This is a genomic window from Streptomyces sp. NBC_00252 (assembly GCF_036187565.1).
Classification (GTDB): Bacteria; Actinomycetota; Actinomycetes; order Streptomycetales; family Streptomycetaceae; genus Streptomyces.
In genome coordinates this window covers 1,259,703-1,721,075 of sequence record NZ_CP108087.1, presented here as the reverse complement: position 1 = coordinate 1,721,075, position 461,373 = coordinate 1,259,703, and the positions used below count along the sequence as shown (strand labels likewise).

Annotated in this window: 382 protein-coding genes, 3 tRNA genes, 5 pseudogenes and 1 riboswitch (2 of these 391 running past the window's edge); of the genes and pseudogenes, 228 read left to right on the top strand and 162 right to left on the bottom strand. The window is 71.2% G+C overall.

Going from position 1 to position 461,373, the window contains the following annotated elements:
* The 10 genes from hpnE to OHT77_RS07460 all read left to right on the top strand — a co-directional run.
* On the top strand, positions 1-289 hold the final stretch of the coding sequence (hpnE, locus tag OHT77_RS07505) for a hydroxysqualene dehydroxylase HpnE (protein ID WP_328827243.1). Its footprint begins 1,142 nt before the window's first position; only the last 289 of its 1,431 coding nucleotides appear in the window; its start codon lies off the left edge, out of view; its stop codon occupies positions 287-289.
* Entirely contained in the window at positions 289-1,419 is a 1,131-nt protein-coding gene (locus OHT77_RS07500) for a polyprenyl synthetase family protein (RefSeq protein WP_328827242.1), read from the top strand. Before hpnE ends, OHT77_RS07500 begins: the two co-directional genes overlap by 1 nt.
* Before the next feature lie 110 nt (positions 1,420-1,529).
* Positions 1,530-3,536 carry a squalene--hopene cyclase gene (gene shc, locus OHT77_RS07495; RefSeq protein ID WP_328827241.1) on the top strand — a complete coding sequence of 669 codons (2,007 nt, stop codon included), beginning with the start codon at positions 1,530-1,532 and terminating at the stop codon, positions 3,534-3,536.
* Complete coding sequence (locus OHT77_RS07490) at positions 3,536-4,177, top strand: phosphorylase family protein (RefSeq protein WP_328827239.1); 642 nt, start codon at positions 3,536-3,538, stop codon at positions 4,175-4,177. The genes shc and OHT77_RS07490 overlap by 1 nt, the downstream gene beginning before the upstream one ends.
* A gap of 5 nt (positions 4,178-4,182) precedes the next feature.
* Positions 4,183-5,205 (top strand): adenosyl-hopene transferase HpnH, encoded by a 1,023-nt coding sequence (gene hpnH, locus OHT77_RS07485; RefSeq protein ID WP_266766523.1) that lies wholly within the window; start codon positions 4,183-4,185, stop codon positions 5,203-5,205.
* Positions 5,206-5,209: 4 nt separating this feature from the next.
* Positions 5,210-6,367: a flavodoxin-dependent (E)-4-hydroxy-3-methylbut-2-enyl-diphosphate synthase gene (ispG, locus tag OHT77_RS07480; RefSeq protein ID WP_266766522.1), complete on the top strand. Its 1,158-nt coding sequence runs from the start codon at positions 5,210-5,212 to the stop codon at positions 6,365-6,367.
* A gap of 26 nt (positions 6,368-6,393) precedes the next feature.
* The gene (gene dxs, locus OHT77_RS07475; RefSeq protein ID WP_328827238.1) at positions 6,394-8,301 is read left to right on the top strand and encodes a 1-deoxy-D-xylulose-5-phosphate synthase; all 1,908 of its coding nucleotides are present in this window, start codon (positions 6,394-6,396) and stop codon (positions 8,299-8,301) included.
* Positions 8,298-9,683: an aspartate aminotransferase family protein gene (locus OHT77_RS07470; protein ID WP_328827236.1), complete on the top strand. Its 1,386-nt coding sequence runs from the start codon at positions 8,298-8,300 to the stop codon at positions 9,681-9,683. The genes dxs and OHT77_RS07470 overlap by 4 nt, the downstream gene beginning before the upstream one ends.
* Positions 9,684-9,743: 60 nt before the next feature.
* Positions 9,744-10,376, top strand: a complete 633-nt coding sequence (locus OHT77_RS07465) for a helix-turn-helix domain-containing protein (RefSeq protein WP_328827235.1) — start codon at positions 9,744-9,746, stop codon at positions 10,374-10,376.
* Complete coding sequence (locus OHT77_RS07460) at positions 10,373-10,498, top strand: DUF6126 family protein (protein WP_266766518.1); 126 nt, start codon at positions 10,373-10,375, stop codon at positions 10,496-10,498. The genes OHT77_RS07465 and OHT77_RS07460 overlap by 4 nt, the downstream gene beginning before the upstream one ends.
* 45 nt (positions 10,499-10,543) lie before the next feature.
* On the opposite strand, the gene OHT77_RS07455 is transcribed toward OHT77_RS07460, so the two are convergent.
* Positions 10,544-11,341 (bottom strand): tyrosine-protein phosphatase, encoded by a 798-nt coding sequence (locus OHT77_RS07455; RefSeq protein ID WP_266766517.1) that lies wholly within the window; start codon positions 11,339-11,341, stop codon positions 10,544-10,546.
* A gap of 170 nt (positions 11,342-11,511) precedes the next feature.
* Here OHT77_RS07455 and OHT77_RS07450 point away from each other — a divergent pair, with 170 nt between their 5' ends.
* From OHT77_RS07450 to OHT77_RS07440, 3 genes are all read left to right on the top strand, one after another.
* A complete protein-coding gene (locus tag OHT77_RS07450) occupies positions 11,512-13,584 on the top strand; it encodes an alpha-galactosidase (RefSeq protein ID WP_328827234.1) in 2,073 nt (690 codons plus the stop codon).
* Between the two features lie 302 nt (positions 13,585-13,886).
* Positions 13,887-14,049: riboswitch (cyclic di-AMP (ydaO/yuaA leader) on the top strand.
* A gap of 4 nt (positions 14,050-14,053) precedes the next feature.
* Complete coding sequence (locus OHT77_RS07445) at positions 14,054-14,965, top strand: LysM peptidoglycan-binding domain-containing M23 family metallopeptidase (RefSeq protein WP_328827233.1); 912 nt, start codon at positions 14,054-14,056, stop codon at positions 14,963-14,965.
* A 245-nt stretch (positions 14,966-15,210) separates the two neighbouring features.
* Entirely contained in the window at positions 15,211-15,996 is a 786-nt protein-coding gene (locus OHT77_RS07440) for an SGNH/GDSL hydrolase family protein (protein WP_328834182.1), read from the top strand.
* A 101-nt stretch (positions 15,997-16,097) separates the two neighbouring features.
* Here OHT77_RS07440 and OHT77_RS07435 read toward each other — a convergent pair whose 3' ends face one another.
* Both OHT77_RS07435 and OHT77_RS07430 read right to left on the bottom strand, forming a co-directional pair.
* A complete protein-coding gene (locus OHT77_RS07435) occupies positions 16,098-16,712 on the bottom strand; it encodes a TetR/AcrR family transcriptional regulator (protein ID WP_323185249.1) in 615 nt (204 codons plus the stop codon).
* A 44-nt stretch (positions 16,713-16,756) separates the two neighbouring features.
* Positions 16,757-17,935 carry a Glu/Leu/Phe/Val dehydrogenase dimerization domain-containing protein gene (locus tag OHT77_RS07430; RefSeq protein ID WP_328827232.1) on the bottom strand — a complete coding sequence of 393 codons (1,179 nt, stop codon included), beginning with the start codon at positions 17,933-17,935 and terminating at the stop codon, positions 16,757-16,759.
* Between the two features lie 255 nt (positions 17,936-18,190).
* Here OHT77_RS07430 and OHT77_RS07425 point away from each other — a divergent pair, with 255 nt between their 5' ends.
* The 7 genes from OHT77_RS07425 to OHT77_RS07395 all read left to right on the top strand — a co-directional run bounded on the left by OHT77_RS07425 (position 18,191) and on the right by OHT77_RS07395 (position 24,822).
* Positions 18,191-19,393 carry an MBL fold metallo-hydrolase gene (locus OHT77_RS07425; protein WP_328827230.1) on the top strand — a complete coding sequence of 401 codons (1,203 nt, stop codon included), beginning with the start codon at positions 18,191-18,193 and terminating at the stop codon, positions 19,391-19,393.
* 463 nt (positions 19,394-19,856) lie between these two features.
* Positions 19,857-22,055: an ATP-binding protein gene (locus OHT77_RS07420; RefSeq protein WP_328827229.1), complete on the top strand. Its 2,199-nt coding sequence runs from the start codon at positions 19,857-19,859 to the stop codon at positions 22,053-22,055.
* Between the two features lie 83 nt (positions 22,056-22,138).
* Complete coding sequence (locus OHT77_RS07415) at positions 22,139-22,585, top strand: roadblock/LC7 domain-containing protein (protein WP_266766511.1); 447 nt, start codon at positions 22,139-22,141, stop codon at positions 22,583-22,585.
* A gap of 2 nt (positions 22,586-22,587) precedes the next feature.
* Complete coding sequence (locus OHT77_RS07410) at positions 22,588-22,959, top strand: DUF742 domain-containing protein (protein ID WP_033281763.1); 372 nt, start codon at positions 22,588-22,590, stop codon at positions 22,957-22,959.
* Positions 22,937-23,554, top strand: coding sequence for a GTP-binding protein (locus OHT77_RS07405; RefSeq protein ID WP_033281764.1), 618 nt, complete (start codon positions 22,937-22,939; stop codon positions 23,552-23,554). The genes OHT77_RS07410 and OHT77_RS07405 overlap by 23 nt, the downstream gene beginning before the upstream one ends.
* Positions 23,555-23,614: 60 nt before the next feature.
* Positions 23,615-24,190 (top strand): GAF domain-containing protein, encoded by a 576-nt coding sequence (locus OHT77_RS07400; RefSeq protein ID WP_328827228.1) that lies wholly within the window; start codon positions 23,615-23,617, stop codon positions 24,188-24,190.
* Positions 24,191-24,213: 23 nt separating this feature from the next.
* Positions 24,214-24,822: a TetR/AcrR family transcriptional regulator gene (locus OHT77_RS07395; RefSeq protein WP_328827227.1), complete on the top strand. Its 609-nt coding sequence runs from the start codon at positions 24,214-24,216 to the stop codon at positions 24,820-24,822.
* Here the strand turns inward: OHT77_RS07395 and OHT77_RS07390 are convergent, their stop codons facing one another.
* Together OHT77_RS07390 and OHT77_RS07385 are read right to left on the bottom strand one after the other, a co-directional pair.
* Positions 24,823-26,049 carry a YbfB/YjiJ family MFS transporter gene (locus OHT77_RS07390; protein ID WP_328827226.1) on the bottom strand — a complete coding sequence of 409 codons (1,227 nt, stop codon included), beginning with the start codon at positions 26,047-26,049 and terminating at the stop codon, positions 24,823-24,825. It abuts the gene before it with no gap.
* 30 nt (positions 26,050-26,079) lie between these two features.
* Entirely contained in the window at positions 26,080-26,373 is a 294-nt protein-coding gene (locus OHT77_RS07385; protein ID WP_328834181.1) for a muconolactone Delta-isomerase family protein, read from the bottom strand.
* A gap of 131 nt (positions 26,374-26,504) precedes the next feature.
* Here OHT77_RS07385 and OHT77_RS07380 point away from each other — a divergent pair, with 131 nt between their 5' ends.
* From OHT77_RS07380 to OHT77_RS07335, 10 genes are all read left to right on the top strand, one after another.
* Positions 26,505-27,425 (top strand): LysR family transcriptional regulator, encoded by a 921-nt coding sequence (locus tag OHT77_RS07380; RefSeq protein WP_328827225.1) that lies wholly within the window; start codon positions 26,505-26,507, stop codon positions 27,423-27,425.
* 177 nt (positions 27,426-27,602) lie between these two features.
* Entirely contained in the window at positions 27,603-28,316 is a 714-nt protein-coding gene (locus tag OHT77_RS07375; RefSeq protein ID WP_328827224.1) for an SDR family NAD(P)-dependent oxidoreductase, read from the top strand.
* 15 nt (positions 28,317-28,331) lie between these two features.
* Entirely contained in the window at positions 28,332-28,709 is a 378-nt protein-coding gene (locus tag OHT77_RS07370) for a YybH family protein (protein WP_328827222.1), read from the top strand.
* 144 nt (positions 28,710-28,853) lie between these two features.
* On the top strand, positions 28,854-29,882 hold the full coding sequence (gene tdh, locus OHT77_RS07365; RefSeq protein WP_328827221.1) for an L-threonine 3-dehydrogenase: 1,029 nt from the start codon (positions 28,854-28,856) through the stop codon (positions 29,880-29,882).
* Between the two features lie 56 nt (positions 29,883-29,938).
* Positions 29,939-31,132 carry a glycine C-acetyltransferase gene (locus OHT77_RS07360; RefSeq protein WP_328827220.1) on the top strand — a complete coding sequence of 398 codons (1,194 nt, stop codon included), beginning with the start codon at positions 29,939-29,941 and terminating at the stop codon, positions 31,130-31,132.
* 177 nt (positions 31,133-31,309) lie between these two features.
* Positions 31,310-32,212, top strand: coding sequence for a LysR family transcriptional regulator (locus OHT77_RS07355; protein ID WP_266766502.1), 903 nt, complete (start codon positions 31,310-31,312; stop codon positions 32,210-32,212).
* A 35-nt stretch (positions 32,213-32,247) separates the two neighbouring features.
* Positions 32,248-32,859, top strand: a complete 612-nt coding sequence (locus tag OHT77_RS07350; RefSeq protein WP_328827219.1) for a helix-turn-helix domain-containing protein — start codon at positions 32,248-32,250, stop codon at positions 32,857-32,859.
* A gap of 2 nt (positions 32,860-32,861) precedes the next feature.
* Positions 32,862-33,434: a GNAT family N-acetyltransferase gene (locus OHT77_RS07345; protein ID WP_328834180.1), complete on the top strand. Its 573-nt coding sequence runs from the start codon at positions 32,862-32,864 to the stop codon at positions 33,432-33,434.
* A 53-nt stretch (positions 33,435-33,487) separates the two neighbouring features.
* Entirely contained in the window at positions 33,488-33,847 is a 360-nt protein-coding gene (locus OHT77_RS07340) for an MmcQ/YjbR family DNA-binding protein (RefSeq protein ID WP_328827218.1), read from the top strand.
* 152 nt (positions 33,848-33,999) lie between these two features.
* Positions 34,000-35,400, top strand: a complete 1,401-nt coding sequence (locus tag OHT77_RS07335; protein ID WP_328827217.1) for an MFS transporter — start codon at positions 34,000-34,002, stop codon at positions 35,398-35,400.
* A gap of 99 nt (positions 35,401-35,499) precedes the next feature.
* Here the strand turns inward: OHT77_RS07335 and OHT77_RS07330 are convergent, their stop codons facing one another.
* Both OHT77_RS07330 and OHT77_RS07325 read right to left on the bottom strand, forming a co-directional pair.
* Entirely contained in the window at positions 35,500-36,399 is a 900-nt protein-coding gene (locus OHT77_RS07330) for a transketolase family protein (RefSeq protein ID WP_328827216.1), read from the bottom strand.
* Positions 36,400-36,439: 40 nt separating this feature from the next.
* A complete protein-coding gene (locus OHT77_RS07325; protein WP_328827215.1) occupies positions 36,440-37,147 on the bottom strand; it encodes a transketolase in 708 nt (235 codons plus the stop codon).
* A gap of 169 nt (positions 37,148-37,316) precedes the next feature.
* On the opposite strand from OHT77_RS07325, the gene OHT77_RS07320 reads away from it, so the two are divergent.
* The 22 genes from OHT77_RS07320 to OHT77_RS07215 all read left to right on the top strand — a co-directional run bounded on the left by OHT77_RS07320 (position 37,317) and on the right by OHT77_RS07215 (position 66,081).
* Positions 37,317-37,390: transfer RNA gene (locus OHT77_RS07320), tRNA-Pro, on the top strand.
* Between the two features lie 1,143 nt (positions 37,391-38,533).
* A complete protein-coding gene (locus tag OHT77_RS07315; protein WP_328827214.1) occupies positions 38,534-40,033 on the top strand; it encodes a sugar transferase in 1,500 nt (499 codons plus the stop codon).
* Between the two features lie 70 nt (positions 40,034-40,103).
* Positions 40,104-41,420, top strand: a complete 1,317-nt coding sequence (locus tag OHT77_RS07310; RefSeq protein ID WP_328827213.1) for a nucleotide sugar dehydrogenase — start codon at positions 40,104-40,106, stop codon at positions 41,418-41,420.
* Positions 41,410-42,675: a glycosyltransferase family 4 protein gene (locus OHT77_RS07305; protein ID WP_328827211.1), complete on the top strand. Its 1,266-nt coding sequence runs from the start codon at positions 41,410-41,412 to the stop codon at positions 42,673-42,675. Before OHT77_RS07310 ends, OHT77_RS07305 begins: the two co-directional genes overlap by 11 nt.
* Positions 42,672-44,042 (top strand): Wzz/FepE/Etk N-terminal domain-containing protein, encoded by a 1,371-nt coding sequence (locus OHT77_RS07300; protein WP_328827210.1) that lies wholly within the window; start codon positions 42,672-42,674, stop codon positions 44,040-44,042. Before OHT77_RS07305 ends, OHT77_RS07300 begins: the two co-directional genes overlap by 4 nt.
* Positions 44,039-45,559, top strand: coding sequence for a Wzz/FepE/Etk N-terminal domain-containing protein (locus tag OHT77_RS07295; protein WP_328827209.1), 1,521 nt, complete (start codon positions 44,039-44,041; stop codon positions 45,557-45,559). The genes OHT77_RS07300 and OHT77_RS07295 overlap by 4 nt, the downstream gene beginning before the upstream one ends.
* 3 nt (positions 45,560-45,562) lie before the next feature.
* Positions 45,563-47,497 (top strand): asparagine synthase (glutamine-hydrolyzing), encoded by a 1,935-nt coding sequence (gene asnB / locus OHT77_RS07290; protein WP_328827208.1) that lies wholly within the window; start codon positions 45,563-45,565, stop codon positions 47,495-47,497.
* 15 nt (positions 47,498-47,512) lie between these two features.
* Positions 47,513-49,702: a bi-domain-containing oxidoreductase gene (locus OHT77_RS07285; RefSeq protein ID WP_328827207.1), complete on the top strand. Its 2,190-nt coding sequence runs from the start codon at positions 47,513-47,515 to the stop codon at positions 49,700-49,702.
* Entirely contained in the window at positions 49,699-51,675 is a 1,977-nt protein-coding gene (locus tag OHT77_RS07280) for a heparinase II/III family protein (RefSeq protein ID WP_328827206.1), read from the top strand. Before OHT77_RS07285 ends, OHT77_RS07280 begins: the two co-directional genes overlap by 4 nt.
* Positions 51,672-53,207: a right-handed parallel beta-helix repeat-containing protein gene (locus tag OHT77_RS07275; protein ID WP_328834179.1), complete on the top strand. Its 1,536-nt coding sequence runs from the start codon at positions 51,672-51,674 to the stop codon at positions 53,205-53,207. The genes OHT77_RS07280 and OHT77_RS07275 overlap by 4 nt, the downstream gene beginning before the upstream one ends.
* Position 53,208: 1 nt before the next feature.
* Positions 53,209-54,501 (top strand): O-antigen ligase domain-containing protein, encoded by a 1,293-nt coding sequence (locus OHT77_RS07270; RefSeq protein ID WP_328827205.1) that lies wholly within the window; start codon positions 53,209-53,211, stop codon positions 54,499-54,501.
* A gap of 2 nt (positions 54,502-54,503) precedes the next feature.
* Entirely contained in the window at positions 54,504-55,745 is a 1,242-nt protein-coding gene (locus tag OHT77_RS07265; RefSeq protein ID WP_328827204.1) for a glycosyltransferase, read from the top strand.
* Complete coding sequence (locus tag OHT77_RS07260) at positions 55,742-56,992, top strand: class I SAM-dependent methyltransferase (RefSeq protein WP_328827203.1); 1,251 nt, start codon at positions 55,742-55,744, stop codon at positions 56,990-56,992. Before OHT77_RS07265 ends, OHT77_RS07260 begins: the two co-directional genes overlap by 4 nt.
* A complete protein-coding gene (locus tag OHT77_RS07255; protein WP_328827202.1) occupies positions 56,989-57,783 on the top strand; it encodes a sugar phosphate nucleotidyltransferase in 795 nt (264 codons plus the stop codon). The genes OHT77_RS07260 and OHT77_RS07255 overlap by 4 nt, the downstream gene beginning before the upstream one ends.
* Positions 57,780-58,427, top strand: a complete 648-nt coding sequence (locus tag OHT77_RS07250; RefSeq protein WP_328827201.1) for a PIG-L deacetylase family protein — start codon at positions 57,780-57,782, stop codon at positions 58,425-58,427. The genes OHT77_RS07255 and OHT77_RS07250 overlap by 4 nt, the downstream gene beginning before the upstream one ends.
* Positions 58,428-58,432: 5 nt before the next feature.
* Positions 58,433-59,458, top strand: a complete 1,026-nt coding sequence (locus OHT77_RS07245; protein WP_328834178.1) for an NAD-dependent epimerase/dehydratase family protein — start codon at positions 58,433-58,435, stop codon at positions 59,456-59,458.
* Positions 59,455-60,729, top strand: coding sequence for a DUF4910 domain-containing protein (locus tag OHT77_RS07240; protein ID WP_401324088.1), 1,275 nt, complete (start codon positions 59,455-59,457; stop codon positions 60,727-60,729). The genes OHT77_RS07245 and OHT77_RS07240 overlap by 4 nt, the downstream gene beginning before the upstream one ends.
* Positions 60,726-62,024 carry a hypothetical protein gene (locus tag OHT77_RS07235; RefSeq protein WP_328827199.1) on the top strand — a complete coding sequence of 433 codons (1,299 nt, stop codon included), beginning with the start codon at positions 60,726-60,728 and terminating at the stop codon, positions 62,022-62,024. The genes OHT77_RS07240 and OHT77_RS07235 overlap by 4 nt, the downstream gene beginning before the upstream one ends.
* Positions 62,021-62,968 (top strand): glycosyltransferase family 2 protein, encoded by a 948-nt coding sequence (locus tag OHT77_RS07230; protein WP_328827198.1) that lies wholly within the window; start codon positions 62,021-62,023, stop codon positions 62,966-62,968. Before OHT77_RS07235 ends, OHT77_RS07230 begins: the two co-directional genes overlap by 4 nt.
* A complete protein-coding gene (locus tag OHT77_RS07225; RefSeq protein WP_328827196.1) occupies positions 62,965-64,197 on the top strand; it encodes a polysaccharide pyruvyl transferase family protein in 1,233 nt (410 codons plus the stop codon). Before OHT77_RS07230 ends, OHT77_RS07225 begins: the two co-directional genes overlap by 4 nt.
* Entirely contained in the window at positions 64,194-64,745 is a 552-nt protein-coding gene (gene rfbC, locus OHT77_RS07220; protein ID WP_328827195.1) for a dTDP-4-dehydrorhamnose 3,5-epimerase, read from the top strand. The genes OHT77_RS07225 and rfbC overlap by 4 nt, the downstream gene beginning before the upstream one ends.
* Before the next feature lie 7 nt (positions 64,746-64,752).
* On the top strand, positions 64,753-66,081 hold the full coding sequence (locus OHT77_RS07215) for a glutamate-1-semialdehyde 2,1-aminomutase (RefSeq protein WP_328827193.1): 1,329 nt from the start codon (positions 64,753-64,755) through the stop codon (positions 66,079-66,081).
* A gap of 12 nt (positions 66,082-66,093) precedes the next feature.
* On the opposite strand, the gene OHT77_RS07210 is transcribed toward OHT77_RS07215, so the two are convergent.
* Both OHT77_RS07210 and OHT77_RS07205 read right to left on the bottom strand, forming a co-directional pair.
* Positions 66,094-66,768, bottom strand: coding sequence for a phosphatase PAP2 family protein (locus OHT77_RS07210; protein WP_328827192.1), 675 nt, complete (start codon positions 66,766-66,768; stop codon positions 66,094-66,096).
* A 159-nt stretch (positions 66,769-66,927) separates the two neighbouring features.
* Positions 66,928-68,400 carry an aldehyde dehydrogenase gene (locus tag OHT77_RS07205; RefSeq protein WP_328827191.1) on the bottom strand — a complete coding sequence of 491 codons (1,473 nt, stop codon included), beginning with the start codon at positions 68,398-68,400 and terminating at the stop codon, positions 66,928-66,930.
* Positions 68,401-68,612: 212 nt separating this feature from the next.
* Between OHT77_RS07205 and OHT77_RS07200 the strand changes: the two genes are divergently transcribed.
* The 5 genes from OHT77_RS07200 (at position 68,613) to OHT77_RS07180 (ending at position 73,211) form a co-directional block, all read left to right on the top strand.
* A complete protein-coding gene (locus OHT77_RS07200; protein WP_328834177.1) occupies positions 68,613-69,101 on the top strand; it encodes a TetR/AcrR family transcriptional regulator in 489 nt (162 codons plus the stop codon).
* Between the two features lie 131 nt (positions 69,102-69,232).
* Positions 69,233-70,318 carry an S-(hydroxymethyl)mycothiol dehydrogenase gene (locus tag OHT77_RS07195; RefSeq protein WP_328827189.1) on the top strand — a complete coding sequence of 362 codons (1,086 nt, stop codon included), beginning with the start codon at positions 69,233-69,235 and terminating at the stop codon, positions 70,316-70,318.
* Positions 70,319-70,475: 157 nt separating this feature from the next.
* Positions 70,476-70,838, top strand: coding sequence for a bifunctional 3-phenylpropionate/cinnamic acid dioxygenase ferredoxin subunit (locus OHT77_RS07190; protein WP_266766476.1), 363 nt, complete (start codon positions 70,476-70,478; stop codon positions 70,836-70,838).
* On the top strand, positions 70,835-72,004 hold the full coding sequence (locus OHT77_RS07185) for an NAD(P)/FAD-dependent oxidoreductase (protein ID WP_328827188.1): 1,170 nt from the start codon (positions 70,835-70,837) through the stop codon (positions 72,002-72,004). Before OHT77_RS07190 ends, OHT77_RS07185 begins: the two co-directional genes overlap by 4 nt.
* A gap of 76 nt (positions 72,005-72,080) precedes the next feature.
* Positions 72,081-73,211 carry an aromatic ring-hydroxylating oxygenase subunit alpha gene (locus OHT77_RS07180; protein ID WP_328827187.1) on the top strand — a complete coding sequence of 377 codons (1,131 nt, stop codon included), beginning with the start codon at positions 72,081-72,083 and terminating at the stop codon, positions 73,209-73,211.
* Between the two features lie 25 nt (positions 73,212-73,236).
* Here the strand turns inward: OHT77_RS07180 and OHT77_RS07175 are convergent, their stop codons facing one another.
* From OHT77_RS07175 to OHT77_RS07165, 3 genes are all read right to left on the bottom strand, one after another.
* A complete protein-coding gene (locus OHT77_RS07175) occupies positions 73,237-73,983 on the bottom strand; it encodes an IclR family transcriptional regulator (RefSeq protein WP_328834176.1) in 747 nt (248 codons plus the stop codon).
* 168 nt (positions 73,984-74,151) lie between these two features.
* Positions 74,152-74,820 (bottom strand): lysophospholipid acyltransferase family protein, encoded by a 669-nt coding sequence (locus OHT77_RS07170; RefSeq protein ID WP_328827186.1) that lies wholly within the window; start codon positions 74,818-74,820, stop codon positions 74,152-74,154.
* A 169-nt stretch (positions 74,821-74,989) separates the two neighbouring features.
* Positions 74,990-76,963: a WD40 repeat domain-containing protein gene (locus OHT77_RS07165; protein WP_328827183.1), complete on the bottom strand. Its 1,974-nt coding sequence runs from the start codon at positions 76,961-76,963 to the stop codon at positions 74,990-74,992.
* 189 nt (positions 76,964-77,152) lie between these two features.
* Between OHT77_RS07165 and betA the strand changes: the two genes are divergently transcribed.
* Positions 77,153-78,841, top strand: a complete 1,689-nt coding sequence (betA, locus tag OHT77_RS07160; protein WP_328827182.1) for a choline dehydrogenase — start codon at positions 77,153-77,155, stop codon at positions 78,839-78,841.
* 89 nt (positions 78,842-78,930) lie between these two features.
* Here the strand turns inward: betA and purU are convergent, their stop codons facing one another.
* Positions 78,931-79,803, bottom strand: coding sequence for a formyltetrahydrofolate deformylase (purU, locus tag OHT77_RS07155; RefSeq protein WP_328827181.1), 873 nt, complete (start codon positions 79,801-79,803; stop codon positions 78,931-78,933).
* Between the two features lie 220 nt (positions 79,804-80,023).
* Between purU and OHT77_RS07150 the strand changes: the two genes are divergently transcribed.
* The 10 genes from OHT77_RS07150 to OHT77_RS07105 all read left to right on the top strand — a co-directional run bounded on the left by OHT77_RS07150 (position 80,024) and on the right by OHT77_RS07105 (position 96,711).
* On the top strand, positions 80,024-81,493 hold the full coding sequence (locus OHT77_RS07150; protein WP_328827180.1) for an aldehyde dehydrogenase family protein: 1,470 nt from the start codon (positions 80,024-80,026) through the stop codon (positions 81,491-81,493).
* Between the two features lie 20 nt (positions 81,494-81,513).
* The gene (locus OHT77_RS07145; protein ID WP_328827179.1) at positions 81,514-82,602 is read left to right on the top strand and encodes a quaternary amine ABC transporter ATP-binding protein; all 1,089 of its coding nucleotides are present in this window, start codon (positions 81,514-81,516) and stop codon (positions 82,600-82,602) included.
* Between the two features lie 431 nt (positions 82,603-83,033).
* The gene (locus OHT77_RS07140) at positions 83,034-84,608 is read left to right on the top strand and encodes an ABC transporter permease (protein ID WP_443048202.1); all 1,575 of its coding nucleotides are present in this window, start codon (positions 83,034-83,036) and stop codon (positions 84,606-84,608) included.
* Between the two features lie 14 nt (positions 84,609-84,622).
* The gene (locus OHT77_RS07135; RefSeq protein ID WP_328827175.1) at positions 84,623-85,588 is read left to right on the top strand and encodes an ABC transporter substrate-binding protein; all 966 of its coding nucleotides are present in this window, start codon (positions 84,623-84,625) and stop codon (positions 85,586-85,588) included.
* 226 nt (positions 85,589-85,814) lie between these two features.
* Positions 85,815-88,253 (top strand): GcvT family protein, encoded by a 2,439-nt coding sequence (locus OHT77_RS07130; protein ID WP_328827174.1) that lies wholly within the window; start codon positions 85,815-85,817, stop codon positions 88,251-88,253.
* A 21-nt stretch (positions 88,254-88,274) separates the two neighbouring features.
* Entirely contained in the window at positions 88,275-89,558 is a 1,284-nt protein-coding gene (gene glyA, locus OHT77_RS07125; protein WP_328827173.1) for a serine hydroxymethyltransferase, read from the top strand.
* Positions 89,555-90,790 carry a sarcosine oxidase subunit beta family protein gene (locus OHT77_RS07120; RefSeq protein WP_328827172.1) on the top strand — a complete coding sequence of 412 codons (1,236 nt, stop codon included), beginning with the start codon at positions 89,555-89,557 and terminating at the stop codon, positions 90,788-90,790. The genes glyA and OHT77_RS07120 overlap by 4 nt, the downstream gene beginning before the upstream one ends.
* Positions 90,791-90,802: 12 nt before the next feature.
* Positions 90,803-94,063: a sarcosine oxidase subunit delta family protein gene (locus OHT77_RS07115; protein ID WP_328827171.1), complete on the top strand. Its 3,261-nt coding sequence runs from the start codon at positions 90,803-90,805 to the stop codon at positions 94,061-94,063.
* The gene (locus OHT77_RS07110; protein WP_328827170.1) at positions 94,056-94,667 is read left to right on the top strand and encodes a sarcosine oxidase subunit gamma; all 612 of its coding nucleotides are present in this window, start codon (positions 94,056-94,058) and stop codon (positions 94,665-94,667) included. Before OHT77_RS07115 ends, OHT77_RS07110 begins: the two co-directional genes overlap by 8 nt.
* 268 nt (positions 94,668-94,935) lie before the next feature.
* On the top strand, positions 94,936-96,711 hold the full coding sequence (locus OHT77_RS07105) for a tannase/feruloyl esterase family alpha/beta hydrolase (protein ID WP_328827168.1): 1,776 nt from the start codon (positions 94,936-94,938) through the stop codon (positions 96,709-96,711).
* Positions 96,712-96,834: 123 nt separating this feature from the next.
* On the opposite strand, the gene OHT77_RS07100 is transcribed toward OHT77_RS07105, so the two are convergent.
* Entirely contained in the window at positions 96,835-97,440 is a 606-nt protein-coding gene (locus OHT77_RS07100; protein ID WP_328827167.1) for a TetR/AcrR family transcriptional regulator, read from the bottom strand.
* A gap of 163 nt (positions 97,441-97,603) precedes the next feature.
* Between OHT77_RS07100 and OHT77_RS07095 the strand changes: the two genes are divergently transcribed.
* The 4 genes and pseudogenes from OHT77_RS07095 (at position 97,604) to OHT77_RS07080 (ending at position 100,210) form a co-directional block, all read left to right on the top strand.
* Positions 97,604-98,503, top strand: a complete 900-nt coding sequence (locus OHT77_RS07095) for a class I SAM-dependent methyltransferase (protein WP_443047944.1) — start codon at positions 97,604-97,606, stop codon at positions 98,501-98,503.
* Between the two features lie 18 nt (positions 98,504-98,521).
* Positions 98,522-98,716, top strand: a pseudogene (locus tag OHT77_RS07090) (hypothetical protein); the annotation flags it as partial.
* A 110-nt stretch (positions 98,717-98,826) separates the two neighbouring features.
* The gene (locus OHT77_RS07085) at positions 98,827-99,753 is read left to right on the top strand and encodes a LacI family DNA-binding transcriptional regulator (protein ID WP_328827165.1); all 927 of its coding nucleotides are present in this window, start codon (positions 98,827-98,829) and stop codon (positions 99,751-99,753) included.
* Between the two features lie 124 nt (positions 99,754-99,877).
* Complete coding sequence (locus OHT77_RS07080) at positions 99,878-100,210, top strand: DUF2218 domain-containing protein (RefSeq protein ID WP_328827163.1); 333 nt, start codon at positions 99,878-99,880, stop codon at positions 100,208-100,210.
* Between the two features lie 51 nt (positions 100,211-100,261).
* On the opposite strand, the gene OHT77_RS07075 is transcribed toward OHT77_RS07080, so the two are convergent.
* The 6 genes from OHT77_RS07075 to OHT77_RS07050 form a co-directional block, all read right to left on the bottom strand.
* Entirely contained in the window at positions 100,262-100,789 is a 528-nt protein-coding gene (locus OHT77_RS07075; RefSeq protein ID WP_328834173.1) for an NUDIX hydrolase family protein, read from the bottom strand.
* 24 nt (positions 100,790-100,813) lie between these two features.
* Positions 100,814-101,953 (bottom strand): amidohydrolase family protein, encoded by a 1,140-nt coding sequence (locus tag OHT77_RS07070; RefSeq protein WP_328827162.1) that lies wholly within the window; start codon positions 101,951-101,953, stop codon positions 100,814-100,816.
* A 2-nt stretch (positions 101,954-101,955) separates the two neighbouring features.
* Positions 101,956-103,359 carry a glutamine synthetase family protein gene (locus OHT77_RS07065; protein WP_328827161.1) on the bottom strand — a complete coding sequence of 468 codons (1,404 nt, stop codon included), beginning with the start codon at positions 103,357-103,359 and terminating at the stop codon, positions 101,956-101,958.
* A 41-nt stretch (positions 103,360-103,400) separates the two neighbouring features.
* Complete coding sequence (locus OHT77_RS07060) at positions 103,401-104,213, bottom strand: SAM-dependent methyltransferase (RefSeq protein WP_328827160.1); 813 nt, start codon at positions 104,211-104,213, stop codon at positions 103,401-103,403.
* A 112-nt stretch (positions 104,214-104,325) separates the two neighbouring features.
* Positions 104,326-105,198: a hypothetical protein gene (locus OHT77_RS07055; protein ID WP_328827159.1), complete on the bottom strand. Its 873-nt coding sequence runs from the start codon at positions 105,196-105,198 to the stop codon at positions 104,326-104,328.
* 108 nt (positions 105,199-105,306) lie between these two features.
* Positions 105,307-105,645, bottom strand: coding sequence for a hypothetical protein (locus OHT77_RS07050; RefSeq protein WP_328827158.1), 339 nt, complete (start codon positions 105,643-105,645; stop codon positions 105,307-105,309).
* 186 nt (positions 105,646-105,831) lie between these two features.
* Here OHT77_RS07050 and OHT77_RS07045 point away from each other — a divergent pair, with 186 nt between their 5' ends.
* Entirely contained in the window at positions 105,832-106,302 is a 471-nt protein-coding gene (locus OHT77_RS07045) for an ion channel (protein WP_328827157.1), read from the top strand.
* A 44-nt stretch (positions 106,303-106,346) separates the two neighbouring features.
* Here OHT77_RS07045 and OHT77_RS07040 read toward each other — a convergent pair whose 3' ends face one another.
* The 4 genes from OHT77_RS07040 to OHT77_RS07025 all read right to left on the bottom strand — a co-directional run bounded on the left by OHT77_RS07040 (position 106,347) and on the right by OHT77_RS07025 (position 111,159).
* A complete protein-coding gene (locus tag OHT77_RS07040) occupies positions 106,347-107,900 on the bottom strand; it encodes a carboxylesterase/lipase family protein (RefSeq protein WP_328827156.1) in 1,554 nt (517 codons plus the stop codon).
* A 342-nt stretch (positions 107,901-108,242) separates the two neighbouring features.
* Positions 108,243-109,280, bottom strand: a complete 1,038-nt coding sequence (locus tag OHT77_RS07035; RefSeq protein WP_328827155.1) for a zinc-dependent alcohol dehydrogenase — start codon at positions 109,278-109,280, stop codon at positions 108,243-108,245.
* 173 nt (positions 109,281-109,453) lie between these two features.
* Positions 109,454-110,266 (bottom strand): SAM-dependent methyltransferase, encoded by an 813-nt coding sequence (locus OHT77_RS07030; protein ID WP_328827153.1) that lies wholly within the window; start codon positions 110,264-110,266, stop codon positions 109,454-109,456.
* A gap of 68 nt (positions 110,267-110,334) precedes the next feature.
* On the bottom strand, positions 110,335-111,159 hold the full coding sequence (locus OHT77_RS07025) for an alpha/beta hydrolase (protein WP_328827152.1): 825 nt from the start codon (positions 111,157-111,159) through the stop codon (positions 110,335-110,337).
* Positions 111,160-111,276: 117 nt separating this feature from the next.
* Between OHT77_RS07025 and OHT77_RS07020 the strand changes: the two genes are divergently transcribed.
* Entirely contained in the window at positions 111,277-112,062 is a 786-nt protein-coding gene (locus OHT77_RS07020; protein WP_328827151.1) for a sulfite exporter TauE/SafE family protein, read from the top strand.
* Between the two features lie 49 nt (positions 112,063-112,111).
* A complete protein-coding gene (locus tag OHT77_RS07015) occupies positions 112,112-112,864 on the top strand; it encodes a cobalt-precorrin-6A reductase (protein ID WP_328827150.1) in 753 nt (250 codons plus the stop codon).
* Here the strand turns inward: OHT77_RS07015 and OHT77_RS07010 are convergent.
* The 4 genes from OHT77_RS07010 to OHT77_RS06995 all read right to left on the bottom strand — a co-directional run bounded on the left by OHT77_RS07010 (position 112,848) and on the right by OHT77_RS06995 (position 116,967).
* Positions 112,848-113,333 (bottom strand): hypothetical protein, encoded by a 486-nt coding sequence (locus tag OHT77_RS07010; RefSeq protein ID WP_328827149.1) that lies wholly within the window; start codon positions 113,331-113,333, stop codon positions 112,848-112,850. The two genes, OHT77_RS07015 and OHT77_RS07010, sit on opposite strands and share 17 nt — an antisense overlap.
* Positions 113,334-113,376: 43 nt before the next feature.
* On the bottom strand, positions 113,377-115,455 hold the full coding sequence (locus OHT77_RS07005; RefSeq protein ID WP_328827147.1) for an MDR family MFS transporter: 2,079 nt from the start codon (positions 115,453-115,455) through the stop codon (positions 113,377-113,379).
* Positions 115,456-115,602: 147 nt separating this feature from the next.
* On the bottom strand, positions 115,603-116,376 hold the full coding sequence (gene cobF, locus OHT77_RS07000) for a precorrin-6A synthase (deacetylating) (protein ID WP_328827146.1): 774 nt from the start codon (positions 116,374-116,376) through the stop codon (positions 115,603-115,605).
* A gap of 69 nt (positions 116,377-116,445) precedes the next feature.
* Positions 116,446-116,967, bottom strand: a complete 522-nt coding sequence (locus OHT77_RS06995; protein WP_328827145.1) for a DUF309 domain-containing protein — start codon at positions 116,965-116,967, stop codon at positions 116,446-116,448.
* A 99-nt stretch (positions 116,968-117,066) separates the two neighbouring features.
* Between OHT77_RS06995 and OHT77_RS06990 the strand changes: the two genes are divergently transcribed.
* Positions 117,067-117,140 (top strand) — tRNA-Pro (locus tag OHT77_RS06990).
* Between the two features lie 201 nt (positions 117,141-117,341).
* On the opposite strand, the gene OHT77_RS06985 is transcribed toward OHT77_RS06990, so the two are convergent.
* A complete protein-coding gene (locus OHT77_RS06985; RefSeq protein ID WP_328827144.1) occupies positions 117,342-118,103 on the bottom strand; it encodes a DeoR/GlpR family DNA-binding transcription regulator in 762 nt (253 codons plus the stop codon).
* An 89-nt stretch (positions 118,104-118,192) separates the two neighbouring features.
* Between OHT77_RS06985 and OHT77_RS06980 the strand changes: the two genes are divergently transcribed.
* From OHT77_RS06980 to OHT77_RS06950, 7 genes and pseudogenes are all read left to right on the top strand, one after another.
* The gene (locus tag OHT77_RS06980) at positions 118,193-119,401 is read left to right on the top strand and encodes an MFS transporter (protein ID WP_328827143.1); all 1,209 of its coding nucleotides are present in this window, start codon (positions 118,193-118,195) and stop codon (positions 119,399-119,401) included.
* A 29-nt stretch (positions 119,402-119,430) separates the two neighbouring features.
* Positions 119,431-120,051 (top strand): HAD family hydrolase, encoded by a 621-nt coding sequence (locus OHT77_RS06975; protein ID WP_328827142.1) that lies wholly within the window; start codon positions 119,431-119,433, stop codon positions 120,049-120,051.
* 371 nt (positions 120,052-120,422) lie between these two features.
* Positions 120,423-121,070, top strand: a complete 648-nt coding sequence (locus tag OHT77_RS06970) for a hypothetical protein (protein WP_328827141.1) — start codon at positions 120,423-120,425, stop codon at positions 121,068-121,070.
* 50 nt (positions 121,071-121,120) lie between these two features.
* A complete protein-coding gene (locus tag OHT77_RS06965) occupies positions 121,121-121,534 on the top strand; it encodes a DUF6153 family protein (protein ID WP_328827139.1) in 414 nt (137 codons plus the stop codon).
* A 69-nt stretch (positions 121,535-121,603) separates the two neighbouring features.
* Positions 121,604-122,209: a DUF305 domain-containing protein gene (locus OHT77_RS06960; protein WP_328827138.1), complete on the top strand. Its 606-nt coding sequence runs from the start codon at positions 121,604-121,606 to the stop codon at positions 122,207-122,209.
* A gap of 197 nt (positions 122,210-122,406) precedes the next feature.
* Complete coding sequence (locus tag OHT77_RS06955) at positions 122,407-123,069, top strand: NUDIX domain-containing protein (protein ID WP_328827137.1); 663 nt, start codon at positions 122,407-122,409, stop codon at positions 123,067-123,069.
* 87 nt (positions 123,070-123,156) lie between these two features.
* Positions 123,157-124,142, top strand: a pseudogene (locus OHT77_RS06950) (aldo/keto reductase).
* A 1-nt stretch (position 124,143) separates the two neighbouring features.
* Here the strand turns inward: OHT77_RS06950 and OHT77_RS06945 are convergent.
* The 6 genes from OHT77_RS06945 to iolC are packed head-to-tail and all read right to left on the bottom strand — an operon-like array spanning position 124,144 to position 131,160.
* Entirely contained in the window at positions 124,144-124,929 is a 786-nt protein-coding gene (locus OHT77_RS06945) for a GntR family transcriptional regulator (protein WP_328827135.1), read from the bottom strand.
* A 33-nt stretch (positions 124,930-124,962) separates the two neighbouring features.
* Positions 124,963-126,456 (bottom strand): CoA-acylating methylmalonate-semialdehyde dehydrogenase, encoded by a 1,494-nt coding sequence (locus OHT77_RS06940; protein WP_328827134.1) that lies wholly within the window; start codon positions 126,454-126,456, stop codon positions 124,963-124,965.
* A gap of 29 nt (positions 126,457-126,485) precedes the next feature.
* Positions 126,486-128,363, bottom strand: a complete 1,878-nt coding sequence (gene iolD / locus OHT77_RS06935) for a 3D-(3,5/4)-trihydroxycyclohexane-1,2-dione acylhydrolase (decyclizing) (protein ID WP_328827132.1) — start codon at positions 128,361-128,363, stop codon at positions 126,486-126,488.
* Positions 128,363-129,259, bottom strand: coding sequence for a 5-deoxy-glucuronate isomerase (gene iolB, locus OHT77_RS06930; RefSeq protein WP_328827130.1), 897 nt, complete (start codon positions 129,257-129,259; stop codon positions 128,363-128,365). The genes iolD and iolB overlap by 1 nt, the downstream gene beginning before the upstream one ends.
* A gap of 14 nt (positions 129,260-129,273) precedes the next feature.
* Complete coding sequence (locus tag OHT77_RS06925; RefSeq protein ID WP_328827129.1) at positions 129,274-130,152, bottom strand: Cgl0159 family (beta/alpha)8-fold protein; 879 nt, start codon at positions 130,150-130,152, stop codon at positions 129,274-129,276.
* Positions 130,153-130,191: 39 nt separating this feature from the next.
* Positions 130,192-131,160 (bottom strand): 5-dehydro-2-deoxygluconokinase, encoded by a 969-nt coding sequence (gene iolC, locus OHT77_RS06920; protein WP_328827128.1) that lies wholly within the window; start codon positions 131,158-131,160, stop codon positions 130,192-130,194.
* 287 nt (positions 131,161-131,447) lie between these two features.
* Between iolC and OHT77_RS06915 the strand changes: the two genes are divergently transcribed.
* From OHT77_RS06915 to OHT77_RS06890, 6 genes are all read left to right on the top strand, one after another.
* Positions 131,448-132,467 (top strand): sugar ABC transporter substrate-binding protein, encoded by a 1,020-nt coding sequence (locus tag OHT77_RS06915; protein ID WP_266766418.1) that lies wholly within the window; start codon positions 131,448-131,450, stop codon positions 132,465-132,467.
* Positions 132,467-133,543 carry an ABC transporter permease gene (locus OHT77_RS06910; protein ID WP_328827127.1) on the top strand — a complete coding sequence of 359 codons (1,077 nt, stop codon included), beginning with the start codon at positions 132,467-132,469 and terminating at the stop codon, positions 133,541-133,543. The genes OHT77_RS06915 and OHT77_RS06910 overlap by 1 nt, the downstream gene beginning before the upstream one ends.
* Before the next feature lie 8 nt (positions 133,544-133,551).
* On the top strand, positions 133,552-134,466 hold the full coding sequence (locus OHT77_RS06905) for an ATP-binding cassette domain-containing protein (protein ID WP_328827126.1): 915 nt from the start codon (positions 133,552-133,554) through the stop codon (positions 134,464-134,466).
* A gap of 1 nt (position 134,467) precedes the next feature.
* Positions 134,468-135,376: a sugar phosphate isomerase/epimerase family protein gene (locus tag OHT77_RS06900; protein ID WP_328827125.1), complete on the top strand. Its 909-nt coding sequence runs from the start codon at positions 134,468-134,470 to the stop codon at positions 135,374-135,376.
* A 114-nt stretch (positions 135,377-135,490) separates the two neighbouring features.
* Complete coding sequence (locus OHT77_RS06895) at positions 135,491-136,510, top strand: Gfo/Idh/MocA family protein (protein ID WP_328834172.1); 1,020 nt, start codon at positions 135,491-135,493, stop codon at positions 136,508-136,510.
* An 85-nt stretch (positions 136,511-136,595) separates the two neighbouring features.
* A complete protein-coding gene (locus OHT77_RS06890; protein WP_328834171.1) occupies positions 136,596-138,308 on the top strand; it encodes a tetratricopeptide repeat protein in 1,713 nt (570 codons plus the stop codon).
* On the opposite strand, the gene OHT77_RS06885 is transcribed toward OHT77_RS06890, so the two are convergent.
* From OHT77_RS06885 to OHT77_RS06870, 4 genes are all read right to left on the bottom strand, one after another.
* Positions 138,257-139,279, bottom strand: coding sequence for a Gfo/Idh/MocA family protein (locus OHT77_RS06885; RefSeq protein WP_328827124.1), 1,023 nt, complete (start codon positions 139,277-139,279; stop codon positions 138,257-138,259). The two genes, OHT77_RS06890 and OHT77_RS06885, sit on opposite strands and share 52 nt — an antisense overlap.
* On the bottom strand, positions 139,276-140,280 hold the full coding sequence (locus tag OHT77_RS06880; protein ID WP_328827123.1) for a Gfo/Idh/MocA family protein: 1,005 nt from the start codon (positions 140,278-140,280) through the stop codon (positions 139,276-139,278). The genes OHT77_RS06885 and OHT77_RS06880 overlap by 4 nt, the downstream gene beginning before the upstream one ends.
* 79 nt (positions 140,281-140,359) lie before the next feature.
* Positions 140,360-141,148, bottom strand: a complete 789-nt coding sequence (locus tag OHT77_RS06875; RefSeq protein ID WP_328827122.1) for an SDR family oxidoreductase — start codon at positions 141,146-141,148, stop codon at positions 140,360-140,362.
* Between the two features lie 8 nt (positions 141,149-141,156).
* A complete protein-coding gene (locus OHT77_RS06870) occupies positions 141,157-142,332 on the bottom strand; it encodes a phytanoyl-CoA dioxygenase family protein (RefSeq protein ID WP_328827121.1) in 1,176 nt (391 codons plus the stop codon).
* 107 nt (positions 142,333-142,439) lie between these two features.
* On the opposite strand from OHT77_RS06870, the gene OHT77_RS06865 reads away from it, so the two are divergent.
* A complete protein-coding gene (locus OHT77_RS06865) occupies positions 142,440-143,471 on the top strand; it encodes a LacI family DNA-binding transcriptional regulator (RefSeq protein ID WP_328827119.1) in 1,032 nt (343 codons plus the stop codon).
* 36 nt (positions 143,472-143,507) lie between these two features.
* Here OHT77_RS06865 and OHT77_RS06860 read toward each other — a convergent pair whose 3' ends face one another.
* Positions 143,508-143,852 carry a cupin domain-containing protein gene (locus OHT77_RS06860; protein WP_328827118.1) on the bottom strand — a complete coding sequence of 115 codons (345 nt, stop codon included), beginning with the start codon at positions 143,850-143,852 and terminating at the stop codon, positions 143,508-143,510.
* Positions 143,853-143,974: 122 nt separating this feature from the next.
* On the opposite strand from OHT77_RS06860, the gene OHT77_RS06855 reads away from it, so the two are divergent.
* Positions 143,975-144,487, top strand: coding sequence for a hypothetical protein (locus OHT77_RS06855; protein ID WP_328827116.1), 513 nt, complete (start codon positions 143,975-143,977; stop codon positions 144,485-144,487).
* A 72-nt stretch (positions 144,488-144,559) separates the two neighbouring features.
* Here OHT77_RS06855 and OHT77_RS06850 read toward each other — a convergent pair whose 3' ends face one another.
* Positions 144,560-146,323, bottom strand: a complete 1,764-nt coding sequence (locus OHT77_RS06850; RefSeq protein ID WP_328827115.1) for a helix-turn-helix domain-containing protein — start codon at positions 146,321-146,323, stop codon at positions 144,560-144,562.
* A gap of 200 nt (positions 146,324-146,523) precedes the next feature.
* On the opposite strand from OHT77_RS06850, the gene OHT77_RS06845 reads away from it, so the two are divergent.
* Genes OHT77_RS06845 through OHT77_RS06835 form a run of 3 tightly spaced genes read left to right on the top strand, consistent with a single transcriptional unit; the run spans position 146,524 to position 150,235 of the window.
* On the top strand, positions 146,524-148,269 hold the full coding sequence (locus OHT77_RS06845) for an FAD-dependent oxidoreductase (RefSeq protein ID WP_328827114.1): 1,746 nt from the start codon (positions 146,524-146,526) through the stop codon (positions 148,267-148,269).
* Positions 148,270-148,310: 41 nt separating this feature from the next.
* Positions 148,311-149,168, top strand: coding sequence for an intradiol ring-cleavage dioxygenase (locus tag OHT77_RS06840; RefSeq protein ID WP_328827113.1), 858 nt, complete (start codon positions 148,311-148,313; stop codon positions 149,166-149,168).
* Positions 149,165-150,235, top strand: a complete 1,071-nt coding sequence (locus OHT77_RS06835; RefSeq protein WP_328827112.1) for a maleylacetate reductase — start codon at positions 149,165-149,167, stop codon at positions 150,233-150,235. Before OHT77_RS06840 ends, OHT77_RS06835 begins: the two co-directional genes overlap by 4 nt.
* A 56-nt stretch (positions 150,236-150,291) precedes the next feature.
* Here the strand turns inward: OHT77_RS06835 and OHT77_RS06830 are convergent, their stop codons facing one another.
* On the bottom strand, positions 150,292-150,870 hold the full coding sequence (locus OHT77_RS06830; protein WP_328827111.1) for a TetR/AcrR family transcriptional regulator: 579 nt from the start codon (positions 150,868-150,870) through the stop codon (positions 150,292-150,294).
* A 147-nt stretch (positions 150,871-151,017) separates the two neighbouring features.
* Here OHT77_RS06830 and OHT77_RS06825 point away from each other — a divergent pair, with 147 nt between their 5' ends.
* The 4 genes from OHT77_RS06825 (at position 151,018) to OHT77_RS06810 (ending at position 154,398) form a co-directional block, all read left to right on the top strand.
* Positions 151,018-152,478: an MFS transporter gene (locus OHT77_RS06825; RefSeq protein ID WP_328827110.1), complete on the top strand. Its 1,461-nt coding sequence runs from the start codon at positions 151,018-151,020 to the stop codon at positions 152,476-152,478.
* 26 nt (positions 152,479-152,504) lie between these two features.
* Positions 152,505-153,263: an NUDIX hydrolase gene (locus OHT77_RS06820; protein WP_328827108.1), complete on the top strand. Its 759-nt coding sequence runs from the start codon at positions 152,505-152,507 to the stop codon at positions 153,261-153,263.
* An 86-nt stretch (positions 153,264-153,349) separates the two neighbouring features.
* Entirely contained in the window at positions 153,350-154,264 is a 915-nt protein-coding gene (locus tag OHT77_RS06815; protein WP_328827107.1) for a YceI family protein, read from the top strand.
* A 60-nt stretch (positions 154,265-154,324) separates the two neighbouring features.
* Positions 154,325-154,398 (top strand) — tRNA-Pro (locus OHT77_RS06810).
* A gap of 77 nt (positions 154,399-154,475) precedes the next feature.
* Here the strand turns inward: OHT77_RS06810 and OHT77_RS06805 are convergent.
* The 9 genes and pseudogenes from OHT77_RS06805 to OHT77_RS06765 form a co-directional block, all read right to left on the bottom strand.
* Positions 154,476-154,958: pseudogene (locus tag OHT77_RS06805) on the bottom strand (carbohydrate binding domain-containing protein); the annotation flags it as partial.
* A 420-nt stretch (positions 154,959-155,378) separates the two neighbouring features.
* Entirely contained in the window at positions 155,379-156,287 is a 909-nt protein-coding gene (locus OHT77_RS06800) for an ROK family protein (protein WP_328827106.1), read from the bottom strand.
* Positions 156,284-157,981: a class I mannose-6-phosphate isomerase gene (locus OHT77_RS06795; RefSeq protein WP_328827105.1), complete on the bottom strand. Its 1,698-nt coding sequence runs from the start codon at positions 157,979-157,981 to the stop codon at positions 156,284-156,286. The genes OHT77_RS06800 and OHT77_RS06795 overlap by 4 nt, the downstream gene beginning before the upstream one ends.
* 29 nt (positions 157,982-158,010) lie before the next feature.
* Positions 158,011-158,925, bottom strand: coding sequence for a carbohydrate ABC transporter permease (locus tag OHT77_RS06790; protein WP_328827103.1), 915 nt, complete (start codon positions 158,923-158,925; stop codon positions 158,011-158,013).
* On the bottom strand, positions 158,922-159,854 hold the full coding sequence (locus tag OHT77_RS06785) for a carbohydrate ABC transporter permease (protein WP_328827102.1): 933 nt from the start codon (positions 159,852-159,854) through the stop codon (positions 158,922-158,924). The genes OHT77_RS06790 and OHT77_RS06785 overlap by 4 nt, the downstream gene beginning before the upstream one ends.
* Entirely contained in the window at positions 159,851-161,239 is a 1,389-nt protein-coding gene (locus tag OHT77_RS06780) for an ABC transporter substrate-binding protein (protein ID WP_328827101.1), read from the bottom strand. The genes OHT77_RS06785 and OHT77_RS06780 overlap by 4 nt, the downstream gene beginning before the upstream one ends.
* Positions 161,240-161,271: 32 nt before the next feature.
* A complete protein-coding gene (locus OHT77_RS06775; protein WP_328827100.1) occupies positions 161,272-162,369 on the bottom strand; it encodes an enolase C-terminal domain-like protein in 1,098 nt (365 codons plus the stop codon).
* A 67-nt stretch (positions 162,370-162,436) separates the two neighbouring features.
* The gene (locus tag OHT77_RS06770) at positions 162,437-165,451 is read right to left on the bottom strand and encodes a discoidin domain-containing protein (protein ID WP_328834170.1); all 3,015 of its coding nucleotides are present in this window, start codon (positions 165,449-165,451) and stop codon (positions 162,437-162,439) included.
* 386 nt (positions 165,452-165,837) lie between these two features.
* Positions 165,838-166,599, bottom strand: a complete 762-nt coding sequence (locus tag OHT77_RS06765) for a FadR/GntR family transcriptional regulator (RefSeq protein ID WP_328827099.1) — start codon at positions 166,597-166,599, stop codon at positions 165,838-165,840.
* 267 nt (positions 166,600-166,866) lie between these two features.
* On the opposite strand from OHT77_RS06765, the pseudogene OHT77_RS06760 reads away from it, so the two are divergent.
* Positions 166,867-167,082, top strand: a pseudogene (locus tag OHT77_RS06760) (aldo/keto reductase); the annotation flags it as partial.
* Between the two features lie 203 nt (positions 167,083-167,285).
* Here OHT77_RS06760 and OHT77_RS06755 read toward each other — a convergent pair.
* On the bottom strand, positions 167,286-168,959 hold the full coding sequence (locus tag OHT77_RS06755; protein ID WP_328827098.1) for a glycosyltransferase family 2 protein: 1,674 nt from the start codon (positions 168,957-168,959) through the stop codon (positions 167,286-167,288).
* 122 nt (positions 168,960-169,081) lie between these two features.
* Positions 169,082-170,083, bottom strand: coding sequence for a LacI family DNA-binding transcriptional regulator (locus tag OHT77_RS06750; RefSeq protein ID WP_328827097.1), 1,002 nt, complete (start codon positions 170,081-170,083; stop codon positions 169,082-169,084).
* 317 nt (positions 170,084-170,400) lie between these two features.
* On the opposite strand from OHT77_RS06750, the gene OHT77_RS06745 reads away from it, so the two are divergent.
* Together OHT77_RS06745 and OHT77_RS06740 are read left to right on the top strand one after the other, a co-directional pair.
* A complete protein-coding gene (locus OHT77_RS06745; protein ID WP_328827096.1) occupies positions 170,401-172,686 on the top strand; it encodes a glycoside hydrolase family 9 protein in 2,286 nt (761 codons plus the stop codon).
* A 108-nt stretch (positions 172,687-172,794) separates the two neighbouring features.
* The gene (locus tag OHT77_RS06740) at positions 172,795-173,799 is read left to right on the top strand and encodes a glycoside hydrolase family 6 protein (protein WP_328827095.1); all 1,005 of its coding nucleotides are present in this window, start codon (positions 172,795-172,797) and stop codon (positions 173,797-173,799) included.
* 34 nt (positions 173,800-173,833) lie between these two features.
* Here the strand turns inward: OHT77_RS06740 and OHT77_RS06735 are convergent, their stop codons facing one another.
* Both OHT77_RS06735 and OHT77_RS06730 read right to left on the bottom strand, forming a co-directional pair.
* Positions 173,834-175,795, bottom strand: coding sequence for a DUF2264 domain-containing protein (locus OHT77_RS06735; RefSeq protein ID WP_328827094.1), 1,962 nt, complete (start codon positions 175,793-175,795; stop codon positions 173,834-173,836).
* Positions 175,792-176,874, bottom strand: coding sequence for a LacI family DNA-binding transcriptional regulator (locus OHT77_RS06730; RefSeq protein WP_328827093.1), 1,083 nt, complete (start codon positions 176,872-176,874; stop codon positions 175,792-175,794). Before OHT77_RS06730 ends, OHT77_RS06735 begins: the two co-directional genes overlap by 4 nt.
* A gap of 292 nt (positions 176,875-177,166) precedes the next feature.
* On the opposite strand from OHT77_RS06730, the gene OHT77_RS06725 reads away from it, so the two are divergent.
* The 19 genes from OHT77_RS06725 (at position 177,167) to OHT77_RS06640 (ending at position 199,882) form a co-directional block, all read left to right on the top strand.
* Positions 177,167-178,657 carry an ABC transporter substrate-binding protein gene (locus tag OHT77_RS06725; RefSeq protein ID WP_328827092.1) on the top strand — a complete coding sequence of 497 codons (1,491 nt, stop codon included), beginning with the start codon at positions 177,167-177,169 and terminating at the stop codon, positions 178,655-178,657.
* A 9-nt stretch (positions 178,658-178,666) separates the two neighbouring features.
* Entirely contained in the window at positions 178,667-179,662 is a 996-nt protein-coding gene (locus tag OHT77_RS06720) for a carbohydrate ABC transporter permease (protein WP_328827091.1), read from the top strand.
* A gap of 42 nt (positions 179,663-179,704) precedes the next feature.
* A complete protein-coding gene (locus OHT77_RS06715) occupies positions 179,705-180,574 on the top strand; it encodes a carbohydrate ABC transporter permease (RefSeq protein ID WP_328827090.1) in 870 nt (289 codons plus the stop codon).
* A 275-nt stretch (positions 180,575-180,849) separates the two neighbouring features.
* Positions 180,850-182,667, top strand: coding sequence for an ABC transporter ATP-binding protein (locus OHT77_RS06710; RefSeq protein ID WP_328827089.1), 1,818 nt, complete (start codon positions 180,850-180,852; stop codon positions 182,665-182,667).
* 347 nt (positions 182,668-183,014) lie between these two features.
* Entirely contained in the window at positions 183,015-184,544 is a 1,530-nt protein-coding gene (locus OHT77_RS06705) for a glycosyl hydrolase family 28 protein (protein ID WP_328827088.1), read from the top strand.
* Entirely contained in the window at positions 184,541-187,867 is a 3,327-nt protein-coding gene (locus tag OHT77_RS06700) for an alginate lyase family protein (RefSeq protein WP_328827087.1), read from the top strand. Before OHT77_RS06705 ends, OHT77_RS06700 begins: the two co-directional genes overlap by 4 nt.
* A gap of 27 nt (positions 187,868-187,894) precedes the next feature.
* Positions 187,895-189,145, top strand: a complete 1,251-nt coding sequence (locus OHT77_RS06695; RefSeq protein WP_328827086.1) for an alginate lyase family protein — start codon at positions 187,895-187,897, stop codon at positions 189,143-189,145.
* Positions 189,146-189,261: 116 nt separating this feature from the next.
* The gene (locus OHT77_RS06690) at positions 189,262-189,372 is read left to right on the top strand and encodes a putative leader peptide (RefSeq protein ID WP_323185582.1); all 111 of its coding nucleotides are present in this window, start codon (positions 189,262-189,264) and stop codon (positions 189,370-189,372) included.
* Positions 189,373-189,439: 67 nt separating this feature from the next.
* Positions 189,440-190,324, top strand: a complete 885-nt coding sequence (locus OHT77_RS06685; protein WP_328827085.1) for a glutathione S-transferase C-terminal domain-containing protein — start codon at positions 189,440-189,442, stop codon at positions 190,322-190,324.
* Positions 190,325-190,731: 407 nt separating this feature from the next.
* Positions 190,732-191,712, top strand: a complete 981-nt coding sequence (locus OHT77_RS06680; RefSeq protein ID WP_328827084.1) for an amino acid ABC transporter permease — start codon at positions 190,732-190,734, stop codon at positions 191,710-191,712.
* On the top strand, positions 191,709-192,506 hold the full coding sequence (locus OHT77_RS06675) for an amino acid ABC transporter ATP-binding protein (protein ID WP_328827083.1): 798 nt from the start codon (positions 191,709-191,711) through the stop codon (positions 192,504-192,506). Before OHT77_RS06680 ends, OHT77_RS06675 begins: the two co-directional genes overlap by 4 nt.
* A gap of 53 nt (positions 192,507-192,559) precedes the next feature.
* Positions 192,560-193,585: an ABC transporter substrate-binding protein gene (locus OHT77_RS06670; protein WP_328827082.1), complete on the top strand. Its 1,026-nt coding sequence runs from the start codon at positions 192,560-192,562 to the stop codon at positions 193,583-193,585.
* Positions 193,586-193,664: 79 nt separating this feature from the next.
* Positions 193,665-194,429 carry a GNAT family N-acetyltransferase gene (locus tag OHT77_RS06665; RefSeq protein WP_328827081.1) on the top strand — a complete coding sequence of 255 codons (765 nt, stop codon included), beginning with the start codon at positions 193,665-193,667 and terminating at the stop codon, positions 194,427-194,429.
* A gap of 2 nt (positions 194,430-194,431) precedes the next feature.
* Positions 194,432-194,566 carry a putative leader peptide gene (locus OHT77_RS44990; protein WP_401323942.1) on the top strand — a complete coding sequence of 45 codons (135 nt, stop codon included), beginning with the start codon at positions 194,432-194,434 and terminating at the stop codon, positions 194,564-194,566.
* Positions 194,567-194,640: 74 nt separating this feature from the next.
* Complete coding sequence (locus tag OHT77_RS06660) at positions 194,641-195,861, top strand: LLM class flavin-dependent oxidoreductase (RefSeq protein WP_328827080.1); 1,221 nt, start codon at positions 194,641-194,643, stop codon at positions 195,859-195,861.
* An 18-nt stretch (positions 195,862-195,879) separates the two neighbouring features.
* A complete protein-coding gene (locus tag OHT77_RS06655; protein WP_328827079.1) occupies positions 195,880-197,253 on the top strand; it encodes an NtaA/DmoA family FMN-dependent monooxygenase in 1,374 nt (457 codons plus the stop codon).
* The gene (locus tag OHT77_RS06650; RefSeq protein ID WP_328827078.1) at positions 197,250-198,329 is read left to right on the top strand and encodes an LLM class flavin-dependent oxidoreductase; all 1,080 of its coding nucleotides are present in this window, start codon (positions 197,250-197,252) and stop codon (positions 198,327-198,329) included. The genes OHT77_RS06655 and OHT77_RS06650 overlap by 4 nt, the downstream gene beginning before the upstream one ends.
* Before the next feature lie 15 nt (positions 198,330-198,344).
* Positions 198,345-199,478, top strand: a complete 1,134-nt coding sequence (locus tag OHT77_RS06645) for an LLM class flavin-dependent oxidoreductase (RefSeq protein ID WP_328827076.1) — start codon at positions 198,345-198,347, stop codon at positions 199,476-199,478.
* A complete protein-coding gene (locus OHT77_RS06640) occupies positions 199,478-199,882 on the top strand; it encodes a GNAT family N-acetyltransferase (RefSeq protein WP_328827074.1) in 405 nt (134 codons plus the stop codon). Before OHT77_RS06645 ends, OHT77_RS06640 begins: the two co-directional genes overlap by 1 nt.
* Here the strand turns inward: OHT77_RS06640 and OHT77_RS06635 are convergent.
* From OHT77_RS06635 to OHT77_RS06615, 5 genes are all read right to left on the bottom strand, one after another.
* Positions 199,879-200,946, bottom strand: a complete 1,068-nt coding sequence (locus OHT77_RS06635) for a phosphotransferase enzyme family protein (RefSeq protein WP_328827073.1) — start codon at positions 200,944-200,946, stop codon at positions 199,879-199,881. The two genes, OHT77_RS06640 and OHT77_RS06635, sit on opposite strands and share 4 nt — an antisense overlap.
* Positions 200,943-201,704: an ABC transporter ATP-binding protein gene (locus OHT77_RS06630; RefSeq protein WP_328827072.1), complete on the bottom strand. Its 762-nt coding sequence runs from the start codon at positions 201,702-201,704 to the stop codon at positions 200,943-200,945. Before OHT77_RS06630 ends, OHT77_RS06635 begins: the two co-directional genes overlap by 4 nt.
* On the bottom strand, positions 201,701-202,474 hold the full coding sequence (locus tag OHT77_RS06625; RefSeq protein WP_033279143.1) for an ABC transporter permease: 774 nt from the start codon (positions 202,472-202,474) through the stop codon (positions 201,701-201,703). Before OHT77_RS06625 ends, OHT77_RS06630 begins: the two co-directional genes overlap by 4 nt.
* The gene (locus tag OHT77_RS06620) at positions 202,471-203,499 is read right to left on the bottom strand and encodes an ABC transporter substrate-binding protein (RefSeq protein WP_328827071.1); all 1,029 of its coding nucleotides are present in this window, start codon (positions 203,497-203,499) and stop codon (positions 202,471-202,473) included. Before OHT77_RS06620 ends, OHT77_RS06625 begins: the two co-directional genes overlap by 4 nt.
* Positions 203,500-203,628: 129 nt before the next feature.
* Positions 203,629-204,549 carry an ABC transporter substrate-binding protein gene (locus OHT77_RS06615; RefSeq protein WP_328827069.1) on the bottom strand — a complete coding sequence of 307 codons (921 nt, stop codon included), beginning with the start codon at positions 204,547-204,549 and terminating at the stop codon, positions 203,629-203,631.
* Positions 204,550-204,935: 386 nt separating this feature from the next.
* Here OHT77_RS06615 and OHT77_RS06610 point away from each other — a divergent pair, with 386 nt between their 5' ends.
* A complete protein-coding gene (locus OHT77_RS06610; RefSeq protein WP_328827068.1) occupies positions 204,936-205,820 on the top strand; it encodes a sulfurtransferase in 885 nt (294 codons plus the stop codon).
* Between the two features lie 148 nt (positions 205,821-205,968).
* Here the strand turns inward: OHT77_RS06610 and absR1 are convergent, their stop codons facing one another.
* Complete coding sequence (gene absR1 / locus OHT77_RS06605) at positions 205,969-207,066, bottom strand: beta-glucuronidase AbsR1 (RefSeq protein WP_328827067.1); 1,098 nt, start codon at positions 207,064-207,066, stop codon at positions 205,969-205,971.
* 97 nt (positions 207,067-207,163) lie between these two features.
* On the opposite strand from absR1, the gene OHT77_RS06600 reads away from it, so the two are divergent.
* Positions 207,164-209,071, top strand: a complete 1,908-nt coding sequence (locus OHT77_RS06600) for a LuxR family transcriptional regulator AbsR2 (RefSeq protein WP_328827066.1) — start codon at positions 207,164-207,166, stop codon at positions 209,069-209,071.
* 118 nt (positions 209,072-209,189) lie between these two features.
* Here OHT77_RS06600 and OHT77_RS06595 read toward each other — a convergent pair whose 3' ends face one another.
* Positions 209,190-211,793, bottom strand: a complete 2,604-nt coding sequence (locus tag OHT77_RS06595; RefSeq protein WP_328827065.1) for a CHAT domain-containing protein — start codon at positions 211,791-211,793, stop codon at positions 209,190-209,192.
* A 110-nt stretch (positions 211,794-211,903) separates the two neighbouring features.
* On the opposite strand from OHT77_RS06595, the gene OHT77_RS06590 reads away from it, so the two are divergent.
* From OHT77_RS06590 to OHT77_RS06580, 3 genes are read left to right on the top strand one after another with little or no spacing between them, the layout of a single operon-like run.
* Positions 211,904-213,340, top strand: a complete 1,437-nt coding sequence (locus OHT77_RS06590) for a S8/S53 family peptidase (RefSeq protein WP_328827064.1) — start codon at positions 211,904-211,906, stop codon at positions 213,338-213,340.
* The gene (locus OHT77_RS06585) at positions 213,337-213,975 is read left to right on the top strand and encodes an RNA polymerase sigma factor (protein ID WP_328827063.1); all 639 of its coding nucleotides are present in this window, start codon (positions 213,337-213,339) and stop codon (positions 213,973-213,975) included. The genes OHT77_RS06590 and OHT77_RS06585 overlap by 4 nt, the downstream gene beginning before the upstream one ends.
* 5 nt (positions 213,976-213,980) lie before the next feature.
* Positions 213,981-214,523, top strand: a complete 543-nt coding sequence (locus tag OHT77_RS06580) for a hypothetical protein (RefSeq protein ID WP_443048201.1) — start codon at positions 213,981-213,983, stop codon at positions 214,521-214,523.
* A 22-nt stretch (positions 214,524-214,545) separates the two neighbouring features.
* Here the strand turns inward: OHT77_RS06580 and OHT77_RS06575 are convergent, their stop codons facing one another.
* Both OHT77_RS06575 and OHT77_RS06570 read right to left on the bottom strand, forming a co-directional pair.
* A complete protein-coding gene (locus tag OHT77_RS06575) occupies positions 214,546-215,769 on the bottom strand; it encodes a cytochrome P450 (protein ID WP_328827061.1) in 1,224 nt (407 codons plus the stop codon).
* A gap of 66 nt (positions 215,770-215,835) precedes the next feature.
* A complete protein-coding gene (locus tag OHT77_RS06570) occupies positions 215,836-216,648 on the bottom strand; it encodes an N-formylglutamate amidohydrolase (protein WP_328827060.1) in 813 nt (270 codons plus the stop codon).
* An 84-nt stretch (positions 216,649-216,732) separates the two neighbouring features.
* Here OHT77_RS06570 and OHT77_RS06565 point away from each other — a divergent pair, with 84 nt between their 5' ends.
* Positions 216,733-217,074 (top strand): DUF5713 family protein, encoded by a 342-nt coding sequence (locus OHT77_RS06565; protein WP_328827059.1) that lies wholly within the window; start codon positions 216,733-216,735, stop codon positions 217,072-217,074.
* Between the two features lie 79 nt (positions 217,075-217,153).
* Here the strand turns inward: OHT77_RS06565 and OHT77_RS06560 are convergent, their stop codons facing one another.
* Positions 217,154-219,373 carry an NADP-dependent isocitrate dehydrogenase gene (locus tag OHT77_RS06560; RefSeq protein WP_328827057.1) on the bottom strand — a complete coding sequence of 740 codons (2,220 nt, stop codon included), beginning with the start codon at positions 219,371-219,373 and terminating at the stop codon, positions 217,154-217,156.
* A 209-nt stretch (positions 219,374-219,582) separates the two neighbouring features.
* Between OHT77_RS06560 and OHT77_RS06555 the strand changes: the two genes are divergently transcribed.
* Entirely contained in the window at positions 219,583-221,127 is a 1,545-nt protein-coding gene (locus OHT77_RS06555; RefSeq protein ID WP_328827056.1) for a M1 family metallopeptidase, read from the top strand.
* Positions 221,128-221,145: 18 nt separating this feature from the next.
* On the opposite strand, the gene OHT77_RS06550 is transcribed toward OHT77_RS06555, so the two are convergent.
* From OHT77_RS06550 to OHT77_RS06540, 3 genes and pseudogenes are all read right to left on the bottom strand, one after another.
* The gene (locus tag OHT77_RS06550; RefSeq protein ID WP_328827055.1) at positions 221,146-222,258 is read right to left on the bottom strand and encodes a mechanosensitive ion channel family protein; all 1,113 of its coding nucleotides are present in this window, start codon (positions 222,256-222,258) and stop codon (positions 221,146-221,148) included.
* Positions 222,259-222,468: 210 nt separating this feature from the next.
* Positions 222,469-222,756 (bottom strand): annotated as a pseudogene (locus tag OHT77_RS06545) (amino acid permease); the annotation flags it as partial.
* 245 nt (positions 222,757-223,001) lie between these two features.
* Positions 223,002-223,961, bottom strand: a complete 960-nt coding sequence (locus OHT77_RS06540) for a lysylphosphatidylglycerol synthase transmembrane domain-containing protein (RefSeq protein WP_443047940.1) — start codon at positions 223,959-223,961, stop codon at positions 223,002-223,004.
* Positions 223,962-224,123: 162 nt separating this feature from the next.
* Between OHT77_RS06540 and OHT77_RS06535 the strand changes: the two genes are divergently transcribed.
* Positions 224,124-226,028: an ABC transporter ATP-binding protein gene (locus tag OHT77_RS06535; protein WP_328834168.1), complete on the top strand. Its 1,905-nt coding sequence runs from the start codon at positions 224,124-224,126 to the stop codon at positions 226,026-226,028.
* Positions 226,029-226,034: 6 nt separating this feature from the next.
* Here the strand turns inward: OHT77_RS06535 and OHT77_RS06530 are convergent, their stop codons facing one another.
* From OHT77_RS06530 to OHT77_RS06515, 4 genes are all read right to left on the bottom strand, one after another.
* Complete coding sequence (locus OHT77_RS06530) at positions 226,035-227,486, bottom strand: purine-cytosine permease family protein (protein ID WP_328827054.1); 1,452 nt, start codon at positions 227,484-227,486, stop codon at positions 226,035-226,037.
* Positions 227,487-227,677: 191 nt separating this feature from the next.
* Positions 227,678-228,145, bottom strand: a complete 468-nt coding sequence (locus OHT77_RS06525) for a hypothetical protein (protein ID WP_328827053.1) — start codon at positions 228,143-228,145, stop codon at positions 227,678-227,680.
* Positions 228,146-228,214: 69 nt separating this feature from the next.
* A complete protein-coding gene (locus OHT77_RS06520) occupies positions 228,215-228,886 on the bottom strand; it encodes a hypothetical protein (RefSeq protein ID WP_328827051.1) in 672 nt (223 codons plus the stop codon).
* A 49-nt stretch (positions 228,887-228,935) separates the two neighbouring features.
* Positions 228,936-231,116 carry a glycoside hydrolase domain-containing protein gene (locus tag OHT77_RS06515; RefSeq protein ID WP_328827050.1) on the bottom strand — a complete coding sequence of 727 codons (2,181 nt, stop codon included), beginning with the start codon at positions 231,114-231,116 and terminating at the stop codon, positions 228,936-228,938.
* 237 nt (positions 231,117-231,353) lie between these two features.
* Between OHT77_RS06515 and OHT77_RS06510 the strand changes: the two genes are divergently transcribed.
* Together OHT77_RS06510 and OHT77_RS06505 are read left to right on the top strand one after the other, a co-directional pair.
* Complete coding sequence (locus OHT77_RS06510; protein ID WP_328827048.1) at positions 231,354-231,698, top strand: GNAT family N-acetyltransferase; 345 nt, start codon at positions 231,354-231,356, stop codon at positions 231,696-231,698.
* 460 nt (positions 231,699-232,158) lie between these two features.
* Positions 232,159-232,512 (top strand): VOC family protein, encoded by a 354-nt coding sequence (locus OHT77_RS06505; protein WP_328827047.1) that lies wholly within the window; start codon positions 232,159-232,161, stop codon positions 232,510-232,512.
* 60 nt (positions 232,513-232,572) lie between these two features.
* Here OHT77_RS06505 and gndA read toward each other — a convergent pair whose 3' ends face one another.
* Positions 232,573-234,012: an NADP-dependent phosphogluconate dehydrogenase gene (gene gndA / locus OHT77_RS06500; protein ID WP_328827046.1), complete on the bottom strand. Its 1,440-nt coding sequence runs from the start codon at positions 234,010-234,012 to the stop codon at positions 232,573-232,575.
* A gap of 318 nt (positions 234,013-234,330) precedes the next feature.
* Between gndA and OHT77_RS06495 the strand changes: the two genes are divergently transcribed.
* A complete protein-coding gene (locus OHT77_RS06495) occupies positions 234,331-235,551 on the top strand; it encodes a transglycosylase family protein (protein WP_328827044.1) in 1,221 nt (406 codons plus the stop codon).
* Here the strand turns inward: OHT77_RS06495 and OHT77_RS06490 are convergent.
* The gene (locus OHT77_RS06490; protein ID WP_328827043.1) at positions 235,541-236,686 is read right to left on the bottom strand and encodes a DMT family transporter; all 1,146 of its coding nucleotides are present in this window, start codon (positions 236,684-236,686) and stop codon (positions 235,541-235,543) included. The two genes, OHT77_RS06495 and OHT77_RS06490, sit on opposite strands and share 11 nt — an antisense overlap.
* Positions 236,687-236,895: 209 nt before the next feature.
* Between OHT77_RS06490 and OHT77_RS06485 the strand changes: the two genes are divergently transcribed.
* The 8 genes from OHT77_RS06485 to OHT77_RS06450 all read left to right on the top strand — a co-directional run bounded on the left by OHT77_RS06485 (position 236,896) and on the right by OHT77_RS06450 (position 248,634).
* On the top strand, positions 236,896-237,651 hold the full coding sequence (locus tag OHT77_RS06485; RefSeq protein ID WP_328827042.1) for a (2Fe-2S)-binding protein: 756 nt from the start codon (positions 236,896-236,898) through the stop codon (positions 237,649-237,651).
* A 39-nt stretch (positions 237,652-237,690) separates the two neighbouring features.
* Positions 237,691-238,842 (top strand): glycogen synthase, encoded by a 1,152-nt coding sequence (glgA, locus tag OHT77_RS06480; RefSeq protein ID WP_328827041.1) that lies wholly within the window; start codon positions 237,691-237,693, stop codon positions 238,840-238,842.
* A gap of 51 nt (positions 238,843-238,893) precedes the next feature.
* On the top strand, positions 238,894-240,114 hold the full coding sequence (glgC, locus tag OHT77_RS06475) for a glucose-1-phosphate adenylyltransferase (RefSeq protein ID WP_328827040.1): 1,221 nt from the start codon (positions 238,894-238,896) through the stop codon (positions 240,112-240,114).
* A gap of 172 nt (positions 240,115-240,286) precedes the next feature.
* Positions 240,287-242,902, top strand: a complete 2,616-nt coding sequence (locus OHT77_RS06470) for a PA14 domain-containing protein (RefSeq protein ID WP_328827039.1) — start codon at positions 240,287-240,289, stop codon at positions 242,900-242,902.
* A gap of 29 nt (positions 242,903-242,931) precedes the next feature.
* Positions 242,932-245,247 (top strand): GH92 family glycosyl hydrolase, encoded by a 2,316-nt coding sequence (locus OHT77_RS06465; RefSeq protein ID WP_328827038.1) that lies wholly within the window; start codon positions 242,932-242,934, stop codon positions 245,245-245,247.
* A 155-nt stretch (positions 245,248-245,402) separates the two neighbouring features.
* On the top strand, positions 245,403-246,728 hold the full coding sequence (locus OHT77_RS06460; RefSeq protein WP_328827037.1) for a wax ester/triacylglycerol synthase family O-acyltransferase: 1,326 nt from the start codon (positions 245,403-245,405) through the stop codon (positions 246,726-246,728).
* A gap of 105 nt (positions 246,729-246,833) precedes the next feature.
* Positions 246,834-248,327 carry an SDR family NAD(P)-dependent oxidoreductase gene (locus OHT77_RS06455; protein WP_328827036.1) on the top strand — a complete coding sequence of 498 codons (1,494 nt, stop codon included), beginning with the start codon at positions 246,834-246,836 and terminating at the stop codon, positions 248,325-248,327.
* Between the two features lie 73 nt (positions 248,328-248,400).
* Complete coding sequence (locus OHT77_RS06450; protein ID WP_328827035.1) at positions 248,401-248,634, top strand: hypothetical protein; 234 nt, start codon at positions 248,401-248,403, stop codon at positions 248,632-248,634.
* A gap of 47 nt (positions 248,635-248,681) precedes the next feature.
* On the opposite strand, the gene OHT77_RS06445 is transcribed toward OHT77_RS06450, so the two are convergent.
* The 3 genes from OHT77_RS06445 to OHT77_RS06435 form a co-directional block, all read right to left on the bottom strand.
* Positions 248,682-249,497: an SDR family oxidoreductase gene (locus OHT77_RS06445; protein ID WP_328827034.1), complete on the bottom strand. Its 816-nt coding sequence runs from the start codon at positions 249,495-249,497 to the stop codon at positions 248,682-248,684.
* A 25-nt stretch (positions 249,498-249,522) separates the two neighbouring features.
* A complete protein-coding gene (locus tag OHT77_RS06440) occupies positions 249,523-250,098 on the bottom strand; it encodes an HD domain-containing protein (protein WP_328827032.1) in 576 nt (191 codons plus the stop codon).
* Between the two features lie 444 nt (positions 250,099-250,542).
* A complete protein-coding gene (locus OHT77_RS06435) occupies positions 250,543-250,998 on the bottom strand; it encodes a helix-turn-helix transcriptional regulator (protein WP_328827031.1) in 456 nt (151 codons plus the stop codon).
* A 172-nt stretch (positions 250,999-251,170) separates the two neighbouring features.
* On the opposite strand from OHT77_RS06435, the gene OHT77_RS06430 reads away from it, so the two are divergent.
* A complete protein-coding gene (locus OHT77_RS06430) occupies positions 251,171-251,968 on the top strand; it encodes an alpha/beta fold hydrolase (protein ID WP_328827030.1) in 798 nt (265 codons plus the stop codon).
* A 15-nt stretch (positions 251,969-251,983) separates the two neighbouring features.
* On the opposite strand, the gene OHT77_RS06425 is transcribed toward OHT77_RS06430, so the two are convergent.
* From OHT77_RS06425 to OHT77_RS06415, 3 genes are read right to left on the bottom strand one after another with little or no spacing between them, the layout of a single operon-like run.
* On the bottom strand, positions 251,984-252,361 hold the full coding sequence (locus tag OHT77_RS06425; protein WP_328827029.1) for an acyl carrier protein: 378 nt from the start codon (positions 252,359-252,361) through the stop codon (positions 251,984-251,986).
* A 43-nt stretch (positions 252,362-252,404) separates the two neighbouring features.
* On the bottom strand, positions 252,405-253,394 hold the full coding sequence (locus tag OHT77_RS06420; RefSeq protein WP_328827027.1) for a macrolide 2'-phosphotransferase: 990 nt from the start codon (positions 253,392-253,394) through the stop codon (positions 252,405-252,407).
* Positions 253,391-253,849 carry a hypothetical protein gene (locus tag OHT77_RS06415; RefSeq protein WP_328827026.1) on the bottom strand — a complete coding sequence of 153 codons (459 nt, stop codon included), beginning with the start codon at positions 253,847-253,849 and terminating at the stop codon, positions 253,391-253,393. Before OHT77_RS06415 ends, OHT77_RS06420 begins: the two co-directional genes overlap by 4 nt.
* Before the next feature lie 950 nt (positions 253,850-254,799).
* Here OHT77_RS06415 and OHT77_RS06410 point away from each other — a divergent pair.
* From OHT77_RS06410 to OHT77_RS06365, 10 genes are all read left to right on the top strand, one after another.
* A complete protein-coding gene (locus OHT77_RS06410) occupies positions 254,800-255,081 on the top strand; it encodes a hypothetical protein (protein ID WP_328827025.1) in 282 nt (93 codons plus the stop codon).
* A 6-nt stretch (positions 255,082-255,087) separates the two neighbouring features.
* Positions 255,088-256,116, top strand: a complete 1,029-nt coding sequence (vioC, locus tag OHT77_RS06405) for an arginine beta-hydroxylase, Fe(II)/alpha-ketoglutarate-dependent (RefSeq protein WP_328827024.1) — start codon at positions 255,088-255,090, stop codon at positions 256,114-256,116.
* Positions 256,117-256,123: 7 nt separating this feature from the next.
* Positions 256,124-256,870, top strand: a complete 747-nt coding sequence (locus OHT77_RS06400) for a GNAT family N-acetyltransferase (RefSeq protein ID WP_328827023.1) — start codon at positions 256,124-256,126, stop codon at positions 256,868-256,870.
* Positions 256,871-256,939: 69 nt separating this feature from the next.
* Positions 256,940-257,998: a Gfo/Idh/MocA family protein gene (locus tag OHT77_RS06395; RefSeq protein WP_328827022.1), complete on the top strand. Its 1,059-nt coding sequence runs from the start codon at positions 256,940-256,942 to the stop codon at positions 257,996-257,998.
* The gene (locus OHT77_RS06390) at positions 257,995-258,969 is read left to right on the top strand and encodes an NAD-dependent epimerase/dehydratase family protein (protein WP_328827021.1); all 975 of its coding nucleotides are present in this window, start codon (positions 257,995-257,997) and stop codon (positions 258,967-258,969) included. Before OHT77_RS06395 ends, OHT77_RS06390 begins: the two co-directional genes overlap by 4 nt.
* Positions 258,966-259,631, top strand: a complete 666-nt coding sequence (locus OHT77_RS06385) for a PIG-L deacetylase family protein (protein WP_328827020.1) — start codon at positions 258,966-258,968, stop codon at positions 259,629-259,631. Before OHT77_RS06390 ends, OHT77_RS06385 begins: the two co-directional genes overlap by 4 nt.
* A gap of 126 nt (positions 259,632-259,757) precedes the next feature.
* A complete protein-coding gene (locus OHT77_RS06380; protein WP_328827019.1) occupies positions 259,758-260,522 on the top strand; it encodes a class I SAM-dependent DNA methyltransferase in 765 nt (254 codons plus the stop codon).
* Positions 260,523-260,587: 65 nt separating this feature from the next.
* Positions 260,588-261,763: an ATP-binding protein gene (locus tag OHT77_RS06375; RefSeq protein ID WP_328827018.1), complete on the top strand. Its 1,176-nt coding sequence runs from the start codon at positions 260,588-260,590 to the stop codon at positions 261,761-261,763.
* 31 nt (positions 261,764-261,794) lie between these two features.
* Entirely contained in the window at positions 261,795-262,556 is a 762-nt protein-coding gene (locus tag OHT77_RS06370) for a class I SAM-dependent DNA methyltransferase (protein ID WP_328827017.1), read from the top strand.
* Complete coding sequence (locus tag OHT77_RS06365; protein ID WP_328827016.1) at positions 262,553-263,623, top strand: glycosyltransferase; 1,071 nt, start codon at positions 262,553-262,555, stop codon at positions 263,621-263,623. The genes OHT77_RS06370 and OHT77_RS06365 overlap by 4 nt, the downstream gene beginning before the upstream one ends.
* Here the strand turns inward: OHT77_RS06365 and OHT77_RS06360 are convergent.
* On the bottom strand, positions 263,608-265,314 hold the full coding sequence (locus tag OHT77_RS06360) for a CocE/NonD family hydrolase (RefSeq protein WP_328827015.1): 1,707 nt from the start codon (positions 265,312-265,314) through the stop codon (positions 263,608-263,610). The genes OHT77_RS06365 and OHT77_RS06360 overlap by 16 nt on opposite strands.
* Positions 265,315-265,326: 12 nt before the next feature.
* A complete protein-coding gene (locus OHT77_RS06355) occupies positions 265,327-266,217 on the bottom strand; it encodes a GNAT family N-acetyltransferase (protein ID WP_328827014.1) in 891 nt (296 codons plus the stop codon).
* Positions 266,218-266,469: 252 nt separating this feature from the next.
* On the opposite strand from OHT77_RS06355, the gene OHT77_RS06350 reads away from it, so the two are divergent.
* The 4 genes from OHT77_RS06350 to OHT77_RS06335 all read left to right on the top strand — a co-directional run bounded on the left by OHT77_RS06350 (position 266,470) and on the right by OHT77_RS06335 (position 272,896).
* On the top strand, positions 266,470-268,179 hold the full coding sequence (locus OHT77_RS06350; protein WP_328827013.1) for a carbamoyltransferase family protein: 1,710 nt from the start codon (positions 266,470-266,472) through the stop codon (positions 268,177-268,179).
* 123 nt (positions 268,180-268,302) lie between these two features.
* Positions 268,303-269,562 carry an MFS transporter gene (locus tag OHT77_RS06345; RefSeq protein ID WP_328827012.1) on the top strand — a complete coding sequence of 420 codons (1,260 nt, stop codon included), beginning with the start codon at positions 268,303-268,305 and terminating at the stop codon, positions 269,560-269,562.
* Positions 269,559-269,726: a hypothetical protein gene (locus OHT77_RS06340; RefSeq protein ID WP_328827011.1), complete on the top strand. Its 168-nt coding sequence runs from the start codon at positions 269,559-269,561 to the stop codon at positions 269,724-269,726. The genes OHT77_RS06345 and OHT77_RS06340 overlap by 4 nt, the downstream gene beginning before the upstream one ends.
* Positions 269,726-272,896, top strand: a complete 3,171-nt coding sequence (locus tag OHT77_RS06335) for an AMP-binding protein (RefSeq protein WP_328827010.1) — start codon at positions 269,726-269,728, stop codon at positions 272,894-272,896. The genes OHT77_RS06340 and OHT77_RS06335 overlap by 1 nt, the downstream gene beginning before the upstream one ends.
* 256 nt (positions 272,897-273,152) lie before the next feature.
* On the opposite strand, the gene OHT77_RS06330 is transcribed toward OHT77_RS06335, so the two are convergent.
* The 3 genes from OHT77_RS06330 to OHT77_RS06320 form a co-directional block, all read right to left on the bottom strand.
* The gene (locus OHT77_RS06330; protein ID WP_328827009.1) at positions 273,153-273,674 is read right to left on the bottom strand and encodes a hypothetical protein; all 522 of its coding nucleotides are present in this window, start codon (positions 273,672-273,674) and stop codon (positions 273,153-273,155) included.
* 351 nt (positions 273,675-274,025) lie between these two features.
* Complete coding sequence (locus OHT77_RS06325) at positions 274,026-275,081, bottom strand: helix-turn-helix transcriptional regulator (protein WP_328827008.1); 1,056 nt, start codon at positions 275,079-275,081, stop codon at positions 274,026-274,028.
* A gap of 1,058 nt (positions 275,082-276,139) precedes the next feature.
* Positions 276,140-276,586 carry a nuclear transport factor 2 family protein gene (locus OHT77_RS06320; RefSeq protein WP_328827007.1) on the bottom strand — a complete coding sequence of 149 codons (447 nt, stop codon included), beginning with the start codon at positions 276,584-276,586 and terminating at the stop codon, positions 276,140-276,142.
* Between the two features lie 358 nt (positions 276,587-276,944).
* Between OHT77_RS06320 and OHT77_RS06315 the strand changes: the two genes are divergently transcribed.
* The 4 genes from OHT77_RS06315 to OHT77_RS06300 all read left to right on the top strand — a co-directional run bounded on the left by OHT77_RS06315 (position 276,945) and on the right by OHT77_RS06300 (position 283,996).
* Entirely contained in the window at positions 276,945-280,007 is a 3,063-nt protein-coding gene (locus OHT77_RS06315; RefSeq protein WP_328827006.1) for an AfsR/SARP family transcriptional regulator, read from the top strand.
* A gap of 63 nt (positions 280,008-280,070) precedes the next feature.
* The gene (locus tag OHT77_RS06310) at positions 280,071-282,161 is read left to right on the top strand and encodes an AAA family ATPase (protein WP_328827004.1); all 2,091 of its coding nucleotides are present in this window, start codon (positions 280,071-280,073) and stop codon (positions 282,159-282,161) included.
* A 156-nt stretch (positions 282,162-282,317) separates the two neighbouring features.
* On the top strand, positions 282,318-282,494 hold the full coding sequence (locus tag OHT77_RS06305) for a hypothetical protein (RefSeq protein WP_328827002.1): 177 nt from the start codon (positions 282,318-282,320) through the stop codon (positions 282,492-282,494).
* Between the two features lie 200 nt (positions 282,495-282,694).
* Entirely contained in the window at positions 282,695-283,996 is a 1,302-nt protein-coding gene (locus tag OHT77_RS06300) for a helix-turn-helix domain-containing protein (protein ID WP_328827001.1), read from the top strand.
* A 73-nt stretch (positions 283,997-284,069) separates the two neighbouring features.
* Here OHT77_RS06300 and OHT77_RS06295 read toward each other — a convergent pair whose 3' ends face one another.
* From OHT77_RS06295 to OHT77_RS06200, 20 genes are all read right to left on the bottom strand, one after another.
* Positions 284,070-284,819 carry a class I SAM-dependent methyltransferase gene (locus OHT77_RS06295; RefSeq protein ID WP_328827000.1) on the bottom strand — a complete coding sequence of 250 codons (750 nt, stop codon included), beginning with the start codon at positions 284,817-284,819 and terminating at the stop codon, positions 284,070-284,072.
* A gap of 98 nt (positions 284,820-284,917) precedes the next feature.
* A complete protein-coding gene (locus OHT77_RS06290; RefSeq protein WP_328826998.1) occupies positions 284,918-285,115 on the bottom strand; it encodes an MbtH family protein in 198 nt (65 codons plus the stop codon).
* A gap of 153 nt (positions 285,116-285,268) precedes the next feature.
* A complete protein-coding gene (locus OHT77_RS06285) occupies positions 285,269-286,351 on the bottom strand; it encodes a GntG family PLP-dependent aldolase (protein WP_328826997.1) in 1,083 nt (360 codons plus the stop codon).
* A complete protein-coding gene (gene argH, locus OHT77_RS06280; protein ID WP_328826996.1) occupies positions 286,338-287,861 on the bottom strand; it encodes an argininosuccinate lyase in 1,524 nt (507 codons plus the stop codon). Before argH ends, OHT77_RS06285 begins: the two co-directional genes overlap by 14 nt.
* Positions 287,858-289,090: an ATP-grasp domain-containing protein gene (locus tag OHT77_RS06275; protein WP_328826995.1), complete on the bottom strand. Its 1,233-nt coding sequence runs from the start codon at positions 289,088-289,090 to the stop codon at positions 287,858-287,860. The genes argH and OHT77_RS06275 overlap by 4 nt, the downstream gene beginning before the upstream one ends.
* Positions 289,087-290,145, bottom strand: a complete 1,059-nt coding sequence (locus tag OHT77_RS06270) for a pyridoxal-phosphate dependent enzyme (protein WP_328826994.1) — start codon at positions 290,143-290,145, stop codon at positions 289,087-289,089. Before OHT77_RS06270 ends, OHT77_RS06275 begins: the two co-directional genes overlap by 4 nt.
* Positions 290,120-291,127, bottom strand: a complete 1,008-nt coding sequence (locus OHT77_RS06265; protein ID WP_328826992.1) for a GHMP family kinase ATP-binding protein — start codon at positions 291,125-291,127, stop codon at positions 290,120-290,122. Before OHT77_RS06265 ends, OHT77_RS06270 begins: the two co-directional genes overlap by 26 nt.
* A 113-nt stretch (positions 291,128-291,240) precedes the next feature.
* Complete coding sequence (locus OHT77_RS06260; RefSeq protein WP_328826991.1) at positions 291,241-295,248, bottom strand: non-ribosomal peptide synthetase; 4,008 nt, start codon at positions 295,246-295,248, stop codon at positions 291,241-291,243.
* A complete protein-coding gene (locus OHT77_RS06255; RefSeq protein ID WP_328826990.1) occupies positions 295,245-298,559 on the bottom strand; it encodes a non-ribosomal peptide synthetase in 3,315 nt (1,104 codons plus the stop codon). Before OHT77_RS06255 ends, OHT77_RS06260 begins: the two co-directional genes overlap by 4 nt.
* On the bottom strand, positions 298,556-303,586 hold the full coding sequence (locus OHT77_RS06250) for a non-ribosomal peptide synthetase (RefSeq protein ID WP_328826989.1): 5,031 nt from the start codon (positions 303,584-303,586) through the stop codon (positions 298,556-298,558). Before OHT77_RS06250 ends, OHT77_RS06255 begins: the two co-directional genes overlap by 4 nt.
* Before the next feature lie 289 nt (positions 303,587-303,875).
* Positions 303,876-305,177, bottom strand: a complete 1,302-nt coding sequence (locus OHT77_RS06245; RefSeq protein WP_328826988.1) for an MFS transporter — start codon at positions 305,175-305,177, stop codon at positions 303,876-303,878.
* A gap of 496 nt (positions 305,178-305,673) precedes the next feature.
* Positions 305,674-308,625, bottom strand: a complete 2,952-nt coding sequence (locus tag OHT77_RS06240) for a condensation domain-containing protein (RefSeq protein ID WP_328826987.1) — start codon at positions 308,623-308,625, stop codon at positions 305,674-305,676.
* On the bottom strand, positions 308,622-310,151 hold the full coding sequence (locus tag OHT77_RS06235) for an amino acid adenylation domain-containing protein (RefSeq protein WP_328826985.1): 1,530 nt from the start codon (positions 310,149-310,151) through the stop codon (positions 308,622-308,624). Before OHT77_RS06235 ends, OHT77_RS06240 begins: the two co-directional genes overlap by 4 nt.
* A gap of 21 nt (positions 310,152-310,172) precedes the next feature.
* On the bottom strand, positions 310,173-311,972 hold the full coding sequence (locus OHT77_RS06230; protein ID WP_328826984.1) for an asparagine synthetase B family protein: 1,800 nt from the start codon (positions 311,970-311,972) through the stop codon (positions 310,173-310,175).
* A gap of 2 nt (positions 311,973-311,974) precedes the next feature.
* Positions 311,975-312,757 (bottom strand): SAM-dependent chlorinase/fluorinase, encoded by a 783-nt coding sequence (locus OHT77_RS06225; RefSeq protein WP_328826983.1) that lies wholly within the window; start codon positions 312,755-312,757, stop codon positions 311,975-311,977.
* 341 nt (positions 312,758-313,098) lie between these two features.
* Positions 313,099-313,812 carry a nucleoside 2-deoxyribosyltransferase domain-containing protein gene (locus OHT77_RS06220; RefSeq protein WP_328826982.1) on the bottom strand — a complete coding sequence of 238 codons (714 nt, stop codon included), beginning with the start codon at positions 313,810-313,812 and terminating at the stop codon, positions 313,099-313,101.
* A 116-nt stretch (positions 313,813-313,928) separates the two neighbouring features.
* A complete protein-coding gene (locus OHT77_RS06215; RefSeq protein WP_328826981.1) occupies positions 313,929-314,660 on the bottom strand; it encodes a phosphopantetheine-binding protein in 732 nt (243 codons plus the stop codon).
* Positions 314,657-317,866 (bottom strand): AMP-binding protein, encoded by a 3,210-nt coding sequence (locus OHT77_RS06210; RefSeq protein WP_328826980.1) that lies wholly within the window; start codon positions 317,864-317,866, stop codon positions 314,657-314,659. The genes OHT77_RS06215 and OHT77_RS06210 overlap by 4 nt, the downstream gene beginning before the upstream one ends.
* Positions 317,863-319,182 (bottom strand): MFS transporter, encoded by a 1,320-nt coding sequence (locus OHT77_RS06205; protein ID WP_328826979.1) that lies wholly within the window; start codon positions 319,180-319,182, stop codon positions 317,863-317,865. Before OHT77_RS06205 ends, OHT77_RS06210 begins: the two co-directional genes overlap by 4 nt.
* 90 nt (positions 319,183-319,272) lie before the next feature.
* Positions 319,273-319,695, bottom strand: coding sequence for a hypothetical protein (locus tag OHT77_RS06200; RefSeq protein WP_328826978.1), 423 nt, complete (start codon positions 319,693-319,695; stop codon positions 319,273-319,275).
* Positions 319,696-320,247: 552 nt separating this feature from the next.
* Here OHT77_RS06200 and OHT77_RS06195 point away from each other — a divergent pair.
* Complete coding sequence (locus OHT77_RS06195) at positions 320,248-321,636, top strand: condensation domain-containing protein (RefSeq protein WP_328826977.1); 1,389 nt, start codon at positions 320,248-320,250, stop codon at positions 321,634-321,636.
* Positions 321,637-321,749: 113 nt separating this feature from the next.
* Here OHT77_RS06195 and vioC (OHT77_RS06190) read toward each other — a convergent pair whose 3' ends face one another.
* Genes vioC (OHT77_RS06190) through vioD form a run of 3 tightly spaced genes read right to left on the bottom strand, consistent with a single transcriptional unit; the run spans position 321,750 to position 325,848 of the window.
* The gene (vioC, locus tag OHT77_RS06190) at positions 321,750-322,775 is read right to left on the bottom strand and encodes an arginine beta-hydroxylase, Fe(II)/alpha-ketoglutarate-dependent (RefSeq protein ID WP_328826976.1); all 1,026 of its coding nucleotides are present in this window, start codon (positions 322,773-322,775) and stop codon (positions 321,750-321,752) included.
* Positions 322,776-322,816: 41 nt separating this feature from the next.
* Positions 322,817-324,709, bottom strand: a complete 1,893-nt coding sequence (locus tag OHT77_RS06185) for an amino acid adenylation domain-containing protein (protein WP_328826975.1) — start codon at positions 324,707-324,709, stop codon at positions 322,817-322,819.
* Positions 324,706-325,848, bottom strand: coding sequence for a capreomycidine synthase (gene vioD / locus OHT77_RS06180; RefSeq protein WP_328834167.1), 1,143 nt, complete (start codon positions 325,846-325,848; stop codon positions 324,706-324,708). The genes OHT77_RS06185 and vioD overlap by 4 nt, the downstream gene beginning before the upstream one ends.
* Positions 325,849-326,565: 717 nt before the next feature.
* On the opposite strand from vioD, the gene OHT77_RS06175 reads away from it, so the two are divergent.
* The 3 genes from OHT77_RS06175 (at position 326,566) to OHT77_RS06165 (ending at position 328,174) form a co-directional block, all read left to right on the top strand.
* Complete coding sequence (locus OHT77_RS06175) at positions 326,566-327,003, top strand: response regulator transcription factor (protein WP_328826974.1); 438 nt, start codon at positions 326,566-326,568, stop codon at positions 327,001-327,003.
* A 460-nt stretch (positions 327,004-327,463) separates the two neighbouring features.
* Complete coding sequence (locus OHT77_RS06170) at positions 327,464-327,637, top strand: hypothetical protein (RefSeq protein ID WP_019057549.1); 174 nt, start codon at positions 327,464-327,466, stop codon at positions 327,635-327,637.
* Positions 327,638-327,691: 54 nt separating this feature from the next.
* On the top strand, positions 327,692-328,174 hold the full coding sequence (locus OHT77_RS06165; RefSeq protein ID WP_266777534.1) for a GNAT family N-acetyltransferase: 483 nt from the start codon (positions 327,692-327,694) through the stop codon (positions 328,172-328,174).
* 16 nt (positions 328,175-328,190) lie between these two features.
* Here OHT77_RS06165 and OHT77_RS06160 read toward each other — a convergent pair whose 3' ends face one another.
* Entirely contained in the window at positions 328,191-329,537 is a 1,347-nt protein-coding gene (locus OHT77_RS06160; RefSeq protein WP_328826973.1) for an amidase, read from the bottom strand.
* Positions 329,538-329,865: 328 nt separating this feature from the next.
* On the opposite strand from OHT77_RS06160, the gene OHT77_RS06155 reads away from it, so the two are divergent.
* Both OHT77_RS06155 and OHT77_RS06150 read left to right on the top strand, forming a co-directional pair.
* Positions 329,866-331,731: a family 20 glycosylhydrolase gene (locus tag OHT77_RS06155; protein WP_328826972.1), complete on the top strand. Its 1,866-nt coding sequence runs from the start codon at positions 329,866-329,868 to the stop codon at positions 331,729-331,731.
* Positions 331,732-331,755: 24 nt separating this feature from the next.
* Entirely contained in the window at positions 331,756-333,303 is a 1,548-nt protein-coding gene (locus tag OHT77_RS06150) for an alpha-L-fucosidase (RefSeq protein ID WP_328826971.1), read from the top strand.
* A 20-nt stretch (positions 333,304-333,323) separates the two neighbouring features.
* On the opposite strand, the gene OHT77_RS06145 is transcribed toward OHT77_RS06150, so the two are convergent.
* Together OHT77_RS06145 and OHT77_RS06140 are read right to left on the bottom strand one after the other, a co-directional pair.
* Entirely contained in the window at positions 333,324-334,229 is a 906-nt protein-coding gene (locus OHT77_RS06145) for a helix-turn-helix domain-containing protein (RefSeq protein WP_328826970.1), read from the bottom strand.
* 160 nt (positions 334,230-334,389) lie between these two features.
* A complete protein-coding gene (locus OHT77_RS06140) occupies positions 334,390-334,641 on the bottom strand; it encodes a DUF397 domain-containing protein (protein ID WP_266777544.1) in 252 nt (83 codons plus the stop codon).
* Positions 334,642-334,854: 213 nt separating this feature from the next.
* On the opposite strand from OHT77_RS06140, the gene OHT77_RS06135 reads away from it, so the two are divergent.
* Entirely contained in the window at positions 334,855-335,403 is a 549-nt protein-coding gene (locus tag OHT77_RS06135; protein WP_328826968.1) for an ATP-binding protein, read from the top strand.
* A 77-nt stretch (positions 335,404-335,480) separates the two neighbouring features.
* Here OHT77_RS06135 and OHT77_RS06130 read toward each other — a convergent pair whose 3' ends face one another.
* On the bottom strand, positions 335,481-336,284 hold the full coding sequence (locus OHT77_RS06130; protein WP_328826967.1) for an SAM-dependent methyltransferase: 804 nt from the start codon (positions 336,282-336,284) through the stop codon (positions 335,481-335,483).
* A 70-nt stretch (positions 336,285-336,354) separates the two neighbouring features.
* On the bottom strand, positions 336,355-337,362 hold the full coding sequence (locus OHT77_RS06125) for a LacI family DNA-binding transcriptional regulator (RefSeq protein ID WP_328834166.1): 1,008 nt from the start codon (positions 337,360-337,362) through the stop codon (positions 336,355-336,357).
* A gap of 271 nt (positions 337,363-337,633) precedes the next feature.
* Between OHT77_RS06125 and OHT77_RS06120 the strand changes: the two genes are divergently transcribed.
* The 7 genes from OHT77_RS06120 to OHT77_RS06090 all read left to right on the top strand — a co-directional run bounded on the left by OHT77_RS06120 (position 337,634) and on the right by OHT77_RS06090 (position 346,162).
* On the top strand, positions 337,634-338,926 hold the full coding sequence (locus tag OHT77_RS06120; RefSeq protein ID WP_328826966.1) for an ABC transporter substrate-binding protein: 1,293 nt from the start codon (positions 337,634-337,636) through the stop codon (positions 338,924-338,926).
* A gap of 7 nt (positions 338,927-338,933) precedes the next feature.
* Positions 338,934-339,821 carry a carbohydrate ABC transporter permease gene (locus tag OHT77_RS06115; RefSeq protein ID WP_328826965.1) on the top strand — a complete coding sequence of 296 codons (888 nt, stop codon included), beginning with the start codon at positions 338,934-338,936 and terminating at the stop codon, positions 339,819-339,821.
* Entirely contained in the window at positions 339,818-340,720 is a 903-nt protein-coding gene (locus OHT77_RS06110; RefSeq protein WP_328826963.1) for a carbohydrate ABC transporter permease, read from the top strand. The genes OHT77_RS06115 and OHT77_RS06110 overlap by 4 nt, the downstream gene beginning before the upstream one ends.
* A gap of 43 nt (positions 340,721-340,763) precedes the next feature.
* Positions 340,764-342,020, top strand: a complete 1,257-nt coding sequence (locus OHT77_RS06105) for a glycoside hydrolase 5 family protein (protein ID WP_328826962.1) — start codon at positions 340,764-340,766, stop codon at positions 342,018-342,020.
* The gene (locus tag OHT77_RS06100) at positions 342,017-342,181 is read left to right on the top strand and encodes a hypothetical protein (RefSeq protein ID WP_328826961.1); all 165 of its coding nucleotides are present in this window, start codon (positions 342,017-342,019) and stop codon (positions 342,179-342,181) included. The genes OHT77_RS06105 and OHT77_RS06100 overlap by 4 nt, the downstream gene beginning before the upstream one ends.
* A gap of 56 nt (positions 342,182-342,237) precedes the next feature.
* The gene (locus OHT77_RS06095) at positions 342,238-345,255 is read left to right on the top strand and encodes an alpha-mannosidase (RefSeq protein WP_328826960.1); all 3,018 of its coding nucleotides are present in this window, start codon (positions 342,238-342,240) and stop codon (positions 345,253-345,255) included.
* Positions 345,256-345,553: 298 nt separating this feature from the next.
* Positions 345,554-346,162: a hypothetical protein gene (locus tag OHT77_RS06090; RefSeq protein WP_328826959.1), complete on the top strand. Its 609-nt coding sequence runs from the start codon at positions 345,554-345,556 to the stop codon at positions 346,160-346,162.
* On the opposite strand, the gene OHT77_RS06085 is transcribed toward OHT77_RS06090, so the two are convergent.
* From OHT77_RS06085 to OHT77_RS06075, 3 genes are all read right to left on the bottom strand, one after another.
* Complete coding sequence (locus tag OHT77_RS06085; RefSeq protein ID WP_328826958.1) at positions 346,126-350,697, bottom strand: nSTAND1 domain-containing NTPase; 4,572 nt, start codon at positions 350,695-350,697, stop codon at positions 346,126-346,128. The genes OHT77_RS06090 and OHT77_RS06085 overlap by 37 nt on opposite strands.
* Before the next feature lie 7 nt (positions 350,698-350,704).
* Positions 350,705-351,142, bottom strand: coding sequence for an effector-associated constant component EACC1 (locus tag OHT77_RS06080; RefSeq protein WP_328826957.1), 438 nt, complete (start codon positions 351,140-351,142; stop codon positions 350,705-350,707).
* A gap of 108 nt (positions 351,143-351,250) precedes the next feature.
* Positions 351,251-351,979 (bottom strand): FadR/GntR family transcriptional regulator, encoded by a 729-nt coding sequence (locus OHT77_RS06075; RefSeq protein ID WP_328826956.1) that lies wholly within the window; start codon positions 351,977-351,979, stop codon positions 351,251-351,253.
* A 163-nt stretch (positions 351,980-352,142) separates the two neighbouring features.
* On the opposite strand from OHT77_RS06075, the gene OHT77_RS06070 reads away from it, so the two are divergent.
* From OHT77_RS06070 to OHT77_RS06035, 8 genes are all read left to right on the top strand, one after another.
* Complete coding sequence (locus OHT77_RS06070) at positions 352,143-353,228, top strand: sugar ABC transporter substrate-binding protein (protein ID WP_328826955.1); 1,086 nt, start codon at positions 352,143-352,145, stop codon at positions 353,226-353,228.
* A complete protein-coding gene (locus tag OHT77_RS06065) occupies positions 353,225-354,718 on the top strand; it encodes a sugar ABC transporter ATP-binding protein (RefSeq protein WP_328826954.1) in 1,494 nt (497 codons plus the stop codon). The genes OHT77_RS06070 and OHT77_RS06065 overlap by 4 nt, the downstream gene beginning before the upstream one ends.
* Positions 354,711-355,739 (top strand): ABC transporter permease, encoded by a 1,029-nt coding sequence (locus OHT77_RS06060; protein ID WP_328826953.1) that lies wholly within the window; start codon positions 354,711-354,713, stop codon positions 355,737-355,739. Before OHT77_RS06065 ends, OHT77_RS06060 begins: the two co-directional genes overlap by 8 nt.
* Positions 355,740-355,800: 61 nt before the next feature.
* A complete protein-coding gene (locus OHT77_RS06055; protein WP_328826952.1) occupies positions 355,801-357,150 on the top strand; it encodes an L-fuconate dehydratase in 1,350 nt (449 codons plus the stop codon).
* Complete coding sequence (locus OHT77_RS06050; RefSeq protein ID WP_328826951.1) at positions 357,147-357,902, top strand: SDR family NAD(P)-dependent oxidoreductase; 756 nt, start codon at positions 357,147-357,149, stop codon at positions 357,900-357,902. Before OHT77_RS06055 ends, OHT77_RS06050 begins: the two co-directional genes overlap by 4 nt.
* Positions 357,899-358,888 (top strand): aldo/keto reductase, encoded by a 990-nt coding sequence (locus tag OHT77_RS06045; protein WP_328826950.1) that lies wholly within the window; start codon positions 357,899-357,901, stop codon positions 358,886-358,888. Before OHT77_RS06050 ends, OHT77_RS06045 begins: the two co-directional genes overlap by 4 nt.
* Entirely contained in the window at positions 358,885-359,199 is a 315-nt protein-coding gene (locus tag OHT77_RS06040; RefSeq protein ID WP_266777580.1) for an L-rhamnose mutarotase, read from the top strand. The genes OHT77_RS06045 and OHT77_RS06040 overlap by 4 nt, the downstream gene beginning before the upstream one ends.
* A complete protein-coding gene (locus tag OHT77_RS06035; protein ID WP_328826949.1) occupies positions 359,196-360,035 on the top strand; it encodes an amidohydrolase family protein in 840 nt (279 codons plus the stop codon). The genes OHT77_RS06040 and OHT77_RS06035 overlap by 4 nt, the downstream gene beginning before the upstream one ends.
* Here the strand turns inward: OHT77_RS06035 and OHT77_RS06030 are convergent.
* Complete coding sequence (locus OHT77_RS06030; protein WP_328826948.1) at positions 360,023-361,444, bottom strand: lipase maturation factor family protein; 1,422 nt, start codon at positions 361,442-361,444, stop codon at positions 360,023-360,025. The genes OHT77_RS06035 and OHT77_RS06030 overlap by 13 nt on opposite strands.
* A gap of 135 nt (positions 361,445-361,579) precedes the next feature.
* On the opposite strand from OHT77_RS06030, the gene OHT77_RS06025 reads away from it, so the two are divergent.
* From OHT77_RS06025 to OHT77_RS06015, 3 genes are all read left to right on the top strand, one after another.
* Complete coding sequence (locus OHT77_RS06025; protein WP_328826947.1) at positions 361,580-363,019, top strand: DUF6777 domain-containing protein; 1,440 nt, start codon at positions 361,580-361,582, stop codon at positions 363,017-363,019.
* Positions 363,020-363,088: 69 nt separating this feature from the next.
* Complete coding sequence (locus tag OHT77_RS06020; RefSeq protein WP_328826945.1) at positions 363,089-365,164, top strand: SpoIIE family protein phosphatase; 2,076 nt, start codon at positions 363,089-363,091, stop codon at positions 365,162-365,164.
* A 68-nt stretch (positions 365,165-365,232) separates the two neighbouring features.
* Complete coding sequence (locus OHT77_RS06015; RefSeq protein ID WP_328826944.1) at positions 365,233-366,096, top strand: Fpg/Nei family DNA glycosylase; 864 nt, start codon at positions 365,233-365,235, stop codon at positions 366,094-366,096.
* On the opposite strand, the gene OHT77_RS06010 is transcribed toward OHT77_RS06015, so the two are convergent.
* Entirely contained in the window at positions 366,097-366,813 is a 717-nt protein-coding gene (locus OHT77_RS06010; protein WP_328826943.1) for an SDR family NAD(P)-dependent oxidoreductase, read from the bottom strand. It abuts the gene before it with no gap.
* A 153-nt stretch (positions 366,814-366,966) separates the two neighbouring features.
* Here OHT77_RS06010 and OHT77_RS06005 point away from each other — a divergent pair, with 153 nt between their 5' ends.
* Entirely contained in the window at positions 366,967-367,788 is an 822-nt protein-coding gene (locus tag OHT77_RS06005; protein ID WP_328826942.1) for a helix-turn-helix transcriptional regulator, read from the top strand.
* Here the strand turns inward: OHT77_RS06005 and OHT77_RS06000 are convergent.
* The 3 genes from OHT77_RS06000 to OHT77_RS05990 all read right to left on the bottom strand — a co-directional run bounded on the left by OHT77_RS06000 (position 367,775) and on the right by OHT77_RS05990 (position 369,784).
* A complete protein-coding gene (locus OHT77_RS06000) occupies positions 367,775-368,425 on the bottom strand; it encodes a zf-HC2 domain-containing protein (protein WP_328826941.1) in 651 nt (216 codons plus the stop codon). The two genes, OHT77_RS06005 and OHT77_RS06000, sit on opposite strands and share 14 nt — an antisense overlap.
* A 141-nt stretch (positions 368,426-368,566) precedes the next feature.
* Positions 368,567-369,082, bottom strand: coding sequence for a hypothetical protein (locus OHT77_RS05995; protein WP_328826940.1), 516 nt, complete (start codon positions 369,080-369,082; stop codon positions 368,567-368,569).
* 156 nt (positions 369,083-369,238) lie between these two features.
* Positions 369,239-369,784 carry a sigma-70 family RNA polymerase sigma factor gene (locus OHT77_RS05990; protein ID WP_266777600.1) on the bottom strand — a complete coding sequence of 182 codons (546 nt, stop codon included), beginning with the start codon at positions 369,782-369,784 and terminating at the stop codon, positions 369,239-369,241.
* A gap of 223 nt (positions 369,785-370,007) precedes the next feature.
* Between OHT77_RS05990 and OHT77_RS05985 the strand changes: the two genes are divergently transcribed.
* A complete protein-coding gene (locus OHT77_RS05985) occupies positions 370,008-371,147 on the top strand; it encodes a CapA family protein (RefSeq protein WP_328826939.1) in 1,140 nt (379 codons plus the stop codon).
* 9 nt (positions 371,148-371,156) lie between these two features.
* Here the strand turns inward: OHT77_RS05985 and OHT77_RS05980 are convergent, their stop codons facing one another.
* Entirely contained in the window at positions 371,157-371,645 is a 489-nt protein-coding gene (locus tag OHT77_RS05980) for a MarR family winged helix-turn-helix transcriptional regulator (RefSeq protein ID WP_328826938.1), read from the bottom strand.
* Positions 371,646-371,702: 57 nt separating this feature from the next.
* Between OHT77_RS05980 and OHT77_RS05975 the strand changes: the two genes are divergently transcribed.
* Positions 371,703-372,518, top strand: a complete 816-nt coding sequence (locus tag OHT77_RS05975) for an alpha/beta fold hydrolase (protein WP_328826937.1) — start codon at positions 371,703-371,705, stop codon at positions 372,516-372,518.
* 26 nt (positions 372,519-372,544) lie between these two features.
* Here the strand turns inward: OHT77_RS05975 and OHT77_RS05970 are convergent, their stop codons facing one another.
* Positions 372,545-373,006, bottom strand: a complete 462-nt coding sequence (locus OHT77_RS05970; RefSeq protein WP_266777608.1) for a universal stress protein — start codon at positions 373,004-373,006, stop codon at positions 372,545-372,547.
* Positions 373,007-373,096: 90 nt separating this feature from the next.
* On the opposite strand from OHT77_RS05970, the gene lysX reads away from it, so the two are divergent.
* On the top strand, positions 373,097-376,369 hold the full coding sequence (gene lysX, locus OHT77_RS05965) for a bifunctional lysylphosphatidylglycerol synthetase/lysine--tRNA ligase LysX (protein ID WP_328826936.1): 3,273 nt from the start codon (positions 373,097-373,099) through the stop codon (positions 376,367-376,369).
* Positions 376,370-376,460: 91 nt separating this feature from the next.
* The gene (locus OHT77_RS05960) at positions 376,461-377,303 is read left to right on the top strand and encodes a polysaccharide deacetylase family protein (RefSeq protein WP_328826935.1); all 843 of its coding nucleotides are present in this window, start codon (positions 376,461-376,463) and stop codon (positions 377,301-377,303) included.
* Between the two features lie 30 nt (positions 377,304-377,333).
* Here OHT77_RS05960 and OHT77_RS05955 read toward each other — a convergent pair whose 3' ends face one another.
* Positions 377,334-378,002, bottom strand: a complete 669-nt coding sequence (locus tag OHT77_RS05955; protein WP_328826934.1) for a class F sortase — start codon at positions 378,000-378,002, stop codon at positions 377,334-377,336.
* Between the two features lie 332 nt (positions 378,003-378,334).
* On the opposite strand from OHT77_RS05955, the gene OHT77_RS05950 reads away from it, so the two are divergent.
* On the top strand, positions 378,335-378,841 hold the full coding sequence (locus OHT77_RS05950) for a hypothetical protein (RefSeq protein WP_266777616.1): 507 nt from the start codon (positions 378,335-378,337) through the stop codon (positions 378,839-378,841).
* A gap of 95 nt (positions 378,842-378,936) precedes the next feature.
* On the opposite strand, the gene OHT77_RS05945 is transcribed toward OHT77_RS05950, so the two are convergent.
* From OHT77_RS05945 to OHT77_RS05935, 3 genes are all read right to left on the bottom strand, one after another.
* Complete coding sequence (locus OHT77_RS05945; RefSeq protein WP_328826933.1) at positions 378,937-379,485, bottom strand: hypothetical protein; 549 nt, start codon at positions 379,483-379,485, stop codon at positions 378,937-378,939.
* A gap of 222 nt (positions 379,486-379,707) precedes the next feature.
* Positions 379,708-380,472: a bestrophin-like domain gene (locus OHT77_RS05940; protein WP_328826932.1), complete on the bottom strand. Its 765-nt coding sequence runs from the start codon at positions 380,470-380,472 to the stop codon at positions 379,708-379,710.
* A gap of 16 nt (positions 380,473-380,488) precedes the next feature.
* Positions 380,489-380,617 carry a hypothetical protein gene (locus OHT77_RS05935; protein WP_328826931.1) on the bottom strand — a complete coding sequence of 43 codons (129 nt, stop codon included), beginning with the start codon at positions 380,615-380,617 and terminating at the stop codon, positions 380,489-380,491.
* 22 nt (positions 380,618-380,639) lie between these two features.
* Between OHT77_RS05935 and OHT77_RS05930 the strand changes: the two genes are divergently transcribed.
* The 6 genes from OHT77_RS05930 (at position 380,640) to OHT77_RS05905 (ending at position 386,953) form a co-directional block, all read left to right on the top strand.
* A complete protein-coding gene (locus OHT77_RS05930; protein ID WP_328826930.1) occupies positions 380,640-381,197 on the top strand; it encodes a hypothetical protein in 558 nt (185 codons plus the stop codon).
* A gap of 189 nt (positions 381,198-381,386) precedes the next feature.
* Positions 381,387-382,346 carry an SCO0930 family lipoprotein gene (locus OHT77_RS05925; protein WP_328826929.1) on the top strand — a complete coding sequence of 320 codons (960 nt, stop codon included), beginning with the start codon at positions 381,387-381,389 and terminating at the stop codon, positions 382,344-382,346.
* 342 nt (positions 382,347-382,688) lie between these two features.
* Complete coding sequence (locus OHT77_RS05920) at positions 382,689-383,501, top strand: SAM-dependent methyltransferase (protein ID WP_328826928.1); 813 nt, start codon at positions 382,689-382,691, stop codon at positions 383,499-383,501.
* Entirely contained in the window at positions 383,498-385,633 is a 2,136-nt protein-coding gene (locus OHT77_RS05915) for a putative bifunctional diguanylate cyclase/phosphodiesterase (protein WP_328826927.1), read from the top strand. Before OHT77_RS05920 ends, OHT77_RS05915 begins: the two co-directional genes overlap by 4 nt.
* 113 nt (positions 385,634-385,746) lie before the next feature.
* A complete protein-coding gene (locus tag OHT77_RS05910; RefSeq protein WP_328834165.1) occupies positions 385,747-386,079 on the top strand; it encodes a nuclear transport factor 2 family protein in 333 nt (110 codons plus the stop codon).
* 94 nt (positions 386,080-386,173) lie between these two features.
* The gene (locus OHT77_RS05905) at positions 386,174-386,953 is read left to right on the top strand and encodes an oxidoreductase (RefSeq protein WP_328826926.1); all 780 of its coding nucleotides are present in this window, start codon (positions 386,174-386,176) and stop codon (positions 386,951-386,953) included.
* A 315-nt stretch (positions 386,954-387,268) separates the two neighbouring features.
* Here OHT77_RS05905 and OHT77_RS05900 read toward each other — a convergent pair whose 3' ends face one another.
* On the bottom strand, positions 387,269-388,150 hold the full coding sequence (locus OHT77_RS05900) for a LysR family transcriptional regulator (RefSeq protein WP_328826925.1): 882 nt from the start codon (positions 388,148-388,150) through the stop codon (positions 387,269-387,271).
* Between the two features lie 120 nt (positions 388,151-388,270).
* Here OHT77_RS05900 and OHT77_RS05895 point away from each other — a divergent pair, with 120 nt between their 5' ends.
* The 6 genes from OHT77_RS05895 (at position 388,271) to OHT77_RS05870 (ending at position 394,907) form a co-directional block, all read left to right on the top strand.
* Complete coding sequence (locus OHT77_RS05895; RefSeq protein WP_328834164.1) at positions 388,271-388,942, top strand: succinate dehydrogenase; 672 nt, start codon at positions 388,271-388,273, stop codon at positions 388,940-388,942.
* 1 nt (position 388,943) lies between these two features.
* Positions 388,944-390,896 (top strand): fumarate reductase/succinate dehydrogenase flavoprotein subunit, encoded by a 1,953-nt coding sequence (locus tag OHT77_RS05890; protein WP_328826924.1) that lies wholly within the window; start codon positions 388,944-388,946, stop codon positions 390,894-390,896.
* Positions 390,893-391,642 (top strand): succinate dehydrogenase/fumarate reductase iron-sulfur subunit, encoded by a 750-nt coding sequence (locus tag OHT77_RS05885; RefSeq protein ID WP_328826923.1) that lies wholly within the window; start codon positions 390,893-390,895, stop codon positions 391,640-391,642. The genes OHT77_RS05890 and OHT77_RS05885 overlap by 4 nt, the downstream gene beginning before the upstream one ends.
* Before the next feature lie 308 nt (positions 391,643-391,950).
* Positions 391,951-392,724, top strand: coding sequence for a GNAT family N-acetyltransferase (locus OHT77_RS05880; protein ID WP_328826922.1), 774 nt, complete (start codon positions 391,951-391,953; stop codon positions 392,722-392,724).
* Entirely contained in the window at positions 392,724-393,656 is a 933-nt protein-coding gene (locus OHT77_RS05875) for a lysophospholipid acyltransferase family protein (protein ID WP_328826921.1), read from the top strand. Before OHT77_RS05880 ends, OHT77_RS05875 begins: the two co-directional genes overlap by 1 nt.
* 117 nt (positions 393,657-393,773) lie before the next feature.
* Positions 393,774-394,907: an alanine--tRNA ligase-related protein gene (locus OHT77_RS05870; RefSeq protein ID WP_328826920.1), complete on the top strand. Its 1,134-nt coding sequence runs from the start codon at positions 393,774-393,776 to the stop codon at positions 394,905-394,907.
* A 66-nt stretch (positions 394,908-394,973) separates the two neighbouring features.
* Here OHT77_RS05870 and OHT77_RS05865 read toward each other — a convergent pair whose 3' ends face one another.
* Positions 394,974-397,304: an excinuclease ABC subunit UvrA gene (locus tag OHT77_RS05865; protein WP_328826919.1), complete on the bottom strand. Its 2,331-nt coding sequence runs from the start codon at positions 397,302-397,304 to the stop codon at positions 394,974-394,976.
* Positions 397,305-397,435: 131 nt separating this feature from the next.
* Between OHT77_RS05865 and OHT77_RS05860 the strand changes: the two genes are divergently transcribed.
* Together OHT77_RS05860 and OHT77_RS05855 are read left to right on the top strand one after the other, a co-directional pair.
* On the top strand, positions 397,436-399,907 hold the full coding sequence (locus OHT77_RS05860) for an ATP-dependent Clp protease ATP-binding subunit (protein ID WP_328826918.1): 2,472 nt from the start codon (positions 397,436-397,438) through the stop codon (positions 399,905-399,907).
* A 34-nt stretch (positions 399,908-399,941) separates the two neighbouring features.
* Entirely contained in the window at positions 399,942-400,964 is a 1,023-nt protein-coding gene (locus OHT77_RS05855) for an alcohol dehydrogenase (protein WP_328826917.1), read from the top strand.
* Here the strand turns inward: OHT77_RS05855 and OHT77_RS05850 are convergent.
* Positions 400,954-401,949, bottom strand: a complete 996-nt coding sequence (locus OHT77_RS05850; protein WP_328826916.1) for an LLM class flavin-dependent oxidoreductase — start codon at positions 401,947-401,949, stop codon at positions 400,954-400,956. The two genes, OHT77_RS05855 and OHT77_RS05850, sit on opposite strands and share 11 nt — an antisense overlap.
* Before the next feature lie 92 nt (positions 401,950-402,041).
* Entirely contained in the window at positions 402,042-402,464 is a 423-nt protein-coding gene (locus OHT77_RS05845) for a (2Fe-2S) ferredoxin domain-containing protein (protein WP_328826915.1), read from the bottom strand.
* A gap of 72 nt (positions 402,465-402,536) precedes the next feature.
* Here OHT77_RS05845 and OHT77_RS05840 point away from each other — a divergent pair, with 72 nt between their 5' ends.
* Positions 402,537-403,028: a phosphatase domain-containing protein gene (locus OHT77_RS05840; RefSeq protein ID WP_328826914.1), complete on the top strand. Its 492-nt coding sequence runs from the start codon at positions 402,537-402,539 to the stop codon at positions 403,026-403,028.
* 41 nt (positions 403,029-403,069) lie between these two features.
* On the opposite strand, the gene OHT77_RS05835 is transcribed toward OHT77_RS05840, so the two are convergent.
* From OHT77_RS05835 to egtA, 5 genes are all read right to left on the bottom strand, one after another.
* Positions 403,070-403,285 carry a dodecin gene (locus OHT77_RS05835; protein WP_033279016.1) on the bottom strand — a complete coding sequence of 72 codons (216 nt, stop codon included), beginning with the start codon at positions 403,283-403,285 and terminating at the stop codon, positions 403,070-403,072.
* Positions 403,286-403,378: 93 nt separating this feature from the next.
* Complete coding sequence (egtD, locus tag OHT77_RS05830; protein ID WP_328826913.1) at positions 403,379-404,341, bottom strand: L-histidine N(alpha)-methyltransferase; 963 nt, start codon at positions 404,339-404,341, stop codon at positions 403,379-403,381.
* On the bottom strand, positions 404,338-405,111 hold the full coding sequence (egtC, locus tag OHT77_RS05825; protein WP_328826912.1) for an ergothioneine biosynthesis protein EgtC: 774 nt from the start codon (positions 405,109-405,111) through the stop codon (positions 404,338-404,340). The genes egtD and egtC overlap by 4 nt, the downstream gene beginning before the upstream one ends.
* On the bottom strand, positions 405,111-406,475 hold the full coding sequence (egtB, locus tag OHT77_RS05820; RefSeq protein WP_328826911.1) for an ergothioneine biosynthesis protein EgtB: 1,365 nt from the start codon (positions 406,473-406,475) through the stop codon (positions 405,111-405,113). The genes egtC and egtB overlap by 1 nt, the downstream gene beginning before the upstream one ends.
* Positions 406,472-407,782, bottom strand: coding sequence for an ergothioneine biosynthesis glutamate--cysteine ligase EgtA (gene egtA / locus OHT77_RS05815; protein ID WP_328826910.1), 1,311 nt, complete (start codon positions 407,780-407,782; stop codon positions 406,472-406,474). The genes egtB and egtA overlap by 4 nt, the downstream gene beginning before the upstream one ends.
* Positions 407,783-408,062: 280 nt before the next feature.
* Between egtA and OHT77_RS05810 the strand changes: the two genes are divergently transcribed.
* Positions 408,063-408,887, top strand: coding sequence for a TIGR02452 family protein (locus tag OHT77_RS05810; RefSeq protein WP_328826909.1), 825 nt, complete (start codon positions 408,063-408,065; stop codon positions 408,885-408,887).
* A gap of 18 nt (positions 408,888-408,905) precedes the next feature.
* On the opposite strand, the gene OHT77_RS05805 is transcribed toward OHT77_RS05810, so the two are convergent.
* The 4 genes from OHT77_RS05805 to OHT77_RS05790 form a co-directional block, all read right to left on the bottom strand.
* Complete coding sequence (locus OHT77_RS05805) at positions 408,906-409,352, bottom strand: type II toxin-antitoxin system PemK/MazF family toxin (RefSeq protein WP_266777671.1); 447 nt, start codon at positions 409,350-409,352, stop codon at positions 408,906-408,908.
* A 62-nt stretch (positions 409,353-409,414) separates the two neighbouring features.
* A complete protein-coding gene (locus OHT77_RS05800) occupies positions 409,415-410,911 on the bottom strand; it encodes an SPFH domain-containing protein (protein WP_328826908.1) in 1,497 nt (498 codons plus the stop codon).
* Positions 410,912-411,054: 143 nt separating this feature from the next.
* Complete coding sequence (locus OHT77_RS05795; RefSeq protein ID WP_328826907.1) at positions 411,055-411,273, bottom strand: hypothetical protein; 219 nt, start codon at positions 411,271-411,273, stop codon at positions 411,055-411,057.
* Between the two features lie 2 nt (positions 411,274-411,275).
* Positions 411,276-412,721 carry an amidase gene (locus tag OHT77_RS05790; protein WP_328826906.1) on the bottom strand — a complete coding sequence of 482 codons (1,446 nt, stop codon included), beginning with the start codon at positions 412,719-412,721 and terminating at the stop codon, positions 411,276-411,278.
* A gap of 239 nt (positions 412,722-412,960) precedes the next feature.
* On the opposite strand from OHT77_RS05790, the gene OHT77_RS05785 reads away from it, so the two are divergent.
* Positions 412,961-414,349, top strand: coding sequence for a glycoside hydrolase family 43 protein (locus OHT77_RS05785; protein ID WP_328826905.1), 1,389 nt, complete (start codon positions 412,961-412,963; stop codon positions 414,347-414,349).
* Between the two features lie 147 nt (positions 414,350-414,496).
* Here OHT77_RS05785 and OHT77_RS05780 read toward each other — a convergent pair whose 3' ends face one another.
* A complete protein-coding gene (locus OHT77_RS05780) occupies positions 414,497-415,873 on the bottom strand; it encodes a Fic family protein (RefSeq protein ID WP_328826904.1) in 1,377 nt (458 codons plus the stop codon).
* A gap of 52 nt (positions 415,874-415,925) precedes the next feature.
* On the bottom strand, positions 415,926-417,227 hold the full coding sequence (locus OHT77_RS05775) for an MFS transporter (protein ID WP_328826903.1): 1,302 nt from the start codon (positions 417,225-417,227) through the stop codon (positions 415,926-415,928).
* 751 nt (positions 417,228-417,978) lie between these two features.
* On the opposite strand from OHT77_RS05775, the gene OHT77_RS05770 reads away from it, so the two are divergent.
* Complete coding sequence (locus OHT77_RS05770; protein WP_328826902.1) at positions 417,979-418,929, top strand: SMP-30/gluconolactonase/LRE family protein; 951 nt, start codon at positions 417,979-417,981, stop codon at positions 418,927-418,929.
* Between the two features lie 98 nt (positions 418,930-419,027).
* Here OHT77_RS05770 and OHT77_RS05765 read toward each other — a convergent pair whose 3' ends face one another.
* Entirely contained in the window at positions 419,028-420,659 is a 1,632-nt protein-coding gene (locus OHT77_RS05765) for an MFS transporter (RefSeq protein WP_328826901.1), read from the bottom strand.
* 148 nt (positions 420,660-420,807) lie between these two features.
* On the opposite strand from OHT77_RS05765, the gene OHT77_RS05760 reads away from it, so the two are divergent.
* Positions 420,808-421,803: an Lrp/AsnC family transcriptional regulator gene (locus OHT77_RS05760; RefSeq protein WP_328826899.1), complete on the top strand. Its 996-nt coding sequence runs from the start codon at positions 420,808-420,810 to the stop codon at positions 421,801-421,803.
* 92 nt (positions 421,804-421,895) lie between these two features.
* On the opposite strand, the gene OHT77_RS05755 is transcribed toward OHT77_RS05760, so the two are convergent.
* From OHT77_RS05755 to OHT77_RS05745, 3 genes are all read right to left on the bottom strand, one after another.
* Positions 421,896-423,236, bottom strand: coding sequence for a jacalin-like lectin (locus tag OHT77_RS05755; RefSeq protein ID WP_328826897.1), 1,341 nt, complete (start codon positions 423,234-423,236; stop codon positions 421,896-421,898).
* Between the two features lie 288 nt (positions 423,237-423,524).
* A complete protein-coding gene (locus OHT77_RS05750) occupies positions 423,525-424,616 on the bottom strand; it encodes a helix-turn-helix domain-containing protein (RefSeq protein ID WP_328826896.1) in 1,092 nt (363 codons plus the stop codon).
* A gap of 159 nt (positions 424,617-424,775) precedes the next feature.
* On the bottom strand, positions 424,776-425,132 hold the full coding sequence (locus tag OHT77_RS05745; RefSeq protein ID WP_328826895.1) for a MerR family transcriptional regulator: 357 nt from the start codon (positions 425,130-425,132) through the stop codon (positions 424,776-424,778).
* Between the two features lie 232 nt (positions 425,133-425,364).
* Between OHT77_RS05745 and OHT77_RS05740 the strand changes: the two genes are divergently transcribed.
* The gene (locus tag OHT77_RS05740) at positions 425,365-426,270 is read left to right on the top strand and encodes an NADP-dependent oxidoreductase (RefSeq protein ID WP_328826894.1); all 906 of its coding nucleotides are present in this window, start codon (positions 425,365-425,367) and stop codon (positions 426,268-426,270) included.
* A gap of 234 nt (positions 426,271-426,504) precedes the next feature.
* Here the strand turns inward: OHT77_RS05740 and OHT77_RS05735 are convergent, their stop codons facing one another.
* Positions 426,505-427,488, bottom strand: a complete 984-nt coding sequence (locus OHT77_RS05735) for an alpha/beta hydrolase (RefSeq protein ID WP_328826892.1) — start codon at positions 427,486-427,488, stop codon at positions 426,505-426,507.
* Positions 427,489-427,731: 243 nt separating this feature from the next.
* Between OHT77_RS05735 and OHT77_RS05730 the strand changes: the two genes are divergently transcribed.
* The gene (locus OHT77_RS05730) at positions 427,732-428,697 is read left to right on the top strand and encodes a TerC family protein (protein WP_328826891.1); all 966 of its coding nucleotides are present in this window, start codon (positions 427,732-427,734) and stop codon (positions 428,695-428,697) included.
* Between the two features lie 99 nt (positions 428,698-428,796).
* Positions 428,797-429,678, top strand: coding sequence for an LLM class F420-dependent oxidoreductase (locus OHT77_RS05725; RefSeq protein WP_328826889.1), 882 nt, complete (start codon positions 428,797-428,799; stop codon positions 429,676-429,678).
* A gap of 74 nt (positions 429,679-429,752) precedes the next feature.
* On the opposite strand, the gene OHT77_RS05720 is transcribed toward OHT77_RS05725, so the two are convergent.
* A complete protein-coding gene (locus OHT77_RS05720; RefSeq protein ID WP_328826888.1) occupies positions 429,753-430,316 on the bottom strand; it encodes an NADPH-dependent FMN reductase in 564 nt (187 codons plus the stop codon).
* A gap of 103 nt (positions 430,317-430,419) precedes the next feature.
* Between OHT77_RS05720 and OHT77_RS05715 the strand changes: the two genes are divergently transcribed.
* Entirely contained in the window at positions 430,420-431,100 is a 681-nt protein-coding gene (locus OHT77_RS05715) for a TetR/AcrR family transcriptional regulator (protein ID WP_328826887.1), read from the top strand.
* Positions 431,101-431,397: 297 nt separating this feature from the next.
* Here the strand turns inward: OHT77_RS05715 and OHT77_RS05710 are convergent, their stop codons facing one another.
* On the bottom strand, positions 431,398-432,555 hold the full coding sequence (locus OHT77_RS05710) for an FAD-dependent oxidoreductase (protein ID WP_328826886.1): 1,158 nt from the start codon (positions 432,553-432,555) through the stop codon (positions 431,398-431,400).
* Between the two features lie 46 nt (positions 432,556-432,601).
* Complete coding sequence (locus OHT77_RS05705) at positions 432,602-433,276, bottom strand: TetR/AcrR family transcriptional regulator (RefSeq protein WP_328826884.1); 675 nt, start codon at positions 433,274-433,276, stop codon at positions 432,602-432,604.
* 140 nt (positions 433,277-433,416) lie between these two features.
* On the opposite strand from OHT77_RS05705, the gene OHT77_RS05700 reads away from it, so the two are divergent.
* Complete coding sequence (locus OHT77_RS05700) at positions 433,417-434,451, top strand: LacI family DNA-binding transcriptional regulator (protein ID WP_328826883.1); 1,035 nt, start codon at positions 433,417-433,419, stop codon at positions 434,449-434,451.
* Positions 434,452-434,850: 399 nt separating this feature from the next.
* Positions 434,851-436,287, top strand: coding sequence for a benzaldehyde dehydrogenase (locus OHT77_RS05695; RefSeq protein ID WP_328826882.1), 1,437 nt, complete (start codon positions 434,851-434,853; stop codon positions 436,285-436,287).
* A 40-nt stretch (positions 436,288-436,327) separates the two neighbouring features.
* Here OHT77_RS05695 and trxA read toward each other — a convergent pair whose 3' ends face one another.
* A complete protein-coding gene (trxA, locus tag OHT77_RS05690; RefSeq protein WP_328826880.1) occupies positions 436,328-436,714 on the bottom strand; it encodes a thioredoxin in 387 nt (128 codons plus the stop codon).
* Between the two features lie 123 nt (positions 436,715-436,837).
* On the opposite strand from trxA, the gene OHT77_RS05685 reads away from it, so the two are divergent.
* Entirely contained in the window at positions 436,838-438,268 is a 1,431-nt protein-coding gene (locus tag OHT77_RS05685; protein WP_328826879.1) for a dihydrolipoyl dehydrogenase family protein, read from the top strand.
* Positions 438,269-438,337: 69 nt separating this feature from the next.
* Here OHT77_RS05685 and OHT77_RS05680 read toward each other — a convergent pair whose 3' ends face one another.
* On the bottom strand, positions 438,338-438,982 hold the full coding sequence (locus OHT77_RS05680; RefSeq protein ID WP_328826878.1) for a peptide deformylase: 645 nt from the start codon (positions 438,980-438,982) through the stop codon (positions 438,338-438,340).
* Positions 438,983-439,157: 175 nt separating this feature from the next.
* Between OHT77_RS05680 and OHT77_RS05675 the strand changes: the two genes are divergently transcribed.
* Positions 439,158-440,549 carry a PepSY-associated TM helix domain-containing protein gene (locus tag OHT77_RS05675; RefSeq protein ID WP_328826877.1) on the top strand — a complete coding sequence of 464 codons (1,392 nt, stop codon included), beginning with the start codon at positions 439,158-439,160 and terminating at the stop codon, positions 440,547-440,549.
* 66 nt (positions 440,550-440,615) lie between these two features.
* On the opposite strand, the gene OHT77_RS05670 is transcribed toward OHT77_RS05675, so the two are convergent.
* From OHT77_RS05670 to OHT77_RS05660, 3 genes are all read right to left on the bottom strand, one after another.
* A complete protein-coding gene (locus tag OHT77_RS05670; RefSeq protein ID WP_266777721.1) occupies positions 440,616-440,963 on the bottom strand; it encodes a tetratricopeptide repeat protein in 348 nt (115 codons plus the stop codon).
* A 68-nt stretch (positions 440,964-441,031) separates the two neighbouring features.
* A complete protein-coding gene (locus OHT77_RS05665) occupies positions 441,032-441,478 on the bottom strand; it encodes a MarR family transcriptional regulator (protein WP_328826876.1) in 447 nt (148 codons plus the stop codon).
* Entirely contained in the window at positions 441,475-441,957 is a 483-nt protein-coding gene (locus OHT77_RS05660; protein WP_328826875.1) for a MarR family winged helix-turn-helix transcriptional regulator, read from the bottom strand. The genes OHT77_RS05665 and OHT77_RS05660 overlap by 4 nt, the downstream gene beginning before the upstream one ends.
* A 139-nt stretch (positions 441,958-442,096) precedes the next feature.
* Between OHT77_RS05660 and OHT77_RS05655 the strand changes: the two genes are divergently transcribed.
* Both OHT77_RS05655 and OHT77_RS05650 read left to right on the top strand, forming a co-directional pair.
* Positions 442,097-443,062 (top strand): pirin family protein, encoded by a 966-nt coding sequence (locus tag OHT77_RS05655; protein WP_328826874.1) that lies wholly within the window; start codon positions 442,097-442,099, stop codon positions 443,060-443,062.
* Positions 443,063-443,236: 174 nt separating this feature from the next.
* Positions 443,237-444,805, top strand: coding sequence for an oleate hydratase (locus OHT77_RS05650; RefSeq protein WP_328826872.1), 1,569 nt, complete (start codon positions 443,237-443,239; stop codon positions 444,803-444,805).
* A gap of 51 nt (positions 444,806-444,856) precedes the next feature.
* Here OHT77_RS05650 and OHT77_RS05645 read toward each other — a convergent pair whose 3' ends face one another.
* Positions 444,857-446,824, bottom strand: a complete 1,968-nt coding sequence (locus tag OHT77_RS05645) for an SMI1/KNR4 family protein (RefSeq protein WP_328826871.1) — start codon at positions 446,822-446,824, stop codon at positions 444,857-444,859.
* 91 nt (positions 446,825-446,915) lie between these two features.
* Between OHT77_RS05645 and OHT77_RS05640 the strand changes: the two genes are divergently transcribed.
* The 3 genes from OHT77_RS05640 (at position 446,916) to OHT77_RS05630 (ending at position 449,152) form a co-directional block, all read left to right on the top strand.
* Positions 446,916-447,641 carry a helix-turn-helix transcriptional regulator gene (locus tag OHT77_RS05640; RefSeq protein ID WP_328826870.1) on the top strand — a complete coding sequence of 242 codons (726 nt, stop codon included), beginning with the start codon at positions 446,916-446,918 and terminating at the stop codon, positions 447,639-447,641.
* Entirely contained in the window at positions 447,638-448,621 is a 984-nt protein-coding gene (locus OHT77_RS05635) for a pyridoxal-phosphate dependent enzyme (protein ID WP_328826869.1), read from the top strand. Before OHT77_RS05640 ends, OHT77_RS05635 begins: the two co-directional genes overlap by 4 nt.
* A 171-nt stretch (positions 448,622-448,792) precedes the next feature.
* Positions 448,793-449,152 carry a cupin domain-containing protein gene (locus OHT77_RS05630; RefSeq protein ID WP_328826868.1) on the top strand — a complete coding sequence of 120 codons (360 nt, stop codon included), beginning with the start codon at positions 448,793-448,795 and terminating at the stop codon, positions 449,150-449,152.
* A 48-nt stretch (positions 449,153-449,200) separates the two neighbouring features.
* Here OHT77_RS05630 and OHT77_RS05625 read toward each other — a convergent pair whose 3' ends face one another.
* Entirely contained in the window at positions 449,201-450,184 is a 984-nt protein-coding gene (locus OHT77_RS05625) for a D-cysteine desulfhydrase family protein (protein ID WP_328834163.1), read from the bottom strand.
* Positions 450,185-450,339: 155 nt separating this feature from the next.
* Here OHT77_RS05625 and OHT77_RS05620 point away from each other — a divergent pair, with 155 nt between their 5' ends.
* The gene (locus OHT77_RS05620; RefSeq protein ID WP_328826867.1) at positions 450,340-451,041 is read left to right on the top strand and encodes an SDR family oxidoreductase; all 702 of its coding nucleotides are present in this window, start codon (positions 450,340-450,342) and stop codon (positions 451,039-451,041) included.
* A gap of 16 nt (positions 451,042-451,057) precedes the next feature.
* Here OHT77_RS05620 and OHT77_RS05615 read toward each other — a convergent pair whose 3' ends face one another.
* Both OHT77_RS05615 and OHT77_RS05610 read right to left on the bottom strand, forming a co-directional pair.
* The gene (locus tag OHT77_RS05615) at positions 451,058-452,416 is read right to left on the bottom strand and encodes a vWA domain-containing protein (RefSeq protein WP_328826866.1); all 1,359 of its coding nucleotides are present in this window, start codon (positions 452,414-452,416) and stop codon (positions 451,058-451,060) included.
* Entirely contained in the window at positions 452,413-453,270 is an 858-nt protein-coding gene (locus OHT77_RS05610; protein WP_266777743.1) for an AAA family ATPase, read from the bottom strand. Before OHT77_RS05610 ends, OHT77_RS05615 begins: the two co-directional genes overlap by 4 nt.
* Positions 453,271-453,419: 149 nt before the next feature.
* On the opposite strand from OHT77_RS05610, the gene OHT77_RS05605 reads away from it, so the two are divergent.
* Positions 453,420-453,989, top strand: a complete 570-nt coding sequence (locus OHT77_RS05605) for a TetR/AcrR family transcriptional regulator (protein ID WP_328826865.1) — start codon at positions 453,420-453,422, stop codon at positions 453,987-453,989.
* Positions 453,990-454,122: 133 nt separating this feature from the next.
* On the opposite strand, the gene OHT77_RS05600 is transcribed toward OHT77_RS05605, so the two are convergent.
* Together OHT77_RS05600 and OHT77_RS05595 are read right to left on the bottom strand one after the other, a co-directional pair.
* Entirely contained in the window at positions 454,123-455,433 is a 1,311-nt protein-coding gene (locus tag OHT77_RS05600) for an FtsX-like permease family protein (RefSeq protein WP_328826864.1), read from the bottom strand.
* A gap of 3 nt (positions 455,434-455,436) precedes the next feature.
* Positions 455,437-456,219 carry an ABC transporter ATP-binding protein gene (locus OHT77_RS05595; RefSeq protein WP_328826863.1) on the bottom strand — a complete coding sequence of 261 codons (783 nt, stop codon included), beginning with the start codon at positions 456,217-456,219 and terminating at the stop codon, positions 455,437-455,439.
* A 266-nt stretch (positions 456,220-456,485) separates the two neighbouring features.
* Here OHT77_RS05595 and OHT77_RS05590 point away from each other — a divergent pair, with 266 nt between their 5' ends.
* Genes OHT77_RS05590 through OHT77_RS05575 form a run of 4 tightly spaced genes read left to right on the top strand, consistent with a single transcriptional unit; the run spans position 456,486 to position 459,391 of the window.
* Entirely contained in the window at positions 456,486-457,166 is a 681-nt protein-coding gene (locus OHT77_RS05590; protein ID WP_266777751.1) for an ABC transporter permease, read from the top strand.
* Positions 457,163-457,834 carry an ABC transporter permease gene (locus OHT77_RS05585; protein WP_328826862.1) on the top strand — a complete coding sequence of 224 codons (672 nt, stop codon included), beginning with the start codon at positions 457,163-457,165 and terminating at the stop codon, positions 457,832-457,834. The genes OHT77_RS05590 and OHT77_RS05585 overlap by 4 nt, the downstream gene beginning before the upstream one ends.
* Positions 457,831-458,772 carry an ABC transporter substrate-binding protein gene (locus OHT77_RS05580; RefSeq protein ID WP_328826861.1) on the top strand — a complete coding sequence of 314 codons (942 nt, stop codon included), beginning with the start codon at positions 457,831-457,833 and terminating at the stop codon, positions 458,770-458,772. The genes OHT77_RS05585 and OHT77_RS05580 overlap by 4 nt, the downstream gene beginning before the upstream one ends.
* Before the next feature lie 40 nt (positions 458,773-458,812).
* On the top strand, positions 458,813-459,391 hold the full coding sequence (locus tag OHT77_RS05575) for a hypothetical protein (protein WP_328826860.1): 579 nt from the start codon (positions 458,813-458,815) through the stop codon (positions 459,389-459,391).
* 15 nt (positions 459,392-459,406) lie between these two features.
* Here the strand turns inward: OHT77_RS05575 and OHT77_RS05570 are convergent, their stop codons facing one another.
* Positions 459,407-460,561, bottom strand: a complete 1,155-nt coding sequence (locus OHT77_RS05570) for a betaine/proline/choline family ABC transporter ATP-binding protein (RefSeq protein ID WP_328826859.1) — start codon at positions 460,559-460,561, stop codon at positions 459,407-459,409.
* 129 nt (positions 460,562-460,690) lie between these two features.
* On the opposite strand from OHT77_RS05570, the gene OHT77_RS05565 reads away from it, so the two are divergent.
* Positions 460,691-461,373 carry the start of a family 78 glycoside hydrolase catalytic domain gene (locus OHT77_RS05565; RefSeq protein ID WP_328826858.1) on the top strand. Its footprint extends 2,440 nt past the window's final position, so 683 of the gene's 3,123 nt are visible here — the first part of the coding sequence; it begins with the start codon at positions 460,691-460,693; its stop codon lies beyond the right edge, outside the window.

Sequence of the window (461,373 nt, the reverse complement as noted above, 5' to 3'; positions counted from 1 at the left end):
CGAACTGGAGCGGCTGCTGCCCGGTGCGCGCGGCGCCGAGGTGAAGGACTTCTTCGTGACCAGGGAGCGCACGGCGACGTTCGCTCCCGCCCCCGGCGTCGGACGGCTGCGGCCCGGCGCCCGCACCAAGGCCCCCGGCCTGTACCTGGCCGGAGCGTGGACCGCCACAGGGTGGCCCGCGACCATGGAGAGTGCGGTCCGCAGTGGGGTGAGCGCGGCGGACGCCGCCCTCGCCGCCCTGGGCCGGCCCCGCCCCCGCCATCTCTTCGAGTTCGAGGAGGCGGCGTGATGCTCGATCAGCAGGCGGCAGGCGACCCCCGCACCTTCGGTAGCGCGACAAGAGGAGAGACTGTGCCCACTGTGCCCCCGGCCGAGACGGCTGCCGACGCGGTGGACGTGTCCGCGCTCCTGGAGCGCGGCCGGACCCTTGCCACACCGGTGCTGCGGGCTGCAGTGGACCGGCTGGCTCCCCCCATGGACACCGTCGCCGCCTACCACTTCGGCTGGATCGACGCCGAGGGCAACCCGGCGGCAGGCGACGGCGGCAAGGCCGTACGCCCCGCGCTCGCCGTGCTCTCCGCCGAGGTCACCGGCGCCGCGCCGGAGACCGGCATCCCCGGCGCCGTCGCCGTCGAGCTGATCCACAACTTCTCGCTGCTGCACGACGACCTGATGGACGGCGACGAGCAGCGGCGCCACCGCGACACCGTCTGGAAGGTGCACGGCCCCGCCCAGGCCATCCTCGTCGGCGACGCCCTCTTCGCGCTGGCCAACGAGGTCCTGCTGGAGCTCGGCACCGTCGAGGCCGGCCGCGCCACCCGCCGTCTCACCACCGCGACCCGCGCCCTCATCGACGGCCAGGCGCAGGACATCTCCTACGAGCACCGCGACCGCGTCAGCGTCGAGGAGTGCCTGGAGATGGAGGGCAACAAGACCGGCGCCCTGCTCGCCTGCGCCTCCTCCATCGGGGCCGTGCTCGGCGGCGCGGACGACCGCACCGCCGACGTCCTGGAGAAGTACGGCTACCACCTCGGCCTGGCCTTCCAGGCCGTCGACGACCTCCTCGGCATCTGGGGCGACCCGGAGGCCACCGGGAAGCAGACCTGGAGCGATCTGCGCCAGCGCAAGAAGTCCCTGCCCGTGGTGGCGGCGCTCGCGGCGGGCGGACCCGCCTCGGACCGGCTGGGCGAGATCCTCGCCGCCGACGCCAAGAGCAGCGACTTCGAGAACTTCTCCGAGGAGGAGTTCGCGGCCCGCGCCGCGCTCATCGAGGAGGCCGGCGGCCGCGAGTGGACCGCCGAAGAGGCACGCCGTCAGCACACCATCGCCATCGAGGTCCTCGACGCCATCGACATGCCCGACCGGGTTCGGGCACGGTTCACGGCGCTCGCCGACTTCGTCGTCGTACGAAAGAGATGATCACTATCGGTCGAATAGCCCTCGCGTAGTCGCCGGCCGGTGCTGCGAACGAACGAGCACCGGCCGACGGCGGACCCAGCAGAGACATGCCACTGCACGAAGGGGAAGCCATGACAGCGACGACCGACGGAAGCACCGGGGCCATGCCTCCCCGTGTTGCCGCGGCCAGCGAAACCGACATCAACACCCCCGTGGCGGCCGGGGTGCACGACGCCGCCGCACACGCCGTACAACGCGCCACCGACTTCCTCCTCTCCCAGCAGGACGCGCAGGGCTGGTGGAAGGGCGACCTCGAGACCAACGTCACGATGGACGCCGAGGATCTGCTGCTCCGTCAGTTCCTGGGCATCCGCGAGGAGTCGACGACCCAGGCCGCCGCACTCTTCATCCGCGGCGAACAGCGCGAGGACGGCACCTGGGCGAGCTTCTACGGCGGACCCGGTGAACTCTCCACCACCATCGAGGCCTACGTCGCCCTGCGGCTGGCCGGTGACGCGCCGGACGCCCCGCACATGGCGAAGGCGTCGGCGTGGGTGAGGGAGCGGGGCGGGATCGCCTCGGCCCGCGTCTTCACCCGGATCTGGCTCGCCCTGTTCGGCTGGTGGAAATGGGACGACCTGCCCGAACTCCCGCCGGAACTCCTGTACTTCCCGACCTGGGTGCCGCTCAACATCTACGACTTCGGATGCTGGGCCCGGCAGACCATCGTGCCGCTCACGGTCGTCTCCGCGAAGCGGCCGGTACGCCCGGCGCCCTTCCCGCTCGACGAACTCCACACCGACCCGGACAATCCGAACCCCGTCAAACCCCTTGCCCCGGTGGCCAGTTGGGACGGCGCCTTCCAGCGGATCGACAAGGCGCTGCACCTCTACCGCAAGGTCGCCCCGCGCAAGCTGCGCCGGTCCGCGATGAACGCGGCGGCCCGCTGGATCATCGAGCGCCAGGAGAACGACGGCTGCTGGGGCGGCATCCAGCCGCCCGCCGTGTACTCGGTGATCGCCCTGCACCTGCTCGGCTACGACCTCGAACACCCCGTGATGCGCGCGGGACTTGAGTCGCTGGACCGGTTCGCCGTCTGGCGCGAGGACGGGGCCCGGATGATCGAGGCCTGCCAGTCCCCGGTGTGGGACACCTGCCTCGCCACCATCGCGCTCGCCGACGCGGGCGTGCCCGCCGACCACCCCCAACTGGTCAAGGCCGCCGACTGGATGCTCGGGGAGGAGATCGTCCGCCCCGGCGACTGGGCGGTCAAACGGCCCCAACTGCCGCCGGGCGGCTGGGCGTTCGAGTTCCACAACGACAACTACCCCGACATCGACGACACCGCCGAGGTGGTGCTCGCACTGCGCCGGGTCAGACATCACGACCCGGAGCGCCTCGACCGGGCCGCCGGACGCGCGGTCCGCTGGAACCTCGGCATGCAGTCGAAGAACGGCGGCTGGGGCGCCTTCGACGTCGACAACACCAGCCCGTTCCCCAACCGGCTGCCGTTCTGCGACTTCGGCGAGGTGATCGACCCGCCGTCGGCGGACGTCACCGCGCACGTCGTCGAGATGCTCGCCGTCGAGGGCCTCGCCCACGACCCGCGCACCCGGCGCGGCATCGAGTGGCTGCTCGCCGAACAGGAGGCGGACGGCTCGTGGTTCGGCCGCTGGGGCGTCAACTACGTCTACGGCACCGGGTCCGTCGTACCGGCGCTCGCCGCGGCCGGGATCCCCGGCTCGCACCCGGCGATCCGGCGCGCGGTCACCTGGCTGGAGACCGTGCAGAACGACGACGGCGGCTGGGGCGAGGACCTGCGCTCCTACAAGTACGCCAAGGAGTGGAGCGGCCGGGGCGCCTCGACCGCCTCACAGACGGCCTGGGCGCTGATGGCCCTGCTCGCGGCGGGGGAGCGGGACTCCAAGGCGGTGGAGCGCGGTGTGGAGTGGCTCGCGACGACCCAGCGGGAGGACGGGTCCTGGGACGAGCCCTACTTCACCGGCACGGGTTTCCCGTGGGACTTCTCCATCAACTACCACCTCTACCGGCAGGTCTTCCCGCTCACCGCGCTCGGCCGTTTCGTCCATGGAGAACCGTTCTCCCAGCCCACGTTCTCCCCGGCCAAGGGGGGCTGATGAGCTCACAGTCCGCCGGACCGCCGCTGCTGATCGCCTGCGCGCTCGGCATCGAGCACCTCGCCCTGCGCGCAGGCGACCGCTCCGGCGCCGGCGGGCCGGTCACCTTCCTCAGGACGGGGATGGGACCACAGGCCGCCGAGGAGGCCGTCTCCCGGCGCCTCGCCGACCCGGCGCTGGCCGAGGCCGCCGTACTGGCCACGGGTTTCTGCGCCGGACTCGCCCCCGGTATGCACCCCGGCGACCTCGTGGTCGCCGAGGAGACCAGGGAGGCGCGCGGAACCGTTCCGTGCGTCGGTACCGATCTGCTCGTCAAGGAGCTCGTCCGGGCGCTGCCCGGACGTGCCGTCCACACCGGCCCCCTGACCGGCTCCGATCACATCGTCCGCGGACAGGAACGGTCGGATCTGCTCGCGACCGGCGCGATCGCGGTCGACATGGAGTCGGCGGCCACGCTGCTGAGCGCCGTGCGTACGGGCGCGCGCCCGGTTGCGGCCGTACGGGTGGTCGTGGACGCTCCTGAACATGAACTCGTCCGGATCGGCACGGTGCGCGGTGGAATATCGGCTTTCCGCGTTCTTCGATCCGTTCTTCCCGCTTTTTTCGAATGGCACCGTTCTTTGCTGCTCCCCCGGAGGTGAGCCAGATGGCCATGCCGCTGCGCCAGTCCATCAAGGTCGCTACATATTTGGCCGAACAGAAGCTTCGCAAGAGGGACAAGTTCCCCCTGATCGTGGAGCTGGAACCTCTCTTCGCATGCAACCTGAAGTGCGAGGGCTGCGGCAAGATCCAGCACCCGGCGGGTGTGCTCAAGCAGCGCATGCCGGTGGCGCAGGCCGTCGGGGCGGTGCTCGAGTCCGGTGCGCCGATGGTGTCCATCGCGGGCGGTGAGCCCCTGATGCACCCTCAGATCGACGAGATCGTGCGGCAGTTGGTGGCGAAGAAGAAATACGTCTTCCTCTGCACCAACGCGATGCTGCTGCGCAAGAAGCTGGACAAGTTCACGCCGTCGCCGTATTTCGCGTTCGCGGTGCACATCGACGGGCTGCGTGAGCGGCACGACGAGTCCGTCGCGAAGGAGGGTGTGTTCGACGAGGCCGTGGAGGCGATGAAGGAGGCCAAGAAGCGCGGCTTCCGGGTCACCACGAACTCGACCTTCTTCAACACGGACACCCCGCAGACCATCATCGAGGTGCTCAACTTCCTCAACGACGACATCAAGGTCGACGAGATGATGATCTCGCCCGCCTACGCCTACGAGAAGGCGCCCGACCAGGAGCACTTCCTGGGTGTCGCGCAGACCCACGAGCTGTTCAAGAAGGCCTTCGCGGGCGGCAACCGGCGCAAGTGGCGGCTGAACCACTCGCCGCTCTTCCTGGACTTCCTGGAGGGCAAGGTCGACTTCCCGTGCACGGCCTGGGCGATCCCGAACTACTCCCTCTTCGGCTGGCAGCGCCCCTGCTACCTGATGAGCGACGGGTACGTCCCGACGTACCGGGAGCTGATCGAGGACACCGACTGGGACAAGTACGGCCGCGGCAAGGACCCGCGCTGCGCCAACTGCATGGCGCACTGCGGCTACGAGCCCACCGCCGTCCTCGCCACCATGGGCTCCCTCAAGGAGTCCCTGCGGGCCATGCGCGAGACCGTCGCCGGAAACCGCGACTGACGCCATGACCGCAGTGTCCCTGGGCGTCCCCGAGATGCCGGTCCGGCCGATCGCCCCGCGACGTGTGTCGCGGCAGATCCAGGTCGGGCCGGTGGCGGTCGGGGGCGGGGCCCCCGTCTCGGTCCAGTCGATGACGACGACGCGTACGTCGGACATCGGCGCCACCCTCCAACAGATCGCCGAACTCACCGCGTCCGGCTGCCAGATCGTCCGCGTCGCCTGCCCCACGCAGGACGACGCGGACGCGCTGGCGACCATCGCCCGCAAGTCCCAGATCCCGGTGATCGCCGACATCCACTTCCAGCCCAAGTACGTGTTCGCCGCGATCGAGGCCGGGTGTGCGGCGGTTCGCGTGAACCCCGGCAACATCAAGCAGTTCGACGACAAGGTCAAGGAGATCGCGCGCGCCGCGAAGGACCACGGCACGCCGATCCGGATCGGGGTCAACGCCGGTTCCCTGGACCGTCGTCTGCTGCAGAAGTACGGCAAGGCGACGCCCGAGGCGCTCGTCGAGTCGGCCCTGTGGGAGGCGTCCCTCTTCGAGGAGCACGGCTTCCGCGACATCAAGATCTCCGTCAAGCACAACGACCCCGTGGTGATGGTCAACGCCTACCGGCAGCTGGCCGCGCAGAGCGACTATCCGCTGCACCTCGGGGTCACCGAGGCCGGTCCCGCCTTCCAGGGCACGATCAAGTCGGCGGTGGCCTTCGGGGCGCTGCTCAGCGAGGGCATCGGCGACACCATCCGGGTGTCGCTGTCCGCCCCGCCGGTCGAGGAGGTCAAGGTCGGCCTCCAGATCCTGGAGTCGCTGAACCTCAAGCCCCGGCGGCTGGAGATCGTGTCGTGCCCGTCCTGCGGGCGGGCCCAGGTGGACGTCTACAAGCTCGCCGACGAGGTCACGGCGGGTCTTGAGGGCATGGAGGTGCCGTTGCGCGTCGCGGTCATGGGCTGCGTCGTCAACGGCCCCGGTGAGGCGCGGGAGGCGGACCTCGGGGTCGCCTCCGGCAACGGCAAGGGTCAGATCTTCGTCAAGGGCGAGGTCGTCAAGACCGTGCCCGAGTCGAAGATCGTGGAGACCCTCATCGAGGAGGCGATGAAGATCGCCGAACAGATGGAGCAGGACGGCGTCGCGGCGGGGGAGCCGGCCGTCACCGTGAGCTGAACAGCACGGACCGAAGGGGGCCCGACGTGACGATCCTGGAGAGCATCCGTCAACCACGCGACCTGAAGTCGCTGTCCGAGGCGGAACTCGGCGAACTGTCCGAAGAAATAAGGGAGTTCCTGGTCCACGCGGTGGCCAGGACCGGTGGTCACCTCGGACCCAACCTGGGCGTGGTGGAGTTGACCATCGCGCTGCACCGCGTCTTCGAGTCCCCGGCCGACCGCATCCTGTGGGACACCGGCCACCAGAGCTATGTGCACAAGATGCTGACGGGGCGTCAGGACTTCTCGAAACTGCGCGGCAAGGGCGGCCTGTCCGGCTACCCCTCGCGCGAGGAGTCCGAGCACGACGTCATCGAGAACAGCCACGCCTCCACCGCGCTCGGCTGGGCCGACGGCCTCGCCAAGGCCCGCCAGGTGCAGGGCGAGAAGGGCCATGTCGTCGCGGTCATCGGCGACGGCGCGCTGACCGGCGGCATGGCCTGGGAGGCGCTGAACAACATCGCCGCCGCCAAGGACCGGCCGCTGATCATCGTCGTCAACGACAACGAGCGCTCGTACGCGCCCACCATCGGCGGCCTCGCCAACCACCTGGCCACCCTGCGCACCACCGACAGCTACGAACAGGTCCTCGCCTGGGGCAAGCGCGTCCTGCTGCGCACCCCGGTCGTCGGCAACACCATCTACGAGTCGCTGCACGGCGCGAAGAAGGGCTTCAAGGACGCGTTCGCCCCGCAGGGCATGTTCGAGGACCTCGGCCTCAAGTACGTCGGCCCGATCGACGGACACGACATCGGCGCCGTCGAGTCCGCGCTGCGCCGCGCGAAACGCTTCCACGGCCCGGTCCTCGTGCACTGCCTCACGGAGAAGGGCCGCGGCTACGAACCCGCCCTCGCCCACGAGGAGGACCACTTCCACACCGTCGGCGTGATGGACCCCCTCACCTGCGCGCCCCTCGCCCCCTCCAACGGACCTTCCTGGACCAGCGTGTTCGGCGACGAGATCCTGCGCATCGGGGAGGAACGCGACGACGTCGTGGCCATCACGGCGGCCATGCTGCACCCGGTCGGCCTCGGCAAGTTCGCCGCGAGGTTCCCCGACCGGGTCTGGGACGTGGGCATCGCCGAGCAGCACGCGGCGGTCTCGGCGGCGGGCCTGGCGACCGGCGGCCTGCATCCCGTCGTCGCCGTCTACGCCACGTTCCTCAACCGGGCCTTCGACCAGCTCCTGATGGACGTGGCGCTGCACCGCTGCGGGGTCACGTTCGTCCTGGACCGCGCCGGGGTCACGGGAGTCGACGGCGCGTCGCACAACGGCATGTGGGACATGTCCATCCTCCAGGTCGTGCCGGGGCTCCGCATCGCCGCCCCGCGTGACGCCGCCCAACTCCGGGCCCAGCTACGGGAAGCGGTCGCCGTCGACGACGCGCCGACCCTCGTCCGCTTCCCGAAGGAGTCGGTCGGACCGGAGATCCCCGCCATCGACCGGGTGGGCGGCCTCGACGTCCTGCACCGCGCCACGCAGACCCCCGATGTGCTGCTCGTCGCCGTCGGTGTGATGGCGCCCGTCTGCCTCCAGGCCGCCGAACTCCTCGAGGCGCGGGGCATCAACTGCACGGTCGTGGACCCCCGTTGGGTCAAGCCCGTCGACCCGGCGCTCCCCGGCCTCGCCGCCGAGCACCGCCTCGTCGCCGTCGTGGAGGACAACAGCCGCGCCTCCGGCGTCGGCGCCGCCGTGGCGCTGGCGCTCGGGGACGCCGAAGTCGACGTCCCCGTACGGCGGTTCGGCATCCCGGAGCAGTTCCTCGCGCACGCCAAACGCGGGGAGCTGCTCGCCGACATCGGCCTCACACCCGTCGAGGTCGCCGGACGGATCAGCGCAAGCCTGGCGGTCAAGGACACGAACGCCGGCACAGCCAAGGAGAAACCCGAATGACCAAGGAGTTCGACCTCACCGCGCTGCTGGCCGAGCGCGGAGCCGAGCGCTACGAGCTGCACGCCAAGTACCTCAACCACCAGCTCCCGCGCATGCTCCACACCATCGGCTTCGACAAGGTCTACGAGCGGGGCGAGGGCGCCTACTTCTGGGACGCCGAAGGCAACGACTACCTCGACATGCTCGCCGGGTTCGGGGTGATGGGCCTGGGCCGCCACCACCCCGTCGTCCGCAAGGCGGTGCACGACGTCCTCGACGCCCAGCTCGCCGACCTCACCCGCTTCGACTGCCAGCCGCTGCCCGGCCTGCTCGCCGAGCAACTCCTCACCCACAGCCCGCACCTGGACCGGGTGTTCTTCGGCAACAGCGGCACGGAGGCGGTCGAGACCGCGCTCAAGTTCGCCCGCTACGCCACCGGGAAACCCCGCGTCCTCTACTGCGACCACGCCTTCCACGGCCTCACCACCGGCTCGCTCTCGGTCAACGGCGAGGACGGCTTCCGCGACGGCTTCGCCCCGCTGCTGCCCGACACGGCCCTGCCGCTCGGCGATCTCGACGCCCTGGCACGGGAGTTGAAGAAGGGCGACGTCGCCGCGCTCGTCGTCGAGCCGATCCAGGGCAAGGGCGTCCACGAGGCGCCGCCCGGCTATCTGCGCGCCGCGCAGGAACTCCTGCACCAGCACAAGGCGTTGCTCATCGCCGACGAGGTGCAGACCGGCCTCGGGCGCACCGGCGACTTCTACGCCTACCAGCACGAGGAGGGCGTGGAGCCTGACTTGGTGTGCGTGGCCAAGGCGCTCTCCGGCGGCTATGTGCCGGTCGGTGCCACCCTCGGCAAGGACTGGATCTTCAAGAAGGTCTACTCGTCCATGGACCGGGTGCTGGTCCACTCGGCGAGCTTCGGGGCCAACGCCCAGGCCATGGCGGCCGGCCTCGCCGTGCTGTCCGTCATGGAGAACGAGCAGGTCGTCGCCAACGCCCGTGCCACCGGGGACCAGTTGAGGTCCCGGCTCGCCGCGCTGGTCGACAAGTACGAACTGCTCGCGGATGTCCGCGGCCGGGGCCTGATGATCGGCATCGAGTTCGGCAGGCCCAAGTCCCTGAAGCTGCGCAGCCGTTGGACCATGCTGCAGGCCGCGCGCAAGGGCCTGTTCGCGCAGATGGTGGTCGTACCGCTGCTCCAGCGGCACCGGATCCTCACCCAGGTCTCCGGCGACCACCTGGAGGTCATCAAGCTGATCCCGCCGCTGATCATCGGCGAGCGTGAGGTGGACCGGTTCGTAGACGCGTTCACCGCCGTGATGGACGACGCGCACAGTGGTGGCGGGCTGATGTGGGACTTCAGCAAGACACTGGTGAAGCAGGCGGTGGCCAACCGCTAGGTTTTTGCCCCTGAGGCAAGAAATTTGCCGCAGGGGCAAAAGTCCGGCTGAATGGAGGACATGAGCTCCTCCGAGACCGGGCCGGAACCGTCGGCAGGGCCGGCCGAAGACCTGCCGGCCACCGTCGCACCACAGCTCCGCGCGCTGCGCCGCCGCGCCTCCCTCACCCTGGAGGCCGCCGCCCGCTCCGCCGGGCTCTCGCCCGCCCATCTCTCCCGTCTGGAGACCGGGCAGCGCCAGCCCTCGCTGCCGATGCTGCTCGCGCTCGCCCGCATCTACGGTACGACAGTCTCGGATCTGCTCGGCGAGACGGCCACCGACCGGGACTCCGTCGTCCGCGCCGCCGACATGGAACCGACCCGCGCGGGCGGCTGGACCTACTGGCAGGCCGGGGCCCCCGGCCGCGGGATGCAGTCGCTGCGCGTCCGCATCCCGCACGGCTCCCAGGGCGACATCGTGCGCGTGCACCCCGGCGAGGAGTGGCTCTACGTCCTCACCGGCCGACTGCGGCTGCGGCTCGGCGACACCGCGCACATCCTCGCGCCGGGCGACAGCGCCCACTTCGACTCGCTGACCCCGCACCGCCTCGCCGCCGCCGACGAGGACGGCGTCGAGGTCCTGTTCGTCCACACCCTGCTGCAGAGCCCCACGGCCACCCTGTGCCTGGGCCCGATCACCGGAGAGACGTCATGAGCGGCAACAACATCGAGGACAAGTTCCCGCGCGCCCTGTGGATCCGGCTCATCATCTACATCGCCGTCGGCCACCTCTTCGCGGCCTTCATCTACCTGCTGTTCTCCGTGGGCGCCAAGTAGCCCGCGACGGCGGCCTGTTGAGCCGGGCCGGTAGCCTCGGCCGGTTCAGTCGAGCAGGCGCTCGCGCAGCCGCTCCCGGATCTCCGGGGTGATCCCGAGCCCCTGTTCCAGGTAGGCGTCCACGCTGCCCCAGGTCTCCTCGACGGTCTCGAAGGCCGCCGTCAGATATTCGGCGCGGGCGTCGAAGAGGGGGCTGAGGAGCTCCATCACCTCGGGGGAGTAGGCCGAGGCGGAGGAACTGCTGCGGCGCACCTTGTAGCGACGGTGCTTCGCGTTCGACTCCAGGTAGTCGGTCACGATCGCCTCGCGCTCCACGCCGAGGGCGAGCAGCGTCACGGCTATCGACAGACCCGCGCGGTCCTTGCCCGCCGCGCAGTGCATCAGCGCGGGGACGCTGTCGTCCGCGAGGGAGCGCAGCACCTGGGAGTGCTCGGCGGTGCGCTCCTTGATGATCGTCCGGTACGACGCGACCATGCGGGCGGCGCCCTTGCCGTCGCCGAGGATCTCGCGCAGCTGCTCCATCTCGCCGTCGCGGACCATCTTCCAGAACTCGGAGCCGTCCGCCGGGTCGCTCAGCGGCAGATTCACATTGCGCACACCCGGCAGCTCGACGTCGGGACCCTCCAGCTTCTGGTCCGACGCGTTACGGAAGTCGAAGATCGTGTGCAGGCCCAGCGAGCCGAGGAACGCGGCGTCCTCGTCGGTCGCGTGCGCGAGGTGGCCGCTGCGGAACAGCACCCCGTGCCGCACCCGGCGTCCGTCCACCGTCGGAAGTCCGCCCACGTCCCGGAAATTGCGCACTCCGGACAACTCCGGCTCGGTCGACGGAATCTGCTGCGTCACGAGGACTCCTCCCACTCGGCCCGACGACGCGGCTCACCGGCGGGCACGTTCTCGACGATACGACATGGGTTCCCCAGGCAATGAGTTGTCCACAGGCGTTGCCTCGCAGGCCCCGTGCCGTTGATGATGTTGGTGCTTGAGCGGACTTGTTCGAATCTGTGAGGGGCTTGATGTTGGAGATCGCCGAGAACGGCCGTACGTGGGTGCTGTCGGGCCCGACGAGCAGCTATGCCGTCCATCTCACCGAGCAGGACGAGCTGCTCCACCTGCACTGGGGCCCCGCGATCGCACTCGCCGACGCCGAGGAACTGGCGGCCCGGCCGCTGCCCGGCGCCTCCTCCTTCGAGTCGCGGCTCGACGGCCGCGAGGAGTACCCCGTCGAGGGTGGCCCCCGCTTCGCCCGCCCCGCCCTCTCCGTGCGCACGCCCGAGCGCCGCGGCACGGAATGGACCTTCGAGCGGTACGACACCGAGGGCGACGAGCTGCGGCTGCGCTTCCGGGACGGCGGCCTTGCGATCACGCTGCACTACCGGACGCGCGGTGACGTCGTAGAGCGCTGGACGACCCTCGGCAACGACGGGGCCGCGCCCCTGGAGCTGCTGCGTGCGGACTCCGCGACCTGGACGCTGCCCGAGCGCGAGGGCTGGCGGCTGTCCCAGCTGCACGGCCGGTGGGCCGCCGAGTCCCGGCTGGTGCGCTCCGACCTCACCTACGGTGAGAAGGTCATCGGCAGCCGCCGCGGCCACACCGGACACCAGCACCTCCCCTGGGTCGCCCTCGACACCGACGCGACCGAGGAGCGCGGCGAGGTGTACGGCTGCGCCCTCGGCTGGTCGGGGTCCTGGCGGCTCGCCGTGGCCCAACTCCCGGACGCGCGCGTGCAGATCACCGGCGGCGCCGGGTACGACGACTCCGGGCTGCTGCTCCTGGCGCCGGGGGAGTCCTTCACGACCCCGGTCTTCGCCGGCCTGTGGAGCGACACCGGCCACGGCGGCGCGAGCCGCACCTGGCACACGTACCAGCGGACGTACGTCATCCCGGACGCGGACCAGGACCGGCCGGTGCTCTACAACTCCTGGGAGGCCACCCAGTTCGACATCTCCGAGGACCAGCAGGAGGTGCTCGCGCGGCGGGCGGCGGCGGTCGGGGTCGAGCTGTTCGTGGTGGACGACGGCTGGTTCGGCGCCCGCACCAGCGACCGCGCCGGGCTCGGCGACTGGACGCCCAACCCGGACCGCTTCCCGGCAGGGCTCAAGCCCCTCGCCGACCGTGTGCACGCCCTGGGCATGCGGTTCGGCATCTGGGTCGAGCCCGAGATGGTCAACGCGGACAGCGACCTGTACCGCGCGCACCCCGACTGGGTGCAGTACCAGGAAGGACGGAAGCGGACGGAGTTCCGCAACCAGCTCGTCCTGAACCTCGCCCGCGAGGACGTCCAGGAGTACCTGTGGGAGCAGCTCGACGGGCTCCTCTCCAGCGCCCCGATCGACTACGTGAAGTGGGACTTCAACCGCTGCTTCACCGACGCGGGCTGGCCGGGCGAGGCCTACCCGCAGCGCCTCTGGGTGGATCATGTGCGCGCCCTGTACGGCCTGTTGGACCGGTTGCGGGAGGCCCACCCGGGCGTCGCCTTCGAGTCCTGCTCGGGCGGCGGCGGCCGGATCGACCTCGGCATCATGAGCCGCACGGACCAGGTGTGGACCTCGGACAACACCGACCCGCTGGACCGGCTCGCCATCCAGTACGGCTTCAGCCAGATCCACCCCGCGCGCGTGATGGCCGCCTGGGTCACCGACAGCCCCAACACCCAGCTCAACGGCCGGGTCAGCAGCCTGCGCTTCCGGTTCGTGAGCGCCATGGCCGGTGTGCTCGGCGTGGGCGGCGACCTCTCGGAGTGGACCGAGGAGGAGCTCGCCGAGGCCCGCCGCTGGGTGGACCTCTACAAGGAGATCCGGCCCCTCGTGCAGCACGGCGACCTGTACCGCCTGCGCCCGCCGACCGGTGGACTCAGCGCCGTGCAGTACGTCCGCGGCGACGAGACCGTCGTCCTCGCCCTCCTCCAGGCGCAGCACTACGGCGAGCCCCTCCCGGCGCTCAGGCTGCGCGGACTCGACCCGACAGTGTCGTACGAATGCCTCGAAACGGGCGAAGTGCACCGAGGGGCCGTGCTGTTGCACCACGGACTGCCGACCGGGCTGCGCGGTGACCTGGATGCGATGGTTCTCCGGCTGCGTCGCATCTGATCCTTCTGTCCCAATTGCAGCCTTCGTCCAACTCGCTCTGGAATAAAGGAACCTGAGAGTCGCGTACGTGAGCAGCGTCATATTCGTGACCGTGCGTCGTTCGTCATGTTCACGTAATTGACGTGCTTTTACAGGGGAATTGAAGGGCAGGGTCCTGGGGGAATTCACGGAGGGTGACTGTGAATTCCCACAAGGGATCACAAGAAACGCAAATCCGTGGAACCTCCTGCTTGTCCCTTTGCGTCTTCCTCGCTTACGTTCGCCACCAATCCGGACGGACGCCCAGTCCTGCCGCCGACCGGACTTCGCATCCACTCACCCGTATGCGGCAGGAGCGGGGGACCCACAGGTACGACGCCTGTTCCGGTCTCCGGAACGGGCTTGGGGTCAAGACGCGCCCAGTGCGCGGCCGGGCATCTCCAGCCCGAACCCGACAGCTCACCTCGCAGGCGCCGGAGAGGAATTCGTCATGCCCGCGAAGGGTAAACACCGCCGCCCGAAGCCCCAGCGCTTCACCCGCTCGATAGCCGTCGCCGGAACCGGCGGCGCGGCACTCGCCCTTCCGCTCATGGGAGCCACCGGCGCCCATGCCGCGACCACGACTTCCGCTCCGGAAAAGGCGGTTCAGTCCGTTCCGGTGGTCGAGAAGACGGCGACCGAGAAGTCCACCGCCGCCAAGTCGGCGCGCGTCACCACGTATTCGGTGAAGTCGGACGACTATCTCTCGAAGATCGCCGAGGAGCAGGACGTCACCGGCGGCTGGAAGAAGATCTATCAGGACAACCGCGAGGCCATCGGCGGCAACCCGTCGCTGATCCACCCGGGCCTGAAGCTCTCCCTCGGTGAGAAGGCCACGACGAGGGGGACGGACACGACCAAGTCGTCGACGTCGTCCGGCACTTCGTCCTCGTTCTCCTCTTCTTCCAAGAAGTCGTCGGCCACGCAGAGCGCCGACACCACCAGCACCTCCACCGGCTACGGCCTTCCCGTGACCGGCGGCACCATCGGCACCGGCTACCGCGTCGCCGGCAGCATGTGGTCCAGCGGCTACCACACGGGCGTCGACTTCGTCGTCCCGACCGGCACCACCATCAAGGCGGTCGCCGCGGGCACGGTCGTCTCGGCGGCCTACGACGGCGCCTACGGCAACGAGGTCGTCATCCGGCACGCGGACGGCGAGTACTCGCAGTACGCCCACATGTCGCAGCTCTCCGTCTCGGCCGGCCAGACCGTCACCGAGGGCCAGCAGCTCGGCCTCTCCGGCGCGACCGGCAATGTGACCGGCCCGCACCTGCACTTCGAGATCCGGACCACGCCGTACTACGGCTCGGACGTCGACCCGGTCGCCTATCTCCGCTCGCACGGGGTCACCGTCGGCTGACCCCAGGCCCCGACGCCACCCCCCCCACAGCACCGAAGGCCGGACCCCGATCCCCGGGTCCGGCCTTCGGCGTATGGCAGTTTCGCCGTCAACGTACCTGGTCAGAGAGTTATTCCGACTTTGGACAACCCTTTACAAGTGGCTTATCTCACCGTCCGTCAACCCCTTATTACGATCGCGTAGGTCACAGGCGAGGGTGAATTATGGTTGCCGTGGCTAACGATTCGAAGAGTGACAGCAGATCAGTGATCGGGTCGTACGTGGCGCTGGGGGACAGCTTCACCGAAGGCGTCGGCGACCCTGGGCCCGACGGCGCGATGGTCGGCTGGGCCGACCGGTTCGCGGTACTGCTCGCGGATCGCCGGCCCGAAGGCGACTTCGCGTACGCCAACCTCGCCGTGCGCGGAAAGCTGCTCGACCAGATCGTGGCCGACCAGCTCACCCGGGCCAAGGAGCTCGGCCCCGACCTGGTCTCCTTCAGCGCGGGCGGCAACGACATCATCCGCCCCGGCACCGACCCCGACGAGGTCGCCGAGCGTTTCGAGCGCGCGGTGGCCGACCTCACCGGCGCCGTCGGCACCGTCATGGTGACGACCGGCTTCGACACCCGCGGCGTGCCCGTGCTCAAGCACCTGCGCGGCAAGATCGCCACCTACAACGGACATGTGCGGGCCATCGCCGACCGCTACGGCTGCCCGGTGCTCGACCTCTGGTCCCTGAAGACCATCCAGGACCGGCGGGCCTGGGACGGCGACCGGCTGCACCTCTCTCCCGAGGGGCACACGCGCGTGGCGCTCCGCGCCGGACAGGTCCTCGGCGTCGAGGTCCCGGCCGACCCGGAGCAGCCCTGGCCCCCGCTGCCGCCGCGCGGCCCGCTCGACATCCGGCGCGACGATGTCCACTGGGCGCGCGAGTACCTGGTGCCGTGGATCGGACGCCGGCTGCGCGGCGAGTCCTCCGGCGACCACGTGGAGGCGAAGGGCGCACTGTCACCCGACGCCATCAAGATGCGGATCGGGGCGGTGGCCTGAGGAGGGGCGAGGGGATACGGCGGTCGCTCCTGGTGCGCTGCGTGCCACGGGCGCCGTCGTCACGGTCCGCGAAGTGAACCGAGTCGCTACGGAGAGGCCGATCAGGGCGTCGTCAACGCGGCCCGGTCGAGCCCCAGTTCACGGGCGAGCGCCTCGTCGACCCACTCCAGGGCGCGCGCCCGGGACACCGTTCCCGCGTACGCCGTCATCTGTACGGCGAGGCCGTCGAGGAGGGCCGTGAGGCGCAGGGCCGCGCCGCCCGGGTCCGGGCAGTGGAACTCGCCCGCGGTCACCCCCTCGGCGACGACCTCCGCGAGGGCCTGCTTCCACTGCCGGTCGAGATCGCGCGTGACGTCCAGGAGAGCGGGTTCGCGCAGCGCCGCCGCCCAGCCCTCTATCCACAGCCGCCAGCCCTTGGCCGGCCCGGTCGGCGCGTACCAGCGCACCGCGGCCCGCAGCCGGCGCAGCGCGGTCGTACGGCGGCCGAGCAGCTTGCGCAGATGCGCGAGGTCGTCCTCGGCGGCGAAGGCGAACGCGGCGGCGACCAGTTTCTCCTTGGTCGAGAAGTGATAGAGCACCAGCGCGTTGCTCACCCCGAGCGCCGAGGCCACGTCGGCGATCCTGACCGCCGCCACGCCCCGCGCCTCGATCTGCTCCACGGCGGCGCGCAGCAACTCCGCCCGCCGCTCCGCCACGCTCAACCGCACTCTCGCCACGCCGTCACCCTAATCCGTTGCCCATAGGGGTGTTGCCCCGTACGTCACCGGTACCAGCCGAACCGTTCCGCGATGACCGGCAGCCGGTCCGCGACGATCGCGTGCGCGGCGGCGCGCGGAGTGGTGCCGTCGGTCTCCGCGCGGGCCAGCATCAGGTCGATCAGGGCACGCATCGACCGCCTGGTGTGGGCGAACGCCTCGCCCGCGTCCGCGCCGATGTCGCCGAACAGGGTCCACCACCACCAGGCGTTCGTCCCGGAGTTCACGACCACGTCCGGCAGAACGACGACCCCGCGCGCGGAGAGCAGTTCCTCCGCCTCCGGGAGGACCGGCATGTTCGCGGCCTCGACGATCCAACGGGCCGTGATTCCTTGCTGGTTGGTGGTGTCGATCGCGTACGACACCGCCGCCGGGACCAGCACCTCCGCCTCGACCGACAGCCAGTCCTCACCGGGCAGTTCGAGGTCGCCCGGGCGCAGCACGGAACGGTCCACGGTGCCGTACGCGTCCCGGGCCGAGAGCAGCGCGTCGATGTCCAGGCCGCCCGGGTTCACGATCGTGCCCTTGATGTCGGCGACGGCGACGAGCGTCAGCCCCGCGCGCGTGAGGAACCGCGCCGTGGCCCCGCCCATCGTGCCCAGGCCCTGCACGGCGACCCGTGTCCCCGTGTACGGCACGCCCGCCCGGTCCAGCGCCGCGAGCACCGACTCGGCGACCCCGCAGCCCCCGACCAGCTCGTCCAGACCGATGCCGTCCACCTCGACCGCGAAGGCGTCCGCGAGCCGCCGCCGTGCCTCCGTCTCGTCGTCGAGCAGCGGATACACGGCCTGGATCGACGACACGAGCCCCGCCTCCGCGGCGGCCCGCTCGACCAGGTCCTGGGTGAGCCCGAGATCCTCACCCGTCGTCCAGAAGCTCTCGATGTACGGCCGCATGGCACGCAGATAGCGGACGAGGATGCCGTACGACTCCGGGTCCTGCGGGTCGCAGTCGATGCCGCCCTTGGCGCCGCCCAACGGGACGTAGCGGCCCTCCGGGTCGTAGTGCAGCGCCTCTTTCATGGTCATGCCCCGGGCGAGTCCGGTCACCTCGGCGAGGGTGCAGCCCGGCCGCATCCGCAGGCCGCCGCTGGACACCCCGCGCACCAGCCGGTCGACGACCAGGAAGCCCTGGCGGCCGGTGACGTGGTCGGTCCAGGTGAGCGACATCAAGGGGGCGGTCATACGGGCTCCTCGGGGCACCGGCCGGCAGGACGCGTACCGAAGCGGTCGACCGGACAGCGGGTACTGAACGGCGAGTCAGTATCGGAAGCGGCGTCGGGTCCTGTCAACGCGGGACCGGGTCCCGGCCCGGCGCGTCGTCCCCGGCATGGAACTTTGGGCTTTCTTTGGAAAGCGGGCTCCGAGATGCCGATGCGACGGCGTTGTCACAGGGGTCGACCATAATGGAAAGCCTGACCGACTCCACCTGGAGGAACCGTGACCGGAATCCGTACCCTCAGCTCCGGGCTCCGCGCGCTGCAGCCCGAGGCCTTCGGCGCGGACCCGAGCGGCGAGCGCCTGGCGCGCATCCGTAGATCCCCGCATTTCAAGGACGGGGTCTTCCAGAACCCCGGCGGCAATACGAGCGTCCGCCCGTCCGGCGGCGCGATGCGCGGGATGGGCAAGTCCTACCTCGACAAGCAGGAGCGTGCCCGCCGCGCCCCCACCGGCACCCTGCCCGTGCACGCCACCACCCTCGCCGACCTGGCCAGGCCCGCCGCGACCGGCCTGCGGCTGACCTGGATGGGCCACTCCAGCGTGCTCGCGGAGATCGACGGCCACCGAGTCCTCTTCGACCCGGTCTGGGGCGACCGCTGCTCCCCGTTCCCGTTCGCGGGACCCAAGCGGCTGCACCCGGTGCCCCTGCCGCTGGCCGCGCTCGGCCCGGTCGACGTCGTCGTCATCTCGCACGACCACTACGACCACCTGGACATGCCCACGATCAAGGCGCTGGCCGACACGGACACCCTGTTCGCCGTTCCGCTGGGCGTCGGCGCGCACCTGGAGCACTGGGGCGTGTCCCCCGACCGGCTGCGCGAGCTGGACTGGCACGAGGAGACCAAGGTCGGCGGCCTCACCCTGACCGCGACCCCGGCCCGCCACTTCTGCGGGCGCGGCCTGCGCAACACCCAGCACACCCTCTGGGCCTCCTGGGTGGTCGCCGGTGACGAGCACCGGATCTACCACAGCGGTGACACCGGCTACTTCGACGGCTTCAAGGAGATCGGCGCCGCGCACGGCCCGTTCGACGCCACGATGATCCAGATCGGCGCGTACAGCGAGTTCTGGCCCGACATCCACATGACCCCGGAGGAGGGCCTGCGCGCCCACCTCGACCTCCAGGGCGGGCAGCCGCACGGCGTGCTGCTGCCGATCCACTGGGGCACGTTCAACCTGGCGCTGCACCCGTGGGCCGAGCCCGGCGAGTGGACCGCGGACGCGGGGGAGTCGGCGGGCCAGGCCGTGGCCACACCGAGGCCCGGCGAGCCGTTCGAGCCGGGCGGCACCCTGACGACGGACCCGTGGTGGCGCCCCTTCGGGGGCACGATCGACCGGCACTGGCACACCGCGACCCCGGCCGGGCCGGAAGCGAAGCAGTCGGCGACCCCGGCGGAGCTGGACCTCGCGAGCGAGCGCTGAGCCGAGCCGGGCCGAGCCGGGAAGGCTCGATCTGCCATCACGTTCCGTGACGTTCAGGGGTGTGGCTGAGGGGGATCGAGCCCCCGGGAAACGCCCCCGTGATCCGGTCGCGGGTGGGTGGGACACGAACGTCAGGGGCCGGTGGGTAGCGCTACCCACCGGCCCCTGACGTTTTTTCATGACCGCTTCCGATCAGGCGCGATCGGTTCTTTGTCCTTCTTCGGCGTGCCGTCGAGGGGGTTATCGGTCTGTCGTACGAAGCCTCATACCAGAGCGGGACGGTCCCCGGAGGAGTTTGTCAACTGCCCATCGCACCTGATGCGTTGGCGACTACTGTGAGTGTCCGTCGGGCGACGCGGGGCCGAATTCTTCGGCTCTCTCGACCGGCACGCCGATGGCGTATGCCCGAATCGCGCACCCCGCGCGAGCAAACCGGCCCGACGCACCAAGTACGAGGACGCCGATGTCTCAACTCCGTGCACCGGCCGCACGCGCAGACCGCCGTGAGGGCGGCCGGCACGGGCGACCGGCCGCCCGCCCCGTGCCCGCACTGCCCGATACGCACATACGCCCCCAACTCCTGCGCCTCGCCGTGCTGCCGCCCGTGGCGGTCGCGCTGAGCGCCAGCGCGGCCGTGCTGTTCACCGTCCGCTCCACCGGAGCGCGGACCAGCCTCACCCTCTGGGGCGTCCTCGCCGGAGCCACGTCGGTGACGTTCGCCGGCATCCTGATCGCCGCCGTGGCGGCGGGCCGCGCCGCGAGTTCCGTCAGCGACCGCATCGGCGCCCTGCGCCGCAGCAGCGCGCGCGGCGAGGCCGACCTGCGCGACCTGGTCGAGGCGCTCCGCCGGGGCGAGGGCCCGCCGCAGCGCACACCGCGCAGCAGGCCCCCCGGGGACGCCGACGACTTCGACCTCCTCGCCGCCGACCTGGCACACGCGCACGACGGCGCCGTCACCGCCGTCGTCGCGGCCGCCCAGCTCTCCAGCCAGGCGGGCAGCGAACAGAAGGTCGAGGTCTTCGTCAACCTCGCCCGGCGCCTGCAGTCCCTGGTGCACCGGGAGATCTCGATCCTCGACGAGCTGGAGAACGAGATCGAGGACCCCGACCTGCTCAAGGGCCTCTTCCACGTCGACCACCTCGCCACCCGCATCCGCCGCCACGCGGAGAACCTCGCCGTCCTCGGCGGCGCCGTCTCCCGCAGGCAGTGGAGCAACCCGGTCTCCATGACCGAGGTGCTGCGCTCCGCCATCGCCGAGGTCGAGCAGTACTCCCGCGTCAAACTCGTGCCGCCGATCGACGGCACCCTGCGCGGCCATGCCGTCGCCGACGTGATCCACCTGCTGGCCGAACTCGTCGAGAACGCCACGGTGTTCTCCGCTCCGCACACCCAAGTGCTGCTCCGCGTCAACCTCGTCACCTCGGGCCTCGCCGTCGAGGTCGAGGACCGCGGCCTCGGCATGCCCGCCGGTGAACAGAGCCGTATGAACGCCCTGTTGACCGACCCCGACCAGGTCAACGTCGCCAGCCTGCTGGCCGACGGCCGCATCGGGCTGTTCGTCGTCTCCCAACTCGCCCGCCGCCACGGCATCCACGTCCGCCTGCAGACCAACATCTACGGCGGGATGCAGGCCGTACTCGTCGTCCCGCAGGCCCTGTTGGGTACGGCGCAGGGCGCCCCCGGCGCCGTAGGGCAGCCGCAGGACACCCTGGGCGGGGGGCAGCAGCTCGTGCCGCCGCAGCAGATTCCGCAGGGTGGGGCGCAGGGTGGGACCGACGGCGCTGGTCAGCGCGCCGTCGGACAGGGCGCGCCGGGGCGGCACCAGCGTGAGGCCGGGGCGTCGGGGCGGCATCAGCGGCGGGACTCCGTACCGCCCGCCGCGCCCGCGCCGAACGGCGGCGGACCGGTGCCGCTGCCCGTGCGCGGTGCCCACGCGGAGCGCGCGAACCCCTTGGAGGCCGTGCCCGGGATCCGTGCCGACGACCGGCAGACCGTGGCGGAGAACGTGACCGGGGCGCCCGTCCCGCGCGGCGGAGCGGTACGCGGCACGATGGGCAAGCCGCCCCAACTGCCGCGCCGCCGCGCCCAGGAGCACATCGCACCCCAGCTCCGCGACGGCCCGACGCCCCGCCAGGACACCGAGCACCCCGCGGGCCACGACCCGGGCCTGATGGCCGCGTTCCAGCGGGGGATCGGCCTCGCGGAAGCGCAGCAGCACATGGAGGCTGCGGAGGCGGCGGACGGGCCGGTGCCCTCCGATGGTGTCGAGGCCGCGGCACCGCACCTGGCCTCGGACCACATGGCGTCGGACCACACGTCGTCGGCCCACATGGAGTTCCCGCACACCAACGGGACCGACACGACCGGCGGCGTCCACACCGGCGGCGTCTACATGAACGCCCTCCACACGGAGCCCTCCGCCCTGGACGCGAACACCCCCGTGGACCCGGCCCACATGTCGTCGACCCACATGGGCTCCGGCTATATGGACACCGCGCTCCACCGCTACACGGCTCACACGGCGACACCGGACACCGAGACGGACCGCTTCACCCTCGCCCCCCACATGGACGCGGCCCCCATGTCCGAAGCACACAGCCATGTGCCCGGACACGACCACGACCTCACCGCCCGGCACGACGGGAGCGCATCAGCCGGATGACCACGCAGGCCCCCACCCCCACGCCCAGCGTCACCCCCACCCGCGCTCCCGCAGACCTTCGGACCCCAAGGAGTCGATCCACCATGGCGAGCGATGCGCCGACCGGCCAGCCGACCGGCCATGTATCCGACCTCGACTGGCTGATGAGCGGCCTCGTGCAGCGCGTGCCGCACACCACCAGCGCGGTCCTGCTCTCCTGCGACGGGCTCGTGAAGTCGGTTCACGGGCTCGACCCCGACAGCGCGGACCACATGGCGGCCCTGGCCTCCGGGCTGTACTCCCTCGGCCGGAGCGCGGGCGTCCGCTTCGGTGACGGCGGAGACGTCCGGCAGGTCGTCGTCGAACTCGACTCGACGCTCCTCTTCGTCACCACCGCGGGCTCCGGCACCTGTCTCGCCGTGCTGGCCGGCCGCGAGGCCGACGCGGCCGTCCTCGGCTACGAGATGGCGATGCTGGTCAAGAGCGTCCGCCCCTACCTCGTGACCGCGCCCCGGCAGCATGCCGTCGATTCCCCTGCGATGAGGCCTTGAGCGTGGCGACGGCCGGCGACGGGCCTTGGTTGGACGACGCGGCCGGACGTCTTGTGCGCCCCTTCACGGTCAGCAACGGCCGCACCCGGCCCTCCGTCGCGCTGGACCTCCTGTCGCAGGTGATGGCCACCGGAGCCACCCCCCTCGGCTACCTCGGACCCGAGCACGCACAGGCTCTCGACCTGTGCCGCGCGCCCGTCTCGGTCGCCGAGGTCGCCGCCCACCTCAAGCTGCCGGCCGCGGTCACCAAGGTGCTGCTGTCGGACCTCGTCGACTGCGGGGCGCTGACCACCAAGCCACCCGAGTTCCACCACAACCCCACTGACCGGTCTCTTCTGGAGGCAGTGCTCGATGGACTACGACGACAGCTCTGACTACGAGAGCGGCCACGATCCCTTCCCCACCGCGCTGAAGATCCTGGTGGCGGGCGGCTTCGGCGTCGGCAAGACGACCTTCGTCGGCGCGGTGAGCGAGATCGCGCCGCTCAGCACGGAGGAGCTGCTCACCACGGTCAGTGCCGCGACCGACGATCTCGAAGGCATCGAGAACAAGGTCGAGACGACCGTGGCGATGGACTTCGGCCGGATCACCCTCGACCCGGAACATGTGCTCTACCTGTTCGGTACGCCCGGACAGGAGCGGTTCTGGTTCATGTGGGACGAGCTGTCCGAGGGCGCCCTCGGCGCGGTCATCCTCGCCGACACCCGCCGCCTGGAGGAGTGCTTCGCGGCCGTCGACTTCTTCGAACAGCGCGGCCTCGGCTTCATCGTCGCGATCAACGAGTTCGACGGCTCCTACCGCTACGACCCCGAGGAGGTGCGCGCCGCCATCGATCTCGACCCCGGTATCCCGGTCGTCCGCTGCGACGCGCGGATCTCCAGTTCGGGTGTCCAGACCCTGCTGACCCTCGTACGCCATCTCATCGCCCACGCCCCGGCCCATGCGCCCAGCCATGGTGCCCACATGTGATCCCCGCACACCGCCACGGAGGTCCTGTATGCCAAACGTCCACCTGGACGGAGTTCGCCCATGAGCTACGACCCGCCGCGTCCGGCCGGTCGTCTGCTGCTCACGCCCGAGGACAAGGAGGCCCCTCAACGGAGGCGCAGACTGAGAGGGTTGGGACTCGGGGCGCACCCGGACCCGGCGCTCGACGCCTTCGCGGACCATCTCGCCGACCTGACCGGGGCGCCGTACGCCATGGTCAACTTCATCGACGAGAACCGGCAGTTCTTCGCCGGTCTGCACACGCCGGGCGGTGTCGGACTGCCCCGGCCCGTGTCGGGAGGGGAGCATGCCAAGCCCGAGGTGGGGCGGCAGCTGGCGCGTGACTATGGGTTCTGCCCCCATGTGGTGGTCAGACGTAAGGCATTGGTGTTGGAGGACGTCTGCGACTATCCGCGGTTCGCGGGCAATCCGGTCGTCGACGAGTTCGGCATCCGCTCCTATCTGGGGGCGCCGCTCATCGACTCCACGGGGATGGTGCTGGGCACCGTGTGTGTCGTCGACACGGAACCGCGGCCGTGGGGGAAGCCGGGCCTGGAGACGATCAAGTCGACGGCGGCGGAGCTGGTGGCCCGGATCGAACTGCTCGCCGGGGGATAGGCGACCGGTCGTATAGTTGCCGTATGGGCAGGACCAGTGATGCCGGAGAGAAGATCCTCGCCGCCGGGCGGTCGCTCTTCGAGGCGCGCGGGTACTCGGCGCTCGGGGTGGCCGAGATCTGCAAGGCGGCCGGGGTGCCGAAGGGCAGCTTCTACTACTTCTACGCGTCCAAGGAGGCCCTCGCGCTGGCCGTCGTCGATCAGCACTGGGCGGACCAGCGACGGGAGTGGACGCGCATCCTCGGCGGAGGCGGTGACGGTCCCCAACCGCTCGACAGGCTACGGCAGTTGTTCGAGGAGACGGAGGCCGGGCAGCACGCCGTGCAGCAGGGCCGCGGGACCGTGCCGGGCTGTCTGTTCGGCAACCTCAGCCTGGAGATGAGCAACCAGACCGAGGCCGTCCGCGCGCGGTTGCAGGAGATCTTCGACGCCCAGGTCGAGATGGTCGCCGCGGTCGTCGACGAGGCGCGTGAGCGCGGGCAGGTCACCGTCGACGACTCCCGGGAGGCGGCGCGTTCGGTCGTCGCGCAGTTGGAGGGCCAGGTGCTGTTCGCGAAGCTGTACAACAACACCGGCCGCCTGAGCCCCCTGTGGGCCAACTGCCTGGCCCTGCTCGGAGCCCGCACCGCCTGATCAGCGACCGGCGGACCGTACGTCCCGGGCGGGCAGGGACTGTCGTACCGCCACCGTTTGACGACGTGGGAGGCCGAGCCGCAGGACGGCGGCCGCGACGGCCGCGGCGAGGACCACGGCGGCGGCCAGGAGCAGGGCCGGGCGGTATCCGTCGTGCAGGAGTGGGGCCACGGCGAGGGGACCGAGGATCTGGCCGACGGAGTAGCCGGCGGTCAACAGGGCCACGGAGCGCGGGAATTGCAGCTCCGCGCCGGCGCCCAGTGCGAGTGTGCTGACCCCGATGAAGGTCGCGCCGAACAGCACCGCCGAGACCAGGGCAGCCGCCACCCCGCCCACCAGCGCGGGCAGCGCGATCCCGACCGCCTGGATCACCAGCGCCCCGCACAGCAGCCCGGGCCGCGACCAACGCCGCCCGAGCCGCGCCCACAACGCCGACGACGGTACGGCCGCCAGTCCTACGAGCACCCAGGCGCCGCTGCCGATCCAGCCAGGGGAACTCTGCCCGATCGCGGCGACCAGGAAGGTCCCGGCGACGATGTAGCCGACGCCCTCCAGGGTGTAGCTCGCGAACAGCGCGCCGAACCAGGGGTCAACCACCTTGTCGGGGGGGTCGGTTGAGGGTGCGGGCGGCGTCTCGGGCCGTAGATTCCACGCGGCGGTCGCGAGGGCCGCGGCGAGGGCGGCCGAGGACCACCACGCGACCTGCCAGTCCGCGACCGAGCGCAGGGCGAGGACCAGCACACCGGAGAGCGCGATGCCGGCGCCCACGCCGCCGAAGCCCCAACCGGGCATGTGGGGCGGGTGGTTGCGCAGATGGCTGAGGAGCGAGCTGACCGCGACGACGAAGATCAGCGCGCTCGCCACCCCTGCCAGCAGACGGAGTGCGATCCATGCCGTGGTGCTGTGGGTGGCGGGCATCGCGGCCAGCGTGCCGGTCAGCAGGACGAACGAGCCGCGCAGGACCGTGCGGGAGCGGACCAGGGCGGGGAGGAGGGTGCCCGCGAGGGCGCCGAGGAGGTAGCCGACGTAGTTGGCGGTGGCCAGGTGGGCGCCAGCGGCGGTGGAGAGCCCGGCCTGCGTGTGCATCAGCGGGAGGATCGGGGTGTAGACGAAGCGTCCGACCCCCATGCCCGCCGCAAGGGCCGCGGCGACCCGCGTGACGTGGCTCCAGGGGGAGCGCAGGGGGCCCTCCGCCCGGGGCGCGGGGACCGGGGCGTTACGGCTCATGCTGATGAAATCCCTTATGGGTAGGGCGAGTCACTCCGTGTAGCCGGGGTCGTTCGGGTGCGGTTCCAGCGGGGTGACGGCGAAGGTCATCCACGCGTGCAGGGGCAGGGTGCCGAGCACCTTCTCGTGGAGTTCCTGCTCGTCGGCCGCGCGCCAGACCCCGATGCTGCGCCGCTCGCCGACCGGGCGCCACAGGCGGCCCAGATGGCCGGTCGCGGCCAGTTCGCGGGCGCGGTCGGCCTCGGCGGCGCGACGCCGGTCGACCTCCTCCGGAGGTGTGCCCTCGGGGATCGTCGTGGTGATCTCGACCAGGAACTCTCGCAGCATGATCTCGCTCCGTTCGGGACCGCGTGGCAGGGCTGGGTCTCTGTGCCTTCATCGTGGCCCGTGACCGGCCCGCGCGCCACGACAGGCTCGCTCCCTGCTGAGAGGCTCGGCCTCCCAGCCCGCGTAGCATGACGGACGTGGAGCTGCGCCAACTGAGGTACTTCGTCGCCGTCGCCGAGGAGCTGAACTTCGGCCGGGCCGCCGACCGCCTCCTGATCGCAGGCCCCTCCCTTTCCCAGCAGATCAAGGCCCTCGAACGCGACCTGGGCGTACGGCTCTTCGACCGCGACCGCCGCTCGGTCGCCCTCACCCCGGCCGGCGCCGCCCTCCTCCCGCACACCCGCGCCCTGCTGGAGCGGGCCGACGACCTCAGGCGCCGCGCCGGACGGCTCGCGGGCTCGGAGGCGGTCCGGCTCGGCTACGTCAACTGGCTTCCCGCGGACCTGACGTCGCGTACCGCCGGGGTGGCGCAGGTGCACGTCGACGCGTGGGTCGCGCCCTCGCACACCCAGGCCGCCCGGGTCGCGGACGGCAGCCTGGACCTCGCCGTCTGCTGGGTGCGGGACGCGGATCTGAACCGGCACGGGCTGCGCGCCCGGCTGCTGGGCGCCGACCGGCTGTACGCCGTGTCCACGGGCACCGACACCGGTGACGTGCGGGCCCGGGACACCACCGTCCTCCTCGACGACGACACCAATTCCTGGTCGTCCTGGAACGACTACGCCGAGCAGCTCGCCCACGACACCGGGGCGCAGTCCGTGCCCATCTCCGACGGCGGGATCACCGGCCCCGCGTTCTTCGACCACGTCCGCCGCAGCCGCCGCCCGGTCGTCAACTCGCCCAAGGGGCAGACCACTTCACTCCCGTCCGACCTGGTGCGCCGCGAGATCGCCGGGCCGTCCGTCCACTGGACCTGGTCGCTGGTGTGGCGCGGGAGCGAGACGCGCACGGCCGTGCTCGCCGCCGTGGACGCGCTCTGCGAGGGTGTCGGCGACCTCGGGCTGCGCGCCCCCGACGTCTGGCTGCCCGAGGGCGACCCGCACCGCTGACGTGGGCTGGGAGGCAGGGCCTTCCAGCAGCGAGGAATCCGGTCCTGGGAAAACCCCGTCTGACCTTTGCTTTTCCCGCTAGGGCTCGCCTAGCTTCTCGGATAGGCGACCGGTCGGCTAGTAAACGGCTCGGCCGGAAGCGCCTCCTCCACTGCCGCCACTTCCGAGAAGGTCCTCATGAGCTCTCAGACCCAGAAGGTCGCGATCGTCACCGGTGCCTCGCAGGGCATCGGAGCCGGCGTCGTCGACGCGTACCGCAAGCTCGGGTACGCGGTCGTCGCCACCTCGCGCACCATCGCCCCCGCCGACGACACGGACGTCCTGACCGTCCAGGGCGACATCGCCGACCCTGCCACCGCCGAGCGGGTCGTCGCCGCCGCGATCGAGCGGTTCGGCCGCGTGGACACGCTGGTCAACAACGCGGGCGTGTTCGTCGCCAAGCCGTTCACCGACTACACCGCCGACGACTACGCGACCGTGGTCGGCATCAACCTCACCGGGTTCTTCCGGATCACCCAGCTCGCCGTCGGGCACATGCTCGCCCAGGGCGGCGGCCACATCGTCAACGTCACCACCAGCCTGGTCGACAACGCCGACGCCCGCGTCCCCTCCGCCCTGGCCTCACTCACCAAGGGCGGCCTGCAGTCCGCCACCAAGTCCCTCGCCATCGAGTACGCCGGCCGGGGCATCCGCGTCAACGCCGTGTCGCCCGGCACCATCAAGACCCCCATGCACCCGGAGGAGTCCCACACGGGCCTCGCCCAGCTGCATCCGGTCGGCCGTATGGGCGAGATCGACGACATCGTCGACGCCGTGGTGTTTCTGGAGAACGCCCCCTTCGTCACCGGCGAGATCCTGCATGTCGACGGCGGTATGAGCGCCGGTCACTGAGAAAGGTCGACGGAGATGAACAGCACGAACGACGACGAAGCCGTCCTGCGCGGCGTCCTGGACCCCTGGAAAGCGGCCGTGGACGCCCATGAACCGGAGGAGGTGGCCCGGCTCTTCACCGAGGACGCGATCTTCCAGGGCCTGCACCCCTACAGCGTCGGCAGGAAGGGCATCGCCGAGTACTACGACTCCCAACCCCTGGGAATGGTGGCCCGGTTCGAGATCGTGGAGACCCGGCGGTACGCCGATGACCTCGTACTCGGCTATCTGGACACGGAGTTCACGTTCACCGACCGGCCGCCGGTCGACGTGAAGCTCGCCGTGCTGGTGCAGCGGGTGGCGGACGGCTGGTCCATCGCCCACTACCAGGTGTCGCGGCTCCGACCGCTGTGAAGGAAAGCTGCGGCACGGCTTAAGAAAACCTCGATGGACCCGGGCGCCCCGGTGGGGCAGATTGCTAACAGAATCCACCCCACCCCCGGAACGGGCTCGTTCGGCGTGCCCGCGCCCGGAACCTCACCCTCAGGAGCCGTTGCGTTGAAGGCGCTGGTCAAGGAGAAGGCGGAGCCCGGGCTGTGGCTCGCGGACGTCCCGGAGCCCGCCGTCGGGACCGGCGACGTACTGATCAAGGTCCTGCGGACCGGGATCTGCGGCACCGACCTGCACATCCGCAACTGGGACGGCTGGGCGCAGCAGACGATCCGCACGCCGCTGGTGCTCGGCCACGAGTTCGTGGGCGAGGTCGTGGAGACCGGCCGGGACGTCGCCGACATCGCCGTCGGTGAACTGGTCAGCGGCGAGGGCCACTTGGTGTGCGGCAAGTGCCGCAACTGCCTCGCCGGGCGCCGTCACCTGTGCCGGGCCACGGTCGGGCTCGGCGTCGGCCGGGACGGGGCGTTCGCGGAGTACGTCGTGCTGCCCGCCGCCAACGTGTGGGTGCACCGCGTCCCCGTCGACCTCGATGTCGCCGCGATCTTCGACCCGTTCGGCAACGCCGTGCACACCGCGCTGTCCTTCCCGCTCGTCGGCGAGGACGTGCTGATCACCGGCGCGGGCCCGATCGGCTTGATGGCGGCGGCAGTTGCCCGGCACGCCGGTGCGCGGAACGTCGTGGTCACCGATGTGAGCGAGGAACGCCTCGCCCTCGCCCGCAAGATAGGCGTGAGCCTCGCCCTGAACGTGACGGACGCTCAGATCGCCGACGGCCAGCGCGAGTTGGGCCTCCGAGAGGGCTTCGACATCGGTCTGGAGATGTCCGGCCGCCCCGAGGCGATGCGCGACATGATCGCCAACATGACGCACGGCGGCCGGATCGCCATGCTCGGCCTGCCCGCCGAGGAGTTCCCGGTCGACTGGTCCCGCATCGTCACCTCCATGCTCACCATCAAGGGCATCTACGGCCGTGAGATGTTCGAGACGTGGTACGCCATGTCGGTCCTGCTGGAGGGCGGCCTCGACCTCGCGCCCGTGATCACCGGCCGGTACGGGCACCGTGACTTCGAGGCGGCGTTCGCGGACGCCGCGAGCGGCAAGGGCGGCAAGGTCATCCTGGACTGGACCGCGTAAGCGCCCTCCGGGCCGCGTAACTCCCTTTCGGTGAAGGAACTTTAGGAGCTTCCCCCATGTTCGACTCCGTGCGCGACGACCTCCGCACCACCCTCGACGAGATCCGCGCCGCCGGGCTGCACAAGCCCGAGCGCGTGATCGGCTCGCCGCAGTCCGCGACGGTGAACGTCACCGCGGGCGGGCGTCCCGGCGAGGTCCTCAACTTCTGCGCCAACAACTACCTCGGCCTCGCCGACCACCCCGAGGTCGTCGCCGCGGCCCACGCTGCCCTCGACCGCTGGGGCTACGGCATGGCGTCCGTACGCTTCATCTGCGGCACGCAGGAGGTCCACAAGGAGCTGGAGGCCCGCCTCTCCACCTTCCTAGGCCAGGAGGACACGATCCTCTACTCCTCCTGCTTCGACGCCAACGGCGGTGTCTTCGAAACCCTGCTGGGCCCGGAGGACGCGGTCATCTCCGACGCCCTCAACCACGCCTCGATCATCGACGGCATCCGCCTCTCCAAGGCCCGCCGACTGCGCTACGCCAACCGTGACATGGCCGATCTGGAACAGCAGCTGAAGGAGGCGTCCGGCGCCCGGCGCAAGCTGATCGTCACCGACGGCGTCTTCTCCATGGACGGTTACGTCGCACCGCTCCGCGACATCTGCGACCTCGCCGACCGCTACGACGCGATGGTCATGGTCGACGACTCCCACGCCGTCGGTTTCGTCGGCCCCGGCGGCCGCGGCACCCCCGAGCTGCACGGCGTCATGGACCGCGTCGACATCATCACCGGCACGCTCGGCAAGGCACTCGGCGGCGCCTCCGGCGGCTACGTCGCCGCCCGCGCGGAGATCGTCGCGCTGCTGCGCCAGCGCTCCCGGCCGTACCTCTTCTCGAACACCCTCGCCCCGGTGATCGCCGCGGCCTCCCTCAAGGTGCTCGACCTGCTGGAGTCCGCGGACGACCTGCGCGTCCAACTCGCGGAGAACACCGCCCTGTTCCGCCGGAGGATGACCGAGGAGGGGTTCGACATCCTCCCCGGGGACCACGCCATCGCCCCCGTGATGATCGGCGACGCGGCGGTGGCCGGACGGATGGCGGAGCTGCTGCTGGAGCAGGGCGTCTACGTGATCGGGTTCTCGTATCCGGTGGTACCGCAGGGGGCGGCCCGTATCCGGGTCCAGCTGTCGGCGGCGCACTCCACGGAGGACGTGAACCGGGCGGTGGACGCGTTCGTCGCCGCGCGGGCCGAGCTGGCGGGGTGACGTCGGGGACTGAGCCTCTGGGGGAGGGGCTGCCCTTTGGGAGGGGCTGCGCTGGAGGGTGAGGTCAGGCTCGTGCGGCCCCTCAGGCCGGGCTCGTCCGTCCCCTCGGGCAGGGCGCGGCCGCCCCTCCACCCCGGCCGCGCCCACACCCTCGGACATATTGCGATAATCGGTCCCATGATCGAAGCGCGGCGGCTCCACATCCTCCGTGCGGTGGCCGACCACCGCACCGTGACGGCGGCAGCCGCCGCGTTGTACCTCACCCCCTCGGCGGTCTCGCAGCAGCTCGCCGCGCTGGAGCAGGAGACCGGGCACCGGCTGGTCGAGCGCGGCGCGAAGGGCGTACGGCTGACCCCTGCCGGTGAGATCCTGCTCAGCCACACCAACGTGGTCCTGGCCCAGCTGGAGCGGGCCGAGGCGGAGCTCGCCGCGTACAGCTCGGGCGCGGCCGGCACGGTCACCGTCGCCGCGTTCGCGACCGGAATCGCGGAGGTCGTGGCGCCCGCGGTGACCCGTCTCTCCCGCCTCGCCCCCGGCATCCGCATCCGCGTCCAGGACGCCGAGGGCGACGCCAGTCTGCCGATGGTGCTGGACCGGCAGGTGGACGTCGCCGTCGCCGTCGAGTACCGGGGCGCCCCGCCCGCCGACGACCCGCGACTGACCCATCTCCCGCTCTACGCCGAGCCGTTCGACGCCGTCGTCCCGGTCACCCACCGCCTCGCCGACGCCGACGAGGTCCCCCTCGCCGAACTGGCCAAGGACCCCTGGATCGGCCCCTACCCGGGCAACCCCTGCCACGAGGTCGTCGTCCTGGCCTGCGAGAACGCCGGATTCCAGCCCCGCCTGGAACACTCCTCGGACGACTTCCGCGCCGTGGTCGCCCTCGCCTCGGCCGACGCGGGCGTGGCCCTCGTCCCCCGCTCCGCACTGCGCGGCATGGACCTGACCGGAGTCGTCGTCCGCCCCGTCGACGGCGTCGCCCCGACCCGCCGCGTCTTCGCCGCCGTACGCCGCGGCACGGAGGAGCACCCGCTGATCCGCCCGGTTCTGGACGCGCTGGAGGAAGTGGCCCGGACGTAACCTCGCCGTCTCATATCCGGGATACCGTCCCGAATATGAAACCGGACGAGGCGTTGACCGCCGTAGACACCACGGATCCCTTGGCCGCGTCGGACCCCATGGACGCCAGGCTCGGCGCCCGGCTGGCCGCTCTGCGGGCCGAACGCGGCTGGTCCCTGGGCGAGTTGGCGGAGCGCAGCGGGGTGAGCCGCTCGACGCTCTCCCGCGCCGAACGCGCCGAGATCAGCCCCACCGCCTCCCTCCTCAACCGCCTCTGCGGGGTCTACGGCCGCACCATGTCCCACCTCCTCAGCGAGGTGGAGGCCGAACCCGCCCTGCTGGTCCGCGCCGCCGAGCAACCGGTGTGGGAGGACCGCGCCTCCGGTTTCGTACGACGGTCCGTGTCGCCCCCGCACACCGGGCTGCGCGGCGAACTCGTCGAGGGACGGCTTCGCGCGGGCGCCGACATCGCCTACGACCGGCCGCCCGTGCCCGGCCTCGAACAGCACATCTGGGTCCTGGAGGGCGCCCTCGCGGTGACGGCGCAGGACGCCGAGCACGAGCTGGACGCCGGTGACTGTCTGCGGTTGCGGGTGTGGGGGCCGACGCGGTTCCGGTGCCCGGGGCCCGACGATGTGCGCTACGCACTGGCGGTGGTGCTGCCGTGAAGGTGACGGTACGGCGTCTGGAAGCGCCCCAACTCATCGCTGCAGTCGACGAGTTGACGGACCTGCTGATCGACACCGTGGAGGGCGGTGCCTCGATCGGGTTCCTCGCGCCGCTCGATCGCACGGCTGCCGTCGACTGGTGGCGGGAGCGCGCCGACGCGGTGGCCGCCGGGCACCTCGCCGTCTGGGTGGCGCTGCGCGGGGACCGGATCGTCGGCACGGTGAGCCTGGCCTTCCCGGCCAAGCCCAACAGCCGCCACCGCGCCGAACTGGTCAAGCTGATGGTCCACCGGGAGGCCAGAGGCGAGGGTCTCGGCCGCCGGCTCCTGACCGTCGCGGAGGACGCGGCCGTCGCTGTCGGCATCACCCTTCTTCACCTCGACACCGAGACCGACAGTCCCGCCGAACACCTGTACCGCTCCACCGGCTGGACCCGGGCCGGCGTCATCCCGGACTACGCGGCGAGCCCGGACGGGGTGCTGCGGCCGACGACGCTCTACTACAAGCGGGTGGGCACGGGCGCGGAGGCGGACACTGCCGGGCGGCTCGTCGCGATGGACGGTCCGCTTACGTGAGGGCAGCCATCCTCACCAGGTGATTGTCAGCGGGAGCCGCTATCTTGCGACGCATGCCGGATGCCGAAGACGTACGCCGTATCGCCCTCTCCCTCCCGGACACGACGGAGAAGATCGCCTGGAGCATGCCCACGTTCCGGGTCGCCGGGAAGATGTTCGTCACGCTGCCCGAGGAGGAGACCTCCATCGCGGTGCGCTGCCCCAAGGAGGAGCGCGACGAACTGGTCCTGGCGGAGCCGAAGAAGTTCTGGGTCGCCGATCACGAGGCGGCTTTCGCCTGGGTGCGGGCGTACCTCGCCGGGCTGGACAGCGAGGAGGAACTCCGTGACATCCTCGCCGACTCCTGGCGCCAGGCGGCCCCGCCCCGACTCCTGGAGGCCTACCCCGAGTTGGGTCTGCCGTCCGGCGAGTGAGATCGTCCCGGGCGTTGTCAGTGGCACGTGGCACCATCTGAAAGCGGGAGTAGGAGCCGGGACGGAGGGGGATCCGGCTCCCACCCATACGGAGTTCATGGACACCGGCGGGGCGCTGCGGGGGCGGCGGCCGGGGGAGGGGGCGGTGCGAGATGACCGGGACGTCGTCGAGTCCGGCAGGCGAGGGGCCGGTGCCGGGCGGAGCGGTCGGCGACGGTGGCGATGACATCGTTGCCGATGCGGTCGCCCAGTTGGTGGAGAAGGGCGACGGGCGTGGCGGGCGGCCCGTCTGGTCACGGGACTTCGCCCTCTTCTTCGTGGCCCGCGCCGTCGCCCGGCTCGGCGACACCATGCTGCCCGTGGCCCTCGCGGCCGGTCTGCTGGAACACGGGTACGGCGCGGGTGCGGTCGGCCTCGCCATGGCCTCAACAGCCGCCGCATTCGCGGGACTTGTGGTCTTCGGCGGGGTGATCGCGGACCGCTTCAGCACCCGCAAGCTGATGATCGGCGCCGACCTGGTGCGCCTCGGCACCCAGTCCCTCGCCGCCGCGCTCTTCTTCACCGGCCATGTCGTGCTCTGGGAGATCTGTGCGATCGGCTTCGTCAACGGTGTGGCGGGCGCGGTCTTCCAGCCCGGCGTGGCGAGCACCGTGCCGAGACTCGCCTCCGACATCCAGGGCGCGAACGGCGCGATACGCATCGCCGAGTCCGCCGCCCAGCTAGCGGGTCCGGCCGTGGCGGGCGTGCTCGTCGGCTTCACCTCGCCCGGCGGCGTGTTCGCGGCCCACGCCGCCACCTACGCGGTCAGCGCCCTGTGCCTCTTGCTGCTCAGGCTGCCCCCGCTCGCGCCGGGCAGCCGCGAACCCGGGCACGGCTCGGGCGCCTTCAAGGCCGATCTGGTCGAGGGCTGGCGGGAGTTCAGGTCCCGCACCTGGCTCTGGGGGGTCATCGCCGTCTGGTGCCTCTACATGATCGCCGTCTGGGGCCCGACCGTCCCGCTCGTCGCGACCCAGGTCGTCCAACAACACGGCCCGCGCGCCTACGGCCTGATCAACTCCGCCCTCGGCGCGGGCACCGTCGTGGGCGGTCTCCTCGCCCTGCGGCTGCGTCCGCGCCGGATGCTCCGCGCCGGGGCGATCGCCCTGTTCGCTTTCGCCGGTTTCCCGGCGACGGTCGGGGCGGGGCTCGGCGTATCCGCGATGGCGGCCGGAGCGGCTGTCGCCGGGGTGGGCATGTCCTTCTGGGGCGTGATGTGGGCGACGAGCGTCCAGACCCAGGTCCCACCCGACGTCCTCAACCGCATCCACGCGTACGACGTGGCGGGCTCCCTCGCGATGATGCCGGTCGGCCAGGCTCTGGCGGGCCCCGCCGCCACGGCCCTCGGTACCGACCACGTGCTCCTCGCCGCGGGCGCGATGAGCTTCGTGGTGCCGGCCACCCTGCTCCTGATACCTGCCGTACGCGGACTGATACGCGCCGACACGATCACTGCGGGCCCGAGCGTCCCCAGCACCGCGGCGATACGTGAACGGGCGTGCCCGCAGGAGAGTTGACGGCGGCCGGGGCTGGGGCCGGGGCTGCCGGTGCCGGTGTCGCTGGGGGCGTGGTCATACGCCGGGCACAGGCCCTGCCGCCGGCCCGCCGTGTCCTCGTCAACCGCCCACAAAGCCGCCGATCCGCTCGCGCAGGGCCTGCGGGTCGAGGCCGTGGGCGGTCAGGTGCTCGGTGATGGTGCCGTAGCGGCGGAGTTCGGCGCGTCCGACGCCGAGGCCGAGGACGCGGTGGGGTACGTCGGCGAGCGCGTCGTTGGCGGCCGTCGTCGAGGTGCCCGCGAGGTACGGCTCGACGAGGACGACGTCCGTGCCGGCGGCCCCGGTGGCGGCACGCAACGCGTCCGCGTCGAAGGGCCGTACGGTCGTGGCGTACAGGACGGTGACGTCGAGGCCCTCCGTCGCGGCGAGGACGTTGTCGAGCATCGGACCCACGGCGACGACCACGCCGGAGCGGCCCTCGCGGACGGTGTGGAAGCGGGCGCCGTCGACCGGGCGGGCCTCGGTGTTCGACTGGATGGAGAGTCGTACGTAGACCTTGTCGTCGCCTGCCGCGACCGCGTGCCGGAGCAGGGTCTCGGCCTCGTCGGGATGGCCGGGGACATGCACGGTCCAGCCGTCCAGGGTGTCGAGGAGGGCCACGTCGCCCGGTGCCATGTGGGTGACCCCGCCGGCGGGCCAGTCGAAGGAGGCCGCCGCGCTCACGAGCACCGCGCCGACGTCCTGGTGCCCGAGGTCCAGCTTGACCTGTTCGAAGGGCCGCTCGACGAGGAAGCTGGCGAAGGTGTGCACGATCGGGCGCATGCCGGTCAAGGCGAGGCCCGCGCCCGCCCCGACGAGGAGCTGCTCGCGGATGCCGACGTTGATCACCCGCTCCGGATGCCGGAGTTGGGCGTCCGCGAAGCCGTCCCTGCCGATCTCGGCGAGCACGACCGCGACCCGCGGATCCTCGTCGAGCAGCCGGGAGACGACCGGGGCGAACCGGTCACGCATGGTGTCCATGGAGAGCCTTTCTCGATGTACCGGTGAGGGGGAGGGACGGTCAGGCGGACTTCGGTTCGACCCGGGCCACGACCACGTGCGGTCGGCCGGGGTGCGGTGCGGTGAAGGCGGCGTGCAGCGCCTCGTGGTCACGGCCGTCGACCGTCACCGCGGACCAGCCCGCCGCCTCGAAACGGGCGGCGATACCGCCGGGCCGGGCGTGGCTGGCGGAGGAGTTGTCGACGACGACGGTGTGCAGCCGGTCCAGTCCGGAGGGCCCGGCGAAGGCGATGGCCTCGTGGTTGCTGCCCTCGTCCAGCTCGGCGTCCCCGACCAGCACCCAGACCCGCGGTTCGGTACGCCCCTGCGCGCGCAGTCCCAGCGCCGTCCCCACGGCGATCGGCAGCCCGTGTCCGAGCGAGCCGCTGCCGATCTCGGCGCCGGGCACCAGCACCCGGTCGGGGTGGTGGCCGAGCGGCGAGTCGTAGGAACCGAAGTCCGGGAGCCACTCCGCCGGCACGAATCCCTTCGCGGTCAGCACGGCGTAGTACGCCATCGGCCCGTGTCCCTTGGAGAGCAGGAACCGGTCCCGCTCGGGGTCGTCCATCCGCTCCGGGGAGACCCGCAGCACCCGGTCGTAGAGCACCCACAACACGTCGAGTGTCGAGGTCGCCGCCGGGCCGTGCTTCTCGTCGCCTGTCATCAGCCCCATGAGGCGGGGCAGGTCGCCGTGTGTGTACGTGCGGCTGTGTTCCGTCGTGGTCGTCATGCGGACGATCGTGCAACCTCAACCAAACTTCAGGTCAAGCGCCGCAAGGGGAGTCGCGCCGAGTCGGCCGAAAGTCGGCCGCGAAGAAAGGCGTGCGCGATCACCGACGTGAGTGCGGTATTGTTTCCCTGCGCGTTCAACCCGGGGAAACCCCAGGTCAGACGGGCATCGGGACGTGGCGCAGCTTGGTAGCGCACTTGACTGGGGGTCAAGGGGTCGCAGGTTCAAATCCTGTCGTCCCGACTGGAGACAGTCGTAGAGCAGGGCCGGTTTCGGAGGTATCCGAAGCCGGCCCTCGGTCGTTTTGGGGACCGGCTGGGGCCGGGGGTTCTTGACCGGGTCGGCGGATCATGACCATCGGCCGGAGCACCGTGGCCGGTGATGTTGATCGTGCGTCACCACGGGCGAGTCGTGGCCACAGGTTCACATCGCGTCGGCTTTCGCGCGGTCCGGGTGAGCGGCCGCGAACGGTGTCGACGGCGTCGTAGTGGATCGGCGGGTGGGACGCGGGTGGCGGCGGGCGAGGTGTGAGGCGCGCCCCAAACGCTGGTCCGCGGCGTCGCCGCGCCTCTGCCCAACCTTTTTTCGGTGGGATCGGACGGCTCGTGAGGCGCTCCGTGCGGGCATGTGAATCGGCCGCTTCGGCACCCGGTGCGGTTGGGGCAGGTTGTGAATGGGCATCGGATGCGGTCCGGTCGGCGGGCACGGTAATGGAGTGGGCCGCGACGGCCCGGTCGAGGTCGTCCTCGACGTCTGCCTGCGCAAACGGAGCGTTGAATACCAGTACTCGCTGCCGTCGCTCGGAGCCGGGACGCCTCGGGCCGCCGGAGCCGTAGGTTCGGAGGACTGCCGCCATCGCGGGGCGCAAGGGACATTTTCCGTCACCAAAGCACCCGCAAGCGTTCACCGATCCATGGACGCGCCTTTCAAATCTTGAGCACAAAATCCACACAGACCTCTCTTCAGGCGGCCCAAGATGGTCTAGATTGACCGTGCTTTGCAGGGTGTGGCACCAAGCGACAAAAGATGATCCATGGGTTTGGCGCTGTGGACGGCCAGTGGCCGCCTCTCTCGCGCCGGACCTGGGGGTGATCAGTTCGTGTAGTTCGAGGGGGACTTGAGGCGCAGGGGAGCGTCCGGGGTTTCGGGGGGCCCTTGTGTACGTCAAGAGCCCGGCAGGATTTGGGAGTCCGCTGTCGCCGGGGGCGTCGGCGTAGCTCTGGGACAGCCGGGATGCCATACGCCGGGGAGGCGGCTTTCCGAGGGGGGAACAGCGCAGAGAGGCCTCTCGAGGGGGAGGCACGGTGCGGAGGGCGGGGACCCTCCGTAGGGGGCGAAACAGTGTGAGGCGGCGACGCCGAACCACTGGGGACCTTGGGGGGTTCTGTGCGACAGGGGGGAATAGTCGACCCTTTTCCGTCGGCGCGTGGGCGTCTGGCGGACGGGGCGATCAGTCAGCCCGCGACCGACTGGGAGCAGCGGTACCGCCGTACCGTCATCTTCAGCGACACGGTGGCCACCGCCTTCGTGGTGGCGGCGATCGGTGACTTCTTCGGGGCCAGGGACGCGGCCAACTGGCATGAGAAGTGGGGGATTCTCGCCTTCGGCACCCAGCTGCTGGTGCTGGGCGCGCTGGCGGTGAGCCGCTCGTGGTCTCCGGCCGTACTCGGCCAAGGCGCCGAGGAATTCCGCCGGTTGGGACGTTCGCTGTTCACGGCGACCGTGGTGCTTGCGCTCGGCGGGATCGCCCTGACCTCGCGCAACATCAAGCTCTGGATATTCGTCGCGATCCCGGCGATCGCGCTCGTCACGATGACGGAGCGGTACGTGCTCCGTCTCTGGCTGCACAGACAGCGCAACGAAGGACGATGCCTGAGACCGGTGCTCGCCGCCGGAAGCCCGGCAACCGTGCGCGATCTGATCAGCCGGACCCGCAAGTTCCCGCACCTCGGCTGGCGGGTGGAGGCCGTGTGCACCACGGACGGCCGCGGTGTCGACGGAGACCAAGGCGGCCTCGACGGCGACCAGTTGGACGGAGTGCCGGTCATCGGCAGGCTCGAGGACGTCGCCAAGTACGTCCGCCACGACGGCTACCGGGTCGTCGCCGTCACCCCCGACCCGCACTGGTCACCGGAGCGGCTGCAGCGGCTGGCGTGGAACCTCGAGGGCAGCGACGCCGAGATGATCGTGGCCCCCGTGCTGATGGAGGTGGCCGGCCCGCGGCTGCACGTCGACGCGGTGCTCGGGATCCCGCTGCTGCGGGTCAGCATGCCGACCTTCACCGGGGGCCGCCGGGCCATCAAGGGTGTCGTCGATCGGCTTGGCGCAACGATTCTGCTGGTGCTGTTCGCGCCGCTGATGATCTTCGTGGGGCTGCTCGTGCTGCTGGACAGCCGGGGCGGGGCCTTCTACCGACAGCGAAGGGTCGGCAAGGACGGCCGGGAGTTCACCATGCTCAAGTTCCGCACCATGGTGGCCGGTGCCCACAAGGCGCGTGCCGAGCTGGCCGAGCGCAACGAGGGCGCGGGCCTGCTGTTCAAACTCCGCCGGGATCCGCGGGTGACCCGGGTCGGCACGGTGCTGCGCCGGTACTCGATCGACGAACTCCCGCAGCTCTTCAACGTGCTCACCGGAGAGATGTCGCTCGTCGGACCGCGGCCCCCGCTGCCGGAGGAGTCCGCCGAGTACGGCCCGGACATCCGAAGACGGCTGCTGGTCAAGCCCGGCCTCACCGGCCTGTGGCAGATCAGCGGACGCAGTGACCTGCCGTGGGAGGAGGCGGTCCGCCTCGACCTCCGCTACGTGGAGGACTGGTCGCTCGCCCTGGACACGGTGATCTTGTGGAAGACACTCCGCGCCGTGCTCCAAGGGCAGGGGGCCTACTGATGCGCGGGAGTCGTCCGACCGACGCGTGGACCGCAGGCCGAAGGGGCCTGCCTGGGGGGAGAGACCGGTCATGAGAGTCAGCGTCTTCGGGCTCGGCTACGTGGGCTGTGTATCGGCCGCGTGCCTGGCCAGCATGGGCCATGAGGTCATCGGGGTGGACGTCAGCCAGGTGAAGGTGGACCTGGTCAACGACGGCAAGGCACCCGTGGTGGAGGAACGCATCGGCGAACTCATCGCCGAGGTCGTGCGCACCGGCGCGCTGCGCGCCACTCGTGACGTCCGCGAGGCGATCGCGGACAGCGAGGTGTCGCTGATCTGCGTGGGCACCCCGTCGGAGCCCAACGGCAGCCTGTGCACCACCTACTTGGAGCGGGTCACCGAGGAGATCGGCGCCGCGCTCGCCGAGCGGGGCGGACGGCAGACCGTCGTGTTCCGCAGCACCATGCTCCCCGGCACCTGTCTGAACCTGCTGGTGCCGATCCTGGAGAAGCACCTCGGCGGAACCGCCGGCGTGGACGTCGGGGTCGCGGTCAACCCGGAGTTCCTGCGCGAGGGCACCAGCGTCAAGGACTTCTTCGACCCGCCGAAGACCGTCATCGGCGAACTCGACCCGGCCAGCGGCGACGCGGTGGCCGCGCTCTACGAAGGCCTGCCCGGAGAGGTGTTCCGGGTGCCGATCCCGACCGCCGAAGCCATCAAGTACGCGGACAACGCCTTCCACGGCCTCAAGATCGGCTTCGCGAACGAGCTGGGCGCGGTGTGTCAGGCCCTCGGCGTGGACTCCCACCAGGTGATGGACGTCTTCCTCGCCGACCGCAAGCTGAACATCAGCCCCGCCTATCTGCGCCCCGGCTTCGCCTTCGGCGGCTCCTGTCTGCCCAAGGACCTGCGCAGCCTGGTCTTCGCGGCACAGCGGGCCGATGTCTCCGTCCCCATCCTCTCGCACGTGCTGGCCTCCAACGCCGACCACCTCCAGCGCGCGGTCGACCTGGTCGAGCGCACGGGCAAACGCAAGGTGGGCCTGTTCGGACTGTCCTTCAAGCCCGGCACCGACGACCTCCGCGAGAGCCCGCTCGTCGAACTGGCGGAACGGCTCTTCGGCAAGGGCTACGACCTCAAGATCTACGACGCCAACGTCAGCCTCTCCCGGCTGCTCGGCGCGAACCGCGAGTACATCGAGAGCCGGCTCCCGCACCTCGCGCAGCTGCTCGCCGACTCCGTCGGCGAGGTGCTGGACCACGCCGAGGTGTGCCTGGTCGGGACCCGGGATCCGGCCGTGCTGTCGGCGCTGCCCCACGCGGGCGGACCGGCGATCGTCGATCTCATCCATCTTCCCGACGCCGACGCGCGCCGGGCCGAGCCGGGGTACATGGGCCTTGCCTGGTAACGCGAACAGCGGCGACGGGACGAACCGTCGCGCGCTGATCCTGGTGGAGAACCTGTCGGTCCCCTTCGACCGGCGGGTGTGGCAGGAGTGCACCACCCTGCGCGACGCGGGCTGGGAGGTGCACGTCATCTGCCCCCGGGGGGAGAAGCGGGACACGGAGGCGGAGGCCGTGATCGACGGGGTGCGGATCCACCGCTACCCGTTGCGCGCGGCCACCGGAGGACCGGCCGGCTATCTGCGGGAGTACGGATCGGCGCTGTGGCACACGGTCCGGCTGGCCCGCAAGGTCGGCCCGGTCGACGTGGTCCACGCCTGCAACCCACCCGACCTGCTGTTCCTGCCCGCCCTGTGGATGAAGCGGCGCGGCGCCCGCTTCGTCTTCGACCAGCACGACCTGGTGCCCGAGCTGTACCTCTCCCGGTTCGACCGCGGCGAGGACCTGCTCTACCGCGCCGTGTGCGCGCTGGAGCGGCGCACCTACCGGGCCGCGGACATCGTGCTCGCCACGAACGAGAGCTACAAGGACGTCGCGCTGCGCCGGGGCGGCAAGCGACCGGAGGACGTCTTCGTGGTGCGCAGCGCGCCCGCGACGGACCGCTTCCAACCCGTCGCGCCGGAGCCGGAGTTGAAGCGCGGCAAGCCCCATCTGCTGTGCTACCTCGGCGTCATGGGCCCCCAGGACGGCGTCGACTACGCCCTGCGGGCCCTGGCGAAACTGCGCGACGAACTCGGGCGGACCGACTGGCACGCGGTCTTCGTCGGCGCCGGCGACGCCTTCGACGCGATGGTCGAACTGTCCCGGCAGCTCGGTCTCTCCGAGCAGGTGCAGTTCACCGGGCGCATCCCGGACGCCGACCTGGTGCGCTACCTGTGCACCGCGGACGTCTGCCTTTCCCCCGACCCGTGCAATCCGCTCAACGACGTGTCGACCATGAACAAGGTCCTGGAGTACATGGCGATGGGACGGCCGATCGTCTCGTTCGACCTCCGGGAGGCGCGTGTCTCCGCCGGTGACGCCGCCGTCTACGCGCCCGACGACGACGAGTCCCAGTTCGCCAAGCTCGTCGCGCTGCTCCTCGACGATCCCGAGAAGCGGGCCCGGATGGGGAAGACCGGCCAGGAGCGGATCAGTGGACCGCTGTCCTGGGAGAACTCGCAAGCGTCACTGCTCGCCGCCTATTCCGCCGCCTGCCGGGACCAAGCCCCGGTGTCCGCGGACGGGCCGCTCCGTACGGGGAAGAGGCCGCACCATTGAATGACGACACGATCCGCCTGGTCACGATCGGACGGATTCTCCGCCGGCGATGGCGGCTTCTGGCCGTCCTCGCCATCGTGGGCGCACTCTTCGGCTACGGCACCTCGGTGCTGCTGCTTCCGCCGCGCTACACGGCACAGGCGTCGGTCCTGCTGCCCGGCCAGTGGGAAGAGCGCGAACTCCTGACCCAGGTGGACATCGCCACCAGTTCGGCAGTGGTCGACCGGGCCGCCGCCGCGCTCGACTGGAAAGGCGTGAACGGCACAAAGCTGCAGAAAGACGTGAGCGCCAAGGCGGACGACGGAAACATCATCAAGGTCTCCGGCACGGCCGACACCCCTGAGCGCGCACAGCGGCTCTCCGACCAGCTCGCCCAGCAGTTCGTCACCTTCGCCACCCGCATCGCGGGCGGCAGCACCGACCCCGCCGCGGACACGGCGACGGAGGCGCTGCGCAAGCAGGTGGCCGAGACCAACCGCCGTATCACCGAGCTGGCCGGCTCGGCGGATCCGGGGCAGACCGTGGAAGGTGTGCAGGCCCGCACCGAACTCGAAGGCTTGCGCACCGGACTCCAGGACGCCATGAAGAAACTGGAGGAGGCCAACCCGGCCACCGCCAAGGCCAGCATGGTCGTCATGGGACCGGCCCCCCGGCCGACCGGCGCCGCCGCTCCCACGAGGACGCAGCTCATCGCCGCCGGAGCACTGCTGTTCCTCCTGATCGCCGTCATCGGCCATCTCGCCGCCGCCCGGGTGAGCCGCCGGCTGCGCACCGAACCGGAGATCGCCGCAGCGCTCGGCACACCGTTCCTCGGCACCGTCGACGTGCCCGGCGAACGGCACGGGCACCGGCCCGAGAGCCACGGCGCACGGGCCCGGCTCCGCCGCCTGCTCGGCACCGACACCCGGTGGGACCTCCCGGCCCTGCCGCGCTCCGCCGACGAGGCCGAGCGGCGCATCCGCTACCGGCGGGTGTGCTCCCGCCTCCGGGACCACCTTCCCTCTCCCCGAGACCTGTTGGTCGTCGTGCCGGACGGCGACGAGGTGGCGCGGCTGGCCGCAGGACAGCTCGTCGCGGAGGCCAAGGGCGACCCCCGGCTGCGGATCGTGGAGGTCCCGGTGGACCGGCCGATCGTGCCGGACCGCGTGACCGAGTCCGGTGCGCTCGCCGTCCTCAGCGCGGGGAACTGGACCGCCGCCGAACTCGCCGGCGTCGCCGAGGCATGCGCGGACGGCGGCCACGAACTGGTCGGCGTCGTGGTCGCCGGCACGGTCCGCACCGGACCGCCGAAAACCGCCGACCGACTTTCCGACGACGCCACCTTGACGTTCGCGGTCCATGGCCACGCGACAGGAGATCCAGCGTGACGACGAGCACGACTGCGGAGTCGTCGGCCGCGACCCCGCTCATCGACCTCCAGGCTCTGGTGGTCGCGGTGCGCAGACGCCGCCGGCTGTGGGGCGCCATGGCGCTCCTCGGAACGCTGGCGGGCGCGGCCGTGGCGGTCCTGATGCCGCCGGCCCCGGCCGCCGTGACCAAGGTGCTGGTCGCGCACCAGGAGGACCAGCCGAACGACACCGGGACGCTGATCCGCACCGACGCCCAGCTGCTGGCGACCTCACGGATCGCCGGCCAGGCCCTGAAGACCCTCAAGTCCGCGGAGAAACCGCAGGACTTCATGAAGGACTACCGGGGCACCGGACTGACCAACAACGTCCTCCAGATCGATGTGACGGGCAAGACCGACGCGGAGGCGGTGGCCCGGGCCAAGGCACTGGCCGACGCGTTCGTCGCGGACCACGCCAAACGCATCCAGGCCATCGCCGATGCCAACGCGCAGGGCCTGCTCGACCAGCGCGACCGCATGGAGACGGAGCTCGCCGACGTCAACAAGTCGATCGGCGGACGGTCGCCCGACAGCGACCCCAAGGACGCGGCGAACCTGGAGTCGCTCTTCGCCCGGCGGGCCGAACTCACCTCGCAGATCTCCGACTTCGGCCAGCGCGCCGAGGAGGCCCGGGTCGGCGCACCCCAGCTCGTCGCCGGCACGCAGATCGTGGACGCCCCGCGCGCGGTGGTGCACTCCCTGCCCAAGGCCCTCGTCACCGACGCCGTGGTCGGACTCGTCCTCGGACTCTTCCTCGGGCTCGCGCTGGCCGCCGTCGGCGTGGTCGTCGCGGACCGGCCCGTGCTGCGCCGGGACATCGCGGCGAACCTGGGCGCCTCGGTCATCGCCGAACTGCCCCGCCGCTCCGGCAGGTTGTGGCAGCGCAAGCGGACCCGGGCGGCCCGCGACCGCCTCACCACCACCCTGGCCCGTACCGCGCGCGGCGCACCGGAACCGCTGTCGCTGCTGGAACTCGGCTGCGCGCGCAGCACGGCCGGGATCGCCCTCGGTCTCGCCAGGGAATTGGGCGAGGACGGGCCGGTGACCGTCGTCGACGGCCTCCCCGGCACCCAGCTCTCAGGACACCGGCCGAAACCGGGAGACCCCACCGTGGTCGGCGGCGAGCGCGCGGCGACCGTGTCACCGCAGGACCAGCGGATCGGCGTCGGCTCGGTGGCGCCCGGCACCGCGTGGACGGACCTCCAGTACCTCGGCACCCGCACCGTGCTCGTCGTACGCGCCGGACACGGCAGCGCCTCCTGGCTGCACACCGTGGCCCGGCAGCTCGCGGACCAGGGCATCCCGGTCGTCGGAGTGGTGCTGATCGCCCCCGACCCGCGCGACCGGACCGACGGCACGCTGTGGGACGGGCTGGCCAATGCGCTGCGCGGCCGGACCGAGCGCCCGACCTGGCAGAACGCCACGGGCCGACGGCTCACCGAACGGCAGCCGATACGGACCGCACGGGTCCCCGACAACGACCAGGAGGTGAGGTAGGACGTGTGCGGCATCGCGGGCACGTACCGATGGCCTGACGGCAAGGCCGTCACCGACCGGCTCACCGACACCCTCGCCCACCGCGGCCCGGACGGCTCGGGCCGCTACGGCCACCCCCTGGGCGACGGCGAAGTGCAGCTGGGGCACCGCCGGTTGTCCATCATCGACCTGTCCGAGACCGGCGCCCAGCCGATGGTCTCGGACGGCCTCGCCCTGACGTACAACGGCGAGCTGTACAACGCGCCCGAACTCCGTGCCGAACTGGCGGCCACCGGGGTGCGCTTCCGCGGTACCTCCGACACCGAGGTGCTCCTGGAGGCCTGGCGGCGCTGGGGCACGGACTGCCTGCCCCGGCTGCGCGGGATGTTCGCGTTCGGCGTCTTCGACGAGCGGACCGGTGAACTCGTGCTGGCCCGGGACCAGTTGGGCATCAAGCCGCTGTTCCTGCTCCGGCGCGGCGGGGGCCTGATGTTCGCCTCCGAGCTCAAGGCGCTCGCCGCCGCAACCGGGAGGTCGCTGGAGGTGGACCACGCGGCGCTGGTGGCCTCCCTCCTCTACTACTGGGTGCCGGACTCCCGCTGCGCGTTCCGTGAGGCGGAGAAGCTGCCGCCCGGGAGCTGGCTCAGATGCCGTCCCGACGGCCGGGTGGAACGCGGCAGTTTCTGGAACCTGAAGGACGTCGCCACCGAGGGCCGGGAGCGGGCCCTTGCCGGCGAACGGCCGGACCTCGACGCCGTCGTCGAGGAGTCGACCCGGCGCCACCTCCTCTCCGACGTACCCGTGGCGACCTTCCTCTCCGGCGGCCTCGACTCCAGCTATCTGACCGCCCTGGCCGCCCGCCACCAGCCCGGGATCTCCGCCTACACGATCGGATTTCGCGCCGAGGACGCCAAGTTCGAGGCGATGCCGGACGACCTGCGCTACGCCCGCCAGGTCGCCGAGCGGTTCGGCGTCGACCTCCACGAGATCGAGATCGCCCCGAACGTCCTCGACCTGCTGCCGCAGATGACGTACAGCCTGGACGAGCCGATCGGCGACCCCGCCGCCATCAACACCTACCTGATCTGCATGGCCGCCCGGGAGGCCGGGGTCAAGGTGATGCTCTCGGGCATGGGCGCGGACGAGCTGTTCGCGGGGTACCGCAAACACTTCGCGAACCTGCTCGCGCTGCGCTACCAGCGTGTCCCGCGCCCCCTGCGGCGCGGGGTGTCCGGGGTGGTGGACCGGCTGCCGGTCGCCTCGGCCAGCCGTGGCTACCGGTCGGTGCGCTTCGCGAAACGCTTCCTGTCCTTCGCCGATCTGCCGGAGGAGACCGCGTTCCGGCGCAGCTACACCATGTACGACCAGGACGAGCTGCTCGCCCTGATCGACCCGGACCTGGCCGGGACGGTCGACGACGTGATCACCGAGCACACGGACGTCTACGAGGACAACGACCTGGACGACTTCGTCAACCGCATGTGCCTGACCGACGCCCGCATGTTCCTGCCGGGCCTGAACCTCGCCTACACCGACCGCTCCAGCATGGCCGCCTCGACCGAGGTCCGGGTGCCGTACGTCGACGTCGAGGTGGTCAAGGCGGCGTTCGCCGTGCCCGGCAGCCGCAAGATCGTCGGACGCCAGGGCAAGGCCGTCCTCAAGGAGGCGGCCACCTCGATCCTGCCCAAGGAGATCGTGTACCGGCCCAAGGGCCTGTTCAGCGCCCCGCTGCGGGCCTGGATGAGCCGGGACCTGGCACCGCTGGTCCGCGAGGTGGTCAACGACGGCGAACTCGTCCGGTCCGGACTGCTGCGCCGCGACGCGCTGGCCCGGATGGTCGCCGAGGACGCTGCCGGACAGGCGGACTACTCCAAGCACCTGTGGCACGTGCTGACCCTCGAGTACTGGTATCGCGACGCGACCTCTGGCACCGCCCAGAACGCGCGCACGACCGCTTAGAAAACAGGAGTTCCGGTGAAGCAGGTTGTACAGAACTACAAGAGTGGCGAGCTGGCGGTGCTCGACGTTCCGGTACCGGGGTGCAAGCCGGGCGGGGTACTGGTGCGCAGCGCCTACTCGCTGATATCCACCGGCACCGAGCTGATGAAGGTCTCCGAGGCCGGCATGTCGATGCTGGGCAAGGCCCGCTCCCGCCCGGACCAGGTGGCGAAGGTCATGCAGAGCGTGGCCACCAACGGACTGCCCGCCACCTACCGCAAGGTGATGGGCAAGCTGGACTCCTACACACCGCTGGGCTACTCGCTGTGCGGGGTGGTCGAGCAGGTCGGCGCCGGCGTCGACGACGTGAAGGTCGGCGACCTGGTGGCCTGCGCCGGCAACGAGCACGCGCTGCACGCCGAGTTGAACTGGGTGCCGAAGAACCTCTACGCCCCGGTCCCCGAGGGGCTCGCGCCGCGGCACGCGGCCTTCGGCACCGTCGGCTCGATCGCGATGCAGGGCGTCCGCCAGGGCGAGCCACAGCTCGGCGAGGTGGCCCTCGTCATCGGCCTCGGCCTGATCGGCCAGCTGGTGGTGCAGCTCCTCACCGCCGCCGGGGTCCGCGTGGTCGGCGCCGACCCGGACCCGACGCGCTGCGAGCTGGCCGAGCGCCTGGGCGCCGCGGCCTGCGGCGACCCCGCCTCGGCCGCGGTGGAGGCGGCGGTCGCCGAACTCACCGACGGCCACGGCGTGGACCAGGTCTTCCTGGCCGCCGGCGGCGGCAGCAACCAGCCCGTCGAACTGGCCGCCCGGCTCGCCCGGGACCGCGGCCGGGTCGTCGACATCGGCAAGTGCCGCCTGGACCTGCCGTGGAACGCGTACTACGAGAAAGAACTCGACGTCCGCTTCTCCCGCTCCTACGGCCCCGGACGCTACGACCCGTCGTACGAGCTGGAGGGCCGCGACTACCCGATCGGCTACGTCCGCTGGACCGAGCGCCGCAACCTGGCCTGCTTCCTCGACCTGGTGGCCCGTGGCCGCGTCGACGTGGACCCCCTGGTCTCCCACATCGCCGACTTCGACGACGCCGTCGAGACGTACCAGCGTCTCAAGGACGGCGAACTCAAGGCCGTGGCCGTGCTGTTCCGCTACCCCGAGCAGACGGAGGAAGCGGGGGAGACGCCGGCCCCGACGGTGGCCGTGCCCGCGGTCCGCCGCGCCGAGGGGACGTCCACCCCGGCCCGGTCGGCCGGCACCCCGGTGCGGCTCGCGTTCGTCGGCGCGGGCAACTACGCCACGTCGATGCTGCTGCCGCACCTGGCCCGGCGCGAGGGCGTCGAGCTGTCGACCGTCGTCACCACGACGGCGCTCTCCGGAGCCAACGCGCAGCGGAAGTTCGGCTTCGCCAAGGCGACCACCGACCTCGACGCCGTCCTCGGCGACAAGTCCGTCGACGCCGTGTTCGTGGTCACCCGGCACAGCTCGCACGCCGAACTGACCCGGCAGGCACTGCTGGCCGGCAAGACCGTGTTCGTGGAGAAGCCCCTCGCCCTCACCGAGGACGAACTGGCCGGAGTGCTCGCGGCCGTGGAGGAGTCCGGCAACGACCGCCTCCAGGTCGGCTTCAACCGCCGCTTCGCACCGCTGCTTCAGGAGGCCAAGGACCGCTTCGGCGCCCGGACCGGCCCGGCGAGCCTGCGCTACCTCGTCAACGCGGGCAAGCTCCAGCACGGCAGCTGGTACCTGCAACAGGGCGCCGAGGGCTCGCGGTTCGCCGGCGAGGGCGGCCACTTCATCGACACGGCGAGCTGGCTCCTCGACGCCGACCCGGTCTCCGTGTACGCGACGGCCGCGCCCGGCAACGACGACCTCCAGGTCGTTCTGCGCTACCCGGACGGCTCCACCGCCACCGTCAGCTATGTCACCACCGGCGCCCCCGGCTTCCCCAAGGAGACCCTGGACCTGGTCGCGGACGGCAAGGTGCTGCGGCTCGACGACTTCGTCCGGGCCTCCGTCCACGGTCCCAAGAAGTGGGTCAGTTCGCGGCTGCCGAAGGCCCGGGACAAGGGCCAGAACGCCGAACTGGCCGCGTTCGTCAAGGCGGTTCGGACCGGCGGACCGATGCCGGTGCCGCTGGAGTCGCTGGTCGCCACCACGGCGGCCACCCTCGCCGTGCACACCGGCCTGGCCGACGGCGCGCCGGTGACGTTGGCGAGGACGCCATGACCGTGACCTCAGGGAGCCCGGGCTGGTACCTGCGCCGGCTCTCCCGCATGGGCCCGCGCGAGATCGCCGGCCGGGCCGGCGACATCGTGCGCAGACGGCGCTGGCGGGCGACACCGCCCGGCTGCCCGACCGTCACCGGCGCCCGGTTCACCTCCGTCCTGCCCGCGGGCGCGGTCGCCGAGGTGCCGCCGGACGCCGTGAAACGCCTGGTCGCCGAGGCGGACCAACTGATGGTCGGGCAGGCCGAGTTCTTCGGTGTGATCCGCGACGACCTCACCGACCCGGACTGGTTCCACGACCCGAAGACCGGGCGCAGGGCCCCCTCGGGCTACGCCTTCGACGTGCCGTACCGCAACGAGGACCTGGCCGGGGACATCAAGCAGATCTGGGAGCCGTCGAGGCACCAGTACCTCACCGTGCTCGCCGCCGCCTACGCGGTCACCGGTGACGAGCGGTACGCCGAGCGGGTCGCCGCGCACCTGCGGTCGTGGTGGGCGGCCAACCCGCCGCTGCGGGGCGTGCACTGGATCAGCGGCATCGAGCTGGGCATCCGGTTGCTGTCCTGGGTGTGGATCCGCCGCCTCCTCGACGGCTGGCCGGGGGCGGCCGAGCTGTTCGAGGACAATCCGGTGGCCCACAATCAGGTCTGGCACCACCAGCGCTGGCTGGCCGCGTTCCCCAGCCGGGGCTCCTCGGCGAACAACCACGTCATCGCCGAGACGGCCGGGCAGTCCGCCGCCGCCTGCGCGTTCGACTGGTTCCCGTCGTCGGCTCGTTGGCGCTCCGTCGCCCTGCGCTCGCTGGAGCGGCAGTTGCGCGCCAACACCTTCGTCTCCGGCCTCAACCGCGAACTGGCCACCGAATACCACGGACTCGTGCTGGAACTCGGCCTGGCCGCGCTGGCCGAGGCCGACGCCGCGGGTGTGCCGGTGCCCGGGGCGCTGCGGCTGGTGCTGCTGCGGATGACCGACGCGCTGGCCGCCGTGGTGGACAACCGGCTGCGCCCGCCTCGCCAGGGGGACGCGGACGACGGACACGGCCTGATCCTGGACGGTGCGGGCACCGACCGCTGGGGTTCGCTGCTGGCCACCGGCGAGGCCGTGTTCGGCCGGCTCGACTGGTGGCCCGAGGTGACCGGCACCGATGTGCGCACCCCGCTGCTGGCCGCGCTCATCAAGCCGTACGCGAAGGAGGCGACCGTCCGGCCGGCGACCAGGCCCGACCGCTTCGCCGACGCGGGCCTCACCGTCCTGCGCGGTCCGGAGGAGATCTGGTGCCGCTGCGACGGTGGTCCGCACGGCTTCCTGTCGATCGCCGCGCACGCCCACGCGGACGCGCTGTCCGTGGAGGTCCGGCACGACGGGATCGACGTGCTCGCCGACCCGGGGACGTACTGCTACCACGGGCAGCCCGAATGGCGGCGGTACTTCCGGTCGACGCTCGGCCACAACACCCTGGAACTCGACGGGGGCGACCAGTCCGTCTCCGGCGGCCCGTTCCTGTGGACCCGGCACGCCCGCACCCGCGTCCTGGACGTGGACGACTCCGAGGCAGGAGCGACCCGTTGGGCCGCCGAGCACGACGGCTACCAGGGCTCGGTGCACCGCCGGCGGGTGGAACTGACGGCCGCGAGCCAGGAGTTGACGATCGTCGACGAGGTGACCGGCCCGCGCCGGGACGTGCGACTGGCGTTCCACCTCGGTCCGGCGGTCGCCGCGGACCTGGTGGGGCACCGCGCGGTGCTCACCTGGATCCGGGACGGCGAGGGCCGGTCCGCGGTGCTCGACCTGCCGCCGGAGCTGTCCTGGCGGGCGCACCGCGGCGAGAGCGAACCGCCGCTGGGCTGGTACTCCGCCGGATTCGGGCGCAAGGAACCCACCACCACACTGGTCGGCACCGGCTTCACCGACGGCGCGGACGGGTTCACCACCGTGCTCCGGTTCCGGGCCCAGGGGGGCGTGTGCGGAACATGAGAGTGCACCGGGCGCTCGCGGTCGTACCGCTGGCGCTGCTCCTGCTGACGGCGACCGGCTGCGACAGCACGTCGAGCGCCCCGGCCACGACAAAGCCGGACGCCGCACCGTCCACGGACACGGCCGCCGCCCGGTCCGTGGCCCGGGTGTGCGCCAACCCCGCCGCCGGACCGGCCAAGGCGCCCGCGGGCGCGGTGACCGTGGACCCCGACGTGGTCGGCGACCTGGCGGCGAAGACCAAGAAGAGCCCCCCGAACACCACGTTCTGGCTGAAGCCGGGTACCCACCGTCTCGAACAGGACCGCTACGCCCAGGTCATCCCCAAGAAGGGGGACCACTACATCGGCGCGCCCGGCGCGGTGCTCGACGGGCGGAAGGTCAACCAGTACGCCTTCACCGGCAACGCCGCCGACGTCACCATCCGCTATCTCACCGTGCGGGGATTCGTCGCGCCGCGGGACGAGGGGGTCGTCAACCACGACTCGGCCGACGGATGGGTCGTCGAACACACGACGATCAAGGACAACTCCGGCGCCGGACTGATGGCCGGTGCCCGTCAGCAGGTCCGCGCCGACTGTCTGCGCGACAACGGCCAGTACGGCATGAACGCCTACAAGGGCAACGGCCCCCTCACCGGCCTGGTGGTCGAGGGCAACGAGATCACGGGCAACAACACCGGTGACTGGGAGCGGAAGCAGAAGGGCTGCGGCTGCACCGGCGGCATCAAGTTCTGGGAGGTCGACGGCGCCGACATCAGCGGGAACTGGGTGCACGACAACCGTGGCACCGGGCTGTGGGCGGACACCAACAACAACGACTTCCTCATCGAGCACAACGTGATCGAGGCCAACGACGGTGCCGCACTGATCTACGAGACGAGCTACAACGCGGTCATCCGCGACAACACGATCCGGCGGAACAACTGGGTCGAGGGCCGCAAGGCGGCCGACAGCGGCGACACCTTCCCCTACGCGACGGTCTATCTGTCCGAGTCCGGCGGCGAACCACGCATCAAGGCCCGCACCCACAAGATCGAGATCTACGGGAACGTGCTGGAGGACAACTGGTCCGGCATCACCCTCTGGGAGAACGCCGACCGGTTCTGCAACAGCCCGGCCAACACCTCCTCCGGCGACTGCACCCTGCTGGTGAAGAAGACCAGCACGTGTACGAGACCTGCGATCACCAAGGCGCCGCTCTACTCGGACTGCCGCTGGAAGACCCAGTGGGTGGACATCCACGACAACCGCTTCGTGCTGGACGAGTCCGTCGTCAAGTGCACGGAGATGTGCGACCGCATGGCGGTGCTGTCCAACTACGGCACCTACCCGGACTGGTCGCCCTACCACGGCGACGGGGTGGCCGACGCCATCACCGGCAAGCAGCACAACCGCTGGCACGACAACACATACGTCGGGCCGTGGAAGTTCGTCGCCGAGGACCAGGGCAAGGTGCTCGACTTCGGGCAGTGGCAGACGGCGCCCTACCGGCAGGACCAGGGCAGCACCCTCGACCTGCAGGCCGGTGGTTGAGATGGCGGAGAACCTGACCCGCGGGCCGGACACGGCACAGACGCCGCCCGACGCCGCACCGCGCCCGGCAGGGCCACCGAGGACCGTCGGGATCGTCTGGGGGCTGCTGGTCCTCAACACGCTCGGCTCCGCCGGGGCCAAGACCATCGTGCCGCTGCCGCGCTCCCTCATCCAGATGGTCACCATGGGCTCGCTGGTCGCCGCGTTCGGGCTGGCGCTCCTGGTCAACCAGCGGGTGCGCATCCGCCCCAGCGCGTACATCCTGCTGCTCAGCCTGCTGCTGGTGTCCAGCGCGATCTCCAGCGCGAGCCTGGAGTCCGGGATGGGCGCGCTGTTCCGCTGCTTCCGGCTGACTCTCTTCGTCGGCACCCTGTGGCTGCTCAGCCGCTGGTGGGACGGCAGTACGACGTTCGTCCGCTACCACGTCCGGGCCTACTTCGCGGTCCTCGCCTCGGTCGCCCTCGGTCTGCTCGTCGCCCCGGGCAAGGCCCTGCCCGGCCTCTACGGCGGACGCCTCGTCGGCGCGCTGTGGCCCCTCACCCCGCCGCAGATCGGGCAGTACGCGGCGGTCATCATCGGGCTCACCGCGCTGCTCGTCATCGGGAGACGGACCGACCGGACCAGCGCCGTGCTGGTCATCGTGCCGTCGCTGGTGCTGCTCGCGCTGACCCACACCCGGACGGCCACGCTCGGCCTGCTTCTCGGGCTGGTGCTGGCCATCGGCTCGCTCATCCTGACCAGTGCCGCGGCCCGCCGCTTCTTCAGCTGGTCGGTGCTGGTCTCCGTGGTGGCGGCGGTCGGCTTCGCCTCCGCGCTGCAGTCCTGGTTCCTGCGCGGACAGAGCCAGGAGAACTTCTCCAGTCTCACCGGCCGGGCCAAGGTGTGGCACGCCCTGCTGACCGCCCCCCGGTCCACCGCCGAGAAGCTGTTCGGCGTCGGCCTGGGCGACAAGTCGTTCGGCGGGCTGCCGATCGACAACAGCTGGCTGGCCGTCTACAACGAACAGGGGCTGGTCGGCGTCACCCTCGTCGCCGCGTTCCTCGCCGTGCTGGGCGGCGTCGCGCTGCTGCGGCGACCGTCGCTGGAGAGGGCCTGCGCGATCTTCCTCATCAGCTACTGCGCGATCGCCTCGTACACCGAGGCCGGTCTGGGCGACGCCTCGCCGTATCTGCTCCATCTCGCCCTGGCCGCCTCACTGTTGGCCGCACCTGCGGCCCAGGCCGCTCCGCTCGCGCTGCCCCGGGTCCCACGACGGCACGTTCCGCGCTGGGCCCGTCGATCGGAGGCGAAGTGACCATGCGCGTTCTCGTGGTGCACAACCGCTACAACTCGGCCCAGCCGAGCGGGGAGAACAACGTCGTCGACCAGGAGGTCGAGCTGCTGCGCTCGGCCGGCCACCGGGTCGAGGTGTTCGAGCGGCGCAGTGACGACATCGGCGCCCGCTCCCTCCTCGGCAAGGTCGCGGTGCCGCTCCTCGTGCCGTGGAACCCGACGGTACGCACGGAACTCGCCGCCCGGCTGCGCGCCGAACGGCCGGACGTGGTGCACGTCCACAACGTGTTCCCCCTCCTGTCGCCCGCGGTGCTGGCCGCCTGCGCCGACGCCGATGTGCCCGCCGTCGCCACGCTGCACAACTACACCCAGGTCTGCCCGCCCGGCACGCTCCAGCGGGACGGCCGGCCGTGCACCGAGTGCGTCGGCTCGACACCGCTGCCCGCCGTCCGGCACGGCTGCTACCGCAACTCCCGGCTGGCCACCGTGCCGCTCGCGGTCAGCCTGTCGGTCAACCGGCGGCGCTGGTGGTCCGGCGTGGAGCGCTTCCTGTGCATCTCCGCGGCGCAGCGCGACGTCCTGGTGCGTTCCGGCATGCCGGCCGAGCGGCTGGCGGTGAAGCACAACTTCGTTCCGGAGCCGGGCAGTCGCCGGTCGGGTGACGGCGAGTACGTGCTGTATCTCGGCCGGCTCGCGGAGGCCAAGGGCGTCCGGCTGCTCATGACCGCCTGGGACGAGATCGCGGCGGCCGGCGGGGTCGGCGTACCGCTGGTGATCGCCGGCACCGGGCCGCTGGAGCCGGAGGTGACCGCCTGGGCGGCGGGCCGGGACGACGTGCGCTACGTCGGGCTGTACGACCCGGAGCAGTGCCGGCAGGCCGTCGCGCGGGCGGTCGCCGTGGTGGCTCCCTCGACGTGGCTGGAGGCGTTCGGCCTGGTGGTCGTGGAGGCGATGGCGGCCGGCGTGCCGACCGTCGCCGCCGGTCACGGCGCCTTCGTCGAACTCGTCGAGGACGGCGTCACCGGTCTGCTGCACCGGCCGGGCGAGGCCGCCTCGCTCGCGTCCGGCATCCGCCGGATCGCGGCCGATCCGGTCCGCAACCGGGAGATGGGGCAGGCGGCCCGGCGCCGCTACGAGCAGGGATTCAGCCCGGCCGTCGGCCTGGACCGCCTGCTGGAGGAGTACCGGACCGCGATCGCGGGCCGGTCGGCAATGACTCGCGGTGGGGACACCCGCGCGAGCAAGGGGGATGGGGACAGAGGATGACACGATGCCGACTCTGCGGCTCGGAAGCGACGACGAGCGTCGTCGACCTCGGGGCGACACCACCGTGTGAGAGCTTTCTCGCCGCGGACCAACTGGACCGGCCGGAGCAGACGTACCCGCTGAACCTGCGGGTGTGCACCGACTGCTGGCTCGCGCAGATCCCTCCGCTGATCACACCGGAGGAGACGTTCAAGGAGTACGCGTACTTCTCCTCGTTCTCGACCTCCTGGGTCGAGCATGCGCGCACCTTCGTCGACGGCGCGGCACAGCGCCTCGACCTCGGCCCCGACTCCTTCGTGGTCGAGGTCGCGAGCAACGACGGCTACCTGCTGCGGCACGTCGTGGACCGCGGGATCCGCTGTCTCGGCATCGAACCGTCGGTGAACGTCGGTGCCGCGGCGCGGGAGGCGGGGGTTCCCACACTCACGGAGTTCCTGAGCCCCGACACCGGCTCCGCCGTCCGCGCCGAGCACGGCCCGGCCGACCTGGTCGTGGCCAACAACGTGTACGCGCACATCCCCGACGTGATCGGCTTCACCCAGGGGCTGCGCGCGCTGGTCGCCGACGACGGCTGGGTCTCCATCGAGGTGCAGCACCTGCTGACCCTGATCGAGGAGAACCAGTACGACACGATCTACCACGAGCACTTCCAGTACTACACGGTCGCCTCGGCGATCCGGGCCCTCGCCAGCGGCGGACTCACGCTCGTGGACGTCGAGTTGCTGCCCACGCACGGCGGGTCCATCCGGCTGTGGTCCCGGCCGGCCGAGGTCGCGGGGGAGCCCTCGCAGCGGGTGGCCGACGTGCTGGCCCGCGAAAAGGCCGCCGGGCTGCAGGAGTTGTCGGGGTACACCGAGTTCTCCGCCCGGGTGGCCAAGGTCCGCCGGGACCTGCTGCGGTTCCTCATCGAGGCGGCCGAGCGCGGCGAGACGGTCGTCGGCTACGGCGCCCCGGGCAAGGGCAACACCCTGCTCAACCACTGCGGCATCCGGCCCGACCTGCTCGCGTACACGGTCGACCGCAATCCGTACAAGCACGGCAGGTTCACCCCGGGCACCCGCATCCCGATCCTGCCGCCCGAGCAGATAGCCGCCGACAAGCCGGACTACGTCCTCGTCCTCCCGTGGAACCTGCGGGCCGAACTGGCCGAGCAGCTGTCGTTCGTGCACGAGTGGGGCGGCCGGCTGGTCTTCCCGATCCCGGAACTGAGCATCGTCGAGGGCGTCCTGAAGGAGGTCACAGCATGAAGGTCGTCCTGTTCTGCGGTGGTTACGGCATGCGCATGCGCAACGGAACCTCCGACGACGTGCCCAAGCCGATGGCGATGGTCGGCCCGCGACCGCTGATCTGGCACGTCATGCGCTACTACGCGTACTTCGGGCACACGGAGTTCATCCTGTGCCTCGGGTACGGGGCTCACCACATCAAGGACTTCTTCCTCAACTACGAGGAGACGACGTCCAACGACTTCGTGCTGCGGGGCGGGCGCACCGAGCTGCTCTCCACCGACATCGCGGACTGGACGATCACGTTCGTGCAGACCGGCATCGAGTCACCGATCGGCGAGCGACTGCGCAGGGTGAGACACCACCTGGACGGCGACGAGATGTTCCTCGCCAACTACGCCGACGTGCTCACCGACGCCCCGCTGCCGGAGATGATCGACCGGTTCGCCGAGCGCGACGCGGGCGCGTCGATGATGGTCGTACCGCCGCAATCGTCCTTCCACTGCGTGGAGTTGGGCGAGAACGGCCTGGTCGGCGGCATCACCGCGGTGAGCGACATGCCGCTGTGGGAGAACGGCGGCTACTTCGTGCTCCGCCAGGAGGTCTTCGACCACATACCGGAGAACGGGGACCTGGTCGCCGACGGATGCGCCCAACTGGCCAAGCGCGGACGGCTGGTGGCGCACCAGCACCGCGGCTTCTGGAAGCCGACGGACACGGTGAAGGAACGGGCCGCGCTCGACGAGGCCTACACCCGGGGCGACCGCCCCTGGGCAGTGTGGGAGCGGGACATCACCGGAGCCAGAGCGTGATCAGCCTCGGGGCCGGCCCCCGGGACCGGATCGTCGCGGTGGGCGCCCACTGCGACGACATCGCCATCGGCGCCGGCGGCACGCTGCTGACGCTGTGCCAGGCCCGGCCGGGCATCCGCGTCGACGCGCTGGTGCTCTCCGGCGGTGGCGGCGAGCGGGAGCAGGAGGAGCGGGCCGCGCTCGCCGTCTTCTGCCCGGGCGCCGACCTGCGGCTGACCGTGCTCAAGCTGCCCGACGGCCGGCTGCCCACGCACTGGGACGAGGCCAAGGCCGCGGTCGAGGAGCTGCGCGAGCGGACCGACCCGGACCTGATCCTCGCCCCGCGCACCGATGACGCGCACCAGGACCACCGCGGCCTGGCACAGCTGATACCCACCGCGTTCCGCGACCACCTCGTCCTCGGCTACGAGATCGTCAAGTGGGACGGCGATCTCGGCCGTATGACGGCGTACCAGCCGCTGTCGCCCGAGACCGCCGAACAGAAGGTGCGGCTGCTTCAGGAGCACTACGCCTCGCAGCGGCACCGGCCCTGGTACGACCGGGAGGCCTTCCTCGGCCTCGCCCGGATCCGCGGTATCGAATGCCACGCGCGCTACGCCGAGGCCTTCGCCGTCACCAAACTCACGCTCAACCTGGGGGGTTGAACACCTTGCGCGTACTACTGACCGGACACCAGGGCTATCTGGGCACCGTGATGGCACCCGTCCTCACCGCCGCCGGACACGAGGTTCTGGGCCTCGACTCCGGTCTGTTCGCCGACTCCGTCCTCGGGCCGCGGCCCGCCGACCCGCCCGGGACGCGGGTGGACCTGCGCGACATCACCGCCGAGCACGTGGCCGGTTTCGACGCCGTGATCCACCTGGCCGCGCTGTCCAACGACCCGCTCGGCTCGCTGGCCCCCGAACTCACCTACGACATCAACCACCACGCGTCCGTACGGCTGGCGAAGCTGGCCCGCGACGCCGGAGTCGGACGCTTCCTCTACGCCTCGACCTGCTCCGTCTACGGCGCCTCGGGCGGCGACGGCCTGGTCACCGAGGACGCCCCGCTGCGCCCGGTGACGCCGTACGCGGAGTCGAAGGTGCGGGTCGAGGACGACCTGCACGCGCTCGCCGACGACGACTTCACCCCGGTGTTCATGCGCAACGCCACCGCCTTCGGCTACTCGCCCCGGCTGCGCGCCGACATCGTGCTGAACAACCTGGTCGGCCACGCGCTCCTGTCCGGCGAGGTGCTGGTCCTCTCCGACGGCACCCCCTGGCGCCCGCTGGTGCACGCGGCCGACATCGCGCGCGCCTTCACGGCCGCGCTGACCGCGCCGCGCGAGGCGGTGCACGACCGTGCCTTCAACATAGGCAGCGAGATCAACAACGTCACCGTCGCCGAGATCGCCGACCAGGTCGCCGAGGCGGTCTCCGGCGCGAAGGTCGTGATCACCGGCGAGAACGGCGCCGACCCGCGCTCGTACCGGGTGGACTTCTCCCGCTTCCGCAAGGCCGTCCCCGACTTCGACTGCGAGTGGACGGTGAAGCGGGGCGCGCTCGAACTCGCCGACGCCTACCGCAAGTTCGGCCTCACCCGGGAGGACTTCGAGCAGCGCTTCACCCGTCTCGCCGTGCTCAAGGCGGCCTCCGAGGCCGGCACCGTCGACGACACCCTGCGGTGGCGCCGATGACCGCTGTGGGCGAGGAGATGCACGCACTGGTGGAGCGGCTGTACCCGCTCTGCCGGAGCATCACCGGCGACGGGGTGCGCGCCACCCTGGACATCGTCGGCGAGTACGTCCCGTTGCAGGTGCACGAGGTGCCGACCGGGACGCAGGTCCTCGACTGGACGGTTCCGCAGGAGTGGAACATCCGGGACGCGTACATCGCCGACAGCACGGGACGGCGGGTCGTCGACTTCGCCGCGTCCAGCCTGCACGTGCTCGGCTACAGCGTCCCGGTGTCGCGGACCATGCCCCTCTCCGAGCTGCGCGCACACCTGCACACACTGCCGGAGCACCCGAACTGGGTTCCGTACCGCACGAGTTACTACAAGCCGGAGTGGGGCTTCTGCCTGGCCCAGGAGACCCTGGACGCGCTGCCCGACGGGGACTACGAGGTGCGCGTCGACTCCACCCTCGCCGACGGCCACCTCACCTACGCCGAGCACGTCGTCCCCGGACAGGTGGCCGACGAGGTCATCGTCTCCTGCCACACCTGCCACCCCTCGCTGGCCAACGACAACCTCGCCGGCATCGCGGTCGCGACCTTCCTGGCCCGCGCGCTGGCGGAGGGGACGCCGTACTACACCTACCGGTTCATCTACGCCCCCGGCACCATCGGGGCGATCACCTGGCTGGCCCGCAACGCGGAGCGTGTCGACCGGGTCAAGCACGGCCTCGTGCTGGCCTGCGCCGGCGACAGGGGACAGCTGACGTACAAGCAGAGCAGACGCGGCGACGCGGAGATCGACCTGGTACTGCGGCACGTCCTGACCGCCTCCGAACGCCCGCACCACATCAACGAGTTCACGCCGTACGGCTACGACGAGCGGCAGTACTGCTCACCCGGGTTCAACCTCGGCGTGGGCTCGCTCAGCCGGACTCCGTACGCCGGGTACCCCGAGTACCACACCTCGGCGGACAACCCGGACTTCGTCTCCCCGGAGGCGATGGCCGACACCCTCGCCGTCTGCCGCGAGGCGTTCACCGTTCTCGACCGCAACCGGCGCTACCTCAACCTCAGCCCCTACGGCGAACCCCAGTTGGGCCGGCGGGGGCTGTACGACGCGCTCGGCGGCCGCAGCGACACCAAGCAGGCGCAGATGGCCATGCTCTGGGTGCTCAACCTGTCCGACGGCGAGCACAGTCTGCTGGATGTCGCCGAGCGGTCGGGCCTTCCCTTCGACAGCGTCGCCGGAGCGGCCGACGCCCTGCACGAGGCCGGACTGATCAAGACATGACATCGACGACCACCGGCGGGGAGAAAGCCGTGAAGCCGGCCCGGTCCGCCAAACGGGCCCTCGTCGGCCGGCTCTCCTGGGGACTGGCCGACCAGGCGGCCTCCAGCATCAGCAACTTCGCGGTGGGCATCTACGTGGCCCGCTCGCTCGGGGTCACCGCCTTCGGCGTGTTCAGCCTCGCCTGGGTGACCTACGGCGTGGTGCTCAACGTCTCCCGCGGCCTGGCCACCGACCCGCTCGTGGTCCGCTTCAGCGGAGTGCCCGAGGCGTCCTGGCGCGGGGCGGTGGCCCGCTCGACGGGCACCGCGCTCGGCGTGGGCACGGCTCTCGGAGTGCTCTGCCTGGCGGCCGGACTCGGCCTCGGCGGCCGGGTCGGGCCCGCCTTCGCCGCCCTCGGCCTCATGATGCCGGGGCTGCTGCTCCAGGACGCCTGGCGGTTCTCGTTCTTCGCCGCGGGCGACGGACGGAAGGCGTTCGTCAACGACATCGTGTGGGGTGTCGCGCTGATCCCCGCCATGGTGGTCGCGGCCCATGTCGACACCGTGGCCGCCTTCGTGCTCGCCTGGGGCGCCTCCGCCACGGTCGCCGCGGGATACGGCTCCGTCCAGTCGGGCATCCGGCCCCGGATGGCACAGGCCCGCGGCTGGCTGCGCGAACAGCGCGACCTCGGCTACCGGTACCTGGTCGAGAACGTCAGCCTCAGCGGCGCGAGCCAGCTGCGGGCGTACGGCCTCGGCGTGATCGTCGGAGTGGGCGCGGTGGGCGCGGTGCGCGGTGCCGAACTCCTCCTCGGCCCCTTCCTCGCCGTACTGATGGGGCTCTCGCTGGTCACCGTCCCCGAGGCGGCCCGTGTGCTGCGAGAGGCCCCGCACCGACTGGGCAGGTTCTGCCTCTACCTCGGCGGGGGACAGGCCACCGGAGCCCTGCTCTGGGGCTCGGCGCTGCTGCTGATGCCGGGCAGGCTCGGCGAGTTGGCGCTCGGTGACGTCTGGCACTCCTCCTCGCACCTCCTCGTGCAGATCACCCTCAGCGTCGCCGGGGCCGGCCTCGGCACCGGCGCCGCGGCCGGACTGCGCGCGCTCGGCGCCGCCAAACGCAGCCTGCGCTGCCAGTTGTTCGCCTCCGCCTGCTACGTCAGCGGCGGGCTCGGCGGCGCGGCCGCCGGCGGCACGTCCGGTTCGGCCTGGGGCGTCGCCGCCGCGACCATCAGCGGCTCGGCCGTGTGGTGGCTGCAACTGCGCTCCGCCCTGCGCGAGCACCACCGCGAACCCATTTCCGAAGTGAGGACCTCATGACCGACCGACCGAGGCTGAGCATCGGCCTGCCCGTGTACAACGGCGAGGAGTATCTGGCCGAGTCGTTCGACGCCTTGCTCGGCCAGACCTACGAGGACTTCGAACTGGTCGTCTCCGACAACGCCTCGACCGACGGCACCGAGGCCATCTGCCGCAAGTACGCCGCGCAGGACTCCCGCATCCGCTATCTCCGGCTGCCCCGCAACATCGGCGCCACCCCGAACCACAACCACGTGTTCGCCGAGTCCCGCGGCGAGTTGTTCAAGTGGGCCTCGCACGACGACCTCTACGGCCGCGACCTGCTCACGCGCTGCGTGGAGGCACTGGACGAACACCCGGACGTCATCCTCGCCCACACCGACCAGGCGGTCATCGACGGCGACGGCCAGGTGACCGTGCCCTACGAATACACGCTCGCCACCGGCTCCCCGAGCGCGCCGGAACGCTTCCGCAGCCTGCTGTTCGAGCCCGGCGGAGACGACTTCTACGGCGTCATCCGCGCCGACGTGCTGCGCCGGGTGAAACCGATGGACAGCTACCACCACGCCGACCGCACCTTCGTCGCCGAGATCACCCTGCACGGACGCTTCCACCAGGTCCCGGAACTGCTCTACTTCCGCCGCGACCACCCCACCCGCGCCGAACGCGCCAACCCCTCCAAACGCGCCCGCTGCGTCAACCTCGACCCGCGCCGGGCAGGCCTGCTGCACCCGACGCCCCGGCTGCTCACCGAGTACATCTGGGGCTTCGCGTCCGCGATCCACCGAGCGCCGGTGTCCCCGGCCGACCGGCGCGCCTGCTACCGCCACCTGGCGTCCTGGATGACCAGCAGGGTCCGGCCGGGCGCCGGTGAGCGGGTCGAGGACCGCGCCCCGGTCGACCCGGCCCAGCTCACGGTCTCCGTCGACGCCCTCGTCGCCGGCCGCGAGGGGAGGCACGCATGACGCCGGCCCGCCAACGGCCCGTACGTGTCGGGGTGTTCGGCCTGCTCGGCTCCGGCAACCTCGGCAACGACGGCTCGCTCGAAGCCGTCCTCGGCCACCTTCGCGCCGACCATCCCGACGCGGTCGTGGACGCCCTGTGCGGCGGACCCGAGGCCGTGACCGCCCGGTTCGGGATCCCCGCCACCCGTATGCACTGGAACCGCGCCGAGTACAGCACCGCGTCCCGTCTGGGCTCGATCGCGTCGAAGGGCCTCGGCAAGTTCGTCGACATCTTCCGCACCGCCGCCTGGGTACGCCGCCACGACGTGGTGATCGTGCCGGGCATGGGCGTCCTCGAAGCCACCCTGCCGCTACGGCCCTGGGGCTTCCCGTACTCCCTGTTCCTGCTCTGCGCGAGCGGCCGGCTGACCCGCACCCCGGTCGCGCTGGTCAGCGTCGGCGCCGCCGAGATCCGCAACCGGCCCACCCGCGCACTGGTCCGCTGGTCGGGGCGGCTGGCCGCCTACCGGTCCTACCGGGACGCCCAGTCCAGGGACGCGATGCGGGCGATGGGCGTGGACACCTCCCGCGACGAGGTCTACCCCGATCTGGCGTTCTCCCTCCTCTCACCACCCGCGAACGCGCCCTCGGACGTGCCGGGCACGGTCTGCGTCGGCGTCATGGACTTCCACGGCGGCAACGACGACCGCGCCCGCGCCGACGAGATCTACGACCGCTATCTCGACGGAACGATCCGGTTCGTCCGCACACTCGTCGAGGAGGGCAGACCGGTCCGGCTGCTCACCGGCGACCGGTGCGACGCCACGGTGGTCGCCGCGATCCTCGAGGCGGTGGACTCCCCGCTGGTCACCGCGGCCGAACCGACGTCCCTCGACGACCTGATGAACGAGATGGCCGCCGCCGACACCGTGGTGGCCGTCCGCTACCACAACCTGATCTGCGCGCTGAAGACCGGAACGCCGGTGCTCGCGCTCAGCTACGCGGCGAAGAGCGACGCCCTCATGGACCGGATGGGTCTGGGCGCGTTCTGTCACCCGGCGCGCGAGGTCGACGCCGACCGGTTGCTGGAGCAATTCCGGGCGCTGGAGAAGCGGGCGCCCGAACTGCGGGAGACCCTCGTCGAGCGCAACCGGGCCGCCGCACGCCAACTCGACGACCAGTTCCGCTCGTTGACCGCGGCGGTGTTCCCCGCGACCCACCACACCCTCGTACGCCAGGAGTCTCCATGAAAGCCACCGAAGTCCCGGAGATCGCCGGCGCCTACCTCTTCGAGCCGACGCCCCACGTGGACGAACGCGGCTTCTTCTGCCGCACGTTCGACGCCGACGTGGTCCGTTCGGTGGGCCTCGACCCGGACGCCTTCGTCCAGGACAGCCTGTCCCGCTCGGTGCGGGGCGTGGTGCGCGGCCTGCACCTGCGCTCCGGCGCCGGGGAGGCCAAGTTGGTGCGCTGCTCGTACGGGCGGATCTTCGACGTCGTCGTGGACCTGCGGGCGGATTCCCCGACCTACCGTCAGTGGACCTCCTTTGAACTGACAGGAGAATCACAACCAACTCTTTACATTCCGGCGGGATGCGCGCACGGTTTTCAGGCACTTACCGAAACGGCCGACACCTCGTACCGCATCGACCGCCCGCACGATCCGGCCGAGGACGTGACCATCGCCCACGACGACCCGGAGCTGGCCATTCCCTGGCCGCTGCCGGCCGCACTGACGTCTCAACGGGACCGGAAGGCACCGAGCCTTGCCCAGGTCCTGAAGCACCGAGAAAGATGAGGTCCCCGTGGACACCGAAGTGCTTGACCTGCCCCTGTCGCGGACCGCCAACGAGCGGCTGCACACCATGATCCCCGGGGGCGCTCACACCTACGCCAAGGGCGACGACCAGTACCCCGAGAACCTGGCCCCGGTCATCAGCCACGGCAGCGGTGCCCATGTGTGGGACGTCGACGGCAACCGCTACATCGAGTACGGCTCCGGCCTGCGGTCGGTCAGCCTCGGCCACGCCCACCCGCGTGTGCTCGAGGCGGTGCGGCGGGAACTCGACCGCGGAAGCAACTTCGTCCGGCCGTCCATCGTGGAGGTCCAGGCCGCCGAGCGCTTCCTGGCCACGGTGCCGACCGCCGAGATGGTGAAGTTCGCGAAGAACGGCTCCGACGCCACCACCGCAGCGGTGCGGCTGGCCCGCGCCGCCACCGGCCGCCCGCGGGTGGCCATCTGCGGCGATCATCCGTTCTTCTCCGTCGACGACTGGTTCATCGGCACCACGCCCATGTCCGCCGGGATCCCGGCGGCGAACGGCGAACTCACCGTCGCGTTCCCCTACGGAGACCTGGCCGCCACGGAACATCTCCTCACCCGGTACCAGGACGAGATCGCCTGCCTGATCCTCGAACCCGCCACCCACACCGAGCCGCCGCCCGGCTACCTCGCAGGCCTGCGCGACCTGGCCCACCGGCACGGCTGCGTCCTGGTCTTCGACGAGATGATCACTGGTTTCCGCTGGTCCGAGGCGGGCGCCCAGGGCCTGTACGACGTCGTCCCCGACCTCTCCACGTTCGGCAAGGCGCTGGGCAACGGATTCGCCGTCTCCGCGCTCGCCGGGCGTCGCGATCTGATGGAGCGGGGCGGCGTGCGTCACTCCGGCGACGACCGGGTGTTCCTGCTGTCCACCACGCACGGCGCGGAGACGCACTCCCTGGCCGCGGCGATGGCCGTGCAGACCACGTACGTCGAAGAGGGCGTCACCGCGCGGCTGCACGCCCTCGGCGAGCGGTTGGCCGCCGGGGTGCGCGAGGCCGCGGCCGGCATGGGCGTCGGCGACCACGTCGTCGTCCGCGGCCGGGCCAGCAACCTGGTCTTCGCCACCCTCGACGAGAACGAGCAGCCGTCGCAGCTGTACCGCACCCTGTTCCTGCGCCGGCTCCTCGCGGGCGGAGTGCTGGCCCCCTCCTTCGTGGTGAGCAGCGCCCTCTCCGACGAGGACATCGACCGCACCGTCGACGTGGTGGCCGAGGCATGTGCGGTGTACCGGAAGGCACTTGACGCCGCCGACCCCACCCCCTGGCTGGCCGGGCGCCCTGTGAAGCCCGTCTTCCGCCGCTCGGCGTGACGTGATGTGACGTCAGTGTCGGTCTCGCCGACCGGGTTCGGGCATCCGGTCGGCGATCCGGTCGACCAGCCACGCGGTCGCCGGAATCACCGCCAGCGCGGTGCACCAGCCGCCGAGGGCGTCGGTCGGGTAGTGCGCGCCCAGCCCGACCTCCGCCCAGCCCATGATCGCGCCGGCCACCACCCCCGCCGCGAGCACCAGTGACGTACCGGCTCTCCTGCCCAGGCCGAGCCGGTCCGTCGCGAACAGCGCCGCCATGACGGCGAGCGCGGTGGCGAAGGCGGTGTGACCGCTCGGGTAGGACAGGTTGCCGGGGCCGTGGATGGTCCGTCCCACCACATGCTTGAGCACCGTGGTGGCCCCTACGGTCACGCCGGCGCCGGCGACGACCAGCGCCGCCGCACGGGGACGCCGAAGCACCAGACAGACGACCACGCCGGCCGCGATCACCATCGCCGACCCCACGGGTTCCCCCAGGAAGTCCAGGGCCAGGGCGACCTGGCGCCACGGCGCCCGCACACTGTCCGCCGTCGGCGGACGGATCCAGCTGTCCACCGCGCCGGGTGCGCTGTGCCCGGAGTACAGCACCCCGAGCGCGACGACCACCAGCGCGGCGAGCACCGCGACCGGCCCGAGCGACGGGCGCAGCGACGGTGGCAGCACCGATGGTGCCGGGCGGCCGGTCACACATTCACCGCGTCCGGTCGGCCTGGGGTGGTGACCTTGTTCCGCTGAACGCCCGCCGTGATCCAACCCGAGCCCCCGTCGCATCCGGTTCACTGTCCACCGGCCACCCCGTGGACATCCGCTCCCGGGCTGAATGTCTCGGTGTGAGCTGTCAGCACCCTAACCGCTCCGGCCGACCCGGACGGCGGGGGTGAGGGTGACCGTCTTGTACTCCACGTACTGCGCGAGCCCGACTGCCCCGTACTCACGGCCGATTCCGCTGGCCTTGTAGCCGCCGAAGGGCCCGTCGAAGGCGATGGGCGCCCCGTTCACCGTGACCGTCCCGGTGCGCAGCCGGCGGGCGACGGCGAGCGCGTGGGCCTGGTCCGCGGACCACACTCCGCCGGAGAGGCCGTACTCCGAGTCGTTGGCGATCCGTACGGCGTCGTCCTCGTCCTCGTAGGGGATGACGACGAGGACCGGGCCGAAGATCTCCTCCTGGGCGATCCGCATCGAGTTGTCGACGTCGGCGAAGACGGTCGGGGCGACGTAGTTGCCGCCTTCGAGACCGGCCGGCACCTGGGGACCGCCGGTGACCAGACGGGCGCCTTCCTTGATGCCGAGCTCGATGTACTCGCGTACGCGCTGCTGTTGATCGGGGCGGACCATCGGGCCGATGAACGTGTCGGGGTCGCTCGGGTCGCCGACCTTGAGCGACTCCACGAGGTCCTTGAGGGCGCTCACGACCTCTTCGTAACGGCTGCGGGGCGCGAGGACGCGCGTCTGCGCGATGCACGCCTCGCCGTTGTTGAGAAGGGACGCGAACTTCAGTCCCTGTACGGCCAGTTGGACATCGGCGTCGTCCAGGACGACGGCGGCCGACTTGCCGCCCAACTCCAGGCTGACGCGCTTGAGTTGCTCACCCGCGATGGACGCGATCCTGCGGCCGGCCCGGGTCGAGCCGGTGAAGGCGACCTTGTCCACAGCGGGGTGCGACACCAGGTACTCACTGGTCTCGCGGTCGGCGGGCAGGACGCTGATCACACCCTCCGGCAGGCCGACGCGCTCCAGCAGTTCGGCGAGGAGTCCCATGCTCAGCGAGTTCTCCGGGGACACCTTGAGGACGACCGTGTTCCCGGCCAGCAGCGCGGGGACGACCTTGGCCAGAGCCGCCGAGAACGGGGAGTTCCACGGAATGACGGCCGCCACGACACCGATGGGCTCGCGGCGCACCACGCTCCGGGTGGGGGAGTCGGGGTCGGCAGGCGTCAGCGTCTCCTCCCAGCCGAACTCCTCGGCCGCCTTGAGGTAGGCGCCCGCCTGACGGCCGAGCCCCGGCTGCCCGGCCAGCGTGAACCAGCCCGCCGAACCGTTCTCCGCCGAGATGAGCGCGGCGATCTTCTCGGCGTCGGCCGCGCGCAGCGCGTCGAGCCGCCGGATGACGGCGATGCGTTCCGCGGGCGCGGTACGGGGCCAGGGTCCCTCGTCGAAGGCGGCGCGGGCGGCGGCGACGGACCGGTCCACGTCGGCGGGGCGGGCCTGCGCGGCCCGTCCGATCACCGTGCGGTCGTGCGGTGACCGGATGTCCAGCAGGTCGGGGCTGCTGGGATCGGTCCACGAACCCGCGATGAAGAGTCGGTCGTAGGTGATCATGTGCGCTCTCCCAAAGTGATCGGTCGGCCCGGGGCGGCCGGGCAAAGGGACGACCACCTCAGTAACTGTCACTTCAATGTAGCACTTGTAAGTCAGAAGGCCACTCCACTGGTGCTCTATGCGGGTCAGGTTCCACATCGCGGGCTATGCTTCGCCGTGTGAGAGCCGACGCCGTACGCAACCTCGAAGCCGTCCTGACGACCGGAGCGCGCATGCTCGCCGCCGATCCGGGCGCGAGCATCGCCGCCATCGCCGCGGAGGCGGGCGTCGACCGCCGTACCGTCTACCGGCGGTTCGCCTCCCGCGAGGAGCTGCTGGCCGCGATCTACGAGGCGCGGGTCGAGGCCATCGAGCGAGCCGTCGAGGAGGCCAGGCTGCGCGAGGCCCCCGTCGCCGTGGCCCTGCACCGGTACGTCGAGGGGATCATCGGCGTCAACCGCACGTGGCCCGTGGAACTCACCCGCATGAAGGCCGACGAGACGATCCGCGGACGGCGTGACGCCGTGATCCAGGAGGTCGACACCTTCCTGGAACGCGCCACCGGCGAGGGGCTGCTGCGCGCCGACACCCCTACCGCGTGGGCGAGTTCACTCCTGCCGCAGCTCATGCACCTGGCCTCGCAGCAACTGCCCGGACTCACCGACGCCCAGGCCGCCGACATGGTCGTCGACACGTTTCTACGGGGACTCGGCGGCCGGTGACATCGGCGGTGCGTGCCGATCCGACTTCTTGACCCCCGTTCTGCCCTCCCTGATGCTGTGTTGCGACACGTGCGAAGCGTGCCGTAATGAGCAACATCGTGCTCAGGTCTCGAACCAGCCGAGGAGTGGCCATGACGCATCAGGTCCGTGCTGTCGTCGCGCGAAGCAAGGGTGCCCCCGTCGGTCTGGAGACGATCGTCGTCCCCGATCCGGGGCCGGGCGAGGCGCTGGTGAAGGTCGAGGCGTGCGGGGTCTGCCACACGGATCTGCACTACCGCGAGGGCGGCATCAACGACGAGTTCCCGTTCCTGCTCGGCCACGAGGCCGCGGGTGTCGTGGAGTCGGTGGGGGAGGGTGTCACCGAGGTCGCGCCCGGCGACTTCGTGATCCTCAACTGGCGTGCCGTGTGCGGCGATTGCCGGGCCTGCCGACGCGGGCGGCCGCAGTACTGCTTCAACACCCACAACGCCGAGCAGAGGATGACCCTCCTCGACGGCACCGAACTCTCCCCGGCCCTCGGTATCGGAGCCTTCGCCGAGAAGACCCTGGTCGCCGCCGGACAGTGCACCAAGGCCGACCGGGCCGCGTCGGCCGCCGCCGCCGGGCTGTTGGGCTGCGGGGTGATGGCCGGTATCGGCGCGGCCATCAACACCGGCAACGTCGGGCGGGGTGACTCCGTCGCGGTCATCGGGTGCGGTGGGGTCGGTGACGCGGCGATCGCCGGGTCACGGCTCGCGGGTGCGGCGCGGATCATCGCCGTGGACATCGACGACCGCAAGCTCGAGAAGGCCCGTTCGCTGGGCGCGACGCACACCGTCAACTCGAGGACGGGTGACCCGGTCGAGGCGATCCGTGAGTTGACCGGTGGCTTCGGTGCTGACGTCGTCATCGAGGCGGTCGGCCGCCCGGAGACGTACAAACAGGCCTTCTACGCCCGCGACTTGGCGGGCACGGTCGTCCTCGTCGGTGTGCCGACGCCGGAGATGAAGCTCGAACTCCCGCTCCTGGACGTCTTCGGGCGCGGTGGCTCGCTGAAGTCGTCGTGGTACGGCGACTGCCTGCCCTCCCGGGACTTCCCGATGCTCATCGACCTCTATCTCCAAGGGCGGCTGGATCTCGACGCGTTCGTCACGGAGACCATCGCGCTGGAGGACGTGGAGAAGGCGTTCGAGCGGATGCACGGCGGTGACGTGCTGCGTTCGGTGGTGCTGCTGTGACGATTCTGGTGTTGCTGATGACGCGAGATGTTGCGTAAAAGGCAACGCCAGGTAAGGGCTTCGCGTGGCCTCTGAATGCCTTGACAACGGTTTGGGGCCGCCCTCAGACTGACGTTGCGCTTACCGCAATCCGTTTCGCTATACGCACCGAGGTGTCATGATGATTCCCGCGTGCCTTCTCGTGGATCTGCCGCGAGGCGAGGCCTACCGGCTCGACATCGATCCGCCGGTTTCGGTGTTCCACACCGACGACGGCGAGGTCTTCGCCATCGACGACACGTGCACCCACCAGGACGCCTCGCTCGCGGACGGCTGGCTGGAGGGCTGCGAAGTGGAATGCCCCCTGCATGCTTCGAAGTTCGACCTGCGGACGGGAGCCGTCGACGCCCCGCCGGCCAAGCGCCCGGTGCGTACGCACGAGGTGCTCGTCCAGGACGGCATGATCTACGTCGTGCCGTCCACGGACGCCCCGAACCTGCCGCCCTGCGTCGCCGCCCGGCTCGCCGGGGGCCCCGCGTGAGGACCGTCGCCGTGGTGGGCGCCTCGCTGGCCGGACTGTCGGCGGCGCGCTCACTGCGGAAGCGGGGCTACGACGGACGGCTCGTCGTCATCGGCGACGAACCCCATCGCCCGTACGACAGACCGCCGTTGTCCAAGGAGTTCCTCGCCGGGACCGTTGCCGAGGCCGATCTCATGCTGGAGACGGACGACGAGGACCTGCGCGCGGAGTGGCTGCTCGGTGCCCGTGCCGCAGAGCTCCAAGTCGACGGCGCCGAGCGGGTGTTGCTGCTCGACGACGGGCGGGAGGTGCGGGCCGACGGTGTCGTCGTGGCGACCGGCGCGGTGGCGCGCAACCTGCCGGGCACGGAAGGGCTGGCCGGTGTGCACACCCTGCGCACCCTGGACGACGCCCGCGCCCTGCGCGACGAACTCGCCCTGGGCGGACGGCTGGTGGTGATCGGCGGCGGCTTCATCGGCGCCGAGGTCGCCTCCACGGCGTACGCCCTCGGACTCGACGTGACGGTGATCGAGGCGGCACCGACCCCCCTCGCCGGACCCCTCGGCGAGACCATGGGCGGGATCGTCTCCGCCCTCCACGAGGCCCACGGCGTACGGCTGTTGTGCGGTGTCGGGGTCAAAGGGCTGAGCGGGGAGACCCGCGTCGACGCGGTGCTGCTGGAGGACGGGCGAACGGTCCCCGCCGACACGGTCGTCGTCGGTGTCGGCGCGCGGCCCTGCGTCGAGTGGCTGGAGGGTTCCGGCGTCGAGCTGGACAACGGCGTCAAGTGCGGCGCCGACGGCCGGACCAGCCTCGCCGGTGTCGTCGCCGTAGGAGACTGCGCCAACTGGTACGACCCGCAAGCCGGTTCGCACCGACGGGTGGAGCACTGGACCGGGGCGCGGGAGCGGCCCGAGGTGGCCGTGGGCGCGTTGCTGTCGTGGGGTGCGGTCGAGGCGGGCGCGCCCAGGCCGCCGTACTTCTGGTCGGACCAGTACGGCGTGAAGATCCAGTTCGCCGGGCACTCCGCCGGTGCCGACAGTGTGACCGTCGAGGAGGGCGCCCCGGGCGACCGCAGCTTCCTCGCCGTCTACCGGAGTGCCGGGCGGCCGGTCGCCGTGCTCGCGATGAACCAGCCGAGGCTGTTCATGCGGTGGCGCAAACAGCTTGCCGTGACGCCGAGTTGACCCTATCCACGCCGTCCGGAGTCGCTCTTCCCGGCGTGTGCCCGACCGACCCACGACGTTCTCGGAGGAGTGCACTGTGACCTCGACCAGCCTGCCGGACAGCCTGATCGCCACCCTGCCCGGCTCCTCCTACACGGACCCCGGCATCTTCGCCCAGGAGCAGGAGCGCATCTTCGAGACGATGTGGTTCTGCACGGTCCGCGCCTCCGACCTGGCCAAACCGGGCGCCTTCCGGACCGTCGACGTCGGCCGCGAGAGCATCCTGATCACCCGCGCCCGCGACAACTCGATCCGCGCCTACTTCAACGTCTGCCGGCACCGGGGCGCCAAGCTCTGCACGGAGGAGACCGGCGAGGTCAAACGCGCCTTCCAATGCCCGTACCACGCCTGGACGTACGACCTGAACGGCAAACTCGTCGCCGCGCCCAACCTCACGAAGATGCCCGACGTCGGCCGAACCGAGTTCGGGCTCGTGAGTGTCGCGGTGCGCGAATGGCTCGGCTATGTGTGGGTCAACCTGGCGGAGAACCCGCCGTCGTTCGACGAGGACGTCATCAGCGAGGTCGTCACCCGGCTCGGCGACGTGGAATCCCTCGACCACTACGACATCGACCACCTCTCGGTGGGCCGGCGCATCGTCTACGACGTCAAGGCCAACTGGAAGCTCATCATCGAGAACTTCATGGAGTGCTACCACTGCGCCACGATCCACCCCGAACTCACCGAGGTGCTGCCGGAGTTCGCCGACGGCTACGCCGCGCAGTACTACGTCGGCCACGGCGCCGAGTTCGGCGAGGAGGTGCGGGGATTCACCGTCGACGGCTCGGAGGGCCTCGACCGCATCCCCGGGGTGAGCGACGACCAGGACCGCCGCTACTACGCGATCACCATCAAGCCGCAGGTGTTCGTCAACCTCGTCCCCGACCACGTGATCTTCCACCGGATGTACCCGGTGGCCGTCGACCGCACGATCGTCGAGTGCGACTGGCTCTACCTCCCGCACGTCGTCGAGAGCGGCAAGGACGTCAGTCGGTCCGTGGAACTCTTCGACCGGGTCAACCGCCAGGACTTCGAGGCGTGCGAGCGCACCCAGCCCGGGATGAGCTCCCGGATGTACGCCAAGGGCGGGGTGCTGGTGCCCAGCGAGCACCACATCGGAGCGTTCCACGACTGGGTGAACGAGCGCCTGGGCAGCGGGACCCACTAGGCGACCCGTAGGGGGCGGCTTCGGTTCAGCCCAGGTACCCCATGCGGTGGCTGATCTCCTCGGCCCCCTTCACCAGCACCGGAGCCAGCTCGTGCAGCCGCTCCTCGGTGAACCGGTACGCGGGACCCGAGGCACTGACCGCCGCGATGACCGCGCCGTCCCGGTCGCGCACCGGCGCCGCCACGGCGTGCAGTCCGAGCTCCAGCTCCTCGAGCGTCCACGCGTAGCCGCGCTCCCGCGCCTCGGCGAGGTTCTTCTCCAGTTTGGTCTTCGAGGTCAGAGTGCGCGGGGTGACCTTCTTCAGGCCGGCCTCCGACAGCAGCGCCGCGCGCTCCTTGGCGGGCAGGTGGGCCAGCAGGACCTTGCCGCTGGAGGTGGCGTGCAACGGGGTGAGCTCACCCACCCAGTTGTGCGCGGTGACCGCGCCGGGGCCGCGCACCTCGTACAGGTTGATCGCGTACTGCTCCTGCATGACCGCGATGTTGACGGTCTCGCCGATCTCCTCGGCGAGCCGCTCGCAGACGGGGCGGCCCTGCTGCGTGATGTCGATACGCCCGGTGACCGCGCCCGCGAGCCGCACGATCCCGAAGCCGAGCCGGTACTTCCCGCGCTCGCCCGCCTGCTCCACCAGACCGCGCGCCTCCAGCGCCCCGAGCAGCCGGAACGCGGTCGACTTGTGAACGTCGATCTCGCCGGCCACCTCGCTCACACCGGCCTCGCCGCGTTGGGCCAGGATCTCCAGCACGCTGATGGCACGGTCCACGGACTGCACTCCGCCGGACTGCGAACCTGACGTTTCAGTATCTGGACTGTAGTTGCTCACAGCGAAACTATACGCGTAGTGCGGTACAACGTGTTTACAGCGAGGACTCTGATCAGGCTCTTTTGCCTGGTAGGGGGTGGTGTGCGGGGCCGGGGAAGCCCGACGGCGCGTGCGCGCCTACCGGAGTGACGCGCTGCGGGAGGACGGCAGTTGGCCGACGGCTTGCTGCCAGGCGGCCTCAACTGCCTTGCGTGCCTGTGTGGTTGCCTCGTCGATGTCACCGGTGAGGTGGACGGGATCGCCGACGTGGACGTGGAGGCCGGGGCGGCGCAGCGGTGCGGTGACGACGCCGGCGAGCTGCTTGACCCGCCCGCCGGAGACGATCCGGCGCGCACCGACGTGTCCGACCGGGACGACGGGCGCGCCGGTGGTGAGCGCGAGGCGGGCCAGACCGGTACGGAAGGTGCCGGGTCCGTGGTCGGCGGAGTCCCGGCGGCGGGGGAGTCCGCCCTCGGGGTAGATCACCACGATCCGCCCGGCCGCGAGTGCCTCGGCCGCCCGATCCAGCGCCGTGGCCGCGCTACGGCTGCCCCGGTGCACCGGTATGTGGCCCCCGCGGGTGAGACGGCGGCCGAGTACGGGGACCTTCCACAGCCCCGCGGTGGCCAGGACGACCGGTTCGACGCCCAGCCGGTGCAGCGCGGCCAGGACGAGTCCGGGATCGGCGAGGGCGGTGTGGTTGGGCGCGACGATGCTGCCCGGTGCGATGGTGCGGGCCGTCCCGGCGGTGGTCACGGTGAGGCGGCCGAGAAGGGGGACGACGGTACGGGCGAAGGCGCTGAGCACGGGGTGCTGACTCTCTGATCTGCCGGTGGTGCCCGGAATGTGGACGTCTGTATCGTCACGCGGCGGGGCGGCCGGGGGCATGAGTACGCGTACTCACCGCACCTGAGATACGCCGTCCCTCGCCTCGGTGCCGCCACGCCGTCCCGCGTGCACCGTGGAACGGGACGGTTCAGCACCTAGGGAGCGGGACCTTGAAGACTCCGCTCTCGTGGCCCACGACCACATCGGAACCCGCGGCGGCCAAACAGATGACGGCCACGTCCAGGACCACCTGCCGCAGGGTGCCGGTCGCCGGCTCCCACACCCGCAGCCCGTGCCCGCGTCTGCTGCCGGTGACCAACAGGGTGCGGCCGTCGTCCGTCATGGTGGCGGCCATGACCGGAGGACCGGCGGTGCCCGTCGACGGCGGCAGGCCCTCGCCCACCGGCGTTCCGGTGGCAGCGTCCCAGAGCATGACCGTGCCGCGATCATCGGCGGTGGCCAGCAGGTTTCCGTCGGCGGTGGGAAGCGCCACGACAGCCGCCACCCGGTGTCCGGCATCGCTGAGCGCACGCTCCTTCAGCTGCACGGCCGCGCCCGGGTCCCAGGGGTCGTCGACGGCCGGATCCCACATGTGCACGCCGCCCTGGGTGTCCACGGCCGCGACCAGCGTGCCGCCGCCGGGGACTGGGACGGCGGTGATCGCACGGATCGGACGGCCGGAGGGGTTGAGGCGCCCGACGGATTCACCCGTGGCCGGATCCCTCAACCGGACCGCGCCTCGGGAGGTGGCGGTGACGAGGAGAGTCCGTCCGTCGGCCAGGGACGCGCCGCACATCCCGGTCACCTCGCCGAGCCAGTTGGCCACGGGTTCGAGAACCGGCCGCCCGGTGACGGCATCCCACAGACCGATGGACCCGCTGTCGCCCCCGCTCGCGAGCAGGACGCGGTCATCGGCGAGGGGCAGAGCCGTCAACGAGCGGACACGGTCGGCATGCCCCGACAGCGGGCCGTGGACGAGCCGCCCGTCGGCCACATCCCACAGACACACCCCGCCCTCGTCCCCGGCACCGGCCACGAGGGTCGTCCCGCCGGAGAGGGACACCACCGTCAGTGCGTCCACGGCGCCGGACGAACCCGGCACGGCATCGGAGAACGCCGTCATACGACCCCAGGGCGTGCCGTCGGCCGCGACGAGAGCGTTCCCGTCCTGCCGTGGGCCGGCGGTTGCTCCTGGTGCTTCACCCGCCGGTTCCCTGGCTGGTTCACCTGCCGTCGGCTGCGGCGCCGATGTCGGCGCGGGGTCGTTCTCAGGCCGTGCGCCATCCGGGCCTTCCACCAGCCCGTCGGCGATCGTCCAGGTCTGTTCGCAGTTCCAGCAGCGGAAGTGGCCGGTGAGCAGGGCCAGTTGGCGGGCCCATTCGGCGCCGGCCCAGTGCGGGGTGCCCTTGGCCGCGACCATCCCGGCGACCAGGCACAGGACGGCGGGCCCCGGTGTTCCGCCGGGCACGCCTGCCACCGCGACCTCTCGTGCCACCCGCAGGAAGGGTTCCCACTCCTCGCCCAGCGTGTCGCCCCGCAACGCGTCGGCGACCTCGCTCCAGGGATGCTGTCCCTGACGGACGTGATCGGCCGGATCGGCCAACTCGGGCGCTGTGAACGGCGGATGCACCGGGTCCATGAAGAACGTGAGGATCTCGGTGTCGTACCCGCACCCGGGACACACCAACTGAAGGTAGCTTTCCCCGGGTTCGACATCCCGCAGCGCCTCCCCGATGTGGTGCCCGGCGAAGGCCACACAGCTCAGGGCGAGTTGGCCGCACACCTTCGCGGGAGCGCCGGCGGCCAGGAAGCTCCGCACGGCCGCCTGCTCGGCCAGCCGGAGCGCGGCACTGAACCCCGCTTCCAGGTCGGCCGGGACGGGGGCTCTGTCCTCCGCCGTCACGATGAAGCCGAGGTCCACCCAGAAGTCCACGGACTGCTCCGGCGGCAGCGCGGCCGCCGCCTCGACGAGACGGGGCAGCACGGCGTAGGCGCTGTCGGAGACGGTTCCGTCGGCCAGCAGGTCGTCCGTCATGTGCGTCAGGAGCACCTGCACCTCCTCGGCGGTCGCACCTTCGAGGTCACGCCAACGCGGGCTGTTCGGCGGCAGATCCGGATTCATGTGGTGAGTCTCGCAGCCGGCAGTGACAAGGGACGGGGGAGGGGGAACGGTCGCCGGCCGGAGCGGCTCGGGCCGGGAAACAGGGCGGAAACCTGGGGCGTCAGGTTGCGTGGCACGCAACCTAGTGCGTATAGCGCTACTCGTATTAGCATGCGTCGCGTATCTACGGCGCGAGCGAGACGAGAGATCATGGCTCCCCTGCAATACGACTTCGTCATCGTCGGCGGTGGATCCGCCGGCAGCGCACTGGCGAACCGGCTCTCCGCGGACCCGGCCCACCAGGTGCTCGTCCTGGAGGCCGGCCGGCCCGACTACCCGTGGGACGTCTTCATCCACATGCCGGCCGCGCTGACCTATCCGATCGGCAGCCGGTTCTACGACTGGAAGTACGAGTCGGAACCCGAGCCCCACATGGGCGGCCGGCGCGTCTACCACGCCCGCGGCAAGGTCCTCGGCGGTTCCAGCAGCATCAACGGCATGATCTTCCAGCGCGGCAACCCCATGGACTACGAGCGCTGGGCCGCCGACGCCGGCATGGAGAACTGGGACTACGCGCACTGCCTGCCGTACTTCCGGCGGATGGAGAACTGCCTCGCGGCCGATCCCGACGACGAGTTCCGCGGCCACGACGGACCGCTCGTCCTCGAACGCGGGCCCGCCACCAACCCGTTGTTCGGCGCGTTCCTCGACGCCGTGCAGGAGGCGGGGTATCCGCGCACCGACGACGTCAACGGCTACCGGCAGGAGGGGTTCGCGCCCTTCGACCGCAACGTCAGCCGGGGGCGCCGACTGTCCGCGTCCAAGGCCTACCTGAAGCCCGTGCGCAAGCGGCCCAACCTCACCGTCACCACCCGCGCGATGGTCACCCGCGTCCTCTTCGAGGGCAAGAAGGCCGTCGGTGTCGAGTACCGGCACCGCGGCAAGGTGCGGCAGGTGCGTGCCCGCGAGGTCATCCTGTGCGGTGGGGCGATCAACTCCCCCCAGCTGCTTCAGCTTTCGGGTGTCGGCAACGCGAAGGAGCTGAGCGCGCTCGGTATCGACGTCGTCCACGATCTGCCGGGCGTCGGCGAGAACATGCAGGACCACCTGGAGGTGTACATCCAGTACGCCTGCAAGCAACCCGTCTCCATGCAGCCGTACATGGCGAAGTGGCGCGCCCCCTTCATCGGGCTGCAGTGGCTCTTCCGGAAGGGGCCCGCCGCGACGAACCACTTCGAGGCCGGCGGGTTCGCCCGTAGCAACGAGGACGTCGACTATCCCAACCTGATGTTCCACTTCCTGCCGATCGCGGTCCGCTACGACGGGTCGTCGCCCGCGGGTGGCCATGGCTACCAGGTGCACGTCGGGCCCATGTACTCCGACGCGATCGGCTCCGTGAAGATCAAGAGCAGGGATCCGCTGGAGCATCCGGCGCTGCGCTTCAACTACCTGTCCACGGAGCAGGACCGGCGTGAGTGGGTCGAGTCGATCCGGGTCGCGCGCGAGCTGCTGAACCAGCCGGCGCTCGCTCCGTACAACGACGGGGAGATCTCGCCCGGGCCGTCCGTGTCGAGTGACGAGGAGATCCTCGCGTGGGTGGCCAAGGAGGGGGAGACGGCGCTGCATCCGTCCTGTACCTGCAAGATGGGCACGGATGAGATGGCCGTCGTCGACCCGGGCAGCATGCGGGTGCACGGGGTGGAGGGGCTGCGGGTTGTCGACGCGTCGGTGATGCCGTACGTGACCAACGGGAACATCTACGCGCCGGTGATGATGATCGCGGAGAAGGCGGCGGATCTGATCCTGGGGAAGGAGCCACTGGCTGCTTCGGATGCTGTGTATTACCGGCACCGGGATGCCGCCCTGGGGGCTCCGCCCCCAGACCCCCGTCGGCCCTGAAGGGGCCTCGTCCTCACACGCCGGACGGGCTGGCATGTGCCGTCCGGCGTTTCAAGTCCCGCCCCTCGAAGCCGTATACAGCGCACCCCTCACCGGAACACGACTGTACGATTCCCGTCCACCATGACCCGGCTCTCGCTGTGCCACTTCACCGCGTGCGCCAGCACCTGTGCCTCCACGTCCCGTCCGACCGTCACCAGTTCGTCCGGGTCGAGTGAGTGGTCGACCCGGACCACGTCCTGGTCGATGATCTGGCCCTCGTCCAGTTCCGGCGTGACGTAGTGCGCGGTGGCGCCCACGAGCTTCACGCCCCGGTCGTAGGCCTGCTGATAGGGGCGGGCGCCCTTGAAGCTGGGGAGGAAGGAGTGGTGGATGTTGATGGCGTGGCCCTCCAACTGCTTGCAGAGGTCGTCGGAGAGGATCTGCATGTAGCGGGCCAGTACGACCAGGTCGACGTCCAACTCCCTCACCAGGTCGAGGAGTCGGGCCTCCGCGTCCGCCTTCGTGTCCCTCGTGACGGGGATGTGGTGGAAGGGGATGCCGTAGGTCTCGGCGAGGCCCTCGAAGTCCCGGTGGTTGGAGACGATCGCCGGGATCTCGATGTTGAGGGCCCCCGTGCGCCTGCGGAACAGCAGGTCGTTCAGGCAGTGGCCGAACCTGGACACCATGATCAGCGTGCGGGTGGGGGTGGAGGCGTCCCGGAGGGTCCAGGAGATGCGATAGGCCTCGGCGACCGGGCCGAATCGGTAACGCAGTGTTTTCAGGTCGGCGTTTGGATCGGAAACGTCGAAGTGGACCCTCATGAAGAAGCGGCCCTTGAGCCGGTCGTCGAATTGCTGGCTTTCGAGGATGTTGCCGGAGTTCCGGACGAGAAAGCCGCTCACGGCATGGACCAGCCCGGTGCTGTCCGGACACGAGAGGGTGAGGACGAATTCGCGGCCAGGGTGCGGTCGAGGGGACATGAGCGGCCTCCGTTGGTGCGTATTGCACAACAAGGTGAGCGATACGCAACATGGTTGAGCCGGGCGCCGCTTGCGGTCAAGAGGCGGCCGGGCAATGGCCCGCATGGCGAAATCGTCATCCGCCAACCCCTTGACGTATGTCTGCACATTCGCCAGGGTGTTCCACCACAAGCAATACGGTGCACGATGCGCAACGGAATTCGCTCGAAGGGCTCCACACGTGGCAGACCTGTATGTGGACGGAGAATGGCGTGACGCGGTGGCCGGCGGTCACCGTGACATCCGCTGTCCCGCCGACGGCACGCTCGCCGCGACCGTGTCCGAGGGAACGCGTCCCGACACCGAGGCCGCGATCGCCGCGGCCCGCCGCGCTTTTGACGAAGGGCCCTGGCCGCGCACCTCCGAACGGGAGCGCGGGGCCCTGCTGTTGCGCACCGCCGACCTCATCGAGCGTGACGCCAAGGAGTTCGCCCGCGCCGAGTCGCTGGACACCGGCAAGCGGCTGGTGGAGAGCGAGTACGACATCGCCGACGTCGTCTCCTGCTTCCGCTACTACGGCGGGATCGGCGGCACCGACGCCGGACGCGTCATCGACACCGGGCGCGACGACGCCGTAAGTCGCGTCGTCTACGAGCCCGTTGGGGTCTGCGGGCTGATCACGCCCTGGAACTACCCTCTGTTGCAAGCCAGTTGGAAGGTCGCTCCGGCGCTCCTCGCGGGGAACACCGTCGTCCTCAAGCCGAGTGAGCTGACGCCCTCCACCTCCATCCTGTTGATGCGCGCGCTGGAGGAGGCCGGGCTGCCCGCCGGGGCCGCCAATCTCGTGCTCGGTGCCGGGCCCGAGGTGGGGGCGCCGCTCTCCGAGGACCCGGCCGTCGACATGGTCTCCTTCACCGGGGGTCTCGAGACCGGCAAGCACATCATGGCCACCGCCGCCGCGACCGTGAAGAAGGTGGCGCTGGAGCTGGGCGGCAAGAACCCCAACGTGGTCTTCGCCGACGCCGACTTCGAGACGGCCGTGGACTTCGCGCTCACGGCCGTCTTCCTGCACTCGGGTCAAGTGTGTTCCGCCGGGGCCCGGTTGATCGTCGAGGACTCGCTGCACGACCGGTTCGTGGACGAAGTCGTGCGGCGGGCACGGCAGATCAGGCTCGGCGGGCCCTTCGACCCCGAGGCCGAGACCGGGGCGCTGATCTCCGCGCGGCACCTGGAGAAGGTCGAGGCGTACGTCGCGGCGGGCGTCGCCGAGGGCGCCGTACTGCGCTGCGGTGGTGAGCGGCCGGACGAACTCGCCCTCGCCGAAGGCTACTTCTACCCGCCGACCGTCCTCGACGCGTGCACGCAGGACATGCGCGTGGTGCACGAGGAGTCCTTCGGGCCCGTGCTGACCGTGGAGCGCTTCACCGACGAGGACGACGCCGTACGCATCGCCAACGACACCGAGTACGGGCTCGCCGGCGCCGTCTGGACCCAGGACGCGGGCAGGGCCCAGCGGGTCGCGCGACGGCTGCGGCACGGCACAGTGTGGATCAACGACTACCACCCCTATGTGCCGCAGGCGGAATGGGGTGGCTTCGGACACTCGGGCGTGGGCCGGGAGTTGGGACCGACCGGCCTGGACGAGTACCGAGAGCCCAAGCACATCTGGCAGAACATCCAACCCAGGCCGCAGCACTGGTTCCGCGGCTGAACGCCGAAAAGAGGTCGATCGTGACCCCAGCACAGACCGAGGTGCCGCAGCGGCGCGGCACGCCCCAGGACTCGGGCCCCACCCCGGTCATTTCCGTGCGCAAGCTGTGGAAGGTGTTCGGGCCGAAGGCGGAACAGGTGCCCGGTTCCGAGGAGTTGTGCGGGCTCACCCGCCGTGAGCTGATGGACCGCACCGGCTGCACCGCCGCCGTACGCGATGTGAACTTCGAGGTCTCGCCCGGAGAGGTCTTCGTCGTCATGGGACTGTCGGGCTCCGGGAAGTCCACCCTGGTGCGCTGTCTGACCCGGCTGATCGAACCCACCGCCGGGGAGATCGTCTTCGAGGGCGAGGACATCCGGGACGCGGACGCCAAGCGGCTGCGCGAGCTGCGGCGCCGTAAGTTCTCCATGGTCTTCCAGCACTTCGGGCTGCTGCCGCACCGCCGGGTCGTCGACAACGTGTCGTTCGGCCTGGAGATCCGCGGCATGAGCAAGGCAGAGCGCAGCAAACGGGCCCTGGAAGTCGTCGAGTTGGTGGGACTCTCCGGGTACGAGAACTCCTATCCCGACCAGCTCTCCGGAGGCATGCAGCAACGCGTCGGTCTGGCGCGGGCGCTGGCCGGTGACCCGGACGTGCTCCTCTTCGACGAACCGTTCTCCGCGCTCGACCCGCTGATCCGCCGTGACATGCAGAACGAGGTCATCCGGCTGCACCACGAGGTCGGCAAGACCATGGTGTTCATCACCCACGACCTGTCCGAGGCCCTCAAGCTGGGCGACCGCATCCTCATCATGCGCGACGGCAAGATGGTGCAGTGCGGGACCGGGGACGAGCTGGTCGGTGCCCCCGCCGACGACTACGTACGGGAATTCGTGAAGGACGTGCCGCGCGGTGACGTCCTCACCCTGCGCTGGATCATGCGTCCCGTCGTCGACGAAGACGCCCTGGACGGGCCCGAGTTGGGCCCCGACGTCGTCGTACGCGAGGCCACCCGCGCGGTGCTCGCGGCGGACAGGCCCGTCAAGGTCGTCGAGAACGGCAAGCTGCTCGGCATCGTCGGCGACGAGGAGATCCTCGCGGTCGTCGCCGGGCGGGAAGGCGACGCGTGATGACCGTCGCCGTGGAGAAACCGGAGCCCGCGCAACAAGTCGCGCACCCCGCACCGGAGTTGAAGGGCGTACGGCGCAAGGTCGGCCGGCCGGTGATGGTGGCCGCGATCGTCGTCGTGTGGCTGGTGCTGTTCGCCGTGCTGCGCGGGAAGCAGACGCTGACGCTCGCGGCGGCCGATCTCACCGGGCTGCACCGCTGGTTCAACGACCTCAACGACTCGATCGGCGCCAACCGCAACTCCAACCCGCTCTTCCTCTACTTCTTCAACGAGATCCGGCTGGTCATCAACAACCTGGTGACCTTCGTCCAGGACCTGATCTCCCAGCCGAGCGGCGACCGGCCGGTGCCGCAGATCGGCTGGCTCGGCGTCGTCGGCATCGCCGGCTTCGTCTCCTGGGCCGTCGGCAACTGGCGCGTCGCGCTCCTCGCCATGGCCGGCTTCGCCTTCTTCGGGCTGCAGGGGCTGTGGCAGGAGAGCATGGACACCCTGGCGCTCACCCTCTCCGCGGTCCTCGTGGCGCTGCTGTTCGCGATCCCGCTGGGGGTGTGGGCGGGGCTCTCCGACCGGTTCAACCGGATCATCACGCCCTTCCTGGACTTCATGCAGACGATGCCGACCTTCGTCTACCTCGCCCCCCTCACCCTGATCTTCCTCATCGGCCCGGCCTCCGCCGTGATCGCCACGGTGATCTACGCCGCCCCGCCCGCGATCCGCATCACCGCGCACGGCATCCGCTCCGTACCCGAGACGACCGTGGAAGCGGCCGACTCCATGGGGTCGACGCGCTGGCAGTCGCTGGTCAAAGTGCTGCTGCCGATGGCCAAACGGACCGTGGTCATGGGCGTCAACCAGACCATCATGGCCGCCCTCGCCATGGTCACCATCGCGGCCCTGATCGACGCGCCCGGCCTCGGCAAGACCGTCATGCAGGCACTGCAGTCCCTCGATGTCGGTACGGCCTTCAACGCGGGCCTCGCCATCGTCGTCATGGCGATCGTCCTCGACCGGGTCACCACCGCGTCCAGTACCCGCGCGGAACAGGCCCGGAACTCCGGCGGCCGCTTCCTCAAATGGCGCCGCCCGCTGCTCGGTTCGGGCGCCGTCGGTGTCGTGGTCCTGATCTATCTGTCGCACACCTACCTCTGGGCGGCCCAGTTCCCCGGCGACGGCACCACCGGCACCCACATCGCCAACGCGGCGGACAGCGTGACGACTTGGGCGCAGGACAACCTGTCCGGGATCACCAACGCGTTCCGTGACGCGATCACCAACGGGTTGCTCAACCCGTTCCAGTCGCTGCTCACCGACTCCCCGTGGTGGCTCGTCGGCGCGGCCCTGGTCGGGATCGGTGTCGTGGTCGGGGGCTGGCGCTCCGGGATCACCACCGCCGTCTGCGTAGGCCTGCTTGTGGGAACGGGAGTGTGGTCGGACGCCATGACGACACTCGCCTCGACCGTCGTGGCGACGGTGCTGGTGATGGTGCTCGGCATCGCGTTCGGGGTGTGGATGGGGCGCAGCGCGATGGTGGACCGGCTGCTGCGGCCCACGCTGGACGCGGCGCAGGTCATGCCGCCGTTCGTCTATCTCGTGCCGTTCCTCGCCCTGTTCGGCGCGACCCGCTTCACCGCGATCGTCGCCGCCGTCGTCTACGCCGTGCCGGTCGCCATCAAGATCACCGCCGACGGGGTGCGGGCCGTGCCCGAGACCACCGTCGAGGCGGCCACCGCGGCCGGGTGCAACACCTGGCAGATCATCACCAAGGTCCAACTCCCGATGGCACGCAGCGCCCTGACCCTCGCCACCAACCAGGGCCTGATCTACGTGCTGTCGATGGTTGTGGTGGGCGGCCTGGTGGGAGCCGGCGCCCTCGGCTACGACGTCGTGGCCGGATTCTCCCAGGGCGAGCTGTACGGCAAGGGACTGGCGGCAGGGCTCGCCATCGTCCTGCTCGGAGTCATGTTCGACCGGATCACTCAGGCGGCCGCGCGCCGAACCCGCGCTTAAAGGAGCACGACACCATGGCACGACACTGGCGAACCGGCGCGGCCGGCCTGGCCGTCCTCGGCCTCACCCTCACCGCCTGCGGCGGGGCGAAGGTCGGCGACACCTCATCGGGCTCGAGCGGCGACAGCTCGGGCAAGTGCGGCACCTTCAACCTCGCGGTCAACCCGTGGGTGGGCTACGAGGCGGACGCGGCGGTCGTCGCGTACGTCGCACAGCACCAACTCGGCTGCACGGTCGACAAGAAGGACCTGAAAGAGGAGATCGCCTGGCAGGGCTTCGGCACCGGCGAGGTCGACGCCGTCCTGGAGAACTGGGGCCACGACGACCTCAAGAAGAAGTACATCACCGGCCAGAAGACCGCCGTCGAGGCCGGCCAGACCGGCAACAAAGGCATCATCGGCTGGTACGTGCCGCCGTGGCTCGCCAAGGCCCACCCGGACATCCTCAACTACAAGAACCTGAACAAGTACGCGTCCAAGTTCAAGACCTCCGAGTCGGGCGGCAAGGGCCAACTCCTCGACGGGGACCCGTCGTACGTCACCAACGACGCCGCGCTGGTGAAGAACCTGAACCTCGACTTCAAGGTGGTGTACGCGGGCAGCGAGACCGCGCTCATCCAGGCGTTCCGCACCGCCGAGAAGAACAAGCAGTGGGTCATCGGCTACTTCTACGAGCCGCAGTGGTTCCTCTCCGAGGTCGCGCTGAAGAAGGTCTCCCTGCCCAAGTACACGACCGGCTGCGACGCCGACGCGGCGAAGATCGCCTGCGACTATCCCGTCTACGACCTCGACAAGATCGTCAGCGCGAAGTTCGCCAAGTCGAACAGCCCCGCCTACAACCTGGTGAAGAACTTCAACTGGACCAACGACGACCAGAACACCGTCGCCAAGTACATAGCGCAGGACAAGCTGTCCGACGACGCGGCGGCGAAGAAGTGGGTCGACGCCAACAAGGACAAGGTCGACGCCTGGCTCAAGTAGCCCTGGCGGAAACCCGGTTGACCATGCCCGGTGGGCGGTGCGCGCAGGTGTGCACCGCCCACCGGGCATTGCCGTGTGCCGCCGTGTCCAGGCCGGTGTTTCGGCCTGTTTTCCGACGTCGAGGACCCCTTGACACCCGCTCCTCGTGCCGGGCACATTGAGTTGCGCAACCTGAAGCATGTTGCGCAGACAGCAACCGGATTGCTTTCTAGCCGGAGGTGCGGCGATGGCGGGACCCCGAGTGGTCATCATCGGAGCGGGCGTCGTGGGGGCGGCACTCGCGGACGAGATCTCCGCGCGAGGCTGGACCGAAGTGACCGTGGTCGACCAGGGTCCGCTGCCCGCCACCGGCGGCTCCTCCTCGCACGCCCCGGGGCTGGTCTTCCAGACCAACTCCTCCAAGACCATGACCGAGTTGGCCCGCTACACGGTCGAGAAGTTCTGCTCCCTCGACGTCGACGGCAAGCCCTGCTTCCTCCAGGTCGGCGGCCTCGAGGTCGCCACCACCCCCGAGCGCGTCGCCGAACTCCACCGCCGCCACGGCTGGATCACCGCGTGGGGAGTCGAGGCCCGCCTGCTGAGCCCCCAAGAGTGCGTGGAACAGCACCCGTTGGTGAACCCCGACCGGGTCCTCGGCGGCCTCCTGGTCCCCACCGACGGCCTCGCGAAAGCCGTCCTCGCGGTGGAGGCCCAGATCCGCCGGGCCACCGAACGCGGCGTGACCTTCCTCGCCCGCCACGAAGTCCTCGACGTCCAGCAGGCCGACGGCCGGGTCACCGGCGTCCTCACCGACCAGGGCGAGATCCCCGCCGACATCGTCGTGTGCTGCGCCGGCATCTGGGGCCCGAAGATCGCCCGCATGGTCGGCATGAGCCTCCCGCTGACCCCGCTCGGCCACCAGCTCGCCTGGACCGGTCCCGTACCCGCCCTCGCCGGCCAGACCGAGGAGGCCGTCCGCCCGATCCTGCGCCACCAGGACGCCGACCTCTACTACCGCGACCGCTTCGACGCCATCGGCATCGGCTACTACGGCCACCGCCCCATGCCGATCTCCGCCGACGACATCCTCTCCGTCGACGAGGCCGACGACATGCCGTCCGTCCTCAAGTTCACCGAGGACGACTTCGCCGACGCCTGGACCGAGACACAGTCACTCCTCCCCGCCACGAAGGACGCGAAGGTCGAGGAGGGCATCAACGGCCTGTTCTCCTTCACCACCGACAACTTCCCCCTCCTCGGGGAGAGTTCGGACGTCAAGGGCTTCTGGGTCGCCGAGGCCGTCTGGGTCACGCACTCGGCGGGCGTCGGCCGCGCGATGGCCGAGTGGCTGGTCGACGGACACTGCTCGTCCTTCGACCTCCACGAGTGCGACGTCAACCGCTTCGAACAGCACCAGCTCGCCCCGGAATACGTCCTGGCCCGCGACTGCCGGAACTTCGTCGAGGTCTACGACATCCTCCACCCCCTCCAGCCGTCCGGTGACCCGCGCCCGATCCGCACCAGCCCCTTCCACACCCGCCAGTCGGAACACGGCGCGGTCTTCCTGGAGGCCAACGGCTGGGAACGCCCCCAGTGGTACGAGGCCAACTCGGCCCTGCTGGAAGGCCGTTCGATCCCCATCCCGAACGACTGGGCCGCGCAGTACTGGTCGCCCATCGTCGGCGCCGAGGCACAGGTCACCCGAGAGACCGTCGCGATGTACGACATGACGGCCCTCAAACGCCTGGAGGTCACCGGCCCCGGCGCCGCCGACTTCCTGGAGGGCCTGGTCACCGGCAAGGTCGCCAAGTCGGTCGGCTCGGTGACGTACACGCTGCTGCTGGACGAGGACGGCGGCATCCGCAGCGACATCACCGTCGCCCGCCTGGCCCGCGACCGCTTCCAGGTCGGCGCCAACGGCAACCTCGACCTCGACTGGCTCACCCGCCACCTCCCCGCCGACGGAACGGTCCAGGTCCGCGACATCACCCCCGGCACCTGCTGCATAGGCCTGTGGGGCCCGCTGGCCCGCAAGGTCCTCCAGCCCCTGACGGACGAGGACTTCACGAACGAGGGCCTCAAGTACTTCCGCGCGAAAAAGGCCTACATCGGAACGGTCCCGGTGACCGCCATGCGGCTGTCCTACGTCGGAGAACTCGGCTGGGAGCTGTACACCACCGCCGACCAGGGCCAGAAACTCTGGGACACCCTGTGGCAGGCGGCCAAACCCCTCGGCGGGATCATCGCCGGGCGCGGCGCCTTCAACAGCCTCCGCCTGGAGAAGGGTTACCGCTCCTTCGGCACCGACATGACCTACGAGCACGACCCCTACGAGGCCGGCGTCGCCTTCGCCGTCAAACTCGACAAGGGCGACTTCCTCGGCAAGGCGGCACTGGAACGCCGAAAGACCGCCGTACAGCGGCAGTTGACCTGTCTCACCATCGACGACCCGCGCTCCGTCGTCATGGGCAAGGAACCGGTCTACGACGGCGGGCGCGCCGTCGGCCACGTCACCAGCGCCGCCTACGGCTACACGATCGGCAAGGGCATCGCCTACGCCTGGCTCCCGGCCGAACTCGCCACCCCCGGAACCCCGTTGCACATCGGCTACTTCGACCGGCGCGTCGAGGCGGTCGTCGCCGCGGAGCCGCTGTTCGACCCGACGATGTCCCGTCTCCGTGGCTGACCGGAAGGACGCGAACGCCGTATGAACGCGCTCAACACCCCCCTGGCCGAACTGGATCCCGAGGTGCATGCCGCACTCCGCGCCGAACTGCGCCGCCAGCAGTCCACGTTGGAGATGATCGCCTCCGAGAACTTCGCGCCCTCCGCCGTGCTGGAGGCGCAGGGCTCGGTCCTCACCAACAAGTACGCCGAGGGGTATCCCGGCCGCCGCTACTACGGTGGCTGCGAACACGTCGACGTCACCGAGCGGTTGGCGATCGAGCGGGTCAAGTCCCTGTTCGGGGCGGGCTTCGCGAACGTCCAGCCGCACTCGGGCGCACAGGCCAACACGGCAGTGTTCTTCGCCCTGTTGAAGCCCGGCGACACCATCCTCGGCCTCGACCTCGCCCACGGCGGCCATCTCACCCACGGCATGCGCCTCAACTACAGCGGCAAGATGCTGAACGTGGTGCCGTACCACGTCTCCGAGACCGACAACCTGGTCGACATGGACGAGGTCGAACGCCTCGCCAAGGAATACCGCCCTCAGATGATCATCGCCGGATGGTCGGCGTATCCACGGCAGTTGGACTTCGCGGCCTTCCGCAGGATCGCCGACGAGGTGGGCGCGCTCCTGATGGTCGACATGGCACACTTCGCCGGCCTCGTCGCCGCGGGGCTGCACCCCAACCCCGTCCCGCACGCCCACGTGACCACGACCACGACGCACAAGACCCTCGGCGGCCCACGCGGCGGAGTCGTCCTCACCAACGAGCCCGACCTCGCGAAGAGGATCAACTCGGCGGTGTTTCCCGGCATGCAGGGCGGCCCGCTGGAACACGTCATCGCCGCGAAGGCGGTGTCGTTCAAGGTCGCCGCGTCCCCGGAGTTCGCGGAACGCCAGTCCCGCACGCTGGCCGGCGCCCGCATCCTCGCCGAACGCCTCACCCGGGCCGACGTGGCGGCCACCGGCGCGCAGGTCCTCACCGGCGGCACGGACGTGCACCTGGTCCTGGTCGACCTGCGCGACTCCGAACTCGACGGCAGGCAGGCGGAGGACCTGCTCCACGAGATCGGCATCACCGTCAACCGCAACGCCGTCCCCTTCGACCCACGCCCGCCCATGGTCACATCCGGCCTGCGCATCGGCACCCCGGCGCTGGCCACGCGCGGCTTCACGGAGGACGACTTCGCCGAGGTGGCCGACGTGATCGCGCTGGCCCTCCAACCGGCCCCCGACATCGGTGACTTGAGCGCCCGCACGAAGGCACAGGCCGCGAAGCACCCGCTGTACCCGCACCTGTCCGAGGAAGGCACCCCCCGATGACGACCCCTCGCACCCCGGGCGCGGACCTCCCCGAACACCCCGACCGGCTCTGGCGCACACCCGAGCCGAAACGCTCGTACGACGTGGTGATCGTCGGCGGCGGAGGCCACGGCCTGGCCACCGCCCACTACTTGGCGAAGAACCACGGCATCACCAACGTCGCGGTGCTGGAGAAGGGGTGGCTCGCGGGCGGCAACATGGCCCGCAACACCACGATCATCCGCTCCAACTACCTGTGGGACGAGAGCGCGGGCATCTACGAGCACGCGCTCAAGCTGTGGGAGGGCCTGGAGGAGGAGCTGGACTACCCGATCCTCTTCTCCCAGCGCGGCGTCCTCAACCTCGCCCACAGCCTCCAGGACGTCCGCGACAGCGTGCGCCGAGTGGAGGCGAACCGACTCAACGGCGTGGACGCGGAATGGCTCGACGAACGGCAGGTCAAGGAGGTCTGCCCGATCGTCAACACCTCACCGGACGTGCGCTATCCGGTCATGGGAGCGACGTACCAACCCCGCGCCGGAATCGCCAAACACGACCACGTGGCCTGGGGACTGGCCCGCTCCGCGGACGCCGCCGGCATCGACCTCATCCAGAACTGCGAGGTCACCGGCCTCGACATCGTCGACGGCAGGGTGGTGGGCGTACAGACCACACGCGGCCCGATAGCGGCGGGCAAGGTGGCGCTCTGCTCGGCGGGCCACACGTCGGTGCTGGCGGCGATGGCGGGCATCCAACTCCCGCTCCAGAGCCACCCGTTGCAAGCACTGGTCTCGGAACTCCTGGAGCCGGTGCACCCCACGGTGGTCATGTCCAACGCGGTCCATGTGTACGTGAGTCAGGCGCACAAGGGCGAGTTGGTGATGGGCGCGGGCATCGACTCGTACAACTCCTACACGCAGCGCGGCGCGTTCCACATCATCGAGGAGCAGATGGCGGCGGCGTTGGAGCTGTTCCCGGTCTTCGCCCGCGCGCACGTCCTGCGCACGTGGGGCGGCATCGTGGACGTCACCCCGGACGCGTCACCGATCGTGGGCCTGACCCCGGTGGACAACCTGTACCTCAACTGCGGCTGGGGAACAGGTGGTTTCAAGGCCACCCCGGGTGTCGGCTGGGTCTACGCCCACACCATCGCCCACGACACGCCTCACCCCCTCAACGCCCCCTTCTCGCTCGACCGTTTCACCACCGGCGCGCTCGTCGACGAGCACGGTGCCGCCGCGGTGGCCCACTAGGGAGCCCGAACCATGCTGCTGATCCCCTGCCCCTGGTGCGGGCCCCGCGACGAGGCCGAGTTCCACTACGGCGGCCAGGCCCACGTCGCCTACCCGGAAACCCCCTCCGAACTGACCGACGAGGAATGGGCCCGCTACCTCTTCTTCCGCGCCAACCCCAAGGGCCCCTTCGCCGAACGCTGGAGCCACGCGGCGGGCTGCCGCCGATGGTTCAACGCGGTCCGCGACACCGCGACGAACGAAATCCTGACGGTGTACCGGGCGGGTGAGAAGCAGTCAACCCCTGTTGAGCAGAGGCCAGTTCTTCAGCGGGGGTCGGCATTTTCAGCCCGTCCGGCGTTTGAGGACGAGGCCCTTTCGGGGCCGACGGGGGTCGAAGGGGCAGAGCCCCTGGAGGATGGGACGGGTAGGGGCGGCGGGGGCGACGCATCCACCAGTGACTCCGCCACGGGCCACCCGTACCGCCACCCCACCCACGGCCGAATCCACCGAGCAACCCCCCTCACCTTCACCTTCGACGGCACCGAATACCAGGGCTACAAGGGCGACACCCTCGCCTCCGCCCTCCTCGCGAACGGCATCATCCACACCGGCACCAGCATCAAACTGGGCCGCCCCCGAGGCATCTTCACGGCAGGCGTAGAAGAACCGAACGCCCTCATCCAGATCGAGGCCCCCTTCCCCGAACCGATGCTCCCCGCCACCACGGTCGAGCTCTACGAGGGCCTCGCAGCCACCAGCCTCCCCGGCCAGGGCCGCCTGGCCACCGCCCCGGACCCCGCCCGCTACGACGCCCTGCACGCCCACTGCGACCTCCTGGTCGTAGGCGCGGGCCCGGCCGGCCTCGCGGCAGCATCCGCCGCAGCCCACACCGGAGCCCGGGTCATCCTCGCCGACGACCGCCCGGAACTGGGCGGCAGCCTGCTGGACACAGCCGAACTCCGAGACTGGGTAAGCGAGTTGAACGAGAGGCTGACCAGCGCCCCCGACGTCCGCATCCTGCGCCGCACCACCGTCTTCGGCCACTACGACGACAACCACCTCCTGGCAGTGGAACGCCGCACCAACCACCTCGGCGCCACAGCCCCCACCCACCTCTCCCGCGAACGCGTCTGGCGCATCCGGGCCCGCCGAGTGGTCCTCGCAACCGGCGCCCACGAACGCTCACTCGCCTTCCCGGACAACGACCGCCCCGGCGTGATGCTCGCCGCCTCGGCCCGCGCGTACCTCAACCGCTACGGCGTCCTCCCCGGCCGCAAAGCCGTCGTCTTCACCACCAACGACAGTGCGTACCCGGCCGCGTTGGACCTGGCGGCGGCGGGCGTGGAGATCGCGGCGATCGTCGACACCCGCCCGTCGGCGCCAGGGGAGTGGGCGAGCCGAGCCCGCGAGGCGGGCATGGAGGTACTGCCCGGACACGCGGTCGCCGGCACCGAGGGCACCCCGCGCCTGACCGCCGTGACGGTCGCCCCGTACGGCGAACCCACGGGCATGGCACGGCAGTTCACCGCAGACCTCCTCCTGGTCTCCGGCGGCTGGAACCCCGTCGCCCACCTCTTCAGCCAGGCGGGCGGCAGGCTCCGCTACGACGACACCCTCGGCTCCTTCGTCCCCGACACCTGCCGCCAGCTGGTCGAGGTGGCGGGCAGCGCGAACGGTGTCCTGGACCTCCCCACAGTCCTCGCGCAGGGTGCGGCCGCAGGCGCCCGAGCGATCGAGGCCGAGGGCTACACCGCCGAAACGCCTTCCCTGCCCGACGTACCCGCCGTACCCCACACCCCTGCCATGCATGTCTTCCTCGTCCCCGGCACCACCGACGCCCCCCGCTTCGTGGACCTCCAACGAGACGTCACCGTCGCCGACTTGACCCGTGCCACCGGCGCGGGCCTCGACTCGGTCGAACACACCAAGCGCTACACGACGGCAGGCACGGCCAACGACCAGGGCAAGACTTCAGGAGTCCTGGCGAGCGGCGTGGTCGCCGAACTCCTGGGCGTGGACGTCTCGTTGCTCGGCACGACCACGTTCCGCCCGCCGTACACACCCGTCTCCTTCGCCGCCCTCGCCGGCCGTGACCGGGGCGCGCTGCACGACCCGGTCCGTACGACCGCCCTGCACGACTGGCACGTCATGCAGGGCGCGCTGTTCGAGAACGTCGGGCAGTGGAAGCGCCCTTGGTACTACCCGCGCGACGGCGAGGTCATGGAGACCGCCGTCCTGCGCGAGTGCGCGGCGGCCCGCGAGTCCGTCGCCTTCATGGACGGCTCCACCCTCGGCAAGATCGACGTACAGGGCCCGGACGCACCCGTCTTCCTGGACCGGCTCTACACCAACATGATGAGCAACTTGAAGGTCGGCATGGTGCGTTACGGCGTCATGTGCCGCCCGGACGGCATGGTCTTCGACGACGGCACGGCCATCCGCCTCGCCCCGGACCGCTACCTGGTCACCACGACCACGGGCAACGCCGCCGCCGTACTCGACTGGATGGAGGAGTGGCACCAGACGGAGTGGCCCGAACTCCGCGTCCACTGCGCCTCGGTGACCGAACAGTGGGCCACCGTCGCCCTGGTCGGCCCCCGCTCCCGCGAGGTGCTCGGCTCACTCGCACCTCAACTCGCCGTGAGCAACGACGACTTCCCGTTCATGGCGTGGCGGGACACGACCGTCGCCGGCATCGGGGCCAGGGTGTGCCGCATCAGCTTCTCCGGTGAACTCGCCTACGAGATCAACGTGTCACCGTGGGAGGCCCTCGCCCTGTGGGAGGCGCTGTACGAGGCGGGCGCCCCCTTCGGCATCACCCCGTACGGCACCGAGACCATGCACGTCCTGCGCGCCGAGAAGGGCTTCCCGATCATCGGCCAGGACACCGACGGCACCGTAACGCCCGAGGATCTCGGCATGAGTTGGGTGGTATCGAAGAAGAAGCCCGACTTCATCGGCAAGCGTTCCTACGCCCGCGCCGACGCCGTACGCCCCGACCGCAAACACCTCGTCGGCCTGCTCCCCGAGGACCCCGCCGCGTTCCTCCCCGAGGGCACCCAACTCATCGCCGACAGCGTGCTCCCGGCGCCGCCCGTCCCGATGCTCGGCCACGTCACCTCCAGCTACCGCAGCGCCGCCCTTGGCCGCACCTTCGCCCTCGCCCTGATCAAGGGCGGCCGCGACCGCATCGGCGAACGCCTCTACGCCCCCGTGGGCGACCAGTTGATCCCCGTCACCGTCGCAAGCCCCGTCCTCTACGACCCCGAGGGAGCCCGCCGCGATGGCTGACACCGCCCTTTCCGTCCCGCGCCGCAGCCCCCTCGCGGGCGTCGCCGACCGGCTGGCGGCCACAACCCGCGCTTCCGGCGGCGCGGTACGGCTGGCCGAACTCCCCTTCCTGGCCCAGGTGAACGTCCGCCTCGACGCGAAGGGCGCGGCGGCGGACGCCGTAGGACTCGCCCTCGGGCTGTCGCTGCCTCTGGAGCCCAACACCGTTGTGCGGGGAGGAGAGTTGACCGTGCTGTGGCTCGGTCCCGACGAGTGGCTCGTGGTGGGGGCGCCGGACACCCAGCGGGATCTGGAGGAGCGGATTCGCGCGGCTGCCGGTGACGAACACGTCTCCGTCACCGATGTCTCGGCCCAGCGCACCACCCTCCTCGTCTCCGGCGCCCGCGCCCGCGACCTGCTGGCCCACGGCTGCCCGCTGGACCTGCACCCACGGGCCTTCGGCCCCGGCCGCTGCGCCCAGACCATGCTGGCCCGCGCCCAGGTCGTCGTGGTCGCACGGGACGAACCCGGCGCAGGGTTCTGGGTGTTGGTCCGCTCGTCGTTCGCCGGGTACTTGACGGACTGGCTGCTGGACGCGGCCGGCGAGTACGTCGCGGAGGTCTGAGAGACGCCGTACGCCTGAACACGTGCTGTGCCGAAGGCCGTTCACCCGACACCGGGAGAGCGGCCTTCGCGCTGCGTTCCAGCCGTCGGCGCAAGCTAACGTTGCGGTCCGCGACGGCTCCGAGCCTGGTCAGCGACGTCGGGTAGGGGTGGCCGGATCTTTCGACAAAATCGTCAACAATTAAGTCGACGCTATTGCCTGCACGTTATGGGAGAGCTACGTTCCTGGCGCACGGAACCCGAACCGGCGATCGAACGGAGTACCCAGCATGCCCAAGCTGTTCAGATGGTGTCGGTGGAACTCGGCCACTTTCATAGCCACCCTGGCCGCGGCCGTCGCACTGGTGACCGGTGCGAGCGTGGCGCTGGCCAACACCACGGTCGGCGCCGCGCAGGCCGCCAACTCCGGCTCGGCGAACGCCGTTTCGGCCGGTGCCACCACCTCGGGCATCGCGCCGGCCATGCCCTGCTCCGGCATCGCCCAACTCGACCTGGCCAGTGCCGTCCCCGGCGTGCCGTTCGAGATCAGCTCGGCCACCGAGATCGCCGCGAGCGCCAACACCCTCGGCAGCTGGGCCGCTTGTGACGTCAAGGGCGTCATCGCGCCCCAACTCCACTTCGAGATCAAGCTCCCCGAGGCCGGCTGGCAGGCCAACTACCTCCAGGTCGGCTGCGGTGGCCTGTGCGGCAACACCAGCGTCAACAACGCACCCGCCTCGGCCGGTTGCGTCCCGCTGACCACCGGCGCCTTCGCCGTCGCCTCCAGCGACGAGGGCCACTACCAGGGCGGCGGCCTCTTCTCCACCGACCCGACCCTGCGCGCCGACTTCGGCTACAAGTCCGACCACGAACTGCTCCAGGCGGCGAAGGCCGTCATCAAGCAGTACTACGGTCAAGCCGCCACCCACTCCTACTTCGACGGCTGCTCCCAGGGCGGGCACCAGGCCCTCACCGAGGCCCAGCGCTACCCGACCGACTTCGACGGCATCATCGCCGGCGCCCCGGCCAACAACTTCACCGCCCTGAACACCTTCTCGCACGCCTGGACCGCCCAGTCCGTCTACCTCAACGGCGGCCCGGCGACCATCACCAACGCCGACCTCGCCGACCTCCACAAGGCCGTGCTCAAGGGCTGCGGCGCCCCCGCCGACGGCATCATCGCCGACCCGCTGAGCTGCACCTGGGACCCCGGCACCATCCAGTGCAAGACCGGCCGGACCTCGACGTCCGACGCGTACTGCTTGACCCCCGACCAGGTCACCACCCTGCGCCGCATCTACGCCGGCCCGACCGACGAACACGGCCAACTCCTCTACCCGGGCTACCAGTTGCGCGGCTCCGAGCTGAACTGGGCCGGGATCATCACCCCGGCCACCGCCACCGGCGCCAGCGGCGACATCAGCTTCGTCCGGGAGACCCTGCGCTACCAGATCTTCGACAGCCCGCAGCCGACCCTGACGTACAAGGACATCAAGTTCACGGCCGCGTACTACAAGAAGGTCATGGCGCTGGGCGAGGGCATGTACGACGCGACCGACCCCGACCTCACCGCGTTCAAGAAGGCCGGCGGCAAGCTGATCCTCTGGCACGGCCTGGGCGACCAGCACATCCCGTCGGTCGGAACGATGGCCTACTACAAGGCAGTTGAGAAGGCGGTGGGCGGCGAGGCGGCCACCATGAGCTTCGCCCGGCTCTTCCTGCTCCCCGGTGTCGCGCACTGCGGCGGCGGCCAGGGCCCGGACACCTTCGACGCGCTGACCGCGATCACCGACTGGGTCACCAAGGGCGCCGCCCCGGCCAGTCTGACCACCAAGTCGGTTGACAGCGGCGGCAACACCACGGCGACCCGACCGGTCTACCCCTTCCCCTACTACGCCAAGAACACCACGGGCGGCCCGGCGGGCGACGCGAGCAGCTACACCCCGGTCAAGTCCACCGCCGAGGCCAACCTCAAGCTGAACTGGCTCGGCTCCTTCCGCTCCGGCTACGAGACGGTCGGCAACTGGGTGGGCGGCAAGTGGATCGTCAGCAAGGCCAAGAATTGACCGAGAGTGAACTGACGTACATCGCAGGCTGATTGAGCCGCCGCGGCCCCCGGTTCCGAGCCGGGGGCCGCGCGCGTGCCACTGAACTGCCCCTGTACCGGGCGGGATGGCGAAGCGCGGCGGCTAACCGGGCGGTGGCGGCACTCGTGTCACGCCCGCGACGACGGTGGTCGCCACGCGGTGGAACGCCTCGGTCTCGGGCGGCGGGTCCGTCTGACCGGCGGCCAGCAGGTGCCCGGCTCCGATCAGGGTGCGGGCGAGGGTGTCGACGTCGGCGTCCGGGGCGATGCGGCCGAGGTCGCGTTCCGCCGCCAGGTACGAGGTGAACATCGCCGTGGCCTCCGTGAGGAGCGGGATGCCGGTGGGGGTGGTGCCGCGAAGGCGGGTGCGCAGGGCGTCCCGGGAGATGACCAGGCCGACGATCGCCACCGCGACCGAGCCGAACAGGTCCGCCAGCGCGCCGGTGAGGTTGTCGGCGACGGTGCCCGTCCCGGCGGTGTCGCGCAGCGCGGCGGACTGGGCGTCGAGCCGGCCGATGCGGTCAAGGACGAGTTCGGCGAGGAAGGCGTCGAAGTCGGCGAAGTGCCGGTGCAGGACGCCCTTGGCGCAGCCCGCCTCCGTGGTCACCGCCCGACTGGTCAGCGCGTTCGCCCCGTCCCGCAGCAGGACCCGCTCGGCGGCGTCGAACAGCTGCTCACGCGGATCGCGCAGGGCCACCCCTGTCGGCATGCCGTGCGTCCCTTCCTCGTGCGGTGCGCCCGTCCGCATCCGGCTTTGCTCTCGGCAGGCGGGTCGGTGCCCACCTCCGGGCGGCACTCGGATGCCCGGCCGTGGGCAAGTGGGCGCGTGCCCAACCGTAGACGAGTGGGCGGGCGCCCATTATGGTGGGCGCATGCCCACCATCCCTCCTGAGCGACCTCGACGGCCTGAGCGACCTGGACGGTCCGAGGAGCCCGAGGGTCAAGTCCGTGCCGGGGAAGCGCGGTTCGGCGTGCGGGACTCCCATCGGGCGCGGCAGATGGCGGAGTCGTTCGGGGTCGACGCCGAGCGTTATGAGCGTGCCCGGCCGCGCTATCCCGACGGCCTGATCGAGCGGATCGTCAGTGGCAGTCCGGGGCTGGACGTCCTCGACGCGGGGTGCGGGACCGGCATCGCGGCGCGGCAGTTGCAGGCGGCGGGGTGCCGGGTGCTCGGGGTGGAGCCCGACGTGCGGATGGCCGAGGTGGCGCGGCGGCTCGGGGTCGAGGTCGAGGTGTCGACGCTGGAGGAATGGGAGCCGGCGGGGCGGCAGTTCGACGCGGTGGTCGCGGCGCAGGCCTGGCACTGGATCGATCCGGTCGCCGGGGCGGCCAAGGCGGCGCGGGTCCTTCGCCCCGGCGGACGGCTGGCCGTGTTCTGGCACGTCTTCCAACTCCCGCCGGACATCGCGGAATCCTTCGCCGACGCCTACGAACGCGTCCTGCCCGGCGCACCGGGCGACCTCCGGTGGATGGCACGGGCGCCCGAGACCGCGTACGCGCCGATGCTCGCCAAGGCGGCGGACGGGTTCCGTGCGGCGGGCGGGTTCGGGGACGCGGAGGAGTGGCGGTTCGACTGGGAACGGACCTATGCCCGGGACACCTGGCTGGACCAGCTCCCCACCATCGGGCTGCTGACCAGGGTCCCGCAGGACAAGCTCGCCGAACTGCTGGAGGAGGTCGGGGCGGCGGTGGACAAGGCGGGCGGCGGCTTCACCATGCGGTATGCCACGGTGGCGGTGAGCGTGACGCGGAACGGGGTCGACGGTTTGTGACGGCCGTCGATGGCCGACCGGGCCGAGGCCTTCCGGGTCGTCGCCTACTCCACCCCACCCGGGTCCGCGGCGGCCTACTACCCCGAGACCAACGTCCTGGTACCGCTCGACAGCGTCGCCGACATCAGCAGCACACCCCCCTCCAAGAGCGTCGTGGTCCGCCTGGAACCGGTCTCCGAGAGGGCGCCGCGCCCGGCTTCCCCAGCGGCCTGACCGCCGACCCCGCCCTGTCGACGCCCGCTGGATTAGGGTGCGGACATGCGAGGTTTCGGCAAGGGCACGGCGCACGTCGGCGGTACGGCAGACGGATCCGGGGAGTGGTGATGGGCGGTTCGCGGCGGGTGACGCTGAACGACGTCGCCGCGGCGAGCGGGGTGTCACGGGCCACCGTGAGTTTCGTCCTCAACGACGACCCGAACCAGACGATCTCGGCGGCCACCCGCGACCGTGTGAAGGAGGCGGCGCGCGAGCTCGGCTACGTCCCGCACGGCATCGCCCGGGCGCTGCGCGAAGGCTCGTCCCGGATCGTCGTACTGAACATCGACTGGGGTCTGGAGGGCAACTACTCGCGCAGCTACGTCCGCGGCCTGGACGACGAACTCGCCGCGCACGACCACGTGTTGCTCGTACGGCACGGCCACTCGGCACCGCAGTCGACCCAGCAGGTCCTGGACACCATCGCGCCCCGCGCCGTACTCCGCTTCGCCGAGGCCTACTTGAGCGGGCACGAGCCCGACGAGGAGGACTGGAAGAGCGGCTTCGCCGCCCATGCGGCCCTGCAGATCCGGTACTTGGCCGACCGCGGCCACACCCGTATCGCGATGGCGCTGCCCGGCGACGACACCCCGCTGACCGAACTCCGCCAGCGCTTCGCCCGCGCGACCACGGACCGGCTGGGGCTTCCACCCCTGACACCCTTCGTCGTGCCGAGACCACGGGACGCCGGAACCGCGGCCGTCAGGGCCTTCCTCGCCGCGCACGACGAGGTCACCGCGATCGCCGCCTTCGACGACGACATCGCCCTGCGCACCGTGACCGCCCTCCAGGCCGTCGGCGTGAGTGTCCCCTCCGACGTGGCCGTCATCGGCTACGACGACACCGAGTACGGCGCTCTCGTCACCCCCGCGCTCACCACCGTCCACATCGACGCCGAGGGCCACGGCCGCGCCGCCGCGCGGACCGCGCTGGGCCTCGACACCACCGGCATCACCCGGACCCCGGGGCGGGTGATCGAGCGCGGCTCGGCCTAGGAGGGAAGACGACCGACGAGGCATCCATACGTTGCGGGACACGGCGCGTGGCGCATCCACACGACCGCGTCAACTCTCCTGCACCATCGAGTGGTTGCGCAGCCCCGTCACCCAGGAGTCGTCCATGTCCCGTTCCGAAGCCCGCGTCACCACCGACCGACCGCAGCGCTACGCCAAGCAGCTAGCCTCCCATCTGGGGCGTCGCAGCGAGACCAGCTGGGACGAGGAGACGGGTCAGGGCCGTCTCGTCTTCCAGGACGGCACCGGCACACTGACCGCGACCGACGGCGCGCTGCTGCTCGCGGTGGAGGCGGAGCCCGAGTTCCTCGACCGGCTGGAGGACGTGGTGGGCCGCCATCTGGTCCGCTTCGGCACCAAGGACGAACTGGTCGTCGAATGGCGGCGCGACACCGGCGAGCCCGGCACCAGCCAGCGCGGCACGGGCGAGTCCGCCTGACCCACGGACCCGGTGTTCGCCCATGTGGTGCCGACCAGCCCGGAGTTCAGGTCAGGAGACACAACCCACGTGTGCCAGTGCCTGCTTGAGCAACACCCCGTGCCCGCCCGGCATTTCGCTGCGCAGCGCCTCCGAGGCGGCCTCCTGCGGGCTGAACCACACCAGGTCGAGAGCGTCCTGCCGGGGCCGGCAGTCACCGGTGACCGGCACGACGTAGGCGAGGGAGACCGCGTGCTGGCGCGGGTCGTGGTACGGCGTGACGCCGTGCGTCGGGAAGTACTCGGCGACGGTGAACGGCTGGAGCGAGGTCGGGATCCGCGGCAGCGCGACCGGGCCGAGGTCCTTCTCCAGGTGCCGCAGGAGGGCGTCACGGACCCGCTCGTGGTGCAGGACGCGGCCGGAGACCAGGGTGCGGTTCACGGTGCCGTCCGGGCCGATGCGCAGGAGCAGGCCGATGCTGGTCACCTCGCCGCTGTCGTCGACGCGGACGGGCACCGCCTCCACGTAGAGGATCGGCATGCGGGCGCGTGCCTGTTCGAGGTCGTCGGCGGACAGCCAACCGGGCGTGGTATCGGTCATGTCAGACATTGCTTGATCATACTTTCAGTGTCCGTCGGATAGCCGGTAGACCCGGCGGGCATTGTCGGCCCCGGCCCAGCGTGCCATTCGGAGCGCGTCGGGCAGGCCCATTTCGTCGGCGTCCACCCGTTCCTGGAGAAGATCCCCCAGTCCCCGGCGGAACGCCAGCGCGCCGAGCCCGTAGAACTCCGCCAGACCATAGGCGTCGGAGCTGTACAGCAGTTTGCGGAACGGTGTGATCTCCAACGCCTCCGCCAGCACCGCCCGCGCCCGGACCGGCCCGACATGGTGCAGGGTGAGCCCCACGTCCAGGTACACGTTTTCGAAGACGGCCGCCAGGTAGCCGGCCTGACGCTGGTACGGCCAGCAGTGCAGGAGCAGCACCGGGATCGTCCCGGAGATCGCGTGCAGCCAGTCCGTCAGCAGGGCGGGGTCCGTGCGGTGCAGCCGGATGTCGTTGTCGCCGAATCCGGTGTGCAGTTGGAGGGGCAGGCCGAGATCCACCGCGGTCCACAGCAACTCCCGGACCAGGACCGGGGCATCGAGCCGCCCGCCGCGCGCCAGCCACTCCCGCGCCGCCGTGCTCACCTCCGCCTCCGACGGCCTGGCCGGGTCGAGGTCGAACCCCGTCCGGTACGCGGCCACCGACTTCACCGCCACCACCCCCGGCCGCCGCACCGCGTCCAGCACGGCCGCCCGGAACGCGTCCGCGTACCCGTCCGGCTCGACCCCGCGCGCGGCCACGGACTCCGCGACCGTCTCCAGTCGTACGACCTCATGGGCCACCGCGCCCGCCGCCCCGGCGAGTTCGGCGGGCGTCGTGATCGGGTGCGGCGCGAAGCCGGTGTCGACGCAGAAGACGCCGGTGCCTGCGGCGGCCAGGAAACGCCGGTTGACCTCGTGCGGGCCCAACTCGGCGCGCCGGGAGAGGTATTCGTCCGCGGAGGCGTGCCGCTCCAGGTCCAGCAGCGGTGCGCAGTAGCGCCGTACGGCGATCCCGACCGGGGTGTCGAACGGTGAGACACCGCTGCCGGGCCAGACGTCGCCCTCGGTGAGCAGCGACTCGAAGGCCGGACGGTCGAGCGCGTCGGTGACGACTCCGTGGCAGTGGTGGTCCACCAACTCCAGTGCGGCGAGCGCCTCGTGGACCGGGCCCCTGCTCATCGTCAGTACCTCCAGCGGTAGGCCGCCGCGATCCGCTCGTCGTCCAGCTCGGCCACGGCCGCGATCTCGCCCTGTCGTACGGCGATCACCGCGTCGGCCAGGACCGGTCCCAGCGCAGCCCGCAGTTGCGCGTCCTCGCGGAACTCCGCGACGGACTCCGCGAGGGAGGCCGGCAGCCGTCGTACCCCACGGGTCTCCGCCTCCGGCGCTTCCAGGTGCGCGGGGTCTCCGGTGGTCTCCTCGGGCAGAGCGGCCACGGTGGTCAGGCCGTCGAGGCCTGCGGCGATCAGGCAGCCGAGGGCGAGATAGGGGTTGGCGGCCAGGTCGACCGGCTTGACCTCCAGGTTGGCCGACTGGGCGCGCAGGCCCGCGGTGCCGGTCACGATCCGTACCGCGGCCTCGCGGGTCTCGCGGCCCCAGGCGGTGAACACCCCTGCCCACTGGGAGGGTTGGAGCCGGAAGTAGCTCGCCGGGCTCGGCGCGGTGATAGCGGTGAGGGCCGCGAGGTGGGCGAGGACACCGGCCGCGAACGACTCCGCGTCGGCCGTCATGCCGTAGCGGCGGTCGCCCCCGGCGTGCAGGTTCGCGCCGTCGCGCCAGGCGGAGAGGTGGATGTGGCCGCCGTTGCCGACGCCCTGGGCGAGGACGGCGGGGCTGAACGAGGCGCGCAGGCCGTGCCGTTGGGAGACCGCGCGGACGGTCTGCCGTACGAGGACACTGCGGTCGGCCGCCGCGACCGGGTCGAGCGCGCTCACCGACAGCTCGAACTGCCCGGCCGCGTACTCGGGGTGGAACTGCTCCACGTCCACGCCCTGGGTCGCCAGGGCCGACAGCAACTCGGCGCCGTAGTCGCTCAGTTCGACCTGCCGGGTGGCGCTGTACGCCGGGCCGGTGGTGGCGGGGACGAACGCGCCGTCGGATGCCGAGTCCAGGCCGAGCGACCACTCGATCTCGATGCCCGCGCGGAAGGTGAGCCCGTGCTGCCGCTCCGCGTCGACGACCGTGCGGCGCAGGAAGGTGCGGGTGCACCCCGGGTGGCGCTCGCCCTCCTGGGTGATGCGGTCCACCGGGGCCCAGGCCCAGCCGGGTTGGCCGGAGAGGACGGCCAGTTGGGTCAGGTCGGGGTAGAGGCGCAGGTCGCCGTCCGGGGAGCCGAGGACGTCGGTCGTGACGATGGAGTCGTCGGCGAGGAAGGTGTCGAACACCGGGGACATGCCGACACCCCAGGCCGCCGCCGAGGCCAGCTTCGCGGTCGGGACCGTCTTCACCCGGCCCACGCCCGCCGTGTCGACGTAGGCCAGGACGATCCCGTGCACACCGCGCCCGGTCAACTCCGCGGCCAGCGCGGTGGCGCGCTCGACCTCGCCGGGACGGCCGCCGGGCAGGGGGTCGGCAAGAGTGGTCATACGTCCTCCACGATCGCGTCCCGCACGCTCGGCGGCTCCGGTCAGGGTTTCACGGCCACCGCGCCGAACTGCGGTACCACGGCCGGGAAGTCGGCGTCGGGACGCCATCGTGAGCACGGCACCAGGCCCGGGTCGAGCAGGTCGAGGCCCTCGAAGAAGGCGGCGACGTCCTCGCGGCTGCGGGCGGTGATCGGGGGCGTGGCGTTCTCGTTCCAGAACGCCATCGCCGGGACGTTGCCCTCGCCGCCGAGATCCGTGTCGAAGGTCGGGTGCGTCAGCACGAGGTAACTGCCCGACGGGACGGCCGACATGACCTTGCGTACGACGTCCCGGGCGTCCTCGGTGTCGAGGATGAAGTTCAGGATGCCGAGCATCATCACCGCCACGGGACGGTCGAAGTCCAGGGTGCCCGCGGCCCGTCGGACGATCGACTCCGGGTCGTGCACATCCGCGTCGATGTAGTCGGTGACGCCCTCGGGGGTGCTCGTCAGCAGCGTGCGGGCGTGGATGAGCACCAGCGGGTCGTTGTCGACGTAGACGATCCGCGCGTCCGGTGCGACCCGTTGGGCTATCTCGTGCGTGTTGTCGACCGTCGGCAGGCCGGTGCCGATGTCGAGGAACTGCCGTACACCGCGCTCGACGGTCAGGAAACGCACCGCCCGGCCGAGGAAGTCCCGGTCCGCGCGCGCCACTTCACGGATCACCGGGAACAGTCCCGCGACGTGCTCGCCGACCTGCTGGTCGATCTCGTAGTTGTCCTTGCCGCCGATCCAGTAGTTCCAGACGCGCGCGTTGTGCGCCACACCGGTGTTGAGCCGGGTCGGTCCCTCTGCCGGGGTGTCGCTGTCACTCACGTCGTCGCTCCTCGTCGCCCGTGCGGCCGTCGACTCCATTGTGCCGTCCGGTGATCACCCGGCCCAGGGGTTCGCGACGATCGGGCACATGTTCTCCGGGAATCGCGAACGGTCAGTCCAGATTGCCGGGTTGGGCGGCCGGGGTCCGCCCGGCCAGGACGTCCTTCAGGTTGGCGGTGCCCTGCTGCACGGCGGCCTTGGTCGTGTCCGTCTCGGTGCCGCGCAGGCCGCCGGACGTGACCGTGATCGCGTCGGTGCCGACCCGGACGACCGCCAACTGCAGGGTGAGCGTGACGGGTTGGGTGCCGCTCGTGCCCGTGACGGTGACCTGGAGACCCTGCCGGGCGTCGCCCACGGAGGGCACCGGGTCCTCGATGACCTGGACCGTACGGTGGCCGCCCTTGGAGTCGGTCGCGGTGAACTGGTCGCACTTCACCGGCAGCGTCTTCAGCCAGTTCAGAGAGGTGCCGAGCTTGGCCCGGTCGTAGGCGGCGACCTGGTAGAGCAGCCGGGACTCGTTCTGCTCGAACCCGGTCAGCGCGGACGCGCCGGACGGCTTGCCGAGGAGCGTGTCGTCGTAGAGCGCGTCGAGGAGCTTCTGGCAGTCGGCGGCGTTCGTCTTCGCGGTGAGGAGTGCGGCGACGTCGACCTTCCCGATGAGCAGCTTGTCGCCCCAGGACGCGGCATCCTTGACCTGCGTCCAGTTGTCCTCGATGTCGGCCTCGGTGATCAGCGCGGCCTTGGCCCCGGACGGGGTGAGGACGCCGGCGGACTTCCCGGTGCCGGGTGACGCGGACTTCCCGCCGCTGGGCGAGGCGACCGTGGACTCGGCGGCGAGCGGGGAGGCCGCGACGTCCGCGGCGCTGTCGGCGCGCCCGCCGTCGCCCTTGCTGTCGCCGGAACAGGCCGCGCAGGTCAGCAGCGTGCCCACGGCCAGAGCGGAGGCGAGGACACGGGCGGGTCGGGAGGGCGGGCGACGGTGCATGGCGGGGCCTCCAGGGGGAGTGGCGGGTCCCCCACAGCGCACCACCGGGGCGGCCGGGCCTCCAGCGCAGGGGGCCGTCCGGGTGAGTCACGCTCGGTCAGGGGCACGTCAGCGCGGCTCGTCCTCCGGCGGGCCGGAGTGCCGGTGCGGAAGGTGCAGACGGTGCTCGTGCGGCGGCTGGGGCTCGTGTTCCGCGCGGCGGGCCCGCTGGGCGAGCCCGGCCTCCAGCACATGCACCATCCGCCCGCCGCACTTGGGGCAGATCGCGTCGGCGAGCGGTGACCTGAGGGCCTTCCCCTCCTCGTCGACGTACTCCTGCGTGGTCAGACCGGTGGTGTCGGTCGGGTCGGTGAAGAACATCACCTGGAAGGTGGCCTCCCAGCAGTGGCCGCAGTCACCACAGGTGAACGCGAAGGTCTCCGGCACGGCTCGGGGTTCCGCGGTCATGACAGGCTCCTCCGTCGAGTGGGGCGGACGATCAGGGCGGGAACAGTGCCCCCAGCGCACAACGCCGCACGTCGTACGGCAACTCGAACGCGCCGCCCGGCATGCCCGCGCCCCCGCACGCCCCGACACTGGCCCCAGGCCGCGACCAGGACCGGCCGCCCGGCACCCGCGCGCGAAGGAGTGACCATGCTGCCCGGATTCCTCACCAGGGCGGTCGCGTTGCTGCTCGGCCGTGAGGGCCGCTCACTCCATGTGAAGGCGGCGGGCGGCGCGACGGCGGTCCTCGGCGTGGTCATGCTCGTCGGCTCCTGGGCGGCCGTCGCCGCCGAACACGGAGCACGCGGCGCCAACCTCACGTCGTATCCGAGGGCCCTGTGGTGGTCGATCGAGACGGCCACGGTCGGCTACGGCGACTTCTACCCGGTGACTCTCTGGGGCCGCGTCGTCGGCACGGTGGTGATGGTCGTCGGCATCACCACCTACGGCCTCGTCACCGCGGCCCTCGCCACCTGGTTCGTCGGCCGGGAACAGCGCCGCCGGCATCATCTCGCCCATGGCGCCGAGCAGTTGGGGGAAGAGACGGTGCGGGCTCTCCATGAGCGCTTCGACCGCTTGGAGCGGTTGGTGGGCGGGAAGGGCGAGGGCTCGGGAGGGTGAAGCGGGAGTGCTGACCAGTGGCCCCTTCAGTGCGCCGCTCCCACTTACCCGACCATCGGCAGCGCCCCGAACACATGCCCCTCCCACAGCCGCCGCGAAGCCTCCTCCGGATACGCCGTGACCACCGGCTCCGTGTCCAGCACCTGTACCGTCCGGTGCTCGGTGTCGAACGCCGGCCAGCCCGGGTCGCCGGTGCGGGCGAAGGACGTCCAGGACGCGCGGAAGCGGGACGAGAGTGCCAGGGCGTCGGGGGAGGGCTCGACGTCGGCGAACAGCAGGTTGCCGAGATCGGCGGTGAACGTGCCGAAGAGCAGCGGGATGTCCAGGCCGTGGCAGGAGCCCAGCACCCCGCCCAACCCCGGTGCGGGCCAGGTCAGTTCGTAGACGTGCACCCGTCCGCCCGCGGCGGCCTGCGCCTCGGCCAGGTGGAGGCAGGGCATGCGGAACACCCGGTCGGAGTGGACGAGTTCGTGCAGCTCGCCGGGGGAGGCGTCGGGGAAGGCCGTGCGGTAGGCCTGTTCGGGGTCGGCGCCCGGTCCGAACCGGCGCAGTGCGCTCACCGCGTCCTCCTCGGTGATCTTCCCGAGGTGTCCGCCGAGCGCGGTGAACAGGCGGAACTCGTCCCGGTTGTGACCGAGGATCAGCTCCACGTCCCGGGCCGCGCCCGCCGCGACACCCTGCCAGGGCGCGGTCGGCAGCACCTCGCCGTCGACGACGGGTGCGAAGGGGCTCAGGGTGTGGGCGACGACGCCCCACCGGTCCGCGTGCTGGTGCATCTTCGTGGTCAACGTCTCGCCCGCCATGGGCAGTTGACGGGGGTCCACGGTCGCGAGGTCGGCGGCCGTGGGGCGCAGTCCCGCCTCGGCGGCGATCGCGGCCGCGATGTCCCTGGCCAGCTCGTCGGAGAAGAAGGAGCCCGGCACGCTCTGCGCGACGGCCCGGTGGAAGAGTCCGGCGGCGCTCGGCATCACCAGCAGCGAGGCCACCGACCCGGCGCCGGCCGACTCGCCGACCACGGTGACCTGTCCGGGGTCGCCGCCGAACGCGGTGATGTTGTCCCGCACCCACTCCAGCGCGGCGACCTGGTCGAGCAGCCCGCGGTTGGCGGGGGCGCCGTCGATGCGGGCGAACCCCTCGACGCCGACGCGGTAGTTGAGGGTGACGACCACTAAGTCGCCGTCGCGGGCGATGCGTTGGGCGTCGTAGCCCGGGCTGCCCGCGTGTCCCAGCTTGTAGGCGCCGCCGTAGATCCACACCATGACCGGGCGGCGGGCCGCCGGATCGGGCGCGGGTGTCCACACGTTGACGGTCAGCCAGTCGTCACCCGTCGCCGCCTCCTGCACGACCCGGCGCCCCTGGAATCCGGACTCCTGCGGGGGCGGCGGCCCGAAGGCGAGAGCGTCGCGTACGCCGTCCCGGCCGCGCACGGGCCGCGGCGCCTGGAACCTCGCCTCGCCGACCGGCGGTTCGGCGAACGGGATGCCACGGAAGACGGCCAGCCCGTCCTCCAGCCGCCCGCGTACCGCACCGGCGCCGAAGCGCACCACCGGCGCTTCGGCCGAACCAGCCGCTGTGTCACGGGAGTTGGGTGTCGTCATGGTGGGCTCCTCGCTGTGGCCGGGGGAGGTGCGGGGTGCTCGGAGGGCGGTCGCCTGGACGGCGGCCGCCGTGTGCTCGTTGGCCAGGATGCCTCACACCGAGACAAGGGTCAGGTGCCAGACCTCGGACTTCGGCAGGATGTTCAGGGCAGAGGGTGACCGCCACCGTGCTGCGCGGCAGGGTGTGCCGCCGGAGCACGGCGAGGGAGGAGACGCCTGCGACCAGGACGCCGGGCCACGACGTGACGCCCGGGTCGTGGCCCGGGAGCGTCATCCGACTGCCCGGGAAGAAGCACGCGGAGAGGGGCGCGGCGACGACGACCGGAACCCGCGGGCCCGTGCCTACTCGTCGAAGGTGACGACGATCTTCTCCGCCGCGCCCGGTGTCAGCGCCAGCTCGAAGGCCCGCCCGACCTCGGCGAACGGCACCCGGTGACTGATCAGCCGGGCGAACCGCTCGTGGTGCTCGACGATCTCGCTCGTGACCTCGAAGATCTCCGTGGGATAGCCCTGCGAGGCGATCAGCGTCAGCTCGCTGCGCAGCATCCCGCCGAGGTCGATGTCGGCGCCCTTCTTCTGTACGGCGACCATGACCAGCTTGGCGCCCCACTTCGCGGAGTCGATCGTGGTGTTGACGACCGCGGCGACACCGGCGGCGTCGATGTAGATGTCGGTACCCGCGCGCGGCTGGCCCAGTGCGTTCGCGGCCTGGCCGTGCAGTTCGGTCAGCCGGGCGGTGACGTCCTCCTCGGCGGAGTTGATCACCGCGTCCGCGCCGACCGCGAGCGCCGTCTCCAGGCGTGAGGCGATGACGTCCGCGACCACGACGTGCTCGACCCCGCGCAGCTTCAGCCAGATCGCCGCGCCCAGACCGATCGGCCCGGCACCGAAGATGACGACCTTGTCGCCGGGCTTCGCCTCGGACCGGTTGACGGCGTGCCGGGCCACGGCCATCGGTTCGTTGAGGGCGGCCACGTCGAACGGCACGGTGTCGGGGAAGACGGTGACGCTCTTGCCGATCTCGCAGTCCTCCAGGAGGAGGTAGTCGCTCATGGCGCCGTGCCTGCCACCGCAGCCGATGATCCCGGAGGGCGCGCCCTGCGGGTTGACGACCACGCGGTCCCCGACCTTCAGCCCCTCCACCTCCGCGCCGACCTCGACGACCTCACCGGCCGGCTCGTGCCCGAGGGGGACCGGGACCATCGCGCCGCCGGGACCGAAGGGGCCGCCGCCGATGTGCAGGAAGAAGGTGTCGGTACCGCAGATCCCACACGCGCGGATCTTCATGAGGGCGTCCTTCGGCCCGGGCGCCGGACGTTCGACGTCGACCACGTCGATCGTGTCTGCGGCACCGGTCTGCACGGACTTCATCGTGGCCATGACGGGACTCGCTTTCCATGCGGGTGAGGGGTGTCACCGGCCCCGGCTCCGGACTTACTTGAGTCAGGCAATCATGGCTCCATTACTTAAGTCAAGCAATCATTTCCCGTTTTGCTTGAATCGGGCAAGCAGTTATGGGTCGGGCGGACCCTGCGGCACGGTTGCCGGGTCTCTCAGCGCTTGAAGGCGACCCCGCCGTACAGGGAGATCGGGCCGTCGCCGAGCGGGGACTCGTTCTCGGCGAGTTCGGGGTGCCAGTCGGAGACGGAGACGATGCCGGGGTCCGTCGGCTCAAGTCCCTTGAAGATGCTGCTCACTTCGGCGTGGGTGCGGGCCACCAGGGTCACCCCGCCGGCGGCGTAGGCGGCGATGCCGCGCTCGACCTTCTCCGGCTCCAGGTCGGCGGTCATCGCGGACAGGACGAGGCAACTGCCCGGCGCCAGCGCGTCGACGAGGGTGCTCACCAGCTCGTGGGCGCCGTCCGCGTCCGGGATGAAGTGCAGCAGGGCGATGAGGGACAGGGCGACGGGGCGGTCGAAGTCCAGGACGCGGGACGCCTGTTGGAGGATGGTGAGCGGTTCGCGGGCGTCGGCCTGGAGGTACTCCGTCGCACCCTCGGGCGTACCGCGCAGCAGTGCCTCGGCGTGGGCGAGGACGATCGGGTCGTTGTCGACGTACACGATCCGCGCGTCCGGCGCGGTGGACTGGGCGATCTGGTGCAGGTTGGGCGCGGTCGGTATGCCGGTGCCGATGTCCAGGAACTGGCGGATGCCCGCCTGCCGTACGACCAGCCGTGTCGCCCGCTGCATGAACCAGCGGTTGGCGCGCGCGGTGCGCGGGGCGCCGGGGTCAAGTGCCGTGATCTGCTTGCCGAGTTGCTCGTCGACGGGGTAGTTGTCCTTGCCGCCGAGGAACCAGTCGTACACCCGCGCCGGATGCGGTTTCGACGTGTCGATCCGCCGGCCGGCCCGCTCTGTCCCGGTCACCCGAGGCTCCTCTGCTCGACTTCCGCGCTACGACGACCCCCGGGGGACGTGGAAGAAGTTTGGCACGGTCATGCCGACCGGGTGGGGCTGTTCACCACCCCGTCCAGGAAACGGATCAGGTCCGCGAAGACCTCCGCCCGGTTCGTCTCCAGGAACACCTCGTGCCGGGCGCCCGGATACACGTGCTCGGTCAACTCGCCGCCGTTCAGCCGTTCCACGCCGACACGGCTGCCGGCGAGCGGGACGAGCCGGTCGTCGGCACCGTGCAGCCAGAGCAGCGGAAGCGCGCCGACGGTCCCCGCCTTGTCGACGGTGTCCAGGGTGCGGGCGAAGGCTTCAAGCGTCGGCCGCTTCATGGGACCGTGCCAGACCAGCGGGTCTGCCGCGTACGCCGCACCGACGGCGGGGTCGCGGGACAGTGCGCCCGGGCTGATCGGGATGTCCGGGATCTCGTCCAGGGCGAGCAGTCGGCCCGGCAGTTCCCAGGCGCCGACGACCGGCCCGGACAGGACGAGCGCGGTGAGTTCGTCGCCGTGGCGCTGGGCGAACCGGGAGGCGATCAGACCGCCCATGGAGTGGCCGATCAGGACGAGGGGGACGCCCGGGTGTGTGGACCGTGCCAGGTCGGCGACGCCGTGCAGGTCCGTGACCACGTCCTCGAAGTCCTCGATCAGCACCCGCTCACCGGCCGACGTGCCGTGCCCCTGGTGGTCGGGGCCGAAGACCGCCGCGCCGTGCGTGCGCAGTACGGCGGCCAACTCGGCGTACCGGCCGATGTGTTCGCCGTAGCCGTGCGCGACGAGGGCGAGGTGGCGCGGATGTTCGTGCGGCCACTCGTGTGCGGTGATCGTGCCCCGGGTGCCGGTGAGGGTGTGCTCGCGGGTGTCGTCCACACCCGGAAAACTAGCACCGCTCACCGCGTGTCCCGGCCCGCCGTCGTGTGGTGCAGGGGCCAACTGACGAGACACTCCTTACGCGAGGAGATGTAAGGACATACGATCGGTCCTCGCATGAACACGATGACTCTCTGGCACATATCCGGCTGGGAATTCGCCGCGCTCGCCGCCGCGGCCCTGCTCGTCGGCTTCTCCAAGACGGCCGTGAGCGGGGCCAACACGGTCAGCCTCGCGATCTTCGCCGCCGTCCTGCCCGCCCGCGCCTCCACCGGCGTACTGCTCCCGATCCTGATCGTGGGCGATGTCCTCGCCGTTCTCACCTACCGGCGGCACGCCCACTGGCCCACGCTGTGGCGGCTGTTCCCGGCGGTCGCGGCGGGCGTCGTGATCGGGACCCTGTTCCTGGTGTGGGCGGACGACGCGGTCGTACGGACCTCGATCGGGGCGATCCTGCTGTTCATGGCGGGGGTCACCCTGTGGCGCCGTCGCAAGGCGGACGCCGGGGCCGAGGCCGGTGACGAGCCGGACTCCGTCACCTCTCGATCAGGGCGGGCGAAGGCGCGCTCGTACGGTGTGCTCGGCGGTTTCACCACGATGGTCGCCAATGCCGGCGGCCCGGTGATGTCGATGTACCTGCTCTCCGCGGGCTTCCGGAAGCTGGGCTTTCTCGGCACGTCGGCGTTCTTCTTCCTGATCGTCAACGTGACCAAGGTGCCTTTCAGCGTGGGCCTCGGGCTGATCGACGGGCACTCGCTCCTCCTTGACGCGTCGCTCGCGGCGTTCGTCGTGCCCGGTGCGTTGATCGGCAAATGGGCTGTGAACCGAATCAACCAGCGATTGTTCGAGCAACTCGTGATCGCGGCGACGATCATCGGCGGCCTGCAACTGCTCCTCCGCTGACCCCCTCGGCCCCGCGACCTCGCGCCCCCTGACCTCGTACGCTCGCTGCATGTCCCCGCACATCCTGATCCTCGGCGGCACCACCGAGGCACGTGAACTGGCCGCCGAGCTGGCGGCACTCCGGCCCGAGACACAGGTCACCACGTCCCTCGCCGGACGCGTGTCACGGCCGGGCGCGCTGCCCGGGGACGTACGGATCGGCGGGTTCGGCGGCGCCGAGGGGCTGGCCGCGTGGCTGCGGGAGCACCACGTGGACGCCGTCGTCGACGCCACGCACCCCTTCGCCGAGACGATCACCGCGAACGCGGCACGGGCCGGATCGGCGACCGGCGTGGCTGTGATCGTGCTGCGCAGGCCGGGTTGGCAGCCGGGGCCCGGGGACAACTGGCACCCGGTCGACTCACTCGCCGAGGCCGCGGACGCGCTCCCCGGACTCGGGCGCCGGGTCCTGCTCACCACCGGCCGCCTCGGCCTCGCCGCCTTCGCCCATCTCGCCCCACTGCACTTCGTCGTACGGTCGGTGGAGCCGCCCGAGCCCCCGATGCCGCCGGACGTCGAAGTGCTGCTCGCGCGCGGGCCGTTCACCGTGGCCGACGAGGCGGCGCTGCTGCGCGAGCACCGGATCGACGTGGTCGTGACGAAGGACAGCGGGGGAGCGGCGACGGCGGCGAAACTCACGGCCGCGCGGGAGGCTGGCGTGCCGGTCGTGGTCGTACGACGGCCCGCGTTGCCGGACGGGGTGGGCGCGGTGCCTGATGTCGCCGGGGTGTTGGAGCGGCTGGGGTTCAGCCCGGGGCGATGACCGTGGCCCGGAGACGGTCCACCGCGCGCAGCACCTCGTCCCGGTTCTTGGCGCTCTTGATCCAGACCGGGAGACGGGCGACCAGGGTCATCTTCCGGCCGTGGTCGTACCAGGGCGCGCGTTCACGCAGGTCGGCGGCGACGAACCGCCTGATCAGGTCCAGGTGTTGGAGGTTGTAAGCCCACAACTCCCCATGCCTGGTGCCGGTCCGCAGCCACAGGGTCGGGTAGGAACAGGCGCCGGGATGCCGCGAGAAATGGAACGGACGGCTGTCGTTCCGGCACAGGCCGCAGGACCGGCAGACCAGACGGCGGTGCGGACGTGTGCCGCCGTCCGCGTCCTTCGGGGTGGGCGGACGCCGTTCGATGTGGGCGATCCGGTCGCAGCGCGGGCACCGCACCAGAATCGACGACGTGAAGGCGGCACACGTGTGGCCGGGGTCGTAGAAGCGCACGGGCGTCGGGGGCATGCCGTGAGTATGACCACTGCCCCCGTCACCGGGCACCCCGTTTTCACGGTGCCGGACTCGTCTCCAACTCCGCTGCCCGCTGCGGCAGTCCGGAGGTGAGGTCCTCGACGAGGAGCCGCTTGGCGATGGAGTCGACCGCGGCGCGGAGGTCCGTGCCCGAGGGGCGGCCGATGTCCTGCTGGACGCGGTCCTCCAGCCAGCTGCCCCACGCGTGGCCGATGACCTCGGCCTCGCGTTCGCCGGCCGCGGTGTGGGAGAGGAGGTAGCCGTCGCGGGTCAGATAGCCCTCCTGGACCATGCGGTCGAAGACCGGGAGGAGCACCTCCGGCGGCATGTGGCGGCGGGCGGCGATCAGGCCGAGGCTCGCGTGGCCGACCATCCTGCTGAAGAGCTCGACCTGCATCACGGCCCAGGCGCCGGCGATGTCCAGCCGGGTGTCGGAGGTCGTGATGATGCGCCGCGCGGTGTCCAGGTCCGTGCTGCCGATGACCTTGCCGACGGCGGTTTCGAGGAGCCGTTGCGAGTCGCCGCCGCGCGGTGAGGCGAAGCCCTCGCCCATGTCGGTGGAGCCCTTCCGCGCGCTGTCCCGCAGTTCGACCTGCTTGAGGAACAGGGCGACGACGAAGCCGACCACCGCGACCGGGATCGTCCACCGGAACACCGTGTGGATGGTGTCGGCGTAGGCGTTGATGATCGGCACGGCGGTGGCGTGCGGCAGCTTGTGCAGGCCCTCGGGGCTGGTCGCCGCCTTGGCGATGACGGCCGGGTTCAGCGCGCTGGTCTTCGCGGCCGTCGCGATCCCGTCCTTGAGGTTGGGCCCCAGGCTGTTGGCGTAGATCGTGCCGAAGACGGCGGTGCCGAACGAACTGCCCAGCGTACGGAAGAAGGTGACGCCGGAGGTCGCGGTGCCGAGGTCGGCGTACTCGACGGTGTTCTGCACGGCGATCGTCAGCACCTGCATGCACAGGCCGATGCCGGTGCCGAGCACGAACATGTACACCGATTCCAGGAACGCGCCGGTGCCCGGGCCCATGAGGGACATCAGATACAGACCGACGCCCATCACCGCGGAGCCGACGATCGGGAAGATGCGGTACTGGCCGGTCTTGCTGACCACGTTGCCGCTGAAGACGGACGCGATGAGCAGCCCGATCACCATGGGCAGCGTCCGCACGCCGGAGATCGTGGCCGAGTCGCCGTCGACGTACTGCAGATAGGTCGGCAGATACGTCAGCGCGCCGAGCATCGCGAAGCCGACGACGAAGCTGAGGATCGAGCAGACCGTGAACACCGGGTTGGCGAACAGCCGCATGGGGAGCATGGGTTGGGCCGCGCGGGTCTCCACCCAGCAGAACAGGCCGAGCGCGACCGCACCGCCCGCGAACAGGCCGATGATGGTCGACGAACCCCACGCGTACTGGTTGCCGCCCCAACTCGTCGCCAGGATCAGGGAGCTGGCGCCGATCGCGACGAGGGCGATGCCCAGGTAGTCGATGACGGGCCGGGTCGCCGACTTGACCACGGGGATGGTGCGGGCCGCCGCGATGACCACGATGATCGCGATCGGGACGTTGACGTAGAACGCCCAGCGCCAGGTCAGGTGGTCGGTGAACAGGCCGCCCAGGAGCGGTCCGATGACCGTGGCCACGCCGAACACCGCGCCGATCGCACCCTGGTACTTGCCGCGCTCGCGCAGCGGGATGACGTCGGCGATCAGCGCCATCGCCGTCACCATCAGACCGCCCGCGCCGACACCCTGCACGGCCCGCCAGATGATCAGCAGCGTCATGTTGGTGGAGAAGCCGCACAGGAACGAGCCCGTGATGAACACGATCGCCGAGACCTGGAAGACCACCTTGCGGCCGAACAGGTCACCGAACTTGCCGACCAGCACGGTCGCCACGGTCTCGGCCAGCAAATAGGCGGTGACCACCCACGACATGTGCGCGGCACCGCCCAGGTCCGACACGATCGTCGGCAGGGCCGTCCCCACGATCGTCTGGTCGAGGGCCGCGAGCAGCATGCCCAGCATGATCGTCACGAAGACGACGTTGCGGCGGCGGGTGTCCAGCACGGGCGGCTGCTGCGCGGCAGGCAGCGCGGTTTCCTCGGCGACTGTCACGAGGTCACTTTCACACCGTGGGCCCCCTCCTGCATACGGGGCGGTCCACACGGGTGCCACAGCAGAAGCCCTGGCACACGGCCGAAGTCCTGGTACACAGCCGAAGCCCTGGTACCCGGACGCACCCCCTGCCCCGGCCCGCGCCCGCTACTCGTCCTTCGGATGCCTGCGCAGCAGATACGTGTCCATGATCCAGCCCTTGCGCTCACGGGCCGCCGCGCGCAGCCGCTCGATGCGCGGGGCGGCCTCGGCTATCGGACCGGACGCGAGGATCTCGTCCGGGGTGCCCAGATAGGCGCCCCAGTAGATGTCGATGTCCTGATCCGCGTAGCGCGTGAACGCCTGGCGCGCGTCCAGCATCACGACCACGTCGTCCACGTCGTCGGGGAACCCCTCGGACAGCCGCCGGCCCGTGGTGATCTGCACCGGCCGGGCGACCCGGTTCAGCCCCGTGCGGTGCCGGGCGACGAGCGCCGAGACGCTGCTGATGCCGGGCACCACGTCGTACTCGAAGTCCACCGCGCCCCGCTCCAGGATCTCCTCCAGGATGCCGAGCGTGCTGTCGTACAGCGAGGGATCGCCCCACACCAGGAAGGCGCCGCTCTCGTCCTCGCCCAACTCCTCGGTGATGAGCCGCGCGTAGATGTCCGCGCGGGCATTGCGCCAGTCACCGACCGCCGGGGAGTACGCGGCACCCCCGGCCTTGCGGTCGCGCTCCGGGTCCCGCGCCTCGACCACGCGGTACGTCCCCTCCGGCACGTGCGCGTCGAGCATGTCCCGGCGGAGACCGGTGAGGTCCGACTTCACCTCGCCCTTGTCGAGGATGAAGAACACGTCCGTGCTCCGCAGCACCCTGACCGCCTGCAAGGTCAGCTGCTCCGGGTCGCCCGCACCGATACCGATGACATGAATCTTTCGCACACCCCCGAGTCTGCCGCACGCCACTGACAGCCCGTGCACCGCACCGGGACGACCCCCACACCCCCTCCGCTACGACGTCCCGCGCAGCCGGGGAGCCCGCGCCTGCGCGTCCACCTTCCCGCCGCCCCGCTCCACGTCGTCCCCGAGCCCCCGCGCCCAGGCCGCGACCCCCGCGAGATCCATCCCGTACGGCCGCTCCCGCCCCGAGACGGACGCCCACTCCTCGACGCCCCCGGCACCCCGCCGCAGCAGCCGGGCGCCGCCGGTGACATTGCCCCGGGCCGCGTGCGTGAGGCCCACCGCGAGCTGGGCGAGGCCGCGCCACAGGGCACGCTCCTCGTCGGGCCCCGACTTCCAGGCGTCCTCGAAGACCTCGTGCGCGTGGAACGGTTTCCCCTCGTCGAGCAGCGCCTGCGCCTCGACGACGGTGTCCTCCGGTGCGCGCACGACCCCCTCGGGCTGCCGTGCCACGCCGTCCGCGTCGTAGGGCAGCGGTCGCCCGAGCCCGTCCCGCGGCCGGGCATTGCGCGCCCGCCCCTCGCCGTCCCGGTCGCGCGAGTCCGTCGTACCGCCTGAGGTTGTGTCGCCCATACGACGATTGTCCCGCGTCCGGCACCGGCTTCGGGGCACCCCCGGGCGTGGGGTAAAGTGCTGTTCGCGTGCTCACGCGGTTCTCCGCGGACAGCGCATCGGGACGTGGCGCAGCTTGGTAGCGCACTTGACTGGGGGTCAAGGGGTCGCAGGTTCAAATCCTGTCGTCCCGACTCGACAGAGTCGCAGATGAGGGGCTGTTCCGGAGAAATCCGGGACCGCCCCTTCGTCATGCTCGGGGACGCGATTGTCCACATGGGTTTTCGCGGATTCGCGGACTCCCCGGGATTCGCCCGGCAGTGGAATTCGACGATGCGTCGAGTACGGCATTGATGAGCCCGAGTACCCCTGTCGCAGGCCTGATGCACGCCCTCTCAGACCGTCTTCACGACCGTCCCCGTGTCTTCGAGGGCGGCGATCTCGTCGGCGGGGGCCGCGCTGTCCGTGACCACGGTGTGCAGGAGGGTCGACGGGCCGACGTGGGCGTACGCGGTGTGGCCGAGCTTGGTGCTGTCGGTGGCGACGATGATCCGGCGGGCGACGGCGATGGCCGCCTTCTTCACGGCCGCGTCGTCCAGGTCGTAGGCCGTCAGTCCCTGGGCCGCGCTGAGTCCGCAGCAGCCCATGACGGCGGTGTCGAAGCGCAGGGCGGCGAGGGACGCGAGGGTGAGGGGTCCGGTGAGGGCGCCCTCGGCGGCGCGGGGCTGCCCGCCGGGGACCATCAGGGTGGCCGGGCCCGGGGTCTCGCCGAACACGTGGACGGCCTGGAGCGACAGGGGCATCACGGTGACCGGCCGCCGGCGCAGCAGGTGGGCGATCTCCAGGCACGTGGTGCCGCTGTCGAGGAGGACGGTCTCGCCGTCGGCGATCAGGGCGGACACCTCGGCCGCGATGCGGCGCTTCGCCTCCACGCCTTCGTGCGCCCGCAGCGCGAAGGGCGGCTCCTCGCCCCTGAGCAGCAGGGTGCGCGCCCCGCCCCTGACCCGTTCCAGGACGCCTTGTGCGGCCAGTGCGTCGAGGTCGCGCCGGATGGTCATCTCGGAGGCGCCGGTCAGGTCGGCGAGTTCCTGGACGGTGATCCGGCCCGTCTCCCTGACGGCCTGCGCGATCGTCCCGTGCCGGTCTGCGTTGCTCATGCCGTGATTGAACACCACTCCAAACGAACATTCAATGTGTGCGAAACGACAGTGTTCAATCACGCTGTATGTTCATTATGGTGGATCCCATGAACGATTCGCTGCGCGCCGCCCGAGTGGCCACCTTTGTCTACTTCAGCCTGTGCGGCACCCTGATGGGCACCTGGGTCGTGAACATCCCCGCCATCGAGGAGCGCGTGGACATCACCCACGCGACGCTCGGCGGACTCCTGGTGCTGCTGGGGCTGGGCGCCTTCCTCGGCATGCAGGTCGCCGGGCGGCTGACCGACCGGCTCGGTGCGCGCGTCGTCGTCCCCGCCACCGGCGTCCTGTGCAGCGTGGCCCTGGTGCTGCCCGGCCTGCCCCGCGATCCGTGGACACTGGCCGGCGCCCTGCTGGTCTTCGGCTTCTGCAACGGCTGCCTGGACGTCAGCATGAACGCCCACGCCGTCCACGTGGAGAAGGCCTACGGCAGGCCCGTCATGTCGGCCTTCCACGCCACGTTCTCGGTCGGCGGCGTCCTCGCGGCACTCGTCGGAGCGGCGACCGCGAGTGCGGGCCTGAGCCCGGCCGCGGGCATGGCCGCCATGGGAACCCTGGGTGTCGTGATCGCCCTGGTCTCGGCCCGCGCCCTGCTGCTGGCCGAGCCCGGCACCGCCCACGCCGACACCGTCCTCGCAGCGGAGACCGAACACGCCCCGGCCCCCGCGCGCCGCAGCACCAGCGGCCGCATCTGGATCCTCGCCGTCCTCGCCCTGATGGTCATGCTGTGCGAGGGTGCCGCCAACGACTGGAGCGCGCTCCACCTCAAGGACGTCCTCGGCGCCCCCGCGAGCACCGCCGCCTTCGCCTACGGCACCTTCGCGGCGACGATGACCATCGGCCGACTGCTCGCCGACCGCCTCGCCGCACGGTTCGGGTCCATGGCGATCCTGCGCCACGGCGCGGCCGCGGCGGGCGTCGGCATCGCGATCGTGACCGTCTCGCCGTGGATCTGGGCCGCGTTCGCGGGGTGGGCCCTGTTCGGTCTCGGGCTGTCCGGCTGTGTCCCGCAGCTGTTCAGCGCGGCCGGGCACGCCGACCCGGCCGCCGCGGGCGCCAACGTCTCCCGTGTCGCGGGCCTCGGCTACGTCGGCATGCTCGCGGGCCCCGCCGTCATCGGCTGGCTGACCCACCTTGTCGCCCTCAACCACGCCTTCGTCCTGCTGATCCTGCTGTGCGCGGTCACCGCCGTGGCCGCCGGAATCCTGCGCACCGACCCCGTCCGCAAGACCGAGCCGGCGCCGAGCGGTCACTGAGACCGCCCCCGGGACCAGGAGGAACCCCCATGTCCACCGACCGCCGTATCGTCCTCTTCGACCTCTTCGGGGTCATCGCCCGCCACCAACTCCCGGGCGCCCTCGGCAAGATGGCCGCCCTCTGCGACACCCCCGCCGACGCCTTCACCACCGCGTACTGGGAGTGCCGCCCGCCCTACGACGCAGGCCGGCAGTCCGCGCCGGAGTACTGGGCCGCCGTACTGCACAAGCTCTCCCGGCCCGCCGACGCCGACACGGTCGAGGAACTGCGCCTCACCGACATCGACAGCTGGTCACGCGTCGACGAGGAGATGGTCGCGTACGTCCGGTCCCTGCGCGAGGTCGCCGAGGTCGCCCTGCTGTCCAACATCCCCGCGGACCACGCGGACGCGTTCCTCGCCGCGCAGCCCTGGCTGTACGACCTGGACCATCTCGCCTTCTCCGGCAGGATCAAGGCGGCGAAGCCGGACCCGGCGGCCTTCCAGCACTGCGTCGCCGCGCTGCGGGCAGTCCCGGCCGACTTCCTCTTCGTGGACGACCGCGAGGAGAACGTGCGTGCCGCGCGAGCCGTGGGCATGGACGGTCATGTCTTCACCGGGCGTGGGGAGTTGGCGGCCGTCATCGGCGCGTGGTTGCCGACCCGGAACTGACACCCCGCTCACGGCAGGGGAGCGTCCTGGGAGCGGGCGTACTGCGCGGGTGTCGGGCCTGTTCCAGGCGCTGGTGGCGGATGTGGGCGGTGACGGACTCGCCGGTCGGGGCGAGCGCCTGGTGCAGGGTGCGGACCGAGATGTCCAGCTCGCGGACCAGCACCCCGGGGTGACAGTTCCGGGTCGGACAACGGGGGAGAGGCCGTCCTGGTCACCCTCTTCGCCCGCACCCTCCCGTTCCCCTGACACCCGCCCCGGGGTGTCGTCAGGGCCACCCCCGATCCGGTCCTCAGGCCCAGGGACCACGAGGGCCGTCGTCGGCAGGATTCATGGCGTACCGAATCCACCGCACCGACACATCGGGGGACCCCATGAACGAAATGACCGCCAGGCGTCTGACGGGCGGCGCGGGCATCGCCGCCGCCGTCGCCCTCATCGTCGAAGTGCCCCTGTACTTCGTCTACTCGGGCCCGCCGCCGGACGCCAACGTGCTCGCCAGGCTGCTGATCGGGATCGTCGCGCTGGCGTTCCTGCTGGTGTTCGTGACCGCGTTCCGCGACCTGGTGAAGCGCGTGCACCCCGACTACGAGTGGGCCGGTTCGCTGGCCTTCACGGCGGGCCTGGTCTACACGACGATCACGCTGGTCTCCAGCGGCCTGGAGGCCGGCGCGGTCATCGCCGCCGACCACCCCATCGACCCGACGATCGACGTCAGCGGCACCTACATCCTCTACGGCTCGATCTCCCGGCTCATGCTGGCGTTCTTCCTGACCGCACTCGGCCTCGCCGTCACCCGCACGGGACTGCTGCCCCGCTGGACCGGACGGTCGGCCTACGTCCTGGCCGGGATCAACCTGGCCTTCGTGCCGTCCCTGTTCTTCGGCAACACCCCCGCGCACTTCTACGCGGCCAACGGCTGGGGCACCACCGCGCTGATGGGCGCGATCCTCAGCTACTGGCTGCTGGCGCTCGGCATCTCGACCTACCGCAGCGCGAAGGCACCCGCACCGGTCCAGTGACCGAGGTGTCCGGTGCCGGAACCGATACCCAGGGTGGGTATGGTGAGGCCATGGCCCGCAGCGAGCAGCCCGTAGGACCGCACTGGCCGGTGCGGTCCTACGGGCTGCTCGTCGCCGCCCTGTTGCTCGGCCTGCTCGGTATGCACGGACTCGGGCCCGTCCCGCCGGCCGAGCCGGCGCCCGGGCATGCCATGGTCGCCTCGGCCGTAACCATGGGGGAGAAGGCGTCGACGCCCGGCGCTTGTGATCACGGCACGGGTGACTGCGGCGGTCACATGGCGCACGCCGACGCGACCTGCGCGTCCGCGTCCGTCGGCGGGACCCCGGCCGTGGTGCCGGTGCTGCAGCCCGATGTGGCGGCCTTCGCCGAGGTGCCCGACGGGCGTACGTCCGGGGCGGGCGGCGGTCCCGACGGGGGCCGGGCCCCGCCCTCGCTCGCCGAACTCCAACTCCTGCGGATCTAGAGCACCCCGCGCGCCGTCGTGCGCGCGGCGGCATGCCCTTGCACGGATCCACACACCAGGAGTTCCACCATGACCGCACAGCGCAGGTCCGTCCGTCGTACCGTCCTCGCCGTCACCGCCGCGGTGGCCGCCCTCACGCTCACCGCGTGCGGCGGCGACGACGGCACCACCAAGGCGGGCGCCGGGAGTACGGCCGGGAGCGGCGGGCACAACGGCGCGGACGTCTCGTTCTCGCAGGAGATGATTCAGCACCACCGCCAGGCCGTGCAGATGGCCGGACTGGCCGCGGGCCACGCCTCCTCGGCGCAGGTCAAGAGCCTCGCGTCGACGATCGAGGGCGCGCAGGCGCCGGAGATCAGGACCATGTCCGGCTGGCTCACCTCGTGGGGCGAGCAGGTCCCCCAGGACATGTCCGGGATGGGCCACGACATGTCGTCCTCGACGCCCGGCATGATGAGCGACGCCGACATGGGCAAGCTGGAGAAGACCTCCGGCGCCGCCTTCGACACCCTGTTCCTCACCATGATGGTCGACCACCACAAGGGCGCCGTCGCCATGGCCAGGAGCGAGAAGGCGGACGGCGCGTACGACCCCGCCGTCGAGCTCGCGGCCGACGTGATCACCACGCAGAGCGCCGAGATCAAGCAGATGGACACCATGCTCGGCAAGAACTGACCCCACCAGAGGGCGGGGTGGGGCCCGGCGGCCCCGCCCCGCTCAGGCGCCTTCCGCCTGGCACGGGACGAATCGAGGCAACCGGCACGGCAGTTGAACTCCCGGGGCGCCGGTTATGGCCATGCGTCCCACACGCAGGGGTGATAGACGTCGGACATGAACAACTCGATCATCCCCTCCCGTCCGGCCGGTGTCCGATGACCGCGGGCGCCGACACCCCCGACCGCCGGGGCCGCACCGGCCTGGACCGCACCGGCCTCGACCTGACCGGCAACCCCCGCGTCAGGGTCCGCGACGTGACCCTGCTGTCCAGCCACTGGTACGTCGAGCGCACGACGACCTTCGACTTCCGGCACGCCGACGGCACCTGGACCACCCAGGAGCGCGAGACCCACGACCGCGGCAACGGCGCGACCCTCCTGCTCTACGACGCCGACCGCGAAACGGTCCTGCTCACCCGGCAGTTCCGCTTCCCCGTCTACGTCAACGGCCACCCCGACGGCATGCTCGTCGAGACACCGGGCGGCCTCCTCGACGACGAGGACGAACACCCGGAGGAGGCCGTACGGCGCGAGGTGGTCGAGGAGACCGGCCACACCGTCGGCGAGGTCGAGCACGTCTTCGACGTCTACATGAGCCCCGGCTCGGTCACCGAACGCATCGGCTTCTACGCCGCCTCCTACGGCCCCTCGACCCGCACCCACGAGGGCGGCGGCCTCCAGGAGGAGGGCGAGGACATCGAGATCCTCGAACTCCCCTTCCGCCGCGCCCTGGAGATGATCCGCACCGGCGAGATCGCCGACGCCAAGACGATCATGCTGCTCCAATGGGCGGCGCTGGACGGCCCGTTCGCCAAGTAGTCGCGCAGGGCCTTGACTTGAAGTGCGCTTCAAGCGGAAGACTCCCGTTCGCGCCCGGAGAACCGGGTGCGAACGGGAGGGAACACCATGAAGTACCGCACCATCGGCACCGACCCGGCCCACCGCCGTGAGGTGAGCGTGCTCGCGCTCGGCGCGATGCTGTTCGGCTCCCGGACCGACGAGGAGACGTCCTTCGCCGTGCTCGACCGCTATGTCGAGGCCGGCGGGAACTTCATCGACACGTCCGACAACTACGCCTTCTGGGAGGACGGCGGCCAGGGCGGCCAGAGCGAGAAGCTGCTCGGACGGTGGCGGCGCAGCCGCGGCATCGGCGACGAGATCGTGATCGCCACCAAGCTCGGCGCCCGCCCGCTCGCACCCGGCACGGGTTTCGTCGACAACCCGGAGGGCCTGTCCGCGAAGGTCATCCGCGAGTCGGCCGAGCGCAGCCGCGAACGCCTCGGCGTGGACAAGCTCGACGTGCTGTACGCGCACATCGAGGACCGGAGCGTTCCGCTGCGGGAGACCGTCGAGGGATTCGCCGAGCTGGTCGCCGAGGGCACCGTCGGAATCCTGGGCGTCAGCAACCACGCGGCCTGGCGGGTGGAACGGGCCCGTGCGCTCGCCGCCGCGGCCGGTCTGCCCGGCTACGAATTCCTCCAGTACCAGCACAGCTACCTGCGCCCCCGGACGGACGTGCCGTCGGAGCTGTTCCCCGACGGCAGCATCGGCACCGTCGGCCCGGACCTGTTCAGCTACCTCCGTGCCGAGCCCGGCCTGACCCTGGTCGCCTACTCACCGCTGCTGGCCGGTGCCTACACCCGCGAGGACAAGCCGCTGCCCGCCGACTACGACCACCCGGGCACCCCGCCCCGCCTCGCCGCGCTGCGCAGGTGGCCAAGGAGACCGGGGCGAGCGTCAACCAGGTCGTCCTGGCCTGGCAGTTGGGCGGCCCGCTGCCGATCGTGCCGCTCGTCGGCGCGTCCTCGGTGGCCCAGCTGGAGGAGAACCTCGCGGCCGTGGACCTGGAGTTGACGGCGGAACAGCGCCGACTCCTCGACTCCGCCGTGTAGTTCAGGGCCTGACCAGCAGCTGGAAGTCGAACGCGTACCGGGACGCCCGGTAGACGTGCGTCCCGTACTCGACCGCCCGCCCGGTGTCGTCGTACGCCGTGCGCTGCATGGTGAGCAGAGCCGCGCCCTCCTTCTCGTCGAGGCGGGTCGCCTCCTCCGAGGTGGCCGAGCGGGCGCCTATCGTCTGGCGGGCGCTGTGCAGGGTGATGCCGGCGGTGCGCAGCATCCGGTACAGGCCCGTCGACTCCAGCCTGGCGGTGTCGAGCGCGAGGAGGTTCGCCGGGAGGTAGTTGCAGAGGAACGCCACCGGCTGGCCGTGCGTGGAGCGCAGCCGCTCCAGGAGCGTGACCTCGCTGCCCTCCGGGACCCCGAGGGCGGCCGCGACGTCCGCGGTCGCGGGCACGCCCTCGTTGCGGACGACCTGCGTGGTCGGGCCCTGTCCGGCCGACTCCAGGTCGTCGTAGAGGCTGCTGAGTTCCAGCGGTCTCTTGACCTGGCTGTGCACCACTTGCGTGCCGACCCCGCGCCGCCGGACCAACAGCCCCTTGTCGACAAGGGACTGGATGGCCTGGCGGACGGTGGGGCGGGACAGGCCGAGGCGTACGGACAGGTCGATCTCGTTGCCCAGGAGGTTGCCCGGGGCGAGGGTCCCGTGCTCGATCGCCGCCTCCAGCTGCTGGGCCAGCTGGTAGTACAGCGGCACCGGACTGTTGCGGTCCAGCGCGAAATGCAGGGCATCGAGCGGGGACCCGGTCACGGCGCGGGAATAGCCACCGGTCTTCGCCACGGAGGGCACCTCCTCACGGATCGTGACGGACGGTCAGGAGTTGCTGGGGAAACCGAGGTTGATGCCACCGTCGGCCGGGTCGGGCCAGCGGGTGGTGATGACCTTGCCCTGCGTGTAGAAGGCGATGCCGTCGTTGCCGTAGATGTGCAGGTCCCCGAAGAGGGAGTCCTTCCAGCCGCCGAAGGAGTGGTAGCCGACGGGCACCGGGATCGGCACGTTCACGCCGACCATGCCCGCCTTGACCTCCATCTGGAAGCGGCGGGCGGCGCCGCCGTCCCGGGTGAAGATCGCGGTGCCGTTGCCCCAACGGGAGCTGTTGATCAGGGTGATGGCTTCGTCGTACGACTCCGCGCGGACGACGACCAGGACCGGGCCGAAGATCTCGTCCTTGTACGCGTCCGCCGTCAGCGGCACCTTGTCGAGCAGGGAGACGCCGAGGAAGAAGCCGTCCTCGTGGCCGTCGACCGAGAAGCCGGTGCCGTCGACGACGACCTCGGCGCCCTGTGCGGCGGCGGAGGCGACGTACGAGGCGACCTTGTCGCGGTGCTCGCGGGTGATGAGCGGGCCCATCTCGGACGCCGGGTCGTTGCCGGGGCCGATGCGCAGGCTGCCGGCGCGCTCGGCGATCTTGGCGACCAGCTCGTCGCCGGTGTCGCCGACCGCGACCACGACGGAGACGGCCATGCAGCGCTCGCCCGCCGAGCCGTAGGCCGCGTTGATCGCCTGGTCGGCCGCGAAGTCCAGGTCCGCGTCCGGCAGGACCAGCATGTGGTTCTTGGCGCCGCCGAGCGCCTGCACACGCTTGCCGTGCTCAACCGCCTTGAGCTGGATGTACTTCGCGATCGGCGTGGAGCCGACGAAGGATACGGCCTCGACGTCCGGGTGCTCCAGGATGCGGTCGACGGCGACCTTGTCGCCCTGCACGACGTTCAGCACACCCTGCGGCAGGCCCGCCTCGGAGGCGAGTTCGGCGAGACGGTACGACGCCGACGGGTCCTTCTCGGACGGCTTCAGCACGAAGGTGTTGCCGGTCGCGATGGCCAGCGGGAACATCCACATCGGCACCATGGCGGGGAAGTTGAACGGCGTGATGCCCGCGACCACGCCCAGGGGCTGGCGAATCGAGGCCACGTCGACACGGGTCGAGACCTGCGTCGACAGCTCGCCCTTGAGCTGCACGCTGATGCCGCAGGCGAGTTCGACGATCTCCATGCCGCGCGCGACCTCGCCGAGCGCGTCCGAGTGCACCTTGCCGTGCTCGGCGGTGATCAGCTCGGCGATCTCGTCGCGGTGCGCGTCCAGCAGCTCGCGGTACTTGAACAGGATCGCGGTGCGCTTGGCGAGCGAGGAGGTGCCCCAGCTCTCGAACGCGGCCTTCGCGGAGGCGACGGCGGCGTCCACCTCGTCGACGGTCGCGAAGCCGACCTGCTTCTCCTGCGCGCCGGTCGCCGGGTCGTACACGGGACCGAAACGGCCCGAGGTGCTCTCGACGGGCTTGCCGTCGATCCAGTGGGTGATCGTCTTCATGATGCAAGGGCCTTTCGGGGGAGGGGAGTTCAGAGGTGGCGGCGGCGGTCGGCGACCTGGCGGTCGTACTCCTCGCGGGCCTGTACGGCCGACTCGCGCGAGGCGGTCTCGGCGACCGGCACGTCCCACCAGGCCTCGGCCGGGGGAGCGGTCGGGGTGGCGGTGTCGGTCTCGACGTAGACGCACGTCGGCCGGTCGGAGGCGCGGGCCGTGGCGAGCGCCTCGCGCAGTTCGCGGACCGTCTTGGCGCGCAGGACGTCCATGCCGAGGCTCGCCGCGTTTGCGGCCAGGTCGACCGGGAGCGGAGCGCCGGAGAAGGTGCCGTCGGCCGCGCGGTAGCGGTAGGCGGTGCCGAAGCGCTCGCCGCCGACGGACTCGGAGAGGCCGCCGATGGAGGCGTAGCCGTGGTTCTGGATGAGGACCAGGTTGACCGGGAGGCCCTCCTGGACCGCCGTGACGATCTCGGTCGGCATCATCAGGTACGTGCCGTCGCCGACCAGGGACCACACGGGGGTGCCGGGGGCGGCCTGCTGGACGCCGATGCCGGCCGGGATCTCGTAGCCCATGCACGAGTAGCCGTACTCGAGGTGGTACTGGCGCGGGCTCCGTGCCCGCCACAGCTTGTGCAGGTCGCCCGGGAGGGAACCGGCCGCGTTGATCACCACGTCGTCGTCGCCGACGACCGCGTCGAGGGCGCCGAGCAGTTGGGTCTGGGTCGGCACGGCGTTCTCGTCGGGGGCGGTGAACGCGGTGTCGACAACCTGCTCCCAGCGCTCCCTGCCCGCACGGTACTCGGCCTCGTAAACCGAGTTCACACGGTGATCGGCGAGCGCCTTGGTCAACGCGGTGAGTCCCGCCCGCGCGTCGCACACCAGGGTGCGCGCGGCCAGCTTGTGGGCGTCGAACGCGGTGATGTTGAGGTTGACGAACCGGACGGCCGGGTTATGGAAGAGCGTGTGAGAGGCCGTCGTGAAGTCCGTGTAGCGGGTGCCGACGCCGATCACCAGGTCCGCGGTGCGCGCGATGTCGTCGCTGACCGCGGTGCCGGTGTGGCCGATGCCGCCCAGGTCGGCCGGGTGGTCGTAGCGCAGCGAGCCCTTGCCCGCCTGGGTGGAGGCGACCGGGATGCCGGTCGCCTCCACCAGGGCCTTCAGCGCCTCCTCGGCGCGGCTGTGGTGGACACCGCCGCCCGCGACGATCACCGGGCGCTCGGCGGCCCGGATCGCCGCGACCGCCTCCGCCAGTTCGGAGACGTCCGGCGCGGGACGCCGTACGTGCCACACGCGGTCGGCGAAGAACTCCTCCGGCCAGTCGTGGGCCTCGGCCTGGACGTCCTGCGGGAGAGCCAGAGTCACGGCCCCCGTCTCGACCGGGTCGGCCAGGACGCGCATCGCGTTCAGGGCGGCCGGGATCAGCGCCTCGGGGCGCATGACGCGGTCGAAGTAGCGGGAGACCGGCCGCAGCGTGTCGTTGACGGAGAGGTCCGCCTCGACCGGGTGCTCCAGCTGCTGGAGCAGCGGGTCGGCGGCGCGGGTCGCGAAGTAGTCGCCCGGGAGGAGCAGGACCGGCAGGCGGTTGATCGTGGCCAGCGCGGCGCCCGTGACCAGGTTGGTCGCGCCCGGTCCGATCGACGTCGTGACGGCCTGCGCGGAGAGCCGGTCGAGCTGGCGGGTGTAGCCGACTGCCGCGTGCACCATGGCCTGTTCGTTGCGGCCCTGGTGGAACGGCATCGTGTCCTCGCCGGCCTCCAGGAGCGCCTGGCCGAGGCCCGCGACGTTGCCGTGGCCGAAGATGCCCCAGGTGCCGGCGATCAGCCGGTGCCGTTCGCCGTCGCGCTCGGTGTACTGGGCCGACAGGAACCGCACCAGGGCCTGGGCGACGGTCAGGCGGCGGGTTGGGGTGCTCATCAGGACTTCTCCGGTGCCGTGTAGAGGGGGAGACGGGGGTCGACGGGCTGCTCGGGCCAGGTGCCGCGGACCCAGGCGTGGTCGGGGTGGTCGCAGATCAGCCAGGCGCGGTCGTCCTCGGGACCCGCCATGACGTTGAGGTAGTACATGTGGTGACCGGGCACCGCCATCGAGGGCCCGTGCCAGCCGTCCGGGATCAACACCACGTCCCCGCCCCGGACTTCGGCCAGGACGTCCGTGTTGCGGCCCTGCCCGGAGGGGGAGACGCGCTGGTAGCCGAGACCGGGGGTGCCCTCGTGGTCGGCGAACTCGAAGTAGTAGATCTCTTCGAGGACGGACTCCTCGCCGGGCCGGTGCTCGTCGTGCTTGTGCGGCGGGAACGACGACCAGTTGCCGCCGGGCGTGATCACCTCGACCGCGATGAGCTTGTCGCACTCGAAGACCCCGGCCGCGCCGAAGTTGTTGACCTGCCGCGAGCTGTTGCCGGTGCCGCGCAGCTCCACCGGCACCGACGAGGCCGGGCCGTAGCGGGCGGGCAGCCTGCGGGTGCAGCGGGCGCCGGTCAGCGCGAAGCGGCCGCCGCCGGGCGACGAGACCGTCGTACGGGAGTCCCTCGGGACGTACGCGAAGTCGCTCACGCCGGTGAACACGCTCTCGCGGCCGGTGAGTTCGAAGGTGTCGTGGCCGAAGTCGTCGGCGGCGGAGACCGTGCAGCCGCCGCTCAGCGGGACGACGATCCACTCGCTGTCGCCGGTGTCGAAGGTGTGGGTGCCGCCCGGGGGCAGCTCCAGGACCCGCAGGCTGGAGTAGCCCCAGGCCGCCGACTCGGGGGTGACGTCCACGACGTAGGGGCCGCCGAGGGCCTTGCCCGCGGGAAGGTGGTATGCGCTCGTCATCGTGTGCCTCCGGTTCACAACAGACCCACAGCCGTGTCCACCGCCGTCTCCACGCTGCCCACGGCGGGGTACAGCAGGGAGCGGCCGACGACCAGGCCCTGGACGGTGGGCAGGCGCAGGGCCTTGCGCCATTTCTCGTACGCGCCGTCCTGGTCGTCGCCGACCTCGCCGCCGAGCAGGACGGCGGGCAGCGTCGACGTCTCCATGACCTCGGCCATGTCGTCGGGGTCGTCGGTGACGGGCAGTTTCAGCCAGGTGTAGGCGGAGGTGCCGCCCAGACCCGAGGAGATCGCGATCGAGCGGGTCACGGCCTCGGCGGACAGGTCGTTGCGGACCTTGCCGTCGACGCGACGGGAGATGAACGGCTCGACGAACAGCGGGAGTTGGCGTGCCGCCATGTCGTCTATCGCCCGCGCGGTCGACTCCAGGGTGGTCAGCGATCCCGGGTCCGCGTAGTCGATGCGGAGCAGGAGCTTGCCCGCGTCGAAGCGGAGCCGGGCGATGTCCTCGGCGCGGTGGCCGGTGAACCGGTCGTCCATCTCGAAGGAGGCGCCGGACAGCCCGCCTCGGTTCATCGAGCCCATCACGATCTTGCCGTCGAGGACCCCGAGGAGGAGCAGGTCCTCCAGGATGTCGGCGGTCGCGAGCACCCCGTCGACGCCCGGCCGGGACAGCGCGACGCACAGGCGCTCCAGCAGGTCGGCGCGGTTGGCCATGGCCGTACGGCGGTCGCCGACGCCGAGCGCGCCGCGCGCGGGATGGTCGGCGGCCACGATCATCAGACGGCCGCTGTCGCCCAGCAGGGGGCGGCGCACCCGGCGGGCGGCGGCCTCGGCGATGGCCTCCGGGTGCCGGGCTCTGACCGTGACCAGGTCGGGAATGCTGATGCTCAAGAGAAGCTCCGTTCAGGGGTGGCTGGGACGGCCACGCGATCAGTCACTCACTCGCGCGCCGACGAGGAGGTCCTCGACCTCGGACTCGGTGGGCATCGCGGTGGAGCAGGCGAGACGGGAGGCGACGAGGGCGCCGGCCGCGTTGGCGTACCGCATGGTCCGCTCCACGTCCCAGCCGGACAGCAGGCCGTGGCAGAGCGAGCCGCCGAACGCGTCGCCCGCGCCGAGGCCGTTGAGCACCTCGACCGGGACCGGCGGGACCTCGGCGGTCGTACCGTCGCGGTGCACGGCCAGCACGCCCTTGGGGCCCTGCTTGACGACGGCGAGTTCCACGCCCGCGTCCAGCAGCGCCTGCGCGCAGGCACGGGGCTCACGGACGCCGGTGGCGATCTCGCACTCGTCGAGGTTGCCGACCGCGACCGTCGCGTGGCGCAGCGCCTCCGCGTAGTACGGGCGGGCCTCCTCCGGGTCCTGCCAGAACATGGGGCGCCAGTCGAGGTCGAAGACCGTGATGCCGGCCTTGTCGCGGGCCTTGAGGGCGGCGAGCGTGGCGGAGCGGCTCGGCTCCTCGCTCAGGCCGGTGCCGGTGATCCAGAAGACGCGGGCCTGGCGGATCGCGAAGTAGTCAAGCTCGTCGGTGCGGATCTCCAGGTCGGGCGCCTTGGGCTGCCGGTAGAAGTAGAGCGGGAAGTCGTCCGGCGGGAAGATCTCGCAGAACGTGACCGGGGTCGGGTACTCCGCGACGGGCGTCACCCAGCGGTCGTCCACCCCGAACTCCTTGAGCGCCTCGTGGAGGTAGCTCCCGAAGGGGTCGTCGCCGGTACGGGTGATCACCGCGGTGCTGCGGCCGAGCCGGGCCGCCGCCACGGCCACGTTGCTCGCGGAACCCCCGAGGAACTTGCCGAACGTCTCCACACGCGCCAGGGGTACGCCAGACTGCAGCGGGTACAGATCGACCCCGATGCGGCCCATGGTGATCACATCGAAGGGCTGGGCTGACTCGGCCATGCGTGACACTCCTCTGAGCTGCTGGGGGTGGGCGGGTCCCAGGGGCCTGCCGACTCTCAGGTGTAGGACTCGGAGGGGTCGCCTGTCAATAGTTTGTACTTACATTCGGACCTGCTTGTGAAATGATGTCTTAACAAAGTATTGACAGCGGGCGCCCCCAGGGATTGGATTCCGTCCCAGCGCAACAACCGTGTTCCGCGGTCGACGACGGGGCCGGACAGGCCCCGCGCCCCGATCTCTGCGATCATTGATCCCTTTCCCCTGAAGCACAGTGAGGTGCAGGAAAGATGGACCGTTCCTCTTACTCCCGCTCGCGCAGAATGGCCCCCTTTGTGGCGGTGGCCGCGGCAGCGGCCCTGACTCTCGCCGGCTGCTCCAGCAGCTCCGGCGGGAAGAAGGCCACGGAGGACAGCTCCGGCGCCTCCGCGGGCAAGGCGAGCACGCCGCGTATGACGGTCGCCCTGGTCACGCACCAGGCGCCCGGCGACACGTTCTGGGACATCGTCCGCAAGGGCGCCCAGGCCGCCGCCGACAAGGACAACATCAAGCTCGTCTACTCGGCCGACCCGAACGCGGGCAACCAGTCGAACCTGGTGCAGAACGCGATCGACCAGAAGGTCGACGGCATCGCGGTCACCCTCGCCAAGCCCGACGCCCTCAAGGACGTCATAGGCAAGGCGAAGTCGGCGAACATACCCGTGGTCGGCCTCAACTCCGGTCTCAGCGACTGGAAGAAGCTCGGCCTGCTCGAGTTCTTCGGCCAGGACGAGACGGTGGCCGGCGAGGCGCTCGGCAAGCGGCTGAACACGGAGGGCGCCAAGAAGGTCGTCTGTGTCATCCAGGAGCAGGGCAACATCGGCCTGACGCAGCGCTGCGACGGCGTGAAGAAGACCTTCAGCGGCACCACCGAGGTCCTCAACGTCAACGGCACGGACATGCCGTCCGTGAAGTCGACGATCACCGCCAAGCTCACCCAGGACAAGGCCATCGACTACGTGGTCACCCTCGGCGCCCCCTTCGCGCTGACGGCCGTGCAGTCGCTGTCCGACGCGGGCAGCAAGGCGAAGGTCGCCACCTTCGACCTCAACAAGGACCTCACGAGCGCCATCAGCAAGGGCACCATCCAGTTCGCCGTCGACCAACAGCCCTACCTCCAGGGCTACTTGGCGGTCGACTCGCTGTGGCTCTACAAGAACAACGGCAACTACAGCGGTGGTGGTGAGCAGCCCGTACTGACCGGCCCGGCCTTCGTCGACAAGACCAACGTCGATGTGATCGCCAAGTACGCCGCCAACGGAACCCGGTGATGAGCATGACCCAGCACGCCGAGCCGGCGGTGACCACACCGCCGGCCCCCGGCCCGAAGGAAACCGACGGCCGGACCTCCGAACGGCCCCTGGCGCTACGGCTGTTGGCGCGTCCCGAGGTGGGTGTTTTCCTCGGCGCCGCCGCCGTGTACGTGTTCTTCCTGATCGCCGCTCCGCCCGTGCGGGACGGCGCCTCGATGGCGAACATCCTCTACGGTTCGTCGACGATCGGCATCATGGCGTTGCCGGTCGCCCTGCTGATGATCGGCGGGGAGTTCGACCTCTCCGCCGGTGTCGCCGTCATCACCTCCGCGCTCACCGCGTCGATGCTCAGCTACCAACTGACCATGAACGTATGGGTCGGTGTCATCGTCGCCCTGATCGTGTCGCTGGGCATCGGCTTCCTCAACGGCTGGCTCGTGGTGAAGACCGGCCTGCCGAGCTTCCTGATCACGCTGGGCAGCTTCCTGATCCTCCAGGGCGTCAACCTGGCCGTCACCAAGCTCGTCACGGGCAACGTGGCCACGGACGACATCAGCGACATGGACGGCTTCAGTCAGGCCAAGAAGATCTTCGCGTCGTCGTTCGACGTCGGCGGTGTGCAGGTGAAGATCACGATCGTGTGGTGGCTGGTGTTCGCGGCCATCGCGACCTGGGTGCTGCTGCGGACGAAGTACGGCAACTGGATCTTCGCGGTCGGCGGCAACAAGGAGAGCGCCCGGGCGGTGGGTGTGCCGGTGGCGTTCACGAAGATCTCGCTGTTCATGCTGGTCGGTTTCGGTGCGTGGTTCATCGGCATGCACCAGCTGTTCTCGTTCAACACGGTGCAGTCCGGTGAGGGCGTGGGCCAGGAACTGATCTACATCTCCGCGGCGGTGATCGGTGGCTGCCTCCTCACGGGTGGTGCGGGTTCGGCGATCGGTCCGGTCTTCGGAGCCTTCATGTTCGGCATGGTCCAGCAGGGCATCGTCTACGCCGGCTGGAACCCCGACTGGTTCAAGGCGTTCCTGGGCGTGATGCTCCTGGGCGCCGTCATGATCAATCTGTGGGTGCAGCGCACCGCGACCCGGAGGTGACCGACACCATGGCAAGCAACGAATCCGGCACCCACGGTGAGATCCTGACCGACACCCCGCCCGAGGGCAGCGACCATCCCCTGGTGCAGCTGCGCAACGCGGGCAAGTCCTACGGCAATGTGCGTGCCCTGCACGGTGTCGACCTCGCGGTCCGCCCGGGTCAGGTCACCTGCGTCCTGGGTGACAACGGCGCGGGCAAGTCCACGCTGATCAAAATCATCTCCGGGCTGCACCAGCACACCGAGGGCGAGTTCCTCGTCGACGGCCAGCCGGTGCACTTCACCACTCCGCGTCAGGCGTTGGACAAGGGCATCGCGACGGTCTACCAGGACCTGGCCGTCGTCCCGCTCATGCCGGTGTGGCGCAACTTCTTCCTCGGCTCCGAGATGACGCTCGGCCCGTGGCCGATCCGCCGTCTCGACATCGAGGGCATGAAGAAGACCGCGGACGAGGAACTCCGCAACATGGGCATCGTCCTGGACAACCTGGACCAGCCCATCGGCACCCTCTCCGGCGGCCAGCGCCAGTGCGTCGCCATCGCGCGCGCCGTGTACTTCGGGGCGCGGGTGCTGATCCTGGACGAGCCGACCGCCGCGCTGGGCGTGAAGCAGTCCGGTGTGGTGCTGAAGTACGTGGCGGCGGCGCGTGAACGCGGGCTCGGGGTCATCTTCATCACCCACAACCCGCACCACGCGTACATGGTCGGCGACCACTTCAGTGTGCTGCGTCTGGGCACGATGGAGTTGTCGGCGGAGCGCAGCGAGATCACCCTCGAAGAGCTCACGAACCACATGGCGGGCGGTACCGAACTCGCCGCGCTCAAGCACGAGTTGTCCCAGGTCCGCGGCCTCGACATCAACGAACTGCCCGAGGCGGAGGATCTCAAGGCGTCGGCGGGCAGGGCTCCCGAAGGGACTGCCTGACATGTCCGACCGTCCCACGCTGGACCGCATCCGGGTCGGGTCCGCCCCCGACTCGTGGGGCGTCTGGTTCCCCGAGGATCCCCAACAGGTGCCGTGGCAGAGGTTCCTGGACGAGGTCGCGCAGGCCGGCTACTCCTGGATCGAACTGGGACCGTACGGCTATCTGCCGACCGACCCGGCCCGGCTCACGGACGAGATCGCCCGGCGTGACCTGAAGGTCTCCGCCGGTACGGTCTTCACCGGCCTGCACCGGGGCCCCTCGGTCTGGGACGCCACCTGGCAACACGTCAGCCAGGTGGCCGAGTTGACCCGGGCGATGGGCGCGAAGCACCTGGTCGTCATCCCCTCCTTCTGGCGGGACGACAAGACCGCCGAGATCCTGGAGCCGCCGGAGCTGACCGGCGAGCAGTGGGCCCATCTGACCAAGGGCATGGAGCGGCTCGGGCACGAGGTGAAGGAGGCGTACGGGCTCGACATCGTCGTCCACCCGCACGCCGACACCCACCTCGACACCGAGGACCACGTCGAGCACTTCCTCGACGCGACCGACTCCGACCTCGTCAGCCTCTGCCTGGACACCGGGCATTACGCCTACTGCGGCGGCGACAGCGTCAAGCTGATCGAGACCTACGGCGAGCGCGTCGGCTATCTGCACCTCAAGCAGGTCGACCCGGAGATCCTCGCCGACGTCGTCAGGAACGAGGTGCCGTTCGGGCCGGCCGTGGCGCGCGGGGTGATGTGCGAACCGCCGTCCGGTGTACCGGAGTTGGAGCCGGTACTGGTCGCGGCGCAGCGGCTGGGCGTGGAGTTGTTCGCGATCGTCGAGCAGGACATGTACCCGTGCGAGCCGGACAAGCCGCTTCCCGTCGCGGAGCGCACCCGCAAGTTCCTGCGCTCCTGCGGCGCTTGACGAAGCCGGTGACCGTGAGGACCTTCTCCGCCTTCAGACCTTCTCCACCCTCACCGCCTTCTCCACCCTCACGACTTTGACGACCCTGACGACTCGAAAGGACGGCCGATGGCCATGAGCCCGCGCGACCCGCTCGGAGTGGCAGTCGTCGGAACCGGAAAAATGGGCGCCGACCACGTCCGCCGGATCGGGGACGTGATCAACGGCGCCCGGGTGACCGCCGTCGTGGACGTCGACGCCGAGCGCGCCAAACGGATCGCGTCCGCCGTCGACGGCTGCACCGCGTACACCGACCCGGCCGCCGCGATGGCCGCGGACGACGTCGACGCGGTCCTGATCGCCTCGCCGGGCCCCGCCCACGAGGCGGCCCTGCTGACGGCCTTCGAGCACGACCTCCCGGTCCTGTGCGAGAAGCCGCTCACGCCCGACGCGGCGTCGGCGCTGCGCGTCCTGGAGGCCGAGGTACGGCTCGGCCACCGCAGGGTCCAGGTCGGCTTCATGCGGCGCTACGACGCCGAGTACATGAAGCTCAAGTCCCTGCTGGAGACAGGCCAGTTGGGCCGACCGCTGATGCTGCACAACCGGCACCGCAACGCGGCCAGCCCGCCCTTCTTCACCAGCTCCATGCTGATCAGCGACTCGGTGGCGCACGAGACGGACGCCACCCGCTGGCTGCTCGGCCAGGAGATCACGGCGGTCCAGGTGCTGCGCCCGCGGCCCTCCGCGAGCGCCCCGGACGACCTCCAGGACCCGCAGTTCGTCGTGTTCGAGACGGACGGCGGCGCGATCGTCGACGTCGAGATGTTCGTCAACTGCGGCTTCGGCTACCAGGTCCAGGCCGAGATCGTCTGCGAACGCGGCACCGCCCGCATCGGCGACGGCCACGCCATGGTCACCAACATGGCCGGGCGCTGGGGCGGCACCATCGCCCAGGACTTCGTCGAACGCTTCGCCGACGCCTACGACCGCGAGCTCCAGACCTGGGTCGACGCGACCCGCCGCGGCGAGGTGACCGGCCCGAGCGTGTGGGACGGCTACGCGGCGGCGGCCGTGTGCGAGGCGGGGGTCCGAGCGCTGGAGGAGGGCGTACGGGTGGAGGTGGAGCTGGTGGAGCGGCCGGCGTTCTACCGCTAGCCGTTCCGGCGAGCTGGCGCGCCTGCAACCAACTGCCCGGTCACAGCCGTCCTTTGTCCTCGGACGAGGAGGACAGGGGGTGCGGATGGGGCCGGTGCGCATGCTGCTGCCGTCGCTGCGCGCGACGGCACGCCTCGCTCCCCGATGGGGCGGCCCACTGCTCGGCGCCGCGCTGCTGCACTGCGCCGCCCCCGCCTGGGTACTGCTGGGCCCACCGCCGATCGCCCGCCGAACGGCGTGGGCAGCGGAGGCGGTCGCCCTGTACCGGCCGCTCGCCGGGAGAACCCGCCCCGAGCAACGTCACCTCGACGCGCTGAGCCGAGCACTGGCCGTGCACGCCACCACCCTGGTGCGGTCGGGACGGTACGCGGAGGCGGGCCAGGCGGCGGACGCGGCACTGAGCGTGCCGGGTGCGCGGCGGCCGCAGGCAGTGACCGCGTGTGCCGTTCACGCGCGGGCGCAGGCACTCGTGCACGGCGGCCGGGCGGAGGAGGCCCTGGCACCGGCTCAGGAGTGTGTGGCGTCGTACCGCGGCATGGCGTCTCCCGGGCGCCGGGACCGGGCGCTGGGAGGACTGCCGAGCGCCTTGAACACGCAGGCGACGGTGTTCGCCGCACTCGGTCGTACGGAGGAGTCCGTGGCCGTGTACCTGGAATGCGCCGCGCTCCTACGGGCCCAGTCGATCAGGCAGTCCTCGCACTTCCTGCGCCTGCGCCCGCAGGTGCTGGCCGAGTTGGTCGGCGGACTGCGGGAGCTCGGCCGGTACGAGGAGGCCCTGGCGCTCGGGCCCGAGGTGAGGGACGTGGTGTTCGGGGTGATCACGCGGCTCCTCCCCGAACTCGTGCGCCCCCTGCACGTCCGGCTCCTCACGGACTGGGCCTTCTGCCACAGCGCGACGGGTGCGCCCGCTGCCGCGCGCACGCATGCCGAAGAGGCGGTCACCGAAGCCCGTGCACTGGCCGACCAGCCGCAGTGGCTCGCCGTGGCGCTGAACTGCCTGGCCGTCGTCCTCGCCGAACGGGCCGCCTACGACGAGCAGTTGAGCACGCTCACGGAGCTGACCGACCTGTACGCCCGCCTCGCGGCCGACCGCCCGGAGGTCTACGAGCCCCTGCTCGCCGACGCCTTGGACGACCTGGCCCGCTGCCATCGCCGCACCGGCGACCATCTCAAGGCCGTGGCGGACACGGAGCGTGCCGTGGCCGCGTACCGGCGCACTGGAGACCACGAAGCTCAACTGGCCCGCGTACTCGGCAACTTGAGCATCCGTCAGAAAGAAGCAGGTGACGCCGAGTCGGCCGTGGCGAGCGCCCGTGAGGCGGTGACACTCACCCGTCGGCTCGCTGACTCCGACGGTGGCACCCACCGCCCCCTGCTCGCCCGGCGCCTCCGCGTGCTCGCCCGCGCCCTCGGCGGCACCGGCGACCACACCGGCGCGGTGGCCTGCTACGAGGAGGCCGAGGCACTGCTGAGGGCGAGCCCCGGAGCGGATGCCGGCGACCTGGCGGTCACGGTCTCCGATCTCGCCGTGGCGCTCGGTCGTGTCGTCCTGGACCGGCTGGCCGACGGGCACCCCGAGGAGGCCGCCGCCGGGCTCCGGGCCCTCCTCGCGCTCACCCGGCGCAGCGACGCCACCGACGTCCACGCCCGCTGCGTCACCGTGTTCGCCCAGGCCCATGCGGAACGCCCGGACGACATCGTCCGGGCGTGGGAGCGGGCGGTCGGGGAGGCGTACCCGACCTTCGTCTACCGCAGGACCGACAGCCGCGGCCTGGGGGCGAACCCCGCCGCCCGATAGGCCTCGTCGATCAGCGTCATCGTCGCGACCGCGTCGTCCGGACCCAGTGGCAGCGGCGCGCCTTCCCTCAACCGGGCGGCGAACGACTCGAGTTGGTAGGTGTAGGACGAGCGGCGGCCGAGGCGTTCGGTGCGTTCGCCGTCCGTCGTGCGGATGATGACGCGGTCGTCCAGTTGAGGGAGGACGAAGTTCGGGGCGAAGGCCTCGCCCCGGCTGCCGGTGATGCGGCAGCTCATGACCAGTTCGTCGTACGCCATGTGGCAGCGGGCGGTGCCCGTGGCGCCGCTGGGGTAGACGAGGTTGGCGTCGAGCCACTCGTCGACGCCCGGGGCGCCCGCGCGTTCGCCGCCCCGGGCCGAGACCAGGCGGGGTGCGCCGCCCGCCCAGGGGGCCAGCATCCGCAGGGCGTGCAGGCTGTAGCAGCCCAGGTCCATCACGGCGCCGCCGGCCAGGTCGAGGGACCAACGCGGGTCGGTGTCCGGCGGGGCCGGGATCGCGACGAGCGTCTCGACGTGCCGGAGTTCGCCGAGTTCACCGGAGGCCAGCAGTTCGTGCAGGCGCCGGGTGACCGGGTGGAAGAGGTAGTGGAACGCCTCCATGAAGATCGTCCCGGACTTCGCCGCGGCCTCCTTCACCTCGGCCGCCTCCTCCGCGTTGCTCGCGGACGGCTTCTCGGAGAGGACGTGCTTGCCCGCCGCGAGCGCGGCGAGGTTCCACGGTCCGTGCAGGCCGTTGGCAAGCGGGTTGTAGACGACCTCCACCTCAGGGTCGGCGATCAGGTCGGCGTACGAGTCGGCCACCTTCTCGACGCGGTGCGCGGCGGCGTACGCCTCCGCCCTGGACCGGTCCCGCGCGGCCACCGCGACAATGCGGTGGCCGGTCGTCCGGGCCGGACCGATGAGGGACTGCTCGGTGATCCGAGCCGCTCCCAGTACTCCGATGCGCAGGGGTTCCCGACCCGGACCGCTCATGCCTCCCGTACCTCCTGGATGGTGACCGGGCGGTGCTCGTGCAGCGACAGGGTGCAGGCGTCGGCGATCCAGCCGGCCTCCAGCGCGTCCGCGACCGTGCACGGCGAGGGGCGGGTTCCGGCCACGACCTCGGTGAACGCGGTGAGTTCGGCGCGGTAGGCGGCCGTGAACCGGTCCATGAAGAAGTCGTGCGGCACGCCCGCGGGGAACGTCACACCCGGCTCGACCGAGCGCAGCGGCAGCTTGTCCTCCAGGCCCACCGCGATGGAGTCCGTGAAGCCGTGGATCTCCATGCGGACGTCGTAACCCCGGGCGTTGTGGCGGGAGTTGGACACCACCGCGATGGTGCCGTCGTCCAGGGTCAGGATCGCGCCGGTGGTGTCGGCGTCGCCCGCCTCCTTGATGTAGTCGGCGCCCCGGTTGCCGCCGACCGCGTACACCTCGGTGACCTCACGGCCGGTGACCCAGCGGATGATGTCGAAGTCGTGGACCGAGCAGTCCCGGAAGATGCCCCCGGACGCGGCGATGTACGCGGCAGGCGGCGGCGCCGGGTCCAGCGTCGTGGAGCGCACGGTGTGCAGCTTGCCCAGCTCGCCGGACCGCACCGCGGCCCGCGCGTTGACGAAACCGGCGTCGAAGCGGCGGTTGTAGCCGATCTGGATCGGCACGCCGCTGCCCTCGACGGCCTTGAGGACCTTGACGCCCTCGGCCATCGTCTTGGCGACGGGCTTCTCGCAGAAGACGGGGACGCCCGCCTCCACGGCGGCCAGGATCAGGCCCGGGTGGGCGTCGGTCGCCGCGGCGATCACGACACCGTCGATCCCGGCGGCCAGCACGGCCTCGGGGGAGTCCGCGACCTCGGCGCCGAACCGCTCGCCGGCCTTCTTGGCGGCCTCCGCGAACGGGTCGGCCACGACGAGGGACTCGACCGCGTCGAGTCCGGACAGGGTCTCGGCGTGGAAGGCGCCGATACGGCCGAGGCCGAGGATTCCGATGCGCATGAGGGCTCTTGCTTTCTCGAGAGGTGCGGGTTTCGTGCGGTGGTGGGTTCGGAGAGGTCCAACTGCCGGACGGTGCGGGTCAGTCGAGGGCGCCCAGGACGTTCTGGTCCCAGTCGATCACCGAGCCGGTCACCACACCGCTGCGGTCGGAGAGGAGGAACACGACGAACGCGGCGATCTCGTCCGGCTGGCCGAGCTTGCCCATCGGCTGCGACCGCGCGGCCTGTTCCCGCCAGTCGTCGCCGGCTCCGTGGAAGGCGCGCTGTGTGGCGTCCTCGCCCTCGGTGTCCGTCCAGCCGATGTTGAGCGTGTTGATGCGGATGCGGTCGAAGCGGTGGGCGTGGGCGGCGTTGCGGGTGAGGCCCGCGAGTCCGGCCTTGGCCGCGGAGTAGGGGGCGAGGTAGGGCGGGCCGCCGTGGGCGCAGTTGGAGCCGATGTTGACGATGGTGCCCGGTGCTTCGCGGGCGACCATGTCGGTCACGGCGGCCTGCATCGCGAAGAACGGGGCCTTGAGGTTGATGGCCATGTGCTGGTCGAACAGCTCGGGTGTGGTGTCGAGGAGCGAGCCGCGTGATGTGAGCCCGGCCGCATTGACGAGGCAGTCGACGCGGCCGTGGGTCTCCACAGTCCGTACGACGCTGTCGCGCGCCTGCGCCGGATCGGCGAGGTCGGCCCGCAGGAAGTCGGCGCCCGTGTCCGCCGCGAGCTTCTCGCCCACGTCGGCACGGCGGCCGGTGAACGACACCACCGCGCCCTCGCGCACCGCCGCCCGCACGATCGCGGCGCCCACCCCCTGGCTGCCGCCGTTGACGAGGACGACCTTGCCGTCGAGGAGCCCCGTGAGCCCCGGACGTTCCGTGGATCCCATGGCCGCGCTCAGCTCTCGCGCCGCTCGGCACCGGCCCGCAGCTCCCCGCGGAGCGCCTGCGGGTCCCACCCCTCGCGCACCGCGCGGCGCACGAGGTCGGCCTGCGACGGCGGGGCGAGACCCTCGACCGGCGGGTCGTTGTCGAGGTTGGTCGGGAACGGATAGCCCTCGGCGCTCGCCGCGACGACCGTGTCGAGCCACTCCTCGCCCACGCCCTCGGCCTTGCGCTTCAGCAGCACCGGGAAGACCGCGTTGGTGACGGCCTCCCGGTCCACCGTCTCCATGGCCCGCCCGAACGCGGAGGACACCTGGAGCAGGTTGGCCATGCGCCGTACGTCCGCCGTGCGGTTGGTGCCGGCCGCGTGGAAGAGCGCGGGGTTGAAGAACGCCGCATCGCCCTTGGCGAGCGGGAGTTGGATGTAGTTGGCTTCGAAGTAGGCCTGGAACTCGGGGAGTCGCCACGCGAGATAGCCCGGCTCGAACTTCTGGGAGTGCGGCAGATACATCGTCGGCCCCGACTCCACCGGCATGTCGCAGTGCGCGACCGCCCCTTGGAGCGTGAGCACCGGCGAGAGGCGGTGCACGTGCGCCGGGTAGTTCGCCGCGGCCTTGTTCGTCAGGAACCCGAGGTGGTAGTCGCGGTGCACGGTCTGCGCGGCGCCGCCCGGGTGGACCACGTTGATCTGCGAGGTGACCTGGTAGCCGGGGCCGAGCCAGGCGCCGGAGACCAGGGCCAGGATGTCGTTCGCGTAGTAGTCGGCGAACGCCTCCGGGTCGTAGAGCGCGGCCTTCTCCAGCGCGTTCCACACCCGGTCGTTGGCGCCCGGCTTCGCGAAGTGGTCCCCGGCGCCCGCGCCCGACGCGCGCTGCTCGGCGATCAAAGCCTCGAACACCTCGGTGGCACGGTCCACGACCGACGGATCAGGGAAGGCACCCCGGAGGACCACGATGCCGGGCCCCTCGGCGAACGCCCGCACCAGCTCGGCCTGCACCTCACGGCGCTCCCCGGCCGCCACGGACTTGCGGAGCCGGTCGCTGTCGTAGACGAGGACGTTCCGCTCGACCGACGACGCGTACGGGAAGTCGCCCAGGTCGGTGGGCTGCTCGACGAGGGCGCGGAAGGCGTCGAGGTCGCAGTCCTGCTCGGCGAGCCAGGCGCGGGTTTCTGCTGATGTGAAGGACATCGTCGTCCCCTCGGGTCACGGAGCGGTGCGGTCCTGTCATTCTTGTCAGTACAAACCCATCGAACAACCAGCAGCCAGCCATCAAAAACCCCTCAAGGAGACGACCGGTGGGCCACCCCTTCCCGATCCGTGAAATCGCACGTCAGGCGGGTCTCAGCGAGGCCACCGTGGACCGGGTGCTGAACGGCAGGGGCGGTGTGCGGGAGAGCACCGAGCGTGAGGTGCGCCAGGCCATCGCCGATCTCGACCGGCAGCGCACCCAGGTCAGGCTCGTCGGCCGTACGTTCATGATCGACATCGTGATGCAGACGCCGGAGCGGTTCTCCACCGCCGTCCGGGCCGCGCTGGAGGCCGAGCTGCCCGACCTGCACCCGGCCGTCGTCCGCTCCCGCTTCCACTTCCGCGAGACCGCGCCGGTGAAGGAACTGGTCGCCACCCTGGACCGGATCGCCCGGCGCGGCACCCAGGGCGTCATCCTCAAGGCGCCCGACGTCCCCGAGATCACCGCGGCCGTCGGCCGGCTCGTCGCCGCGGGCATCCCCGTCGTCACCCTGGTCACCGACCTGCCCGCGAGCGCCCGCCTGGCCTACGTCGGGATCGACAACCGGGCCGCGGGCGCCACGGCCGCCTACCTCATGGGCCAGTGGCTCGGCGACCGCCCAGGCAACGTCCTCACCAGCCTGAGCAGCGGTTTCTTCCGCAACGAGGAAGAGCGCGAGATGGGCTTCCGCAGCACCATGCGCGCCCGCTACCCGGAACGGTCCCTCGTCGAGATCACCGAGGGCCACGGCCTGGACGTCACCCAGTACGAACTGGTCCGGGCCGCACTCCGGAACGACCCGGACATCCGCGCGGTCTACTCCATCGGCGGCGGCAACAACGCGACCCTGCGCGCCTTCGCCGACCTGGGCCGCGAGTGCGCCGTGTTCGTCGCGCACGACCTCGACCACGACAACACCCGGCTGCTGCACGAGCACCGGCTGTCCGCCGTCCTCCACCACGACCTGCGCCAGGACGTCCGCGAGGCCTGCCGCATCGTGATGCGCGCCCAGGACGCCCTGCCGCCCGCGGGCCCGACCCCGCCGTCCGCGATCCAGGTCGTCACGCCCTACAACATGCCTGCCCCCGCGCCGCGTTGAGCAGTCGGTTCCCGGGGCGGACCGGACAGTCCCTGCTCACAGATTGATCGCGTACGCCTTGCGCAGCGTCTCGTGCACGGTCCACGTCGTACGGTCGCCCTCGCGCAGCACCGCCATGTCCCCGGGGCCGACCGTCAGCGTCGGGCCGCCCTCGACCTCGATGGTGGCCGACCCGCTGACCACGACGAACAGCTCGTCCGCCTCGGTGTCGGTGACCACCCCCGGGGTGATCTGCCAGATCCCGCGGACCTGCTTGCCGTCCGCGGACTCCCACACGACCTTCCCGGTGACCTCGGGCGTACCGGAGACGATCTGCACCGGGTCGAGGGGCTCGGGTTCGAGCTCGGCGTCGGGGATGTGGACTACGAAACTGTGCGTCATGCCGCGACCCTAGCCGGGCCGGACCGGCCGAGGCGTGGACACTGTGTGGGGTATCCGCCCAGGTGGGGGGACACATCGTCGCGGAGTGGCGGCCCGGGCGGGGCCGGGTGATCGTGGAGGGCATGGCGCAGACCACGGCGACCGTCCCCGAGCCGCACCCGCACGCAACCCGGGAGAACATCCTCTTCGGCGGCGTCTACGGCTCCGTCCTGGCCTGCTCGATGGTCGCCGCGCTCACCCAGTACGGCCACACCGACCGGGGCAGCCGCCGCTACGACGCCCTGTGGCTGCTGGTGACCGCCGCCGCCTCGGCACTCGCCCACGGGTACGCGCACTACATCGCCGAGCGCGCCCCGCACCGCCGCTGGGACGCCCTGCGCACCCTGCGCGACGAGTGGCCCCTCGTCGCCGCCGCGCTGCCCACCGTCTTCCTGCTCGCCGGGGCGGGCTGGGGCTGGTGGCCCGCGAACGGCGTCGAGTACGCGGCGTTCGTCCTCAACATCGCGCTGCTGTTCTGCCTGGGCCTTGTCACCGCCCGCTGGTCGGCTCGGAGTTGGGTGGCGGCCGTGGTCATCGGCGCGGTGGACGCGCTGCTGGGTGTGGTGGTCGTGGTGGCCAACGCCCTGATCAAATAAGCGCGTCGGGCCCGCGCGCGAACCCGCTCGGCCTGCTCAAGTGCCGCTCAGGGTGGTGGATCGGCACCCCGCCTACGGGACGTCCCGGTACCCGCGCAGCTTGCGGTACAGCGTCGCCCTGCCGATCCCGAGCGACACCGCCGCCCGCGCCTTGTTGCCGCCGTGCCGACGCAACGCGGCCAGGATCGCGGTGCGTTCGGCGTGTTCCATCGGGCTGAGCCGCCGCGCGGCAGGCCCCTCCCGGACGGGATCGGGCAGCTCGGCCCGCCGCACCGGGCCGGTGACTCGCCGGTGTTCCGCCAACGTCCTGACGACATGTGCGAGTTCGGTGACGTTCCCGGGCCACGGGTGCTCCTCCAGGGCCCGCAACGCGTCCAGCGTCCACGTGAGCGGCGGCTGCCCCGGCGCCGGGCGGGGCGCGAGGACCGGCAGCAACTCCCGTACGTCCTCGGCCCGTTCGCGCAACGCGGGCAGGGTCACCGACCGGGCCGCGAGGGTGTCCAGGAGGCGCTGGAAGCACGGGCCCGGGGGAGTGCCGGGCGTGTAGGTGACCAGCAGATACACGTCGGGGTGTTCGTCGAGCAGGGAGTTGAGCGCGGCGACGTCAGGCTGGGCGAGCCGCTCCGCGTGCCGCAGGAGCAGCGGGCGGCCGTCGGCCAACTCGCTGTACTTCACGCCGAGTTCCGGCGACTCGGCGGCGTCCGCGACCAACGGCACCATTCCGCCGAGCAGTTCACGGGCCAGCGCGGTCTTGCCGCTGCCGCGCTCACCGGTCAGCAGCAGCGGCTCATGGACCCGGGCCAGTTCGACGGCCCGGGCGACCGCATGCCGCCAGGGCACCGAGCCACCGGCGAGCGCAAGCGCCGGGCGCGGTGCCGGTCGCGGCACCTCGGCGACCCGCGCTTCCAGTACGGCGACGATCCCGAGGACGCGGCCGTCATGCCGTACCGGAGTGATCTCGGCGGTGCATCCGGCGTCGGCGGGGAGCGTGACGACGTAGCACTGCTCCGCCGGCGGACGGGTGCCGGGCACCTGGGACTGCCGTGAGTCCTGAGACGCCCGTGCCCCCGCACCGCGCTCACTCGCGCAGGCCCGTTCCAAGGCGGTCAGCACCTGGGGCGTCGCAAGCCGGACCGCCGCCTGGCTGATGAGGCGGTTGCGGCCGTCGAGGGCGACGATCGCGCGGTCCGGGCCATGGGCGGCGCGGGTGTACGCGTCGAGCAGGACCCGTTCGGCGGTACGGGAGCGGGCGAGGAGTTCCGCCTCGACGGCGCAGGCCGCGGCCTCGGCGAGGGCGGCGCCCGGATGGGGGCCGCAGCCCGCGCACAGGGCGGACGCGACGGTCACCGTCCCCAGTGCCTGCCCGGAATCCGGGGCGAGGAGCGGCACGCTGACCGCGGACACGTCCTGCCACACGTCGAGGAAGTGCTCGGGGCCGTGCACCTCGGCCCGGCGGCGGGTGCGCAGGGCGAGGGCCGCGCTGTTGTGGCCGACCTCCCGCTCGGAGAGGTCCCGGCACCGGTCGTCACCCGGCACCTCGCCCGTGGTCCACAGCACCCGCAGCCGCTCGTCGGTGAGGAGCAGCGCCGAGTGTCCGAGGGCCGGCGCGATGCGGTCGAGGACGGGCCGCGCGGCCTCCAACAGGGTGGAATCGGCGGGGAGTTCGGGCTCGTGGACCGGTCCGTCGAGGTCGTGCCGCACGCCGTAGAAGCGGGCCCGGCGCCAGGCCGCGAGGACCTCGTCCGGGACGTCGTCGGGCAGCGGGCGGCCGGTCAGGAAGCGCTCGCGCGCCTGGCGGAGCGGGGTGAGGGCGGGGGAGTGATCCAGGGTGGTCATGACGCCTCTCACCGTATCGGGCCCGTGCCGGCCGCCGCCGGGGGGCTGAGACTGTCTCGTAATGAGACACCCGGGCAGGTCCGGCCCGCATCATGATCGTGAAGAGTCGGTGCCCTTCTCACCCGTGGTCCCGCCTGAGCCTCACCGCCGTTCCGCCTCACCCCTGCCTCACCTCCGTCGCACCCCTGGAGCGTCCCGCCGTGCACGTTGTCGAGACCGACGTACTGATCGTGGGCAGCGGCCCGGCCGGGGCCGCCGCCGCGCTGGCGCTGAGCACCTACGGCGTGCCGCACATCGTCGTCACGCGCTACTCGCGCCTCACCAGGACGCCCCGCGCGCACATCACCAACCAGCGCACGATGGAGATCCTGCGCGACCTCGGGGTCGAGGACGAGGTGCTGGCCAAGGCGACACCGCAGCACCTGATGGGCAACACCACGTTCTGCACCAGCCTCGCGGGCGAGGAACTGGGCCGCATCCGCTCCTGGGGCAACGAGCCGCTCGTGCAGGCCGCCCACGACCTGGCCAGCCCGACCCGCATGTGCGACATGCCGCAGCACCTCATGGAACCGGTACTGATCGACGCGGCCCTCGCGCGCGGCTCCAACGTCCGCTTCAGCACGGTCTACAAGTCCTTCGAGCAGGACGACGACGGCGTCACGGTCACCGTCGAGGACCGGCTGCGCGGCGACGAGTACCGGATCCGCGCCAAGTACCTCATCGGCGCCGACGGCGGCCGCTCCCAGGTCGCCGAGGACGCCGGACTGCCGATGGGCGGCCAGATGGGCGTCGCGGGCAGCATCAACATCGTCTTCGACGCGGACCTGTCGAAGTACACCGCGCACCGGCCCTCCACCCTCTACTGGGTACTCGCTCCCGGCGCCACCGTCGGCGGCATCGGCGCGGGCCTGGTGCGCTGCGTGAAGCCGTGGAACGAGTGGCTGATCGTGTGGGGTTACGACGTGACGGCCGGCGCCCCCGACCTCACCGAGGAGTACGCGCTGTCCGTCGTACGGCAGTTGGTCGGTGACGACGACATCCCGGTGACCATCAGGTCGTCCTCGGCGTGGACGGTCAACGAGATGTACGCCGAGACCTACGCCAACGGACGCGTCCTGTGCGCCGGTGACGCCGTGCACCGCCACCCGCCGTCGAACGGACTCGGCTCCAACACGTCGATCCAGGACGCCTACAACCTGGCGTGGAAACTGAAACTGGTCCTCGACGGCACCGCCACCCCGAAACTCCTCGACTCCTACGACGCCGAACGCGCCCCCGTCGGCAGGCAGATCGTCACCCGCGCCAACAAGTCCATCGGCGAGACCGCCCCGATCTTCGCGGCGCTGGACGGCCTCTCCCCGCAGACGCCCGAGCAGTTGTGGGCCAACATCGAGGCCCGCAAGGACGCCACCGAGGCCGCCGCCGAGCAGCGGGCCGCGCTGCGCGACGCGATCGCCTTCAAGGTGTACGAGTTCAACGCGCACGGCGTCGACCTCAACCAGCGCTATTCCGCGGAGAGTTCGACCGCGGTCGTCCCGGACGGCACGCCCGACCCCGGCTTCGAACGCGACCGCGAGCTGTTCCACCAGCCCAGCTCCCGCCCCGGCGCGAAACTCCCGCACGCCTGGATCACCTCCGGCACCCGCACCCTCTCGACCCTCGACACGGTCGGCAAGGGCCGCTTCACCCTGCTCACCGGCATCGGCGGCGAGGCCTGGCTGCGCGCGGCCGAGGCGCAGTCCCTGGACATCGCCACGGTCGTGATCGGCCCCGGCCAGGAGTACGACGACCCGTACGGCGACTGGGCCCGGCTGAGGGAGGTGTCCGAGGCGGGCGCCCTCCTCGTACGCCCGGACGGTTACGTCGCGTTCCGCCACGCCGACGCGGCCGAGAACGCCGAACAGTTGCTCACGGACGCGTTGCGACGCATCCTCGGGCACGGCTGACATTTCGCACAGGGGCAGTTCGCACCGGGTAGGGAGCCGCAATGACCACTGACGTCACCGTCACGGACGAGGCCGTCGCCAGTCTGGAGGGGACCGCCGACCCCCGCCTGAAGGAACTGCTGACCGGCCTGATCCGGCACCTCCACGCGTTCGCGCGGGAGACCCGCCTCACCCAGGCGGAGTGGGAGCGGGCGATCGGCTTCCTGACGGAGACCGGGCAGACCTGCACGGACACCCGGCAGGAGTTCATCCTCCTGTCGGACGTGCTCGGCCTGTCCATGCTCGTGGAGACCATCAACGGCGACCACGCCGCCGGCTCCACCGAGTCCACGGTCCTCGGTCCCTTCCACATGACCGAGTCGCCGGTGCGCCGGCTCGGCGAGAACATCGACCTGGTGGGCGGCGGCGAGCCCTGCGTGGTCAGCGGCCGGATCGTCTCCGACGACGGCACCCCGCTTTCCGGCGCGGTCCTCGACGTGTGGCAGGCCGACGGCAACGGCTTCTACGACGTGCAGCAACCGGACGTCCAACCCCCGGGCAACGGAAGGGGGTTGTTCACCGCGGACGCCGAGGGCCGCTTCTGGTTCCGCACCTGCGTCCCGAGCCCGTACCCCATCCCCACGGACGGCCCGGTCGGCGAACTCCTCAAGGCCACCGCCCGCCACCCCTACCGCCCCGCCCACATCCACTTCATCGCCACGGCCGAGGGCCACACCCCGGTCACCACCCACATCTTCGTGGCGGGCAGCGACTACCTGGACTCCGACGCCGTCTTCGCCGTCAAACAGAGCCTCGTAGAGGACTTCACCCCGACCGACGACCCGTCCCTGGCACGGGAGTTCGGCATCGAGAACCCCTTCCGCCACGCCCGCTTCGACCTCGTCCTGGACCGCGCGTGAAGAACTTCCTGGACTTCTCCTACGACGCCCAGCCCATGCGGGTCGTGTTCCGCCCCGGAGCCGCGCTCACCGCGACCGCCGGAGAGGCCGAACGGCTCGGCCTGCGGCGGGTGTTGGTGCTCTCGGGCGCCCGGGGTGCCGACACCGCGCGGGCGGTCGCCGACTCGCTGGGCGAGGTGTGCGCCGGGGTGCACACGGAGGCGAAGATGCACGTCCCGGCCGAAGTGGCGGAGCGTGCGGTGGAGTTGGTGCGCACGCTCGGCGCCGACGGCTGCGTCGCGGTCGGCGGCGGCTCGGCGGTCGGCCTCGGCAAGGCGATCGCCCTGCGCACCGGCCTCCCGCTGATCGCGGTGCCCTCCACCTACGCCGGTTCCGAGATGACCCCGGTCTGGGGCCTCACCGAGAACGGCGCCAAACGCACCGGCCGCGACCCCGCCGTCCTGCCCCGCAGCGTCGTCTACGACCCCGAACTCACCCTGGAACTCCCCGTCCCGCTCACGGTGACCAGCGGGATCAACGCCATCGCGCACTCCGTGGAAGCCCTCTACGCCCCGGACACCTCGCCGCTCATCGCGCTGATGGCGGAGGAGGGTGTACGGGCGATCGCGGGCGCGCTGCCCCAACTGGCCACGGAACCAACGTCGTTGGAGGCCAGGAGTCGCGCCCTGTACGGGGCGTGGCTGTGCGGTTCGTGTCTCGGCGGCACGACGATGGGCCTGCACCACAAGCTCTGTCACGTCCTCGGCGGCACCTTCGGGCTGCCGCACGCGGAGACGCACACGGTGGTGCTGCCGTACGCGCTGGCCTACAACGCGCCCGCCGCACCGGAAGCCGCTGCCGCCGTGGCCCGCGCGCTGGACGCCGGGGACGCGCCGCGCGCCCTGTGGGACCTGGCGCGGCGGCTCGACGCACCCCGCTCGCTCGCCGAACTCGGCCTGAAAGAGGGCGACTTGGCGACGGCGGCGGCACAGGCGGTGAGCCAGGAGTACGCCAACCCGCGGCCCGTCACCGAGGACGGGGTGCTCGCGCTGCTGCGCGCGGCGTACGAGGGAACGCCCCCCGCGTAACCGGCCGTTCGGTGGTCCGCGCGCTCAATGGATCGCGCGCTCAATGGATCGCGCGGTCAGTGGTTCGCGCGGACGCCGTCCAGTGCGATCGCCAGCACGCGGTCGCGCTGGGCGTCGTCCACGAACGTCGTGCCGGTGATCCCGGCTGCCATGCGCAGCAGGTCGTTGAAGTCCATGTCCGTGCGGGCCACGCCCGCCTTCTGCGCGCGCTCGAACAGCGGGCCGCCCGCGGAGAACATCGACTCACGGCAGGTCTCGAAGATCTCCGAGTCGTTCTCCAGCGCCTGCCGCACCGCCTGCTTCGTCGTCACGTAGCTCGCGAAACGGTTGAGCCACGAGGTCAGCGCCTCCCACGGCTCCCGGTCGGCGACGTCCAGGGCGAACTGGCACAGCGCGTTCACCTCGCTCGCGTAGACGCTCTCGAAGAGGGCCCGGCGGGTCGGGAAGTTGCGGTACAGGGTGCCGATGCCGACGCCCGCGCGCCGCGCGATGTCCTCCAGTGAGGCCTCAGAGCCGTGTTCCGCGAAGGCCTCGCGGGCGGCCGTCAGCAGGGCGTCGTAGTTCCGGGCGGCGTCCTTGCGGTGCGGTCTCTGGGCCGCCACGATCTCGCTGACGGGGAACGGTGGGGCCGTCACGGGTGCCTCCCAGGGGTGGGCTCGGTTGAACCGGAGGTATGCCTCCGCTATGGTGGAGGGGTACCTCCACTTTAGCAGTGTGGGCGCGTTCCGCCGTATGACCGTGCGCGGGCGCACCCCCGTTCGCTTGTTCCGGAGAGGCTCTCGATGCCCCGCAAGTCCTCCCGCCTCACCTTCGCGGTCCTCGCGACCGGTGCCGGCGTGTTCTCCATGCTGCAGTCGCTGATCGCGCCGGCCCTGCCGACCGTCCAGCACGCGCTGCACACCTCCCAGTCCACCGCGACCTGGGTGATGACGGCCTATCTGCTGTCCGCCTCGGTCTTCACCCCGATACTCGGCCGCGTCGGCGACCTCGTCGGCAAGAAGCGCACTCTCGTCGCCGTCCTGCTGGCCGTGCTCGCCGGCTGTCTGGTCGCCGCGCTCGCGCCCAACATCGGCGTCCTGATCATCGCCCGGGTCGTCCAGGGCATCGGCGGCGCGCTGTTCCCGCTGTCCTTCGGCATCATCCGCGACGAGTTCGACGCGTCCCGAGTCCCCGGCAGCATCAGCAACCTGTCCGCCGTGATCGCCGCGGGCGGTGGCGTCGGCATGGTGGCCGCGGGTCCCATCGTGACCGCGCTCGACTACCGCTGGCTGTTCTGGTTCCCCGTCGCCATCGTCGCCGTCACCACCCTCATCGCCGTGCGCTACGTCCCCGAGTCGCCCAGCCGGGCCGACGGACGCGTCAACTGGCTCGGCGCCGTGCTCCTTTCGGGCTGGCTGGTCGCCCTGCTGCTGCCGCTGAGCCAGGCCGGGACCTGGGGCTGGGGCTCCGTGCGGGTCGTCGGCCTGTTCTCGGCGGCCGTCGTCCTCTTCGCGGCCTGGCTGTTGTCCGAGGCCCGCTCCAGCAGCCCGCTCATCGACCTCAAGGTGATGCGCCTGCCCTCCGTGTGGACCACCAACACCGCAGCGCTGCTGTTCGGCGCGGGCATGTACGCGATCTGGTCCTTCCTGCCGGGCTTCGTCCAGACCCCGTCGTCCGCCGGGTACGGCTTCGGCGCCAGCGTCACCGCGTCCGGCCTGCTGATGCTCCCGATGCTGCTCGCGATGTTCGTCTCGGGCGTGCTCAGCGGCCGCCTGGAACCGGTCGTCGGCGCCAAGGCCCTGCTCACCACCGGTGCCGCCCTCGGCGCGGTCGCCTGCGCGATCCTCGCCCTCTGGCACGACCAGCAGTGGCAGATCGCCCTGGTGGCAGGCATCTTCGGCCTCGGCATCGGACTCGCCTTCGCCTCCATGGCCAACCTCATCGTCGGCAGCGTCCCGCCCGAGCAGACCGGCGCCGCGACCGGCATGAACGCCAACATCCGCACCATCGGCGGCTCGATCGGCGCCGCCGTGACCAGCGTCCTGGTCACCGGCCGCCTCCAGCCCTCGGGCCTGCCCTACGGCTCCGGGTACACCCACGGGTTCACGCTGCTGGCGGTGCTGCTCCTCGGCGCCGCGCTGGCCGCGCTCATGGTGCCGCGACGGTCCGGCCGTGGCGGAGGAAAGACCGTGGGCGGCTCCGGCTCGGCGCTCCTGAAGGCGGAGGAGGAGGCGTCGGTGATGGCTCCCGGTGCCCTGAACTGACCCGGCCGGTGTGCCAGCATGAACCGATGATCGAAGAGAGCGCGCGGGGCTCCCGCGCCGAACTCCTGGACGTCCACCGGCTCCGGTTCGTCGAGACCGCCGCTCCTCGGCTCACTCCCGAGGAGCGGTTCGCCATGAACCGCGTGTGGGACGCGAAGGTGCGGGCCAACCCGAGCTTCTTCGACGGACCTGTCCTGGTGTGCGCGGGCGCTCGGCAGGAGGGGCCGGACGAACTCACGGTCTCCTGGGTCAGGACGACGTACCGGCACTTCGCCCTGCGCCGTGTCCCGTTCTCGACCTCGTGGCTGCCCTCGTTCTTCGTCTCCGTCCTTCAACCGACCGACGAGGGAAGCCTGTTGGTCGGCCGGATGTCGTACTCCACGGCGGCGCCGGGACGTTGGCAGTTGCCGGGCGGCTCCCTCGAACCGCCCGAGGGCGACGCGCCCCTCGAGCTCGCGGCTCTGCACCGGCACGCGGCACGGGAGTTGATCGAGGAGACCGGCATCGACGCCCGGCCCGACGACCTCACCCTCTGGAACGTGGCCCGCGCCGGAAATGGCGGCATCGGCGTCCTGTTCCGCGCCCCGGCCCTCCCGGAGGCGCGGCTGCGCGAGCGGTTCGAGGCGATGGCGGCGGCGGAACGGGCCCAGGGACGCGAACCGGAACTGGACGACATCGTCCTGATCCACTCGGCGTCCCAACTCCCGCTCCTGGCGGGCCCGCACGCGGACTACCTGGAGCCGATCGTCAGCCGCTACGAGGCAACGGCGGCGGAACGGCCGTAACGGGTGTCTCATTACGAGACACCCGTCACGCGGCCCAAGCCTTCAAGATCGGCAGAGTACGACTGCTGTGAAGAAAGGTGATCACCATGGCCCTCGCACTGCTCAGGCGCTGGCGACCCCAAGGCGCCTCCGCCCCGGCGGCGGGCCTCTCGCTCCCCCTCCCGCCCGGCGCGGGCGGCCTCGGCCGGGAGATCGTCGACCCGGTGGGCGCGCCCATGGCCTCCGCCGACGTGACGGTGACGGCCCTGGACTCGCACCGCGTCGCCGCCTCCGGCACGACCGACCCCTACGGCTTCTTCCTCGCGGCCCTGCCGCCCGGCCGCTACAGCCTTCTCGTCTCCGCGCAGGGACTCCAGCCGCACCAGGAGACGGTCGAGATCGTCGCCGGGATCGCCGAACCCGCGGAACGCGTCTGGCTCCAGCCCGGCCGCGCCCAGGAACTCCCGCCGCCCGGCACCTGGCTCTTCGACCCGCCGCACACCGCGATCCGCTTCATCGCCAAGCATGTCGGCATGGCCCATGTGCACGGCCGGTTCGAGCGGTTCCAGGGCGGGATCCAGATCGCCGAGGACGTCGCCGACTCCCGGGTCCAGGTCCGCATCGACGCGTCCAGCATCACCACCGGCAACACCACGCGGGACAACCACCTGCGCTCCGGTGACTTCCTCGACGTGGAGCGCTACCCGTACATCGACTTCGCCAGCACGCGGTTCGCCTACCGCGGCGGCAGCAAGTGGACGCTCCAGGGCTCCCTGACGATGCACGGCGTGAGCCGCTCGGTGAACCTCGACACCACATACCTCGGCACGGTCAACGGGGGCTACGCCGAGGAACTCCGCTGCGCCGCCCTCGCCACGGCGGAACTCCACCGCGAGGACTACACGTTGAACTGGCGCAGCATGCTCGCCCGGGGCATCGCCGTCGTGGGCCCCACCGTCCAGCTGGAGTTGGACATCCAGGCGATGTACCGCACCCACGACACCCCGACGCCGCCGAAGTGACCCGCCGTATGCGGTAGGGTTTACCTGCGCGTTCACCCGGCCGACCGGGTGCGGCGCGAGCGGGACGTGGCGCAGCTTGGTAGCGCACTTGACTGGGGGTCAAGGGGTCGCAGGTTCAAATCCTGTCGTCCCGACTCTATGGAGTCGCAGGGTGAGGGGCGGTTCCGGAGGAATCCGGAACCGCCCCTCACCCCTTTCTGCGGGATCACTTGAGGGTGATGTCGTCCGCGTAGTAGCTGCCCTGGGCATACCAGCCGTGTACGTAGACGGTCGCGTCGGTCTGGGTCGGGCCTGTGGTGAAGGAGACGGTCAGCCGGGTGTAGGCGGTGGGGGAAGTGGCCCAGGTGGAGGTGGAACCGTCCACGCCCAGGTAGACGTTGGAGCCGCGGACCCAGCCGCTGAGTGAGTAGGTGGTGTCCGGCCGTACCGCGACGGTCTGGTCGCACTGCCCGGTGGCACTCGAACTCACCGTCCCCTGAAGGGCTTTGGCGCCCGCGTGGACGGGGGAGGCGACGAGGGAGCCCGGGTGGCCGGCGCAGTTCCACGGCGAGACGCTGCCCGACTCGAAGCCGGGGTTGGTCAGTTCGTCGGCTCCGCTCGTGGCCACCGACGACGGGGCGGCCGACACGCGCGCCGAAGGAGTCGCCGCTGTGGACGGTGCGCCCCGAGTGGCCTCGGTGGGGCCGGGGATCAGGAGGGAGCAGCCGAACCCGGCGACTGCCGCCACGGCGACCGCGATCACCAGGGCCGCGCGGCGCGGCGGACGGGCGTTGCCGTCGGATGCGGCGGGTGTCTCGGGCCTCCCGCCGGGGACGGGCGGGAGTTCCGCCGTCTCGGCGTCGCTCGGAGGGGGCGGGACGGGTACGGTCACGGCCGCGTGGGTCCGGTAGTTCTCGTCCTGGCGTATCTCGTCGAGCAACTGGGCCAGCGCGTCGGTGTTGCGCGGGCGCAGCACGCGGACCGGCTCCAGCGCGGTGCGATCGTCCGGTGCGCCGGACGCGGGCGGTGTCGGCATGGTGCTCTCCTCGCATCCCGTGGCAGAGACCGGAGCTGTCCCTGTGGAATGGATACGCAACACTCGCGCCGGAGGTTCAGCCGGTGCAGCGACCCCGAGTCATTCCCGGGGACCGGCCGGGGCCCCGGCTGAGGTCCGCGTCAACGTCGCGTGGGCCGCGCCCACCAGTGCCGCGTCTCCCGCGGAGCCGGCGGCTTTCAGCGTGCGGACGCGTGGGTCGTCCGGTGGCCAGCCGCCGGTCGCGAGACCGGCTGACAGTGCGGGGGCGACGAGGTCCCAGGAGCGGGTCATGGAGCCTCCGACGACCAGGGCTGTCGCGCCGAAGTCCGCCAGGCGCGGGGCCAGTTCGACGCCCAGTGCGGTGAAGACGTCGGCCAGTATCCGTCGGGCCCGCTCTTCGCCCGCTCTGGCCCGTCCGGCGATATCGTGGACATCGGCGGCGGGGTCGCCGTAGCGGGTGAGGATCGCGCGGCGGGAGACCGTGTCCTCCAGGGGGCGGCCGGCGATCTCGGTGAGGTCCATGCGGCCCTCGGGCGGTATGCCGGGACCGTGGTCGCGGATGCGGCCGTCGGCGAGGAACGCCGAGCCGACACCCGTGCCGAGCGTGATGCCGACGGCGCGGCGGTGCCCGCGAACGGTGCCGGTGGACCACTCGCCGGTGAGGAAGGCATGGGCGTCGTTGAGGAACACGACGTCGCCGGGGCGCTGCCGCAGTCCGTGCAGGAGTGCCGCTCGCACGTCCATCCCGTACAAGGCGTCGAACTTCCCCACGTCCTTGAAGAGGGCGACGCCCTTCGCGTAGTCGAACGGCCCGGGCACCGCCACGCCCCACCGTGCGCCGGGCGGCACCGGCAGTCCGTCGGCGCAGCGGCGGAGCGTCCCGAGGAAGGTCTCGGCATCGCCGTCCGCGTCGAGCGGCGTGCGCGTGCGGCCGGAGACCCGTCCGTCGAGCGGGTCGACGAGCGCCGCGGTGACATGGGTGCCGCCGATCTCCAGGACAGGGATCAACGGACCAGCGCCTTCACGACACGCACCGGGCCGCCACCGGCCGCCGCTCGCAGGGTGTACGCGCCGACCGACGCGGGCACGGTGAGCGTCTCCGCGTAGGCCAGTTCGTGGCGGTGTCCGGCGGCCGTGTGCACGGTGACGCCTTCGCCCTCCACCACGTTCAGGATGTGGAACCGGCCCTGTGTGTCGTCGGCCGCCTCGGCCCCGGCGTCCAGCACGAATCTCCTGACCTCGTAGAACATCTCGGCCAGCGCGCCGATGACCTCCTCCCGCCAGCCGGTGCCCTCGCGCAGGGTGCGTGGTTCCTGGACCAGGTCGCGGGCCACCGCCTTCCCGCGCCATCCGGTCTCCAGGTTGGCGAACCCGTGCTCGTAGGGGAGGGGCCGCGGGTTGCCGTCGGTGCCGGGACGCAGCCAGTCGTAGAACCTCAGGCTGTAGAGATAGGGGGTGGCGCTGATCTCCAGTACGAGGTTGCCCGCGCCGCTCGCGTGCGGGGTGCCCGCCGGGATCATGAACAACTGGCCCTGTTCGGCGGGGAAGGCGAGGACGTGGTCCTCGGGGTCCAGGGGGACTCCGTCGGTGACGGCCCGCTCCACCTCCTTGCGGAAGACGTCCACGTCGGCGTCCTCGCGCAGGCCGAGGAACACCTTGGTGTCGGTGCCGCCGCGGGTCAGGTAGTACGTCTCGTGCTGGGTGTAGTCCCAGCCGAAACGCTCGCGCATGTACGACTCCTTGGGGTGGCAGTGCACGGAGAGGCTGCCGCCGCCGACGGTGTCCAGGTAGTCGAAGCGGATCGGGAAGGACGTGCCGAAGCGGGCATACGCCTCCGCCCCCAGCACGCTCAACGGCTCCAGCACGCACAGGAGTTGGAACGGCACCTCGGCCTGAGCCTCAGGGCCGGTGCCGATGAGGACGCCGGCCTCGGGCGCGATCAGCTCGTAACCCAGCGCCGTGTTCGGGGAGTCGGGGTTGAAGCCGAGCTCGCGCTGCGCCCAATGACCGCCCCAGGGTGTGGAGTTGAAGTACGGGCGGGTGCGCACCGGTTGGTGGGCCAGTGCGGTGAACGTGGCGCGCAGGCACGCTCCGTCGATCCACGCGGGGTGGTCGGGGTGTTGCAGGTCGAGCCAGGCGTCGAGGCGGTGGGCGAGCGCGTCGCGGTGACGGTCGAGCATCGGCCAGTCGATGTAGAACAGGCGCCTGAAGTCGGGTTTGTCGTCCGGCAGTCCGAGGTTGGCGCCCACCTCGCCCGCGCCGACGGCGGCCTCCGCGTACCGCTTGGGGACATCGGCGTACCAGAGCAGGTCGTGCTCCACGAGGGCGGCGCCGGGGCCGAGGACGAGGAGCAGTCCGGCCTGGGGTGGCGTGGGTACCGGGAGGGTCTCGAAGAGGTCGTCGAGGGCGTTGTCGGCGAGCTTGCGGAAGTAGGGGTCGTCGGCGTCCGCGAGTCGTTCGGTACGGCTTCTGACGAGCGCCGGTTGTGCGTAGTGGCTACGGATGTCGAGCAGGGTGACGGGGATGCCGCGTTCGGTCAGCTCGTGGGTGAGGCGGTCGGCGAGGAGGGTCCAGTCGACGGACGGGGGGCCCTCGACGGCCAACACCGCCGGGCCGTCGGGGAGTTGGGAGGCGACCGCCTGCCATCCGGTGTGGAGGGCGGCCTGCGGGGCGGGGGCGTAGCGCGGATCGAGCCGGTACACGCGGTCTCCTCTGCGGGCGGGGGCGGCGCTCATTCCTTGCTCGATCCGGCGAGCATCCCGGACACCAGGGTGCGCTGCGAGAAGAGGAAGAGCACCAGCACGGGCAGAATGGCGATGAGGATGGCCAGGGCGAGTTCGGGGATGGTGATGTTCAGTCCGGCGCCGGCGACGGGGTTGAACGACGGTGTGGAGGTGAGGAGTTGGTTCAGGCCCACCTGGACGGGGAACTGCTCGCTGTTCGGCAGCACGAGATACGGCAGGAAGAAGTTGTTCCAGTTGCCCACGAAGCTGAAGAACGCGACCAGTCCGACCACCGGTTTGGCGAGCGGCAGCGCGATGCGTGCGAAGAGCTGCCACTCGGTGCAGCCGTCGATGCGCGCGGCGGACAGCAGGTCCCTGGGGAGGCTGCTCCCGAAGTAGATGTAGACCAGATACACGCCGAACGGATAGAAGGAGAAGGGGAGTATCACCGACCAGACGGTGCCGATCAGATGGAAGCGGTTGAGCTCCAGGAAGATCGGCAGCACCAGGGTGGCCTGCGGCATGATCATGGTGACCAGGGTGATCACGAGGAGCGTCTTGCGGCCCCGGAACTTCGTCAGCGCCAGCGCGTAGCCGGCCGGGACGCTGACGGCCAGCGTCAGGACGAGTGAACCGCCGGAGTAGACGGCCGAGTTGAGCAGCCACCTCGACATGGCGCCGTCCTGGAAGGCGAACAAGTGCCGCCAGGCCGTGCCTATGTGGTGGAAGGAGCCGAAGGAGAGCGGGTTGTCCCGCACCACTTCGCCCGCGGTCTTCGACGGGGCCAGCAGCAGCCAGAGCACCGGCAGCACGAAGAACACCAGGAGAAAGGCGAGGAGCAGGCCAACGACCAGGAAGGGAAGGGTCCTTGACGGGCGGACCCGTCGCCTCATGGCCGTGAGGAAGAGCGTCGTCTGTGTCATTTCTCGTCCAACGTGAACAGGTTCGAGCGCGCGACCAGGAGACCGGCGGCGACGAGACCCACGGCGAGGAGGACGACGGAGATGGCGGCGGCGCCGTTGAAGTCGCCCTGCTGGAAGGCGTAGACGTAGGCCAGTTGGTTCGGTGACCAGGTGGGGCTCACCCTGCCGAGGCTGGCGGTCTGGAGGAGTTGGGGCTCGACGAACAGCTGGGTGCCCGTCGCGAAGGCCATGATCGCCATGTAGACGATCCACTGCCTGATCATGGGGATCTGGATGTGCCAGGCGGTGCGCCACGGGCCCGCACCGTCCATACGGGCGGCTTCCAGCACCTCGTCGGGGATGTTGTTCAACGCCCCGTACATCACGACCATCCAGCCGCCGGCGCCGGTCCAGAAGGCGATCAGCATGAGGATCAGCGGCAGGTTGCCCGGCGCCAGGACGGCGGCGAACGTCTTCATCCCCATGGCGTCGAGCAGCCACGAGACAGGGCTGACGTCCGGGTCCAGCATGAACAGCCAGACCAGGACGCTCGCCACTCCGGCGAGGGCGCCGGGGATGTAGTAGAGGAACCGGAAGAGCGCCGACGTACCGGGACGCACCCGGCCGCGCAGGACCACGGCGGTCAGCACGACCACGACGACGAGCGTCACCAGCCACATGACGAGATAGATCAGCATGTGCGTGAAGGCCGGGGCGAAGCGGTAGTCCTGGACGACCTTCACGAACTGGTTGAGTCCGGTGAACTGGCCCCGGTCGTTGGTGAGCGAGAGGTAGAAGGCGTATCCGGTGGGGAAGACGCCGAACGCGAGCAGCAGCAGCGCGTACCCGGCGACGAAGTAGTAGCCCGCGCGCCCCCGGCCCGTGCGCCGCGGTGTGGTGCGGCGGCGCACGGGGGAGACGGTGACGCGCTCGGTCTCCAGCAGGGTCACTGACCGACCACCTTGTAGCCCTGGCTCCTGGCCTCGTCGGCGATCTCCCGCTGCCAGGCCGGCAGGGTCTCGCTCAGGCTCTTCCCGGCGGTCAGGGCGGGGAGGACGACGCTGGACCAGGCGGTGGAGTCCGAGAACCGGGTGTTCGACCAGCCGGTCCACACCTCGTTCGCGGCCTGCTCGAACGGCCCGCTCACGTCATCGGCGAAGTAGTCCTTGTTCGCGGGGTTCGCCAGCCACGCCTTCGCGGCCTGGGTGTAGGCCGGGTAGGTGGGCGCGGCGGCCTGGTTGGCGTCGGAGGTGGTCAGCCAGGTGACCAGGTCCGTGGACGCCTTGAGGTTGGCGCTGTGCGAGGACACCATCCACACACCGCCGCCCACATTGCCGGTGGCAGCCGTGCTCTCCCCCTGCCAGGTCAGCGGAGGTGCCGCCGCTATCTGCTTGGCCGGTGTCTTGAAGCCGGCCTTGAAGAGGTACTGGCCGTACCAGGAAGGGCCGTACGCCATCAGGACCTTGCTGCCGCTGTCCTTGGCGAAGCCCTGGCTGAAGAAGCCCTGCGTGGCGATCGCCTTGGCGCTGATCAGGTGGTCCAGCAGGGTCGCCATCCGGGTGCACTTCAGGTCCTGGAGGTCGGTGCGCAGGGTGTCCGGCTTCGTCAGGCTGAACGCGGGGCACTGGCCCGACCAGAAGTACGACTCATGGGAGTTGGTGTCACCGACCGAGCCGACGAGGTAGCCGGGGTGCTCCTTGGCGACCTTCGTGCCGAGTGCCTCGTACTGCTGCCATGTGGTGGGGACCTGGTAACCCCACTTGTCCATCAGGGACTTGTTGTACCAGAGGACGACCTGCGCGATGTCGTTGCGCATGCAGTAGGTGTGGCCGCCGAATTGACAGGGCGTCAGAGAGCCCTTGGCGAAGCCGCCCAGCGTGCTCCGCGGGACGAGCTTGTCGTCGAGCGGAGCGGCGAACGGCTGCGCGCCCGGCTTGGTGGCCTGCGATGCCCAGGTGACGTCCGTCGGCGTGCCGAACACCACGTCGGGCCAGCCGCTGCCGGTCCGGTCGAACAGCTGCACCTTCGACTGGAGGTACGTCGATCCGTCGGCCCCGCCGTCGTACGTGACGATCTTCATCTTCACGTCCGGGTGCGCCTTCTGGTACGCCTGCACCGACGGCAGCCGGGTCGAGTCGGCCCACACCGTGATCTGTGAACCGTCCTTCTGCGCGGCCGGCTTGAACGCCGGCCGGGCCGAGGAGGAGGACTGGGTGGTGGTGTCGGCGCTGGCGCAGCCCGCCAGGGCGGCCGCGGTGGCCAGGGACAGCGTGACGGCCGCCGCGCGGAGCAGCGAGTGCCGCCGTCCTGATCTCGGAGATCGGGAAGACTCCATCGTCTTGCCTTGCCTTTCTGTTCTTGCGTCGCTCAGTGCGGTTGCTCGACGTACGGCAGGAGCTCGTCGCCGTAGCCGAAGTCGAGGGGGAGGGCTATGCCGGGCCCCACGGGGGCGTGCACCAGGCCCTGGGCGTCCACATGGCGCTCACGGACGACGTTCACCGAGGTCACCAGGGACTCGTAGTAGGTGGTGTTGGAGATGGCCATGCACAGGTGGTGGTTGGGAATGTCCGAACCGTGCACCTCGGCCCGCAGCCGGTAGGCGTCGGCCAGATGCGCGGTGCGCATGGCGCCGGTGACACCGCCCCGGAGGGTGGTGCCGGCCCGGACGCCGAAGGTGGCGGCACCGGACCGGATGAAGTCCGCCGCGTTCATGTGCGCACCGTCGGAGGTCTCGGCCACCAGGAGCGGTACGTCCACGGTCTCGGCGAGGCGCTGATAGGCCGCGATGCTGAACTCGCGGATCGGCTCCTCGTACCAGAGGTAGTCGGCCTCGGAGAGCGCCCGCCCGAGCCGTATCGCGTCGGGCAGGTCGAAGCCCGCCGAGCCGTCGTACATCAGGGGGACGTCGGGACCGACGTGCGCACGCAGGGCCAGGCACAGGTCCGCGTCACGGCGGGCGTCGCCCCACGCGTGCAGCTTGATCCCGCGGTACCCCAGCGCCAGACACTGGTCCGCCACGTCGAGGAACTCCGCCGTACTGGAGAACGTCGAGGTGGAGGCGTAGGCCGGGATGGCGTCCCGGAAACCGCCGAGCAGGCGCCAGACCGGTTCGCCGTGGTAGCGGCCGGCCAGGTCCCACAGGGCGATGTCGATGAGGCCCAGGGTGGGGAGCGGGAGTTCGTGGATACGGTCCAGCTCCCACACCCGGTGCCACAGCCACTCCCGCTGGAACGGGTCGGCTCCGAGCAGTTCCGCGCGGAAGACCCGGTCCACCAGGTCCCGCAGGGTGGAGTGGGCGCCCGGGCGGGCGAACAGCGCCACGCCCTCGACGCCTTCGTCCGTCCCGATGCGCAGGACCGCGCCGTCGCCCGCCGGAGCGCTTCCGCTCAGCCCGTCGCGCCAGCGGAAGGGCGGACTGGCTGCCGGAACGTCGATCCGGTGCACTTCGACATGGGTGATCTTCATCCTGGCTTTCGTCTTCTGTAGGGAGAAAGGTTTCGGCTCGGAAGCCACGTGCTCGGCGGCGACGGGTTCAGAAGCCGCCGTACGCCTGGAGCCCGTAGACGCTGCCGCCGTTGCCGCCGGAACCGGTGACGGTCAGGCGCAGGTAGCGAGCGGTGACGGGGCTGCCGGCGAAGGCGTAGTCGGTCTGCGTCGTGGTGCTCGCGGCGGTGTGGTCCTCGAACGTCGACCAGCTCTGGCCGTCGGTCGAGTACTCCAGGCGGTACTTGTAACCGCTCGTCAGCTCGAAGGTGGTGACCACGGCGGAGACGGAGGTGTCCTTGCCCAGGTCGACCTGGATCCAGGACGGGTCGGGCAGTCCCAGGCCCTGCGCCCAGCGGGTCGAGAGATCGCCGTCGACCGCCTTCGCCGGGGCGTGACCGTCGGACTCGGAGGACGCGGTCGCCGTCCTGTTCAGGGCCAGGTCGTCGTCGGCCGGCGTGGTGACGACGGCCGCTTTGCTGGGAGCCGAGGCGTTCAGCGCCTCGTCGCGGGCCACGACGGTGAAGGAGTACGACGTGTCGGCGGTGAGGCCGGGGACCCGCAGGGTCGTGGCGTCGGTGACGGCGATCCGCTTGCCGTCCTGGTAGACGACGTAGCTGGTCACGCCGGTGTCATCGGTGGCCGCGGGCCAGCTGACATCGACCAGACCGGGCAGCAGCGGCTTGACCGTGGGCTGTCCGGGGGCGGTCGGGGCCGTGTGGTCCGTGACGGTCCTCGGGGTGCCGTAGACCTGGAAGTCGTAGATGCTACCGCCGTTCCAGCTGGAGCCGGTGACCGTCAGCCGCACGAAACGGCCCGCGACCGGGGTGTCCGTGTGGGTGTAGTCGGTCGCCGCCGTGGTGTTCGCGGCGGTGCGGTCCGCGAGGGTCTTCCAGTGGACCTCGTCGGGTGACACCTCGATGCGGTACTTGTAGCCGCTCGCCTTCTCGAAGGTCGTGATCGCGCCGTCCACGTCGTACGACGCACCGAGGTCGACCTGGATCCAGGACGGGTCCGGCAGGCCGAGGCCCTGTGCCCAGCGGGTGGAGAGGTCTCCGTCGACCGCCTTCTCCGGGGTGTTGGCCTCCGAGTACGACGACGCGGTCACCGGCTTCTTGAGGGCGAGGTCGCCGCCCGAGGGCATCGTGACGCGCAGGGTCGCGCTGGGAGCGGACTCGTTGCCGGCGGCGTCACGGGCGGTGACGCGGAAGGTGTACGTCTTCCCGGCGGTCAGGCCCGGGAGGCGCACCGAGGCGGTGCCCGTGGCGCTCACCAGCTTGCCGTCGCGGTAGACGGAGTAGCCGGTGACGGCGGTGTCGTCGGTGGACGCGGGCCAGGTGAGGTCCGCGATCGTCGGGAAGTCCGTGACCGCGCTCGGGGTGCCGGGCCTGCTGGGCGCCCGGTGGTCGGCGACGGCGGGGTCCGGGTCGAGGTGGCGGTAACTCGCCTGCAGGCCCGCGTTGTTGACGATGGAGGCCGGGAGCTGGTCGCAGGAACCCACCGTGGTGTTGCCGGTGATGGTGCTGCCCGTGCTGTTGGCCTGGGTCGAATAGGCGGGCTGTGTGGTGAAGTTGCCCGTGGCGTCGATGTCCATGCCGTGGTTGAGGAACAGCCACTGGTAGGCGATGTCGCACAGGGCGTTGCCGGTGTTCGTCCAGTACCGGCTGCCCTCGTCGTGGTAGATCGCGCCGTACGCGGGCGGGGGCGTGCCGTGGATGTAGTTGCCGGACACCACACCGCCGGGGTTGGAACTCAGCGTGTAGATGGCGCCGCCGTCGGCCTGCGACTTCATGATGTCGTAGATCTCGTTGTCCGTGACCCGGGTGTCACGGCTCGTCGTAGGGGTGTCCCAGATCGGAACGCCCAGATTTCCCGGGTAGTTGGTGTCGCCGCCCTTGTCGGTGAGGCCCCAGCCCCAGCCGACGGAGATGCCGGTGTAGGGCAGGTCGTAGACCTTGTTGTGGGTGATGGTGGTGCGGTCGGTGTAGCCGGCCAGGATGCCGACGGAGCCGTTGTACTGGTCGGCGACCTTGGTGACCACGTTGTTGGCCACCGTGGTGTTCCTGGTGATGTCCCGGGAGTCGTCGGGGTGGGCGTCGATCACCCCGACGCCGCCTATCTGGATGCCGGTGGCGGCGATCTGGCGGAAGACGTTGCCGGTGATGTCGGTGCCCTGGGTGCCGGTGTCCAAGTTGAGCCCGACCGCGCCGAGTTGGGTGAAGGTGTTGCCCTCGAAGCCGATGCCGTGGCCGTGGCCGACGTTCACGGCACCCGGAGTCTTCTGCCACTTCAGTCGGGTCGCGTCGAAGGTGGGGTCGTTGCCGACCATCCGGAAACCGGCCTGGCCCTCGATGAGGCCCTCGGACGAACTGGGCGCCAGCCAGGTGGAGTCGGCGAAGGTGATGCCCCGGAACGACACGTTGCTGACGGGGGCCGACTTGGTGCCGTTCAGATCCACCAGGTCCTGCACGAGCGGCACGGTGACGTTCGCCGTGGAGAGGTCCTGGCCGGCCTTGGGCATGTAGTAGAGCTCGCCCGCACCCTTGTCGAGATACCACTCACCGGGCGTGTCCAGCAGCTCGCGGGCGTTCTCCAGCCAGGTCGGGTTCTGGATCTCCTGGCCCTGCTGGAGATGCGCGTTGTGCCAACAGGGCTGCTGCATCGTCATCTTGAAGTCGGCGATCGACTGCACGGGGCAGCGCATCAGCTTCCAGCCCCAGGAGCTGACGACCTCCAGGTCCGAAGGACGCTTGTAGGCGTTGAGCGCGGGGTCGGTGAACGTGTAGCCGGTGGACGTCTGGTTGAAGCCCGCGGGGTTCTTGTCGCTGCGCGCCCGTGTCTCGGACTCGCCGTTCACATAGAGCTGGCGGGTGTCGATGGCGCCGACCTTGGCCTTGTAGACCTTCCCCGCCGGGTCGGCCGGGGTCCAGCCGGTGACCTGCTTGCCGCCGCTGATCACCGGATGCGCGCCGGGTGCGGCCTCGTAGACGATCCTGTGCCCGTCGCGGCCGGAGTCCCGCGAGGTCAGGGCGAACGTACGGCTGAGCTGGTAGGTGCCGGACATGAGCCGGACGTGGATGTCGCCCTTGGCCTTCTGCTTGACGTCGCGCACGTAGTCCCGTGCGTGGTCGAGGGTCTTGAAGGGGTGGGCGGCGGTGCCGGAGCCGGTGTCCCGGCCGGTCGGGGAGACGTAGACATTCAGGTCGGGCGACGGGGGAGCCGCCTGGGCCGGCACGGCGTTGAGCAGGGCTGCCGTCGCGGCCAGCGAGAACGCGGCCGTGAGAGTTCTTCGCAGCGGCGCGAAGACGCCCCTGCGCGCAGACGGATGAGACACACGTATCCAATCGCCTGAGGGAGGTTGATACCTGCAAGTCCCGCTCGTCCAGCGGGACTTGCAGGGCGTCGGGCGGTCCGTTCGCCGTGCCGCGGCACCTGCGGGACCGGCCGGTCCTACGAGGCCGGGGTCTCCGGAGAGGGCGGTTGGGCCCCGGGGCTGAACAGCCGGTCGCGAATCTTGCTCTCGAACTGGCTCTGGGTGGTGGCGATGTGTTCCACCATCAGTTGCTCGGCGAGATCGGCCGCCCCCGCGGCGACCGCCTCCGCTATGTCCACATGCTGGTGTGCGGCGACCTCGAGCGATCCGGGCACGTCACCGTGGAAGAGCAGGACGTCGGACTGGGCCGCCAGGCGCCGCACACCGGCGACGCTCGCCCGCAGGAACACGTTGTGCGAGGCGACGCCCACCGCGTCGTGGAAGGCCGCGTCCGCCTTGGCGAAGGTGTCCACGTCGTGCATCGTCGCCGCCGTCAGGGAGCTCTCCGCGCTCTCCCGGATGGCCCGGACCTCGATCGGGGTGGCGTGCGAGGCGGCACGGCGCGCTGTCTCCGACTCGATCACCTTGCGGTAGTCCAGCAGCATCCGGACGTCTTCCATGCCGGTCGGCCGGAAGTGCGAGAGCTCGTCGTCCAGCAGCCCGCCGACCGACGCGGCGACGAAGATGCCGGCGCCCCGCCGCACTTGCAGCCGGCCGATGGCGGCCAGGACCTTCACGGCCTCCCGTGTGACGTTGCGGGACGCTCCCAGGATCTGGGCCAGGCCCTGTTCGGTGGGGAGGCGGTCGCCGGGCCGCAGGTTCTGCTGGGCGATGTACTCCAGCAGTTGCTCCGCGACCAGTTCATATCCCGGCCGGTAGGCCGGTGTTGAGTCGCCCAAGGCGCGTCCCCTCCTGCGTCACCAAATGAATCAGGTTCATTTCCGGGGCCAATATGGCATCGCCGTGGTGAGTTGGGAAGAGATCGGACAGATTTCGGCCAGCAGGCCAGATCAGATGCCAGTAAAACGTCATGAACTACGCACATCTCACTGGGTGTTGCGCGAAATGGATCCCATCCTTAGGGTCCTGCCTGCCAGATGAAGCAGATCCTTCCCTACGCGGGGAGGGCCGTGGAAGCGGCATCCAGGTCGGCACGCTGGGATTCGGGCCTCTTTCAGCGGCTGCTCGGCGCTGCGCTCGCGCACCGCCCGCGGGGGGAGTTCGCCGTCTCCACCAAGGTCGGCCGCCTGTTGGAACCCCACCCGGCACCCACGGGATCCGACCTGACGGCAGGAGGCTTCGCCGTGCCGGACACGCTGGTCCGGCGCCCCGACTACTCACGGGACGGAGTACTGCGCAGCCTGAACCGGCTGCGGCTGGACCGCACCGCCCGCCCCCCCCGCTGGGCCGCCGCCGAGCTGACCGAGGACGCGGGGTCGGACCTCGACGCGGCAGCGGCCCTGCAGCCACAAGTCCCGTCTGTGTAAAGGTGGTTGGGGCGGCATGGCGTATGAGCAACCGCATGGGCCCCGGCCCCGCCCCCCGATCCGGTCCTCCGGTTCCGGGCCCCCGATCGCGATTCCCGCTACCCCAGCATCCACCCCTCCGCCCGTCGCGCCGTGGCGCGGATGTTCTTGCGGGCACCGGGAGGCAGCCGCCGCAGCACCTCGCGGACGCCGTGCCGTAGCCGGTGGTCGGCGGTGGTGCGGAGCAGGACGCGGCGGGTGGTGCCGATCCGGCCGGTTTCGCCCACGGCGAGCCGGAGTTGGCCGCCCGGCCCGGCCCAGGTGGGGGAGACGAGACGTGGCGGTGCGCCCACGGCGATGGTGCCGAGGAGGATGCGGGTGCTGCCCGGGGCGACGGCCAGCCGGGGACGCCTGCCGACGCCCAACAGCTGGACGCTGGCCCAGACTTGATACGCGCCGGGGCCCATCGGCGCGTCACCGGTGAGGGTCAGCGGGTCCATGACCGTCTCGCCGGTGACCACGACGCGGTGGACGTTTCCGCCGAGGGATTCCAGCGCCGGGGTCAACTCCCCGTCGGGGTACCACCAGTGGTTGTCGGCCGTGTCGTGCACGATGAGTTCCCCGTACGCGTGCGAGAAGGGGTCGGGGACCTCCCAGTTCTCCGCTCCCCTTATGCCGTCGAGGAGTTGGGGGTCGAGGAACATCCGGCCGTCGCGCTCCACGAGGGTCAGCGGCTCGCCGTCGCCCCGGACCATGCCGACGCGGGTGCGGATCACCAGCTTGTCGTTGCGCCAGCGCATGTCGTCGACCTCGACCCGGGCCCTGATCCGCTCGGTGCGGCGGGCGAGTTCGACCAGGGAGTCCAGCCGGTCCTGGACGAGCAGCTCCGAGCGCAGCCGGCTGATCGCCGGGAGTCCTTCGCTCACACCCGGCGGATAGCTGGTCATCGCCATCCGGCGGACGGTGGTGAAGTACTCCTCCAGGTCCTTGCCGGTGCGCCGCAGTATGCGCGGTTCGCTCACCGGCCGCAGCAGCTCCACCCGGTACGAGCGGCGCAGCAACCGGTCCTGGAGGTCGCCCGGCGGGGTGCCCTCCTTGATCGCCTCCACGACCTTGTCCAGGTGGCCGTAGTAGTCGTCGGCCGTGATCCGGCGACTGCTGTTGTTGCCGCCGTCCTCACGCCGATTCCATTGGTAGCAGGGGTAGTTGCCGAGGATCGACACGGTCTTGGCCCGTACGTAGGTGCGCGCCATGAACAGCTGGTCCTCCAGCCTGACCCGCCCCTCGGGGAAGCGGATCCCGTGCTCGCGCAGGAACTCACGGCGGAACATCTTGTGCGGCGTCAGGCTCTCGATGAGCGGCGCGTCGGCGACCGTGCACCGCTCGACCGTCCGCTTGAACACATTGCTGGGCCCCTGCATCGTCCCGTGCACCTTGCCCAGCACGATGTCCGAACCATTGCGCTCCGCCAGGGCGTACAGCCGCTCCAATGCCTCGTACGACAACTCGTCGTCCTGGTCGACGAATTGGACGTACTTCCCCTCGGCCCGGTCCACCCCCACGTTCCGCGGCTTGCCCGGCCAGCCCGAGTTCTCCTGCCGGAACACCCGCACATGCGGATGCGCCTCGGCCAGCCTGTCCAGCCGCTCCGCGGAGTCGTCCGTCGATCCGTCGTCGACGTACACGACCTCGTAAGCGTCGGCCCCCAGGCTCTGGTTGACGAGCGACGGTGCGCAACGGTCGATGTAGGAACCGGCGTTGTAAATGGGTACGACGACGCTGACCTTGATCAAAACATCCCCCCCGGGACAAGTGTTGTTGCCCTACGAGACACTTGTTGTTGGGGATAAGTTGTACGGCTGTTGGCGTGCGCCTTACCGAATGTGCGAGGGGCCGGACGGGCCGGGCCGCCGTGTCACGCGGACTCCCTGATCACCAGCTCCGTCGGCAGGATGAGAGGCGTCGGCTCCTCACCTGCCAGGACGCGCACCAGCATCCGGGTCATCTCGCTGCCGAGGGCGACGATGGGCTGGCGGATCGTCGTCAGGGCGGGCCGGGTGTGCCGGGCCGTGAGGATGTCGTTGAACCCGACCACCGCGACGTCCCCGGGGACGGACCGGCCGCGCTCGCGCAGGACGTGCAGGGCGCCCGCCGCCATGGCGTCCGAGGCGACGAACAGCGCGTCCAGGTCCGGGTGCTCGTCGAGGAGGCGGGCCGTCGCCGTGGCGCCGCCCAGCTCGCTGAAGTCGGCGTGCGCCACACGGTGGTCGGCCAGGTCGGCCAGCGCGACCGCCTCGCGGAAGCCCAGGTAGCGGGAGACGCCCGCGTGCATGTCGAGCGGCCCGGTGACGGTGCCGATGGCACGGCGACCGGTCGATATCAGGTACTCCACGGCCTCGCGGGCGCCGCCCCGGTTGTCGGCGTCGACGTACCAGCGCGGCGCCTTGTCGAGGGGGCGGCCTCCGTGCACGACGGGTACGTTCCCCGCCTCGGCGACCTTCGCCAGCGGATCGTTCTCGCGCAGGGCCAGCAGCATGACGCCGTCCGCGCCCCGGGACTGCAGGACGCGGGTGAGACGGGCCCGGCCCCGCTCGCCGGCGGCCAGGATCAGCAGCAGTTCGAGGTCGGTCTCCTCCATCACCGCGTTCACCCCGGTGATGACCTCCGCGAAGAACAGGTTGGCGAACAGCGCCGGATCGTCGCTGGAGATCGCCAGCACCACCGCACCGCGCCGCTGCGAGGCGAGCGAACGGGCCGCCACGTTCGGCACATAACCCAGCTCCGCCACCGCGCTCTCCACCGCCTGCCGCGCCTTCTGGCTGACGTGCCGGCGGTTGTTGATCACCCGCGAGACGGTGCCGACGGACACCCCGGCGCGCAGCGCCACCTCGTCGAGCGTCGGCGGCCGTGTGGTCATGTGGGGCGACTCCCGTTCGTACGGACGGAATCCGAGAGCGATGACAACCGGAGTGTCCTCGTCCTCGACCTGTGAGCTTGGTGCTGACCTGGGAGGGAACTGGGGTGACGCCACAGCTCGGCCGGTTCCTGTGCGATGCCGCCAGTCGAAACTGGAAGCGCTTACAGTCGCAGAGTAGGAGGGGGACGTTCACTCTGTGAAGGGTCCGGACGAGGAAAAGGCTTCTGTGTGTGAAGACTTGACAGCTTTGTCGGCCCCGCTCACCATCTGGCACTGACGCCGCATCGAGCCGACCCTGTCACCGAGAAGGGCTCGGTATGTTCCGCAGGACCAGACTCCGTACGACCAGATTCCGCAGGACCGGATGGGGCGCGGCCTTCCTCGCGTCCGCCCTGACCCTCGCCACCCTGGCCGCGACGCCCGTGGACTCCGCGCTTCCCGTGGCGTCCGCGCACGCCTCGGACGCGCCCTACGAACGCGTCCTCAACGGCACGTTCGACAACGGCAAGACCTCGTGGTGGAGCAGCGGAAACACCCCGTCCACCGTCGCCTCGGGCCGCCTGTGCGCCGACGTCCCCGCCGGGACGGTCAACGTCTGGGACTCGATGATCGGCCAGAACGACATCCCGCTGGAGGCCGGCCAGCCGTACACCCTGCGCTTCACGGCCTCCGCCACCCGGGACGTGTCGATCCACGCCGTACTGCAGCTGCCCGCCGCCCCGTTCACGACCACCCTCAACAAGACCGCCGCGCTCACCACCACACCGAAGACCTTCCAGTTCACCGGCGACTCCACCGCCGCCGACCTGCACGCCCAGCTCTCCTTCCAACAGGGCGGCGCCGCCCAGCCGTTCACCCTCTGCCTCGACGACGTCTCCCTCACCGGCGGCGCGGTCCCCCCGGGCGGCGGACGCGACTTCGGCTCTCCGGTGCGGACGAACCAGTACGGCTACGCGGTCCACGGCCCGAAGAAGGCGTCCATCGTCAACGCCGCGACAAAACCGGTCAGTTGGCACCTGCTGAACGCCTCGGGCGCCGTCGTGACGTCGGGCCGCACCCACGTCCAGGGGACGGACGCCGCCTCCGGCGACCACGTCCACATCGCCGACTTCAGCTCGGTGCGCCGGGCCGGCACGGGCTACACGCTCGTGGTCGGGGACGCCACCAGCCATCCGTTCGCCATCGCGGAGAACCCCTACCAGGCCCTGAGCAAAGACTCGTTGGGCTATTTCTACGACGTCCGCAGCGGCACGCCCATCGACTCGCGGTACGCGGGCGCGGCCTACGCCCGGCCCGCCGGGCACATCGGCGTGGCACCCAACAAGGGCGACACCGCCGTGCCCTGCCTGCCCGGCACGTGCGACTACTCCCTTGACGTCCAAGGTGGTTGGTACGACGCGGGCGACCAGGGCAAGTACGTCGTCAACGGGGCCCTCGCGGCATGGCAGTTGATGGACTCCTACGAACGCTCCCGCGCCCAGGGCGACGTCGTCGGCCTGCGCGACGGGCTGCTCAGCATCCCGGAGAACCACAACGGCGTCCCGGACGTACTCGACGAGTCCCGCTGGGAGACGGAGTTCCTGCTGAGCATGCAGGTCCCGGCGGGTGAACCGCTGGCCGGGATGGTCCACCACAAGGTCCACGACCTGGCCTGGACCGCCCTGCCCACCCGGCCCGACCAGGACTCCCAACCCCGTTACCTGCACGCCCCGTCCACGGCCGCGACCCTCAACCTGGCCGCCGCGGGCGCCCAGTGCGCCCGGGTGTGGGCCCGCTACGACGCGGCCTTCGCGCACCGGTGCCTGACCGCCGCCGAGACGGCCTGGAAGGCCGCGCTCGCCCACCCCGACGTGTACGCGCCGGGCGACGACAGCGTCGGCGGCGGAGCGTACGCCGACACGGACGTGACCGACGAATTCTCCTGGGCGGCAACGGAGTTGTACGCCACCACGCACGACCGCGCCTATCTGTCCCGCATCGACACGGAGATCACCCCGGCCGGTTTCTCCTGGCGGGACACCGGCGCGCTGGCCGACCTCACCGTCGTCCGGCTGCCGGGCCGCTTCCCCGCCCGCATGGTCGCCGCCGCCCGCAAGCGGGTCCTCGCCGTCGCCGACGGCTTCGTGCGCGACGAACGCTCGCAGGGTTACCCCAACCCCAACCTGCCCACCGACGGCGCCTACGTCTGGGGCTCCAACAGCGTCACCGCGAACAACGCCCTGGTCATCGCGACCGCCTACGACCTCACCCGCCGGGACAGCTACCGCAGCGCCGTCCTGGAGTCGATGGACTACCTCCTCGGCCGCAACGCCCTGAACCAGTCCTTCGTCACCGGCTACGGCACGCAGGCCAGCCACAACCAGCACAACCGCATCTGGGCCCACCAGATCGACCCCAACCTGCCGAACCCGCCTGCCGGTTCACTGGCCGGCGGCCCCGACTCGGCCCTCCAGGACCCGGTCGCGCAGCAGAACCTGGTCGGCTGCGCCCCCGCCACCTGCTACATCGACGACATCTACTCGTACTCGACCAACGAGGTCGCCATCAACTGGAACTCCGCGCTGGCCTGGGTGGCGACCTTCGCCGCCGACGCCGCGCGCTGAGTCTGAACGTACGGCACCGCCGTGGCCCCGCCCACGCCTGGACGAGCGCGGGCGGGAGCCGAGCCGAGGGGCCCGCGGCAGCCCCGCCCCAAGAGATAGGGACGCACCATGCGCTGGAAAGCCCTGCTCAAAACCATCCCTCCGGGAACCGCCTCACTCAAGACCGTCACCCTCCGAACTGCCCTGATCTGCCTGCTGGTTGCCCCGGTCCCGCTCCTCGCCGCCGGTACGGCCGCAGCCGCCGACCCGGTCTCCCTGACGAGCGGCTTCTACTCCAACCCCGACTCCGGCCCGGCCGTCTGGGTCCGCACCAACCCCTCCGACTCCCGCGCCGCCCGCATCCAGTCGGCCATCGCGTCCCAGCCGATCGCCCGCTGGTTCGCCAACGAGAGCGCGGGCATCGGACCGGCCGTGTCCAGCTACGTCGGCGCCGCCGACAGCCACGACAAACTGCCGGTGCTCGTCGCGTACGACATCCCGGGCCGGGACGCGTGCGGCGGCGAGTCGTCCGGCGGCGCGGGCAGCGTGGCGGCCTACCGCACCTGGATCTCGACCTTCGCGGCGGCGGTCGGCACCCACCCCGCCGTCGTCGTCATCGAGCCGGACGCCCTGTCGGACTTCAGCTGCCTGACCAGCGCACAGATCAGCGACCGCCTCGCGATGCTCTCCTACGCCACCCAGATGTTCCAGCAGAAGGCCCCCAACACCTGGGCCTACCTGGACGCGGGACACACCAACTGGGTCGACCCGGCGACCATGGCGAGCCGCCTGAGGTCGGCCGGCGTGGCCAACATCCGCGGCTTCTCCCTGAACGTCTCGAACTTCTACACCACCCCCTCATCCGAGACCTACGGCAAGTCCATCAACTCGGCGCTCGGCAACACCTCCCACTTCGTCGTCGACACCAGCCGCAACGGCAACGGCTCCAACGGCGAGTGGTGCAACCCCGCAGGACGGAAACTCGGCGTCACCCCACGGGTGGGCGGCGCCGAGGACCTGCTGCTGTGGGTCAAGACACCGGGCAACTCCGACGGGCAGTGCGGGGTCGCACCGACCGTGCCCGCGGGCCAGTTCAGCCCCGACCTCGCCGTCCGGCTGATCGACGGCACGTGAGACGGGCGTACGGCACCTGAACCCGGCGTACGGGTCAACTCGGCGGCTCCAGGCGGACCTTGTCCTGGGTGCCGTCGGGCCAGATGACCGTCGCGAGGGCGGTGCCGTCACCGTCGTGACGGACCTCCAGCCGTACGGCCTCGGCGGCACCCGGCCCCTCGACGACCCCGGAGAGACAGACCAACGCGGCGTACACCGCGCCGGGTTGGATCTCCGCGGCCGTCGCGAGCCAGGGCGTCGCCGAGTGCGGCCCGAAGGCGTTCGCGTCCCGCGCCGTGGCGACCCCCGCCTCGTCGAAGCCGCGCAGCCCGACCACCGTGCTGGACAGGCCTGTCGGCCGGCGCACCCAGGCGGCGGGCCCGGACGCCTCGTGCACGAGCGGCGGTTCGGCGTCGGCCAGACAGTAGCCGCCGAGCCGCAGCCGCAACGGCTCCCGCACCGGGCCGTCGACCCGCGCGAGCCGTATCTCCAGCGGGCCGTTGAGCATGGACGCCGTCGTGATCCACGGCCCCGTACGGAAGTCGGGCCCGGGATCGTGGGCGTACGGCGCGGGCACCGGACCGGCCGGCCAGTGCGCGCGATGCCGGGAGACAGCCGCGCGCTCTCCCAGGTGGAGCCGGGTCAGCGGTCGGCGGTGCGAGGGCCGTCCCTCGGCGTCGAGCAACGCGATGTGCGAGTCGAGGGGGTCGTTCAGACTCGACTCGATGCTGTCCGGGGCGGAATGAGAGGCGTAGGCGAGGCGGCTGTACACCGGGTCGTCCGCCTCGGGGGCGGTGCCGTCGCCGGACGCGTGGTCGCTGCCGTGGTTGACGACGCGGACGATCCCGTCCGCCGCCGTACCGGAGACGAGCCATCCCGGTGCGGTCAACGTCCGCCGCACGTCCCCGGCTTCGACGGGCAGCTCCTCCTCCTTCTCCGTCCACACCGGGTGGTCGGCGGGCAGCACCAGCCCGGCGAAGCCCTTGCTCGACCAGTACGGCGAACCGGGCCCCGAGTAGGGCTGCCGGATCGCCGTGAACTCCCCGTGCCAGCCCAACGGTTGGAGGCCGCGTGCGTCGAAGCAGCCTGCCTCGGTGAAGTGCCGCAGGACTCCGCTCGCGAGGCGGCGGGTACGGCCCGGCGGCAGGGGAGTGGCGTCGAAGACGGCACCCGCCCACAGCGGGCAGAGCGTCGCGTAACGGTACGTGAGGGAGCGGCCCTGGTAGAGCGGCGCGCCGTCGGCCGCCACGAGGTGCTGGGCGTCGTCGACGTAGCGGCGCAGCCGGGCGCGGTAGCGGGCGAGCAGGGCGGGGTCCGCGGCGTCCCCGGAGACGCGGCAGTACCAGAGCGGGTAGTAGTGCATGGCCCAGCCCGAGTAGTGGTCGAAGTGGCGCAACGGGCCGCCGGTGCCACCGCCGTCGGAGTACCAGCCCTCGCCCGCGTACCAGGCCTCCGTGCGCGCGATCGCGTGGTCGATGTCGGGCGCGCTCCACGGGGCGCCCACCGAGCGCAGGAACGCGGACGTGATCGCCCTGAACCAGACCCAGTTGTTGTCGGGGACCTCGCTGCCGAGCAGTTCCGTCATCCAGGCGACGATCCGTTGCCGTACGGAGTCGTCGAGCCGGTCCCAGATCCAGGGCCGGGTCTCGTGCAGCGCGATCGCCACCGACGCGCACTCCACCTTGGCCTGCCCGCACGCGCGCATGCTCGGCCAGCGTTCAGGGGAGTGCGGGTCGGTGCCGGCCGCCAGGCCCTCGGCGTACCAACCGGCATGGCCGTGCGGGTCGTTGTCACCGGACCGGGCCAGACGGAAGCCCGCGAGGAGGAAGGTGCGGGCGAACCCTTCGAGCCCGTCGCTGTGCCGGCCGTTGCGGCTGGCGGGGCCGGGAAGGTGCAGCAGAGCGTGACCGGCGGTGGAGTACGGCCGGACGGCGGTGAGTTGGGCGTCGGCCAGCGCCTCCCAGTGTGCGCGCGTCCAGCCGGTGTGCGGGGAGAGGAGCCGGTCCTCCGGTATCAACGGTCCGCCTTTCCATGGGTGTTGAGGCGCGCCGGGGGCGCCACCGACTGGCGTACGACGACGTGCGAGCCGAGCACCACGCGGCGGCTCGGCGGGTCCATGGGGCGCCGGTGCAGGGCCAACCGGGCCGCGGAGCGGCCGAGTTCCTGCTGCGGGACGTGCACGGTGGTCAGCCGGGGGTAGAGGTCCTCGGCGAGCGGGATGTCGTCGAAGCCGACCACGGAGAGGTCGTCGGGGACCGAGCGGCCCAGGTCGCGGGCGGCGGCGATGGCACCGGCCGCGCTCATGTCGCTCGCGCAGAAGATCGCGGTGGCGTCGGTGTCGGTCAGCAGACGGCAGGCCGCCTCGTAGCCGGACTCCCGGGTCATGTCGCTCTCGGCGACGAGCGCCGGGTCGGGCTTGACGCCGTGTGCGCGCAGGGCGCGTTCGTACCCTTCGAGGCGCTGGCCCGCGACGCTGAACTCGTGCGGGCCCGCCAGATGGGCGACCCGGGTGTGGCCCGCGGAGAGAAGGTGGCTGGTGGCGGCGAAGGCGCCGCTCTCCATGTCGCACTCGACCACGTCCACCGGCGCCTTCGCGCCGCCCTTCCACGGCCGCGCGCACAGCACCAGCCGGGAGCCCGCCCGCTCCAACCCCTCGGCGGCGGCGGTGAGTTGGGCGAGGTGCTCGTCGGTCTCGGCCATGCCGCCGACCAGGATGACGGCCTCCGCTCCGCGCTGACGCATCAGGTCGATCACCGACAGCTCGCGCTCCGGGACGCCCTGGGTGGAACAGACGAGACAGACCCGGCCGTCGGCGACCGCCTGTTCCTCCACCCCGGAGGCCACGTTCATGAAGAACGGCGAGGTGATGTCGTTGACCACCATCGCGACCAGCCCCGACGTCGTGTTGAGGGAGCGGGCATTGGCGTTGACCACGTAGTCGAGGTCCTGCACGGCCTGCATGACGCGGTCGTGCGTCGCCGGGGGAGCGGTGTACGCCCCGCTGAGAATCCGCGAGACGGTGGCGACGGACACGCCCGCGCGCGACGCCACGTCACGGATCGTCGCCCGGCCTGCGGAACCCCGACCTTGAGCCATGCTCTGCTTCTCCTCGCCCCGGCGGACAGCCGGTGTAAGTAACAACGATGAAAAAGTTACACAACTGGCGAGGGTTTCTCTACGGCCCGGATGCAGGTACCGGCCGGAACTTCTCCGGGGCTGTCGAACCTCTTGACGACGGTGAGAGGTCCCCTTAACGTCCCGGTTACTGTAAACGGTTCAGTGAACGTTACATGCTGCTCGGAATCCCCGGCATGCGCTTCGCATCCCCTCGCGTGGCAGCGCATCCCTTGCCACCGCATCCCTCCTCTCCGCCTCGGAGGAACACCAGATGACTTCGTCGAACATCTCCAGACGCGGCCTCCTGCGCACCGCCGCACTCGGCGCCGGCACCCTCGCCCTCGGCGGCGGTCTCAGCGCGTGCGGCTCCGGCTCGCCCTCCTCGTCGGCGGACGCGCTCACCTACTGGGACTGGTACGTCACCCAAGCCCCTTGGGTGGAAAGGGAGATAGAGCTCTTCGAGAAGGGCCACAGCGGGATCGACGTCAAGAAGACCACCCAACAGAACGCCAAATACGCCGACTTGGTCGCGCTCGCCAACCGCAGCGGCAACCCGCCGGACGTCTTCATGATCCCGCAGGTCCCCAGCGTCGCCGAGCAGGTCGCCAAGGGCTGGCTGCATCCGCTCGACGAGTGGGCGACCCCGGCGTGGCAGGCACGCTTCCCCGAAGGCACCTTCCTGGAAGGCGCCAACGTCTTCGACGGCAAGGTCTATTCGGCCCCGCTGAAGGGCTCGGGCCCGCAGCTCCAGCTCTACATCCACCACGGCGTCTTCAAGTCCGCCGGCCTGACTAACCCCGACGGCAGCGTCAAGATCCCCCGCACCTGGGACGACGTCACCCGTGCCGCCCAGACGATCACCAAGAAGAGCGGCGGCAAGGCGTACGGCTTCGGCTTCGGCAACGCCGACGGCATCGGCGTCCTCGCCTGGTGGCTGGACCTCTTCGTGCGCGGCGCGGGCGCACCGGGCGGCGCCCCCACCGTGCCCGGCACCGGCATGGACTACCGCGTGGGCAAGTGGACGTTCGGCACCGACCGGGCGTACACCGACTTCCTGGAGCTGTTCGTCGAATGGAAGAAGCGCGGCTTCTTCCACCCCAACTCCGTGAGCCTGTCCGACGAAGCGGCCCGCGCGTTCTTCGAGCGCGGCAAGTTCGGCATGACCGTCGGCGGTGTGTGGAACCAACCCGAGTGGACGCAGCACAAGTTCACCGACTACAGCCTGGTCACCCTGCCCTCGCCGACCGCGACCCCGCAGGGCTACTACTACGCGGATCCGGTCGGCAACGGCTCCTTCGCCGCGGTCTCCGCCAAGTCCAGGAAGGCACACCAGGCGTTCCAGTGGCTCGACGCGCTGACGTCCCCCGCCGCCGGGCGCCGCTGGGTGCAGGACCTCAACGGCGTCTCCGCCCACCCCGCGGACAACGACCCGTCGGGCATCGACTCCAAGCCCTTCGCCGCGTTCATCGGCATGACCGGGCAGGTGCTGCGCGGCCCGGTGCCCCTCGTGCGCAACCCCGAGCTGGCCGGCGTCGCCCCCGGTGCCCCCAAGCCCGACATCAGCGATGTCGTGACCGGCGTCTACACCGGTCAGATCAAGGACGTGCAGGGCGCGTTGACCAGCCTGGCCGACAAGAAGTTCCAGCTCCTGTCGGACGCGGTCGCGGCGGTCGCCAAGCAGGGCAAGAAGGTCAGCACGTCCGACTACGTCTTCGCGGACTGGGACCCGACCAAGCCGTACACCACGAAGAAGAAGGCGTGAGCCGACACCATGTCACTCCTCGACACCCGTGAACGTCGCCGAACGCCCCCGACCCCACCCCCGGTCGCCGCCCGCCCCGGCCTCGGCCGCCGCATCCGCGCCGCCAAGTGGTCGTACCTCTACCTCGCCCCCATGGCCGTGCTCCTGCTGGCCTTCGTGGTCTACCCGATCTTCGCGTCCTTCGGCTACACCTTCTACCGCTGGAACGGCATCGGCGAACCCGGCGACTACGTCGGCCTCGCCAACTTCCGGCAGATCCTGCACGACGGCATCTTCTGGGGCGCCGTCGAGCACACCTTCGTCTACGCCTTCGTCCTCGTCCCGGTGCAGCTCCTGCTGGCGTTGGCGCTCGCGCTGGTGCTGAACAACCCGAAGCTCAAGTTCGCGCTGTTCTTCCGGACCGTCTACTTCATCCCCGTCGTCACTTCGGCCGCGGTCGTCGGCGTCGTCATCCAGCTCATGCTCGCCAACTTCGGTGATTCGGCGGGCAGTCTGCTCGCCAAGACCGGCATGACCGACGGGCACGTCGACTGGCTCGGCGACCCGCACACCGCACTCGCCGTGATCATCGCGATCGGCATCTGGCACACCCTCGGCTACAACCTCGTCTACTTCCTCGCCGGACTGCAGACCATCCCGGCCGAGCTGTACGAGGCGGCGAAACTCGACGGCTGCGGCCCGGTGCAGTCCTTCTTCCGGATCACCATCCCGATGCTGCGCCAAGTCGGCCTCGTCATCGTGGTGTTGGCGTTCATCGGCAGCTTCCAGGTCTTCGACCTCGTACAGGTCCTCACCGGCGGCGGCCCGTACTTCGCCACCGAGGTCGTCAACACGTACATCTACCACCTGGCCTTCGGCGGCTCCGCCGGCGCCGCCGCCCAACCCGACATCGGCCTGGCCTCCGCCGCCTCCTTCCTCTACGGACTCCTGCTCATCGTGTTCTCCGCGCTCCAGGTCCTCGCCCTGCGCGGGATCAGCCGACGGCGCACGGCCGCCAACCGATAAGCCGGCCGATCAACGGCCGCCAACCAGCAAAGGGTCACGCCGATGTCCACACTGTCCCAACGCCCGCGTCCACGACGGCAGTTGACTCTGCGCCGAGGCCGAAGCGGTCTGCTCTACCTCGCGCTGTCCGTCGGCGGCCTCGTCTGGCTCTACCCGTTCCTGTGGGCGCTCGGCAGTTCGCTCAAGAGCACCGACGGCTTCTTCTCCGGCGGGCTCGATCCGATCCCGTCCGAGTTCCACTGGTCCAACTACAGCGAGGCCTGGACCCAGGCGGACTTCAGCCGGTTCTTCGTCAACACGGTCCTGTTCGCGACCGGCACGGTCATCGTCACGCTGCTCGCCACCTCCATGGCCGGCTACGTCCTGGCCCGCACCGACTTCCCCGGCAAGAGACTCTGGCTCGGCCTGGTCGGCGTGACGCTCTTCCTGCCGCACGGCTACACGATCATCCCCGTCTTCGACCTCATCCAGCGCCTCCATCTCCTCAACACCCTCTGGTCGGTGGTCATCGTCCAGTCGGCGGGCGGGATGGTCTTCGGCACCTTCCTCTTCATGGGCTACTTCACGACGATCGACCGGGGGCTGGAGGACGCGGCCCGCGTGGACGGGGCGAGCTTCCACCAGATCTTCTGGCGGATCATGCTCCCGCTGTCCGGCCCGATGCTGGCCACCGTCGGCCTGTTCGCCTGCATCAACGCCTGGAACAGCTTCTTCATCCCGCTGGTCTTCACCCTCTCCCGCCCCGAACTCCACACCCTGTCCGTGGGCATGTTCAACTTCATCGGCCAGAACTCCACCGCCTGGACCCTGGTGTGCGCGGGCTCGGTCATCACCCTGCTTCCCATCGTCCTGATCTTCATCGTCCTGCAGCGGTTCTTCATCAACGGCCTCGCGGGCGCGGTCAAGCAGTAGCGGGCAGCACCGGCCGGCTCAGCCACCACCGTCATGAGGCGCTCGGCATGTCGGGAAGCCGCATCGGTCCGCCGGTCGGCCGCGCCGGTTCGCTGTCCGCAATGATCGCCACGGTCGCAGACTACGTCGGCACCCTGATCCCGCAAGCCCCTCAAAACCCGTCCGCACCCCCACTGTTGAGGGAAAAACGCTTGGACTGCACGGAGGCCGTCGCGGGACACTGCCAGTCCTGGCCAGCCGTCACGCCGGGCGCCGGACGACATCACGGGGTGGGGATGGAATCGCCTGAATCGCGCGTCGCCGGACCGCGCAGAGGCCCGGTGTTACTCGCACTTCGTTACTACGGACGGGAGTTGGCCCGGCTCCGCCGCTGGACCGCGCCCGCCACACTGCTGCCCGCACTGGGCAACATCGGCATCAACTACATCGCCCCGCTGATCGTCGCCAAACTCGTCGGCCGCATCGCGGGCGACGCGGGCATCGGCGTGGGCTCATCACTGCCGTACCTCCTCGGGTTCGCCGGAGTGCTGCTGCTCGCCGAGGTGTTCTGGCGCCTGGGACTGCACTGTCTCAACCGCCTGGACGCGCTCGGCATCGAGCACCTGTACGTCATCGGCATGGACGAACTCTTCGCCAAGGACGCCGCGTTCTTCCACGAGAACTTCGCCGGGTCGCTCACCAAGCGGGTGCTGAGCTTCGCCTCCCGCTTCGAGGAGTTCGTCGACACGATGACGTTCCAGGTCGTGGGCAGCCTCGTCCCGCTGGTGTTCGGCTCGGTCGTGCTGTGGCGCTACGAACCGCTGCTCGTCGTAGGCCTGTTGGCGATGATCGCGCTCACCGCCCTGGTCGTCGCGCCCCTCATCCGGCGCCGCCAGGCACTCGTCGACCTGCGCGAGGAGGCCATCGCCCGGGTGTCCGGCCATGTCGCCGACAGCCTGATGAACATGGACACCGTCCGCGCGTTCGCCGCCGAGGAACGCGAGGCCGCCGAACACCGGTCCCGCGTCGCCCAGTCGAGGCGCCTCACCCTCCGCTCCTGGGACTATGGCAACCTGCGCATCGACACCCTCGTCGCACCGCTCTCCGTGCTCACCAACGCGCTCGGCCTGCTCCTCGCGGTGGCCCTCGGCGGCGGCGAACACGGCGTCGAGGCCGTCGTCGTCGCGTTCACGTATTACACGAACGCGACCCGGATCATGTTCGAGTTCAACCAGATCTACCGGCGCCTCGAGAGCTCGATGACCGAAGCCGCCCAGTTCACCGAGCTGTTGATGGCCCCGCCCACCGTCCTCGACCCGGACAAGCCCGAACCCCTGCGCTCCCGGGCAAGCGACGTCCGCTTCGAGAACGTCACCTTCGCCCACGCGGGCGCCGACACCCTCTTCGACGGGCTCGACCTGACCGTGCCCAGCGGCACGAAGATCGGCCTCGTGGGACGGTCCGGCGGCGGCAAGACCACTCTCAGCCGACTGCTGCTGCGGATGACGGACATCGACGCGGGCCGCATCCTCATCGGCGGCCAGGACATCACCAAACTGCGCCAGGTGGACCTGCGCAGCCTCATCGCCTACGTCCCGCAGGACCCGGCGATGTTCCACCGCACCCTGCGCGAGAACATCACCTTCGCGCGGCCCGACGCCACCGACACCGAGGTCCGGCGGGCGGCGGAGGCCGCGCACGTCACCGAGTTCGCCGACACGCTGCCGGACGGCTTCGACACGATGGTGGGGGAGCGCGGCATCAAGCTCTCGGGCGGGCAGCGCCAACGCGTCGCCCTCGCCCGGGCGATCCTGCGCGACGCCCCGATCCTGCTGCTCGACGAGGCGACCAGCGCCCTCGACTCCGAGAGCGAGGTCCTCGTACAGGAGGCGCTGTGGCGGCTCATGGAGGGCCGGACCGCACTCGTCGTCGCGCACCGGCTGAGCACCGTCGCCGGCATGGACCGGCTCGTCGTCCTCGACCGAGGCCGGATCGTCGAACAGGGCGCGCACCAGGAGCTGTTGACCGCGGACGGCGCCTACGCGAAGCTCTGGCGCCACCAGTCGGGCGGCTTCCTCGACGACAGCCCCGAACAGGCCGCCGACCTGCACTGACGGCCCGAACCGCAGCTGGATTCCCGGGACTTCGCGCAGCGGATCTCCGGGACTTGGGCCGTCCCCGGCGGACAACCGGTTTCTAGCCGACCGCGTTCCGGCGCCGTCTCACCGAGGCCGACCAGTCTTTTCGAAAGTTCGCCCAAGGTCTTGACGCCGTTTCCGAGCCGGAAGAAGCTCTGCCCCAACGCGCAACAACCGGTTTCTATAGGAGGTGGCGGTGGCCGTGATGTACGTCGTCCCGATCCTGCCGATCTTCCTCGTCGCCCAGCGGGGCTCCGTCGCCGGGATGTCGTCGACCGGCCTCAAGTAAGCGCCCTGCCACCCCTGTTGCAAGGAGTCGCACCATGAGCACACCCCTGTCCCGCCGCACCGCCCTCCAGGCGGCCGGTGCCACCGCGCTCGCCGCCGGGCTGACCGGCCTGACCGCCACGGCGGCCCACGCCGGAGGCGGCCGCAACTCCCGCCCCAGGCTGGTCACTTACCCGCGTCCGGCGACCATGCCGACCAACACCGGCTTCCAGGTGCGGGTCCGCAGCACCCCGCACGGCAGCTGGCAGACCCTCGACATCTACCGCCCGCAGTTCGAGGAGATCAACGCGAGCACCGGTTCCGGCAAGGTCTACGACTCGTCGATGGCGTACTTCGACTTCGACGGCTCGGCCGAGATCGAGGTGACGTACCTCAAGGGCGGCACCACCAAGGCCCGGGTGAGACCGGACGCGCTGGGCATCACGCCCGAACTCCTCGGTGACAGCCTGCGGTTCACCCTCCACGAGCCCAAGGACGTCGTCGTCCAGATCAACGACGAGATCTTCGACGCCCTGCACCTCATCACCAACCGCGTCGAGCACCACGCCCCGTCCCCCGACGACCCGGACGTCCTCTACTTCGGCCCCGGCGTCCACACCGTCACCGGCAACGTCCTCACCGTCCCCAGCGGCAAGACCGTCTACCTCGCGGGCGGCGCCGTCCTCACCGCGCAGGTCTACTTCAAGAACGTGGAGAAGTCCCGCTTGGTCGGACGCGGTGTCCTCTACAACAACCCCGGCGGCGCGATCCTCAGCGAGGGCAGCAAGAACATCCGGATCGAGGACGTCATCATCCTCAACCCGGCAGGCTACGCGGGCACGTTCGGCGAGAGCGAGAACGTCCGGGTCACCAAGGCACGCGCGTTCAGCTCGAAGGGCAACGGCGACGGCTTCGACGTCTTCTCGTCGACCGGGATCACCTTCGACGGCTGCTTCATGCGCAACTCCGACGACTGCATCGCCATTTACTGCCACCGCTGGGACTACTACGGCGACACCCGCGACATCACCGTCAAGAACTGCACCCTGTGGGCGGACGTCGCCCACCCGATCAACGTCGGCACGCACGGCAATTCCGACGCCCCCGAGACGATCGAGAACCTCCTCATCCAGAACATCGACGTCCTCGACCACCGCGAACCCCAGATGAACTACCAGGGCTGCATCGCCCTCAACCCCGGCGACTCCAACCTCGTCAAGAACGTGCGCATCGAGGACGTCCGGATCGAGGACTTCCGCTGGGGCCAGGTCATTTACATGAAGGTCATGTTCAACACGAAGTACAACACCTCGGTCGGCCGCGGCATCGAGGACGTGTACGTCAAGAACCTCAGCTACACCGGCACCCACGCCAACCCGTCGCTCCTTCTCGGCTACGACGCCCAACACGCCATCAACAACGTCACGTTCGAGAACCTGGTGATCAACGGAGTCGTCGTCGCCGACTCGATGAAGAAGCCGAGCTGGTACTACACCACCGACGAGATCCAGTGGTTCTCCAACGAGCACGTCACCCACCTGAAGTTCCTCACCACCGCCGAGGCCGAGGCGGCAGCGACGTCATGAAAACCCCCGCACCGAGCCGTCGGGGCTTCCTCGGAGGCACCGCGGCCCTGCTCCTGGCATCGGGTGCGAGCGGACTCCTCGCACCGGGCACCGCCCGGGCCGCCGAGAAGTACGCCTCAGCCTTCATCCACCCAGGCCTGCTGCACACCGCCGCCGACCTCGCCCGCATGAAGACGGCGGTCACCGCCAAGCAATCCCCGCTCTACGACGGCTACTTGGCGCTCGCCGCCCACGCCCGCTCGTCCTCGTCGTACACCGTGCAGAACACAGGCCAGATCACCACCTGGGGCCGCGGCCCCGCCAACTACCAGAACCAGGCCGTCGCCGACTCGGCCGCCGCCTACCAGAACGCCCTCATCTGGTCCGTCACCGGCGACACCGCACACGCCGACAAGGCCCGCGACATCCTCAACGCCTGGTCCGGTTCGCTCACCGCCATCACCGGGGCCGACGGACCGCTCGGCGCGGGCCTCCAGGCCTTCAAGTTCGTCAACGCCGCCGAACTGCTCCGCCACACCGGCTACGACGGCTGGGCCGCCGCCGACATCGCCCGCTGCGAGGAGTCCTTCCTCCGCGTCTGGTATCCGGCCCTGTCCTGCTACACCCTCTACGCCAACGGCAACTGGGACCTGACGTCCCTTCAATCCCTGCTGGCCATCGGGGTGTTCTGCGAAGAACCCGCCCTCTTCAACGACGCGCTCCGCTTCGCCGCGGCCGGCGCGGGCAACGGCAGCGTCCTCCACCGCATCGTCACCGCCGCCGGCCAGGGCCAGGAGAGCGGCCGCGACCAGGGCCACGAGCAGCTGGCGGTCGGCCTGTTGGCGGACGCGGCGCAGGTCGCCTGGAACCAGGGCGTCGACCTCTGGGGCTTCGACGAGCACCGCATCCTCGCCAACGTCGAGTACGCCGCCCGCTACAACCTCGGCGGCGACGTCCCCTTCGTCCCCGACCTCGACCGCACCGGCAAGTACATCAAGACGTCGGTCTCGGCCACTTCACGCGGCATCCTGCCGCCCATCTACGAGATGGCGTACGCGCATTACGCCGGTGTGCGCGGGCTCGACACCCCGTACACGAAGAACGCCGTCTTCCGTGGCCCCGGCGGCACCCGCGTCGTCGAGGGCAGCAACGACGACCTGCCGAGCTGGGGCACCTTCGCCTACGCCGGAGCGACGGCCCCCTCACAGACCGCGCCGACACCCCCGGCCGGCGTCACCGCGGTCGGCAACGACCGCTCCGTCACGGTGAGTTGGCTGCCGTCGACCTGGGCCGACTCCTACACCGTCCTTCGGGCGACCGACGTGGACGGCCACTACGAGAAGATCGCGTCCGGCGTCACCCGCCCGACGTACACCGACCGGAACGTGCACGCGGGACGGACGTACTACTACACGGTCGCCGCCTCCAACACCCTAGGCAGGAGCGGCAGTTCGACATGGGCGGCAGCCACGGCCGGTCTCCCCACCCCCTGGTCGACCCGCGACGTCGGGGACGTGAAGATCCCCGGTTCCGCAGCCTTCGACGGCGAACGCTTCGTCCTGGAGGCGAGCGGCACCGCCGACACCTACCGTCTCGTCCATCTCCCGCTGCGCGGCGACGGCACGGTCACCGCGCGGATCGTGTGGCCGCTCAGCTCGCAGTACTCGAAGATCGGGGTGACCGTGCGGGCGTCCCTCGCCCCGGACGCGGCGCACGCCTCGATGCTGATCCAGGGGCTGCCGCTGCACACCTGGAGCGGAGTGTGGACGGCGCGCCCGGTGCGCGGAGCGGAGATCTCCGCGACCGGCAGCACACCCGTCCCGCCCTCGCAGCAGCAGGCGATCACGGTGAACGCCGCCTTTCCGCTCTCCGACCTGGGCACGCTGCCCGAGTCTGCGACCCCCCTGGAGGCGCCGTACGTCGAGGGCGCGGGCGACGGCTACCGGCTGCGGAAGCCCTACTGGGTGCGGGTGGCCCGCAAGGGCGCGCGCTGTGCCGGCGCCATCTCCCCGGACGGTGTCCACTGGACCGAAGTCGGCTCCACCGAGGTCGAGTTGGGCCGCACCGCGTACGCGGGCCTCGCCCTCACGTCCTGCCTCGGCGTCGACGAGGACTACGCCGAGACCGGCACCGGCGCCTTCGACAACGTCAGCGTGACCTCCTCGTCCGGCACGGTCTGGCGCGTACCCCGCCCGGCCCGCACCGTCACCGACCTACGGGCCGAACCGGGCGGCGACGCCGTCGAGTTGGCCTGGAGCGACCCGGACCTCTCCGCCGAGTACACGGTGCTGCGCGCGACCCGAGCCGCCGGGCCGTACAGGACCCTCGCCACCCGCGTCGGCCCGGTCGGCTTCGGCACCCGCGTCCGGTACACCGACGCGACGGGGACGCCCGGAACGACGTACCACTACACGGTCGCGAAGACCAACGCCGGTGGCCGGGGGCCGCGTTCGGGGCGTGTGCAGGCCGTGATGTCGACCCCGGCCCAGCCTCAACTCACCTCCGCCACCGCCGTGTTCACCAACCAGGGCGCGACCTTCCGGTATCTGCTGCGAGCCTCGCACGAGCCTGTGCGGTTCACGGCGGACGGGCTGCCCGCCGGGCTGCGCATCGACCCGCGCACCGGGCTCATCACCGGAACCCCCACGCGGGCAGGGGAGTTCACGGTCGCGACGACCGCCGCCAACGCCTCCGGGACCGCGACCGGCACCCTCGCGCTCACGGTCGGCGGCGCGCCGCCCGCTCCGTGGACGTACGGCGACCTCGGCGACACCGTGCTCGACGACCGCGACGTCGGGACGCTGGGCGTGGTGGCGATCACCACGCCGGGCAGCACGTCGTACGACGGCGGGATCTTCACCGTGCGAGGCGCGGGCGTCGACCTCAACGTCAACGGCCAAGGAATGACAGGGCAGTTCGTACGGCGGCCTGTCAGCGGGGATTGTGAGGTCGTCGCGCGGATCGTCTCCCGCGATGGGGTCACGACCGACCGGATCGGGCTGCTGATGGCGAAGTCGCTGTCGCCGTTCGACCAGGCCGCCGGGACGATCGTCACCGGCGGGAGCAGTGCGCAGCTCATGCTCCGCAAGACCGTGGCCGGTGCCTCCGCGTTCACCGGCGGCGCCGCTGTCACCCTCCCCGCCCTGCTGCGGCTGCGGCGCGCCGGGACCGCCTTCAGCGCGGCGCTGTCCACCGATGACGGCGGCACCTGGACCCCCGTCGCCGACGGAGAGATCCCCGGCTTCGGTGACGCCCTCTACCACGTCGGGCTGGTGGTCTGCTCGCGTGACCAACTGGTCCGCTGCACCGCCGAGTTCGACGAGGTGAGCATCACGCCCACCTGATCCTTCAGGGATTGGAGACGCACCGCAATGAGCCGCACGTCCCCCCACGAGCACCTCCGCAGAGCAGAGTTGAGCCGCCGCGGTCTTCTGAAGACCGCAGGCGGGCTCACCGCGGCCGTCGCCCTCGGCGGCGCCACGGTGGCCACGACCGCGCACGCGGCCCCGGCCACGTTCACCCACCCCGGCATGCTGCACAACGCCGGCGACATCAACCGCGCCAAGGTCAGGGTCGCGGCGGGAACCGACCCCTGGCTGTCCGGCTGGAACAGGCTGACCGCCAACTCCCACTCCCAGTCGACCTGGACGAACCGGGCGACGGCGACGATCGTCCGAGGCGGCACGGGACAGAACTACAGCCTCCTCTACAACGACATCGCCGCCGCCTACCAGAACGCCCTGCGCTGGAAGGTCGGCGGCACCGAGGCCAACGCGGTGTGTGCCGCGAACATCCTCAACGCCTGGTCCAGGACGCTCACTTCGATCGGCGGCGACGCCGACCGGTTCCTCGCGGCCGGCCTCTACGGCTGGCAGTTCGCCAACGCGTGCGAACTCATGCGGGACTACTCCGGGTTCGACCTCGCCGCGGCGCAGGAGCTGATGGCGAACGTCTTCTACCCGATGAACAACAGCTTCCTCACCCACCACAACGACGCCTGCATCACCAACTACTGGGCCAACTGGGACCTGTGCACCATGGCGTCCGTGCTCGCCATCGGCATCCTCAACGAGGACTCCGCCAAGTACGACCAGGCCGTCACGTACTTCATGTCCGGTGCGGGCAACGGCTCCATCGCGCACGCGGTGCCGTACCTGTACACCGACTCGGACGGCTACGCGCTGGGCCAGTGGCAGGAGGCGGGCCGCGACCAGGGACACACCGTCCTCGGCATGGGCCAGATGGGCGCGGTCTGCGAGATGGCCTGGAACCAGGGCGACGACCTGTACTCGTACGACGGCCGACGCTTCATGAAGGCCGCCCAGTACGTGGCGAAGTACAACAACGGCGGCGACGTGCCCTACACCACCTACACCTGGGGCACCGGGCAGAGCTGCGCCCAGTCGTCCCAGACGGTGATCTCCTCCGCCTCGCGCGGCCAGCTCCGCCCCGTGTGGGCGATGCTCCACTTCCACTACAACCGGCGCGTCAACCTCGACGACAAGTACATCTCGGCCATGTACTACGACCTCGTCGCGCCCGAGGGCGGGGGAGGTGACTACGGCTCCGACAGCGGCGGCTACGACCAGCTCGGCTTCGGGACGCTGATGTACGCGAAGTAGGGACGCGGGGCGTCCACGGACCGGGCATCGATGCCCGGTCCGTGGACGCCCTCTTGACCTCGGGTGGCGGTGGATCGACACTCGAGCAGGGAATCCTAGTGAACAGGTAGGGAAATATGGGGCTTGAGCCGTTCGCCACTCGTCGCGCGGGCCGTTCGCCTCTTCTGACCTCCCGCCGTCACATCGATCTGCTGCGAGTCTGCAGCGCACTGAACCCCCTGCGCTGAACCCCGCCCACCGCACGACGACGCTTCCGCCGCGCGTACGTCCACGCGCCCGTACCCGGGGAGTCCCATGTCCAGCACGCCTCTCGCCGCCGTCCCCTCGCCCCGGTCCACCCCCGCGTTCCGGGGCCGGATCGGGCGCGACGCGCGCAGCGGGCACTACGCCGTGCCGCGCCGCTACCGCCTCCACCTGTCCACCGCCTGCGCCGACGGCCTGCGCATCGCCGTCACCCACAGCCTGCTCGGCCTCGACGAGAGCTGTCCGGCCGTGTTCCTGTCCGCCGTACCCGACTGTCCGAGCGGTGGACACTCCGCGCTGCGACCGCTCTACGAGGCGAGCGCGCACCGCTACTCGGGTCCCGCCGCCGCGCCGGTCCTCAGCGACGACTGGTCGGGCCGGATCGTCAGCACCCACGCCCCCGACATCATGCGCGACCTCGCCCGGCACTTCGGCGAGCGCGGACCCCGGCTGTACCCGTGCGACGCCGAGTCCGAGATCGAGGCCGTCGAGCGGCTGTGCGCGCAGGGCATCGAGGACGCCGCGCAGCGCGCCGGAGCGGCCGGGGTCGAGCAGGCGGAGCGCGACGAGGCGCTCGGCCGGCTGCTGGAGACCCTGGGCTCACTGGACCGCTGGCTGGACGGCCGCGAGCACATGATCCGGGACGAACTCACTGCCGCCGACGTCGAGTTGTGGGTGTCACTGGTACAGCTCGACACCGTGCACCGCAACCACCTGGACGCCGCCGCCGTGCAGCGCATCGCCGACCACCCGCACCTGTGGGCCTACGCCCGTCGCCTGGCCGCCCACCCGGCCTTCGGCACCCACCTCGACCTCGACGGCATCGCCCGCCGGCACCACGCCCACTGCCGGGGCCTGGAGGCCGCAGGCGCGGCTGTCCAGATCCTGGACTGGGCAGCCCACGCGGCCGACGAAACCGGGGCCTGTCGCAGTTGAGCGGCCTCCCGGACCGTCCAACAGGTGGACCGTCGTTGACAGTCGAACAGGCATCTGACTGAATACCGCTTCAATGAGCGCGAGGCCCATCGGGGCCGGAACGGCAACGGTGACGGACATGTACGCAGCTTCGAGGACGGCCACGCGCCGCTCCCACGGCTGCGTACTGCCGTACGCGAACCCGCTCGTCGAGGACCGCGCCGTCGATCTCCTGCGCGTGAACAGCGCACTGTGTACCGCACCGGGCTGCGCCCGCTGTCGAGGCTGACGACTTCGCCCAAGAGTTTTCCAGCTCTTCCCGTTGGTCATTCCAGCCCCCGGTCCGTGCGTCTCTCGCCGTGAGCGTCACTTCCGTCACGCCCAGGTGCCGCGGTCCGGGGAGCTCCCACTCCCGCCGGAGCCCCCTCATGAGTGAACCCCCAGGCACCACCGTGTCCCTGGCCGAGGCGCCGTCCGCCGACGCCCCGTCAAAACCCCTGACAGCACAGCGAGTTCAGCCCCTGCGCCGACCCGGCCGCTGGATCGTCACGCTGGCCGTGCTGGTCGTCGTCGCCCAGTTCGTGCACGGCCTGGCGACCAACTCGTTCTACCAGTGGGACCGCTTCGGCTACTGGTTCCTGCGCCCGACGATCCTCGACGGACTCGTCATCACCCTCCAAGTGGCCGCGCTCAGCGCCGTGCTGGGCTTGGTCGGCGGCATCCTGCTGGCCCTGGCCAGGCTCTCGAAGAGCCCGGTGCTGCGCGCCGTGAGCTGGACCTATGTGTGGGCACTGCGCTCGATCCCGCTCATCGTGGTGCTGATCTTCCTCTACAACTTCAGCGCCCTGTACAAGACGCTCAGCATCGGCGTCCCCTTCGGCCCCGCCTTCTTCTCCTTCGACGAGTCGAAGCTCGCCACCGACATGGCCGTCGCCGTCGTGGGACTCAGCCTCAACGAGGCGGCGTACGCGGCCGAAGTGGTCCGCGGCGGCATCCTCTCCGTCGACCAGGGCCAGCACGAGGCGGCCTCCGCCCTCGGCCTGCCCAAGGGGTACCAGTTCCGCCGGATCGTCTTCCCGCAGGCACTGCGCTCCATCACCCCGAACTACGTCAACCAGCTGATCGGCCTGATCAAGAGCACCTCCCTGGTCTTCTACGTCTCGCTGCTCGACCTGTTCGGCTCCGCGCAGACGATGGGCTCCACCTACCCCGGCGACATCGTGCCGCTGCTCCTGGTCGTCACCGTCTGGTATCTGATCCTGACCAGCGTGGTGTCCGTCATCCAGTTCTACGTCGAACGGCACTACGCCCGCGGCGCCACCCGCTCTTTGCCGCCCACCCCGTTCCAGAAGCTCCGCACCGGCGTCACCGATCTGCGGGCCCGCATCCGTCGGGAGACCGCGATATGACCACGCACACGATCGAACCGCTGACGGAGATCGTCCCGGCCGCCGTGGAGGTGCACGACGTGCACAAGTGGTACGGCGCCCACCGGGTCCTGGACGGCGTCGACCTGACCGTGCGGCCCGGCGAGGTCACCGTGATCCTCGGCCCGTCCGGCTCCGGCAAGTCCACGCTGCTGCGAGTCATCAACCACCTGGAGAAGCCGGAGATCGGCTATGTCAGCGTCAACGGCGAGCTGATCGGAGTGAAGCAACAGGGCGGTCGGCTCAAGGAGTTGAGCGAGCGAGCCATCCTCGCCCAGCGCAGCAGGATCGGGTTCGTCTTCCAGAACTTCAACCTCTTCCCGCATCTGACCGTCCTCGACAACGTGGCCGCCGCGCCCGTCGCCACCGGCCGCCTCGGCAAGCCCGAAGCCCTGGAGCTGGCACGGGAGTTGCTCGGCCGCGTCGGACTCGCCGAGAAGACGGGCGCCTACCCCCGCCAGCTCTCCGGCGGCCAGCAGCAGCGCGTCGCCATCGCCCGCGCGCTCGCCCTGCGCCCCGGCGTCATCCTCTTCGACGAGCCGACCTCGGCTCTCGACCCCGAACTCGTCGGTGAAGTCCTCGCCGTCATCAAGGACCTGGCGACCAGCGGCACCACCCTTGTCATCGTCACCCACGAGATCGGCTTCGCCCGCGAGGTCGCCGACCGGGTCGTCTTCATCGACGGCGGAAAGATCGTCGAGCAGGGCCCGCCGCACGAGGTCCTCGACAAGCCGCAGCACGAGCGGACCCGCGACTTCCTCAGCAAGGTCCTCTGACTCCCTTACCAGAACTCCCACTTCCGTCCCGAACAACGAACCTAGGAACAGCCATGTCTCCGCTCAGCCTTCGCAGCAGACTCACTCGCGGACTCACCGCGGGAACCGTCCTCGCTTCCCTCGCCGGCGGGCTCGCGGCCTGCGGCGGCGACAGCGACGCGGCCACCACCACCGACAGCGCCGCCGGCACGGTCACCGTGGGCGCCCTCTCGAACGGCGCCGCCCAGCAGGCCACCCTCAAGGTCGCCGAGGTGAAGTCGATCAGCGCCGAGCTGCCCAAGTCGGTGGCGAAGAGCGGCACGTTGGAGATCGGCGTCGGCTTCCTGCCGGCCGGCTCTCCGCCGCTCGGCTACGTCGGCTCCGACCAGAAGACGCTCACCGGTTCCGAGGCCGACATCGGCCGCCTCGTCGCCGCCGTCCTCGGTCTCAAGCCGGAGCTGAAGAACTCCACCTGGGAGAACCTCTTCATCGGCCTCGACAGCGGCAAGGTCGACGTCGCCTTCTCCAACGTCACCGACACCGAGGAGCGCAAGGCGAAGTACGAGTTCGCCTCCTACCGCGAGGACAACCTCGGCTTCGCCGTGAAGTCGACCAACTCCTGGAACTTCGACGGCAATTACGAGAACCTCGCCGGCAAGACCGTCGCCGTGGGAGCCGGCACCAACCAGGAGCGCATCCTCCTGGAGTGGAAGAAGAAGCTGGCCGCCGAGGGCAAGAAGGCGCTCACCGTCAAGTACTTCCAGGACAACAACAGCACCTACCTCGCGCTGGCCTCCGGGAAGATCGACGCCTACCTCGCCCCGAACCCCTCGGTCGCCTACCAGGTCTCCTCGACCAAGGGCACGGCCAAGGCGGTCCGCAACGCGGGCACCTACTCCGGCGCGGGCTCCTCCCTCCAGGGCCTGATCGCGGCCACCGCGAAGAAGAACAGCGGCCTCGCCAAGCCCCTCGCCGACGCCATCAACTACCTGATCAAGAACGGCCAGTACGCCAAGTGGCTGGCCGCCTGGAACCTCTCCAACGAGGCCGTCGCCAAGTCCGAGGTCAACCCGCCCGGACTGCCGTTGACCGACTCCTGACCCACCCTCTCCGCAAGGGGACCCCGCCGCAGCGCAGCGGGGTCCCCGCCCGTGCGACCAGTACCGGAGCCGTCACCCGATGTCTTCCACCGCCAGTATCGAAACCACCACCTCCACGTCCCACATCCTGGACAACCCGGCATGGGCCGCGCTCACCGGCCCGCACGCCCACTTCGCCGAACGCGTCGGCCGGGCCGCCCGCTACCCCGCCGACGTGGCCGGCTTCCACGCCATCACCGACAACGACGACCCGCGCGCCTGGGCTGACCTCGCCGCGCTCGTCGGCCCTGGTGGCGCCGCCTCCGTGCGCGGGGTGGACGAGGCCCCGGACGGCTGGGAGATCGTCCGCAGCGGACAGGGCGTCCAACTCGTGGACACCGGACTGCGGGCCGAACCCGACCCCGAGGCCGTCCTCCTCGGCCCCGCGGACGTCCCCGAGATCCTCGACCTGGTCGCCCGCACCGAACCCGGCCCCTACCTGCCCCGCACCGTCGAACTGGGCACCTACCTCGGCATCCGCCACGAGGGCCGCCTGATCGCCCTGGCCGGGGAGCGCCTCCACCCGCCGGGCTGGACCGAGATCAGCGCCGTGTGCACCGACCCCGACCACCGCGGCCGGGGCCTCGCCACCCGCCTGGTCCGCGCCGTCGCCGCCGGCATCAAGGAGCGCGGCGACCACCCCTTCCTGCACGCCGCCGCGAACAACACCGACGCGATCCGGCTCTACGAGTCGATCGGCTTCACCCTGCGCGCCCGCACGCTCTTCTCCCTCATCCGGCGCACGGGCCCGACCGTCGCCGCCGATCCGCGAGAATCCGCCGCCGATCCGGAAGAAACGGCATAGGCATGCCGTTGCCCCCTATGAAGCCGGAATCCGTGGAGGTGGAGCACATGTGTGGCGCATCCATCCTCGACGTGCGTCTCACCACGCGGCAGCACATCGACCTGCTGCGCACGGCCGGCGCTCTCTGTCGCCCCTGACCCCGTTGCCCCAGCCGCCGTGCGCCCCGTCCGAGGGCCGGCGATCTCGTACGGATCTCCAGGAAGGCACCCTCGTGTCATCGACCTCCGTTCCTCCCCTGCATCTCGCCGTCGCCCTCGACGGCACCGGCTGGCACCCGGCCTCCTGGCGCGAGCCGGTGGCCCGGCCCCGGGACCTGTTCACCGCCGCGTACTGGGCCGACCAGGTCGCCGAGGCCGAGCGCGGACTGCTGGACTTCGTCACCTTCGAGGACGGCCTCGGCCTCCAGTCCTCGCACTACGGCGAGCTGGACGGCCGCACCGACCAGGTCCGCGGCCGCCTCGACGCCGTCCTCGTCGCGGCCCGTGTCGCACCCCTCACCAGCCACATAGGCCTGGTCCCGACGGTGGTGTCCACGCACACGGAGCCGTTCCACATATCCAAGGCGATCGCCACCCTCGACTACGTCAGCACCGGCCGCGCGGGCCTGCGCGTGCAGCTCTCCGCCCGCCCGCACGAGGCCGACCACTTCGGCCGCCGCACTTTCCCGCCGATCAGCCTGGAGAGCCTGCGGACCGAGGCCGGACAGGAGCGCCTGACCGAGCACTTCGACGAGGCCGCCGACTACGTCGAGGTCGTGCGCCGCCTCTGGGACAGCTGGGAGGACGACGCCGAGATCCGCGACATCGCCACCGGCCGCTTCGTGGACCGCGACAAGCTGCACTACGTCGACTTCGAGGGCAAGCACTTCAGCGTCAAGGGCCCCTCCATCACGCCCCGGCCGCCGCAGGGCCAGCCGATCGTCAGCTCCCTGGCCCACCAGACCATCCCGTACCGGCTGGTGGCCCGCGCCACCGACATCGGCTACGTCACCCCGCACGACACCGACGACGCCCGCGCGATCGTCGCCGAGATCCGCGCCGAGCAGCAGACCGCGGGCCGCGCGGACGAAACCCTGCACATCTTCGGCGACCTGGTGGTCTTCCTCGACGACGACGAGGCCACGGCGGTGGCCCGCCGCGAACGCCTCGACGCCCTCGCGGGAGAGCCGTACACCAGCGACGCCCGCATCTTCACCGGCACCGCCGCCCAACTAGCCGATCTCCTGCAGGAGTTGCAGACCGCGGGCCTGAGCGGCTTCCGGCTGCGGCCCGCCGTCGCCGGGCACGACCTCCCGGCGATCACCCAGAAGCTGGTCCCCGAACTCCAGCGCCGGGGCGCCTTCCGCCAGGCCTACGAGGCCGACACCCTGCGCGGACTGCTGGGGCTCGCCCGCCCCGCCAACCGCTACGCCGCTGCCGCAGCCACCGCCTGAGCCGGAGGACCGTACGACATGAGCAAGCCCCTGAAGCAGATCCACCTGGCCGCCCACTTCCCCGGCGTCAACAACACCACCGTGTGGAGCGACCCCGCGGCAGGCAGCCACATCGAGTTCAGCTCCTTCGCGCACTTCGCGCGGACCGCCGAGCGCGCCAAGTTCGACTTCCTCTTCCTCGCCGAGGGCCTCCGGCTGCGCGAACAGGGCGGAAAGATCTACGACTTGGACGTGGTCGGCCGCCCCGACACCTTCACGGTCCTCGCCGCGCTCGCCGCCGTCACCGAACACCTCGGCCTGACCGGCACCATCAACTCCACGTTCAACGAGCCCTACGAGGTGGCCCGCCAGTTCGCCAGCCTCGACCACCTCTCCGGTGGTCGCGCGGCATGGAACGTCGTCACCTCCTGGGACGCGTTCACCGGCGAGAACTTCCGGCGCGGCGGCTTCCTGCCGCAGGACGAGCGCTACTCCCGGGCCAAGGAGTTCCTCGCCACCACCCAGGAACTCTTCGACTCCTGGCACGGCGACGAGATCGTCGCCGACCAGGCGACCGGAACCTTCCTGAGCGACGCCAAGGCCGGTGCCTTCGTCCACCAGGGCCAACACTTCGACATCCAGGGCCAGTTCAACGTCCCGCGCTCCCCGCAGGGCCGCCCGGTGATCTTCCAGGCGGGCGACTCCGACGAGGGCCGCGAGTTCGCCGCGTCCAGCGCCGACGCCATCTTCAGCCGGTACAGCACCCTCGACCAGGGCCAGGCGTTCTACACCGATGTGAAGTCCCGCCTCGCCAAGTACGGCCGCAGGTCCGACCAGTTGCTGATCCTCCCGGCCGCGACCTTCGTCCTCGGCGACACCGACGCCGAGGCCGAGGACCTCGCCAAGGAGGTGCGCCGGCAGCAGGTCAGCGGCGCCACGGCCCTCAAGCACCTGGAGTTCGTCTGGAACCGGGACCTGTCGTCCTACGACCCGGACGGCCCGCTGCCCGAGATCGACCCGGACGTCAGCGACAACCACATCTCCAAGGGCCGGGCCCAAGTCCGCATGTACCGCGACCCGTTGGCGACCGCCCGTGAATGGCGTGAGCGGGCGGAGGCGAACGGCTGGTCCATCCGCGACCTGGTCATCGAGACCGGCAACCGGCAGGCCTTCATCGGCTCCCCGTCCACCGTCGCGAAGACCATCAACGACTTCGTGCAGGCCGACGCCAGTGACGGCTTCATCCTCGTCCCGCACATCACCCCGACCGGCCTCGACCCGTTTGCCGACAAGGTCGTCCCGCTCCTCCAGGAGCAGGGCGTCTTCCGCACCGAGTACGAGGGCCCGACCCTGCGCGACCACCTCGGCCTGGCCCACCCCGACGACGTGCGCGAGGAACGGGCGGCATCGTGAAGTTCCTCGCGATCACCCTCATCGTCCACCGCCCCGACCCGGTCACCGGCGTCCAGAAGCCGACCCACGAACGCTTCCGCGAGGTCCTCGACAACGCCGTACTGGCCGAGGAGCTGGGCTTCGACGGCTTCGGCGTGGGGGAGCGGCACGAGCGGCCCTTCATCTCCTCCTCGCCGACGGTGGTCCTCAGCCACATCGCAGCGCTGACCCGCCGCATCCGCCTCTTCACGGCCGTCACCACGCTGAGCCTGCTCGACCCCGTCCGGGCCTACGAGGACTACGCGACCCTGGACCATCTCTCCGGCGGACGCCTCGACCTGATCATCGGCAAGGGCAACGGCACCGCCCAGCGCGAGCTGTTCCACGTCACGCCCGAGGACCAGTGGGAGCGCAACGCCGAGAGCTACGAGGTGTTCCGGCAGCTCTGGCGCCAGGACAAGGTGACGGCGAAGACCCGCTTCCGCCCCGAGCTGAAGGACGCGGAGGTGTGGCCGCGGCCGTACCAGCAGCCGATCCGCGTGTGGCACGGCAGCGCGACGAGCAGGGAGAGCGTCGATCTGGCCGCCCGCTACGGCGACCCGCTGTTCTCCGCGAACGTCACCAACCCCATCGAGCCGTATGCCGAGTTGATCCGCTACTACCGTGAGCGCTGGGAGCACTACGGCCACGACCCGGCGGACATCGCGGTCGGCGCGGGCACGGCCGGGCTCCATGTCGCGCCCACCACCCAGGAGGCGCTGGCCGCCTACCGGCCGGTCTTCGAGAGCAACCTCGCCTTCCAGAAACAGGTGGGCCTGCCCATCGTCTTCGAGACCCTGGAGGACTACGTCGAGCGCAGCTCCGCGCTGATCGGCAGCCCGCAGCAGGTCATCGACAAGGTGCACCGTTACCACGAGCAGTTCGGGCACACCGTGCTCCATCTGCACGCGGACGCAAGCGGCTTGACGGACAGTCAGCACCGCGCGTCGCTCGAACTCTTCCAGTCGGCGGTGACGCCCGTGCTGCGCAAGGACATCCCGGACCCGCCGTTCGACTGGGGACCGGTGCTGCCCGAGCCCGTTTCCGCCGGCCACTGAGGAGTGAGCGAGCACATGTCCATCCCTCTCGGCGTACTCGACCTGGTCCCGATCTCCTCCGGCTCCACCGCGCCCGAGGCCCTGCGCAACTCCATCGAACTCGCGCGCAGGGCCGAGGAGTTCGGCTACGCCCGCTACTGGTTCGCCGAGCACCACCTCAACCCGGGCGTCGCGGGCACCTCGCCCGCGGTGGTCCTGGCGCTGACGGCTTCCGCCACCTCCACGATCCGGCTCGGCTCCGGTGCCGTACAACTCGGCCACCGCACCGCGCTGTCCACGGTCGAGGAGTTCGGCCTGATCGACGCGCTGCATCCCGGGCGCTTCGACCTGGGCCTCGGCCGTTCCGGCGGCCGTCCGTCGCCGCCGCTCCCGCCGACGACCCCGATCGTCGACGGCCGGGCCCCCAACGGCCTGCGCATCCCGCCCCGTTTCTCCTTCGAGCGCCTCCTCGGCTCCCCGCGGATCGCCCTCCAGCGCAAGCTGCTCCTGCTGCCCGACGCCACGTCCCAGGACTACGCCGAGCAGATCGACGACGTCCTCGCCCTGCTGGCCGGCACCTATCGCTCGCCGGAGGGTGTCGAGGCCCATGTCGTACCGGGCGAGGGTGCCGACGTCCAGGTGTGGATCCTGGGCAGCAGCGGAGGCACGAGCGCCGAGGTCGCGGGCCGCAACGGCCTCCGCTTCGCGGCGAATTACCACGTCAGCCCGGCCACCGTCCTTGAGGCGGCGGACGGTTACCGCGCCGCGTTCCAGCCGTCCGACGTCCTCGACAAGCCCTACGTCAGCGTCTCGGCCGACGTCGTCGTCGCCGATGACGACGACACGGCCCGCGAACTCGCCACCGGCTACGGTCTCTGGGTGCGCTCCATCCGCACCGCCGAGGGCGCCATCCAGTTCCCCACCCCGGACGAGGCCCGCGCCCACGTCTGGACCGACGAGGACCGTGCCCTGGTCCAGGACCGCGTGGACACCCAGTTCGTCGGCTCACCCACCCGAGTCGCCGACCAACTCGAACAACTCCAAGAAGCCACCGGCGCCGACGAGTTGCTCATCACCACCATCACCCACGCCCACAAGGACCGAGTCCGCTCCTACGAACTCCTCGCCCGGGAATGGCACCGCCGGGGTCACTCCGCCCAGTCGAGCTGATGCGCAGGGGCCCCGCCCCCACGGACCGCCCGTACGCGACGGCTTCGCTCCATCTCACCGCGATGGTGCGGGAGTTCGGGGCCACCTGTCTGGTCGCCCGGGACGAGGACGGGATCCGGGGATACATCTTCGGGTTCGTCACACCGGATCGGCTTGGGTATGTGCATCTGGTGGCGACCCGGGACGACGCGCGCGGTAGCGGGCTCGGGCGGAGGCTCTACGGGGCCTTCGTCGAGGCTGCCGGGCGGCAGGGGGCCGTGCGGCTCAAGGCGATCACCTCGGTTGCCAATGAGGGGTCGATCGTCTTTCACCGGGCGCTCGGGTTTGCTGCGCGGGTGGTCGAGGACTACGACGGGGCGGGCGTGCCCCGGGTCGTCTTCACTCGTGAGTTGTCGGTGTCCTAGTGCCGCCGCACCAGGTCCAGCAGGCGCTGTCCGCTCTCCCCGGAGAACCACTCCGCGTGGCCCACGTAGTACTCGTATGCCAGGCGGGTGTTCTCCGGCGACCGGGTGACGCCGTGGAAGTAGCCCAGCTCGGAGAGGGCGAACTCGGCATGTACCAGGGGGAGTAGTGCCGGGAGGGCCTTCGACTCGGCGGGGGTCAGCGGGCGGAGCGACTGGTAGCCGTCCAGGAGTGCGACGGCGTCCGCGTCGCGGACCGGGAAGCCGGGCTTGAGCCACTGGACCGTGTTGCGTTCGATGGCCGTGGCCAGGTCGTGGACGGCGGTTGTGCGGTCGCTCATGCCGAAGTCCAGGGCCGTCGCCACCGAACCGTCCTTGTTCCAGAGGAGGTTGGAGGCGTGCCAGTCGTTGTGGGTCCAGAGGGGAGCCAGGTCCGGGAGGTGCGGGGCCAGGTTCTCGTGGAGGGGGAGAAGGGCGCGTTGCGTGTCCTCCCGCCAAGGGAAGTCCGCCAGCCCCTTGGCCAGTTGGGGGCGCTCCTCGACGTAACGCTCCAGCTCTGGCAGCGGGTCGGGGGACGCGAACACCGTGAACGACGCCACCAGCGGCTGCACTCGGCGGCGCGGGGCGTCGAAGCCCTCCGCCGCCAGGTGCAGCCGGGCCAGTGCCTCGCCGGCGGCCCGCGCATGGGCGAGGGAGCGGAACGGGGACCAGGACAGGGCGTCGCGGTAGAGGTCGATGCCGACTCCGGCCGAGTGGACCTCGTACGTCCACTCGCCGCGTGTCGCCAGGTCCAGCACCTCGACGACCGGGGCGCCGCGCAGCCGCAGGTGCCGTAGGAAGGCGTGTTCCTCGGCCAGGCCCTCCGGCGTGCGGACTGAGGTGTGGTGGCGTTTCACGAAGAGGCGGTGGTCGGACCGCTCCACGACGGCCGCCGCCGACAGGGGGCGCGGGCTGCGCCACACCACCCGGGCCGGGCCCACGATGTCGGTGACCTCGGCGTCCGTCAGGGGTGGCCAGTCGGGGTCGACCGGGTCGGTGCCCAGACCGTGGGCGAGGTGTGAACTCATGCTGTGCGCACCGCCGTTGTGCCGCGCAGGGCGTCCAGGACGCGGCGCTCGGTCGACGCGAAGTCCGGGTTCGTGAAGTCGTCGGCGCCGCGCGGGCGGGCCAGCGGGACCTCGACGCGGTCGACGATGGTGGCGGGGCGCGGGGACAGGACGTGGACGGTGTCCGCGAGCAGGACCGCCTCGCGGATGTCATGGGTGACCAGGACGACGGTCCAGCGGTGGCGTTGCCACATGCCTGCCAGCCACAGCTGCATCTCGGTCCGGGTGAGGGAGTCGAGCGCGCCGAAGGGTTCGTCGAGCAGGAGGACCGGCCGCTCCAGAACGACCGTACGGAGCAGGGCCGCTCGCTGCCGCATGCCGCCGCTGAGCTGCGACGGGTACGCCTTCTGGAAACCGTCGAGGCCGAAGTCCGGGAACAGGGCGTCGGCCCGGCGCCGCGCCTCCTTCTTGCCGACTCCCTGCGCTTCAAGGCCCAGTGCCGTGTTGTCGAGCACGGTCCGCCAGGGGAACAGCAGGTCCTTCTGCGGCATGTACGCCACCTTGCCGGACTCCACCCCGGCCGGTTCGCCCTCCACCAGGACCCGGCCGGACGTGGGGCGGTCCAGGCCGGAGACCAGGTTGAAGAGCGTGCTCTTGCCGCTGCCGCTCGGACCGATCACGGCCGCGAACTCGCCTGGCTCCACGGCGAGTTCGAGGTCCCGCAGGACCTCCAGCGGGCCGAAGGACTTGCCGACGCCCTCGATACGAAGACTGCTCATGACGCCTTGTCCTCCTTCAACGCCCGCTCCCACGGCAGGACCAGCCGTTGCAGCAGATAGGTCGCCCCGAACAGGGCGATGCTCAGCGCGGCCGTCACCGCGACCGCCGCGAACACCAAGTCGGTGCGGAACGCGCTCTTTTGGGCCTGCATATAGATTCCGAGGCCGGCTTCCGCGCCCGCGTACTCGGCGAAGACGGCGCCGACGACGGCGTAGGTGATGCTCACGCGCAGTCCGGCGAAGAAGTACGGCATCGCGCTCGGCACCCGGACGAGGCGGAACGTCCGCCATCGGCCCGCGCCGAGCGAGCGCAGCAGCCGCATCGCCTCGCGGTCGGTCGCCGCGAAGCCCGCCGCGAGGTTCGCGGCGAGCGGGAAGAACGTCGTCAGCGTCACCACCAGCATCTTCGGCAGCAGTCCGAAGCCGAACCAGATGATCAGCAGTGGTGCCACGGCGACGATCGGGATGGTCTGCGAGGCGACGAGCAGCGGGTACAGGCCCCGGCGGGCCGCCGAGGAGAAGTCGAGCAGTACGGCCACCAGCCAGGCCGCCGCGAACGACAGCGCGAAGCCGAGCAGCGTCTCCTGGAGGGTGGGGAGCGTCTGGTCCCACAGGTCCTGGCGGTTCAGCCAGCCCTGCTCCACGACCCGGGCGGGCGAGGGGAGGGTCGTGGGATCGACGCCGGCGGCGGTGACGTACAGCTGCCAGCCGCCGAGGACCACGGTCAGGACGAGGAGCGGCGGCCACAACGACCGCAGGAGCGGCCTCACTTGGCGTCCGGGAGATACGCGTCGGTGAAGAACGTCGTCGCCTTCGGGGCGGCCGTCAGCTTCTTGCCGTTCGCGTCGACCAGCAGCCCTGCTTTGTACTCGAAGTCCGCGAAGGCCTGCCAGCGCGCGGCGCTCTGCGTGCCGATCGCACCGTCCGCGCCCTTGTAGTACTCCTTGGCGAGCAGCCGCTCGCTCTCCTTCACCAGCTTGGTGTTGGTGAGCACGCTCTTGTTGGCGGTGATGAGCAAGTCGGCTGCCTGGTCCGGGTGTTCGGCGGCGTAGCGGTAACCCTTGTCGACGGCGGCCAGGAACTTCCTCGCGACCCCCGGGTTCTTCTTGAGGAACTGGTCCGAGGACGCGACGAGCGTCGAGTAGATCGCCGGGAAGCCGTAGTCGGACAGCTGGAAGTTCTTCAGCGGCTTGCCGTTCAGCTCCGCCTCCAGCCCCTCCCAGGTCGGCATCGGCATCGCGAAGTCCGCCTGGCCCGCGTAAAGCGCCGCGTACGCCGAGGTGTTGAGGGTGACCTGCTTGAACTCGCCCTTGCCGCCCGCGTTCTGGATCACCCTCTGCAGCAGCGGCTTCTCGTAGGGCGCGCCGAAACCGGCGTACGTCCTGCCGTCGAGGTCCTTCGGCGAGGTGATGTCCGTCCGGTCCGCGCGCACCGCGATCGTCACGTCCGTCTTCTGTGTCACCGCGTAGACGGAGGTGATGTCCTGGCCCGCGGCACGGGCGGTGGTGACGCCCTCCTGGTACGAAATGCCGAAGTCCGCCTTGTGGTTGGCGATCAGCGTCTCGGGCGCGGTCGAACCGTACGGCACGATCTTCACGTTGATCCCGGCGGCCTTGAACCAGCCCTTGGCCTGGGCGACGTAGATCCCGGTGTGGTTGGTGTTGGGCGTCCAGTCCAGGGCGAGGGTGACGGTCGTGGTGCCGTCCTTCGTGGCGGCCGTGGAGTCGGCGGAGCAGCCGGTGACGGCGAGGAGCGCGGTCGCGGCCATGGCGGACAGGGCGGTTCGGCGATGCATGTCGGGTCCTTCGAGGGGTGGGAGGGCTGGCGGGTCGGTCCGGTCACGGCCGACACAGCGCGCTGCCCACCCGCATGAAGTCGACGGCGAGCCGCCGGGTCAGCGACCTCGCCTGGCAGGCCAGGGTTCTCATGTGGCCACGTCCAGCAGGCCGTTGGTGAACGACCGAGCCCAGTCGCGGTCGTCCGGGATCGCGCCGTTCTCCGCGAGCCAGTGCGCGTACGGGCCCATCCGGGTCTCGTCGATGACTCCCCAACGGCCGTCCGTGTCCGTCCAGGTGGGCGCGATCAGGGCGAGGGAGCGGGCGATCAGCGGACGCGGGAAGTACGGGATGACCCGCTCCAGCAACTCCAGCGTGGCGTCCGGCTCCTGGGCGGCGGCCGCGTAGCCGCGTGCCGTGACGGCGAGGAAGTCCCGTACGAGAGAAGGGTGTTGGGCGAGCAGGTCCTCGCTCGTGCCGAGCAGGTAGCTGTGGTAGCGCGGGGCGCCGATCTCGTCGACCGGCCAGGTGAGGCGCTGCTCCTCGGGCAGATCGCCGCGCAGGGCGTCCCAGGACCAGTAGTTGCCGAAGGTCGCGTCCGCCTCGCCCGCCACGATGTCGTCGACGGTCAGCTCGCGGCTGCCCGCGTCCACACCGATCACCGCGTCCGGGTCGCCGCCGTCCGCCGCCACCAGGTGGCGCACCATGGCCCGGCCGCGTGGGGTCGGGTTGTAGGCGATCCGGCGGCCGGCCAGTTCGCGGGGGCGGGTGATCCCGGTCGACGTGGTGGTCTGGATCGCCTCCAGGCCCCGGTGGTTGATCGCGGACACGGCGATCAGCGGCTGGCCGTGCTCCGCGCGCCGCGCCAGCAGCCGGTTCGGCGGGAAGATCCCGAAGTCCACCTCGCCCCGGGCCAGGTACTCCAGCGTGTCCCCGCGTCCCGGATCCTGGACCACCAGCTCGACATCCAGACCGGCCTCCTCGTACCAGCGGCGGGCACGAGCGACGTACAGACCGGCTGAATTCGGCCACGGGTGGAAATAGTCCAGCATGACCCGTATGTGCGGCATGGGGGTGCTCCGGGAGGTGCGCAGGCGTGACGGCGCCTGAAGGGAGAGGGGAGGGGGTACGCGGAGGCGGTGGATCAGTGCGTGCGACAACAACAGGAGCGGCGCGCACGGGTGTTGACCACCGGATGCTGAGGCTCGACTGCTGAAGACACGTGAACTCCTACGCGGGCGCTGAGGCGCGAGTGGTGCGGTCGGCGTCCCCATGGGGGCCGGACTCTCGACGAGCCGGTCCCAGACGCCCTCTCAGCCCAACCGGGTAGGGGCTCCCGCGTAGATGGCCGAACGATAACCGCACCACCTGGATCCTGTGCAAGCGGGGTCCGACATCCGAGACGGCCACGCCCGAGGGATGAGACGCCCAGGTCGCGGGCGTACGATCGGCCGCCATGACCACCACCCTGCTGCCCGGCCCGCTGGTCGACGACACCTGGCTCGCCGCCCACCTCGACGACCCCCGGCTGGTCGTCCTCGACGCCACCGCGCTTCTGCCCTCACCCCGCGAGGACGGCGACTACCGCTCCGCGAGCGGGCGCGAGGCATGGGCGGAGCGGCACCTGCCCGGATCGCGACACGCCGACCTGACCGGCGAGCTCTCCGACCACGAGGTGCCGTACCACTTCGCCGTGCCCGCCCCCGAGGCCCTGGCCGCCGCGCTGGCCCGGCTGGGCGTGGGGGAGGGCGGCGAGGTCGTCTCCTACGACAGCGGCGGCGGCATCTGGGCGGCACGGCTGTGGTGGATGCTCCGGGCGATCGGCGTCCCGGCCGCGGTCCTGGACGGCGGTCTCGAAGCGTGGGAGTCGGCCGGGCGTCCCCTGGCCTCCGGGGACGACACCGAGCCCGCTCCGGCCATCCCGCCCGTGACCCCCGTCGTACGCCCGGATCTGTGGTCCGGCATCGAGGACGTGGCCGCGATCAGCCGCGGCGAGCGCCCCGGCACCCTCGTCTGCGCTCTCCCTATCGGCGGCTACGACGGTTCCGCGCCCACGCGCTACAGCCGCCGCGGTCACATCCCCGCGAGCCGCAGCCTGCCCGGCCGGGGCCTCCTCGACGAGTCCGGCCGTGTGCTGCCCGCCGAGGAGCTGGCGGCACGGGTCGGCGCGGTCCTCGGCACCGACGACTCACCGGTCGTCCTCTACTGCGGCGGAGGCATCTCGGCGGCGGGCGCCGCACTCGCGCTCACACTGCTCGGCCGCACGGACGTGTCCGTGTACGACGGTTCACTGGAGGAGTGGTCCAAGGACCCCGCCCGGCCGATGGAGTTGGGCAACTAGCGTCCAACGTCCCCGCGCGCTATGTGGGTTGAACATGGCGGCGCGGCCGAGGAAACGTCTCCCTCCCCCGAAGGCGACGTTTCCTCGGCCGCTTCCCCCGGCGCCGGACTTGTGGTCCGTCCGCCCGCATGCGGCTGTACCCGTGCTGTTACCAGCACATCACCGCGGTTTCCCCCGAACCCCACGTGGAGTACAGACGCACACGGACGAAGTAGCGGCGGCCCTTGACGAGCCTGACCTTGAGTGTGGCGTTGTGCGGTGTGCCCCCGTCGTCCTGCCCGGCGAGGAAGCGCGGTTCGCCGTCCCGTTCCTCGAAGACCACGACGACCGTGTCGCTGTCCCCGAAGGAGCCGACGGCGTACTCGCGCGTCTGTGTCGGCTCGATCGCGAAGTCGGCCTGCTCGCCCGGCCCCAGGCGCAGCGGCGCCGACCGGAACGGCACCAGTCCGGCCGGCCGGGGAGGGCCGACGGGCGGGTACCAGCGCAGGACGAACTCCTTGTCGCAGGGGGAGAGGCTGCCGTGCGGGTGCAGGCCCGTGCGGTACTCCTCCGGCTCTAGGATCAGTCCCGACGCGAACGGGTACTCCATGATCGACTGCGGGTCCCAGACGGAGCCGTTGACCTCGTCCGGGTCGAGCTTGCGCAGGACGTTGAAGCGTGTCCTGTCCCGGCTCCAGAAGTTCGGCGGGCCCGCCAGTTCGGCGTAGACGGCCTCGTCGTCCCAGTGGATGCCGGCGAACGGGCTCTGGTGCTCGTGCAGCATGCCCAGGGCGTGCCCGATCTCGTGCAGGGCCGTACCGCGCTGTCCCGGTGCGGTCAGGTCCCACCCGAAGTTCATGGTGCGGTCGGACAGCCCGATCGTGAGCGCGTCACGGCCCACCGCCGACCAGGAGCCGTCACCGGGCTGGAACCCGATACGCAGCTCCGCCTCCGAACGGTCCCCGACCTCGGCGAAGTCGACGCCGATCCCGAGTCCCCGCCACTCACGGAAGCACTCGCGTACGACGTCCTGCTGCTCCTTGGCACCGGCCCACGGAACCCGCCGCCGCTCGCCGGTCCCGGGGACCGGGATGACGGACGTGTCGGTGGCGGCCGCGTTGTCGGCGTCGAAGAAGTAGTAGTGCAGGACCGTGCCGTTGACCCACATACGGCTTCCGCCGATGAGCGCACCGCGCCGCTCGGCGGCCAGTCCCGGTGCGAACTCCGGGGCCGGCTGCTGCGCGAGGGAGCAGTAGCGGGTGGTCATGCGACCAGATTGCCGTCGACCGTTCCCGGGCGCCTGAGTCGAGGGCTACTCAAGTCACCCTGTATCAGGGCTGAGTAGCCCGACTCATATCTGCGTGATGACTTTCGAACAGGACGCGAAGACCCTGGAACTGCCCTGGCCGTTCACCGGCAGGCAGGACGAACTGGAGCTGGTCAGGGGCTCGTTGACGGCCGGACGGCACGGCATCGTGGTGACCGGGCCGGCGGGCCGGGGCAAGACCCGGCTGGTCACCGAGGCCGTCCGGGGCAGCGACTGCGCCAAGGTCACCGGGACTCCCGAGACCCGTGGGCTGCCCTTCGCCGCGTTCGCGCACCTGCTCCCCGAAAGCGTCTCCCTGCACCGCGCGGTCCAACTCCTCTCCGGCGTGCGGCTGTTGGTGGTGGACGACGCCCATCTCCTCGACGACTCCTCGGCCGCGCTCGTGCACCAGCTCGCCGTGCACTCCCGTACCCGTCTGGTGATCGTGGTGGCCGACGGCGAGCCCGTGCCCGGCGCCGTATCGCGGCTGTGGACAGGGGAGTTGCTGCCGCGTCTCGCGCTGGAGCCGCTGCCCCGGGAGGAGACGGCCCAGTTGCTCGCGGCGGGCGCGGGCGGCCCGCTGGACGCCCTCACCGTGAACCGCCTCAACCGCCTCTGCCAGGGTGATCTGCGGCTGCTGCGCGACCTGTTCGGCGCGGTGCGCGAGCGCGGGCTGCTCACCCGGGCCACCGACTCCGACGAGTGGGCGTGGCGCGGCCCGGTGCCGGTCACCGCGACGGTCCGCGAGCGCACCGCGCAAGTCCTCGACCACACCGGCCCCGAGGAGCGCGAGATCCTCGAACGCCTGGCGTTCGCCGAGCCGTTGGCGTCCTCGCTCGACGACTTCGGCCTCGACGTCCTCGAACGCCTGGAGACCGAGGCGCTGGTCCACGTCGACGACCAGGGCGGCGTCCGCCTCGCCCACCCGCTGCACGGCCCAGCGCTGCGCGCCGCCGCCGGCCGGCTCCGGGCCCGCCGGCTGGCCCGCACCCCGGACCAGTGCGCCCCCGCCCTCGCGGCCGAACGGGCCGCACTGACCGACCGCATCGACCGCACCGACGTACGCCCGCTGCCGACACCCGTGGGAGAGTGGCTGGTCGCGGAGGGCGCACCGGTTCCGGCCGGGTACGCCGCCGTCCGCGCCCGGTTCGCGCGACTGCGGGGCGAGCTGCGCGAGGCGGCGGCCTGGGCGCGCGAAGGGCTGCGGGAGGCCGCGGGCAACCGGGCCTGCGCGGCCGAACTCGCCCTGGCCGCCGCTCAGTCGGGCGACGTGCCCGCCGCCGACGAGGCGCTGACCCGCCCCGCGTCCGACGACGCGGGCGGCTGGCTCGCGGCGGCCCGCGGCGACGTGGAGTCGGCGCGCGCGACCGTGGCCGAGGCGCTGGCACCGAGCCGGCGCAGGGACGACGAGAGGATGCGCGGCACCGCCGTCGAGGACGGCAGGCCCGCCGCCTACGTCCTCTACGACGCCGTACGCCTCGGTGCTCCCGAGCGCGTCGCGGGCCGCCTCGCCCGGCTGCCCGGCGACGGACCGGCCGTTCTCGCCCGGCACGCGGAGGCGCTGGTCGAGGGCGACGGGCCCGCACTGGACCGGGTGGCGGGGGAGTTGGAGCAGCGCGGCTTCCTGCTGTTCGCCGCCGAGGCACACGCCCAGGCCGTCCGCGCCCACCGCGACCCGCGCGCCGCGCGCATGTCCCGCACCCGCGCGGTCGCCCTCGCCCGCCGCTGCCAGGGAGCCCGCACCCCGGCCCTGTCCGGCCTGGTCCTCGGCGAACTCACCGCCCGCCAGCGCCAGATCGTCACCCTCGCGGCCGCGGGCCTCAGCAACCGCCAGATCGCCGACCGCCTCACCCTCTCCGTCCGCACGGTCGGCAACCACCTCTACAGCGCCTACGCCCGCCTCGGCGCGAGCGACCGCGGCGCACTGCCGTGGCTGGTGGAACTGCCTGCGGCGCAGTCGGCGTAAGGGGGGTGACCGGGGCGGATCCGCGTCGCCGGGAGTGTGGCTCGGACTGAACTGCCCGATGCCCGGCCTCACCCGGCCCGCGACGTCACCCGCCCCGCGTTCACCCCACCCGCCCCGCTCAGGCCGCCCCGAACGCCGAGAACGCCCACCCCGTCGCCTGATGCACCGCGTCCCCGGGCAGCGCCGCCCGGGCGTCACGCAACGCCTCCGCCAAGGACAGGCCCGTGCTCAGCCCCTTGTGGAGGGACAGCATCAAGGGGACGACCGCCGCGTCGTTGACCGGGGCGCTGCTCGCGATGACGCCTGCGGTGCCCAGCGGGAGCAACGCCGTGACCAGGCCTAGGAGTTCGTCCGCGCCGACCGACGCGAGGCGGGCCGTGTCGCAGCTGGAGAGGATGATGCGGTACGGGCTGCGGGCGAGACGTTCGAAGTCGTGGACGATGAGCGGACCGTCGGCCATGCGCAGCGACGAGAACAGGGGACTGTCCGCGCGGAACGTGCCGTGGGCCGCGATGTGCGCCAGCGTCGCGCCGTCCAACTCGGCCAGCACACGCGGGACTTCGGCGTCGTCGTGCTCCAGGACCGTGGGCCTGCCGTACTGGTCGGCGAGGTCAGGGACCTCCGCGCCGCCCGTCGCCAGACCCGGTCCGCGCACCAGGACGTGCCGACCGCCCGACGGCGGCTCGGTGTCCAGCGCGCGCAGCCAACTGCCCGCCGACGGCGACACACTGAGGACGCGGTCGCGCAGCGAGGGCAGCAACGCCCAGGGAACGCGGTGGAGTCGGCCCGGCGGAACCACGACCACCGGTCCCGAGCCCAAGTGCCGTGCCGCTTCGCCCAGAAGGAGTTCCTCCAGGTGCCGGCCCGCCGCCTCCACCACCGGGAGCCGCGCCTCCGCCCCGGGGTGCGCCAGGCGTCGTAGACCCGCCTGGATGTGTTCCGCCTCGGCCATCGCCTCCGCGAGCAGGCCCGTCTCGAAGCGGCGGACGCGGCCGTCGCCGCAGAGCAGGACGTGCACGCGGCCGTCCACCACGGCGAGTTCGACCAAGCGGCCCTCACCGAGGCGTGCCAGCAGGCGAGTCGGGTCGAAGCGGTCGCCCTCGCCGGGGGCGTCGCCGCGCATGTGGAGGGTGCGGGAGCGGATCTCCCGTTCCAGGCGCCGCTGTTCACGCTCAAGGGCCGGTACCGGGTGACCCTCCATGCGGGCCTCCTCCGCGCGGGCGGCGATCTCGCGGAACGCCGTCAGACCGCTCAGCAGGGCCGGGTCGGAGGGCGGCCTGGTGGGCGGGGTGGAGAGGGCCGTCGCCCGCCAGCGTTCGCTCCAGACCAGGAGACGGCGCGGACCGCCGGAAGCGAGGCTCGCGCGCTGGGCCAGGGCCGCCAGTTCCGCTCCCTGTGCCGTGGCCCGCGCCCTCAACTCCGAGGCGCCCAGGGTCGTACGGTGATCGTCGAGCACGTCGAGGCCGCGGCGGCACGCCTCCAGGACACCGCGACCGGAGCCCGCCGCCTGCGCGCGCAGCGCCTGCGCCGCCCAACCCGTCATCCTGGCCAGTGGCGGCCCACCGTGTCTGCTGCGCGCGGCCACCGCCAAGTGCCGTTCCGCGTCCACCGTCCAGCCCAGGGCGAGTGCGATCCGGCCCGCGAGCAGCGAGGCCTCCGGTGCGGACGGTGAGCCGAACGCGGCCAGCCGGTCGGCTACCGAGGCCGCGTCCGCCACCAGCCGCCCCGACGCCCGCCCGCCCGCCAACCTCGCCTCGATCAGCACCAGTCGGGCGTGCGTCTCCCACCAGGTGCGGCGCTGCGCGGCGAACAGCCGTACCGCCACGGCCGCGCGGGCGATCGCCGTGTGCGGATCGTCCGCGAGCCGGGCGGCCCGGGCGGCCACGAGCAGCAACTCGGCCTTGCGCGTGGACTGTCCGCCGATGCCGTCGAGCAGCCGGACCGCCGCGTCCGCGTGCGTGAGCGCCTCCCCGGCGAGGCCCGCGCTCATCAGCACCTCGCAGCGGCGGATGATGAGCATGAACGTCGGCGTGGCGAGTTTGGCGTACATCTCCTCGGCCTCGTCCAGGAGTTGGAGCGCCACGGGGATGTCGCCCGACCGGAAGGCGGCCAGGCCCCGGCTCTCCACCGCGTCCGCCTTGTCGTGCTCCTGGCCGGTGGTCTCCCACAGCCGCTCGGCCGCCGTGAAGTCGGCGTCGGCCCGGTCCACCGCGCCGAGCGCGAGATGCACGGTCGCGCGCAGGGTGAGCGCCCGGGCGATCCAGATGACGTCATCCGCCTGCCGCAGCACGGCAATGGCCCGTCGTACGTCCTCGAGCGCCTCGGGGTGCCGGCCCAGCACCCACCAGACGTACGCCCGCCGGTACAGCACGCGCGCCCGGGTCTGCCCCGTGCCGCGCGCGATGCCCCGCTCGAAGGCCTCCAGGCCCTGCCGGGTGCGGCCCGCGTGCACCAGCGCCACGCCCAGGGTGCCCAGGACGTCCGCCTCACGCTCCGCCGAGTCCGCACGGGCCGCCAGGTCACGGGCCCGCCGCAGATGGTGCAGGGCGAGCCGGATGTCGCCGAAGTCCCGTTGCCAGATGCCGATCACATGGTGCGCCACAGAGGCCTGGAACGGCGTCGGATCGCCGTCGAGGACCTCCCGCGCACCGGCCAGCGCCTCGCCCGGCGCCGCGAACACCATCGGCAGCAGTTCGAGAACCGAGTCGCTTCCCGCAGTCACTCCGCGCATCCTAGTGGCCCCAGGTGCAGACCTCACAGGTTTGGTGCTGTATCAAGTAGCGGTCCGGCGGCTCTGATTGACGACCGCCGCCGCAGTGGGAGGAACACGCCATGGCGCCACAGCGATTCCACGAGCAGTTCGACCAGATCCAGCGCTCGATGCCCGACGTCCCCCTGGCGATGGGGCCGGACGACTCCGCCGAGTTCTTCTACGAGAAGGGCGTCGTGCTCGCCCGCGACGGCGAGGAGGCCCGCCTCGTCGAGGACACCGTCCGCACGCACTTCACCGCGGTCACCGGCCTCAGCGAGGACTCCGTCCGCCGCGCGGGCCCCGAGACCAACCGCTCCGGCATCACCCGCATCCAGGTCGGCGACCCGGGCATCGGCGACCGGAGCGGCGACCACGCCGTGGCCAACGCGCTGCGCGCCCTGCGCGAACCGGAGGGCCGCGCCGGACGCCGGCTGATCAGCCGCAACCACGTGGTGTCGATCGCGGTGAACGCCTGCCCGGGCGACGAGCCCGTGCCCGCCCCGCTCGCCGAGGGCGCCAACCCGGCCCCGGCGGAGGCCGGTTACGACGCGGACACCGCCGTGGGCGTCCTCGTCATCGACACCGGCCTCATGCACGACTACCGGTCCTACCCGCTGCTCGCCCACGTCCAGGGCGACGCCCAGATCAGGGAGACCGACGACTCGGGAGTGCTCCAACAGTACGTAGGACACGGCACGTTCATCGCCGGACTCGTCGCGGCGGTCTCGCCCAACACCGAGGTCACCGTCCGCAACACCCTCAACGACGCGGGCGCCATCCTCGAATCCGACTTCGGCGAGGCGCTGTTCGCGGCCGTCGACGAGCACGGCTGGCCCGACGTCATCAGCCTCTCCGCCGGCACGTCGAACGGCCGTACCGACGGACTCCTCGGCGTCGAGGGCTTCATGCAGGCCCTGCGCGGCCAGCGCACTCTGCTCGTCGCGGCGGCCGGCAACAACGCCAGCGCCACCCCGTTCTGGCCCGCCGCCTACGCCGACCTGCCCGACTTCCAGGACGTCGTCCTCTCGGTCGGCGCGCTGCGCGGCGACGGCGAGTTCGGCGCCTGCTTCAGCAACCACGGCGCCTGGGTCAAGGCCTACGCCCCCGGCGAGCGGCTCGTCGGCCCCCTCACCGGGTTCGAGGCGCCCGTGCCGTACGCCTACCAGCACACCACCTACGACGCCTGCCGGTTCGGCTTCACCTACTCCTGCACCTGCCAATCACCCACCCACAAGGGCGTGTTGAGCCAGGCCGGGGAAACCGAGCCGGGCGACCCGGACCAGGTGACCTTCGAGGGGCTCGCCCGCTGGAGCGGCACCTCGTTCGCCGCACCCGTCGCCGCCGGCATGGTCGCCGCCTTCATGACCGCGAACAAGGAGACCGACGCGCGCGTGGCCCGTACCCAACTCCTCACGGGGAACACCGAGTACGCCGAAGTGCGCGGGGCGCATGTACCGGCGCTGCGCCCACCCACCTGGCGCCCGGTCCCCGTCGTACCGCTCTCCCCTCCGGCATGACGGCCGGAACCATCCCCTCCACGGCGTACGATGACATGCCGTACACGAGGGGTGGCACCGTGGACCGTGCAGAAGTCGGCGCGCTCGTCCAGTCCGCCGTCGACGGCGACGCGGCGGCCTGGAAGGCGCTCGTGGAGGGGCTCAGCCCACTGGTCTGGTCCGTGGTGCGCGCGCACCGGCTCTCCGACGCCGACGGCCACGAGGTGTACCAGACCGTGTGGTTCCGCTTCGCCCAGCATCTGCGGCGCATCCGCGAGCCCGAGAAGGCCGGCTCCTGGCTCGCCAGCACGGCACGCAACGAATGCCTTAAAGTGATCAAGAGCCTACGGCGGCTCATGCCCACCGACGATCCTCACCTCCTCGACCGCATCAGCGAGGAGCGCACCCCCGAGCAGTCGCTGATCGACTCGGAGGAGGCCGCCTCGGACGCCGAGCGCATCCGGCGACTGTGGCAGGAGTTCGAGGAACTGGGCGAGCGGTGCAGGCAGTTGCTGCGGGTGCTGATGGCCTCGCCGCCGCCCAGCTACCAGGAGGTGTCCGCCGGCCTGGGTATCGCCGTCGGCAGCATCGGCCCGATGCGCCAGCGCTGTCTGCGCCGGCTGCGGGCCCGACTCGACGCCCGGGGGGCGGTGTGAACGGCATGCACGACGACGGCTACGACCCGTTCGAGACCTTCGGCCAGGACCCTTCAAGTGAGGATGAGGTGACCGGCCCGGAGGGCGAACCTGGCGACGACGGAGGGGAGTTCGACGACAGCCTCCTGGAGGAGGAGCTGCGTCAGGCCGCCGCCATCCTGGACCCGGTCCCCGCCGACCTCCGTCAACTCGCCATGGACGCCTACGCGTTGTACGACATGGACGCCCGGCTCGCGGAGCTGACCTTCGACTCCCTCATCGACGCGATCCCGGTGAGAGGGGCCATGGACGTGCCCCGCATGCTGACCTTCACGGCGGGCGACCTCAGCATCGACGTGGAGGTGACGAGCGAGGGCCTGATGGGCCAGGTGATGCCGCCCCAGCCGGCCGGCATCGAGGTCCTGAACGGCCCCCAGACCCTGCGCCCCACCACCCTCACGGCCGACGCCCTGGGCCGCTTCACCAGCGACGCACCCCCGACCGGCCCCTTCGCGCTACGGCTGCGGGCGGGCGGGGAGGTCGTCGTCACGGAGTGGCTGCGGGCGTGAACCGCGGTGCGCGCGGTCCGGCCTACCAGGTCACCGGCAGTGTCTGCGGTCCCCGGATCATCGTCTTCCGGCGCCAGACGATCTCCTCGGCGGGGACGGCCAGTCGGAGCCCGGGCAGCCGGTCCAGCAGGGTGTCGACGAGGAGTTCGGTCTGCAGACGGGCCAGGACGGCACCGGTGCAGTAGTGCGAGCCGTTGCCGAGGGCCAGATGCGGGTTGGGGTCGCGGTCCACGTCGATGACGTCCGGGTCGGGGAACACGGCCGGGTCGCGGTTGGCGGCGAGGTAGGAGACGTAGACCGGATCGCCGGTACTGATCCGCAGGCCGTGCAACTCGACGTCCTCCAGGGCGATCCGGGCCAGACCGACCGACGAGCGGTGCGGGATGAACCGCAGGAGTTCGTCCAACGCGGCCTCCCTGCAATCGGGTTGGGCGCGCAGGCGGTCCAGCAGGTCGGGGCGGGTGAGCATCAGGTACAGCATCTGGCCGCAGTTGTGGGTGACCGCCTCCCCGCCGATCTGCAGCGGGCCCGCCACACCGGACGCTTCCTCTTCGCTGATCTCGCCGCGGGCCACGGCACCGCCCAGCAGGGAGTACACGTCGGTGCCGTCGCTGTCGGCGCGGGCGCGGATCGTGTCCGTGATCCACGCGTACATGCCCTGCTTGGCGCGGTCCGCGGCCTCGGCGCCGCCGGACGTGGAGATGATCTGCCGGGTCCACGCGTGCACCTGCTCACGGTCCGCGTCCGGCACCCCCATCACCTCGCTGACCACGGCGATCGGGAAGGGCTCCAGGACCCGCTCGATCAGGTCCGCCGGGGGGCCGTCCGCCACGACTCCGTCGACGAGCGGGTCGAGCAGTGCCTGCGCGCGGGGCCGCAGCCGCCTCATCGCGCCGACCGTGAACGCGCCCGCGATCGCCTTGCGCAGCCGGTTGTGGTCCGGCTGGTCGGCGAACGCCAGTGACCCCGGGCGGGGCTTGAAGTGCGGGGCCATGCGCGTCACTTGACGTGTGGTGACCTCCGCGCGGCCGAACCGCGGATCGTTGGTGATCATCTTCACGTCGTCGTAGCGGGTCGCCAGCCACGCCCAGCCCTCGCCGTGCGGCAGCCGGATCCGGGTCAGCGGGCCCTCGCGCATCAGCTCCGCGAGGACCGGGTCGAACTCCGTCCCGGTCAGGTCGAGCGGGGGCCAGTCCCGCACGGGGGGCGGGGCCTGGCCGGTCAGCGTGGTGGTCTCCTCGGTCATGCTGCCCACCCTCGTACGCCCCCGGCCGCCTGTCCTGCGGGAGTGCTCCAGCCGGAGGGCCGGGCGTCACCCGGACACGGCGTCCACGAGTGCCGTCAGCGCGGAGACGAGCCGGGCGACTCCGGGTCCTTCGGCCGCACCGCCGGGTTCGGACATGTAGGTGTCCCGGCGGATCTCCACCATGAGGGCGCCGACGGCGGGCTCCTTGCCGTAGAACTCCAGCGGGACGTACGTACCGATGAACGGGCTGTCGAGGCCGATCCCGCCGCACTCCGCGAACGCCTCGCGGGCCGCCGACAGGAGTGCGGGCGGGGTGTGGAAGGCGTCGGTGCCGAGGCAGACGGCGGGGCGGGGGTCGGTGCCGTGGAGTTCGTAGGGGAGCGGGGCGGTGGGGTAGGAGTGCACGTCGATGACGACGGCCCGGCCGGTGGCGGCGAGGCGGTCGGCGACGGCGTCCGTCATGGCGCGGGCGTAGGGGCGGAACCAGCGCGCGAGGAGGGGCTCGGGGTCGTGGTCGGCGGGGCGCAGGTCGGCGCGGTGGGTGGTGCGGGTGTAGACCGCGCCCATGCCGACGGCGAGCATCTCCTCGCGCTCGTCCGGGAAGCGTTCCGGGTCGACGACCAGGCGCGAGAGCCGGTTCACGAACCGCCACGGGGTGACCGCACACGCGCGTGCCGCCTCGTCCGCGATCCGGGCGGTGTGGCTGTCGGTGATGTGGTCGAGTTCGCGGGCCAGCGCCGGGTCGTCCAGCAGGATGTCCGCGCGGACGTCGGCCGGTATCTCCCGCGCGGAGTGCGGGACATGGAGGATCACGGGCGAGTCGGCGGCGCCGGGCAGCAGCTCGAAGGACGGCCCGGAGGACGGCGCGGAGGGGGTCACGGGCGGCTCCCGGAGGCGTTGTCAGTGGCGTGGTGCAGGATCAACGTATCGGCAACGACGATCACGGACCGGGGGAGCACCACCATGCCCGTCAGCAACGAGCAGATCACCGAGCACGCCTTCCTGCGCGGGCTGTACCGGGACGCGTACTACCCCGACCACGTCGTCGACCTCGGCAAGGCGGTCCTGCTGCGCCTGTGCGAGCGCATCGAGACCGAGCGCCCCGCCGACCTGCCCGCGCTGTACGCCCTCACCGAGGTCGCCACCGAGGAGTTCAACGCCCTGCAGGACGACTTCGAGGCGGCCGACAGCGAGATCGAGACGGTGGCCCGCGAGGAGATAGCCGAGGACTTCTGGTTCGTGGCCAAGGCGTACGGCTTCGCGGACGCGGACGTGGAGGAACTGATCGCCGTACGGGACTGGTGAGCGGCCGACCGCGGGGGTGAACGCGGCCGCCCCGGCCGGGAGGAACCCGGCCGGGGCGGAGTGACTCGGAGAGTCTGCGTCAGCTCAGGGAGGCCAGCGCGTCGTTCCACGTCGTCGACGGGCGCATGACCTTCGCGGCCTTGGCCGGGTCGGGCTGGTAGTAGCCGCCGATGTCGGCCGGGCTGCCCTGCACCGCGCCGAGCTCCTCGACGATCTGCTCCTGGGCACCCGCGAGGGTCTCGGCGAGCGACGCGAACGCCTTCGCGAGGTCCGCGTCGTCGGTCTGCGCGGCCAGCTCCTGCGCCCAGTACAGGGACAGGAAGAAGTGGCTGCCGCGGTTGTCGATGCCGCCGACGCGCCGGGTCGGGGACTTGTCCTCGTTGAGGAAGGTCGCCGTGGCGCGGTCGAGGGTGTCGGCGAGGACCTTCGCGCGGGTGTTGCCGGTGAACGTCGCGTACTGCTCCAGGGAGGGGACCAGCGCGAAGAACTCACCGAGGGAGTCCCAGCGCAGGTAGTTCTCCTTGACCAGCTGCTGGACGTGCTTCGGGGCGGAGCCGCCGGCGCCCGTCTCGAAGAGGCCGCCGCCCGCCATCAGCGGGACGACCGACAGCATCTTGGCGCTGGTGCCCAGCTCCAGGATGGGGAAGAGGTCGGTCAGGTAGTCGCGCAGCACGTTGCCGGTGACCGAGATGGTGTCCTCGCCGCGGCGGATGCGCTCCACCGACAGCTTGGTGGCCTCGACGGGGGCGAGGATCCGGATGTCCAGGCCCTCGGTGTCGTGCTCCGGCAGGTACGCGTTGACCTTGGCGATCAGCTGCGCGTCGTGCGCGCGGGTCTCGTCCAGCCAGAACACGGCCGGGCTGCCGGTGGCACGCGCACGCGTGACGGCCAGCTTCACCCAGTCCTTGATCGGGGCGTCCTTGGTCTGGCAGGCGCGGAAGATGTCGCCCTTGGCGACCGCCTGCTCCAGGACGACGTCGCCGGCCTGGTCGACGAGGCGGACCGTACCGGCGGCCGGGACCTCGAAGGTCTTGTCGTGCGAGCCGTACTCCTCGGCCTTCTGCGCCATGAGGCCGACGTTCGGCACCGAGCCCATGGTCGAGGGGTCGTAGGCGCCGTGGGCACGGCAGTCGTCGAGGACGGCCTGGTACACGCCGGAGTAGGAGGAGTCCGGGAGCACCGCGAGGGTGTCGGCCTCGGCGCCGTCCGGGCCCCACATGTGGCCGGAGGTGCGGATCATGGCCGGCATCGAGGCGTCGACGATGACGTCGGACGGCACGTGCAGGTTGGTGATGCCCTTGTCGGAGTCGACCATCGCGAGCGCGGGGCCCTCGGCGATCTCCGCCTCGAAGGACGCCTTGATCGCGTCGCCCTCGGGCAGCGCGGCCAGGCCCTTGAGGATGCCGCCGAGACCGTCGTTCGGGGAGAGACCGGCGGCGGCGAGCGTGGCGCCGTACTGCTCGAAGGTCTTCGGGAAGAAGGCGCGGACCACGTGGCCGAAGATGATCGGGTCGGAGACCTTCATCATCGTGGCCTTGAGGTGCACGGAGAACAGGATGTCCTCGGCCTTGGCGCGGGCGATCTGCGCGGTGAGGAAGGAGCGCAGCTCGGCCACGTGCAGCACGGAGGCGTCGACGACCTCGTCCTTGAGGACGGGTACGGACTCGCGCAGCACGGTGGTGGTGCCGTCCTCGGCGACCAGCTCGATGCGCAGCGAACCGGCCTCGGAGATCGTCGTGGACTTCTCGGTGGAGCGGAAGTCGTTCTCGCCCATCGTCGCCACGTTGGTCTTCGAGTCCGAGGACCAGGCGCCCATGCGGTGCGGGTGGGTCTTGGCGTAGTTCTTGACCGAGGCGGGGGCGCGCCGGTCGGAGTTGCCCTCGCGCAGGACCGGGTTCACGGCGGAGCCCTTGACCTTGTCGTAACGGGACTGGATGTCCCGCTCCTCGTCGGTCTTCGGGTCGTCCGGGTAGTTCGGCAGCGCGTAGCCCTGCTCCTGCAGCTCGGCCACGGCGGCCTTGAGCTGCGGGATGGACGCCGAGATGTTCGGCAGCTTGATGATGTTGGCCTCGGGCGTCTTCGCCAGTTCGCCCAGCTCGTGCAGGGCGTCCGGGATCCGCTGGTCCTCGGTGAGGTACTCCGGGAACACGGCGATGATGCGCCCGGCCAGCGAGATGTCCCGCGTGGTCACGGCGACACCCGCCTGCGAGGCGTACGCCTGGACCACCGGCAGGAAGGAATACGTCGCCAGGGCCGGGGCCTCGTCAGTGTGCGTATAGATGATGGTCGAGTCAGTCACCGGTGCTCCGCTCCACGTCTGCAACATTGCTCGACATCAAGATATCTCGTGCGCGGGTCCCGCTCGACAGCGGTCCGTCCGCATCGCGCGAACACCCGTGGGCGATCCGAGGGCAACCGACCGACCGGTTCGGCTGTCAGTACCGGTGGATCGCCATTACTGACCGACGGCCGGAGCTGACCACCCGGCCGCCCGAGCGAGAGCGGATCATGAGATATCGCACCAGAGTGACGGCCCCGGTGGCCGCCCTGATCGGTACGGCAACAGCACTGACCGTTGGTTCCCCGGCCCTCGCGGCCGGACGGGGGAACGGCACCGAAGGCGCCGAGACCCTCGACGACCCGGTGTTCCCGAGTCTCGGCAACGACGGCTACCGAGTCCTCTCCTACGACCTCGACCTCGCCTACGACGCGACGACCAAGCTGGTCGACAGCACGGCGACGCTGGAACTCCGCACGACCGAAGCCCTGTCCCGTTTCTCCCTGGACGCCCTCGGCCTCGACATCCGCACGGTCCGCGTCCACGGCCGTACGGCCGACTTCGAGCAGGCCGGCGAGAAGCTGCGGATCACGCCGGCCCGGACCCTCCCGGCGAGGGCGCGGGTCACCGTCCGCGTGGAGTACTCCGTCGACCCGGCCCGCTCCGCCGCGCCCACCGGCGGCTGGGTCATCACGCCCGACGGGTTCGCGGTGTGCGGCCAGCCGAACCTGGCGCACACCGTCTTCCCCTGCAACGACCACCCCAGCGACAAGGCCGACTTCACGTTCCGGATCACCGTCCCGGACGGGCTGCGCGGGGTCGCGAACGGTCAACTGCTGCGCACCGAGCGGCTGTACGGCGGCCGGACCGCGTTCAGCTACCGCTCGCGCTCGCCGATGGCGACCGAACTGGTGCAGCTCACGGTCGGCGACTACGTGATCAAAAACCGGCAGGGCCCGCACGGGCTGCCGCTGCGGGACGTCGTCCCGACCGCCCGCGCCGCCGCCCTGGAACCGGCGCTCGCGCTCACGCCGGGACTCGTGGACTGGCTGGAACAGCGCCTCGGGGCCTTTCCGTTCGAGACGTACGGACTGCTGCCCTGCAACTCCGACGCCCCGAACGCCTTCGACTTCACAGGACTCGAGACCCAGACCCTCACGCTGTACAAGCCGAACTTCCTGCTCCAGGAGGAGAGCAAGATCGGCTCGCACATGATGCACGAGTTGGTCCACTCCTGGTTCGGCAACAGCGTCAGCCCCGCCACGTGGGCCGACCTGTGGCTCAACGAGGGCCACGCGGACTTCTACGGACTCCTCTACCGCTACGAGCGCGGCTGGCCCGACTCCCTCGGCCTGACCACGATGGAAGCCCGCATGAAGGACACCTACGCCCGCGGCGACCAGTGGCGCCACGACTCCGGCCCGGTCGCCGCCCCGAACGCGGTGAACCTCTTCGACGACCAGCGCTACCTGGGCGGCGTCCTCGTCCTGTACGCCCTGCGGGAGTTCATCGGCGAGGACACCTTCCACGCCGTGGAACGCGCCTTCCTCGCCCGCTACCGCGACTCCTCGGCGTCGACCGAGGACTACATCGCCGTCGCCTCGAAGGTCTCCCGCCAGGACCTGTCCGGCTTCCTCGGGGACTGGCTCTACGGTACGGCGACACCGCGCATGCCCGGCCATCCGGACTGGACGGTGACGCCGGTGAACCCGGCCCTCACCGCCCCGCACAGCCGGACCGGCGGCCGCTACCGGGACAACTCCGCGACTCTCTAGGGGAGTTGAGCGGTCAGGTCAGTCGAGCCGGGTGGAGGGGACTTCGCCCGGCTCGTCCTCCGGGACCCGCTGGTGCGGTATGGAGACCGCCCCCGGCGGAAGCGCCCCCTGGTGGAGCGCCACCGTGCGGGTCGGTGCCGGGATGCGGATGCCCTCGTCGCGGTACCGCTTGTGCAGGCGCTTGACGAACTCGTGCTTGATGCGGAACTGGTCGCTGAACTCGCCGACCCCCAGGATCACCGTGAACCCGATCCGCGAGTCGCCGAAGGTGTGGAAGCGGATCGCCGGCTCGTGCTCCGGGATCGCGCCGGTGATGTCGGTCATGACCTCGGCGATGACCTCCATGGTCACCTCCTCGACATGCTCCAGGTCGCTGTCGTAGCCGACGCCCACCTGCACCAGGATCGTCAACTGCTGCTCGGGACGCATGAAGTTGGTCATGTTCGTCTTGGCGAGCTGGCCGTTCGGTATGACGACGAGGTTGTTGGAGAGCGCCCGTACCGTCGTCTGGCGCCAGTTGATGTCCTCGACATAGCCCTCCTCGCCGCTGCTCAGCCGGATGTAGTCGCCGGGCTGCACGGTCTTGGAGGCGAGGATGTGGATGCCCGCGAACAGGTTGGCGAGCGTGTCCTGCAGGGCCAGCGCCACGGCGAGACCGCCGACACCGAGTGCGGTGAGCAGCGGCGCTATCGAGATGCCGAGCGTCTGCAGCATCACCAGGAAGCCGATGGCCAGGACCAGTATTCGGGTGATGTTGACGAAGATCGTCGCCGAACCGGCCACCCCGGAGCGGGAGTTGGTGACCGCCCGGACCAGTCCCGCAATCACCCGGGCCGCCGCCACCGTCACGGCCAGGATGATCAGCACCTTGAGGGTCTGGTTCACCTGGTGCTGGACCGTGTGCGTCAGCGGCAGCACCGCCCCGGCGACCCCCGCGCTGCCGATGACCGCCGACCACGGCAGCACGCTGCGCAGCGCGTCGACCATCACGTCGTCGCCGCTCCAGCGGGTGCGGCCGGCGTGCTTGCCGAGCCAGCGCAGCAGTATCCGCAGCAGGAACGCGGCCAACAGGCCGGAGGCCAGGGCGATTCCGGCGAGCATGAAGTCGTCCAGGGTCGGCGTGCGGTTCATCGGTCACCGCCGGGGAGGGAAACGGCGGCGAGGAGTGCCGCCGACGGCCGGATGTGAAGGGTCGTCACGTTGTCCACCTGCTCGATGTCGCGGGCATTGCCAGAACTGCCGTCGCACCGGGCGGAGCGGTTCACCGCACCGGCGCGACCGCTCATCCTGCCGTATCCGGACGGCGAGTTCGTACCCCGTCCGGGGCTGTGAGCACGGCTTTCAGACGATTCCCCCGGCCAGTTCGGCCTGCTCGCGGTCGGAACCGCAGGCCGCCGCGGTCGGGGCGCCGTAGGAGCGGCGGGCGACGTACCACCACACACTGGCGAGGATCAGGACGACGGCGAGGGCGATCGACGCGTAGTTCATCGAGTCGACCATCACCGGAGAGGACTGGGGCAGGCAGAACAGCACGGTGACGTACGCCACCCAGACGACCGCGATCCGGCCGACCGGCTTGATCCAGCGGCCCAGGTGCCACGGACCCGGCTGAAAAAGGTCCCCCGCGCGCGGAGCGCAGCGAGATCCGGGACGCGCTCGCGAGTACGGTCCCGCCCCGCGCGCGAGGTCGACGTCCTCGTCGTCGGCGCCGGCACGCAGGCCCGTCCTCCAAGTCGTCCAGGACGGGCGGTTGTTGCATCAGGAGCGGGTGCGGGCGGCCGTACCGCATCGCACGTTGACCCTCACGGCGCTCGGCGGGCGGTGAAGGTCGGACAACCGGGGGGTCGACTTGCCGTTGGAGTGGGGGCCGGGGGTCAGATGACCCTCAGCCGGACCAGGGCGCCGAGCGTCAACGCGCCCGGGACGATGGGGATCCAGACGGTGATGATCCGGTAGGCGAGGACCACCGCCGTGGCCACGGTGACCGGGCCGCCCGCCGCCACCAGTGCGATGATGAGCGCCGCCTCGACCGAGCCGATGCCGCCGGGGGTCGGTATCAGCGCGACCGCGACCGTTGCCGCGAGGTAGGCGACGACCATGGACGCGGGCGGCACCGGCAGCCCCAACGCCAGCCCCACCGCGACCAGTCCGGCCGCCTGCAGCGAGGGGAACGCGAGCACCCCGCCCCACAGGGCCAGCGCGCGGGACGGCCGGGTGTGCACCGACCGGGCCTCGCCCAGCGCGGAGCGGACGAAGCCGAGGACGGCGGTACGGAGCCTGCGGACGAGCAGCAGCACCAGCAGCGCCGCACAGGCCACCGCGCCGATGCCGAACAGCAGCGGACCGACCGCCCCGTGCGGCAGCAGTGAGCCGATCTCCAGCGCGTCCGGGAACGCGATCAGCAGCGCCAGCAACAGGCCCACCCGGGCGACCGACTCGGCCAGCAGATAGAGCGCCACGGCGGCGGAGGAACGCGCCAGGGGCACCCCGCACACCGCCATGAACCGCAGATTGACCGCGCTCGCGCCGAGCCCCGTCGGCAGCAGGTGGTTGGCCGCGCCCGCCGCGAACTGCGTGGCCAGCAGCCGGCGTACGGGCAGCCGCTCGACCAGGGCGCCCTGCCGTCCCGCGGACGCGGCGACCCAGGTGCCGCAGGTCGCGGCGGCCGCGGCCAGCAGCCAGGGCCAGTCGGCCTCGCGGAGATGACCGAAGCCCTCGGCGAGCACGGACCAGTGGCGCACGGCTACCCACAGCACGAGCGCGAGCGGGACCAGCATCAGGATCTGCCGGGCGGGAAGACGCTTGAGGCCCGGGGGAACGCGTACGACCGTCACATCCCGAGAGGGTCCCCAGGCCACGACAACTGCGGGTTGCGGCAGCGGGGACAGTTCCTTACACGCGCCCTTACACGAGCCCCCGCACCCCGTCCCGCGCCGGGATCCGCCGAATACGTTGACCTCAACGACGCTTGAGGTCCTACGGTCTCTCCCATGAGCATGGAGAGCACGGCCTGGACCCAGCTGCACAGCGTCATGACCGCCGAACCGGAACGCCGCCCCTTCGCGCGCGCCACCCTGCGCCGCATCGCGGAGTTCGCCCGACCGCACCGCCGCCCCATCGCACGGTTCGTGCTGCTCGGCGTGGTGACCGCGCTGCTCGCGGTCGCGACCCCCGTCCTCGCCGGGCACGTCGTCGACGCGATCGTGTCGGGCGGCGACGACGGCACCGTCGTCCGCCTCGCCCTGCTCATCGCGCTGATCGCGGTCGCGGAGGCGGCCCTCGGCATCCTGGGCCGGCGGCTCTCCTCGGCGCTGGGGGAGGGGCTCATCCTCGACCTGCGGACGGCCGTGTTCGACCATGTGCAGCGGATGCCGGTCGCGTTCTTCACCCGGACCCGCACCGGGGCGCTGGTCTCCCGGCTCAACAATGACGTCATCGGCGCCCAGCGGGCGTTCAGCAACACCCTGTCCGGCGTGGTCAGCAACTTCGTCACCCTGCTGCTCACCCTCGCCGTCATGCTCACCCTGTCCTGGCAGATCACCCTGCTCGCGCTCGTCCTGCTCCCGGTGTTCGTGATCCCGGCCCGCCGGATGGGCAGCCGCATGGCCCGTATGCAGCGCGAGGCGGCCGAACTCAACGCCGCGATGGGCACCCGTATGACCGAGCGTTTCTCCGCCCCCGGCGCCACCCTCGTCAAACTCTTCGGCCGCCCCGACGAGGAGTCCGTCGAGTTCGCCGCCCGCGCGAGCCGCGTCCGCGACATCGGCGTCCGCACCGCCACCGCCCAGTCCGTCTTCATCACCTCCCTGACCCTGGTCTCCGCCCTGGCCCTCGCCCTCGTCTACGGCCTCGGCGGCTGGTTCGCGCTGCACGGCAGCCTGGAGCCGGGCGCGGTCGTCTCGCTCGCCCTGCTGCTGACCCGCCTCTACGCCCCGCTGACCGCGCTCGCCGGGGCCCGCGTCGAGGTGATGAGCGCCCTCGTCAGCTTCGAGCGCGTCTTCGAGGTGCTGGATCTGAAACCGCTGATCGAGGACAAGCCCGACGCCCGCGAGGTCCCCGAGGGCCCGGTCGCCGTCGAGTTCGACGAGGTCCGCTTCGCCTACCCCTCCGCCGACAAGGTCTCCCTCGCCTCACTCGAAGAGGTCGCCTCGCTCGACACCCGCGGCGGCGCCGAGGTCCTGCACGGCGTCTCCTTCCGCGCCGAACCCGGCCAGACCGTCGCCCTCGTCGGCTCCTCCGGCGCAGGCAAGTCCACCGTCGCCCAGCTCCTGCCCCGGCTCTACGACGTCGACGAAGGCGCCGTACGCGTCGGCGGCGTCGACGTCCGCGACCTCACCGCCTCCTCCCTGCGCGCGACCCTCGGCATGGTCACCCAGGACGGCCACCTCTTCCACGACTCCGTCCGCGCCAACCTCCTGCTGGCCCAACCCGCCGCCACCGAGGGCGAGTTGTGGGACGCGCTGCGCCGCTCCCGCCTCGACGACCTCGTACGGTCGCTGCCCGACGGCCTGGACACGGTGGTCGGGGAACGCGGCTACCGGCTCTCCGGCGGCGAGCGCCAACGCATGACCATCGCCCGGCTGTTGCTGGCCCGCCAGCGTGTCGTCATCCTCGACGAGGCCACCGCCCACCTGGACAACACCTCGGAAGCGGCCGTACAGGAGGCCCTCGCCGAGGCGTTGCAGGGCCGTACCGCCGTGGTGATCGCGCACCGGCTGTCGACCGTGCGCTCCGCCGACCAGATCCTCGTCGTCGAGGCGGGCCGGATCGTGGAGCGCGGCACGCACGACCAACTCCTCGCCACCGGCGGGCGATACGCAGAGCTGTACCGCACGCAGTTCGAGAGGCAGCCGGAGATCGGAGCGGTCCAGGAGCCGCGTTGTGACGAGGTGACCGCGTAACGGGCGTCAGGGCTCGCGGTGTTGGTGCGCCGCGTTCTCCAACTCCTCGGCCTCCGCCTCGGCCACGCGGATCTCCGCCTCGACGTCGATCGAGCGGCTGAGCCACCAGTACAGCAGCCCGGCGACCGGCAGTCCGACGAACAGGGAGAGGTCGGCGCCGTCCATGGCATGCGCGATCGGGCCGACGTAGAGGGTGCCGACGGAGAAGAACGGCACCATCGCGCCGAAGCCCACCAGGTAGGAGATGATCCCGTGCCAGCCCCAACGGCCGTAGATGCCACGGGGGTTGAAGATCTCGGCGATGGCGTAGTGGCCGCGGCGCACCACGTAGTAGTCCATCAGGTTGACCGCGGTCCACGGGATGAACAGATAGAGCACCAGCAGCAGGAAGTTGTTGAAGTTCGTCAGGAAGTTCGCGGTGGCGGCCATCGCGCCGACGAGGGAGAGCGCGGCGGTGAGGCCGATCGTCAACGCCCTGACGGAGACTGTCGGCCGGACCTTCCGGAACGAGTCGATCGCGCTGATCAGGGTCAGGGAACCGCCGTACATGTTCAGCGCGGTCACCGAGACCAGGCCCAGGGTGGCGAAGAGGAGGACGATCGCGCCGAAGCCGCTGAACACCTTGTCGCCCGCCGCGTCGATCGAGCGGATCGTGTCGAAGTCCTTGCCCGCCCAGGCGGCGAGCAGCGCGCCGAGCGTCATCAGCCAGACCCCGCCGAGCGCCGAGCCGAAGTAGGTCCAGTAGAAGGTCTTGCGGACGGTGACGTCCGGCGGGAGGTAGCGCGAGTAGTCCGAGACGTAGATCGCCCAGCTGATCTGGTAGCCCGCGACCACACCGAACTGCGCGAGGAACGGCGTCCAGGAGAAGCCGCCGAGGTCGAAGGAGCCGGCCGGGTAGTGCAGGGTCGCCAGCACGCCCACGGTGAAGATCCCGAAGACGACCAGGAAGCTGTACGTCAGGAACTGCTCCGCCTTGTGGATGATGTCGTAGCCCACGAGCGCGATCACGAAGCCGACGACGGTGACCACGGCCACCCACATCTTGGTGTTCCCGTGCACCGTGGTGTGCAGGGCCTCGCCCGCGAGGATCGTGTTGAAGACGTTGAAGCCCGCGTACTGCACATACGCGAACAGCCACACCAACAGGGCGCCCACGTAACCGAACTGGGGCCGCGACTGGATCATCTGCGGCAGGCCGAGCTGCGGGCCCTGGGCCGAGTGGAAGGCCATGAAGAAGGTGCCGAGCAGGGTGCCCGCGACGATCGCGATGAGCGACCAGATGAGGTTGCCGCCCTCGGTGATGCTGATCAGCCCGACGGCGAGCGTGGCGATCTGCGCGTTCGACATGAACCACAGGGGGCCGAGGTGCCACAGCTTGCCGTGGCGCTCGTTCAGGGGCACGTAGTCGATGGAGCGTATCTCCAGCCCCGACACCCGGGGCTCAGATGCGGTGGTCACGGCGCCTCCCAGGTGCTGTTCCAGCCTCTGTGGCCACATTCATCCCCCGCACGCGCCGGGGCAACCGCAACGGAGGCCGTCAACTGTTCGAGGCGGGACCAGCGGCGCCCTGACGGCCGCGACGGAAGGGCCGCGACGGAAGGGCCGCGGCGCAGGTGCGCCGCGGCCCCGGGTGTGCCGTCCGGTGAGGGCTAGAACGGTGCGCAGAGGCCCGGATTGCCGTCGCAGGAGAGGAGGTTCGGGTCCCACGTGCTGTTGGAGCTGGAGAAGTAGACCTCCGGCACCCACCCCCAGTTGCCGTTGTCCGCCTCGGTGAAGGCCCAGGCGTTGTTGCAGTAGGAGCCGGAACAGAAGGTGGAGCTCAGGGTGTCGCCGCGGAACCAGTTGATGTTGGCGCTGTTCACGGTGCCCACGAGGCTGCTGGACCCGGGTGCCGAGCGCACGCCGATGCTGCCGCCCCACAGCCGGCAGTAGTTCACGTTGCCGGCGCCGTGGTGGGAGCCGGCCGCGATGTAGGAGTAGGTGACGTTGCAGGCCGTGTCGTACTGCGCCCCGGACGGGGCGGCGGAGGCCGGGGCGGCGGTGACGCCCAGGGCGCTGACGACGGCCGCCGCCATGACGGCGAACGTCGCGGCCAGCGATCTCGCGGTGTTCTTCACTGCAGTCTCCTCATGGTCATGGTCGGTCCCGCGGCCGGACGCCCGCCACGGGTCGTGCGGGTCCACGGCTCAGCCGCGCAGGGCGAGCGTTCCCGGGCCCTGCCCGAGCGCGAGGGTGCGGCGTCCGATCCGGTCGGCGAGCCGCGCGAGGCGGTCGTCGGAGGGCGGGACGTCGATCTGGAAGTGGGCCTCGTAGGGCGTCCTGAAGGTGCCGCCCCACCGCACCACGCCCGCGCAGTCGGCGACGATGTCGGCGATGGCGGCACGCTGCGCGGGGAACAGTGCACCGGTCGCGCCCGGCGGCAGGGCGCCCGGGCGGACGGCGACGGCAGTGCCGGAGGCGTAGTTGGTCCGGTAGCCGGTCAGGCCGTGGGGCGCCCGGAAGCCCTGGATGTCGTCGGGTTCGAGCGCCTCGACCTCGTAGTGGTAGCGGCTGATCACATGGACCAGCACGGCCGAGGCGGGGCCGAGCCGCAGCGCGACGGACGCGCCCGTGCCCGGTACGGGTCTGGTCCACACGGCGCCGCCGATGTCGGCGCCCTTCTCCGTCGGCCAGCCGTTCGCACTGGTGCCGCCTGTGCGCGGGTCGGCCCGGGAGGCCGGGCTCTCCGCGAGGCCGGGTACGGCGGTCGGTGTCGCCGCGGCGGCGGTGGCGAGTCCGGGAACCGTCGCGGCGACGGCGATTCCGGTGGCCGTGCGCAGCAGCACGCGCCGGGTCGGGGCAGGGCTGGGCAAGGACATGGCGAGGCTCCGGGGAAGAGTGGGGTGGAAGTACGGGGGAGGGGCGCGGTCAGTCGCGCATGAGGCTGTTGTACTTCTCGAACACGGCGAAGAGCCCGATCATCGCGTTGCCGTAGCGCTCGGCGCCGTCACCGGTCCCGTTGTACCGGCCCATGATCCGGCGGCTGTCGTCGGTGCTGCTGTCGACGGTGGGCCGTGCGATGCCGAGGAGTGCGGCGCCCTGGACGAGGACCGCCGGGATGGTGCTGACGTTGTACACGTCGTCGTCGTGCAGGCTGTGCCACATGGTGGAGAGGTCGTCGGAGCTGTCCGTGCTCATGATGCGGCCGGTGATGATGCCCGCGTCCACGCAGTAGTTGCGCGCGTCGATGCCGGTGTGCGCCCGGATCTGCCCGAGGCCGGTGCTGCTGTCGTCCTTGAGACCGGCCTCCACGGCGTCGTCCGCGGCCTTGTCGGCGACGTTGTACGCCCTGATCTCCCACAGCAGCGGGCACTGGATCAGCGCCTTGCGCATGCCGTACGTGCGGGAGACCGAGGTGGTCAGCCAGTCGAGGTCCATCACCGCCTGGAACGACTGGGTGGTCGTGCGGGTGCTGTAGGCCATGCCGCCCTCGCCGCCCTGCTCCGGCACCCCCATGGAGTTGACCATGTAGTTCTGCACGTCGGCGAGCAGCACGTCACGGAAGAACGTGTCGAACCGACCGTCCAGACGGCTGTCGTCGTTCTCCTCCAGGAAACTGCTCTGCCCCAGGTCACGGCCCGACGCGATGTCGTTGTCGATGGAGATCGCCCCGGAGCCGCTGCCCGCGGAGATCGTGGCGATCTGGTCGAACGACCAGTCCACGGGATGCGGGAACCCGAGGTTGCCAGAGAAACCCGTCGACATGTCGGACAGGAAGCTGGCCGAGGTCAGGCCCTCCGCGCCGACCCTGCTGCACACGTTGCGCGGGGCGTAGATGCCGATCCGGTACTCGGGGCCGTACTCGTCGACGGTGGCCTTGATGCCGCGGAAGTGCGGCAGGACGCTGTCGGTCACCTCGTAGTCGAGGGCGTCGAAGTCGACGGCGAAATAGATCCGCGTACCGGCCTTGAAACCGTAGTGCCGGGCCCGCTCGATCGCGGCGTGGGCGTCCGCGATGCCCTGCTCACGGCGGAAGTACGCCGCCTCGCCGCCATAGGTCTGGTAGATCGGGAAGACGTTGAGGCCCTGTGCGGCGATGACCTTCAACTCGCCCGGCTGGAGCTGCTTGTTGAGGGTGGAGCCCGGGACGTTGGAGAGGTACCGGCCGATGTAGCGGTAGCCCGCGGAGTACAGGGCCGCGGCACGGGGCGCGGTCAGTTCGGTGACGGTGTCGCAGGCCGTGCCGACGCGGGTGTTGTCGCCCGTGGACACCAGCAGGGAGGCCCAGGTGGGGAAGTCACCCTGGCCGTTCACGGGGAGTCGTACGAAACTCTGGAAGTCCCGTACCCCGGCGGCGAGTCCGGCGTCGAAGGTCGTGGTGAAGGCGGCCCCGGGTCGGCGGTTGAAGAGCATCGCCGCGCTGAACAGGCCGACCCAGACGCCGGTCGAGCCCTGGGCCACGGTGTGGTCGCGCAGGCCCTGCTTCGTGGCGGGCCCGAGCGCCCCTGTGGCCACGTCGTCGCTCATGCCGATCTCGTACTGGATGGCGTAGATGAGCGCCTTCTGCACGTCCCGGGAGAAGTTGCCGTCACAGGGGATCACGAAGAAGTCCCGGCGGCCGATGTAGCGGCTGTTGAGCCACTGCTCCACGGAGCGGATGGCGTCCGTGCCGCCGTCGACGAGCACGTACGCGTCCATCGTCAGCAGCGCCTTGAAGACCTTCGGGGTCAGACTGTCCCCCGGGTAGGCGGCGTCGACGCCCATGTTCCGCTTGAGGCTGGTGACGGAGGCCGAGACGCGCTCCGTGTAGTCGCCGTTGATCTGGTCACCGTCGTAGCCCTTGCAGTACAGGCCCGACTGCACGATCCGGTAGATGTTGCCGTTGCGGGTGTTGCCGTCGATGACCGGGAAACGGGACTGCAGGGCCGCGAGCGTCGCCGGTCCGAAACTGTCGGCCAGGGTGGTCATCCCCAGCTCGTGCTGGAGCGCCCGGGTGAGGGCGTACATGACCGTCCAACTGGTCTTGCCGTTGACCTCCACCTTCGGGATGCCGTCGACGTCGTAGCTGTTGATGAATCTCTGCGCCTGCTCCACCATCGCGTCGGCCACGGCGGCTCTCCCCCTGCACCGGGCTCGGACGGCTGCCGGTGCAGGGACAGCCTTGGGGATCGGGAGGTGGCCCGCAATGAATTCGAACGCGCTCGAATACCTGGGCCGTGCGGGGCGCCGTGGGCAGTGCGGTCCATGGGGTCGCCGGCCGCCCTGAGGATCCCGGGGACCCGGTGATCATCGTCGGTTACGCTCAAGTGGTCGGTACGGCCGGACCATCGCACCAGGAGGATGCCCATGAGCGAGATCGAGATCCGCGACGACCGGGCGGCGGGCCGCCTGGAGGCGGTCGGTGACGGCGAAGTCGTGGGCCACATCGAGTACTTCGTCCTGGAGGAGCCCGCGCGCGCCCTCGTCCCGGTGCACACCCTCGTGGAACCGGCCCACGAAGGAAAGGGCATCGCAGGCTCCCTGGCCCGCGAGCTCTACGGCATCGCGGCCCGCGAGGGCATCGTCGTCGCCCCGCTCTGCCCCTACGTCGTCAAGTGGGCGGAACGTCATCCCGACGAGGCACCGGCCGCCGACCCGAAGCTGCAGCGGGCGGCGATGGAGTGGCTTCGGGCGCATCCCGGGCGGTTCTAGGCGGCACGGCTCGCGGGTGTCGGCACGCGGGTGGAGCCCGGCTGAGGCCACTCGGGTGAGTGGCGGGGCGGGTGTGGGGTACGCGGGGGAGTAGTCCAGAGCCGATCAAAGCCACTGGCTGGAGGACACGATGACGCAGCCGTACCCCGACCCGGTACCACCGAGCCCGACCCCCGTTCCGGGCCCCGGCCCCACGCCGGTCCCCGACCCGGAGCCCCCGGTCCCGCTTCCCACGCCCCCGCCGGGTCCCCCGCCCACCCCGGACCCGTCCCCGTCCCCGATCCCGCCGGGCCCCGGCCCGGAACCGGTGCCGGCCCCTGAGCCGGGTCCACCGCTCACCTGACCGGTCTCACCGGTCACGCAGGACACGACGAGCCGGGCAGCCCACTCGCGGGCTGCCCGGCTCGGCCGTACCCCCACACGCCACGCGGCCCGCTCCCGCCCCTGGCAGGATGCCCCCATGGAACGTGTACTCGGAATCGGCGGATACTTCCTGCGGGCCACCGACCCGGAGGCGCTCAGCGCGTGGTACCGGGACTGCCTCGGTCTGGACACCGACGAGCACGGCCTGTGGCGCCCGGAAGCCGGGCCGACGGTGTTCGCGGCGTTCGAGTCCGGGACCGACTACTTCGGATCCCGCACCCAGCGGACCATGCTCAACTTCCGCGTCCGCGACCTCGACGCGATGCTCGCGCAGCTGCGCGCCAAGGGAGCGGACGTGGACGGGGAGACGCAGGACATGGACGGCGTCGGGCGCTTCGGCTGGGTCACCGACCCCGAGGGCAACCGCCTCGAACTCTGGCAACCGGCCTGACAAACGCCCGACACCCCCGGGGCCTCATGCCCCGGGGGTGTCGGACGCGCGGCAGAACCCCTACGCCGTGACCTCCGACCGGTCCCCGCCCCACAGCGTGTGGAACGCGCCGTCCCGGTCCACCCGGCGGTACGTGTGCGCCCCGAAGAAGTCCCGCTGCCCCTGCGTGAGCGCCGCGGGCAGCCGCTCGGCGCGCAGTGCGTCGTAGTACGCGAGGGCCGCCGAGAAGCCGGGCGTCGGGACGCCCTGCCGGGTGGCCGCGACGACGACCTCGCGCCAGTCGTCCTGCGCCCCCGCGATCTCCTGCGCGAACGTCTCGTCGGAGAGCAGGCTCGGCAGGTCCGCGCGGGCGTCGTACGCGGCGCGGATGCGGTCGAGGAAGGCCGCCCGGATGATGCAACCGCCGCGCCAGATCGAGGAGACGGCGCCGAGGTCGACGTTCCAGTCGTACTCCTCGCTGCCCGCCGCGATCTCGTGGAAGCCCTGCGTGTACGACACGATCTTCGACGCGTACAGCGCCTGCTCGACCCGGTCCGCGAAGGCCGCCGCCTCGGTCTCGCCCAGCGGGGCGGCCGTGGGTCCTGCCAGCCCTCGCGAGGCCTCGCGTAGCGCCGCGTGGCCGGAGAGGGAGCGGGCGAAGACCGCCTCGGCGATGCCGGAGACCGGGACGCCGAGGTCGAGGGCGATCTGCACCGTCCAGCGGCCGGTGCCCTTCTGCTCCGCCTGGTCGACGACGACGTCCACGAACGGCTTGCCGGTGGCCTCGTCCACGTGGGACAGCACCTCGGCGGTGATCTCGATCAGGTAGGAGTCCAGCCGGCCCGTGTTCCAGGTGCGGAAGATGTCCGCGATCTGCGCGGGGGAGTACCCGGCGACATCGCGCAGCAGCTGGTACGCCTCGCCGATCAGCTGCATGTCGGCGTACTCGATGCCGTTGTGCACCATCTTCACGAAGTGCCCGGCGCCGTCGGGACCCACATGGGTCACACAGGGCGCCCCGTCCTTCGCCTTCGCGGAGATCTTCTCCAGCATCGGACCGAGGGATTCGTACGACTCCTTCGGGCCACCCGGCATGATGCTCGGCCCGTTCAGCGCGCCCTCCTCGCCGCCGGAGACGCCCATGCCGACGAAGTGGATGCCCTGCTCGCGCAGCGCCTTCTCACGGCGCCGGGTGTCCTCGAAGTGCGCGTTGCCACCGTCGATGATCATGTCGCCGGGCTCCAGGAGAGGGGCGAACTCCTCGATCACCGCGTCCGTCGGGTCACCGGCCTTCACCATGACGACCAGGCGGCGCGGCCGCTCCAGCGCCGCCACGAAGTCCTTGGCCGTCTCCGCCGCGATGAAGTCGCCCTCGCTCCCGAACTCCGCCACCAGGTCGCGGGTGCGGGACGCGGTCCGGTTGTGCACGGCGACCGTGTAGCCGTTGCGCGCGAAGTTGCGGGCGAGGTTGCGGCCCATGACCGCGAGACCCGTGACGCCGATCTGCGCTGATGTGCTCATTCGGTTGGCTCCTAAAGATCAGGAAGGTCCTGACATCGGTGGTACCGGTCGGGCTCGCCAGTATTGCCCCACTGACCATCCTGGCCCGCCGGTACCCCGACCGCACGTGCTGGCCGTACGGAGTTGTCCGCCTCGTGTCGCTGTTCCTCCCGGGCTCCTTCCGCGGAAACGCCCGCTCAACCCCACCTGCCCCACCCGTTTCCAACGGGCGTGGATTACCGGTCACTTGAGTCCCAGAGCGGCCGGTTGCCACCTTGTCATGGCCTGTTCGGGGCGCTTATTTTTGGCCCTCCTGACGCATGTCGAGGGGGATTCTCCATGGCCGTACGCGGCCGGCACCGCCGGTATCAGCCGAACAGGATCAACCGGGCCTCGCTGCTCACGGTCACGGCGGGCGGCGCGGGCATCGCGATCCCGCTCGTCGGCGCGGGCGCCGGCACCGCCCAGGCGGCCGATGTGAGCACCTGGAACAAGGTCGCCGCCTGCGAGTCCAGCGGCGACTGGAGCATCAACACCGGCAACGGGTATTACGGCGGGCTCCAGTTCACCCAGTCCACCTGGGAGGCCTACGGCGGTACGGCGTACGCGCGCCGCGCCGACCTGGCCACCCGGGACCAGCAGATCGCCGTCGCGGAGAAGGTCCTCAAGGGCCAGGGTCCCGGCGCCTGGCCGGTGTGCTCGGTGCGTGCCGGGCTCACCCGGGGCGGCGGCACCCCCGACATCCACGTCGGCGGCACGAGGACCGAGAGCACCTCGGCGCACAAGAGCAAGGCCGAGGGCAGGAAGCAGACCGTGGTCAAGCGGTCCGTGAAGGACGTCCAGCCGCAGACCACCCCGCAGTCCCGCGCGGGCACCGCCGAGATGTACACGGTCGTGCGCGGCGACACCCTCTCCGGCATCGCCGACACCGAGCGCGTCGACGGCGGCTGGCACGGGCTCTACGCCGCCAACCGCACGACCGTCGGCAGCGACCCGGACCTGATCCTGCCCGGACAGCGGCTGAGCCTGCACCCCAAGGCCGACCCCACGTCCCACACGACGACGAAACCGGCCACCAAGCCGTCGGCCACCAAGTCCCAGAAGAAGAAGGCCACTTCACACACGGCCGAGAAGACCACCAAGAAGTCGACAGGCCGTTCCCGCATCGCGCCCGTCGACGCGCCCATCGGCACCGCGTACCACGCGGAGGGCTCGCACTGGTCGAAGGGGTATCACACGGGCGTCGACTTCCTTGTCCCCACCGGCACTTCGGTGAAGGCCATCGAGCCCGGCACGGTCGTCAGCGCCGGATGGGCGGGGTCGTACGGCTACCAGGTGGTGATCCGGCACGCCGACGGGCGGTACTCGCAGTACGCGCACCTGTCCGCGATCTCCGTGCGGGACGGCCAGTCGGTGGGCGAGGGGCAGCGCATCGGGCGGTCCGGGTCAACCGGAAACACCACGGGCCCGCATCTGCACTTCGAGGTGCGGACGGGGCCCGGCTTCGGTTCCGACATCGACCCGCTCGCCTATCTGCGGGCCGGCGGGGTCAGGATTTGACGCGCTCCCGGTGCCGGTCGGGCACCGGGAGCATCACGTACAGGCCGGCGTAGAACGGACCGAAGTAGCCGACCGCCTCCGCCTCATCGGAGCCGGTCGGCTCCGTGGTCCCGTAACCCTCGCCGGCCGGACCCGCCGTCTGGGCCGGGACCAGGATCCCGTCGCCCGAGGTGTCGGCGGTGATGTCCGCGTCCGGCGCGCCGACGTTCACGCTCACGTCGACGGGCTGTCCAGGGAGGGCGTCCAGCAACTCCTCGACGGGCGAGGGCGCGAGCGGAGCCGCGGCGGTGTCGGCCGGCACGGTCTTCTCCAGCCGCTCCGTGGTCAGCAGGATCAGGCCGCCCGCGGCGACCACTCCGGCGGACAGGGCGAGGAGGGTGCCCGTCGTGCCGTAGCGGAAGGTCTCGCCGAACATCGTGATGCCGACCGCGGCCGCCACCACCGGGTTCACGACCGTCAGGACCGCCAGCGGGGCCGCGAGGCCCGCGCCCCGGTAGGACGCCTGCGAGAGCATCAGACCGGCGACGGCGAACACCGCGATCACGGCCAGGAACGGGATGTCGGAGGCGGAGACCGCGCCGTTGTCCCAGTCGACCGTCACCGTCTTCGTGAACACCGATGACATGCCGAAGGCTATGCCGGACGCGGTCGCCAGCAGCACGCTGCGCACCGCCGGGTGCCGGTGTGCCGCGCGGCCCGCGATCATCAGGGTCACGACCACCGCGCCGGTGAACACCGCGACGGACACCCGCTGCGCGGTGCTCAGCGAGTGGCTGTCGGACGCGCCGACCAGGGAGAGCAGACCCGCCAGACCGATCGTCGCCATGATCGCGCCGCGCCAGGCGGTGGACCCGGCCTTACGGCCGACGAAGAGCGCCGCCATCGGCAGCGCGAACACGATCGTCAGGGCACCCAGCGGCTGCACCAGGCTCAGCGGGCCGTAGGCCAGCGCCACCACGTGCAGCAGACCACCGGTGCCGTTCAGACCGACCGCCGCCCACCAGCTGGGGCGGCGCAGCGGCGCGTACTCCTGCTCGGGCGAGGACACCGCGACGCGCTCCTGCACGATCGCCCCGCCGGCGTAGGCCACGGCGGAGACGAGCGAGAGCAGGATGGACAACGCGAGGGCGCTCATCGGCAGCTCCTCTGCGTCAGGCGGGCACCTCTGGCACCACGCGGCGAACGGTCGGCTTTCATACAGAACACGATGCCGTCCGATGTTCTTCCCGTCGTCGTACCTGAGCACCGATTGGGTAGTACTGCCGATGGAGTACGAAAGACCCTTTGTCCTCCCCAAGGTGGGTGACACCGGGCGACACCCCCTGGGGGAAGCCCCTGAGAGCCTTGGTACTACTGCTGTTCGTGGACCTCGACCCCGAACTCGCCGCGCTCCGCCCGCTCGGCGGCTTCTTCGTACTACGCACGGGCGGAGCCCCGCGCGGCCCGCTGCCGACGCTCGCGCGGGCCTACGAAAGTCCGGCGTCGGATGTTTACGGAAATCCGCTGACTTTTCGTGTCCATGTCGTCGCGGAACGGATCCACGCCCCTGAACCGCGGATCGCCGCCTCGATCGCACAGCAGGGACTCGCGGCCCGGCTGTGGTCGATCGCGCTCGGCAGCGCCGTTCTGTACGGCCATGTCCCCGACCTCGACCCCGGCCTGCTGCACTGGGACGCCGAAGCGAGCGCGCCCGACGACCTGTGGCTGGCCGAGGTGCGCCCGCTGCCCGGCGACGCCGCCACCCTCGCGGACACCGTGCTGCATGCCCACCTGGAACCGCTGGTCACGGCCCTGGCGGCCCGTCACAGCACGGCCGCCGGCCTCCTGTGGGGCAACGCAGGCTCCGCGCTCGCGGGCGCGGCCCGTGAACTGAACCGCTGGGCACGCGCGCGTGGCCGTACGGACGTCGCCACGCGCGCGCGTGCCCTGACCGGGGAACTCTTCGCCCACCCGCTCCTCGCCGGCACCGGAACGTTCACCGGCAGCTCCTTCCGGCGGCGGAGTTGCTGCCTCTACTATCGGATCCCCGGTGGCGGGGTGTGCGGGGACTGCTGCTTCACACGACCACCTGGCTCTTCCCCGAACGCGGCTTCTGGGTGACCATGAGGGCAATCTGCCGCCGAGAACAAGGGGTTTCGGGTGCGAGTGGGACTGCTGACCCGGGAGTACCCGCCGGATGTGTACGGCGGCGCGGGCGTCCATGTGGAGTTCCTCGCCCGGGAGTTGAGGCCCCTGGTCGACCTCGACGTGCACTGCTGGGGTGAGGGCCGCACCGAGGGCGTCGTACGCCACCGCTCCTGGCCCACCCTCGACGGCGCCAACGACGCCCTGCGGACCTTCTCCGTGGACCTCTCCATGGCCGCCGCCCTCGAAGGCCGCGAACTCGTCCACTCCCACACCTGGTACGCCAACCTGGCCGGCCACTTCGCCAAGCTTCTCCACGGCATCCCGCACGTGATGACCGCGCACTCGCTGGAGCCGCTGCGCCCCTGGAAGGCCGAGCAGCTCGGCGGCGGCTACGCCCTCTCCAGCTGGGCCGAGCGCACCGCGATCGAGGCCGCCGACGGTGTCATCGCCGTGTCGGGAGCCATGCGCGAGGACATCCTCACCTGCTACCCGGCGCTGGACCCGGCGAAGGTGCGGGTCGTCCACAACGGCATCGACACCACGCTCTACCGCCCCGACCACGGCACGGACATCCTCACCCGGCTCGGCATCGACCCCGGCCGCCCCTACGTACTGTTCGTCGGCCGCATCACCCGCCAGAAGGGCGTGCCCCATCTGCTGCGCGCCGTGCGGAACATCGACCCGGCCGCACAGGTCGTGCTGTGCGCGGGCGCGCCGGACACCCCCGAGATCGACCGCGAGTTCCGCGAGCTCTTCGAGGAGCTGAGCAGTGTCCGCGCGGGGGTCCACTGGATCCCGCAGATGCTGCCCCGCCCGGAAGTGATCCAACTCCTCACCCATGCCACCGTGTTCGCCTGCCCCTCGGTCTACGAGCCCCTCGGGATCGTGAACCTGGAGGCGATGGCCTGCGGTACTGCCGTGGTCGCCTCCCGCGTCGGGGGCATCCCCGAAGTGGTGGCGGACGGGGAGACGGGGCTCCTGGTGTCGGTGGACGACGACTTCGAGGCCAACCTCGCGCTGGCACTCGACTCCGTGCTCGCCGACCCGGAGACTGCGAAACGGATGGGCGAGGCCGGGCGGGAGCGCGCGGTGGGCGAGTTCGGCTGGGACGCCGTGGCGCTGCGCACCGCGCGGCTCTACGCGGAGATCGCCAAACAGGCTTAGTACGCGCAGCTCGGGGCAGGCTGGGGTCAAATCAGGGTGAGGGGAGCGGCCATGCGTCGTGGCGGACCTTCGGTGCTCGGGATCGTACTGGCGGGCGGTGAGGGCAAGCGGCTGATGCCCCTCACCGCCGACCGGGCCAAACCCGCGGTCACCTTCGGCGGCACATACCGCCTCGTGGACTTCGTACTGTCCAATCTCGTCAACGCCGACATTCTGCGCATCTGCGTCCTCACGCAGTACAAGTCGCATTCGCTGGACCGGCACATCACCACCACGTGGCGCATGTCGAGCCTGCTCGGCAACTACGTCACACCGGTCCCGGCCCAGCAGCGCCTGGGCCCGCGCTGGTACCTCGGCAGCGCGGACGCGATCCTGCAGTCGCTGAACCTGATCTACGACGAACGCCCCGAGTACGTCGCGGTGTTCGGCGCCGACCACGTCTACCGCATGGACCCCCGGCAGATGCTCGCCCAGCACATGGAGAGCGGCGCGGGCGTCACCGTGGCCGGTATCCGCGTGCCGCGCGCCGAGTCCTCGCAGTTCGGTGTGATCACCCCGGGTTCGGACGGCCAGACGGTCGAGCGCTTCCTGGAGAAGCCCGCCGACCCGCCGGGTCTGGCGGACGACCCGGAGTGCGTGTACGCCTCGATGGGCAACTACATCTTCACCACCAAGGCGCTGATTGAGGCGCTCCAGCGGGACGCGGAGGAGACCGACTCCGTGCACGACATGGGCGGTTCGATACTGCCCGCGCTCACCGACCGGGGCGAGGCCGCCCTGTACGACTTCAGCGCCAACCACGTCCCCGGCGAGACCACCCGCGACCAGGGCTACTGGCGGGACGTCGGCACCCTGGACGCCTACTACGACGCCCACATGGACCTCATCGCGGAGCGCCCCGCCTTCAACCTCTACAACCGCAACTGGCCCATCTACACCCACTCCGGCCAGCTCTCCCCGGCCCGCTTCAACGCCGGCGGCATGGCCAGCGAGTCGATCATCAGCTCCGGCTGCCTGATCCGCGGCCAGGTCACCCGGTCCGTCCTCTCGCCGGGTGTGGTGGTCGACCCCGGAGCGGTGGTCCAGGGCTCGATCCTGCACGACAACGTCCACATCGGCCGGGGCGCGGTGGTCCGGGGCGCCGTCCTCGACAAGAACGTCGAGGTGCCGCCGGGCGCGACGATCGGCGTCAACCCGGAGCGCGACGCCGACCTGTACACGGTCTCCAAGGGCGGCGTCATCGCACTCGGGAAGAATCAACTGGTCACATAGCTTCGTGTTGGCGCTTCGGAGCCCCGGTGCCGTTCGGCCGCACCGGGGCCGCGCCGCGTCCGCGTGCCCGCAGCGTCCCGGCCCCACCGGTGGTTGTCATGGCCTGGACGGAATCCGGAATCCGTGTTGTCATGCCAACTGCTGCCCATGACAACGTTGTTATGGAGGTTCCGTGCGCATCAGACGACTCCGAGACCGACTCGCGTTACTGCTCGCCCTGGCCCTCGGCATCGCCGGGCTGGCCGCCCTCCCCGCCGCGAGCGCCGCCGCGGCCGACGCCCCCGCCGAGATCCACGGCCTGAAGGGCGAGTACTACACCCAATCCGCCCCAGGCGCCTTCGACTTCGCCGACCTCAAGGCCACCGGCGTCGACCCGAACCTCGACTTCGACAACCTCGAACCCCGGCTCGCCTTCGCCACCGGCCGGTCCGACGACGTCAGCGTCCGCTGGACCGGCAAGGTCGTCCCGGCGAAGACCGGCCCCCACACCTTCTCGATCATCGGCGACAACGGCTTCCGCCTCTGGATCGGCGGACAGCTCGTCATCGACCACTGGGTCGACGACTGGGACACCGAACAGACCTCCGCCCCCGTCGAGTTGACCGCCGGCACGGCCTACGACATCAAGGTCGAGTACTTCGAGCACTACGGCGGCTCCAACCTCCACGTGCGCTGGACCGAACCCGGAGGCACCAAGGTGGCCATCCCGCAGTCGGCCTTCCGGCTCCCCGACGGCTACGACTACGACGGCCCCGTCGCCGCCACGGTCACCAGCACCGGCCGCACCCTGAAACTCGACTTCGCCCAGCCCCTCGCCACACCCCCGGCCGACCTGACCGACCACCTCGAAGCGGTGATCGGCGGCGCCAAGTGGCCGCTGGGAACAGCCAAGTTGGACCCGGCCGACCCGCGCACCCTGCTCATTCCGCTCACCCAGCCCGTCGTGGGCAACAAGACCGGCACCGCACCCGGCACCGCGGACATCCGCTACGACGGCGAAGGCGGTCTCTCCTCGGCCGATGGCAACGTTATCAACGCCTTCTGGAGCAGCGGCCCGAACCACTCCACCTACGAACTCCGCACCCAGTGGGCCGACCAGGTGGGCCCGCACAACGCCCTCCCCGAGTACCCGCGCCCGCAGCTGACCCGCACCGACTGGCGCAACCTCAACGGGAGTTGGCAGTTCGCCGCGGCCACGGCGGGGGAGCAGCCGCCGGTCGGCAAGAACCTCGCCGAGCGCATCCTCGTCCCGTACCCCGTCGAGTCCCAGCTCTCCGGCCTGGAACGCCACGAGGACCGCATGTGGTACCGCCGTACCTTCACCGTCCCCGCCGACTGGAAGATCGGCTCGGGCAAGCGCCTGATGGTCAACTTCGGCGCCGTCGACTGGCGCGCCGAGGTCTACGTCAACGGCACGAAGGTCACCGAACACCAGGGCGGCTACGACAAGTTCAGCGCGGACGTCACCGACGCCCTGAAGCCCGGCCGCACCCAGGAGCTGATCGTCGGCGTCTACGACCCCACCGACGCGGCCGACGGCGAGAACCCCCCGATCGGCAAGCAGCGCCTCGACCCGAGCGGCATCTGGTACACCCCGACCTCGGGCATCTGGCAGACGGTGTGGATGGAACCGGTCGCCTCCGACCACGTCGGCTCGCTCAAGCTCACCCCCGACGTCGCCAGGAGCCGACTCACCGTCGAGGCACAGGGAGTTCGCGCCGGCGTACCGATCACGGCGACGGCGTACGCCGGAAAGCGCGAGGTCGCCACGGCCCACGGCCGCACGGGCGGTCCGCTGACCCTGACCCTGAAGAACCCGCGCCTCTGGTCACCCGACGACCCGTTCCTCTACGACCTGAAGGTCACCGTCGGCAAGGACCACGTCGGCAGCTACTTCGGGATGCGCTCGATCGCCGTGGAGAAGGTCGACGGCGTCCCGCGCACGGTCCTCAACGGCAAGCCCGTCTTCATGATGGCCACGCTCGACCAGGGCTTCTGGCCGGACGGCCTCTACACGGCACCGACCGACGCGGCGCTCGCCCATGACCTCAAGATCCACAAGGAGTTGGGCTTCAACGCCGTGCGCAAGCACATCAAGGTCGAACCCGACCGCTGGTTCTACTGGGCCGACAAGCTCGGCCTCATGGTGTGGCAGGACATGCCCGCGATGACCGCAGGGGTGAACCCGTCGACGGCCGCCCGCGCCGAGTACGAGCGCGAGATGAAGCAGATGATCGACGAGCACATCAGCAGCCCGTCGGTCGTCATGTGGGTGACGTTCAACGAGGGCTGGGGCCAGTACGACGAGGCCCGCATCGCCGACCAGGCGAAGGCCTGGGACCCGACCCGGCTCGTCAACAGCATGTCCGGCATCAACCTCGGCGTCGACGGAGGCACCGGCGACATCATCGACGAACACGGCTATCCCAGCCCGGCCCTGCCACCCCATCCGGACGGTCGACGCGCCCTGGTGAGTGGGGAGTACGGCGGTCTCGGGCTCGCGGTGCCCGGCCACGCCTGGTCGGTCCAGCAGTCGTACGTCGACGTCGACCCGGCCGCCTACACCGACGACTACCTCACCAAGCTCGCCGAGGTGCACGCCCTGGCCTGCCAGGGGAGCAACGGCGCGGTCTACACCCAAATATCCGACGTCGAGGGCGAGTTGAACGGCCTGATGACCTACGACCGGCGGGTGCTCAAGCCGGACGCGCAGCGGGTGAAGGCGGCCCAGCAGGCCCTGATCCGCGACGCCTCGCAGGCGACCCCCGCCAACTGCCCCACCACCTGACCCCTTCCGCCAACTGGAGGCCCACCCGCATGAGATGGACCCGGCGCCTGCGCCTGGGCATGGCGGGGGCGGTGGCAGCGTCCGCGCTGTTCGCCGTCCCCGCCGCGGCCGAATCCCCTGTCCACGGTCGACTCACCGACCTGGTCAACCCGTTCATCGGCACCGAGAACGACGGCAACACCTATCCCGGTGCCGCCGTGCCCTTCGGCATGGTGCAGTTCTCGCCGGACACCGGGCACAACACCGGCTACGACTACTCCCAGAACCACATCCGCGGCTTCTCCCTCGTGCACCTCTCCGGCGTCGGCTGCGGGCTGGGCGGCGACCTGCCCGTACTGCCCACGACCGGAGACGTGACGCAGACGGACTACGCCCAGTACGCCGCCGAGTTCAGCCACGACGACGAGCACGCGAGCCCCGGCTACTACCAAGTGGGCCTGAAGTCAGGCATCGAGGCCGAACTCACCGCGACCGCCCGCACCGGCGTCCAGCGCTACACCTTCCCGGCCACCGACAAGGCCAACGTCCTGCTCAACGCGGCCCAGTCGCTCCACTCCGGCGTCACCTCGAAGGTCGAGGTCCTCGACAACCGCACCGTGCGCACCTCCATCACCGGCCGCGGCTTCTGCCAGGACACCAAGCCGTACACCGTCCACACGGTCACGCACTTCGACCGGCCCTTCACCACCTACGGCACCTGGAACGGCTCGACGGTGACCGCCGGTTCGAAGAGCGGAAGCGGCGGCGCCTACGTCCGCTTCGACACGACCAAGGACCGTACGGTCGAGGCGACCACGGCCCTGTCGTACGTCGACGCGCACGGCGCGGCCGTCAACCTCCGCGCGGAGGGCGGGAGTTCCTTCGACGCGGTACGCCACCGCGCCCAGCGGGCCTGGGAGGACCGGCTCGACGACGTGCGCGCGCAGGGCGGTTCCGACAGCCTGCGCCGGACGTTCTACTCGTCCCTGTACCGGTCCTTCCTCGCCCCCAACATCGGCAGCGACGCCGACGGCCGCTACACCGGCTGGGACCAACAGGTCCACCGGGCAAGGGACTTCACGTACTACCAGAACTGGTCCCTGTGGGACACCTACCGCACCCAGTCCCAGCTCCTCGCCCTGCTCGCACCCCGCGAGGCCCGCGACATGGCGATCTCCGTCATCACGATCGACGAGGAGAGCGGCTGGCTGCCCAAGTGGGGCTACGGCACGGTCGAGACGAACATCATGACCGGCGACCCGGTCACCCCGTTCCTCACCAACGCCTACCAGCAAGGCCTGTTGAAGGGCTACGAGGAGCGCGCGTACCGGGCGCTCAAGCAGAACGCCGACGGCGTGCCGCCCACCGACTCGGCCGCGGTCGGCCGGGAGGCGAACAAGGAGTACCTGGCCAACGGGTTCGCGCCGTACATCAAGGACCGCCCGCACGCGAAGCCCGGTGACTCGGACTACGACCACGGGGCCTCGGCCACCCTGGAGTACGCGTTGTCGGACGCCATGCTCGCCCAGATGGCCCGCGACCTCGGACACGGCGCCGACGCGGCGCGCTATGCCGCCCGCGCCCAGAACTACCGCACGATCTTCGACCCCTCCACCGGCTTCTTCCGCGCCCGCGACGCCTCCGGCGCCTTCGTCGGCCCGGCCGACCCCGCGCAGAGCGAGGGCTTCCACGAGGGCACCTCCTGGCAGTACCAGTGGCTGGTGCCGCAGGACCTGCCCGGCATGGTCGACCTCATCGGCGGCCGGCAGGCGGCCAACACCCGGCTCGACTCCTTCTTCGCCTACGACCAGCTCGTGGCCGACCCGGCGAAGACCGCCCGCGAGGTGTGGGTCAACGGGCCGTACGACTACTACAACGCGGACAAGTACAACCCGCAGAACGAGCCCGACCTCATCGCCCCCTACACCTACCTGTCCACCGGCCAGCCGTGGAAGACGACCGACGTCGTCCACGCCGCGCTGACCCTCTTCACGGACGGCCCGACCGGCATGACCGGCAACGACGACCTCGGCACGATGTCCGCCTGGAACGTCCTGTCGTCGATCGGGATCTTCCCGGTCCAGCCCGGCTACGACACCTGGGGCCTGTCCACACCCGTCTTCGACCGGGTCGACCTGACCCTCGACCGCCGCTACTACCCGCACGGCGCCCTCACCATCACGGCGCCCGGCACCTCGGCCACCGACCGCTACATCCAGGGCGCCCGGACGGACGGCACGTCGTACGACCGGACCTATCTGACGACCGGCGCACTCCGCTCCGTACGGTCGCTGGCCTTCACGGTCGGCCCGCACCCGTCGGAGTGGGGTACATCACCCCAGGCGGCGCCACCTGCACTGAAGTGATCCCATGTGCCTCTAGAGTCCCGCCCCTCCCAGAGGGGCGGGACCGGGGCACGACTTAACCTGCCGTTAACTGTGCGTAGCTTGATCGTACTTGACCGTAATCGCCTGTCGGGGCTGTACTGCTTGCTCACCCCTAGTCGACGCGAGGCAAGCAATTGACTTCTGACCTGCTCGCTCCTCTCGACCTTGCGTTCTGGAACATCGAGTCCGACCTGAACCCGATGCACCTGGGCGCGCTCGGCGTCTTCTCGGCGCACTCGCCGACCGCGGGAGCCCACGCCGCCGACCTCCTCGCCGCCCGCGCCGCCGCCGTCCCCGGGCTGCGGATGCGCATCCGGGACGTGTGGCAGCCGCTGTCCCTGTCCTTCGGGAGCGCCACCCGCGAGGCCGACCCGGACTTCGACCCGCTCCACCACGTCCGGCTGCACGCCCCGACCGCCGACTTCCAGGCGGAGGCCGGCCGGCTCATGGAACGCCCGCTGGAGCGCGGCAGGCCGCCGTGGGAGGCGCATGTGCTGCCCGGCGAGGACGGTGTCTCCTTCGCCGTGCTGTTCAAGTTCCACCACGCCCTGGCCGACGGACTGCGGGCGCTGACCCTCGCCGCCGCGATCCTCGACCCGATGGACCTGCCCGAGCGCCGCCCGCGCCCCGCGGAGCCCGCGCGCGGCCGCGTCCCCGACGTGCGCAGGCTGCCCGACCTGGTCCGCGGCGCCCTGTCCGACGTCGGCCGGGCCCTCGACATCGGGGCGTCCGTCGCCCGCTCCACCCTGGACGTCCGCTCGTCCTCGGCGCTGACCTCCGAGCCCTCGGGCACCCGCCGCACCGCCGGAGTCGTCATCGACCTCGACGACGTGCACCGCGTCCGCAAGGTGGTCGGCGGCACCGTCAACGACGTGCTCATCGCGGTCGTCGCGGGCGCCCTGCGCCGCTGGCTCGACGCACGCGGCGACGGCAGCGAGGGCGTCGCGCCCCGCGCCCTCATCCCCGTCTCCAAACGCCGTCCGCGCTCCGCGCAGCCACAGGGCAACCGGCTCTCCGGCTATCTGATACGGCTGCCCGTCGACGACCCGGACCCCCTCGCCCGGCTCGACTCCGTGCGTGCCGCCATGGACCGCAACAAGGACGCGGGACCCAACCGGGGCGCCGGCGCCGTCGCCCTCCTCGCCGACCACGTCCCCGCCCTCGGCCACCGGCTCGGCGGACCCCTCGCCGCCCAGGCCGCCCGGCTCTGGTTCGACATCCTCGTCACCAGCGTCCCGCTCCCCGGCATCGGCCTCAAGCTCGGCGGCAACCCCGTCACGGCGGTCTTCCCGTTCGCCCCGCTGGCGTGCGGCCAGTCCCTCGCGGTCGCCGTCTCGACGTACCGCGGACAGGTCCACTACGGCCTCGTCGCCGACGCCGAGGCCGTACCCGATCTCGACGTGTTCGCCCGCGCGCTCACCGAGGAGGTGGAGACGCTCATCACCGCCTGCGGGTCGTGACCTGGAGCGGGTTTGGTGCTGCGGCCCGGCGCTCCGTAAAATTCCCGGTTCGACGGTGTGCGCGATCGAGCGGCGCCGCGGATGACCCAAGGAAACGGCAGCGCGATGACGGTGACAGAGGACGGCTCGATGACCCCGGACGAGGTCGTGTACGGGCCCGGCATCGACCCTGAGCGGCTGGCCGTCTGCCTCGGCGTGCTCGACGAACTCGAGAAGATCGACGTCGACCACCCCGACGCGATCGCCGTCCGCCGCGCCACCGCGGGCATCTACCGCAGCGTCAAGCAGCGCCGCCGCCAGGAGCGCCGAGCCGCGAAGACCGCCCACGACAAGGCGGTCACCGAGTCCACCGCGACCGGCTCCGCCCAGCGCATCGACGACGAGACCGAGGGTCTCCTGCCGTCGTCGGTGACGGAGGAGGGCCGGATCGCCGGGATACTCCAGCGGCCGCGCTCCTGCTACACCTGCAAGACCCGGTACGTGGAAGTCGACTACTTCTACCACCAGCTCTGTCCCGACTGCGCCCGCCTGAACCGCGAGAAGCGCGACGACCACGCCGACCTCACCGGCAAGCGCGCCCTGCTCACCGGCGGCCGCGCCAAGATCGGCATGTACATCGCGCTGCGGCTGCTGCGCGACGGCGCCCACACCACGATCACCACGCGGTTCCCGAAGGACGCCATCCGCCGCTTCAAGGCCATGGACGACTCGGCGGACTGGCTCCACCGCCTCGACGTCGTCGGCATCGACCTGCGCGACCCGGCCCAGGCCGTGGCCCTCGCCGACCAGGTCGCCGAGGCGGGCCCCCTCGACATCCTCATCAACAACGCGACCCAGACCGTACGACGGCTGCCCTCCGCCTACGCCGCCCTCGTGGACGGCGAGAGCGCGCCGCTGCCCGCCGGTGAACTCCCCGCCCACCACGTCATCGGCGCCTTCGGCTCCGGCGCGGTCGACGGCCTCGCCGCGCTGCCTGTCGGCATCAGCGGCCTCGACGCCCAGCAGGTCGCCGACCTCGCCCTGGTCGCGGGCAACGCCAGCGTCGCCCGGCACCTCGACGGCACCGCCATCGACGCCGGCGGCCTGGTCCCGGACGTCGTCGACACCAACACCTGGGTGCAGACCATCGAGCAGATCTCCCCGGTGGAGCTCCTCGAGACCCAGCTGTGCAACTACACGGCGCCGTTCATCCTGATCAGCAAGCTCCGCCCGGCCATGGCCGCCGCCGCGAAGTCCGCGACCAGCGGACGCGCGTACATCGTCAACGTCTCCGCCATGGAGGGCGTCTTCGGCCGCGGCTACAAGGGCGCCGGACACCCCAACACCAACGCCGCCAAGGCCGCGATGAACATGGTGACCCGCACCAGCGGCCAGGAGATGTTCCAGAGCGACGGCATCCTCATGACCTCGGTCGACACCGGCTGGATCACCGACGAACGCCCCCACTACGACAAGCTCCGCCTCGCCGAGGAGGGCTTCCACGCACCGCTCGACCTGGTCGACGGCGCGGCGCGGGTTTACGATCCGATTGTGCGCGGCGAGCAGGGCGAGGACCTGTACGGCGTCTTCCTGAAGGACTACGCGCCCGGTAAGTGGTAACCCGCCACCCCGGACGCGGGCCCGGTCGCCGGTCGGGGTTCCGGCCCTGGTGAGGACCGCGCGAGGAGTTCTCATGGCCAGTACACACGGCATCGATCCGAGGGCCTTCGACGACCCGCGCAACCACTATCCGACCGACGACGAGTTCTACGCGAGCGACCGCCCGGCCGACCGCGAGCTGCCGGAGGACCGGCCGCGCGGCGGCGGCTCCTCGACCGCGGTGAAACACCGGGGCACGTGGGCCACCGCGGCGCTCGTCGCCGGAGTCGTCCTGCTGGTCCTCGTGGGGATCGCCCTGTTCCCGTAAGGGACCCGCGGGTGCGGCAGGCCCGGTTCCCGTAGGGGCCAGGGCGGTCACGCCTGAGGCGGTCCGCCCGACCTCAGCCGGTCGTGGACGGCGTACCCGCCGGAGACCCCGGAGGTGTGCGCCGCCCTGACCCGCGTCCCCCCGTCCACCAGCAGCTCCGCCCCGGTGATCCACTCGGCCTGGTCGGAGGCCAGCCACAGCACGGCCCGGGCGATGTCGGACGGCTCCCCGATCCGGCCCAGGGGCAGGCCCGCGGCGAGTTCCGCCTCGCCCGGCTCCCACACGAACCGGGCCATCTCGGTGCGGACGAGCCCGGGGGAGACAGCGTTGACCCGCACCCCGGGCGCGAGCTCACCGGCGAGCTGCTGGGTCAGGTGCAGCAGGGCCGCCTTGCTGGTGGAGTACGCCCCCACGTTCGGCCCGACATGCCCGGCGCCCTCCGTGCACACGTTGACCACCGCGCCCCCGTGCTCCCGCATCCACGCCCGCCACACGCACTGCACCAGCCGCAGCGGCGCCTCGACGTTCACCGTGAACGCCGTCCGCCACGCGTCCGGATCGGCCTCCATCACCGGGCCGTACGGCTGGTTCGTCGCCGCGTTGTTCACGACCACGTCGACCCGCCCGAACGCGTCCAGCGCGCACGCGGTCAACTCCCGCGGATGGTCCGGATCGGCGACATCCCCGGCCAGGCCGACCCCGCCCAACTCCTCGGCGGTACGCGCCACTTCACCGGCGTCCCGCGCGCTCACGCACACCAGCGCCCCGGCCCCGGCGAACGCCTCGGCCACGGCACGCCCGATCCCGCGCGTGCCACCGGTGATCAAGACGGCCCGGCCCCGCAGACCGTACGACGACGTCATCTCCGTACGATCTCATGACGGACCGTCAGTCGACAGCCCCCAGGCGGGAGTTGGGGATTCGCGAGTTGCGTGCGGCCACGATGTCCAGGACCGTGCGCCAGTCCTCCAGGACCCCGGCGTCGAGGCCGACGACCTTGGCCGCGTCGTCCGCCTGGCGCAGGGTGATCGCGTCGTCGGCGAGCGGGTCGCGCTCGAAGGCGGCGGCCTCGGCGGAAGACATGGGTCCGCCCTGCGCGCGCAGGGTCAGCGTGCTCTGGGCGGACAGGTCGCGGCCCGGGGACGAGGTGGCGAGGTAGCGCTTCGCGGGCACATGCAGATGGACGAGCCGGGCGACGCGCTCGCCGAGCAGGGCGCGAACGGCGTCCGCCGCGTGGTCCGCGTGCCCGGCGTCGTCACCGGGCCGCAGCAGATGCCCGATGTCGTGGACCAGGCCGGCCACCTGAAGTTCCTTGTCGGCGGGGCGACTTCGGCGCAGCAGTGCGGCCGTCTGCAACGCGTGGTCATGCAGATCGACCGGGTCACCGCTCCGGTCGGGGGTGTCCCAGGCGCCCCGACAGGCGTACAGCAGATCCATCAGCTCCTCGACGCTGCGCAACTCCATGCGTCAGTCCTCCCGCGAGACAGCCTGTGCGGAACCCCAGGGGATCATGGCGAGCTTTCGGCACAGCCAACGGGACCTGAACTGAGCGGGGGGTCGTCGAACCGCGCACGACGCGAGCGGACGCGCCGAGACCGGGACCATCGTCCTGGACGGTGGCCCCGGTCTCGGCCGCAGCATGACGCTCATCGCACCCCGGCGTGGGGGTCAGCCGCCCCAGGACGTGTCGTCGCAGTGGAGCCCCCGCGGCAGACACTCACCCGCCGTGACGGTCGACGGCCGCACGTGCTCCGTGTGGTGGGAGATCCCCACGAATCCGAACGCCACAAGGGCGGTGACTACCGCACAGAACCGAATGCGCTGTGCACAGATCAGACGCTTCATCACTGAACTCCTGTACTTTCGTACTTTTGTCTCGATGCTCGTTCGTCGTGTTGCGTGCGCTGTTCAGTCTTGGAGGGCCAGTTCGGATGCGGTGTCGAGTGAGTCGGCCATCAGGGGCAGGGCGCACATCAGCAACTGCATGCGGTTGCGCGCGCCGGTCTTCGCCCGGATGCGGCGGATGTAGGTGTCCACGGTGTGGCGGCTGAGCGTCATGTGCTGGGCTATCTCGTCGTACGTCAACCCGTCCGCCATGTGCGCCAGTACCTGTCGTTCCCGTCGGCTCAGTGGGGCGGCCGGGGTGGTTGCAGCGTCATTCATTCGCTTGCAGCTCTCCTGGTCGTGAGGCGGGTGGCCGTCTCCGCGATCGCCGGACCGCGCATCGGTGGTGAGCGGTCCGGCGTGGGCGGGTCGGGAGGGGGATCCCGAGCGACGCCCGGAGAGCCGTTCCCGCGGGCCAGGCCCTCCAGGACTCCATCCTTGCCCGGGAGCTGGGTCCCATGGGGTGCGGTGCCTGGTCATCAAGCTGTCGTGCAAGAAGAGGAGGAGGGGCCAAACCCGGACAACGGTGCGAAGTGGCGACCTTGCCGGACCCGGCCATCCGGCCGCTGACCTGCACCGCCCTAGCATGGCGGTTGTGCGGCGGCCGGCGCGCTCCGGTCGCCCGCGCCGGGACCGACTGCGAGGAGGGCACGTGCGCACAGTGCGGGTGGTGAGTGCCGAGTTCGACGTACGGGACGAGGGCGAGGGGGACCCGGTGCTGCTCGTGGCGGGCGGCGGGGCCTCCGGGCGGGTCTGGGACCTGCACCAGGTGCCCGCGCTGAGCGCCGCCGGTTTCCGGGTGCTCACCTTCGACCGCAGATCGCTCCAGGATCCGTCGGCGCCGTCGGATCCGCGCACGGTCGCCGACGAACTGTCCCACGTCCTCGCGGAGTTGGACATCCCCGAACTCCGAGCCGTCGGAGTCTCGTCCGGGGGCGAGGTCGTGCAGGAGCTCATGCTCGCCCGGCCCCGGCTGGTGACCGGGGCGGTGCTGATGGCCACGCGCGGCCGCGGCGACCTGTCCGGCAGGGCGATGGCCGACGCCGAACGGGAGCTGGCGGCCTCAGGGGTGTCGCTGCCGCCGGGCTACGCGGCCTGGCAGCGTGCCGTGCTCAATCTGTCGCCCGCCACCTGGCGGCGCGAGGACGAACTGCTCGACTGGCTCGACCTGTTCGAGACGGCCGAGCGGGCCGGGACGGCCCCGGTGCCGGTACCGGCGGGAAGGGAGCCGGCGGACCGGCTCGACGCGCTGGGCCGGGTGGCCGTCCCGGTCCTCGTGCTCGGCTTCGAGCACGACCTGATCGTGCCCCCGTGGCTGTGCCGCGAGGTCGCCGCGGCCCTGCCCCGCGGACGCTACGTCGAGCTCGCGGACTGCGGGCACTACGGGTACCTGGAGCGGCCCGCGGAGGTGAACAGCGCGCTGCTGGAGTTCCTCACCGGCGCGCTCTGACCGGGTGCCCGGCGGTCAGAGTTGTCCGCCGGACTCGCGCAGCACGTACCCCAGCAGCCGGTGGGCGAGGGCCAGTCGCTCGTTCGCGGGCAGCCGCGCCAGCGCCGGCCACAGTGCGTCCGCGCCGCCGGCGGCCGGTGCGGCGACCGGTGACGGGGCGTCCGCCACGACGGGAGCCCCGGGGGCGGTGAGCAGATCGGCGATCGACGGGGCGGTGAGCAGGTCCTGGAGAGCGATCGTCCAACCGTGGTCGTGGTCCAGGGAGCTGACCAGGCGTGCCGCGTCCAGCGAGGAGCCGCCCAGGTCGAACCAGCCGCCGCTCAGGTCGTCCCGGCCGAGATAGGTGCGGGCCAGTTTCAGGGCCTGGGCGTGCACATCGTCCGTCGGAGTCATCGCTTCGTTCTCCTTCTCGATCTGGCGGGAGGTGACGGGGCGGTCAGGGGAGGGCCGGGGTGTCCGGAGGGGCCGTATCGCCGGGGCCGGTGGGGTGCCGGGTTCCGGGGGGCGGCGCGGCGAGCCGGTCCCGCGCCACGGCGGTGAATGCCGGACGGTCCGTCCGTACGCCCAGCAGCCCCACATGGGCCCAGCGGAACGACGCCCGCAGCAGTACGCGTTCGCGCAGGCCCGGCTGGACCGTGCCGCCGCCGCGTCGGTACGCCGACAGCAGCCGGTCGAGCAACGGGTGGCCGCCCGCCAGGTACTGGTCGACGAAGTCCGCCGCGGGATCGTCGAAGGCGGCGTTCGTCCAGTCCAGAATCCCGGTGACCGCGTCCGAGCCGGGGCCGACGAGGGTGTGCCCCGGGTGCATGTCGCCGTGGGTGAGCCGGGCCTGGTGGACCCAGTGCCAGTCGTCGTCCAGCCAGGCCCGCCAGTGCGCGTACCAGCGCTCGGGGAGCGGGACCGCCGTCCGGGCCTCCGTGAGTGTGCGGGCCAGATCCTCCCGTACCAGCACCGGTTCGCGCGGCGGGACGCCCGCGTCCACGGCTTCCTCCACCGGTACCCGGTGCAGGGCGGCGAGGGTCGCCGCGAGCGACGTCACGTACGCGGTGCCGGGCCGGCCGCCGCTCGCCGCGGGGTGCCACTCGTAGCGCAGGCCGACCGGGTCCTCGAATCCGGCGGGGGTGCCGCCGAGCCTGCGGTACGCGATGAACGCGCGGTCGGCGTGCTCCCAGTGCGGGACGGCCACCGGCAGCGCGGGCCTGACCGCCGCGAGGACGGCCGCCTCCACGGCGATCCGGTCGGCGCCGCGGCTGCGGCGAGGCAGCCGCAGGATCCAGTCGGCGCCCTCGGTGTCCTCCACCTCGACCACCCGGAAGTCCCAGCCCGCGTCGTTGAGGACCGCTGTCCCCGGGCGCAACGACAGTCCGCGGGAGGCGGCCGACTCCAGGGCGTCGGCGATGACTTCGCGCGGGTCGGCGGCCGTCACGCGGACTCCGTCCGGTCGTCTCCCGCAGGACGGGCGCCCGGTACGGACGCGCTCTCACCGGCGCCGACCGCCTCCTGGCGCGCGGTGGCGGTCAGGGAGCCGCCCGGGACCTGGTTCTCGGAGGTGTCGCGCGGGGTGCGCGGCGGCGAGCGGTGGATCCACAGGAACGACAGGGCCGTCGCGAGGCCCACGGCCCACAAGGTGGTGCGGGCGGCCGGGAGTTGACGGAGGATCCCGCCGAGCACCGCGCCCGGCGGCAGGGTGCTCCACACCGTCAGCCGGTCCGGGGTGATGGACCGGCTGACGGCGACGACGACGGCATGGTGGACGACCATGCCCGCTGAGGCGGTGGTCGGGAGCCGCGGCAGCGGTGCGACACGGGCGACGTCCGTGGTCGGCAGAGCCACCGCGTCCTGCGGGGAGTCGTTCGGACTGACGGCCGTCACTACTGGCATAGCCGGCGTCGGGATCTGCGTGCCGAATTGGCGGGTGCTGTCCGTGAAAAGTATCTGCCGGAAATCGCCCAGCCGTAGAATGCCGTCGGTCGGAATTTTTGGGCGCATGGCGGCAATAGTGCCATGGGAACTCGGGAGGTCACCAGTAGGTCGCCGCGAGGGCTGCGAAAGTGGTTGCCTCTGGGCGGTCGGACGGTCCTCGGGCGGCTTCGGACACCCCGCAGGAGGGTCCGGAAAGCCGCCCCTGCCCGGGAAAAAGCTGTCCTGACGGTGGGGTGCGGGTGGTCGGGCGGGTCCTGTCACGTACATACGTTACTTGTAACCATCATGAACTCGTTGGTGTAATAGCAGTCGTCGGCGCCGATTTCCGCCCTGCCGAGTCGGGGCATATTGCGGGCGCCCGGACTCGCCGTTCATCGATTCTTACGAGCCCTTATTTGATGAGGTTCTCTTCGTGTCGCAGACTCGAATTGAGATCCGCGGCCACCGGCTCGAACCGGCCGCGGTGGGGCGGCTGCCGGCCGCCGACTCCGCGGTCGCCCGGGCCGTCGTCCCGTCGGACGCCCGGACCCGCGGCACCCCGCCGGCCCGGCCGGCCCCGGCCGCACCCGCGGACGGTGTGCTGCCGGTCACCGCGGGGCGGTGTGTCCGGCCGTTCGCCGGGAGCACCGCCCGACTGCCCGGCTGGGCAGCGCCCCGCCGGTTGTCGCGGACCGGCGCGCCGCCGAAGAACGATCACGGCAGGGCGAACCGCCGTGCCCTCGCCGGGACCCTTCTGGCCGCCCTGGCCGGAACCACCGCCCGGGGGACCGCCCCTTGTGAGGCGGTCGCGGCCACCGCCCCGGAGACCCGCACGGCCTCGGAGACCGCCGCGAGGTCCGAGGCCAGGGCCCCGGGTGCCGGGACCGGCGTCGCGGACGCTGACGTCGTCGCCGGGGGGCCGGGGCGGGGTGCCGGAGCGGCTCGACACCGTGCCGCGGCGCTTCCGGGCGCTGCGGGCCGATCCCGTGCCGGAGGCCGATGTCGACTTCCTCGCCCGCCGCTGCCGGCCGGTCCCCGCCACGCGCCTGGTCACCGACCTCCGCGCCGACTTCCCCGGGACCCCCGGACCGCGGGCCACGACCGTCCTCGATCATCCGACACCCCGCCGGCTCGCCCAGCGGCTCTCCGCGGCGCGGACCCGCCCCCGCCCGACGCCGACACCGTTCCCACCAGCCTCACGTAAGGACTGAACTGCCATGGACACACCCTCCGAGGAGCGCGTCCTGACGCTGACCCCGGACGAGGCGCAGCGGACGGCCGAGCTCACGATCGGTGCCGCGGAGCGCTACACCGGCGACCACGACCCGGCCCTCCTGCTCGACCTGCCCCGTCTCGCCGCGGAGCTCCCCGTACGCACCCAGCGCTTCCTGCGCACCTTCGCCATCGAGGAGCCCACCGGCTACTGCGTGGTCAGCGGTCACCTCTTCGACCAGGACCGCATCGGTCCCACCCCGGAGCACTGGCGCGGGCGCCCCCGACCCAACCGCGAGTTCCCCGAGGAGATACTCGTCCTGCTGTACGCGGGCCTGCTCGGCGAGCCGTTCGGCTGGACCACCCAGCAGGACGGCCGGCTGGTGCACGACATCTTCCCCGTCCGCAGCCACGAGAACGACCAACTCGGCCTCGGCAGCAAGGAGTTGCTCACCTGGCACACCGAGGACGCCTTCCACCCGCATCGCGGTGACTACCTGGTGCTGGCCTCCCTGCGCAACCCCGACAAGGTCGCCACCACCGTGGGCTCGTACGCCAGGGGTTCGCTCTCCGAGGACGACCTGGAGGTGCTGTTCGAGGAGCGTTTCCACATCGCCCCCGACGAGTCGCACCTGCCCAAGAACAACTCCGCCCGCGCCGACGGCGACTCCGAGCGGTTCGCCACGATCGAGCGGCTGATCGACGAACGCCGCCCGGTGGCCGCGCTGTTCGGCCCGCGCCAGGAACCGTACCTGCGGCTGGACCCGTTCTTCATGGAGGTCCCCGAGGACGATCCGGAAGCCCGCCGCGCCCTCGACAACCTGATCGCGGTCGTCGACGCGGGGCTGCGCGAGGTCCCCCTGGAGCAGGGCGACTGCCTGGTCGTCAACAACCACCGTGTGGTCCACGGCCGGGTGCCCTTCACCGCCCGCTACGACGGCACCGACCGCTGGCTCAAGCGCATCAACGTCACCCATGACCTGCGCCGCTCCCGCACCATGCGGGCGAGCGCCGGCAACCGGCTGATCGGCTGAGGCGGTCATGGCGGACCTGTCGGCCCTCACGGTCACCAGTCTGGAGCGGGCACCGGAGCTGGAGTCGGCCGTCGACCGGCTGATCACCGGCAACATGCCCCCGTTCATGAGCTGGGAGTCGCCCGGCAACTGGCGCTGGCACCGGCTGTACGACACCCACCCCGCGCACCAGATCTGTGTACTGGACGAGGAGGGCCGGCTGGTGGCCGCCGCCAACGGCCTGCCGGTCCCCTGGGACGGCACGGTCGACGGGCTCCCAGGGGGCTCCGACGACGTGCTGGTCTCCGCGTTCGACGGACCTGCCGCCCGCCCGGACGCGCTGTGCATGCTCTCGGTGAGCGTTTCCGCCCGGCTGCGCGGCGGCGGCCTCGCCGAGGGGCTGCTGACCCGCGCCAGGGACGAGGCGCGGGCCGCGGGACTGCGGGGCGTCGTCATCCCGGTCCGCCCCACCCGCAAGGCCCGCTACCCGCTCGTCCCGATGGCCGACTACGCCCGCTGGAGGCGGCCGGACGGCACACCGTTCGACCCCTGGCTGGCCACCCACGCCGCGCTGGGCGCCGAACTGCTCGCTCCCTGCGACCGCTCGCTGGTGATCAGCCAGCCCGTCGCCCGCTGGGAGGAGATCACCGGTCACCCGCTGCCCGGCCCGGCCCGGCACCTCGTACCGGGCGCCCTCGCCCCGCTGGAGGTCTCTGCCGACGGCGAGGGCGTCTACGCGGAGCCCAACTTCTGGGTGTTCCACCCGGCCACCTGATCCGTCGCCCCCCTACGACCCCACCTGAGGAACGACCACACCCGAGGAACGACCAACCCGAGGAGTCCCATGCCACCGCTGCGACTGGCCGTCGTCGGCTGCGGAGCCGCCGCCCGGTCCTGCCACCTGACCGCGCTGCCGAACGTCCCGCAGATCCGGCTCACCGCCCTGATCGACCCGGACCCGGAGCAAGCCCGCGCCGCCCTCAAGTGGTACACGGACCAGGGCGGTACCGCCGAGGACGTGCTGATCGCCCGTTCGGTGGAGGAGGCCGCCGACGCCTTCGACGCCGCCGCCGTCGCCGTACCGCACACCGCGCACGCCGCCGTCGCCGGCGACCTGCTCGCCCGCGGCAAGCACGTGCTGCTGGAGAAGCCGATGGCGACCTCCGCCGCGGACGCCGAGGCCCTCGCCGCCGCCGCGGCCGCCGCCCCGGACACCCACCTGCTGATGGCCCACCCCAGGCGGCTGTTCCCCGCCAACGACTGGGTGCGCAGGCTCATCCAGGACGGCGACCTGGGCACCGTCACCCGGGTCCGCTGGACCGAGGGCCACCCCTACAGCTGGGAGCCGGTCTCCTGGTCGATGTTCGACCGCGGTCTCGCGGGCGGCGGCGTCCTCACCGACACGGCCTCCCACGTCTTCGACATCCTGTTGTGGTGGCTCGGCCCGGACGTCGAGGTGGTCGACTACGTCGACGACAGCCTCGGCGGGGTGGAGGCCGACGCCGTCGCCACCCTGCGCATCGGGGGAGTGGAGACCGTGCTGGAGCTCAGCCGGGTCCGCGCCCTCGGCATCAGCTGCGTCGTGACCGGCACCGCCGCCGAGGTGAGTGTCGGCACCGACTTCCCCGCCGGCGAGTGCACGCTGATCACCGCCTCCGGTGAGGAACTGCACCGCGGCGACGTGAGCGCCGTGCCGCCCGCCCAGGACGAGTGGGACGACCTCTTCGTCGAGCAGCTGCGCAACTTCGCCGACGTGTGCTCCGGCGCGGACGTGGCGCCGCACGCCACCGCCGAGGACGGCCTGCGGGTCGCCCGGCTGATCGAGCAGTGCTACTCGGGGCCCGCGCGACGTCCGCTGGCCCAGCCCTGGCTGACCGGAACGACTTCGAGGAGCGCGGTATGAACGACTTCGCGGGCAGGCGCGTCGCGGTCACCGGTGCCAGCGGGTTCATCGGCGGACGCGTCGTGGAGCGGCTGGTGCTGGAGACCGGGGCCGAGGTCCGGGCCCTGGTGCGCGGCTACGGCAGGGCCGCCCGGCTCTCCGTGCTGCCGCAGGAGCGGCTCACCTTCCGGGCGGTCGACCTGGACGCACCGCAGAGCCTGCGCAAGGCCCTGCACGGTTGCGACCTGGTCGTGCACTGCGCGTTCGGGTCGCAGGGCGAGGTCGACGACCGCTGGCGCACCACCGTCGAGGGGACCGCGAACCTGCTCGCCGCGGCCAAACTCGCGGGCGTGGAGCGGCTGGTGCACCTCAGCACCGTCGACGTGTACGACACCACCGGCCTGACGCGCTTCGACGAGACCGCTCCGGCGCTCGGTGAGGACGCCGACGACCGCGAGTACGAGCAGCAGAAGGCCGCCGCCGAACGGCTGGTGCTCGCCGCACACGGCGACGGACCCGAGACCGTGGTCCTCCAGCCCGGCGTGGTCTACGGCCCTTGGGGCGGACAGTGGACCGTCGCCCAGCTGACCCGCCCGGCCGAGGAGTTCGAGGAGCTGGCGGTGACCGGCGCGGGCGGCGCCTGCAACGCGGTGTACGTGGACGACGTCGTGGACGCCGTGCTGGCCGCGCTCGCCGAACCCGGCGTGGCCGGGCGGAAGTTCCTCGTGGGCGGGCCCGACGAGCCCGGTTGGGGCGAGTTCTTCGACGGGCTGCGCGGTATCCGGGGCCTGCCCGCGCCGGACGGCACCTCCGCCGGCGGGGCCGTGCCGGACTGGGAGCAGGCGCTCTACGCCAGCCCCGCCCGTATGGACGCCGCGCTCGCCGCGCGCCTCCTGGCCGTGCCCACGACCACCCTGGACGAGGGCATGGCGCGCACCGCGGAGTGGGCGCGCTGGGCCGGGTACGGGGCATCGGGCGGGACCGGCCGATGACTCGGGTCCTGGTGATCGCCCCGCACCCGGACGACGAGGTCATCGGGTGCGGCGGCTCCATCGCCAAGCTGGCGCAGTCCGGCGCGGAGGTCACCGTGGTCATCGTGATCGGCCGCGAACGCGGGCTGGCCGACCGCGAGGTCGCGGACGAGGAGTTCGCGGCGGAGACCACCGACGCCTGCCGGGTGCTCGGCGTCAAGCGGTGCATCACGCTGGACGCGCCGTCCCGTGACTTCGCCGCCGACCGCCGGCTGCACCTCGCCATCGTCAAGGTGCTGCGCGAGATCCGCCCTGACCGGGTGTACGTGCCGCACCGCGACGACGGTGACATGGAGCACCGGGCGGTGCACCGGCTCGGCCTGGAGTCGCTGTGGATGGCGGAGTCCGACTTCTTCGAGGAGGCCGGGCCGCCCGCACCGCCGCCGTCCCTGGTACTCGGCTACGAGGTGTGGGCCCCGCTCGGCGAGGCCCAGTACACCGAGGATGTCACCGACCAGATCGAGCTGAAGGTCGAGGCCATGCGCTGCTACCGCTCCCAGCTGCGGCACGCCGCCTGGGACGAGGCGGTGCGCGGACTGGCGTCCTACCGGGCCGTCATCACCTCGGGGCACGGCCACAGCGAGGCCTTCGAGGTGATCCGGATGGCCGGCACCCGGCCCTGAACCGGCTGGTACGGGGGCCGACCGTGCGGCCCCCGGTCCGGTCCCGCCGGGCGGTCCGGTCCAGGTGTTCCTCGGTGCGCCCGGACGTGCCCGGAGTGGAAATGGAGACTACTGAATGGGGCAGTCGTGACGCACTACGAAGCAGGCCAGGATTTCTTCGGGGAGTATGCCGATGTTTATGCCGAAGCTCCCTATCTTGATTTCACGGAGGACGTGTCGAAAAAGCTCCCCGACCTTATCTCCCATTACCGTGCGGGCAGCGATTCGCTGCTCGACCTGGGCTGCGGCACGGGAACGCTGCTGATCGCGCTGGCCGGTTCCTTCGGCCGGCTGACCGGCGTCGACCAGTCGGCCGACATGCTGCGGCACGCCGACGCGGCCGCCCGGCGGGCCGGGGTGACCGTCGACCTGGTCCGCGGCGACCTGCGCGACTACCGCGGCGACCGGCGCCACTCCGTGGTCACCTGCACCTACAACACCGTCAACTACATGGTCGGTGCGGGCGACCTGGAGCTGGCCGCCCGCACCCTGCGGGCCGCCACCGAGGAAGGCGGCCTCGCCGTCCTCGACGCCCACCCCGTCTGGTTCGTCGAACGGGCCTGGGCCGGAAAGGTGTTCGTGGAGCAGAACACCGAGGACATCCTGGAGGTCTGGGAGAACCCCTACGACGCCGCGACCGGCCGTGTGAACACCACGGTCACCGTCGTGCGCCGGACCCCCGACGGCGGCTGGCGCCGCGTCCACGAGACCCATCCCCAGCGCGGCCACGACCCGGAAGCGGTCACCGGCGCCCTGCTCGCGGCCGGCTTCACCGGCGTGGACACGTACGCCGGGCTCGACCGTGAGCCATTGCGCGAGGACTCCCAGCGCGTCTGGTACGTGGCCAGGTGACCGACACTCTCCTGATATGCGGGATCGGCTCCGGAATGGACAGGTCGCTCGCCCGTGTGAAGGAAATGGGAATTCGCGTCCTGGTCGTCACGGACCGGATCACCGAAGGCGTCGAGAAGAACGCCGATATATCCCTGGAGGCCGACCCCGACGATTTCGCCGCTGTACTGTCGGCGATTCGTGCGCGGCGACCGGGAAGAATATCCGGCGTCATGACCCTCGGATACGACAATCCGCCGGTCGTGGCCCGGCTGGCCGCCGAACTGGGCTGCCCCGGCGTGCCCGTCGAGGTGGCCGACCTGTGCACTCTGAAGGACCGCCGGATCGCCGCCCTGGACCGGGCCGGACTGCCCGTGCCCCGGTTCGCCGTCGCTACCACCGCCGATGCTGCCCTCGCCGCGCTGGACCGGATCGGACTGCCCGCCGTCGTCAAACCGAGCGACCGCACCGGTTCCCTGGGCGTCGCCAAGCTGGACGACCGCGGCACGGCGCGGGAACCCGTCGAGCGGGCCCTTGCCCTGAGCCCGACCGGACGGGTCGTCGTCGAGGAGTACCTGACCGGCACCGAGCACACCGTGGCGGGGTTCGCCGTCGAGGGCCGACTGCGCGTCACCGGGTTCGCCGACCGCGAGTACGGCGAGAAGGAGCGCTTCTTCCCGCACTTCTTCGAGGGCGGTGACACCCTGCCCTCGGTCCTTGACGAGGCACAGCGCGCCGAGGTGGTGCGCACGGTCCAGCAGGGCGTCGACGCGCTCGGGCTGAGCACCGCCGTCGTCAACACCGACATCCTGCGCACCCCGGACGGGCGGGTGTACCTGCTGGAGATCACCTGCCGGCTGACCGGCGCCCGCATCGCCACCGAGATCATGCCGCTCGCCACCGGTGTCGACCCGCTGCCCAACGCCGTCCGCCTCGCCCTGGGCCGCCCGCTCGCCGAGGAGGAACTGCGCCCCACCCGCGACCGGGCGGTCGTCCAGCGATACCTGCCCGCCGACGGAGGCACCGTCGAATGGGTCGGCGACCTGGCCGAACTCGCCCGCACCCCCGGCGTCCACGACGTCTTCTGGGGCCTGGACCTCGCCCCCGGCACCGTCCTGCCGTCCTACCGCGGCGGCGACGAGGTGCTGGCCGGCGTGATCACCAGCGGCCCCGACACCGCCACCGCCGAGGCCCTCGCCACCCGGGTGCTGTCCTGCCTCCCCCTGCGCCTCACCGACCGATCCGCCGCCCTCGCACCCTGACCGCGCTCCACCCTCCGACAAGGGAACGCCGATGACCACCACCGCGTACGACCACTGGTCCGACACCTACGAACTGTTCGAGGGCGCCATGGCCGAGGACACCTGGCGCCTGGGCATCGGGGCCGAACTGGCCAAGCTGGCCGCCCCGGGCCCCGTTCGCATCCTCGACCTCGGCGCCGGCACCGGCATGGGCAGCCGGGTCCTGGCCGACCTGATCCCGCAGGGCGAGGTCACCTCGCTGGACCGCTCGGCGGCCATGCTGGAGCACGGCGGCATACCGCCCGAGCTGCGCATCGTCGGCGACATGGCACGCTTCACCGCCGAGCCCGACTCCTACGACTTCGTGGTCTCCGGGTTCGACGCCCTCAACTACCTGACCGCCGCCGACCTCGCCGAGTGCCTGGGCAACGCGGCCGCCGCCCTGCGCCCGGGCGGCCACCTGGTCTTCGACTACTCCTCCCGCAAGGTCCTCCAGGAGGACTGGCGGAACCTGGAGCACGAGGAGACCCGCGACGGCGTCCGGCTGCACCGCACCCACCGCTGGGACCCCGTACTGGCCCGCAGCCGCTCGGTGCTCTCCCTCTACGGAGGGGAGGGCCTGCTGTGGCGCGAGACCCATGTGCAGTACGTCGTCGACCCGTTCACCATGGAGGAGCTGGGCCGCACCGCCGGCCTGCGCACGGTCCGGGTCCGTGACATCGACGGCGACGGCTTCACCCCCGGCCACACCACCCACGTCTACGTGCTGCGCAAGGACGAGCAGGGCGTCCCGGACACCGGGGCGCAGGCATGACCGCCGGCGAGGCCGCCCCCGACGAGGAGCGCACCGAACGGGTACTGGCGAGCACCAGCGTGGTCATCGCGCTCCGCGACGACCTGCGCATCCTGGAGTGCATCGACTCCGTCGACGAGGACGTGGAGATAGTGCTGGCGCTCAACGGCGCCACCGACGAGATCCGCCGGGTGCTGCGCGAGCACCCGAGGCCGCTGACGGTCACCGAGATACCCGACGCGGGCAACCTCGGCGCCGCCTACAACGCGGGCGCCGAGGCGGCGGGGGGTCGCTATCTGCTGCTGATGGACTCCGACTGCACCTTCGCCCCGGGCGTGGTCCGTATGATGGCCGCGGCCGTCGCCACCGACCCGGTGGTCAAGGGCCAGGTCGTGTACGGCGAGTCCGGCAGCCTGATGAGCCGGCTCACCGCCCGGGTGCGCGAGTACGACGAGGGCGAGTACGTCAGCGCCCTGTCCCCGCCGCTCATCTACGACCGGGCGATCGTCGAGCACATCGGCGGCTACCACTTCGACGGTCTGATCCACTGGTGCGAGGACCGGGAGTTCGACTTCCGGCTCCAGCTGGCCGGCATCCCCGTCCGGCACGTCCCCGAGGCCCGTATCTTCCACGACGCCCAGGTCGGCCTCCAGAACATGCGCAGCTACTTCCGCTACGGCGTCGGCGAGGGCATCGCCCAGGAGACCGGTGTCTTCACCACGCCCGCCGTGCCCGTGCTGTGGCGGCTGTACGAGGCGGCCCGCACGCTCGCCGGATGTGCCCGGCACAAGGGGATCGGGGCCGCCGGCTACTACGCCCTGCTCAAGGCGGCGTTCCACACCGGCACCCTCTATCACCTGGTGCGCGACCCGTACGGCGTGCGGCCCCGCTATCCGGAGACCGCGGCCCGCGCCCGGATGCTGCGCGCGATCCCGCAGCACTGCACCGAGCTGACGCCCGCCCAACGCGAGCGACTGCGCCGGGCGCACCTTCGGGCCGGGCGGCGGATCGTGCCGCTCGGCGACCTCACCGTGTTCCGGCCCGATGGCGACCCGAAGCCCGAACCGTCGTCTCAGGCCGCGTCGTGAGTGTCCGGCAGGCCGGGACGGACCGGGAGCAGCAGTCGCGAAGGCCGGCCCGGTCCGTGGTGGACCCGGTTGACGGCCGTGGCCACCGGGGCGTCCGCCAGGGTCAGTGGGGTGCCGCCGGTGTTCGGATTGGGGTCGAAACGCGGGAAGTTGCTGCTGGAGACCTCCAGCCGGACCCGGTGGCCGGGCCGGAAGACGTGTACGACGGTCCCCGCCTCCACGAGCAGCGTGTGCACCGTGTCGGGGAGCGGTGGACGCACGCCGTCCAGCCGGGCCCGGTGCCCGATGCGGACGATGCCGTCGCAGAGGATCTCCGCGCGGCCGTCCGGATGCACGTCGACCAGCTTGGCGGTGACGTCGGTGTCCGGCACGGACGAGGAGACGTACAGCTCGGCGACGACCTGTCCGGACACCACCAGGGGCGCGTCCAGCCGGGGTCCGGTGTAGCAGAGCACGTCCGGGCGGTCCTCCACCGTGCGCTGATCCAGCGGGCCGCAGTCGGCGCCGACGAGCATGCCGGTCATGCAGGTGGCACCGCCGGCGGTCGGGACGGGGTCGCGGGGATCGTAGCGATAGACGTCCGTGACCTCCCGGCGCGGGGGACCCGGGCGCAGCACGCCCGAGCCGTGCCGGGTACGGGCGTCGCCGTCGCTGTCCAGGTGCAGTGCGAGCGGGACGCTGTCCGCGCCGGGCGGACCGTCGGGGGCGACCCAGCTGTCCGCCCCGCTCGCGAACACCTCCACCGGCGGCCCGGTTTCCTCCCGTACGCCCTTGAGATGCCTGTCGAAGAAGGCGAGATGGGCCGCCGTCATGTCGAACTCCGCCTCGTCGGCGGCGAGTCCGTAACGCCGCTCGGGGAACACGCCGCCGGTCACGCAGTGCGACCAGGGACCGATCAGCAGGCGGTCGTCGGACCGGGGCGAAGGGATGCGGAGGGTGCCCGGCAGGAAGATGTCGTACCAGCCGCCGACCACCAGTGCCGGAGGGCGTCCTCCGTCCGGGGCGGCGGTCAGCCCGCGCCAGTGGGCGTCGGGGCCGGGGTGCTCCAGCCACTCTCGGTAGTAGGGGGCGAGCCGGTCCAGCAGCGGCAGCGCCCGCCAGGGCGCCCGGTAGAGGTCGTCGATGCCGTCCAGCAACTCGGTCACCGCGCGGACGTCCGCGGTGGTGCCGCCGGCCCGCTCGACCTGTCCGTGCAGCAGGTCGCCGAGCACCCAGTGCAGACAGAACCCGAGCTGGAAGGCGCCGCCCAGATAGGTCCAGCCCTCGTAGGGGTCGGCGGCGGCGACGTGCGGGGCGAGGGCGCGCAGGGCGGGCGGCGCGGCGGCTGCCGCGTGCCACTGCGCGACACCCTCGTAGGACCGCCCGATCATGCCGACGGTCCCGTCGCACCAGTCCTGGCCTGCGGCCCACTCCACGGTGTCCCGGCCGTCCGCGGCGTCGTCGGCGAACGGCCGGAAGACGCCGTCGGACGCGTACCGGCCGCGCACGTCCTGCACCACGAGGCAGTACCCGGCCTCCACCAGCCGCATCCAGTCCAGGGAGCGGCCCCCCGCCGACGCCCCCTTGCCGTACGGGGTGCGCCGGAGGAGAGCGGGCAGCGGGCGGGAGGTGTCCGGGCGGTAGATGTCCGCCCGGAGCACCACGCCGTCGCTCATGGACACGGGCACGTCCCGTTCGATCACGAGTCGCACGGGCGTCTCCTCTCAGCCCGCGGAGCGGGTGTAGGTGGGGTAGTGCAGGACCTCGCCGCCGAACCCGAGCTTGAACCGGTTGATCCCGGCCGTCTTCTCGTCCACCTCACCGGTGGATATGCCGCTCAGGTCGAAATGCTCCAGCCCTTCGGCGGCCGCCCGCCTGATGGTCTCGAAATGCACGAAATTCATCGAGCCGTCGACGCGGTGTTCCGGGTGTGTGGCCACAAAACGTGCCTCCAGGGAATTCCTGTTGCGGAAGCATATGGAACCGGCCGCCACCCGGCCCTCGTGCAGCGCGGTGAAAAGGTGGACCGACGCATGCTTCAGCAGATCGTGCAGCAGGTCGAGGGGGGCGAGGTCGGGTGAATCGGCGCGGATCATCGCCGGCGCGTAGAAATCGTAGAACTCGTCGATCCGGCCGGGGTCGTCGGCGAATTCCAGTCCGCTGCGCAGCGCCCGGCGCACCCGGCTGCGGGTGCTCGGGCGCATCCGGGCGAGGATCGCCTCGTCGCCGCCGCCGGTGGGTACGAGACCGGTGGCGTAGGGCGGGCCCGGCTGGTACCCGGCTGCTGCCAGCACCTCGGGGAAGTCCCATTCCGGAAGCAGTACCAAGGTGGCGGGGCCGAGCTGGGCTATGCCCGTGAGCAGGGCGGACAGCAGTTCCGGGTCCGGGAGTCCGGCCGGTCCCTTCCACATGAACCAGCCGTCCTGACCGCCGTCCTCCAGCAGCGTCGCGGCCCACCGGCCACCGGGTCGGCCTGCCCGCAGCAGGCGTACGGGATCGCCGCGCCCCGACAGCAGCCGGAACCGGCCGGCGCTCTGGTGAAAGTCCTCGGCCGGGACGTCCGCCCCCTCCGGAGCGTCGGCTGTGCTTTCCGGATCCATGATCAGACGAAGCATGGCGTGCCCTTTCTTCTGGTTTCTCGCGCGTGGAAATCGGAAATGTCCAGCGGTTTTCGAGGCATGCAGAAAAGCGGGTAGCGGTTCAGAGTCGACCCAGCTGACCGGCGGGTTTCCGCCCGGTGCGGCATCAGAGAAGGAAAAAGCCCGGCGCCTATTTCTTCGGCGCGGTATCGCTGCTAATTTTTAGCGCACAGGTCGTCGTCCGTCAATTACCGGGCCGCACGGTCCGTACGAAGGGAATGACTTGCCATGCGAATTCTTGGTGTGAATGGCTGGCCGGGTGCGAGCCACGACGGGTCCGCCTGCCTCCTGGTCGACGGGAAAGTGGTCGCGTTCGCCGAGGAGGAACGCTTCACCCGGCACAAGCACGGCTACGGCGAGGCCCCGCTGCACGCCGCCGCCTTCTGCCTTCAGGAGGGCGGTTTCGCCCTGGAGGACATCGACGTCGTCGCCCACGGCTGGGACATGCCCTCGCTGCTCACCCGGCGCGGCCTGGACTGGTTCCCCGACAGCGCGCGGGCGCTGGACTTCCTGTTCCCGCGCGAGTACTTCCCCCGCGGCCGCGACCCCGAGCTGGTCTTCGTCCCGCACCACACCGCCCACGCGGCCAGCGCCTACTACTTCTCCGGCCGCGACCAGGGCGCCGTCCTGGTCCTCGACGGCCAGGGCGAGTGCGAGAGCGCCACGCTGGCCTCGGCCGTCGGCGGCGAGCTGAAGGTGCTGGAGGCCGTCCCGCCCGGCTGGTCCCTCGGCTACTTCTACGCCGCCGTCTGCCAGTACGCGGGCCTCGGCGCCGACGCCGCCGGCAAGACCATGGGCCTCGCCCCCTACGGCACCTCCGGCGACCTGACCTTCGGCGGCGGCCTCAGCTTCCTCGACGACGGCTACGCCGTCGGACCGGTGCCGCGCACCCTGCTGTCCACCGGCAGCACCGACGAGGAGACGGACACCCTGCGCCTGTGGCTCGCCCACCTGGAGAAGACCAGCGCGCTGCCGCCCAACCGCACCAGCCGCCACTACGACCGGGGGAGCGGCCGCTACGTCCGGCGCACCGATCGCGACCCCTACGAGTACCGGGACCTCGCGGCCACCGCCCAGGAGGCCGTGGAGCGCTCCGTCGTCGCCATGGCCCGCCGGCTGCTGCGCGAGACCGGCCAGGACACCCTGCTGGTCGCCGGCGGTGTCGGCTTCAACGCCACCCTGAACGGCAAGCTCGCCCGGCTGCCCGAGGTACGCGACCTGTTTGTGCAGCCGCTCGCCGGCGACCAGGGGGTCAGCCTCGGCGCGGCCGGCTGGGTGGCCGCCCAGCACGGCGAGCACATCACGCCGATGACCGGCACCCTCGCCTGGGGCGAGCAGTGGGACGCCGACGCCGTCCGCCGGGTGCTGCACAAGCAGGGCGTCCGCCACACCGAGCACGAGGACATAGCCGACACGGTGGCCGGACTCCTGGGCCGCGGCCAGATCGTCGGCTGGCACCAGGGACGTGGCGAGGGCGGCCCCAGGGCCCTGGGCCACCGCTCCATCGTGACCGCGCCGTTCCCGGTGGCCAAACGAGACCGCATCAACCTCACGGTCAAGGACCGCGAGTGGTGGCGGCCGTTCGCGCCCAGCATGCAGTTGGAGGAGGCGCCCGCCCTGCTGGGGGACGGCACACCGCTGCCCTACATGATCGTCACCACCCCCGTGCCCGACGCGGGGCGGGCCGCGATGCCCGCCGTGATCCACGTCGACGGCACCACCCGCCCGCAGACCGTCACCGCCGAGGACGACCCGCTCTACCACCGGCTGCTGGGCCGGGTCGCCGAGCACACCGGACACGCCGTCGTGCTCAACACCTCGTTCAACGGCCGTGACGAGCCGGTCGTGTGGACTCCCGCCGACGCCCTCGCCACCTTCGCCCGCAGCCCCCTGGACGCGCTGGCCCTCGGCCCGTTCCTGATCCGCCGCACCGACTGACCCCCGGTGCCGAGCGCAGCCGACCGTCCTGTCGGCCGGACACCTTCGTGCTAGCGTCTTTGCATGCCTTATTAGGTCCGCTCGCCCCAGCCGCCGTCCTCCGGCCCCTTCCGCGTCGGTCTGGTGTACCTGTACACCGGCCTGACCGAACTCCTCCCGCTGAACGCCGTCTACGCCCTGCTGATGACCTCGCACGGGGTCTCCACAGGAGAGCTGTCGGTTCTCTTCGCGGTGTGGACGCTGACCACCTTCGTCTGTGAGGTGCCCTCCGGGGCCCTGGCCGACCGCTTCCCCCGCCACCGCGTGCTGGCCGTCGCGGCGCTCGCTCTGTGCACCGGGTTCGCCCTGTGGACCGCGCTGCCCTCGCTCGGCTCGTTCGCGGCCGGATTCGTCCTGTGGGGTGCGGGCACCGCCCTCACCTCCGGGACGCTCCAGTCCCTGCTCTACGACGGACTCGCCGGTGAGGGCAGGGCCGGGCAGTACGCCCGGGTCAGCAGCCGGATGGCCGCCGTCCAGGCGTGCTCGCTGGCGGCCAGCTCCCTGGCCGCCACACCGTTGGTCCTGCTCGGGGGCTACGCCGCGACCGGCTGGGTGTCCGTCCTGTTCACCCTGCTCGCCGTTCCCACCGCCCTGGGCCTCGGCCGCTGGGCCCCCGGCCCGGCACCGGCCCCTGAGCCGCGACCGGGACCGGGACCGGAAACACAACCCGAGCCGCCTGGCTATCTGACCGTGCTGCGCGCCGGGCTCGCCGAGGCCCGCGGCACCCCGCGGGTGCGCTCCGCCGTCCTGCTGACCGCGGCCCTCACCGGCCTCGGCGTGGTGGACGAGTACCTTCCCGTGCTGGCCCGCGAGGCCGGCACGCCCGCCGCCGCCGTACCGCTGCTTCTGCTGCTGCCCTGGGCGGCGATGGCGGCGGGCGGTTTCGTCGGCGGGCGCATGGCCGGGGCCGGCGACCGCCTGCTGGCGGTGCTGCTCGGCGCGGGTGGCGCCGCCCTCGCCGCCGGAGCGCTCACCGGCCGCCCGGCCGGGTTCCTCGGCATCGCCGCGTTCTACTGCGTCCTGCGACTGGCCCAGATCGTCGCCGGCACCCGGCTCCAGCACGCCATCTCGGGACCCGCGCGGGCCACGGTCACCTCGATCGCCGGTCTTGGCGCCCAGGCCGTCGCTCTCGGCGTCTTCCTGACCCTCGGCCTCGCGGCCCGCTGGGCCTCCGCGGCCGTGCTGGTCGCCCTCACCGCCGTACCCGTGCTGCTGCTGGCCGTCCGGCTGGCCCTGCGCCCGGACGCCGCGCACGACGTCCCCCCACCGTGGCCCGACGAGCCACCGCCTCCGGCACGGGCCGACGCAGTCGAGACGACCGTCGTGAAGGAGAGCGACGCATGACACCGAACACGGCCGCCGTCGCGGTGGATGGCCTGCCCGACGGTGAGGGGCAGGCCAACCGCCCCGCCTCCTGGGCGCCGCCGTCCCGTGAGGGGCGGCTGGACCCGGCCCACCGACCGACCGGCTCCGTGCCCGACGGCACGGCGGCCGGCGAGGAGACCTGATGAACTCCGCGTCGCGTCAGGCACCCACGCTGGAGGCGAACCCGTATCAGGCGGCCCAGCTGATCGCCTCGCTGCTGTCCGACCGGCACCGCGTCGGCACCTTGGCCGTCCGTGTCCCGCTGGACGCCGAGGGAGCCGGTGGGGCGGCGGGTGTGGTCGGCCTCGCCGAGGCCCAGCGCGCCTGGACCGCCCTGCTGCGCTCGGCCACGGCCCTGCGCGTCCGCTTCCACGACACACCCGACCGGATCGTGCAGGAGCTGCGCGCCTACGACGATCTGCCCGAGGAGACCGTCCGGGTCACCCTCCACGACGACCACCCGCATCCCGACGGTCTCGCGCCGTTCGGGCCCGTCCTGCTGACGGCCCGTCTCGACCTGCGCGGCAGCGGTCCGGTACTGGCCCTGCGCGTCCACCGCGCCCTCGTCGACGAGCACGCCGTGCTGCTCGTCGGCCGGGCGCTCCGGGACTTCCTCGTCCACTCGGATGCTGTGCCCGAGGACGACGGCGACCGCTACGGGCGCGCTCAGGAGGCGCTGCTGGAGGCATCGCGCCGGGAGCCGCCGCCGCGTCCGAGCGACGGGGCGCCGCGCGGGTCGGCCGGCCCGGGCGGGCCGCTGCTGAGCCGACCTGGCGGGGACCCCTGGGAGCGCGCGCACCACGCGGTGCGGCTGGAACCCGGGACGGTCGCCGCCTTGCGGCTGGCGGCCAGGCGGGCCCGGGCTTCCGTCGTCCCGGTGGCACACGCGGCCGTCCTGGCCGCGCTGCACCGGCTGGCGCCGGACCGCACCCCTGTGGTCGGCGTGCCGATGACCCTGCGCGACCTGAGGGCTGTGGGCCTCGATGCCGTCGGCCTCTACGTCAACGTCGTGCCCACCACCGTCCCCTGCTCCGCGACCGACACCTTCGGCGAGCTGGTCGATCGGGTCCGCGCCGAGTCGCAGGCCCTGCACGCCCGCAAGTTCGCGTCCGCCGGCGACCTCGCCGGAGCGGACGGCGTCGCCCGCCCCGGCCACCACGTCCACCCTGATGTGGTGCTCGCCGTCTGGGACGACTCCCTCCAGTCCGGCGCCGACGAGCACGTGCCGGCCGCCCGGCGGTCCGGGGAGCCCGGCGCCCCGCTCGGTGTCGAGGTGGTGCTCGGCCCCGAGGAGGGGCTGATCCGCTTCGACTGGCGCAGCGGGCTCGTGCCCTGGCCGCCCGCCCCGCAACTCGCCTCGGCTGTCGTACGGGCTCTGACCGAGCTGCCCGCGCGGCCCGAGCTGAGGGTGGGGGAGTTCGCGCTGCTGGACGCCGCGAGCACCGCCGAGGTGCGGCGGAACCTCGGCGGTCACCCGCCGACGGCCGGCGCACCGGCGCCCTCCGTCGTCGAACTCGTCGAGCGCGCCGCCGCCCGGGCACCCGGAGCCCCGGCCGTCAGCGACGCCGAACGCGCTTGGAGCTACGAGGAGTTGATGGCCGCCGCGGCCCGGGTGCGGGACGCGCTGCGGTCCCGGGAACTGCCCCGGGGCACCCGGGTCGCCGCCGCCTGCGGCCACGACACGTGGCAGGTGGCGACCGCGCTGGCGATCTGGCAGGAAGGCCTCTGCTATGTGCCGGTGGACCCCCGCGGCCCCGCCGGACGCAACCGGTTCGTGCTCGCCGACTCGGCGTCCGCGCTGGTGGTGTGCGCCCCCGGCGGGACCGGTGCGCCCTACCTGGCCGGGACGCCCGACCACGTCGTTCTCACCACCGACGCCCTGCCCCCGCGACCGGACGGCGCCACGGCGGGGCCCGGCGACCGTCCAGGACCGGACGAGCCCGCCTGTCTGACGTACACCTCGGGCACTACCGGCCGGCCCAGCGGCGTGACCGTCACCCACCACAACCTGGCCGCGTTCCTGCGGGCGATGACACTGGCCCTGCCCGGCGCCGCGGAGGGCGACTGGCTGGCCGAGACCTCGCCGTCGTTCGGCATCTCCCACGTCGAGATGATCTGGCCGCTGACCCACGGCCGGCACGTCCAGCTGCGGTCGCCCGACGCGCGCGAGAACGCCGCCGACCGGCGCCCGTTCGAGCACCGCCAGTGCACCCCCGCCCGGGCCGGCCGGTTGCTGACCGCACGGGAGCAGGGCCGGCCGCTGGGCCGCTGGGACGTCACACCTCGCTACTGGCTACTGGGCGGCGGCAGGCTGCGCGGCACGCTCCTGCGACGGTTGCGCGCGGCCTACCCGGACACTGTCTTCGTCACCCTGTACGGACCCACCGAGGCGACCGCGTGGGCCACTTACCACGTGGTCCGCGGCGACGAGGGCGCCGACGTGCCCCTGGGCCGGCCGCTGCCCAACAGCGGGGTGCTGGTGACCGACCCGCACGGCCACGACGTGCCCCAGGGCGTCGTCGGTGAACTCCTTGTCATCGGCGACTCGGTGGCGCCCGGTTATCTCAACCGCCCCGAGGCGACCCGGCAGCGGTTCACCGCGATGGCGACGATCGGCGGGGCGCGCGCCTTCCGGACCGGTGAACCGGTGTCCTCGGGACCGGACGGCCGCCTGTACTTCCGGGACCGCGACGACGATCAGGTGAAGATCCGCGGTCACCGCGAGGCGAGCGGCGAACTCGAGCAGCGGCTGCTGGCCCTGCCGGGCGTCGACGAGGCGGCCGCCGTGGTGCTGGATGGCGGCGATCCCGAGCGGGCACGACTGGCCGCGGCCGTCACGGTGGTCGGCCCCGCTTCCTTCGACCCGGCGGAGGCCGGCAGGCGGCTGATGGCCGAGGCCCCGGAGCCGATGCCGCCCGCCCGACTCGTCGTCCTGGACGCTCTGCCGCGGCTGACCAACGGCGAGCCGGACCGGCTCGCCGTGCGGACCGTGTGTGAGGCCGCCGCTGCCGGGGCGGACGGACCGGCCGGCGGGCCGGTGTCCGAAGGCTGTCCGCGGACCGCCTCCGCCGCTGGCGGGGTGCCGGACACCGTGCTGGGCGTGGTGCTTGCCGCGGCCGAGAAGAGCTTCCACCGGCCGATCGGCGGCCAGGAGAACTTCTTCGACCTGGGCGGCAACTCCCTGACCGCGCTCCGGCTGACCGCGCTCGTCCGTGCCGGGGGCTTCCACCTGGAGGTGGAGGACGTCTTCGACCTGCCGGACATGCGGGCCCTGGCCGACCAGGCCACCCCGGCACCCGGTGGCCGGGACTGACCGGTGCCGGGCCGCACCCGCACCGCGCCGCGCCGCCCGGGACCGTCCGGCCCCCGTGACCGGCGACGTCACCGTGGTCCACGCAGGCGCGCCCCCTGTCCGTGTGCCCCTGCCTGTGCGGTCCCGCATGCCCCGGGACCCCGCCCGGGAGTCCTGGCGACCGCGCGACGCCGGAGGGACCGGATGCCACCGTCGCCCTGACGGAGACGCACCCGGGTCCGGACCGGCACCGGCTGCCGGATTCCTCCGGCGTCCGTCACACCGGCGAACTGCGGTCCGTCGTCACCTGGTCGGGTTCCCGCCGCGAGAGGGTCAGTTCCAGCACGAGTGCCTGACTGCGCGTGGACAGCGCACAGTTGAACCCCGCCGGGAGGAAGAGGACCTCGCCCGCCCGGAGCCGGTGCCTCAGCCCGCAGACTCCGGCGGGCCAGTCCGACCCGAGCGGGGTGAGACGCGCCTCGACCGCACCTCGTAGGGGAAGCAGGAAGGTGTCGGCCGCGACCGGCGTCCCTTCGGTGCTGTCCCCGGCCGCGACCGTGCGGTAGCGGGCGCGGGTCCTGTGCTCGACCAGCGTGCCGAGGCGTTCGGCGAAGTCGAGCGCCAGGTCTCGCCGTGCCGAGCCGTGCTGCTCGTGGGCCGCGATCAGGGCCGGGACGACGGTGTCCTCACCGCGCGGCCAGACCACGGCAGCGCTGCGGCCGCAGTGGGTGGTGAACGTCCACACCATGTCGGTGAGGAAGGTCTCCAGGTCGGCCTCGAAGGCCGATGCCGTGTCCATGCGCGTCTCCATCGTGCGGTTCGGGGCGCACGAGGAGCTGCGGGGGATCCCTCCGGGGGCAGCGCTCCGTCGACGCGGTGTGGTCCCGGATCCGGTGAGCGTTCGTCGTCCGGGGTGTGCCCGCGGCTGTGACGCGAGGGAACTGCGGGACGTACCGGCCGTGTCACCACCGTGGGGACGCGGGGGTGGCGACTGCGTGGACGTGAGGCCGGCGCCCGGGCCCGGCGGATGCTGGGCCCGAGTGGTGAAAACCGCGAGGACACCGGTGATGCGCGACGCGGGTTGCGGCGAGCAACACCGTACAGGCGCCGCCGAGTTGGAGCCGGCACCTGCCACGATCGCGACTTTGGCCTACCGGGCGGGGTCGTGCAAGTCATTATCGCCGTTGTCGCCGGTCGGCGGATGCTCCGTCAGCCGGGCGCGGGCGGCGAGCACTCCCGCCTGGAAGCGGCTGTCGGCGCCGAGTTCCTCCATGATGTCGGCTATGTGCCGACGGGCGGTGCGCAGCGACATGCCGAGGCGGCGGGCTATCGACTCGTCCTTCAGCCCGGCGGCGAGCAGGTCCACTATGGTCTGGTGGATCTCCTTGGCCACCAGTTCCAGGCCGTCCTGGGCGGCGTCCGAGAACGGGGTCGCCCGGATCCACTGCTGTTCGAAGATCGCGTGCAGATAGCCCACGATGGTGGGTTCGCGCACCGCCACCGCACCCCAACTGCCGGTCCGTTCGGGGAGGAAGGCGAGGCTCTCGTCGTAGATGATGACGCGCCCGATGAGTTCGTGCGCGGTCCGGTACTCGGCACCGAGCGCCGTCGCCGCCGCCACGTACGCCTGGCTGGGGGCGTTGAAGCGGGCCGTGTGGTGGTAGAGGGTGCGCATGCGCACGTTCCTGGAGAGCAGGGCGTGGTCGCGGCCCAAAGCCTCCTCCATCGCCTCCGGGACCCGCCCGCTGCCGCCGGGCTGGCTGCTGACCACTTCCTCCCGGCACTCGTCCGACGCCCGGTTCAGGGCGGCCCTGACTTCCTGCAGCGTGGGGATCACTTCCACGGTGTCGTCACGGTTGCCGGTGCGGCCTGCGAAGAAGTGGTCGCGTAACCGGTCTATCTTCCCGTGGATCAGGTCGAGTTGTTCCTCCTGGCGGCGGATGGCGGCCCGCAACGGCGCGGTCAGCGTGGTTGCCACCGCGTCCGGGTCCACGACCGCCACCTCGTCCGGCGTGTTCCGTACAGGTCTCACAAGACCGAGGACGGCCAGCCGCTTCAGCGCGGCAGCGGCTCTTTCCTGGGGGAGTCCGAGCTCCGAGGCCGCCTGCTCGGCCTGGCCCTTGCCTCCGTCGACAACCCAGCCATAGACAAGGATGTCGTCCTCATCGATGGATGGGGAGCTCGGTGAACTTTTCTGCTCGTTCATTCCTTCAGTATTTTCACAGCCGGTGCGGAATCCAGAGCCGATCGGGCAGGGTTTTCTGCATGTTCGAGTGATCTTCCACACATGTTTCTATGCGCGTAGAGGCATCGTTGTCTTCCGACGATCTCCGGCGGCCACCGCCTACGGGCGTAGATTCTCCGGGCGAAGATCCTCCGGGCGGTGCTGCCCTTCACGCGGTCGGGAAGTTTCCGACCGCGAATCGAAGGGCGGTCGAATGCGCGAGGCCGGGTTCCCGAACCGGTCTGTGAACAAAGAGAGATGACCGAAAAGGTGGCGACGGTGCGGGATGCGAGAATAGATCCGGATATGCTTTTCGCCGAATGTACCCCGAATTCTGCCGTCCGGTGATTCTCCCGCTTCACGCCTGCCGGGCAACTCCCGACGGAATTGATTTCCTGGATCATGGACCCGGAGCGGGCCGGGCCGATCGCGGTCCTCGACCGGTATTGCTTTCACCGGACGAGTTCCGCCGCACCGCTGTTCGCCGCCGCCGGCCGCCCGTATCCGGTGACCTCGCCCGGCTCCGCTCCCACCTGCGCCTCCGCCCGCCGTGGCGCGTGCCGGGTCCGGGGTTTCCGCGTTACCTTGCCGGCCGTATGTCACGAGATCGCGTGACTGTCCGCCGGTCGGATTCGGCCATAAACTGAAAAGCGAAGAAGGCCGCGGAGGGTCGACGACCGCGGCGACAGCCGAAAACGGGGCCCGCGGAGTGGTGTGGCATGGGGAGTACTCCGCCGTGCGGTGGAGACCGCCGACTCCTGTGCGGTCCTGTCCGGGCCGGCACGCGAACCCGGCTCCAGCGCTCCGCCGGCCCGGTTCCGCACGCTTCCCCGTGTGCTCCCGCGACTGCCCGCCGCCCGTGCGGGGAAGCGGTCCGGCACCGGAACACCGGTGTCCGGCGGTTGCCCCGCGGGCGGATCGGATCCGGGAGCGGCGCGGCTCGGGCCGCGGTGCCGTCGGCGAACCGGTCACCACGGCCGTCCCGCCCCGGATCTTTCCCCACGCGTGTGCTGTCGGCGGTCGCCCGGACCGCCGGGGGATCACTCCGCCGCGGGGTGCTCCGGGTGCGTCGGCAGGCCGTTCGGCGGGGGCGCGTAGTAATAGCGCCGGCACTCCCGGACCAGGGTCTGCCCGGACAGGGTGAACACGTCCGCGAAGTCCACGTCGTACGCCGCCCCCCGGGCGGTGCCCGGCGCCTGGCGCACCACCCGTCCGAGAACCACCACCCGGCCCTCGTCGGCCACGACGGTGTCCAACTCGTGCCGCCTGAGCAGGGTCGCCTGCGCCGCGTGCGCGCTGAGCACCGCGTCCCGGCCCCGGTACGGCGGCGCGCCGGGGTGGTCCAGCGTCACGTTCTGCTCCGTCAGGGAGGCATACCCGTCGATGTCCCCGATGTCCAAGTAGTGATAGGTGAGCATCACATGCCGCACACCGGCTGCCGTCACCTTCGAACCGGCTTGGGGCATACGGAAGTTGTCGCTGTTCATCACTGGATGACCGACCTCTCGCTCTCGGTGGACGGGCGTGGCTGCGCCGACGGCTCCCACCGGGCGATCGTCCGGCCGGCCGCTGTCCCGCCGCTATCACCGCGTTATCCCGCCCCCGTGACCTGGTCACCCGTTGTTCGCAACGGTGGTCACCACTGGCCACCCCGGGACACGGCGGCCGCTCCGGTGGCGGCCCGGGCGGTGGCGGGCGGGTCATGTCACGGCCCCGGTCAGGGCCCTGGTCCAGCCGCTGGTCACCGCTGTTCAGCTACTGCTCAGGACGGTGGGCAGCCGTGTTTGGGCCGTAGACTCGGAGGTCAGGCGGGCTGTGGCCCGCTGTGTGCGACGGGGAGGGTTCATGGCCGGAGTGCGCCTGGAGTCGCGTGAGCGGGCGGTGGGATTCACCTTTCAAGTGCTGGGCGAGCTGAAGGTGTTCGGCGGCCGGGGCACGGTGCCCGTCACGGCGGGCAGACAGCAGGTCATCCTCGCCGCCCTGCTCCTGGAGAGCGGACGGCTCCAGAACCGCGACCACCTCATCCGACTGCTGTGGGCCGAGGATCCCCCGGAGACCGCCCGCACCCAGGTGCAGATCTGCGTGTCCCGGATGCGCAAGACCCTGACGGCCGCCGGCGTCGAGGCCACCATCGAGACCCGGCCGCCCGGCTACGTCCTCCAGATCGACGACGCGGCGCTCGACCTGAACGTCTTCCGGCGCACCGTCGGTGAGGCCGCCGTGCTCGGCGGCGAGGGCCGCACCGCCGAGGCCGCCGCCCTGCTGCGCGCGGCGGTCGGCCTGTGGTGCGGCCCCTGTCTGAACGGCATCCCGAGCGACGAACTCGCCCGGATCGCCGAACACATCGACGAGGAACGCCTCGCGGCCACCGAGTCGTTCATCGAACTGGAACTCGCGCTCGGCCGCCATCACCAACTGACCGCCGAAATAGCCCGGTTGGTGGGGGAGAACCCCTTACGGGAGCGTTTCCGGGGGCAGTTGATGCTCGCCCTGTACCGCTCCGGCCGCCAGGCCGAGGCCCTGGAGTCCTTCCGGCAGGGCCGCACCCTGCTCATGGACGAACTGGGCCTCCAGCCGGGCGAGGACCTGCGCCGGCTGGAGCAGGCCGTCCTGACGGAGGACCCCTCACTGCGGCTGGTGCCCACGGCCGGCACCCACCTGCGCGGCACCGAGCCGGTGCCGGACGCGTCCGCCACGGACCCCGGGCCCGACGCCGCCACGGACGAGGACGTCCGCACCCCGGCCCGCGCCGCCGTCCCCCGCCAACTCCCCGTCGACACCGCGGACTTCGTAGGCCACCAGCAACTCGTCGCCGAGGTCGAGGGCGTCCTCACGGACACCTCGCGGGTCCGGGCTCCGGGCATCGTGGTCGTCACCGGCCGCTCCGGCATCGGCAAGAGCACCTTCGCGGCCCGGGTCGCGCACCGGCTTGCCGAGTCCCACTTCCCCGACGGTCAGCTCTACTGCCAGCTGCGCGGCGGCCGGGCCGACCCGGTCGACCCACGTGAGATCCTCGGCCGGTTCCTGCGCGCCCTGGGCCTGCCCGGTCCCGCCATCCCGGACTCCCTGGAGGAGCGGGGCGAGATCTACCGCAGCCTGCTCGCCACCCGGCGCATCCTGGTCGTCCTCGACGACGCCGTCGGCGAGGAGCAGATCTTCCCGCTGCTGCCCGGCGGCCACTCCTGCGGGGTACTCGTCACCACCAGGGCCAGGCTGACCGCGCTCCCCGGAGCCCACCGGGTCACTCTGGACATTCTCGACGAGCAGGGTTCACTGGAACTTATCGGCAACGTTGTCGGTGCCGACCGGGTCGGCGGCGAACCCGAGGCCGCCAGGGCGCTCGCCGCCGCCGTCGGCGGTCTGCCGCTCGCCCTGCGCATCATCGCCGCCCGGCTGGCCGCCCGCCCGCACTGGCCGCTCGCCTCGATGGTGCAGCGGCTCGCGGACGAACGCCGCCGCCTGGACGAACTGACCCATGGCGAGATGACCGTACGGGCCAGTCTCGCCCTCACCTACGACGGACTGGCCGAGCGGGACCGCACCCTGCTGCGGCTGCTCAGCCTCACCAAGGGCTCCACCTTCCCCAGCTGGATCGGCGGCGCCCTGCTCGACGTGCCGGACGCCTATCCGTACCCGTCCGATCTCATGGAATCCCTGGTCGACGTGCAGATGCTGGACGTCGCCGGTGTCGACGCCACCGGGGAACTGCGCTACGGCTTCCACGACATCATCCGCCTGTTCGCCCGGGACCGGCTGGCCGTCGAGTCGGACGAGACCGAGAGGCGGGCCGCGACCCGCCGGGTGGGCGGCGCCTGGCTCGCACTGGTCGGCGAGGCGCAGCGGCGGATCCTCGGCACCCGCTACATCGACGGGCCCGCCGTCCGCTGGAACCCGCCCGCCGACCATGTCGGAACCGTCCTCGGCCGCCCCCTGGAATGGCTCGACACCGAACTCGAGAACCTCAGCCTGACCGTCGAGAGCCTCGCCCAGGGCGGCGAGGACGGCTACGCCTGGGAACTCGCCGTCAACCTCGCCCCATTCTACGAGGCCCGCGGCTATCTCGACCACTGGGCCCGCACCCACCGCAAGGCGCTGACCGCGGTACGCCGCAGCGGCAACCTGCTCGGCCAGGCCGCCCTGCTCGCCTCGCTGGGCTCACTGCACCTGAACCGCCGTAACCTGCCCGAGGCCCGTCGGTCGCTGACCACCGCCGTCGGACTCTTCGAGGAACTCGGCCACACCAAGGGGCTCGGGCTGTGCCGCCGCGACCTCGGCCTGCTGGAACGGCTGGCCGGCCATGACACCGCCGCGATGGACCTGTTCGAGCGGGCCGAGCGGGACTTCGGCGACGACGACCCCTGGGCCCGTGCCTCCGTCCTCGTCCAGCGCGCGGTCATCCTCCTGCGGCGCGGCGACGTCAGCCGGGTGGAGGCCGAACTCGACGAGGCGCTGGAGATCTGGCGCGACCTCGGATACCTCGGCGGGCAGGCCCGGGTGCTCCAGCGCGCGGGTCAGATGCACCTGTACCGCGGGCAGCCCGCCGACGCCCGCAAGGCGCTCGTCGAAGGCCTCAGCATGGTCCGGGACGACGGCGATGTGATCGGCGAGGGATACATCCTCCACGACCTCGGCCGGGTCCACGTCCGCCTCGGTGAACTCACCGAGGCCGCCTCGTACTTCGCCCGCTCGCTGTCCGTGCGCGAGGACATCCTCGACCAGGCCGGCGCCGCCTCCGTACGCGTCGACCTCGCCGACCTGTCCCTGCTCGGTGACGACACCGCGAAGGCCGGCGGCCTGCTCACCGACGCTCTCGAGGTGTTCGGCCGGCTCGGCATGGCCGAGGAGGAGGGCCGGGCCGCCGGGCTGCTCGCCCGGATGACCGGCGACGGCGCCGCCGAGAGCCGGTGACGCGGACACCGTAGCCGTGTACGTGCCGAGGAGTGGACCCCGACCAGAGGTAGCAGTCACCACATGAACCCGCACAGCGCTCCGGCGCCCCGGCGGCCGGCTGCCGATGCCCCCGTCCGCGACCGAGAAGAGACGTTCCTGCGCCGCTTCATCGGCCGGGAGAGCGAACTGGCCCGGTTCCGTGCCGCGCTGGACCAGCCGCCCGGCACCCTTCCGGTGCTCGCCCTGCACGGCCCCAGCGGCATCGGCAAGACCCAGCTGCTGCGCCGGTTCGCCGTCGAGGCCCGGCTGCGGGGACGGTTCGTCGTCGAGGTGGACACGGCACGCACCGGACCCGCCAAGGAGGCGTTCGCCGCCGCGGCAGACGTCCCGCGCACCGGCCGGCCGGTGCTCCTCGTGGACGGCGCCGACCGGCTCGGCCCGCTGGAGGACTGGTTCAGGGATCGCTACCTCACCGGACTGCCGCCCGGCTCCCTGGTCGTGCTCGCCGGCCGCGAGCCGCCGGGACTGCGCTGGCGCACCGACCCGGCCTGGGCCGACACCCTGCGCGTCGGACGCCTGGACCGCCTGTCCCGCGGCGAGTCGGGGCGGCTGCTCCAGGACGCCGCGCCCGGCAGCATCACCGCCCGCTCCGCCCGGCTGGCCTTCGCCGCAGGCCACCCCCTCGCCCTCCGCCTCGCCGCCCAGGGCCCGGACGTGCCGCCCGGGGACGAGTGGCGCCCCGAGCCCGAGGCTGTCGCCGAACTCCTGGACCGGGTGGTCCACCCGGTCCCCTCCGCCCTGCACCGCAAGGCCCTCGACATCTGCGCGCACGTCCCCGAGACCACCGAGGACCTGCTTCGGGCCTTCCTGCCGGAACAGGCCCACGAGGTCTTCGACTGGCTGCGCCGTCAGTCCTACGCCACCAGCGGCCCCGCCGGACTGCGGCTGCTGCCCGTCGTAGCCGAGGCCCTGGACCGTGATCTCGGCTGGCGCGCACCCGACGCCTACCTGTCCCTGCACAAGGCACTGCGCGCCCACTTCCAGAACCTGATCCGCACCCGCCCCGAGCCGGTCTCGCTCGGAGCGGCGAGGGCCTTCAACCACATCCAGACCCGCGGCCGGCGCTTCCCCGCACTCGGCCGCGACGAACACACCGCCACCGCGGCCGATCCGGTGTACGAGACCACCTGCGACGCCGAGGACCTGCCCGCCGTCCGCGAACTCGCCCGCGAACGCCTCGGCCCGGAGGGCGTGGCCGCCGTCGACTTCTGGCTGCACCGCAGGCCGCGCGGTTTCCGGATCTACCGCAGCGCCCGCACCGGCGAGGTCGTCGGCGTGCTGTGCCTGCTGAACTTCGACCGGTGGGACGCCGTGGAGACCGCCCTCGACCCGGTGGCCGCCGCCGTCCGCGAGCACGTCGAGTCGTACCGGGAACTGCGCCCCGGGGAGCGGGTGAACCTGGTGCGGTTCACCCTGCTGCGCCGTCGCCCGCACGAACTCGTCGCCGCCTCCGCGTGCATGCTCGCCCGCGTCACGCGCGAGCTGCACGTGCAGGACCGGCTCGCCTGGACCTTTCACACCTGGAGCGGTGACGGCCTCCACGATCTGCTGGAGTACGCCGACTTCCGCCGCCTGCCCACCGCGCCGCAACTCGCCGCACAGAGAGTCACGTTGTTCGGACACGACTGGGGGACCACAGGAATGAACGAATGGTGCGATCTGCTCGACGACCACATGTTCTTCGGTCCGCGCGCACCCGGCATCACAGGACTGCCGCACACGACCGTCCTGTCCCGTGCGGCCTTCGACCGGGCCGTCCACGATGTGCTGCGCGACTGGCACCAGCCCGAGCGGCTGGCAGGCAACCCGCTGCTGCACGCCGCGTTCGTCGCCCGGCGCTCCGGCGACCCGGAGGAGAGCCTGCGCCGGCTCGTCCTGCGGGCCATCGAGTCCATCGACCAGGACCCCCGGGCGAAGGGCCAGCGAGCCGCCGTCTGGGGGACGTACGTCAAGGGCGGCAGCACCCAGCAGGCGGTGGCACGGGAACTCGCGCTGTCCTTCAGCACCTACCGGCGCTATCTCAAACGAGGTCTGGAACGCGTGTGCTGGCACCTGTGGGAGCAGGAGGTGACGTACGCCGCGCAGGCCGCCGTTCCCTCCTTCACGGCCTAGGCGCGCACCTCGGCCCGATAGGTGCGGACGCGAGAATCCGCAGGCCACAGCGGCTATCCGCGAGGGATAGCGACGGCAAAGTGGCGTGATTGCAGCGATCCCTAACTTTCCTTCCAGAAGCCCGGCAGGGGGCTGACGGAGAGGAAGGAAGCCATCATGAACAGCAGCTTCGCACCGGTCGTGAGGCCCATGAGGGCCGCAGTCGTCATCGTCACCGCGGCCGCCGCCCTCCTGGGCGCGGCGGTGGCCGAGACCGCGCCGCACCCGCAGCGGACGGCGAGCGTACTGGCCGACGACGGCTCCTCCACGGACAACACCAACCCCTGGAGCTGACGACGCGCCGGCCGGGGGCCGGGCGCCGACGCGGAAGCCACCGCGAGCGCCCGACCCGGCCGCGTCGGCGTCCGAAGAGCACCCGGCGGCAGTCGGCGATCTCCCTGGACGACACCGGCGAACGGCACCCGGCGACCACCTCGGACGGCGTCCGCCCACCGGTTCCACCAGCACCTCGCAACGGCCCACCGGAGCAAGTCATGAACGACATCCGATCCCGGCAGGACCTAGGGGCCCGGCTGAGAGACCACCGTCAGCGCGCCGGACTCACCCAGCGGCAACTCGCGGACCTCACCACCGTGAGCGTGCGCGCCATACGCAACCTGGAGCAGGGCAAGGTCCTGTCCCCCCGGCTGGACACGGTCCGGCTGCTGGCGGACGGACTGCGGCTCGGCCCCGCCCAGCGCGAGACACTGCTGGACGCGGTCCGGCGCCGGCCCGGCACCGCCGACCACTCCGGGGAAAGCGGCTGCGGCCCCATGCCGTGGCTCGTCCGGGGTCGGCTGATCGGCCGGGACGCCGAAGTCGCCGCCCTCACCGACCTGTTGGCCCAGCCGGGCGGACGGCTGGTGTCCGTGGTCGGCATAGGCGGAGTCGGGAAGTCGCACCTGGCCGCCGAGGCCGTGCGCCGTGCCGCGGCCGACGGCACCCGGGTGCTGTGGCGGGGGCGCGGCGAGGAGATACCGGTCGATGAACTCGCCGGGCGCGTACCGGGGGAGAAGACGGTCCTGGTACTGGACGACGCCGAGCCCACGGGCGACGCCGGCCGGCTCGGCGCGTTGATGAGCGCCCACCCACGGCTGCGCATCCTGGTCACCGCCTGTTCGCCGTGCGGCGTGTCCGGCGAGCAGGTCCTGCGCCTCGCCCCGCTGCCGGTGCCCGCCCCCGGCGCCGAGTCGGACCCGGAACTGCTGGCCCAGGTGCCGTCCGTACGGCTGCTGTGCGAGCACATCCGCGCCGGCAACCCCCTCTTCCGGCTGGACGAGTCCGACGCGGCGGTCGTCGCGGAACTGTGCCGGTGCCTCGACGGACTGCCCCGCGCGCTGGAGTTCGCCGGCCGCTGGACCCTGGTCCGCGCCCTGGCGGAACTGCTGGCCGAAGTGAAACGCAGCCCGTTCGGCCTGACCGCCCCGCCCATGACCGCCGAACCCGCACGCGACCTGATGGTCCGCCTGCGCCGCACCCTGGGCCGGCTCAGCCCGGCCGGGGTGTCCTTCCTCGCCACCGTCGCGCGCGACCACCGCAGCTGGTCGGTGGCCGAAGCCGCGGCGGCCGTCGGGACCTCCGGCGCGGACGCCGCCGTCATCGTCTTCACCCTGGTGACCTACGGCCTGGTACGGCCGGAGAGCCCCGGGGGCGAGGAACCGCGGTTCTCCGTGCTCAATCACGTCCGCCATCTGTACGCCGAGGCGCGCCGGGAACCCCGGCGCTGGGGCGCGGCGGTGATGCACCGCATCGGGCCCGAGGGCCGCGTCCACACGGTGGCGGTGGGCGAGAGCTGACGAGTGGCGATGGACTGTGACCCGCCGGGTGCCACCGGCGGGTCACAGTCCATCGCCACTCGTCGGTCCGGCGTCAGGTCAGGGTGAGGACGACACCGTATTCCGCGCCCTGCCATTCGGCCTCGGCCAGCTGCCAGCCGGTGCCCTCGGTCAGCTCTTCGAGCTCCGGCAGCGAGGCGAACAAGTAGTCGTACCAGTCCGTCACCAGGAGCCGGTGACGCAGCCGCAGCCGCATCTGGCCGCTCATCCGGCCCTGCCGCTGGTTCGCCGCGAGATACTCGGCGTGCTGGGCCCCGTCGAGCAGATACGGGTCCATTCCCGTCCCGACGATCCGCGCCCCGGGCCGCGCCAGCCGGGCCAGCGTGCTCAGCAGCCGCGGAGCGTGCTCCCGGCTCTCCAGCAGGCCGAGGTTGCGGCCCAGCAGCAGGAAGGTGTCGAACCGGGCGTTCTGCGGCAGGTCGTCGACGGTGCCGAGGAACGTCTCCGCCAGCCCGCGGCGCCGGCACACGTCGAGCGCGTCGGCCGACACGTCGAGGCCCACGATCTCGCCGCCGCGGTCCTGGTGGGGGACAGCGAACCGGCCCGCCCCGACCCCGATGTCCAGGACCTGGCCGCGGAACCGGGCGAAGGCCCAGCGGTCCAGCTCGGGCCAGGCGTCGGGGCTCGCGAAGAAGCCTACGGCGTCGTAGCCGCTGATGTATCCGTCGTCGCGTTCACAGATCTCGAAGTAGGTGTCCCGCGGCAGCCCCGCGGTGTGGCAGTCGAGCAGGAGCTGCCCCCATGCGTCGGCCGTGCGGGGCATGAGCGGCTGGGCCGTCGTCATCCGTGAAGTCCTTTCCGGGCCTGTGTCCTGGTCCTGGTGGTCGGGTGCGGAACGGGGGTGCCGGCGGACCGAGGTCTGCCGGCACCCCCGTTCCGATGTCAGGCGGCGGTGGCGGAGCGCAGGCTCAGCGGGCGCATGTCGGTCCAGGTGCGCTCGATGTGGTCGAGGCAGTTCTCCTTCGGACCGCTGACGCCGACCGCGCGCCAGCCCTGCGGGATGTCCCGGTCGGCGGCCCAGACGGAGTACTGCTCCTCGTCGTTGACGACGACGAGCCACTGCTGGGAGTTCTGCTGCATGACGGTTCTCCGATCGTGTGGTGGAACGGTTTCAGGGATGGGTTCGTACGGGTGGAGTGGATGGAGCGGGTGGTTGCGGTGGTGCGGATGAGGCGTGGAGCGGTCGGTGGGAAGGAGGTCGTCGGCACATGACGGGCGGGGTCGTGGAAAGGGTCAGGCGGCGGCGGTCCGCGGCAGCAGGAGCTCCTGGAAGACCGCCAGCGCGCGATCGACGTCGGCGTCGTCCACCCCCGCGTGGGTGACGGCCCGGATGCGGCCGTGGCCCAGCTCGGCGAGGCGTACGCCGTCCTCCCAGGCCCGCTCGATGAACCGGGCCTGGGTCAGACCGGGAGCGTCGATCCGGAAGAAGACCATGTTGGTCTCGACCGGCTCCACCACCACCCCGGGCAGCGCGGCCAGTCCCTCGGCCAGCCGGCGCGCGGTGGCGTGGTCGTCGCCGAGGCGCAGCGTCATCTCGCGCAGCGCGACCAGCCCGGCCGCGGCCAGCACCCCGGCCTGCCGCATGCCGCCGCCGAGCATCTTGCGGATGCGCCGGACCGACCGGACGAACTCCGCGCTGCCCGCGACCATCGAGCCGACCGGCGCGGACAGCCCCTTCGACAGACAGAACTGCACCGAGTCCGCGTAACCGGCGATGACGTGCACCGGCACACCGAGAACGAGCGCGGCGTTGAAGAGACGGGCCCCGTCCAGATGCACCGCCACCCCTCGGGAGCGGGCCAGCGCCCGGACCTTCGCCAGGTACTCCAGCGGCAGTACCCGCCCCCCGCAGCGGTTCTGCGGGTTCTCCACGCAGAGCACGGCGGGCAGCGCGAACTGCGGGTCCTCGGGATCCTCCGGGAAGCCGGCCTCGAGGTCGGCGAGCGCCATGGTCCCGTCGGTCCGGTTGGGCACCGGCTCGACGATCACGCCGCCGCAGTAGGAGGCACCGCCGGCCTCGTAGACGTAGATGTCGGACTCGGCTCCCGCGAGGGCCTTGGTGCCGCGCGGGCAGTGGGCCAGCAGAGCCGCCAGGTTGCCCATGGTGCCGCTCGGCATGAAGCAGGCGTCCTCCATGCCCAGCAGCCGGGCGGCCAGCTCCTCCAGCTCACGCGCGGTGGGGTCCTCGCCGTAGACGTCGTCGCCGAGCGGTGCCCTGGTCATCTCCGCCAGCATCCGAGGTGTCGGCAGGGTGAAGGTGTCGCTGCGCAGTTCGACGACGGGTGCCGGGGCGGCGCCGCGGTCAGTGCTCGTCATGGAAGTCCTCCTCGGAATCGGGTGCGGCGACCGCGGCGGTGTGCCGCGTCCTGCTGTGCACCTGCGACACGGCGGTCCACAGGCGCTCGTCGGCCTCGCCCCAGCGGGCGGTCTCCTTGGTCAGCCGGGCGCGGTGTTCCTCCCAGCGCAGGGTGAGCGGCTCGTGGCAGCGGCGGAACGAGGCCGGACCGGGGCCGCCGCCGAACTCCGCCGCCCACCACACGGCCTCCGGCCTCAGGTCCGCGGACCCGCCGGCCGGCAGGTGGCCGTTCGCCTCCAGGGCCGCGCCGAGCGAGTCGGTCCGTCCCTCCACGACGGCGAGGGCGGCCTCCCCGACCTGGTGATGGGCCCGTCGGAACGGCACCCCCTGGCGCACCAGCAGCTCCGCGGTGGCGGTCGCGTGGGTCAGCCCCGCCGTCGCCCGGTCCGCCATGGCCCCGGGCACGGGCCGGGCCCCGTCGTAGGCCAGCCGCAGGATCTTCACCGCGTCGATCGTCGCGTCCAGCGCCGGCATCACATGGGTCATCGCCTCGGTGCCGACCGCGATGGAGTTGGTGAACGGAGTACCCCGCATCGCGCTCGCCGCGGCCATCAGCCCGCCGAGGGCGGCGGCCGACTTCCCCTGCACGTGCTCCAGGACGAACGCGTTGCGCTTCTGCGGCATCATCGAGCTGGACCCGACCAGCCCGTCGGGGATCGTCACCAGCCCGAATTCCGCGCTCGACCACATCAACAGATCCAGCGCGGCCCGGTCGAGGGTGACGCCGAGGACCACGGCCGTCGACAGCAGCCGCAGCGCGGTGTCCCGGGTGGCGATGGCGTCCACCGAGTTGCGCACCGGCTCGCCGAAACCCAGGAGGTTGGCCGTGCGCCCCGGGTTGATCGGCACCGTCGTCCCGCCGATCGACCCGGCGCCCAGCGGGCACCGCTCCAGCAGCTCCCCGGCCTGGGCCAGGGCGCGGGCGTCCCGCTCGAAGGCCTGCGCCAGCCCGAGCAGGTAGTGGCCGTAGGTGACCGGCACGGCCGCCTGGAAGTGGGTGTAGGCGGGCATCAGCACCTCGCGGTGCTCATGGGCGCGTTCCAGCAGCACCCGGCCCAGTTCGGCCAGCTCCTCCGACAGCCGCCGGTACGGTTCGCGCAGCGCCAGCTGGAGGCAGGTGACGCCGAGGTCGTTGCGGGAGCGGCCGGTCTGCAGGACACCTCCCGTCTCGTCGCCGAGGATGTCGATCAGATGGGACTCGTAGGCCAGGTAGAGGCCGCGCGGGGCGGGCACGGTCTCCAGTGCCCGGTAGTCCTCCTCGCGCAGTTCGGTGATGGCCGCGAGCAGGGTGGACGCGGTCTCGGCTGCGACGATCCGGCGCTCTGCGAGCATCACGACATGGGCGAGGTCGACATGGGTGATCCGGTCGAGTTCGGCCTTCCAGGCGAGCCGTGGTGGGTCCCGCCGCTCCAGGAGCATGCGGCGGATCTCGGGGGACGCGGCGCTGCGCAGGCGGCCTGAGTCCGTCATGCCGGCACCCCCTGACGGGCCACCAGGGACGGGGCGATGTGGCCCACGGCCTCCTCGGCGGCGACGGCGGCCTCGGCGGCGGTCGCGCCGCGGGCCAGTACGTGTCCGATCCGGTCGCGGAAGTCACCGCTCACGGTGATCTCCGCGCCCGGCTCCCGGTACATCTCCACGTCGACCACGCCCGGGACCGCGCAGGCCCGCGCCACCCCGTCGACACCGCGCAGCCGGCCGCTCCCGGCGGGCACCACGAACCGGATCGCGGCGCCCCGCGCCGCGGTCACGGCCACCGGGGACGGGAGTCCGCTGAACGCGGCGACCGTGGCCAGGATCAGGTCGGCGCCGGTCGCCTCCCGCACCAGCCGGGGGATCCAGCCGCCCGCCAGCCGCGGGTTGACCTCGATCAGGACCGGACCCGCGGGGCCGAGGCGCAGCTCCACGTGGGCGGGGCCGATGCCGATGCCGAGCGCTCGTACGGCCGCCTCGGCCGCCTCGGTGACCGCCTCCCGCGCGGCCGGGGCCAGGGCGGCGGGGAAGTCGTGCCCGGTCTCGACGAACAGGGGCTGTGCGCCGAGGTGCTTGGCGGTGATCCCGGCCACGGTGCCGTCGAGAACCTCCGCCGAGTACTCCGCGCCGCGCACGAACTCCTCGACCGTGACCCGGCGCGACACGGCCCGGCCGCGTTCGTCGGACCCGCGGGAGAACAGGGCCCGGGCGTGGTCGGCCGCCTCCTCGGGGTCCGCGCACAGCAGCACGCCGAGGCTGCCGCTGCCGGTGACCGGTTTGACGACCACCGGGTAGCCGGTCTCCGCCGCCGCGGCCAGGACCTCATCGACCGTGCCGGCCACCGTGAACCGGGGCACCCTGACCCCGGCCGCGGCGAGCCGGGCCCGCTGGGTGCCCTTGTCGCGGACCCCGGCCAGGTCGGCGGGGGAGTTGGCCGGCAGGCCGAGCGCGACGGCCGCCGCGGCGGCCGTCTCCACGTAGTAGTCGGAGCTGGTGGCGACACCCGCGACCCGCCGCCCGACGGCCAGGCCGCGGCATGCCTCGACCACCGCCCGCACGTCGTCGGTGTCGGTGCGGACCACCTCGGCGCCGCCGACCGACGCGTACCGGGACGGGTCGGCGGCCAGCAGTACCGGGTGCAGGCCGAGCGCGCGGGCGGCCGCGGGGAACAGCCGGCCCGTTCCGGTGGTGTTGCTCTCGACGAGGACGAACACGTCCCGGGTCATACGACCGCTCCTTCCGCGAGGGCGACGACCTCGTCGCGGGTGCGCCGCTGCCAGGAGTACCGGGACCAGCTGCCGGCGGCCTGGGCGGGGTGGTCCAGGGTGCGCGGCGCCGCAGGCGGCGGGGCCAGGAAGCCGTTGCGGCTCAGCCACACGTCGTTGTGCACGGTGTTGGTGTAGCGGTGGCCCTCGTCAGGGAAGAGCGCCATCACCCGCAGCTCCGGATGCCGTTCGGCGTACCACCGGGCCACATGGTGCGCGGCGCCGCTGGTCGGCCCCATGTACAGGGCGTGCTCGGCGTGCAGCCGCCGCGTCGCGGTGAACGCCGTCCCCGCGTCCAGCCAGTGGATCTCGTCGAACAGCGTGTGCTCCAGGACCGGCGGTATCAGCCCGTTGCCGAGACCTCGCAGCTGCCGGGGACCGGCCGGCGCGCCGAAGAGCACGCTGCCGGGCGTGTCCACGCCGATCAGCTTCAGCTGCGGGTTCAGCGCCCGCAGGAACGAGCCGATCCCGGACGACGATCCGCCCGAGCCGACCGGGCAGACCAGCGCGTCGAACGTGCCCATGCTCTCCAGCAGGAGTTCGGCGACCGCACCGTACGACACCGGGTTCAGCGGATTGTCGTACTGGCCGGGGGTGTAGTAGGAGCCGAGCCGGGACTGGATGCGGGCCACCCGGTCCAGACGGGCCTGCTGCACCCCGCGGGTGCGCAGTTCGGGACCCGAGACGATGCTCACCTGGGCACCGAGCGCCTTCAGCCGACGGCGCAGCGGCGGCTCGATCGCCGGGTCCCCGACGAGGACCAGGGGGATGCCCTTGAGCCGGCACACCATCGCCAGCCCGAGCCCGAAGGTGCCGGACGTGGTCTCCACGACCGTGGTGCCCTCGGTGAGCTCGCCGGTCTCGATGGCACTGGTGAGGATGAACTGCGCGGGCAGCAGCTTCATCAGATGGAAGGCGGCCCCGTACACGTTGGGCCCGACCTGGATGACCTTGGGCAGGACGTGGCCGTCGACCACGCTCGTGAACGCCCTACGACTGGTGTGCGTACGCGACATGTGTCTCGCTCCCGGCTGTGTAGCGCCAGTGGTCGGTGATGCGCAGCTCCGCGAGCCGGCGGGCGGCCAGCGCCGTGCGCTGTTCCAGTCCCGGCTGGTGGGGTGCGAACAGGAGGGCGGCGACCGTGCCGCTGTGGGCCACCTGCACGCCCAGTGCCTCGGTCTCCTCGGCGATCTCCAGCACCCGGTCGAAACGGGGCACCGGCAGGAACCGCTGATTGATGCGGGCGCTCGCGGTGGAGATCCGGCCGAGCTCCCGGTGGTCGCCCCGGGCCACGGCCCGACGCATCAGGCCCCGCAGGGCGCGGAAGCACTCGATCTCCCAGGCGGTGTACCGAGCGCGCGGCAGTGCCAGGGTGTCGATCTCCTTGTCCGCCGAGGAGAAGCCGACCACCGTGAGCGGCGGCACCGGCCGGTGGAAGTCCTCGATGACCGCACCCTCGCGGTGGGCGAAGAGCAGCATCCGGTCGAAGTAGATCAGGGGGTCGGTGGCCGCCTCGGCGGCGACCGCGATCCGGGCGATCCGCTCCGGCGCGAGGTTGCGGCCGGCCGCGGCCAGCACCGCCAGGATCGCCGCGGTCACGTCGCTGGTCGACGAGCCGAGGCCGCGGCCGACGGCGACGTCGCCCCGCATCTCCAGCTCCCCGCCGTAGTCGCCCATGCCGAGCACCTGCAGGGTGGTGCGGGCGGCGTCGAGGGCCTTCGTCTTCCACCGCGGGGTGACCGTGAGTTCCGGCTCCCAACGGCTCAGCCGCACGGTCGCGTTGCTGGCGAACAGCGGGCAGGGCAGCGTCACCAGACCACGGCGGAGTCTGCCGTCGTCCTCGAACACCCCCTGGAGCAGTTCACCGTGGTGGCTGGGGGCTGTTCCGGTGCCGATGAGCACGCCGTGCTCCAGGTGCGGCGGCACCGGCTTCGTCTGTACCTGGCCGTGCGTGTCCTGTACGGACAGCACGTCCTGGCTCTGCACGCCGATCTTCACCTACGCCTCCTCGGACGTTCGGGTAATGGAGGTCACGCGTTCCGCCACGCGGGCGGCGGGGGCCGGGCGAGCGAGGCCGTGCGGGCCCCGCGTCCGGCGGACTTCGTACCTGGTCAGGCGTCCGCGCGACCGGCTGGGCGGTCCGCGGTCTGATGCGGACGGACGATCTCGGCGATCCGCGCGGCCAGTTCGGCGACGTTCGGCGGGTGCACCATGTCGTGGTGGTTGCCCGGCACCGGGACGGTGGAGACCCGGCCGTGGGTCAGAGCCCGCCAGGCGTCGGGGTCGACGTCGGGGCTCTTGAGGGTCGGGTGGGACTCGGAGACGGTGAGCAGGTGGACGTCCGCGTGGACCACCGCGCCGGGCCGGTAGCGGCCGGCGGCCTCCCCGTTGGCACGGGCGACCTCGACCATGCGGCGTACGGCCGTCGACTCGATCCGGTCGGGCAGGCGGCCGGCCTGGTGGGACTGGCGGACCAGAGCGGCGATGAGCGCGTTGTCGTCGAGCTCGTCCATCTCGTCGGACGACAACCCGGCGTCGGCCCCGAACCGGGACAGCACGTCCTCGTCGCCGACGAGGTCGGCCGAGCCGGGTACCGGCGAGTCCAGCAGCACCAGCGCGCCGACCTCGCGGCCCGCCCGCTCCAGGCGCACCGCCATCTCGAATGCCACCACACCGCCGAACGACCAGCCGCCCAGCAGCACCGGGCCCTCGGGGGCCAGTTCCACTATCTCGGCGAGATAGCGCTCGGCGATCTCCTCGACGGTGCGCAGCGGGGCCGCGTCCGTGTTGTAGCCGACCGCCTCGACGCCGTACAGGTCGACACCGCCCTCCAGTTCCCGCGCCAGGCCCATGTAGGAGCTGACGCCGCCGCCGTGCGGATGGACCAGGAACAGCGGCGACCGGCCGGCGGGTGAGGCCGTCGACAGCGGGACCAGCAGCCGCTCGGAGACCGCGGTCAGTCCGGGGAGCGCGCCGCACAGGGCCTCGATGGTGGGCGACCGGAAGAACGTGCTCAGCGGCACGCTCACGCCGAGCTCCCGCCGTACCGCCTCGACCAGTTCGAACGCGCTGAGCGAGTTGCCACCGGCGGCGAAGAAGTCGTCCCGCACACCCACCGGGGACCGGCCGAGGACCCGCTCGCAGATCGTGGTGACCCGCAGCTCCAACGAGTCGCGAGGTGCGACGGACCCGGTGGCGGCCTCGGCGGCCGGCTCGGGCAACTGCTTGCGGTCCACCTTGCCGTTCGGCGTCAGCGGCATCCGCTCCAGACCGACCAGCACGGCCGGGACCATGTACTGCGGCAGGTGCTCCCGCAGGAACGCGCGCAGTCCGGGCTCGTCGGGCTCGTCCCGCCAGGAGACGTAACCGACGATCCGCCGTGCCATGTCCTCGCCCGCCGTGATCACGGCGGCCCGGTCCACCGCGGGGTGCCGCTGGAGGACCGACTCGATCTCGCCGAGCTCGATGCGGTGGCCGCGGATCTTGACCTGGGTGTCCTCCCGGCCGATGAACTCCAGCCTGCCGTCGGGCCGCCTGCGGGCCAGGTCACCGGTGCGGTAGAGCCGGTCGCCGGCCCCGAACGGGTCCGGCACGAACCGCTCCGCCGTGAGGGCGGGCCGCCCGGCGTAGCCGCGGGTGACACCCGCGCCGCCGATGACGAGTTCGCCGACGGCGCCGATCGGCACCAGCCGCATCCGGTCGTCCACCACGTGCGCCTGGGTGTTGGCGATCGGCAGGCCGATCGACACCGGCTCCCCGGGAGCGTCCGGGGCGATCAGCTGAACGGTCGAGTAGACGCTGGTCTCGGTGGGGCCGTACACGTTCCACAGCCGGGACACCCGCGGTGCCAGCTCCTGGGCGAGTTGCGCGGAGAGCGCCTCGCCGCCGGTGACGGCCTGGACGGCGCCGCCCTGCCAGCCGCTGAGCAGCAGCAGATGCCAGGTGGCCGGCGTCGCGGCCATGACCGTCGTGCCCGACTCCGACACGATCCGGGCCAGGGCGGCGCCGTCGGCGGAGGTCTCCCGGTCCACCAGCACCACCTTGGCGCCCCGGACGAGCGGCACGAACAGCTCCAGCACCGCCGCGTCGAACGCCACGGTGGTCACCGCGCACTGCACGTCGTCGGCGGACAGGCCGAGGGTACGGCCGATGTCCACGACGAAGTTCACCAGGCCGCGGTGCGGGACCATCACGCCCTTGGGCCGGCCGGTCGAGCCGGACGTGTAGATCACGTACGCCAGGTCGTCCGGACGGACCTGTACCGTCGGCGCGTTCCCGGCGGGCTCCCTCGCGGCCCTGCCCACGTCGATGACTCGCACGTCCGGGGCCGGGTCCAGCCGGGCCGCCAGCTCCGGGCGGCACAGGAGCAGCCGGGCGCCGCTGTCGGCCAGCACGTACGCCAGCCGCTCCGGCGGGTAGTCGGACTCCAGGGGCAGATAGGCCGCGCCCGACTTGAGAACGGCCAGCAGCGCCACCAACAGGTCCGGGGAGCGCTCGACCATCACGCCCACCGGGGCGTCCTGGCCCGCGCCCTCCGCGCGCAGCACGGCGGCCAACGCCGAGGCCCGCCGCACCAGTTCGGCGTAGGTGAGCCGCTCGCCGTCCAGCCCTTCCACGGCGACCGCGTCCGGGGTCAGGACGGCCTGCCGGTCCACCAGGTCCGGCACGAGAAGGGGCGACTCGGGGTCGGCGGTGTCGTTCCAGTCCGACAGCAGCAGCCGCTCCTCCTCGGGCGCCAGCAGTGCGAGGTCGCCGATCCGGGTGTCGGGCCGCTCGACCGCGTGCGCCAGGATCCGGCGGTAGTGATCGGCGAACCGGGCGACCGTGCCGGCCTCGAACAGCTCGGTCGCATAGGCGATCAGCACCTCCATCCGCCGGCCCCGGGTCACCACGGTGACGTCCAGGTCGAAGCGGGCGGTGTCCGCCTCGACCGGCAGCGACCCGGCCGAGACCTGGGGCAGGCGCAGATGCGAGGCCTGCTCCTCGACCAGGTTGAACAGCAGCTGGAACAGCGGGTTGCGGCTCAGGTCGCGCTCGGGCCGCAGCTCGTCCACGAGCACGTCGAACGGCACGCCCTGGTGCTCGTACGCCTCCAGGGTGGTGCCCCGGACCCGGGACAACAGCTCGGCGAAGGTCGGGTTGCCCTCCAGGTCGGTGCGGAGCAGCACCGTGTTGACGAAGAACCCGATCAGGCCCTCGGTCTCCTGGAGCGTACGACCGGACATCGGCACGCCGATGGTGACGTCCCGGCTGCCGGAGTGCCGCGACACCAGCGCGGCGAACGCCGCGAACAGCACCATGAACGGCGACACCCGGTACCTCTGCGCGAGCTCCCGCACGCCGTCGGCGACCGCCGCGTCGATCACGTGCGAGACCCGGGCGCCCGCACTGCTGCGCACCGCGGGCCGGGCCCGGTCGCCGCGCAGCTCGGTCGGGGTCGCCCCGGCCAGGGTCCGCTTCCAGTACTCGACCTCGGCGGCCGCCTCGGGTGTCTCCAGCTGCCGCGCCGCCAGGTTCGCGTAGTCCGCGTACTGGATCGGCAGCTCGGGCAGCTCCGGACGGCGCCCCGCGGTGAACGCCGCGTAGGCCTGCGAGAGTTCCTGCCAGAAGATCTGCATGGACGTGGCGTCCACGGCGATGTGGTGCACGACCACGGTGAACAGGTAGCGCTGCTCCGGGAGTTCGGTGAGCCGGGCGCGCAGCCAGGGTCCGGCGGCCAGGTCGAACCGGCCGTCGATGTCCGCGTCCCGCAGCCGGTACGCCTCCTCGTACGCCGGCCCGATCGACAGATAGCTCAGATCGGTCCGCTGGAGCCGTACCGTCGACGCCGGTTCCACGCGCAGCCGCGGTCCGCCGGCGGCGTCCTGCACCACACGGGAGCGCAGGATGGTGTGCCGTTCCACGACCAGCCCGAGGGCGGCGGACAGGGCGTCCACGTCGAGCAGTCCGTCCAGTTTGAAGACCTGCGCCATGTTGTACTCGACCAGGTCGGGACGGAGGTGCTCCAGGAGCCACACCCGTCGTTGCGCCGCCGACAGCGGTGCGTCCACGGCGGGACCGGAGCCGGTCCCCCGCCGCGCGGTCTCCACCGCGCGTTCCACGATCGGACTTGTCGTCATAGGGACGTCCTCCCGTCGGCCGTACCGGACACGGGCAGGAGGTGTCCGACCGCTTCGGCCATGGTGTGGATGGTGGGGTTGTCGAAGATGAGGGCGAGGGGGATGTCGGGGGAGAGGGTGGTGCGGAGTCGGGAGACGATGCGGGTGGCGAGGAGTGAGTGTCCGCCGAGGGCGAAGAAGTTGGCGTGGATGTCGAGGTGGGGTTGGTTGAGGACGTCGGTCCAGATGCCGGCGATGAGTTCTTCGGCTGGTCCGTTGGGGTGGGTGGTTGTGGTGTGGGTGGGGGTGGTGGGTTGGGGCAGTGCGCGGTGGTCGGTCTTGCCGTTGGCGTTGACGGGGATGTGGTCGAGGAGGGTGATGGTGGAGGGGATCATGTAGAGGGGGAGTCGGTCGGCGAGGTGGGTGTTGAGGTCGGCGATGAGTTGGTCGTCGGTGGTGGTTGTGCGGTGGGTGGTGATGTAGGCGGCGAGGCGTTGGTCGCCGGGGGTGGGTTCCCATTTGGTGACGACGGCGTCGTTGACGGTGGGGTGGCGGCGGAGGGTGTGTTCGATCTCGGCGGGTTCGATGCGGATGCCGCGGATCTTGACCTGACTGTCCGCACGCCCCAGGAAGACGAGGGAACCGTCGGCGCGCCGGATGCCCCGGTCGCCCGTGCGGTACAGCCGTACGCCGGGCACTTCGGGATGCGGCAGGAAGGCCGCCGCGGTCTTGCGGGCGTCGCCGAGGTAGCCGCGGGCCAGGCCCACGCCGGCCAGATACAGCTCACCGGGGATCCCGGCCGGGACGGGGTTGAGACCCTCGTCCAGCAGCAGCACCTCGTTGTTGGCGATGGCACGGCCCAGCGGGACGTCCGCTTCGTGGTCGTCGGTGGTGCAGGTGTGGCTGGTGGAGTCGATGGAGACTTCGGTGGCGCCCCATTGGTTGTGGAGGTGGGCGGGGGTGTGGGCGAGTCGGTGGTGGAATTTGGTGACGAGGTCGGGGCGGAGGGCTTCGCCGCTGGAGATGACGTGGCGGAGGTGGGTGAGGGGTTGGCGGGTGGGGGTGATTTCGTCGAGGAAGAGGCTGAGCATGCTGGGGACGAAGTGGAGGGCGGTGATGTGGTGGGTGTTGCTCCAGTCGGCGATGGCGCGGGGGTCGCGGTGGAGGCCGGGGGGGAGCATGACGACGGTGGCGCCGGCGATGAGGGGCCAGAGGATTTCGACGGCTGAGTCGTCGAAGCTGAGGACGGTTTTGTGCAGGACGGTGTCGCCGGGGTTCAGGGGGTATTGGGCCTGCATCCACTGCATGCGGTTGGTCCAGCCGGCGTGGGTGGAGGCGACACCCTTGGGAGTGCCGGTCGAACCGGACGTGTAATAGACGGAGACCAGATGGTCACCCCGGACTCCGCTGTCGGGGGCCTCCGGGGACGACTCGGTGAGCGTCCCGGGACCGCAGTCGAGCACGGCGCACCCGGCCCCGGCCCCGTCGTGGGCGCCGGCGAGCAGGGCCACCCGCTCCGCGTCCGCGCAGACCACCGGGGCGCCCGCGTCGGTGAGCACCTGGACCGCGCGGCCGATGGGCAGGTCCGGGTCGAGGGGGACGAAGGCGCCGCCTGCTTTGAGGATGGCCAGGAGGGTGACGGTCATCTCGGTGGAGCGGTCCATCCAGAGGCCGACGGGGGTGTCGGCGACGACTCCGGCGTCGCGCAGCCGGGCGGCCAGGTGGTTGGCGCGGCCGATGAGGTCGGCGTAGGAGAGCGTGGTCTCGGAGTCGATGACCGCCGGCGCGTGCGGACTCGCCGCGGCCACCGTGTCCACCAGATCCGTCAGCAGACCACCGGAGAACTCCACCCGCTCACCCAGCCCTGCGGCGAGCAGTCGCTCGCGTTCGCCGGCGTCGACCATGCCGACGCCGGAGACGGGACGGCCCGGCTCGGCCAGCGCGTTGCGCAGGAAGGTGACGAAGTGCCGCATCAGCCGGCTGATCGTCGCCGGCTCGAACAGGTCCGACTCGTAGTAGGCGATCCCTGAGAACGTGTCGCCGGAGCGCGTGAGGGCCACGTTCAGGTCGAACCGCGACTTTCCGTCGACCAGTTCCAGCCGCTCGGTCGCGAGACCCGGCAGCACCAGGTCGTCGGTCTCCTCGTCGCCCAGCGCGAAGAGCACCTGGAACAGCGGGTTGCGGCTCGGGTCCCGCTCCGGCTGGAGCTCCTCGAGCAAGGCCTCGAAGGGGAGTTCCTGATGCTCGTAGGAGGCGAGGGTGTTCGCGCGGGTGCGGGCCAGCAGTTCCTCGAACGACGGGTCGTCGGCCAACTCGGTGCGGATCAGCAGGGTGTTGACGAAGTAGCCGATCAGCCCGTCGAGTTCGGGACGCTCCCGGCCGGCGATCGGCGTACCCAGGGTGACGTCCCGGGTCGCCGAGTGCCTGGCGAGGACCACGCTGAACGCGGCCGTCAGCGTCATGAACGCGGTCGCGTTGTGCTCCCGCGAGAAGCGGTTGACCGCCGCCCCCAGCTCGCCGTCCACGGTGAACGAGAACTGGGAGCCGTTCCCGGTCCGCACGGCGGGCCGGGGCCGGTCCGTCGGCAGTTCGTCGGCGCTCGAACCGGCCAGCAGCTCCCGCCAGTGCTCCAGCTGGTGTCCCAGCCGCTCGGGCGTCTGATGGGCCCGGCTCCACGCCGCGTAGTCCCCGTACTGCAGGGGCAGCGGCGGCAGTTCGGGCTCGCGGTCCGCCGCCAGGGCCGTGTAGGCCCGGGACAGTTCGGACCACAGCACCCGCATCGACGTGCCGTCGATCGCGATGTGGTGGACCACCAGTACCAGCAGCGCGTCGTCCTCGGCCAGCCGCGCCACGGCGACCCTGAACACGGGTCCGTCGGCCAGCGAGAACGGCTCACGCATCAGTTCACGGGCGAACTCCACGCCCGCCGCGTACCGTTCACCGGCGTCGTTCCCTACGACGTCGTGGACCAGCACCGGGACCGGCGCGGCCGGCAGCACCCGGGGGACGGGGGCGCCGTCCCGCTCGTCGAAGACCGTCCGCAGCACCTCGTGCCGGCCGGCCACCACCGTGAAGCTCCGGGCCAGCACATCGGTGTCGAGCGCGCCCCGGACCCTGATCACGGTGGACGTGTTGTATCCCGGCATCATCTGCTCCAGGAGCCACATCCGCTCCTGCGAGTACGACGCCACCCGCGCGTCCGGTCCGGCCACCGGAATGGCCGTCACCGCCGCGTCGGCGCGCTGGGCGGCACGAGCGCCGAGGAGCAGCGACCTGACCTGCGCGCGCCGCGCCTCCTGCGGGTCCGCCTGAGGAGTCGTGCTCGTGGTCATGAGTGGCTCCTCTCGACGGTCGCGTCCCCGGCCAGGTCCGTCTCCGGCTCGCCGACCGCGTCCAGCAGCAGGTTCTCCAGGGCGGTGGCCATGGTGTGGATGGTGGGGTTGTCGAAGATGAGGGCGAGGGGGATGTCGGGGGAGAGGGTGGTGCGGAGTCGGGAGACGATGCGGGTGGCGAGGAGTGAGTGTCCGCCGAGGGCGAAGAAGTTGGCGTGGATGTCGAGGTGGGGTTGGTTGAGGACGTCGGTCCAGATGCCGGCGATGAGTTCTTCGGCTGGTCCGTTGGGGTGGGTGGTTGTGGTGTGGGTGGGGGTGGTGGGTTGGGGTAGTGCGCGGTGGTCGGTCTTGCCGTTGGCGTTGACGGGGATGTGGTCGAGGAGGGTGATGGTGGAGGGGATCATGTAGAGGGGGAGTCGGTCGGCGAGGTGGGTGTTGAGGTCGGCGATGAGTTGGTCGTCGTCGGTGGTGGTTGTGGGGTGGGTGGTGATGTAGGCGGCGAGGCGTTGGTCGCCGGGGGTGGGTTCCCATTTGGTGACGACGGCGTTGTTGACGGTGGGGTGGCGGCGGAGGGTGTGTTCGATCTCGGCGGGTTCGATGCGGATGCCGCGGATCTTGACCTGACTGTCCGCACGCCCGAGGAACGTCAGCCTGCCGTCCGGTCGCCGCATGCCGCGGTCGCCGGTGCGGTAGAGCCGTTCGCCGTCGCCGAACGGGTGGGGGACGAAGGCGCCGGCGGTCTTGCGGGCGTCGCCGAGGTAGCCGCGGGCCAGGCCCACGCCGCCGAGGTAGAGCTCGCCGGGGACACCGTCGGGTACCGGGTTGAGGTGTTCGTCGAGGATCAGTACCTGGTTGTTGGCGATCGCGCCGCCGAGGGACACGTCAGCGGCGCCCTCGTCCTCCGGGACACACGTGTGGCTGGTGGAGTCGATGGAGACTTCGGTGGCGCCCCATTGGTTGTGGAGGTGGGCGGGGGTGTGGGCGAGTCGGTGGTGGAATTTGGTGACGAGGTCGGGGCGGAGGGCTTCGCCGCTGGAGATGACGTGGCGGAGGTGGGTGAGGGGTTGGCGGGTGGGGGTGATTTCGTCGAGGAAGAGGCTGAGCATGCTGGGGACGAAGTGGAGGGCGGTGATGTGGTGGGTGTTGCTCCAGTCGGCGATGGCGCGGGGGTCGCGGTGGAGGCCGGGGGGGAGCATGACGACGGTGGCGCCGGCGATGAGGGGCCAGAGGATTTCGACGGCTGAGTCGTCGAAGCTGAGGACGGTTTTGTGCAGGACGGTGTCGCCGGGGTTCAGGGGGTATTGGGCCTGCATCCACTGCATGCGGTTGGTCCAGCCCGCGTGGGTGGAGGCGACACCCTTGGGGGTACCGGTCGAACCGGACGTGTAATACACGGAGATCAGGTTGTCCCCGGTGACACCGTTGTCCGGCGCCGTGGGCGAGGACGTGGTGAGGGTGCCCGGGCCGCAGTCCAGGACCGTGAGCGCCCCGGGCGCCCCGGCCGCCAGGGACTCGGCACGCCGGCCGTCCACACAGATCACCTGGGCGCCCGCGTCCGTCAGCAGGGTCGTCACCCGGCCGACCGGCAGGTCCGGGTCGAGCGGCAGGAAGGCGCCGCCTGCTTTGAGGATGGCCAGGAGGGTGACGGTCATCTCGGTGGAGCGGTCCATCCAGAGGCCGACGGGGGTGTCGGCGACGACTCCGGCGTCGCGCAGCCGGGCGGCCAGGTGGTTGGCGCGGCCGGTGAGGTCGGCGTAGGAGAGCGTGGTCTCGGAGTCGGTGACCGCCGGTGCGTGCGGACTCGCCGCGGCCACCGCGTCCACCAGATCCGTCAGCAGACCACCGGAGAACTCCACCCGCTCACCCAGGCCACCGCCGAGCGGCGCCCGTTCGCGATCCGCGTCGGCGCGTGACTCCAGTCCGATGCGGTCCATCGGCCGCTCCGGGTCGGCGACCGCCGATCGCAGCAGGGTGATGTACTGGTCCACCATCCGCCGCATGGTGTCCTCGTCGAAGAGTGACGAGGCGTACTCCCAGATCAGCGTGATGCGGTCGCGGTCCGGGTGGTCCTCACGGCCGGCCCGCTGCTGGGCCCGGGGCACCACCACGATGTTCATGTCCATCTTGGACGAGCCGTTGTGCCGCTCCAGGACGGTGCCCCGCACACCCCCGAACTCCAGTTCGGGGACGATGGCGTTGTGGAAGCTGAACATCACCTGGAACAGCGGGTTGATGGACGGCACCCGCGGCGGGGCGACGGCCTCCACCAGCCGGTCCAGGGGCACGTCCTGCCAGTCCGACGTCTCCACCAGGACATCGCTCACCCGGCGCCGGAGACTCTCGAAGCCCGGGGAGCCCGAGGTGTCGAGTCGCAGCGGCAGGGTGTTCACCACCATGCCGAGCATGCGCTCGGTCTCCGCGAGCCTGCGGTTGGCGGCACCTGTGCCCACCACCAGGTCGCTCTGGCCCGAGTAGCGGCTCAGCAGGGCGGCGAAGCCCGACAGCATCGAGGCGAACAGCGTCACCCCGGAGCGCTCGCTGGACTCCCGCAGCGCACGGCTGAGTTCGGCCGGCAACTCCACCCGCAGAGCCGCGCCGTGGAACGACGGGACACGCGGCCGGGGCCGGTCCGTGGGCAGGTCCAGGACGAGCGGCGCGTCCTTCAAGTGGCCCTTCCAGTACTCCAGATGACGGTCCAGGACCTCGTCGCGCATCCAGGCGCGCTGCCAGGCGGCGAAGTCGGCGTACTGGATGGGCGGTTCGGGCAGAGGCGACGGACGGCCGGCCGCCAGCTCGGGGTAGATCGCCCGGATCTCGTCGAGGAGCACGCCGAACGACCAGCCGTCGTGCACGAAGTGGTGCTCCACCTGGACGAGCGTGTGGTCGTCGGCCGCGTGGCGGATCAGCAGCCAGCGGGCCAGCGGCGGGTCGGTGAGCTCGAAGGGGCGCCGGATGGTGTCCTGAACCACTTCCTCCGTACGGCGCTCCCGGTCCGCCTCCGGCACGTCCTGGAGGTCGACCACGGGCAGCCGGACCGGCATCGGCGGACGGACCTCCTGCATCGGGACCCCGTCGAGCGTGGAGAACGCGGTGCGGAAGATCTCGTGCCGGCGGACCACCTCGGTGATCGTGGCGCTCAGCGCCTCGGCGTCGAGCGGGCCGCGCAGCCGGATGGTGGCCTGGGCGTTGTAGGCGAGGTTGCCGGGGGAGAGCTGCTCCAGGAACCAGATCCGCTCCTGCGGGAAGGACAGGGGCAGCGGTCGGTCCCGGGGCACCCGGACCACCGGGGGGAGCGCCGGCGCGCTGCGGCCCAGCCGGTCCAGCTCCGCGGCCATCCGGGCCACCGTGCGCTGCTCGTAGATGCTCGATATCGGCAGCTCGGTGCCGAACTCCGAACGGACCCGTGCCGCGAGGCGCCCGGCGAGCAGCGAGTGCCCGCCCAGCAGGAAGAAGTCGTCGTCGACACCGACCCCGTCGATGCCGAGGAACTCCGCGGCGATGTCGGCCAGTCGGCGCTCTGTCTCGGTGCCGGCCTCGGCACCGCCGTCGCCCAGCCCCAGCGACGCGCGGTCCAGGGCGGGCAGCGCGGCGCGGTCCAGCTTGCCGTTGGGCAGCAGCGGCAGCCGGTCGATCAGCGCGACCGACGGCACCATGAAGTGCGGCAGCCGGCCGGCGGCGAACTCGCGCAGCTCCAGTGGTTCCGCCGCCGGCGCCACGGCGTAGCCGACCAGCCGGTCCTCGTCGCCGACCCGGCCGACGACCACCGCGACGTCCTGCACGGCGGGGTGCTCGCGCAGCACGGCGGCGATCTCGTCCAGCTCGATGCGGAAGCCGTTCAGCTTGACTTGGTGGTCGATGCGGCCGATGAAGTCCAGCTCGCCGTCGGGCGTCATCCGCACCAGGTCGCCGGTGCGGTAGGCCCGTTCGCCGGGTGCGTCCGGGTCCGGCACGAAGCGGTCGGCGGTCAGGGCCGGCCGGCCGATGTAGCCGCGGGCCACTCCCTCACCGCCGACGACCAGTTCACCGGGCTCGCCGGGCGCCACCGGGCGCAGCGACTCGTCCAGGACGTGGAGGCGCATGCCGTCGATGGCCCGGCCGATCACCGGCTTGTCGCCGCCCGGCGCGGTCCGCGAGACCGAGGCCCACACGGTTGTCTCGGTGGGGCCGTACGCGTTGAACATGGCGCGGCCCGGTGCCCACCGGTCGACCAGCTGTTGGGGGAGGGCTTCACCCGCGCACACGATCGTCTCCAGGTGCGGCAGTTCCCGCTCCGGGACCATGGCGAGCACGCTCGGCGGCAGGGTGATGTGGGTGATCCGGGTGTCGGCGAGGAAGTCGCCGAGGCCGGGACCGTACAGGACGTCGCGGCGCGGCGGCAGGACCAGGGTCGCGCCCGAGCACAGTGCCATGGCCAGCTCGAAGACGGACGCGTCGAAGCTGGGCGAGGCGAACTGAAGCACTCGGTGGCCCGGGTTGACGGTGAACGTCGAGCGCTGGGCGTCGGCCAGGTTGGCGAGCCCGCGCTGGGTGAGCGTCACGCCCTTGGGACGGCCGGTGGAGCCCGAGGTGTAGATGACGTAGGCCGCGGACTCCGGGCGCAGCCGGGGCAGCGGGAGGGGTTCGGCGGGCGTCGTGTCGTCGGCGGGGTCGGCGAGCGGGATGCCGAGGGAGCGCAGCCACCCGGGCGCGTCGGCGTCGGCGATCACCAGCATGGCGCCCGAGTCGCCGATCATGTACGACAGCCGGTCGGCCGGGTAGGAGGGGTCCAGCGGGAGCCAGGCGGCGCCGGCGCGGGCGACGGCGAGGACCGAGGTCACGAGGTCGAGGGACGGTTCGAGGAGCACGCCGACCGTTGCCCCCGGACCCACGCCGAGGGAGCGCAGCCGGGCGGCCGAGGCGGCGGCGCGGGCGTCGAGTTCGGCGTAGGTCAGGTGCCGGTCGCCGAACTCCGCCGCGGGGCGGTCGGGGGTTGCTGCTGCTTGCCGGAGGAACTTGTCGAGGAAGTGTCCGGAATCTGCTGAGGTCACGGAAGTCTCCATGAGGGGCGGTGACGGACGGGCGAGGACCAGGGGACGGGGGCGACTTCGGCCGGCCCGGGGGTCTGCCGAAGTGCGCCCGCCGTCCCGGTCGCCCTGCTTCGGCGGTTGCGGGCAGACGCGGGCGGACGTCCGGAAAACGGGGGTGCGTGCGAACTGCGTGCGCGGTACGTGCGACGGCGATCATCGATCGGTAGAGCCACGCTAACCGCGCTACGACGGCCGGAACGGCACTGTCACAGGCATCCTGAGCGGCACTTCCGGCTGCCGGTTGTGCCGCTCAGGACTCGTGGACGGCCTCGGGCGGGGTCCTGCGGGACAGCGGCGAGGGCAGGATCCACAGGCAGGCGGTGAGGGCCCCGGCTGCGGCGATCCACAACGTCGTCCGCAGCCCGAGCGGCCCGGCGACGGCACCGGCGAGCAGGGCGGCGAGCGGCCGCATGCCGAGGTTCACCCCCTGGTAGGCGCCGAACACACTGGAGCGCATGGCGTCCGGGACCTGCGAGGTCAGCAGGGTCGCGGCGGTGATGTCGATCCAGATGACACCCATCGCCGAGCCGAACTGGGCGCCGACCAGCATCGGCAGCACCGCGCTCCTGGCCCCGTGGGCCGCCGGGATCAGCAGCAGTGGAGCGGCGGTCGCCAGGCAGCCGAGCAGGAAGGTCCGGCCCACCCCCAGGCGCCGGGTGAGCGGGGTCGCCGAGACGGCGCCCACCACCGCGCCGACAGCCCCGGCGCCCAGCACCGTGCCCAGCAGGCCCGCGCCGAGACCGAGTGAGGTCGTGGCGTACAGCACGAAGAGCGTGGTGGTCACGAAGCAGAAGAAGTTGACGGTGGCGGTGGCCGCCAGTGCCGCCCGGATGGTCCGGGAGCGGAGGATGAACCGCCCGGCCGCCCGCAACCGGGGACGCTCGTTCGAGGGCGGTGCCTCCCGCGGCGCGATCCGCGCCAGCTGCACGGCCGAGACGAGGTACGACACCGCGTCCACCAGCAGGGCGACGGGCGCGGAGAACACCTGCACCAGGAAGCCGCCGGCGCTCGGGCCGACGACCTTCGCCATGGCCCGGCTGCCGCTGCTCAGCGAGTTGCCGGCCACGTAGTCCTCGGGCGGCACCAGAGCCTTGAACACCGGGGGGTTGCACACTTCGAAGAGGACCGACAGCAGTCCGACGCCGAAGGCCACCGTGAACAGGACGGTGAACGTCAGCGTGCCGAAGGCGTAGAAGAGGGGCAGGCCGAGCAGCAGCGCGAAGCGGCCCAGATCGGCGGCGATCATGACCCGGCGACGGTGGCTGCGGCGGTCCGCCCACAGTCCGGCGTGCGGCCCGAACAGCAGGTGCGGCAGCCACACCGCGGCGCTGAGATAGCCCATCTGGGCCGCGCCCGCGTGCACCACGGTGACGGCGATGAGGGGCAGGGCGAGGGCGGACACCTGGTCGCCGAGATACGACACGGTCTGGGCGGTCCAGTAGCGGCGGAACGCGGTGTCGTGCAGCAGGCCGGGGATCCAGGACAGTGCGCGGGAGCGGTCGGCCGGGCGGGGCGCGGGAGCGACGGTCTCCTCGGGGGCGGACGGGTGCACGGGAGGGCCTTCCTGTGGTCGTCGGTCATGGCGTGCGGCGGGATGCCCGTGGACGCACTGCATGCCGGGACCGGAAAGGACCGCCCGGCGCGAGGCGCGGGTCGGTCCGGGCTACGGCATGGCACACGGCCACGACCGTTCGACGACCCGGCCGCCCGGGAGCGCGTGACCCGGCCGGGGTGAGGTGTGGACCGCCCGTCCCACCCTTTGGATCCACCGGCCGAACCCTCACGATAGCGCGCCGCTCCGACCGGCAGGAGTCCGCCTCGATCTCACGGCTGCCACTCCTGAGCGGACCAGGGCGGTGACGTGGAACGGGTGGCCTGCGGAGGCAAGTTGGACCCTCCACGGGTCGGACTCCGGCAGGGCCGGGCGGCCATCTCCGTTACAGGGCCGGGGTGTTGAAGGCAGAGGGGTCCTGAAAAGGACGGCACCCTCATCCCGGTCCCGGACCGGGATGAGGGTGCCGTCCAGCCGCCCCTCGACTGCGGCACGGTCACATGCCGCTGTCCGGGAGGGACTCCAACGGTGCGCCGATCGCGGTGAGCAGCTTGCACACCGCCTCGTGATCCAGCAGCGAGCGGCGGAAGACCGCGGAGCAGACCAACTCCGAGCCGGTGTCGGTGACCCAGACACTGAGATCGAACATGGCGGAGGTGAGGTCGGGCACCCGGGCGCTCGCGGAGACGCCGTCGAGTGTGAAGCGGTCGGGCTCGTTGCCCGCGATGAAGATGGAGCGGCGCTTCTTCGGGTACTGCTCGCCCGTCGGGTCGACCTCGCGCACCTCGTCGAGCACCGTGGCGAAGGGCAGCCCCTGGTGCTGGAGAGTCCAGAGCATCGCGTTGCGGACCGCCTTGAGCGTGCTCGGCGCGTCCGTGCCGCGCGGTGCGTCGACCACCACCGGCAGCAAGTTGACGAAGTTGCCGACGGTACCTGCGGCCTCCGGCACGAAACGTCCGGGGAACGGGCAGAAGAAGGCGAGTTCGTCATTGAGCAGCACGGGCCGCAGGGCGCGCAGGATCTTCGTGGTGGCAACCATGAACCCGGTCGCCCGGTGCTGCCGCGCCTCCGCCAGGTGCCGCTGGTACTCCTCGCCGCGCAGCACGACCTGCACGTTGCTCCCGTGGGGCGGGCACTGCGACCAGGGTGTCGTGTCGTTGATGAACATCTCCGGCACACCGCGCGGAAGGCGGGCGCGCCAGTCCGCGCGCAGTGCCTCGGTACGTGTGTCCTCGAGCGCGACGCGCTCCGCCACGGCGACGTCCGCCAGATCGGTACGCGTATGCCCGGCCTGGAACTCCCGTTCGTCGTCCGTCGCGTAGGCATCGCTCACGTCTCTGAGGAAGCGGTTGAACGACAGACCGTCGCAGACCGAGTGGTCGATCCTGACCACGAGCGCGAAGCCGGCTTCGGATCCGTGCACACAGGCCACGTAGAGCGATTTGCCCTCACGCACGTCCAGGTCGCGCACGATCTCCTCGGCGGCGATCTTGTCCGCGACGCGCCGTACCGCCTCCCAGTCGTCCGACGCCGCCCGCACCAGGTCCACCTGTCCGGGGAGGGGCGGGCGGGTTCGGTACAACGGGCCGTGCGACGCGTCGATGCGGTACTCGGCCGTCAGTGAGGGGTTCGCCGCCGCGGCCCACCGCACCGCACGGTCCAGCCGGGGCGGGTCGACCCGGATGCCGGGAAACTCGAAGACCTTGCAGATGATGCTCTCCGGGGGAATGACGCCGTCCGGCCGCTGCTCCCGGCTCAGTCCCAGGGCCATCCGGTGCGGCAGGGGCCGCCACTGCCCGTCCGCGTCCTCCGTGGGGCCCGGCCCCGCCTCGGGCTCACTCTCCACGGACTCGGCCCCGGTGGCACCGAGCACCTGCTCGGTGAAGTCCGACAGCCGCGGGTAGTCGAACAGCGTGTGGAGCGACACCTCGACGCCGAAACGCTCGCCCACGGAGTAGATCAGTGACTCCGCCAGCAGCGAGTGCCCGCCGAGTTCGAAGAACGAGTCCTGCCAGCCGATGTCGGGGACGCCCAGAACCTCCCGCCAGACCTCGATCATTCCCGCGTGCTCACCGGTGGCGGCGGGCGCGGCCTCCGGCCCGGATTCCGGCTGCGGCCCGGCCACCGGATGGCCGGCCGCCGGATCGGCGGACGAGGAGAGCGGGGCGACCACGGTCGAGCCCGGGCGGTCCGCGATGTCCGTGAGCACGTCCAGGTAGTCCGCGGCCATGGCCTGCACCTGGGCGAGCCCGATGACACCCTCGGGGTCCTTCCACAGCACATGGGTGCCGGAGCTGTCCTCCCGCACCATCACGGCGAGTTTGAACCCGGCACTGCTCTCCACGTCGAACATCCGCAGCACGGCACCGTCGAATTCCAGCTGCTGCAGGTCTGTACCGGAGCGCAGTCCCGCATGCCAGTACTGGAACAGCGCCTGGTGCGTCCGGGCGTGGGCCTGCGGGCCCGAGAGCCCGGCCGCGCGCATGATGCTGGGCAACGGCAGCTCGCCGAACCGCAGGGCGTCCTTGACCTCCAGACGCACCCGGGTCAGCAGATCGCGGTACCGGTCGGAAGCGCGGATCCGGTGCCGGACAGGGAGCGGATTGACGAAATAGCCCACCTGATCGGCGAGTTCGGGAGCCGTCCTGCCGTGGAAGGGCACGAAGGCCAGGAGGTCGTCGGAGCCGGAGTACCGGCGCAGCAGCGCGAAGTAGCCGGCGAGCAGAACCGTGACGTACGAGACGCCGTGCTCCTCCGCAGACTTCCGCAGCCGGGTCTCGAGGTCCCTGGGCAGGTGGTCGCCGAGCATCGTGTAGCCGCCCGGCCCGGTGTTCCGCGGCAGCTCGAAGTCGGGGCCGCCGTCGCCGAGGATCGCGCGCCAGTAGGCGCGGTGCGCCTGTCCCGAATCCCCGTCGGCGAGTTCTCTGGTGCGCTCGGCGTGGCGGCGCGCCGCCGTGAGATCCGCCGCCGTCCCGTCGACGACCGAGCCCTCGTTGTACGCGGCGCGCAGCGCCTCCATCATGATCAGGACGCCCGCGCCGTCGTTGACCAGGTGGTGCGCCGCCACGAGCAGGGTCTGCGAGTCACCGTCGCGCAGGACGTCGATCCGCAGCAGCGGACCGCTGCGCAGGTCGAAGGGCTGTTGCCACAGCTGTCGCAGAGCCTCTTTCCGACTGCCGGCCTGTTCGGTCTCGCGCACCGGAATCGCGGGAGCGTCCGACCAGTCCAGCGCGGGACCGTCCGGGGTGGCGACGACTCGTCCGCGCAACTGCGGATACCGGGTGGCAAGCGCCTCCACGGCCCGGCGCAGCCGGGGCACGTCGAGATGCCCCTCCACCTCGAACGGGAGCGGGATGATGTGCGACCGCTGCTCGGGATCGCGCTGCCACGCGACCCACACGGCCTCCTGATTGACGGACAGCGGAAGGCGTTCGGTCTCGTCGGTCATGCGAACCTGCTTTCGGTGAGTTCCTCACTCAGCGCCCTGCGATCGCTCTTGCCTGACGCGGTGCGGGGGAGGTCGGTCATGCGGACGAATGCGCCGGGCACGAGATGGGCGGGCACCTCGGCGGCGAAGAGTTCGCGCAGCCGCTCAGGGCTCAGTCCGGACTCACTGGTGTAGTGCGCGGTGAGCATCGGTTCACCGCGGCGGCTGGTGCCCGCGGTGACGATGGCGTCGAGCACGCCGGGGATCCCTCGCAACGCCACCTCGACCTCTCCCGGTTCGATGCGGAAACCGTTGATCTTGACCTGGAGGTCTGCCCGGCCGACGATGTGGTACGTCTCCTCCGCGGCGCGGACGGCGAGGTCGCCGCTGCGGTAGAACAGGCGGGACGGCCCGCCCCCGACGTCCAGCATGCGGAAACGCTCCGCGGTGAGGTCGGGTCGGTTGACATAGCCCTCCGCGACTCCGACGCCCGCGACCCAGATCTCGCCGGTCTCCCCGACCGCGACGGGTACGCCCGCGTCGTCGAGCACCGCGACCTCCCACCCGGGAATCGGACGGCCGAGTTCGACGGCGAAACCCCGCTCGTCCTCGGCCGCGTCGAGTTCGGCGTCGGTGAAGGTGCGGGTGCTGACATAGATGGTGGTCTCGGTGATGCCGTACGTGTTCATGAACTCGCAGTGCTTCCCGGCGGTCGCGCGCCAGATTCTGACATCGGCCGCGTCGACCGCCTCGCCACCGAAGACGACCCGCCGCAGCGTGCTCGGCCAGTGTCCGGACGTGCGCACATGGGCGGCCAGATAACGGAACACCGTGGGTACCACGCTCATGACCGTGACGCGGTGACGCGTCATCAGGTCGATGGTGGCCCGCGGTGAGCGCACCACCTCGCTGGGAACCACCACCAGGGTGGCGCCGCTGGCCAGCGCGCCCCACATCTCCCAGACGGAGACGTCGAAGCAGTAGGAGTGCAGAAGCGTCCAGACGTCCTCGGTGCCGAAGTCGTACTGGTCCAGCACACCGCGGACCAACGCGGCGACCGATCGGCGGCGGACCGCCACGCCCTTGGGCCTGCCGGTCGAGCCGGACGTGTAGATGATGTACGCGGTGGAGTCCGGGGACGGCTCCGGAAGCTCCTTCCGTGGAGGTGCCGCGGCGTCCCGGTCGTCGCCGTCGATCCGCAGCACGTCGATCCCGGCCAGTGCTCCGGGCAGGACACGGTCGGAGACGATCGCGGCGAGAGCGCTGTCCTTGGCCATGAAGTCCAGCCGGGACTCCGGGTAGGCAGGATCGAGCGGCACATAGGTGTACCCGGCCGCGGAGACCCCGAGCACGGCGATCACCAGGTCGACCGTGCGCCCGCAGAAGAGCCCGATCCGCACGTCGTCGTCGCCGAAGCGCTCGCGCAGCGAACTCGCGAGCGCTTCGGCGCGGTCGGCCAACTCGGCGTAGCTCAGCGTCCGTTGCTCGTCGCGGACGGCGGGACGCGTGCCGTGCCTGGCTGCCTGGTCACGAAAGAGGAAGTACATCGCACATCCATTCGTCGCGGTTCAGAGGCGCGGGTGCACACGGAGGCGGCGCAGCCAGGCGTCGAGGTTCAGGACGAACTCGACGTCCGCCCGGCCGAACCAGCCGCCGCGGTCGAGCAGGTCGGGATCGGCGGCGATCCGGCGTGCCGCGGCGATGTCGATCAACGGCCGTACGGGGGCGTCCGAGTCGTCGAGCAGGCCGCGCAGCCGGCCCGCCAGCGCGGCCTTGTACTGCGGCGCGTAGGTGATCGGATAGGGCACCTTGGGGCGGGTGAGCACCGATTCCGGGACGAGGGTCTTCGCGAGGGTACGCAGCAGGCTCTTGCCTCGCCCGTCGTACCACTTCATCTCCACGGGCACGTTGTAGAGATAGGTGTAGAGCCGGTGGTCGCTGAACGGGTAGCGCAGTTGCAGCCCGGCGGCCGCGGCGAGGCGCTCGGAGTGGTTGATCGCCTGGTCGAGCATGCGGGTGACGGTGAGGTAGTCGTACTGCCGGCCCAGGCGGTTGCGCTGAGGGTCGCCGGGCAGGTGCGGCACCTCGTCGAGCGCCTCGCGGAATCTGAGGTTGAGGTAGGACTCCGCCCCGATCTCGGCCAGCAGCTTCGGGTCGAACAGCCTGGTGCCGAGTCCGCTGCGCGCACCCCATTTCCACGCCTTCTCGACCCAGGGGAAGCTGCTCAGCTCGTACCCGGTCCTGATCTGGCCGCCGAGGCTGCCGAAGACGGTGTCGGCCCCTTCACCGCTGAGCGCCACCTCGGTGTGCTCGGCGACGCGCCTGCTGAACAGGAAGGGGGTGATGTTCTTGTCGCCGAACGGGGACGGGTAGTCCTTCGCCGCGAGCACCGCGGCGAGCACGACCGGGTCCGAGAGCTCCTGAGGACGGACCAGGACCTCACGGTGATCGGTGTGCCACATCCGTGCCACGTCCTGGGAGTAGGGACGGTCGGGTACCGCCGACGCGCCGTCTCCGAACGCCACGGTGAACGTGAACGGCGGCTGAGCGGTCAGCTTCGTGGCCCACCCCGTCAGCGCGCTGGAGTCGAGGCCGCCGGAGAGGAGCACCGCCGGGTGGGTGCCCCGCACATCGCGGGCGATGGAGTCCTCCACCAGTTCCCGCACCCGCGCCAAGGTGACGTCGAGATCGTCCTCGTGGGGGCGGGCCTCCAGCGTCCAGTAGCGGCGCACTTCCTCGTTGGCCCCGGAGAGCACGACGACGCAGCCGGCCGGAACCTCCCGTACTCCGCGCAGGGCCGATCGGCCGGGGGGACGGATCTGCGTGACGAGGGCGCACAGGCCCTCGTCGTCCAGTTCGGCGCGGAGCAGCGGATGGGCGACCAGTGCGGCGAGATCCGAGGAGAACAAGGTGCCGTCACCCGCGCGCGCGTAGTGCAGCGGTGTGATGCCGATGCGGTCGCGGCCCAGGACGAGCCGCCGGGAGCGCGTGTCCCAGACGGCGAACGCGAAGTTGCCCTCAAGACGCTCGGCCACGGCCGGTCCCCAGGCCAGGTATCCGTGCAGCAGTACGTCAGCCGGTCCCGCACCGCGGTCCACCCCGAGGGCGCCGGCCAGCTCCTCGGTGTTCTGGAGGTAGCCGTCGAGAACCGCGACCGCGACGGTGCGGTCGTTGTCCCGGAGCTCGGCGAGTCCGGCGCCTCGGAGAGACGTCGGGTCGGCGCGATGGGCGAGCATCGCCTCCCGGTCCGACCACAGCGAGGCGGCGCCCCGCGCGCGGGGGGTGAGGTCCGCGATCAGCTGAGCGACAGCGGCATCGGCCTCGCGCAGATCGCGCTCGGGGTCCGTCCATCCGGTGATTGCGGCCACGGTCAGTCCTTGTCCGGCGACTCGATGGTCCAGGTCAGACGATCCCCCACGCGGATTCCGTGGCTCTCGGCGAAGTTCCCGCGCACCATGCCGATGTCGGTCATGTCCGGGAAGGAGGTGGAGCGATAGGCCACGATCTTGCCGAGCTCGGGCTGCAGGTAGATCTGGTTCGTGATGTGAACCGCCTCGCACAGCGCGGTCCCGTTCAAGGCGAGTGCGAGCGTCTGCCCGTGCGGCAGTTCGTCGATCTCCGTCATGATCTTGACGTTGCCGAAGTTGTCGACGTGCGCGACGGTCCCCTCGACGAACGGCGTGTCGTCGATCTTCGATTCCTCGTACGGGTGTGCGGTGAGACTCGCGGTGTCGTCGGCCGCGATCCGCGCCACGATCGGAGGGATGAAGTCCTTCCCGGAGAAACTCTTCTGCGGCACGTCCCGGATCTCGTACACGTGCTTGATGCCGAGGTCTCGCGCGAGCCAGCCGAAATAGCCGAAGTTGGAACCGACGAAGATGTGCCCCGTGCGTGTCTCGCCCCAGATGACGTCGTGCAGAGGCCGCATGTTCGAGGACTTCGAGACCAGCGTGTAGATCACTGTCCCCGGCGGGTAGCTTTCCGCCACCAAGCGGGTCAGAAAGGCCGCATTGAATTCCGAGAAGTTCTCCACGGCCACGATCGGCTCGATCGTAATCGGGTGCCCTATTTCGTCCGCCTCTTTATGGATGGCGCCGCAGATTTCACTGAAAGCGACATCCCTGCAATCGGTAACCATGACAACTCGAGCCATTGAATACCTCCTCTGTCGAGTCCGAGTCTGTCAGCGAATAGATCATCGCTCTAGATTCCGCGGTCTTCACCAAGCTGTTTGGCATCATGAGGACAGGGGTTCATTGCCCCCCATATCGGTCATGTGCGGCCATGGGCTCAGAGGTCGACCGCGGCGCCGTGAACTTCGCGTCCGGCCGAATGACCTGGGGTGATTCCAGGTGCCGGCCTCGGGCACGGCGGCGCGATGAGGGTTTCCGTCATTCGTGCGATGGATTAGAAATCCGGATCGATCTCGTAAGCGTCGCGCGGAGAAAACCACAAAGAAGATCGGTTGCCCAGAACCATCGGTGACACCCCTTGTCACACGCCGAGACCTGTTCCGCGCGACACCAGTTCGACCCGTTCCGCGCCGGAACCGACCGAACGCAGCCTGGCCTCCAGGACCCAGTGGATGACCGGGTTGCCCCGGCTCCACAGGAGGCGTCCCGCCACAAGGGTGTCACCATGTACGGCCAGCCCGCGGAACCAACGCTGGAACTCCGGTGACAGCCAGAGAGCCAGGGGTATCTGACGCTCGGCGCCCTCGCGCCGGGTGCTCGGTCCGGCCAGCGCGAGCGCCGCCGTCACGGCGTCGGGCAGGTTGTCCGTCACGGGAATCGCCAGCGCGTTCGCGAAGTGCAGCAGGTACTCGTTGCGTTGCGCCGTGGGCGGAGAGTCGAGAACGACGCGGCCGCAGTCGTGCCAGGCACCCCACTTCACGTTGCTCACGAGACCGGGCAGCGTGGTGAGGTCACGCGGCACATGAAAAAGAATGGCGTCGGCCGCGTGCATGGCGGCCTCCTCCCACGCGACCTGCTGTGCGTAGGGCGGTTCGGACTCGCCCTCGGGGGCTTCGGGCAGGAACACGGCGAGGCGGCCCTCTCCGTGCCACCGCTCGCGCAGCAGGGACTCGGCGTGCGGGCGCCAGGAGGCAGTCAGCGGATCGCGGGGGGTGGGGCCGCACAGGTAGACGGACACCGACCAGTGTGCGGGCCAGGGCCGGCCCGCCCGGATGACGGCGACGTCGCGTGTCATGGGGTCTCCTCGGCAGGACAGGTGGGTCCAGTGGTGTCGGCAGGTCGGGCGGCAACGACGGGACCGGGGAAGCGGTCCTGGACGTACGCAGCCGTGCGTTCTGGCCTGGGCACCGGTCAGCCGAGGCTGTCGGACGCGGGCACGGCGCTTGCCGCGAGGGCCCGCATGTCGGCGAGATCGAACACGTCGTCCACCGTGAGGCGGAAGCCTCCACCCTCGACCAGGGCGATCAACCGGAGTGCCGCGAGTGAGTTTCCCCCCAGGTCGAAGAAGTTCTCTGCGGGCCCGATCGGCCGTTTGAAGATCTCCTCCGCCGCCGCCAGGACGGCGGAGAGCGCCGCGTCTTGTTCCTCCGGACCGGCGTCGGGTTGTGTCAACGCGTGGCGGAACGAGTGCTCGATCAGCGGCACGGAATGCTCGTCCACCAGTGCGTGATGGATCCGCACCACCAGCTCGGGGTGGTCTCCGCCCAGGTCGAGACGAGCCGTCAGCAGCACCGGCCCGAAGGGGGCGAAGGCATCGGTGTCGTCGTCGGTACCGCCCACGCTCACGTGGGTGGTCTCCTGGGGCAGGTCGTCGTAGTCACGCGGTTCCTGCAGCGGCCTGCCGGGGGTGTCGTGAAACCGCACGCGCAGTGCCGCCGACGAGCGCAGTACGGCCGACCAGGCTCGCTGGACCGCGGACGGACTCACCGCCGTGCCCGCTTCCCCGGGCCCGGACTCGTCCAAGGCGATACGCACGGTCAGTGTGCCGACGTGGTGGTGGTCGGAGTCGGCCGAGGCGGTCAGCTGGGCCACCTGGTGCGCGGTCGCCTCCAGTGTCGCGGCCGGTGCCGGGGTGGAGTTCATCGTGTCTCCTTGTCGCTGAGTACAGAGCCGATCAGTTGGTGTACGAGGCTCAGGCGTTCGTTCCGGGGCAGCGGGGCGATCATGGGGAGCAACAGGTTGAGGTCCGTGCTCCCGGCGCCGTTCAGGGGGCGCGGTGCCGAGGCCCGCGGGGGACCGGCCGGAGCGGTGGTGTGCGGCCGTCCGCGCTCGGCGAGGTCGGTGAGCAGCCGGTGGTCGACCTTGCCGCCGGCCGTGCGGGGCAGTGCGTCGAGATGATGGATCGTCAGGTGATCCAGCCGGGCAGGGAGATCGGCGCGTACCGCTCGGGCGGCCCGGTCCGGATCGGCGTCGGTGGCGAGGATCAGGAAGAGGTGCGGCCGCGGTCCCGTCGTCGACGCGGAGATCAGTGCCACGGCCTGCACGACACCGGGCTGCCGCAGTGCGGTCGCCTCGACCTCACCCGGATCGAACCGCACGCCGTCCAGCTCGGACTGCCGGTCCCGACGGCCGGAGTAGTGCAGCCGGCCACCGCTGTCGACCCGGACGATGTCGCCGGTGCGGTGGACGAGCGCACCGTCCTCGGTGTGCGGGTCGGCGACGAAGGCGGCGGCTGTCCGACGGGGGGCGCCCGGGTAGCCGGCGGCCACACCGTCGCCGCCGACCCACAGTTCGCCCGGCTCGCCGGGGGGCGCCGGAGCGCCGGAGGCGGTCACCACCCGGACGTAGCCGTACGGCAGAGGCCGGCCGATCGGGGGGAGCGCGCTGCCGCCCGGCTCGATCCAGCCGGCCGTGGCAGCCACCGTCGTCTCGGCCTGGCCGTACAGGTTCAGCACCTCGAACGGCACATCGTCGGGAAGTGCGTGCAGCCGGTCCCCGCCGGTGGAGATACGGGACAGTCGGCTGCCTGCCGGCTTCGGCACGCGCGCGAGGAGTTCGGCGATCGGGGTGGGCACGAAGGCGTACTCGACGCCGGCCTCGGCGAGCCAGGCCGCCAACTCCTGCGGATCGGGGCGGACTTCGGCGGGGGCGAAGCGGACCCGGGCGCCGGCGTAAAGGGCGGACCACACCTCGAAGGCGGAGGCGTCGAGAGCCGTGTCGGCCAACCGGCCCACAACAGTGGCAGGGCCCAGCCGCAGTTCGCGTACGGCCCAGTCGGCGAGCCGGTCCAGAGCGGGGCGCGGCACCAGGACGCCCTCGGGGTCGCCGGTGCTTCCGGAGGTGAACAGCACGCAGGCGGGTGCCGCGCCCTCCAGGCCGTGGCCGGCCATGGTCCGGGCGGCTCCGGGCGGCCGTCCGGCCGACAGCTCCGCCCAGTCCAGCAGCCGCCACGGTGGGCCGTCGGGCCTGTCGAGGGCTTCGGCGAGCGGGCCCGGCACACCGGGGAGCCGGACGATCGCCCCGCAGCGCGCCTGATCCGCCACGGAGGCGAGCCGCGCGGCGGGCTGTCCGGCCTCCAGCGGAAGATAGGTCCCGCCGGCGTGCAGGACGGCGTAGGCGCAGGCGAAGAAGTCCGGGGACGCCGGCCCCAGGAGACCCACGACCTCCCCGGGCCGGCTGACGATGTGCCGGCCGGATTCCCCGAGAGCCGCCAGCCGCCCGTACGTCACCTGGTGTGTGCCGTCGTCGAGAGCCACCGCGTTCGGGTCGGCCGTGGCCCGTGCTCGCACCCGCTCGACCAGTGTGGGCACGGACGGGGATCGCATCGTGGGCAGGAGCTGGACCCAGGTGCGCAGCCAGTCCAGGGTGTGGGTCCACAGGGCCCACAGATCGTCCCGGTCGACCGCGCCGTCCCGGGCCTCCATCAGCAGTTCGACCCGGGTGTCGTCGCCCGTCCCCGACGTGAAGGCCACCACGTCGACCGGGAACCTGGCGGCCCCGTTGAACACGCCGAGTTGGACGCGGGCATGGGCACCGCCGAGCCGGACCTCGCGGTCGGTCCGCTGGTGCACGCTGAAGGCGGCCCGCACCACGGCGCCGGCACCGCGTCCGGCCGTGCCGCCGACGGCCTGGACGATGTCCGGCAGGGGAACCGCGGAGTGGTCCATCGCCTCGCGCAGGGCCCCGTTGGTGCGGCGCAGGGTGGCCTCGGGCAGCTCGCCGGGACGCCGCTCGACCACCACCGGGACGATCGAGGCGAACGCGCCGACGGTGTCCTCGTGCCCCGGTGGGCGGTTCTCCACGGCGGTGCCCAGGACGACGGCGTTCACGCCTTCGTACCGCGTCAGCGCCTGGGAGAAGGCCGTGAACAGCGCCGTGAACAGGGACACCGACGTTCGCCGGGACGCGTCCCTGACCGCTCGCAGAAGAGCCGTGGGTACGGGCAGGCGCAGGAAGGTGCCGTGGTGGACGGCTTCGGGGGTGTCCGCGCCGAGGACCGGACCGGTGACCCGCGCCGCCCGGGCGGCGGCCTTGCGGACCTCGGCCGGGTCCGCGGGCGACTGGGTGGAGGCGTAGGCGAAGTAGCGCGGATCCGGCTCCGTGCCGCCGTCGGCCAGGCTGTCCAGCAGGGCGGCGAAGGACGTGCCGTCGTGGATCAGGTGGTGCTCGGTGTGCACGAGCACGGCCCCGCCGCCCGGCAGCCGTACCAGCACCCAGCGCAGCAGCGGGCCCGTGGCGAGGTCGAAAGGACGGTCGGCACCGCTGAGCCGGACCAGTTCCTCCGGGGAGGCGGCTTCGCCCGGCAGGTTCACCACGGTCAGGTCGACCTCGGCGTCGGTGATGTCGGCGGGCGGCACCACCTGCCAGGGGTCGCCGTCGTGGAAGACGATCCGGGTGCGCAGAACGGGGTGACGGCGCAGCAGCCGGCGCAGTTCCCCGCGCAGGGCGGACGGCCGGGGCGCCCGGGCGAAGTGGAAGAGGGCGTGGAAGACGTGTCGGGAGGAGCCGGGGTCCAGAACGGACCGGTACCAGACCACCCGCTGTTGCCAGGTGAGCGGTGCCCGGCCGGTGGGCGCCGCGTTGACCGGGTGCTCCGCGGGTTCGGCGCGGGGGCGCACGACGAGTTCGTTCAGCAGCCGCTGTACGTCGGCCGCGTTGAGCAGTTCATGTGTGCCGAGGGCGAGTCCCCGCGCGCGGCGCAGGCGGAGGGTGAGCTGCGCGGCTTCCATGGAGCTGCCGCCCAGACCCGTGAACGACCTGTCGAGCGGTTCCTGGGGAGCGAGGCCGAGGGTCCGCCGTACGTCGTCGGCAAGGCGGTCCACGACGGCGGTGATCGTCCTGACTGTCATGTGTCGCCCTCCTTCATGGGCGTCGATCCGTCCTCACCGGTGTCGGTCCGGATCGTCGGTCCGGGCACGGGGACCGGCTCGATGTCGTCCTGGCCGTTCTTCGCGCTCGGGGCGACGGGTGGGGGAAGACGGCGCGGCGACAGGAGGAGCAGCGTCGCGGTCAGGAACACCGGGATGGACGTGGCGGCGACCAGCACGGAGGCGGAGGCCCACCGGGCGGAGAGGGCGGAGGCGAGGAAGATCATGAGCGCCACTGTCTGCGCGCCCAGTCCCGCGACCGAGGAGACCGTCGCGCGGGCCGGGCCGGTGATGGCGTGTTGCAGCCGGGCGCCCATGACGACCTGGATCATGCGCAGCACCCAGTAGAAGACGGCGATGCCCAGGAATCCGCCGGGGTGGCGGCTGAGCGAGCCCAGTGCCAGGGCCGAGCCGCCGAGGATCAGCAGACCCGCCAGTGCGCGGTTCCCCGCCCCCGACAGCCGCCATCCCATGAAGCTGCCGAGGGCCATCGCGCCCCAGGGAAGCAGCAGAAGCAGCGGGATGACGGCAGACGGAGCGCCCCCCTCCTTGGCGAGCACGGGAAGGTACTCGTCCACGACACTGACTCCGGCCAGGACCGAGATCATCAGCACGCACGATCGCACCTGGGGTGTGTCGCGTGCTTCGGCCAGACCGGCGCGCAGCAGGAACAGCCAACCCTGCGCCGGGTGGTCCTCGGTGTCGGTGCCGTCCGTGGCGGCGGCGTCCGTGTCGGGGGCGTCCGGTGCGGGGACGAGCTGTCGGCCGTGGCCCAGGCGCAGGGCGGTGGGGACGGCGAGCAGGGTGAGCACCACCGAGATCCAGCCGGCCGCGCTGTAACCGCCCAGCAGCACCACCGGCGAGGCAACGACCGAGCTCACGGCGATCGAGCAGGCCTGGACGGTTGCCATCCGGCTGCTGACCCGCGTGTACTCCTCGGATCTGCCGTCCGAGGTCAGCCCGTCGTAGAGCAGGGACTGCAGGGTTCCGGAGGTGAGGGCGGAGGAGAGGCCCCACAGGACGAAGCCCGCGGCGAACGAGCCCAGCGAAGGCAGCCCGGTCCACAGGACGAAGCCTGTGCACTGTGCGAGCGCCGCGCACGCGAGAACCCGATGGCGGGGGAAACGGTCGGCCACCGCCCCGGAAGGGATCTCGAAGAGGAAGGTGGTCACCGTCCACAGAGCGAACAGAAGTGACAGTTCCGAGGTCGAGACCCCGTGCGAAGCCATCAGCAGGGCGTAGACGGCGTGCAGCGGGAGGAGTTCGGTGAGGCCGGTGTACAGGTACACGAAGCCCACGCGGAAGGAACGGGATGACGATGAGTGCGGCATCTTGACCTAAGGAGGCATAGGGGGACGTTAACAGATGTTGCTCAACTCGCCGGCGGATCAGCCTGGTTGAGGAGGAACGGCGGGGTCGGGGGCGGCCGGGACACCGTCGGACGGCCCGCGCGGCAGCCCTGGTGCGGCGGCACGGCGGGAATGCCCGGACAGTCCCGCGAACGAGCCGCGCAGTGGCACGCCGCCGCTGCCGAGCCCCACGGAGCCTGGACCTGCCCGGGCGGAGCGTTCCGGTTCGGGCGTCCGTACCGGGTGCCGGCGGACCTGCCGCACGGTCAGGTCCGACGCCCCACGGTCTTTCGCGCCGACGCCCGCGCGCTGACGCGGTCCCTCGACGGCGTCGACGAGCCCTAGCGCGCGCCGCGGCGCGTACCGCCCCTCGCCATGCCCTGGCGGACCGAGGGCCGGAGCCCGTGCGAGGGCGGTGCGCGTGGTGCCCCACCCGGCCACGGCGTCGGTCACGGCGGCCATCGCGGAGGGCACCCCTGGGAGCCCCGGCGTGACGGCCGAGCGTGCCACGGCGGGGCGATCGTCATATCCGAGCGACATGAATTCCGGAATATTGGCCGACCGGTCCCGTGTAATTGCGGAAATCACGCCTTCACAGTGATCAGGGGCGCCTCGCACAACTAAATCCACTGCCTTTTCGACGAGCGCGCTGATCTGCTCGGTCACGGCCACCGCACGGATCCCCCATGTTCTTCATACGGATGAGTGATCTGTCCATTCCGGGGCCGATTCCGCAGCTGCCAAGGGAGTCGGTCACCGGGTGCGGGTGCCGCAGCCGAGGTCCGGATGCGACCCGGTGCCCGCCCCGTAGAAGGAAAGCAGTTCGGGGAGGTCTTTCGCTACCCCCCTCGGTGAAATCATTGTAAGGCGCCCCCGTATAAATGTCGGCGTAATACCCGAAGAAATTATTGCCTGGATCGTATTGCATCGACGGCATTCCGTTCAGTAGTCTCGGTTCTCGTTCCGGGTGCTTTCGCATCCGGTGTGTCCTGGTTTTCCGGAGGGAGAATTCACATGCACCCCGTGAACGAGGAAGGACCTTTCGAAGGGCTTCCGCTGCTGTCCGACCAAGCGGACCGCCTGGCGATTCAGGAGTGGGTGGAGCAGCGCGGCCTGGGCGTTGAGGTCCGCATGATCAGCAGGGTGTTCAGGCTCACCGGATCCCTGCGGTCCGACGCGCTGCACTCGGCACTGACCGCGCTCGTCGCCCGTCACGAGGCACTGCGCGTGGCCTTCCCGGAGCGCGGCAAGGCCGGGCGCCAGGAGATCCGGCCGGCCCGGCCCTTCGTACCGGACGAGGAGGACCTGCGGGACCTGCCCGAGGCGGAGCGGCTGGACGAGGCCCTGCGGCGGGCCGGTGCGTACCTCAGCCGCAACCCCGACCTCGACGGCGGGCTGCTGTTCAGCGCCGTCGTGTACCGGCTCGGGGACGAGGACCACCTGCTCGGCGTCTCCGTCGACCATCTCGTGGCCGACGGCCAGTCGTTCGAGATCCTGGCGAACGAGCTGTGGGAGCTGTACGCCGCGGAGGCGGAGGGCCGGGAGGCGAAACTGCCCGACCAGCCCTTCACCTACTCCGACTTCGTGCGCTGGGAGGCCGAGTGGCTCGGCCGCGACCCCGAGCCCAGGCAGCTGATCGCCCGCTTCGCCGAACTGCTCGACGGGATCGGGACCAACGCCCCCGTCGCCCTGCCGGAGATGCGGCGCGAGACCAACGACCGCTACGAGGTCGGCACCTTCGACGTCTCGCTGCCGCCGGAGACGTTCCAACTGCTCACGGAGTACTGCCGGTCGGCCCGGACGACCCCGTTCATCGTGCTGTTCTCCTCCTACCTGTGCGCACTGCACGCCCGCAACGGTCGCGCCGACCTCACGGCGCTCATCCCGGTGACCCGCCGCACCCAGGAGCACCTGCTCAACCTGGTGTGCTTCCTGTCCACCTACGTCACCGTGCGAGTGAAGCTGGACACCTCGGTGTCGTTCGGCCAGCTGACGCGCCAGGTTCGTTCGGCCGTCATGGAGAGCCAGCGGTTGGGGCAGGTCCCGGCGCCCGAGGTGACGTCGGCCCTCGCTCCGCACATGCTCGGCAGGCTGCTGGAGCGACCCTGCACGTTCTTCGACGTGGCCCCCGGAGGCTGGACCGGCGGCAACCGCCAGGCTGCCGGCCTCGCGGTGGAGCCTGCCGAGCTCCCCGGACAGCTGCAGCAGATAGAGAGCCTGGAGCTGTTCGCCTCGGCCGACGCCGAGAGCGTGGACTTCACCGTGGTGTTCCCCGCGGATGTCTTCGACGAGGAAGGAGTACGGGAACTGGTTGATGTCTTCACCTCCTTGGTGCACAGGTTCCTGAGCTCCCCGGACACCCCGGTCGAGGAACTGCTGCCGTCGGCGGCCCGGGTGGACTGACCGGGCCGGGTGTCCGGCTCCGCGGCCCTGGCCGGGGAGCCGGACACCCGGACGACCTCGCCGCCGGTCCAGCTTGGTCGCCGAGAACGGACGGAGGTCGGTCATGGCCGTCGTCAGCCGATGAGCCGGGTGGACGAACTGGCCCGCATGGTGCGGGACTTGCGCAGATCGTGCGTGACGTTGATGCGTTTCAGCCACCGGTCCGTTCCGTCGAAACGGGCGGTGAAGGGCACCCGGCCGTGCACGACACGGTGGTTGTTGATCACCAGGCAGTCACCCTGCTCCAGGGCGACCTCGCGCAGGCCCCCGTCGATGACGGCGATCAGTCTCTCCAGCGCCTGTCGCGCCGCGGGGTCGTCCTCCGGGTCCGCCATGAAATAGGGGTCCAGTCGTAGGTACGGTTCCTGTCGAGGACCGAAGAGGACCGACACAGGCCTGCGCTCTCGTATGAACTCCTCGAGCGCGGCGAACTGTCCGCTGTCCCCGTCGGACGCGCGGGAGTTGTTCTTGGGCAGGTGCGACTCGTCGGGGGCGATGTGGAAGCGCTCCTCGAACAGCACCTCCAGATCCGCCGGCGATAGGGCGTGGGGCACGTACTCGCCCACCGTGGTGGCGACGCGGTCCGGATTGCGCAGGGACGCGAGCACCAGATAGTCCCCGCGATAGGGGTGGAAGGCGTCCTCGGTGTGCCAGGTGAGCAGCTCCTTGCTGCCCAGGCCCAGCTGATCGTGCTCGTGCTTGCGGACGGGGAAGACATCGTGCACCAGCCGGCCGTCCTGCTGGGTCGTCCACCCGAACGGCTCTCCGAGCAGCCCCGCGTACAGCAGTACCAGGATCTCCTCGGGGAACTCCCTGTTGGGGCGCGGGCGTTCGTGCCAGTCCTCGGGAGTGGGGCCGATGCGCTCCTGATCGAAGAGGTGCCCGCTGACGACACCGAAACCGGTGGGCTCCTCGGTCGCGAAAGTACGCAGGAACCGCTGGGTGCGTACCGGGAGCCCGCTGGCGAGCCGGGGCAGGTCGAGGAGCAGCTCCGGGTCGTCGTCAGCGGCGTACCGTTCCGCGAGACGGAGCGTCAGCTCGGCCGTCTGCCGCGCCTCGTCAGGAGTGAGGGTCAGGACAGGGTCGTGATCGGTGCCCATTGCAGATGAGTCCTTCGCTGCCGTCGGGGGAGGTGAACGCCCTACCGCTCGGGAGCGTTCCGGCTCCGGCCGGTCTCCGCGGCCATCCAGTGGGCCAGCCGGCGGGGGGTGGGATGGTCGAAAACGGTGCTTGCCCTCAGTCCGGGCGTGCGGGGGAGGGACGCGCGCAGTTCGGTGACCAGGCGCATGGCGAGAATCGACTGCCCGCCACCTTCGAAGAAGTCGGAGTCGGGCCCGAAGCCGGGATCGCCCAGCAGCACTCGGAAGAGCTCGAGAACGGCGGCCAGTTGGGCGGGTTCCTCCCCGGACACCTGGTTTCGCTCGCGGGACGCGTCGGCGCCGGCTGCCGGAGCGGTGGCCTCGGCGGCGGGGCGGGACGCGGTCGCCAGCATGGTGTCCAGGGAATGGCGGTCGAGCTTGCCGTGTGAGTTCTTCGGCAGCTCGGCCGTCCAGAACAACCGACGGGGGATGGCCCAGTCGGGCAGCTCCGCGGCGAGACCTGCCAGCAGTTCCTCGCGCCGCTCCCCGGTGACGGGCAGCGCACGGTCCGGGGTCACTTCCGGAACGGGCCCGGACGGGACGAGGCAGGCCGACAAGGTGGTCCGGGTGCTCATGTCGAGGAGGACCACGGCCTGGGCCACCTCGGGGTCCGCGGTGAGCAGTCGTTCCACCGACGCGGGCTCCAGCCGGTGCCCTCGTACCTTGAGCTGGTCGTCCATGCGGCCCCTGAACTCGAGGTTGCCGTCCGGCAGGATCCTGCCGCGGTCCCCGGTGGCGTACAGGCGCTGCTCCGGTGAACGGGCATCCGGGATGAACCGCCGGGCGGTCTGTTCCGGATCGCCCAGGTAGCCCGAGGCCAGTGAGGGGCCGCCGATGTGGATCTCACCGAGCTCGCCGGCCGCGACCGGTAGCCCGTCGGCACCACGTACGGTGACCTCGGCGTTGGCGAGCGGTGTGCCGATGGGCACCTCCTGGGCGTCCGCGGGCAGCCGTCCGTCGTACATGGTCGAGGTGACGGTGCACTCGGTGAGCCCGTAGACGTGCACCAGGGGAGCGCGCCCGGAGCGCTCCCAGCGGCGCCAGTCGTCGGGATCCATTCGTTCACCCCCGACGAGGACACGGCGCAGTCCAGGTGGCGTCGTCTCGTTCCGGACGTCGAGCCAACGGGCGTACTCGCGCCAGTACTGGGTGGACAACTCCACGATCGTGACACCCATGTCGCTCAGCATGGCGTGGAGTTCCTCCGGATCGGGCGCGGTGCTGTCGGGGCGGCAGACCACTGTGCCCCCGGTCAGCAGGGCCGGGAAGACCTCCTCGATGAGCACGTCGAAGCCCAGGGAGGCCAGCTGCAGCCACCGGTCCCCGGGGCGGAGCGCGAGACGGTCCGCGGCGGCGAGTGAGAAGCCGTGCAGCGCGTCGCGTCCGATCTCGACCGCTTTGGGTCGACCGGTGGATCCGGAGGTGAACATCACGTACGCCGCCGGGCCCGGGCGCGTGGTGCCGTCGGGCACGGGTCCGTCCGGTTCGACACCGTCCAGCTCCGGGGCCAGGTCGACCCACGGAAGGGGCAGAGCGTCCACGGGCTGCCCGCGACCGGCCGACAGCAGCGCGCTGACCCGGTCGACCCGTGCCGCCCGAGCGGCCTGCGGCAACCCGTCCTCCAGCAGGACGAAGGCCGCACCCGCTTCCAGCACACCCCACATGCAGACGACGGCGTCGAGGGGAGCGTTCACCTGGAGCATCACCTGCCGCCCCGGGGCGGCACCGGCAGCGGCCAGCCGGCCGGCGATCCGCTGTGCCGCCGCGGCCAGTTGACGGTAGGTCAGGGTGCGCTGCCCGTCGCTGAGGGCGACCCGTCCACCGTGGCGGGCGACGACGGTACGCCACGACTCAAGCAGTGCGTCGGACTCGACGACGGGGCCGGGTGCGGTCATCGACGCGTTCCTCCTCCGGCTCGCAGCAGCCGGGAGAGGGATGTCAGCCCGTCGGTGAAGTCCTTCTCACCACCGCCGAAGCCGAGTCGGACGGTGCCCTCACGCCCGAACGCGGTACCGGGAACGAGCAACGTCCCTTCCTGCTCGAGGAGTTCGAGGCAGAACCGCTCCGAGTCCGTGACGCCGGGCAACTCCAGCAGACAGCACACCCCGCCCTGCGGCGGCTTCCAGGACACCAGCCCCTCGTGTTCCGCGACCCATCGCTCCAGTACGGCGAGGTTGCTCCGAGCCCGCTCGCGCCCCGGCTCGACGAGGGCGTCCGCCGAGCGCATGGCCGCCGTGGCGATCGCCTCCACGATCGGGGACAGGAACAGGGTGCTGCGGTCACGCAGGGCGAAACTGCGCTCGATCAGTTCGGGAGGGGCGGTGCACCATCCCACCCGCAGGCCCGGCAGCCCGAAGGCCTTGGAGAACGTGCCGTAGCTGATGGTGTCCGGATGTTCCAGACCCGGATCCGGCAGGACCGGGCCGCTCCAGGAGATCTCCGCGGTCGCCGCGTCCCACACCAGGACCGCTCCCACCTCCCGCACCCGGTCGATGAGCCGTCGGTACGCGGCCGGAGTCAGCGTCGCGCCGGTGGGGTTGTGCGGGAAGTTGACGATGACTGCCCGGGTGTCCGCCGGGATCGCCCGGTCCATGGCTGCGGGATCGGTGCCGGCGGCGGTGAAGTCGTCCAGCGGCAGGGAGCGCAGCCGACAGTCGGCCAGTTCGGGATAGTGGACCAGCGCGTGGTACAGCATGTCCGGCAGCACCACGAGGTCATCCGGTCGTAAGAGCGTCGCCAGGGTGAGGGCGATCGCCTCACTGGAACCATGGGTGACCATGACCCGTTCCGCCCGGCCCGCCAGATAGCGGTCGGCGATGGCCTGGCGCAGTTCGGGCGATCCCTGAGAGGTGCTGTCGTCGACCAGTATGTCGTCGAGGTCTGCCGCACCGAGACCGGTCAGCCGGCGCATCTCGGCGTATGTGTAGGGAGAAACTCCGCTGGAACTGATGTCCCGTTTCGCTCGGTCGAGGTGACGCCGGTACCACTCTTCGAGCACCGGTGGTTTCTCGGACAAGGTCGAGTTGGAATACATTCGAGTCTGCGGCACGAAGAAAACCCCGGGGTATAAGGTTTCAGAAGAATGAGTGAAGGGCGAGTCCGGTACGGGTTCGAGTGATGCATTCGCCGGGTGAAACCGACAGGGAACGGACCGAGTTGACCGGATTGATTAGATCCGCATCGGTGCGGCCGGCGCAAGTAACGCAAGTACGTGACACAGCGGGCGCCCGACCGCGTCGTGCCTGGTGAGCGAGTTGAGCCTGTCCCGCTGACGCGGCATCGATCCTGACTTCCGGGGGTGCGCAACTCCGTTGAGGCGCGGCGCCGGTGACCGATCGGCAAGTTAATGGCACTCTTGCCGTCATATGCCAAATACCGTCCGACCGACAGCATTATTCGGTCGGACGGTATTTGGCATATCAATCAGCCAATTCGGCAGGTGTACGCTCACGGCGGCCCTGCCCGCTGGTGACCGACCGCCCTGTCGCGTGACGCGCTGACGGTCGCGCCCTGTGTCCTCCGGTGGTTCAGCGGCGGGCGGACTTCATCGACAGTTGCACCCCTTTGCTCCCTTTTCCCGTTACGTGTCTTGTCCTCTTGTTGTCCGGCAGCTTGATGAGGGGGGCGGTCGAGCCCCCGCACGCTGTTCCTCCGTGAGGATTCGACGTGCGAAGAGCGAGCCGGAACGCACGAGTCGCTTCGTGTGGCGGGCTCGGGTCCCCTACCTCTGCGTGCGAGATGTGCGGTGTGTATGCCCTCCGCCGAGGGCGGACGGCGCGCGCTCGACGACCAGGAAGGCGGTATGCGCATGGATGAGATCGCCGATGGTGCTTCGACGTCGCTCAGCCGGCAGGAACGGCAGGTGCTGGCGCATATGGCCGACGGGCTGACGTACTACGCGATTGCGAAACGCATGCAGATCAGTCGGCACACCGTCGACACCTACTTCCGGCGGATTCGCGCCAAGACCGGTGCGCGCAGCCGCATGCAACTCCTCATGTACGCCCTGCGGCTGGACGATGAGTGGGCGGCGGAAGAACCTGGTCCTCGGCCGGGACGGGTGACGGAGGACAGCCGTGGGAGCGGGTCACGCGCGGAGCCGTCGACCCTGCCGCCCAACTCGGCATTCCTCCCGGTGTTCCGCCACCGCAGACCATCCTCCGCTCTGCGTCACGAGCGGTTCTCGTGACGTCTCCTCGGTAGGGGTTCGCGGCAACAAGGTCGGCACACCGCATGTGCTGCCCGAAGCGCGGGGCGTCCCGGCGGCCGTAGCGGTGTCCCGCAGGGCGGGAGCCGAGGAAGGCGAGCATCATGAAAAGTGCACGGCACCAGGGCCGCCCAGGGCAGGCCGGGGTCCGGGCAGGTCAGAACCGGTGGCTGCAAGTACCTATTCTTTACACCATGTTTTCGGCCCCATCGAGCGCTGGCCCGCTCATTTGGTTAACCTGAGGCGGACGGACAGCGACAAGGGGTCCCACCCACACCCATGGTCCGTCCCGGGGCAAGCCGGTCACACTGGCCTGCTCTCACACGAGTAACCGGCGCCACCGCGTCCGAACTGCCTTGAACCCATGCCCGAGCGGGCCAGGTACCGGACCGATGACCGGCCGGTGCGCCCCGAGGGTGACCCGACACATAAGGAGTGCGCGGTGACACCGGAGAAGACGAATCGCGAGCAACGCCCCAAGGAACACACGGAGCGTGCGGGCCGCCGGTCCGACGAGCTCGGCAGCCTGGCCGTGTGGGCACGGTCCGCCCCCATCCGACTCGCGGGCTACGAGGACGACCTCGCCGAGCCCCACATCCTGCCCAGCGTGGACTGACCCCACAGGACCCTTCGCGATCGCCGACAGCATGGGCGTGGAAGGATCACGCCCATGCTGATCAGAGAAGCCGCGGCCGACGACTGGCCGCGGATCTGGCCTTTCTGGCACCGGATCGTCGCCGCAGGCGACACCTACACCTGGGCCCGGGACACCTCCGAGGAGGCGGCCCGGGCCTTGTGGACGAGCCCGCCGAAACGCGTGTACGTCGCCGAGGACGAGACCGGCACGGTCGTCGGCTCGGCCTACGTCACCCCGAACTACGGCGGCCCCGCCGACCGCATCGCCAACGCCGGCTTCATGGTCGACCCCGACCACGGCGGCCGCGGCATCGGCCGCGCCCTCGCCGAACACATCCTCACCGCCGCCCGTGACCAGGGCTTCCGCGGCATGGTCTTCAACGCCGTCGTCGAGACCAACCCGGCCGTCGGCCTCTGGCTCTCCCTCGGCTTCACCATCCTGGGCACGGTGCCCGACGCCTACGACCATCCCCGCGACGGCCGCGTCGGCCTGCACGTCATGCACCGCGCCCTATAGGCGCGGCCGGCGGCACCTACTGGTCGAGGGGCGCGGTCCGCTGCCACGGCCGCAGCTTCTCCAGCTCCCCGGCCAGCTCCAGCAGCGCCGCCTCCGACCCCGGCCGCCCCACCAGCTGTACGGCGCAGGGCGCGCCGGAGGGCAGGGTGCCGAACGGGACCGACATCGCCGGCCAGCCGGTGAGGTTCCAAGGGGGCGTCATCGGCGAGTAGGTGGTGTTCGCCAGTACGTTCCGCAGCCAGCCCCGCTCGTGCCACGGCCCGGCCTTGGGGGAGCGGCGGGCCAGCGCCGCCGTCAGCAGGATGTCGTGCTCGGCGAAGAACGGCGCCAGGCGCTCCCGCAGCTGCTCCCGGGCCCGGCCGGTGCGGACGCTCTTCACGAACCGCCGCCCGATCGCCGCGTGCACCCGGCTCCGCCGGGTCAGCCTGCGCGGGTCGAGCCCCGCCGCGTCCACCGACGTGCCCGCCGTCCAGTGCGCGAGCGAGGTCGTGCTCAGGGAGAGCGGATACGGCGGATCGGCGCGCCGCACGGTGTGCCCGGCCCGGTTCAGCAGCCCGGCCGCCTCCCGTACGGCGGTCGTATACGGCTTGCTGATGGCCACTCCGGTGAGCGGGCTGCGCACGGAGGCGGCGATATTCCGAGGGGCGGGCTTGTCGGGGCGTACGACCTCGGTGTCCGCGATGACCGAAAACATCAGCCGGGCGTCCTCGACGGTCGTCGCGAGGGGGCCGTTCTCGGACATTCCGAACCAGTCACCGTCACCGATTCCGGCCGGTACGACCCCGAACCCCGGCTTGATGGTGACCAGGCCGCAGTTGGCCGCGGGGATGCGCAGCGAGCCCATGCCGTCGTTGCCGAGCGCGATCGGCACCATGCCCGCGGCCACGGCGGCGGCGCTGCCGCCCGATGAACCGCCCGCGGTGCGGGTGGTGTCCCACGGGTTGCGGGAGGTCCCGTGCACGCCCTCGGTCGTGCCGAAGATGCACAGCTCGGGCACGTTGGTGAGTCCTACGACGATCGCTCCCGCCGCCCGCAGCCGGGCCACGGTGATGTGGTCGTGGTCGGCGGGGGTGTCCGGGGTCGCGGCGGAACCGACCCGGTTGGACTCGCCGGTCACCGGGAGGTTGTCCTTGACGGCCACCGGCACGCCCGCCAGGGGCAGTTGGGCCAGATCGTCCCGCGCGCCCAGCGCGTCGGCCTCCGCGAGCGCCGCCTCCGCCCGCACCACCCGGAACGCCCCGATCCGCCCGTCGAGCCGCTCGATCCGCGCGAGATGCTCGGCCACCACCTCACGCGGCGTGACCCGCTTCTCCTGGACGGCGGTGGCGATCTCGACGGCGGTACGGCCGACCCAGCTGGTCACGGGCGCGCTCCTTCTCACTACTCGCGAGTATGTAGGGAGAACTGTGCCTCGGGAGGAGCGGTGCGTCGAGGGGTGACAAGGCCTGGATGTCCAGGGGGGTTGGTTGCCGAACGCCCAGGGCCGTCGGTTGCCGAACACTCAGGGCCGTCGGTCTTGGACATTCGCGGCCGTCTTGTTGGACTTTTCGCGAGCCGGTGCGGGGAGGGCGCCGACTGACCTGCTGGTCATCCGATCAATGGCCCCATCAGGCTGCTCACACCGGCCATTGACAGCCCCTGAGTGCAGTCCAATCATCAGTCGTCCGATCAATCGCGACCGGTGGAGTGGCATGGCTGAGCGCAGGAAGAGGCGGTTCCGGTTCATCGGCTTCGCGGCGGTGTTCGCACTGCTCGCGGCACCCGCACCCGCGTCGGCGGTCACGGCACGGCAGGTGCAGGCGGTGCCGGTCACCGTGCCCGCGCTCTCCGACTGGACACCGGAACACGGGAGTTACGACTTCCGGCCCGGCACCAGACTCGTGGCCGACAGCGGGAGCGAGCGCAGGGTCGCCGACACCCTCGCCGAGGACCTGAAGGCGGCCGGCCACGGAACGGTGCCCGTGGTGCACGGCGGTGGTGCCGCCCGGCCCGGCGACATCGTGATCCACGTCCGCTCCGCTCAGCGTTCGTTGGGTGCGGAGGGCTATGAACTCCGGTCGGGCACGCGGCTGTCGGTGACCGGCGCGACCGAGACCGGCGCCTTCCACGGCACCCGGACTATCCTCCAACTCCTCGCGCAGAGCGACCGCATACCCGCGGGACGCACGGTCGACGTCCCGCGCTACAAGGAACGCGGAGTCGGCGTCTGCGCCTGCTACGTCCACATCTCCCTGCCCTGGCTGGAGAACCTGGTGCGCGAGATGGCGTACCACAAGCTCGACCAACTGCTCCTGGAACTCAAGGTGAAGAGCGCCGCGCACCCCGAGGCGAACACCTGGGGCTACTACACCCAGGACGAGATGCGCCGCCTCGTCGCGCTCGGCGACAAGTACCACGTCGAGATCATCCCGGAGATCAACTCCCCGGGCCACATGGACCCGTGGATAGAGAACCGCCCCGACCTCCAGCTCACCGACAGCGACGGCACCAAGCAGCCCGCCCGGCTCGACGTCACGCAACCGGCGGCCTTCGACTACTACACGAGCCTGATGGACGAGTACGCGCAGGTCTTCACCGCGTCGTCCTGGCACATGGGCGCCGACGAGTACATGCTCGGCTCCGACTACTCCAAGTACCCGCAGATGCTGCGCTACGCCCAGGAGAAGTACGGCGCGAACGCCACCCCGCAGGACGCCTACATCGACTTCATCAACCGCGTCCAGGCCTACGCCGCGAGCAAGGGCAAGAAGCTGCGCATCTGGAACGACGGTCTCACCGGCGCCAACACCGTGCCGGTGGCACCCGGCACGACGGTCGAGCACTGGCTGAACGTCGCGGAGAAACCGAGCCAACTCATCGCCCAGGGCTACCCGTTGATGAACGCGGCCTACTCCCTCTACCTTGTGCGTGGCGGTTTCCACAGCGACACCGAGGCGCTCTACGACCAGAGTTGGGATCCGCGCAGCTTCGAGGGCGAGAGGCTCACCTCCAGCCACGGCATCACCGGCGCGAAGATCAGCCTCTGGCCCGACAACGGCCGCGGCGAGACCGAGAACGAGGTCACGGCCGACACCGAACCCGCCCTGCGGCACCTCGCCCAGGTCACCTGGGGCGACCCGCATCCCGACGCCACGTACGCGGCGTTCACCGCACGAGGCACGGCAGTTGGGCACGCGCCAGGGTGGCGGGACCTGACCCGGGTACCGGTCGCGGACGGGACGTACACGTTCCGCACGACGGGCGGCACCTCCTTCGACGCCGCGGTGCAGCGCACCCCGGACGGCTACGCGACCGTGCGAACCAGCGACGGCTGCCTTGAGGTGCGGGGCGGCAAGCTCACCCTCAACGTGCCGCTCCAGCCCGGCGTTTCGGCGACCCCGCAGCCCTGCGACGCCACGAACACCATGCAGCGCTGGGAGGTGGAGCCCGCTGCGGGCGGCCACCGGCTCGTCAACGCCGTCACGCAGATGGCGCTGAGCGTCGCGGACGACGGCGGGCTCGTGCAGTACCCGCCGGACCAACACCGGCCCGCCACCTGGCACTTGACCGACCACTGATCAACCAGAGGAGTCCCACCCCCCATGGCCCTCTCCCGACGCCTCTTCGTCCTCTCGGCCACCGCCCTCGCCGCGACCGGCACGGCCACGAGCTCAGCCCTCGCGGCACCCCGGCCCCCGTCCGACTCCCGCTCCCGCATCCCCGTCAGCCCCGACGACACCGAGGCCGACCTTGTCCGCAAGGCATCCCAAGTCCGTCCCACCGCACGGCAGGTGGCCTGGCAGCGGCTGGAGCGGACGGCGTTCCTGCACTTCGGCGTGAACACCTTCACCGGCCTGGAGTGGGGGACCGGTGACGAGGACCCGGACGTGTTCCAGCCGACCGGCCTCGACACCGACCAGTGGGCCCGCGCCCTGCGCGACGGAGGCTTCAGGCTCGCCATCCTCACCGTCAAGCACCACGACGGCTTCGTCCTCTACCCCTCCCGTTACAGCAACCACACGGTCGCGTACAGCAGTTGGCGTGCGGGCCAGGGTGACGTACTGCGTTCCTTCGCCGACAGCATGCGGCGGTACGGCATCAAGGCCGGCGTCTACCTCTCGCCCGCCGACGAGAACCAGTACCTCCACGGCGTCTACGCCAACGGCAGTGCCCGCACCACCCGCACGATCCCGACCCTCGTCGACGGCGACGACCGCACCCCGGGCGCCTTCTTCACCCTGGACGCCACCGACTACGGCGCCCACATGCTCAACACCCTCTACGAAGTGCTGACCCAGTACGGTCCGATCGACGAGGTGTGGTTCGACGGCGCCCAGGGCCGCATCCCGCCGGGCCAGGTCGAGGACTACGACTGGGACAGCTGGTACACGCTGGTCAGAGCGCTGGCCCCGGACGCGGCGATCGCCGTGACGGGACCGGATGTGCGGTGGGTCGGCAACGAGGGCGGCACCGCGCGGGAGGACGAGTGGAGCGTCCTGCCGGTGAAGGAGGAGCAATACGGGCGCACCGACTGGGCGTTGTCGTACGACACCCCCGACGAGGGCAGCCGTGGCGCACTCGTGTCGGCGCTGCCGGACACCGACTACCTCCAGTGGTGGCCCGCCGAGTGCGATGTGTCGATCCACGACGGCTGGTTCTACCACCCGGACCAACCGCCCAAGAGTGTGGACGAGTTGATCGACATCTACTTCGGGTCGGTCGGCCGCAACGCGGTGCTGCTGCTCAACGTGCCACCGGACACGGACGGTGTGCTGGCGGCCCCGGACGTGGCACGCCTGCGGGAGTTCCGTGAGCGGGTGGACCGGGAACTGCCCGAGGACCTGGCGCGCGGTGCCCGGACGACCGTCGCGCCCGGCCGGGTCACCGTCGACCTCGGCACCGAACGGGCCGTGGACCGCGTCCGGTTGGCGGAGGACACGGCGCGCTACGGCCAGCAGGTCGAGGCCTTCGTCGTCGAGGCGTACGTCGGCGGGGCGTGGACGGAGGTCACCCGCGCCGGGACGATCGGCGCGAGCCGCATCCTGCTGCTGGCCGCGCCGGTGCGCGCCCGGCGGTGGCGGGTTCGGGTGACGGCGGCGCGGGACACCGTGAGGATCGCGGAGTTCGGGCTGTACCGGTCGCGGGTCTGAGCGGCCGGGGCCGCCCGTCCTCACATGTCCTTGAGGAGCTTCTCCAGGAACTCCACCGACTCGGGGGCCGGTGAGGCCACCAGGCTCAGCCGGTCCATGACCGCGAGGTAGCGGTCTACCTCGTCGGGCTTGTCCAAGTAGAGGGCGCTGGTGAGCTGTTCGAGGTAGACGACGTCCGGCAGGTCCGGCACCGGGAAACGCAGCACGGTGATCGGACCGCCGGCGGCGGCGTGGCCGCCCACGTGGAACGGCAGCACCTGAAGGGTGACGTTCGGCAGCGCCGAGATGTCGACGAGGTGCCGCAGCTGTTCGCGCATCACCTCGGTCCCGCCCAGCGGACGGCGCAGTGCGGCCTCGTCCACCACGACCCAGAGCTTCGGCGCACCGGGCCTGGTGAGCAACTCCTGCCGGGTCATGCGGAGTTCGACACGGCGCTGGATCGAGTCCGGGGTGTCGACGGGACGGCCGAGCCGGATGACGGCCTCGGCGTACGCGGCGGTCTGCAACAGGCCGGGAATGAACTGGACTTCGTACGTGCGGATCAGGGAGGTGGCCTCCTCCAGACCCAGGTGCTGCTCGAACCAGGTCGGGAAGGCGTCGCCGTACGCACGCCACCAGCCGGGTTCGTTGGCACGGCGGGCCGAGTCCAGGAACTCCTGGCGCACGTCCGGCTCGTGCAGGCCGTAGAGGGTCAACAGGTCGGCGACGTCGCGCTCCTTGAAGCCGACGCGGCCCAGCTCCATGCGGCAGAGCTTGGCGTCGGAGGCGCGTATCGCCGAAGCGGCCGTGTCCCGGGTGATGTTGAGGGACTCCCGCAGGCGGCGCAGGCGGGTGCCCAGCATGATGCGCTGGACGGTCGGGCCACCGCGCTGAAGGCTGAGTACGTCCGAGCCCGAGGGGGCGTATTCCGGTTGAGCTGCAGTCATGTTCATCCCCTCGGCGGTCGCGCCGACACCGTCCGCAAGTTTTCGGGACTTAAAAGAGGATCGTAGCACCGAGGTTCCGGATAACTGCGGGGAGTGAAGGAGCCGGAAGGTGCCGGCCTGTGTCCGGCCCCTTCCGGCCAATCCGCGGGTTTGCCTGACCTCAGCGGCCGGGGAGTAGGCCGTCGAAGTCGCCGTCCTTCACACCGCGGACGAACGCGGAGATCTCGGCGCTGGTGTAGACGAGCGCCGGACCTTCGGGATGGCGCGAGTTGCGTACGGCGACGTGACCGTCGGAGAGAGCGGCCAGTTCGACGCAGTTGCCCTCGGGGTTGCTGTGGTGGCTCTTGCGCCACTGCGCGCCGCTCAGCAGGGTCGCCGACATGCCGTTCTCGTGCTCGATCTGAGGCCTCATCGCTCCCCCGGAAGATCGGGTGCAATTGCAGCTTCAATTGCACCCATTGGTGGTGTGCAGGACGATAGCCCTCGTTCGGACCGCTTGCAAGATCGTCTGCAATTGCAGCGGTAATTGCCGATGCACTTGCGTTCGCAGGGGCTGCCGGAGGACGATGCTCCGGACAGGTTTAGCCGCGCAGTTGTTCTCTTCCCAGGGGTCTCAGGGGTCGCGATGTCCGCAGAGCAAGTCGTACGACCGGTCGACACCCTGCGGATCGAGGGGACTTGGGAGTGGCTGTGCCGGGCCGTCGATCAGGTCGGTCCGCCCGAGCCCGGACGGACGGTCACCCTGGTCCCCGCCGCCGGGGACGGGCGCGACCCCGCCCTCTGTTCCGTCCTCGTCGTGCCGCCGCTGCCCCGATCCGCCCATGTGGCACGGGAGTTCACGCGCACGACACTGGCCGACCGGACCGGCGACGAGGTCCTGGACGACGTGGCGGTCACCGTGTCGGAACTGGTGAGCAACGCGCTGCGCTACGGCCGGGCGCCCAACTCCCTTGCCGAGCCGCAGCCTTCACTCTGGCTAGCGGTGTGGGACCGGCTGCCGTACGCGGTGTGCGCTGTGACCGACGACAGTGACTGCGTGCCGGTGGAGGGACACCCCGACGAGTTCGCGGAGTCCGGGCGCGGGCTCCAAGTGGTCTCCGCGCTGAGCGAGTCGTGGGGCTGGTGCCTGCGGGCGGGCGGCGGGAAGACGGTCTGGGCGCTGTTCCGGATCTGACGCGGGGTGCCGGCCATCGGACACGCACAGCGAAGAGGGGCACCGGTAACTCCGGTGCCCCTCCTGCGTGTTGCTGCTCAGGCCTTGCGGCCGATCCCGCAGATCGCGTCCACGTCGGACGGGTCGCGGCCCACGTCGACCGGCTCCGGGTGCCACTGCGAGGTGGGCACGATGCCGGGCTCGATGACTTCCAGGCCCGTGAAGAACGCCTCGATCCGCTCCGGGCCGCGCAGGTGGTACGAGCTGGCGGAGTTGGCGTTGTACACCGAAATCGCCTGGTTCAGCGCGGCGTTGGTGTCCGTGCCGTCGCTCAGTGCCAGGTAGCTGCCCGGCGGCAGGGCTTCCAGGAAGCGGCTCACGACGGCCTCGGGCTCGTCCGAGTCCGGGATCTGGCCCAGGATGCCCAGCATCGTCAGCGCGATCGGCTGGCTGAAGTCCAGTGTCTTCGCGGCGACTTCGAGGATGTGCTCGGGATCGCGCACATCCGCTTCGAGGTACGCGCAGGCGCCCTCCGGGGTGCTGGTGAGCAGCGCCTGCGCGTGCACCAGGACCAACGGGTCGTTGTCGACGTACACGATGCGGCTCTCGGGCGCGATGCGCTGCGCGACCTCGTGCGTGTTGTCGACGGTGGGCAGGCCCGTCCCGATGTCGAGGAACTGGCGGATGCCCGCCTCCTCGGTGAGGTAGCGCACCGCCCTCACCAGGAACCGGCGTTGGAGACGGGCGAGGAGCGCGATGTCCGGGAACATCTGGACGATCATTTCGCCGGCTTCGCGGTCTGCGGCGTAGTTGTCCTTGCCGCCCAGGAGGAAGTTCCACACACGGGCGGAGTGCGGCCGGTCGAGCTGGAGCCGGTCGGCCAGCGGGTCTTCGGAGGTCATGGGCAAAGCCTCACACGAAGTACCCGGCGGTGTCCGGCGATTCGGACTCGAATCGGGAGTTACAGCACGCTCAGGCCCGCGCCGGACCCGTGCTGTCCCGCTCGATCAGCCGCGGCACCGGCACCCGCACCGTGCGCGCCGGACCGCCGTCCAGCAGAGCCGTCAACTCCCGTGCCGCCGTACGCCCGAACTCGACACTGTCGCGGGACAGGGCGGACAGCCACGGCCGGACCATGCGGCACAGCGCGGAGTCCTCCCAGGCGACCACTGACACGTCCGCCGGTACGGAGCGGCCGAGTTCGGCCGCGGCGGCCACTCCGGCGACGGCCATCACGTCGTTGTCGTAGATCAACGCCGTTGGGGGAGCGGCGACTTCGAGGACCCGCCGGGTGACGGCCGCGCCCGCCGCGTCCGAGTAGTCGGTGGTCACCGAGTGGACCTCGGTCAGCCCGCGGCGGGCGGCCTCGGCGCGCAGCGCGCGGATGCGGCGCTCGGTGTGCGCGAGGCCGGGCAGTCCCGCGATGTGCGCGATGCGGCGGTGGCCGCGCGCGTACAACTCGTCGACGACGGAGGCCATCGCGCCCGCGTCGTCGGCCCACACCGTCGACAGACCGGGGTGGCGTTCGTCGGGTGCGCCGCCGATGACCACGGCCGGCAGGCCGAGTTCCTCGAGGAGGTCGGGCCGCGGGTCGGCGGTGCGCGGGTCGGCCACCAGGACGCCGTCCACACGGTGTTCGGCCCACCAGCGGCGGTAGACCGCGCACTCGTCGTCGACGTCCTCGGCCATCTGGAAGAGCAGGCCGAGATGACGCTCGGCCAGCACTTCCTGGATGCCGGAGACGAGTTGGAGGAAGAACGAGTCGACGCCGAGGGTCTCCGCGGGGCGGGCCAGCACGAAGCCGACCGTCGCCGCGCCCTCGCCGGACAGCGCCCGCGCCGCCGTGCTGGGCCGCCAGCCCAGCTGTTCCGCGACCCGGCGCACCCGGTCGCGGGTGATCTCGGAGACGCCGGGGCGGCCGTTCAGCGCGAAGGAGACCGCGCTCTCGGACACACCTGCGCGCTGCGCGATGTCCTTCATCGTCGGTCGACGCGCGGGCGACCGCTTGCCTGACAAGCCCGCTCTCCATTCCGTCGGTGCCGCGCACTAATGCGCTTGAGTCAGCACACCCTAAAGCGCATTAGTGATCCACCGCAAGAATGCGAACCCACCTCGCTGACCAGTGCTGTTGTCCGGATCCGGCCAACTAATGAATTTAGCTGAGCGGAATCCATTGACGGGCCCCGTGAACACCGTGCAAGGTCTGCCCCGGCACGATCAGCCAACCCCACTGGCAAAGGAGCCACTCACCGTGCGCATCTCCCGCAGAGCCTTCGCCGCCGCTGCCGCCGCCGTAGTCCTCATGCCGCTGAGCGCCTGCGGTTCCGGGGGAGACGACGGCGGTTCGACCGACGCCTCGGGCAAGGTCGAAGGCGACATCACCTTCCAGACCTGGAACCTCCGCGCCAACTTCAAGTCGTACTTCGAGGGCGTGATCTCCGGCTTCGAGAAGCAGTACCCCGGCACCCACGTGAAGTGGATCGACCAGCCCGCCGAGGGCTACGCCGACAAGATCAGCGCGGACGCCGCCGGCGGCACCCTGCCCGACGTCGTCAACGTCTCCCCGGACCTCGTCGCCCCGCTCGCCAAGGCGGGCCTCGCGCTCGACCTCGACAAGGCGGCCGCGAAGTACAAGAGCGAGTACCTGCCCGGCGCTTGGGCCAGCCACGAGATACCGGGCATGACCGGCACCTACGCCTTCCCCTGGTACCTCAACACCGGTCCGCTCTTCTACAACAAGTCCCTCTTCACGCAGGCCGGGCTCAACGCCGACCAGCCTCCGAAGACCTACGACGAACTCTTCGCCCAGGCACTCCAGTTGGCGAAGAAGACCGACGGCAAGGTCGCCACCCTCGCCAACGTCCCCACCGTCGAGGACTTCGGGCGCTACGGCGTCGAGCTGATGAACAAGGCCGGCACCGCCTTCGCCTTCAACGACGCGAAGGGCATCGAACTCCTCACCAAGTACAAGGAGTTGTACGACGCGAAGGCCCTGGACCCGCAGGCGCTCACCGCCACCCCCGAGTCGTCCGGCAAGAAGTTCCTCACCGGTGCCGTCGCCATGAACCCCGGCAGCGCACTGGACCTCGACAACTTCAAGAAGCAGGCGCCGACCCTGTACAAGAACATCGGCATCACGGACCAGATCACCAGCACCGGCCACGTGAACATGTACGTGATGGGTGTGATGGTCAACTCCAAGACCAAGCACACGCCCGCATCCGTCGCCTTCGCGCACTATGTCACCGACGCCCAGCAGCAGATGTCGTTCGCGAAGAAGGTCGCCATCTTCCCGAGCACCGCCGGCTCCCTCGACGACCCGTACTTCACCAAGGAGGACGGCACCGACGAGACGCGAGTGCGGATCGCCGCCGCCAAGTCCCTGAAGAACGCGGTCAATTACACGCCGGTGCTGTTCAGCGAGCAGATGAAGACCGCGCTGCGCAACGAGGTCGCCAAGGCGCTGCAGGGCAAGGAGAGCCCCAAGGCAGCTCTCGACAACGCTGTCAAGGCGTGCAACACGCTGCTCCAGCAGGAGGGCTGAGGATTCCATGGCCGACGTGTCCCGCGTGCGGCGCCAACTGCCCACCAGCCCCTGGCTGTTCGCCGCCCCCGGGCTGCTGATCGTCGGCGCCTTCGTGCTGTACCCCTTCGCCTCCACCGTGATCAACTCCTTCACGGACCGGCGCACCCTGATCCCGGGCCACTTCGTGGGCTTCGCCAACTTCCGCGAGCTGTGGCACGACGACATGTTCTGGACCGGCCTGCGCAACAGCACCCTGTACATCGTCGGGGTGGTGCCCGCACTCGTCGTACTCCCGCTGCTGCTGGCCCTGCTGGTGCAGAAGAACATCCCCGGCATCACCTTCTTCCGGTCCGCGTTCTACACCCCGGTCGTCGCGTCGATCGTCGTCGTCGGGCTGATCTGGGTGTGGCTCCTTGACGAACGCGGCCTGGTCAACTCGCTGTTGGAGACGATCGGCGTCGGCAAGGTCGGGTTCCTCAGCGACCAGTGGCTGCTTCTGCTGAGCGCGATGGCCGTCACGGTCTGGAAGGGCCTCGGCTACTACATGATCATTTATCTGGCCGCGCTCGCCAGTGTGCCGCGTGAACTGCACGAGGCCGCGTCGGTGGACGGCGCGGGCGCGGTGCGCCGCTTCTTCACGGTGACCGTGCCCGCCGTCCGCTCCACGATGGTGCTGGTGGGCGCGCTGTCCTCGGTCGCCGCCTTCAAGGTGTTCTCCGAGGTCTATCTGATGGCGGGCCCCAGCGGCGGACCGGCCGGCGAGGACACCACCCTCGTGATGCTCGTCCAGCGCACCGGTACCGGACTCACCGGCCGTGTCGGCTACGCCTCCGCGCTCTCGGTCGTCGTCTTCGTCGTCACCGTCGCCCTGATGCTGCTCGTGCTGCGGGCCGACCGGAAGGAGGACTCTTGAGCGTCATCGAGCGCGCAAGGCCCGTTCAGGAGACGGCAGTTCGCGAACCCCGCATCACCGACGAGCACGGCCGCCGCATCCGCGTCTGGGAACTCGTCCTGCGCTACGCCCTGTTGCTGATCGTCCTCGCCATCACCGTCGGCCCCTTCGTGTGGCAGCTCTCCACCTCGCTCAAGGGCCCGACCGAGGACATCTACAGCTCGCCCCCGACCTTCCTCCCCGAACACCCCACGCTGCACAACTACAAGCGGGTCGCCGACACCATCCCCGTCTGGGACTACGCCTTCAACTCGCTGAAGGTCGCGGCCGGCAACGTCGTGACGAACTGCGTCGGTTCGGCCCTCGCGGGCTACGCGCTGGCCCGTCTGCGCTACCGGGGCCGCCGCGCCGCCACCCTCGTCTTCATCCTCGCGATGCTCGTGCCGGTGGAGGGCATCATCATCGCCCAGTTCACCACCATGCGGGAGCTGGGCCTCAACAACACCCTGATCGGCGTGGTCCTCCCCGGCTGCATCGGCGCGATGAACGTCCTGCTGATGCGCAACGCCTTCCTCAACCTGCCCTACGAGATCGAGGAAGCGGCCTTCGTCGACGGCGCCAACGTGTGGCAGCGGTTCCTGCGGATCGCGCTGCCGTCCGTGAAGGGCACCATCGCCGTCGTCGCGATCTTCGCCTTCATGGGCGCCTGGGACGACTTCCTGTGGCCGCTCATCGTGCTCAGCGACCCGTCCAAGTTCACGCTCACCATCGGCCTCAACTATCTGCACGGCACCTTCGCCAACGACGAACGCCTGGTCGCCGCCGGCACGGTCATCGCCGTGGCACCGCTGATCGCCCTCTTCGCCTGCCTCCAGCGGTACTTCTTCCGGGGCGTCGGCGAAGGCGCCGTCAAGGGCTGATGTTCCCCCGCATTCAGGTACGCACTACAGAACCAGGATCCCGATGTCTTCTGCCGTGCGCTTCGGCGTCAACTACACGCCCAGCCAAGGGTGGTTCCACCACTGGCTCGACTTCGACCTCGACTCCGTACGCGCCGACCTCGACTCGATCGCCGAGCTGGGCCTCGACCACATCCGCGTCTTCCCGCTCTGGCCGTACTTCCAGCCCAACCGGACCCTGATCCGGACGAAGGCCGTGGAACAGCTGGTCGAGCTCGTCGACGCGGCCGGTGAGCGCGGCCTCGACGTCAACGTGGACGGTCTGCAAGGGCACTTGAGCAGTTTCGACTACCTGCCCGCCTGGACCCGCACCTGGCACCGGCGCAACCTCTTCACCGACCCCGACGTCCTCGACGGCCAGGCCGCCTACCTGCGCACGCTCGCCGCCGCCCTCGCCGACCGCCCCCACTTCATCGGCATGACCCTCGGCAACGAGGTCAACCAGTTCTCGGCCGGCCCGCACCCGGACCCCGACCGGGCGACCGAGGAGCAGATCGACGCCTGGCTGACGCGGATGCTCGCCGCCTGCGCGGACGGCGCGCCCGGCAAGCCGCATCTGCACGCCGAGTACGACGCGACCTGGTACCAGGACGACATGCCGTTCACCCCGGCCCAGGCCGCCCGGCACGGTGCCCTGACGGCCGTGCACTCCTGGGTCTTCAACGGCACCGCCCAACGCCACGGCCGGAGTTCGGTCCCCGCCGAGCACCACGCCGCCTATCTGATCGAGCTGAGCAAGGCGTGGGCCGAGGAACCGCACCGGCCCGTCTGGCTCCAGGAGGTCGGCGCGCCCCAGCCGCTCGTCCCCGCCGAGCACGCGGCCGACTTCGCCTCCGCGACCATCGCCAACGCCCTCGACTGCCCCGACCTCTGGGGCATCACCTGGTGGTGCTCGCACGACGTGTCCCGCGACCTCGCCGACTTCCCCGAACTCGAATACGGGCTCGGCCTGTTGACCAACGACCGGCGGGCCAAGGACATCGCCCTGGTGCTCGCCGAGGCGGCCCGAGAGCCCACGTACACGCCCGCCGTCCGCACCACGGCCCTCGTCGTGCCCGCCAACCCGTCGGTCCGCTCGGGCTGCGGTCCCGGCGGGCCGGTCTTCGACGCCTACTTCCGGCTCGTCGCCGACGGCGCCCGCCCGACGACCGTCCTCGACGTGCGCGCCGAGGACAAGGAACACCTCGCCGCACGCGGCATCACCGAGGTCGTCACTCCCGACCAGGTACTTCCCACCCCAGACCGAGGCACCGGCGCGTGAACCCCGGACGTACCGTCCCGTCCGCCCGCAGCTGCCGCCGCGCCTTCTTCGCCGGCGGGCCGCAGGCCGAACAGGGCGAGCAGCGGGCGAGGTTCGAACCGCGCGCGACAGGGGAGCTCTACACAGCGTCGGCCCCCGTGACCGTCACGTACGCCTGGTAACACCCGCTTGGCACCATCCCTGCCCCCACCCGCAACCGAGCTACGGAGCACCCCGCATGCATGACGACCGCAGCCTGGTCGAAGCCCGCCTGAAGCGTGTCCTCGAAGAGCGCATCCGTCCCGCCCTCTATCCCGAGTCCGTGCCGCTGGAGGTGGCCGTCTGGCACGCGCCCGACGAGCCGGTGCCCGTGGCCGAGGGCCTCGCGGGCACACCCGAACCGATCGCCGTGGGTGCCCGGTGGGGTGCTCCGTGGGGCACCAGCTGGTTCCGTGTCACCGGGACCGTCCCCCAGGAGTGGGCCGGGAAGACCGTCGAGGCGCTGCTCGACCTCGGCTTCGACGAGAACATGCCCGGCTTCCAGTGCGAGGGCCTCGTCTACCGGCCCGACGGCACCCCCGTGAAGGGCCTCAACCCGCGCAACCAGTGGGTCAGGATCGGGTCGCCCGTCGCCGGTGGCGAGGAGGTGCGGCTGCACATCGAGGCCGCCTCCAACCCGGTGATCCTGGACTACCACCCCTTCCTGCCCACCCAGTTGGGCGACAAGGAGACCGCGGGCAGCGAGCCGCAGTACACGCTGACCCGGATGGACCTCGCCGTCCTCGACGAGAACGTGTGGAACCTCGTCCTCGACCTGGAGGTCCTCGGCGAGCTGATGGCCGAGCTGCCGGTGGACTCCGCGCGCCGCTGGGACCTGCTGCGGGCGATCGAGAAGGCGCTCGACGCCGTGGACCTCCAGGACGTCAACGGCACGGCGGAGCACGCCCGTTCACAGCTTGCGGCCGTCCTGGCCTCGCCCGCCGTCCCGTCCGCGCACCGCATCAGCGCCATCGGGCACGCGCACATCGACTCGGCGTGGCTGTGGCCGCTGCGCGAGACGGTCCGCAAGGTCGCGCGCACCACCTCCAACATGACGGCCCTCCTCGAGGACGAGCCCGACTTCATCTTCGCCATGTCGCAGGCCCAGCAGTGGGCCTGGGTCAAGGAGCACCGGCCCGAGGTGTGGGCGCGGATCAAGAAGGCGGTGGCGGACGGGCGGTTCGTGCCGGCCGGCGGCATGTGGGTCGAGTCGGACACCAACATGCCGGGCTCGGAGGCGATGGCCCGTCAGTTCGTGCACGGGAAGCGGTTCTTCCTCGACGAGTTCGGCATCGAGAACGAGGAGGCCTGGCTGCCCGACACCTTCGGCTTCGCCGCCGGACTTCCGCAGATCATCAAGGCCGCGGGCTCCAAATGGCTGCTGACGCAGAAGATCTCCTGGTCCCAGACGAACAAGTTCCCGCACCACACCTTCCGTTGGGAGGGCATCGACGGCACCCGGATCTTCACCCACTTCCCGCCCGTCGACACCTACAACTGCTCCATGCAGGGCCGCGAGATCGCCCACGCGGCACGCAACTTCAAGGACAAGGGGGCTGCCCGGCACTCCCTCGCGCCCACCGGCTGGGGCGACGGAGGCGGCGGCACCACCCGCGAGATGGTCGCCAAGGCGGCCCGACTGCACGACCTCGAGGGCTCGGCGGCCGTGGCCTGGGAGACCCCGAAGGAGTTCTTCGAGAAGGCCGAGGCCGAATACCCCGAACCCCCTGTCTGGGTCGGCGAGTTGTACCTCGAACTGCACCGCGCCACCCTCACCAGCCAGGCCAGGACCAAGCAGGGCAACCGCCGCAGCGAGCACCTTCTGCGCGAGGCGGAGCTGTGGGCGGCGACGGCTGCCGTGCGGGCCGGATTCCCTTACCCGTACGAGGACTTGGACCGGATCTGGAAGACGGTCCTGCTCCACCAGTTCCACGACATCCTGCCCGGCTCCTCCATCGCCTGGGTCCACCGCGAGGCCCGGAAGACGTACGAGCGGATCGCCTCGGAGCTGAATGCCATCATCGACGCGGCCCAGCGCGCCCTGGCAGGGGAGGGCACCACCCCCCTCCTCTTCAACTCCGCGCCGCACAGCCGCGAAGGCGTCCTCGCGGGCGGCGCCCGGACCCCGGACGTCCAGGGCGAGACGGCACTCGCGACCCGGGTCGGCGGCGGACACGTGCTGGAGAACGGCCTCCTGCGCGTCGAGATCGACGCCCGGGGCCTGGTCGTCTCCGCCTACGACATCGAGGCCGACCGCGAGACGATCGCCCCCGGCGGGGCCGCGAACCTGCTCCAACTCCACCCGGACTTCCCGAACATGTGGGATGCCTGGGACGTCGACGAGTTCTACCGCAACACCGTCACCGACCTCACCGACGCGGCGGAGGTCGTGGCCGAGGACGACAACTCCGTGCGGATCGTCCGGTCCTTCGGCGCGTCCCGGGTCACCCAGGTGCTGTCCCTCGCGCCCGGCGAGCGGCGGCTGCTCATCGACACCGAGGTGGACTGGCACGAGACGGAGAAGTTCCTGAAGCTCGCGTTCCCGCTGGACGTGCACGCCGAACGGTACGCGTCCGAGACCCAGTTCGGGCACTTCCACCGGCCCACGCACACCAACACCTCATGGGAATCGGCCAAGTTCGAGGCCTGCAACCACCGCTTCGTCCACCTGGAGGAACCCGGCTGGGGCGTCGCCGTCGTCAACGACTCGACGTACGGCCACGACGTGACCCGTACCGTCCGCAGCGAAGGCGACAACGGCACGACCACCACGGTCCGCGTCTCCCTCCTCCGCGCCCCGCGCTTCCCCGACCCCGAGACCGACCAGGGCGTCCACCGCTTCCGGCACGCGCTGGTGCCCGGCGCGGGCATCGGCGACGCGGTGCGCGAAGGGTGGCGGATCAACCTGCCGGAACGGCGGGTCGAGGGTGCCCAGGAGGTCGCGCCGCTGGTGAGCGTGGACCGGGACGCGGTCGTCGTCACGGCGGTGAAGCTGGCCGACGACGGAAGCGGTGACGTGGTCGTCCGCTTCCACGAGGCGCACGGAGGACGGGCCAAGGCCACCCTGACGGTGGGCTTCGCGTTCGACGCGGTGGAGGTCGTAGACCTGCTGGAGCGGCCGATGGACGACGCGGCCGCGCCCGAGTGGGACGGGGACCGTATCCAACTCGCCCTGCGGCCCTTCGAGTTGCGGACGCTCAGGCTGCGGCGGAGCTGACGCGGGCGGTACGGCGAGGGCCTGGCGCGCACACGGGCGGTGATGTTACCCGCACGGCCCGTGTGGCGCGGACAATCCGGCGGAATCGATGGTGGACGCCCTTTTGGGTGCGTATCGTCTCGACTCGCGCCAGGCACCGTCGGGGACCACGACCGCCGGGCCGGGGGAATGGCGCGGGGGAGACACCATGCGCCGGGGTCTTGTGTGCGCGGCGGTGGCCGGTTCGCTGGCGCTGGCCGCGTGCTCGCGAGGGGGTCACGTCCCGTCCGTGGAACCGCCGACAGGAAAACCCTCGGGCATGGCGACGACACCGGTGACGGGAACACCGACTGCGACCCCCACGGTGTTGATCTCCCGGACACCTCTGAACCTCACCTCCGCCCTCCTCGTCCCCGCCGACCTGGACGGCTTCTCCAAGTCCCTTGCCCCACCGGCCTCGGCGCCCGCGACCGACCCTGGTTCGACGGGGTGTGCGGCGATGGACCGCGCGAACGCGTACCAGAAGCAGCCTCTACAGCCTTCCGTGGACGCGAAGTTGCAGCGGTTCCAGCCCGTGTCGCTGGTGTACGAGGTACTCACTCGGCGCAGGATCGAGGACGCGCGGGAGGAAGTGGAGCTGGAGGCGGACGTCTTCCGGGACTGCCACCGGCTGGTGGCGGGTGAACTCACCGGTGACATGAGCCCGTTGGCGTTCCCGACGCTCGGCGAGCGCACGGTGGCCGGGCGGGTGGAGACGTCGGTCTACGGCCTCCGCCAGAACACCGACCTGGTCTATCTGCTGCATCCCAAGGGCATCGTGATCAGCCTCGCGATCATGACCTTCGGCGAGGCGGCCGACTCGGACGTCGCCCAGCACGTCGCCCAGGTCGCCTACGGCAAGGTGGACGACGCCGTCGCCGGGCGCTGAGCGCCGTCGGAGCGGCAGGGCGGGCCGGCGGGGAACGCCGTCCGCCACAGGCGCGCGGTCGTCGACGCGCCCCGGGCCGAACACACCTGCGCGGCGGCCAAGTCCGCGTCGGCGAACCACCGTTGGAGCCGTCCGTCGACGGTCACCGTCAGCAGATCCGGGTTCGCGGTGGACGCGGCTGCGATGGCCGTGACGCGGTCCTCGGTGTCGCCCACGGTGCCCTTTCCGGTCCAGATCCCCGGGTGCCGGGACTCCCACAGTCGTACGGCACCGTCGTCGCCGAGGGCCGCGAGGAGGTGGGAGCCGGGGCGGCTGCCCGACCCGAGCGTCAGGGCGAGGACATCGCCGGAGCCGGAGTCGTCGTCGGCACTGGAGCCGGTGCCGGTCTCCGCGTCGAGGCGGACGGTCGGCCGGGCGGCACCGGCGCTCAGGCTCCAGACCGTCACCGAGCCGCGCTCTCCCGCCCCCGCCACCACCGTCCCGTCCGCGCTCGCCGCCAGCGCGCGGCCGGTCTGAGAGCCGGTGCCCGCGAGCTTCAGGGCCAGGGCGGGCAGAGTCCAGTCCGTCAGGCTCCAGACGTCCACCGCGCCGTCGTCCGAGCCGATGGCCAGCCGATGCGTACCGCCCAGGAACGCCAGTCCCGTGACCGCGCCGGAATGGCCGTCGACGCCGGTCGGTTCGGGGATGTGCTCCGGGTCCGACAGGTTCCAGAGGTAGACCCGGCCGTGCGGTGTGCCCGCGGCCAGCAGAGTGCCGTCCCGGCTCAGGGCCAGGGAGACGACCGGCTCGGAAGCCCGCGTCACCAGCCGCGCGACCGGGGTGCCGGAGCGGGTGGGTCTCCAGAGCAGCACCGACCCGGAGTCGAACCCGCCGGCCAGCAGCGCACCGCCCCGGCCGCCGAAGGCGAGGGCGTTGAGCGCGCCCGGGCGGGCGGCGCCGTAGGAAAGGGGGCCGACGGGCCGTAGCGAGCGGTCCGGGCCCGGGGACCAGAGGGCGACGGGGCCGGTGCGGCCGCCGGCCGCGAGCAGGGCGCCGTCGGCGCGGACGGTGAGCGCGGTCAGGCCGCCCGGCTGGGTGCGGGCGACCGGATCCGGCAGGCGGTGGAGCGCGAGCCGGGGGCCGGAGGCGGTGGCGAGGGTGCGGCCGTCGGGGGAGACGGCGATCGTGGTGAGCGGGTCGGCGGTGCTCACGTGTGCGGTCAGCCGGTCGTCGCTCGTGCCGAAGACGCGTACGCCGGTGTCGCGGTAGGCGGCTGCCCACTCCCGGCCGTCGGCGGTGAAGGCGAGGCCGACCACCGGGCCCTTGCCCGAGAACGCCGAGCGGTGGGGGAGTGCGACCGAGGTTCTGCCGTCGGCGCCGATCCGCCAGCGCGACACCGTTCCGTTCTGGTGGCCGGCGAGCAGGAGCGTCCCGGCGGGGTTCACCGCCAGTGCGCTGACCGGGCTGTCGGCCGGGTGGAGCTTCAGCAGCGCGGGACGTGGGGTGGACGCGTCCAGGACGACGACGTTGCCGTTCTGGGCACCGACCGCCAGCCACCTGCCCCTGCCGCCATAGACGATGGGCGCGGAGTCCCCGGCGATGAGCGTGTGCGGCCAGGCGAAGGGCACGGAGGTGCCGTGGGCGGTGTCGAGGACCATGGTGAACCCGGGGTAGAGATTCAGGGCGAGTCGGCGGCCGTCCGGGCGGAACGCCAGGCCCATCACCGGGGCGTTGAGGACACTGGTGACCGCCTGCCCGGCGGGGTGTTCGGCGGTGGACGTGGGGCGCAGGGCCACGTGGGCCTGGACCATGCCCTCTTGGGTGGAACCGTCCTGTGTGGTGAGGGCAACTGCCTTGCCGTCGGGGCGGAACACGGCCAGGTTCGTGCCGCTCGTGCCCGACAACTGCGTCGGCGGACCGGCCGGCCCACCGCTGTCCACGGGCCACATCCGCACCCGACCGGCACCGGCGGCGAGCAGGCGGGTCCCCGTACGGTCGAAGGACAGCGAGGTGATGTCCGGGCCTTGCGCGGTGAGTTGGACCGAGGAGCGGGCCGAGGCGGTGGTCAGTACGGCGTCGCGTGTCCTGCCGGAGTGCTCGACCCGGTAGGCGGCGAGCGCGAGTTGGGCCGCCAGCGCGGAATCGGTGGCACGCGCCGACCCGGCGTCGTCGAGCAACGTCCGGACGGACCGCTCGCGTTGCCGCTGCCAGTCCGCCTGGAGCGCCTTGAAGCCGAAGCCGGCGCCCGAGGCGATCAGCACGGCGAGCACCACCAGCCCGGAGACCACCCGCCGGCGTACCCTGCGCCGCCGCTCGTACTTGGCGGACGCGGCGAGGAAGTCCTGAACGGTGCTGTTGACCCGCCCCTGTTGACGGTTCGCCCAGTCGCGGGTGCTCGTCAGCTCCGGGCCCAGCCACAGCAGTCGGTCGACCCGCTGCTCCTCCCAGTCGGCGGCGGTTCGCTCCAGCCGTAGCCGCAACAGCGGTTCGCCGTCGTGGAGTTGCTCCACCCACTGCTCCAGTGCGGCCCAGTTCATCAGCAGGGATCGGTGGACGAGCTGGACGTGGTGTTCGTCCTCGGTGACCAGGCGGTGCTGCTTCAGCAGATCGAGCACGGTCCGGAAGGTGCGCTGCCGGTCGGCCGGGAAGTACGAGCCGAGGACCTCCGTGCGGAGCCGCTTGACGGTCTGTTCCGTCTCGCCCGTCCAGTGCACGAGTTCGACCAGGATCTCCTTGGCCGTCCTGCGGTCCTCGTCGCTGGTCAGGCTCTCGTAGAAGGCGTCGGCGGCATGGGCGATGGAGTGGCCGAGACCTCCGGTGCGCGCGTAGTCCGGAGTGCGCAGCGTACGGCCGCGGTGCGCCTCCCAGGTGCCGCGCAGCGCGTGCGACAGCAGCGGCAGCACCCCGCTGTCGAAGTCGGCCCGTGCCTCCCGGTGCAGTGCCACGTCGGCCCGTAGCCGGGCGAGCAGTTCGGCGCTGATCACGTGCCCCGCGGCACGCGCCGGACCGGTGATCACCTCGTCCAGGTGGCGTGCGGCGAGCGGCCGTACGACGAACAGGCCGGCGCCCGGGGTCAGCGCCGACTCCAGGGACTCGTAGGGCAACAGCGAGCCGAGGTCACTGTGCTGCACGGACAGGACGACACTGGCCGGGGCATCTGTCGCAGAACCGTCGGGTGCCACGGAGACGGCGATCAGGCAGGCGACGAAGGCATCGCGTTCCGCCTTCCCGGCGGCTGTCCCGCTGTCGTCCCGGTACCGGAACATCTCCTCCACCTGGTCCACGACCAACAGGTGGTGGGCCGGGACGCGCTGTGCGTCGAGCCGTTCGGCCCGGTCCCGGAGCGCCTCGACGAGCGTGCGAGGGTCGGACGCCAACCGCCGGGCCAGGTTGTCCACTTGGGCGGGGTCGGCGTCGCGTGCCAGGACGGCCCGGGCCAGTGCCTGGAGGGGACGGTCCGTGGGAGTCAGGGTCAGCTGGTGCCAACTCCCGATCTCCGAAGCGACCTTGCCCAGCGCGAGCGCGGGCAGCAGTCCGGCCCGCAGGAGGGACGTCTTGCCGATTCCGGAGGCGCCGGTGATGAGCAACGGCCCCTGGCCGCGCCGGGCGACGACCCGTCGGACGAGGGTGTCGACCTCGGCCGTACGACCGAAGAAGCACTGGACGCCGGACGAGTCGAACGGTGCGAGGCCGGGATAGGGGCACTCGGGATGGCGGTGGTCGGCGGCCTCGCAGTCGCCGTCCGGGAGCGGATCGGTCGCTGTCCAGGCGGAGTTGGGGGCGAGGACGATGCGCTCGACCCGGTTGTGGGCGGACGACTGCGGGGTGGCCGCCGACTCGCCCTCGGGGCGGGGGCGGCGCGTGTGGTCGAGGAGGTGGCCGACGGTCAGCAGCGGATGCCCGTGAGGGGACCCGCTGTTGAGGAAGTCGATGAGGTCGCCGGTGAACGCGGTGTGGTCGGCGCCGCCGGGCGCGTGGGCCTGCTGGTCGTCGTCCGCCGAGGTCAGCAGCAGACTCGGCCGACCCGCCCGCCCGGCCAGTGAGTGCAGCCTGCTCCCTGCGAACTCCCCACTGCTGAGCGGCAGTCCGGAGAAACAGCAGTCCAGGACGACGATCAGGGGCGCGTCACCGACCGGCTCCAGCGCGCTCATCAACTCCTCGAACCTGAGCGCGGTGTTGCCGAGCGACGGACTGTCGTACGTCAGGCGTGCCGCGTCCCCGGTCACCAGGAGAAGGGAGTTGTCGCGGCGCCGGGGGGCCTGCACCCCGTGTCCCACGTAGTGGAGGAGCAGGCCGCCCGAGGCCTCCCGGGCGAGGCGTGCGACCGGTTCGAGGACGTCGTCGGGACGCTCGGGGTCCGTCAGCCGCAGGAGCCGGTCCGGGGCGAGACCGCACCGCTCGACCAGCAGGCGGGCCAGGGCGTCGGCGGAGCGGTGCACCGACGGGCGGTGCGGGAAGTCGGCGCTGCCGTCGGGCGGGGAGGCGGACACGACGACCGCGCGTGTCCCCTCGTAGCCCAGGAACAGCTGGCGTACGGGGTCGGACGGGGCGCCCATGCCCGGCTCACTCGGCGCTGTCCGGGGAGGTTGCCTCCGTGCTCGGCGGCGGGCCCGGTGGCGGTTGCAGGGCCGCCCGGACCATCCTGTCGACGGCGTCGTACTCCTTCGCCTGCTGCCGTTTCAGTTCGATCTCCACGCGACTGCCGTCCGGGCGGCGGACGTTGAGCCTGATGCACTCGGTGCGGGGCCGGAACTTGATCCAGGCCACGACCGCTCCGGCGAGGACGGTGAAGGCGCCGCCCGGTTCGAGCGCGGCGACGAGCGCGTCGGTCAGCGGGCCCAGACGGCCGGTGTCCGTCTCGTCCGTCGTGTGTCTGGTGACGCGTCCGCGGAGTTCCGGACGGTCCGTCAAGTACTCCCACAGGTCCCGGAGTTCGGTCGCCCGCAGGTTCGCGGACTCCTCACCCGTCACGGACAGGACCACTTCCACCGTGCCGTCCATCGCCGTCCCCCGTACGTGCCCTCGTCCCCCTGGCGAGACGGTCATGGTAGGGCTTGGGCGGTGGTCGTGAGGGGGTTTCCGCGGGCACTGTGGCCGGACGGGTGACGGTCAGGACCCCAGCTGCATCCTGAGCCACACCTCTACCTCGCCCACGTGCGAGGCCGCCGCCGCGCGGGCCGCCTCCGGGTCGCGGGCGACCAACGCCCGGTGGATCGCGGCGTGTTCGCGGCGGGTGCGGGCGAAGGCGCCCTCCTCCTGGTAGCCGCGCCAGACCCGGGCCCGGAACGTGCGGGACGAGAGGCCCTCCAGGATCGCGGCCATCGTGTCGTTGCCCGCGGCGGCGGCGATCTCGCGGTGGAAGGCGAGATCGTGGGCGAGGATCTCCTCGGGGTCGTCGGTGGCGTTCATCGCCGTGAGGTGTTTCTCGACCTCGGCCAGCTGGTCCGGGGTGATCCGGGCGGCGGCCAGAGCGGTCGCCGTCGACTCCAGGATGCGGCGGACCTCCAGGAGCTCGACCAGCTGCGGGCCGCGCGAGAGGTCGGCGACGACACCGAAGGTCTCCAGCAGGTCGCCCGCGTCCAGTTGCGTGACGTAGATGCCCGAACCGTGCCGGGCCTCCAGCACTCCCAGCACCGTGAGCGCGCGGATCGCCTCGCGCATCGAGCTGCGGGAGATGCCCAGTTGGGCCGCGAGGTCGCGTTCGGTGGGCAGCCGCTGGCCCGGTTCGAGGCGGCCCTCGCCGATCAGGGCCTTGATCGAGTCGATGGCGCGCTGGGTCACCGTGCCCTTCGGCGCGGCGGCCTCCGGTTCCGTCTCGCTCGGCAGGATCTCGTCCACGCCACTCCTCCTGTCGCCGGTCCGCGCAGTCTAATCACGGATGTGGTCGGACCACTACGGCTCGAAACCGCGAAAATTTGGCTCCTGAGGGTGTTGTAGGGCCGAAGTGGTCTGATAAATATTCCGGCAACTGCTCGATCACGCTCGATGAGGAGCCCGACAGATGGCCGGCAGCACAGTGCGGAACGGACGGCAAGGCAGACGACTGACCGCGTGGGCGGTGCGTGCGACGGCAGCGGCCGCGTGCGGCACCCTCGCGCTCACGGCGTGCGGCAGCACCAACGACACCGGCGCGTCCAGCGCCGGCGGGGGCGGCACCGGCAAGGTCGGGGTGATCCTGCCCCTGCTGACCTCGCCGTTCTGGCAGTCGTACAACGACTACGTGCCGAAGATGGCGAAGTCCGAAGGTGTGCAGGCGCTGAAGACGGTCAACTCCAACAGCGACCCCTCGCAGCAGATCACCGACATCAACAACGAGCTGAACCAGGGCGTCAAGGGCCTGGTCGTCGCCCCGCTGGACAGCGCCGCCATCGAAGCGGGCCTGGACCAGGCGGATCGCAAGGGCGTGCCGGTCGTCGCGGTCGACGTGGCGCCCGACAAGGGAAAGGTCGCGATGGTCGTGCGCGCCGACAACGTCGCGTACGGCACGAAGGCCTGCGACTACCTCGGGGCGCACATCACCAGCGGCAAGGTCGTGCAGATCATGGGCGACCTCGCCTCGGTCAACGGCCGTGACCGGTCGGAGGCGTTCAGGGCCTGCGTCAAGAAGAAGTACCCGAAGCTCAAGGTCCTGGAGATCCCCGCCAAGTGGGAGTCCGACACCGCGGCCTCCAAGCTCGACACGCTCCTCAACGCCAACCCCGACATCAAGGGCATCTACATGCAGGCGGGTGGCGTCTACCTCGCGCCGACGCTGCAGACCCTCAAGTCCAAGGGCCTGTTGAAGAAGGCGGGCCAGCCCGGACACATCGCGATCGTCTCGAACGACGGCATCCCGCAGGAGTTCGACGCGATCCGCAAGGGCGAGATCGACGCCACCGTCTCCCAGCCGGCCGACGCCTACGCCAAGTACGGCATGTACTACATCAAGGCCGCGATGGCGGGGAAGACCTTCAAGCCGGGTCCCACCGACCACGACTCCACGATCGTCAAGCTGCCCAGCGGCATCCTCGAGGACCAGCTCCCCGCGCCCCTGGTCACGAAGGACAACGTCGACGATCCCAAGCTCTGGGGCAACACGGTCAAATGAGTACCCCACTTGTTGAGGCGCGGGGCATCGTCAAGCGGTACGGCCCGACCGTCGCCCTCGCCGACGGCCAATTGACCGTGCTGCCGGGCGAGTCCCACGCTCTCGTCGGCCGCAACGGCGCGGGCAAGTCCACCCTCGTCACCGTCCTCACCGGACTTCAGGCCCCCGACGAGGGCACGGTCCGCTTCGACGGCGAGCCCGCGCCCCCGCTCACCGACCGCGACGCCTGGCGCGCCAAGGTCGCGTGCGTCTACCAGAAGCCCACGGTCGTACCCGAGTTGACGGTCGCCGAGAACCTGTTCATCAACCGGCAGCCGCAGTCCAGGGGCGGCGTCATCAGCTGGCGCAGGCTCCGCACCGAGGCCGCCGAACTCCTCGACACCTGGGACGTGCGCGTCGACCCCGATGCGCGCACCGCGGACCTCAAGGTCGAGGACCGCCAAATGGTGGAGATCGCACGGGCGTTGAGCTTCGGCGCCCGGTTCATCGTCCTCGACGAGCCGACCGCGCAGCTCGACAACCGGGAGATCGAGCGCCTCTTCACGCGCATGCGGGCTCTTCAGGAGTCGGGCGTCACTTTCCTGTTCATCTCGCACCACCTCCAGGAGGTGTACGAGGTGTGCCAGACCGTCACCGTGCTGCGCGACGCGCGCTGGATCACGACCGCACCGGTCGCCGACCTCCCGCGCAGGGCGCTCGTGGAGGCCATGGCGGGGGAGTCCATCGACGAACTCGAAGTACAGCTGAGGGAGTTGGACACCGAGGCGCCCGTCCTCCTGGAGGCGCGCGGGCTCACCTCCGAGACGTACGAGAACATCGACCTCACCGTCCGCAAGGGCGAGGTCGTCGGACTCGCCGGGTCGAGCGGCAGCGGCAAGATAGAGCTGGCCGAGTCCTTCACCGGGCTGTACACGCCGACCGGCGGGACGGCCCGACTCGACGGCCGGAAGCTGCCGTTCGGTGATGTGCAGGCCTCGTTGAAGGCCGGGGTCGGCTGTGTGCCGCGCGACCGGCACGGGCAGGGGCTGGTCTTCGGCATGTCCATCGGGGACAACGCGACCATGACGGTGCTGGACCGGCTCGGCCGTTTCGGGTTCGTCGGCACCGAGCGCAAGCGCGCCTTCGCCACCGAGCTGATCGACCGGCTCGACATCCACACCGAAGGCCCCGAACAGCCCGTCTCCGACCTGTCGGGCGGCAACGCGCAGAAGGTCGTCATGGCCCGCGCGCTCGCCTCCGACCCCCGGCTGCTGGTCCTCATCAACCCCACCGCGGGCGTCGACGTGAAGTCCAAGGAGTCACTGCTCGCCCGCATGGACAGCGCCCGCGACGACGGCACCGCCGTGCTCGTCGTCTCCGACGAACTCGACGACCTGCGGCGCTGCGACCGCGTCCTCGTCCTCTTCCACGGCCGTGTCGTCGCCGAGCACCCGGCGGGCTGGCGCGACCACGAGCTGATCGCCTCCATCGAAGGAGTGGACCATGGCTGACACCAAGGCGGCCCCGGCGCCCACCGCCCCCCGCACCGCCGGGGCGCGCTCGGCCCGGACGGTCCTGCTCCGCCGGGCCCGTGAACTCGCCCTCGTACCAGCCCTGTTGGTGCTGCTGATACTCGGCGCGATCGTCAACGACTCGTTCCTCACCGAACGGAACCTGATCTCGATCCTGGGCGCCTCCGCCGCCCTCGCGATGGTCGTCCTCGCCGAGTCGCTGATCCTCATCACCGGCAAGATCGACCTGTCGCTGGAGTCGGTGGTCGGTATCGCGCCCGCCATCGGCGCCCTGCTGGTCCTGCCGACCGCCGAGTCCGGCTGGGGCACCGAGTGGGCGGCCCCGCTCGCCCTCGTCGCGGTCCTCGTCGTGGGCGGGATCATCGGTGCCTTCAACGGCATCCTCGTGGTGAAGTTCAAGCTCAACGCCTTCATCGTCACCCTCGCGATGCTGATCGTGCTGCGCGGGCTGCTGGTCGGCGCCACCAAGGGCAAGACGCTGTTCGGCATGCCGGACTCCTTCTTCACCCTGGCCACCTCCACCTTCCTCAACGTCCCGATGTCGGTGTGGCTGGCCGCGGTCTGCTTCGCGATCGCCGGGTTCGTGCTCAAGTACCACCGCGTCGGCCGCGCTCTCTACGCGATCGGCGGCAACCAGGAGGCGGCCCGCGCCGCCGGCATCCGCGTCGACCGCATGCTCCTGGGGGTGTCCGTCGTCGCCGGTGTCCTCGCCTCGGTGGGCGGCATCATGCAGACCGGCTACGTCGGCGCCATCAGCGCCAACCAGGGCAACAACATGATCTTCACCGTCATGGCGGCCGCGGTCATCGGCGGCATCAGCCTCGACGGCGGCAAGGGCACCATGTTCGGCGCGCTGACCGGCGTCCTCCTGCTGGGAGTCGTGCAGAACCTGCTCACCCTCGCCCAGGTCCCGTCCTTCTGGATCCAGGCCATCTACGGCGGGATCATCCTGGTCGCCCTGATGATCGCCCGCGTCACCACCGGCCGCGCCCAGGACTGACCCCACCGGCTTCCGGCACCCGCACGGCACCGGATCCCTGTCCCCGACCGAAAGGCCTTCCGTGTCCCCGATCCCCGGCCCCCTCGCCCGTGTCACCGCGGTCGACACCTACGACATCCGCTTCCCCACCTCGCGTGAGCTGGACGGCTCCGACGCGATGAACCCGGACCCCGACTACTCGGCCGCGTACGTCGTGCTGCGCACCGACTCCGCCGACGGGCACGAGGGGCACGGGTTCTCCTTCACCATCGGGCGGGGCAACGATGTCCAGGTCGCCGCGATCGACGCGCTGCGGGACCATGTGATCGGCCGGTCCGTCGACGAACTCTGCGCGGATCCGGGGACGTTGAACCGCGACCTGATCGGCGACAGCCAACTCCGGTGGCTGGGGCCCGAGAAGGGCGTGATGCACATGGCGATCGGCGCCGTGGTCAACGCGGCCTGGGACCTCACCGCCAAGCGCGCGGGCAAACCGCTCTGGCAGCTCCTCGCCGACGCCGACCCCGAATGGCTCGTCGGCCAGATCGACTTCAGATACATCACCGACGCGCTCACCCCGGCCGAGGCCCTCGACATCCTGCGCCGCGGGAAAGCGGGCGCGGAAGGCCGTAGGCACACGCTGCTGGAGCGCGGCTTCCCCGCCTACACCACCTCCGCCGGGTGGCTCGGCTACGACGACGAGAAGCTCACCCGGCTCGCCGCGCAGGCCGTCGCCGACGGCTTCCGGCAGATCAAGCTGAAGGTCGGCGCCGACCTCGACGACGACATCCGCCGCTGCCGGGTGGCCCGTTCGGTCGTCGGACCCGACATCCGCATGGCGATCGACGCCAACCAGCGCTGGGACGTGGCCGAGGCGATCCGCTGGACCAAGGCCCTCGCCGAGTTCGACCCGTACTGGATCGAGGAACCCACCAGCCCCGACGACGTGCTGGGCCACGCCACCATCCGCGCGGCCGTCGCCCCGGTCAAGGTCGCCACCGGCGAACACGTCCAGAACCGCATCGTCTTCAAGCAGTTGCTCCAGGCGGGCGCCCTCGACATCCTCCAGATAGACGCGGCCCGCGTCGGCGGCGTCAACGAGAACCTGGCGATCCTGCTGCTCGCCGCCAAGTTCGGCGTCCCCGTCTGCCCGCACGCGGGCGGCGTCGGACTGTGCGAACTGGTCCAGCACCTCTCGATGTTCGACTACCTCGCCGTCGCCGGCACCACCGACGACCGCGTCATCGAGTACGTCGATCATCTGCACGACCACTTCCTCGATCCGGTGGTGATCGGCGAGGGTCACTACATGGCACCCACCGCGCCCGGTTTCTCGGCCACCATGCGGCCCGAGTCGATCGCGCGGTACACGTTCCCCGGCGGCACCTTCTGGGCCGCCGATCTCGACCGGCAGAAGGGACACGCGGCATGACCGACTTCCAGGGGCTCAGGGCCCTGGTCACCGGCGGCGCCTCCGGCATCGGCCGGGCCACCGCCGAACTCCTCGCCGAGCGCGGCGCGTCGGTCGCCGTGCTCGACCTCGACCCCTCCTCCGTCGAGAAGCCGCTGCTCGGCCACCGCGCCGACGTCACCGACGACGCGTCCGTACGCCAGGCCGTCGCCGCCGCCGTCACCGACCTCGGCGGACTCGACGTGGTGGTCAACAACGCGGGCATCGGCGCGCAGGGCACGGTCGAGGACAACGACGACGAGGAATGGCACCGCGTCTTCGACGTGAACGTTCTCGGCATGGTCCGCGTCGCCCGCGCCGCCCTCCCGCACCTGCGCGAGTCGTCCCACGCGGCGATCGTCAACACCTGCTCCATCGCCGCCACGGCGGGACTGCCCCAACGCGCCCTGTACAGCGCCACGAAGGGCGCCGTGTACTCCCTCACCCTCGCCATGGCCGCCGACCACCTCCGCGAGGGCGTCCGCGTCAACTGCGTCAACCCCGGTACGGCGGACACCCCTTGGGTCGGCCGCCTTCTCGACTCGGCGTCCGACCCGGCCGCCGAACGTGCCGCCCTGGCCGCCCGCCAGCCCTCGGGACGCCTCGTCTCGGCGGCCGAAGTCGCGGGAGCCATCGCCTACTTGGCGAGCCCGCTCTCCGGCGCCACCACCGGCACCTCCCTCGCCGTGGACGGCGGCATGCAGGGGCTGCGGCTGCGGCCGGTGGGCCAGTGAGCACCCTCGGCGGCAGCGGGGTCGAGGTCAGCGGACTGGGCTTCGGCGGGGCCGCGATCGCCAACCTGTACACCGAGGTGAGCGACGACCAGGCGCACCAGGCCGTCAACACGGCCTGGCAGCACGGCATTCGCTACTTCGACACCGCCCCGCACTACGGCCTCGGCCTGTCCGAGCGACGGATCGGCGCGGCGCTGCGCGAGCACCCGCGGTCGTCGTACACGCTCTCCACCAAGGTCGGACGGCGACTGGAACGCGTCGAGACGGTGACCGGCGACGACCTCGCCAGCGGTTTCGCCGTGCCCGCCGACCAGCGCCGAGTCTGGGACTTCAGCGCCGACGGGATACGCCGCACCCTGGACGCCAGCCTCGAACGGCTCGGCACCGACCACGTCGACATCGTCTACCTCCACGACCCCGACGACCACGCCGAACAGGCCTTCCGCGAGGGCTATCCGGCGCTGGAGAAGCTGCGCGCGGAGGGCGTCGTCGGGGCGATCGGTGCCGGCATGAACCAGGCCGGGATGCTGACCCGGTTCATCCGGGACACGGACGTGGACGTGGTGCTGTGCGCCGGGCGCTACACCCTGCTCGACCAGAGCGCGCTCGCCGAACTGCTCCCGGCCGCGGCGGCACGCGGCAGGTCCGTGGTGATCGGCGGGGCCTTCAACTCCGGCCTGCTGGCGGACCCGAAGCCCGACGCGACGTACAACTACGCCCAGGCCCCAGCGGAGTTGCTGGACCGCGCCCTGCGGATGAAGGCGGTGGCCGAGCGCCACGGCGTCACCCTGCGCGCCGCCGCCCTCGCCTTCTGCGCGGCCCACCCCGCCGTGGCGAGCGTCCTGGTCGGCGCGCGTTCGGAGGCCGAAGCGCGGGACTGCGCCGAGCAGTTCGCCGCGCGGGTGCCCGCCGGGTTCTGGCAGGAACTGCGGGACACGGGGCTGCTGTCCGCCGACGCCCCGATCCCCACGGAGGAGCCGTCATGAGAGTGGCCCTGCACACCAAGGTCCGCGCCGACCGGATCGCCGCCTACGAGGACGCCCACCGCGAAGTTCCCAAGGAGCTCACCGCAGCGATCCGCGCCGCCGGTGCCACCTCCTGGACGATCTGGCGCAGCGGCACCGACCTCTTCCACGTCCTGGACTGCGACGACTACGCCCGACTCCTCGCCGAGCTGGACCAGCTCCCGGTGAACGTCGCCTGGCAGGCCCGCATGACCCAGCTCCTCGACGTGGTCCACGACTACTCGAGCCAGGGCGCCGACGCCGGCCTGCCCGTCGTATGGGAGCTGCCATGACGGTCGACGCCCACCACCACGTCTGGGACCTCTCGGTCCGCGACCAGGACTGGATCACCGGAGACGAACTCCAGCCGCTGCGCCGGGACTTCACCGTCGCCGACCTCGCACCGGAGGCCCGCGCGGCCGGCGTCGACCGGACCGTCCTCGTCCAGACGGTCACCGTCGCCGAGGAGACCCCCGAGTTCCTCGCCCTCGCCGACGCGCACGACCTGATCACCGGAGTCGTCGGCTGGACCGACCTCACCCGCCCGGACATCGCCGACGAACTCGCCCGCCTGCGCGAACTCCCCGGCGGCCGGTACCTGAAGGGCATCCGCCACCAGGTGCAGGGCGAGCCCGACCCGAACTGGCTGCTGCGCCCGGACGTCCGCCGCGGCCTCACCGCCCTGGCCGACGCCGGACTCGTCTACGACCTGGTCGTCCTGCCGAAGCAGCTTCCTGCCGCCGTCAAGGCCGCCGAGTCCCTGCCCCAACTCGCCTTCGTCCTGGACCACTTGGGCAAGCCTCCCGTCGCCTCGGGCCACCAGGAACCCTGGGCGACCTCCGTCCGCGCCCTGGCCGCGCTCCCCAACACGTACTGCAAGCTCTCCGGCCTGGTCACGGAGGCGGACTGGAAGACCTGGCGCACGGAGGACCTCCAGCCGTACACGGACACCGCACTCGACGCCTTCGGCCCGAGCCGTCTGATGTTCGGCTCCGACTGGCCGGTGTGCCTACTGGCCGCGACGTACGACCAAGTCGCCGACACGGCACGGGAGTTGACCTACGCGCTCGGCGCCGCCGAACGCGCCGAGGTCTTCGAGGGCACCGCCACGCGCGTCTACGGCCTCTGAGCGGCCGTGCCGAGCCGGGTCGGCGGCAGATACTCCCGCACGAACGTCCGCTCCCAGCACGCGCCCGTCTCCCTCAACTCCCGCCAGGTCGTGTAGCGGTAGCGGAAGAGGCGGGCGCGGATGCAGCGCGGGGGAGCGTCGGCCGGGAACGGGGAGCGGCGCAGGAGCCGTAGGGTGTCGCGGTCGTTCTCCAGGAGGCGTTCCACCAGGGCGCCGAACCACGGCTCGGCGTAGCCGGGAGAGAGGGCCGCAAACCACATCATCCAGTCCAGGCGGAGATGGTAGGGCGCGAACTGGCGTGGCCAGCGGCGGGGATCGCCCGGCTTGCCCTTGAACTCGTACTCCTGCCAGCCGGATTCCTCGTGGGGTACGGCGTCGGCCGTGCCCTCGACCACCACCTCGTAGCGGATGCGGCCGACGGTGCCGAACGCGCCGTAGGTGTTGACCAGATGGAGCGGGTCGAAGGAGCGGTTCATGATCTGCCGGCGGGAGACCATGTTGAGCACCGGGCGGTGGCTCAGCCAGAGGAGCAGGGCCGCGACGGCGAGGACCGTGACCTCGTACCAGAGCGGCGGTGCGGCCGTGGGCGGTGGTGTGTGCGGGAACCCGATCGCGGAGACGGCCAGCACGATGGTGATCCAGTTCAGCCAGGAGAAGTTGCCGGACAGGACCAGCCACAGCTGGGTCGCGATCATCAGGGACGCGGCGGCCGTCGCGACCGGCTGAGGGGTGAACAGCAACACGGGGACCACGAGTTGGGTGACGTGGTTGGCGGCCACCTCGATCCGGTGCAGGGGGCGGGGGAGGTGGTGGAAGAACCAGCTCAACGGGCCCGGCATCGGCTGTGTCTCGTGATGGAAGTCCAGGCACGTCAGCTTCCGCCAGCACGCGTCGCCTCGGAGCTTGATCAGGCCCGCGCCGAACTCCACCCGGAACAGGATCCAGCGGAGCAGGAACAGCACCACGACCGGCGGCGCCACCTCGTCGTTGCCGAGGAAGACGGCCAGGAAGCCGACCTCGAGGAGCAGTGACTCCCAGCCGAACCCGTACCAGGTCTGGCCCACGTTGACGATCGACAGGTAGAGGACCCAAGGGATCGCCCACAGCAACATCCCGCCCCAGAGCGGTAGTCGGGAGTCCAGGCCGACGATCAGTGCCGCCGACACCGCGCAGCCCGTCCACGTGCAGGCCGCGAAGAAGCGGTCCGTGTAGTGGAGTTGGAAGAGGCTCGGGGCCCGGCGGAACGGTGCGCGGGCGACGAAGCGGGGGACCGGCAGCATGCCGCGTTCGCCGATCAGCGCGCGGAACTGCAGGGCCGCCGTCAGGAACGCGACCAGATAGACCCCGGCCAGGGCCCGCTGGAAGACCAGTCGGCTCAGCCAGTAGTCGGGTGCGGTGAACCATCCCAAGACCGGGTCCTCCTCCCTTCGTCGGCGGGTCCGAAGCGGGCTTCACTCTCCGTGTTCCATGCCTCCGGTTGCGTAACCCAAGTGAGTGAAGCAGACAATAGTGGCGAATCACCCGGCTTGAGGCGGGAGAACCTGGTGCGCACATCCACCGGAACCATCGCCACGGCCTGCGCGCTGTCGGCGGCGCTCCTCGTCGCCGGCTGCGGCGGCGACGGCGGCAAGGACACGAAGTCGAGCGGCGAGGTCTTCCTCCAGCCCGTCGCGGCACAGGGCCCCGACCCGTTCACGGACTCCACGGCGACCGCCGCGAGCACACCGTCACGGGTCACCCGAACGCCGCAGTCCACACCTGCGCAGTCCACACCTGCGCGGTCGACACCCGCGTACTCCGCACCGACGCGGACCGCGGCCACGCCGACGGGCCCCCTGCGGGCCGTCTCCGGCGCCACGCCCGGCCTGTACGGCGGCACCGCGCGGACCGGCAGCTGTGACGTCGAGCGGCAGATCTCCTATCTCACCGCCGACCAGGCCAAGGCCCGCGCCTTCGCGCGGGCCGAGGGGATCTCGCCGGGCGGTATCCCCGGCTATCTGCGCGGGCTGACCTCGGTCGTGCTGCGCGCCGACACCCAGGTCACCAACCACGGGTTCCGTGACGCGCGGGTGACCGGGTTCCAGTCGGTCCTCCAGGCAGGAACCGCCGTCCTCGTCGACAACCGGGGCGTGCCCCGCGTCCGCTGCGCCTGCGGCAACCCGCTCAAGGCGGGCGAGGCGGGTCGAGGCTCCGTCGGGAGCGGTGGCGCCAGTGCTGGCGGCCGGGCCTGGTCCGGGTTCCGGCCCGCCGAGGTGGTCGTGGTGACACCCGCACCCCAGGTGATCACCAACATCACGATCATCAACATCGTCGACAACACCTGGATCGAACGGCCCCTCGGGCACCGCGGGCCCCATCACGACCATGTCGTGCCCCGACCGCCGCACGTGCTGCCGACACCCACGCCCACGCCGTCGCACACCGGGCCGTCCCCGCGACCGCACGACAGCGGGTCCAGCGTCTCGCCCGGCACCGGCACGAGCCCCTCGCAGAGCCCGAGCGACAGCGCGAGCAGCAGCCCGAGCGTCGGTGCGAGTGACAGCCCGAGCGACATCCCGAGCGACAGTGCCAGTGCCTCCCGGAGCCCCGGCGACGGTACGAGCCCCTCGCCGAGGGACGAGAGCGTGTCGCCCGGTGACAGTTCCACCGCCCCCGACTGCACGACCCCGACCGTCACGGTCACCCCGGGCGTGCCCGGTGACGCGCCCGCGTCACCCGGTGCCGCGGACTGCCCCGCCGCCACCGTCACGGCCACCCCGACGACCAGCTCGCCCGGCACCACGCTCACCCCGTCCCAGCGCAGCTCCGCGCCGGGCGCCGGGACGGTCGTACCGGAGGCGTCCCAGGGTCAGGACTCCGCGGACGAGATCGGTCCGCCGTCCGTCCCGGAGACCCCCGACCTGCCCGACGGCGGCGGGCTGATCCCCGACGACACCACCACCGGCAGCATCTTCGACAGCCCCACGAGCGTCGTCGACGGCTGAGCGCGCCGGGTGCCGCCGTAGCGGTGGGACAAGTCGAAGAATCGGGCGAATCCTGGCAAGGTGGGCCGCATGGTTGATCGGGGAGCGAGCGCCCTGTCACTCCCGGACGACTGGCCCGCCCACCCGGACCCGATCCTGGCGCTCAACCGCATGGGCAGCTTCGACTGGGACCTGGACAACGGCCTGTTCCACATGGACGCCCAGGCCCTCGAGGTCTTCGACCTGCGCGCCGACGAATACGACGGACGTCCCGAGTCGCTGGCGAACCGGGTCCCGCCGACGGAGGGCTACCGGCTCGACGGGCTCGTCTCCCAGGCCATGAAGGACGGCAGCGAGAACTACGGCGCCTACTTCCGGGTGCGGCTGCGCGACGGCACCCTCCGCTGGACCCACACCCAGGGCTACATCCGGCGCGACGAGACGGGCCGCCCGCGCCGGATCATCGGCATCGTCCGGGACGCCACGCGGGAACTCGCCGAGAGCGCCGCCCGCCGAGAACAGGCCGCCCAGGACGCGGCGCTGCGCCGGCAGACCAACGTCGTGCAGCTCACCACCGCCGCCCTCGCCCACGCCCGGACCGTCCAGGACGTCATCGACGTCCTCAAGGACACCCACGGTCTCGTCCACCTCGGCGCGACCAGCCTGGTCATGGGACTGGTCGAGGCCGGGCGCATCCGGCTCGTCGCGGAAGGGCCCGAGGGCAGCTTCGTACCCGGCACGGAGGTCACCCGGATCGACGAGCCGTACCCGATGGGGGAGGTCGTACGGACCCTGGCCCCTGCGTTCATCGAGTCCCCCGAGGAGTTCGCCGAGCGGTACCCGCTGCTGTGGCCGCACATCACGGACCTGCACATCACGGCCGCCGCGTATCTGCCGCTGATCGCGCAGGGGCGGCCGATCGGGGCGATGGGGCTGCTCTACAACGACCGGCGCAGTTTCACCGTGGACGAGCGGAACGTGCTGGTCGCGCTGGGCAGCAGCATCGCGCAGAGCCTCCAGCGCGCGATGCTCTACGAGCAGGAGAAGGACCTCGCGCAGGGCCTCCAGCAGGCGATGCTGCCGCGCGCGATCCCGAGCGTGCCGGGCGCCGACGTCGCCGTCCGGTACCGGTCCGCGAAGCTCGGGCGGGACATCGGCGGCGACTGGTACGACCTGATCCCGCTGCCGGGCGGGCGGGTCGGCGCGGTCATCGGGGACGTCCAGGGGCACGACACGCACGCCGCCGCCGTCATGGGGCAACTGCGCATCGTCCTCAAGGCGTACGCGGCCGAGGGACACACCCCGGCCACCGTGATGGCCCGCGCGTCCGTGTTCCTCCACGAACTCGACACCGAGCGCTTCGCCACCTGCCTCTACGCCGAGGTCGATCTGTCGACCGGAGTGGTGCAGGTGGTCCGGGCCGGGCATATCGACCCGCTGGTCCGGCAGTTGGACGGGACGTCCCGCAGGATGACCGTCGTGGGCGGGCTGCCGCTCGGGCTCTCCGCCGAGTTCGGGCGGCTCGAATATCCCGTCTCGACCATCGAACTCGACCCGGGCGAGACCCTGCTGCTGTGCACCGACGGCCTCGTCGAACAGCCCGGGGCCGACCTCGACGACGGCATGCAGACCCTCGCCGCGCTCATCGCGTCCGGGCCCGACGACGTGCGCGACCTCGCCGATCTGCTCATCGATGTGGCCGAGGAGCGCGGCGGCGAGGACGACGTGGCGCTGCTCCTGCTCCGCAGGCGCGGGCTCGACGCGCCGCAGTCCGGCGGGCGGCTCCAGCAGCATGTGGGCCCCGGTGACGCCGAGGCCCTCACCGAGGCGCGGCACATGATCCGGGCGGCGGTCCGCGCGTGGGGCGCGGGCGAGCGGTCCGACGAGGTCGAGCTGGTCGCCGACGAGCTGATCACCAACGCGCTGATGCACACCGAGGGCTCCGCGATCGTCACCCTCAGGGTCCTCAACGGCACGGAACGCAGGCTGCGGGTCGAGGTCGAGGACTCCTCCAGCGCCCTTCCCCGGCGCCGCGAGGCGGGCGAGAGCGGGGTCTCCGGACGCGGGCTGCTCCTGGTCGACCTGCTCACGGACGTGTGGGGCGTGGAGGCGCGGGGGAGCGGCAAGTGCGTGTGGTGCGAGTTCCTGGTGCCGGACCCGAGCTGACGTCATGGCGGGTGAGCCCCGGCCCGGGCCGAGCTGACCCCGCGCGTCCCTGATGGCACCCTGGACGTATGCCGGAACTCCCCGAGGTCGAAGCGCTGAAGGACTTCCTGACCGAACACCTCGTCGGCCACGAGATCGTACGGGTGCTGCCCGTCGCCATCAGCGTCCTGAAGACGTACGACCCTCCGCTCACCGCGCTGGAGGGGCACGAGGTGGTGGCCGTGCACCGGTACGGCAAGTTCCTGGATGTCGAGACGGACGGCGGCCCGCACTTCGTGACCCACCTGGCCCGCGCGGGCTGGCTGCACTGGAAGGACCGCCTCCCGGACGGGCCGCCCCGCCCCGGCAAGGGCCCGCTGGCGCTCCGGGTGGCCCTGGAGACCGGCGAGGGCTTCGACCTCACGGAGGCGGGCACGCAAAAGCGTCTCGCGGTGTACGTCGTCGCCGACCCGCAGGAGGTCCCGGGCGTCGCCCGCCTCGGCCCCGACCCCCTCGCCGACGACTTCGACGAGCAGGCCTTCGCCGACCTGCTCAAGGACGAACGCCGCCAGCTCAAGGGCGCCCTGCGCGACCAGACCCTGATCGCCGGGGTCGGCAACGCGTACAGCGACGAGATCCTGCACGCCGCGAAGATGTCCCCGTTCAAACTGGCGGCGTCCCTGACCCCGGCCGAGACCCACACGCTCTACACGGCCCTCCGCACCACGCTGACGGAGGCCGTCGAACGCTCCCGAGGCGTGGCGGCAGGCCGCCTGAAGGCCGAGAAGAAGAGCGGCCTGCGCGTCCACGGCCGCACCGGCGAGGCCTGCCCGGTCTGCGGCGACACCATTCGCGAGGTCTCGTTCAGCGACTCCTCGCTCCAGTACTGCCCGACCTGCCAGACGGGCGGCAAGCCGCTGGCGGACCGGCGGATGTCGAAGCTGCTCAAGTAGCTACCAGGGCACCGGGGTCCCGTCCCAGGACACGAACCGGCCCGTCGGCCCGTCGTCCGGCAGCAGCGCCAGGTCGACGGCTCCCCGCGCCGCCTCCGCCGGGTCGCCGTCGCTCGCGGCGGCCCGCTCGTTGAGGTCCGTCGCGCGGAGGCCGGGGGCCAGGGCGTTCACCTTGAAGCCGTCCGCCGCCAGGGACTGGGCGTAGAAGAGGGTCAGGGCGTTGAGGGCCGACTTGGACGAGCGGTACGCGGCGCCCGAGCCGGCATGCAGCGCGAACTCGCGGTCCGGGTCGGCGCTCCAGGTCAGGGAGCCGGTGCCGCTGGACACGTTCACGATGCGGGGGTGCGGGGAGCGGCGCAGGGCGGGGAGGAAGGCGTTGGTGACGGCCAGGACGCCGAAGACGTTCGTCTCGTAGGTGCGGCGGAAGTCGTCGAGGTCCGCCTCCGGTGCGGGGGCGCCGCCGGCCATGATCCCGGCGTTGTTGACCAGGACGTCCAGGGTGTCCACCTGCCGTGCCGCCGCCGCGATGCTGTCCGCGTCCGTGACGTCGAGGATCAACGGCCGTGCGCCGCCGCCCAGTTCCGCCGCCGCCCGTTCGCCCCGGGCGGCGTCGCGCGAGCCGACGTGGACGGTGAATCCCTCGGCGACCAGCAGGCGGGCAATTTCCTTGCCGATGCCCTTGTTGGCCCCTGTGACGAGTGCTGTGGAATCGTTCATGGAGACGACGATTCCGCAGCCGGGGGCGCCGAACCAGGGACAACCGATCCCTGTCAGCCGAAGGGCGGTCGAAGTACGGCCGGCGGGGCGGCTGGAGAACACGCGGGCGGCCGTCGGAAGGCTCGCCTCGGAAGGCTGTCGTAAGGAGGCACCGTGACCGGTAAGCAAGAGCTCGCCCGGTTCCTGCGGGGGCGGCGGGAGTTGCTGGTGCCCGCAGACGTGGGGCTGCCCGGTGGAGCGGCACGGCGGACCCTCGGGCTGCGGCGGGAAGAGGTCGCCGAGCTGGCCCACATGTCCGTCGACTACTACGCCCGTCTCGAACAGGCACGCGGGCCGCGCCCCTCGCCCCGCATTCTCGACGCCCTCAGCGGCGTGTTCCGGCTGACCCCGGCCGAGCGGACCCATCTGTTCCGGCTGGCGGGGACCCAGGTGACCCCGCCCGCGTCGCCGGTGCGGACGGTGCGCCCGCATGTGGCGGCCCTGCTGCGCCGGATCCCGGACACGGCGGCCATCGTCACCGACGCGACCTACGACGTCATCGCCTGGAACCCACTGGCCGCCGCCGTGTTCGGCGGGGACCTCGACGCGCGGCCGAACCAGGCGCGCCGACGGTTCCTCGGGCGGCCGATGGAGAGTTCCAGCACCGAGGAGTTCGGCGCCATCGTCGTGGCCCGGCTGCGGCGCGCTGCCGACCGCTATCCGCACGACCCGCAGCTCACCCGGCTGCTGGCCGAACTGCGCGCCGGCAGCGAGGAGTTCAGGGAGATCTGGGCGACCGGTCCGGTGCACGCCCCGGGTCATCGCAGCAAGACCCTGACCCACCCGGAGGCGGGCCGCCTGCGGGTGAACTGCGATGTGCTCACCGTCCCGCACGACGACCAGCAGGTCGTCTTCGTCACCGCGGACCCGGGGACCCCCTCCGCACGGGCCCTGCGGCAACTGGCCTCCCGGAAGCGGGACTTCAGTGCGAGGTGAGCCGTACCAGCTGTCGGCCGTCCTCGGTCCGTACGTCGTAGTGGTCGATCTCGGTGGGGTGCATCGCCGCGCCACCCTGCATCGTGATCATCGTCGCGTCGTGCGCGGGGACGTTCCAACTGGTCACGGTCTGCTCGGAACCGTCGCGGCCGACGACCACGAGACGGCATGAGCGCGGTCCCGCGCCGTCCTTGATCTTGAGGGACACGTCACTGCCGTAGTTCTCGTCGGCGGCCGTGATCTGGGCCCACACGCCCGACTTCGCGTCGGTCGCGGTGAGTTGCACGGCCCCGTCGCCGTGCCCGACGAGGGTCGCCACCGCGGGGCCGCCCACGGCGAACACCACCGACGCGGCCACGGCGTACAGAAACCTCCGCCGTCCGGCCCGCTGTCGCGAGGCCACCTCGCCGAGCAACCGGTCCAGCAGGCGCGGGCCGGGTTGTGCCATGGGGTGCACAGAGCGCGGCGTCGCACGCCGGTACAGCATCAACTGCCGTGAGGCGGGACCGAATTCGGTCACATGAGCCGCGCAACTGGTGCACTCCATGAGGTGATCCTCGAAGCGGAAGGCGTCCGCCTCGTCCAGCACGCCTAGCGCGTACGCGCCGACGTCGCGATGCCTTTCCAGGGACCTCATGCCGAATCCTCGTGCCGTTAGGTGCGGGTGGGGTTACTCCTTGCTCCCATCGGTACGCACCAGCCAGCCGAATCACTCAAGGCACACACAGAATCGCAACCTACGGATTCGGAGCGGCCGGGCCCGCGGATTGGTCCCATTTCAAAAAAGATGGATGGCGAGATGGCCGAGCGGCAGACCCAGTTGCCAGGCGGGCGTCCAGACCTTCGGTCCGTCGTCCTCGCCGGTCACCGGACCGCCTCCCGGCACCGCGTCCAGATCCGGTGCGAGCAGCTCGGTCTCCTCCAGCCACCGCCAGGCCGCGTCCGCCAGCGCCAAGTCCGGTGAGTCGGCACCGGCTTCGCGTGTCTCGGCCGTCAACCTGGACATACGTTCCTGGACCCAGTCCTGCCACGGCTGGTCGTACGCCGTCAGCGAAAGCCAGGTCTCCAGCTGGGTCACCACCCGGATTCCGGACAGCTCGCCGTCCGTGTCGGAGAGGAAGATGGTCAGCGCCAGCGCGTCCCGTCCCGCACGGAACTCGAAGGACGTCGGCGGCATCAGGTCGCCGGTCCGCAGCAACTCGTCGGCGATGTACTCGGCGTACAACCAGGCCATGGGGACGGTGAGTTCACCGCCACCGGTGCCGTCCGTGCTCTCTTGACCTCTGTGCAGCATCCCTTCCTGCCTTCCTCCGGTGCGTGCGCGTCGCCCGGCGCAGGGTTCCGCGAGGAACCCCGAGCCCCCCAGTCCGGAACACGGATGAGGACAGCCGATTACTCAACAGGGGTGCTGGGCAAGGCGCTTTACGGAGGTTTGACCAATGGATTGGTTTCACCGCAGGTCGGCCGCGTAACCCGGCAACACCCGGCGCAGGGCACGCAGGGCGTAGAACGCACGGGACTTCACCGTACCGGGCGGAATCCCGAGTGCCGCCGCGGCCTCCGCCACACTCGCCCCGTGGAAGTACACGAGCACCAGGACTTCACGGTGCTCCGGAGTGAGTGTCTTCACAGCCTCCCGCACATCGAGCGTCGCCGCCGACCGTTCCGCGTGATCGGCACAGACGCGGGCGTTCTCCAGCACCGCGTCCCCGACCTCGGGCGGTCGCGCCTGCCGGGCCCGGCGCGCGTCGATGGCGAGCCGCCGGCCCACCGTCAGCAGCCAGGGCCGTACGGACTCGAAGTCGTCGGCGCGCAGCGCCTCGGGATGCTGCCAGGCGCGGACGAGGGTCTCCTGGACGAGGTCCTCGGCGCGCTGGCGGTCGCCGTCGCAGAGCCGGAGCAGCAGCGCGAAGAGCGGCCTGCCGTGCTCGCGCTGGAGTGCGGCGAGCTCGTGCTCGGCGGTCGTTCCGTCTCTGAGCGTGGGTCCGGCCGTCATGGCCGTATGGCATCGCAGGGGGCGGCCCGGGGACAGGGGGCGCACGAGGGGCTTGCGGCGGACGGTCGATCGCGTCGACGAACGGTGCGACGAACGGTCCGCGCTCCCCGGCGATCCGCCGCCCGCGCACACCGGACGGGTCATCAGGGGCCGGAAGTCGTTTGCGGGGCCGGTGAAGTTCATACCTATTGGTGGGTAAATATGACCACAGTGGGGTGAATTGATGATCGCACGCAGACAGCAGGTGGCCGTTGCCCTCGCCGGCGTCCTCACCGCGGCCGCCGCCTGTCAGGCCCAGCACCACGACTCCAAGGCGACCGGCCGCCCGGCGCCCCCCGCCGCCCGCGGCTTCACCCTCGTCGCCGCCGGGGACATCCTCCCGCACAGCGCCGTCCTCGACCGGGCCCGCTTCGACGCGGGCGGCAACGGCTACGACTTCCGGCCGATGCTCTCCGCCGTCCAACCCCTCGTCTCCCGCGCCGATCTGGCGCTCTGTCACATCGAGAACGTGTACGGCGACCCCACCGGCACCGCGAGCCTCATGTCCCCGCCCGAGGAGGCGCGGGGCCTCGCCGCGACCGGCTACGACAGCTGCTCCACCGCGTCCGACCACAGCCTCGACGCCGGACCCGCCGGCATCCAGCGCACTCTCGACGCCCTCGACGGCGCGGGCGTACGGCACGCGGGGACGGCGCGCACCGATGCCGAGGCGCGCACGGTCACGCTGCTGCGCGCCGGTCCGGCGAAGGTCGCCCACCTCGCGTACACCGCCGACACGAACGGCGTCCCGCTTCCACCGGCCGAGCCCTGGGCCGTGAACCTCGTCGATCCCGCCCGCGTCCTCGCCGACGCCCGGGCCGCCCGCCGCGCCGGCGCCGACGTGGTCGTCGTCTCCCTGCGCTGGGGCACGGCAGGACAGCAGGCACCGGACCCCCAACAGCTCGCGCTGGCAAGGGAACTCACCGCCGCCCGCACCGACGGCCGCCCCGACGTCGACCTGATCCTCGGCACCCAGGCGCACGCCCCGCAGCCGTACGAGAAGGTCAACGGCACCTGGGTGGTCTACGGGCTCGGCGACCAGATCACCGGCGAGATGTACGACAACGCGGGCACCCAGGACCCCGGCGGCAACCTGAGCACCCTCGGCCGCTTCACGTTCGCGCCGCCCGCCCGGCACGGAGGGCGCTGGGAGGTGACGAAGGCGGAGTTCGTCCCGCAGCTGTTCGACATCGACGCGGGCCGGGTCGTCGACGTCAACCAGGCGATCGGCCAGGGCGCCGACCTGACCGGCGACCGCGACCGCGTCCGCGAGGTGGCGCTGAGCAGGGGTGCGGCGAAGGACGGGCTGGTGATGGGGAAGTAGCCCCGAGGGTCAGTCGACGTCGACGTGCGCGAAGGTCTCCAGCATCCGGGTGAGCACCTTCGCGCACGCCCGGACGTCGGCCTCCGTCAGCTCGCCGCCGACCTGGCGCATCAGGTAGTGCTCGCGGCCCAGCACGGCGGTGATGGTTGAGCGGCCGGTGTCGGTGAGCCGGATCAGGGAGGACCGCTGGTGTGCCGGGTTCGGGACGCTCTCGACCCAGCCGTGCGCCGCCGCGTCGTTGACCATGCGCTGCACGAACTGCCGGCTCAGCGCCTGGTCGCGGCCCATCTGAGGGACCGTCATGGGCCCGTGCAGGCGCAGCAGGTTCAGGACGGCGCGTACGCCCGCTGACACGCCCTCCACCGGTTCGGCCTGCTCGACCTTGCGCGCCGCGCGCCGGTAGAGCGGGCCGACCAGGTCGAACACCTCGGTGAGGCGGTGGCCGAGTTCGTCGGGGGAGAGGGCGGCTGGGCCGTGCGCGGGAGCGGAGTCGTTCACGAGCACATCATGACACCTGGGTTGCCAAACTCCGGCGAAGATGACACCTTGGTTGTCATGACAGCTGCTTCGGAACTGAGCTTCTTCGCATCTGCCGACGGGGACCTGGCCTACCGTGACGTGGGCTCCGGCGACCCCGTGGTCCTCCTCCACTCCGGCTTCGCCGACCACCGCGTCTTCGACGACCAGATACCGGCACTCGCCGCCCGCTTCCGCGTCATCGCCCCCGACATCCGGGGCCACGGCTTCTCGGCCAACGCGAGTGCCCCCTTCCGCTGGGCCGACGACCTCACGGGCCTCCTGCGCCACCTCGACCTCGGCCCCGCCGTCCTCGTCGGTCTCTCCATGGGCGCGGGCGTCGCCACCGACACCGCGCTGGAGTCCCCCGAACTGGTCCGCGCGATCGTCGTCAGCGGCGGCGGGACCAGCGCCTTCGAGTACAAGGACCCCGAGCTGCTGGCACACACGGCCCGCGCCGGCCGACTCCTCGCCGCCGGCGACATCGAGGGCTGGCTCGACCAGTTCACGGAGGGCGTGGCCGGCCCGCACCGCACACCGGCCGACGTCGACCCCTCGGTCCTGCGGCGCCTGCGCGCCCTGACCGCCCACACCATCGCGAAGCACACACCGGGCGAGAAGGACTGGTACGTGCCCCTCGGCGACCCGTGGCCCCGCGTCCCGCAGCTGGACGTACCGGTACTGGCCATCCACGGCGCCGCCGACTGGCCCGACAGCATCGCCATGGCGGACCGCCTCGTCGACACGGTCCCGAACGGCCGCGCCACGACCATCGAGGGCGTCGGCCACTACCCGAACATGGAGAAGCCCGAGGAGTTCAACACCGTCCTCGGGCAGTTCCTGAGCTCCCTCTGAGGGCGCCCCACGCTCCCCGAGGCTCTCTACGGCACCACCGTCACCGGCCACCGCCCCGCCTTCACCAACCGCACCGCGACCGACCCGATGATCCGGTGGCCGGCCTGTTCGGAGGCGCCCACGATGACCGCGTCGGCCTTCAGCTCGTCGGCGGCCTTCACCAGGCCGCCGTAGGGGTCGCCGCGGAACGTGTGGAACTCCCAGCGGATGTCGAATATCTCCTTCACGCGCTCGGTCTCGTGGCGGATCTGGGCGACGAGGTTCTCGGCGATCTCGTCGGTGGTGTCGGCGACCGGTGCCCCCATCGCCGCCCCGGCCGCCAGGACCGGCTGCACGTACACGAGGGCGAGGAGCGCGCCCTGACGCCTGGCCAGGCCCGCCGCATAGGAAGCGGCCCGGAGCGACGAGTCGGAGCCGTCCACTCCGGCCACGATCACCTTGGGGCCGTCCGTGCCCCGCTCGAACTGAGTTGAGTGCTGTTCCGTCACGGCCGTGAGGTTATCGGAATCCCCAGGTCCTGAACCCGCCCGGGAGCGCTCGACGGGCGCGCCGCCCACCCTGTTCCTACAGTCGGAAGCATGACTGCCACCGTGGAGGCCGCCAGGGCCAAGGACACCAAGGGTCCGATACGGCCACCCGGCCACGGCTTCCTCAGCAGGGTCCCCGAAGGATTCGCCACCTTCTTCGGCGCCCTCGGCCTGCTCTGCGTCCTGCTCGCCTTCATCGCCCCGCTGCGCCGCGTGCTGCGCCCGGTGGTCCGCTTCCTCGACCTGCTGATCGTCCCGGTCAGCGCCAACCTCGCCTACGCCGTCTTCCTCTTCCTGCTCGCCGCAGCGACCGCGGCCCGCAAGAGGATCGCCTGGTGGCTGGTGGTCGTCTACCTCGGCCTGCTGGTCCTGACCGACGTCCTGGGCGTGGCCCTCGGCCTGTACGCCGAGTCCCTCCCGTCCCTGATCGTGTGCGCCCTCCTGCTGGTCCTGCTGATCGTGGCACGCGGCCAGTTCTACGCGGCCTCCCGCCGAGCGGCCGTACGCCGGGCCCTCGCCGTCCTCCTGATCGGGCTCGCCGTCGCGATCCTGGCCGGCTGGGGACTGGTCGCCCTGTTCCCCGGCACCCTGCCCACCAGCCAGCACCTCGGCTGGGCCGCCGACCGGGTCTGCGGCGGACTGGTCTCCGCCCGCTCCTTCGGCGGCCGCCCGCCGCGCGCCCTGTACTTCCTCCTCGGCCTCTTCGGCGCGCTCGCCCTCCTGAACGCGGCCACCGTCCTCTTCCGCTCCCAACGCCTCGAAGCCGCCCTGCACGGCGACGAGGAGGACCGCATCCGCGCCCTCCTGAAGACCTACGGCGGCCACGACTCCCTCGGCTACTTCGCCACCCGGCGCGACAAGGCCGTCGTCTTCTCGCCCAGCGGCAAGGCCGCCGTCACCTACCGCGTCGAGGCCGGCGTCTGCCTCGCCAGCGGCGACCCCGTCGGCGACCGCGAGGCCTGGCCGCACGCGATCGCCGGCTGGCTGGACCTGGCCCGCCGCCACGGCTGGGCCCCCGCCGTGATGGGCGCCTCCGAGGACGGCGCCCGCGCCTTCGCCCGCGCCGGACTCGGTGCCCTCCAGCTCGGCGACGAGGCTATCCTGCACGTCGCCGACTTCGACCTCGCCGGCCGGGACATGCGCGTCACCCGCCAGGCCGTCGGCCGGGTCCGCCGCGCCGGTGCCACCTGCCGCATCCGCCGCCACGCCACCCTCACCGACACGGAGATGGAGGAGGTCGTCGACCGCGCCGACGCCTGGCGCGACACCGAGACCGAACGCGGCTTCTCCATGGCCCTCGACCGCCTCGGCGACCCGGCCGACGGCGACTGCCTGCTGGTCGAAGCGCTCGACGAGGGCGGCAAGTTGCTCGCGCTGCTCTCCCTCGTCCCCTGGGGCACCGACGGCGTCTCCCTCGACCTGATGCGCCGTGACCGCACCGCCCCCAACGGCGTCATGGAGTTCATGGTCGCCGAACTCTGCGCCGCCGCACCGAAGTTGGGCGTCCGCCGGATCTCCCTCAACTTCGCCGTGTTCCGCTCGGCCTTCGAGGAGGGCGCCCGCATCGGCGCGGGCCCGGTCCTCCGCCTGTGGCGCCGCCTCCTGCTGTTCTTCTCCAAGTGGTGGCAACTGGAGGCCCTTTACCGCTCCAACGCCAAGTACCACCCCGAGTGGTACCCCCGCTTCATCTGCTACGGCGAGACCGCCTCCCTGGCCCGCATCAGCCTCGCCTCCGGCATCGCCGAGGGCTTCGTCTCCGTACCGTCGCTGCGCCAACTCTGGGGAAAGGGGCACCAGAAGAGCGGCCCGCGGCCCGCGACCACGGCCGGCCTGCCGCCGCTGTCCGCGCTCGCTCCCGACACCGGGGACGAGACCGGCGGCCAGGACGGCGGCCTGCCCGAACAGGTCCGCGTCCGGCACCACAAACTCGACCGCCTCCGCGCCGCCGGCATCGACCCCTACCCGGTCGGCGTCCCGCAGCGCACCCACACCCTCGCCGAGGTCCGCACGGGCGACCACGTCACCGTCGCCGGGCGGGTGATGCTCGTGCGCGACCTCGGCGGCATCGTCTTCGTCACCCTGCGCGACTGGTCCGGCGACCACCAACTCGCCCTCACCCGCGCCGAGTCGGGCCCCGAGCTCGACCGCTTCGTCACGGACACCGACATCGGCGACCAGATCACCGCGACCGGCCGCGCGGGCACCAGCGACAAGGGCGAGCCCACCGTCTTCGTCACCTCCTGGCAGCTCACCGGCAAGTGCCTGCGCCCGCTCCCCGACAAGCACCGCGGCCTCACCGACCCCGAGGCCAAGGTCCGCATGCGCTACCTCGACCTCGTCGCGAGCCCCGCCGCCCGCGACGTCGTCCGCGCCCGCTCCACCGCCGTACAGGCCCTGCGCCAGGGCCTGTTGGAGCGCGGGTACCTGGAGGTCGAGACCCCGATGCTGCAACAGATCCACGGCGGCGCCAACGCCCGCCCCTTCACCACCCACATCAACGCCTACGACCTCGACCTGTACCTCCGCATCGCCCCCGAGCTGTACCTGAAGCGGCTCTGCGTCGGCGGCCTGGAGAAGGTCTTCGAGATGGGCCGCACCTTCCGCAACGAGGGCGTCTCCTACAAGCACAACCCCGAGTTCACGATGCTGGAGGCCTACCAGGCGTACGCCGACTACGACGTGATGCTCGACCTCGTCCGCGAGCTCATCCAGGGCGCGGCCACCGCAGCCTTCGGGTCGCCCGTAGCCCGCAAGGACGGCGAGGAGTACGACATCTCCGGGACCTGGCCGGTCAAGACCGTCCACGGCGCGATCTCCGAGGCGCTGGGGGAGGAGATCGACGCCGACACCGAACTGGCCCGGCTGCACCGGCTCTGCGACCGCGCGGGCGTGCCCTACGGCGCCGACGACGGGCGCGGGGACGTCGTACTGGAGATGTACGAACGGCTCGTGGAGGAGCCGACCCGGCTGCCCACCTTCTACAAGGACTTCCCGACCGACGTCTCCCCGCTCACCCGGCAGCACCGCACCGACCCGCGGCTCGCCGAGCGCTGGGACCTCGTCGCGTTCGGCACCGAGCTTGGCACCGCCTACTCCGAGCTGACCGACCCCGTCGAGCAGCGCCGCCGCCTCACCGCCCAGTCGCTGCTCGCCGCCGGGGGAGACCCCGAGGCCATGGAGCTCGACGAGGACTTCCTCGACGCCCTCGAATACGCGATGCCGCCCACCGGCGGACTCGGCATCGGCGTCGACCGACTCGTCATGTTCCTCACCGGCCTGACGATCCGTGAGACCCTGCCGTTCCCCCTCGTCCGGCGCCGCTGAGCGCGCGGAGACTGGGCCGGGCGGGTGTTTTCCTGCCGCCGCACCGGTGTTGCCGTGGGGCGCCGGGTCCCGCACGGGCGACTGATGAGTCATGAAGAAGGATCAGTTGCTCACGCGCCGACGGGCCCTGCTCGCCGGCGCCGCCGCCGTCGGCGCGGCCGGCACCGCCGGTCTGCTGTACTCCGGACTCTCGGACGACGCCCCGGTCCGGGCCGCCGCCCCCGCTGCCGGGCCTCCGCCGCGCCTAGCGCGCACCCCCACCTCCTACCGCCTCCAGCCCGTGGCCGGCTACGGCGCACCCCACACCGCCCCCGCCCATGTGCCGGTGCGGCACGAGCCGTTCCTGCGCATGTCAGGTCGCGGCAACACCATGGTCCTGACCTTCGACGACGGACCCGACCCCCGCTACACCCCCCACATCCTCGACACCCTCGCCGAGTACGACGTCCGCGCCACGTTCTTCGTGTGCGGCGAGATGGCCGACTGGAACCGGGACATCCTCGCCCGCATGTCCGACGAGGGCCACATCGTCGGCAACCACACCTGGTCGCACCCGCTGCTCACCAAGATGACCCGGAGTCAGATCCGCTCCGAGATGGAACGCACCAGCGACGTCATCGAGGACGCCTACGGCGAACGCCCCCAGTGGTTCCGCGCCCCCTACGGCGCCTGGAACCGGGCCGCCTTCCAGCTCGGCTCCGAGATGGGCATGGAACCCCTCGCCTGGACCGTCGACACCCTCGACTGGGACACCCCCGGCGTCCGCCACATCGTCAACGCGGTCGAGGACGGCGCCGCCCCCGGCATCGTGGTGCTCTCGCACGACGCCGGGGGCGACCGGACCCAGAGCGTGAAGGCGCTGCGCGAATACCTGCCGCACCTCCTCGACTCCGGCTACCACATGACACTGCCGCGCCGACGCACCACCACCTGACAGGGCCTGGCCCGCCCGGTCGGGGAACGTTCAGCGGACCTCGACCAGGCGGGCGAAGACGACGACGTTTCCGTCGTAGCCGTTCTGCTTGGAGAAACCGCCGCCGCAGGTGATGACGCGGAGTTCCGGAGTTCCCTTGGAGGCGTAGACGCGGTCTCCGGGGAAGTCCTTCTTCTCGAAGACCTCGATGCCGTAGATCTCGAACACCGCGGTCTTTCCGTCCTTGCGCTCGACCTCGACGCGATTTCCCTTCTTGAGGGCCCCGAGTCCGTAGAACACGGCGGGGCCCATTTTGTTGTCGACATGGCCGACGACGACCGCCGTGCCCTTTTCGCCGGGGGAGACGGCGCCGGTGAACCAGCCCGCCAGATTCGGGTCCTCCGGCGGCGGAGCGCCGACCCAGCCGTCCGCGTCCAGGCCCACCGGCATGACAGGGGCGTCGACCCGGATCGCGGGGATCCGCACCCGGTCGGCCACGGAGTACGGCAGCGGGGCCGGGACCTTGCCGAACGTGCTCTGGGCGGTGCGGGCGTCCGCGGCCGCCGCCGTCGCCGGCTGGGGCGGTCCGACGTCGAACTCCCCCGAACCATTCCGAATGAGCGCGAGACCGGTCAGCAGAACAAGCGCTATCACTCCCCATGGGGCGCGCTTCTTCTGCCGCTCCTCCTCTTCCAGCTCGGACAGCTCGGACGCAGACATTCGCCATCCCCTCTCGACACGGCCGTCGCCACGTCAATCGCGCATACGAGAACGCTAAGTCCCGAAGCCGGAACCGGCGACGGGGAAAGCGCGAACGGGTGGCCCGAGCATCCTTATGTGCGCCATATGAGTTGGCCGTCACAGGAATTTTCTGACGGTGTGTGACCTGCGGCAATATCCGATTGTGCGCTTTCCGCCCGGCGTGTCCTCTCACCAGGACGGACCATTCTCGAAATGCGGGCGCGTGCAAGGCATCTGAGGGTGCGTCTGGGAGGCGTTTTCTCGCCGATCGACCGGGGACGGGTCCCGGGGCGCCTTCCGCGGAGGATGACATGCGTACTACTCGTGCCCTGGCTGCCGCCGGTGCCGCGGTGGCCGTCCTGGGGCTCGCCGCCCCGGTGGCCGTCGCGGACGGCATGGGCGCCAGCCCCAGCAACATCGTCGCCCTGCCCAGCGTGATCGCCCGCGGCGGACAGCTCACCGTCACGGTCGACGGCTGCTTCAGCGGCGGCAACGCCATCGCCACCTCACCGGGGTTCGAACGCCCCGCCAACCTGTCCCTGCTCGGCGGTTCGGGTACGACGTCCAGCGGCACGGCCAGGATCAGCCGGTCGGCCACCCCGGGCTCGTACAGCATCACGGTCCGCTGCTCCAACGGCTCCTCGCTCACCCGTGACGACGCCTACACCGTCATCGGCGGTGTCCGCGGCGGTCTCGGCGGCAGCAGCAGCGCCGGGGCGACGCCGACCGACATGGCGATCGGCGGCGGCCTGGTCGCCGCGGCCGTCATCGGCGGCGGGGTGTTCTGGATGCGCCGCCGCACCGAGCGCGGGATCTGACCTCCACCCCTTCGGAGTTCAGGCGCACGTGACAGGCCTTCGCCCCGGACCCTCTGCGGGTTCCGGGGCGAAGGCCTGTGCGGGAGGGGAAGCGGTCAGGCGCCGTCCTCGCCGGTCCGGCGGCGCGAGAAGTGGTAGGCCGCGCCCACCGAGCCCGCGATGAGAGCCGCGCCGATGCCGAGCTCCTTGAGGTCGAAGCCGGCGATGCTGCCGCCCTCGCCGGCGTGCACCCCGCGCGGGATCTGCTGGGCCGGCTGCAGCGGCTGGATGTTGTTGTTCGTACGGCCCGACGCGATGGTCAGACCCGTGGAGCCGCTCACGCCGTCACACGTGAACGTCACCTGGTACACGGCGCCCGGCCTGGCGTCCCAGTCGACCATCGCCGTCGCCGAGGACTGCCCCGGTCGGATCCGCACCGTGTCGAAGACCCCGGAGGAGACCGTGGCGGAGCCCTTGCAGCCGCCCTGGTCGCGGTCGAGCTGCAGCGTCACCTGGCCGCCCGCCGCGATCGTCGAGGGCAGGACGGTGAAGCCGAACGGCGTGATGTTGTGGTTGCCGTCGCCCTTCGCGACGGCGACCGGCGCCGAGAGGGCGAGGGCGCTGATGCCCAGCAGTGCGGCCGAGGCGACGCGTATCGCGCGCATGGTGATTCCTCCGGGTCCCCGAGGAGCAGCAGCGGACCTTTTCCGCTAGCGCCGTAAATGCACCTCGATGACCGAAACGCTAGGAACATGTGTGCGCTCCCGCGATCTCAGTCGCGCGAATGGGGCAACCGTGTGGGCCGCACAGGGGACACCGTGCGTGCGACCGGGGGACGTCCGCGGCGTGGCGGACGTCCCCCGGCGAGCGGCTGCGATGAGGGGCCGTCAGTCCTTGATGTGCGGGAAGAGGTTCAGGAACGGCTGCGCCGAGGCCGTGATGCCACGGCTGTACGGCGCGTCGAAGTCCCAGATCAGGAAGAGCAGGAAGGCGATCAGCGCCGAGAACAGCCCGGCGAGGATCAGCTCCCGTGTCGTACGCCTGATCTGCAGCGCGAAGACCATGCCGATGGTGACCACCGCCCCGCCGAGCAGCCCGAACCACACCACCGAGGGCATGGTCGCCCCGGTGGAGTCCTGACGGGCGTTGCGCGCCTGGTCCAGGGCGCCGACCTGGTCGACGAGCGGCTGGTAGGCCTGAGCCTGGAAGTCCGTCTTCGGCTGGTAGTCCGTGACGTCCGCGCGGATGCGTCCCAGGAGGTCGGTGCCCCGCTGGGTGAGCTTCTCGTGGTCCGCCATCGTCTTCCACTCGACGTTGACGACCTGTGAGACGTAGGCGTCGACGTCGGCCCGGATCCGGTCGCGTTCGTCGGCGGGATAGGCCCGCACCCGCTCCGAGATCTCGTGCAGCGCCTGTGCCTCCGCCTGCACATGGTCCTGGGCGGCGCTGCGAGCCTCCCAGACACCGGCGATCGCGAGGCCCAGGACGATGGCGTACACCACGCCGATCCACATCGTCATGTACTCGATGACGTCCGGGGTCTCACTGGGGTCCTCGTCCTCGGACGCCGTGCGTTCGCGTACGAAGGTGACGATGACGACGACCACACAGGCCGCCGCCATCGCGAGGACGAGAACAAGCCATTCCGACAAGAGGTTCCTCCGGGGATCAGCGCGGACGCAGCGCGACGATGGCGATCACCGCGGGCACGGTGATGAGCAGGACGTAGACGACCGGCGACGTCCGACCGGGCGTCGGCCGCTGGTGCGGCTTGGCGTGGTACTTCGGATAACTCACCGGAGACGCCGAGGGATGCGGGGTGGGCCTCGGCGAAGGCTTCGGAGTCGGCGTCGGCGTCGGGGCGGGCGTGGGGGTCGGGGTCGGGGTCGGCCGGACCAGCGGGGCCGGCGGTGCCGGGCGGGGCGCCGGGGCGGGCGGCGGCACGGGTTTCGGCGTGGGCCGGGGTTTCGGGGTCGGTTTCGGCGTCGGGGTCGGGGTGGGTTTCGGCGGGGGTGGCGGAGTCGGCTTCGGCGGGGGTGGTGGCGGTGGCGGCGGGGTGGGCGTCGGCGAGGGGCAGGGCGGCGGCGGGGTCGGTTTCCGGCAGCCCGGGGGGATCGGCCAGGAGTCGCCGCCCGCGACCGCCACCGCCTCCGTGCCGTCCGGCCCCGTCGAGGCGTACGCGCACGCGTCGGCCGCTGCCAGGCCCGCCGGAGCTCCCGTCAGCAGCCACGTCAGCGTCACCAGGGTCAACACCCTTGCGGCGAGGGCGGTTCGGGTCGGTTCGGGTCCATGCACGACGGAGATCATGAGGCCTCGCGGGCCGGGGCGCGCCGGTGCGCGCGGGGAATGCCCCGAAGGAGTGGATGCCATGGTGTGACGGTTTGACGAACCGATCGTCGGCTGTGGCCGGATGCGCACGCACATACGAGCCGGCGTGCATGCGTCACAGGTGTCGGAAAGAAATTTGTGCGGCGGTTGAACACTTCCGTGGTCCCCACCCGTACCTAGGACCGTGCGGCGGCACAGACGGGCGCTGCAACATCCAGGTGATTATGGGGAGTTGACGATGAAGACCTCCTGGCGGAGCGCCTCACTCGCGGCGACGGCCGTGTCCGTCATGGCGTTGACGGCGGCGTGCGGTTCGGAGAACGTGACCACGCCTTCCTCCGCGGCACAGAACGTCGGTGCCACGGCTGCGGCCGGGGGTTACGGCAGCGTCGGTGCCTCGGCGAGCCCCAGCACCGGTGCCGGCAACGGCTACGGCGCCGACGGCCAGCAGGCCGCCGCCGCGGAGCCCGCGGGCCAGTTGACCGTTGCCAGCAACCCCGATCTCGGCAAGGTGGTGAGCGACGGCGCGGGTCTCACCCTGTACCGCTTCGACGCCGACACGGCCAATCCCCCCAAGTCCAACTGCGACGGCGACTGCGCCACCGCCTGGCCGCCGGTCCCCGCCAACGACGCCACCGCCGGTGCCGGCATCGACAAGTCCCTGCTCGGCGAGGTGACCCGCACCGACGGCACCAAGCAGCTGACCATCGGCGGCTGGCCCGCCTACCGCTACGCCAAGGATGTCAACGCCGGTGACGTCAACGGCCAGGGCGTGGGCGGCAAGTGGTACGCGCTCGCCCCCGACGGCAAGAAGGCCACCGCCGCCGCGCTGCCCGGCCTCTCGGTCCGCAAGGACCCCAAGCTCGGTGACATCGTCGTCGACAAGAACGGCCACACGGTCTACCGCTTCCTCAAGGACAAGGCGTGGCCGAAGTCGGTCTCGAACTGCCTCGGCGCCTGCGCGGACAAGTGGCCGGCCGTCGGCATCGTCTCGGCGAACGACACCAAGGGTGTGCAGAAGAAGGGCCTCATGGGCTTCACCCGCCCCGACGGCGTCAAGCAGATGACCGTCAACTGCTGGCCCATCTACACCTTCTCCGGTGACACGGCCGCCGGACAGACCAACGGTCAGGGCGTGGGCGGCACTTGGTACGCCGTCTCCCCTGAAGGCAAGCCGGTCGGCGCGCCCGCGGAGTAGCGAGAACCTCCCCAGGGTTCGATCGCCCCGCCCACTCGGCAACCGAGACGCGGAAGGGAGGGACGCGGGCAAGCGAAAAGAGTGCCGAACAACACAGCAAGCGCGTACGACCCCGGGTCCGCCCCCTCCGCACCGCACGGAGGGGGCGGGCCGCTTTGGCGTATTCCGTACGCCAATTCCGGCATTCTCCGCGCTTCTCCGCGTGTCCCCGCACATCAATTCGGCACGTGCCAGCGGCAATCATCGGGAACGGATGGTCAATTTCCGTTTCCGCTCGACCCTTTGGCGGGCGATCAGTAGCCTCAGCTCGAACACCGGATCGCCTACGCCTTGGAGAGATACATGGAGCGTCCCGCCTGGGCACCACGGAGCATCGACATCTCGGTGCCGAGCGTTTCGCGTATCTACGACTACTACCTGGGCGGTTCGCACAACTTCGAGGTCGACCGGGAGGCGGCCCGCAAGGCCATGGAGTTCCTCCCGGGACTTCCCAAGATCATGCAGGCGAACCGGGCGTTCATGCGCCGCGCGGTCCGATTCGCGGCCGCCGAGGGCATCACCCAGTTCCTCGACATCGGCTCCGGAATTCCCACCTTCGGAAACGTCCACGAGGTCGCCCAGAAGGCCTGCCCCGGCGCCCATGTGATGTACGTCGACCACGACCCGGTGGCGGTCGCCCACAGCCAGGCCGTCCTCGCGGACAACGCGACCGCGGACGTCGTCGCGGCCGACCTCCGTAAGCCCCAGGAGATCCTGTCGAGCCCCGAAGTACGGCGGCTGATCGACCTGAATCGGCCAGTGGCCCTGCTTCTCGTTGCCATACTGCACTTCGTGGAAGACGCGGACGACCCGTACGAAGCGGTGGCCGAGCTGCGCGAGGCACTCGCGCCCGGCAGCCTGCTCGTCCTGACCCATGCCTCGTACGAGGGAATCCCGTTGCCACCCGAGCGGGCGGAGGGCGCGGTGGACGTGTACAAGGACATTCGCAATCCGCTGATCATGCGCTCGCGCGAAGAGATCGCGCGGTTCTTCGAGGGGTACGACATGGTGGAACCCGGACTGGTGCCGATGCCGGACTGGCGGCCCGACACCGCACCGGAGGACGAGGATCCGTATTCCTTCTCGGGGTTCGCCGGCGTAGGACGCACGGCGTGATCGCGGAGCCGGACGGGCCGGAGGGCAGACTGCGCAGGTTCGCGACCATCTGGAGCCGGGCGGTGTTCCCGGCGACGTCGACGTCGCTGACCCGGCCCGAGTTCGAGGAGCTGCTCCTGCCGCTGGCGCGGCGGTTGAGCGAGGCGCTGCGGGCCAGGACCCACGAGGCCGAGGAGGGCAAGGCCGTCGGCGCCGCCCTCGTCGCCGCGCACTGCACCGACCCGGACGCCCTCACCCGCACCCTGGAGTGCGTCGACGCCTACCTGGTCCTCTACTGCGGCGGCGACGGCTCCCCGGAGGACCTGCGGATCCGCTCGGCCCGTCTCCAGCACGCGATGGCCGCCGGGTTCGCCCAGGAACTCCGCGAGCGCACGCTGGCCGAGCAGGAGGCCATCTCCGTGGCCGCCCTCCAGGCCCAGGGCGTCGTGGCGCAGGCCCTGCACGCGACCGAGGCCCGCTTCCGCGCGGTCTTCGAGGGCGCGGCCATAGGAATCGGCATGGCCGACCTCGAAGGCAACATCCTCCAGGTCAACGGCGCGCTGCTGCGCATGTTCGGCATCTCCGACCAGACGATGGGCGGCCGCAACGTCCGCGAGTGGACCCACCCGGACGACGCCCCCCAGACCTGGACGCTCTACGACGAGCTCGTGCGCGGCGAGCGCGAGCACTACCACGTGGAGAAGGCGTTCTACCGGCCCGACGGGACGGTCCTGTGGACCAACCTCACGGTGTCCCTGCTCCGCGACGCCGACGGCAACCCGCAGTACCAGCTCGCCCTCATGGAGGACACCACCGAGCGGCGGCTGCTGAACCTGCGGCTGCGCTACGAGGCGACCCACGACGCGCTCACCGGCCTCCCGAACCGCACCCTGTTCTTCGAGCGCCTGGAGAAGGCGCTCGGCGCGGGCAACAACCAGCGGTTCGGCCTCTGCTACCTCGACCTCGACGGCTTCAAGACCATCAACGACAGCCTCGGCCACGCGGCCGGCGACCGGCTCCTCGTCGAGGTCGCCGACCGGCTGCAGTCCTGCGCGACGGCACCCGGTGAGATGGTCGCCCGGCTCGGCGGCGACGAGTTCGTCGCGCTGACCACAGGACCCGACACCGAGCGCGAGGTCGACGAGCTCGCGGGCCGCATCATGAACGCGCTGATCACCCCCGTCAGCATCGACGGCCGTGACCTCACCGTGCGCGGCTCCATCGGCATCGTCGAGGGCCCCGCCGGCGAGCGCGGTCCGGCGGAGGTGCTGCGCAGCGCCGACATCACGATGTACCGGGCCAAGTCGGCGGGCGGCAACCGCTTCGAACTCGCCGACCCGGAGGCCGACGCCCGGGCGATCACCCGCCACGGCCTCACCACGGCCCTGCCCGCCGCCCTGGACCGCAACGAGTTCTTCATCGAGTACCAGCCGCTGGTCCACCTCGGCGACGGCAGCGTGCGCGGCGCCGAGGCCCTCGTCCGCTGGCTGCACCCGCAGCACGGCGTCCTGGGCCCCGACCGCTTCATCCCGCTCGCCGAACACACCGGCCTGATCGTCCCGTTGGGCCGCTGGGTCCTGGAGCAGTCCGTACGCCAGGCCCGCGCCTGGCGCGAGGCCTACGGCGACGGCGTCCCCCTGCGCATCAACGTCAACCTCTCGCCGTGCCAGCTCACCCACCCCGGCTTGGTCCAGGACACCGTCGACATCCTGGAGCGCACCGGCGTCGCACCCGACGCGCTCTGCCTGGAGGTCACGGAGTCCGCGTTGATCGGCGCCGACGACGACCTCCTGAAGCCGCTGCGGCGGCTCGCCGAGATGGGCGTCGACATCGCCCTGGACGACTTCGGCACCGGCTACTCGAACCTCGCCAACCTCCGCCGGCTGCCGGTGAGCATCCTCAAGCTGGACCGCTCCTTCACCCAGAGCATGCAGCAGTTCCCGGCCGACCCCGTCGACCTGAAGATCGTCGAGGGCATCGTCTCCCTCGCCCACAGCCTGGACCTCGCGGTGACCGTCGAGGGCGTCGAGACCGGCGCGCAGGCCGAGCAGCTCCGCATACTGGGCTGCGACACGGCCCAGGGCTGGTACTACGCCCGCCCCGGCCCGCCGGAGCGGCTGCACGACCTGGCGCTGGTGGACGCGACGGGGTGAGCGCGTAACTCGCTTGCGGGAGGCCCGGGTTCGAAGGCGATCATGTGCGGGTGAACGACGAAGCACACGCATCGAACGCCGTGAACGAAGCGATCGCGGGCGAACTGGCTCTCATGGACCCGGCCGTCCGCGCCTCCCGCAGCGAGGCCGTCCGGCTGCTCGACCCCGAGTACGTCGAGATCGGCGCCTCGGGCCGGCACTACACGTACGAGCACATGCTCGCGTGGCTCCCCGAGCACGCGGGCAGCACGGCCGACGGTCCCCGCTACGACCCGTCGGGCATCACGGGCATCGTCCTGGCCCCGGGCCTGGTGCAGCTCCGCTACGAGACCGACTTCGCCGGCCGCCGGGCCCGCCGCACCTCCCTGTGGCGCAAGCGCGACGAGGAGACGGGCTGGCGGATGTTCTACCACCAGGGGACCGTGGTGCCGCCGGACGTCGAGTAGGACCTGTGCGCGGGGCGAGGCCGGGGGAGGATGCCCTCACGGCGACCGGCCGGTTTCCGCATCTTTCCGCACCTCACCGAAGGAGTTGGGCTCGATGAGTACCGAACTGCAGGGCAGGACCGCCGTGGTGACGGGCGCCAGCAAGGGCATCGGGCTGGCCGTCGCGGCGGCGCTGGCCGGGGCGGGGGCGAGCGTCGTCGCCGGGTCCCGTACGACGACCGAGGGGCTTGACGCGCTGGTCAAGGAGGGTTCCGTCACCTGGGTGCCGGTGGACCTCGCGGAACCGGGCGCGGCCGAGCGGCTGATCGAGGCGGCGGACGGCCGGGTGGACATCCTGGTGAACAACGTCGGTACGGCACCGCCACGCACCGGCGGCTTCCTCTCGGTGACCGACGAGGACTGGGCCCGCACCCTCGACCTGAATCTCCTCACGGCGGTACGCGTCACCCGCGCCGCCTTGCCCTTGATGCTGGCCGCGGGACAGGGCTCCGTGATCACGATCGGCTCGGTCAACGCCACCCTGCCCGACCCGCTGGTCATCGACTACAGCGCCGGCAAGGCCGCCCTGGTCGCCTTCTCCAAGGCCCTGTCCAAGGAGGTCGGCCCGAAGGGCATCCGCGTCAACACGGTCAGCCCCGGCCCGGTCGAGACGGATCTGTGGCTGGGCGGCACCGGCGTGGCAGCAACGGTCTCGGCCGCCGCCGGCCTGACCCCGGAGGAGATCGTCGCCAAGGCCTCCGCCACCACCGTCACCGGCCGCTTCTCCAAGCCCACCGAGATCGCGGACGTGGTCCTGTTCCTCGCCGGCGACCGGGCGGCCAACCTGACCGGCACGGACGTGGTGATCGACGGAGGGCTGATCCCGACCTGGTGACGAGCGGGGCGCGGGCCCGACCTCACGGCGCGGGCGCGGCGCCGCCGATCCCGGCCCTCGGCGCGTGCGCCCCGCTGGGGACCACGGCACCGTTGTTGCGCACGTACCGGGCGGGGGTGACGGCCGCAGCACGCGCTGCGAGATACCCGTAGAGGCCAGAGCGACCAACGCGGGGCCGTGCTTCCACTGAGACGGCCGCGATCCGCTGCGAGGCACCCGCCGCGGCCGAGGAACCCGCTGCGGCCGGGGCGACGCCCCGACCTTGGCCGCTCCCCGCCGCCCAGGCTCCCCGGGACCCGACCGCCCCCCGCACCCTCAGCGCTCCAACAACATCCGCTGCAACTCCCGCGCAGCCCGCGGCGGAGCCACATCGCTCCGGTGCGCAAGGGCGATGGTCCGATGCAGCCCAGGCCGCGCGAGCGGAGTCACCCGCAAGCCGCGCCCGGACTTGGTCGCGACCATGCGCGGGACCACGGCGACGCCGAGCCCCGCGCGGACGAAGCCGAGGACCGCGTCCATCTCGCCGCCCTCCACCGCGAAGTCCGGTTCGAAGCCCTCGGCGCGGCACGCGGCGACGGTGAGTTCACGCAGGTCGTAGCCGTGGCGGAACATCACGAGGCGTTCGCTCTCCAGGTCGGAGATCCGTACCGTGCGGCCGCGGCCGGGGGCCGGTGCCTCGGGGGAGGAGACGACGACCAGGTCCTCGCGCAGCAGTTCCACCGTCGTCAACGCCGGTGAGGGGGTGGGCAGGGGCAGGACCACCAGGGCCAAGTCCAGCGCCCCGCGGGCGAGTTCGCGTACGAGGTCGTGGGAGCCGCCCTCCTCGATCAGCAACCGGATGCCGGGATAGCGGTCGTGGAAGGCGCGGAGGACGTCCGGGAGGAGGCCCGTGCAGAGGCTCGGGGTCGCGCCCAACCTGATCCGGCCGCTGCGGAGTTGGGCCAGTTCCTGCACCTCGTGCCGGGCGGTGTCCGCGTCGGCCAGGATGCGCCGGGCCAGCGGCAGCAGCGCCTCGCCCGCATCCGTGAGCGTGATGTTGCCCCGGGCCCGCAGGAACAGATCCGCCCCGAGCTCCCGCTCCAGCGCCTTGATCTGCTGGGACAGCGACGGCTGGGCGACATGGACGAGATCGGCGGCCCGGGTGAAGTGCCGGGTCTCGGCGACCGCCACGAAGTACTGGAGCTGCTGGAACTGCATGCACCTACGATAGCTCCAGGCTATGGAAACCAGGCATACCATGTCTTGGACCGATCGGGCATCGGGCGCCTAACGTCCGTAGACATGGCTCTGGCAACGCGGACGGACCGACGGCCGTCGATGGCGCGCACGGTGTGGGACAGCTCCGTCGGCAAGAAGACAGTGATGGCGGTCAGCGGCCTGATCATGCTGCTGTACCTGGTCGTCCACATGATCGGCAACCTGAAGATCTTCTTCGGCGCGGGCGAGTTCAACCACTACGCCCACTGGCTGCGCACCGTCGGCGAACCCTTCATGCACTACGAGTGGACGCTCTGGCTGATCCGCGTCGCGCTGGTCGTCGCCGTGGTCGCCCACGCCGTCTCCGCGTACCAGCTCAGCCGCCGCGACATCAAGGCGCGCCCCAGCAAGTACGTGCACAAGAAGCCCCGGGCGACCTATGCCACCCGCACCATGCGCTGGGGCGGCATCATCCTCGCCCTGTTCATCGTCTGGCACATCCTCGACCTGACCACCGGCACCGTGCACTCCGGCGGCTTCCAGCCGGGCCACCCGTACCAGAACGTCGTCGACACCTTCTCCACCTGGTACGGCGACACGATCTACATCGTCGCGATGCTCGCCCTCGGCCTGCACGTCCGGCACGGCTTCTGGAGCGCCGCCCAGACCCTCGGCGCGGGCAGCCGCAGCCGAGACCGCGCCCTGAAGACGATCGCCAATGTCCTCGCGCTGCTGCTCACGGCCGGCTTCATCGCCGTACCCGTGGGCGTCATGACCGGAGTGGTGAGCTGAAATGACCCTTGAATACGCGGACTTCACGACCGGGGAACCCGTCACCGACACCAAGGCCCCCACAGGGCCGATCAACGAGCGCTGGGACACCCGCCGTTTCGAGGCCAGACTCGTCAACCCCGCCAACCGGCGCAAACACACGGTGATCGTCGTCGGCACCGGTCTCGCCGGCGGCTCCGCGGGCGCCACGCTGGCCGAACAGGGCTACCACGTCGTCCAGTTCTGCTACCAGGACTCCCCGCGCCGCGCCCACTCGATCGCCGCCCAGGGCGGCATCAACGCGGCGAAGAACTACCGCAACGACGGCGACTCCGTCCACCGCCTCTTCTACGACACCGTCAAGGGCGGCGACTTCAGGGCCCGCGAGTCCAACGTCCACCGCCTCGCACAGATCTCGGTCGAGATCATCGACCAGTGCGTCGCGCAGGGCGTCCCCTTCGCCCGCGAGTACGGCGGTCTCCTCGACACCCGCTCCTTCGGCGGCGTGCAGGTGTCCCGCACCTTCTACGCCCGCGGCCAGACCGGGCAGCAACTCCTCCTCGGCGCCTACCAGGCGCTGTCCCGGCAGATCGCCGCCGGGAACATCGAGATGCACCCGCGCACCGAGATGCTCGACCTGATCGTCATCGACGGGAAGGCGCGGGGGATCGTCGCCCGCGACCTGATCACGGGCCGTATCGACACCTACTTCGCGGACGCCGTCGTCCTCGCCAGCGGCGGCTACGGCAACGTCTTCTACCTGTCGACGAACGCCATGAACTCCAACGCCACCGCCGTCTGGCGCGCCCACCGGCGCGGCGCGCTCTTCGCCAACCCGTGCTTCACCCAGATCCACCCCACCTGCATCCCGCGCACCGGCGACCACCAGTCCAAACTCACCCTGATGAGCGAGTCGTTGCGCAACGACGGCCGCATCTGGGTGCCCAAGGCCAAGGGCGACCAGCGTCCCCCGAACGAGATCCCCGAGGCCGAGCGCGACTACTACCTGGAGCGCATCTACCCGGCCTTCGGCAACCTCGTGCCCCGCGACATCGCCTCCCGCGCCGCGAAGAACGTGTGCGACGAGGGGCGCGGGGTCGGCCCCGGCGGACAGGGCGTCTACCTCGACTTCGCCGACGCCATCGGGCGGTTGGGCCGTAAAGCAGTCGAGGAGAAGTACGGCAACCTCTTCGACATGTACGCCCGGATCACCGCCGAGGACCCGTACACGGTCCCCATGCGGATCTACCCGGCCGTGCACTACACGATGGGCGGTCTCTGGGTCGACTACGACCTCCAGACCACCGTCCCGGGCCTGTTCGCGATCGGCGAGGCCAACTTCTCCGACCACGGCGCCAACCGCCTCGGCGCCTCCGCCCTGATGCAGGGCCTCGCCGACGGCTACTTCGTCCTCCCGGCGACCATCAACGACTACCTCGCGCGGAACCCCGGACACGAGGACATCGACGTCCAACACCCCGCCGTACAGGAGGTGCTGGCGGAGACCGAGGACCGGCTCAACCTGCTCCTCGCGGTGGACGGCGACCGCACACCCGACTCCTTCCACCGTGAACTCGGCGAACTCATGTGGGAGTTCTGCGGTATGGCCCGCACCGACAGCGGACTGCGCAAGGCGCTGGAACGCATCCCGCAGATCCGCGAGGAGTTCTGGCGGCGGATCAAGGTCCCCGGCACCGGCGAGGAGTTCAACCAGTCGCTGGAGAAGGCGAACCGCATCGTCGACTACCTCGAACTCGCCGAGCTGATGTGCCTCGACGCACTCAACCGCGCCGAGTCCTGCGGCGGCCACTTCCGCGAGGAGTCCCAGACCCCCGACGGCGAAGCGGAGCGCAGGGACGACGAGTTCAGCTACGCGGCCGCCTGGGAGTTCACCGGCACCGGCTCATCTCCCGTACTGCACAAGGAAGACCTGGTCTTCGAGTACGTCCACCCCACTCAGCGGAGCTACGCATGAAGCTCACCCTGCGCGTCTGGCGGCAGAAGAACGCCGACGCCGAAGGCGCCATGTCCACCTACCAAGTGGACGGAATCTCCACGGACATGTCGTTCCTGGAGATGCTCGACACCCTCAACGAGGAACTCATCCTCAAGGGCGAGGACCCGGTCGCCTTCGACCACGACTGCCGCGAGGGCATCTGCGGCGCCTGCTCCCTCGTCATCAACGGCGACGCGCACGGCCCGGAGCGCACCACCACCTGCCAGCTCCACATGCGGTCCTTCGCGGACGGCGACACGATCGACATCGAACCGTGGCGCGCCTCCGCCTTCCCGGTCGTCAAGGACCTGGTGGTGGACCGCTCGGCCTTCGACCGCATCATCCAGGCGGGCGGTTACATCACCGCCCCGACCGGCGCCGCCCCCGAGGCCCACGCCACCGCCGTACCCAAACCGGACGCCGACTTCGCCTTCGAGCACGCCGAGTGCATCGGCTGCGGCGCGTGCGTGGCCGCGTGCCCGAACGGCGCGGCGATGCTGTTCACCTCCGCCAAGGTCAACCACCTCAACGTCCTCCCGCAGGGCGCACCCGAGCGCGAGACCCGCGTCCTCGACATGGTCGCGCAGATGGACGAGGAGGGCTTCGGCGGCTGCACCCTGACCGGCGAATGCGCCACCGCCTGCCCCAAGGGCATCCCGCTGGTCTCCATCACCGGCATGAACAAGGAGTGGCTGCGGGCGACCCGCAAGGTCACGAGGAAATAGCGCCGTCGACGGGTGCGGGTGCGCTGCGGCCGGTCGCGCAGTTTCCCCGCGCCCCCGGGGGTTGCACCGATCGTTCGCCGACAAGGTGCGGACGGGCGGGACCGGGAGTGGTGCTCATCCCCGGTCCCGCCAAGCACCGGCGCAGCTCCACGCAGCGGGCATGCGGACGCCGTTCAGCAAGCTCACATCCCGGCTCCGGGCACAGGTCACGCGCAGGACGCCCGGCGTAGGAAGAACTGTTGCGGCTGGACTTACGGAACCGGCCAGCTTGTTCCTCCGCCGTCCCCGGCCCGTGATCAGGGAGAGCCATGACCGGCGTTTCCACCCTCGACCGTCCCTCGCAGCCCGACGCGCCGACCCGCTACACCGTCACGCTCGCCCGCGACGAGGACGATGTGCGTGCCGCGCAGCGGCTGCGGCACGACGTCTTCGCCGGGGAGATGGGCGCCCACCTGTCCAGCCCCCAGCCCGGCCTGGACGTCGACGCCTTCGACGCCTACTGCGACCACCTCCTCGTCCGCGACACGGTCACCGGGCAGGTGGTCGGCACCTACCGGCTGCTGCCGCCCGAGCGCGCCGCCGTCGCCGGACGGCTCTACTCGGAGAGCGAGTTCGACCTCGCCCCCCTCGACTCGATCCGCCCGGGCCTCGTCGAGGTCGGCCGCTCCTGCGTCCACCCCGACCACCGCGACGGCACCGTCATCGGCCTCATCTGGGCCGGCATAGCCCGCTACATGGTCGACCGCGGCCACGACTGGCTCGCCGGCTGCTGCTCCATCCCGCTCGCCGACGGCGGCGCCCTCGCCGCCGGCACCTGGGACCGGGTCAGTGCCAAGCACCTCGCCCCCGAGGAGTTCCGGGTCCGCCCGCTGCTGCCCTGGAGCGCCGACGGCGTCACCCGCCCCGCCGGCCGCGTCGAACTCCCCCCGCTGCTGCGCGGCTACGTCCGCCTCGGCGCCTGGGTCTGCGGCGAGCCCGCCCACGACCCGGACTTCGGGGTCGCCGACCTGTACGTCCTGCTGTCGATGCGCCGGGTCAACCCGCGCTATCTGCGGCACTTCCTCTCGCTCGTCCCGGCGTGATGAGCGTCTGGCTGCCCAGCGCGCCCTGCACCCCCAGGTCGTGCATCGAGTCGAAGGGGTCCGTCACGGCCGTACCGCGTGCCGTGCTGCGCTTCGTGACCGTCCTCGTCGTGGTGGCCGCCGGGGCCGCGCTCACCCCCGTCGGCAAGAGGATCCCCGCCGTGGCGGTGCGCTGGTGGTGCCGGACGATCGTCCGGTCCGCCGGCATCCGGCTCCGCATCACCGGCACCACCACGCCCACCGGCGGACTGCTCCTGGTCGCCAACCACATCTCGTGGCTCGACATCCCGCTGCTGGCCGCCGTACGCCCCGCCCGCATGCTGGCCAAGGCGGAGATCCGGCACTGGCCCGTCGCCGGGACACTGACCGCGGGCAGCGGCGCCCTGTTCATCGACCGCGACCGGCTCCGCGCGCTGCCGGAGACGGTCGCCTCCATCGCGGGCGCCCTGCGCGCCGGGGGAGCGGTCGCCGTGTTCCCCGAGGGCAGCACCTGGTGCGGCCGGGCCCAGGGGCACTTCCGGCGGGCCGTCTTCCAGGCCGCGCTGGACGCCGGCGTCCCCGTGCAACCGGTCGGCCTGCACTACGTGACCGACGGCACCGCAAGCACCGCCCCCGCCTTCGTCGGCAGCGACTCCCTGCTCACCTCGGTGTGGCGGGTGGTGTCGACGCGCGGGCTCGTCGCCGAGGTCGAGGTGGGGCCGACCATAGCGGCCGGCAGCCACCCCGACCGCCGCTCCCTCGCCCACGCGGCGCAGACCGGGGTGACCGGTCGGCCCCCGCACCAGGACCACTGCACGTCGGTGGCGCAGACCCCGGTGAAAATTCGCAGGACGGCCCGCAGGCGTCCTGTTAGCGTTGCGTCCATGAGGATCATCAGGCACACCGGCACCGCGACCGCGCGAGCGACCAGCTCGCCGGCTGCCGACGCCTGACCTCACTGACCTCTCCCGGCGGCCGGAAACGGACCGCCGGGTGTGTCGTTTCCAGATCTCTCGTACGCCCTCCCGCGGTCCCTTCCGGTCCCCACCCGACCCGAAGGACTCACCGCCATGAACACCGACGACGTCGTCCGTACGTTCCTCGACTTCTACCGCGAGCGCGGGCACGAGCTGATCACCGGAAGCTCGCTCCTGCCGCCGCCCTCGGACCCGGTCCTCTTCACCACGTCCGGCATGCACCCGCTCACGCCGTACCTCCAGGGACGCCCGCATCCACAGGGGCGGCGGCTGGTCAACGTCCAACGCTGTCTGCGGACCACGGACCTCGACGAGATCGGCGACCTCACCCACCTCACCGTGTTCGACATGCTCGGCTCATGGTCGTTGGGCGACTACGGCCATCCGCAGAGCCTGCGGTGGGGGTACGAGCTGCTGCGGGACGGCTTCGGCATCCCGCGCGAGAAGGTGTACGTCACCGTCTTCGGCGGCGACGAGCAGGTCGGCCCCGACCTTGAATCGCTGGACACCTGGCGGGAGTTGGGCGTGCCGGTCGAGTCGACCCGGGACGAGAACTGGTGGTCCAACGGGCCGGTGGGGCCGTGTGGGCCCGACTCGGAGATCTTCTACTGGACCGGTGACGGTCCGCCGGAGGGGCGCCCGACGACCGACTCGCGGTGGGTGGAGATCTGGAACCACGTGCACATGCGGCTGGAGCGGGGCGAGGACGGCGGGCTGGTTCCGTTGCGGCAGGTCAATGTCGACACGGGGATGGGGTTGGAGCGGCTGGTGTCTGTGCTGCAGGGGCGGCGGTCGGTCTATGAGACAGATGTGTTCGAGCCGTGGACGCGGGTGCTGTCGACGTTGTGGGAACTGGACGAGCGGTCCTTGCGGATCGTCTGTGATCATCTGCGGTCGAGTGCCGTCGTCATCGGGGAAGGGGTGTGGCCGTCCAACACCGGGCGGGGGTATGTGGTGCGGCGGTTGATTCGGCGGGTGCTCACCGTTTTGTGGCGGGGTGACGAGTCTCGTTCGTTGGGTGATCTGCCGGAGGAGCTTGTTGGTTCGGGCTCTGTGCGGGGGGTTTTGCTGGAGGAGGAGGAGGGGCGGTTCGCCCGGCTTCTTGAGCGGGGGCGGGGGGTGTTGTCCCGGCCTGAGTTTCGGGGGGTGTTGGGTGACGAGGAGTATCGTTACCTTCACGACACCTATGGGTTGCCCCGGGAGTTGGTTGTGGGGCTGTTGAGGTAGTTGGTTGGGTGCGGGTGCGTGGGGGCTGGTCGCGCAGTTCCCCGCGCCCCTGAGAAGCAAGGGCATCTACTCCAGCGCGGTTTTCAGGTAGGGAGCCGTGGTGCTTCCCCTGGTCCCCGCCACCTCTGTCGGCGTGCCTGCCGCCACGACGCGGCCCCCCTTCTCTCCTCCGCCGGGGCCCAAGTCGATCACCCAGTCCGCGCCTGCCACCACCGACATGTCGTGTTCGACGACGATCACGGTGTGGCCGGCGTCGACCAGGCCGTGGAGTTGGTGGAGGAGGAGTTCCACATCGGCCGGGTGGAGTCCGGTGGTGGGTTCGTCGAGGAGGTAGAGGGTGTGGGTGCGGTGGGCGCGCTGCAACTCGGTGGCCAGCTTGATGCGTTGGGCCTCGCCGCCGGACAACTCCGTGGCGGGCTGTCCGAGATGGAGGTAGCCGAGGCCCACGTCCAGGAGTGTGGTCAGGCTGCGGGCCACGGCCGGGGTGTCCGCGAAGAACTCCGCCGCGCTCTCCACCGTCAGGTCGAGGACGTCCGCGATGTTCCGTCCCCGGTACGTCACTTGGAGCGTCTCGGGGTTGTAGCGGGCCCCGCCGCAGTCCGGGCAGGGGGCGTAGGTGCTCGGGAGGAAGAGCAGTTCCACGCTGACGAAGCCCTCGCCCTGGCAGGTCTCGCAGCGGCCGCCCGCCACGTTGAAGGAGAACCGCCCTACGCCGTAACCCCGTTGGCGTGCCTCGTCCGTGGCCGCGAAGACCTTGCGGACGACGTCGAAGAGGCCGGTGTACGTCGCCAGGTTCGAGCGGGGAGTGCGGCCGATCGGTTTCTGGTCCACCGACACCAGGCGGCCTACGCCTGCCAGTTCCTCGGTGATCTCGCCGATCAGCGTGGACTTGCCCGAGCCCGAGACGCCGGTGACCGCCGTGAACACGCCGAGGGGGAACTCGGCCGTGACGTCGCGCAGGTTGTGCCGCGTGACCGGGCCCACCTTCAACTCGCCGCGCGGTGAACGGACTTCGCGCGGCGGGGTGGGAGAGCGGTCGAAGAGGAAGCGGGCCGTCGCCGATTCCTCCACCGCCGCCAGGCCTTCCACCGGGCCGCTGTACAGCACCCGTCCGCCGTGCTCACCCGCCTGCGGGCCCACGTCCACCAGCCAGTCGGCGCCGCGCATCACGTCCAGGTGGTGCTCCACCACGAACACCGAGTTGCCGGTGGCCTTCAGGCGGTCCAGGACCGTGAGGAGGGCCTTCGTGTCCGCCGGGTGCAGGCCTGCGGAGGGTTCGTCCAGGACGTAGACGACTCCGAAGAGGCCGGACCTCAACTGGGTTGCCAGGCGCAGGCGTTGGAGTTCGCCTGCCGAGAGGGTGGGGGTCGCCCGGTCCAGGCTGAGGTAGCCGAGGCCCAGTTCGAGGATGGGGGCGATGCGGGAGGTGAGGTCCTCGGTGAGGACGCGGGCGGCCTCCGATGTGCCGGTCAGGGTGCCCGCCAGCTCGGCCAGGGGGAGTGCGGCCAGGTCGGCGATCGTGCGGCCCGCGATGGTCACCGCCAGGGACTCGGCGCGGAGTCTGCGGCCTTTGCACAGGGGGCAGGGGGTGCTGGTCAGGAAGCGTTCCGCTTTCGCCCGCAGGGTCGGGCTCTTCGTGTCGGCGAAGGTCTTCATGACGTAGCGGTGGGCGCTCATGTACGTGCCCTGGTACGGGCGTTGGATGCGGTCCGCGTCCCGGACGGGGTGGACGGTCACCACCGGCTGCTCGTCCGTGAAGAGGATCCACTTCCGCTCGTCGGCGGGGAGCTCGCGCCACGGCACGTCCACGTCGTGGCCGAGGGTGTCGAGGATGTCCCGGAGGTTCTTGCCCTGCCAGGCGCCCGGCCACGCGGCGATCGCCCCCTCGCGGATCGAGAGGGAGGGGTCGGGGACGAGGGACTCCTCGGTGGTGCGGTGGACCCGGCCGAGGCCGTGGCACTCCGGGCACGCGCCCGCCGCCGTGTTGGGGGAGAAGGCGTCCGAGTCGAGCCGTTCCGCGCCGGGCGGGTAGTCACCCGCGCGGGAGAACAGCATCCGCAGCGAGTTCGAGAGGCTGGTGACCGTGCCCACCGAGGAACGGGAGGTGGGGGTCGAGCGGCGCTGCTGGAGCGAGACCGCGGGAGGGAGACCGGTGATCCCGCCGACCTTCGGCGCGCCCACCTGGTGGATCAGACGGCGGGCGTACGGCGCGACCGACTCGAAGTAGCGGCGCTGGGCCTCCGCGTAGATCGTGCCGAAGGCCAGGGACGACTTTCCGGAGCCGGAGACGCCTGTGAACACGGCCAACACGTCGCGCGGGATGTCGACGTCGACGCCCTGGAGATTGTGCTCTCGGGCGCCGCGGACGCGGACGTAGGGATCGCGGGGGCTGTCCATGACCCGACGAGTCTATGCGGGCGCGCTGTGGGGTGCCCGGTGACCTGCGGGGGTGCGGGGGCGACCGGGCTGTGCAAGGTTTGAAGAAACGGATGCCAGTCGCCGCCAGGTCGCCGCACGGAAGGTCCGTCATGAGCACTCCCGGATTCGGTTTCGGACGCAGCCCCTTCGAGGAATTCGACGAGCTGATGTCCCGGTATTTCGGCGGTTCGGGGGCGGCGGCCCCGTCGCGCAGGGCCCAGCGCGTCGACATCGGCAGCCTCCTCTCGGAGCGGGCCCGTGAGCTGGTGGCGCAGGCGCGGGACATCGCCGCCGTCGAGGGCAGCGAGCAGCTGGACGCCCGGCATCTGCTGGCTGCCGCCACCGAGCAGGAGTCGACCCGGCGCCTGCTCGCCGAGGCGGGCGCGGACCCCGACCGGATCCGCGAGCGGCTCTCCGCCGGGGAAGAGGGCGGCCCGAAGACCGACCCCACCACGCTCACCCCGGCCGCCAAGCGCGCCCTCCTCGACGCCTACCAGATCTCCCGGGCCGAGGACTCCTCGTACATCGGCCCCGAGCACCTGCTGCGGGCCCTTGCCGCCAACCCCGAGTCGGCCGCGGGACAGGCCCTCGCGGGCAGCGGCTGGGAGGGCGACCGGATGCCCACCGGTGCCGAGCCCGAGCGGAAGAAGCCCAGCAGCACGCCGACCGTCGACGAGTACGGCCGCGACCTCACCGAGGACGCGCGGGCCGGGCGGCTCGACCCGGTGATCGGCCGGGACGAGGAGGTCGAGCAGACCATCGAGGTGCTGTCCCGGCGCAGCAAGAACAACCCCGTCCTCATCGGCGACCCCGGAGTCGGCAAGACCGCCGTCGTCGAGGGCATCGCCCAGCGGATCATCGCCGGTGACGTGCCGAAGACCCTCGCGGGCAAGCGGCTCGTCTCGCTGGACCTGGCCGGGATGGTCGCGGGCACCAAGTACCGCGGCGAGTTCGAGGAACGGCTGAAGAAACTCCTCGACGAGGTGAGCGAGCACAGCGACGAACTGGTGCTGTTCCTCGACGAGTTGCACACCGTCGTTGGCGCGGGCGGTGGCGGTGACGGCGCCATGGACGCGGGCAACATGCTCAAGCCCGCCCTGGCGCGTGGCCAGTTGCACCTCATCGGCGCGACCACCGTCGACGAGTACCGCAGGTACATCGAGAAGGACTCCGCGCTGGAGCGCCGCTTCGCGCCCATCCTGATCGGCGAGCCGACCGTCGACGACACCATCGAGATCCTGCGCGGCCTGCGCGACCGCTACGAGGCCCACCACCAGGTCCGCATCACCGACGAGGCGGTGGTCGCGGCGGCCGAACTCTCCGACCGGTACATCACCGCCCGCTTCCTGCCCGACAAGGCCATCGACCTGATGGACCAGGCCGCGGCCCGGGTTCGGCTGCGGGCCAAGACCCCGCTCTCCGACACCCGCGACGTCGAGGACCGGCTCGCCGCCCTGAACCGCGAGAAGGACCAGGCCGTCGCCGACGAGGAGTACGAGCGGGCCAAGGAGATCCGCGACCGGATCAAGGACACCGAGGCCGAGCTGAAGGCGGGCGGCTCCGCCGAGGAGCAGGCGCCCAAGGTCACCGCCGAGGACATCGCCGAGGTCGTCTCCCGCACCACCGGCATCCCGGTCTCCCAGCTCACCGAGGAGGAACGCGCCCGGCTGATGAAGCTGGAGGAGCACCTCCACGAGCGGGTCGTCGGCCAGGACGAGGCCATCACCGCCGTCGCCCGTGCCGTACGGCGGGCCCGGGCCGGCATGAGCGACCCGGACCGGCCCATCGGCAGCTTCCTCTTCCTCGGCCCCACCGGCGTCGGCAAGACCGAACTGGCCCGCGCGCTCGCCGCCGCCCTCTTCGGCGACGAGGGCCGCATGATCCGCCTCGACATGAGCGAGTTCCAGGAGCGCCACACCGTCTCCCGCCTGGTCGGAGCGCCTCCCGGCTACGTCGGCCACGAGGAGGCCGGCCAGCTCACCGAGGCCGTCCGCAGGCAGCCGTACGCCGTGCTGCTGCTCGACGAGGTCGAGAAGGCGCACCCCGACGTCTTCAACACGCTGCTCCAACTCCTCGACGACGGACGGCTCACCGACTCGCAGGGCCGCACCGTCGACTTCAAGAACACCGTCGTGATCATGACGTCGAACATCGGTGCCGACCGCATCCTCGCGGCGGGCGTCGACGACTACGCCAAGGTCCGCGAGACGGTGATGCCCGTCCTGAACCAGCACTTCCGCCCCGAGTTCCTCAACCGCATCGACGAGATCATCGTCTTCCGGGGCCTGGAACGGACCCAACTGCGGGAGATCGTCGACCTGTTGCTGGACCACACCCGGCGCAGGCTGCACGCGCAGGACGTCACCCTCGACGTCACCGACGCGGCGGCGGACCTCCTCGCCAACCTCGGCTACCAACCCGACTTCGGCGCCCGGCCGTTGCGCCGCACCATCCAGCGCGAGGTCGACGACCGGCTCGCCGACATGCTGCTCGCCGGCGAGCTGAACGCGGGCGACCAGGCACAGGTCGACGCGGCCGACGGCACGATCCAGATCCGGGCACGTCAGGCGGCCGAGCACTAGCCGGACCGCGTTCGCACCCCATCGGGAGACACGTATGAGCAGGTATCGAGCCGCGCAAGTGGCCGCGCCCGGCGGTGGGTTCGCCGTCGTCGAGCGAGATGTGCCGCAGCCGGGACCGGGCCATGTGCGGATCGCCGTGGAGGCCTGCGGGATCTGCCACAGCGACACCTTCTTCGTGAACGCCGGAGTCCCGGGCGTACGCTTCCCGCTCGTCACCGGGCACGAGATCGCCGGGCACATCGACGCGCTCGGCGAGGGCGCCTCGGACACCGGCTGGCGGATCGGCGACCGGGTGTCCGTCGGCTGGTTCGGCGGCAGCTGCGGCCACTGCACCCCGTGCAGACAGGGCGACTTCATCGTCTGCGAGAACCTCAAGGTCCCCGGCTGGGCCTACGACGGCGGCTTCGCCGAGATGACCGTGGCACCGGTCGACGCGCTCGCCCGCATCCCCGACAGCCTCTCGGCGAGCGCCGCCGCACCCATGGGCTGCGCGGGAGTGACCACCTTCAACGGCCTGCGCCGCAGCTCCGCGAAACCGGGCGACCTCGTGGCCGTCCTCGGGCTGGGCGGCCTCGGTCACCTGGGCGTGCAGTACGCGGCCGCGATGGGATTCGAGACCGTGGCCATCGCGCGGGGCCCCGAAAAGGCCGACTTCGCCAAGCAGTTGGGCGCGCACCACTACGTCGACAGCACCGCCGACACCGAGGTCTCGGAGGCGCTCCAGGCCCTCGGCGGCGCCAAGGTCGTGCTCGCCACGGCGGGCAACGCGGATGCCGCGACGGCGACCGTGCAGGGGCTGCGGCCCCGTGGTGAACTGGTCGTCGTCGGGGCGGACACCGCGCCGCTGGGGATCAGCCCGCTCCAACTGCTCATGAGCGCCAAGGTCGTTCGGGGCCACCCGTCCGGCACCTCGCAGGACGTGCAGGACACGCTGGCCTTCAGCGCCCTGCACCACATCAGTCCGATGGTGGAGACCGTCCCCCTGGAGCAGGCGGGGGAGGCCTACGAGCGGATGCTGTCCGGTGCCGCGCGCTTCCGAATGGTGCTCACGCCCTGAGCGAGGCGAGCCGCCGGTAGGAGTCCAGCAGGGCTTCGCGGTCGTAGGTGCTGGTGGTGACCAGCACCTCGTCGGCCGCCGTCTCCTTCAGCACCGTCTCCAGCTCGTGGGCCACCTGTTCCTCGGTGCCCGCGAGCTGCCCGCTGAGCCCGGCCTCGTAGAAGCCGAACTCCTTGTCCGTCATGGGCAGTTGCTCCACGCGCTCGGCGGGCGGGAGCGGCGGGAAGGTGCCGTGGGTGCGCGAGTACGCCATCGACCACGCCTCCGGGACGAGCAACTGCCGTGCCGCCTCGGGGGTGGCGGCCACGGCGATCGTCCCCGAGATGACGACGTACGGTTCCGCGGCCCACGGGGACGGACGGAAGGTGGCCCGGTACCGGTCGATGCCGCGCTGCATCTTCTCCCGGTTGCGGAGGTCGCCGACGACCATCGGGAGACCGGCGCGGGCCGCGATGTCGGCGCCCTCGCCCATCGCCAGCACGAACGGCGGGACGCTCAGGCCCTCGGAGGGGCGTGCGTGCGCGCCGGTGGGTGACGTGCCGCGGAACCAGCCGAGGAGTTCGTCGAGCTGCCCGGCGAAGTCGTCGGCGTCGTCCTTGTCGCGGCCCAGCGCCTTGCGCACGCCGGTGGTGAAGCCGACCGAGCGGCCGAGGCCCATGTCGATCCGGCCGGGGAACAGCGACTCCAGTACCCCGAACTGCTCGGCGACGACGAGAGGTTGGTGATTGGGCAGCATCACCCCGCCCGTGCCGACCCGGATGGTTCGGGTGGCCGAGGCGACGGCGGCGGCCAGGACGGTCGGCGCGGAGCCCGCGACCCCGGGCACGGCGTGGTGCTCCGACACCCAGAACCGGTGGTAGCCCAGCTCCTCGATCTCCCGCGCGAACCGCACGGTGTCACGCAGTGCCTCGGCGGCCGGATGCCCCTCGCGGGTGCGGGACCGGTCGAGGACGGAGAACGGGGTCGTGGCGATCACTGAACTCACGTCTGGTTCAACACCGAGGAGGCGTCGGCATTCCCGTGCCGGTCAGTCCCCGGGGCCGAGCAGCCCGCGTTCGTACGCCTCGGATGGATCCCTCACCGCCGCGACCGGACCCGTCCCTCCCGTGGCGGGTCGATGAACTGCAGCTCCAGCGTGACGGGCGGCGCGGCGATTCCAGGCCCGCCCGCGGCCGCCCACTCCAGCACTTCCTCCGTGCAGTCGTCGTCCATCGCGAAGCCGACCCAGGTCGGCCGGCCGCCCGCCCGGCGCCCGGCCGCCGACGGCTGGACGACGATCACGTTGGCCTGGTCGCAGGGGCCCAGACAGTCCGTCGTACGGACCGCGAAACCGTGCTCGGCGGCGCCGGACCGCAGCCGTTCCAGCTGCCAGGCGTGGTCGGTGCCGGGGTGTTTGCGCGGGTCGCCGCAGCAGCAGCCCCGGCACACGACCAGGGTGCAGGGCCGCTCGCGGGCGGCGCCGATCAGGAACGTACGGGGGGCGGGAATCGCGGCAGACATGCGAGAAGCATGAGGCCAGGCCCCTCGCGGGCCGCTGCCGGGGTGCCGGGTCCGGCTGTCTAGGGTGGGCGGGTGACTGCCGACAACAAGCGCCCGCTGGCCGTGTTCGACCTCGACAACACCCTCGCCGACACGGCACACCGGCAACGGTTCCTGGAGCGGAAGCCGCGCGACTGGGACGGCTTCTTCGGTGCCGCGCCGCAGGACCCGCCCCTCGCGGAGGGCGTCGCGCTCGCGCTGGAACAGGCCGAGGAGTGCGAGGTCGTCTACCTCACCGGGCGCCCCGAACGCTGCCGCCGCGACACGCTCGCCTGGCTCGCCGCGCAGGGACTGCCCGAGGGCCGGGTCCTCATGCGCCGCAACGACGACCGCAGGCCGGCCCGGCGCACCAAGCTGGAGAAACTCAAGCAGCTCGCCCGCGACCGCGAGATCCGGGTCCTCGTGGACGACGACGAGCTGGTCTGCGACGACGCCGAACGGGCCGGGTTCAGGGTCGTCCGGGCCCGCTGGACCTCCCCCTCCGCCGCGCTGGAGGCGGCACAGGAGGGGGAGGGCCGGACCTGAGAGCCGTAGCCGCTACGGCCGTCCGACCTCGCCTGCGACGGTCAGTCCTCGTCCTCGATGCGGAAGCCGACCTTCAGGCCGACCTGGAAGTGCTCGATCTGGCCGTTCTCGATCTGGCCCCTGACCTGCGTCACCTCGAACCAGTCGAGGCTGCGGAGGGTCTGCGCGGCGCGGGCCACGCCGTTGCGGATGGCCTGGTCGATGCCCTCGTGAGACGTGCCGACGATCTCGGTGACCCGGTACGTGTGGTTGGACATGCGGGTGCTCCTCTCGGCCGTGACGGGCGCGTCACGCGTCACTCCACCGTGCCCCACGGCGCGGCGGTGCGCGAGACGGCCCGTCACCCGACGTCAGCGCACCACGCTCAGTGACAGCGCGAAGCGTCCCGCACGGTCGGTCCACCAGTGGGTCAACTCCAGCCCGGTGGCGGCCAGTTCGGAGCGCACGCCCTCCTTGCGGAACTTCGCGGAGATCTCGGTGCGGAGTTCCTCGCCCGCCGTGAACTCGACGGCGAGATCGAGCGCGGGGATCTTCACGGTCTGGTCCGTACGGGACCGCAGCCGCATCTCGATCCACTCGTGGTCGCTGTCCCAGAGGGCGACATGGTCGAAGGCGTCGGCGTCGAAGTCGGCGCCGAGTTCGCGGTCGACGACGGTCAGGACGTTCTTGTTGAACGCGGCCGTCACTCCGGCCGCGTCGTCGTACGCCCTGACCAGCACGTCCTCGTCCTTGACCAGGTCCGTGCCGAGGAGCAGCGCGTCGCCGGGGGAGAGGAGCGAGCGGAGTCCGGCGAGGAACGTGGCGCGTTCCGCCGGGAGCAGGTTGCCGATCGTGCCGCCGAGGAACGCCAGCAGGCGCGGGCCCGGGGTCTCCGGCAGGGTGAGGTCGCCGGTGAAGTCGGCGATCAGGGCGTGCACGTCGAGCCCCGGCCGCTCCTCGATGAGAGCGTGTCCGGCCTGTGTGAGCGCGCTCTCGCTGACGTCGACCGGGACGTACACGGCCAGCCCGGTGAACGCGTCCAGCAGATGGCGGGTCTTGTCCGAGGAGCCGGAGCCCAGCTCGACGAGCGTGCGCGCGCCGGTCGCCGCGGCGATCTCGGCCGCGCGGTCGACGAGGATCTCCCGCTCGGCGCGCGTGGGGTAGTACTCGGGCAACTCGGTGATCTGCTCGAAGAGTTCACTGCCGTGGGCGTCGTAGAACCACTTCGGCGGGAGGGTCTTCGGGGTGCTGGTGAGGCCCGCCAGGACGTCGGCGCGCAGTGCCGCGTCGGTGGCGTCCTCGGGCAGGGTGCGGGTGAGAAGGAACGGGCTCACGTACGGGGCTCCTTCGGTGGTGCGAGGTCTTTCAGGGGGGTGAGGAGGACCTCGGTGCGGGTCGCGGTGAGCAGAGTGCGGTCGGGGGCCTCCTGCCAGTGCGGGTCGTCGTCGTAGGGCTCGGAGGCCACGACCGCGCGGCGGCCGGGCTCCGAGAGGTACCAGAGGGTGTCGCCCCAGGCGGTGGCGGCGATCGTCTCGCCGTCGGTGAGAAGGAGGTTGAGGCGGGAGCCGGGGGCCGCGTGGGCGACCTCCGTCACCGTGTCGGCCAGCGCCTGACCCACCTCGTCGCCCTCCCGGAGCCGGCCGAGGACCAGCGCCCAGACGAACGCCGAGTCGCAGCGTGCCTCCATGGACAACAGGTCGACGGGCGGCATGCGCCGGGCGAGCGCCGCCAGAGTCTGCGGCCAGCCGGTGACCGCGCCGTTGTGGCTGAACAGCCAGGGACCCGCGGCGAACGGCGCCGCCGCGGCCTCCCCGTCCGCACCCGCGAACGTCGCGTCCCGTACGGCTGCCAGCAGCGCGCCGGAGCGGACCACGCGGGCCAGGTCGGCGAAGGACTGGTCGCCCCAGATGGGCACGGCCCGCCGGTAGCGGCCCGGCACCGGATCGCCCTCGGCGTACCAACCCACCCCGAAACCATCGGCGTTGACCGTGCCGTGCCGCTGCCGCCGGGGCTCCCAGGACTGCCGGTACAGGCTGTGCTCCGGGTCCACGAGGAGCCGGCCGAGCGGCTCCTCGGGTCCCAGATACGCCAGGTGGCGGCACATCAGACGGCCCCCGAGCGGGCCGTGCGGAAGCCGGAGAAGATCTGCCGCCGGATCGGATAGTCCCAGTTGCGGAACGTGCCCCGGCAGGCCACCTCGTCCACCGCGAACGAACCGCCCCGCAGCACCTTGTACTCCGGGCCGAAGAACACCTCCGAGTACTCCTTGTACGGGAACGCCCTGAACCCCGGGTACGGCAGGAAGTCGCTCGACGTCCACTCCCACACGTCGCCGATCAACTGCCGTACGCCCAGCGGTGATTCACCCGCCGGGTAGCTTCCGGCGGGTGCCGGGCGCAGGTGACGCTGTCCGAGGTTGGCGTGCTCGGGTGCCGGGTCGGCGTCGCCCCACGGGTAGCGCATCGAGCGGCCGGACGTCGGGTCGTGGCGGGCCGCCTTCTCCCACTCGGCCTCGGTCGGCAGCCGCCGTCCGGCCCAGCGGGCGTAGGCGTCCGCCTCGTACCAGCAGACGTGCACCACCGGCTCGTCGAGCGGCACTGCCTCCGTGACGCCGAACCGGCGCCGCAGCCACTGGCCCGCCTCCCGGCGCCAGAACCCGGGCGCCGTGACGGAGTTGCGGCGGATGTGCGCCCAGCCCTCCGTCGTCCACCAGCGCGGGTCGTCGTAGCCGCCGTCCTCGATGAACGCCAGATACGCGCCGTTCGTCACCGGGGTCGTGTCGATGTGGAACGGGGCCACCTCCCGCCGGTGCGCGGGCCGTTCGTTGTCCAGCGCCCACGGCTCGGTCGAGGTGCCCATCATGAACGGGCCGCCGGGGACGAGGACTTCGGACGGGCCCGTGAACAGCGGGACCGGCTCCGGGTCGGGGGCCGTCAACGCCTGCGGCCCGGTGCGGAGCTGATGGGTGATCAGCATCGTTTCGTCGTGCTGCTGTTCGTGCTGGGCGACCATCCCGAAGGCGAAGCCCATGTCGGTGAGCCGGGTCCCGCGGAAGGCGTGGCTCTCCAGTACGTCCGTCACCCGGCCGCGCACCTCGGCCGCGTACTGCCGCGCCTCCTCGGGCGGCAGCAGCGGCAGCGAGGGGCGCTCGGAGCGCGGGTGCTCGAACGCGTCGTAGAGGCCGTCGATGTCGGGGCGCATCGCGTCCCGGCCGCCGACGGCGCGCAGCAGCCACAGTTCCTCCTGGTTGCCGATGTGCGCGAGGTCCCAGACCAGCGGGGACATCAACGGCGATACCTGGGCGGTGAGTTCGGGCTCGTCCACGCAGCTCGTGAGGAGCGTGGTGCGGTCCCGGGCCGTGGTCAGAGTGGTCAACGCCCGTTGCCTGAGCGCCTCGATGTCGATGTCGGCCGAGGCGTCGGCGGAGTTGCCCGCGGACGTGTCGGTGGCGATGTCGGCGTCGGTCATGTGCGGATGTCCTTCCCGTGCGGGCGGCTGTCCGTGCCGCGCACGCGGTCGAGCAGATCGTCGGCGGGGCAGCGGCCCCGGACGACATAGCGGTCGAAGAACGCGCGGACGGCGTCCATGACCCCGGCGGTGGCGCCCAGCCGGGGCAGGGCCTCCAGCGCCGCGGCGAAGCAGACGAGGGCGGCCTCGTGCAGCTCCGGGTCGGACAGTCCGTGGCGGGCCGCGTCGATCCACAGCGGATTGTGCGGCGCGGGCAGCCCCTGGGTCCGTTCGGCCAGCGGCTTCACGGCCCGGTACGCGGTCTCGGCCGCCTCCGGGTCGTCGAAGAGCGCCGTCGTCACGGCCAGCGGCACGATCCAGCCGTCGTCCCCCGGCTGCGCGTCGATCATGCGCAGTTCGAGATGGCCGCGCGGTCTGACTGGCGGGAACAGCGTCGAGACGTGGTAGTCGAGATCCTCACGGGTCGGCGGTCTCGGCGAGCCCGATCTGATCCATTCCCGGAACGTCAGGTTCTCCGGGACGTCCCATGGTCCGCTGTCCCGCCGTATGCACATCACCGGCGCGTCCAGGACGAGGTCGGTCCACGCGTCGCGCGGTGCCTCGTCCAGCGTCGGACCGCCCGCGCGGCCGGGACCGATCTCCATCCAGACGAGCTGCCGGGTGGAGCGCCAGCCGGTGGGGCTGCGGCCGACCAGCGGGGAGTTCGCGAACGCGGCCACCAGGACCGCGCCCAGCTGGTGCGCCAGCCACCAGCGCCGCCCGAGACCGAGCGGACCCGGCTCCTCGTAACCGGCGTCGAGACACACCTGCACGGACGCCGAGGTGCACATCATGCGCCGGCCCGCCGGGCCGGTGCGGTCGAGGCAGCGCTCCATGGCGTCGTAGCGCGGCTCGTGCAGGAACCGGCGCGGCGGATGCCAGGGATCGTGGCCGACACCGACCAGCCCCAGGTTGTCGCGACGCAGGACGGCGCGTACGGCGTCCAGGTCTTCGGAGACGGAACCGATGCACTCCATCAGGGAGGCGGCGGGCGACGAGCTGAGTTCCAGCTGGCCGCCGGGCTCGACGGTGAGCGCCGACCTCAGAGGCACGGTCCTCAAGGCGGCGTAGGCCGCTTCGAGCCGTTCGGGTGTCACGGGGAGCTGCGGCATGCGCAGCTCGTGGACGAGCCATTCCACTTCGACCCCGAGGGTGCGGGGCGGCCCTGTCTTGAAGCAGATGCCCCTGACCAGGGCCTCCACCTCGGGTTCGGTGACCGCGGTACGGGGCTCCGTACAGTCGCTACAGTCACTTGCCGTATCGGACATGTCGGGATCCTCCTGAGATTCCACCATGCCACCGGCCCGGTTTCTGTTGGGCCCGGGGCGGCACACTCGTCCCACCCAAGACCCTCGCGGCTGGTCGCACAAGGGTGCGTATTGCCACGTTCGGGATCGGTAATCTCCGGTTCTCCGGCCGTTCGCGGAGCCCGGAAACTCCGTTGCACCGCACGACCAGCATCGCTCACGATGAACGTATGAGCACGACGGGGGAGAACACGGGGGAGATCGCGGGGCGCGCGCTCATGGCGTACACGGGGGTTATGCCATGAGCGCGCGCCTGCGCGGCATCGCGCAGCAGACCGAGCAGATCATCGCGGCCGGGGGCTACCGCACGGCGGACGGGCGCGAGATCTCCATCGCCGCCGAGACCGCGGCGGCCCGCGCGGGGACGCGCCTGTTCGGCCCGGAACCGGTCCGAATATCGCCCTTCCCGCCCGTGGACACCGTCCTCGAGGTCACCGGCGAGAGCAGCCTTGAGGCCGCCCGCCGCCTCACCGGCCCGGTCGCCGTCCTGAACTTCGCCTCGGCCCGCAACCCGGGCGGCGGTTTCCTGAACGGCGCGCAGGCCCAGGAGGAGGCCCTGTGCCGCGCCTCCGCGCTGTACACCTGCCTGCTCGAAGCCCGCGGTTTCTACGACCACCACCGCGCCCACCGCGATCCGTTCTACACGGACCGGGTCATCCACTCACCTACCGTCCCCGTCTTCCGCGACGACAGGGGCCGGCTCCTGGACGAGCCGTACACGGCCGGTTTCCTGACCGCCGCCGCGCCGAACGCGGGGGTGGTGCTGCGCACCGCACCGGAGCGCGCGGCCGGGCTGCCGCGGGCGCTCGCCGTCCGGGCGGAGCGGGTGCTGGAGACGGCCGTGGCGCACGGATACCGCAGGATGGTCCTCGGCGCCTGGGGCTGCGGGGTGTTCCGGAACGACCCGGCGCAGGTCGCGGGCGCCTTCCACGCGCTGCTCGGGCCGGGCGGACGGTTCGCCGCGGCCTTCGAGCACGTGGTGTTCGGCGTCCTGGACCGCACACCGGGTGCCACGGTCCGGGACGCGTTCCTACGGACGTTTCCGGAGCGCCAACTCCAGGGCTAGCCGCGCGGGTTCAGCCGGTCAGGTCCAGCCGTAGCGCTCGTGCAGCCGGTGCCGCACGAGGTTGAAGCGCATCTGGTCGATCGCGCAGGCCTCGCGGCGCATGCCGTCCTCGTGGAGGCGCAGGACGCGGTCCACGGCGACCCACGAGTCCCGCCCTGACTTGTCCCAGGGGCCGCTGCCGATCGCCACCCACTCGCGGTCGCCGTCGTGGCGCTTGCTGGACAGCTGGACGGCGAGCAGGGTCCCGCCGGGCTCACGGGCCACGACGAGCACCGGGCGGTCCTTGCCCCGGCCGTCGTTCTCCTCGAACGGCACCCAGGTCCAGACGATCTCACCGGGATCGGGGTCGCCGTCGTGCGCGGGGGAGTACTCGGTACGGACCTTGCCGACCTCGCGCGGGTCGGCCTCGGTGGTGGCGGAGGGGCCGAAGCGGCCCGGAACGTTCTCATCGGTAAAGGCGGTCACGGAGGCACCTTAGAGCGTGCCTCCGTGACCCCGGACGCCGGGCGCCCGTCAGACGATCACCCCTACTCCTTCTCCACCGGCACCTTCTGCGACGGCGGCGCCGTGACCCCGTTGAGGCCCGAAGTCCCGGTCACGGCCTGCCCGTTCGGGGCGTGCTCGTTCTGGTTCATCGACGCGAGCAGCTGGCGGGCCAGACCGAGGCCCGTGCCGCCCATGGTGAGCGCCTTGGCGAGCATGTCCGCCATGCCGTCGGCCCCGTTGAGGACCACCATGTTGTCGACGCTGCCGAACGCGGAAGCGCCCGCCCGCACGATCTCCGGCCAGTTCTCGGCCAGTTGCTGCGCGACCACTGCCTCCTGGTTCTCGGCGAGGGCAGCGGCCCGCGCCTTGATCGCCTCCGCCTCGGCGAGGCCCTGGGCCTTGGTCGCCTCGGCCGCCGCGAGACCCTTCGCCTGCGCGGCGGCGGCCTCGGCCTCACCGGTCGCCCTGGTCGCCGTGGCCGCGGCGGCACCGCGAGCCTTGGTCGCCTCGGCCTCGGCGATCGCCGCCGCCTTGACCCGATTCGCCTCGGCCGCCGCCGCCAACTCGGTCTCCTGCGCCTTGGCCTGAGCCGCCGAGATCCGCGCGTCGCGCTCCGCCTCGGCCCGGGCCCGGGTCTCGTACGCCTGGGCGTCCGCGGGCTTGCGGACGTCCGCCTGGAGCTGCTGTTCCCGCCGCAGCGCGTCGAGTTCGGCGATCCGGGTCTCCTGCACGACGACGTCCTGCCGGGCGGCCGCGTCCGCGAGCGGGCCGGCCTGACGGGCCTTCGCCGCCGCCTTGTCGCGCTCGGCCTGGTAGCCGGCCTGGAGGATCTCGCTGTCCCGGGTGGCCTCCGACATCCGTGCCGCGGCCTTCTGTTCGGCCTCGGTGGCCAGCCGGTTTGCCTCGGCCTGCGCGATGCGCGCGTCCCGCTGCACGGCCGCCGCGTGCGGCATCGCGAGGTTCTTGATGTACCCCGTGGGGTCCTCGATCTCGTGGATCTGCAGCGAGTCCACGATCAGCCCCAGCTTCTCCATCTCCGTACCGCACGCGGCCCGGGTCTGGCCCGTCAGCTTCTCCCGGTCGCGGATCATGTCCTCGACCGTCAACCCGCCCACGATGGAACGGAGATGACCGGCGAACACGTTGTGCACCCGCTCCGACATCATCTTCTGCTGGTCGAGGAAACGCCGTCCCGCGTTGGCGATCGACACGAAGTCGTCGCCCACCTTGAAGATGACCACGCCCCGCACCTTGAGCGGAATGCCCTGGGTGGTCACGCAATCCACGTGCAGTTCGGTCTCGTTGAGGTCCAGCGAGATCTTGCGCACCGCCTGCACTCCGGGCATCACGAGCGTGCCGCGCCCCGTGACGATGCGGAACCCCATGCCTTCCTCAAGGCCTTCGGTGCGGTGCTTGGAGCCCGAGATGATGAGTGCCTCGTTGGGCTCGGCGACCCGCCACATCGCCTTGAACAGACCGATCAGTACGAGCACGGCGACAACCGCCGCCCCCGCTACGACGCCGATGACCATCGGCATTCGCCCCCTTGTGATGGTGCCCTTTCGGCACCGAACGAAGGGAGTGTGCTCCCGCCCAGGACCGGGGTACAGACGCTGACGGATCCTTGTTGCAATCTTGACGCATGCGCCCCCGGACGGCTCTCACCTGCGAGGGAGAGGGCTCAACTGTCGTATGCCTGGGTGACGTAGACCGTCCTCGGCGGGAGGTACTCCACCACCATCACCACGGTCCCCGACTCGATCCGGTCCGTGCCCGTGGCGGCGTACGCGAGGAAGTGCTCGGCGCCGCCGCGCACCCGGACGATCACCTCGCCGACGAGCCCGGGCCCGATCGTCCCGGTGACCCGCCCCATCAGCCCGACCATCGACGCATCCTGCATGGTCACAGGGTACGGGCCCGACCCGGTTGTGCCGCCGGGAAATCCGCCGCGGCGGGCTCCGGCCACCGTTCGTGCCAGCGCAGCTCCGCCTCCACCTGCGCGGCCAGCGACAGCAGCAGCGGCTCGCTGTTCGACGGGCCCAACAGCTGGGCGCCGACCGGGAGTCCGTCCGCCACGAAACCGGCGGGGACGCTGACGCCGGGCCAGCCGAGGACGTTCCACGGCCACGCGTAGGGGCACGCGGCGACCATGGCGCGGTCGGTGGCCGGACCGCTCAGGTCGTGCAGCGCGCCAACCAGGGGCGGGGGAGCGGCAGTTGTCGGGGCGAGGACCACGTCGTACATTCCGAAGAACGCGCCGATCCGGTCGTGCAGGACGGCCTCCGCGCGCCGGGCCGCCCGCAGCGGGGCTCCGCCGAGCAGGCGGCCGAGGCGCGCGGCTTCCAGGGTGCGCCGGTCGAGGAGCCCGGGGTGCGGTGCCTCGCGGACCCGCTCGGCGATACCGGCGGTGGCGCGGGGGAGGAAGCCCAGCCCGATCCGGCCGTACGGCGGATCGTCCTCCGCGACCGTGTGGCCCAACTGGACCAGCGTGTCGGCCAGTTCGAGGACCCGGTCCCGTACGTCAGGTCGCAGCCGGGCGGGCAGTGCGGTGAACGGCGGCTTCAGGGCGAGGGCGATGCGCAGGCGGCCGGGGTCGCGGCCCACCGCCTCGGTCAGGGTGAGCGCGGGCGGGCGGTGCGGGTCCCCGGCGTGGTTGCCGCTCGCCGCGTCCAGGAGCAGCGCCGCGTCGGCGACCGTGCGGGTGAGGGTGCCGTTGACCGTGATGCCGTGGAAGGACTCGCCGCGCGGCCAGGTCGAGATGCGGCCGCGCTGCGGCTTGACGCCGACGAGGTGCGTCCAGGAGGCGGGGATGCGCACCGAACCGGCGCCGTCCGAGCCGAGCGCCGCCGGGACCAGCCCCGCGGCCACCGCCGCCGCCGAGCCACCGGACGAACCCCCGGGCGTGTGACGGGAGTTCCACGGATTACGGGTCGCGCCGAACGCCGGACCCTCGGTGAACGGCCACTGCCCGAACTCGCAGGTGTTGGTCTTCCCGACGACGACCGCCCCGGCCGCGCGCAGCCGTCGTACGGCCTCGCCGTCCTCCGTCGCCGGCGGAAACTCGCCCCGGCAGCCGAACGCGGTCGGTTCGCCCGCCACGTCCATGTCGTCCTTGACGGCGACCGGCACTCCGAGGAGCGGTTTCCGTACCCCGGCGGCGAGTTGCTCGTCCGCCGCGTCTGCCTCGGCGAGGGCCGCCTCCCTCCGGACGACCCGAAAGGCGTTCAGGGAGCCCTGAGTTGACTCGATCCGGGCCAGGGCCTGTTCGGTGAGGGTGCGGGAGGTCACCTCGCCGGCGGCCAGGGCGCGGGCGGACTCGGCCAGGCCTGCGGAACGGTCGGGCGTCATGGCGGGTACCTCCGGGAGCGCGTGGTCTACCGAACGGTAACGTCCGGGGGCCCGGCGCGCTGAGGATGCGGCAACTTCCCCTGGAGCGCGGGTGGTTCGACCTGCGGCACAGCCGCCGCGCAGAGATCACCGGGCCCTGCGCACACCATTGACGTGTTCCTGCCCCACCTCTACCTTCTGATCGAATTCACGAACTACGTTCGACATATCGAACGTCCGAGTCTCCGGGAGAGCCGCCCGTGACCACACGTCCCCCCACGCCGTCCCGCCGCACCCTCCTGCGCGCGCTCGCCGTCCTGCCCGCCTCGGCACTCGTCCTGGGCGAGGCCCCCGGACTGCTCGGCACCGCCCTGGCCGCCGCACCGGCGAGCGGCTACGCCACCCGCTACACCATCGTCCCGTTCCTCGACAGCGACGACGGCACCGTCGACGTCTACCAGTCCGACGACGCCACCGACTTCCGCCTCGTCCGGTCCTCCGCGTACACCCCGCCGAGCAACCGCATCCGCGACGCATCCGTGTTCCGGCACACCGACGGCTTCTACTACCTGACGTACACCACCCACACCTGGGAGGACGTCAGCACCACCATCGGCTTCGCGCGCAGCGCCGACCGGGTCGACTGGACGTTCCTGTACGACTACACGGTCCCGATCGCCAACCTCTCGCGGGCATGGGCGCCCGAGTGGTTCGTCGACGCCGACGGCAGTGTCAACGTCATCGTGTCCTGCTCCACCACCGACGACGAGTGGATCTTCACCCCGTACCGGCTGAAGGCGACCAACTCCGCACTGACGGCCTGGAGTTCACCGGTCGCGCTCGCGGGCATCGGCTCCAACCACATCGACACGTACATCGTGCGGATCGGCTCGACCTACCACGCCTTCACCAAGAACGAGACGGCGAAGTACATCGAGTACGGCACCGCCACCAGCCTCACCGGCCCCTACACGCTCACGAGGACCGGCGACTGGGCCGGCTGGGGCAGCTACCGCGAGGGCCCCTCGGTGGTGCGGCTCGACAACGGCGGCTGGCGGATCTTCTTCGACGGCTACGGCGACGGGAACTACTACTACAGCGACAGCCACGACACCTTCGCCACCTGGTCCGCGCCGACCGCGCTGACCACCCTCTCCGGTACGGCTCGCCACTTCACGGTCATCAAGGAGACGGTGCCCGGCGGCCCGAGCCTCGCGACCGGCGTCACCCGCTCCTTCCGGTCCGCCAACTACCCGACCCGCTACTGGCAGGAGCAGTCCGCGCTGCTCAACCTGCCGGTCGTGACGAGCTCCAGCACCACCGCCCTGAAGCAGGCGTCCACGTTCACCGTCGTCGCCGGCCTCGCCGACGCGACCGGCTTCTCCTTCCGGGACGCGGCGGGCACCTACCTGCGCCACTACGACTTCCGGGGCCGCTTCGATGCCGACGACGGTACGGCGACGTTCGCGCAGGACGCGACGTTCTACGCCCGGACGGGTGCCGCCTCGGGCGCGCTGCGCTTCGAGTCGTACAACTACCCCGGCCACTACCTGCGCCACTACGACTACCAGCTGCGGCTGGACCCGACGGACGGCACGGACCTGTTCCGGACGGACAGTTCGTTCGTGCCCGTGACGGCCTGGGCCTGAGACATGACTGCGGCGGACCCGAACGGGGCAGGATGCGGCCGGAATTGATCGGCCATGGCCTGCGGGCTGCGCCGCACGCGTGAACTGGCCGTCGTCTGCGCGGTGTTCGGGCTCGGCCTGTCCATGTACTCCGTGAACTCGCCCTTTCTAGGCGGGAGTCGAGGCGGCGCGGCGGCGGGTCTCCGTGATGTGGATGTCGACGTACCGGGCCAGGACCACCCCGCTCTGCGGATTGTCGGCCGTGTGGCTGATGCGGCGGAGCAGTGTGACCCCGTCCAGGGCGACGCCCTCGCGGGCCAGCACGAAGACGGCGGCGAGGAAGGCGGCGCGGGCGTTGCCGTCGTCGAAGGGATGGAAGAAGCACACGTCGAGAAAGACGCGGGCGGCCCGCGCGGTCAGCGGGAGGGGGCGGTCGGCGTCCCGCGTGCTCTCGGCCAGGCAGGCGTCCAGGAGTTCACGGGTGTCGGGGCCGATGCCGTAGCGCTCCCGGCCCTTCTTGGCGAAGGCCGGGAGGGTGCGGAACGACGGTGGTCCGGGGGTGCCGAGGACGTGCTGCTGCCAGCCGCGCAGCAGCTCGAAGTCGAGGGTGGCGCCGCGGGCCGCGTCGGCCCTGACCAGTTCCAGCGCGGTGAGGAGGCCCTCGCCGCGCGCGGTGGAGACGGTGCGGTCGAAGGCGCGTATGTACTCCGCCGCGCCGTCGCGCGCCGGAACCACGGGCCCGTCACCGCCGCCGTCCGGCGCGTCCTCCCACGGCGTGGCCGCGCGGACGCCGAGCCAGCTCCGCAGGTGGTCCGGCACGGCCTCGGCGGCGGGCGGTCGTACGGCGTCGTCGGGTCGCAGGGAGAGGGCGAGGCGTTCCGCGATGTCGTCGACCAGGACCCGGTCGGGGCCGGTCCAGCTCTTGAACCGGCCGTCGATCGCCTCGTCGACCAACTCCTGCGCCACATCGGGGTCCACGTGAGAGTGGCTGAGGAACCAGGTGAGGACCTGATGGCAGTGTCCGTACCAGCTGCTGCCCGAGCCGGTGCGGTCGTGGACCTGGTGGATGAGGTTGCGGGCGGCGCACTCCCACAGGATCCGCTGGTCCGCCACGTCGGCCAGGTCCAGCGGGTACGCCTCGAACAGCTCCGCGAGCCGCTCCAGCCAGTCGCGCCACTCGCACAGGCCGTCGACCACCCGGTCGAGGGTCTCCTCCGGGGTGGTGAACGAGTGCAGCACACAGCACCAGCTGCCGACCGGCCCGCCGTCGTAGTCCCCCTCGTCGTGCGCCCAGCGCCAGCCCGCGGCCCAGGCGCCGTACTCCTCCGTGAGGGCGTACGACATGGCGTCGGCCCAGGGCCTCGCGACGCCCCAATCCCACTCGTGCAGAGAGGGGTTGCCGTAGGGGACGTCCGGGCGGGCCGGCATCCGGTGGGCCGGGCCGAGGGAACGCACCGTCTCCGCCGCCGACTCCGGGTCGAAGGGATGACGCGCGGGGTCGACCTCGTCCCAGTCCAGACAACCTGGGTTCAAATCCTCCTGCACCGCGCAAGCCTGCCCATGCGCGGGGCGTGCGGACAACCGAATTACGGCAAGGTCAACGCGGCGCCGCCGACGGCTGGTCGGGGAGCATGGCGTGGGCGGACGCGCGTAGCGTCGGCTCGTGCCGGAGCCGGGCGAAGGTGATGGCCAGGGCGACGGCCTGGACGGCGGCGCAGCACAGGACGACCGTGTCGAGGTGGGTCGGCGGGGTGACGGCGACGAGGATGCCGGCCGCCGGGAAGGGCAGCAGCAGGAGCAGCATGGTCAGGGAGAGCGTGGTGCCGAACGCCGTGGCCGGGATGACCAGGGAACGCAGGGTGCGCAGTACGACGGTGAGGCCGCCGTCGCCCGCCATGAACAGCGCGATGAGCACCATGTAGGCGGCGTAGGACGGGGCTTGGGGCAGCGCGAGGCAGGCGGTGGAGGCGAAGGTCGCGCACACGACTCCTACGCCCCACAGGTCGACGCGGCTCAGGGCGAGCCGGCAGCAGGTGATCGCGAGCAGGGTGGTGGCGGCCGCGACCGACCAGAGGGTGCCCACGTCGGCGGAGGAACGGCCGAAGTTCTCGACCACGATGACGGGGCTGGCCGACTGGAGCAGGCCGAGGGCGAGGTTGGAGCAGGCGAGGCCCGCCACCAGCCAGCGCAGGGACGGCAGTCGGCGCAGCATGCGCAGCCCGGTGCGCAGACTGCCCGGCGTGCGCTCGCCGACGGGCCGTCCGGCGCGCAGCGGGGTGGGCGGGGTCTGGAGTCCGAGCACGGCCGCCAGCAGGGACAGCCCGGTCAGACAGCCGAGCATCCAGCCGGGCCCGACCAGCAGCAGGAAGCCCGCGAGCAGGGGGCCGACCAGCATGGCGGTCTGGTCGATGCCGATGAGGACCGACTGCACCCCGTGCGGCCGGTGCTCCGCCCGCCGGGTGACGATCGCGCCCACGGCCTCGTTCGCGACGAAGCTGAACTGGGTGAGGGTGCCGGTCACCGCGGCCAGCACCAGCACGGTCACCGTCTCCTCGGTGCCGCGCGGCAGCATCACCAGCGCCACGGCCGCCCCCGCCAGCACCACGGCCCGCAGCAGAGAGGCGACGAAACACACGACGGCGGCGCCGCGCCGGTCCACCACGTTGCCGGCCAGTACGAACGCGGCGATCCGCGGCGTCCACTCCAGCGCGAACGCCAGACCCGTCAGCGACGAGGACCTGGTGATCGTCAGGACCAGCAACGGCATGGCGTACGTCGCCATGGAGAACGCCAGGGCGTCGCTGGTGCGGGGTGCGTAGATCCGTCGAAACAGGCTGCCGGCCGGAACGGCCGCATGGCGACCGGCCGGCGGCCGGTCCTCGTGCACAGTGATGGCCACGGAGTGGGGGGCTTTCGGTGAGGCGTATCACGGAGGGGGAAACAGGTGGTACCGGCCCGGGGCGAAAGGAATTCACGGGAGGCGGGAGAGCGGAAAACGCCTGAACGCAAAGGGAGTTGAGGGGTGAAATATAGCGCAGCCAATTGAGTTACGGCATATCCCGGCCGACATTTCCGCACGCGGAGCGCCACAACTCCCCACGCAGTGACGGCAGAAGGCGAAAAGAAAGCCGCTTTGTCGCACATGCGCGGTCCCGATTCCGTTCGGCGAACCGGGCGCGACAAGGGCAGGCCGGGGGATCACGGTGGTCGTGACCGGGTGCCGAATTCACCGGCTGGTGCGACGCCGGGTGAACGGATGAATGAAGGGACGGCCGGACCGCGCCCCGGCGACGTTCGATATTCCGTGCCGGGGCCTTTGGTCGTCGCCGGTGCACTACGACGGCTCCCCGGAGGCGGTCCCGGACGGCGCCACCGCAAGGGGGCCGATGCCGTCCGGGACCGCCGAGTTCAGGTGAGGATCCGTGGCTGTGCGTGGACGTTGGGCGGAAGTGCGGTTGGGGCGACGGGGAACTCCGGGGTGTGACGAGCCGTTACGCAAATACCGGGCCTTGGGGCGGAGTTGGTGAGGGTTTGACTCGGGCCGCACGGTCCGCCCGCACTCCATGGTCCGCCCGAACCCGCACCGCCCGCCCCGCGTCACCGAGTTCGCCCGACCGCACCCCCACTCCTCGCCCCCGGAGGTCCGAACGATGACCCGGATCCACCCCCGGCCCACCCGCCGCGCCGTGCTCGGCGGCGCCGCCCTGACCGCCGTCGCCGTGACGGCCGGCGCGGGCACGGCAAGCGCCAACTCCGCAAAGGGCCCGGCCGGTTGGCCGACCGCGTTCCCGCTGCCCGACGGCCTCCTCCCCGAGGGCATCGCCATCGGCAGCAGACCGTACGCCTACGTGGGCTCCCGCGCCGACGGCGCGATCCACCGCTACGACCTGCGCACCGGCAAGGGCGGTGTCCTGTCCGAGGGTGCCGCGGGCCGCGTGTCGGTCGGGCTGAAACTGGACCACGACGGCCTGTTGTACGTCGCGGGCAGCACCGGGGTCGCCCGAGTCGTCGACTCCCGCACCGGTGACGTGGTGACGACCTATCAACTCACCCCCTCCACCGGCCACTTCATCAACGACGTCACCCTGCTCGGCGACCGCGCCTGGTTCACCGACTCCCTCGACGCCGTGCTCTACGGCGTACCCCGGGGCCGTAGCGGCGAGGTCACCGCGCTCCCCCTCACCGGCGACTGGGTGCAGACACCCGGGGTGAACAACGCGAACGGCATCGTCGGCACCCCGGACGGGCACGGCCTGATCGTCGTCAGCAGCAACCCCGGCAGGCTCTACACCGTGTCCCTCAGGACCGGGCGCGCCAGAGAGGTCGCCCTGAGCGGCGCGGCGGACGTGGCCAACGGAGACGGTCTGTTCCGGATCGGCCGGACGCTGTACGTCGTCCAGAACCGGCTGAACCTGATCAGCGTGTTCGACCTCGACGCCAAGGCGACCACCGCGACCCTGCGCCGTACGATCACCGACCCGCGCTTCGACGTGCCGACGACCGCCGCCCGCTTCGGCAACCGGCTGTATCTGGTCAACGCCCGCTTCACCAGCCCGCAGACGCCGGACACGACGTTCAGCGCCGTCGCCGTGCCGGTCTGACGCGACCGCGCCGCCGGATGCGGTGGCGCGATCCGATGTGACAGCGGGCGGGGCCCTGTCGACGTGCAACAGGGCCCCGCCCGTGGGTACTTCGCGCCTCAGCGGTTCCGCGCCGGGTCAACTGCCGCTGCTGCGACCGGCGTAGGAGTCCCGGTGTCGGCGGTGTGCCCGCCGGCCGCCGGAGCCGACGTGGAAGCGGCGTCCTGTCGCGGGCGGCGCAGCAACAGCACGCACACCAGGGCCGCGAGGAGCGTCAGCGATCCGGCGACCACCAGGCACAGCCGCATGCCGTCGAGGAAGGACTCGCTGAGCGCGCCCAGCGCCCGGCCGGTGTCCGCGCCGAGGTTCATGTGGGCGACGGCGCCGAGACCGTTCGAGTCGGCGGTGGAGACGATGCTGCGCTGGGTCGCGCCGGTCACCCCGGCATCGGTGAGGTGGCCCGGCAGCGTGTCGAGCGCCTTGGTGGAGAGCAGGGCGCCGAGGACGGCCGGGCCGAGCGCGCCGCCGACCTGGCGGAACGCGTTGTTGCCGGCCGCCGCCATGCCCGCCTGCTGGTACGGCACGGAGGCCACGGCGGTCGCGGTCATCGGCGTCAGGACCGTGCCGATGCCCAGGCCCAGCAGCGCCAGCCGCCAGGCGATCGACGCGAACGAGGTGCCGGAGTCCACGCCGGTCAGCGCGAACAGCGCGCCGGAGATCACGAGCAGACCCCCGGTGATCAGGACGCGCGGGGCGACCCGGTGCATGAGCCGGCCGACCGGCTGGCCGACCACGATCGCCGCCGCGGTGACCATGAGCAGCCGCCAGGCCGCCTGGAGTGTGTCGAGCTGCTGCACCAGGCCGAAGTACAGGCTGAGCAGGAAGAAGAAGCCGATCAGCGCCAGGAAGGTGATCATCGCGACCAGGGTGGTGGCGGTGAACGCGGGGCTGCGGAACAGCGTCAGATCCAGCATCGGGCTGTCGCTGCGCCGCTCGGCGAACACGAACGCGACCCCGCCGACGACCGCCGTGAACAGGGCGACCATGACCTTGACGTCGGTGAAGGAACCGGCGCCGCCCTCGATCACGCCGTAGACGAGCGCGGTGATCGCGAGGGTCGCGGCGAGCTGGCCGGGCCAGTCGAGCTTGCGGCCGTGCGGGGCGCGGGAGTCGGGGAGCAGGCGGGCGGCGACGCCCAGTGCGATCAGCGGGACCGGCACCGAAATGAGGTAGATCCAGCGCCAGGAGGCGTGGTCGAGGATGACGCCGGCGATCAGCGGGCCGATCGCGAGCGCGGCCATGAGGGCGGTCGCCCACAGGCCGATGAACTTGCCGCGCTCCCGGTGGTCGGGCACGGCGTGGCTGATCAGCGCCAGCGTGGTCGGCAGCAGGGTTGCCGCGCCGAGACCGGCGAAGGCCTGGCCGATCCACAGGACGTGCACCGACTGCGCGGACAGGGCCACGGCGGCACCGATCGCGGAGAACAGCAGGCCCGCCTGGAACACCTTCTTGCGTCCGTGCACATCGCCGAAGACACCGGCGGTGAGGATGAACGCGGCCATGGGCAGGACGAACGCGTCCTGGACCCAGGACAGTTGGGCGGTCGACGCGTTCAGCGCCGACTGGATGGCGGGCAGGCTCACGGCGACGGTGGTCACCGGCAAGTAGGCGACGAAGACACCGAGGCAGGCCATCACGAGGGTGGCCGCCCGTCGATCGGGCCGCCCGCTCGCCGGGGTCGTGACGTTCACGGGGAACTCTCCTTCTGGAAACGCGGTGCCCTCGAACTCGAACAGGCACGCGCCTCAGGATCGGCTCCGCCATGCACAATCACCAACGCGGGACCGAGAAGCGCCCCAGAACCTCCATCCAGCCACTCCGGGATGTCAGACTTCCCTCATGACAGACGAAGTCGACGGGAAAATCCTCCGCGCGCTGCAGTGCGCGCCGCGCGCCTCGTTCCGGGTGATCGGCGAGGTCGCCGGGGTCTCGGAGCAGACCGCAGCTCGCCGCTTCCACGCCCTGCGCCGCGCCGGGGTGATGCGGGTGGTCGGCCTGATCGACCCCTCCGTCCACGGCGAGGCGCGCTGGGTGGCCCGCATCCGCTGCCGCCCCGACCGGGTCGGCCCGCTCGCCGACGCGCTCGCCCGCCGCCCCGACATCGCCTACGCGGGCCTCGCGTCGGGCGGTTCGGAGATCATCTGCGTGATCAGCGCACCGGTCCACGTGCCGCGCGACGACGTCCTGCTGCGCCAACTCCCCAAGTCCGCCTCGGTCCTCGACGTCAGCATCGACCTGCTGATCCATCCGTTCGGCACGTCGGGAGTGAGCGACTGGACAGGCTACGGCGGCCACCTGACGCCCGCTCAGGTCCGTCAACTCGTAGGCGACCGGCCCGACCTGCCCACCGGACCGCCCGTACGCCTCACCGACGAGGACACCCCGCTGCTCGACGCGCTCGCGGACGACGGCCGTGCCACGCACACCCAGCTCGCCGACGTCACCGGCTGGTCCACGGCCCGCGTCGCCCGCCGACTGGACGCCCTGGAGAGTTCGGGAGCCCTCGCCTACGACGTCGAACTGCTCTCCGCGCGCCTGGGGTTCGCGCTCAACGCCACCCTGTGGCTGCGCGTCGCCCCGGCCCGCCTCGCCCGCGTCGGCGAGGAACTCGCGGCCCACGACGAGGTCGCCTTCGCCGCCGCGATCAGCGGTGACTCCAACATCATGGTCGTCGTCATCTGCCGCGACACGGAGGACCTGTACCGCTACCTCACCACCAAGGTCGCCGCCGTCCCGGGCATCGACGGCTACGGCGTGAGCATCCACGTCCACCGTCTGAAGCAGGCCACCTCGCTCATCTCACGGGGGCGACTGGTGCCGCCGGCGTTCGCGTAGCGGGGGCGGAGCGCACCGAGCCGGACCACCCGCGATGGCGGACGGTCCGGCTCAGGCAACTGCCGTGCGGAGACTGTGAGTTGACCGGTGGGTCAGCGCTTCGTGTAGATGAAGCCGACCTTGTCGACCTCGTCGCCGGAGCGTCCATGGAAGCCGGCGATCTGCCAGCCGGACGGGGCGGTGCGGGTCACGCAGTCCGAGGTGGTGGTGCCACCGGCCAGGGTGCGCCCCAGGTTGGTGGTGAACTTGGCGTAGAAGATCCGCGTGGTGTCGCTGTACTTGCCCTCGCACAGGTAGGCCGACGTCACGTACTCGCCGCTGCCCAGCGTCAGCGAGGACGCGGTGCCGCCCGTGCCGCCATGGGTGAGGGTGGTGCCGTTGGCGAGGGTGACGCCCACCTGGTCGACGCGGGAGCCGGAGCGCAGCGAGATCTGGGTGGCGCGGGCGGCGGCCGGGACGCTGCCGATGTCCTGATAGTAGTCGCCGTGCGGGCCGCCGAACTGGTCGCTGAGCTGGAAGTCCGCGTTCTGCGACCAGGTGAAGCCGACCGTGATCGGGTCGTGGTCGGAGAGCATCAGCCCGTCCGAGGTGAGGAACTTGGCGTGCTCGTTGTTGTACGACGTCGCGTTGAGTGTGACCAGTTTGCTGCTGCGGTAGAGGACCTTGTCCACGACCTCGCAGGTGTTGGGCACGGTGGCGCCGGTCTGGTCGCACAGCAGGGTGTCGCTGCCCTTGGCCGGTGCCACGCCGCCGCGGATCACCTTGACCCAGGCGTCGGTGAGACCGTTGGCCGCGCCGAACTCGGCGATGGTGTCGGCGGTGCGGGTGTAGCGGGTGTTGGTGTCACCCATCACGACGACCGCGTTGCCCGCGGAGTGCGACGTGATGAAGCTGGTCAACTGGGCGAGGTTGTCCGCGCGGGAGGCCTCGTCGCCGTCGTTCGTGCCCGCGTTGGTGTGCAGGTTGTAGAAGTCGACGTACACCCCCTCGGACAGCCGCTCCCGCATGAAGGTGAAGCCCTTCGGGGTCAGGCAGTCGCCCGAGTCGATCTGGCAGGAGTTCCAGCCGACCCGCTCGAAGTCGTCGCCGTCCCAGGCGTAGTCGGAGACGGTGTTGAGCCCGCTGCCGATGCCGGCGCCGCCGCTGGTCGCGGTGCGGTAGGGGTGGGTGTCGGTGGAGTACAGGTAGGCGTGGTAGTTGAAGTCCTCCTGCACGTTCACGATGTCGTACGGGGCGATGCGCGTGCCGATCGCGGTGGTGCTCGTGTCGCGCGGAGTCGAGGCGCTGGACAACGACTCGGGGAGCCCGGCGACGTTGTAGGTGAGCACGTTGAAGCTGCCCGACGTGGCGGCGGCGGCCGGCGTCGCGGCGGCCACCGTGATCCCGCCCAGGGCCGCGGCAGCGGCCGCCAGACAGGCGAGAAGTCTGCGCATGGGGAAGTGCCTCCTGCGGAGTGACAGAGGGGGAGGTTGATGCGGCGAGCATGTCAAAATGTAGCGACAAGCGCTTGCTATGACTCCCCTTCAGCCGCACCGAATCAGGAATTCCGGGTGGCGCGGAGATGGCCAAGTCCCGCTGGGTGCCCGGTTGTTGGGGGTGCGAGGGGATACGGCCCACAGGGGGGGATACGGGATTCACATCATTCGGGGAGGGGCGGTGCGGGGCGTGGGGCGTTCGGGAAGTCGGTCTCTCCCGGCCACCGTCCCCTGACCGGCGCGGCGCTACGGCCGTGCCAAGTGCCGCATCGTGAGCGCCAGTTGGAGCCGGAGCCGGCCCTGAGGTGTGCGTACCGGCCAGCCCAGCAAGGACTCCGCGTGGGTGAGGCGGTCCTGGAGCGTGGAGTGGTGGACGTTGATCTCGGTGGCCGCCGCGCGGAGGCTGGTCGTGGTGGCGACGGCGTTCAGAGTGGCCAGCAGCCAGGGCGCGTTGGCCGCCGCCGATTCCAAGTCCTGGACGTCTGGGGGTGGTTCGGCACCCGGCACCACCAGGTCCGCGAGGAGGGCGATGCCGCCGAGTTCGTCGGCGTGCACGATGCGTTGGCCGGGGTCCTGTGCGGTGCCGTCGGAGGTGAACCGCAGGGCGGTGCGGGCGGCGGACCAGGAGTGGTGCAGGTCCAGGACGGGGACGGCGGGGCCGATGCCCAGGCGTCCTGCGGGCAACTCGGCTTCCGGGTGCGGGGGTTGGGCGCCGAAGCCGTAGGAGAGCGCTTGCGGATCGCCGTCCGGAACGAGCCGCAGGCCTGAGGTACCTGTCGTCTCCCGGGGTGCTGCGACGACCCGGGGTGGGCCCTCGATCGGGGCGATGACCCTGGCCCTGGTCGTCGGGTCGGCCGGGTCGAGGCCGAGACGCCGGGCCGCATGCAGCCGGGCCGCCTCGGGAGCGGTGGCGTCGAGCAGGGTCTCGATCAACTCCGGGTCGTCGGCGGGAACCCGGCCCCGGGTGCGGTCCAGCACCACTCGCACGGCACCGGCGGCCCGCTCCAGGATCATCGCGTCGACGACACTGGGCGCCGACCCCGCCGTACGCTCCAGCCACAGCGCGGAAGTCCCGCCCGGTGTCAGCGCGGCGGAGGGCCAGGCGGGATCCGGCGGTTCCGCGCTGTCCCGGCGCGTACCGTCTGCCTCGACCCGCACCCGGACCCGCCGCTCGGCGTCCACCAGCCGCGCGGCACACCCGGCGAGCACCGCCGCCCCACGCACCAGCGCCTCAAGACCGGCCCGCGACTCGGCGAGCCGGTCGAAGTACCCGATGACCCGCAGGGCGGCACCGGCGTCCGGATCCAGCGCGGTCAGGCGCCCGGCCAGCTCTTTCATAGGTCCATGGTGCGGCATGGAGGGGGCGGAGAGGAGGGACGGGACAGGGGGAGCGCGAAGGAATCGGCCCGGGTGAGCTACGCGTTTCTACGGCGGGCGGTTCGGGCGGGGCGGTGCGTGCCGGTGCGATCGCCGTCGTAGGCCCTCGCGACGGGTTGGTCAGACCTGGGTCACGTTCGCCGCGGCCACGTTCTCGATCACGCGGCCGAGTTTGGTCTGGGCGCGGGTCAGGTCCTGGATGCGGGCGGCGATGCGGTCGCGTTCGATGATGAGCTGGTCGAGCATCGCGGGGGTCGCGACGCCGGTGCTCACGCAGGGCAGGAGTTCGACGACGGTACGGCTGGAGAGGCCGGCCGCGAAGAGGTCCTGGATGAGCTGGACCCGTTCCAGGGCCTCGTCGGGATAGTCGCGCTGCCCTCCGGGCGTCCGCGCCGATTCCAGGAGTCGCTGTTCCTCGTAGTAGCGCAGGGCGCGCACGCTGACCCCCGACCGCCTGGCGAGCTGTCCGATGCGCATGACGCAGTGCCGCCCTTCCGACTCGTATCTCACGTCGATGTGAGGTTCAGGCTAGCGATACCGGCTCCGGGGACAGATCTGGGGTCGCTCGTTCGGCAACCTCACCCATTCGCGCCTGCCTCCTCCGGTCGGGCGGCGGTCGTGGCTTGCACCTCACGTCAACGTCAGGTTCTAGAGTGCCGGGCATCGGATGAACACGTCATTCCGGCCCGTCGAAGTAAGGCAGACCACTATGCGCGCAGCTCGGTTCCACGAATACGGCGGACCGGAGAACCTGGTGATCGAGCAGGCCCCCGATCCCCACCCCGGACCCGGCGAGATCCGTGTCCGCGTCGCGGCGGCCAGCGTCAATCCCATCGACTGGAAGCTGCGCGCCGGCGCCCTGCGCGAGGTGATTCCCGTGGAGCTGCCCGCCATTCCCGGGCGCGACGGCGCCGGTGTGGTCGACGAGATCGGGGACGGGGTGGAGGGGGTGAGCATCGGCGACCGTGTCTTCGGCCTGGGCGGCATCACGGGCGCGACCGCGGAGCTGTTCGTCCTCTCGGCCTGGGCGCAGACCCCCGCCACGTGGAACGACGAGCAGGCCGCGGGTGCCGGGCTCGCGTCGGTGACCGCGATGCGGGGGCTCGACGCGCTCGGCTCCCTCGCGGGGCGCACCCTCCTCGTCGAGGGCGCCGCCGGAGGCGTGGGCAGCGCGGCGGTCGAGATCGCGGTGGCGCGAGGTGCCACGGTGATCGGGACGGCCAGTGAACGCAACCACGCGTTCCTCACCTCCCTCGGCGCCGTCCCCACCACCTACGGCCCCGGCCTCGCTCAACGGCTCGCCACCCTCGCTCCGCACGGCGTCGACATCGTGCTCGACACCGCGGCCTCCGGCTCCCTGGACGACCTCGTCGCGATCGCGGGTGACCCGAAGCGCGTCGCGACGGTCGCCGACCACGCGGGCGGGCAGCGCCTGGGCACGCATGTGGTCAACGCGGAGAACGACTCCACTCTCCTGGCCGCGGCGGCGGAACTGGGCGGGCAGGGCCGCTACACACCCCGGATCGAAGAGACCTACCCCCTGGAGCGGATCGCCGACGCCCACGCGCAGGCCGAGCGTGGGCGCACCCGGGGAAAGATCGTGATCTCCATGTGAACGGGCCGGTCTGCGTCCGAACAGGCCCACGAGGTAGGTGACTTGCAGCGTGCGGGCCTGCGTGGCGAACGGGCCCTCGATCGGTACCGGCGGGCGGGCAGTCCGGCGCGGGTTGATCTCCATGGCGTCTCGTCAAGCAGGCCGCCCCAACTCGGGCCCCGCGCGTGGTACATGAGCCGCTGTCTGCGCCCCGCCGAAGTGACCCCAGCCGCCCCGCCCGCCCCCCGGCTCGCCTCACGCCGTAGCCAGCAACCTCCGCAGCCAGCTCACGTGGGCCGCCCTCGCCGCCTGGGACACCGCCGCCTGCGGGGCGAAACCGTCGAAGCCGTGGAAACCCCCTGGCCAGACGTGGAGTTCGGCCACTCCGCCCGCCTGCCACAGGCGGGACGCGTAGGCGACGACCTCGTCGCGGAAGGTCTCCGCCGAGCCGACGTCGAGGAAGGCCGGGGGGAGGTTCGTGAGGTCCTCCGCCCGGGCCGGGGCCGCGTACGGGGAGACGTCGGGGCCGCCGCGGCGGTCGCCGAGGAGGGCGGTCCAGCCGGTCTCGTTGGCCGTGCGGTCCCAGATGCCGACGCCCGCCATCTGGTGCGCTGACGGGGTGTCGTTGCGGTCGTCGAGCATCGGGCACAGGAGGAGCTGGCCGATCGGGCGCGGGCCGCCCCTGTCCCGGGTCAGCAGGGCAAGCGCCGCCGACAGACCGCCGCCCGCGCTCGCGCCCATGATGACGATCCGTTCCGGGTCGCCGCCGATCTCCTTCGCGTGCTCCGCCGTCCAGAGCAGACCGGCGTACACGTCCTCGATCGGCGCGGGATGCGGATGCTCGGGGGCGAGCCGGTACTCCACCGACACCACCACCGCGTCCAGCTCCCGCGCGTACTCCAGCGCTCCGCTCACCCCGACCCGCCGGTCGCCGAGGACCATCCCGCCGCCGTGCACGTGGAAGATGACGGGCAGCGCGCCCGCCGTGGAGGGTGCGGTGGGGCGGCAGATCAGCAGCGTGATGGCGGGATCGCCGACCGGCCCGGCCACCTCCCGGTCCTCGACGGCGAAGGCCCCGTCCAGGGTCAGGTCCAGCTCCAGCGACTGCATGATCGCCGGGCCGCGGCGGATCTCGTCGATGTCCTCCAACGACATCCCGGGCGAGATGAACTCCTTGATCAGTTCCAGTGCCGCGGCGAGTTCCGGGTCGAACGGGGGCGGGGGCGGGACGGCGGTCATGGGTTTCTCCTGACGCTGGACGCGGCGGCTCGTAAAGCCATGGTCCGCGCGTCCGCCCCCGATCCGCCCACCGCCGGACGGCGGAACCTCCCCGCCGTCCGGCGGGTGCCGTGTCGGGAGGTGAGCTGTTGTTCACCCTCGGCGCGTGGAAGGGATCCTCCACGCCCACAACGATGTCCCGACCCCTACGGGCCATCCCCATGTGGCGCCCCACACGCCGTTCCCGCACCAGGAGCACCACCCGTGAACATCTCCCTGACCGTCTGGCTGCTGACGATCGCCGCCCTGTGCGCCCTCGTCGGCGTCGACTTCCTCATCGGCCGCAAACCCCACGACGTCTCCGTCAAGGAAGCCGGCATCTGGACCGTCGTCTGGGTCGTCCTGGCCTGCCTGTTCGGCCTCGGACTGCTCCTCTACGGCGGCGGCGGACCCACCGGGGAGTTCTTCGCGGGGTACATCACCGAGAAGTCGCTGAGCGTGGACAACCTCTTCGTCTTCGTCCTGATCATGGGCAAGTTCGCGGTGCCCTCGCAGTACCAGCAGCGGGTGCTGATGGTCGGCGTGCTCGTCGCGCTCGTGCTGCGCGCCGGCTTCATCGCGGCCGGTGCCGCGATCATCTCCACCTTCTCCTGGGTCTTCTACATTTTCGGCGCGTTCCTGATCTGGACCGCCTGGAAGCTCGTCCAGGACGCCCGCAAGGGCCACGAGAACGAGGAGTACGAGGAGAACAAGCTCCTCAAGATCGCCGAACGCCGCTTCGGCGTGGCCGACCGCTACCACGGCACCAAGCTGTTCATCAGGGAGAACGGCAGGCGCGTGATGACCCCGATGCTGGTCGTGATGCTCGCCATCGGCTCCACCGACGTGCTCTTCGCCCTCGACTCCATCCCCGCGATCTACGGCCTCACCCAGGACCCGTACATCGTCTTCACCGCCAACGCCTTCGCCCTGATGGGCCTGCGCCAGCTGTACTTCCTCATCGGCGGCCTGCTGAAGAAACTCGTGCACCTCAGCTACGGCCTGTCGATCATCCTGGGCTTCATCGGCGTCAAGCTGGTGCTGCACGCCCTGCACGAGTCCGGGGTGCACGTCCCGGAGATCTCGATCCCCTTCTCGCTGGGCTTCATCGTGCTGGTCCTCGCGGTGACGACGTTCACCAGCCTGCGCGCCACGAGGGGCCAGGAGACGGAACCCGCCGTCAAGTCGTAGGCGTGGAGGTTGACTTCGAGAGCGCTCGAAGACCTACCGTCACGAGGGACGGTGAAGGTCCGGGAGGACCGTGCAGCGGACGTGAAAGGGAGTCGGGTCATGCGGGTCGGCGTACACATCAACCGGTTCAACCATCCCGGAGGGCCGACGGCGATCGGGCCCGAGCTGGCCGCGTCGGCGGTCGCGGCGGAGGCGGCCGGCGTCAGCTGGCTCTCGGTGATGGACCACTACTTCCAGATGGAGTTCAACGGCGGCGCCGAGGACGCCATGCTGGAGGCCTACACGACGCTCGGTTTCCTGGCCGGGAACACCTCCACGGTCCGCCTCGGCGCGCTGGTGACCGGTGTGACGTACCGCAATCCGGGGCTTCTCGCGAAGATCGCCACCACGCTCGACGTGCTGTCCGGCGGCCGGGCCACGCTCGGCATCGGGGCGGCCTGGTACGACCGTGAGCACCACGGACTCGGCGTGCACTACCCGCCGCTCGCGGAGCGTTTCGAGCGGCTGGAGGAGACCCTGCAGATCTGTCTGCAGATGTGGGACCCGGAGGCGAACGGCCCCTACGAGGGCAAGCACTACCGCCTCGCCGAGACCCTCTGCGTGCCCGCCCCGGTCAGCAGCCCGCACCCCGAGATCATGATCGGCGGCGGCGGGGAGAAGAAGACCCTGCGGCTGGTGGCCCAGTACGCCGACGCGTGCAACCTGATCGTGTCGACGCCGGACGAGCTGCGGCACAAGCTCAGCGTGCTGCGCGGGCACTGCGACACCCTGGGGCGCGACTACGACCGTATCCGCAAGACGATCGTCCACACCGGCGAGTCGGTGACCACGGGTGACCTGGACGCGTTCTTGCGGGAGATCGACGGCTTCACGAAGCTCGGCGTCGACACGGTGATCCTCGGACCGCGCACGGGCGAACCGGCCGAGTGGATCGAGCGTTTCGTGGCGCCCGCGGTGCCGCGACTGGCCGAACTGGACTGACCGGAGCGGTCGTCGGGACACGAAAGGGGCCGGAGTCCGTGTGGACTCCGGCCCCTTCACGCGCGGTGCCTGGATCAGGCGGCGACGGCCTCGCCCGCGTGGCCCTTCAGCTGCGCGAGGACCTCGGTCAGCTGGGCGACGACCTCGGCGTCCTCGGACGGGTGGGTCTCGGCGAAGCGGGTCACGGAACCGGGGATCGAGAGCTTGATCTCCTCGATCACCTTGCCACCGGCGATGCCGATGGCCTTGCGGGCCTCGTCCTGCGCCCACACGCCGCCGAACTGGCCGTACGCGGTGCCGACCACGACGACCGGCTTGCCGCCGAAGCCGCTGGCGCCGTAGGGGCGGGACAGCCAGTCGATGGCGTTCTTCAGGACGGCCGGGATGGTGCCGTTGTACTCGGGGGAGAAGAAGAGGAACGCGTCGGCGGCACCGGCGGCCTCGCGCAGCTTGGCGGCGGCGGCCGGAACGTTGCCCTCGACGTCGATGTCCTCGTTGTAGAACGGGATGTCGGCGAGACCCTCGAAGATCTCGATGTCGGCGCCCTCGGGCGCGAACTTCACCGCGGCCTCGGCGAGCTGGCGGTTGTGCGAGCCGGCGCGCAGGCTGCCGACGAGCGCGAGGATACGAACAGACATGGGGACTCCAAGAGGGGGGCTGAAACACTGCCGTTACGATCCGGACCGAGGTCCGTTTAGAGTTGTATCAGGCTAAGCGGACCGCGGTCCAGTTTTGTTCCCAGTGCTTTACGCTGTCTTCATGTCCAGCGCCCTTCCGCCCTTCCCGAAGCCCGAGGAGTCCATAAGCGAACCCCAGTTGCTGGAGGTCCGCTCCTTCGTCGACGAACCCTGCCTGCGCGCCGACGCGGCCCGCAACCGCGCCAAGCTGCTGGAGGCCGCCGCCCGGCTGATCGCCGAGCACGGGGTGGCCGGCGTGACCATGGAGGCCGTGGCCGCCGCGGCCGAGGTCGGCAAGGGCACGGTGTTCCGCCGCTTCGGCGATCGCACCGGGCTGCTCATGGCGCTGCTCGACCACTCCGCGCAGACCCTCCAGGCCGACTTCCTGGGCGGCCCGCCCCCGCTGGGCCCCGGCGCGCCGCCGGTCGAGCGGCTGCGGGCGTTCGGGGTGGCCGTGCTCTACCGCCACGCCGAGCAGCTGGACCTGCAACTCGCCGCCCAGCCGGAACCCACCCGCCGGTTCGCCCACTCCGCGCTCCGCGCACTCCGCACACACGTCACGGTGCTCCTCCGCCAGATCGTCCCGGACGCCGACTGCGAGCTGCTCTCCCACACCCTCATGGCATACCTGGACCCTGCCCTGATCAACCATCTGACACGACAGTGCGGGATGCCCATGGAGCGGCTGGAGGTCGGCTGGATCGACCTGGTCGACCGGGTGACGGGGGCTCAGGGCGACGGCTGAGGCGGGTAGTTGGGGTGGGAGGTGCTCAACCGCTCGGCTGAGTAGGCGGGTTGAGCTGTGCCCGGCTCGGCGGGCGTGTCCGGGTCGGCTGGCGGGATCGGCGCAATCGCGGTGCCAGGCTCAACCTCCTGTCTGGGTGCGTCAGTTGGGCTGCGCCCGGCTCAACGGCCTTGGCGCAGCTGTCGCACTCGACGCAACCGCCGTGCTCGGCTCAACTCCCCGACTGAGTCGCCCAGTTGCCCCGCACCCGGCCCAACCCGCCACGCCCGACAACCCGGTGCGGCCGACGCGCCCCGCTCAACCCGCCTCGCCCGCCTCCGGGGCCATGCTCGCGAAGAAGTCGAGCATGCCCTGCGGGGCGTCCTCGCGGAACATCAGGGTGCCGTTCGCTGCGGACTCGGCTGCCGACTGCTCGCTGCGCGGGAACAGCTTCGCCTCGTAGGCGGACAGGGCGGACTCGGTGTCTCCGGGGTGGGCGGCGAGGCACTGGCCCAGTTCGGCGCCGTCGAGCATGGCGAGGTTGGCGCCGACGCCCGCGAACGGGGACATCAGGTGGGCCGCGTCGCCGAGGAGGGTGACGCCGGGCAGTCGTTCCCAGCGGTGTCCGATCGGGAGGGCGTGGATCTGGCGCGGGGTCAGCGGGCCGTCGGCGTCGGCGAGGAGCGCCCGCAGGCTCTTGTCCCAGTCGGAGAAGTGCCCCAGGGTGTACGCCTTCGCCGCCTCCGTGTCCCTGAAGTCGACGCCGTCGAACGCGTCCTCGGGGACGGCGAGCGCGACGTAGATGTGCAGGCTCCCGTCGGTCTCCCGGTGGGCGAGGAACCCCTTGCCCGCGCCGAGCGCCATCATCATGCCGCCGCCGACGACCTCGGCGCTCACGGGATGCCGTACATCCGCGTCCGGCAGGTCGACCTCGACGAAGGAGATGCCGACGTACGCGGGCTTCGCGTCCGAGAGCAGCGGCCGCACCCTGGACCAGGCGCCGTCCGCGCCGACCAGCAGATCGGTCGTGAAGGACGAGCCGTCCGAGAGCTCCACCTCGTGCCGGCCGCCGTCGAGCGGGCGGACGCCGGTGACCTTCGCGCCCCAGCGGACCGTGTTCTCGGGCAGTGCGCCGAGCAGCAGATCGCGCAGCTGACCGCGGTCGATCTCGGGGCGCCCGCCGGTGCCGTCGTCGGGGTTGTCCACCAGGACCGTGGCCGCCCGGTCGAGGACGCGCGTGGCCTCGCCGCCCGGGTGCACGAGTGCGCGGAACTCCTTGTACAGGCCTGCGGCGTGCAGTGCGACCTGGCCCTCGTCCTCGTGGATGTCGAGCATGCCGCCCTGGGTGCGTGCGGCGGGGGAGTCGTCCAGTTCGAAGACGGCGGACTCGATGCCGTTGACGTGCAGGACCCGGGCGAGCGTGAGCCCGCCGAGTCCGCCGCCGATGATCGCGATGGGGTGGTGGGGGGTGGTCATGGTGAACCTCCTTGAAGGGGGCGGGACTTGAGGGGAAGAGGTGACGTCACTCCGGTACGGCGGTCCGCTCGATGCCGGTGATCAGCGCCTGGATCCGCCAGGAGAGGCGGGCCTCGTGCGCCCCGGAGAGCAGGTCGCCGGCGAGCGCGGCGATGTGCGGGTGGGTCCGGTCGGACACCCGGCGCAGGGCACCGGTCAGGGCGTCCCAGTCGTCCTGGGACGTGTCCTCGCCCGCGTGTTCCGCGGCTGTCGCGGTGGCCTGCTGGAGCAGCAGGTCCACGCCCCACGCGGCCTGCGCGGGCGGGACGCCTCCCTCGTCGAGCAGGGTCAGCAGGGACTCGATCAGATTCAGGTAGTGCGGGCCGCTGGGCCAGGCGGTCAGTGCCGAACGGGCGAGGCTCGGGTGCTCGAAGAGCATCCCGGTGTACGCCAAGAGCACCTGCTCCAGCCGCTCCCGCCAGGAACCCTCCGCCGGAACGGGCCCGATCGTGCCGAGCAGTTCGTCCAGCACCGCCGCGTGCAGCTCCGCGGTGTTGCGGACGTACACGTACAACGAGGCCGGGCCGGTGTCGAGCTCCTGGGCCAGGCGCCGCATGGTCACCTTCTGCAGACCGTCGGCGCGGAGCACCGCCACCGCGGCGGCGACGATGGCCTCCCTGCTCAGAGCGGGTTTCGCCGGCCGTTCACGGCGGCTGCGCGGGGTGTCGGGTCGAGCTGTCATGTCTCGACTGTAACGAACATGTTCGCTCCGAACAAGTTCGTGACGAACATGTTCGTAAAAACTCGGACCATGTTGTCCTCGTGACGACCGTTCCCCCGCCGCACTCAGAGGCCCCGGCTTCTGCCAAGATGCCGTACGTCATGGTGCAGATACCGAAAACGCCCGCAGCCCCGTCGCCCGCACCGCGCTCCGTCCCCACGAGTGCCGATGTGGCCCGCCTGGCCGGCGTCTCACGCGCGACCGTCTCCTACGTCCTCAACAACACCAGCGCCGTACGGATCAGCGAACCCACCCGCCGCCGTGTCCACGAGGCAGCGAAGGAACTCGGCTACGTCCCGCATGCCGCGGCCCGCAGCCTGCGCGCGGGACACAGCCGCATGGTGCTGATGCCGGCGCCGACCGTGCCGGTGGGCGTGCTCTACAGCCAGTTCATCAGCGAACTGCAGTGGGCGCTCGGCCGACTCGACTACACGGTCGTCCAGCACGGCTCGGTCGGACTGCACGGCGACGAGGCCGCCCGCGCCTGGGCCGAACTCCGCCCGGTGGCCGTCCTGGTGCCCGGCGCCGGACTCGGCCCGGAGGGCGTCGCCGTCCTCAAGCGCTCCGGCGCACGGGCCGTCCTCACCCTCGGCCCCGAGAAGGTCGAGGGCGCCCACGCCCTCCTCCTCGACCACGAGGCCGTCGGCCACCAGGCGGGCGTGCACCTGTACGGCCGCGGCCGGCGCCGGATCGGCGTGGTCGTCCCCGAGGAACCCGGCCTGGAGGCGTTCTCCCGCCCCCGCCTCGAAGGGGTGCGGCGCGCGCTGCTCGGCACGGACGCGACGACCACCGAACTCCCGCTCGCCTACAGCGAGGAGAGCGCCGCCCGGATCGCCTTGCGCTGGCGCGACCTCGGCCTCGACGCGGTGTTCACGTACAACGACGAGTACGCGATGCTCCTGATGCGCGCCCTCCAGGACGAGGACATCCGCATCCCCGACGAGACGGCCGTCATCGGCGCCGACGACCTCATGATCGGCCGCCTGCTGCGCCCCCGCCTGAGCACCGTCCGCATCCAGCTCCCCTCCGGCCGCGACCTCGCCGAACTGGTCGACAACGCGGTACGCGACCCGGGCGGTACACCGGGCACGCATGAACTGCTCGGCGCGTCGTTGGTGCATCGCGAGTCCAGCTGACCGGGGGTCGGTGAGCGGCCTCGGGTCCGGGGGCCACACCCGTCCGGGGTCCGGCGGCTGTGTCCGTCGCTGGCCCGGCGACCGTGCCCGCCCCCAACTCGGCGTCCGTGCCCGCCCCCGACTCGGAGATCGCGCCCACCCTGAACTCGGCGATCGTGCCCGTCCAAGACCCGGCGACCGCCCCCGCCCCGGCCCCGACGACCGCACCCGGGGCGAAAAGCCCGTACGCGACTAGGATGTTGCACGCTCAACCAGACGGGGATGCGGGCGACACCTGACGCGGCTCTCGCGGCTGTGCCGGAGCAGCGCATCCCTGGGCGCGGTCGCCCAACTGGCCGCGCGGACACGGGACTTGCACTGCCCGGGTGGGTCCCGCCGGTGACGGATCGGAGAACCGCCATGACGCTGCTCGACCCCAAGACCTGGCAGTCCCGCCCCTTGTCGGGCCCCGAGTACCCGGTCACCGAGCCCGCCACCGGCGACACGCTCGGTACCGTCACGCTCGCCGCCGCCGAGGACATCCGCCCCGCCGTCGCGGCGTCCCGCACCGCGCAGGCCGAGTGGGCGCGCGTCCCGCACTTCGTCCGCGCCGGTGTGCTGCGCAAGGCCGGCGACCTCTTCGCCGCGCACGCCGAGGAACTGCGCGAGTGGATCGTGCGCGAGTCCGGCTCGATCCCCGGCAAGGCGGACTTCGAACTGCACGTCGCCGCCCAGGAGTGCTACGAGGCCGCCGCCCTCGCCTCCCGCCCGGCCGGCCAGGTCCTCCCCACCGAGGCGCCCCGGCTGTCGTACACCCGGCGCATCCCGGTCGGGGTCGTCGGCGTGATCGCGCCCTTCAACGCCCCGCTGATCCTCTCCATCCGCTCGGTCGCCCCGGCACTCGCGCTCGGCAACGGGGTCGTCCTCAAGCCGGACCCGCGCACGGCGGTCTGCGGAGGACTGGCCCTCGCGGCGGTCTTCGCGGAGGCGGGCCTGCCCGAGGAGCTGTTCCAGGTCCTGCCCGGTGGTGCGGAGGCGGGCGCGGCCCTCGTCGCCGACCCGCAGGTCCCCGTGATCTCCTTCACCGGCTCAACTGCCGCCGGGCGCGCGGTCGGTGAGGCGGCAGGGCGTCATCTCAAGCGCGCACACCTGGAGTTGGGCGGGAACTCGGCCCTGATCGTGCTGGCGGACGCGGACCTGGACGCGGTGATCTCGACGGCGGCCTGGGGTTCGTTCTTCCACCAGGGCCAGATCTGTATGACGACCGGCCGCCATCTCGTCCACGCGTCGCTCTACGAGGAGTACGTCGAACGCCTCGCCGCCAAGGCCGACTCCCTCGCCGTCGGCGACCCGCACCGCGCGCAGGTCCACCTCGGCCCGATCATCGACGACGCCCAACTGGCCAAGATCCACGGCCTCGTCGAGGCCAGCACGGCAGGCGGAGCCAGGCTCGCGGCCGGTGGCACGCACGAGGATCTCTTCTACCGGCCGACCGTCCTCGCGGGCGTGGACGACGAATCCCCCGCCTACGCGGAGGAGGTCTTCGGTCCGGTCGCGCCGGTACGGTCCTTCGCGACCGCCGACGAGGCGGCGGCGCTGGCCGCGGCGGGGCCGTACGGACTGTCGCTCGGCATTGTCACGCGCGACAGCGCCCGCGGTCTGGACCTGGCGGAACGCATCCCGACCGGGATCGTCCACATCAACGACCAGACCGTCAACGACGAGGCCGTGGCCCCCTTCGGCGGGGTCGCCGCGTCCGGCACCGGCGCCCGCTTCGGCGGTGAGGCCAACCTGGAGGCCTTCACCGACGTGCGCTGGACGACGGTGCGCGGCGACGTGGCGTCGTACCCGTTCTGAAAACGAGGGCCCGAGAACCCGGGAAAAAATCCCCGGGGGATTACTGACCGTTCTGCTCGGCCTGCGCCTGCTGCTCGGCGACCGACTTGCGGACCTCGTCCATATCGAGCTTGCGGGCCTGGCCGATGACGTCGGTCAGGGCGGCCTCCGGCAGGGCGCCGGGCTGGGCGAACACGGCCACGCGGTCACGGACGATCATCAGCGTCGGGATCGACTGGATGCCGAAGGCCTGCGCCAGCTCGGGCTGGGCCTCCGTGTCGATCTTGCCGAAGACGAGGTCCGGGTTCTCCTCGGCCGCCTTCTCGTAGACCGGGGCGAACTGACGGCACGGCCCGCACCAGGACGCCCAGAAGTCGATCAGGACGAAATCGTTGTCCGTGACCGTCTGGTCGAAGTTGTCCTTGGTGAGCTCCACGGTGCTGCTCATGACGTAAATCCCTCTTCCTCGATGTGGGGGGCGAAGCCGTCCCGGACAACACGGTCGTCCGGTCCCGTATTCCGCGCCCCTACCCGTGTGGCCTCAGCGCACACCACCCAGCAGACTGGCCCCATGACGGAAACGGAATCCATCGCGTACGACGTCGTGGTGCTCGGGGCCGGGCCCGTGGGGGAGAACGTCGCCGACCGCACCCGTGCGGCCGGTCTCTCCACCGCGATCGTGGAGAGCGAACTGGTCGGCGGCGAATGCTCCTACTGGGCGTGCATGCCCAGCAAGGCCCTGCTGCGCCCGGTCATCGCCCGAGCCGACGCCCGCCGCGTGCCCGGCCTCGGCCACCTCGTCCAAGGCCCCCTCGACACCGCCGCGGTCCTCGCCCACCGCGACTACGAGACCTCGGGCTGGAAGGACGACGGCCAGGTCCAGTGGCTCGACGGCATCGCCGCCGACCTCTACCGCGGCCACGGCCGCCTCGACGGCCCCCGCACGGTGACGGTCACGGGCCCCGACGGCGTACGGCACGTCCTGACCGCACGGCACGCCGTGGCGGTCTGCACCGGCACCCGCGCCCTCCTCCCCGACCTGCCCGCACTCGCCGACGTCAAGCCGTGGACCAGCCGCGAGGCCACCAGCGCCCAGGCCGCGCCCGGCCGGCTGATCGTGGTCGGCGGCGGGGTCGTCGCCGTGGAGATGGCCACCGCCTGGCAGGCGCTGGGCTCTCAGGTCACCCTCCTCGTGCGCGGCAAGGGCCTGCTGCCCCGCATGGAGCCCTTCGCCGGCGAACTGGTCGCCGACGCGCTCACCGAAGCGGGCGTCGACCTGCGCACGGGCACGTCCGTCACCTCGGTGACCCGCGAGAACGGCACCGTCGTCGCCGTCACCGACGGCGGGGACCGCATCGAGGCCGACGAGATCCTCTTCGCCACCGGACGCGCCCCGCAGACCGACGACATCGGCCTCGACACGATCGGCCTGGCTCCGGGCTCCTGGCTCACGGTGGACGACACCCTGCGCGTCCAGGACAGCGACTGGCTGTACGCGGTCGGCGACGTCAACCACCGCGCGCTCCTCACCCACCAGGGCAAGTACCAGGCCCGTATCGCGGGCGCCGCGATCGCCGCCCGCGCCGAGGGCGTCCCGCTCCTGGAGACCGACCCGTGGGGCGCCCACGCGGCCACCGCCGACCACGACGCCGTCCCCCAGGTCGTCTTCACCGACCCGGAGGCCTCGTCCGTCGGCCTCTCCCTCGCCGAGGCGGAAGCGGCCGGCCACCGTGTCCGCGCGGTCGACGTCGAGTTCTCCTCGGTGGCGGGCGCGGGTCTCTACGCCGACGGCTACCGAGGCCGCGCCCGCATGATCGTCGACCTCGACGACGAGATCCTCCGAGGCGTGACCTTCGTGGGCCCCGGAGTGGGCGAACTGATCCACTCGGCCACGATCGCCGTCGCCGGCCAGGTCCCGATCAACCGCCTGTGGCACGCGGTCCCGTCCTACCCGACGATCAGCGAGGTCTGGCTGCGCCTCCTTGAGGCGTACCGGGGCTGAACCCACCCGGCAGGCCGGCCCGGGCGGAACACGCCTGATTCCCGGGCCAGTCGACCGCCGACCTATTTCCTACGGCAGCTCGAAGCCGAGCGCAGCCGACGCCGCCTCCGGTGTCGGCTGCGCCCAGCGCTCCGCCATCGCCTCGTTCGAGGAGAGCGAGCGCAGCTCGGCCCGGTCCAGGTAGAGCATCCCGTCGAGATGGTCCGTCTCGTGCTGGACGATCCGCGCGGGCCACCCGGTGAAGACCTCGTCCACCGCCCGCCCGTGCTCGTCGAGCCCGGTCAGCCGCACCGACTCGTGCCGCGCGACGACCGCCTGCCAGCCCGGGACGCTCAGGCACCCCTCGAAGAACGCGGCCCGCTCCTCGCCGACGGCCTCGTACCGCGGATTGACCAGCACCCGGAACGGCTGCGGCACCCGGCCGCGTGCCACCCGTACCTCGTCCGACACCGGCGCCGGGTCCTCGATCACCGCGATCCGCAGCCCCACCCCGACCTGCGGGGCCGCGACGCCCACACCGGGCGCGGCATGCATGGTCACGCGCAGCGCCTCGACGAACCGGGCCAGCAGCGCCGGCTCCAACTGGCCGTCGAACGGCTCGGTGACGTTCCTGAGCACCGGGTCTCCGGCCGAGACGATGGGCAACGGGCCGCCGACGGCGAGGAGTTCCTCGACCCGCTCGGCCAGGGGTGCGCGATCACTGGGAAGTGCCATCGCGCCAGGATGCCATGGCCTCCGGGGCGCCCCGATGTGACCCACGCCACGCGAAGTCACGGGAACTCGCGGCCTTCACGCCCCGACTACTGGACCACTACGGCCACGACACATCACCCCCCGACTCCCCGTCCTCCCTCCGCCCCAGCCCCCTCGCCCCAGGAGAAACCTGCCCATGTCCACCGCTCCCTCGACCACCACGGCCGAGGCCCCGCACGAGCCCACCCCGGCACCGTCCCCCAGCCGCTGGGCCCCGCTGCGCCCCCTGGTCCTGCGTCTGCACTTCTACGCCGGAGTGCTCATCGCGCCGTTCCTGCTCGTCGCCGCGGCCACCGGCTTTCTGTACGCCGGTGCCTTCCAGGCCGAACGGCTCGTGTACGCCCATGAGTTGACCGTCCCCGTCGGCGGCCGCGAGCTGCCGATCTCGCAGCAGGTCACCGCCGCCCGCACCGCGCACCCCGAGGGCACGGTCTCGGCGGTACGGCCGTCACCCGAGGCCGGTGCCACCACCCGCGTGATGCTCTCCGGCGTCCAGGGCACAGCCGCGGACCACACCCTCGCGGTGTTCGTCGACCCGTACACCGGCAAGGTCCGCGGCGCGCTCGAACAGTACGGCTCGACCGGAGCCCTCCCGCTGCGCACCTGGATCGACGAACTCCACCGTGATCTCCATCTAGGTCAAACCGGCCGTCTCTACAGCGAGTTGGCCGCGAGCTGGCTGTGGGTCATCGCGGGCGGCGGACTGGTGCTGTGGTTCTCCCGGCGCCGCGCCCTGCGCACGGTGCGCGGCACGAGCGGCCGCCGCCGCACCCTCGGCCTGCACGGCACGGTCGGCGTCTGGGCCGCCGTGGGCTTCATCTTCCTGTCGGCGACCGGACTGACCTGGTCGACCTACGCGGGCGCCAACATCGACCAACTCCGCACCTCCCTGGGCCAGTCCACGCCCTCGGTGTCGGCTGCGGCGGGCGGCGAGCACGCGGGGCACGGCGGTTCCACCGCGACCGGCGACGCCCAACACGGCGTAGGACTCGACAAGATCCTCGCCGCCGCACGTGCCGAGGGGCTGGGCAACCCCGTCGAGATCGTCCCGCCAGCCGACGCGAACTCCGCCTACGTCGTCCGGCAGGTGCAGCGCAGCTGGCCGGAGAAGCAGGACGCGGTCGCCGTCGACCCCGCGACCGGCAAGGTCACCGACGAACTCCGGTTCGCGGACTACCCGTTGCTCGCCAAACTGACCCGCTGGGGCATCGACCTGCACACCGGCGTGCTCTTCGGCCTCGTCAACCAGCTGGCCCTGATGCTGCTCGCGGGCTCCCTGGTCCTGCTGATCGTGTGGGGCTACCGCATGTGGTGGCTGCGCGGCCGGGGTTCGTCCTTCGGCCGCCCGATACCGCGTGGCGCGTGGGCCCAGATGCCCCCGTTGCTCCTCGTCCCCTGCCTGGCGGCGATCGCCGTACTCGGCTATTTCGTACCGCTGTTGGGGATTCCACTGGCCGCGTTCATCGCCGTGGACGTGGTGCTGGGCGAGATCGCGCACCGCCGGGGGAGCCGGACGTACGCGAAGTAGCGGGGCATGCGAAGGCGCCCGGTTCCTGACCGGAACCGGGCCCCTGTCTCCGCGTGCTGCGGTGTCTCAGACCTGCTCGAAGTCACCCGCGAGCGCCGAGGCGATCCGCAGATGCGAACCCGCCTCGTCGTGCCGTCCCTGCCGCTCCAGCGTGCGGCCGAGCATCAGCCGGGCGTAGTGCTCCACCGGGTCACGCTCGACGAGGACGCGCAACTCGGCTTCGGCGCGCCGGAGTTGGGCCGAGTGGTAGTAGGAGCGCGCCAGCAGCAGGCGCGGCCCGGTCTGCTCGGGCACCTCCTCGACCAGCCCGCCCAGCACCCGCGCCGCCGCGGCGTAGTCCTTCGCGTCGAAGAACATCTGCGCACGCTCCCAACGCTCCGCCGGTGTTCCGTGGTCGTAGTACGTCATGTCCACTTGACCTCCTTCGACCTGCACAACGGACCGGGTTGGTTGAATATTCCACTACCTGTCCGGCGCCCCGGTCACCCCGCCGCGGCGGCCAGTTCCGCGTTCGCCCGCTCGGTGACCAGGGCGAGCACGCGGCCCGCGGCGAGGAGGTCCGCCTCGGGGATGCCGCCCCAGATCCTGGCGCTCGCCCCGCTCGTCTCCTGGGTGATCCGCTCGTACAGAGCCCGGCCCGCGTCCGTGATCCGTACGTCGGACGCGTCCGTCGCGAAGAGCCCGGCCGCGATCAGTTCGTCGATGGTGGCCTGTACGGAGTCCTCGTCGGCCTTCAGGGCCGTGACCGTGTCCGCGGCGAGCCGGGCACGGTCGACGGGCCCGTCCGCGAGAACGACCGGCCGCAGGACGATCTGCTGCTGGAAACCGAGGCCGTGGCGGGCGAGGACGCTCTCCAGGACGGCGCGGGCGGCGTAGTGCGCCAGGCCGAGCGCGCGGGCGTCCGCGGGGGCCGTGGTGGTTGTGGTCATGGCTGCTCCTTCTCGTGCTCACTCGTGTGGTCAAGAGGTGTGTCGAGCAGGGTCGTCAGGTCCCGGCCGAACTCCCGGGCCCGTGCGCTGTCGAGCCCGCCGAGCGGTTCGAGCAACTGCTCCAGGAGCCCGTGGACGACCTTGATCGCCCGCCGGGTCACCTCGCGGCCCTGCTCGGTGAGGGCCAGCTGGATCGCGCGGGGGTCCCGGGGGTCGCGGGTGCGCTCGACGAGACCGGCCGTCTCCAGGGCGCGGGCCAGCTTCGAGACGTAGAGCGCTTCGAGGCCGGTGTGGTCGGCGAGGTGCCGCTGGCTGGGGCGCAGTCCGGAGCGCTGCATGCCGTACAGCGACGCCACCAGGGAGTACTGCGCATGGGTCAGTCCCAGGGGTGCCACCGCGCGGTCGACCGCCACGCGCCACTTCATCGACAGTCGCCAGACCAGGAAACCGGGCGTCGCGCCCTCGGATGCCGTACTCATGCTCGATACGGTACATGGCTACTATGTACATGGCTACTATTCTCGAACGGAGGAACGGCGTCCGGGAGCAAGGGGCGTGGGGAACCGGCGAGAGATGTACGGACTGACGGAACGACCTCGGCGGGACTAGGTTGTCGCCATGAGTAATCTTGATCGCGAAGCGGTTCCGGCCCTGTGCGGCGGCCGCGGTTTCGTGGTGGCGGAGCCCGTCCGTGAACTCCTCAGCCCGCGCCGGGTACAGCTCGGCGAGTCCACCGAAGTCCGCCGACTGCTGCCCAACCTGGGCCGCCGGATGGTCGGCGCCTGGTGCTTCGTCGATCACTACGGCCCCGACGACATCGCCGACGAGCCCGGCATGCAGGTGCCCCCGCACCCGCACATGGGCCTGCAGACGGTGAGCTGGCTGCACGAGGGCGAGGTGCTGCACCGCGACTCCACCGGCAGCGTCGCCACGATCCGCCCGCGCGAACTGGGCCTCATGACCTCCGGCCGAGCGATCAGCCACGCCGAGCAGAGCCCGAAGACCCACGCCCGCTTCCTGCACGGCGCGCAGCTCTGGGTCGCGCTCCCCGACAGCGACCGGCACGTCGACCCGCACTTCGAGCACCACGCCGAACTGCCCGTCGTCACCGCGCCGGGCCTGCGCGCCACGATCGTCCTCGGCGACGTCGACGGCGCGACCTCGCCCGGCACGACGTACACCCCGATCGTCGGCGCGGACCTGGCCCTCGCCGCCGGAGCGGACGTACGCCTCCCGCTGGAACCGGACTTCGAGTACGCCGTCCTCGCCATGTCCGGCGAGGCCCACGTCGACGGCGTCCCCGTCCTCCCCGGCTCGATGCTCTACCTCGGCTGCGGCCGCACCGAACTCCCGCTGCGCGCCGCGTCGGACGCGGGGCTGATGCTGCTCGGCGGCGAGCCGTTCGACGAGGAGCTGATCATGTTCTGGAACTGGATCGGCCGCACGCAGGAGGAGATCCAGCAGGCCCGCACCGACTGGATGACCGGCACCCGCTTCGGCGAGGTGAAGGGCTACGACGGCGACCCGCTGCCCGCTCCGGAACTGCCGCCCGTCGGACTGAAGCCGCGGGGGCGCACTCGCTGAACTCCGCGCCCGACGGGTGAGGCCGGCGACGACTCGGGCTCACTCGTTCGGGCCCGTCCTGCTGCGGGGGAGGGAGCCGCGGCCGACGCTGGGTGAGCCGGCCGCGGGCCGGTGCTGTGCCCGTGCCTCCGCTCGGGCCGCCCGTGGTCGTGGGACGAAGGAGGGACGGCGTTCATGGCGAAGGCTTACCTGGTGGGAAGTGGTGTCGCGGCCCTGTCGGCGGCGGCGTTCCTGATCCGTGACGGCGGGTTCGCGGGGTCCGACATCCTGTTGCTCGAGGAGCAGGACCGGGAGGGCGGCAGCCTGGACGCCGCCGGGTCGCCCGAGACCGGGTACACCATGCGCGGCGGGCGGATGTTCGAGATCCACTTCGACTGCACCTACGACCTGCTGGGCTCGATCCCCTCCCTGGACGACCCGTCGAAGTCGGTCACCGAGGACACCTTCGCCTTCCACGAGGACTTCGCCTGGGACGACCACGCCCGGCTCGTCGACGCGGCGGGCACAGTGGTCGACGCGCACTCGATGGGCTTCTCCGAGCGCGACCGGCTGGAACTGGTGAAGTGCGTGAGCACGCCGGAGCGGCTGCTCGACGGCAAACGCATCACGGACTGCTTCAGCGAGGGCTTCTTCCACACCAACTTCTGGTGGATGTGGTGCACCACCTTCGCCTTCGAACCGTGGCACAGCGCCATCGAGTTCCGCCGCTACCTCAACCGCTTCATCCACCTCTTCAAGACCTTCGACTCCATGTCGGGGATCTACCGGACCCGCTTCAACCAGTACGACTCCATCGTGCGCCCCCTGTCGAAGTGGCTGACCGGGCAAGGGGTCACCGTCCAACTCGGCACCCGGGTAACCGACGTGAGGCTTGCCGAAGGGGACGCCCTCACCGTGGAGGCGCTCACCTGGACCCGGGACGGCCGCAGCGAGGAGACGGTTCTCGGCCCCGACGACCTGGTGCTGGTCACCAACGGCTCGATGACCGCCGACTCGACGCTCGGCTCCACCGACACCGCGCCCGTGCTGGACACCTCCGGCGACGCGGGCTCCTGGCGGCTCTGGGAGACGCTCGCCGCGAAACGGCCGGGCCTGCTGGGCGACCCGACCGTCTTCAACTCCTCGATCACGGACTCGACTTGGGCGTCCTTCACCGTGACGACCAAGGACCCGACCTTCTTCGAGCTGATGGAGAAGTTCAGCGGCAGCGAGGCCGGCAAGGGCGGGCTGATCACGTTCAAGGACTCCAACTGGCTGCTGACCATCGTCCTCAACCACCAACCGCACTTCCGCGACCAGCCCGAGGACACCTTCGTGTGGTGGGGCTACGGACTCTTCCCCGACCGGGAGGGCGACTTCGTCCGCAAGCCCATGCGCGCGTGCACGGGCCGGGAGATCCTGGACGAGGTCCTGCACCACCTGCGCTTCGAGGAGGGTCCGCAGATCCTCGACCACTCGATCGTGATCCCGGTGCTGATGCCGTACATCACCAGTCAGTTCCTGGTCCGCGGCGCCGGAGACCGGCCGCAGGTCGTCCCGGAGGGCTCCACCAACCTGGCCTTCATCGGGCAGTACGCCGAGGTCCCCGACGACGTCGTCTTCACCGTCGAGTACTCCGTACGCACCGCCTGGACCGCCGTGGCCCGACTCCTCGGCCTGGACCGGCAGCCGCCGCCCGTCTACAAGGGCGGGCACGACCCGAAGGTGCTCGTCGAGGCACTGCAGACGATGCACCGGCGCTGAGCCGAGCACCCACCGAGTACGGCCATGGCCGTCCCGCGACGGGCGGGGCGGTCACTGGCCGCTTTCCGGGGCGTCGGCTCCGGGGCGCCCGCCGGTCGTCGGGTGGGTGGGCGGATGGTTCACGCTGACCACCAGGTACGTCTCGCCCCGCTGCGGCGGGCGCGTCCAGGAGCGGGTGGTGAAGGTGTGCAGCCGTCCGCTCGTGAGGGCGTGACGTGGCAGGGACGCACCGAACTCCCTGGTGACCGCCTCCAGCAGCGGTCGCTCCGCCTCGGCGGCGGCTCCTTCCGCCATGTCACCGAAGAACCGGGTCGGTTCCAGTGCTCCCGGTATCTCCCCGCTCCGCTGGATCTCTCCGCCCTCGTACGTGAACGCGTACTGCTCGGCGCCGTCCCGGGCCACCGAGAGGTGGAAGAACGGCTTCCTGGACCCCGACCTCAAGCCGCTCCACACCACCACCGCGCGGGTGCCCGCGCTGGCCGTCGCGGCCGGGGAGACGAAGCGTGGTCGGTGGAAGGAGGCGGGGCGGTCGTCGAAAACGAAACTCCAGTCGGTACCGGCCCGGCCGACGGCCACGAAGGCCTTGTCGTCGTAGGACGAGAACTCCCGCTGGTTGCCCGTTGTTTTATGGCGGGCGTCCCAGAGCGTCATAGGGGCATTCAGCACAGCCCCGTCCCCGTCCCCGTCCGCGAGACGGCCGGGCAGCTCCTCCGGGTGCGCGCCCTCCACCAGGACGAAGCGGTAGGACGTGCGGTTGTTGCCCCGGTCCGGTTCCGCGAGCCAGGCCAGGTCGCCCGGGTCGAGGTCGGCCGCGGGGCTCGGTGGCTCGCCTGTCCGGCCTGCCCTCGGTGTGGACAGCAGCTCGCGGCCCCGCTCCGGGGTCAGCAGCTGACCCAGCACGGGGTCGGCCACCCATGCCAGCGGTGCCAGATGGTCCGGGCCCAGCGGCTCCCACAGGGGCAGCGCGTCCATCAGCGTCCGCCATGCCTCGTCGGAGCCGCCCCATCGCGCCAACTCCCGTGCCCGGTCGACCGCTTCACCGAACGGTCCGGTCGGCGCATACCGGTACGTGCCGTTCCGCACCTCGTCCAGCGTCGCGAAGGCCAGGGACATCAACTCGTCGTCGGCTCCGCGCAGATGGAACTTCAGGGTCGAGTCGTCCCGGTAGGAGTGCAGCGCGTGCTCGGCGACCAGCAGGGGCAGCAGCTCGGGCGTGTACCGCGGGTCCGTGACGAGATCCTCGAAGTACACCATGTACGTCTTCCCGAGCAGCCGGCGTATCTGGTCACCCAGCCCGGCCGCCCGCGGTCTGCCGTATCCCTTGGCCTCGTCCAGCGCCTCCTCGGCCGGCTCCCACCCGCCGCGCAGCACCGCGAGCCGGGCCTCCTCCACCTGGGCGTCCAGCTCGCGGGTCGTGTCGTTGGCGAACTCCGGCTCCGTGTCGCTCTGTCGAGCCGCCAGGCTGTGGAACTCCCGGTGCATGTTCCGCATGAACGCGAGGAAGTTCGCATGCCGCTCGGGCGACTCGGCCCGCCAGCTCGACCAGGTGTACACGGCCCACTCGCCGTCGTCGTCCACGTCCTCGGGGTCCATGAGGACATAGGTGACGTCGGACTCGACGTCGAGCTGGAGCCCGCGCCGCCACAGGGCCGCCTCCCGCTGCGCCTCGGCCGTGGAGTCCTCGTCCAGGTGCTCGGCGTAGCTGTCCGCGAGGCCCGACTCGTTGTTGTGCCACTGAGCGTCCTCGGTGCCCGCCAGCAGCCACACGAAATAGCCCGCGTTCCGCCAGCCGTCACTGACCTTGAGGAACTCCCGGTACGACGGCGGCATGTGGCGGCCGAGGCGCTCCTCCATGGCCGCTATCCGCTCCTCCGAGGCGGGCGGGAACCCGAGCCAGCGCGCCTGTCGCGCGGCCTCGTCGTCCTCGCTCCGCGTGTCGCTGTCCGGCAGGGAATCCGCCCATTCCCCGCTCCACTTGAGCAGGAAGGACCGCCAGTCGAATGCCGTGGAATCCGTCATGAGCCCGATGCTGCCAGCCACCACTGACAACGCCGCGGAGCTGGACTGTGTGTATAGTGCTTGGACGTACAGTCTGAGGTGAGGATGGGGAATGGCGGACGGAAGTCCGGCCCTGGATGCCGAACGGGACGCGATCATCGGCGCGTTGGCGCCGGTGGTCGACGGGATCGCGGCGACCTTCGGCCCGGTGTGCGAGGTGGTGCTGCACGACTACCGGTGCCCCGAGCAGTCCGTCGTCGCCGTCGCCGGAGCCCTCACCGGGCGGTCCGTGGGCGGGGCGATGAGCGAGATCGGGCTGCGGATGCTGGCCCGCGGCGACGAGGCCGCCGACGAGCTGAACTACCCCACCCGCACCAGGAACGCCCGGCAGCTCAAGTCGTCCACGATGGTCCTACGGGACTCCACGGGCGCGGTGTTCGGCGCGCTCTGCGTCAACGTCGACGTGACCGCCGTACAGCAGGCGCAGGCCCTGTTGGCCGGGATCGCCGGGAGCGCCGCAGCGCAGACGCCGGCCACCACCACCTTCGGCAACGACATCGACTCCGTCGTCGAGGCCATCGTCGACGCCCATCTGCTGCGGCGGAGTCTGACCTGGGTCCAACTCGACCGCGCGCAGCGGCTGGAGCTGTTCCGCAGCCTCGACGAGCACGGGGTCTTCGCCGTACGCCGGGCGATCGAACAGGTCGCCGCCCGGCTCGGCATCTCCCGGGCCTCCGCCTACAGCTACCTCTCGCAGGCCCGCGCGGCGACGGGCACATCCCCCGGCTCCGCAGCCGACACGGCTTCTGATTCCGCTTCCCCTGGAGGAAACGCGTGACGACCGGCATCCCGCCCCTCACCCTCGACGACGTCCGCGACGCCGCCGCGCAGATCAAGGGCGTCGCCCACCGCACACCGGTGCTGCGCTCGCGCACGCTCGACCAACTCGTCGGCGCCGAAGTCCTGTTGAAGTGCGAGAACTTCCAGCGGATCGGCGCCTTCAAGTTCCGCGGCGCCTACAACGCGGCCTCCCGGCTCACGCCCGAGCAGCTCGCGCGCGGCATCGCCGCCTACTCGTCCGGCAACCACGCCCAGGCCGTCGCCCTCGCCGCCCGCGAACTCGGCACCACCGCGGTGATCCTCATGCCCGAGGACGTCCCGGCCTCGAAGCGGGCGGCCACCGAGGGATACGGCGCCGAGGTCGTCACCTACGACCGCTACACCGGCGACCGCGTGGCGATCGGCGAGGCCCTGGCCGCCGAGCGGGGGCTCGCCCTCATTCCGCCCTACGAGCACCCGCACGTCATGGCGGGACAGGGCACGGCCGCGCTCGAACTCGTCGAGGAAGTGGGGGAGTTGGACGCCATCGTGGTGCCCGTGGGCGGCGGCGGACTGATCGCGGGCACGGCCACCGCCGTCAAGGGGCTGCACCCGCGCACCCGCGTCATCGGCGTCGAACCGGAGGCCGGGGACGACACCAAGCGGTCCCTGGAGGCCGGCCACCGCGTGTCCATCCCCGTGCCGCGCACCATCGCCGACGGACAAGCGGCCGACATCCCGGGGGAGTTGACCTTCTCCGTCAACCAACGGCTCGTCGACGAGATCGCGTTGGTCAGCGACGAGGAGATCAGGGACGCGATGCGCTTCGCCTTCGAGCGCCTGAAGATCGTCATCGAGCCCAGCGGCGCCACCCCGCTGGCCGCCCTCCTCGCCGGACGCGCGGGCCAACTCCCCGGCCGGGTGGGGATGATCGTCTCGGGCGGCAACATCGACAGCGGTCGGTTCGCCGCGCTGTGCGCGAGCGGCGACGCCTCCTGAACCTGCCCAAGTGGGCCTGACGGTTCCCCCGAATGGCGCTCCCGGCTGGACAGGACGACGATGGAGTGGTGGGGCACGGCCCCCGCCGGAGCATCGGTGCCGTTCGTGGTCGCCGGGAGACGGAGACCGGCCCCGGCCGTGCTGTGCGCGGCCGGAACGGAGGCAGCCGTCATGCTGGAAGTGAAGACGGTCGACAAGCCGGACGAGCGACGGGACTTCCCCCGCGGCCACCTCGAAGCGGTGCACCTCAGCGGACTCGACTTCGCCGTGGGCACCTTCGAACCGGGCTGGCGCTGGTCCCAGTCGGTGGCTCCGATCGCGGGCACCGAGAGTTGCCAGATCCATCACAACGGTTACGTGGTGCAGGGGCGCATGCATCTCCGCATGGACGACGGCGGCGAGGGCGAGGTCGGCCCCGGCGACGTCTTCGTGTGCCCGCCCGGACACGACGCGTGGGTCGTCGGTGACGAGCAGGTGATCGTGTACGACTTCGCCGGCGCCATGGCCACGGACTACGCGAAGGCCGAGTGACCGACCCTTGCGCGCCCGGCGGCACCGCACCCGCCGGGCGCGCCGAGGTCATGCCTCGTACCGGACGACCTGCCCCTCGGCGTACGCGACCGCGTCCGCGTGGCCGAACAGTCCGGGCAGCCCGCCCGTGTGCACGAACACGGTCCGTTCGCCGGGCCGGATGTCGCCGTCCCGGACGGCCGCGATCAGGCCCGCCATCGCGCGTCCCGTGTACGTCGGGTCGAGGACGAGACCGGCGGTGCGGGCGGTGAGGGTGAGGGCCTCGGCGGTGGCGTCGGTGAGGGTGCCGTAGCCCTCGCCGATCTGGTCGCGTCGTACCCGTAGTACCTCCGACGTGGGCAGGTCCGCGAACTCCCTTACCGCCAGGGCCGGTTCGGGCAGTGCGCCCACGTCGACCCCGAGCACCGCCTCCGGTCCGAGTGCGGTCACCAGCCCGGCCATCGTGCCGCCCGAGCCGAGCGCGACGACGGCGCTACGGAGATCGGGGAGCTGCCGGCGCAACTCCTCGCCGCAGCGCGCGTAGCCGCGCGCGCCGAGCACGCTGGAACCACCGAACGGGATCAGCACGGGCCGCGCGCCCGCCGTCCGCAGCTGCCGGCACACCTCGGCCGCCGCCCGGTCCAGTCCGGCCTGGTCGACCTCGCCCGCCCAGGCGATCCGGGCGCCGAAGAGCCCGTCGAGGGCGAGGTTCCCGGAGCGCGACGCGCCCGGTGCGCCGCGCACCACCAGCACCACGTCCAGTCCCAGCCGCGCACCGGCCGCCGCCGTCAGACGGGCGTGGTTGCTCTGCGGGGCGCCGGTCGTGACCAGGGTGTCCGCGCCCTCGGCGAGTGCCGCGCCCACGGTCCACTCCAGCTTGCGGATCTTGTTGCCACCGCCTCCGAGGCCGGTCAGGTCGTCGCGCTTGATCCACAGGTCGTCCGGGCCGAGCCCGATCGCGGCGGCGAGTCTCGGGGCCGGTTCGACGGGCGTGGGGAAGGTGGCCAGTTCCACGTGCGGGGCGCTGTGCGGGTCGCTCATGACGTACATCATCGCGCGCTTCGGCGGCCGGCCCGCGTCCCGGTCGGCGTGCGGGCCGCCGCCGCGACTGTCCCCGGGCTTGCTCATGGAAACCGATCGGTTTACTGTGGTCGACATGCGGAAACCGATCGGTTTCCTCCTCTCTCTGTCTCACCCCGGAGTTCCCCATGACGAACATCGAAGGCGCCGTAGTCCTGGTCACCGGCGGCAGCCGCGGCATCGGCCGGGCGCTCGTCTCGGCCCTGTACGAGCGTGGCGCCAAGAAGGTGTACGCCACCGCGCGCGACCCGAAGACCGTCACGCACCCGGACGCGGTGCCGCTGGCGCTGGAGGTCAGTGACCCCGCGTCCGTCGCGGCGGCGGCCGAGCAGGCGCAGGACGTGACCATCCTGATCAACAACGCGGGCGGGTCCGTGAACGCGAACTTCCTGGACTCGCCCGTCGAGGACGTCCGCCGCGAGTTCGAGACCAACTTCTACGGCCCCCTCCTCGTCACCCGCGCCTTTGTGCCGATCATCGAGCGCAACGGCGGCGGTCACCTCCTCAACGTCCACTCGGTGCTGTCCTGGGTCGGCCTTCTGGGCTCCTACAGCGCGTCCAAGGCCGCCTTCTGGTCGCAGACCAACTCCCTGCGCCTGGACCTGAAGCCGCGCGGCATCGACGTCACCGGACTGCATGTCGGCTACGTCGACACCGACATGGCCGCACACGTCGACGCGCCCAAGTCCACTCCCGAGAGCGTGGCATCACAGGCTCTCGACGGCATCGAGGCCGGCGCCTTCGAGGTGCTCGCCGACGACCTGACCCGCCAGGTCAAGGCCGGGCTCTCCGGCGAAGGGGCCGCGCTGTACCCGCAGTTGGCGGCCTAGTCCGACCCGGCTGCACTCAGATAGGCAGCAACCGGCCGACCAGCGTGCTCAGTTGCCGCACGTTTCGGCACTCGTGCATCTCGACCAGTTCCGCGTACTCCGGTGCCGCCGAGTCGCCGGTGCCCCACTGGGAACGCTGCTCGGGGTTCAACCAGTAGACGCGCCGGGCCCGTTGGGTGATCTGCCGGACGGCCGGGAGATTCGGGTCGCTCATGTTGGTACGGGCGTCACCGAGCACGAACACGGTCGTCCGCGGGCCCACCGCGTCGCCGTACCGCTCGGCGAACTCGCCCAGGGCGACGCCGTAGTCGCTGCTGCCGTGCCAGCCGGTCAGGGTGGCCTCGTCGCGGATGCGGGTGCCGAGTCCCTCGGGGTCGGCCGTGCCGTGCACGAGTAGCGGTGTCACCTCGTCGAGCCGGTTGACGAAGGCGAACACGCGCACCTTGCTGAACTGGTCGTGCAGCGCCTGCACCAGCAGCATCGTGAAGTCGGAGAAGCCCGACACCGAGCCCGACACATCGCACAGCAGCACCAGTTCGGGCCGGACCGGCCGACGCCGACGCAGCACCGGCCGCATCGGCACCCCGCCCGTGGACAGCGAGCCGCGCAGGGTGCGGCGCAGGTCGATCGTGCCCCGTGAGGCGCGGCGGCGGCGCGCTGCGAGCCGGGTGGCCAGCTTGCGGGCGAGGGGCTGAACCGCCCTGCGCAGTTCGGCCAGTTGGGCCCGTCCGGCGAACAGGAAGTCGACGCGGTCGGCCGTCGGCGGGATGGCCCGCCGGGCGATCTCGTCCCGCCCGCGCCGCTCGGCCACCCGCCGCCGCGCCTCCACGGCGACCTGCTGCCGGAACCCCTCGATACGCTGCCGGATCTCGTCGTCGAGCAGCCGGTCCGCGAACCCGGACTGTCCGCCCTGCTCCCGGATGCTCGTCCGCACCCGGGCCAACAGCGTCTGCGGACGCAGCCGGTCCAGCGTCTGGTACGACGACCAGCCGTCCGACGAGGGGGAGTTGCCGTAGCCGCCGAAACCGTCGACGGCCTCGGCCGCCAACTGCCCCATCATCGCCTGGTCGTTGGCGGCGAGGGCGGCCGCGAGTCGGTCGCGGAGGTCCTCGCGGTCGGCGGCGGGCTCGCCCTGCGGTGAGCCGACGCCGTGCGGGAAGTAGAGGTCGAAGACCGGGTCGAACACCGGGCGTTGGCCGGTGCCGTGCAGCAGGGTCGCGGCCAGTCCCTCGCGCAGCAGCTCACGGTCCGCGAATCCGAGCGCCTCCATGGCCAGCGCCGCGTCCACCGTCTCGCCGGTGCCGATGCGCAGACCGTGCGCGCGCAGCGCTCCGACGAGGCCCGTCAGCCGCTCGGTGACCCCGGCGGCGGTCACACGGCGTCCAGGTCGAGCTTCGCGGCGGCCCGCAGGATGTCGTCCTGATGCTTGAGGAGGACGCCGAGGGTGTCCCGTACGACCGTCTCGTCGAGGGTGTCGGCGCCGAGCGCGAGGAGGGTGCGGGCCCAGTCGATGGTCTCGGCCACCGACGGCACCTTGCGCAGCTCCATCTCACGCAGCGCCCCGACCACCCGGACCACCGACTCGGCCAGTGCCGTGCTGAGCCCCGGCACCTTCAGCCGTACGATCCGACGCTCCAACTCCTCGTCCGGGAAGCCGATATGGAGGAACAGACAGCGGCGGCGCAGGGCCTCGGAGAGTTCGCGGCTGGCGTTCGAGGTGAGGACCACGAAGGGACGGCGGGTCGCGGTGATCGTGCCCAGCTCCGGGACGGTGACCTGGAAGTCGCTGAGGATCTCCAGCAGCAGGCCCTCCACCTCGACGTCGGCCTTGTCGGTCTCGTCGATCAGCAGGACCTTCGGGTCGTCGCCGCGGATCGCCGTGAGCAGCGGGCGGGGGAGCAGGAACTCCTCGCTGAAGATGTCGGTACGGGTCTCGTCCCAGCTCTCGTCGCGGCCCGCGCTGATGCGGAGCAGCTGCTTGGCGTGGTTCCACTCGTACAGCGCGCGGGACTCGTCGACGCCCTCGTAGCACTGGAGCCGGACCAGCTGGGCGCCCGCGACCTCGGCCACGGCCTTGGCCAGTTCCGTCTTGCCGACGCCGGCCGGGCCCTCGACGAGGAGCGGCTTGCCGAGGCGGTCGGCGAGGAACACGGTCGTGGCGACCGCCGGCGAGGCCAGATAGCCGGTCTCGGCGAGGCGGGCGGCGACTTCGTCGACGGAACGGAACACGGGGCCTCCGGCGGATCGCGGGTGGTGCGTCGGTGCGCGGCACCTATCTAAGCGCTTGTTCACCTTCACTGTCACCCGGGATCGGGGGGCCGCGCAAGCGTGTACACCGATCGGTTTCCTCTTCGTGTCCGGCGCGGTAACCTCGCAGTATGGCTACGACAGACAAGGCGTCCCCCCGCGATCGGCTGCTCGACGCCGCGACCGAGTTGTTCTATCGGGACGGTGTTTCCATCGGGGTGGAGGCGTTGTGCAAGTCTGCCGGGGTCTCGAAGCGGTCGATGTATCAGCTCTTCGAGAGCAAGGACGCGGTGCTCGCCGCGAGTCTTGAGCGCAGGGCTCCTGAGTATGCGGCGTGGCTGATCGCCGGGCCCGATGACGCCGGTACGCCGCGTGAGCGGATCCTGTACGTGTTCCAGCAGGTGGAGCGGGGTTCGGCCGCGCCGGACTTCATGGGCTGTCCTTACCTCGCCGCGTTGGTCGAGCTGAAGGATCCCGCGCATCCGGCGAGTGTGGTGGCGCGGGAGGCCAAGGAGCGGATGAAGGACGCGTTTCGGGGTCAGGCGGAGTTGGGTGGGGCGCGTGAGCCGGAGTTGTTGGCTCGGCAGTTGATGCTTGTGTTTGACGGGGCCAGTGCTCGGGCCGGGGTGGGGTTGGAGACGTTGGACGGGGTCACTGTCGAGACTGTGCGGGTTTTGTTGGATGCGGCGGGGGTTGTCTGAGGGGTGGGGGCTGTCGTCGGTTGGCTGCGGGTGCGTTGTGGCTGGTCGCGCAGTTCCCCGCGCCCCTAAGGGGGACGTCGGACCGCGGATTAAGGGGCAGCCGGTGGCTTGGCTGCCCCTTGACCCATCGTTGTCACGCTGCCAGGGTTACCGCCTCCACCGCCGGGGTGCGTAGGACTCGGTGGGCTGTCAGCAGGCTTGTTCCCATGGTCACCGTTGTTGCCACCGCGGTCACCGTCAGCCAGATGCCCAGGCCCTGGTGAGGGAGTACCCCGGTCGTGCGGACCATCGTGAAGGGGATGATTCCCGCCAGTGCGGCCAACGTGCCCGACAGGATGCCGGTGATCGTGAGGATTGCTGTTTCCGTGGCCACCGTGCGGAGGACCTGGCCCGGTGTCGCGCCGGCGAGGCGTTGGCCGGCGAACTCTCGGGCGCGGTAAGTGGTCGCCGCGTAGAGGGAGTTGACCAGCATCACGCAGACGAAGACGACGATGATGCCGACGACCGTGAAGTTGAGGGTCTCCAGGTTCTTCGCGTCGACCGACTTCGTCAGGCCCGAGGCCTTCACCGCGTCGCTCTCCACCGCCTGCATGTAGAGGGTCGCCGTGGACACCGCCGTGAAGAGGATCAGCGACATCAGGATTCCGGCGAGCTGGTCGGTACGCTCACGGAGGTTGCGGATGGCCAACCAGCCGGTGGAACCGCCCAGTTGGAGGTGGTCGAGCAGGGTCCTCAGCAGGCGGGGTGCGAGGAGGGCGAGGCCGACCGAGAGCAGGATCGCGCCGTATGCCGGGGCCGCCATCAGTGCCGCGTCCGTGGCAGAGAAGGCGAACGTCGCCGTCACCGACACGACGCCGGTGACCAGCGCGGCGTAGGCCAGGAACGTGCGGGCCCGGCCCTGCCGGCGTTGGCCGCGGGTCGCTCGTCGTACGGCCAGGAACGCGGCGCCCGCTGACGCCAACAGCGTGATGCCCAGGCCCGATTGGAGGGCGAAGGGGCCGAAGGAGTAGTCCACGGAGCGGGCCACCTGGCCGCTGTCCTTGAAGGCGCCGAGCAGGGCCCGTCCGCCGAGCATCGCGGGACCTACGGCGAGGACCGCGCCCAGCAGTGCGACGGCCACCGCCTCACCCACGACCATCCGCTTCAGCTGGGCCGGGGTCGCCCCCGAGCAGCGCAGGGTCTCCAACTCCCTTGAGCGCTGGCGGACGTTGACGGTGAGGGTTGACGCGACGGCGAAGAAGACGAGCAGGGTGCCGTAGCCGCCGACGACGCTCGCCGACGTGGACAGGGTGTCGGCGCTGACCGAGTCGATGCCGTGCCGATTCGCCGTGTCCTGAAGGGAGTTGAAGGTCATGATGATCGCCGCGCCGAGGAACGCGGCCAGCAGGGTGGCCAGGAAGCGGCCGGGTCGTTGCCGGATCGAACGCATCGCGAGGACGAACATCGCTCACACCCCCGCCGTCATGTCGTCGCCCAGGTGCGCCAGCCGCTCGGCGACCGCGTCGACGGTCGGCGCGTGCATCCGGCCGGCGAGCCTGCCGTCCGCGAGGAACACCACCGAGTCGGCGTACGAGGCGGCGACCGGGTCGTGCGTCACCATCACCACGGTCCTGCCGTGCACCCGCACTGCCTCCTGCAACAGCAGCAGCACACCCCGTGCGCTGCGCGTGTCCAGGGCGCCGGTCGGCTCGTCCGCGAAGATCACCCGCGGTTCGGTGACCAGCGCGCGGGCGATCGCGACCCGCTGGCGCTGACCGCCGGAGAGCTGGTCGGGGCGGTGGCCGAGCCGGTCGCCGAGACCGACCGAGGTCAGCACCTCCTGGGCCCGCGCACGGTCCACGCGGCGCCCGTCCAGCTTCAGCGGCAGCACCGTGTTCTGCGCGACGGTGAGCGTGTCCAGCAGGTTGTACTGCTGGAACACGAACCCGATCCGACTCCGCCGGAACCGCGTCAGCTCGGCCTCGGTCCCGCCCGTCATCTCCGCGCCGTCGACCATCACGATCCCGCTGTCCGGCCGGTCGAGCCCCGCCGCGCACTGCAACAGCGTCGACTTGCCGGACCCCGAAGGACCCATCACCGCCGTGAACGTGCCGCGCTCCAGGCTCAGCGTGACCCCGTCCAGCGCGGTCACCGCGCTGTCGTCACGGCCGTAGGTCCTGCTCACCTTGACCAGCCGCAGTGCCTCGGCGGCGGGTCCCTTGTCGTGTGTCCGTCGTCCGCTGCGAAACATCGCCCTCACCCTCCGTGCGGCACGCCCTGTGCCTCGTCAACGACGCTACGGAGAACGCCGGTTGCGCACATTGGGCGCAGAACCCGTATCCCGGGGTGTACTCAGCGACACCCCCGGCGTCGGGTTCTCAGGGGAGCCCATGACGGGGCTGCGATCGGAGGAGCGGCCTCCGTCGCACCCCTCTCCACCCACCGGAACCCCTGAGGGACCGCCCGTACGGGTCACCAGAACGCGCCGGAGCCCGGTCTTCCCGATGCAATGGACCTGTGACCGCGCCCCCGGACGACTGCCTCGCCCGCAACGAGTGGATCTGCGGCGAGTACCTGAGCACCCGCCGCCACATCCTCGTGGACGCGGTCGTCCAGCATCTGCAGCTGACCGCGATCTCCGTGCTCATCGGCCTCGCCATCGCCCTCCCGCTCGCGGTGGTGGCCCGCCGCTGGGGCTGGGCCGCGGGCCCGGTGCTCGGCGTGACGACGATCCTCTACACGATCCCGTCCCTCGCGATGTTCTCGCTGCTCCTGCCCGTCTACGGCCTCTCGGCCACCCTCGTCGTGGCCGGACTCGTCCTCTACTCGCTCACCCTGCTCGTCCGCAACATCCTCGCGGGCCTGCGCGCCGTCCCCGAGGAGACCCGGCAGGCCGCACGCGGCATGGGCTACGGCCCGATCCGCCTCCTCCTCACCGTGGAACTGCCCCTGGCCCTCCCCGCCGCGATGGCCGGCCTCCGCATCGCCACCGTCTCGGCGGTCTCGCTGGTCACGGTCGGGGCGATCGTCGGCTTCGGGGGACTCGGCAACCTGATCTACGCCGGCATGAACACCTACTTCAAGGCGCAGGTGCTCACCGCGTCCGTGCTCTGCGTGGTGATCGCGATCCTCGCCGACGTGCTCCTGCTGCTCGTACAACGCCTGATCACCCCCTGGACGAGGGCGGTACGCGGATGAACACCCTCACCGACGCCTGGCACTGGCTCACCGACTCGGCCCACTGGTCCGGCGACGACGGCATCTGGCACCGGCTCGCGCAGCACCTCGTCCTCACGGTCGTCTGCCTGGTCATCAGCTGCGTGATCGCGCTGCCGATCGCCCTCGTCCTCGGCCACCTCGGCAAGGGCGGCGCACTCGCCGTGAACATCTCCAACATCGGCCGCGCGGTGCCCACCTTCGCCGTCCTGGTCCTGCTGCTGCTGACCCCGGTCGGCAAGTGGGGCGAGGGGCCCACGGTCGTCGCCCTCGTCCTGTTCGCCGTACCGCCCCTCCTCACCAACGCCTACGTCGGCATGCGCGAGGTCGACCGCGACGTGGTGCGGGCCGCGCGCGGCATGGGGATGACCGGCTCGCAGATGCTGTTCCGCGTCGAACTGCCGCTCTCCCTCCCGCTGTTGATGAACGGCGTCCGCATCGCGGCCGTCCAGCTCGTCGCCACCGCCACCATCGCCGCACTCGCGGGCGGCGGCGGACTCGGCCGCATCATCACCGCCGGATTCAACCTCGCCAACACCGCCCAGGTGGTCGCCGGAGCGGTGCTCGTCGCGGTGTTCGCGCTGCTCGTCGAGGGCGTCTTCGAGATCGCGGAACGGCTCTCGCCGCGCTGGGTGAGGGGAGCGCGGTGAAGCGCCGCACGGCCCTGACCGGTCTGCTGCTGCTCCTGGTCACCGGGTGCTCGACCGGCCCGTCCCTGGAGAACAAGGGCGCCGTCACCGCGCCACCGGGCGACAGCCACCACCTGACCATCGGCTCGGCCGGCTTCACCGAGAGCGACCTGCTGGCCCAGATGTACGCGCTCCTCCTGAAGCAGGCCGGCTACACGACGTCCCTGCTCACCGTCGCCAACCGCGAACTCTACGAACCCGCCCTGGAATCGGGGCAGATCGACGTCGTCCCCGAGTACGCGGCCACCTTCGCCGACTGGCTCAACGCCAAGACCAACGGCCCGGACGCCCCGGCCGTCGGCTCACCCGACCTCGACGCCACGATGAAGGCCCTGCGCCGACTGGCCACACCCCGCGGCCTCACCGTCCTCGCCCCCGGCAGGGCCGTCGACCAGAACGCCTTCGCCGTGGCCCGTTCGTACGCCGAAAAACACCACCTCAAGACCCTCAGCGACCTCGGCGCCTCAGGGCTGAAGGTACGGCTCGCGGCGGGCGACGAGTGCGTGCAACGGCCGTACTGCGAACCGGGGTTGAAGAAGGTCTACGGCATCGACATCACCGCCGTCGACCCCAAGGGCGTGGGCACGACCCAGGCGAAGAGCGCCGTGCAGAACGGCCAGGACCAGATGGTGCTGACCACCACCACCGACGCCACCCTCGACCAGTTCGGCCTGGTCATCCTCACCGACGACAAGCACCTCCAGAACGCCGACTACGTCGTCCCGGTCGTCAACCGCTCCCGGGCGGGCAGCCCCGGCGTGACCAAGGCGCTGGGGAAACTCAATGACGTACTCACCACGGCCGACCTCGCCTCCATGAACCAACAGGTCGACAGCTGGCGGCGGTTGGCGCAGGACGTGGCACGCACGTATCTCAAGGACAAGGGCCTGCTGAAGTGACGGCGGGGCCGTTGTCAGTGGCGGCTTGTAGCTTTCGGGCATGGGTGTCTATCTCGTCGATGTCGACGCGCAGGAGTGGTTCGGTGAGGACACGGGGGAAGGGGGCATGGGGGCGATCGCGAAGGGGCTCGACGCGGAGCTGGCCCGGCGCGGGCTGCCGCCGTACACGGCCGTGCCCGCGCGGGACACGGGCCCGGGTTTCGAGGAGAAGCTGAGCCCGTCCATGCAGGGGTTCGACGCGCTGTGCCGTGCGCAACTGACGCCTGAGGAAAGAGAGTTGCTCGGTGACTGGTCGGTGCTGGTGCCGTTCTCGCTCGACGAGGAGATACGGCTGCCGGTCGGCTCCGCCTACACGGACGAGACGGTGATCGTCGGCGCACCCCAAGTCCTCGCCCTCGCCGAGCGGTTGGCGGCAGCCCTCGAACTGCCCGCCGGAATACCGGAGGTGACGGAGAACCTCGCCCTCACCTTCTGGTTCCTGGAGGGCGAGGCGGAGGAGCTGGCGACCGTCCGCCCCGGCCCCTGGGCCGAGGACCTGGACACGGCCTTCTACGTGGCCCTGTACCTGCGCGCGGCCCAGCACGCGCTACGGCGGGGCTGCCCCCTCACCTTCAGCTGAGCCCGAGCGCCCCGCTCACGCATCCGCCACCGAATCGAAGTCCACCTGCCCCCGCGGCACCCCCAGCGCATCCGCGTCCACGGACCGCCGCAACGCCTCGTGCAGCTTCGCCGGAGTCAGCACCCCCAGGAAGCGCGCCCCGTCCAGCACGGCGACCCACCCGGCGTCGTGCTGGAGCATCACGCCGAACGCCTGCTTCAAGGGGGCGCCCACCGGCACCCACGCGTTCATCCGGTGCGCGAGGGCGCCGACCGTGCCGCCCGCCGTGAGTTCGTCGGCCTTGACCCAGCCCTGCAGTTCACCCTGCTCGTCGAGGACCACCGCCCACCGCGCGCCCTCCACCCGCAGCCGCTCGGCAGCGCGCTGCGCGGGCTCGTCCACCCGGGCGACCGGCGGCTGCTCCAGGTCGTCGGGCTCGATCTCGGTCACCGACAGCCGCTTCAGACCCCGGTCCGCGCCCACGAACTCGGCGACATACGGCGTCGCCGGCGTGCCGAGCACCGCGCCGGGGGTGTCGTACTGCTCGATCCGCCCCTGCCCGTACACGGCGATCCGGTCCCCGAGCCGTACGGCTTCCTCGATGTCGTGCGTGACCAGCAGCACCGTCTTCCGCACGGCGGCCTGCATCCGCAGGAACTCGTCCTGCAACTGCTCCCGCACCACCGGGTCGACCGCGCCGAACGGCTCGTCCATCAGCAGCACCGGCGGATCGGCGGCCAGCGCCCGCGCCACCCCGACGCGCTGCCGCTGCCCGCCCGACAACTGCTCCGGGTAACGCGGGCCGTACGTCTTCGGGTCCAGGCCCACCAGATCGAGCAGTTCGGCTGCCCGGGCCCTGGCCTTCGTGCGCTTCCAGCCGACCAGGGACGGCACGGTCGCCGTGTTGTCGAGGACCGTTCGGTGCGGGAAGAGGCCGACCTGCTGGATGACGTAGCCGATACGGCGGCGCAGCCGCACCGGGTCGACCGTGGAGATGTCCTCGCCGTTCACGAAGATCCGGCCGGAGGTGGGCTCGATGAGCCGGTTGACCATCATCATGGTCGTCGTCTTGCCGCAGCCTGACGGGCCCACGAGCGTGACGAGTTCGCCCTCGTTCACCTCGAAGGACAACCCGTCCACGGCCGTCGTACCGTCCGGGTACCGCTTGCTGACCTGCTCGAACCGGATCATGTCCTCACGCTAACGGCGCCGGTCCCGCACCGCCCTTCAACGGCGTCCCACTGGCTGGTGACGCGGGCATGCCGACCCTGGAATGATCCGGAGCACCTCCATCTCCCGGCGGGCCGAAGGGACAGCGGCATGAACGACGGAGTCGACGGAGTCGACGCATCGGCCCCCCGCGACGGAAGGCTGCGCCGCCGCACCTTGCTGGCCACGGCGGCCGCCCTGAGCGTCGTCCCGGCCGCGACGGCGAGCGGCAGCGGCGGCGGAACCCCCTCGTCCGGGACCACGGTGTCCGGCCTGACCGTGGAACACCGCACCGACCCGCTCGGCGTGGACGCGCCGCACCCCAGGTTCGGCTGGCGCATGGCATCCGACGCGCGGGGCCGCCGCCAGACGGCGTACCGGATCAGGGTCGCCACCTCACCCGGGCATCTGACCGGCGGCCACCCCGACGTCTGGGACAGCGGCCGCGTCGACGCGGCGGGCTCGGTCGCCGTCCGCTACTCCGGCCCCGGCCTGCGCCCCTCCACCCGCTACCACTGGACGGTGACGGTGTGGGACGAACGCGGCCGCGCCACCACCGCTCCCGCCGCCCGCTTCGAGACCGGCCTGCTCAGCACCGACGGCGTCACCGGCTGGGACGGCGCACGCTGGATCGGCATGGCGGGCAAGCGCCCGAACACCCCCGGCGCACCCCTCCTGCGCAGCCAGACACCGCTGACGGGCGAGCGGGTCACCGAGGCCCGGCTGTACGTCTCCGCACTCGGCGTGTACGACGCCTACGTCAACGGCCGGCGCGTGTCCGTCCCCCAGGGCGA

What these genes read in the sequence shown, in the direction of transcription:
- OHT77_RS07500 (WP_328827242.1), top strand. Translation starts at nt 289, where the DNA reads ATGCTCGATCAGCAGGCGGCAGGCGACCCCCGCACCTTCGGTAGCGCG.
- shc (WP_328827241.1), top strand. Translation starts at nt 1,530, where the DNA reads ATGACAGCGACGACCGACGGAAGCACCGGGGCCATGCCTCCCCGTGTT.
- OHT77_RS07490 (WP_328827239.1), top strand. Translation starts at nt 3,536, where the DNA reads ATGAGCTCACAGTCCGCCGGACCGCCGCTGCTGATCGCCTGCGCGCTC.
- hpnH (WP_266766523.1), top strand. Translation starts at nt 4,183, where the DNA reads ATGGCCATGCCGCTGCGCCAGTCCATCAAGGTCGCTACATATTTGGCC.
- ispG (WP_266766522.1), top strand. Translation starts at nt 5,210, where the DNA reads ATGACCGCAGTGTCCCTGGGCGTCCCCGAGATGCCGGTCCGGCCGATC.
- OHT77_RS07470 (WP_328827236.1), top strand. Translation starts at nt 8,298, where the DNA reads ATGACCAAGGAGTTCGACCTCACCGCGCTGCTGGCCGAGCGCGGAGCC.
- OHT77_RS07465 (WP_328827235.1), top strand. Translation starts at nt 9,744, where the DNA reads ATGAGCTCCTCCGAGACCGGGCCGGAACCGTCGGCAGGGCCGGCCGAA.
- OHT77_RS07460 (WP_266766518.1), top strand. Translation starts at nt 10,373, where the DNA reads ATGAGCGGCAACAACATCGAGGACAAGTTCCCGCGCGCCCTGTGGATC.
- OHT77_RS07450 (WP_328827234.1), top strand. Translation starts at nt 11,512, where the DNA reads ATGTTGGAGATCGCCGAGAACGGCCGTACGTGGGTGCTGTCGGGCCCG.
- OHT77_RS07445 (WP_328827233.1), top strand. Translation starts at nt 14,054, where the DNA reads ATGCCCGCGAAGGGTAAACACCGCCGCCCGAAGCCCCAGCGCTTCACC.
- OHT77_RS07430 (WP_328827232.1), bottom strand. Translation starts at nt 17,935, where the DNA reads ATGACCGCCCCCTTGATGTCGCTCACCTGGACCGACCACGTCACCGGC.
- OHT77_RS07420 (WP_328827229.1), top strand. Translation starts at nt 19,857, where the DNA reads ATGTCTCAACTCCGTGCACCGGCCGCACGCGCAGACCGCCGTGAGGGC.
- OHT77_RS07415 (WP_266766511.1), top strand. Translation starts at nt 22,139, where the DNA reads ATGGCGAGCGATGCGCCGACCGGCCAGCCGACCGGCCATGTATCCGAC.
- OHT77_RS07405 (WP_033281764.1), top strand. Translation starts at nt 22,937, where the DNA reads ATGGACTACGACGACAGCTCTGACTACGAGAGCGGCCACGATCCCTTC.
- OHT77_RS07400 (WP_328827228.1), top strand. Translation starts at nt 23,615, where the DNA reads ATGAGCTACGACCCGCCGCGTCCGGCCGGTCGTCTGCTGCTCACGCCC.
- OHT77_RS07395 (WP_328827227.1), top strand. Translation starts at nt 24,214, where the DNA reads ATGGGCAGGACCAGTGATGCCGGAGAGAAGATCCTCGCCGCCGGGCGG.
- OHT77_RS07390 (WP_328827226.1), bottom strand. Translation starts at nt 26,049, where the DNA reads ATGAGCCGTAACGCCCCGGTCCCCGCGCCCCGGGCGGAGGGCCCCCTG.
- OHT77_RS07380 (WP_328827225.1), top strand. Translation starts at nt 26,505, where the DNA reads ATGACGGACGTGGAGCTGCGCCAACTGAGGTACTTCGTCGCCGTCGCC.
- OHT77_RS07375 (WP_328827224.1), top strand. Translation starts at nt 27,603, where the DNA reads ATGAGCTCTCAGACCCAGAAGGTCGCGATCGTCACCGGTGCCTCGCAG.
- OHT77_RS07370 (WP_328827222.1), top strand. Translation starts at nt 28,332, where the DNA reads ATGAACAGCACGAACGACGACGAAGCCGTCCTGCGCGGCGTCCTGGAC.
- OHT77_RS07360 (WP_328827220.1), top strand. Translation starts at nt 29,939, where the DNA reads ATGTTCGACTCCGTGCGCGACGACCTCCGCACCACCCTCGACGAGATC.
- OHT77_RS07355 (WP_266766502.1), top strand. Translation starts at nt 31,310, where the DNA reads ATGATCGAAGCGCGGCGGCTCCACATCCTCCGTGCGGTGGCCGACCAC.
- OHT77_RS07350 (WP_328827219.1), top strand. Translation starts at nt 32,248, where the DNA reads ATGAAACCGGACGAGGCGTTGACCGCCGTAGACACCACGGATCCCTTG.
- OHT77_RS07340 (WP_328827218.1), top strand. Translation starts at nt 33,488, where the DNA reads ATGCCGGATGCCGAAGACGTACGCCGTATCGCCCTCTCCCTCCCGGAC.
- OHT77_RS07335 (WP_328827217.1), top strand. Translation starts at nt 34,000, where the DNA reads ATGACCGGGACGTCGTCGAGTCCGGCAGGCGAGGGGCCGGTGCCGGGC.
- OHT77_RS07330 (WP_328827216.1), bottom strand. Translation starts at nt 36,399, where the DNA reads ATGGACACCATGCGTGACCGGTTCGCCCCGGTCGTCTCCCGGCTGCTC.
- OHT77_RS07325 (WP_328827215.1), bottom strand. Translation starts at nt 37,147, where the DNA reads ATGACGACCACGACGGAACACAGCCGCACGTACACACACGGCGACCTG.
- OHT77_RS07310 (WP_328827213.1), top strand. Translation starts at nt 40,104, where the DNA reads ATGAGAGTCAGCGTCTTCGGGCTCGGCTACGTGGGCTGTGTATCGGCC.
- OHT77_RS07280 (WP_328827206.1), top strand. Translation starts at nt 49,699, where the DNA reads ATGACCGTGACCTCAGGGAGCCCGGGCTGGTACCTGCGCCGGCTCTCC.
- OHT77_RS07275 (WP_328834179.1), top strand. Translation starts at nt 51,672, where the DNA reads ATGAGAGTGCACCGGGCGCTCGCGGTCGTACCGCTGGCGCTGCTCCTG.
- OHT77_RS07270 (WP_328827205.1), top strand. Translation starts at nt 53,209, where the DNA reads ATGGCGGAGAACCTGACCCGCGGGCCGGACACGGCACAGACGCCGCCC.
- OHT77_RS07265 (WP_328827204.1), top strand. Translation starts at nt 54,504, where the DNA reads ATGCGCGTTCTCGTGGTGCACAACCGCTACAACTCGGCCCAGCCGAGC.
- OHT77_RS07260 (WP_328827203.1), top strand. Translation starts at nt 55,742, where the DNA reads ATGACACGATGCCGACTCTGCGGCTCGGAAGCGACGACGAGCGTCGTC.
- OHT77_RS07255 (WP_328827202.1), top strand. Translation starts at nt 56,989, where the DNA reads ATGAAGGTCGTCCTGTTCTGCGGTGGTTACGGCATGCGCATGCGCAAC.
- OHT77_RS07240 (WP_401324088.1), top strand. Translation starts at nt 59,455, where the DNA reads ATGACCGCTGTGGGCGAGGAGATGCACGCACTGGTGGAGCGGCTGTAC.
- OHT77_RS07235 (WP_328827199.1), top strand. Translation starts at nt 60,726, where the DNA reads ATGACATCGACGACCACCGGCGGGGAGAAAGCCGTGAAGCCGGCCCGG.
- OHT77_RS07230 (WP_328827198.1), top strand. Translation starts at nt 62,021, where the DNA reads ATGACCGACCGACCGAGGCTGAGCATCGGCCTGCCCGTGTACAACGGC.
- OHT77_RS07225 (WP_328827196.1), top strand. Translation starts at nt 62,965, where the DNA reads ATGACGCCGGCCCGCCAACGGCCCGTACGTGTCGGGGTGTTCGGCCTG.
- rfbC (WP_328827195.1), top strand. Translation starts at nt 64,194, where the DNA reads ATGAAAGCCACCGAAGTCCCGGAGATCGCCGGCGCCTACCTCTTCGAG.
- OHT77_RS07205 (WP_328827191.1), bottom strand. Translation starts at nt 68,400, where the DNA reads ATGATCACCTACGACCGACTCTTCATCGCGGGTTCGTGGACCGATCCC.
- OHT77_RS07200 (WP_328834177.1), top strand. Translation starts at nt 68,613, where the DNA reads ATGCTCGCCGCCGATCCGGGCGCGAGCATCGCCGCCATCGCCGCGGAG.
- OHT77_RS07195 (WP_328827189.1), top strand. Translation starts at nt 69,233, where the DNA reads ATGACGCATCAGGTCCGTGCTGTCGTCGCGCGAAGCAAGGGTGCCCCC.
- OHT77_RS07190 (WP_266766476.1), top strand. Translation starts at nt 70,476, where the DNA reads ATGATGATTCCCGCGTGCCTTCTCGTGGATCTGCCGCGAGGCGAGGCC.
- OHT77_RS07165 (WP_328827183.1), bottom strand. Translation starts at nt 76,963, where the DNA reads ATGAATCCGGATCTGCCGCCGAACAGCCCGCGTTGGCGTGACCTCGAA.
- betA (WP_328827182.1), top strand. Translation starts at nt 77,153, where the DNA reads ATGGCTCCCCTGCAATACGACTTCGTCATCGTCGGCGGTGGATCCGCC.
- purU (WP_328827181.1), bottom strand. Translation starts at nt 79,803, where the DNA reads ATGTCCCCTCGACCGCACCCTGGCCGCGAATTCGTCCTCACCCTCTCG.
- OHT77_RS07140 (WP_443048202.1), top strand. Translation starts at nt 83,034, where the DNA reads ATGGCCGGCTTCGCCTTCTTCGGGCTGCAGGGGCTGTGGCAGGAGAGC.
- OHT77_RS07135 (WP_328827175.1), top strand. Translation starts at nt 84,623, where the DNA reads ATGGCACGACACTGGCGAACCGGCGCGGCCGGCCTGGCCGTCCTCGGC.
- OHT77_RS07130 (WP_328827174.1), top strand. Translation starts at nt 85,815, where the DNA reads ATGGCGGGACCCCGAGTGGTCATCATCGGAGCGGGCGTCGTGGGGGCG.
- glyA (WP_328827173.1), top strand. Translation starts at nt 88,275, where the DNA reads ATGAACGCGCTCAACACCCCCCTGGCCGAACTGGATCCCGAGGTGCAT.
- OHT77_RS07120 (WP_328827172.1), top strand. Translation starts at nt 89,555, where the DNA reads ATGACGACCCCTCGCACCCCGGGCGCGGACCTCCCCGAACACCCCGAC.
- OHT77_RS07115 (WP_328827171.1), top strand. Translation starts at nt 90,803, where the DNA reads ATGCTGCTGATCCCCTGCCCCTGGTGCGGGCCCCGCGACGAGGCCGAG.
- OHT77_RS07110 (WP_328827170.1), top strand. Translation starts at nt 94,056, where the DNA reads ATGGCTGACACCGCCCTTTCCGTCCCGCGCCGCAGCCCCCTCGCGGGC.
- OHT77_RS07105 (WP_328827168.1), top strand. Translation starts at nt 94,936, where the DNA reads ATGCCCAAGCTGTTCAGATGGTGTCGGTGGAACTCGGCCACTTTCATA.
- OHT77_RS07100 (WP_328827167.1), bottom strand. Translation starts at nt 97,440, where the DNA reads ATGCCGACAGGGGTGGCCCTGCGCGATCCGCGTGAGCAGCTGTTCGAC.
- OHT77_RS07095 (WP_443047944.1), top strand. Translation starts at nt 97,604, where the DNA reads ATGCCCACCATCCCTCCTGAGCGACCTCGACGGCCTGAGCGACCTGGA.
- OHT77_RS07085 (WP_328827165.1), top strand. Translation starts at nt 98,827, where the DNA reads ATGGGCGGTTCGCGGCGGGTGACGCTGAACGACGTCGCCGCGGCGAGC.
- OHT77_RS07080 (WP_328827163.1), top strand. Translation starts at nt 99,878, where the DNA reads ATGTCCCGTTCCGAAGCCCGCGTCACCACCGACCGACCGCAGCGCTAC.
- OHT77_RS07075 (WP_328834173.1), bottom strand. Translation starts at nt 100,789, where the DNA reads ATGACCGATACCACGCCCGGTTGGCTGTCCGCCGACGACCTCGAACAG.
- OHT77_RS07070 (WP_328827162.1), bottom strand. Translation starts at nt 101,953, where the DNA reads ATGAGCAGGGGCCCGGTCCACGAGGCGCTCGCCGCACTGGAGTTGGTG.
- OHT77_RS07065 (WP_328827161.1), bottom strand. Translation starts at nt 103,359, where the DNA reads ATGACCACTCTTGCCGACCCCCTGCCCGGCGGCCGTCCCGGCGAGGTC.
- OHT77_RS07055 (WP_328827159.1), bottom strand. Translation starts at nt 105,198, where the DNA reads ATGCACCGTCGCCCGCCCTCCCGACCCGCCCGTGTCCTCGCCTCCGCT.
- OHT77_RS07050 (WP_328827158.1), bottom strand. Translation starts at nt 105,645, where the DNA reads ATGACCGCGGAACCCCGAGCCGTGCCGGAGACCTTCGCGTTCACCTGT.
- OHT77_RS07045 (WP_328827157.1), top strand. Translation starts at nt 105,832, where the DNA reads ATGCTGCCCGGATTCCTCACCAGGGCGGTCGCGTTGCTGCTCGGCCGT.
- OHT77_RS07040 (WP_328827156.1), bottom strand. Translation starts at nt 107,900, where the DNA reads ATGACGACACCCAACTCCCGTGACACAGCGGCTGGTTCGGCCGAAGCG.
- OHT77_RS07035 (WP_328827155.1), bottom strand. Translation starts at nt 109,280, where the DNA reads ATGGCCACGATGAAGTCCGTGCAGACCGGTGCCGCAGACACGATCGAC.
- OHT77_RS07020 (WP_328827151.1), top strand. Translation starts at nt 111,277, where the DNA reads ATGAACACGATGACTCTCTGGCACATATCCGGCTGGGAATTCGCCGCG.
- OHT77_RS07015 (WP_328827150.1), top strand. Translation starts at nt 112,112, where the DNA reads ATGTCCCCGCACATCCTGATCCTCGGCGGCACCACCGAGGCACGTGAA.
- OHT77_RS07010 (WP_328827149.1), bottom strand. Translation starts at nt 113,333, where the DNA reads ATGCCCCCGACGCCCGTGCGCTTCTACGACCCCGGCCACACGTGTGCC.
- OHT77_RS06995 (WP_328827145.1), bottom strand. Translation starts at nt 116,967, where the DNA reads ATGGGCGACACAACCTCAGGCGGTACGACGGACTCGCGCGACCGGGAC.
- OHT77_RS06985 (WP_328827144.1), bottom strand. Translation starts at nt 118,103, where the DNA reads ATGAGCAACGCAGACCGGCACGGGACGATCGCGCAGGCCGTCAGGGAG.
- OHT77_RS06980 (WP_328827143.1), top strand. Translation starts at nt 118,193, where the DNA reads ATGAACGATTCGCTGCGCGCCGCCCGAGTGGCCACCTTTGTCTACTTC.
- OHT77_RS06975 (WP_328827142.1), top strand. Translation starts at nt 119,431, where the DNA reads ATGTCCACCGACCGCCGTATCGTCCTCTTCGACCTCTTCGGGGTCATC.
- OHT77_RS06970 (WP_328827141.1), top strand. Translation starts at nt 120,423, where the DNA reads ATGAACGAAATGACCGCCAGGCGTCTGACGGGCGGCGCGGGCATCGCC.
- OHT77_RS06965 (WP_328827139.1), top strand. Translation starts at nt 121,121, where the DNA reads ATGGCCCGCAGCGAGCAGCCCGTAGGACCGCACTGGCCGGTGCGGTCC.
- OHT77_RS06960 (WP_328827138.1), top strand. Translation starts at nt 121,604, where the DNA reads ATGACCGCACAGCGCAGGTCCGTCCGTCGTACCGTCCTCGCCGTCACC.
- OHT77_RS06955 (WP_328827137.1), top strand. Translation starts at nt 122,407, where the DNA reads ATGACCGCGGGCGCCGACACCCCCGACCGCCGGGGCCGCACCGGCCTG.
- OHT77_RS06940 (WP_328827134.1), bottom strand. Translation starts at nt 126,456, where the DNA reads ATGAAGACGATCACCCACTGGATCGACGGCAAGCCCGTCGAGAGCACC.
- iolD (WP_328827132.1), bottom strand. Translation starts at nt 128,363, where the DNA reads ATGAGCACCCCAACCCGCCGCCTGACCGTCGCCCAGGCCCTGGTGCGG.
- iolB (WP_328827130.1), bottom strand. Translation starts at nt 129,259, where the DNA reads ATGACGAGCGCATACCACCTTCCCGCGGGCAAGGCCCTCGGCGGCCCC.
- iolC (WP_328827128.1), bottom strand. Translation starts at nt 131,160, where the DNA reads ATGGCCGAGTCAGCCCAGCCCTTCGATGTGATCACCATGGGCCGCATC.
- OHT77_RS06915 (WP_266766418.1), top strand. Translation starts at nt 131,448, where the DNA reads ATGGACCGTTCCTCTTACTCCCGCTCGCGCAGAATGGCCCCCTTTGTG.
- OHT77_RS06910 (WP_328827127.1), top strand. Translation starts at nt 132,467, where the DNA reads ATGAGCATGACCCAGCACGCCGAGCCGGCGGTGACCACACCGCCGGCC.
- OHT77_RS06905 (WP_328827126.1), top strand. Translation starts at nt 133,552, where the DNA reads ATGGCAAGCAACGAATCCGGCACCCACGGTGAGATCCTGACCGACACC.
- OHT77_RS06900 (WP_328827125.1), top strand. Translation starts at nt 134,468, where the DNA reads ATGTCCGACCGTCCCACGCTGGACCGCATCCGGGTCGGGTCCGCCCCC.
- OHT77_RS06895 (WP_328834172.1), top strand. Translation starts at nt 135,491, where the DNA reads ATGAGCCCGCGCGACCCGCTCGGAGTGGCAGTCGTCGGAACCGGAAAA.
- OHT77_RS06890 (WP_328834171.1), top strand. Translation starts at nt 136,596, where the DNA reads ATGGGGCCGGTGCGCATGCTGCTGCCGTCGCTGCGCGCGACGGCACGC.
- OHT77_RS06885 (WP_328827124.1), bottom strand. Translation starts at nt 139,279, where the DNA reads ATGAGCGGTCCGGGTCGGGAACCCCTGCGCATCGGAGTACTGGGAGCG.
- OHT77_RS06880 (WP_328827123.1), bottom strand. Translation starts at nt 140,280, where the DNA reads ATGCGCATCGGAATCCTCGGCCTCGGCCGTATCGGCGCCTTCCACGCC.
- OHT77_RS06875 (WP_328827122.1), bottom strand. Translation starts at nt 141,148, where the DNA reads ATGGGATCCACGGAACGTCCGGGGCTCACGGGGCTCCTCGACGGCAAG.
- OHT77_RS06870 (WP_328827121.1), bottom strand. Translation starts at nt 142,332, where the DNA reads ATGTCCTTCACATCAGCAGAAACCCGCGCCTGGCTCGCCGAGCAGGAC.
- OHT77_RS06860 (WP_328827118.1), bottom strand. Translation starts at nt 143,852, where the DNA reads ATGACGCACAGTTTCGTAGTCCACATCCCCGACGCCGAGCTCGAACCC.
- OHT77_RS06855 (WP_328827116.1), top strand. Translation starts at nt 143,975, where the DNA reads ATGGCGCAGACCACGGCGACCGTCCCCGAGCCGCACCCGCACGCAACC.
- OHT77_RS06850 (WP_328827115.1), bottom strand. Translation starts at nt 146,323, where the DNA reads ATGACCACCCTGGATCACTCCCCCGCCCTCACCCCGCTCCGCCAGGCG.
- OHT77_RS06840 (WP_328827113.1), top strand. Translation starts at nt 148,311, where the DNA reads ATGACCACTGACGTCACCGTCACGGACGAGGCCGTCGCCAGTCTGGAG.
- OHT77_RS06825 (WP_328827110.1), top strand. Translation starts at nt 151,018, where the DNA reads ATGCCCCGCAAGTCCTCCCGCCTCACCTTCGCGGTCCTCGCGACCGGT.
- OHT77_RS06820 (WP_328827108.1), top strand. Translation starts at nt 152,505, where the DNA reads ATGATCGAAGAGAGCGCGCGGGGCTCCCGCGCCGAACTCCTGGACGTC.
- OHT77_RS06815 (WP_328827107.1), top strand. Translation starts at nt 153,350, where the DNA reads ATGGCCCTCGCACTGCTCAGGCGCTGGCGACCCCAAGGCGCCTCCGCC.
- OHT77_RS06790 (WP_328827103.1), bottom strand. Translation starts at nt 158,925, where the DNA reads ATGACACAGACGACGCTCTTCCTCACGGCCATGAGGCGACGGGTCCGC.
- OHT77_RS06780 (WP_328827101.1), bottom strand. Translation starts at nt 161,239, where the DNA reads ATGGAGTCTTCCCGATCTCCGAGATCAGGACGGCGGCACTCGCTGCTC.
- OHT77_RS06775 (WP_328827100.1), bottom strand. Translation starts at nt 162,369, where the DNA reads ATGAAGATCACCCATGTCGAAGTGCACCGGATCGACGTTCCGGCAGCC.
- OHT77_RS06770 (WP_328834170.1), bottom strand. Translation starts at nt 165,451, where the DNA reads ATGTCCGGCACCTACCAGCTCAGCCGTACGTTCGCCCTGACCTCGCGG.
- OHT77_RS06750 (WP_328827097.1), bottom strand. Translation starts at nt 170,083, where the DNA reads ATGACCACACGGCCGCCGACGCTCGACGAGGTGGCGCTGCGCGCCGGG.
- OHT77_RS06745 (WP_328827096.1), top strand. Translation starts at nt 170,401, where the DNA reads ATGTTCCGCAGGACCAGACTCCGTACGACCAGATTCCGCAGGACCGGA.
- OHT77_RS06740 (WP_328827095.1), top strand. Translation starts at nt 172,795, where the DNA reads ATGCGCTGGAAAGCCCTGCTCAAAACCATCCCTCCGGGAACCGCCTCA.
- OHT77_RS06730 (WP_328827093.1), bottom strand. Translation starts at nt 176,874, where the DNA reads ATGGCTCAAGGTCGGGGTTCCGCAGGCCGGGCGACGATCCGTGACGTG.
- OHT77_RS06725 (WP_328827092.1), top strand. Translation starts at nt 177,167, where the DNA reads ATGACTTCGTCGAACATCTCCAGACGCGGCCTCCTGCGCACCGCCGCA.
- OHT77_RS06720 (WP_328827091.1), top strand. Translation starts at nt 178,667, where the DNA reads ATGTCACTCCTCGACACCCGTGAACGTCGCCGAACGCCCCCGACCCCA.
- OHT77_RS06715 (WP_328827090.1), top strand. Translation starts at nt 179,705, where the DNA reads ATGTCCACACTGTCCCAACGCCCGCGTCCACGACGGCAGTTGACTCTG.
- OHT77_RS06710 (WP_328827089.1), top strand. Translation starts at nt 180,850, where the DNA reads ATGGAATCGCCTGAATCGCGCGTCGCCGGACCGCGCAGAGGCCCGGTG.
- OHT77_RS06705 (WP_328827088.1), top strand. Translation starts at nt 183,015, where the DNA reads ATGAGCACACCCCTGTCCCGCCGCACCGCCCTCCAGGCGGCCGGTGCC.
- OHT77_RS06700 (WP_328827087.1), top strand. Translation starts at nt 184,541, where the DNA reads ATGAAAACCCCCGCACCGAGCCGTCGGGGCTTCCTCGGAGGCACCGCG.
- OHT77_RS06695 (WP_328827086.1), top strand. Translation starts at nt 187,895, where the DNA reads ATGAGCCGCACGTCCCCCCACGAGCACCTCCGCAGAGCAGAGTTGAGC.
- OHT77_RS06690 (WP_323185582.1), top strand. Translation starts at nt 189,262, where the DNA reads ATGGGGCTTGAGCCGTTCGCCACTCGTCGCGCGGGCCGTTCGCCTCTT.
- OHT77_RS06685 (WP_328827085.1), top strand. Translation starts at nt 189,440, where the DNA reads ATGTCCAGCACGCCTCTCGCCGCCGTCCCCTCGCCCCGGTCCACCCCC.
- OHT77_RS06680 (WP_328827084.1), top strand. Translation starts at nt 190,732, where the DNA reads ATGAGTGAACCCCCAGGCACCACCGTGTCCCTGGCCGAGGCGCCGTCC.
- OHT77_RS06675 (WP_328827083.1), top strand. Translation starts at nt 191,709, where the DNA reads ATGACCACGCACACGATCGAACCGCTGACGGAGATCGTCCCGGCCGCC.
- OHT77_RS06670 (WP_328827082.1), top strand. Translation starts at nt 192,560, where the DNA reads ATGTCTCCGCTCAGCCTTCGCAGCAGACTCACTCGCGGACTCACCGCG.
- OHT77_RS06665 (WP_328827081.1), top strand. Translation starts at nt 193,665, where the DNA reads ATGTCTTCCACCGCCAGTATCGAAACCACCACCTCCACGTCCCACATC.
- OHT77_RS44990 (WP_401323942.1), top strand. Translation starts at nt 194,432, where the DNA reads ATGCCGTTGCCCCCTATGAAGCCGGAATCCGTGGAGGTGGAGCACATG.
- OHT77_RS06655 (WP_328827079.1), top strand. Translation starts at nt 195,880, where the DNA reads ATGAGCAAGCCCCTGAAGCAGATCCACCTGGCCGCCCACTTCCCCGGC.
- OHT77_RS06645 (WP_328827076.1), top strand. Translation starts at nt 198,345, where the DNA reads ATGTCCATCCCTCTCGGCGTACTCGACCTGGTCCCGATCTCCTCCGGC.
- OHT77_RS06640 (WP_328827074.1), top strand. Translation starts at nt 199,478, where the DNA reads ATGCGCAGGGGCCCCGCCCCCACGGACCGCCCGTACGCGACGGCTTCG.
- OHT77_RS06635 (WP_328827073.1), bottom strand. Translation starts at nt 200,946, where the DNA reads ATGAGTTCACACCTCGCCCACGGTCTGGGCACCGACCCGGTCGACCCC.
- OHT77_RS06630 (WP_328827072.1), bottom strand. Translation starts at nt 201,704, where the DNA reads ATGAGCAGTCTTCGTATCGAGGGCGTCGGCAAGTCCTTCGGCCCGCTG.
- OHT77_RS06620 (WP_328827071.1), bottom strand. Translation starts at nt 203,499, where the DNA reads ATGCATCGCCGAACCGCCCTGTCCGCCATGGCCGCGACCGCGCTCCTC.
- OHT77_RS06615 (WP_328827069.1), bottom strand. Translation starts at nt 204,549, where the DNA reads ATGCCGCACATACGGGTCATGCTGGACTATTTCCACCCGTGGCCGAAT.
- OHT77_RS06610 (WP_328827068.1), top strand. Translation starts at nt 204,936, where the DNA reads ATGACCACCACCCTGCTGCCCGGCCCGCTGGTCGACGACACCTGGCTC.
- absR1 (WP_328827067.1), bottom strand. Translation starts at nt 207,066, where the DNA reads ATGACCACCCGCTACTGCTCCCTCGCGCAGCAGCCGGCCCCGGAGTTC.
- OHT77_RS06600 (WP_328827066.1), top strand. Translation starts at nt 207,164, where the DNA reads ATGACTTTCGAACAGGACGCGAAGACCCTGGAACTGCCCTGGCCGTTC.
- OHT77_RS06590 (WP_328827064.1), top strand. Translation starts at nt 211,904, where the DNA reads ATGGCGCCACAGCGATTCCACGAGCAGTTCGACCAGATCCAGCGCTCG.
- OHT77_RS06585 (WP_328827063.1), top strand. Translation starts at nt 213,337, where the DNA reads ATGACGGCCGGAACCATCCCCTCCACGGCGTACGATGACATGCCGTAC.
- OHT77_RS06580 (WP_443048201.1), top strand. Translation starts at nt 213,981, where the DNA reads ATGCACGACGACGGCTACGACCCGTTCGAGACCTTCGGCCAGGACCCT.
- OHT77_RS06575 (WP_328827061.1), bottom strand. Translation starts at nt 215,769, where the DNA reads ATGACCGAGGAGACCACCACGCTGACCGGCCAGGCCCCGCCCCCCGTG.
- OHT77_RS06565 (WP_328827059.1), top strand. Translation starts at nt 216,733, where the DNA reads ATGCCCGTCAGCAACGAGCAGATCACCGAGCACGCCTTCCTGCGCGGG.
- OHT77_RS06555 (WP_328827056.1), top strand. Translation starts at nt 219,583, where the DNA reads ATGAGATATCGCACCAGAGTGACGGCCCCGGTGGCCGCCCTGATCGGT.
- OHT77_RS06550 (WP_328827055.1), bottom strand. Translation starts at nt 222,258, where the DNA reads ATGAACCGCACGCCGACCCTGGACGACTTCATGCTCGCCGGAATCGCC.
- OHT77_RS06535 (WP_328834168.1), top strand. Translation starts at nt 224,124, where the DNA reads ATGGAGAGCACGGCCTGGACCCAGCTGCACAGCGTCATGACCGCCGAA.
- OHT77_RS06520 (WP_328827051.1), bottom strand. Translation starts at nt 228,886, where the DNA reads ATGTCCTTGCCCAGCCCTGCCCCGACCCGGCGCGTGCTGCTGCGCACG.
- OHT77_RS06510 (WP_328827048.1), top strand. Translation starts at nt 231,354, where the DNA reads ATGAGCGAGATCGAGATCCGCGACGACCGGGCGGCGGGCCGCCTGGAG.
- OHT77_RS06505 (WP_328827047.1), top strand. Translation starts at nt 232,159, where the DNA reads ATGGAACGTGTACTCGGAATCGGCGGATACTTCCTGCGGGCCACCGAC.
- gndA (WP_328827046.1), bottom strand. Translation starts at nt 234,012, where the DNA reads ATGAGCACATCAGCGCAGATCGGCGTCACGGGTCTCGCGGTCATGGGC.
- OHT77_RS06495 (WP_328827044.1), top strand. Translation starts at nt 234,331, where the DNA reads ATGGCCGTACGCGGCCGGCACCGCCGGTATCAGCCGAACAGGATCAAC.
- OHT77_RS06490 (WP_328827043.1), bottom strand. Translation starts at nt 236,686, where the DNA reads ATGAGCGCCCTCGCGTTGTCCATCCTGCTCTCGCTCGTCTCCGCCGTG.
- glgC (WP_328827040.1), top strand. Translation starts at nt 238,894, where the DNA reads ATGCGTCGTGGCGGACCTTCGGTGCTCGGGATCGTACTGGCGGGCGGT.
- OHT77_RS06465 (WP_328827038.1), top strand. Translation starts at nt 242,932, where the DNA reads ATGAGATGGACCCGGCGCCTGCGCCTGGGCATGGCGGGGGCGGTGGCA.
- OHT77_RS06455 (WP_328827036.1), top strand. Translation starts at nt 246,834, where the DNA reads ATGACGGTGACAGAGGACGGCTCGATGACCCCGGACGAGGTCGTGTAC.
- OHT77_RS06450 (WP_328827035.1), top strand. Translation starts at nt 248,401, where the DNA reads ATGGCCAGTACACACGGCATCGATCCGAGGGCCTTCGACGACCCGCGC.
- OHT77_RS06445 (WP_328827034.1), bottom strand. Translation starts at nt 249,497, where the DNA reads ATGACGTCGTCGTACGGTCTGCGGGGCCGGGCCGTCTTGATCACCGGT.
- OHT77_RS06440 (WP_328827032.1), bottom strand. Translation starts at nt 250,098, where the DNA reads ATGGAGTTGCGCAGCGTCGAGGAGCTGATGGATCTGCTGTACGCCTGT.
- OHT77_RS06435 (WP_328827031.1), bottom strand. Translation starts at nt 250,998, where the DNA reads ATGACCAGGCACCGCACCCCATGGGACCCAGCTCCCGGGCAAGGATGG.
- OHT77_RS06425 (WP_328827029.1), bottom strand. Translation starts at nt 252,361, where the DNA reads ATGACTCCGACGGACGATGTGCACGCCCAGGCCCTGAAACTGGCCCGC.
- OHT77_RS06415 (WP_328827026.1), bottom strand. Translation starts at nt 253,849, where the DNA reads ATGCCAGTAGTGACGGCCGTCAGTCCGAACGACTCCCCGCAGGACGCG.
- vioC (WP_328827024.1), top strand. Translation starts at nt 255,088, where the DNA reads ATGGACACACCCTCCGAGGAGCGCGTCCTGACGCTGACCCCGGACGAG.
- OHT77_RS06400 (WP_328827023.1), top strand. Translation starts at nt 256,124, where the DNA reads ATGGCGGACCTGTCGGCCCTCACGGTCACCAGTCTGGAGCGGGCACCG.
- OHT77_RS06395 (WP_328827022.1), top strand. Translation starts at nt 256,940, where the DNA reads ATGCCACCGCTGCGACTGGCCGTCGTCGGCTGCGGAGCCGCCGCCCGG.
- OHT77_RS06390 (WP_328827021.1), top strand. Translation starts at nt 257,995, where the DNA reads ATGAACGACTTCGCGGGCAGGCGCGTCGCGGTCACCGGTGCCAGCGGG.
- OHT77_RS06385 (WP_328827020.1), top strand. Translation starts at nt 258,966, where the DNA reads ATGACTCGGGTCCTGGTGATCGCCCCGCACCCGGACGACGAGGTCATC.
- OHT77_RS06375 (WP_328827018.1), top strand. Translation starts at nt 260,588, where the DNA reads ATGGGAATTCGCGTCCTGGTCGTCACGGACCGGATCACCGAAGGCGTC.
- OHT77_RS06370 (WP_328827017.1), top strand. Translation starts at nt 261,795, where the DNA reads ATGACCACCACCGCGTACGACCACTGGTCCGACACCTACGAACTGTTC.
- OHT77_RS06365 (WP_328827016.1), top strand. Translation starts at nt 262,553, where the DNA reads ATGACCGCCGGCGAGGCCGCCCCCGACGAGGAGCGCACCGAACGGGTA.
- OHT77_RS06355 (WP_328827014.1), bottom strand. Translation starts at nt 266,217, where the DNA reads ATGCTTCGTCTGATCATGGATCCGGAAAGCACAGCCGACGCTCCGGAG.
- OHT77_RS06350 (WP_328827013.1), top strand. Translation starts at nt 266,470, where the DNA reads ATGCGAATTCTTGGTGTGAATGGCTGGCCGGGTGCGAGCCACGACGGG.
- OHT77_RS06340 (WP_328827011.1), top strand. Translation starts at nt 269,559, where the DNA reads ATGACACCGAACACGGCCGCCGTCGCGGTGGATGGCCTGCCCGACGGT.
- OHT77_RS06335 (WP_328827010.1), top strand. Translation starts at nt 269,726, where the DNA reads ATGAACTCCGCGTCGCGTCAGGCACCCACGCTGGAGGCGAACCCGTAT.
- OHT77_RS06330 (WP_328827009.1), bottom strand. Translation starts at nt 273,674, where the DNA reads ATGGACACGGCATCGGCCTTCGAGGCCGACCTGGAGACCTTCCTCACC.
- OHT77_RS06325 (WP_328827008.1), bottom strand. Translation starts at nt 275,081, where the DNA reads ATGAACGAGCAGAAAAGTTCACCGAGCTCCCCATCCATCGATGAGGAC.
- OHT77_RS06320 (WP_328827007.1), bottom strand. Translation starts at nt 276,586, where the DNA reads ATGAACAGCGACAACTTCCGTATGCCCCAAGCCGGTTCGAAGGTGACG.
- OHT77_RS06315 (WP_328827006.1), top strand. Translation starts at nt 276,945, where the DNA reads ATGGCCGGAGTGCGCCTGGAGTCGCGTGAGCGGGCGGTGGGATTCACC.
- OHT77_RS06310 (WP_328827004.1), top strand. Translation starts at nt 280,071, where the DNA reads ATGAACCCGCACAGCGCTCCGGCGCCCCGGCGGCCGGCTGCCGATGCC.
- OHT77_RS06305 (WP_328827002.1), top strand. Translation starts at nt 282,318, where the DNA reads ATGAACAGCAGCTTCGCACCGGTCGTGAGGCCCATGAGGGCCGCAGTC.
- OHT77_RS06300 (WP_328827001.1), top strand. Translation starts at nt 282,695, where the DNA reads ATGAACGACATCCGATCCCGGCAGGACCTAGGGGCCCGGCTGAGAGAC.
- OHT77_RS06295 (WP_328827000.1), bottom strand. Translation starts at nt 284,819, where the DNA reads ATGACGACGGCCCAGCCGCTCATGCCCCGCACGGCCGACGCATGGGGG.
- OHT77_RS06290 (WP_328826998.1), bottom strand. Translation starts at nt 285,115, where the DNA reads ATGCAGCAGAACTCCCAGCAGTGGCTCGTCGTCGTCAACGACGAGGAG.
- OHT77_RS06285 (WP_328826997.1), bottom strand. Translation starts at nt 286,351, where the DNA reads ATGACGAGCACTGACCGCGGCGCCGCCCCGGCACCCGTCGTCGAACTG.
- argH (WP_328826996.1), bottom strand. Translation starts at nt 287,861, where the DNA reads ATGACGGACTCAGGCCGCCTGCGCAGCGCCGCGTCCCCCGAGATCCGC.
- OHT77_RS06275 (WP_328826995.1), bottom strand. Translation starts at nt 289,090, where the DNA reads ATGACCCGGGACGTGTTCGTCCTCGTCGAGAGCAACACCACCGGAACG.
- OHT77_RS06270 (WP_328826994.1), bottom strand. Translation starts at nt 290,145, where the DNA reads ATGTCGCGTACGCACACCAGTCGTAGGGCGTTCACGAGCGTGGTCGAC.
- OHT77_RS06260 (WP_328826991.1), bottom strand. Translation starts at nt 295,248, where the DNA reads ATGACGACAAGTCCGATCGTGGAACGCGCGGTGGAGACCGCGCGGCGG.
- OHT77_RS06255 (WP_328826990.1), bottom strand. Translation starts at nt 298,559, where the DNA reads ATGACCACGAGCACGACTCCTCAGGCGGACCCGCAGGAGGCGCGGCGC.
- OHT77_RS06240 (WP_328826987.1), bottom strand. Translation starts at nt 308,625, where the DNA reads ATGACCGACGAGACCGAACGCCTTCCGCTGTCCGTCAATCAGGAGGCC.
- OHT77_RS06235 (WP_328826985.1), bottom strand. Translation starts at nt 310,151, where the DNA reads ATGTACTTCCTCTTTCGTGACCAGGCAGCCAGGCACGGCACGCGTCCC.
- OHT77_RS06225 (WP_328826983.1), bottom strand. Translation starts at nt 312,757, where the DNA reads ATGGCTCGAGTTGTCATGGTTACCGATTGCAGGGATGTCGCTTTCAGT.
- OHT77_RS06220 (WP_328826982.1), bottom strand. Translation starts at nt 313,812, where the DNA reads ATGACACGCGACGTCGCCGTCATCCGGGCGGGCCGGCCCTGGCCCGCA.
- OHT77_RS06215 (WP_328826981.1), bottom strand. Translation starts at nt 314,660, where the DNA reads ATGAACTCCACCCCGGCACCGGCCGCGACACTGGAGGCGACCGCGCAC.
- OHT77_RS06210 (WP_328826980.1), bottom strand. Translation starts at nt 317,866, where the DNA reads ATGACAGTCAGGACGATCACCGCCGTCGTGGACCGCCTTGCCGACGAC.
- OHT77_RS06200 (WP_328826978.1), bottom strand. Translation starts at nt 319,695, where the DNA reads ATGGCCGCCGTGACCGACGCCGTGGCCGGGTGGGGCACCACGCGCACC.
- OHT77_RS06195 (WP_328826977.1), top strand. Translation starts at nt 320,248, where the DNA reads ATGCACCCCGTGAACGAGGAAGGACCTTTCGAAGGGCTTCCGCTGCTG.
- vioC (WP_328826976.1), bottom strand. Translation starts at nt 322,775, where the DNA reads ATGGGCACCGATCACGACCCTGTCCTGACCCTCACTCCTGACGAGGCG.
- OHT77_RS06185 (WP_328826975.1), bottom strand. Translation starts at nt 324,709, where the DNA reads ATGACCGCACCCGGCCCCGTCGTCGAGTCCGACGCACTGCTTGAGTCG.
- vioD (WP_328834167.1), bottom strand. Translation starts at nt 325,848, where the DNA reads ATGTATTCCAACTCGACCTTGTCCGAGAAACCACCGGTGCTCGAAGAG.
- OHT77_RS06175 (WP_328826974.1), top strand. Translation starts at nt 326,566, where the DNA reads ATGCCCTCCGCCGAGGGCGGACGGCGCGCGCTCGACGACCAGGAAGGC.
- OHT77_RS06165 (WP_266777534.1), top strand. Translation starts at nt 327,692, where the DNA reads ATGCTGATCAGAGAAGCCGCGGCCGACGACTGGCCGCGGATCTGGCCT.
- OHT77_RS06155 (WP_328826972.1), top strand. Translation starts at nt 329,866, where the DNA reads ATGGCTGAGCGCAGGAAGAGGCGGTTCCGGTTCATCGGCTTCGCGGCG.
- OHT77_RS06150 (WP_328826971.1), top strand. Translation starts at nt 331,756, where the DNA reads ATGGCCCTCTCCCGACGCCTCTTCGTCCTCTCGGCCACCGCCCTCGCC.
- OHT77_RS06145 (WP_328826970.1), bottom strand. Translation starts at nt 334,229, where the DNA reads ATGACTGCAGCTCAACCGGAATACGCCCCCTCGGGCTCGGACGTACTC.
- OHT77_RS06140 (WP_266777544.1), bottom strand. Translation starts at nt 334,641, where the DNA reads ATGAGGCCTCAGATCGAGCACGAGAACGGCATGTCGGCGACCCTGCTG.
- OHT77_RS06135 (WP_328826968.1), top strand. Translation starts at nt 334,855, where the DNA reads ATGTCCGCAGAGCAAGTCGTACGACCGGTCGACACCCTGCGGATCGAG.
- OHT77_RS06130 (WP_328826967.1), bottom strand. Translation starts at nt 336,284, where the DNA reads ATGACCTCCGAAGACCCGCTGGCCGACCGGCTCCAGCTCGACCGGCCG.
- OHT77_RS06125 (WP_328834166.1), bottom strand. Translation starts at nt 337,362, where the DNA reads ATGAAGGACATCGCGCAGCGCGCAGGTGTGTCCGAGAGCGCGGTCTCC.
- OHT77_RS06115 (WP_328826965.1), top strand. Translation starts at nt 338,934, where the DNA reads ATGGCCGACGTGTCCCGCGTGCGGCGCCAACTGCCCACCAGCCCCTGG.
- OHT77_RS06105 (WP_328826962.1), top strand. Translation starts at nt 340,764, where the DNA reads ATGTCTTCTGCCGTGCGCTTCGGCGTCAACTACACGCCCAGCCAAGGG.
- OHT77_RS06095 (WP_328826960.1), top strand. Translation starts at nt 342,238, where the DNA reads ATGCATGACGACCGCAGCCTGGTCGAAGCCCGCCTGAAGCGTGTCCTC.
- OHT77_RS06090 (WP_328826959.1), top strand. Translation starts at nt 345,554, where the DNA reads ATGGCGACGACACCGGTGACGGGAACACCGACTGCGACCCCCACGGTG.
- OHT77_RS06085 (WP_328826958.1), bottom strand. Translation starts at nt 350,697, where the DNA reads ATGGGCGCCCCGTCCGACCCCGTACGCCAGCTGTTCCTGGGCTACGAG.
- OHT77_RS06080 (WP_328826957.1), bottom strand. Translation starts at nt 351,142, where the DNA reads ATGGACGGCACGGTGGAAGTGGTCCTGTCCGTGACGGGTGAGGAGTCC.
- OHT77_RS06070 (WP_328826955.1), top strand. Translation starts at nt 352,143, where the DNA reads ATGGCCGGCAGCACAGTGCGGAACGGACGGCAAGGCAGACGACTGACC.
- OHT77_RS06065 (WP_328826954.1), top strand. Translation starts at nt 353,225, where the DNA reads ATGAGTACCCCACTTGTTGAGGCGCGGGGCATCGTCAAGCGGTACGGC.
- OHT77_RS06060 (WP_328826953.1), top strand. Translation starts at nt 354,711, where the DNA reads ATGGCTGACACCAAGGCGGCCCCGGCGCCCACCGCCCCCCGCACCGCC.
- OHT77_RS06050 (WP_328826951.1), top strand. Translation starts at nt 357,147, where the DNA reads ATGACCGACTTCCAGGGGCTCAGGGCCCTGGTCACCGGCGGCGCCTCC.
- OHT77_RS06040 (WP_266777580.1), top strand. Translation starts at nt 358,885, where the DNA reads ATGAGAGTGGCCCTGCACACCAAGGTCCGCGCCGACCGGATCGCCGCC.
- OHT77_RS06035 (WP_328826949.1), top strand. Translation starts at nt 359,196, where the DNA reads ATGACGGTCGACGCCCACCACCACGTCTGGGACCTCTCGGTCCGCGAC.
- OHT77_RS06020 (WP_328826945.1), top strand. Translation starts at nt 363,089, where the DNA reads ATGGTTGATCGGGGAGCGAGCGCCCTGTCACTCCCGGACGACTGGCCC.
- OHT77_RS06015 (WP_328826944.1), top strand. Translation starts at nt 365,233, where the DNA reads ATGCCGGAACTCCCCGAGGTCGAAGCGCTGAAGGACTTCCTGACCGAA.
- OHT77_RS06010 (WP_328826943.1), bottom strand. Translation starts at nt 366,813, where the DNA reads ATGAACGATTCCACAGCACTCGTCACAGGGGCCAACAAGGGCATCGGC.
- OHT77_RS06000 (WP_328826941.1), bottom strand. Translation starts at nt 368,425, where the DNA reads ATGAGGTCCCTGGAAAGGCATCGCGACGTCGGCGCGTACGCGCTAGGC.
- OHT77_RS05995 (WP_328826940.1), bottom strand. Translation starts at nt 369,082, where the DNA reads ATGCTGCACAGAGGTCAAGAGAGCACGGACGGCACCGGTGGCGGTGAA.
- OHT77_RS05990 (WP_266777600.1), bottom strand. Translation starts at nt 369,784, where the DNA reads ATGACGGCCGGACCCACGCTCAGAGACGGAACGACCGCCGAGCACGAG.
- OHT77_RS05985 (WP_328826939.1), top strand. Translation starts at nt 370,008, where the DNA reads ATGATCGCACGCAGACAGCAGGTGGCCGTTGCCCTCGCCGGCGTCCTC.
- OHT77_RS05975 (WP_328826937.1), top strand. Translation starts at nt 371,703, where the DNA reads ATGACAGCTGCTTCGGAACTGAGCTTCTTCGCATCTGCCGACGGGGAC.
- lysX (WP_328826936.1), top strand. Translation starts at nt 373,097, where the DNA reads ATGACTGCCACCGTGGAGGCCGCCAGGGCCAAGGACACCAAGGGTCCG.
- OHT77_RS05960 (WP_328826935.1), top strand. Translation starts at nt 376,461, where the DNA reads ATGAAGAAGGATCAGTTGCTCACGCGCCGACGGGCCCTGCTCGCCGGC.
- OHT77_RS05955 (WP_328826934.1), bottom strand. Translation starts at nt 378,002, where the DNA reads ATGTCTGCGTCCGAGCTGTCCGAGCTGGAAGAGGAGGAGCGGCAGAAG.
- OHT77_RS05950 (WP_266777616.1), top strand. Translation starts at nt 378,335, where the DNA reads ATGCGTACTACTCGTGCCCTGGCTGCCGCCGGTGCCGCGGTGGCCGTC.
- OHT77_RS05945 (WP_328826933.1), bottom strand. Translation starts at nt 379,485, where the DNA reads ATGCGCGCGATACGCGTCGCCTCGGCCGCACTGCTGGGCATCAGCGCC.
- OHT77_RS05925 (WP_328826929.1), top strand. Translation starts at nt 381,387, where the DNA reads ATGAAGACCTCCTGGCGGAGCGCCTCACTCGCGGCGACGGCCGTGTCC.
- OHT77_RS05920 (WP_328826928.1), top strand. Translation starts at nt 382,689, where the DNA reads ATGGAGCGTCCCGCCTGGGCACCACGGAGCATCGACATCTCGGTGCCG.
- OHT77_RS05910 (WP_328834165.1), top strand. Translation starts at nt 385,747, where the DNA reads ATGGACCCGGCCGTCCGCGCCTCCCGCAGCGAGGCCGTCCGGCTGCTC.
- OHT77_RS05905 (WP_328826926.1), top strand. Translation starts at nt 386,174, where the DNA reads ATGAGTACCGAACTGCAGGGCAGGACCGCCGTGGTGACGGGCGCCAGC.
- OHT77_RS05900 (WP_328826925.1), bottom strand. Translation starts at nt 388,150, where the DNA reads ATGCAGTTCCAGCAGCTCCAGTACTTCGTGGCGGTCGCCGAGACCCGG.
- OHT77_RS05895 (WP_328834164.1), top strand. Translation starts at nt 388,271, where the DNA reads ATGGCGCGCACGGTGTGGGACAGCTCCGTCGGCAAGAAGACAGTGATG.
- OHT77_RS05890 (WP_328826924.1), top strand. Translation starts at nt 388,944, where the DNA reads ATGACCCTTGAATACGCGGACTTCACGACCGGGGAACCCGTCACCGAC.
- OHT77_RS05885 (WP_328826923.1), top strand. Translation starts at nt 390,893, where the DNA reads ATGAAGCTCACCCTGCGCGTCTGGCGGCAGAAGAACGCCGACGCCGAA.
- OHT77_RS05880 (WP_328826922.1), top strand. Translation starts at nt 391,951, where the DNA reads ATGACCGGCGTTTCCACCCTCGACCGTCCCTCGCAGCCCGACGCGCCG.
- OHT77_RS05875 (WP_328826921.1), top strand. Translation starts at nt 392,724, where the DNA reads ATGAGCGTCTGGCTGCCCAGCGCGCCCTGCACCCCCAGGTCGTGCATC.
- OHT77_RS05870 (WP_328826920.1), top strand. Translation starts at nt 393,774, where the DNA reads ATGAACACCGACGACGTCGTCCGTACGTTCCTCGACTTCTACCGCGAG.
- OHT77_RS05865 (WP_328826919.1), bottom strand. Translation starts at nt 397,304, where the DNA reads ATGGACAGCCCCCGCGATCCCTACGTCCGCGTCCGCGGCGCCCGAGAG.
- OHT77_RS05860 (WP_328826918.1), top strand. Translation starts at nt 397,436, where the DNA reads ATGAGCACTCCCGGATTCGGTTTCGGACGCAGCCCCTTCGAGGAATTC.
- OHT77_RS05855 (WP_328826917.1), top strand. Translation starts at nt 399,942, where the DNA reads ATGAGCAGGTATCGAGCCGCGCAAGTGGCCGCGCCCGGCGGTGGGTTC.
- OHT77_RS05845 (WP_328826915.1), bottom strand. Translation starts at nt 402,464, where the DNA reads ATGTCTGCCGCGATTCCCGCCCCCCGTACGTTCCTGATCGGCGCCGCC.
- OHT77_RS05835 (WP_033279016.1), bottom strand. Translation starts at nt 403,285, where the DNA reads ATGTCCAACCACACGTACCGGGTCACCGAGATCGTCGGCACGTCTCAC.
- egtC (WP_328826912.1), bottom strand. Translation starts at nt 405,111, where the DNA reads ATGTGCCGCCACCTGGCGTATCTGGGACCCGAGGAGCCGCTCGGCCGG.
- egtB (WP_328826911.1), bottom strand. Translation starts at nt 406,475, where the DNA reads ATGACCGACGCCGACATCGCCACCGACACGTCCGCGGGCAACTCCGCC.
- egtA (WP_328826910.1), bottom strand. Translation starts at nt 407,782, where the DNA reads ATGTCCGATACGGCAAGTGACTGTAGCGACTGTACGGAGCCCCGTACC.
- OHT77_RS05810 (WP_328826909.1), top strand. Translation starts at nt 408,063, where the DNA reads ATGAGCGCGCGCCTGCGCGGCATCGCGCAGCAGACCGAGCAGATCATC.
- OHT77_RS05800 (WP_328826908.1), bottom strand. Translation starts at nt 410,911, where the DNA reads ATGCCGATGGTCATCGGCGTCGTAGCGGGGGCGGCGGTTGTCGCCGTG.
- OHT77_RS05795 (WP_328826907.1), bottom strand. Translation starts at nt 411,273, where the DNA reads ATGCAGGATGCGTCGATGGTCGGGCTGATGGGGCGGGTCACCGGGACG.
- OHT77_RS05790 (WP_328826906.1), bottom strand. Translation starts at nt 412,721, where the DNA reads ATGACGCCCGACCGTTCCGCAGGCCTGGCCGAGTCCGCCCGCGCCCTG.
- OHT77_RS05770 (WP_328826902.1), top strand. Translation starts at nt 417,979, where the DNA reads ATGACCCGGATCCACCCCCGGCCCACCCGCCGCGCCGTGCTCGGCGGC.
- OHT77_RS05760 (WP_328826899.1), top strand. Translation starts at nt 420,808, where the DNA reads ATGACAGACGAAGTCGACGGGAAAATCCTCCGCGCGCTGCAGTGCGCG.
- OHT77_RS05755 (WP_328826897.1), bottom strand. Translation starts at nt 423,236, where the DNA reads ATGCGCAGACTTCTCGCCTGTCTGGCGGCCGCTGCCGCGGCCCTGGGC.
- OHT77_RS05750 (WP_328826896.1), bottom strand. Translation starts at nt 424,616, where the DNA reads ATGAAAGAGCTGGCCGGGCGCCTGACCGCGCTGGATCCGGACGCCGGT.
- OHT77_RS05745 (WP_328826895.1), bottom strand. Translation starts at nt 425,132, where the DNA reads ATGCGCATCGGACAGCTCGCCAGGCGGTCGGGGGTCAGCGTGCGCGCC.
- OHT77_RS05740 (WP_328826894.1), top strand. Translation starts at nt 425,365, where the DNA reads ATGCGCGCAGCTCGGTTCCACGAATACGGCGGACCGGAGAACCTGGTG.
- OHT77_RS05735 (WP_328826892.1), bottom strand. Translation starts at nt 427,488, where the DNA reads ATGACCGCCGTCCCGCCCCCGCCCCCGTTCGACCCGGAACTCGCCGCG.
- OHT77_RS05725 (WP_328826889.1), top strand. Translation starts at nt 428,797, where the DNA reads ATGCGGGTCGGCGTACACATCAACCGGTTCAACCATCCCGGAGGGCCG.
- OHT77_RS05720 (WP_328826888.1), bottom strand. Translation starts at nt 430,316, where the DNA reads ATGTCTGTTCGTATCCTCGCGCTCGTCGGCAGCCTGCGCGCCGGCTCG.
- OHT77_RS05710 (WP_328826886.1), bottom strand. Translation starts at nt 432,555, where the DNA reads ATGACCACCCCCCACCACCCCATCGCGATCATCGGCGGCGGACTCGGC.
- OHT77_RS05705 (WP_328826884.1), bottom strand. Translation starts at nt 433,276, where the DNA reads ATGACAGCTCGACCCGACACCCCGCGCAGCCGCCGTGAACGGCCGGCG.
- OHT77_RS05700 (WP_328826883.1), top strand. Translation starts at nt 433,417, where the DNA reads ATGGTGCAGATACCGAAAACGCCCGCAGCCCCGTCGCCCGCACCGCGC.
- OHT77_RS05695 (WP_328826882.1), top strand. Translation starts at nt 434,851, where the DNA reads ATGACGCTGCTCGACCCCAAGACCTGGCAGTCCCGCCCCTTGTCGGGC.
- trxA (WP_328826880.1), bottom strand. Translation starts at nt 436,714, where the DNA reads ATGAGCAGCACCGTGGAGCTCACCAAGGACAACTTCGACCAGACGGTC.
- OHT77_RS05685 (WP_328826879.1), top strand. Translation starts at nt 436,838, where the DNA reads ATGACGGAAACGGAATCCATCGCGTACGACGTCGTGGTGCTCGGGGCC.
- OHT77_RS05680 (WP_328826878.1), bottom strand. Translation starts at nt 438,982, where the DNA reads ATGGCACTTCCCAGTGATCGCGCACCCCTGGCCGAGCGGGTCGAGGAA.
- OHT77_RS05675 (WP_328826877.1), top strand. Translation starts at nt 439,158, where the DNA reads ATGTCCACCGCTCCCTCGACCACCACGGCCGAGGCCCCGCACGAGCCC.
- OHT77_RS05665 (WP_328826876.1), bottom strand. Translation starts at nt 441,478, where the DNA reads ATGACCACAACCACCACGGCCCCCGCGGACGCCCGCGCGCTCGGCCTG.
- OHT77_RS05660 (WP_328826875.1), bottom strand. Translation starts at nt 441,957, where the DNA reads ATGAGTACGGCATCCGAGGGCGCGACGCCCGGTTTCCTGGTCTGGCGA.
- OHT77_RS05655 (WP_328826874.1), top strand. Translation starts at nt 442,097, where the DNA reads ATGAGTAATCTTGATCGCGAAGCGGTTCCGGCCCTGTGCGGCGGCCGC.
- OHT77_RS05650 (WP_328826872.1), top strand. Translation starts at nt 443,237, where the DNA reads ATGGCGAAGGCTTACCTGGTGGGAAGTGGTGTCGCGGCCCTGTCGGCG.
- OHT77_RS05645 (WP_328826871.1), bottom strand. Translation starts at nt 446,824, where the DNA reads ATGACGGATTCCACGGCATTCGACTGGCGGTCCTTCCTGCTCAAGTGG.
- OHT77_RS05640 (WP_328826870.1), top strand. Translation starts at nt 446,916, where the DNA reads ATGGCGGACGGAAGTCCGGCCCTGGATGCCGAACGGGACGCGATCATC.
- OHT77_RS05630 (WP_328826868.1), top strand. Translation starts at nt 448,793, where the DNA reads ATGCTGGAAGTGAAGACGGTCGACAAGCCGGACGAGCGACGGGACTTC.
- OHT77_RS05625 (WP_328834163.1), bottom strand. Translation starts at nt 450,184, where the DNA reads ATGATGTACGTCATGAGCGACCCGCACAGCGCCCCGCACGTGGAACTG.
- OHT77_RS05620 (WP_328826867.1), top strand. Translation starts at nt 450,340, where the DNA reads ATGACGAACATCGAAGGCGCCGTAGTCCTGGTCACCGGCGGCAGCCGC.
- OHT77_RS05605 (WP_328826865.1), top strand. Translation starts at nt 453,420, where the DNA reads ATGGCTACGACAGACAAGGCGTCCCCCCGCGATCGGCTGCTCGACGCC.
- OHT77_RS05600 (WP_328826864.1), bottom strand. Translation starts at nt 455,433, where the DNA reads ATGTTCGTCCTCGCGATGCGTTCGATCCGGCAACGACCCGGCCGCTTC.
- OHT77_RS05595 (WP_328826863.1), bottom strand. Translation starts at nt 456,219, where the DNA reads ATGTTTCGCAGCGGACGACGGACACACGACAAGGGACCCGCCGCCGAG.
- OHT77_RS05585 (WP_328826862.1), top strand. Translation starts at nt 457,163, where the DNA reads ATGAACACCCTCACCGACGCCTGGCACTGGCTCACCGACTCGGCCCAC.
- OHT77_RS05575 (WP_328826860.1), top strand. Translation starts at nt 458,813, where the DNA reads ATGGGTGTCTATCTCGTCGATGTCGACGCGCAGGAGTGGTTCGGTGAG.
- OHT77_RS05570 (WP_328826859.1), bottom strand. Translation starts at nt 460,561, where the DNA reads ATGATCCGGTTCGAGCAGGTCAGCAAGCGGTACCCGGACGGTACGACG.